This window comes from Roseomonas fluvialis (assembly GCF_022846615.1).
In the GTDB taxonomy this organism is placed as follows: domain Bacteria; phylum Pseudomonadota; class Alphaproteobacteria; order Acetobacterales; family Acetobacteraceae; genus Neoroseomonas; species Neoroseomonas fluvialis.
In genome coordinates this window covers 3,336,031-3,797,403 of sequence record NZ_AP025637.1, presented here as the reverse complement: position 1 = coordinate 3,797,403, position 461,373 = coordinate 3,336,031, and the positions used below count along the sequence as shown (strand labels likewise).

The window sequence follows — 461,373 nt, the reverse complement described above, 5'->3', positions numbered from 1 at the left end:
ATCAGCAGCAGGTGGCGCCCGCGCGCGTGGTGGCGTTCGGCCTCGCGGTGCACCTTGCTGACCAGCGGGCAGGTGGCGTCGAGGAAGTACATCTCGCGCTGCGCGGCTTCCGCCGGCACCGATTTCGGCACGCCATGCGCCGAGAAGATCACCGGCTGCCCGTCATCGGGCACTTCCGAGAGTTCCTCCACGAAGATCGCGCCCTGGCGTTCGAGGCCTTCCACCACGAAGCGGTTGTGCACGATCTCATGGCGCACGTAGACAGGCGCGCCGTGGCGCTTCAGCGCCTCCTCGACAATCTTGATGGCGCGGTCCACCCCGGCGCAGAAGCCGCGCGGACCGGCGAGCAGGACGTGAAGGCGGGGCTTCTGGACTGTCATGGATTGGCCTGCAGGGGCGGGCAGGTTGCTCCCTGCCCAGGGCGGGCGGCACACTATAGATGGGGCGCCCCGGGTCAAAGGGGGATGGAAAGGTGGTTTGCATGCGGCGCAAGGCGGCACTTGGCGTCATGGCAGCGGCGATGCTGGCGGGCTGCGGCGGAGGCGGGCCCAGCCTGTCCAATGCGCCGCCCGCGCCATGCCCGCGCATCACCATCCTCGCGGATGGCGCGGATCTCACGCGCCATCGCGACGGTGCGGTGCCCGACATCGCCTCCATGATCAGCGACGCCAGGCTGATCGGCTTCAACGCGAGCTGCGACTACACCCGCCGGCGCGACGGCGTGAATGTCAGCATCAGCGCGATCTTCGATGTCGAGCGCGGCCCCGTCGCGACCGTCCCACGCGTTACCCTGCCCTGGTTCATCGCCGTGACCGACGCGAATGACGGCCAGGTCATCGACAGGCGGGAGTTCCTGACGCCCGCCGAGTTCGGGCCGAACGCGAATCGCGTGCGGATCGCGAGCACGCCTGTCGTGCTGCCCTTCCCCGCGGAAGAACGCCTGGTGGAGAATCACAACGTCCGGTTGTCCTTCCAGCTTACGCCCGAGCAACTCGCGCTGAACCGCCGCCGCGGGGCGCGCTGAGAGTTGCTTTGACGACTCCGACACCGGCCCGCAGCCCCACCGGCCGCGCATACGACGATGTTGTCGTTGCTGGCGGCTAGGTTGGGGGTGCAGGCCGGCGCCAGACGTCGTGCATGCGCCAAAACGCGCATTCTTACGCAGGCACTGTGACCACCTGCGTCGTTGCGCCCGGGCGGGCGATCTGTCAGGAAGGCGCACCCCGCAGATCCCGCGCGGGAGAGAGGGGTGGCGACACCCCCGCCGAAGGCGCAACCGGCCCCCGGAAACGCTCAGGCAGAAGGGCCGCGCGGGGAAGGGGCCTCTGGAAAGCCCGTGGCACGTTCGCCGCGGCACCGACGGAGTAAGGCGAGGCCAACGCCCCCGCCGAATCTCTCAGGTCCATCCGACAGAGGGGGGCCACGGAACTGAACCCCAATCGCCGCGATGCGGCGGGAGGCACCGTGGCCGATTCGACCGAGTCCCTGCTGGAAACGCCCCTCGCGGGCCTGCACCGCGAACTGGGCGGGCGCATGGTGCCCTTCGCGGGCTACATGATGCCCGTGCAGTACCCCGCCGGCATCATGGCCGAACACCTGCACTGCCGGGCCGCGGCGTCGCTGTTCGATGTCTCGCACATGGGCCAGGCGGAATTGGTGGGCGAGGGCGCGGCCGCCGCGCTGGAACGTGCCACGCCGGCCGATGTGCAGGTGCTGAAGCCGGGCCGGCAGAAATACGGCCTTCTGACGCTCGACGACGGCGGCATCCTGGACGATTTCATGGTCGCGAACCTCGGCGACCGGCTGTTCCTGGTGGTCAATGCCAGCCGCAAGCACCTGGATCTGCCACGCATCGAGTCATTGCTGCCGGCCGGCGTGACGCTGAAGCCGATGCCGGACCGCGCGCTGATCGCGCTGCAGGGCCCGCAGGCCGTCGCCGCCATCGCGACCCTTGCGCCGGGCATCGCGGCGCTTTCCTTCATGAGCGTGGGCGCCTTCACCATAGCGGGCGTGCCGGCGCTGGTCTCGCGCTCCGGCTATACCGGCGAGGATGGCGTGGAAGTCTCGGTGCCCGCCGAGGATGCCGAGCGCTTCGCCCGTGCGCTGCTGGCGCTGCCGGGCGTGCAGCCGGCCGGGCTCGGCGCGCGCGATTCGCTGCGGCTGGAAGCGGGCCTCTGCCTCTACGGCAACGACATCGACGAGACGACCAGCGCGGTCGAGGCCGCGCTGACCTGGACGATCGGCAAGCGCCGCCGCACGGAATGGAATTTCCCGGGTGCCGAGCGCGTGCGCGACGAGCTGGCGAACGGCACCAGGCGCCTGCGCGTGGGCATCCGCCCGGAGGGCCGCCAGCCCGCGCGGGGCCACACGCCCGTTCACGCGCCATCGGGTGACGCCATCGGCGAGATCACATCCGGTGGCTTCGGCCCTTCGCTGGGCGGCCCCATGGCCATGGGCTACGTCGCGCGCGAACACGCCGGCGACGGCACGCCCCTCGAACTCATGGTGCGCGGCAAGCCCTTGCCGGCCCGCGTCGCGCCCATGCCCTTTGTTCCCCACCGCTACGCCCGCTGAGGAGCCGCACCGATGCCCGAGACCAAATTCACCAGTGACCATGAATGGGTGCGGCTGGATGGCGGCGTCGCCACCATCGGCATCACCGACCATGCGCAGAACGCGCTGGGCGACGTGGTGTTCGTCGACCTGCCCGAGATCGGCCGCGAGGTCACCGCCGGCGAGGCGATCGCGGTGGTGGAGAGCGTGAAGGCCGCATCGGACGTCTACGCGCCGATCGCGGGGAAGGTCGTCGCGGTGAATGGCGCGCTGGCCGACAATCCCGGCGCGATCAACGCCGCGCCGACCACCGATGGCTGGTTCTTCAAGATCGAGACCTCTGACTCCGGCGCGCTGGACGGGCTGATGGACGAAACCGCCTACGCCGCCTTCGTGGACACCCTCGCATGAACAGCCCCGCCACGCTCCTCGAGCTCGAGGAACACGACGAATTCGCCCGCCGCCACATCGGCCCGTCGCCGGACGAGATCGCGGCCATGCTGACGGTGGTCGGCGCGGAGAGCCTCGCTGACCTTGCCGCGCGCACCGTGCCGGGCGCGATCCGCGGCGCGGACCTGTCCGCGCTGCCGCCGCCGGTGACGGAAGCGGAAGTCATCGCCGAACTGCGCGAACTGGCGGGGCGCAACCGCGCCGACATCAAGTCGCTGATCGGGCTCGGCTACCACGGCACGCTGGTGCCGCCCGTCATCCTGCGCAACGTGTTGGAGAATCCCGGCTGGTATACGGCCTACACGCCCTATCAGGCCGAGATCGCGCAGGGGCGGCTCGAAGCGCTGGTGAATTTCCAGACCATGGTCTGCGACCTTGCGGGCCTGCCGGTGGCGAATGCCTCGCTGCTCGATGAAGGCACCGCGGTCGCTGAGGCAATGGCGATGGCGCATGGCGCGACGCGCGGCAAGTCCGACGCGATCGTGGTCGCCGCCGACCTCCATCCGCAGACGCTCGCGGTGGTGCGGACGCGCGCGGAGCCGCATGGTTGGCGCGTGCATGTCGCGGCCGTAGCCGACATCGCGACGGCTTGCGCTGCCGAAAAGCCCTTCGCGCTGGTGCTGCAATACCCCGGCACCACCGGCGAGGTGCGCGATCTGACCGCCGAGATCGCCGCGGCGAAGGCTGCTGGCGGCCTCGCGATCGTCGCGGCCGATCCACTGTCGCTCACACTGCTGAAGCCGCCGGGCGAGATGGGCGCCGACATCGTCGTGGGCAGCACGCAGCGCTTCGGCGTGCCCATGGGCTATGGCGGCCCGCACGCGGCCTTCATGGCGGTGACCGACCCGCTGAAGCGCCTCATGCCCGGGCGCCTGGTGGGTGTGTCGGTGGATGCCGCCGGCGCGCCAGCCATGCGCCTCGCGCTGCAGACACGCGAACAGCACATCCGCCGTGAGAAGGCGACGTCGAACATCTGCACCGCGCAAGTGCTGCTGGCGGTGATGGCCGGCATGTACGCGGTGTGGCACGGCCCTGAAGGGCTGCGGCGCATCGCGCGGCGCGTGCGCCTGCAGGCGCGGCTGCTCGGCGATGCCGCGCAGAAGGCGGGGCTGACGCTGCGCCACGAAGGCTTCTTCGATACCATCGCGATCGAAGCTGGTGCGCGCGCCGATACGCTGATGACCGCCGCACTTCGCCGCGGCTTCAACCTGCGCCGCGTGGATGCCGGCTGCGTCGCGGTGGCGATGGACGAGACGGTGACGCGCGCCGACCTCGACGTGCTGTGCGCGGTGGTGGCGGAAGTCACGGGCACGGCGCCGGCATCCCTGGGCATGCTGTCACCGGCCGGCGACCTGCCGGAGAGCGTGCGGCGGCTCAGCCCCTTCATGACCGCCGCGGTCTTCGACAGCCACCATTCCGAACACGGGATGCTGCGCTACCTGAAGTCGCTGGAAGACAAGGATGTCGCGCTCAACCGCAGCATGATCCCGCTCGGGTCCTGCACCATGAAGCTCAACGCGACGGCGGAGATGATCCCGGTCACCTTCCCGGGCTTCGGCAACATCCATCCCTTCGCGCCGGTGGACCAGGCGGCGGGCTATATCGCGATGATCCGCCAGCTGGAATCCTGGCTGGCCAAGATCACCGGCTTCGCCGCGGTGTCGCTGCAGCCCAATGCCGGCAGCCAGGGCGAGTATGCCGGGCTGCTCGCGATCCGCGCCTACCACCAGGCGCGCGGGGAGGGGCATCGCAACATCTGCCTCATCCCGTCCAGCGCGCATGGCACCAACCCGGCCTCGGCCGTGATGGCGGGCATGCAGGTCGTGGTGGTGGGCTGCGATCGCGACGGCAATGTCGATGTCGCGGACCTGCACACCAAGATCGCGCAGCATGGCGCGAACCTCTCGGCGCTGATGGTGACTTATCCGTCCACCCACGGCGTGTTCGAAGCCGAGATCAAGGAGATCTGCGCCGCGGTGCATGCCGCCGGTGGGCAGGTCTACATGGATGGCGCGAACATGAACGCGCAGGTGGGCCTGACCAGCCCGGGCGGCATCGGCGCAGATGTCTGCCACCTCAACCTGCACAAGACCTTCTGCATCCCGCACGGCGGCGGCGGGCCTGGCGTGGGGCCGATCGGCGTGGCGGCGCACCTCGCGCCGCATCTGCCGAATCACCCCATGCTGGCCGAAGCCGGCCCGGCCACGGGCTTCGGGCCGGTCAGTGCGGCACCCTTCGGCAGCGCGTCCATCCTGCCGATCAGCTACGCCTACATCCGCATGATGGGTGCCGAAGGCCTCACGCGCGCGACCGAGGTCGCGATCCTGTCCGCCAACTACATGGCGAAGCGGCTGGAAGCGCATTTCCCGGTGCTCTACCGCGGTGCGAACGGCATGGTCGCGCATGAGTGCATCCTCGACTGCCGCGGCTTCCAGCAGGGCGGCGGCGTCCTGGTCGAGGACATCGCTAAGCGCCTGCAGGATTACGGCTTCCACGCGCCGACCATGTCCTGGCCCGTGGCCGGCACGCTGATGGTCGAACCAACCGAGAGCGAGCCGAAGGCGGAACTGGACCGCTTCATCGACGCCATGGTGGCGATCCGCGCCGAGATCCGTGCCGTCGAACAAGGTCGCATGGACAAGGCCGACAACCCGCTGAAGAACGCGCCGCACACGGCCGCGGAAGTCATCGCTGATGCCTGGTCGCACCCCTACACCCGCGAACAGGCCGCCTTCCCGCTGCCCTTCGTCAAGGCGCGCAAGTACTGGCCGCCGGTGAAGCGCGTCGACAATGTCTATGGCGACCGCAACCTGGTGTGTTCCTGTGCGCCGCTCGAGGCCTACGCGAACCAGCACCAGATCGCGGCGGAATGACCGCGCTCAAGCCCTGGACGGTGACCGCCAGCCGTATCGTGCTGGCGGATCGCTGGATCCGGCTGCGGGCCGACAGCTGCGTCGCCACCAATGGCGACGTGGTGGACCCGTTCTACGTGCTGGAATACCGCGACTGGGTGCATGTGGTCGCGATCACCGACGACGATCGGCTGGTGATGAACCGCCAGTACCGCCATGGCGCCGGCGAGGTTCATCTCGAACTCCCCGGCGGCGTGATGGATGCCGAGGATGCCGACGCCATCGCGGCGGGCCGGCGCGAATTCCTCGAGGAAACCGGCCACGGCGCGCGCGAGTTCCGCCACGTGGTCAGCCTTCGCCCCAACCCCGCGACGCATACCAACCGCGTGCACACCGTCCTGGCGCTGGGCGCCGCGCCGGTCGGCGTGCAGTCCTTCGACAATGGCGAGGAGATCGCTGTCGAACTGATCCCGCTGGCCGAAGTGCTGCGCATCGTCCGTGAGGGCGCGGTGCAGCAATCCACGCATGTCGCGTCGCTGCTGCTGGCGCTGGCGTCGGCCGGGCGCATCACCTTCTGACCCTGTTGCGCGGCCGCGCCCCGGCGCGCAGCATCGCGCCATGACGCGCTACGTCTTCCCCGCCGCCGAGGCCGCCGCCACGCCGAATGAGCCCGGTCGGCTCTCTGCGCGCATCTTCGCGCACGGCACCTTCGAGGCCCGCTGGTACGCCCCGCGCGGCGTCGATGCGCAAACCCCGCACACGCGCGACGAGGCCTATGTGGTGGTGCGCGGCCAGGGCTGGTTCGTCTGCGAAGGCACGCGCGCGCCGGTCGCGCCAGGCGACCTGGTCTGGGCGCCCGCGGGCGCCGAGCATCGCTTCGAGGATTTCACCGACGACCTGGCGGTCTGGGTGATCTTCTACGGGCCGGAAGGCGGCGAGGCTTGATCGCCCGCACGCTGATCCTGCTTCTGCTGGCATTTCCGGCGGGCGCGCAGGTCGCGATCGAGGTGCCCGGCACGCCGCCGCTCGCCGGCGCGTTGTGGCTGCCCGCGGGCGATGCGCGCGCCCCGCTGGTTGTCCTGTTGCACGGCGCCGGCGGCGCCTTCATCGACCACGCGCCGCTCGGCCAGGCACTGGCGCAGGCTGGCATCGCCGCAGTCGCGGTCACCCAGACCGCGGATGGCAACGCGCCCAACGCCTTCGCGCGCATGCAGGCGCGCGCGCGCGACGCGACGCGCGTGCTGGACCATGTTCTGGCGGCCGAGCCCGATCGGCTCGATCCGGCGCGGATCGGGGTGTTCGGCTATTCGGCGGGCGGCACGGCGGCGCTGCTGCTGATCGGCGGGCGCGCCGATCCGTCACGCTGGATCGCGCTCTGCGCCGCGCATCCCGAGGAGCGGCTCTGCCAGTCGCCCTTCGGCCGGGCGGCGCTCGAGGCCGCCGCCGGATTGGCGCCCTTCGGCGCGCCGGATGCGCGGGTGCGGGCGGTCATGCTCGCTGCGCCCGCGCTGGGCTTCCTCTTTGCGCCGGAGGGCTTCCCGGAGGTGGCGCCCGGGACGATGGTGCGGCTGTGGCGCGCCGGCGGCGATACGGTGCTGCGTGAACCGCATCACACCGAGGCAATCGCGCCGCTGCTGCCGGGCCACCCCGTGGCCACCGTGGTGCCGGAGGCCGGCCACTGGGTCTTCATGCCGCCCTGCGATGCGGAACGGCGCGTCGCGCTTCCCTATCTTTGCGCCGATCCGCCGGGGCTCGATCGCGCCACCTTCCTGCGCGACTTCGCCGCCGATGCGGTGGCCTTCTTCCGCGCAGCACTCGCGGAGCGCCGGCCATGAGCGCCATTGCCTTCGCCTGGGATGGCGCGCCGCCCGGCAGCGCGGCGGCGGCCAAGGCGCGGCTGCTGCTCGCGGACAGCCTCGGCTGCATGATCGCAGGGCTCGGCCATGCGCGGGTGCGCGGCTTTGCGTCGGCGATCGCCGCCACGATGCCCGGCGCAATTCGCCTGCCCGGCGTGGCGCCTGGGCTGTCGCAGGCCGGAGCGGCCGCGGTGCTGGCGGCGGCGATGTGCTGGGATGAGGCGAATGAAGGCCTCGCGCGCGCGCATGGGCGACCCGCGCTGGCCGTGGCGCCGCTGTGCATCGCGGCGCTGGCGGAAGGCCGGGCGACGCTCGGCGAGGCCCTGGCGGCCTTCACCCTCGGCTACGAGGTCGGCGGGCGCGCCGGCGAGGCCTGGCGCATCCGGCCGGGCATGCATGTGGACGGGTCCTGGCACGCGTTCGGTGCGGCCGCGGCGGCAGTGCGTCTCGCCGGCGGCGATGCGGATGCGGCGGCGCGCGCGGTGCGCCTCGTGGGCTGCCAGGTGCCGTTCTCGATGTATGCGCCGATTGCAGCGGGGATGGACGGGCGCAACAGCTACCCGGCGCATGCGGTGTTGCTAGGAACGCTGTGCGCCGCTGGCGCGATGGCCGGAATGGATGCACCGGAGGACGGCTTCTCCGAGGCGCGGCGCGTGGCGCTCGGGCTCGAGGCGCCGGCGGTGGTCGCACCGCCCGGCGCCTGGCTGGTCGAGGACGCCTACATCAAGCCCTTCGCCGGCGTGCGCCACGCGCATTACGCCGCCGCGGCCGCGATCCACCTGCGCGCCGGCATCGCGGCCGAGGATGTCGCCGGGGTCACGCTGTCCACCTATGCCGAGGCGCTGCGCTACGCCGGCAACCGCGCGCCAGGCAGCGCCATCACGGCGCAGTTCAGCCTCTCCTGGGCGGTGGCGGCGGCGCTGGTGCAGGGGGATCTCGGGCCGGCCGCCTACACCGATGCCACGCTGGCGGATGCCGCTCTGCGGCGGATCGAGGCGCTGGTGGTGCTGGAGGAGGATGCCGCGCTCACGCAGGCCGGTCGCCGTGGTGCCGCGCTGCGCGTGACGTTGCGCGACGGGCGCGTGCTGGAGGCGCGCGCGGATCGTGTGCCTGGCGATCCCGACCTGCCGATGCGTGACGAGGCGGTGCGCGCGAAGGTGATGCGCTTCGCCGCACCGGTGGTGGGCGAGGCCGCGGCGCGCGCGGTGCTGCACGCCATGCTGGATGGCGCGGCGGCGACGCGTCCCGGCAGCGCGGTGCTTGGTGACAGCGCGGCCGGCGGCGCGTGACACCTTTCGCCGCCTAGCACTGCCGTCGCCAGGTCGGCGGGGCAGTTCACGGCCGGTGCCCGACAGGCGTAGACTCGGGCACCCGCCAGGAGACCACGCCATGCCGATGATCGACCGCCGCGCCGTGCTCGCGCTTGCCGGCGCCGCTTCGTTGTCCGCGCCTGCCCGCGCGCAGGCCTTTCCGTCGCGCCCCTTCCGGATCCTGGTGCCCTTCGCCGCCGGCGGCACCACCGACATCCTGGCGCGGGCGATCGGGGAGAGGCTGTCGGTCGCGCTCGGCCAACCGGTCGTGATCGACAACCGCGGTGGTGCGGGCGGCACCGTGGCGGGCGAGGCCTTCGCGCGGGCCGAACCGGATGGCCATACGCTGCTGGTGGCGACGGCGTCGCTCATCTGCATCAACAAGGCGCTGTATGCGCGGCTGCCCTTCGACCCGGATACGGATTTCGCGCCGGTTGCGATGCTGGCGCAGCAGCCCAACGTGCTGGTCGTGAACCCGCGCGCATTGCCGATGACGACGTTGCCGGAACTGATCGCGCATATCCGCGCCAATCCGGGGCGGGTGAACTACGCGTCCTCCGGCACCGGGTCGCAGCTGCACCTGACGGGGGAGATGTTCCGCGCCGCGGTCGGCGTGGAGATGACGCATGTGCCCTATCGCGGCAGCGCGCCGGCGATGACGGACCTGGTGGCCGGCAATGTGCCGATGATGTTCGACGGGCTCGGCACCGCCTTGCCGCAGGTGCGCGGCGGGGCGATCCGCGCGCTGGGCACGGCGTCGGAGGCGGAGAATGCCGCGCTGCCTGGCGTGCCGCCGATCGCCTCGGTGCTGCCCGGATTCCTGTCGGTGAACTGGACCGGGTTGTTCGTGCTGCGCGCGACGCCCGAGCCCGTGGTGGCGCGCATTGATGCCGAGACGCGCCGCGCCCTCGCTGGCCCCGAGCTGGCCACGCTGTTCCGGGAGCGCGCCTTCGACCCGATGCCGATTTCGCGCGCCGACCTGCCGGCGTTCGTGGCTGCCGAGAGCACGCGCTGGCGCGAAGCCGTGCGCGCCTCCGGCGCCCGCGCGGACTAGTTCCCCGGATCCAAGGGGCGGTTGCCCCTTGGCGGGGGGTGAGGGGGGCGGCGCCTCCCTCGTCCCTTACTGCCCGACCCGCACGAGCCTGAGCGGGAACCAGTTATCCGCCAGCTGCTGCAGCGTCACGTTCTGCCTGGCCGCCCAGATCACCACCTGCTGGTGCAGCGGGATGTGCCCGACCTCCTCGGCATGCAGGCGCATCGCCTCGTCCATCAGGGCCTGGCGGCGCGTGCGGTCGGTCTCGACCGCGATCTGGTTGGTCAGCGTGTCGAAGCGCGGGTTGGAATAGCCGCCGGAATTGAACACGCCGCGCGTCCCGTCGCGCGTGCCCATCAGGTTGTACAGCGCGTTGTGCGCGTCGTAGGTCGCGGGCGTCCAGCCGAGCATGAAGAACGACGTGGTGTAGCGCGGTGCCAGGATCTCGGCGAAGTAGCGCGCGCGGGTCTGGGCGTTGAGCTGCACGCGAATGCCCGCGCGCGCCAGCATGGCGACCACGGCGGTGCAGATCGCCTCGTCGTTCACATAGCGATCGTTCGGGCAGTCCATGCCGACCGAGAAGCCGTTGGGGTAGCCGGCCTCGGCCAGCAGGCGGCGTGCCTGTTCGACATTGGGCCGCACGCGCGCCGCGGCATCGAGCGCATCGGTGTGCCCGTTCACGCCCGGGCCGACCATGAGGCCGGTGGCGCGCGCCTGGCCTCGCATGACCGTGCGCACGATCGCCTCGTTGTCGATCGCGAGCTGGAAGGCGCGGCGCACGCGCACGTCGCGGAAGGGGTTGCGGCCGCGTACGTCGGACTTCAGCAATTCGTCGCGCGACTGATCCATGCCGAGGTAGATCGTGCGCAGTTCCGCCTGCTGGTGCACGCGGATGCCGGCGGTGCGCGACAAGCGGTCCGTGTCCTGCGGGGGCACGGTGTACACCATGTCGACTTCGTTGCTGATGAGGGCCGCAACGCGCGTCGCGTCATTGGCGATGACGTTGAATTCGACGCGCGTGAGGTTGTGCTCCGGCCGGTCCCACCAGGTCGGGTTGGGCGTGAGCACGGTGCGCCGGTCGGGTTCGCGGCTTGCCAGCACGAAGGGCCCGGTGCCCATCGCGTTGCGGGTCGCGAAGTTCTCCTGGCGCGTGGTCAGGTCGGCGCTGCGCGTCGCGTTGTTCCGCTCCGCCCAGGCGCGCGACATGATGCCCCAGGTGGTGATTTCCTCGATCAGGATCGGGTTCGGCTGGGTCGTCTCGAACTCGACGATGGTCGGCGATACGGCGCGCGCTTCCTTCACCGAGGCAAAGACGGAGGAGATGTTCGACCCCTGCGCGCGGGCGCGTTCATAGGAGAAGATCACGTCATCCGCGGTGAAGGGCGTGCCGTCGGAAAAGCGCACGCCCTCGCGCAGGTGAAAGCGCCAGACGGTCGGCGAGGGCTGTTCCCACCGCACGGCAAGTGCGGGTTCCACCTGCAGCTGGCGGTTCCGCCGCACCAGCGGTTCGTAGATGTTGGCGTTGAACGACAGCAGGAAGGTCTCGTTCCGCGCATAGGGGTCCATCGAGTTGACGTCGCCGTCATTGGCCCAGCGGAAGGTATTGGCCTGCGCCGCGAGCGTGCTGCAGGCGAGCAGCGCGGCGGCAAGGGTCATCCTGGTCTTCATGTCATGGTCCTCCTGCGTCTGCGCGGATGCTAGCGAGGGCGGCGAAAAGCGAAAGGCCCGCGAGGGCGCATGAAAAAGGCGCCGCCCCTGCGGGCAGCGCCTTGTTTCGCAACCGATGCGCGGCGGTTCAGGCGGCGCGCAGCGCCTTGGGCAGGTCTGCAACCGACTGGTCCACCAGGGCGCCATCGGCGGTCGCGTCGAGCGTCTCCGAGATCACCGTCCGTGCGGCGGCGCCGGCGATGTCGGCGGCGGCGTTGCGCACCTCGGCAACGGCCGAGGCCTCGGCGGCCGCGATGCGGTCCATTGCCATCCGTTCGCGGCGCTTGGCGGCAGCTTCCGCCTCGGCGGCGGCGGCGGCGGCCAAGCGCTCGGCCTCGGCGCGAGCACGGGCCAGCAGACCTTCGGCCTCACGTGCCGCGGCAGTGCGTTCGGCCTCGGCGGCGGCCAGCATCTGCTCGGCCTGGCTGCGCAGTTCCGCGGCTTCGGACAACTGCCGGCGGATACCCTCGGCCTTGTTGTCCAGTGCGCTGGTGAGCACGCCCCAGATCTTCTTGCCCAGCAGGACGAAGAACAGGAAGAAGGAGACGGCTACCCAGAATTTCGGATCGGACATCAGGCCCTCCCGCTGCTGGCGAGCACGCGGCCCACGGCGGCTTCGACGGTGGCGCGGTCGGCGCGGCCGACCAGGCGGGCGACCAGCGCCTCGGCCGTGTCGGTCGCCACGCCGCGGATCGCGCCCATGGCGGAGGCGCGGGCGGCGTCGATCTGCGCCTCGGCATCCGCGATCTGCTTGTTGAGGCGCGCGGCGAGTACGGCGGATTTCGCATCGGCATCGGCCTGCGCCGCCTGCACGGCGCCGGCGACGGCGGCGCGGGCCTCGGCGCGGGCTGCCTCGGTCGCGGCACGATGCGCGGCCATCGCGGCATCGGCTTCCGCCTTGGCCGCCTGCGCAGCTTCGAGGTCGGCGGCGATGCGGGCGTGGCGGCCTTCGATCACGGCGCCGACGCGCGGCAACGCGATGTTGGCCATCAGGAAGTACAGCGCCGCGAAGATCAGGAGCAGCCATACGATCTGGCCGACCAGCAGGCGGCCCTGCTCAGGATGGCCGAAGGCGAGCTGCGGCATGCCCTCGACCGGAACGGCCGAGGTGCTCGCGGCGATCGCGAAGCCGGGCACTGCGGCGGCCAGGGCCGCCAGGAACATCATTCGGCGCATCGCTGTCCTCTCCTGGCCTCTGGAGCACGATCCGACCAAGGGCGGATGTCCTGCTCCAGCGGCAAAAGCTCGCCGCTGACGCCCCGCACCGCCCGGATGGGCGGGCGGGGCGCAAGGGTCAGGCGAACAGGATGAGGAAGGCGATCAGCAGCGCGAACAGCGCCACGGCTTCCGTCAGGGCGAAGCCCAGGATGCCGATCGGGAACACGACGTCACGGGCGGCCGGGTTGCGCGCCACGCTGTTGATCAGCGAGGAAAAGATATTGCCGATCCCCAGACCCACGCCGAACAGCGCGATGACGGCGATACCGGCCCCAAGGGCCTTCGCGGCGGCGACTTCCATGATGTTCGTCCTTCTTCACATGGATGTTCTGAACGTACGCGTGTGCAACCGCACCCCGTTCACATGGCGGGTCAGTGCAGGTGCACCGCGTCGTGCAGGTAGATGCTGGTCAGGATCGCAAACACATAGGCCTGCAGGAACGCGACCAGGAATTCGAAGCCCACGAGGGCGACATTCACCGCCAGCGGCATGGCCGCGACGAAGGGACCGACTGCGCCCAGACCGCCCAGCAGCACGACGAAGGTGGCGAAGACCTTCAGCATGACGTGGCCGGCGACCATGTTGGCGAACAGGCGGACCGAGAGGGACACCATGCGGGAGAGGTAGGAGATGATCTCGACCGGGATGATGATCGGCGCCAGCCAGGTCGGCGCGCCCTCGGGGAAGAAGTAGGAGAAGAAATGCGTGCCGTGGCGCTGCAGCGCCACCACGGTGACCGACACCCACACCACCACCGCCAGCGTCAGCGTGACCGCGATGTGCGAGGTGTAGGTGAATGCGTAGGGCAGCATGCCAAGCAGGTTGCCGAACAGCACGAACATGAAGATCGAGAATACGAAGGGGAAGTACTTCTTGCCCTCGTCGCCGACCTGGTCGCGCACCATGCCCTGGATGAATTCATAGGCGCTTTCGCCGAGCGCCTGCAGGCGGCCCGGGACCAGCGCGCCGCGGTCGGCGGTCGCCTTCATCAGGAACCAGGTCAGCGCGACGGCCACCACCATGAACAGGTTCGACTGGCTGAAGGACACGGCATGGCCAAAGATGCCCAGGACGGGAGAGAGCTCGAACTGGCTCAGCGCGTCGATCGTCTTGCCTTCAACCGCCACCGTCTGGTCCCCCGTTCGCGTCGCGCCGGCGGCGCGCCAACGTCATTTCCCACCTGGGCGCGGCATGAACAGCCGATAGACGTTCCCCACCCCGGCCAAGCTGCCCAGGACGAAGAACACCAGGAAAAGCCAAGGCCAGGTGCCGAGCCAGCGGTCCAGCAGGAAGCCGATCCCGATGCCCACACCCAGGGCCGAGACCACCTCGACCCCCGCGCGCAACCCGATCCCCCAGGGGCCCTGCGGCAGGTTGCCACGCCCTTCCGGACGCTTGTCGAGCCCTTCGCGGGCCCGCGCCTGCCGCAACCTCTCGTCGAAACCGTTGCGTTCGTTCACCTTGGCTCCCTGGCGAGACCCCGCCGGAAGGCAGGCCGCGCTTTACGGTTGGTCCATGCCACTGTCAAGCGCGTGCGCCGCACAATCACGCGGAATGCCGCGCTTTTCCTAAGCCTCCACGAAGCCGCCGGACTGCCGTTCCCACAGTCCGGCATACACGCCACCCAGCGCCAGCAATTCGGCATGCGTGCCCTGTTCGACCACCCGCCCGTGGTCCAGCACCACGAGGCGGTCCATGCGCGCGATGGTGGACAGCCGGTGCGCGATGGCGATGACGGTCTTGCCGGCCATCAGCGCTGCCAGTTGTTCCTGGATCGCGGCCTCCACTTCCGAATCGAGCGCGCTGGTCGCCTCGTCCAGGACCAGGATGGGCGCATCCTTCAGCAGCACCCGCGCGATCGCGATGCGCTGGCGCTGCCCGCCGGAGAGCTTCACGCCCCGCTCGCCCACATGCGCGTCGTAGCCCGACCGGCCACGCCAGTCGGTCAGCGCCATGATGAAGTCATGGGCCTGGGCCTGGCGCGCGGCGGCCTCGACCATGGTGTCGGTGGCCTCCGGGCGGCCATAGCGGATATTGTCGCGGATCGACCGGTGCAGCAGCGCGGTATCCTGCGTGACCATGCCCACGGCGCCACGCAGGCTTTCCTGCGTCACGGTCGCGACATCCTGGCCATCGACCAGGATGCGGCCCTGCTCCGGCGCAAAGAAGCGGAGCAGCAGGTTCACCGCGGTGGTCTTGCCGGCACCGGAATGGCCTACCAGCCCCACGCGCTCGCCCGGCTTCACCACCAGGTCGAAGCCGCGCAGCACGCCGGCGGTGCGACCGTAGGCGAAATGCACGTCGTCGAAGCGGATCTCGCCCCGCGTCACGTCCAGCGGCTTCGCATCGGGCGGGTCGGCCGCGGTGGGCGGCACGGCGATCGAGCCCATGCTCTCCTGCACCACGCCAATATTCTCGAAGATGGCGGTGACGTTGAACGCCACCCAGCCGGAGATATTGGCGATCTGCCAGGCCATCGGCAGGGCGGTGGCGACCGTGCCGAGGCCGATCTCCCCACGCTGCCACAGCACCACCGACACGGTGGCGATCGCCACCATCAACGACGCGTTCAGCACCGAAAGCAGCAGCCCGTTGAGCGTCACCAGCCGCACCTGCCGCCCGAAGGCGGTGTTCAGCCCGAGCAGCCCCTCGCGCACGAAGGCGTCCTCGTCCCGCGCGCGGGCGAACAGCTTCACGGTCAGGATGTTGGTGTAGGAATCGACGACTCGCCCGGTCAGCGCGCTGCGCGCTTCCGACGCCGCGCGCGACCGGTCGCGCAGCCGCGGCACGAGAAACCGCAGCAGCACCGCATACAGCACGAACCACACCAGCACCGGCAGGGCGAGCCACAGGTCTGCACTCGCCAGCCAAAGCATCGCGCCGGTGCCGTACACCAGGATGTACCAGACGGCGTTGACCGACTGGACGATGCTCTCGCGCAGCGCCGGGCCGGACTGCATGACGCGCGTGGCGATCCGCCCCGCGAAATCCTCCTGGAAGAAGGCCCAGCCCTGGCGCACGACATGCCAATGCGCCTGCCAGCGGATCATGGAGGTGACGGCCGGCACGATGCCCTGCTGGGTGATCAGGTTCTGCGCGGTGATCGCCACCGGCCGCCCGACCAGCAGCACCACTGCCATGCCCACCAGCGTGTGCCAGGCATTGTCCCACAGCGCCTCCGGCCCATGCGCCGCCAGCAGCGACACCAGGGTCCCGATGAAGACCGGGATCAGCGCATCCAGCAGCGCGACGCAGAGCCCGGCCAGGAACAGCGCGCCGAACAACCCGCGCGCCTGCCGCGCGAAATGCCAGTAGAAGCCCAGCAGGCTGCGCGGCGGCGCATGGTCGGGCACCGGCACGCCGAGGAAGCGCGAGGCAGCCTCGCCCGGCGGCGTGACGGGGTCGACCAGGCGTTCGAACAGGCGGACAGGCATGGCTGCAGAACGCGCCGCGGGCGCGCCGACGTCAACCGTGCGCCGCTATTCCTGCGGCATGTCAGCGATGCGCCGCTGCGCCTCCTCGGTGCTGACCTCCTCGACATGGGTCGAGACGTTCCAGCGGTGCCCGAACGGATCGCGCAGGGACCCGCTGCGATCTCCATAGAACTTCGTCTCGACCGGCGAGAGCGCCGTCGCGCCCGCCGCCACCGCGCGGGCGAAGGTCGCGTCCGCGTCCTCGACATACAGGTGCAGCATGACCGACACGGCCGCGCCGTCCGGCGGCGCGAAGCCCATCTGCGGCCAGGCGCCGCCCAGCATCATCACGCTGTCGCCGATGTCGATCTCGGCGTGGCCGATGCTGCCGTCGGGCATCATCAGGCGCATCCGCTCGGTGGCGCCGAAGGCCTTCTGGTAGAAGGCGATGGCGCTGGCCGGGTCGGACACCGACAGATACGGGGTCAGCGCCGGGTAGCCTGGCGGGATGGGTGGCACGGTCATGGTGGCGATCTCCCTTCAGCCGGGGCGATGCTGCCACCCTGCGCCGCGATCTTCCAGAACAAAACTGGAACAGTTTCGTGACGCGGGTCAGGCCGCGACCGGCGCCTCCGCCATCTCGACCGCTTGGCCGAGATCCACGCTCAGCAGCCGCGAAACGCCGCGTTCCTGCATGGTCACGCCATACAGACGGTGCATCCGCGCCATGGTCAGCGGATGGTGCGTCACAACCAGGAACCGCGTGCCGCTCTCGGCCGCCATTGCGTCCAGCAGGTCGCACAGGCGTTCAACATTGGCGTCGTCCAGCGGCGCATCCACCTCGTCCAGCACACACACGGGCGCGGGCTGGCAGCGGAACACCGCGAAGATCAGCGACAGCGCCGTCAACGCCTGCTCGCCGCCCGACAGCAGCGACAGCGTCGCGAGCTTCTTGCCTGGCGGCTCGGCATAGATCTCGAGCCCCGCCTCGAGCGGATCATCCGACCCGACCAGCGCCAGATGCGCGCGCCCGCCACCGAACAGCTTCGTGAACAGCGACCGGAATTCGGCATCGACGCGGTCGAACACCTCGCGCAGGCGTTCGCGTCCCTCCCGGTTCAGATGCCCGATCGACCCGCGCAGCTTGGCGATCGCCGCCTGCACCTCGTCGCGGTCGCCGGTGATCTGGCCGACGCGCTCCTCGATCTCCGCGACCTCGATCTCGGCGCGCAGATTGACCGGGCCCATCTCCTCGCGTTCGCGCGCCAGGCGCTCGACCTTGCGGCGCGCCTTGTCCTCGGCCGCGTCGGTCAACTCATCCGGCGCCTCCGGCAATTCCGCATCCTCGCCGAGCCGCTCCGCGATCCGCGCCGCCACCGCCTCGCCCGCGGTCCCGGCGGCCTCGGCGGCAGCTTCGGCGCGCACCTGGCTCTCGCGCGCCGTGGCGAAGGCGGCGTCGATCCGGCGGCGGGCATCGGCGGTGTCGCGCAGCCGCGCCTCGGCCTGCGCCAGGGCGGCGGCGGCGGCGGCATGGGTGGCTTCGGATTCCGCCAGCATCGCGGCTGCACCGCGCAGCCGCGCCCCGGCATCCTCCGGCGCTTCGGCCAGCGCATCGCGTTCGGTCTGCGCCTCATTGCCGCGGCGGCGCAGGTCGATCACGCGGGCTTCCGCATCCTCGCCGCGCGTGGTCCACAGCGCGGCTTCCTCGCCCACCGCGACCCGGCGGGCGGCGACGCGCGTGCCCTCGGCCTCCAGCGCGGCGATGTCGCTGCGCGCCGTCACTTCCGCGGCGCGCGCGGCGGCGAGCGCATCGCGCGCGGCGGCCACGGCGGCGCGCAGCGCATCGAGGTCGGGCAGCGCGGATTCTTGCGCCACCGCCTCGGCCAATGCCGCATCGGCCTCCGCGCATTCGGCGGCGAGCCGCGCCAACTGTGGTTCCAGCGCCGCGAGTCGGCTGTCGGCCTCCGCGGCGCGGGTCGCCAGCGTCGATTCATGCTGGCGCGCGCCGCGCGCGGTGTGTTCGGCCGCGCGGCGGGCCTCGCGGGCGGCGTGTTCCGCAGCCTGGGCGCGGCTTTCGGCGGCGCTCGCTTCCTCCGCCGCGCGGCGCAAGGAAGGCAGGTCGGGCAGCGCAGCCTCGGCAGCCCAGGCGGCATCCTTGGCGGCCTCCGCCTCCGCGCGATCGGCCGCGAGCCGTTCGAGCTGCGGCGCGATCGCCGCCAGCCGGCTTTCGGCCCGGGCGTGCCGGGCGGCCAGCGCGCCATCGGCCTGCCGCGCCTCGTTCAGCCGGCCTTCGGCGGCGGCGCGTGAATCGCGGGCGGCAGCCTCGGCGCTGCGCGCCTCATCCTCGCGCCCTGCGGCGGCGGCGCGGTTCGCCTCGGCGGCGGCGGCCTCGGCCTCGGCGCGGTCCAGGCGCCCCTCGGCGGCGCGCAGGGCATTGCGCTGCGCAAGCCGCACCGCGCCCGGCGTCGGCGCGCCGGCGCGCGCGGTGTGGCCATCCCAGCGCCACAGCGCGCCATCTTCGGTGACCAGGGACTGGCCGGGGCGCAATGCCGCCTGCATCGCTGCGCCATCCGCACCCTTCGGCAGCAGGCCGATCTGCGACAGCGCGCGGGCGAGGGCGGCCGGTGCCTCCACCAGCCGCGACAGCGGCACTGCGCCATCCGGCAGCGCCGCCGAGCCATCGAGCGGCGGCAGCACGCGCCAGAAGCGCGGCCCGCCCTCGTCGGACGGGCTTTCCAGCGCCTCGCCCAGCGCGGCGCCGAGCGCGGCTTCCAACCCTGCGGGCACGCCGACCTGGTCCAGGATCGGCGCGGCCGCGCCGGGTTCGCGCGCGGTCAGCACCTCGGTCAGCGCGCTCACCTCGGCCTGCGCGCGGGCGCGTTCGCCGGCGGCGGCGGTGGCCGCGCGCGCTGCCTCGGCATGGGCGGCGGCAGCCCAGGCGCGCATCGCCTCGGCCTGGTCGAGCGCCGCGGCGGCCTGCGCCACGGCTTCGGTCGCGGCAGTGAGGGCGGCGGCGGCGGCCTCGCGCTCGGCGGGCGGAATGTGTTCGGCGAGGGCGGCGTCGCGGTCCGCCACCATGGCGGCGTGCTGGGCCGTGATGCGCGCCAGCCGGTCCTCGGCGGCCCGGCGCTCGACCTCGGCGCGGGTGGCGGCGGTGGTGGCCTCGGCGGCGGCGCGGCGGGATTGGGCGTGGCGTTCGCCGGCCTCGGCGCGCGCAGCCTCGGCGGCTTCCAGCGCGGTGCGGGCGGCCTCCAGCGCGGCATCGGCGGCGGTGACCTCGGCGGCGGCTTCGGCGCGCGCCTCGGTAGGGATGCGCGTGCGTGCGGCGGCCTCGTGCTCGGCCAGCAGGCGGGCATGCGCATCCTGTGCGCGGGCCAGCCGGGCCTGCGCGGCGGACCGCGCCTCGGCTGCGGATTGCACGCGCGCGGAGGCCTCGGCGGCCTCGATGGTGGCGGCCTCGGCAGCGGCCTCGGCCGCCTGGGCGGCTTCGGCGGCGGCGCGCAGGGCGACCTGTGCCGCCTCGCGGCGCGCCGGCAGCGACCCTTCCACCGCCGCCAGCGCCTCGGCCTCCGCTGCTAGGCGTTCGCGCGCGGTATCGGCGTCGCGCAGCACGCCCTCGGCATGGGACAGGTCGCGCCGGAGCTGCGCGAGGCGCGCTTCGGCTGCCTCCAGTGCCTCGCGCGCGCGGCGCTCCTCGGCTTCCAGGCCCTCCGCCTCGACGCGCCGGCGCTCGAGCGCGGTGCGCGCGGCGGCCTCGGCGGTGCGTGGGGCGGGGATGGCCTGCTCGGCCTCGAAGGCGGCGATGGCGGCGGCCTCGGCCTCGGCTTCCGCCGCGCGGACCGCGGTGCGCGCGCTCGCCAACTGTTCGTCGGCGGCGCGCCGCGCGGCATCGGCCCGCGCTGCCAGGATCGCCAGCCATTCCCCTTCCGCCTGGCGCACCAGCCCGGACAGGTTGCGATACCGGTTGGCCTGGCGCGCCTGGCGCTGCAGCCCCTGGCGCTGGGTGTCGAGCTGCCCGAGCAGATCCTCGGCGCGCGAAAGATTCGTCTCGGCCTGGCGCAGCTTCAGCTCCGCCTCGTGCTTGCGGGCGCGCAGCCCGGCGATGCCGGCGGCCTCCTCCAGCACCTGGCGGCGGTCCTCCGGCTTGGCCTGGATCAGCGTCGAGACCCGCCCCTGGCTGACCATCGCGGAAGCCCGCGCCCCGGAGCCGATATCGGCGAACATGGTCTGCACGTCGCGCGCGCGGACCTCCTTGCCGTTCACCCGAAAATTCGATCCCTCGCCGCGATTGATGCGGCGGATGATCTCGAGCTCCGGCTGGTCGTGGTTGGGTGGCGGCGCCAGCCCCTCGGCATCCTCCAGGCTGAGCATCACCTCGGCCAGGTTGCGCCCCGGGCGCGTCGCGGTGCCGGCGAAGATGACGTCGTCCATCTCCCCGCCGCGCATCGCCTTGGCCGAGGTCTCGCCCATCGCCCAGCGCAGGGCTTCCACCACGTTGGACTTGCCGCAGCCATTGGGCCCGACGATGCCGGTCAGGCCCGGGCGGACCTCGACCACGGTGGCCTCGGCGAAGGACTTGAAGCCGGCGATGCGGATGCGCGCGAGCGTCGCGCGCACCGAGGCGATGCGCTGCGCCTCGCTGCGCGGCGCGCCATCCTCCTCCTCGGGGCCGGGCGGGGCGGGCGGCGGGGCGCCGTCATCCGTCACGGGGTGGCCGCCTCGCGCGCGAAGCGGTCGAAGGGGATGTTACCGCCGACCACGCGCCGGTTGAACACGAAGGTGGGGGTCGCCTGGATGCGGTATTCCTGCTCGCCCTTCTGGCGCTCGACCAGGATGGCGCGGGCCAGGTCCACATCGGTCCAGGCGGCCTCGAAGGCGGCGCCCGACATGCCGGCGACGGCGGCGATCTTGCCGATCTCGGCCTTGTGATCCACGCCGCGGGCATAGGCCCAGCGGTCCTGGGTCGCGAACAGCGCGGTCAGGAAGGCCTCGTAGCGATCGGGCGGGAAGGACCGGGCCACCACCGCCGCGCCCAGCGCCACCTGGTCGAGCGGGAAGTCCCGCCAGACCAGCCGGATCTTGCCGGTGTCGATCAGTTCGGCCTTCACGCGGGGATAGGTTTCCCGGTGGAAGGCGCCGCAATGCGAGCAGGTGAGCGAGAAGAACTCCTGCACCACCATCGGCGCATCGGCGCTGCCGATCGATCGCTCGGTCAGCCGCTGGTCCACCGCCGGCGCCGGGATCGGCGCGTCGCTCGGCGCCGGAGCGGCGGTCTGCGCGACGGCACGGCCGGCCATGAGCGACCCCCCGGCGGCAAGAATTGTGCGACGGTCGAACATAGGGCGCGATCTCCTTCGGTTCCGGCCGCAGGTCAGGCGCGGCCGGCACGGATATGGGGGCTGCCGGGCGATATGGGACTCGGGCCGCGCTACCCCCTGTTCCGATAGACGCCGCGGGCCAATCTTGCCAGCGCCTCCCGCAGTTCCGGGGATTCGATGCCCGCCAGCGCCGATTCGACGCGCTCCGGCAGGGCCGCCGGGGCCGGGCGGGGCGCCATGCGGGGCGCGCCGGACCCCGGGGTGCGCTGGACGAATCGGAAGCGTTCCACCGCGACGCGCCCGAGCCCGGCATTGATCCGCTGCGCGAGTTGCGGCGCCAAGTGCTGCATTTCCATCGCCACGGGGCCGGAACAGGCAAGCGTCAGCGTGCCCGAGGTCAGCCGCACCGGCTGCGACACGGCGGCCAGCGCCGGCCCCACCAGCGCCGGCCAATCCGCCATGATCTGTGCCCCCGCAGGAGACTTGCGCTTGAAGGCCGGGCGTGTAAGCGCTGGCACAAGGGCGCCGAGTGGCCTCGGCCCGCCCAGGAACCGCCGATCCCCGTCATCCCGTGCCATCCGCCATGCCCTCCGCCGCCGACCTGCTTGCCTGGTACGACCGGCACCGTCGCATCCTGCCCTGGCGCGCCGCCCCCGGCGAGCCGCGCGACCCCTACCGCATCTGGCTGTCGGAGGTGATGCTTCAGCAGACCACCGTGGCCGCCGTCGGCCCCCGCTATGCTCGCTTCCTGGCCCGCTTCCCGACCGTGCAGGCGCTGGCGGCGGCGGACTGGGCCGAGGTTGCGGAGGAATGGGCGGGCCTCGGCTACTATGCGCGGGCGCGGAACCTGCACGCCTGCGCGCAGGCTGTCGCGGCTTCCGGCGGTTTCCCGTGCAACATTCCGGCCCTGGCGGCCTTGCCGGGCATCGGCCCCTACACGGCGGCGGCGGTGGGGGCGATCGCCTTCGACGCGCCCGTGGTGCCGGTCGATGGCAATGTCGAACGCGTGGTGGCGCGGCTGCACGCCGTGGCGGACCCGCTGCCGGGTGCGAAGCCCCGCCTGACCGCCCTCGCCGGCGCCTTCATGCAGGATGCCGATGCCCGCGCACGCCCGGGCGACTTCGCCCAGGCGCTGTTCGACCTGGGCGCGACCATCTGCACCCCGCGCAGCCCGGCCTGCGCGCTGTGCCCCTGGCAGGCCGGCTGCGCAGCGCGGCGCGCGGGCATCGCCGCCGAACTGCCGCGCAAGGCGCCCAAGCCCGCGCGCCCGCTGCGCCACGGCGCGCATTTCCTGCTGCACGATGGTGCCGGTCGCGTGCTGCTGCGCCGCCGCCCCGCGAAGGGGCTGCTGGGCGGCATGCTGGAAGTGCCCGGCACGCCCTGGCGCGACACTCGGTGGGAGAACGCCGAGGCGTTCGCCCATGCGCCCGCCGCCGCCCCATGGCACCCGCTGCCGGGCCTCGCCCGCCACGGCTTCACGCATTTCGAGCTCGAGATGGTGCTGTTCATGGCCATCCTCCCTGCCACGGCCGCCCGCCCCGAGGGCGAATGGCAGGACCCGCCCGCTGCCCGCGCCGCGGTGCCATCGGTGATGCGCCGGCTGCTCGACCTCGCGGGCGTGGCATGACCTGGCTGCGGGACGCGCCCTGGCTGACGGCCGAGCGCGCGCGGCTGTATCTGCTGGCCTATGCGGTCTGCGCCATCGCGCTGCTGGCCGAGATGGCGGCGATCCTGGCCGGCTGGCGCGACACCCCGCCGGCCGATGCGGATTTCCTGAGCTTCCAGGCGGCCGCCCGCCTCGCACTGGCCGGCGACCCCGCCCTGGCCTGGGACCGCGCCGCGCATGCCGCGGCGCAGACCGCCTTGCAGGGCACGCCGGGGCGCTACTTCGCCTTCTTCTACCCGCCGACCTTCCTGCTGATCTGCCTGCCCTTAGGGCTACTGCCGCTGCTGCCGGCCTTCGTTGCCTGGGTCACGGCGACCGGGGCGGCCTGCCTGGCAGCCCTTCGCGGGTGGTTCCCCGGGGCGGGGTGGCCGGCGCTGCTGGCCGCGGCGCTGTCGCCCGCGGCCGTGCTGAATGCGACCCATGGGCAGAATGCCTTCCTGTCGGCTGCGCTGCTGGCGGTGGCGGGGCTGTCCTTGGACCGGCGCGCCGGCCTCGCGGGCATCGCGCTGGCGAGCCTGGCCTTCAAGCCGCAGCTCGGCCTGCTGGTGATCCCGGCGCTGGTCGCCGCGCGGCGCTGGAAGGTGCTGGGGGCGGCGATGCTGGCGGGCCTGGCGTGGGTCGTCGCGGCATGGCTCGCCTTCGGGCTGGATGCCTGGCTTGCCTTCGTCGATCGGCTGCCAGCGGCGGGTCAGGCGCTGGCGGATGGCTCGCTCGCGGTGTGGAAGCTGCAGAGCGTGCAGGCGATGGTGCGCAGCCTCGGCGCGGCCTGGGCGGTGGCGCAGGGGCTGCAGGCCATCGCCGCGCTGGCCGCGGTGGCGGTGGTGGTGCTGGCGGCGCGGCGGCGGCCGGGCGGGATGCCCGAGGTTGCGCTGGTCGCGGCCGCGGCCCCGCTGGCGACCCCGTTCGTGCTGTCCTACGACCTCGTGCTGCTGCTGCTGCCGACGGCGTGGGTCCTGGCCGAGGCGCGCCGGGACGGCTTCCGCGCCTGGGAAAAGACGGGCCTGCTGGCCGCCTGGCTGCTGCCGGGCCTGTCGATCGGGATTGGCAGCGCGACCGGGGTGACGATCGGCGCGGTCGCGCCCGCGATCCTGGTTGCGCTGGTGTTGCGCCGGCTGCGCGCGGGATGGGGCGTTGCCCAGACAGCTCGCGCCCCCCCTACCGCAAGTGTCCTGGGCGGGGGGCGGCGGACCTCGGCCGCCCGACTGGGCTTCGACGCCGCGCGCGGTTCAGCGCCCCGTGCGGGCGGACACCAGCACGAAGGCGCCCGCGCAGACCAGCACGACCAGCGCCCCGCCGACGATCAGCATGACCGATTGCTGCAACACTGCCACCGCCGGCACCGACACGCCGAGCACCGCGCCCACCGCCATGATCCGCCAGGACCCGGCATGCACGCCGGCCACGAATGTGCCCAGCCCGAGCAGCAGCAGCAGGCCGATCTCGGTCGCGTTGTCGTTCACCACGCCGCGCACGGATGGCGCGAACAGCAGCAGCATCGCCATCAGGAAGGCCGCCCAGTGCAGGGCCTGGGTGCGCACCAGGCGTATCCGCCCGCCGGTGGTGGCCGAACCGGACCAGCCGGCCACGATGCAAAGAAGCCCGAAGATCGGCGTCAGGATCTTCCAGTAGAGCAGGTTCGGCTGCTCGGCTCCGCCCACCCACGCCACGCCGAAGAAGCCGGCGACCAGCATCGCCATGTAGGGCGCTTCCGACAGCAGGATGCGGCCCCAGGACCGGCCGGTGGGCGCCGGCACGGGCGCGGGCGGCGGTGCGGCGGGGGCGTCGTCGAATTCGCGCGCCAGGTCCAGTTCACGTGCCGAGGGCGCCCCGGCGCGGGGTTCGGGCGCGGTGCCTCCGGTGACCGTCTCGCTCATGCCCTGGTCTCCTGCGTGGGTGTCCGCTGGGGAGCGTAGCGGAGCCGGTGGGGGTGTGTCGCGGGGCGGCGCGCAGGGCATCGCGTGGCACGGTGCGCGCGACCCGTCGCGCCATGCCGGGCCGGCCGGCAGCGCACGCCGCGCCTCACATCTGCCGCAGCACGTCCTCGCGCAGCTCGTCGATCACGCGCAGCCGGCCGTCGCGCTGCTCGATGTGCCAGAACAGCCAGCCATTGCACGACGGTGCCTCCTGCACGGCGGCGCCGACCTTGTGGATCGACCCGGTGGCGTGCCCGCAGCGCAGCGTGCCGTCGGCGCCGACCACCGCCTGCCAGCGCTTCTGCCGGTCGAACAGCTGCGTGCCGGCCGGAACCAGGCCGCGCTCCACCAGCGTGCCGAAGGGGATGCGCGGCTGTTCCTTCTTGGAGGGCAGCGCGGCCGCGGCCTCCTCCGGCGCGGGTTCCACGCCGGCAACCCGCGCGCGCGCGGCCTCGGCATAGGTCGTGTCGCGCTCGATCCCGATGAAGCGGCGGCCCAGGCGCTTGGCCACCGCCGCCGTGGTGCCGGAGCCCAGGAACGGGTCCAGGATCACCTCGCCTGGCGCGGTGCAGGCCAGGATCACGCGGTGCAGCAGCGCCTCGGGCTTCTGGGTCGGGTGCAGCTTGGCTCCGGCATCGTCGCGCAGGCGTTCGCCGCCGGTGCATAGCGGGATCAGCCAGTCGCTGCGCATCTGCAAATCGTCGTTCAGCGCCTTCATGGCCGCGTAGTTGAAGCGGTAGCGCGATTCGGGGCCACGCGCGGCCCAGACCAGCGTCTCATGCGCGTTGGTGAAGCGTCGGCCGCGGAAATTCGGCATCGGGTTCGACTTGCGCCAGATGACGTCGTTCAGGATCCAGTAGCCCTGGTCCTGCAGTGCCGTGCCGAGGCGAAACACGTTGTGGTAGGCGCCCATCACCCAGATGGTGCCATCCTTGCGCAGCACGCGGCGGCATTCGGTCAGCCATTCGCGCGTGAAGGCGTCGTAGGCGCCGAGGTCCGCGAAGCGGTCCCAGTCGTCGTCCACGCCATCCACCAGCGAATCATCCGGCCGCCGCAGCGTGCCCTTGAGCTGCAGGTTGTAGGGCGGGTCGGCGAAGATGGCGTGCACGCTGGCCGGCGGCAGGTGCTTCAGCCACGCGATGCAGTCCCCGACCAGCACCTGGTCGAGCGGCAGATCGATCTGCGTGCCCAAGCGTTGAACCCCATCCCCGCGAATGCCGCAGAATCGCTTGTGCGACTCGGTAGGTCAAGAATTGGCTTGCCGCAGCGGCCGGCGCGCCCATCCGCGCGCCTGGCTTGCGCGCCATGCACACCCGCAACGCTGCGCGATCCGGTTGGCCTTGCCCTCGATTGGCGGGCCTTCGCGTCACGCGCGGGCACACCCCACGCCGCTGATGGTCCGGGCGCGATCGCGCCGTGCACTCCCGAACGGGCGCAGGGCCTCGATCCGCCGGGCGCGAGGCGCGCGTGCTCAGCGGAACAGATCGTCGACCGGGCCGAAGCCGCGCCGGTGATGCGGCGTCGGACCAAGCCGCGCCAGGGCATCCCGATGCGCCGCGGTGGGGTACCCGGCATGCCGCGCGAAGCCATAGCCGGGCCAGCGCGGATCGAGCCGCGCCATTGCCCGATCCCGCACCACCTTGGCCAGGATCGACGCCGCCGCGATCGACAGTGACAACCCATCCCCGCCCACGAGGCAGCGCACCTGGCACGACAGCGCCGGGCCCCGGTTGCCATCCACCAGCGCGAGGTCGGGCACCTGCCGCAGCCGCGCCACCGCGCGCACCATCGCGAGATGCGTCGCGCGCAGGATGTTCAATCGGCCGATCTCGTCGACCGAGGCGGCGCCCACGGCGCACTCCAACAAACCGTCCCGTGCCGCCTGGCGCAGGGCGGCGAAGGCGGCCTCGCGCCGGCCTGCCGTGAGCCGCTTGGAATCGTCAATCAACGCCGCCAGCGCGCTGGGCGGAGCGTGCAGGAACACCACCGCCGCGGCCACCACCGGGCCGGCGAGCGGCCCACGCCCGGCCTCGTCGATCCCGGCGACGCGGCCCTGCTGCTGCGATTCGATGGCGAAGTCGGGCATGGCGCGCATCCTATCCGTGCCCATGCGCGGCGCCAGTGCGGGCCGCACCTCGCGCTACGGCCACGCCGCGCGCATAGTCGACACCCGCCGCCGAGCCGAGGAAAGCCAGCCGCACCATGAGCGCCCCTGCCGCCCGCGCCCGCGCCGCCGCGTTCTGTGCGCGCTTCGGGCTGCGCCTGCCGATCCTGCTGGCACCCATGGCGGGTGTCGCCGCACCCGCCTTGTCCGCCGCTGTGGCGAATGCCGGCGGCATGGGCGCGCATGGCGCGCTGATGACGACGCCGGGCGGCATCCTGGACTGGGCGCGCAACTTCCGTGCGCAGTCGAACGGCGCGTTCCAGATGAACATCTGGATCCCCGACCCACCGCCGCGGCGCGATGCGGCGCGCGAAGCGGCGATGGCCGAATTCCTGGCCGGCTACGGGCCGAAGCCCGCGATCCCCGACGGCCCCTTGCTGCCCGACTTCGCAGCGCAATGCGTTGCTATCCTCGAGGCGGGACCCGCCGTGGTCTCGTCGATCATGGGTGTCTTTCCGCCCGATTTCGTCGCCGCGGCGAAGGCGCGTGGCATCGCTTGGTTTGCCTGTGCGACCACGCTGGCCGAGGCGCGCGCCGCGGTGGCCGCCGGCGCCGACGCCATCGTGGCGCAGGGCGCCGAGGCCGGTGGGCATCGTGGCGCCTTCGACGCCACGGCGGCGGAGGCGCAACTCACGGGAAGCCTCGCGCTCATTCCGCGCCTTGCGGATACGCTCGACGTGCCGGTTGTCGCGACCGGGGGCATTGCCGATGCGCGCGGCGTCGCGGCGGCGCTCACCCTCGGCGCCAGCGCGGTGCAGGTCGGCACCGGCTTCCTGCGATGCCCCGAGGCCGCGATCGCGCCGGCCTGGGCGGAGGCGATCGCGGCCGCAGAGCCCGAGGGCACGATGCTGACGCGCATCTTCTCCGGCCGGCTCGGGCGCGGCATCGCCAACGCCGTGGTGCGCGCGCCCGCGCCGCCTGCGGCACCCTATCCGGTGCAGCGCGCGCTGTTTGCGCCGGTGCGCGCCGCGGCCGAGGCAGCGGGCGATCCGGCAGCGATGCAGATGTGGGCGGGGCAGGGTGCTCCGCTGGCGCAGGCACAGCCCGCCGCCGAGCTCACGGCAAGGCTCTGGGCCGAAGCGCAGGCGCTGCTACCTTAGGCGGAGCGGAGCGTCGCGCGCCGGTGCGCGGGCGGCCGCCGCGCTACCGCGCCGCCCCGCGCGGCAGCGCCAGCCACCCCACAACACCCGCCAGCAGCGCCATGCCCAGCACGCCGAAGCCGGCCCGGTACGCCGCCTCCGGCCGCGCGGCCCCGACCTCCGGGAACAGCCCCACCACCGCGCCCACCAGCATCGGAAGCAGCGCCGAGCCCAGCACCTGCGCCAGGTTCACCGTGGTTGCCCCGCGCCCGACCAAATGGTCGGGGAACAGGCTGCGCGCCTCGGCCACCACCAGGACCGGATAGGCGGAGAAAAGCACCAGCAGCACCAGCAGCAGCACCGCCCCGCCCAGCGGCGCCCCCGGCCAAGCCGCCAGCCCGCCCAGCATCGCCGCCGACAGCAGCGCCCCCGCCGTGACGATCCGACGCCGTGGCGCGAAGCGGCGTTCGAGCGGCCCGACCGCCAGCAGCCCCGCCGGCATCGCCACGCCCATCGCCGCCAGCACCCAGCCGCGCCCCGCCGCATCCAGCCCATGCACATCGGCCAGATACGGCCCGGCCCAGAGCCCCAAAACCGTCGCTGCGGCCGCATAGGCCACCAGGTGCATCGACAGCACGCGCGGCAGCCCCGGCAGGCGCCAGATCGAGACCTGGCCGACCAGCGCCTCGCGCAGCGTCTCGGCCTTGCGGGGCGGGGGCGGGCGGTCGGGTGGGTCGTCGCGTACCAGGCGCCACCACACCATCCCGCAGGCCGCCGTCAGCAGCGCGGACGCGCCCAGCGCCCCACGCCACCCCACCAACCCCGCCAGCGCCGCCAGCGGCGCCCCCGCCAGCAGGATGCCGAGTTGCGACAGTGCAAACACCCGCGACAGCGCCAGCGTCATCGCCGCGCCCGAGTACCAGCGCGCACACAGCACCACCGCCGCCATGAACGACGCCGCGCTGCCCAACCCGACCAGGAAACGCGCCGCCAGCAGCGTGGTGCCGTCGGTCGCGAAGGCCTGGCAGGCCGCGCCGAGCACCGCGATCCCGGTCAGCGCGCCCACCGTGCGACGCGGCCCGGCACGGTCCAGCGCGATGCCGACCGGCACCTGCGCCACCAGCAGCGCGGCAAAGAACATCCCGTTCGCCGCCCCCAGCACGGCCGGGCTCAGCGCGAGGTCGGCCGAAAGGTCCGGCGCCACCACGCCGAGCGCGGCGCGGTGGAACTGCGAAAGCCCCGTCATCGCGGCGATCGCCGCCATCATCGCGACCGCGGCTGTCATCGGGCGGCTGTCGACGTGGCGCGCCGGCGTTGGCGACGGGAGGTGCGCCGAGGCGGCGGGATGGCCGTGCTCAGCCGCCGCGCAAGCGCACCCGCCAGGGCGCCGGCGCCATTTCGGAGCGCGCGCCGTCTCACCGCAGCGCGATCCCGAGGCCCTCATGCAGCCCGCGTGCGCCCTCCGGCGTCAGGGACAGGCGGCGGCGAGCCAGGATGTCGCCCTCGCCCGTGGCGGCGAGGCGGCGCAGCCAGCCGCGCTCCATCCAGGCGCTTGCCATCTCGCGCCCCAGCCCGCCGGCGAGGTGCGGGCGGCGTTCGCTCCAGTCCATGCAGTCGCAGGCGAAATGCCGCGCGGCGGCGGCGCGCTCGATGTCGACCCCGGTCGCGGCAAGGCGCTCGCGCCCTTCGGCCGAGGCATCCCATCCACCCGCAGCCGGCGTCAGCCAGCCCTGACCGGTCAGGCGCTGATGCACTGCCACGCCGAGCCGTCCGGCCAGGTGGTTCCAGCACAGCCTGGCCTCGCGCGCCGCCTCGCTATGCTTCCATTGCCGCGTGGGCGACGCGAGGCGGGCGGCCAACCCGCCCAGCGCCTCGATGGCCGCGGCGACTTCCTCGGAGGCCAAGCGGTAGTAGCGGTGGCGCCCCTGGGCATGGACCGCCAGCAGCCCGCCATCGGCCAGGCGCACCAGATGGCCGCTGGCCGTCGCGGCTGCCACGCCGCCGATGCGCCCCAATTCGCCCGCGGTCAGCGCCTGCCCACCCATCAGCGCGGCGAGCATGCGTGCGCGCGACGGGTCGGCCATCAACGCGGCGGTGGCGGCGAGCGGGCCGGGGGCGGTGGGGTCGGTCACGGCGCGAGGCTAGCGTGCTTCACGCCGCGACGCTTCGGCGCCGGGCGAAGCGCGCCCGGGCGCAGCATCCGGGCGATCCGGCGCGGGGTTACGCCGCCCGCTGTTCGTCGCCGGGGCATCGCGGCGCGTCCTGATGATGCCGTCCGGCCGCCGCCCTGCCTACGGTCGCAGCCAGGCAGCGAGCCGACCGGGTGCGACCGCCATGTCGCCCTCGGTCCCGCAGTAGGAGAAGCGCAGGAAGCGGCTGCCGCGATCGCGGTCGAAGTCGAGCCCGGTGGTGGCCGCGATCCCCGCCTGGTCAAGCATCCGGGCGCAGAATTCGGCGCTGTCGTTGGTCAGGTGACCCACGTCGCACCACAGGTAGAAGGCGCCGTCTGCGGCGGCGATGTTGGTGAAGCCGGCGCGTGGCAGGCCCTCCAGCAGCGCGGCCCGGCTGCGGGCATAGGCGGCCTTGTTGGCTTCCAGTTCGTCGGTGCAGTCCATCGCTGCCTCGGCCGCCACCTGGGCGATGTGCGGCGCGCTGATGAACATGTTCTGCGCCAGGCATTCGACCGGGCGGACCAGGTCCTCGGGCAACAGCAGCCAGCCGACGCGCCAGCCGGTCATGGACCAGTATTTCGAGAAGGAATTCACCACCACGGCGCTGTCGCTGAACCCCGCGGCGGTGCTCTCGGCCACCGTGCCCCAGGTCAGGCCGTGATAGATCTCGTCGCTCACCAGCCGCACGCCGTTCGCGTGGCACCAGCGCGCGATCGCGGCGAGGTCTTCGGGCGCCAGCATGGTGCCCGCCGGGTTGCACGGGCTGGCCACGATCAAACCCTGCGGGCGCGGGTCCATCCGTTCCAGCATGGCGATGGTCGGCTGGAATCGCGTGGTGGCATCGCAGGGCAGCAGCACCGGCGTCATGCCGAGCGCGGTCAGGATATTCGCATAGGGCGGGTAGAAGGGCGCGGCCATCGCCACGCGGTCGCCGGGGTCGAAGGCCGCCAGGAAGGCCAGCGGAAACGCGCCCGAGGCGCCCACCGTCACCGCGATGCGGGCCGGGTCCACGGTCGTGCCGTAGCGATCCTGGTAGTGCCGGGCGATGCGCGCGCGCAGCGAAGGCAGGCCGAAGGCTTCCGTATAGCCCATGGGCGCCCCTGCCTGCAGCGCGCGGATTGCGGCCTCGGCCGCGCCGCGCGGGGCGCCGGTGCCGGGCTGGCCGACCTCCATGCGGATGATGCCGGGCGCGCCGGGCGGCAGGGATGCCGCGCGGGCATTGGCCGCGGCGATCACGTCCATCACCAGAAAGGGCGGGGCGCTGCCGGCGCGGCCGACCTTCATCGCGGCCCCGCGCCGGCGCGTGTGGGGCGCTTGCGTCGGTTGCGTGTGGCGGCGCGCCATAAGCAGCGGCGTGTCCGCGCACCGGCAGCTTCCTCGCGCGTCACCGCGCGGCCGACACTCTCGCGCGTCACCGCGCGAAGCTGCCAATCGCAACACCGCCGCCGCGCGGGTCCGCCCCGCCGGTGCAGGTGGCCGTGCTGCCCGGCGCATAGCCGGGGCACGAGATCACCAGACCGCGCCCGGGCTGCGGGATGGCCGTGAAGGCATCCGCCATCGGCGTGCGCCGCAAGGCCGCCGCCATCGCCCCGGCCGCCGCGGCGCCGGCCTCCTGCTGGCCCGTCCCGGCGCTGGCCGCGCGGAAGCCGCGCAGATCCCCGCGCGTGGCAACGGCCACCGCCAGCGGCGCCGGCGAAACACTGCCCGACGGCGCCGCCGCCAGCAGGATGCCGATCTCCGGCAGCACGCGTCCGGTGCCGAACAGGTTGTTCATGGTGAAGGCGCAGGCCACCGCATTGCCTTGCGGGTCGACCGTGACGAGCCCGGCCTGCGCGCCAACCGGCGCGCCGCCCGCCGCCGGCAGCGAACCACCAAGTGCCGCCTGGAAGGCCCCCGCCGTGCCCGCCCCCGCATCGCCCGAGGCCGGCAGGAAATGCACCAGGTCGGCGCCCGCCACCACGCGCACCGCCTGTGTCGCGTCGGCGCGCCCGGCGCGCAGGTCCGCCTCGGTCAGGCCGCCGCCGGCCAGCAGCGAGGCCTCGGCCACGCGCTGCGACAGCGGACCCTGGTACAATTCGCCCACCCCGCCGTTGCGCAGCTGCGCCAGCGTCGCGCCGAGGTCGAGTTGCGTCATCCGTTCGCCGGCGCGCAGCGGCCCGCCGCCCGGGCTGCCAAAGACGCGCCGGGCATTCGGGTCGGTCAGCAGCGGCGCTGCCACCACCGCCAGGTCGTCGGCGAAGGCGCGGCTGATCTCGGTGCCCTGGCGCGCCAGGTCCTCGGCCGGGCGGACCAGCTGTTCGAAGCGCAGGCGCCCGCCGCGGGTGTGCAGCAGGAACAGCCCGCGCGCCATCATCGGCACCGCGGCCGGTCGGTCGGTGCCCGGCGGCAATTCGGTGCGCGCGCCGGCCGGGAAGACCACCGCCTCCACCTCGCGCCGGCCGGCGCTGTAAACCAGGCAGGCGCCGCCGCCGCCCAGGCCGGCGCGCGAGGGCAGCGTGACCGCCATCGTGAAGGCGCCCGCCACCGCCGCATCCACCGCCGACCCGCCGGAGGACAGGATCTCGCGCGCCACGATCGCCGCGCGGGGTTCGTCGGCCGCCACGCCGCCCAGGAAGCCGGTCACGTTGCCCGGCGTGCCGAGCGGCACCGAGGGCGCCCCGCCGAAGGAGGGCACCATGGAACCGAGGCTCGAACACCCGGGCAGCAAGGCGGCCAGCAGCAGCGCCAGGCGCCGCGATGCGCGCCCGTGCCTGGCGATGCCGTCCGTGCCGCGAATGGTGGTGGTCGTCATGGCCCGGCTCCCGGCCTCCCCTGATGCGCAGCCCGCCCCGCGGGCGGTTCGATGCGGTGCGGCCGATGGAAGCCGCGGCCCCGGCCAATGCCCCCTTGGTCAGGCCCGTCGCTTCCGATCCGCATGCCGCGGCTGTTCCGCCCCGGCCATAGACGCCTTCGCCCCGACCGGCAACCGGCAGCTGCCTGGGGTGTTGAGCACAGCCGCCGCAGCCCCCATTCTGGGTCACGGCGTCGGCCGGGCAGGCCTGTCGCCTGCGCGGATCCGCGCGACCATCGGGCGCCATCGCGCCGGGAGAAGCCCTTGCGACGTTCCTTCCTGCTGGCCGCCGCCGGCGCCGTGTTCGCCGGGCGCGCGATGGCGCAGTCCTTCAGCGATGCGCAGCGCGAGGAGATTGTGGGCATCCTGCGGGAGGCGCTGCGGCGCGACCCGTCCATCCTGCGCGATGCCTTCGCCGCCATCCAGGCCGCCGAGGAGCGTGAGCGGACCGAGGCCCAGCGGGTCGGCATCGCGCAGCACCGCGCCGCGCTGTTCGACACCGCCGCCGACCCGATCCGCGGCAACCCGCGCGGCGATGTCAGCATCGTCGAGTTCTTCGACGTCCGCTGCCCCTACTGCAAGCGCCTGCACGAGGACATGGAGCAACTGGTCAGCCGCGACCGGAACGTCCGTGTCGTGCTGAAGGACATCCCGATCCTGGGTCCGCAGAGCGTCTTCGCGGCTCGCGCGCTGCTGGCCGCGCAGCGCCAGGGCAAATACTCCGAGCTGCACGATGCGCTGATGCGCAACCGCGGCGAGGCGACCGAGGCGGCGATCCGCGCCGAGGCGCAACGCGCCGGCCTCGATGTGCCGCGCCTGCTGCGCGAGATGGACGACCCGGCCATCCAGCGCCGGCTCGAGGCCAACCTCGCACTCTCCCGCGCCCTGCAGATCGACGGCACGCCGGCGATCGTGGTGGGTGACACGCTGATCACCGGCGCGCTGCCCCTGGCGCAGCTCGAACGCCTGGTCGCCGAGCAGCGACAGCGGCCGCGATGAGCACCGCCTTCATCTGCGCCACCTGCGGCACGCAGCACGCGCCCGCCGCCGCCCCGCCATCCTCCTGCGCGATCTGCGAGGACCCGCGGCAATGGGTGCCGGCCGCGGGCCAGCAATGGACCACGATGGACGCGCTGGCCCGCCGCCACGCGATCGGTTGGCGGGAGGTGGCGCCCGACCTGCTCGGCTGCGGCATGTTCCCCGATTTCGGCATCGCCCAGCGCGCGCTGCTGGTGCGCACGCCCGCCGGCAACGTCCTGTGGGACTGCGTCGCGCTGCTCGACCCCGCGACTGTCGCGATCGTGAAGGCGCTGGGGGGCATCAGCGCCATCGCCATCAGCCATCCGCACTACTACGCGTCGATGGTGGAATGGGCGCGCGCCTTCGACTGCCCGGTCCTGCTGCACGCCGCCGACCGTCGCTGGGTGATGCGCCCCGATCCCGCGATCCGCTTCTGGGAGGGCGAGGCGCACGGCGTGCTGCCGGGCGTGACGCTGCACCGCCTGGGTGGGCACTATGCCGGCGGAACGATCCTGCACTGGGCGGCCGGGCAGGGGGCGATCCTCACCGGGGACATCGCCTCGGTCACGCCGGACCGGCGGCATGTATCCTTCATGTGGTCCTTCCCGAACTGGGTGCCGCTGCCTGCGGCCGAGGTTGCGCGCATGGGCGCGGTGCTGGAGGGCCTCGACTACGATGCGGTCTACGGCGCCTGGTGGGACCGGGTGATCCCGGCCGGCGGCAAGGCCGCGGTGCGGACGAGCGTCGAGCGCTATATCCAGGCCGTGGCCGGGCCGGGGCCGCTCACGGAATAATGCCCCGGCGGCGTTGGCGCTTTCGTGAGGAAGCCGTGCTAGGGATGCTGCCGCAGGGCCCTGTCGGTGCTGCGCGGACCATCGTCCGGGCGCTGGCCGCGGGTCCGGGCAAGGGAGTGGCATGAGCGGCTGGATTTCTGGCGGGCCCGGACCTGGCGACGACACCTATGTGGGTGGCGCGGGGGACGACACGCCCGCCACCGGCCAGGCCGGCGCGGATTCGATGCTCGGCCTCGAGGGCAACGACTACCTGCGCGGCGCGGACGACAACGACACGCTGGTCGGCGGTGCCGGCGCCGACACGCTGCGCGGCGACGGCGGCGACGACAGCCTCGAGGGCGGCGCGGACGGCGACTCGCTGTCCGGGGGCAACGGCGCGGACATGCTGCGCGGCGGCGACGGCGACGATACGCTGGCCGGCGGCACGGGGGCCGATACGCTCGATGGCGGGGGCGGGGTCAATACGCTCGACTACCGCGCCTCGCCCGGCGGGGTCACGATCGACCTGGGCACCGGCAGCGCGGCTGGGGGGCAGGCGACCGCGGATTCGCTGGTCGCGGGCAGTTTCCGCAACGTGCTGGGCAGCACCGACAGCGCCAACCGGCTGACCGGCGACGGGCAGGACAACCTGCTGGTGGGCGGCGATGTCGCCGACACGCTGTCGGGCGGGGAGGGCGCCGACACGCTGCGCGGCGGCGCGGGCAATGATTCCGTCCAGGGCGGCGGCGGCGCCGACCGGGTGGTCTGGCGCAGCGGCGACGGGCGCGACACCATCGACCTCGGCAGCGGCGTCGACACGCTCGACCTTGAGGGCTGGAACGCCGCCGACACCGCCAACGACGCCTGGAGCGTGTCGGTCGCGGGCACCACCGCGACCTTCACCGGCAGTGCCGGCCTGGGCAGCCCGGTCCTCACGATTCTGAACTACGACCCCGCCGACAGCGTGGTGTGCTTCGTCGAGGGCACGCTGATCCTGACCCCCGCCGGGGAGGTGCCGGTCGAACGCCTGCGCGCCGGCGACCTGGTGGTCACCCCGCGCGGGGCCGCGCCGGTCGCGCCGCTGGCCTGGGTCGGACGGCTCGAGGTGGACCTGGCGCGGCAGCGCTTCCGCGAGGCCGCCGCCCCGGTGCTGGTGAAGGCCGGCGCGCTGGCCGAGGGCGTGCCCTTCCGCGACCTGCATGTCAGCCCGAACCACGCGCTGTTCATCGACGGCCACCTGGTGCCCGCGCGCCTGCTGGTGAACGGCCTGACCATCATCCACCAGCGCTGGTGGCGCGAGGTGACCTACCATCACCTCGAACTCGACCGGCACAGCCTGCTGGTGAGCGACGGCGCGCTGACCGAGAGCTACCTCGACGACGGCAACCGCTACCTGTTCGAAGTGCCGGGCATCGTGCCGCTGGCGCCGGATTTCGCGACCAACCGCCCGGAGGCGCGTCCCGAAGTGCAGCCCTGCGCCCCGCTGCTGGCCGAGGGCGAGGCCGCGCTGCAGGCCATCCGCATGCGCCTCGGCACCCGGGCCGGTCACCTGCAGGCGCGCCGCCGGCCGTTCTGAAGGCCTGCCCCGAACCCTGCCGCCTGGCGCGTCCCGACATCCGGCGCCCGCCTGCCCTGGCCGAGCGCGCCGGGCAATTGTATGCCCCGCGGGCGCGCCTGCACGAAAACCCACGCCGCGAATCCCGCGCCTGGCAGCAGGCCCACGCCGCGACCCGCCCAGAAGGACCACGCCATGCTCAAGATCCACGGCATTCCCCGCTCCCGCGCCTTCCGCTGCATCTGGGCGGCCGAGGAAGCGGGACTGCCCTACGAGGTCATCCCGATCGGCTTCCAGCCGGGGTTCAAGCTGGAACGCGCCGTCACGATCAACCCGAACAACAAGATCCCGGCGCTGGAGGATGGCGACCTGGTGCTGTTCGAGAGCCTGGCGATCAACCTGCACATCGCCGCCCGTGCCGGCGCGCCGCTGATGCCCGCGGGCGACGACGCCTCGCGCGTCATGCAGTGGACGCTGTGGACCGCGACCGAGGTCGAGCCGCACGTCATGCGTTGGTCCTACAACGCCTACCTGAAGCCCGAGGCCGAGCGCGTGGCGTCCGAGGCTGCGGCCGGCAAGGAGGCGCTGGATGCGCGCCTCGCGGTGCTGGAGCGCGAGCTGGCGGCGCGGCCCTTCCTGCTGGGCGCGGGGTTCACCGTGGCCGACCTGAACCTGGCCTCGGTGCTCTATGGGTCCTGGCTGAACGGCTACGACTACGCGCCCTTCCCCAAGGTGAAGGCCTGGATGGACGCCTGCATGACGCGCCCGGCCGCGCTGCGCGCACGCAAGCAGCGCGAAGGCTGAGGGACGGGTCCACGCGGCCGCCCCGGCGCGCCCGCAGCCACCCATGCCCGTCGCCGGCTTGGGTGGCCCGGGAAGGGGGCGACGCCAGATCGCGGCGTGGGCATCCCGGCACGGTCGCGACGGGTCGCTGAGGTCTGCTGGGCGGCCTGCGCGCTACCGCCAGGCGTAGCTGCGGATCGAGCAGGTCTCGACGTTGCGATTCTCGAGCACCCGCCCGTCCATGTAGACCACCCGCATGTCCACCGTGCACACGCCCAGCCGCGGCAGGCCGATCGGCATGGATGCGCCGGGCGGCAGGATCTGGCGCGGGCCGAGCCGGTCGCGGCCCCAGTTGCGCTCGGTGGTGAGCGAGACATAGATCTCGCGGATCGGCTCCCCGCTGCGGTTGACGAAGACGAAGGACGGGTCCTCGCGCTCGACCTCCCGCTCGCGCGGGGGCGGCGGCACCGGGGCCTGGGGCACGTCGCGCCCGAAGGTGATGCGGCTGAGGGTGCAGGCATGCACGCCGAGATGCCCGTCCTCGGTGCCATCGGCGAAGCGCACGCGGATATCGAGGTAGCAGTCGCGGAAGGTCGGTTCGACATAGACCTGCATGCCCGGCCGCAGCGGCCCCTGCAGCAGGATGTTCGGCCCCCATTCCGGTACCCGGGATGGCGAGACATTGGCCGCCACGATGGTCTGCCCGGTGTTGTTCTGCAGCCAGAAGCGGTTCTGCGCCGCTGCGGGCGTCGCGGTGGCGAACAGCAGGACCAGGGCGGCGATCAGGCCAGGCAAGCGCATCGTCGTCTCCCGCTGAGCCATGCACCACTTCGGTGGCGAAGGCTGTAGCCTGTGTCGCGCGGCTGAGTCGCCGCCGGGGCCAGCGCACCCCGGCGGTTCACGCGTGCGCAACGCCACAATAGCCGCTTCCGCGCGGCAAGGTGATGGCGGCGTGGCGGGGCAGGGGGATGGACGCATGGACACGGCGCGGCCGGGAATCTTGGTGATGGGGGCGGGCGGGCATGGCAAGGCGGTGCTGGACCTGCTGATGGCCGGTGGCGCCTGGCGCATCGCCGGCGTGGTCGACGACGCCCCGCGCCTGGCCGAGGTGCTGGGCGTGCCGGTGCTCGGCAATGATGCCGCCTTCGCCGGCCTGCGCGCCGCGGGTGTCGCGGCGGCGCATCCGGCGATCGGCCACAACGCCCAGCGCATCGCCGCCGCGGCACGGCTGCTGGCGGCGGGCTTCGCCTTGCCGGCCCTGGTCCATCCCGCGGCGATCCTCGGCCGTGGTGCGACGCTGGGCGAAGGTGCGGCGGTGCTGGCACGCGCCGTGATCGGGCCGGAGGCGCGGATTGGGCGCCTGGCGCTGGTCAATACCGGCGCCATCGTCGAACACGACTGCGACCTGGGCGAGGGTGCGCACGTCGCGCCCGGCGCGGTGCTGGCGGGTGGCGTGCGGATCGGCGCCGGCGCCATGGTCGGCGCCGGCGCGGTGATCCGCCCTGGCGTGGTGGTGGGCGCGGGGGCCATCATCGGTGCCGGCGCGGCCGTGCTGGCCGACGTGCCCCCCGGCGCGACCTTCGCCGGCGTGCCTGCGCAGAACCTGCATCCGGAGACGTCGCCATGACCCTGCCGCGCCGCGCGATCCTCGCCGCCCCCGCTCTCGTCATCGGCAGCGCCGGCGCGCAGCCGGCCGGCTGGACGGTCGCCACCGAATACCCGGCCACCTCCATCCCGGGCGAGGGCGTGGCCCATTTCGCCGCCGCCGCCACCGCGCGCGGCATGCCGGTCACGGCAGCGGCGGGCGCGCCGGATGGCTACCGCTCCGCCGCCGCGCTCGATGTGCTGGCGGCCGGGCGCTTCGCGGCGGTCGATGCCTTCGCCGGCGCGCTCGATGCGGTGGACCCGGTCTTCCTGCTCTCCTCGCTGCCCTTCCTGACCGCCTCGCATGCCGATGCGGCGCGGCTGCGGGATCTGGCACGGCCGCGCTACGCCGCGGCGGCGCAGGCGCGCGGTGCAGTGCTGCTGTGGACCACGCCTTGGCCGCCCTCGGGGCTCTGGACCAACCGGCCCGTGACGAAGCCCGAGGACCTGCGCGGTCTGCGCGTGCGCACCTACGACGCGACCGGCACCGAGGTGCTGCGCGCCGCCGGCGCGGTGGCCGAGGTGCTGTCCTTCGCCGAGGTCGATGCACGCCTCGCGGCCGGCACGCTCGATGCCGTGCTGTCGTCTGGCGATGGCGGGGCGGGGCGCCGGCTGTGGCGCTGGCTGCCGCATTTCACCGAGGCGAACTACGCCTGGCCGCTGTCGCTGGCCTTCGCGTCGGCGCCGGCACTCGCCGCGCTGCCGGCCGCGCAGCAGCAGGCGGTGCGCGACGCCGCAGTGGACACCGAGGCACGGCAATGGCGAGCGATCGAAGGGCGCCTTGCTGCCAATCGCCAGGTCATGCGGGAGAACCAGGTGGGCATCCACGAGCCCGACGCAGCGCTGCGCGCGGCCCTGCGCGGCGCGGCGGCAGGCGCGGTCACAGCCTGGGAAGCGCGCGCCGGGGAGGCCGGGCGCGCGATCCTGACCGCCTATCGGGGATGAGAGTTCGCGTCCCGCATCCCTGCGGCGGCAACGCATGACGCATGGCCGAGCGGCGCGCCCGCCGGTCTGAATTTCAGTTGCCGCTCAGCCGTCGCGCCGACCGTGCGCGCGGGTGCACCGCGCGACGGCGCCTGCCGCCTCGCCTTTGCGCCATCCACCGGGGCACCGGGCGCGCGGGTGGCACGGACGCGCATGTGCGCGCGCGGCCCGATGCGGCGCATCGGGCCGGTCTGCGTCAGCGCCGTCAGTCGGCGATCGCGTTTGTCAGGGTGCCGATGCCCTCGATGGTCAGTTCCATCACGTCGCCCGTCTTCATCGTCTGCGGCGGGACCATGGCGTAGCCGACACCCTCGGGCGTGCCGGTCATGATCACGTCGCCCGGCAGCAGGGTGAAGCCGGCCGAGAGCTGGTGGATGATCTCCTTCACGTCGAAGATCATCTTGGAGGTGCGCGAGGCCTGCCGCTGCTCCCCGTTCAGCTTCAGCCCGATCGCGAGGTCCGAAGCATCGAGGTCCTCGCGTGGCACGATCACCGGCCCCATCGGGCAGGAACGGTCGAGCGACTTGCCCTTGAACCACTGCCCGTGCCGGCGCTGCAATTCGCGCCCGGTCACGTCGTTGCCGATGGTCCAGCCGTAGACGTGGTCGAGCGCCTTGTCCTTCGGGATGTCGCGCCCGGCGGTGCCGATCACCGCGACCAGCTCGACCTCGTAGTCGAGCCATTCCGTGACGCCCTTGTGCGAGGGCACCGGCGCGCCTGGCGCGATCACGGTGTCCGCCGCCTTGGTGAAGAACTGCGGGAACTTCGGCACTTCGGACTGCGTGATGCCGCGGGTGCGGTCGCCTTCCGCCACGTGGTCCATGTAGTTGCGCCCGACGCAGAACACGTTGCGGCGCGGACGCGGGATCGGCGCCTGCAGCGCGACGGACGCCAACGGCAGCACAGTGCCCGCCGGCGGGTTGGCCGCCAGCGTGCGTACCGCGGCCAGCACGCCCGGCCCGCCGTCGATCAGCGCTAGCATGTCGCGCGCCGGCGGCATGGCGGCACCGAGGTCGAGCACGCGCCCGCCATCCAGCAGCACGCCGGCGCGACTGCCCTCGGCATCGGCGAAGGTGATGAGCTTCAAGGCGGCCATGCGGCGTTTCCCCCAGGGGTGTTCGGTCGGCGCCACGCAAGCGCGCCGCGCGGCGCAGCGCAACCCCCCTGCGGATCGCCGGCGCGCCTGGCCACCCGACGCAGCGGATCGAGGCCAGGCCTCGATCCGGGAGCACACGGCGCGCCGGCGCCCAGCCGTCAACCGCGCGGGGCGCGCCAGTGCACGGCGCGAAGGCAAGCGGCCCAGGCGGGCCGCGCCCGCGCCTGAGGGCACGACAAAACTAGCTTACGAATCGTGCCATGCGCACCGCGGTATGCCCGCGCGGGACCATCGGCGTGGGCATCACCAGCAGGCAGTCGTCGTGCGGCGTGCGGATTTCCGCCTCGCCATCAAGGGCGATCAGCGTATTGGCGTGCGGGATCACCTCGCCGCCGCGGAAATCCCGCAAGAAGGCGAAGGACCGCGTCGCGGCGGTCACGGTGCGGCTCACGCGAGCGAGGCGCGGTGGCGGCGCGGGCGCGATCGGCGGCAGCGCCTGCGGGGGCATGATGCCGGCCAGGTGCAGCAGGCGCAGGCAGGCCTGCTCCATGCGCTGGACCGTCGGTTCCTCCCAATGGTCGCCGGCTTCGACCAGCACGGCGGCGGCATCGGTATCGGGCCTGGCGAAGCGCGCATAGTCGATCAGCCGCCGCCCGCCGGTGTGCCCGGCATCCGCCACCACGGTCTGCGGCAGCCCGATCGCGAGGCCGAGCCGCGCCGCCTTGTCCGTGCTGCCGGCCAGGATCAGCGGGTCCGATTGCCAGAGCATGGAATGCAGGTCGGCCAGCAAATCGATGCTGTCGACCAGCGGGCGCAGTTCCCGCGCGCGGCGCAGTTCGACCGACCGGCGCGGACCATCGAGCTCGGTCTCCGACCAGACGCGGTTCATGTCCTCGTCCAGGAAGCGTGTCGCGGTCGGGTCGCCGGCGTCGAAGCGGGCGAAGGCCTCGAGGTTGCAGAACACCAGGGTCAGTCGCCCGCGCGCCGGGCGCAGCGATGCGCGCGTGATCCATTTCAGCAGCCGGTCCAGCACCACCGCGCCGGCGATCTCGTTGCCATGCACGATGGCGGTGAGCGCGACATGCGGGCCGGGTGCGTCGGCGGTGAAGGACCAAGCGCCGGGAATGCCGCAATTGCCCGGCAGCCAGCGCCGCAGGTCGGGCCGCGCGATGTTGACGGCGACCGTGGGCGGCCGCGCGGGGGAACGCCCCGGGATGTCATGCATGGCGGGTGGCCGGTGCGCGGCCGCGGTGGCGAGGGCACGTCACGGCCGGGCAGACCTTGCGGTCCGCCGCGCATCGCGCGTCACGCACACTCGTCCCCGGTTTGCGCCTCATGCGTGCAGTCTATACAGGCCGCGGGGGTCGTCCATATGGGGGCCTGCGCCACCGCGACAGGAAAACCGACCATGGCAGATGATGCGCCCGCCACCGCCCGCGTGCTGGCGAATGGCCCGCTTGAACTGAAGGGCGAGATCCTGCTGAACGGCGCTCCGGTCGGCGCCGAGGCTTGGCTGTGCCGTTGCGGTGCGTCGGCCGACAAGCCGTGGTGTGATGGAAGTCACACTGCAGCACCCTGCACCTTGACGGGCGACCCGGCGCTGCGCGAGGGGCGCGAACTCCCGCCGGCCGGCGCGCCGCTGAACCTCGAGCCGCAGCCCAACGGGTCGGTGAAGGCGACCGGGCCGTTGCTGATCCTCAACGATGCCGGTGCGGTGACCGACCGCGTGACGCAGGCCTTCCTGTGCCGCTGCGGCCAGTCGGCGCGGCAGCCCTATTGCGATGGCAGCCACAAGCGGGCGGGGTTCGTCGCGCCCTGAGGCAGCGGCGTCGCGCGGCGCGTCAGTTCATCGGTCGGGGCGAGAAGCCATTGGCGCGAATGAGCTGTTCAGCCTTCGCCTGCATCGCAGGGTCCGCGACCGTATAGGCGGCCTGCAGCTGGAAGCTCACGATCTTGCCCGCGCTCAAGGAGGGCTCGCGCGACTTGAGGTCCGATGACGGGTAGGCCGCATTGGCCCAGGCATCCGAGATCCAGCTGCTGTCGCCTGGGTGCGATCCCCAGGGGTTGGTGACGTAGCTCGCGGCTTCGGCGCTGGTGGTGTGGCCATCCGGGCGCGTCGTCGTCACCCGGCCCGGCGCGCGGCCGAGCACCGCGATCTGATGGTTCGCCGAGCCGTGGTCGTAGCCCCAGACCTCGACCGGGTAGACATCGTTGGCGACACAGAAGCAGAACGCGACCGAGGCGTGTTCCGAGCAGTTGCCGGTGGTGAGCGACATCGCGACCCGCGCGATCTCGAGCCGCTCGGCCACCGGGGACATGACGTTGTCGCGGTGCATCATGAAGGTGCGGCCGATCATGTTCGCGCCCATGCGCTGCAGCAGCGGGATATAGAGCGCATCCGAGGACTGCACCTGGTTGGCCGGCCCCCACGACAGCATGCGCTTGGTGAAATCGCGCGCGGCCTCGGCCCAGTAGCCGTAGTCGATCGACGACATGGCACGCCTCCGATGAAGACCTCCATGCAAGCGGAAATAATGCGGTTGAGCAACAAGTTGTCCGCGCACGCGGTGCGTGCAGCGGTGCGATGCTTCAGTCCGGCGGGGGCATCCTGCGCGCCAGACTGCGCCCCAGCGCTTCGACCGCACCCTGGAACCGGCGCAGCAACAGCACCCAGACCACCAGCAGCAGCGCCGCCCAGAGCACGCCGAAGGCCTGCCAGGCCAGTGCCGCGCACGCCACCCAGCCGAGGCCGAGCAGCACGCCCGCGCGCAGCACGCCCAGCACGGGGTGCGCGCCGCGCGGCAGGGGGGCGTCGCGCGTCATACGACGCGCGCCATGCGACCGGGGTCGTTCACATGCCGCCGATGTAGTTGGGCCCGCCGCTGCCTTCGGGCGTGCACCAGTCGATGTTCTGCGTCGGGTCCTTGATATCGCAGGTTTTGCAGTGGACGCAGTTCTGCGCGTTGATCACCAGCCGTGCGGCGGGCGTGCCGGCCTCGACCTCGGCGCCCGCGCCGGTCGCGCCTTCGGTTGCCTGGGCGTCCGGTGTGCCGCGCAGCAGCGCATCGGCCGCGGGGCCTACGGCCTCATAGACCGCGGCGGGGCAATAGCGGCTTTCGGGGCTGGCGAAGCTGTCGAAGTTCACGCCCTTCCAGCGCGACGGGTCACGCAGCTTCAGGTGCGCGGGCTGGTCTTCCTCGTGGTTGGTGTTCGACAGGAACACCGAGGAGAGCCGGTCGAAGGACAGCACGCCATCGGGCTTGGGATACGCGATCTTGGGCGCGTCGGCCGCCTTGCGCAGCGTCGCGTGGTCGTCGTGATGCGCCATGGTCCAGGGCGCCCTGCCGCGCAGCACGTAGGTGTCCAGCGCGGCATAGGCCATGCCGCCCCAGAAGCCGAACTTGGCGAAGCCGGGGCGGATGTTGCGCACGCCTTCCAACTCGCTCCAGACCCACGACGCGCGCAGGTTCGCCGGATAGGCTTCCAGTACCGGCGGGCGGGCCTCGGCCTTCAGCGCTTCGGCGATCGCCTCGGCCGCGACCATGCCGGACTTCATCGCTGTATGCGTGCCCTTGATCTTGGGCACGTTCAGGAAGCCCGCGCTGTCGCCGATGATGGCACCGCCCGGGAAGACCAGCTTCGGGATGGACTGCAGCCCGCCCTCGTTCAGCGCGCGCGCGCCATAGGCGATGCGCTTGCCGCCTTCCAGCATGGCAGCCACCGCCGGGTGGTGCTTGAAGCGCTGGAATTCGTCGAAGGGCGACAGCCAGGGGTTGCTGTAGTCGAGGCCGACCACGAAGCCGATGCTGACCAGGTTGTCGCCCAGCATGTAGAGCCACGACCCGCCATAGGTGTCCGACGGCAGCGGCCAGCCCACGGAATGCCAGATCAGGCCGGGCGTGTGTTTCTCCTTCGGGATCTCCCAAAGTTCCTTGATGCCGAGGCCGAAGGTCTGCGGCTGCACGCCGTCGCGCAGGTTGAAGGTCTCGAACAATTTCTTGGTCAGCGAGCCGCGGCAGCCCTCGCCGAACAGCGTATAGGTGGCGCGCAGTTCCATCCCCGGCTGGTAGTTCGGCCCTTCCTCGCCCTCGCGCGTGATGCCCATGACGCCGGCGACGACGCCCTTCACCTCGCCGTTCTCGATGATCGTCTCGCTCGCCGCGAAGCCCGGGTAGATCTCGACACCCAGCGCCTCGGCCTTCGCTGCCAGCCAGCGGCACACATTGCCCAGCGAGACGATGTAGTTGCCGTGGTTGTTCATCGCCGGCGGCGTGGGCAGCTTCCACGCCTTGGTGGCGGTGAGGAACATGAAGCGGTCGTCGCCGGCCGGTGTTGCCAGCGCTGGCGGGTCGTCGCGCCAGTCGGGCAGCAGCTCATCGAGAGCGCGCGGTTCCAGCACGGCACCCGACAGGATATGGGCGCCGATCTCGCTGCCCTTCTCGACCAGGCAGACCGAGGCGTCGGGGGACAGCTGCTTCAGCCGGATCGCTGCCGCCAGGCCCGACGGCCCGCCGCCCACGATCAGCACGTCGAATTCCATCGCCTCGCGCTCAGCGGCCATGTCCGGGGGTTCCTCTCGATCTCGGCCCCCATGTAGCGGCAGGGCGGGTTGCGCGGAACCCCGCGCGGGGCCGATATGGCGGCCATGGAGCAGGACCGTGCGGCGCTGCTCGCCGCCCTCGCGCTGCAGCTGGACTGGGGAGCGGACGAGGCGCTGGAGGAAGCGCCGCCCGACCGCGCCCGCGCGCCCGCGGTGGCGGCGTCCGCCGCCACGCCCGCCGAGGCCGCGCGCGTGCCGCCCCCGCCCGTGCGCAGCGCGGGCACCCCGCCCGCCGCAACACCGATCGCCGCGCGCGCCGCCACCGCCGCCGCCGCCGCCGACAGCCTGGCCGCGCTGCGCGACGCGATCGCCGCCTTCGACGGTTCCCCCCTGCGCGACACGGCAACCAACCTGGTCTTCAGCGACGGCGCGCCCGACTCAGGCCTGATGATGATCGGCGAGGCACCGGGCGCGGAGGAGGATCGCCTGGGGCGCCCCTTCGTCGGCCAGTCGGGCCAGTTGCTCGACCGCATGCTCGGCTCGGTCGGGCTGCGGCGGGAGGAGGGCGGCTTCTACATCACCAACATCCTGCCCTGGCGCCCGCCGGGCAACCGCACGCCGACCGACGCCGAGATCGCGCTGTTCATGCCCTTCGTGCTGCGGCACATCGCGCTGGTGCGCCCGCGCCGCGTCGTGCTGCTGGGTGGGGTCGCGGCCAAGGCGCTGCTGCGCGCCAAGGACGGCATCACCCGCCTGCGCGGCCGCTGGCACCAGGTCGAGGTCGAGGGCGCGGGCAGCCTGCCCATGCTGGCCACGCTGCACCCGGCCTATCTGCTGCGCACCCCGGCGGCGAAGCGCGATGCCTGGGCGGACCTGCTGCTGTTGCGCCGCACCATCGATGCGGAATCGTCCTGAGGTTGCGCAGGCCGCGCGTGCACCACGCCCGCTAACTGTCTGGCCCCGCTGTTCCCGTCTCAATTCACGAGAAATCTCTCGTTCATCACCGTTGCATGGATGGCGAAAGCCTCGTTAGTCGCGACTCGCCATGCGCGCGATCTGCCCCATGGCCCGACGCACGCCCGCCGCTGCCCTCGTGGCCGCCATGGGCGCGCCGCTCTGGTTCGGAACCCCCCTTCCAGCCGCAGCGCAACGGGCCGACCAGACCGCCTCGGGCGTTCCAGCCGCCGCTGTGTCGGGTGCCGGAGCGGCTGCGATCCTACGCCCGCTCGCCGCGGCCGATGCCGCGCGGCTGGTGCGCATCTTCCAACTGCAGGCCGAGGGCAGTGCCGCCGCGGCGGCGCGCGAACATGATGCGCTGCGTGACCGGCGCCTCGATGGCCATGTGCTGGCTGACCGCTGGCTCGGCCCGCGCGCTGCCGCCCCGCGCGCCGAGGAGCTGCGCGCCTGGCTGCTGCGCCACGCCGACCAGCCCGACGCGCCGGCCATCCATGCGCTGCTGGTGCGCGTCGCGCCGGAGGGCAGCGCCATTCCGCCCGCCCCCGTGGAAGCCGCGCTGCCCGAGGATGGCGAGGCGGTGCCCGAGGAACGCGAGCCCGCCGCGCGCGGCTTCACTCGCAACCCCGCACTCGATCGCACGGTGCGCGAACGCGCCTTCGGGGGCGATACGCAGGGCGCGCTGGACCTGATCCGCCGCACGCGCGGCATGACCCCCGCCTATGCCGCCGCCCTGCGCGCCGATATCGCGCTGGCGCTGTTCCGCCGCGGCGAGGATGTCGCGGCCTTCCGCATGGCGTCCGAGGTGGCGCGGCGGGAGAAGACAGGCCGCGCGGCCTTCGCCGCGGGGCTGGCGGCCTGGGGCCTCGGCCGGCACGAAGTCGCGCTGCCCTATTTCGAGACCGCCGCGCGGGCCGAGGGCGGGTCTGCCGCCGCGCGCGCCGCCGCCGCCTTCTGGACGGCGCGTGCGGCGGTGCGTGCCCGCCGGCCGGCGCAATACGTCCCCTGGATGCTGCAGGCGGCCCAGGAACCGCGCACGTTCCACGGGCTGCTGGCGCGCCGTTCTCTCGGGCTGACGCCCGGCTTCGCATGGCATGGCGAGGCCGCCGAGGGTGCCGGCGCGGCCGCGCTGATGGAGACCGCGGGCGGGTGGCGCGCGCTGGCGCTGATGCAGGTGGGCCAGCAGGCGCGCGCCGAGGCGGAACTGCGCGCGCTGTGGCCTGCCGCGCGTGGCAATGCGGTGCTGCTGCGCGCCATGCTGAGCGTCGCCGGGCAGCAGGGCATGACGCATCTGGGGGCGCAGCTCGCGGGCCTGGCGCAGGGGGCGGATGGGCGGCCACGCGACCTCGCGCGCTTCCCGCTGCCGCGGCTTGAACCGGCGCAGGGGTTCCGCGTCGATCCGGCGCTGCTCTATGCCCTGGCGCGGCAGGAATCGAATTTCGATCCCGAGGCGATCTCGCGCGCCGGCGCGCGTGGTCTGCTGCAGGTGATGCCGGCGACCGCTGCCTATGTCGCGAACGACCCGTCCTTCCGCGGGGAGGGCGCGGCGCGGCTGCACGATCCCGGGCTGTCGCTCGAGATCGGCCAGCGCTACCTGCTGTACCTCGCGAACCACGAGGCAGTGCAGGGCGATCTGATCCGGCTGCTCGCGGCGTACAATGCGGGCCCGGGCAACCTGGCGCGCTGGCTGCCTGCTTCGCGCCACCGCGACGACCCGTTCCTGTTCATCGAGGCGATCCCGGTCGAGGAGACGCGCCTGCACGTGCAGCGCGTGCTGGCCTATTCCTGGATCTACGCCTCGCGCCTGGGGCTGCCCTCGCCGAGCCTGGAGGCGTTGGCGCGCGGGGCGTTCCCGCAATTCAACGCGGCAGGCGCGACCGGGCGGCGCGTAGCGTTGAACTGAGCCGCTTTGGAGGCTCAGGCGCCGGCTTGGCTTGCGCGCAGTGGGCTGGACCGCCCGGCGCGGTCGATGGTTTGGGCGCGGTCGCGCTGTGCGCTCCCGGATCGTCCGCGCGCCTGATCCGCCCGTGCGGTCAGGGCGGGGCGGCGGCCTTTTCGGACAGCGCCCGCAGCGCCTGCAGGTCCGGCTTGCCGCCCGGCAGGAGCGGCAGCGAAGGTAGCGCCAGGATGCGCGCCGGCACCGCGTAGCGCGGCAGGCGCGCCGATAGCAGCGGCCGCAGCGCCTCCGTCGCGCCGTCGGTGGCAGCGAAGGCGACGAGTTCCGTGCGCAGGCCATCCTGGCGCGCCAGCACCGCCGCATCGCGCACGCCAGGCAGCGCGCGCAGCGCCGCCTCCACCTCGGCGGGGTCGACGCGATTGCCGTTCACCTTCACCTGGCGGTCGGTCCGCCCCAGCACGCGCAGCTGCCCCGCATCGTCCAGCACGGCGAGGTCTCCGGTGCGGTAGATGCGCGCCTGCGGGTCTGTTGCGTCGGGCACCATGCGGCCCGGCACGCAGGCGCCGTCCTGCCATTCGCCCATGGCGTTGTAGCGGCTGCGGATCACCACCTCACCCGGGACGCCGGGCGGGCAGGGCATGCCGTCGGCATCCAGCAGCACGAAGGCGCCGCCTGCGCGGAGCCGGCCCGAGGGCATGGGCGCCGAACCCTCGCCCGTCGGCGGCAACGCGTGGTCGAAGGGGATTGTCTCGGTCGCGCTGTAGGAGGCAATCAGCCGCACACCATCGGGCAGCACGGCGCGCAGCGCGGCGACGTCGTCGGCGGGCAGTGCCTCGCCCACCAGGCGCACCGCGCGCACGGCGGCGAGCGCGTCCCGCGCGCGGGACAGTCGCGGCAGGCTGCGCGCCAGCGTCGGCACCGCGCGCAGCAGGGTCGCGCCGTGCTCCTGCATCAGCCGCGGCAGCGCCGCCGGCCCGGCCGCGATCGGGTCGATCGCGAGATACCCCGCACCGGCGAGCAGCGCGGTCAGCAGGTGCATCGCACAGGCCACGCTGGCGTGCCCGCCGAGGAAGGCCAGGCGGTCCTGCGGGCCCACGCCCATCAGCTGGATGTTGCCCCAGGCCTGGAAGGCGAGCGCGCGACGGTTGTGCACCACCAGCTTGGGCGCGCCGGAACTGCCCGAGGTTGCGCTGACCAGCGCCGGCGCGCCGGGCGGGGCCTCGGCCAGCGTGATCGTACCCTCGGCCGGGGGCAGTGCCAGGCAACCGGGCGGCAGCACCTCCGCCGAGCCGAAGGCCGCAGCCATGTGTGCCGCCCGCGCCAGCGCGGCCCGTCGGGCGGGCGGCAGCGCGGGGTCGATCGGCAGCGCGAGCCTCCCGGCCGCCAGGCAGCCGAGCAGGCAGGCCGCGTGCTCCACGCCCGCTGGCAGCAGGATCCCGACCGGCGTCGCGCAGGGTGCCGCGGCCGCCGCGCCCGCCCGCGCGATCACGGCGCGCCAGAACGTCGCCCGGTCGACGGCCAGGCCGGGCTGCGCCACCGCCAGGGCCGTGGGGTCGCGCAGCACGAGGTCGCGCAACACGGGCATGAGCGGCCGGTCGGCCTGTGCGGGGTCGTGCGCACCTGCGCCGGCCTGCCAGGCATGCTCGTCGACAGGTGGCATGGCGCAGCATCGGGCGTGGCACGGCCGCGGTGCAACGAAAACCCTGGCGATCCGCCGGTTGCCGGTGTGGGCTCCGACGGTGGCCCTCAGTGCGCCGCGGGCGCTGCGCCTGCCGGTGCGCCCTGCGCCGCCGGTGCGGCCTCCGCCTCGCCGAGGCCGAAGCGGAAGCGTTCCTTCGGGTCGGGGATGTAGAGCGAGCCGAACATCCAGTCCCACAAGGCAAACACGGTCGCGTAGTTGCGGTCGTGGTGGCGCGGATCGGCGCTGTGATGCACCTGGTGCATCTGCGGGCTGACCAGGATGTGCGACAGCCAGCGCGGGAAGGCCAGCGCGACATGGCTGTGCCGCAGGTGGGAAAACGCCAGGTTCCACACCAGCGAGAACACGTTCACGCCGAGCAGCGTGAGCGGCCCGACCGACGCCCCGAGCATGGTCGCGACCAGGCCCATCCCGAGGCCGCTCATGAACACCGCGCCGATGATGTGCACCACCTGCTCCTGCGGCCAGAAGCGGAAGGCGGTGATGGGGGTGAGGAATTCCGGCGCATGGTGCAGCCTGTGCGCCCGCCACAGCAGCGGGAAGCGATGGAACAGCCGATGCGACCAGTACAGCGCGAAATCTCCCGCCGCGAAGGCGATGAAGCCCGCCAGTGCCATCGCTGCCGCGGCCTCGATCCGCGTGCCGGTCTCGGGCGCGCCGAAGATCGGCAGCATCAGCAGGTAGCCAATGGTCGCCCCCATCGCGCTGACGATGAGCAGCACCGGCGCCGCCAGGAAGGGAATGGCGGAATTCACCACCATGAAGCTGAGGTCGACCGGCAGCTGGCGCCAGAAGCGCGCGCTGGCGCAGGGCAGCGCCTCGGCCCGCGCGGCGCGCCAGTTACCCCCGGCCAGCGCCGCCGCGATGGCGAAGCCCACCACCGCCGCGATCAGCGTCGGCCACCAGAAGGGCGAGCCAGGATCGGTCAGGATGCCGGCCAGCGACGCCAGCCAGTTCCATACGGCGGTCAGGGGGTCATAGTCGGGCCGGGTCATTCGCGCGACGGTTCTCGGGAAACGGGACGCGACACATCCCATACCACGGCACGATTTGGAAAGGATTTGTGCGCATGGCGTGGCTGATCCAAACGCCGGTTCGGCGCCGCACCGCGGCGCTGGGCCTGACCGCCGCCCTGGCGGCGCGGCCGGCCCGCGCGCTGCCCGACAGCCTGGACATCGCCGACATGACCTGGCCCGAGGTGCGCGACGCCATCGCGGCCGGCCGGCGTACCGTGATCGTGCCGTCCGGCGGGATCGAGCAGAACGGTCCGCACATGATCCTTGGCAAGCACGACCACATCGTGCGCGCGGGGGCATTGCGGGTGGCACGCGACCTGGGCGACGCGCTGGTCGTGCCGGTGCTGTCCTTTGCCCCCCAGGGGCGCATCGACCCGCCCGAGGGAAACCTGCGCTTCCCTGGCACGCTGGGCGTGAGCGAGGAGGCCTTCGGCGGCATGCTCGAGGGCATCGCCCGCTCCCTGCGCGCCACGGGCTTCCGCTGGATCTGCCTGATGGCCGACAACGGCGCCTCGCAGCGCCCGCAGGAACGGCTCGCCGCGCGGCTGAACGCGGAATGGCGGCGGGAGGCGACACGCGTCGTGGCCCTGGACCGCTGGTACGGCGCGATCGCCGCACAGGATGCCTGGCTGCGCAGCGAGGGCGAGACCGACGCGTCGATCGGCACCCATGCCGGCATCGGCGACACCTCGGAACTCATGGCGGTGCACCCGCCAGGCGTGGATCTGACCCGCCTGCCGCCGCGCACGGCCGACCTGCCCGCGCTGGGTGCAACCGGCGACCCTGCGCGGTCGTCCGCCGCGCGCGGCGAGGCATTGCTGGCGATGCGCGTGGCCGCCGCGGTCGCGCAGATCCGCCAGGCCCGCGGCGGATAGGACCGGCTCGCCACCGCGGGTGGCCGAAGGCAACGCCCACCCGAACGCGATCCGGCGCCGCGTGCGGGCACGCGGGTCAAGCGGGGCGCGGAGCACGGCGATGGCTCCACGGGACACCACAGCGCCAGGCGCGCTTGCGGGGCCGGGGCGCGATCCCCATGCTCCGATCCCCGCGAGGACCACCACCATGCCGATCGACGAAAAGCTCCCGTTCCTGGCCGTGAACATCGCCGTGCTGACCGTGAGCGACACGCGCGACCTCGCCACCGACCGCTCCGGCCAGACGTTGGTCGAGCGCATCGAAGCCGCCGGCCACCACTGCGCGGCACGCGAGATCCTGCGCGACGAGGCCGACCTGATCGAAGCCCAGCTGCGCCGCTGGATCGCCGACCCCACGGTGGACTGCGTCATCACCACCGGCGGCACCGGCATCACCGGTCGCGACGTTACCCCTGAAGCCTTCAAGCGCGTGCTCGAGAAGGAAATCGAAGGCTTCGGCGAATTGTTCCGCATGCTGAGCTACCAGAAGATCGGCACCTCCACGATGCAGTCCCGCGCCCTCGGCGGCGTGGCCAATGGCACCTACCTGTTCGCCCTGCCAGGCTCCACCGGCGCCTGCAAGGACGCGTGGGACGACATCCTGGTCTGGCAACTCGACAGCCGCCACCGGCCCTGCAACCTGGTGGAACTGATGCCACGCCTGAAGGAACACCTGCGGGCGGCGTGAGGGCGGCGACGCGCGCGCGGGGCGGGCTTTGCCCTCCCCGGACCCCACCCACCAAAGGCCTAAAGGCCCTTGGAACCCTCGACTTGATGGGGGATTTCGGGGACGGGCATGGCGCCACCGTCGCGCAGGGCATCGCCGACGATGCCCCCCCCCGAATCCCCGATTCAAAATCCGCGATCCAACGGGCCGTCGCCCCTTGGTGGGGGGAGGTCCGGAGGGGGGCAAAGCCCCTCTCCGTTGCACGCCCATGCCTCTCACAGCAGCGCCAGCTGTGTCCCTGCTGTCGTGGCCTCCGGCACCCGGAAGCGCGTGCAGTCCAGCGCCCCGACCCCGCCGCCGCGGCGTTCCAGGCCGAGGCGTCGGGAGGCGATGGCGAAGCGTTGGGCCAGCAGGTCGGCGTAGGCGCCGGTGCCGGTCTGGCGTTGGCCGAAGCGGCTGTTGTAGAGCGCACCCCCGCGGGTCTGGCGGATCAGCGAGAGCACGCGGGCGGCGCGGTCCGGCATGTGGCGGGTCAGCCAGTCCTCGAACAGCTGCTTGATCTCGTGCGGCAGGCGCAGCAGCACGTAGCCGGCGCTCGTCGCCCCCGCGGCGGCGGCGCGGTCCAGGATGGTCTCCAGTTCCGCGTCGTTCACCCCGGGGATCATGGGCGCGGCCAGCACGGCGGCGGGAATGCCGTTTTCGGACAAATGCCGCAGGGCGGCCAGGCGGCGTTCGGGGGTTGCGGCGCGCGGTTCCATGATGCGCGCCAGCCGCGCGTCGAGCGTGGTGATCGACAGGCAGACCCGCACCAGATTGCGCTGGGCCATGCGCGCAAGGATATCCATGTCGCGCAGCACGCCGGCGGATTTCGTCACGATGGTGACCGGGTGGTCGAAGCGCTCGAGCACCTCCAGGACAGCGCGGGTCAGCTTCAGCGTGCGTTCGACCGGCTGGTAGGGGTCGGTGTTGGACCCGAGTGCTATCGGCTTTGGCACGTAGCCGGGCTTGCGCAGTTCCTTCTCGAGCAGGGCCGCGACCTCGGGCTTGAACAACAGCCTGGTTTCGAAATCGAGACCGGGGGACAGGCCAAGATAGGCGTGGGAGGGCCGTGCATAGCAGTAGACGCAGCCGTGCTCGCAGCCGCGATAGGGGTTCACGGCCCGGTCGAAGCCGATATCGGGGCTGTCGTTCCAGGCAAGGGCGGATTTCGCGTGGTCCCTGGTGAGCGTGGTGGGCAGCGGCGGGAGGTCGGCGAAGGCGGCTTCCAGCGTGCCCCAGCCGTCGTCGAAGGCTTCGCGGGCGGTGCTTTCGAAGCGCACGGCGGGGTTCAGCCCGGCGCCACGGCCGCGCCGCGCGGGGGATGGCATGGCGAAGCCGGGGGCTGCGCGGGGGGCGAGGTGCGGGGTACCGTCGGGCATGGCGCTGCTCCTGAAGTTCCCAATTTGTTCCGAAACACCCTGCCAAGTCCGGATCGGCCGGTCAAGAACATACAGCGAACGCTTGGTTAATGCTTGCTGAACCGCGATAGGGGCAGAATGAGAACGCCGGCCGGGCTCACCGCCGTCATCCCCACCCTCAATGCCGCCGCCGGCCTCGGCGGGACGCTGTCCGCCCTGGACGGCGAGGTGGATGCCGTCATCGTCGCCGATGGCGGCAGCACCGATGCCACCGGTGCCATCGCGCAGGCGGCCGGCGCGCAGGTGCTGCAGGCCCCGCGCGGGCGCGGCAGCCAGATCGCCGCCGGCATCGCCGCCGCATCGACGCCCTGGCTGCTGCTGGTCCATGCCGACACGCGCCCCGGCCCCGGCTGGCGCGCCGCCGCCGCCGCCTTCATGGCGGACCCGGCCAATGCCGCCCGCGCGGCGCATTTCCGCTTCGCGCTGGATGACGCCGCCCCACAGGCGCGGCGGCTCGAACGCGCGGTGGCCTGGCGCTGCAGGGTGCTCGGCCTGCCGTATGGCGACCAGGGGCTGCTGGTGCATCGCGACCTGCTGGCCGCTGTAGGCGGAGTGCGCCCCATTCCGATCATGGAGGATGTCGACCTGGTCCGCCGGATCGGCCGGAAGCGATTGGTGGCGCTGGACGTGGCATTCGTGACCTCGCCCGTGCGCTGGCGGGCGGAGGGCTGGTGGCGCCGTTCCGCGCGCAACCTGTCGTGCCTGGCGCTATGGTTCGCCGGCGTGCCGCCCGGGCGAATCGCGCGCCTCTACGCCCGGCGGGGCTGAGGCGCCGCGGCCCTGCCCGCCGCCTGTCCGTCAGGCCCGCGCCGCCACGGGCGGGGGCCCTGGTCAGCGCGCGCATCCTGCGCTGTGCTGCGCCGCGATGACCCGCCCCACCGTGATCCTGTTCGCCCGCGCCCCGCGCCTCGGGCTCGTGAAGCGGCGCCTTGCCGCCGGGATCGGGGCGCGCGCGGCGCTCCGCTTCTACACCGCTACCCTGGCCGCGGTGGCACGGCCGATCGGGCGCGACCGGCGCTGGCGCACCGTGCTGGCCACGACCCCCGCCGGCGCGCGCGCACCCTGGGCGCGCTTCGTGCCGCGCGCCACGCCGCGGACCGAGCAGGCGCGTGGGGACCTCGGCACGCGGATGGAGCGCGCCATGCGCCCGCACCCGGTCACGGTGCTGGCGGGCAGCGACATCCCAGACCTGCGCCCCGCCGACATCGCCGCCGCGATCCGCGTGCTGGGGCGTGCCGATGCGGTGTTCGGCCCGGCCGAGGATGGCGGCTACTGGCTGGTGGGTCTGGGTCCGCGCCGGCCGGCGCGCCCCTTCGCGGGGGTGCGCTGGTCGACCCGCCACGCGCTGGCCGACACGCTGCGCAACTTCGCCGGGCGGCGTGTGGCGCTGCTCCGCCGGCTGCGGGACGTGGACACGGCCGAGGACCTCGCCGCGGTCGGGCGTTCCGCGTGAAGCCGCCGCCCCCACGGCGCATCCTGGTGCAGATCGCGGCCACCACCGCGGCGCTGCTGCTGGCCAATGCCGCGCTGTCCTTCACCGAACACCCCTGGCTGCTGCCATCGCTCGGCGGGTCCTGCGTGATCCTGTTTGGCATGCCGCGGGGCATCATGGCGCAGCCGCGGTCCTTCCTGGGCGGACACCTGGTCGCGACCGTGGTCGGGCTGGTGTTCCGGATGGGGTTCGACAGCCTGGGCGGGCCGATGGGGCTATGGCTGGCGCTGGCCGTCGGCGTGGCGCTGGCGGCGATGGCGGTCACGCGCACCATTCATTCGCCCGCCGGCGCCAATCCGGTCGTGGTCTTCGTGGAGGACGCGGGCTGGGGCTTCGTGGCGACGCCGCTGCTGCCCGGCCTCGCGACGCTGTTGTTCCTGGTGGCCTATGCGGCGAACAACCTGCCGCGGCCCTGGGGGGCGGGGCCCTGGCCCCGGTTCTTCGGACGCGGATGAGGGGGCAGCGCCGGAACGTGGTCGCTGCGCGCGCCGATGGCTGACGCCGCGGTGGGCGATCCAGCGGGGTCGTTCAGCCCACCGTTCCGGTCGCGAGCATGACGGCCCAGTCCGGCCGGCCGTTCGCCGCCGCCCGCGCCGCCGCCGCATCCCAGTCGTAGTCGATCGCCAGCAACTCCGCCCCCCAGCGCCCGTGACGGCGCGTGAGGATGGCGTAGCGCGCATGCGGCGATCGGTGTTCCAGCCCCGGCGCCGCGGGGCTGTCGGCAAAGGCCGGGCAGCCGACGCTGCCGGGATTCAGGATGACCGCCCCGCCCGGCCCCTGCACCAGCGCCTGGCGGTGGCTGTGCCCGCACAGCACGACGCCGGGCCGCGCGGCATCGCCCAGCCGTGCCGCCACGGTGGCGCGCGGGGCCGGCACCAGGCGGCCGTCCTGCTGGTCCTCGAGCAGGTACGTGCTGTCATCCGCCGGCGTGCCGTGCACCGCCAGGATTTCGGGCGCGACCTCCAGCGTGGCGGGCAGGGCGTGCAGCCAGGCGCGTTCGGGGGGCTGCAGCGCGTCGCGCGCGAAACGGCCGGCGGGGGTGAGGTCGGCCTCCGGCCGGTCCAGGATCCAGCGGTCGTGGTTGCCGCGCACGGTGGGTAGGTCGAGCGCCACCAGGCGGGCAAAGGTCTCACGCGGCCAGAGTGGGCCGGTCACGCAGTCACCGAGGTTCACCACGCCGTCCACGGCGCGCGTCTCGAGGTCCGCGAGCACGGCATCGAGCGCCGCCAGGTTGCCGTGAATGTCGGAGAGAACGGCGAGGCGCATCGGTCGGCTCCTGGCTGGGGTGGGCCGACCATACCAGGACGCGCGCGCCGGGCGCGCCCGCCATTGGCCGCGTGCCCGCCCCATGCCAGCCTGTCAGCCCCGAGGAGGACCCCGCCCCATGTCCACGCCGCTGCGCTTCGGCCTGTTGCTGTTCCCGCGCCTCACCCAGCTCGACATGACCGGGCCGTTCGAGGTGCTTTCGCGCATCCCAGGCGGCCGGGTCGACCTGGTATGGAAGACCCGCGATCCGGTCACCTCCGACACCGGCCTCGCGATGCTGCCCACCCTGACCTTCGCGGAATGCCCGCAGCTCGATGTGGTGTGCGTACCCGGCGGGCCGGGCGTGGCGGCGCTCATGGAGGACGAGGAGGTGCTGGCCTTCCTGCGCGCGCAGGCGGCGGGCGCGCGCTTCGTGACGTCGGTGTGCACCGGTGCGCTGGTGCTGGCGGCGGCCGGGCTGCTGCGCGGCAAGCGCGCCACCACGCATTGGGCGAGCCATGACTTCCTGGCGCCGCTCGGTGCCGTGCCGGAGCAGGGGCGGGTGGTGCGGGATGGCAAGTTCGTCACCGGCGGGGGTGTGACGGCTGGGATCGACTTCGCGCTGTCGCTGGCGGCGGAACTGGCCTCGCCCGAGGTCGCGCAGGCCATCCAGCTGCAGATCGAATACGCGCCCGCGCCGCCCTTCGATGCCGGGTCGCCGGTCACGGCGCCGGCCGGCGTCCTGGCCACGGCGAAGGCGCGCGGCGCGGGCATGCGCGCCGAGCGCGAGGCGCTGGTGGCCCGGGTGGCGGCACGGCTGGCGTGATCGTCGAGACGGCGCGGCTTCGGCTGCGCCCTTTCGTGCCGGCGGATATTCCCGCCTACGCCGCCATCCGCGCCGATCCCGAGGTCATGCGCCACATGCCCGGCGGCGCCGCGCGCGCGACCACCGCCGCGGCCGATGCCGCGCGGATCGTGCCGGACTTCGCCGCACAATGGAGTGCGGTCGGCTACGGGCCCTGGGCGGTGACGGACCGCGCGACCGGCGTGCTGCTGGGCCATGGCGGGCTGCGGCACCTGCCGGACCTGGGGGGCGAGACGGAGATCCTGTATCTGCTGGCCAGGTCTGCCTGGGGAGGCGGGCTTGCGACGGAAGTCGCGGTCGCGGCGCGCCTGGCCGGGTTCGGCCGCTTCGCCCTTGCGCGCCTGGTGGGCTATGCCGCGCCGGGCAACATTGCCAGCCGGCGCGTGCTGGAGAAGGCCGGGCTGGCCTTCGAGGCGGAGGTCGAGGTCTTCGGCGTGACGGCGCGGCGCTACGTGATCGACCGCGCCTGAGCCTCACCACATGGTCTTCGCGGCGCGTGCCGGCCAGTCGCGGTCGTAGGCATCGCCGCCGGCCGCACCGGCGCTCATGGCTGCCAGGATGGCGCCGGGTGTCGGCAGGCTTGCCGGGTCGGCATGCCGTGTCGCATCCCACAGACCGGCGCGCAGGATGGCGCGAGCGCATTGGAAATAGACCTCCTGCACCTCGATCACGACGACGCAGCGCGGCGGGGCGCCGTCGACCGCAAACGATTCCAGCAGGCCGGGCGCGACCGACAGGTGCGCGCGCCCGTTCACCCGCAGCGTGGTGCCCGCACCCGGGATCAGGAAAAGCAGGCCCACGCGCGGGTCGCGGATGATGTTGCGCAGGCTGTCCACCCGGTTGTTGCCGCGCCGGTCGGGCAGCAGCAGCGTGCGGTCACCGTCGATCCGCACCAGGCCGTGCGCGTCGCCGCGCGGCGAGGCGTCGAGCCCCTCCGGCCCGGCGGTCGCGAGCACGAGGAAGGGGGAGGCGTCGATCAGGCGCCGGTAGTCCGGCGTGATCCGGTCGGCGACCTTGGCCGTGGCGGCGAGGACGGGGGCGCCGTAGAGCGCTTCAAGCTCTGTGATGGTCTCGATCCGCATGGGGAGTGCTCCGCGCTGCGGGGCGATGGATACGCCGCGCCTGCCCGGGCGGGGAAGGGCGGCGCCGTTCACGCAGGCTTCACCGCTGCGCGCGCAGGCTGCAGGCCGGAGGCTGTCCATGGACCAGACCATCACCGAGGCCGAGCGCGCGACCCGCGAACGCATCGCCCGCCACCTGCAGGAGTTGCACCGGCTGCACCTGGCGCTGGCGGAGGAAAGCCGCGCCCTCAAGCGCTTCACCACCGAGGGGCGGGCCGAGGTCGAGATCGGCCTGGCGAGCGAGCTGATCGAGCAATACCTCGGCGCCAGCGGTGCCTTCCTCGAGAACATGCGCGGCCGGTTCGAAGCGCGGCTGGCGCTGCTGCGCCGGGGCGAACCGGCCTTCGGCGGCCGGTCCGAGCAGGCGCCCGACCACGGGGCGTTCTGGCTGGGGTTTTCGCGGCTCTGCGCGGTGCTCAGGCGGGCGGGGCGGCACGCGGAGGGGTAGGGCAGGCGGCTTGGGAGGTGGGGGGCGCGGGCTGTCGTGCGACGTGGGCGGTGCACGCCAGACGTGTGGCGCCTCAGGCATCACGCCGAGGGGGCACAGCAAGCGTCGCGCCAGGGGTGCGCGGGGCGCCTCGCGCTGCTGGCGCGCTGGGCGCCTCGCGCTGCGGCCGCGCTGCAAACGTCGCGTAAGGGCGCGCTGCACATGTCGTGCAGCGGCGCGCTGCAACACGTCGCGCCGAGTGCACGCGACACGCCTGTTCTACGGGCGCGCCACGCGGATCGTGCCGTGCCAGACGCAGACCAGGTGTGTCTCCTCCCCCCGGTCGAGCAGCACCGGGCGGTCGAAGCGGCAATGCCGGGCGGCGACGGCGGCGGCCAGGCTCTCGCCCACGAAGGTGAAGTGCAGCAGGTCGCCGGCCGCGCAGCCATCGCCGGTCAGCAGGCCCACGAAACGGCGTTCGAGCGGCAGCGGATCGTTGGCGACGAATCGCGCGGTGCACACGCGCGGCGACGCTTCGTCCGCCACCGCGAGGGGAACGGGGAACAGCAGGGCGGCGATCAGGGCGGGCAGGAGACGCATGGATGCGTCATGATGCGCGAAGGCGGTGAACGAGGCGTTGATCGTGCGGGCAATTGGAGGCCGGGAGTTGGCGCCTGAGCCGCGCCGCGGCGCCGGGGGCATCGCGGCGGGAGCGGGGCGTGCGCGTGCCGCGCTGCGCACCGCGAGCATCGCAGTCGCCGCGCTGATGGCCCCTGCGGCAGCGGCCCTGGCGCAACGGACGCCCGACCCCGCCCGCCCGCATCCCGCCGAGCGCGCCTGGGTCGATGCCTGCATCCTGGCCGCGCAGGCGCATCCGCCGCGCGCCGCCTTCGGCCGCTGCGCCTGGCGCATTGCCGCCACCTGCCAGGGCGACCCCGGGGAGGGGCTGCTGATCGCACGCCTGCCCACGCTGCCCGACCGGCCGCAGCCGCCGCGCACCTGCATGCTGGTCGAGACCGCGATCTGGCAGCAGCAGCTCGATCGCTGGCAGCGCGAATTGGGGCTTCTGTCGACCGGCGCGGCGGCGGAGGCGTTGCGCCGGGCGCAGCGCGCGTTCCCGCCCTATCGCGACGTGACCTGTGCGGCGGAGGAGGCACTGTCCGCCCCCGCCGAAGCCGAGGCCAACCGCCTGTCCTGCCGGCTCGAGCAGACGGCGTTGCGGGCGCTCGAGCTCAAGCGCCTGCGTGACGAGATCATGCTGGCGATCGCGGCGGCGTCGGCCGAGGGGCCGTAGGGACGGGCACGCGGTGCGCCTGCGGCACGATCCGCCGGCGCGCGTTCGGCACGACCCGACGGCGCGCTTCCGGCGTGACCCGCCGGCGCGCGTTCGGCACGACCCGGCAACGCGCCGTCGGTGCGATCCGCGGGCGAGCCGCCGGCGCCATCCGCTGGCGCCCCGCCGGCGCGACGTCACGGCGCGCCTTCGGCACGACTCGATGGCGCGACGTAGGAATAATCTCCCCGGCGCCCATTCGGCGCGATCCCGCCGCGCTTCCCGCGCGATGCCACCACGCGCCCCCGGCGCGACGCGACGCCGAAACCGGAAATCCCGAGGCCAGCGGCCGAGCTGTTCGGCCGCTGGCGTCAGATGCGCTGCCGGTTGCCCGGCCGGGTCAGCGCTTCCACCAGCCCTGGCGCTTGGGCAGCGCGGCCTCCGCCCCCGTGCCGAGCACCACGGGCTGTACCGGCGCGCCGATCACGGGTTCGGCCGGCGCGGGCTCGGGCGGTGCGGGCGGTGCCGCCGGTTCTGGGGCAGCCTTGGCCGCCGCCGGGGCGACGACCGGGGCTGCCGGCGGCGCTTGCGGTGCGGCTTCAGCGGCGGGCGCAGCCTCGACCCGCACTTGAGCTTCGACGACCGGCGCGGCCTCTGCCACCGGCGCGGCCTCGGCCTCCGGCGGCGCTTCGGCCGGTGCGGCGGTCGCGGTCGCTTCCGCCATGGTGACGGCGGTGACCTCGGCCTGCACCTCAACGGCCGCGGTGCCGGCGCGCGGCGGGCGGGCGGTGGCGGCGCGTTCGGCCGCGGCCTCGGCAGCCTCCATCGCTTCGAAGATGTCGTCGATCTGGCCGGCGAAGGGGTCGGCCGGGGTGGGGCCGGTGTAGCGGGCGGGGCGCGGCGCGACCACGGGCGCTTCCTCCGGCGCGTCGGCGGGGGCGGCCTCGGGGGTGGGGCCGTCCTCGCGCCGGCGGCGGCCACCACGGCGGCCGCGGCGGCGGCGGCGGCCATCGGCGTCCAGCCCGCCATCGGCGGCGCCGGGTTCGCCGCCTTCCTCGCCCTCGGGCGCGGCGGCGGCGGCGGGCTCGGCCTCGGCATCGGGCTCGGCCTCGCCATCGGCGATCGCCTCGGCGTCGGCTTCGGAGTCGGCCTCGGCGTCGGGCGCACCCTCGCGCCCATCCTCGCGGCGGCCACCACGGCGGCGGCGGCGGCGGCGGCGGCGGCGCTCGCCTTCCTCCGCGGTCTCGGCGCGTGCCTCGTCGCCGGGGCGGCGCGGCGTGTCGTCACCGGAGCGGCGCGGGGCGTCGGCCTCATCGGCGTCAGGCGCGTCGTCCTCCTCCGCATCTGCGTCGATCGCGGCGGGTTCGGGGGCGTAGTCCATGCGCAGCGCGGAGGGCGCAGAGGGAATCGCGCCCGGTTCGGCCGCGCGGGTGCGCTCGATCTTGACCGCCGGGCCCATCAGCGTGTCGTCGGGTTCGAACATCACGGCCATGCCGAAGCGCTGTTCGATCTCGGCCAGGCGTTCGCGCTTGCGGTTGAGCAGCCAGAGCGCGACCGGGGACGCGACATGCACCACGATCTCGGCGGCGCGGCGCTTGGCCCCTTCCTCCTCGATCGCGCGCAGCACCTGGAGGGCGCTGCTGTCGACGCTGCGGACCAGGCCGCGGCCGGCGCAATGCGGGCACTGCACGAAGGTCTGCTCGGCGATCGACGGGCGCAGCCGCTGGCGCGACATCTCAAGCAGGCCGAAATGGCTGATCCGGCCGACCTGGATGCGCGCGCGGTCGTGCTTCAGCGCATCCTTCAGGCGCCGTTCGACCATGCCGTCGTGCTTGGAAGACTCCATGTCGATGAAGTCGATGACGATCAGGCCCGCCAGGTCGCGCAGGCGCAGCTGCCGCGCGATCTCGTCCGCCGCTTCCAGGTTGGTGCGCAGCGCGGTGTCCTCGATGTGCCGGTCGCGCGTCGCGCGGCCCGAATTCACGTCGATGGCGACCAGCGCCTCGGTCTGGTTGATGACGATGTAGCCGCCCGACTTCAGCTGCACGACGGGCGAATGCATCGCGTCGAGCTGCTGGTCCACGTTGTGGCGGGCGAACAGCGGCACCGCCTCGCGATGCGCGCGGATCTTGCCCGCATTGGCCGGCATCAGCATGCGCATGAATTCGCGCGCGGCCGAATACGCGTCCTCGCCCTCGACAACCACTTCCTCGATGTCGCGACCGTAGACGTCGCGGATCGACCGCTTGATGAGGTCGGCTTCCTCGTAGATCAGCGCGGGCGCGCTGCTGGCGAGCGTGCGTTCGCGGATGCTGTCCCACAGGCGCAGCAGGTATTCGCAGTCGCGCTTGATCTCGGGCTTGGGGCGCTGCGCGCCGGCGGTGCGGACAATGAGCGACATGCCCTCGGGCATGTTCATCTCCTCGACCGCTTCGCGCAGGCGCTTGCGGTCGGCCGCCGAGGTGATCTTGCGCGACACGCCGCCGCCGCGCGGCGAATTCGGCATCAGCACGCTGAAACGCCCGGCCAGCGAGATGTAGGTGGTCAGTGCGGCACCCTTGCCGCCGCGTTCCTCCTTGACGACCTGCACCAGCATGATTTGGCGGCGCTTGATCACTTCCTGGATCTTGTAGTGGCGCAGGAAGCGGGGCGGGATGCGGCGCTCGCGGCGCTCATCCTCGGTCTCGGCGGGCATGTCCTCGCCGCCGATCGTCTCGGGGGGCGGGGGAGGCTCATCGCCGGCGAGGGATTCGATGTCGCCAGCTTCGGTGCCCTCGGGCGCATGGGCTGCGGGGGCATCAACCAGCTCGGCGGCGTCGGGTGCCGCGGTGATGCGCGCCTCCGCCATGTCGAGCGCCAGGGCGGCCTGCGGCGAGCCCTCGGCGGGCGGGGCGCTCGCCTCCGGCGCGGCCGGCGTGGTGGCGCCGTCGTGGGCGTGCGCAGCGGTGCCGTCATGCTCCGGCGCGGCGGCGGGCGCCTCGGCGGGTTCGGCCTCGCCGGCGGGGGCGTCGGCGGTTTCGCCATTCGCCTCGGCCTCGCCATTGGTCCAGGCGTCCGAGCCTTCGCCGTTCCAGGCGGCGCGGTCCATCGCGGATTCCGGGGGGAGGTCGGCTTCGTCCTCGGCGCGGGCGTCCTCGGCCTGCATCTCGATCAGGCGCTGCCGGTCGGCGACCGGGATCTGGTAGTAGTCGGGGTGGATTTCGCCGAAGGCGAGGAAGCCGTGGCGGTTGCCGCCGTATTCCACGAAGGCGGCCTGCAGGGAGGGTTCCACCCGGACCACCTTGGCCAGGTAGATGTTGCCTTTGAGCGCGCGGCGGGTGGCGGTCTCGAGGTCGAATTCCTCGATGCGGGTGCCGTCCAGCACCACCACCCGGGTTTCCTCGGGGTGGGATGCGTCGATCAGCATGCGCTTGGTCATGGGCGGCGGGTCTCCGCGCCGCGGCGGGGCCGGCGGCGCATGGGATTGGCGGGGCCCGGGCGGCGGAGGTGAGTCGGCGCTGCGTTCTTGGGCATGCGCCGTCCGTCCTCCTCGCTCGGCAGGCCCGTCCGCGCGCGGCGCGGTGCGGGCCCGGGGTGGGCGCGCCTGGTCTCGTGCCCCGATGCCCTCGGACGGCCGCAGGGTGCGGCGGTCACAGGCGCAGACGGGCCGGCTGGCGATGCGGCGCGCCCGGCGCCGGCATAAGGGGCGGGTCGGGCGATGCGCGCACCGGGTTCCGCGCCGGCGGAGACGGCAGGAGGGGCGCCCGGCAAGGCCACGGAACGCTGGGGGCCGATCATGGCCGCCCCGGTTCCAGGCCGGGCACCCGATGATCCGCGCCGGCCGCGCCCCGCCTCAGGCCCTGGGGTCGCTGGCCGGGCGAACCCGCCCGGGACTCCGCCCGCAGCGGCAGCCGCCGGGGCAGGGCACCATAGTCATGCGGGGGGGTTGTCACAACCCTGCCGCGAGGCTTGGCGTTCGTTGAAGCGTAATCTGAGGCTTTCCATGGCAAGTCCCTGCCGGACATGGCATATGGACGAGCAATCCGGTGGGGGCCGGATTTGTAAGGGGACTTCCGATGCTCGGTCCGGGACGACGCCCGCTGCTGGGGCTCGGCCTGCTCGCCCTGGCGGGCGGGGGGCCAGTGTGTGCGGGCACCGTCACCGGCGCAGCGGTGCAATCCGCCGGGCCCGGTGCGCGACTGACCCTGCCCGTACAGGGCGACCAGCGCTGGTCCGTCCGCGTGCTGGACGACCCGCGGCGCATCGCGGTGCACCTGCCTGACGCCACCTGGCGCGGTCCGGCCAGCCTGCGGGGTGCCGGGCCGGTGCGCGCGGCGCGCTTTGTCGCGGCCGACGACACCCTGCTGATCGAACTTTCCGCCCCGGCGCTCCCGCGCAACGGTCCGGCGCGGGCCGGGCATGTCGTGATCGACATCCGCCCCGCCGCCGCCGCCGATTTCGCCGCGGCCGTGCGCAGCGGGCGCGACGCGCTGGCCGGCGTGGCGCGCAGTGCCGCGTCGCTGCCGCTGGTGGTGCTGGACCCCGGCCACGGCGGGCGCGACCCCGGTGCGATCGGCGCATCGGGCACGCAGGAAAAGCGCATCGTTTTGGCTGCCGCACTCGACCTCAAGGCGCGGCTCGAGGCGGCGCGCACCTGCCGGGTGGCGCTGACCCGCACGCGGGATGTCTTCGTGCCGCTTGCCGACCGGGTGGAATTCGCCCGGCGGCGCGATGCGGCGCTGTTCGTCTCGTTGCATGCCGACAGCGCGCCGGGCGCGCGCGGCGCGTCGGTCTACACGCTGGCCGAGACGGCGTCGGATGCGATGAGCGAGGCGCTGGCGCGGCGCGAGAACCGCGCCGACATCGCTGGTGGCCTTCGCCTGCCCTCGGTCAGCCCCGAGGTGCAGCGCATCCTGATCAGCCTGATCCGGCAGGAGACCAGGGCCGGTTCGTCGCGCCTGGCACGCCTTGCGGTGCGCGAACTGGGCGAGGAAGTGCCCCTGCTGCCCAACACGCACCGGGAGGCCGCCTTCGTGGTGCTGAAGGCGCCCGAGATCCCGTCGGCGCTGGTCGAACTGGGCTTCCTGTCGGACCCGCGGGACGAGGCGGCGCTGAAGCGCCCGGAGCACCGCGCCCGGCTTTCGGTCGCGCTGGCGCGGGCGGTGCGGCAGTGGCTCGACGCAGGCGCGGCGGTGGCGGCGGCCGGCTGAACCGCGGTGGCGGCCGCGCGCAGGCCGCTCCGCGATCACGGCTGCTTGAGAAATGCTGCACCGCCCGCGCCGCGCTGCGCGGTGGTCGCAAATGTAAGGCAAATCGTGTAATCCGCGGAGGTGTCCATGAATCCCCTGCGCGCCGACGCGCCGCTCGACCCTTCCCGCATCAAGCGCAAGCGCGCCGATTCCGCCGCGCCTGCGCCCGCGCCGAAAGCGGATCCTGCGCCGGCGGACGACACCACCGAGGCGGCGCCAGGCAAGCGCCGGCGCCGTGCCGACCGGGCGGCCAAGCCGCGGCGTCGGCGGCGTGGGCTCGGCCTGTTCCGGCTGATGTTCATCCTGCTGATCGGCGGCGGGCTGGTCGGCACGGTGGCCGGCTATGGCGTGTATCGCCAGGTGTCCGAAGACCTGCCGGACTATCGCTGGCTGGCCGACTATGACCCGCCGCAAATGAGCCGCATCTACGCCGCCGACAGCCGGCTTTCTGCCGAACTGGCGACCGAACGGCGCGTGTTCGTGCCGATCGAGGCGATCCCGCGCCGCGTGCAGCAGGCCTTCGTCTCGGCCGAGGACCAGCGCTTCTGGGACCATGCCGGCGTCGATCCGCTGGGCATCGGGCGTGCGCTGCTGACGGCGATCGAGAATTACGGTTCGGGCCGGCGGATGGGCGGGGCGTCCACCATCACCCAGCAGGTCGCGAAGAACATGCTGGTGGGGGCCGACCGGACGCTGATGCGCAAGGTGCGCGAGGCGATCCTGGCGGTGCGCATCGAACAGGCGCTGTCCAAGGAACGCATCCTCGAACTGTATCTGAACGAGATCTTCCTCGGCCAGCAGGCCTATGGCGTGGCGGCAGCGGCGCAGGCCTATTTCAACAAGGGCCTCGATGAACTGACGCTAGCCGAGGCCGCCTTCCTGGCGGCGCTGCCGAAGGGCCCCAACAACTACAACCCGGTGCGCTTCCCCGAAGCCGCGCGCGCGCGGCGCGACTGGGTGCTCGACCGCATGGCCGAGGACGGCCACATCACCCGCGAGGAAGCCCGCTACGCCAAGGCCGAGCCCATCGTGCCGCGGCCGACCCGCCGGCCGGAGGTGATCGCGGTCGGTCAGCACTTCACCGAGGACGTGCGCCGCGAACTGATCCAGCGCTTCGGTGCCGAGCAGACCACCATGGGCGGGCTGGTGGTGCGCACCAGCCTCGACCCCGAATTGCAGGCGGCGACGGAACGCGCGCTGCGCGACGGGCTGATGGCCTATGACCGCCGGCGCGGCGGCTGGCGCGGCGCCTTCGGGCAGATCGCCGCGACGCCCACGGAATGGATGCCGGCACTGGAATCCTACCAGCGCCCGCCGGGGGGCTTGCCGGAATGGCGGCTCGCAGTCGTGCTGGAGGTGCGCCAGGGGGACGCGCGGCTCGGCTGGATCGAACGCGGGGATGCGCGCGGCGCGCCGCAGCCGCGCACCGGCCTGATGTATCTGCAGGACCTGGCCTGGGCGCGCCCCGCGCGCGATGGCCGCATCGGTGGCGCGCCCACGCGCATGCAGCAGGTGGTCAATGTCGGGGACGTCGTCTTCGTCGAACCGATGCCGACGCAGATGCCCGCGCAGGGCCGCGCCGCACGGCCCGAACGGCTGGAACTGCGCCAGATGCCGCAGGCTGAGGGCGCGGTGGTGGCGCTCGACCCGCAGACCGGGCGCGTGCTGGCCATGGCCGGCGGGTGGTCCTTCGAACGGTCGTGGTTCAACCGCGCGACGCAGGCGATGCGGCAGCCGGGGTCGTCCTTCAAGCCCTTCGTCTACATCACAGCGCTGGAGCAGGGCATTCCGCCCAACCAGGAACTGCTCGACGAACCGATCGAGGTGATGTCCGGCGGGCGCGTCTGGCGGCCGCAGAACTACACCGCGGGGACCGCGAATGGGTGGGTGAGCATGCGCACCGCCATGGAGCGCAGCCTCAATCTCGTCACCGTGAGGCTCGCGCAGCAGATGGGCATGGATGCGGTGGCGGATTCCGCCGCGCGCTTCGGCGTGATTCCGAACATGCCGCGCTACCTCGCGCTCTCGCTGGGGGCCGGCGAGACGACAGTGATGCGCATGGCCGCGGGCTATGGCGCCTTTGTCAACGGCGGGCGGGAGGTGACCCCGACGCTGATCGATTCCGTGCAGGATCGCCGCGGCCGCGTGATCTGGCGCGCCGATACCCGCGCCTGCGCCACCTGCACCACCGGCGGGCCCGAAGCCGCGCCGCCCGAACTGGTCGACGCCGCGCGCCGCCAGGTGACCGACCCGATCGCGGCCTACCAGATGGTCTCGCTGCTGCAGGGCGTGGTGCAGCGCGGCACCGGGGCGAACGCCATCGGCAACCGGCTCGGCCGCCCGGTCGCGGGCAAGACCGGCACGACCGACGACTACAAGGACAACTGGTTCGTCGGCTTCACGCCCGACATCGTGGTGGCGGTGTGGATCGGTTTCGACGAACCGCGCAGCCTCGGCACCGGCGAGACCGGCGGCGGCAATGCCGCGCCGATCTTCCGGGAGGTGGTCGCGGCGGCACTGCGCGACAGCCCGCCGGTGCCCTTCCGCGCGCCGCCCGGCGTGGCGCTCGTGCGCATGAATATCGGCAACGGGTCCATCCTCGAGGCCTTCCGGCCGGGCACCGAGAATTCGGCGCGACGCTGGCGCGCGGATGGCGACCCGGAGGGCGGCGGGTCGGCCGGGCGCGTCGACAGCAACCTGGGCGGGCTTTATTGAAATCGCCGGATGCGGCGCCGCCATTGGCGGTCGTGCAGCATCGCGGCGTGACGCTGATGCCGGCCATCGCGGAGCGCAGCGGCGGATTCCAGTTCAGCCTGGGTGCCTTCGACGCCGTCGGGGATCCCGTGACCGGCGTCGCGCATCGCCGCCACGGCGGCGTCACGGTGCCGCCCGCTCCGCCCGCGGCGCCACCGGCGCTGCGCTGGAGCGGGCCGCATCTTTATGCCGGCGTGGTATTCGGACAGTTCGGGCATTTCGTCGCCGAGAGCCTGTCGCGGCTCTGGGCGATGCGGGCCGCGCCTGAGGCGGCGCTTGTGTGGCACCGGCATCCGGCCTGGACGGCGCCTGGCCTGTCGCGCTGGCAGCAGGACGTGCTGGCGCTGGCAGGGCTTGGCGGTCGGACCCATCGCTTCATCGATGCGCCGGTCGTTGTCGACGACATCCTGGTGCCGGAACAAGGCCATGTGATGGGCCATGTCCTGCACCCGGCGCAGGTGCGCGCGCTCGGAGTCCATCCCTTCCGCGCGCCGCAGGCGGGGCGGCGGCTGTGGGTGTCGCGCTCCGCGCTGGCCAAGGCGAACGGGATGATCGAGCGGGAGGACGAACTCGAGGCCCTGCTGCGCGACCGGCGCTGGGAGGTGGTGCATCCCGAGCGCCGCGACGTCGCCGCGCAGCTGGCCCTGTACGAGGACGCCGAGATCCTCGCGGGGTTCGAGGGCTCTGCCTTCCACCTGCTGCTGATGGGCCGCGACATCCGTGCGCGGGTGCTGCTGCTAGACCGCCGGCTGGCGCCGGCCCAGCACCGCACCTACGACATCATTGCGCAGGCCTTGGGTTTTCCGCAGGAGAGGCTGTCGGTCGCGCTCGACCCGGTGCGCGGGCGGGGGAATACCGGGACCTGGCGGCTGCAGCACCCGGCGGCGGCGGCCGCTGCCCTCGACAGCGCCGCGGGCGCGCCCTAAACCCCGCCATCATGCGCGCCGAAGCCGAATCCCTGAACGAGCAGATCACCGCATCGGTGTCCCTGCTGAGGAGGCATCTTTGACTGGGATGCCGCCGTCCGCCGCCTCGAAGAACTGAACGCCCGCGCCGAGGACCCGGCGTTGTGGAACGATGCCGCCGAAGCCGGTCGCGTGATGCGCGAACGCGGGCGGTTGTCGGGCCAGGTCGATGGTGTGCGCAAACTTGAACGCGATGTCGCCGATGCGATGGACCTGATCGAACTGGCCGAGGCAGAGGGCGACACCGCCACCGTCGATGCGGCCATTGCCGATCTCGAAGGCTTCGCCACCGAGGCCAAGCGGCTCGAGATCGAGAGCCTGCTCTCGGGCGAAGCCGACGCCAACGACTGCTACGTCGAAGTGAACGCCGGCGCCGGCGGCACCGAGGCGCAGGACTGGGCGCAGATGCTGCTGCGCATGTACATGCGCTGGGCCGAGAAGCGCGGCTACAAGGTGACGCTGACCGAACAGTCGGAAGGCGAGCAGGCCGGCATCAAGTCCGCCACGCTGCAGGTGACCGGCGCCAACGCCTATGGCTGGATGAAGACCGAGACGGGCGTTCACCGCCTGGTGCGCATCAGCCCCTTCGACGCCGCGGCGCGCCGGCAGACGTCCTTCGCGTCCGTTTATGTCTATCCGGTGATCGACGACAAGATCGAGATCGAGATCAATCCGGCCGACATCAAGACCGACACGTTCCGCGCATCCGGCGCCGGCGGGCAGCACGTGAACAAGACGGAATCGGGCGTGCGCTTCACGCATATTCCGACCGGGATCGTCGCTGCCTCGACGCAGGACCGCAGCCAGCACCGCAACCGCGTCATCGCGATGGATATGCTCAAGGCGCGCCTGTACGAACTGGAACTGCGCAAGCGCGAAGCGGTCTCGGATGCGGTGGAAGCCGGCAAGACCGACATCGGCTGGGGCCACCAGATCCGGTCCTATGTGCTGCAGCCCTACCAGATGGTGAAGGACCTGCGCACCAGCGTGGAGAAGGGCAACCCGGCGGCGGTGCTGGATGGCGAGCTTGATGAGTTCATGGCCGCCGCGCTGGCGCAGCGCGTCGGCACCACGCGCTCGGACGCGAGTGCGGCGGCGCGCTGAGTGTCTGTTTGACAAGTCCGGCACCGGGCCGCACCCCCACCCGGCCACCGAACGACAGTATCCTGGATGGGTGGCCGGGTGGGGGTGCGGCCCGGTGCCGGACTTCGAGAATGCGCCAAAGGGCGCATTCTCAAACGGACACTGAGCTCAGCCGTCGTTGACGAAGCGCTGCAGGCTGTTGGCCAGGCGCTCCATGTCCTCAAAGTTCGTCACCAGGGCGCGCTTGTCCGGCGCGGTCTGGCGCAGCGGGGAGGGGCCGAACATGCGCGCACCTTCCCCCGCGCCGAAGCCGGCCAGGCGCGCGATGCGCTCGGCCTGCGCCGGCGCGACGGCCGGGCCGCCGATGATCTCGGGATAGGCCACTTCCAGGAAGCGGACATGGCCGACGAAGGCGCGCTGCACGTAGCGCCGGGTCCGCAGGATGGGCAGCATGTAGGACACCGCCTGCTCCGCCCCAAGCGTCAGCTTCATGTCGCGCGCCGCATCGGCATCGTTGCCGGTGTGATACACGCCGCGCGTCTCGGCGATGACGTGGCTGGCGAAGCATTCCGCAAGGTCGGGGCGGACCAGGTGGATCACGCCGGCACGGCGTGTCTTCAGCCAATTGACCAGGAAATTCGCCCCGGGCGCGGCGGCAGGCAGGCACCAGATCGGCGCGAAGCTGCCGAGGTTGTTGTACATCAGGTCGAAATGCAGCATCGCCGGCGCGACGCGCTCGCGCAGCTGCTCGACGAAGGCATCGAGGGCGGCGCCCATCTCCTCGGCCTCGAACCCGAAGCCGCCGCGGGTGGCGACGAAGCCGCCGAAGAAGCCGCGGAAGTCGGCGCCGCCATGCCCGGGCTGGAAGACCTCCCCGAGCGACTTGCACAGGCTGCCCGCCGAGAGCGAAGTGCCGAGGAACTTGGTGCCGCTGCGCTGCGTTGCGATGGTGACGAGGAAGGGTGGTCTGTCGTCCTGCAGGGCGGCCTCCGGTGTGGCATCCCGTCATGGCGGCCCTGATTCCGGGCGGTGCCTGCGGGCCTTTGCGCGATCCTACAGCAACGTCGCGTATCCGTGTGCGGAATTCCCGGGCCGCGCCTTGACCCTGCGCGGGGTGCGGTATACCGCCGACCTGCCGCGCTTTCGCCGCGCGGCGGGGGCTTTGGCGCAACGTGGCACTGACCGTCATGCATGTGTCGCACGGTGCCGCTGGCGGCGCCGGGCGGGCCGCGCGGCGCGCGCACCGCGCATCGCGCGCGGCCGGGGTGCTGTCGGCCTTCGCCTTCATCGATGGCGAGGCGACCGAGCCTGGGGACATTCTGCTGCGCCCGCGCCCGCCCGAGGATGCCGCCGAGGCCGCGCTTGCCACCGCCCTGCACGACCGCGTGCAATGGGGCCTCGTGCAGTCGGCGCGCAGTGCCGCGACCAACACGCTGTTCTCGATCGCGCATCCGGCACTCGCACTCGACCGCCAGGCGCTGTTCGCCGCGGCCGACGTGCTGCACCTGCATTGGTCCACCTGGGCGGTGGCACCCTCGGCGCTGCAGGCCTGGCTCGCGGCCGGGCGGGCCGTGGTCTGGACGCTGCACGACATGTGGCCGATGACCGGCGGCTGCCACTATCCGGCGGGCTGTGAGCAGTACCGCACCGCCTGCCTGCGCTGCCCACAACTGGCCGATGCCTGGTCCCTGGTGCCCAACGCCTTCGCGGAGAAGCGCGCCGCCTGGTCGGCGCCGGGTCCGGTGGTGGTGGCACCTTCCTCCTGGATGGCGGCGCGCGCGGCCGAGAGCGCGATCCTGCGCGGCTGCCGGATCGAGGTGATCCCGAACCCCATCGATACCGACCTGTTCGCCCCGCGCGCGGACCGCGACGGGCTGCGCGCCGCCTGGGGGCTCGGCCCGCGCGACCTACTGCTGGTCGCCGGCGCGCACGACAACCGGGAGGCGCGCAAGGGCGGCGCGCTGCTGGCCGCGGCGCTGCAGGCGCTGGCCGCGGATGGGCGGCTTGCGGCGGTGTTGCCGCCGGGTGCACAGGTGGCCTTGGCTGGCTTCGGCCGGTCCGCGCTGCCCGAGGTGCCGGGGATGCGCCGGCTGGATTTCGGCGAGGTCACCCAGGACGACGTGCTGGCCGACATCCTCGCGGCGGCGGACCTCGCCTGCATCCCGTCGATCGAGGACAACTACCCGAACGTCGCGGTCGAGGCGATGGCCTGCGGTACGCCCTGCGTCGCGACACCGGTCGGCGGCCTGCCGGAACTGGTGCGCGAGGGCTCCAGCGGCATCCTGGCCACGGCCGCGGGCGCCGATGCGCTGGCCGAGGCCTTGCGGCGCTTCGCAGCACACCATCATGGCGATGCCGCGATGCGCGCGCGCGCGCGCACTCAGGCCGAAGTAGAGAACGCGACCGGCGTGATCGGTGCGCGCCTCGCCACGCTGTATCGCGACCTGGCGGGGGAGGGGCGCGACATTACGCCCGCCGCGCATGACCGCGCGCTGGGCGCCTTCGCGCGCGCGCCGGTCGCGGTCGCGGCGGTGCCGGGCGCGGAGTTCCTGCGCTTCCCGACCAACCTGATGCTGCGCGAGGCCGGCGGTGCCGCGGTGGCGTCGGTGCGCGCGCCGGCGGCGCAGGCAAGCGCGGCGGGCGCACTGCGTGTCATGGCGCTGCGGGCGCAGCATGGACATCACGGCGCGCAGTCCGGCCCGTGGCAGTTCCTGCGGCACCTGCCGCCCGGGGTCGATGCCGCCCTGCGCGCCACCCCGCTCGGCGCTGGCCTGGCCGGCACGCAGGCGGATGCGTGGCGGAGCTGGGGCCGGCTGCTCGGCACCGCGCCCTTCGGCCAGCAGGGCAATGCCTGGCTGGCCGAGGCCGACCTTCTCGCCGAATGCGCGGCCGAGGGCTTCGACGTGCTGCACGCGATCGACGGGGAACTGGCCCTGTGGCTGCTGCCGCATGTCCCCGCCGCGCTGTTCCAAGGCGGGCAACGCCCAGCGATGGCGGCGACCTTCCACCAGCCGCCGGCGCTGCTGGCCGGGATGGTCAATGCCGCCATGCTGCGCGCGCTCGATGCGGTGGTGGTGCTGTGCGAGGCGCAGCGCGCGGCATTGTCGCGGCACCTGCCGGCCGAACGGCTGCACGTCATCCCGCATGGTATCGACAGCGGCTTCTTCACGCCGGGGCCGCGTGCGACGGGGGATGGCTTCCGCCTGCTCGCGGTCGGCCACTGGCTGCGCGACTTCGACACGCTGTTCGCGACCTTCGCGGCGCTGCGCGCGGCGGGGCTCGATGCACGGCTGCGCATCGTCTCGCCCAACCCGCCGCGCGGCGTGCCCCCCGGCGTGCAGGTCGAGGGCGGGCTGACCGACGAGGCGCTGCGCGCGGCCTATCGCGACGCGGACGCGCTGCTGCTGCCGCTGCACGACGCGACGGCGAACAACGCCATCCTGGAAGCGATGGCCTGCGGGCGCCCGGTGGTCGCGACCGATGTCGGCGGCGTGGCCGACATGACCGACAGTGCCGCGCGGCTGGCCCCGCCGGGCGATGCGCGCAGCATGGCCGATGCCGTGCTGGCGCTGGCGGCCGACCCGGCGGCGGCGGCGGCGCTGGGGGCCGAGGCCCGCGCGCGAGCCGAGGCGCTGGACTGGCGCCACATCGCCGCGCGCCACGCCGCGCTCTATGCCGCGCTGGCCGAGGCGCGCGCATGAGCCGCGCGATGCTGCTGCCGCCCGGCGCCTGGGGCGCCGATGGCGCGCGCTTCGCGGCCCCCGCTGCGGGGCGGCTCTCGGTCTGGGCGGAGGGTGCGGACGACGCTGCGCTGCTGCACCGCGCGGATGGCACGGCAGTCGGCTTCGCCATGCTGGGCGGCTGTGCCTTCGCCGCATGCGAGGTCGCGGCGCAGGAGGCGCTGCGCATCACCGCGCCGGCGCCGCCGCGCCTCTGCCTGGTGCTGCTGCGCGCGGTGCCGGTGGCCTCGCCGAGCCTGTCGGGCGCCTGGCCGCGGGCGCTGCTGCGCGGCGCGCGTCGCCCTGGCGGGGATGCGGCGGCGCGCGCGACCATGGATGCCGCGCTGGCGGCGCAGGACCTGGATGGCGCGCTGGCCGCGCTGGCCGACATGCTGGCGGTGGCGCGCGAGGATGACGCGACGCAGCAGGCCGCTGCGGCGCTGCTGCGCCATCTCGCGCGTCATCCGATGCTGCGCGGCGCCGCACTCGGGGCGCTTGCCGCCGCCCTCATCGAGGTGCCCGCATGACGCTGTTCATCCTGGACCCCAACCTGGAAGGGGAGGCGGGGCATCACCTCGCCTACGACCTCGCGATCGCGCAGGAGGCGATCGCGCGCGGGGAGCCGGCGACGATCATCGCGCATCGGCGCTTCGCGCCCGCCACCATCGGCGGCGTGCGGATCCTGCCGCATTTCACCGAGACCACCTACGCGGTGCGCCATGCCGACCCGGTGACCGGGCGGCTCGATGACTACCGCGTGCTGAACGACCTGCTGCTGGAGGAACTGGCCGCGCTGCCGCGCCACGAATTCCGCCCGTCGGACTGCGTGCTGGTGCCCACCACCACCGAGAACCACCTGGCCGGCTTCCTCGGCTGGATGAAGGGCTTCGATGCGCGCGAGGCACCGCTGTTCGTGGTGCACCTGATGTTCCCCTCCGGCATGGCGGTGGATGCGGCGGGGCGTGCGGTGGTCGAGGACCCGCTGCGCGCGCTGTTCTACCGGCTGGCCGACCGGGTGGCGCTGGAACCGGGCGCCGCGGTCCACCTGTTCGCGAGCGGCGGCCAGCATGCGGCGGAATTCTCGGCACTGCTGGGCCGCCCGGTGCCGCCGCACCCGCTGCCGATCCGCCACGACCCGGGCCTGGAGGCACCGCTGCGCGCGCTGCTGTTCGCCGGCGATGCGCGGGTGGACAAGGGTGTCGCGCTGCTGCCGGACCTGATGCCGCGCCTGGCGGCAGTGCATCCCGGCTGGCGCTTCGCGGCGCATGTCAATGCGGCGTCGTCCTGGGGCGCGGCGCGCGCGGCGGCCGAGGCGTTGCCGGCGGTCACGGCCGGTGCACCGAACCTGGAGCTGACGACCGGGCGACTGGCGCCGGACGCCTATGCCGACCTGCTGCGCGGCGCGCGCATCGCGCTGTTCCCGTATGATCCGGCGCTGTACCGGCGCAAATCCTCGGGCGTGTTGTGGGAGGCGATCAGCCTCGGCCTGCCGGTGGTGGTGCCCGAGGGCACCTGGCTGGAACACGAGGCGCGGCATTGGGGGGCGGGGCACGTGGCGTATCGGCCGCATGGCGTGGCCGCGATCGCCGAGGCCTTTGCCGATGCCCTGCCGCGGATCGACGCGCTGCAGGCGCGCTCCGCCGAGGCCGGGGAACGCTACCGCGCGGCGAACGGCGCCGGCGCGCTGATGGACCAGGTCGCGACGCTCTGGGTGCGCCACAAGGCGACCGCTGCGCTGGTGCGGCGCGCACAGGCCACGCCGCTGGATCTTCTGCGCATGGACGCGGGTTGGCACCGGCCCGAGACGGTGGACGGTCGCCAGGTGCGCTGGACGGCGCGCGAGCCCGTCATCGCCTTCGACTGGCCCTTCGACGAGCCCTGGGAGGTCGAATTCAGCCTGCTGTCCTTCTTCGGCGCCGAGCAGCTCGACCGCTGCGAGGCGATGGTGGGTGACGTGCCCTTGACGGTGTCGGCCACGCGAATCGGCGGCGGTGCGCGCCTGGCGGTGCAGGGCGCGGGCCCGGGGCGCGCGCAGCCGCGCGTCATGCTGAGGCTGCGCCTGCCCTTCACCCATCGCCCGGCGAACGAGGCGCGCGACCTGGGCGTGCTGGTCGGTGCCGTGCGCGTGGGTCCGGTGGCGCAGGATGCCGCGGCGCGGCCGGGGCGGCTGCCGCAGGGCGCCATGGCGCGCGTCACCTCCGCGGCCGAACCCGCTGGCGGCTGGCGCATCGCGCCGGCGCTGAGCGGCGAGGTCGCGGCGGTTGCGGCGCAGCCCTGCGTGCTGGCGTTCCGGTTCGATGCGGGGGACGTGGCAGCGCTGCGCGGGCTGGCGCTGCTGGTGAATGCCGTGCCGGTGCCGATGGAGGTCGGCGCGGTCGGCGCCGGGTGGCTCGCCACGGCGACCTTGCCCGCGGCGCTGCTGTGCCAGGGGATGCCCGCGGCCTGGGACCTGCTGGCCGGGGCGACGGATGCCGCGGTGCCGCTGCTGCGCGCCGTGTCGGTCGCGCCGATGGCTGGGACGGCGCTGGCCGTGTCTGGTGCCCTGGCGGCCGCGGGGGAGAGTTCTGGCGCGCTGCTGCGCGATGAAGCCGGCGTGCTGCCGCACGGTGACTTGGGCGCGCCTTCGCCGGTCATATCGGGCACGCCGTCGCGCGACGTGCCCGGCGCGCCGACGCGAGATGTGTCCAGCGCGCCTTCGCGCGACGTATCCAGCGCGCCGTCGCGCGACGTATCCAGCGCGCCGTCGCGCGACCCGCCGTGGGGTGAAGTCCCGCCGGACGGGCCGGCGCTGCGCTGGGACCTGTGTTCGGGCGTCGGCCCGCCGGAAGGCCCCTTCGCGGATCTCGACATTCCCGCCGGCGTGCGCTGGATCGTCTCGCGCCAGTCCAGGCTGGTTGTCGAGGCACCCGCGACACAGGTGGTGCAACTGCGCCTGCGCTACCGCAGCCTGCTGCCGCGCCAGGAGATGCGCGCCGCGGTGAATGGCGGCCCCGCGACGACGATCCTGGCGGTCGGCAGCGGCCTGCGGGAGCCACAGGAGGCGGTGCTCGATGTCGCGCTGGAGGCTGGGAGGAACGAGCTCGCGCTGCAGTTCAGCGGTTCGGTGCGCGAACCGGGCAGCGGCCGGGAACTGGTGCTGTTGATCGAGGCGATCGCGATCCTGCGCGGCGGGGCCGCCTGAACGGGCGACTTTCGGCGCATGCGGGTGCCGGGAGTCTCACGCGGTGCCTGACGCGGCGGGCGACATCGGCGGCCCGGTGCGCGCGCAAGGCAGGGAGTGGCGCCTCGGCGCCGCGGCAGAGGGATGCCGGCGCTTGCTGTGCGTGCGCACCGACCATGCGTGGCCGCGGCACGCGATGCGCACGCGATGCTCACGCGATGCGCAGGCGTGCAGCGCCGCCACGATGCCGCCGCAGCCGGCAGGATGGCGGCTGAAGGCGCGCCGGGCAGCCCTCAGCGCATCGCCGCCCGCAGCACGCCCGTCACCTCCTCCAGGATCAGCGGGTCGTCGATGGTGGGCGGCACCACGTAGTCGTCGCCATCGGCGATCTTGCGCAGCGTGGCGCGCAGGATTTTTCCGGAGCGCGTCTTGGGCAGGCGGGCAACGACGCGCGCTTCCTTGAAGGCGGCGACGGGGCCGATCCGGTTGCGCACCATGGTCACCAGGTCGGTCGCGATCTCCGCATCGGCGCGCGCCACGCCTGATTTCAGGACCACAAGCCCGAGCGGCACCTGGCCCTTCAGCGTGTCGCGCACGCCGACCACCGCGCATTCCGCGACATCCGGGTGCGATGCCAGCACCTCCTCCATCGCGCCGGTGGACAGGCGGTGGCCGGCCACGTTGATGATGTCGTCGGTGCGGCACATCACCGAGACGTAGCCCTCGGCGTCGATCATCCCGGCATCCGCCGTGCTGTAGTAGCCGGGATGCGCCGAGAGGTAGGCATCGCGGAAACGGTCATCGGCGTTGAACAGCGTGGGCAGGCAGGAGGGCGGTAGCGGCAGACGGATGGCCAGGCTGCCGATTTGCCCGCGCGGGACCTCCTGGTTCGCCTCGTCCAGTACCACCACGTCGTAGCCTGGCGCGGGTTTGCCGCCGGAGCCGGGCTTCGTCGGGAACAGGCCGAGGCCGCGGAAATTGCCGGTGATGGTCCAGCCGGTCTCGGTCTGCCACCAATGATCCACCACGGGCTTGCCGAGCAGCCGCTGCGACCAGGTGATGGTGTCGGGGTCGCAGCGCTCGCCCGCGAGGAACAGCGCCTCCAGCTTCGACAGGTCGTGGCGCTTCAGGTGCAGCCCCTCGGGGTCTTCCTTCTTGATGGCGCGGATCGCAGTAGGCGCGGTGAACAGCACCTTCACGCCGTGCTGCGCGCAGACGCGCCAGAAGGTGCCGGCATCGGGCGTGCCGACGGGCTTTCCTTCGAACAGCACCGTGGTGCAGCCGGCCAGCAGCGGCGCGTAGACGATGTAGGAATGCCCCACCACCCAGCCGACATCGGACGCGGCCCAGAACACGTCGCCGGGCCCTACGCCGTACACCATGGACATGGAGTTGTGCAGCGCGACCGCGTGCCCGCCGGTGTCGCGCAGGATGCCCTTGGGCGCGCCCGTCGTGCCCGAGGTGTAGAGGATGTACAGCGGGTCGGTCGCCTCGACGCTGACGCAAGGGTGGGGTGCGGCGGTGGCCTCGGCTGCCAGCAGGTCCTCGTCGCGGCCCGTGATGAGCTCGCAGGGCGATTGCGGGCGCTGCAGGACCAGCACCGATGACGGCTTGTGCGGGCTGAGCGCGATCGCGGCATCGATCAGCGGCTTGTACTTCACAATGCGCCCGGGCTCGAGCCCGCAGGACGCCGTGACAATGGCGCGCGGCTTCGCATCCGCGATGCGCGCGGCGAGCTCCGCCGCCGCGAAGCCGCCGAACACTACCGAATGCACGGCACCGAGGCGCGCGCAGGCGAGCATCGCGATCGCGGCTTCGGGCACCATCGGCATGTAGATGACGACGCGATCGCCCTTGGCGACACCGCGCGCGGCGAGCGCACCGGCCAGGCGCGCCACGCGGTCGAGCAGCTGCGCATAGGTGATGGTCTCGACCTGGCCGGTCATCGGGCTGTCCCAGATGATCGCCGCCTGTTTGCCGCGCCCGGCGGTCACATGCCGGTCCACTGCGTTGAAGCAGGTGTTCAGCCGCCCGCCGGGGAACCAGCGGCCATAGACGCCCATCGCGGGGTCGAAGGCGCGGGCCGGTGGCTGGTCCCACGCGATGGCCTGCGCCGCCGCCTGCCACCAGCCGACGGGGTCCTGCTTCCAGCGCGCATAGGTATCGTCGTAGCGCGTCATGGCGCGTGCCTCCCGTGTTTCGCCGCAAGCCTGGACTGGCGCTTCGCTGCAGGGCAAGGGTCGCAGACCAGGGTGCGCGCCGCCATTGCGCCAGATCAATCGACGTTGGGCGCTGCGCGTGGCACCGTCCTGGCATGAGCGGGATCCTCCGCCGTGCTGCCGCCGCCATTGCCCGCGGGCTCCAGCCCACGCCGCGCGACTTCGTGCGCGCGCGGGCGCATTTCCATGCCGCGCTGCCGCCCGGCCCACTGGCCTTCCAGCGCTACGTGGTGTTCGACCTGGAATCCACCGGTCTGAAGCCGACCGATGGCGACGGGCTTCTCGCGATCGGCGCGGTGCGGGTGCGCGATACCGAGGTGGTGGACCGCTTCGCCACGCTCGTCGATCCGGGCCGGCCGATCCCGCCCGCGGGCATGGCCTATCACGGCATCACGGACACGGCGGTGCGCGGCGCGCCCGGTCCGGCGGCGGCGATCGCCGCCTTCCTCGATTTTGCGGGACAGGATGTGCTGGTCGCGCACAACGCCTCCTTCGACCGCACGCTGCTGTTCATGGAGGAGCATCGCGGCGCGCCCGCGGTGCCGAACCCCATCCTGTGCTCGCTGGTGGTGTCGCGCTGGCTCGACCCGCAGGAGCCGGACCATTCGCTGGATGGGCTGTGCGGCCGCGCCGGCATCGTGATCGAGGGCCGCCACCAGGCGCTGGGCGATGCACAGGCGACGGCGGCGCTGTGGGTGCAGCTGATTGCGCGCGCCACCGCGCGCGGCGTCGACGACCTGCAGGACCTGGCGCGGCGCAGCCGGATGCAACTGCATGTCGGCGCGGGGGCGGAGGCCTTCTAAGAGACCGTCTGCGAATGCCGGCACCGGCCCGCTCCCCCACCCGGCCACCCACATCAGTATCCTGGATTGGGTGGCCGGGTGGGGGAGCGGGCCGGTGCCGGACTGCAGAATGCGCCGAACGGCGCATTCGCGAACTGTCTCTGACGCCGCCGCTACCAGAGCTGCCCGGTGAACGACCCGAAGACGCCGCGGCTGAAGCTGCGCACCGCGCGCAGCGCATCGCGCAGCGCCGTGCGCGCCGGCTTCGGCAGGGCGCCGGTGTCGACCAGGCTGCCGGGCTGCAAGCCCGCGGCATGGTCGGACAGTTGCTGCCGCAGCACGGTGTCGACCAGCCGGTCGAAGGCATCGGCGAGGGCGGCGGCCTCGCGCGCCGCGATGGCGCCGTGGCGGGCCAGGGCGTCGATCCGCGCGATGGTGCCGGTCTCGGCGATGCCGTCGCGCAGGGCCAGCAGCCGTGCGGCGGCGACCAGCGGCATCAGCCCGTGCAGCTTGAGGTCGGTGCGGGTGCCGGGGCCCGGTTCGTCGTCGGTGAAGCCGCCCCAGAGCGTCAGGCCGACAGTCAGCCCCTGGTTCTGCGCCGCCATCGCGGCGAGCAGCGCCGGGCTGGCCGAGAGCAGGCGCGACAGGTGCGCCCGCAGCGCGGCGGCCGGCGCCGCATCCCCCGCGACCGCCCGGAAGTCGAAGGCGATGTCGGAGAACAGCAGGGCCGCGCCGCTGCGCCGCCGGGCCCAGTGGTCGAATTGCCGGCACCATTGCGGCAGGGTTTTCCGCCACAGCGGGTTCAGCGCCATGATGCCGCCGGGGCACAGCGGGAAGCCCGCCGTGGCCAGGCCGTCGTTCAGCGCGGCGGTCATCGGGCGGAACCAGACGTCGATGCGGTCATGCTCGGCATCGGGGTAGTCGGCCAGGATCAGGCCATTGTCCTGGTCAGGGCGCAGCAGGCTCTCGCCGCGCCCGGCGCTGCCCATCACCACGAGCGTGAAGGGCACCGGCGGGGTGCCGTGCGTGGCCAGCACGCGGTCCAGCACGCGGCGGTGCAGGTCGATGTTGATGCCGCTGACCAGGCCCACCAGGTCGCGCGCGGGCACGCCTTCGGCCAGCAGGGCGGCGGCCATGCCGGCCTGCGCCTGCTTTACCGCGGCATCGTCGCCGGACAGCGCATCGAGGTGCAGCAGAAGCCGCCCGGACACCGCCGCCAGCGTCTCTGCCCGGTGCAGCATGCCGATGCAGCGCCCGCCGGCGCCAATGACGGGTAGGTGGCGCAGATGGCCGGCCCGCAGCACGGCCACGGCCTGCCACAGCCCGGCATCCTCGGCGCAGGTCGTGACGGGTGCCGTCATGGCGGCATGCAACGGGGCCTCGGGCGACAGGCGGAAGGCGACGCGGCGGGCGATGTCCTGTTCGGTCAGGATGCCGACCGGCCGGGCGTCGCCATCCACCGCGAGCACGGCCGAAGCACGCGCCGCGGCCATGTCCGCCAGCACCTGCGCAAGCGGCGTGTCGGCGGCAAAGCAGGGCGGGGCGGGTGACATCGCCGCGGTGATGCCGCCGGCTAGCGCGGCGGCTGGTGATCCTGCAGACCGGGTCTGGGGTGGCATGGCGGTGGGCCCCGCGCTGTCTCCTGCCGTGACGCCACTATGCCGGGCACCGCCGCCCCGGCCAATGCCGCATCATCCTGCCGCCAACGGTGTTGCGGTCGCCTGGCGTGCAGCCGTCAAACCGGCGACGTTGGCGGACAGGCCCGGCGATGCCGCCGGCCGTGTCAGAGCAGGATGTCGCGCGCCGATAGTCTGGCGGCGTCCACGCCCAGCAGCAGCACGAAGTCGTCCGGCCCGAACGTGATCAGCGATGCCTCCGCGCCATCGATGATGGTGAGCGACGCGAAACTGCCGAGCGCGAGGCCGCGCAGGTCGAGCCGGTGCGTGCCGGGGGTGCAGTCCAGCACCAGGTCGCCGCCGCTGCCGCGGCCGAAGATGAACAGGTCCGCGCCGGCGCCGCCCGTCGCCGACGATCGGCGCTGTCAGGATATGCCGAAACACGCCGGTCCTCGTGACGAGCGGGAGGGGAGGGCGTGGTACTAGCCAGCGAGCGGTTTCGTCGGGGTTAAGTGTCTGTTCGAGATTGCGCCTTTCGACGCAGTCTCAACCAAGTACGACGTCCGCGGTCGCTCGGCACGTGGGGAAGCGGCGCCCGGCTTGTCCCGGGCGCCGCCGGCCTCGGTCAGCGCGGCGCGCTGTCCGCGGCGTAGATGTCGCGATCCTTCGTCTCCGGCACGAAGAAGATGCCGATCACGACGGTCATCAGCGCGATCACGATGGGATACCAGAGGCCGAAATACACGTCGCCCGTCTGCGCGATCATGGCGAAGGAGGTCGCCGGCAGCAGCCCGCCGAACCAGCCATTGCCGATGTGATAGGGCAGCGACATCGATGTGTAGCGGATGCGAGTGGGGAACAACTCCACCAATGCGGCCGCGATCGGGCCGTAGACCATGGTCACGTAGATCACGAGCAGCGTCAGGATGCCGATCAGCACGAGCTGCTGTTCGCCGAGGATGTCGAAGGGGCTCGACATCTTGACGACCGACGGGTTCGACGCCGCCGGATAGCCCGCCTGGGTCAGCGCGGCCGACAGGTCGCGCGCGAAGGTCGGGCTGTCGGCGCGCAGGATGTCGCCACCCTGGATGCGCACGCCCGCGACCGAGCCGGCCGGGGCGTTCTCGACACGATAATTGACCGACGCCCGCGCGAGCGCCGCCTTGGCCACGTCGCAGGGTTCGGTGAAGCGTGCCGTGCCGGTCGGGTTGAACTGGAAGGAGCATGTCGCCGGGTCGGCCACCACCTGCACCGAGATGGTGGAATGCGCGCGCGCCAGGTCGGGATTGGCTTCCGCGCTGAGCAGCTTGAACAGCGGGAAGTAGGTGAGCGCCGCGATCAGGCAGCCGCCCAGGATGATCGGCTTGCGGCCGATCTTGTCGGACAGCCAGCCGAAGAACACGAAGCCGCCCGAACCGAGCACCAGCGACCAGGCGATCAGCATGTTCGTGGTGAAGGCATCGACCTTCAGCACCTGGCCCAGGAAGAACAGCGCGTAGAACTGGCCCGTGTACCAGACCACCGCCTGGCCGGCGACGAGGCCGAGCAGCGCGAACAGCGCGATCTTGGCGTTCTTCCACACGAAAAAGGCCTCCGAGATCGGCGCCTTGGAATGCGTGCCCTCCGCCTTCATCTTCTGGAAGGCCGGGCTTTCCTCCATCTGCAGGCGGATCCAGACCGAGATCGCGAGCAGCGCGATCGAGACCAGGAAGGGCACGCGCCAGCCCCAGGCGCGGAAATTGTCCGGGCCGACGATCTGCTGCGTGAACAGGATCACGAGCAGCGACATGAACAGCCCCGCCGTCGCCGTGACCTGGATGAAGGATGTGTAGAAGCCGCGGCGGCCATGCGGCGCGTGCTCGGCCACGTAGGTCGCGGCACCGCCGTATTCGCCGCCGAGGGCGAGGCCCTGCAGCAGGCGCAGCACGATCAGGATGATCGGTGCGGCGAGCCCGATCGCGTCCGAGGTGGGCAGGATGCCGACCACGAAGGTCGACGAGCCCATGATCAGGATCGTGATGAGGAAGGTGTATTTGCGCCCGACCATGTCGCCCAGGCGGCCGAACACCAGCGCGCCGAAGGGGCGCACCAGGAAGCCGGCGGCGAAGGCCAGCAGCGCGAAGATGTTGCGCGTCGTCTCGGGGAACTGGGAGAAGAAGTTGGCGCCGATCACCGCGGCCAGCGAGCCATACAGGTAGAAATCGTACCATTCGAAGACGGTGCCGAGCGAGGAGGCGAGGATGACCTTCCGCTCCTCCTTCGACATGGGCCGCGGCGCGGCGCCCACGTGGTAATCCGAGGCAACGGAACTCATGCGCTTGTCCTTCCCTGACCGGTCGTGCCGGCCTTGCCGCCCACACCGGCGGAGGTCACCGCGCGGGTGGCGCGGGCGTATCGGACTTAAGGGAAGCGACGTTGATGCGGCCTCTCGGTGAGGTTAACATTAGTAAATTGCGATGCAGCAAGACATGACCGTCATGTCACGAGATTCGCGCCCAGCCGCGCCGGATCGAAGCGCCGTTCCATCTCCTGCTGGGACGACACGACATGGAAGCGCAGCGCACCGCGGATCGCCGGCGTCTCGCCGATCCGCTGGTCGGGGTGGATGGGAATGGTCGCGAGCAGCGGCGCATCGGCCTGCAGCGGCATTTTCTGCGCCGGGATGGGCGGTTGCCGCTGCAGCGTGTCGAGCTGCCGGGCGAAGGCACCGGCCGCGTGTCGGGCCGATTCGGCTTCCTCGGGCGGTGGGGGTTCCGCGGCCAGTGCCGCGGCGTGCAGGCCAATGAGGGCGTCGGCGAGCGCGCCCTCGCGCCCCGGCACATGCGGGCGCAACCAGGCCTCGGCCAGCGCGCCCATGTCCGCGAGGCTGCCCAGGTAGACCTGCCACCGGCAATGGCGCAGCGCGGCCTGGAAATCGGGGTCGGAGAAGACCTGGCGCTCGTGCCGGCCGGACTTCACCCGGCAATAGTCGATCACGGTCTTCTGGGCGACGAAGGCCGCCTGACGCTGCAGGAAGGCGCCGAAGGCGGCAGGGTCGGCGTTGCTGCGGCGCAGCGTTGGAAGACGGAAAATGGTCGGGCTCCGGGCAAGAACAGAAAGGATGTTGCGCCGGCTTTGCCGGGCATGGTAGCGGCCCAAGGTCTTAACGCACGCTTTCGTGGTGACAATGCGTTCACCTGCCGGGGGTGGTCGTTGAAGTGGGATTGGGGCCGCACGGGCAAAGCCAGGCGGCGAACGGGGGGAGCATTCGGGGATGCCTTTGGTCGAGTCCGGCAATGAGCCGGTGAGTGCGCAACAGGCCGCGGTCGATCCCGCGACCGCGCGGGCCTATTGGTCCAAGACGTCGGGGTTGATGTGGACCGTGCTGGCGATGTGGTTCATCGCGGGCTTTGGCATCCACTTCTTCGCGGTGCAGTTGAATCCGATCCATGTCGGCGGCTTTCCGCTGGCGTACTACTTCGCGGCGCAGGGCAGCCTGATCATCTTCGTGGTCGGCCTGTTCTGGTTCGGCTGGAAGCAGAACAAGATCGACGAAGAATTCGGCGTGCAGGAGGATTGATCCCATGAGCGCATCCTCCGGGGAAAAGGATCCCTTCATCGCCCAACTCGGCAAGATCTACGCCGGGTATACGGGCGGCTTTGCGGTCTTCGTCGTGCTGCTCGCCATCCTCGAACAGATGGGCGTGCCGGACCGGATCATCGGCTACCTGTTCGTCTTCCTGACCATCGGCGTCTACGCCTATATCGGCATCATCAGCCGCACGGCGGTGGTCGCCGAATACTACGTGGCCGGGCGGCGCGTGCCGGCGCTGTACAACGGCATGGCGACGGGCTCCGACTGGATGTCGGCCGCATCCTTCATCGGCATGGCCGGTTCGCTCTATGCGCTCGGCTATGGCGGGCTGGCCTTCATCCTGGGCTGGACCGGCGGCTACATGCTGGTGGCGATCCTGCTGGCACCCTACCTGCGCAAGTTCGGGCAATACACGGTGCCGGACTTCCTGGGCGCGCGGTACGGCGGCAACCTGGCGCGCTCGCTGGGTGTCGTGGTGCTGATCACCGCGTCCTTCGTGTACGTCGTGGCGCAGATCGTGGGCGTGGGCATCATCACCCAGCGCTTCCTCGATGTGTCGTTCACCATGGCGGTGTTCCTCGGCCTCGCGGGCATCCTGGTCTGCTCGATGCTGGGGGGCATGCGCGCGGTCACCTGGACCCAGGTGGCGCAGTACATCATCCTGATCATCGCCTACCTGATCCCGGCCATCCTGATGTCGGTGAAGGTGACGGGCGTGCCGGTGCCGCAGCTGATGTACGGCATCGCGCTCGAACGCATCGAGGGCTTCGAGGCCGCCTTCCGCGCGGCGGGGCAGACGCCGCCGCCCGGGGTGACGGGCTTCTACACGGCGCCCTTCGTGGGCGCGAACGGGCAGTTCTCGCTGTCCGCCATGGTGAACTTCTTCGCCCTCGTGTTCTGCCTGATGGTCGGCACGGCCGCGCTGCCGCACATCCTGATGCGCTACTTCACGACGCCGTCGGTGCGTGAGGCGCGCCAGTCGGTGGCCTGGTCGCTGTTCTTCATCTTCCTGCTGTACTTCACGGCGCCGGCCTATGCGGCCTTCGGCAAGCTCGAGATCTACCAGACGCTGATCGGCCAGCCGATCGCGCAGCTGCCCGACTGGGTGAAGAACTGGCAGATCATCAGCCCCTACGGCACGCCCTGGGTGAACATCGTGGACGTCAACCGCGACGGCATCCTGCAATGGGGCGAATTCCGCATCCACCCGGACGTGGTGGTGCTCGCCACGCCCGAGATCGCGGGCCTGCCCTACGTGATCGCGGGGTTGGTGGCGGCGGGTGGCCTCGCGGCGGCGCTGTCGACCGCGGACGGGCTGCTGCTGGCGCTGGCCAATGCGCTGTCGCACGACGTCTACTACAAGATGATCGACCCGAAGGCGCCCACCGCCCGGCGGCTGATCATCTCGCGCATCCTGCTGTTCTTCGTGGCACTCATCGCGGCATGGACGGCGGGGAACATGGGTGCGGACATCCTGTTCCTGGTCGCCTGGGCCTTCTCCATCGCCGCGGCGGGGCTGTTCGCCGCGCTGGTGATGGGCGTGTGGTACAAGCGCACCACGAACATCGCGGCCTGCGCGGGCATGGCGGTCGGCTATATCGCCACCTTCGGCTACCTGCTGCACACCGAGTTCTACGGCTGGAACTTCATCCAGACCTTCGGGTCGAAGGATGCGATCCTGGCCGCGGCGCGGCAGGTCGCGAACCTTGCCGCGGTGAGCCCGGAGATCAAGGCGCAGGCGGCGGCCATGGTGGCCAATGCGGCGTCGGTCCAGGACGGCGCGCTGGCCTGGTTCGGCAATATGTTCGGGGGCCTGCCGACGGATACGGTGGCGCTGCGCGGGCGGCTTGTCGCGCGGCTGTGGTCGATCAACAACATCTCCGGCGGCATCATCGGCGTGCCGCTGTCCTTCCTGACCATCTGGCTGGTCTCGATGTTCACGCCTGCGCCGTCCAAGGCGATGCAGGACTTCATCGAGGACATCCGGGTGCCGCGCGGCGGCGTGCGGCTGGCCGACCAGAAGGCGGCGGTCGAATAATCCACCGCCCTTCGGGGCGGCGGTTCCCGGGGGCGGTTGCGGAGACGCGGCCGCCCCCTCATTTTTTGTGCGGACGCCATGCAATCCGATTTCGTCTTCGGCCACCTGTTCTTCTGGGCGGTGACCTACATCCTGGCGCTGACGGCCTGGGGCTGCATCGGCCGCTTCATGATGCAGGCCTTCATGGCGCCGGACAGCACCAACTACATCTGGCGCGGCTTCGTCATGCTGACCGGCTGGGCGGTGTGGGTCGCGCGGCGGATGGTGCCGACCTACGTGACCACGCCCTTCCTGCCGCTGGTCGCGGCCTTCTGGCTGTTCGCGGCGCGCACGGTGTTCGGCCTGGCGATGCTGGGCGCCGGCATGGCGCCGAGCATCACCCCTGCGGGGGCCGCGCCATGAGCCCGCAGAACAGCTTCGTCGTCACCATGGCGATCTGCCTGCTGAACGGCCTGGTCAGCCCGATGCTGCCGGTGGTGTGGCACCTGCACCCGGTCTGGATGCCCGAACTGCTGCCCGCCACGCGGGAGATCGTGTTCTACGGCGCCTCGCTGATCGTCTCGACCGCCACGCTGCTGACCGCCGCGGTGCCGGCCGCCATCGCCGAGCGGATGGGGCTTTCGTTGCAGGGCGCGATGATGGTCTGGGCGGGGGCGGCGGCGCTGCTGCTGCTGGCGGGGCTGCGCTGACGCAGCCGTCCGGCTGCGCCGCCGGCACGGCGGGAGGCGGAGCCGGGCCGGCCCTTTGCGGCTGGCCCATACGGGTCCTGCGCCGGGGCACGCGCGAAAGCGCTGGCACGAGACATCACGGGCAGGGAAGAATGCGCCCCGGCCCCATATCCTGGGTGTGATGCACGAAATCCCGCTCTGCATAGACCTGTCCATCCGGCGCGCCTGCGGCTTCGTCGCGCTGGCGATCGGCACGGTGATGCTGTCCCTGTCCTTCGACATGCCGCTGGCGCTGCGCAGCGGGGCCGCGATGATGGCGGCGATGTGCGGCGTGTTGCTGCTGATCGCCTGGCGGTCGTCACGGCGCGACGTGCGGCGGACCGAGTTCTGGTCGATCTTCGCCGCGCGCAATCCGGACGTGCTCGCGCAGGGTGATGTCGCGCGCATCCAGGCGATGGCGCGTCGGCTGTGGCGCGAACGGCTGTTGTGGCATGCCGAGCGGATCGGGATTGCCGCCCTGGTGCTCTGGGCGGGGGCTGGGGTGGCGGCCCTGCTGCGCGCCTGGGGCTGAACGAGGCTGCGCGCGCGGCCGCGCGGTGCGCCTGGGCGGCTCAGGCGGTCTCGGCCACCGCGACGAAGCCCACACGGGCCCGGCCGAGACCGGACAATCGGGCGGTCCAGTTGTCGCCCGGCGCGGGTTCGGCGGGTGGCGTCAGCCCCGCCACGACCAGCAGCGCGCCCTCAGGCAGCCCGCCGAGGCTGCGCGCGGCCGCGGCTGCGGCGGCGAAGGCGGCGGCCAGGTCCAGCGGAAGCCCGCGCGGGCGCTTCGGGTCGGCAGCACAGGACACCGCGACCGGGCCGCCCGATAGCGTCGCGCGGCGGCCCACCACGACATGACCGATGCCGCCCAGGTCCGCTGCCTCGGCGCCCGCACCGACGGCGCCGTCGCGGAATCGGGTGGTGGCGATGTCGATGGCCGCGTGCACGGCCGCCAACACCGGTGGGCCGGATGCGTCGGGGTCGAGGGCCGCGCCCAGGACGCCGAGGGCCGCAGCGCTGACGCGCGCGTGGCGCAGCGCGACCAGTGGCAGGGCCGCGCCGTCGCGCATCAGTCGCGGCTCCAGCAGGGGGCCGAAGCGCATCGACCGATCCGGCTGCAGCACGCAGCGCAACCCGCAGGGCACCAGCGCGAGGCCGTCCAGCACCGCTTCGGCCACCGCCTCGCCGGCCGCCGCATCGGCGGGGACCAGTTCGGGTTGCAGCGGGACGATCGGATTGCCGGTCTCGAAGGCCTCGATCAGGGCGTCGGCGAGCACGCGGCGGGCCTCGGGATCCATGCGGCGTTCAGTTCAACGATGGCAATTGCGGTGCGTCATCCACCTGGAAGCCACCGGTCGGCGGTGCCAGCACATCCGCCCCTGACCCGCCGGTCTGCGGCACGTCGTACAGATACGACGGCAGCCAGGTGACGATGCCCGGAAAGACATAGACGCAGACCATGGTGAAGATGACGATGTAGATGAAGGGCATGCAGCCGCGGAATATGTCCTCGAGTCGCACATGCTTGGGGGCCACGCCCTTGAGGTAGAAGGCGGCCATGGCGACGGGCGGCGACAGGAACGACGTCTGCAGGTTGAGCGCCACCAGCACGCCGAAGAACAGCGGGTCGACGCCGAAATCATCCAGCAGCGGCAAGAAGATCGGCACGAAGATCACGATGATCTCGGTCCATTCGAGCGGCCAGCCCAGCACGAAGATCAGCGCCTGTGCCAGCAGCATGAAGGTCAGCGTGTTGAGCGGCAGCGACTTGAAGAACTGCTCCACCAGCTCCTGCCCGCCCAGGTAGCCGAACACCGAGGAGAAGATCGCGCTGCCCACGAACAGCCAGCACACCATCGCCGAGGTGCGGGCGGTCAGGTAGACGCTCTCGCGCAGCTTCGCCCAGCTGAAGGACCGGTACACGAGCGCCAGCAGAATCGACCCGAGCGAGCCCATCGCCGCCGCTTCCGACGGTGTCGCGAGGCCCATCAGGATCGACCCGAGCACCACGCCGATCAGTGCCGCAAGCGGCAGGAACGACGTCAGCAGCGACAGCAGGATGGTGCCGAAGGGGACGTTCACTTCCTCGGGCGGCAGGCGCGGCGCGACGGACGGCTTCACGATGGCGATGCCGATCGCATACAGGATGTACAGCCCCGCCAGCATCACACCGGGAATGAAGGCCGCCGCATAGAGCTGCACGACCGAAACGCCGGCCGTGGCGCCGAACAGGATCAGCATGATCGACGGCGGGATCAGGATGCCGAGGCACCCGCCCGCGCAGATCACGCCGGCGGCGAGCTTCACGTCGTAACCCGCGCGCAGCATGGCCGGGAAGGCCAGCAGCCCCATCAGCGTGACGACGGCACCCACGATGCCCGTGGCGGTCGCGAACAGCGCGCAGGTCGCGAGCGTGGCCACCGCCAGCGACCCGGGAATATTGCCCGAGGCCATCTGCAGCGAGCGGAACAGCCGGTCGAGGATGTTCGCCCGTTCGATCACGTAGCCCATCAGCACGAAGAGCGGCACGCTGATCAGCACGTCGTTCGACATCACCGCATAGGTGCGCTGCACCAGCAGGTCGAAGATGCGTTCCTGCATCCCGAGGTAGCCGAAGAACAACCCCATCGCCATCAGCGTGAAGGCGATCGGGAAGCCCAGCATGATGAAGATCAGGAACAGGAAGAGCTGCGTGAGCCCCAACGCGCCGTCGGTCATGTCTGTCTGGTCCTAGAGCATCACCCGCCCAAACGGACTCGTTTGGCCGGATAGGGATGCTCGCGAAAACAAAAGGCTGGAGAGCATGACGTGTGCCCTTGCGAACGGCATACGCTCTAGCGCCCGGTGTGTTCGTCGCCGGCGCGTTCGCCTGGAATGTGACCGGTGCGCGCGATCTCGCGCGCCAGTTCCTCGGGGTCGCGCGCGGCGGCGGCGGCGAGGATCTGCTGTTCGAGTTCCTCGACATCCGACAGGCGTTCGGGCCAGGCGCCGGTGCGGATGCAGCGGATGCAACGCACCACCTCGACCACGCCTTGCAGCAGCAGCAGCACGCCCACGATCGGAATAAGAAACTTGAAGGGCCAGATCACCGGCCCCGTCGGGCTGAACATCGAGCGTTCGTTCTGCAGGAACGAGATGTGCGCGAAGCTCCAGCCCGAAATCATGAAGGCGAAGATCGCCGGGAAGAAGAACAGCACGTACAGCACCAGGTCGAGCCGCGCCTGGTTCACCGGCCGGAAGTTGCGGTACAGGAAGTCCCCGCGCACATGCCCGTTGCGCGACAGCGCGTAGGCACCGGCCATCATGAACAGCGCGCCGTACAGCATGTACGAGACGTCGTAGGCCCAGGACGTCGGTGCGCGGAACGCGTAGCGCATGACGATCTCGTACACGACCACGCCGGTGAGCGCGATGATGCACCAGGCGAAGGCCTTGCCCATGAAGGCGCTGAGCCTGTCGATGCCGAGCAGGACGGATTGCAGCCCCATTCGATCGCTCCCCGAGAGCATCATCCATCCGGGCGGGTTCGCCTGGACGGACAAGGATGCTCGCACAAACAACAGGCTAGAGCGTGTACCGTGAGCGTTGGCGAACGGAACATGCCCCAGTCGCACGAACGCCCGCCCCGGTCCTACCGGGGCGGGCGCCGCGATCCGCCGCGCGGTTCAGCCGCGTGCGAAGAAGTGGTTGTAGGCCAGCGCCGGGCTGGCCTGGTAGCGCAGGTAGAAGGCGCTGACGCGGCGGCACCATTCGCGCTGGCTGTCGGTCACCTTCTTGAAGAAGGGATCGGCTTCGAGGTTGCGGATCACGCCGTCCCAGGCGCGCAGCTGCGCATCGAGCACCGGGCGCGGCGTGACCTGCACGTTCACACCCTGGCGCTGCGCCATCTCGAGCAGGTCGTTGGGGTAGCGCAGCTGCTGCTTCCACGACATGTCGGCCGACGCCGCCTCCGCGGAGTGGCGGATCACTGCCTTCAGTTCGTTCGGCAGGGCGTCGAACTTGCCCTTGTTCAGCAGGACCTCGAAGGTCTCGGTGTTCTGGTGGTACGACTGGATCATGTAGTTCTTGGCCACGTCCGGGAAGCCGAGCACGCGGTCCGAGGACGGGTTGTTGAACTCGGCGCCGTCGATCACGCCGCGTTCCAGCGCGGGCACGATCTCGCCACCCGGCAGGGCCGTGACGGCCGCGCCCATGGAATTGAACAGGTCAGTCGCGAGGCCGACGGTGCGGTACTTCAGGCCGCGCATCTGCTCGGCGTTCGTGATGGGGTTCTTGAACCACCCGAGCGGCTGGGTGGGCATCGGCCCGGTCTGGAAGCCGACCACGTTGACGCGCAGCACCTGGCCGATGAGCTCGTTGTACAGCGCCTCGCCGCCGCCGTAGTAGAACCATGCCAGGTAGGAATTGGCGTCGTAGAACCAGGCCGGTGGCGTGCCGAACAGGCTGAACGCCTTGTTCTTGCCGAACCAATAGGCCGACACGCCATGCCCGCCATCGAGCGTGCCGGCGGAGACCGCGTCGATCAGCTGGAAGGCGCCGACCACGGCACCTGCGGCCAGCAGTTCCATGCGCAGCCGGCCACCGGCCATGGCGTTCACGCGCGTCACGAAGTCACCGGCGAATTCGTGGAAGATATCGCGCTGCGGCCAGGTGGACTGGAAACGCCACGTCACGGTCTGCGCGCGGCTGACGCCCGGCGTTGCCAGTACGGCTGTGGCGGCGGCACCCGCTGCCGCGGCCTTCAGCAATCCACGACGTGCCGGCACTGGCGACTTGGTCTCGGTCATGCAGTCCTCCCGGACGGCCGGTCGCACCTTCTGGAGCGATCCGGCGCTTGTTGTGACTGCAAGCCCCTTATGCGACCGACGCGGCACGTGCAACCAAAACAGTGGCGCGATTCGTCCTGCGACTGCGTTTTCTGTCCGCCTGCGCGCCGGCGCCGCTACTTCGTTACGAAGGCCTTCTCGACCACGTAGGTGCCCGGCGCATTGTTCGACCCTTCCTCGAACCCGCGCGCCTCCAGCATGGCCTTGCAGTCGCGGTTCATGTCCTCGGACCCGCAGAGCATCACGCGGTCATGCGCGGGGTCGAGCGGCGGCAGGTCGAGGTCCGTGAAGATCCGCCCCGTCTCGATCAGGTCGGTGATGCGGCCCTGGGTGGCGAAGGGTTCGCGCGTGACGGAGGGATAGTAGCGCAGCTTGCCGGCCACGATCTCGCCGAGGAATTCATGCGCGGGAAGGTCGCGTTCGAACAACGCGCGGTGCGCGAGTTCGTTCACTTGGCGCACGGTATGCGCGACCACCACCGTCTCGTAGCGCTCATACACATCCGGTTCGCGCGCCAGCGACAGGAAGGGGGCGAGCCCGGTGCCGGTCGCGAGCAGCCACAGCGTGCGGCCCGGCCTGAGGTTGTCGGTCACCAGCGTGCCGGTGGGCTTGCGCCCGATCAGCACCTGGTCGCCGACACGCACATGCTGCAGGCGGGACGTGAGCGGCCCGTCCTGCACCTTGATGGACAGGAATTCCAGTTCCTCGTCCCAAGTGGGGCTTGCCATGGAATAGGCGCGCACCAGCGGCTTGCCGTCCACCATCAGGCCGATCATGGCGAATTCGCCGGCGCGGAAGCGCAGGGCGGGGTCGCGCGTGCAGCGGAAGGAGAACAGGCGTTCGGTCCAGTGGTGCACCCAGGTCACATGCTCGCCGAAATAGGCGGCCGGGATGGCGGGGCGGGCTACGGGGAGGATCGCGTCGTTCATGGCGGGGGGTTGTGCTGCGCTGCGTCAGGCTGTGCAACAGGAAAGCGCGGGGCAACAGGAAACCGCGGGGTGCTTGCGCACGGCGGCGACGCGGTCTCTCCTGCGGCGCATGACCGACCTGCCCGAGGGCGTGCCCTTCGACCCCGACACCGATCCGCCCGTCGGCCCGCTGGTCGATGCCACGCCGCGCCCGCTGCCCGCCCGCGTGCCGCATCGCGGCGGGTCGGTGGACCTCGAACCGCTGCATGTGCGCCATGCGTCCGAATTGTTCCGCGCCGCACAGGGCCAGCCGGCCGAGGCGTCCTGGGCCTACCTCGGCGCCGGCCCCTTCGCGACCGAGGAGGCGATGCGCGCCCATGTCGCGGCCTTCGCCGCCACCCACGACCCGATGGCCTGGGCGGTGCGCCCGCATGCGACCGGGACGGCGGATGGCTGGCTGACGCTGATGGAGATCCACCCGGCGCATGCGCACATCGAGATCGGCAACATCTGGTTCTCGCCGCGCATGCAGCGCACGCGCGCGGCCACCGAGGCGATGTTCCTGCTGATGCGCCATGCCATGGACGACCTCGGCTACCGGCGGCTGACCTGGAAGTGCAATGCGCTGAACATGCCCTCCCGCAAGGCAGCCGCCCGGCTCGGCTTCACCTATGAAGGCACGCTGCGGGACCTGCTGGTGGTGAAGGGGCGGGTGCGCAGCACGGCCTGGTTCTCGATCCTGGCGGCGGAATGGCCGTCGCGCCGGGATGCCATGCTGGCCTGGCTTGCGGACGCGAATTTCAGCCCGGACGGGCGGCCGAAGCGGGGCCTGGCGGAACTGCGGGGCTGACGCGGGATTTCCTGGCGCGCCGGTCGGCGCAGGGCCATGATGCCCGCCGCGCAAGCCGCGGGAGGTCGCCATGCCTGACGTGAATTTCGGCGAGGTCGCGAGCTGGGGGCTGATCCTCGGCACCTTCGCCTTCGTCGCTGCACAGCGTTTCGGCCTGGGGCCGGCGGTGGCGGCGGGGATGCTGGCCGCGTTGACCACCAAGGCGGCGCTGCTCGGCCTGACCTGAGGCGCGGTTTCGCCGCGCCGCCACGCGAGCGTCACGCGGCTGCAACGCAGCGCCTGTAGAGCGCCCCCCGTTCTCAACCGACGGGGGTCCCGATGCGTCGCCTTCTGCTTGCCACCGCGCTTTTCGCCGCCGCGCCAGCATTTGCTGACCAGCGCTTCGAGGCGACGCTCGCCGGCCATGCCATCCTGCCGGCCGCGACCTTCGTGGCCCCGCCCCAGGGCGCGCCGCCGGGCTTCGCGGTCTCGGGCCGCTTCACCGGTGCGGGCAACCTGCGCAACGAACAGGTAGGCAGCGCGCCGGGCGATACGGGGGCCATGCATGGCCGCCGCCCGACCGGCCTGTCGCTGCCCTTCCAGGGCCAGCCGGTGCAGGGCTTTTCGGGCATCGCGCCGGTGCGCGGCGAGCCCGGCGCCTGGTGGGTGCTGACCGACAACGGCTTCGGCAACCGCCGCAACAGCCACGACGCGCTGCTGATGTTCCACAAGGTCCGTCCGGATTTCGCGACCGGCCAGGTGGCGATCCTGCAGACCATCTTCCTGTCCGACCCGAACCGCGTGGTGCCGTTCCACATCACCACCGACCCGTCGCCCACGCGCTTCCTGACGGGTGCGGATTTCGACCTGGAATCGATCCAGCCCATGCCCGATGGCAGCTTCTGGATCGGCGAGGAATTCGGCCCCTACCTGGTGCATGTCGATGCGCAGGGCCGCGTGCTGCGCGTGGTCGAGACCATGATGGACGGGCAGCCGCTGCGCTCGCCCGACCATCCGGCGCAGGCGGTGCCCGCCAGCCCGACGGCCGGCGTGCCGCATCGCGTGCGGCGGTCGGGCGGGTATGAGGGGATGGCGGCCTCGCCCGACGGGTCGCGGCTGTACGCGATGCTCGAACAGCCGATCTTCGCGCCGAATTCCGACCAGCCCGAGGGCCAGTTCCTGCGCATCCTGGAATTCGACACGTCGCGCGCCGCCTGGACCGGGCGCGTGCTGCGCTACCGGCTGGAAGCCGGTGCGACGGCGATCGGCGACTTCAACATGATCGACGACCGCCGCGCCCTGGTGATCGAGCGCGACAACGGCGAGGGCGACCCGGGCCTCGCCTGCGCGCAGGGCACCCAGAGCACCGCCGAGCGCCCCTGCTTCCCGCTGCCCGCACGCTTCAAGCGCATCTACCTGATCGACCTGGGCGCGACCGATGCCGAGGGCTTCGTGCGCAAGATCGGCCATATCGACCTGATGGCGATCCGCGACAGCGAAGGGCTCGCGCGGCACCGCGGCGACCTTCCGGCGAATGCGCCGCGGGATCGCTTCACCTTCCCCTTCTTCACCATCGAGGACGTGGCGATGGTCGATGCCGACCACATCATCGTCGCCAACGACAACAACCTGCCCTTCAGCGCGGGGCGGCATCTGACGCGCGCCGACGACAACGAGTTCATTCTGCTGCGCGTGCCGGAACTGCTGCGGGCGCGCTGAGACAAGGCGCGGCGGCGGGCGTCGCGGCCCGCGGCCGCGCGAAGCGGCTGACGCGGCCCGCGGCTGCGCAAGCCGGCGAGCGAGGCCCGCGGCCTCACACGCCTGCGGACCCGGCCCGCCGCTGCGCCATTCTGCTGGCCAGGCCCATCGTCGCAGCGCGCCCGCCGCGATGCGAACGCGCTGCAAACTGGGCGGACGGTGTGCTGCGGACGGAAGGCCGCAGGCGCGCTACGGTGCCGGTATCGGCCGCATCGTCGCGCGGCCGCTCCAGGAGGAAATCCGCATGTCCCAGCCGAACGCCCCGGCCAGCCTGCTCGACGCCGAAGCCGCCACCAATCGCCTGATGCGCTACCTCGCGATCGAGGGCGTGACCGGCCACGAGAAGGCGATCGGCGAGGCCATCGTGGAGGACCTCAAGGCGATCGGCGTGCCGGCCTCCGCCATCCGCTTCGACACCGCGCATGAACGCATCCCGCTGCCCACCGAGACCGGCAACCTGATCGTCGACCTGCCGGGCACGAAGCCCGGCAAGCGGATGCTCTTCTCGACGCACCTGGATACCGTGCCGCTCTGTGCCGGTGCCAAGCCGCGGCGCGAGGGCGACCGCATCGTCTCCGACGGCACCACCGCGCTGGGCGGGGACAACCGCACCGGCTGCGCGCTGCTGGTCAACCTGGCGGAGACGCTGCTGCGCCATAAGCTGCCGCACCCGCCCATCACGCTGCTGTTCACGGTGCGCGAGGAAAGCGGCCTGCATGGCGCGCGCGAGCTGGTCGCCGCCGACCTGCTCGGCGCCGAGATGGGCTTCAACGTCGATGGGCGCCTGGCGAACGAGCTCATCATCGGCGCGGTCGGCCAGGAGAACTGGCGCGCCGAGATCAGGGGCCGCGCGTCCCACGCGGGCGTGGCGCCGGAGAAAGGCATCTCCGCCACCCTGGTCGGCGCCATCGCGCTGGCCGAGGCCCACAAGGCCGGCTGGTTCGGCAAGGTGGTCAAGAACGACGGCCACGGCACCAGCAATGTCGGGATCTTCGGCGGCAAGCCCGGCCAGCCGGCCGGTGACGCGACCAACGTTGTGACCGACCTGGCCGTGCTGGTCGGCGAGGCGCGCAGCCCCGAGGCCGCCTTCGCCGCCGCCATTACCGAGGGCTTCCGCACTGCCTTCGAGACCGCGCAGCAGGCGGTGAAGGCATCCGACGGCGCGACGGCGGAGGTCACCTTCACCCACACGCCGTCCTACCCGCCCTTCAACCTCGCCAAGGACGGGCCGGTGGTGAGCCATGCAAAGCGCGCCGTGGAATCGCTGGGCATGGAACCGGTGCTGGTGTTCTCAAATGGCGGACTGGATGCGAACTGGATCGCCGGCAAGCATGGCGTGCCGTCCGTGACGATCGGTGCCGGCCAGTACGAGATCCACACGATCAAGGAATATGTCGACCTGCCGGAATACGAGCGCGGCTGCCGCCTGGCCGTGGCCCTGGCGACGCTGTGACGTTGCAGCGCCGGCGTGGCGGTTGTCAGGCCGGCGCCACTGCGCCACGATTCAAGGCGCAGCGGCGGAGGTGACGTGCATGACCGAGGATCGGGTGGGCGCCTTCGTGCCTGGGCCCCGCAGGTTGCGCGCTGGCGCCGCGGAAGGGCCGCTCGCCGGCCTGACCTTCGCGGTGAAGGATCTTTACGACACCGCCGGCGACGTGACCGGCTACGGCAATCCGGACTGGGCGCGCACCCATGCGCCCGCGACGCAGAATGCCGCGGTGGTGACCGCGCTGCTCGATGCCGGGGCGCGGCTCGTGGGCAAGACGAAAACGGTCGAACTGGCCTATGGCCTGACCGGGGAGAATGTCTGGCACGGCACGCCAACCAACCCCGCCGCGCCGGATCGCTTTCCGGGCGGATCCTCCTGCGGGTCGGCGGCGGCGGTCGCAGCCCGGCTGTGCGACATCGCGATGGGGTCGGACACCGGCGGGTCGGTGCGCATCCCGGCATCGTATTGCGGGATCTTCGGCATCCGGCCGTCCTGGGGGGCGGTCAGCCTGACCGGCGCGTGCCCGCTCGGGCCGGCCTATGACACCGCCGGCTGGTTCGCCGCGACGGCGGGGCTGCTGCGCCGGGCCGGCGATGTCCTGCTGGCGCCCGGCGGCGAAGGCGTACTCGGCCCGTTGCTGAAAGTGCAGGAGCCCTGGGTGAACGCCGAACCGGCCACGGCCGCGGCGCTGGCCGACGCCTTCGGCGCGGTAGAATCGGTGCTGGGTGCGGCGCTGCCAGTACAGGTGGCGCCCGAGGGGCTCGATACCTTCTACGAATCCTTCCGCTGCGCCCAGGCGGTCGAGGCCTGGACCAGCCTTGGCCCCTGGATCGAGGCGACGGACCCGACCTTCGGGCCCGGCGTGAAGGAACGCTTCGCCGCGGCCAAGGCGATGGACCCCGCCAAGGCCGCCGCAGGGCGGACCTTCCGCCGCGCCGCGCAGGCCCGGCTGTGGGGGCTGCTGGGCGGCGGCGCGGTGATGGTCTATCCGACCTCGCCCGGACCGGCGCCGCTGTTGAGCGCGACCCAGGCCGAGCAGAATGCGGTGCGGGAGCGGACCATGGGTGTGACGGCGATCGCCGGGCTGTGCGGCCTGCCGGAGGTGACCATTCCGGCCGGCACGGTGGCGGGTGCGCCGGTCGGCCTGTCGCTGGTGGCCGGGCCGGGGCGTGACCGCGCGCTGTTGGCGCTGGCCGAGCGCGTGGCGGTGGCGGCGGGGTTGCCGGCATGACGCTGCGCGTGCGCGAGGCGACCTCGGCCGACCTGCCGGCCATCACGGCCATCTATGCCCACCACGTTCTGCATGGCACCGGCACCTTCGAGGAAGACCCGCCGACCGAGGCCGAGATGGCGGCGCGCATGGCCAAGGTCGCTGACGCCGGCTTCGCGTGGCTGGTGGCGCAGGACGAGACGGGCCTGGTGCTCGGCTACGGATATTTCGCACCCTTCCGCGAACGCTCCGCCTACCGCTTCACCGCCGAGGATTCGGTCTACGTCCGCGACGATATCCGCGGCCAGGGTGTGGGCAAGGCGCTGGTGGCCGAACTGATCGCGCGGGCCGAGGCGAAGGGCCTGCGGCAGATGATCGCGGTGATCGGCGATTCCGAGAATGTCGGGTCGATCGGCCTGCACCTCTCGCTCGGCTTTCGCCAGGTGGGGCTGTTGAAGGCGGCGGGGATGAAGTTCGGCCGCTGGGTCGATGTGGTGACCATGCAGCGCGCGCTGGGCGAGGGCGAGAAGACGCTGCCCGGATGATCCCGAGCGCGCCGCCGCCATGAGCGGGCGTGTCGCAGCCTTCCTCGAATGGGTGGGCGACGTGTTCTGGCTGCGCCCGACGCTCATGGCGATCTTCGGCGTGGCGCTCGCGACCGGGGTGCGCTGGCTCGATTCGCCGGGCCTCAGCATTCTGCCCGCCTGGCTAGTCTTCGCGGGCGACGCGGCGGGCGCACGGGCACTGCTCGGCGTGGTGGCGGCCTCGGCGATCGGCGTGGCGGGGACGATCTTCTCCATCACCATCGCGGCGCTGTCGCTGACCTCGGGGCAGATGGGGCCGCGGCTGCTGCGCAACTTCCTGCGCGACCGCGGCAACCAGGTCGCGCTCGGATTGTTCCTGATGACCTTCTGCTACGCCATCGCGCTGCAGCGCGGCATGGGGGCCGAGGGCACGCCGCCGGTGCCGCATCTGGGCCTGGTGTTGGCGGTCGGCCTGGCGCTGGTTTGCGCGTCCTCGCTCGCCTGGGTGGTGCACCACATCGCCGGCGGCATCAACGTCGAGACGGTCATCGCGATCGTGCACGCAGAACTGGCCGACGCGGCGGCGCGCCTGACCACGGAGCAGGCGCCCGTGCGCCCCCTCGCGCTGGCGATGCCGCCGATGCGCGGCACGCCGCTGCGCTGCGCCGCCGCCGGCTACGTGCGCGCGCTGGACTATGGGCAGTTGGCGGACTGGGCGCAGGCGCGCGGCGTGGTGCTCTCGGTGCTGGCGCGGCCAGGGGACTACCTGCATCCCGGCCAGCGCCTCGCCGAGGTGAACGCGCCCGACCAGGCCCCGGACGCCGCGGCAGCGCTGCACGAGGCCATGAGCATCGGACCGCGCCCGGCCGCCGCGCAGGACCTGGAATTCGCCGTGCGCCAACTGGTCGAGGTGGCGGTGCGCGCGCTTTCGCCGGGCATCAACGACCCCTTCACCGCGATGGCCGTGCTGGACCGGCTGGGGGCGGTGCTGGCGGGGCTGGTCGGGCGGCACCTGCCGGCGCCGGTCCTGTGGCGGGACGATTCGGTGGTGCTCTACCGGCGCGTCAGCGACTACCCGGGCCTGTGCGATGCGATGTTCCACATGATCCGCCAGGCCGGCGCCGAGAACGCTGCGGTGCTGATCCGGATGGCCGAGGTTCTGGAGCAGGTGATCGACATGGAGCCCGACGCGGCCCGCCGCGAGGTGCTGCTGCGGCATGGCCGATGGGTGCTGCGCGCCGGGCGGGCTCGGATCACGGACGCGCCCGGCCGGGCGGGGCTGGAGCGCGCTTGTGCATCGCTGGCGGCGTACGGCTGACGGCGGCCGGGCGGCGTGCAACCGCGCCCTTGATCACACGGCGCGGAAGCGCGCCGTGGTCAGCGGGTCCTGAGCGAGGGCCTGCACGAGTTCGGCCCGGCCCGCCTCGGTCGAGGCCAGCACCAGCACGCGGTCGAACCAGGCCGCACGCCCGCGCACCCGCGCCTGGAACAGGCGGTCCAGCGCCTGTGCCGCGGCGCTGCGCCCGGCGCAGCAGGCACAGGCAACGGCGTGGCGCGGTTCGGGCGCGAAGGATTCGGTGACCGGCGCGCCCGCATGATCGGGCACGGCGCCTTCGGCCAGAAGCGCGGCCGGCCGGCCAGCCAGCATCCCGGGCAGGGCGGCGGCTTCGGGCAGGATGGTCACCGGAATGCGGGTGTCGATGGACCAGGCCATGATGTACTGGACATAAGGATATCTTTATGAGTATGTCCAGCCCGTTATGGACTCACTGCTCACCGAACTCCGCGCCGCGGCCGAGCCGACCCGCCTGCGGCTGCTGGCGCTGTGCGCGCGCGGCGCCTGGTGCGTGTCCGACCTGGTGGCGATCCTGGGCCAATCCCAGCCCCGCCTGTCGCGCCACCTGAAGCTGCTGGTCGAGGCCGGGCTGCTGGTGCGTACGCCCGAGGGGGCGAATGCCTGGTTCCAGCTCGCGCCGGATGCGGATTTGGCCCGCCAGGTGCTGGCGCGGCTGCCGGAGGAGGACCCGCTGCTGGCGGCTGACCGCCGGGCCGCTGCTCGGCTGGCTGCGGAACGCGCGCGCGCGGCCTCCGAATCCTTCCGTCGCCATGGTGCGGATTGGGACGAGTTGCGCGCGCTCGGCCTGCCCGCCGCGGCGATCGAGGCGGCGACGGATGCCGCGCTGCCGGCGCGCATCGGGCGTCTGCTCGATATCGGCTGCGGCACCGGCGGGCTGCTGGAACGCCTCGCGCCGCGCATCGACGAGGGGGTTGGCGTGGATGCCTCGCGCGACATGCTCGCGCTTGCGCGCACGCGGCTGGCGGAACGCGGCTTGTCGCACATCGCGGTGCGCCAGGCGGACATGTACCGGCTGCCGATCGCGGACAGCGCTTTTGATGCCGTCACGCTGCAGATGGTGCTGCACTACGCCGAGGACCCCGCGGCGGCGCTGGCGGAAGCCGCGCGCGTTCTCAAGCCCGGCGGCGTGCTGGTGGTGATCGACCTGGCGCCGCATGGGCGCGCCGAATTGCTGGGTGGTGCCTTCGCGCACCGCTGGCCGGGCTTCGACGATGCCGGGATTGCCGGCTGGCTGGGGGCGAGCGGCTGCGTGCCGGCGCACATCGGCACCGTCGCGGTGGGCCGCGCCGAAACAGGCGTCGCGGTGGGCCCCGCCGAAACCAACGAGGCCGAGCTTCCTGTTCGTGTCTGGGTCGCCGAACGCATGACCCGCCCCGTTTCCGTCCCGGCTTCCTGAAGGACCTTCTGCATGTCCCGACCGCATCTGCTTGATGTTCTCCGCGACCAGGTCCTGCTGTGCGATGGCGGCATGGGCGCGCGCGTGCAGGCGATGACGCTCGATGTCGCGAAGGACTACTGGGACAAGGAGAACTGCACCGAGGTGCTGAACCTCTCGCGCCCGGACATCGTGCGCGAGATCCATCGCAGCTACTACGAATCCGGCGCCGACATGGTGCTGACGAACACCTTCGGCGGTTCGCCCATCACGCTCGAGGAATTCGAGCTCGGCGCCCGTGCCTTCGAGATCAACAAGCTGGCGGTCGAACTGGCGCGGGAGGCGGGAGAGAGCTTCGCCGATGGCCGCCACCGCTGGGTGGTGGGCGACATCGGCCCGGGCACGAAGCTGCCGAGCCTGGGGCACATCACCTACGACGCGCTGGAGGCGGCGCTGGTCGAACAGTGCCGCGGGTTGATCGCCGGTGGTGCGGATGCGCTGCTGACCGAGACCAACCAGGACACGCTGTACATCAAGGCCGCGGTGAATGCGGCGAAGATCGCGCGCGCGCAGGCAAAGTCCGACATCCCGATCTTCGTGCAGGTGACGGTCGAGACGACCGGCACGCTTCTGGTCGGTCCCGACATCGCCGCAGCTGCAGCCGTGGTGCATGCGCTGGACGTGCCGCTGATCGGGCTGAACTGTGCGACGGGTCCTCAGGAGATGGCCGAGCATGTGCGCTGGCTGTCGCAGAACTGGCCCGGGCTGCTGAGCGTGCAGCCCAATGCTGGCCTGCCGGAACTGGTGGACGGCAAGACGCACTACCCGCTGGGTGCGGCGGAAATGGCGACCTGGATGGAGCGCTTCGTGGCCGAGGACGGCTTCAACCTGATCGGCGGGTGCTGCGGGACCTCGACGCCGCATATCAGCGCGCTGGATGCGATGCTGCGCCGGATCGGTGGCGCCGCCGCGCGGCCCGCGCCGGTGCGCCGGAAGTTCCATTGGGTGCCGTCGGTCGCGTCGCTGTATTCCGCGACCGCGCTGCGCCAGGAGAACGCGTATTTCTCGATCGGCGAGCGCTGCAACGCGAACGGGTCCAAGGCCTGGCGCCTGGCGCAGGAAGCCAATGACTGGGACAGCTGCCTCGCCATCGGGCGCGAGCAGGTGGGCGAAGGGTCGAACAGCCTGGATATCTGCACCGCCTTCGTCGGCCGCGACGAGATGCGCGAGATGAGCGAGGTCATCACCCGCTTCACCGCCAGCGTGAACAGCCCGCTGGTGATCGATTCCACCGAGACGCCGGTGATCGAGCAGGCGTTGAAGCTGCATGGCGGCAAGCCGATCATCAACTCGATCAACTTCGAGGAAGGCGAGGGCGCGGCGACCGACCGCATGATCCTGGCCAAGAAGTTCGGCGCCGCGGTGATCGCGCTGACCATCGACGAAGTCGGCATGGCCAAGACCGCCGAGGACAAGCTGCGCATCGCCCGCCGCCTGGTGGATTTCGCCTGCAACAAGCACGGCCTGCCGCAATCCGACCTGATGATCGACCCGCTGACCTTCACGATCGCGACCGGCAACGAGGATGACCGCAAGCTCGGGCTGTGGACGCTGGAGGGCATCCGCATGATCCGGGAGGAATTCCCGGACATCCAGATCATCCTTGGACTGTCCAACATTTCCTTCGGCCTGAACCCCGCGGCGCGGCATGTGTTGAACAGCGTGTTCCTTGACCACGCCGTGAAGGCGGGCATGACCGGGGCGATCGTGCATGTCTCGAAGATCAAGCCGCTGCACAAGATCCCGGCCGAGGAGGTGAAGGTCGTCGAGGACCTGATCTTCGACCGCCGCGCCGAGGGCTACGACCCGCTGCAGAAGCTGCTCGAGATCTTCGCTGGCCGGAAGGCGGCCGACAACGTCGCGAAGGTGAAGGCGGAGACGGTCGAGGGCCGCCTCAAGGACCGCATCGTCGATGGCGACCGCAAGGGGCTGGACAATGAACTCGCCGACGCCCTGGCCAAGGGCATCGCGCCGCTGAGCATCATCAACGACATCCTGCTGGATGGCATGAAGGTGGTCGGCGAACTGTTCGGCGCGGGCAAGATGCAGCTGCCCTTCGTCCTGCAATCGGCCGAGACGATGAAGGCCGCCGTCGCCTACCTCGAGCCGCACATGGAGCGTGTCGAGGGTCAGGAAAAGGGCATCATCGTGCTCGGCACGGTGAAGGGCGATGTCCACGACATCGGCAAGAACCTGGTCGACATCATCCTGACCAACAACGGCTACCGGGTCATCAACCTGGGCATCAAGGTGCCGCTGTCGCAGATCGTGGAAGCCGCGGTGGAGCACAAGGCGCATGCCATCGGCATGTCGGGCCTGCTGGTGAAGTCCACCGTGGTGATGCGCGAGAACCTCGAGGAGATGTCGCGCCAGGGCATCGACCTGCCGGTGCTGCTGGGCGGTGCCGCGCTCACGCGCAACTATGTCGAGGATGATTGCGTCAAGGCCTATGCCTGCGGGCGCGTGGTCTATGCGCGCGATGCCTTCGACGGCCTGCACCTGATGGACAAGGTGATGGGAAATGATTTCGACGGCTACCTGGGTGCCGTGCAGCAGAAGCGGTCGGGCAAGTCGAAGAACGAGAAGCGCGTGCTGGGCCAGGCCGACCCGCGCGGCTTCGCGCCGGTGGACCTGGGGTATGCGCAGGAACGCCGCCGGCGCGTCGCCGCGGAAAGCCAGGCGCCGAACCCGCCCTTCTGGGGTGCGAAGGTGATGGAGGCCGACCCGCGCGCGCTGGTGCCCTTCATCAACGAGCGCAGCCTGTACCAGTTCCAGTGGGGCTTCCGGAAAGCCGGGCGGTCTCTCGATGACTTCCTCGGCTGGGCGAAGCAGGAGCTGCGCCCGGTGCTCAAGCGCATGCTGACGCTGACGGATGAGCAGAAGATCCTGAAGCCGCAGGCCATCTACGGCTATTGGAAGTGCGCCGGCCAGGGCAACGACCTGATCCTGTTCGAACAGGACGGCACGACCGAGGCCGCGCGCTTCAACATGCCGCGCCAGCCCAAGGCCGATGGCGAATGCATCGCCGACTTCGTGCGCGACATCGACGATGCCGAGCGCGACGTGATCGGCCTGCAGGTGGTCACCGTCGGCCAGAAGGCGTCGGACCTGGCGCGCGAATGGTTCGAGGAGAACCGCTACCAGGACTACCTGTACCTTCACGGGCTGTCGGTCGAGATGGCGGAGGCGATGGCCGAATACACCCACAAGCGCATCCGCGCCGAATGGGGCTTCGCGGGCGAGGACGAACGCGACATCGAGAAGATGCTGTCCCAGGGCTATCGCGGCGGCCGCTATTCCTTCGGCTACCCCGCCTGCCCGAAGCTCGAGGACCAGGAGCCTCTGCTGCGCCTGCTGAAGGCGGAACGGATCGGCGTGACCATCAGCGACGAATGGCAGTTGCACCCCGAGCAATCGACCAGCGCCATCGTGCTGCATCACCCGCGGGCAAAGTACTTCTCGGTCTAGGCGCGGGCGGGTAAACCCGCGGCATGGTGGAAGGCAGGCTGGGCCAGGCCACGACGCTTGCCATCGGCAGCGTCGTGGTGGCCATCGTGGTGCTGGGACTGAAGGCCGGGGCCTGGTGGCTTACCGGCTCCGTGGCGCTGTTCGCCGATGCACTCGAGAGCGTGGTGAACGTCGCCGCCGCAACCGCGGCGCTGGCGGCGGTGCGCCTGTCCTCGCTGCCGGCGGATGCGAACCACCCCTACGGGCATGCCAAGGCGGAATACTTCTCGGCCGTGCTGGAAGGCGCGCTGATCATCGTCGCGGCGCTGCTGATCCTGCACCAGGCCTGGGGCGCGCTCGCGGCGCCGCGCGTGCCGGACCAGCCGGGGCTGGGCCTGGCGATCTCGGCGCTGGCCTCGGCGGGCAATGCGGCCTGGGCCATGGTGCTGATGAAGCGCGGCCGCGCCCTGCGATCCCCGGCGCTGGTCGCGGATGCGCGGCATCTGTGGTCGGATGTCGTGACATCGGCCGGCGTCATCATCGGCGTGGGTCTGGTGGTCGCGACCGGCATCCTGTGGCTCGACCCGCTGCTGGCCGCGCTGACCGCCGGCAACATCTTGTTCTCCGGCTTCCGGCTGCTGCGCGAATCGGTCGGCGGGCTGATGGACGAGGCGGTACCGGCACACACGCTGGAGCGCATCCGCCGCATCGTCGCCGAACAGGCCGAGGGTGCGATCGAGGCGCATGACCTGCGCTCCCGCCATGCCGGGCGCTTCACCTTCCTGGAATTCCACCTGGTCGTGCCGGGTGCCATGACGGTCGCGCAGTCGCATGAGATCTGCGACCGCATCGAGGCCGCGCTGAAGGCGGAACTCGACACCGCCATCATCACCATCCATGTCGAGCCCGAAGGCAAGGCGAAGCACAAGGGCGTGCCGGTGCTGTGACGATGCGCGCGCGCATTCCGCTGCGCGATGTGCGCGGTCAGGCGCGATGGCTGGCGGCCGGGGTGCTGGCCTCGATCGCGCTGCACGGGGCGCTGCTGGCGGCACTGCTGCTCTGGCCCAGCGCGGAGCAGCAGCCCGATCGCAGCGATGAGGGCGCGGTCGCCCTGGTCTTTGCCGACGTCGTCGACCCCGGCGGCGGCGCGGCCACCGAGGACCCCGCACCACCCGAGCCGCCCTTGGCGCCGCCACCGCCCATGGCTGCCGCCCCGCCGCCGCCGCCACCTGCGCCGCCGCCGCCGGCGGCGCCCATCGCAGCACCGGATGCAGGCCCGCCGGTCGACGCCGGGATTCTGCCGCCCCCGGCCCCCGAGCCGCCCGCGCCGGTTACCGAGCCCGCTCCGCCGGCGCCGGTGGCCGAGCCCGCGCCGCCGCGCGACACCGCGCCGGTGGCACAGCCGGCGCCGCCACGCGACCCCGCGCCGGCGCCGCCCGAACCAGCAGCGCGGATCGCCGAGGCACCCCTACCGCTGCCGCCCGAACCTGCCCCCCCCGCCGAACCCACGCCCCCCGTGCAGACCGCCGCGAATGCCGCGCAGCGCCAGCCACGGCCGGCGCGGCCACAAGGCGCACCGGGTCAGATGCGCCTCGATGCCGGCATCGGGGCGCTGCCCGATCCGTCCGCCGGTGCCCTGGCCATGGGCGCGGTGGTCCCGCCGGGTGCCGATGCCGGCCAGCGCAACGCGCCGCCCGAATACCCACAGGAAAGCCGCCGTCGGGGTGAGGAAGGCGTGGTCCGCCTTGCACTTCGCGTGACCGTGGACGGGCGCGTGGAATCGGCCGAGGTGTCGGCCAGTTCGGGTCATCCGCGGCTCGACCAGGCGGCGGTCGAGGCAGCGCGGCGCTGGCGCTTCCGACCGGCCATGCAGGCGGGCCAGCCGGTCGCCGCGACGCTGCCCACCGCGGTGCATTTCCGCCTGACCGATACGCGCGGGCGATAACGACCGGGCGTGACGGCGCGTTCCGCAGCGTGGACGCGGCCCGGCGCCAGGCCCGGCCACGCACCGGCGGTGCGCACGTCGCGCACGGCGTGCGCCGGCGCGACCCGCTGCGCGCCGGCGCGGCACTTGCGGCGCGGCACCAGCACGCCATAACCGGAGCGCGGGACCAGGAGACCGCCGCCATGGTGAAGCTCGATGTCATCACGACACGCGGCGGCGATGCGGGGGAGACCTCGCTCGGCGACGGCCAGCGCGTGCGCAAGGATGCGCTGCGCGTCGAGGCCTTCGGCACGGTGGACGAGGCGAATGCCGCGCTCGGCCTCGTGCGCCTGCATGCGGATGCGCAGGCGGATGCGATGCTCGCGCGCATCCAGAACGAGCTGTTCGATGTCGGGGCGGACCTGTGCGTGCCGGGTGAGGCGGGGGCGCGGCTGCGCGTGAGCAACACGCAGTCGGCGCGGCTCGAGGCCGAGATCGTCGAGATGAACGGCGCGCTGCCGGCGCTGAAGTCCTTCGTGCTGCCCGCCGGCTGCGCGGCCGCGGCGCACGCACATGTGGCGCGCACCGTGGTGCGGCGCGCGGAGCGCCTGGTGGTGACGTTGGCGGCGCAGGAGGAGGTGAACCCGGCGGTGGTCCGCTACCTCAACCGGTTGTCGGACCACCTGTTCGTGCTGTCCCGCCGGTTCAATGCCGCGGCGGGCGGCGACGTGATGTGGGTGCCGGGCGCGACCCGCTGAAGGCGCCGCGCCCGGCGGGCTTCAGAAGGCCCCGCGCATGCCGACGACCGCTGAACGCCCTGGCACGACAAAGGCGTTTGCCGGTTCGTAGCGGGTGTTTCCGATGTTGCGCACCTCGACGAAGGCGGTGAGCTGCGCGGTCACCGGCAGCGACGCGGTGAGGTTGAACAGCCAGCCATCCGGGTTCTTGCCGGCGGTCGGCAGCGCATTCCCGTTGTCTTCGTAGCGCGCGAAGGCTCCTTCGGGGGAGGGGCCGACATACAGGATTTCCGGCGCGATGACGAAGCGCGAGCGCGGCACGCCGAACCAGCCGACCTCGGGCGCGATGCGCGCGGTCAGGCTGGCCACGTTGCGTGGGCGGCGCGGCAACGGCGTGTCGGTCTCGACATCGCGCGCCTCCAGCACCGTCCAGGAGCCGGTGACCGACGCCCAGTCCGCCGGGCGCAGCGTCACGGCGAATTCGCCACCACGGATGCGCGCGCGGTCGATGTTCTCGAGCGTGGTGAAGGTCGAGTCGAAGTTGATCAGGTTGCTGATGCGGTTGTCGAAATACAGCGCCGACAGCGTGGCGTAGCGCCCGATGTCCGTCTCCCACCCCACCTCCCAGGATTCGGAGGTCTCGGCCTGCAGGTTCGGGTTGCCGCGGAAGAACGACCCGATCTGGCCAAAGCGCTGGTACAGCGAGGGCGCCTTGAAGGCCGTGCCGCCCGAGGCGCGGATACGCGATCCGATCTCGGGCAGTTCGAGCACGGCGCCGAGCCGCCAGCTGGTCTGCGAGCCGTAGTCCTCGGTGTCGTCCAGGCGGGCCGCCGCGGTCACGTCGAGCCGGCCGAAGAAGCGTGCTTGCGCCCCCACATAGCCGTAGCCGCTGCTGCTGCGCGCATCGACCGTGGTGCGGAAGAAGGGCGACCCGGCCCCGCTTTCCACCTGCTCGCGGTCCCAGCCACTGCCGAAGGTGAGCACCGCATCGGTGAATATGCCCTCGGCCGAGGGCAGGCGCAGCGTATTGTCCCAGGCGATGCCACGGCGTTCGCCGTTGTACAGGTCGTCGGCGGTCGATTGGCTGAGGCTGTCGGGCAGGTTGGTGTAGCGGCGGCGATCATGGCTGCCCGAGACGCGAAAGCCGGTGGTCCAGGCGCCACCGGCGAGGTCGGTCCGGCTGCGCAGGAAGCCGAACCAGTTGCGGTCCTGGCCGGTGTAGTTCGGGTCGTCGTTCGGTACGTTGTCGAGCCCGGCGGTGTTTTCCCGCCAGCGCAGCAGGCCGTCGATGCGGGTCTGGCCGATCGCCGCCTCGGGCGTGGTCTCGCCGATCGTGACCCCCATGCGCGCCGTCATGGCGGCCGCGCGCAGACCGTCGCGCTCGCCCTGATTGGTGGTGATGCGCGGGGCGATGACGTTGTAGCCCTCGGTCGAGAGCGCCTGGCCGGTGATGCCGTAGTCGAAGTTCCCCACCGTGCCGCCGGCGCCGACATACCCGCGCGCCGTGCGCTGGGTGCCGCCCGCCACCTCGCCATAGGGCGCGAAGGTGCGGTCGCGCGGGGCCTGGCGGGTGATGAGGTTGACCACGCCACCGATCGCCGCCGTGCCATAGACGGCCGAGACCGGGCCGCGCACCACCTCGATCCGCTCCACGTCGCCCAGCAATTCGTTGCCGAAGTTGAAGGCGCCGTTGGGTTCCGAGGAATCGTTGAGCGGCACGCCGTCGCGCAGCACCAGCACGTGGCGCGAATTGGTGCCGCGCACGAAGCCCGAGGCCTGCTGGCCCGGCCCGCCCGCCTGCACCAGGCGGAAGCCCGGCACGGCGGCCAGCGCATCGGCCAGGGTCACGTAGCCGTAATCCTCGATGTCCTGGCGCGTGATCAGCGTGGTTGCCGCCGGGATGCGGTCCTGCGGTGTCGGCACGCGCGTGGCGCTGACGATCGTGTCGGGAATCGTGGGTTGCGGGTCCTGCGCCCAGGCGGGGGCGAGGGGGGCGAGAATCAGTCCAAACAGGATCCGGTGCTTCATCCGGGAATCCCTCCGTGCACGTGCCGCGGTTCGCCGCCTGGCCTTGCGACCGGACGGCGGGCTGGCGTCGTGCTCGCATACGGAGGAACGCCGGCGCAGTGGCCGGCGGGCCTTGGTCCGTTGCGCCGGTGCACCCCGCCCGGCACGCGCGAGACAACTCTGCGCCGGCCGGTCTCCTGGCTCGCGACGGGAAGGGGGCTGTCGCCGCCTCCGCCGGTCCCGCCTTCTCGCGCCGAAGCGCAATGGCGTGTGGGACCGGGCTCGTCGCCTACAGTTGCGGGGGCAGCCGCGGATGGGCGGTGGGTTTCACCGCGTCGCGCGTTCCCGTTTCAGCCCTTTCGGGCCACCGGCGCATGGGCGGAGCCTAGGGCGGGTGCGTGGCGGCGTCCATGGGCGCCGGCGGCGATGCGCGCCCGGCGCCCGAGGGGCTAGAACACGTACCCCAGCGCTTCCATGCCGAACCACAGCAGCGCCAGCAGCACCGCGGTGGCGAAGATGTTGCCCAGCAGCGTCAGAACGATCCCCAGGCCCACGACCTTGCTGTCGTTCTCGACCACGCCGAGCGCCATCACGATGGTGCCGAAGGCCGGCGGCCCGTTGGTGCCGGGGCCCGGCAGGATCAGCATCAGGGCCGAATAGGCCGTGAGCCAGCCCACCACCTTGTCGGCAAGCGGCGAGGTGAAAGGCCCCGGGCGCGGGCGGACCCAACGCTCGATCTTCGCGATGGCACGCGAGACGCGCGTATCGGCCCCGGCCGTCAGGCGCATCACGTCGCTGCGCTTGAGCGACTGCCGCGCGATGAAGCCCGGCAGCTTCGGCTTGCGGAAACCCAGGCCCATCTGCACGCCGAGGATCAGCATGGGCGTGCCGAAGACGCTCGCCATGCCCGGCAGCAGGCCGGGCAGGCAAAGCAGCAGGATCAACAGGCCGAAGGCGCGGTCGCCGAAAGCTTCCGCCATCTCGCCCAGCGTGATGCGTTCGCCGGGGCACTGCGCCGCGACCTCCGCCACCAGGCGCGAGATGGGCGCCGAGGCGTGCGAGTCCGCAAGCATGGCGTCGTTCATGCGCGGCGCATCATCCGGTGCGCGCCTGCACCTGCGCCCCTGTCGTCAGCCATGCGATGCATCGCCCCCTGTTGCGCCCCGTTGGCCGGGTGTGCGGCCATGCGCCGCCGGGCGTCTTTAGCACGGTAGGGCGCCGGCCCGGAACGGCCGGCGCGTTTCATTTGCGCAACCCGGGGGCGCCTCAACGCCCCTGGAAGGCCGGCTTGCGCTTGTCGAGGAAGGCGCGGCGGCCTTCCTTGTAGTCCTCGCTGTCGAAGCAGGCCGCCATGGCGGCGTTCAGTGCCGCGATGTCGCGGTCCGCGCGGTCCTGCAGCACCGCCTGCACCGTGCGCTTGTTGGCATAGAGCGACAGCGGCGCGTTGCGCGCGAGCGTCGCCGTCAGCCCCGCCACCTCGTTCGCCAGCGCATCGGCGGGCACCACCTTGTTGATCAGGCCTACGCGCTGGGCTTCCTGCGCATCGAAGCGCTCGCCCGTCATGAGGATCATGTGTGCATGCGCGGGGCCGACCAGGTCCACCAGGTGGCGCACCATGTCGAAGCCATAGGCGATGCCGAGCTTCGCCGCCGGGATGCCGAACTGGCTGCCCTCCGCCGCGATGCGGATGTCGCAGGACATCGCGATGCCCAATCCGCCGCCCATGCAGAAGCCGCGGATCTCGGCGATCACGGGCTTGGGGAAGGTGGCCAGGCGCAGCCGCCCGCCGGCGGTCTGCTTGCTGTATTCGCGCTGCGCATCTGCATCCGACCGCAGCTTGTCGAACTGGCTGATGTCGGCCCCCGACACGAAGGCCTTGTCGCCGGCGCCGGTGAGCACGACGCAACGCACCGAGGCATCGTTCTCGAATACGTCGAGCGCATCGCCCATGCCCGCCCACATCGTCACCGACATGGCGTTGCGCTTCTCGGGCTGGTTGAAGGTGATGCGCCCGACCCCGTCGGTGATCTCCGCGAGGATCTTCCCGTCAGCGAATTCCATGGCGCTCACTCCGCGTTGATGACGCCGAGGCCGCGCAGGCGCGCGACGTCGTCATCCGTGTAGCCGACGCTCTTGAGGATCTCGGCGGAGTGTTCTCCGAGGCGCGGCGGGATGCGGCGGACCTCGCTCTCGATGCCCTCGATGTTGATGGCGGAGGAAACGAGGTGCGTGTCGCCGCGATCGGGGTGCTTCATCGGCATCGCCATGCGCAGGTGCTGCACCTGCGGGTCGGCGAAGACCTGGTCCACCTTGTTGATCGGCCCGCAGGGAATGCCGATGCGCTCCAGCAGGTCGATCCAGTGGTCGGACGGCTTCTGCTTGAACACCTCGGTGATCGCGGCGTTCAGGCGCTTGCGGTCGGCGCTGCGGCCCTTGGCGGTCTTCCATTCCTCGACCTCGAGCCATTCGGGGTGGCCGACCGCCTCGGCGAACTGCGCCCACATCTTCGGCGACGACGCCGCGATGTTGACCGGCTTGTCGGCGGTGTCGAAGGCGCCCATCGGGATGTTGACCGGGTGGTCGTTGCCGGCCTGCCCCGGTATTTCGCCGTCCATCAGGTAGCGCGCCGCCTGCAGGTCGAGCATGAAGACCATGGCTTCGAGCAGGGATGTGTGCACCCAGCGCCCCTTGCCGGTCTTCTGCCGTTCCCACAACGCCACCATCACCGCGAGGGCAAGCAGGTTGCCGGCGGTCAGGTCGACGAAAGGAATGCCCGCGCGCATCGGCCCGCGGCCGGGTTCGCCGGTGATGGTCATCATGCCGCCCATGCCCTGGGCGATCTGGTCGACGCCGGCGCGCTCGGAATACGGGCCGGTCTGGCCGAAGCCAGAGATCGACGCGTAGATCAGCCGCGGGTTCACGGCGTGCACCTGCTCGGGCGCGATGCCCAGGCGGTGCTTCACCCGCACGCGCATGTTCTCGACCAGCACATCGGCCTTGGCTGCGAGCTTGAAGAAGGCGGCCTTGCCGTCCTCGGTCTTGAGGTCGAGCGCGATGGACCGCTTGTTGCGATGCAGGTTCTGGAAGTCGTAGCCCTCCCGCGCGCCGCCCAGCCCGTCGTTGAAGGCGGGCGGTTCGATGCGGATGACCTCGGCCCCCCAGTCGGCCAGGTGGCGCACGCAGGTCGGGCCCGCCCGCGCCAGGGTCAGGTCGAGCACCACAATGCCAGCGAGCGGCAGCGTGGCGGTCGTCGCGTCGCGGGGGTCGATGTGGCTGTCCGGCATGGTGTCCTCCTTGGGGAGCGACACTAGGGCGGGCGGCGGCGCACGGCCAGGGAGGGGGCTGCGCCTATCGGCAAGGCGGCAGGCGGGCGGTTTCGCCCAACTTCCGGGCAGGCGCCGCGGTGCCTCACAAAAATGCGCGCATTACCCCCTTGTAATGGATTGTGACGCGCAGCAATTCCCCGCCGGCCGCGACGGGCAATTCCGCACGGCATGGGGAGATGAGGGTATCATGATGTGGAAAGGCATCGCCGCAGCCGCGGCGGCCATGTTCGCGTTCGCGCCGATCGCCGCCGAAGCGGGCCGCGACCTCGATCAGATCAAGCAGCGCGGCACGCTGCGCTGCGGCGTCCAGGGGCCGTCCAACCCAGGCTTCGGCGTGCCCGACAGCCAGGGCCGCTGGACCGGCTTCAACGTCGAGGTCTGCCGCGCCATCGCCATCACCATCTTCGGTGATCCGACGAAGGTGGAATTCGTGCCCGTCACGACGCAGAGCCGTTTCCCGGCGCTGTCCTCGGGCGAGGTGGACGTGTTGTCCAACAACACGACCTGGACGCTCACGCGCGACACGAACGTCAACCGCTTCAATCAGCCTGCCATCACCTTCTATGACGGCCAGGCGCTGATGGTACCGCGCCGTCTCAATGTGACCAGCGCACGGCAGCTCAACGGTGCGACCGTGTGCGTACAGCCCGGCACCACCACCGAGCTGAACATCGCGGACTTCTTCCGCGCCAACAACCTGCGCTTCACGCCGGTGGTGATCGCGGATCTCGATGAGATCCGCCGCGCCTACGACAGCGGCCGCTGCGACGTCTTCACCAACGACTTCGCCGCGCTCGCCGCGCAGCGCACGCTGCTGACGCGCCCGGCCGACCACGTCATCCTGCCCGAGCGCCTGTCGAAGGAACCGCTGGCCGTCACCATCCGCCAGGGCGACGAGGAACTGACCAACATCGTCGCCTGGACGACCTTCGCGCTGATCGACGCCGAGGAGCTCGGCATCACAAGCGCGAACGTGGAGCAGATGGCGGGCTCCTCGACCAACCCGGTGATCCGCCGCCTGCTGGGCGTCGAGGGCAACATGGGTGAGTCGCTCGGTGCCGCGCGCGCCGACTATGCGCGCCAGATCATCCGCACCTTCGGCAACTACGGCGAGATCTTCGAGCGTCACCTCGGCACCAATACGCCGCTCGGCCTCGAGCGCGGCCAGAACAACATCTGGACGCGCGGCGGCCTGCTCTACGCGCCGCCGGCGCGCTGAGCCCCGCGCCGTGGCCGGCGTGGAACCCACCGCGCCGGCCATCGGCGCCGGACGGGCGGGACGATCCGCCCTGAACATCCTGCCGCGCGGCGCCTCGCTGCGCGGCATCCTTTGGCAGGCCGTGCTGCTGGTCGTGGTCCTGGGCCTCGGCTGGTGGCTGGTCGGCAATGCGGAACGGAACATGGCCGCGCGCGGCCTGTCCTTCGGCTTCGGCTTCCTCGAACGCTCGGCCGGCATCCCGATCGGCGAGCACATGATCCCCTACACGCCGGCCGACACCTATGCGCGGGCGCTGACCGTCGGGCTGCTCAACACGCTGCGCGTTGCGATCGTCGGCATCCTGCTGTGCACGGTGCTGGGTGTGGCGCTGGGCCTTGCGCGGCTTTCGTCGAACCCGCTGCTGCGTGCGCTGACCGGCGGTTACATCGAGGTTATCCGCAACACGCCGCTGGTGCTGCAGCTGGTGTTCTGGCACGCGCTGCTGCTGCAGCTACCCTCCGTGCGGCAGGCGCTGAATCCGCTGCCGGGGGTGTTCCTGTCGCAGCGTGGCGTGAAGATTCCCGCGCTGGTGGCGGAACCGGCGCTTTACTGGATGCTCGGCGCGCTGGCCGCAGGGGCGATCGGCTGGTGGCTGCTGCTGCGGCGCGAACGCGCGCGCCAGGCCGCGACCGGCGAACGCCGCCCGACCATCCTGCCCGGCCTTGCCATGCTGCTCGGCCTGCCGGCGCTGTCGATGCTCGCGATGGGCGCGCCGCGGGTCGAATGGCCCGAACTCGCGGGCTTCAACTTCGAGGGCGGGCTGGCGCTCAGCCCGGAATTCTTCGCGCTGCTTGTGGGCCTGGTGGTCTACACCTCGGCCTTCGTGGCCGAGATCGTGCGCTCGGGCATCCAGTCGGTGCACAAGGGGCAGCCGGAAGCGGCGCAGGCGCTGGGGCTCACGCCCGGGCAGAAGATGCGCCTCGTGATCCTGCCGCAGGCGATGCGCGTGATCATCCCGCCAATGACCAGCCAGTTCCTGAACCTGACGAAGAATTCCTCTCTCGCTGTGGTTATCGGCTATCCGGACCTGGTCTCGATCTCGAACACCTCGATCAACCAGACCGGGCAGGCGATCGAGGTGATCGCGATCTTCATGGCGGTGTACCTCGCGCTCAGCCTGATCACCTCGCTGCTGATGAATTTCTACAACAGCGCGGTCGCGCTGAAGGAGCGCTGAGCCATGAGCGCTACCCTCGCGCCACCCGCGCCGGGCTTCTTCACGCGCGCCGCGATCTTCGCGCGCGCCTGCGTGACCGGGCCGCTCAACATCGCCATCACGCTGGCTTGCGTCGCGCTACTGGTGTGGCTGGTGCCGCCGCTGCTGCGTTGGGCCGTGCTGGACGCGACCTGGTCGGGCACCGCCGCCCAATGCCGCGAGGCCGGCGGCGCCTGCTGGGCCTTCGTGCGGGAAAAATTCTGGTTCTCGATCTTCGGCTTGTATCCCTACGAGGAACGCTGGCGGCCGGCGACGATGATCGTGATCCTGGTGGCGATGGTGCTGGCATCGTGCCAGCGGCGCTTCTGGAACCGCTGGCTGATGCTGGCCTGGGCGGTCGCCGCGCCGGCGATGCTGCTGCTGATGGCAGGCGGCGTGCTGGGCCTCACGCCGGTCGCGACGCGGCAATGGGGCGGGCTCACCATCACCGGCATCATCGCTGTGTATGGGCTGGCGCTGGGCTATCCGCTCGCGATCCTGCTCGCACTCGGGCGGCGGTCGGACCTCACGCTGGTGCGCTGGTTCTCCACCGCCATCATCGAATGCGTGCGCGGCGTGCCGCTGATCAGCCTGCTGTTCATGGCGGCGATCATGCTGCCGCTGTTCCTGCCCGAAGGTGTCACGCTCGACCGGCTCGCGCGCGTGCTGGTGGCCTATACGCTGTTCACCGCCGCCTACATGGCCGAGGTGGTGCGCGGCGGCCTGCAGGCCATGCCGCGCGGACAGTATGAGGCTGCGGATGCGCTCGGCCTGTCCTACGGCAAGAAGATGCGCCTCGTGATCCTGCCGCAGGCGCTCGCCATCACCATTCCCTCGCAGGTCAACACCTTCATCGGGCTGTTCAAGGACACCACGCTGGTGGTGGTGATCGGCGTCTTTGACTTCTTCACCACGCTCCGTGCCGCGCTTGGCGACCCGAACTGGCTCGGCTTCCCGACCGAGGCCTATGTCTTCGCCGCCGGCGTGTACTTCGTGCTGTGCTTCGCCATGAGCCGCTACAGCCAGCGCCTCGAGACCACCTTCCGGCCCGGGCAGCGATAGCGTCGGATCGTGCGGCCGCAAGCGCCGGAGCGGCGGCGCGGCCGCGCGACGACGGCGACGGCGCGATCCGCGAAGGTGGGACCTGCTGCTGCAACCGCGCGACGCGTCCGGGGTTTCGCCACTAGCGTGGCGCGTGGCAGTCTGCCGGCGACCAACGCGAAGGAGCATCACGATGCGAGCAACCTCCGTGACATGTGGCCGGCGCGCGCTGCTCGCTGCGGCCGGTACCGCGGCCATCGCGCCCGCGGTCGCGCAGGCACGGCCCATCGTGGTCGCGAGCAAGATCGACACCGAGGGCGGGCTGCTCGGCCAGATGATCGCGCTGCTGCTGGAAGGCGCGGGGCTGCGGGTCGAGAACCGCGTCCCGCTCGGCCCGACGCGCATCGTGCGCGCGGCACTCCTGGCCGGCGAGATCGACATCTATCCCGAATACACTGGCAATGGCGCCTTCTTCTTCCAGATCGAGGCTGATCCCGCGTGGCGCGATGCGCGCGCGGGCTACGAGAAGGTCCGCGAGCTCGATGCACAGCGCAACGACATCGCCTGGCTGCCGGCGGCCCCCGCCAACAACACCTGGGCCATCGCGGTGCGCGCGGATGTGGCGCGCCAACACACCCTGCGCCGGCTCGATGACCTCGCGCCGCACATCGCCGCGGGGCGGCCTTTCAAGCTGGCCGGTTCGGCCGAGTTCGTGGAGAGCCCCGCTGCGCTGCCCGCCTTCCAGCGCGCCTATGGCTTCACCCTGCCGCCCGACCGGCTGCTGGTGCTGCCGGGCGGCGATACCGCGGTGACCATGCGCGCGGCGGCGCAGCAGTTGAACGGCGTGAACGCCGCGATGGTCTATGGCACCGATGGCGGCATCGCGGCACTCGACCTGACCGTGCTCGAGGACAGCAAGGGCGTGCAGCCCGTCTATGCGCCCGCGCCGGTGGTGCGCGGCGCAGTGCTGCGGGCGGAACCGCGGATCGCCACAGTGCTGGCCCCGGCCTTCGCTGGCCTGGACCTGGTCACGCTGCAGCGGCTGAATGCGCGCATCGCAGTCGAGGGACAGCCGGCGCGCGCCGTCGCGCAGGCGCATCTGCGCCAGGCGGGGCTGCTCCGCTGAGGCTGACCGACGGCCGGGCGCCCGCCGCGATGCTGCGGCTGCGCGCCGGCCCGATCGAGGCCGCGCTGCTGCTGCTCGCCGTCCTGGCGCCCGTACTGCTTGGCTTCGCTGTGCTGTCGCCCAACCGCATCGTGCCGCCGCGGCTGGTGGGCATCGCTGAGGTTCCGGCCTGGGGCGTGCTCGCCCCCGCGGCTGCGTTGGCGCTGGCGGCGCTTTTGCTGCCCGGGCGTGCGGCGTGCCTGGCCTGCGGCCTCGCGCTGTGCGGGCTCCTCGCGGGGTTGGGCGATTTCGCGGAGCAGCTTGCAGGGTCGTCGCAGGCTGCTCGGCTCGGCCCGGCGGCGGGGTCGTGGGTGGCGATCGGCGCCCTGCTGCTGGCGGCGCGGCTGGCCCTTGGCCGCGCGCAGGCCGGCGCCGCGGTGCGTGCGGCGGCGGTGGTGGGCTTCGTCGCCGCGATCGGCGCGGTGCTGGCAGCCGGGCTGCTGGATGACCTTGCACTCGTGCGCGAGGCGCGGGCGCGCGGCGAGGAGATCGCCGCCGCGCTGGCCGCGCATCTGCGCCTGGTGGCCGCGGCGTTGGTGCCCGCGCTCGTGGTCGGCGCGGCGCTCGGTGCGCTGGCCTTCGCGCGGCCGCGCGCGGCACCCGCGGTACTCGGCGTGCTCGGTGCGCTGCAGGTGATCCCGGCCATGGCACTGTTCGCGCTGCTGATCGAACCGCTCGCGGCGCTGGGGCGCGCGGTGCCGCTGCTGCGCGAGGGCGGGCTCCGCGGCATCGGCGGCGCGCCGGCGGTGCTGGGGGTGTTCCTGTACCTGCTGCTGCCGATCGCGGCGGCGATGCGCGCGGGGCTGGCGGCGGCGCCAGCGGCGGCGGTGGATGCGGCGCGGGGCATCGGTTTCGCGCCCGCCGCGCTGGTCTTGCGCGTGCGCCTGCCGCTCGGCGCGCCGGTGCTGTTGGGGGGCGTGCGCACGGCGGCGGTGCAGGCGGTGGGGCTGGTCACGCTGGGCGCGCTGGTCGGTGCCGGTGGCTTCGGGGTGCTGATGTTCCAGGGCCTCGGGCAATTCGCACCGGACCTGATCCTGCTGGGTGCGCTGCCGGTGGCGGCGCTCGCTCTGCTGGTCGATGCCGCGCTGCGCGCCGCCGAGGAAGGCCTCGTGCCATGATCCGCTTCGAGGGCGTGCGGAAATCCTTCGGCGATGCGCGCGCGCTCGACGGGCTCGACCTGGTGGTGCCCGAGGGTGCCTTCGCGGTGCTGCTGGGCGGCTCCGGCGCGGGCAAGTCGACCGCGCTGCGCATGGTCAACCGCCTGGTGGAGCCGGATGCCGGGCGCGTGCTGCTGCGCGGGCAGGACGTGGCGGGGCAGGACGCGCCCGCGCTGCGGCGGCGCATCGGCTATGTCATCCAGGGCATCGGTCTGTTCCCGCACTGGAGCGTCGCACGCAACATCGCCGCGGTGCCACGGCTGCTGGGCTGGGACGAACGGCGCATCGCCGCGCGTGTCGATGAATTGCTGGCGCTGCTGCAACTCGATCCCGCGCGGTATCGGGGACGGATGCCGGCGGAGCTTTCGGGCGGCCAGGCGCAGCGCGTCGGTGTCGCGCGCGCACTCGCGGCGGATCCCGAAATCCTGCTGATGGACGAGCCCTTCGGTGCGCTGGATGCGCTCACGCGCGGCGCGCTGCAGGCCGAGATGGCGCGGCTGCACGCCGCCACCGGCAAGACCATCCTGCTGGTCACGCACGACGTGGAGGAAGCCCTGGCACTCGCCACGCGCCTCGCGGTGATGGCCGATGGCAGGCTGCTGCAGGAGGGTGCGCCGCGCGACCTGCTGGACACCCCGGCCGACCCGCGCGTGCGCGGGCTGCTCGATGGCGGGGCGATAGGACTGCGGCGGCTGGGGCTGATGCCGGCTGCCGCGCTGGCGGTGCCCGGCGGCGCCGCGCCGGCCGGCCTGCCCGTGCTGCCTGCCACGGCGACCTGTCGCGTGGCGCTCGAGGCCATGCTGGCGGCGCGCGCCGAGGCGGTCCTGCTGCACGACGCGGCGGGCGCGCCGGCCGGGGTGCTGGCGCTGCGCGACCTGCTGCGCGCATGACCTGGCGCGCGCTGTTGCCGACCGCGCTTCTGGTCGCCGCCGTCGCCGCGCTGCCGGCGCTGGGCCCGGCCTTCCACGCGCTGTTCCCCGAAGTTGCCGACCCTGTCTATCGCCGCGAGGGCTTCGCCACGCTCGCGCTGCTGCATGCCGGGCTGGTCGTCGGCTCGCTGCTGCCGGCGGCGGTGATCGGCATCGGCCTCGGCGTCGCCGCGACGCGCCCCGGTGCTCGGGAGGTGCGCGTGCTGGCCGATGCGCTGGCCGGCTTCGCACAGGCAGTGCCGCCGGTGGCCGTGATCGCGATCGCCGTGCCGGCCGTGGGCTTCGGCGCGACCCCGGCGCTGATCGCGCTGGTCTGCTACGCGACGCTGCCGGTGCTGCGCGCGGCGATGGGCGGGCTCGCGACCGTGCCGCCCGAGGCAATCGACGCGGCGCGCGGCATCGGCCTCACGCCGCGCCAAGTGCTCCTGCGGGTGGAATTGCCGCTGGCGGCGGGGCCGATCCTGGACGGGCTGCGCGCGGCCGCGGTGCTGGCGGTGGCCACCGCGGCGGTGGGGGCGGTGGCGGGCGCATCGTGCCTCGGCACGCCGATCATCGCAGGGTTGGTGAACGGCAACCCCGCCTGGGTCGTGCAGGGGGCGGTGCTGACCGGGCTGATGGCCTTTGCCGTCGATGCGCTGCTGAGCGCGGCGGCACCGCGGCGCGCCGGTGCCGGACGTGTCCGACAGGCCGTCAGCGCAGCGCCTCCATGAAGCCGGTCTCGTCGTCGATGCGGGCGTGTTCGCGCGCGCGGAAATCGTAGCGGGAGACGATGCCGGCGATGCGCCCCTCGGCCACGATGGGCAGGTGGCGGAAGCCGCCATCATGCAGCAGGCGCAGCGCATCCACCGCGCCGGCGCCGGGCGCCAGCGTGGTGGGGTCGCGCGTCATCACCGCATCGAGCGACGTGGCCTTGGCGTCGAGACCCTCTGCCAGCAGCCGCACCGCGTCACGCCCGGTGAAGATGCCGACCAGCCGGCGGTCGTCGCGCGCCACCAGCACGGCGCCGACGCGGCGCGCATGCATCGCGGCGCAGGCCTCGGCGACGGTCGCCTCGGGGCCGAGGACCAGTGGCTTCTGGTCGCGCACGATCTCGCCCAGGGTGCGGTGGGGCATGGCGCCGTTCCTCCGTCATTGAACCGACACATAGCGCGTACGGGCGGCGCGGTTCCTTGACGCAGCGCAATCACCCCGCGCCGGTCTGCATCGGCAGGGACGGGTCGCGACCCCATTCGTCGAGGCTGCCGTCATAGACCGCGAGGTCGGTCCAGCCTGCGCGCATCAGGTTGAACACCAGGTTCGAGGCCGCGATGCCGCCGCCGCAATAGGCCACCACGCGCTGGCCTGGCGCGATGCCGGCCTCGGCCGCCAGCGCGGCCACATCGGCGGTCGTCAGGGTCGCATCGCCGAGCCGCCCGGCGGGCAGATTGCAACTTCCCGCGATCCGGCCGGGCCGATGGTAGGTCAGGCCGCCCGTGCCGGCGTGCTGTTCCGGCGACAGGGCGTTCACGACCGCAACGGCGGGGTCGGCGATCGCGGCGAGCACCTCGGCGCGGTCGGCGATGGCGCGCGCGCGGGGCCTGGGCACGAAAGGGCGCGCGGCGGGCATGGGCGGTACAGCGGGACCGGTCTCGACCGGCAGGCCGGCGGCGCGCCAGGCCGCGAAACCGCCTTCAAGCAGCCGCGCATCGTCGAAGCCGATCCAGTGCAGCGTCCAGAAGGTGCGCGCGGCCCAGTTGCCGCCGACGCGGTCGTAGATCACCACGCGGCTGTCCGCGCCCACGCCATGCGCGGCGAAGGCGGCCGCCGTGGCCTCGGGCGAGGGCAGTGCGAAGCGGAAGGGCCGCGCGCGATCCCACAGCCAGTCCAGCGCATCGAGATGCACCGAGCCCGGAATGCGGTGCTTCTCGAAGGACGCCCGCGCGCTTTCCTGCAGCATGGTGGTGAGGTCGGGCGAGGGGCGCTGGAAGACACTGCCGTCCAGCACCACCAGGCCGGGCGTGCCCAGGTCCGCCGCTAGCGCGGCGGGGCTGACCGTAAGGCTCATTCCGGCTGGAAGTTCGCGATGCGCAGCAGTTCGACGTTGCGCGCGACATCGCCCTGGATGAAGCGCTCGACCTCGGCCACGCTCTCGGCCACCGGTTCGAAGCCAAGGCCGGTCAACCGTTCGACCACGGCGGGTTCGCGCAGGCCTTCGACCAGCGCGGCGTTGTAGCGCGCGACAATCTCGGCGGGCACGCCGCGCGGCGCCCAGACGCCGTACCAGGAATAGAATTCGAAGCCGGGCAGGCCGGCCTCGGCCATGGTCGGCAGGTCGGGTGCCAGCGGCGTGCGCGTGGCGGTCGCGATGCCCAGGCCGCGCAACTGCCCGCCGCGCACCATGGGCAGTGTGGCCAGCACCGGGTCGAACATCAGTTGCGCGTTGCCGGCCGCGACGTCGGTCAGCGCCGGCGCGGTGCCGCGATAGCCCACGATCTCGATGTTCGATCCCGTCACGCGGTTGAACTCGATGGTCCCGAGATGGCCGGCGGAGCCGAGCGAGGAGGTCGCGAAGGTCCAGCGGGCGGGTTCGGCCTTGGCGGCGGCGACCACCTCGGGAATGGCGCGCTGCGGGCGCTGCGGGCTCATCACCAGCACCAGCGGGCCGCGCGCGGTGCGGGCCAGCGGCACGAAATCCGCGACCGGGTCGTAGGGCACATTGCGCATCACGGAGCGCGCCATGACGTGGATCGAGGCCGAGCCGAGGATGGTGTAGCCATCCGCCCCCGCCTGCAGAACAGCCTGGGACCCCACCTGGCCGTTGGCACCGGAGCGGTTTTCGACCACCACCGTGACGCCGAGCTTCTCCTGGATCTTCTGCGCCGCCAGGCGCGACATCGCATCGGTGGCGCCGCCCGGCGGGTAGGGCACGACCATGCGGATATTGCGTGCGGGGAAGCCGCCCTGCGCCAGCGCGGGGGCGGCGAGCAGCGCGCCCGCGGTGCCGCCCAGTAGATGCCTGCGATGCATGCGAAGTCTCCCGTTCGTTCCGCGCCACTGTGCACGGCACGGCGGGTGCGCGGAAGCGCCGCGCATGCGAGAAGACGGCATGGAGAAGGTCGATCTCGCGCTGTGCCTGGCCGTGGATGCGTCTTCCTCGGTGGACCATGACGAGTTCGGGTTGATGCTGGGCGGGTATGCGGCCGCGCTGCGCGACGATTCGGTTCTGGCAGCGCTGACCGGCGGGCCGCGGCAGGCGAGCGCGATCGCGATGCTGCTGTGGTCGGGGATCGGCGCGCGGGACGTGGCCGTGGGCTGGACCCGGGTGGACGGCGCGGGTGCCGCGGCGGCGCTGGCGGATGCGATCGATGGCACGCCGCGCCTGGTGGCCGCCGGCGCGACCGCGCTGGGCGAGGGCATGGCCGCCGGCCTCGCGCTGCTGGCCGCCTGCCCGGCGGAGGCGACGCGCCTGGTGCTCGATGTCTCGGGAGACGGGCGGCACAACCAGGGACGTCCGCCCGGGCCGGTGCGCGACATCGGCGTGGGGGCCGGCGTGACGATCAACGCCCTGGCGGTGCTGAACGAGGAACCCGACCTGCTCGACCACTACCGTGCCGAGGTGATCGGCGGGCCTGGGGCCTTCGCGCTTCACACGCCCGACTATGCCGCCTTCGCGCAGGCGATCCGGGAGAAGCTGCTGCGCGAGGCGAGCGGCGCTGCCATCGCCTGAGCGCTTGCGTTTCCGCGCGCAGCGTGGCCTATGCGGCCCTGCATCAGGAGTTGGGCCGGCGCCCAACGCCAACCTGCCTTCCCGGGCAAGGTGGCGCCTCCGCGAGGGGGGATGCGGCCGTTCCGGCAATCAATCGGGAAGCGCCGCTGCGTCGTCTCCGCCCCGTATCGAGGAGGACACAGATGCGCGACGTGGCAGCCGCCCCCGACCTTGCCCTGCTTCTGGCCCCCACCGATCAGGCGCAGTTCGTGGCGATGTGCGACTGGCCGACCCGGACCGGGCGCGTCGAGGCATCATGGCTGTATGTCGTGCTGCACCGCGGCCATGGCGCCTGGACCCATGCGTATCGCGTGGTGCCGGACCGCCGGCCGGGCCACCTCGCGGTGTTCCTGGAACGCGCGGAACCCGGCGACGCGCGCGAGGCGCTGGCGGCCTGGCTGCGGGGGCGCGTCGCCGCGGCTGATACGCGGCGCTGAACCCGTGGGCCGCGGCTGATACGCGGCGCTGAACCCGTGGGCCGCGGCTGATCCGCGGCGCTGAACGCGTGGGTCGCGGCTGGCGTGTGGTGCCGAGCGGCTTGCGCCGGCGCGGCGATGCGGGGCAGAAGGCGCGATCCCTTGCTTGAACGGCCCGCCATGCTCCTTCTCATCCCCGGACCCGTGCAGACCAGGCCCGAGGTCCGCGCCGCCATGGCGCAGGACATCGCGCCCTGGGACCGCGACTTCCAGGCCGTCTATGCCCGCATCCGCGAACGCATCGTGGGGGTCGCCGGCGGGACGCCCGGCGTGCACGCCACACTGCCGCTGCAGGGCGCCGGCCATTTCGTGACCGAGGCCGCGCTGCGCACCTTCGTCGTGCCGGGCGGCAAGGTGCTGATCCCGATGAACGGCGCCTATGCCACGCGCATGGCGCGCCTGGCGCGTGAGGCCGGGCGCGAGGTTGTGCCGCTCGACCTGCCCGACACGCGCGGCGCGACTGCGGCAGACATCGTGCCGGTCCTCGAGGCCGATACGTCCATCGGCCATGTCGCCTTTGTCTTCAACGAGACCGGTTCCGGCATCGTCAACGACGCCGACGGCATCGGCCGCGCCGTCCGCGGCCTCGGGCGCCGGATGATCCTGGACGCGGTCTCGGCCTTCGGGGTGCTGCCCTTCCGGCTCGATGAACACCCGGAATGCGACGTGCTGGTCTTCACGTCCGGCAAGTGCCTGGAAGGCATGCCCGGCATGGGCTTCGCGGTGGCGCGGATGGACCGCGCGGAAGCCTGCGCCGGCCATGCGCAATCCTGGTCGCTCGACCTGTCCGATGTGCTGGCCAACGCGAAGCGATCGGGCTGGGGCTCCATCCGCTTCACCCCGCCGGTGCAGGCGATCGCGGCCTTCGACGTTGCGCTCGACCTGTATGAGGCCGAGGGCGGCCAGCCCGCGCGATACGCCCGCTACCGCGCCAATGCCGATGCGCTCTACGACGGCCTGGCAGCGATCGGACTGCGCCCGTACCTCGAGAAGCAGCACCAGGGCCCGGTCATCGTCACCGTCCACCAGCCCTCCGACCCGCGCTTCGACCTGATGACCTTCGTCGAGGCGCTGAAGCGCCGCGGCGTGCTGATCAGCAACTTCTACAACACAAGCGCGCCCACGCTGCGCATCGGCGCGATCGGCGCCATCACCACCGACGACATCCGCCGCGCGGTGGCGGCGATCGGCGCGACCTTGGACGACATGCTGGCAAAGGCGGCGTAGGGCGCGCTGCCCGAGAGGGGCTTCGCACCCTCAGCCCACGTCGCTTGAACGTTGAAGATGCTCGATCATGCGGGCCGGACGGCCCGCGCCGGTTGCGGCGCCGATTGGCCCGCCCACCATTGCAGCATGGCCGGGCGGCGACCCACCACTGCGATCTGGTTCGCCAGACACCCGTATTGAACGGTCAGGGCGACATCTCGACGAAACCAGGGTGCCTCACCACCGCGCCCGTTCGATCTCGTCCACCGGCACGATCAAGGTCAGTGACGGCATCATGCCACCGGCCGCGCCCGTGGCGGAGAGCCGTCGCGCCACGCTGAGATTGTCCGCGACCGCCGCCATCACCACGCCGACCAGCCGTCCCTGCGCATCGACCACCGGGCCGCCGGAGAAGCCCCGTGCAACCGGAAGCCTCGCCGCGATGAGGTCCGTACCGAAGGGTCGCGCAGCGGCCGCCGGAAGCACTTCGCCACTGACCGACCAGACGCCATCGCCGGTGCTGCCGACCGCGAACACGCGATCGGTGGCATCGGGCGGGGCGCGACGGGGTGTCGGTGGCGCAACCGTCAACCCGTCGATACCGAGCAGCGCGATGTCCGCCGAGTTCGCGATGCCCACCCTGCGGACGGCATGGATCTCCCCGCCGCTGCGGATGCGCATCGAGGCATGGCGCGCGGCGGCCACCACATGGGCATTCGTCACGACCTGTCCCGCGGCGATCACCGTGGCTGAACCCAGCAGGCGCCCGTCGGCGGTCTCGACCGTCCAGTGCAGCGCAGCCGCGGCCGACGCGGCACGGGCCGGATCCTCCGCCGGCATCCCGCCGGCACAGGCGCAGACCAGCAAGGCGGACAGGGCACTGCCGAAAGCGCGGATCATGCGGATGGGTCCCGGGCTGAGCGAGCCTCAGTCTCCGGGAAAATCGTAAATGTGTTCCTCACGCGCGCTTCGCCGGCGCCGGGGCGTCAGATCCAGAAGCGTCGCCGCACCCAGCGGATGGGGTCGCGCAATAGCGCCATCAGCCAGGTCGTCCGGCCGGTCTCGATGCGTGCCCAGCCTTCCATCCCCGGGCGCAGGTCGTCGTCCTGCGCATCCTCGATGCGGGCGATCACGCGGAAGACGTTTCGGCCCTCAACCACCTCGGCCATCGGGCGGATGCGCTCGACGACCGCGTCACGCGTGCGGCCCGGCTCGGCAGCGGTGGCGAAGCGCAGCCGCTGGCCCTCGCGCAGCCTGGTGCTGTCCTCGTCCAAGACCAGCGCCTCGGCGCGCAGCGGGCCGGCCAGCGCGATCTCGAACAACACCTGCCCGCGCGACAACGGCTGGCCGAGGCTGCGCCGCAGGTCGCCGGCGATGATCACACCATCGGCCGGCGCGCGGATATCGGCCAGCTGCAGGCGGTGCTCGAGCAGCGCCACCTGCGCCTCCGCCCGGCGCGCCGCGAGCAGGGAGATCTGTTCCTGGGCCGGTTGCCCGCCGGCGCGCGCCACCGAAGCATCGCGCAGGTCGTTCGCCGCGCGCGCGCGCGCAGCGGCCAGTTCCAACTCAACCTCCCGTGTCGCCAGCCGCGCGATCGGCGTCTGCCGCGCCACCACCGCATCGCCCGGCTGCACGGTCGAGGCTTCAAGCAAACCATCGAAGGGTGCCGTGACCACCTGCGCCCGTTCCGGCCGAAGCACCACGGGCGCCTCGACCACCGCGGCGCGCGGCAGCACCGCGAGCAGCGCGATGATCGCCGCCGCCGCGCCGGCAACCACCAGCCGGCGATTGGGTCCGCGCCGTCGCGGGGGGCCTTCCGCCACCGCGCCGAACAGCACCGCCACCGGCAGCAGCCGCGCACCGGCATCCTCGGCCACGGTCACGCCGGGCGGGAAGGTGACGACCACCACCGCCCGGCCCGACGGCACCGATAGCAGGGTGCGCGGGCCGAAGGCTTCGCCCAGCGCGCGCTCGGAGGGCGTCTGGGCCTCGCCGGGCAGGCTGAGATGCGGCGCGCCGCGATCCATCGCCTCCTCGGCCAGCGCGAACAGCAGCCGCGGCAGCTCGGCGCCCGTGTCGACCTGGCGCTGGTCGGACAGGCCCAGGATGCGCCGCCGCGGCAGCACGAGCGCGACACGCTCCGCCCCCGCGAGGCCGGCCGTGAGCAGCAGCGCCGCCGCGTCGTGCAGCCCGTCCGCGCGGTCGGGCGCGCGCAGCATGGCCTCGGCGGCCATGGCGGCCAGCGCTTGTGGCGCGCGCGCCTGCATCGCCGCCTCGACCGCGCCGGCCTCGGCCAGGGCGCCCAGGAACGCCATGCGCTCGCGCGTGAGAACCAGGTCCATGGGCAGGGCGGAGGAAACCTCCAGCACCAGCACGGCCGGCCGCGGTGGAGCGCCCGGGCCTTCGGCCGGCCCGGCGGAGGCGGCGAAGACCCAGCGCCCCTCACGCCCGACCGCCGAAGCAGCGATCCCGCGCCCGGATGCCGCGGTGTCGGCCAGTGCGGCCCAGGCCTCCGGCGCCGCCTGGTCGGATTCGGGCGCAATCGCGCTCCAGCCCTCGGTGCCGCGGGCCAGGACCGCGCCGGCCTCGGCCATCGTGAGTTCGCGGCCGAGTTCCAGCATGTCGGTCGCCCAGCCGGCGTCGCGCCGCCGCGCACGCAGCCGTGCGAGGCGCTCGCTCAGCGGATCGGCGGTGCGCAGCGCGGGCGCGTTCATGGCAGGATGGCGCCGAGGTCGAGCGCGGCCTCAAGCCCCGCCGGCACCGCGATGCCCTCATTGGCGATGGTGAAGACCGCCCGGAAGCGGCCCGATGCAGCATCCATCACCGGGTCCATGTGGCGCAGCCGCGCCTCCATGGCGCGTCCGACGGGTTCCGAGAGCAGCAGCGGATAGGCAGCGCCGACCCGCAGCGCCTTCCAGGCCTGCGCGGGCACGTACAGCACCGCCTCCAGCACCGACAGGTCGGCCACGGTGACCGGCCGGTCGGCGCGCGTCAGCGTCGCACCCGGCACGGTGTCGAGCCGCGTCACCACCCCGTCGAAGGGCGCACGGATGACAAGCTGGTCCTGCTGGGCGAGTTCGAGCTCGAGCCGCCGCTGCTCGACCCGCCGCCGCTCGCTGGCCGCATCGGACTGCGCAGCGGAGATGTCCACCCGGGCCCGCGCCTGGCGCAGTTCCCAGTCGGTCGCGGCACCGCGCCCGGCGGCCTGCTGGGTGCGGGCCAGGACGGCCTGCGCCTCCTGATGCTGCACCTGCGCCTGGCGGAGGTCGGCATCGGCCTCGGCGGCGGCGCGGGCCAGGCCGATGCGCGCGGTCTGCACCGCATCATCGAGGCGCAGCAGGACATCGCCCTCGCGCACGGCCGCGCCTTCGGCGACCAGGACTTCCCGTACCACGCCGTCGCTTTGCGGCCCGAGCGTCGCCAGCCGCTGCGGGCGGGTCGGGCCGCGCACGAGGTCCTCCTCCGCGGCGGCCAGCGGCGCGGCGGACAGCAGGGCTAGCGCGACGATGGCGCGGCGGCGGACGGTCATGGCCAGCCCACTATACAGCCAGACGCCGTTGCAGGACCTGCCGCGCGCGCCGCCAGACCTGGTCGGCCAGCGGTGCCGGCGGGAGGTCGAGCCAGGCCTCCACCCGCGCGCCATGGCGCAGCGCGGCGGCGCCGGCAGGGTCCGGGGCGATGCGCAGTTCGAAGACGCGTTCGGCGGGCACTTCGTTGCCCCGGGTGTCGCGCCGCGTCGCCACCTGACCACCGGCGCTGAGGGACAAGGCCGGGGAGGGCAGGCTGTCACGCGCCTCCATTGCGGGGCCGGCCGGGCGGCCCTGGAGTGTGGCCGCAGTGCCGCCGCGCAGCCGCAGCGGGATGGCCGGATCTGGCCGCGCGGCCAGCACGCCGAGCGCTGCGGGCCCGTCCCATTGGTCGAGCACGACATGGATCACCGCCGGCCCATCGGCCAACACGGCGCCGAGCGGGCGGGAGTCGTCGCGGCGCACCCAGGCCCCGCCGAAGCTTTCGGCGCGCAGCGGTTCCCAATGCGCACCGGCGGGGGCCATCACGTCCCAGGAGGCGCGCTCGGCTTCCAGCGCGGCGACCTGGCGGGCGACGGCGCGTTCGCGTTCGGCGGCGGCGTCCACGCGTTCCGCCCCGGCGGCGCGGGCGCGGCGCGCGGCGACAGCGAGCGCGCCGGCCTCGGCGCGCACCTGCGTCAGCAGGCGCTCCGTCTCCGGGTTCTCGAGGCGTAGCACAGGCGCGCCCGTGGTGTCGCCGGCCGGCGCGACCGCGGCGATCCGCCCATCCGCTGGCGCGAAGACCAGGGCGAGGCCCTGGCGCACCACCACGCCTTCGGCCACCACATGCTGTGGCAGCGGCACGACGAAGACCGCCGCGACGATGCCCGTGACAACCGCCGCGAAGATCGCCGCGCGCGCCGGCGCCCGGCCATAGGCGGCGGGGATCGCGCGCCCGAGGCGCAGCAGCGGCAGGCCGAGGAACAGCAGCGCGACAACCCCCGCGACACCGCCGGCGAGCAGCCAGTGCATCCCGCCCGCCAGCCAGAAGATCCCGAGATAGACCGTCCAGCGATACAGCCAGGACGCCAAGGCATAGAGGGCGAGCGGTGCCTCGCTGGCCTGCGGCCGGGGCGCGAGGCCGAACGGCCCGAAGACCAGCCGCGCCAGCGCCGCCTGGGCACGTGCCAGCAGGTTCGGGATCCCCGCCAGGTCCGACACCACGTAGTAGCCATCGAGCTTGACCAGCGGGTTCAGGTTGAACAGCAGCGAGGCCACGCTGCAGATCAGCACGAGGTCGAACAGCCGGTCGCGCAGCGCACCCGGGCCGAGCTGCGCCCAGGCCAGCGCCGCGAGCGCCGCGATCAGCAGGTCGGTGGCGACCCCCGCCAGCCCCACCACGGCCCGCCGCCAGGGGCTGCGCAGCATCCACGCCGCCGAGGCATCCACATACGGCGCCGGCAGCAGGAACATGAAGGACACGCCCCAGGCGATCGGCCCGGTCCGCAACCCTTCCGCCCGCGCCATGCGTTGCAGCGCCACGGCGTGGCCGCCCTCGTGCAGCAGCTTGGCGGCGGCGAAGATCAGATAGCCGACAAGGACATCGTGCAGCCGCAGGTCGCCGTAGCGCGCGAATTGCTCCGCGAGGTCGGGGCCGCGCCCGGCCCAGGACAGCGCCGCCGCGCCGACCAGCACGGCGAGGATCGCCGCACCGAGGCCGGTGAACAGCCAGCCGAGCAGAGGGGCGAGAAATGGCAAGGCACGGCCGATATCGCCGATCCGCACGCGCGTGAACGCGACCGCGGCGAGCATGCCGATCGCGCCGCGCCGCTTGGGCGGCGGCGGGCGCGCGCCCGGGAGCAACAGCAGCCCGGCCGTCACCATGCCGGCGATGCCTTCGGCCATCGCCTCGGGCGTTGTCTTGTCATCCGGCGGCATGGCGGCGAGCGCGGCGCGGACCGGCGTGCGGCCATCGAGCGCGGCGGCGAGCATGTACAGCCGCGGCGAGGCGCGGAAATAGCGCCCGGTCGCCGGATTGCGGAAGACCCAGAGCGCGTCCCGGCCGCTGTCGATGCGCCGCACGGCGACACCCGGGGCGAGCCGAGGCGTCGCCTCCAGGATCAGCGCGGCGGCGCTGCTCAGAACAGGAAGTCCACGCGGCGGCCGGCGCCTTCGCAGCGGCCGCTGCCGCCGCCATCGACGCCGCGCGCGGGGTTCAGCAGGCGGAAGCGGCAGGCCATCGTGGAGCCGTTGCCGCTGACCTCACCGGCCAGGTCGGTGCCGCCGCCGACCAGTGGTTCGCCGGTCGCGGCCAGCGGCACCACGATCGGCTGCGTCTGCAGGGTCAGCAGCCCGTTCATCACCGTGCCGTCGGCGGTGACCAGTTCCATGCGCGTGCCGTCGCGTTCGCGCACGAAGCCGGCCGGGACGATGCGCGGGCTGTCGGTGATCGACCGCGTCTCGGCGCCGGAGAGACGGGTCGTGTCGTTCTCGAAGGAGCAGCCCGCGAGGACGGGCAGCAGGGCGAGGACGGGCAGAAGCAGGGTGCGGATCATCGGGCGGGTCCGGGCGTTATGGTGGTGGTGGTGGGGCGGCTTACTGCCGAGGGGTCGCGCCGGAAGACGAAGCTCGGCCCGCGGGCCGCGTCGTCCACGCGCTGCATGGCCATCTGCTGCATGGCGGTGAAGGTGCCCTGCACGCGCTGCAGGGCGAGGAAGGAGAGGGTGAATGTGACCTGCGCGACGGTCAGCGCCTCCTCCGCATCGGTCAGGCGGTCCTGGGCGGAGAGCAGACGTTCCAGAGCGTTCGCCGCACCCTCGCCGCGGCCACCGGCAACGCCCTGGCGCCAGCGCTCGTCCTCGATGCCGTAGTCCCGCGCGGTGGCGCGCAGCACCGCGGCGCGGGCGGCGAGTTCGCGATAGGCCACGTTGTATTCGTTCAGCGTGATCTCGGCCTCGGCGATGATGGTCGCGAGGGTGGCGCGGCCCTGGCTTTCGACCTGGCGCGTTTCCAGCCGCCGGCGGTCGGCCTGGGCGCGCAGCGCATCCGAACCGAGCGGGATCTCGAGCCGCAGGCCGAACAGCCCGCCGGGGTTGTTGGTGTTGCGCCGGGTGTCGCGCCAGGCTTCGCCACCTTCCCAGGTGTTGGGCGCGGCCCCGCCGTAATTGCCTTCGAGGATCACATCGAGCCGGGGCAGCGCCTCGATCTGGCCCTGGCCTTCGCGCAGCACGGCGGCGCGGTGCTGCAGGAACAGCTGCTGCACCTCCGGCCGGAAGGCGACGGCGCGCTCCAGCACGGTCTGCAGCGGCAGCGGTTCATGCGCGATCAGCGGCAGGTCGACCGGGATGAGCTCGCCGGCACCGGCCTGTTCGAAGCGCGGGTCGTTGACCAGGCCACGCACGCGGGCCTCTGCATTGCGGATGGAGGCGCGCGCGCGCAGCAGTTCGGCCTCGCGGATCAGCAGGGCGGATTGCGCGCGGCTGATCAGCAGCGGATCGGCATCGAGCTGCGAGCGCCCTTCGAGCTGCCCGACCAGGCCGCGCACATTGGTCGCGGCGCGCTCCTTCTGCAGGTTCGCTGCGCGCGCCAGGTGCAGCGTCCAGTAGGCGCGCGCGACGTCGAGCAGGTGGCTTTCGGTCTGCCGCCGGAATTCCGCCTGCGCCACGGTGGCATCCAGGCGCGCGACCTCGTGCAGGGACCGCGTATAGGCGGCGCCGGAATCACGCAGCAGCGGCTGCACGACGGAGATGAAGGTGCGCGCACGGGTCTGCTGGCCTGGCTGGTAGTCGGTGGAATTCGAGGAGATGTTCCAGAAGCGCTGGCCGATCGTGTATTCGCCGCCGGTGATGGTACGCTGGCGGATGCCGAATTCGACCGCCTGTTCGCGCTGCACCAGACGCGCATTGCCGCGCGTATTGGCGGGGCTGCGCGTCGGGTCGTTGATTTCCTCGGCGCGGCCCTCGCCGTAGATGCGGGGCGTGTAGCGGCCCTCGACCTCGCGCGGCAGCGTCTCGCGGATCGCCGGCAGGTCGCCGAAGACGCGGATCTGCGCCGAGTTGATGAGCGCGCTGTCGTAGACGAAGGCGAGGCTCATGCGGATCGGCGTGCCCGGTTCGCCGATCGCCTGGGTGGATTGCGCGGCCCACCAGCGGTTGGTCTCGCGCACCGCGCGCAGTTCGGCGGCGGTCGGCAGCGGCTGCGGCGCCGGGCGGCGGCCGATGCGCCCGACCTCCTGCGTGATCTGCTCGCGGAAGCGCTGCGTGATCGAATCCACGTTGACGATGGCGTTGTTGAACCGGTCGTTGATCCAGCCCTGCGCGGAGGCGGGCGCGGCGGCCAGGACCAGGGCGGCCGTGCAGGCGATGCGTCGGAGCATGAAATCTTCCCGGAGTTTCGGCTGGCGGGGCATGGCTAGCGGGCGGCCACGCCAGAGGATGCGGTAGCGGCGGCGAAGTCGAGCGCGAAGCGGTTCCAGGCAAGGCTGGTAGGCGCGGAGAGGCCCGCGAGATCCCTGGTCACCTGGGCGGCAATCGGTGCGGTGGCCGCGAGCCCGGGGCTGCTGGGTGAGTCGATGAAGATGCCGCCGGGCTGGAGCGTGCCGGCATAGGTGGTCCGCACGCCATCCATGGCCGGGCGCGTGTCGAAGGCGGCCGGCGCCTCGGTGGCGGAGACGCTGTAGGGCGCGGTGTTCGGCGTCGGCGCCAGCACCGTGCGCGGCGCCGCGGGCAAGGCCGCGGATCCGGCGACGCTGCTGTCGCGTCCCGCCAGCCGTTCCATGTCCTCGCTGGCGGCAACACCCGCCGTGCCGGGCGCGCCGGTCGGGATCGGGCTTGCCACCCAATGCCCGCCGACATCGGCGGTGAGGCCGATGATGGTGATCGGCGCACCGGTGGCATCCTGCAGCGCGAGGGCCACGGCCGCGCCGGGCTGCGCGGTGCCGGCCAGGACGATGGGCGCGTTGATGGCATTGCGGCTGATGCGGCGGAAGGCGTCCTCGTAGTCGGCGAATAGCGCACCGCCTTCCGGCGGCACGCCCGAGGCGATCGCCACCGAGGAACTGTCCTGCCCGGACAGCGGCCGGGTGAAGCCGGGTGGCACGTCGCCGGGCGCGGAGGTGCTGCCGAATTCCGCGGTGTTGATCGCGACACCGTCGGGGATCGGCACGCCGACCGCGCGCACCTGGAAGGTCACGGTCAACACCTGGCCGGGCATCAGCACCGGCACGGTGACGCGCACGGTGGTGTCGCCGCCGCCATTGCCGATCACCACCGTGCCGAAGTTGGTGGTGACGCTGCCGGCGATCAGCGAGAGCGAGGCTTCCGACAGCGGGTCGAACAGCACCACCTCATAGGCCGGCGCCGTGGAATTGCCCGCATGCGAGAGGGTGAGCGTGTAGTTCACCGTCTCGCCCAGCGCGACATTGGCTGGGCCGGACTGCTTGTCGAAGACCAGCACGGCGGCGACGGCCTCGGCGCCGGTGGTATCGGTCGCGGTCAGCGTGCCGCCAGCGGCGTTGGGGTCGGTCGGCGCGGTGACGGTTGCCTCGGCGGCGTTGACCAGCACCGTCCCGGCGGCGGGCGTGGCGTTGGCGCGCGCGATGATCTCGACCACCACCTGGTCGCCCGCGACATTGTCGCCGGTGTTCACCACGATACCGAAGTCGAGCGTGACCACCCCGCCGTTGATGGTGATGGTCGGCGCGCCGGCGGCGATGCCCGCACCGAGCGAGACGACGCGCACCTGTTCCGGCACCAGGCCGTCGGGCAGCGTGTCGGTGATCACCAGGCGCTGCGTGCCCTCGGAGATCGTCGCGGTCAGGCGGTAGGTGACGGTCTCGCCGGCGGCGAGGTCGGGTAGCGTCGGGTCGAAATAGGAACTGCCGGTCTCGGGCAGGGAGGTCGCGACGATCTCCTTGGTCAGGTCCAGGTCGAAGACGCCGCGCACCGAGGCTTCCGCGGTGTCGGTCAGGTCGCGCCCGAAGTCGGGCGCGGTCGCGTAGTCGAGCGTCGCGAGGTTCGGCACGACCTGGCCGGGTTCGATCGCATCCGAGAATGCGGCGCGGTAGGTGATGATGACTGGCGCGGCATCGGGCAGCAGCACCGGGATCTCGATGCGGATGGTGTTGCCGACCAGCGTCGCGGTGCCGACGCTCGTGGTCACGCTGCCGGGCACGACGACCAGGAAGGGCGACAGCGGGTCCTCGATGAGAAGGTTGTAGGCCGGCGCATCCGTGCCGGCCGCGGGCGAGAGCGTCAGCGTATAGGTGAAGACGTCGCCGGCATCGCCCGCCACCTGGTCGACTGCCTTGTCGAGCAGATAGCGTGGCACGACGATGTCGGCCACGGCGCTGTCGTTCGCGACGACGGTGCCGCCCGGCGCGGTCGGGTCGGTCGGCGCGGCGATGGTCGCCTCGCCGGCATTCTCGACCTGGCGGCCATTGGTGTTGATCGGCAGGTCGAGCACGCGGGCGGTGATGCGTACCACCACCTGGTCGGCGCCGTCGGTGACGTTGTCGCCCGTGTTGACCAGCGTGCCAAAGTCGAAGGTGACGGCGCGGCCGTTGATGACGGCGGTCGGCGCCAGCGTGCCGCCGGCACCCGCGCTGATGCCCGCCCCGGTCGAGACGACCACCGCCTCGCCGTCGAGCGGGATCAGCCCCTCCGGGATCAGGTCGGAGATCACCAGCCGCTGCGTGCCTTCCGACAGCGTGACCACGAACTCATAGGTGACCGTCTCGCCGATCGCGAGGTCAGGGGCCAGTGGATCGAAGCGATCGCTGTCGGTCTCGGGCAGGGAGGTCGCGACGATGGTCTTGACCAGGTCGAGGTCGAAGACCGCGGTGACATCCTGTGCCGAGGCCTGGCCGCTATCGGGCCGCCCGCCCGTCCCGGGATTGCTGTCCCACCCGAGCGACGCGGTATTGCCGACCACCTGACCGGGTTCGATCGTATCCGCGAAGCGCACGCGATAGGTCAGCGTGACCGCCGCATCCGTAGTCAGCAGGCGCGGGATCTCGAGCCGGATGCCGTTGCCGACGATGCTGGCCGTGCCGACGCTGCTGGTGACGTCGATCGGCACGAATCGCGCATCGAGCAGGTCCGTCACCAGCAGGTCGTAGGCCGCCGCGGTGGACTCGGCCGCATGGGCGATGGTGACGGTATAGGTGAAGACATCGCCGGCATCGCCGGTCAGCACGTCCACCGCCTTTGTGATCGTGAGCTCGGGTTCGACCAGCTCGGCCGGGGCGGTGACGTCGAGCGTGCCGTCGCGCCCGTCGATGGTGAAATCCGCCTGTGCGGCATTGACCAGCGACGCGCCGGCGCTGATGCCGGCGAGGTCGATGACGCGCGCATCCACCTCGATGACGATGGTGTCCTCGGCACCGACCGCGGCGCCGGAGCCGTTGACGACCGTGCCGAAGGTCACGGTAATCTCCTGGCCGGCCACCAGCACCGTCGGCGTGCCGGCAGCAAGCCCGCTGCCGACCGACACGACGCGCGCGGCGAGCGGCAGCAGCGCATCCGGCAGTAGGTCGGACAGCACCAGGTTCTCGGTGGTGCCCTGCGGCAGGGTGATGGTCAGGCGATAGGTCAGCGTCTCGCCGATCGCGAGGTCGGGCACGGTCGCGTCGAACTGGTCGCTGCCGGTATCGGGGTTGGAGGTCGCGACGATCTCCTTGATCAGCGAGGGCACGCCCGGCGTGGTGGTGCCGTCTGTCACTTCGTCCGGCCGGCCGCCCGGGCCGCCGGCGCTGTCGAAATCCGCGACCACGGTATTGGCGAGCGTTACGCCGCCGGGTGCGGTGGCCGAGACGCGGGCGGTGAAGGTGACTGTCAGCACGTCGCCCAGCGCCAGCACCGGCACGTCGATGCGGATGGTCGTGTCGCCCGCGCCATTGCCGAGCGTCACCGTTCCCGCGCTGGTCACGACCGAACCGGCGACGAGGTCGAGGTAAGGATCGCTTAACAGGTCCGCCAGCACGATGTCGTAGGCCGCAGCGGTGGAGCCTTGCGCGTGGGAGAGGGTGACGGTGTAGCTGATCGTCTCGCCAGGTGCGGCGAAGCCCGGCGGCACGGTCTTGTCGATCAGCAACTCGGGCTCGACCACCTCGGCCGTGGTGGTGTCGGTGGCCTGTTCCGTGCCGCCTGGCGCCTGGGGATTGTCGGGCGAGGTGACGGTGACGCTGCCGGCATTGGTCAGCGTGGTGCCGGCGACATTGCCGGCGACATCGCGCACGCGGGCGATGATCTCCACTGCCAGGATGCCATCGCCGGCGATGTTGTTGCCGGTGTTCACCACCGTGCCGAAGTCGAAGGTGACAGACTGGCCGGCGATGACGGCGGTGGTGCCGGCGAGGCCCGGCGGCAGGCCCGCACCCACCGTGACGACGCGGGCCGAGAGCACCTCCAGCCCATCCGGCAGCGTGTCGGTGATGAGGAGCGTCTGCGTGCCTTCGGACAGCGTCGCGGTCAGGCGGTAGGTCACGGTCTCGCCGACCGCCAGGTCGGTCAGCGTCGGATCGAACTGGTCGGTACCGCTTTCGGCCAGCGATGTCGCGACGATCTGCTTGTCGAGCGCGACCGGCATGGCGACGGTCAGCGCCGCATCGTCGCTGCCCGTGAAGGGGCGGGCCTCGCCGCCGGCGCCGGCTTCGGGCGCGGACAGTGCGGTGTAGCTCGCGGTGTTGACGATGACCTGGCCGGGCTGCACGGCATCGGTCAGCCGTGCGCGGTAGGTGATCGTGATGCTGGCCTCGTCGACGCCCGGCGTGCCGGCATCGTCGGCGGCGGCCAGCGCGAGGCCGCCGACATCGATGCGCAGCGCGGTGTCGCCCGTCGTGTTGCCACTGGTGATGGTGCCGCGTGTGGTGGTCACGCTGCCGGCGACGATCGCCATGCCGGCCGGGATCGGGTCGGTCAGCACCAGGTCATAGAGCGGTCCGGTGGCGCCCTGCTGCTGGGTGACGATGACGGTGAAAGTCACCTCGTCGGCCGCGTCGCCGCTGGCGAGCGTCGAGGTCTTGGTGATGACGACGTCGGGCGCCACCACTTCGGCGGAGGTCGCGGCGCTGTCGGTCAGCGTGCCGCCGGGGGCGGTCGGATCGGTGGGCGCAGTGACGGTCGCGGTCGCGGCATTGGTCAGCACCGTGCCGGCGGTATTGCCCGCGACGTCGAGAACACGCGCGACGACCTCGATCGTCACCGTGCCGTCGCCGGCGATGTTGTTGCCGGTGTTCACCACCGTGCCGAAGTCGAAGACGATGCCCTGGCCTACGCCGGTGTTCACGACCGACAGCAGTGCGGGCGGGAGCCCCGCGCCGACCGCGGTGACCGCGGCCGATACCAGGCCAAGCCCGGCCGGCAGTGTATCGGCGATCACCAGGGTCTGGGTGCCCTCCGACAGCGTCGCGGTGAGGCGGTAGGTAACGGTCTCGCCCACCGCCAGGTCGGTCAGGGACGGATCGAAGGCGCCGGTGCCGGTCTCGGGCAGGGAGGTCGCGACGATCTGCTTCGTCAGGTCCAGTGCGAAGACGCCGGTGACGTCGGGGGCGGAGGTCTGGCCTTCGCCAGGCCGCCCGCCCGGGCCCGGATTGCTGTCGTAGTCGAGCGTCGCGGTATTGCCGACCACCTGCCCGGGTTCGATGGTGTCGCGGAAGGCGACCACGTAGGTCACGACGATCGGCGCGTCGGTGGTCAGGAAGCTCGGCAGAGTGAGGCGGATCGTGTTGCCGATGATGACCGCCGTGCCGGCCGTGGACGTCACGGATTGCGGGGCGAAGACGGCGTCGAGCACGTCCTCGATCACCACGTCGTAGGCGCCGGCGCTGGACGCGGCGGTGTGGTCGACGGTGACGGTGTAGGTGAAGATGTCGCCGGCATCGCCGGTCAATTGGTCGACCGACTTCACGATGGTCAGCTCGGGGGCCACGACCTCGACGGTCTGTGGCGGCGCGGTGGTGGTGCCGGTGCCGGTGTCGGACGCCGCGGTGGCGTTGTTGGTCAGCGTCGTGCCGGCGATGTTGCCGGCGACGTCGCGCACGCGCGCGACCACCTCCATCACGATGGTGTCGCCGGCATTGGCGGCATTGTCGCCGCGATTGGTCACCGCGGTGCCGAAGTCGAAGGTGACGGTGCCGCCGATGATGGTGCCCGCGGCACCCACGCCCAGCAGGTTGCCGCTGATCGAACTGCCGACCGACACCACCGTGGCGCTCAGCGCCTCCAGCCCTGCGGGCATCTGGTCGGAGACCGAGAGGCGCTGCGTGCCTTCGCCCAGCGTCACCACCAGGCGGTAGGTGATGGTTTCGCCGATCGCCACGTCCTGCAGCGTCGGGTCGAATTCGCCCGTGCCGGTATCGGGGTTCGACGTCGCGACGATCTGCTTGTCGAGCGCGACCTCGAAATCCGCCGTCACGGAGGCGGTGTCGGTCTGCTCGGCATAGACGCGCTGGCCGGGGGTTGCGCCCGGCGCGCTGTCGTAGGTGAAGCCGACGGTGTTGGTCACCACCTCCCCGTCGCGCAGCGTGTCGGCGAGGCGCGCCTGGTAGGTCAGCGTCAGGCTGGCGGGGTCGGTCAGCAGGTATTCGGCGATGCTGATGCGCAGCACGGTGTCGCCCGGCGTCGCGCCGCTTTCGATGACATAGCGGTCGGCGGCCAGGTTCAGCGTCGCGCTGCCCGGCACCAGGATGACACCCGGCGGCAGGGTGTCCTCGATCAGCACGTCGAAGGCGGGTGCACTGGCGCTGCCCAGGCGCGGGATGCTGACGCTGTAGGTCACCAGGTCGCCGGCATTGCCGCTGGCGATGTCGGCGGTCTTGACCGGCGGGCCGAGGGCGGGTTCGACCGTCTCGGTATCTGCGGTCGCGGTCAGCACGGGCGCGGTGCCGGCGCCGTCGTAGTCGAGCGTCGCGGTATTGGTCAGCCGGTCGCCGGCGGCGTTCTCCGGCCGGTCGATGACGCGGCCGACTACCTGAAAGACGATTGTGTCGCCGCCGCCATTGTCCCCGGCATTCACGATGGTGCCGAGGTCCCACAGCACCTGGTCGAGCACGCCATTGCCGTCGCTGTCGCTGACCACGCCCTGCGCGCCGACCACAAGGCCGGGCCCGCCGGTCATGCCCGCACCGATCGACAGGATCTGGCTGCTCACCCAGGCGATGGTGCCGGGACCGGAGACGCCCGACGGCAGCGAATCGACCAGCCGCACCGGCATGGTGCCTTCGGGCAGGGTGACGGTGATGGTGTAGGTCACCGTCTCGCCGATCGCGAGGTCGGGGATGCCGACGGTGAACTGGTCGTCGCCGGTCTGTGGCAGGCTGGTGGCGGTGACCACCTTCGTGATGGTCGGCCGGGCGATCGTGATGTCGCTGCTGTCGGTGACCTGGCCGGGCAGGCCGCCGGGGCCGCCGGCGGTGTCGTAGTCGGCTTCGGCGGTGTTGGTCACGGTGGCGTCGGGCGCGACGGTGACGGCGACGCGTGCCTGGAAGGTGATGACGGCGGTCTCGCCCGCCAGCAGCACCGGCACCGAGACCGAGAAGCCGGTATCGCCGGCGCCATTGCCCAGCGTGACGCTGCCGCGCGAGGTCGTCACCGTTCCCGCGACAAACACCAGGCCGGCGGGCAGCGGGTCTGACACCACCATGTCGTAGGCCGGCGAGGTCGCGCTGGCCGCGTTGGTGACGGTCAGCGTGTAGGTGATGAGGTCGCCGGCATCGACCGCCGTGCCGGTCGGGACGTCGTTGACCTTCACGATCGAGACCGAGGGAGCCACGATCTCGACAGGCACGGTGTCGGTATCCGTCTGCGTGCCGCCCGGCGCGGTCGGGTTGGTCGGCGAGGTCACGGTGACCTGCGCGGAATTGGTCAGCACCGTGCCGGCGGCGATCGGCGTGCTGTCCTGCACGCGTGCCAGTACCTCGATCGTCACCGTGCCGTCGGCCGCGATGTTGTTGCCAGTGTTCACCACCGTGCCGAAGTCGAACAGTATGCCCTGGCCGGTGCCACTGTTGCCGACCGACAGCAGCGACGGCGGCAGCCCGGCGCCGACCGCCGTGACCGAGGCCGAGACCAGCACCAACCCGGTCGGCAGCGTATCGCGGATGACCAGCGTCTGCGTGCCTTCCGACAGCGTGGCGACCAGCCGGTAGGTGACCGTCTCGCCCTGCGCCAGATCGGCGCCCTGCGTCTCGGGCAGCGATGTCGCGATGATGGATTTGTCGATGGTCACCGGCATGGTGACCGTCACGCTGGCATCGTCCTGGCCGGTATAGGTCTCGGTGGTCGGCCCGCCGCCAGGTGCCGAACTGCCGCTGAAGGCGACGGTGTTGGTCACCACCTGGCCCGGCTGCACGGCGTCCACGAGGCGCGCGCTGTAGGTCAGCACGATCCGCGTCTCGTCGACGCCCGGCGTCTGTGCATTGTCGGTCGGCAGCAGGGCGGCGCCGGCCAATGAGACACGCACGGTGGTGCCGCCCACTTCGCTCACCGTGCCGCGCGTCGCAGTCGCGCTGCCGGCGACCAGGACATAGCCGGCCGGCAGGATGTCTTCGGCCGCGAGGTCATAGAGCGGGCCGCTAGCGCCGCCGGCCTGCGCGATCACCACGGTGAAGGTCACCAGGTCACCGGCATCGCCGCTGGGGACCGAGGCGGTCTTGGTGATGGTGACGTTGGGTTCAACCACGTCGATGGGCGCGGTGTCGGTGACCGTGCCGCTCTCGGTCGTGAAGGTCGCGGCATTGGTCAGTACGTCGCCGGCGCTCGCACCCGGCAGCACGCGTGCCACCACGCGCATGACGATGACATCGCCGTCATCGGCCGTGTTGTTGCCGGCATCGACCACGCTGTCGCCGAAGTCGAAGGTGATGGCGCCGCCCACGACGACCGGCACCGCACCGACGCCGATCGCGGTGCCGGTGATGTTGGCACCGATGGACACCACGCTGCCGGAGATGAACTGCAGCCCGCTCGGCAGCGCATCCTGCACCAAGACGCTCTGCGTGCCTTCGCCGAGGCGTATGCGGATCTCGTAGGTGACTTCCTCGCCGATCGCGAGGTCCGGATTCGCCGGGTTGAAGAAGCTGGAATCGGTCTCGGGCAGGGAGGTGGCGACGACGACCTTGTCGATGGTGGCGGGCAGCACGACGCGCACCGATGCTGTGTCGGTCGCGCTGTCGGTGCGCGCTTCGACGAAGCCGGCGGGCGCGCTTTGCCAGTCGAGATCGGCAGTGTTGGTCAGCACGTCGCCGTGCCGCACCGAATCCGCCAGCCGGGCCTGATAGGTGACGGTCAGCACGTCGTCGGGCAGCAACAGCCTCTCGCGCAGCTGGCTGACGGCGACGATCACGCTGCTGTCGCCCGCCGTGTTGCCGGACAGGATCGACACCGTGCCCGGCCCGCCGCCGGCAATGTTCACCGTGACGCTGCCGACCACCAGGTTGAGCCCGGGTGCCAGCAGGTCGGTCAGCAGCAGCGCGAAGGCATCGGAGGAGGAGCGTGGATCGTCATGCGTGACCGTGACCGTGTAGGTCACCACGTCGCCGGCATCGCCGGTGGCGACCGAGGCCGCCTTGTCCACCAGCAATTCGGGGCCGACGATCTCGACCGTCTCGTTCTGCGTCACCAGCGCCGTGCTGCCGTCGGCGCGGGTGTATTGCGCCTGTGCGACATTGATCAGCCGGTCACCGACCTGGTTCGACGGAAGGTCGGCGACGCGCAGTACCACCTCGACGACGATCAGGTCGCGGTCGCTCTCGACATTGTCGGCGATATTCGTGATCAGCCCGAAATCCCAGGTGATGGTGTTCACGATGCCATCGCCGTCTGGGTCGAAGACCACGCCGGCATCGCCAACGCTGGGCGCGCCGGCACCAAGCTGGAGATTGCCGCCGATCGAGATGACCCGGCTGCTCACGTAGCGCATGTCGCCGGCGATCGCCGGCGAACCATCCTGGCGCGGCGGCAGGTCGGTCAGCACGATGTTGGTCGTGACCTCGGGCATGCGCAGCGTGACGAGGTACGTCACGGTCTCGCCGATCGCGACATCCTGGATCGTCGGCTGCTGCTGGTCGAACTGGGTCGTCGGGATGTCGGTGTCGATCACACGCTTCGACATGACGGGGCGATCGACGGTGAAGGTCGTGCTGTCCCGCACGGGCAAGTATTCGCGCTGGAACTCGGTGGGCACATCGCCAGGATGGCTGTCGTATACCACCTCGGCGACATTCGTCAGGACCTCGTCGGGGCGCACGGTGTTCGCGACGACGGTGTTGTAGCCGAAGATGACGGGAGCGTCCTCGAACAGCAGCACCGGCACGGTGACGGTGATGACGCGTGTCGTCGCGTCATAGGCAATGGTGCTGCCGATCGGTGGAACGCCCACGAAGGCCAGGGTCGCGGCGTCGATATTGATGCCGACCGGCACGTTGTCGGTGATCACCACGTCATAGGCCGGCCCCGCATTCGGGTCCTGGATGGCGATGCCGACCACGTAGGAGACGACATCGCCGCCATCACCGGACGAATCGCTCGATAGCTTGTCGATGACGATGGTGGGTTCGACGATGTCGACCCGGGCCGAGGCCGATTGGGTTACGGTGATCCCGTCGGCCTCGTAGGTGACCGTCGCCTGGTTGATCGGCGCATTGCCGGCAAAATTCGCGGCGGCGTCGCGGACGCGGGCCGTGACGAAGAACTCGATCTGGTCGTCGGCATCCGAATCGTCATCAGGCGTGTTTGTGAGGGTGCCGAGCGAGAAGGTGACGGTGTCGAGGACACCGTCGTTGTCGCGGTCGGATACCACCGGCGTGACGACCAGCGGCAGGCCGGTGATGTTCGCCCCCACGCGCGTGATGCCGGCGTTCAGGTACTGGAACACCCCGTTCGCCCCGGCCGGGCCGCCCAGGACGGGCAGCAGGTCGGTGAAGGTGACGGTGTTGGTGACGGCCTCGGGCAGCGTGAGGGTGATGCGGTAGGTGACGATCTCGCCGATCGCGAGGTCGACGCGCGACGTGTCGTAGCGGTTGCTGCCGGTCTCGGGCAGGCTGGTATCCGCGGCGATCACCGTCTTGACCAGGCCTGGCCCCGGGACGCGCACCGACTCCGTGGCACTCAGCTCGTACTGCCGCTCGACCCCCTCCGGGTTCACGCCGGGATAGCTGTCGGCATTGTAGACCACGACGTTGGGCAGCGAGGTGCCCGCTTCGACGGTGGGTTCGACCCGGGCCCGATAGGTGAAGGTGATGCTCTCGTTCGGCAGGATCACCGAGGCGTTCACGCGCACCGTGCCGCCGACTTCCGTGACGGTGGCACCGCCGGCCGGCCCGGTGACGAGCGTCGCGCTGCCCGCCACGAGGGTCAGCGAGCCGAACAGCAGCGGGTCGACGAAAACCAGGTCGAAGGCCGGTCCCGCCGCGGTCGATGCGGTCGGGGCAAGCGTCACGGTATAGGTGACGATGTCGCCGCCCTCCACCGTCTCGCGGTCGGCGTTCTTGGTCAGGGTGAAGGCCGGCTCGACGATCTCGGCCGTCGCCGTGTCGGTCAGCTCGACCACGCCGCTGCTGATGATGAACTGCAGGGCGCCGGTATTCACCAGGTCGGTGCCCGCGGAGTTCTGCGGCACGTCGGCCGCGATCGCGGTCACGCGGATGACGATGCGGTCACCGTCGTTCACGACGTTGTCCGGCATGTTGACGATGTCGTCGGCGAACACCAGCCGGATGGTGTTGCCGTTCACGTCGATGGCCGGTGCCGTAAGCGCGACGCCGGGCGTGCCGTCGGGATTGCGCACGAACAGGCTGGACCCGATCGAGACGACCGAGGCGCTGACGAAGTCCAGCCGGCCGGGCGAGGTCGGTAGCCGGTCCTCGAAGGCCAGGCCCACGATCCGACCTTCCCGCAGCGTGCCGACCAGTTCGAAGGTCACGGTCTCGCCGATGTTGAGGTCGGGGAAGGCCGGGTTGCCAGCATTCTGCCCGGTCTCGGGCAGGGAGGTCGTGACGATCGTCTTCTCGAAGGTCGGATCGCCCACCTGTACGGTGGCGATGTCGAAGGTCTGTTCCTGCGTGGTCGGCACGCGGTCGATGCCGCCCTCGATGGCCGCGTAGTTCTCGATCTCCGCGAGGTTCGTCAGCTGGCTGCGCGGCTGCGGCGTCTCGGTGAGCTCGAGGTCGTAGGTGATGACGACGATGTTGGTGCCGCTGGTCGGCGAGAAGGGCGATAGCGCGCCCGTCGCACCGCCGGCGGGGTCGATCAGCTGAATGCCGCCGGTAAAGACGTCGCCGATGATGGCGTAGGCCAGCGCATTGCCGGCGCCATCCGTGACCTGGAGATTCAAGCCCGAGGTCGGGATGCGATAGCCCTGCGGCAGGTTGTCCGAGATGACGATGTCGTAGGCGCCGTTGCGGCCGCTGCCGATGTTCTCGACGACGATGGCGAAGGACACCCGGTCGCCGGCATCGACGTTGCCGAGGTTGCTGTCCACCGGCGTGAGAGCCAGGTCCGTGCTGTCGATCACGCCGCTGAAGCGTACGCCCGGGCTGCCCGGCGCGGTGAAGGGGACCGGCCCGACCGTGCCGGGCGTGAGGATGCCCTGCGGGCTGTCGGTGGCGATCACGCCCTTGGTGATGCGCAGTTCCGGCTCGGTCAGCGTGACCTGGATGATCGCCTCGCTGCTGCTGGTGGTGCCGGTCGTGCTGGTTTCGACCGCCAGCACCTGGTTGGTCAGCAGAAGGCCGTCGCCGAAGGGCTGGTCGGCGACGCGGATGGTGAACAGGATGTCGGCCGTCGTGCTGGTCGGCACCACGGGTTCGAGGTTGCGGAAGACGAAGGTCAGGCTGTTCGCCGCGGAATTGACCAGGACCTCGGGGATCTCGGTCAGTTCCTGGCTGAACCCGACGGCGAGCGGACCCCATTTCGCGACATCCTCGCCCGGCGCCGCAGGGGAGACTTCATCCAGCAGCGACAGCGTGAATGTGTCGACGTCGAAGACCGGCAGCGGCAGGTAGTCGGTCAGCCGCAATTCCTGCGTCAGGGTCTGCGGCATGGAATAGGTGAGGCGGAAGGTGATGAGGTCGCCGGCGGCGATCTGCACCGGGCCGGGACCGACCAGCTGCCCGTTCAGCGCGTAGATCGTCTTGCTGGTGCTGCCGGTGGCGATCTGCGCCGAACTGCTCGTGCCGTCGTTGGGCGCGCCGCCGGTGGGGACGCCGAGGTCGTTGACGATCTCCCCGGTGACCGAGGCCTGGTTCGACAGCGAGTCGCCCTGGCCGACCGCGATCGGGTCGCCATTGGCTTTCGGCACCAGGAAGTAGCGCTCGACCTCGGCCCGGTAGGTGATCTGCAGCGTCGTGGGGCCAAGGCCGCCGTCGCCGCCCTGCAGCACGCCGTCCAGCGCGCCATTTGCCACCAACTGGTCCGAGACGTCGAAGGTGAAGGCCGTGCGGCCGGTGCCGCTGTCGCGCACCGCGGTGAAGTTCGGCACGGCGAACAGGCCGGAGCCGAGCGTGGACCCGGCCTCGAGCACCGCGATCCGCGCCGTGTTGGCGACATAGACCTGGCCGTCGGACATCACGTCGGACAGGACCAGGTTGCGGAAGTTGAAGTAGTCGGAAATCTGGACGTTGATCGTGTATTCGATCGTGTCGCCGGGGCCGAGGCCCGCGGCGTTGGCATCGATGACCACCGTCTGCGATTTCTGCGTGGCGATGCTCTTGGCGGTGAACACCTCCTCCGGCCCGTCGGGGTCCACGATGATCGTGCGCGGATCGTCGCGCGGGTCGATCGGGTCCCAGTCCACCTCGGCGCTGACGTTGTTCTCCAGCGTGCGCGGCGCGCCGGTGATCGGGTCGAGCACCGGGGTGTTGGCGGCGCCGGGCACCAGCGTCTCGGCCACGTAGAAGTTGATGGTCAGCGTGGCTTCCGGCCCCGCGACGCCGGTCACCGAACCGTTGAGCGATGCCGAGACGGTGTGGGTGATGGGGTCGTAGGCCGCCGAGCCAGGCGCGCCGGTGATCGTCGGTGTGCCGATGACCACGATGCCGTCGGGCAGCGTGTCCAGCAGGCTCGCGCCGGTGACCACCTGGCCTGTCGCGATGTCGAGGTCGATCGTGTAGCTGCGCGGGTAACTGGGACCGGTCGCGGTCTCGCCTTCCGGACCGTTGAAGGTCTTGTCGATCGTCAGCAGCGTGGGCGTGAGTTGCACCGTGACCGGCTGGCCCAGCACCGGGGGATCGGCGGTCGGGTTGTTGAGCGCGTCGCGACCATAGGCAAAGCCGCCGACCGCCGAGATGGGTAGCGGCGTATCGAGGTCCGCCAGGTTCGAGACATTGAGCGTGACCTGGATGGCGGCGGCGGGCTGGTCCGGCACGAAGGACCCGTAGGGCAGCGCGAAGACCACGAGCTGGTCGCCGGCGGCCGCACCGTAGTCCGCGGCATTGACGACGCGCAGGTTGCCGGAGCCGTCGCGGGCGAAGGGATGGACCGCCTGGCCGGCGGCATCGAATTCGAGGACCGTGGCGCTCAGCGAGACGCCGAGATAGCTGGCCGATGCGAAGCTGACGCCGTCATTGACCGGGTTGTTGCCGACGCCGGCGCCATCCGCGCCGTTCTGCGGCAGGATCAGGTCGACATACGGCGCATAGCCGACATCGCCACCCGCACTGCCATCGGGTTGGTTGTCGAAGGTGACGGTGATTTGCGCCTGTTCACCGATCAATGGCTGAAGGTCGCCGTCAATCGCAACCACAGGCTGTGCCGCGAGGAGGAGGCGGTCTTCAAGTTGTACGAAAAGGCTCTCCAGGCGCGTCAATTTAGGCGTCCCACTCGATTCAGGAAAATGGACCGGACAGGGGATGGGCTGTCAAGAACAGGAGATTGGCTGGAGGCTCCTGTGATCCGTTTCAGATCAACTGGAAAGGCCGGGTGGCCACGGTGAATGGCTGATCGGACAGATGGAATTTCCCATCGAGGGGACCCGATTGCGTCGGTCAATGAGTACGACGCGGTGGTGTGTCCAAAGCGGCAATTCCAGTAATCAAACCCGTGCATGACGATGCGGTCGTGATGGCGTAAAAATCAGATTGAGAGTCGGTTTCGTGGATGAAGAGACGGATATCATCCAATACGTCCATCCGCCGGCAATTCGCTCCGCAGCGTAGCGGCTGCAGAACGATGGTGCCCGGCAAGGCGGCGTGATGGCCGACGTGCCATCCGACCCGATCGAATGGTGGCAGCGCATGCGCGCGCGAGTTGATCATGCGGCCGGCATCAGGCCGGAGGAGAACGTGTACTGCGGCGCTCTGCGCTCGAGCGAGGCAGTACTGCAATATAGCGCTGCACCTGATCACACGAGGCCGACTTTGGTTCGGCACGACTGGGCGGCTGCCCCTCCGAACCGCCCCGCCATGCCGCGCGCAGATCCGCCCGATCACGTCGACGTGTCCAGAGGCCCTTGGGCCTTTGGTGGGTGGAGGTGCGGGGGAGGGTCAAGCCCTCCCCGCAAGCCGCCCCCCGTGCCTATTCCGCCCGGATGTTCGCTGCCTGCACCACGCGCCGCCAGCGGTCGATTTCGGCGCGTTGGAAGGCGCTGTAGGAGTCGGCGCTGCCGGCGACCACGGTGAAGCCAATCTGTTCGAGGCGCTGGACGCTCTCGGGGTGCTTCAGCGCGGCGGTCGCTTCGGCGTTGAGCCGCGAGAGGATGGGGGCCGGGACGTTGGTGGGTGCCATCAGCGCCTGCCACGAGGTCACCTCGAAGTCCGCCAGGCCGGCTTCGATGGCGGTCGGGACGTCCGGAAGGATGGCGTGGCGCTGGCGCGAGGTGACGGCGATCGCCTTCAGCCGTCCGCCCTGGATGTGTCCCGCGACGGTGCCGAGGTTCTGGAACGACAACTGCACGTTGCCCGCAATCAGGTCGGTCGCCGCGGCGGCACCGCCGCCATAGGGCACATGGGTGGGGTCGGTGCCTGTCAGCTGCTTGAACAGTTCCATCGTCAAGTGGTCGGAGGAGCCGACGCCCGAGGTGGAATAGGATGTGCGCCCGGCATTCGCCTTCAGCCAGGCGACCAGTTCGGGTAGCGTGTTGGCCGGCACGCGCTGCGCATTGACCACGAGCACGTTCGGCGTGGTCACCGCCAGCGTGATCGGTGCGAAGTCGCGCACCGGGTCATAGCCGAGGTTCGGCCGCAGGGCGGCGTTGATGGCGAAGACACCGATCGATCCGACCAGCAGCGTGTGCCCGTCCGGCGCGGCGCGGGCGACGGCGCGGCCCGCCACCTCGCCATTCGCGCCGGGGCGGTTTTCCGCCACCACCGGCTGGCCGATCGCGGAGGCCATGCGCTGTGCGATGATGCGCCCGACGATGTCGGACGGACCGCCGGCGACGAAGGGGACCAGGATGGTGACCGGCCGCGTGGGCCAGGCCTCCTGTGCGCGGAGCGGTGTTGCGAACAGGGCTGCCGGCACGGCGGCAAGCAGGCTGCGGCGTTCGATCATTGACGTTCTCCCGGACGGTTTCCGGGTAGGTTACGCCGCGGCGCCGGACCTGCGAAGCCCGGAGTGTCAGGGCAGGAAGCGGTAGGCCATGGTGAGGCCGAACACGCCCTGCGTCGCGCTGCCGCGGTCGATCAGCGGGCTGTCCGCGGATTGGCCCATGATGCGCCCGACCTCGCCGAACATGATCAATGCCCAGCGCTGGTCGATCGCCCAGGTCGCGCCGCCGGCGACCGCCGCATACCAGTAGTCGTTCGGCCGGAAGGGCGCGTAGCCGCTGCGCTGCGACTGGTCCTCGTCGACGCCGAAGAACGTCTCGGCGAAGCCGGACCCGCCCCAGGACAGGCGCGGCCCGGCCGACAGGATCACCTGCGGGTGCACGCGCCACACGCGGTCCACGCGCGCATCGGCGACCACGCCTGAATAGCCGCCGAAGCCGTAGCGGACTTCGCCGCGCGCCAGCCAGGTGCCGTCGGAGTATGAGACGAAGCCGCCGCCTTCGCCGGACAGGCGGATATCGCCCATGCCGCGCAGCGCGCTGTTGTCGTCCTGGTCGCGGCCGAAACGCGGGCGCAGCACCAGCCCGGCGGAGAAGGGGCCCTCCCGCAGCACGGTGGCGCCGAGCCCGTCGCGAAAGGACAGGAAGACCGTGTCGTAGGGCGCGCGGATCTCGGGTGCGGCCAGCGGGCGCACCGTCACGTCATTCGACCCGAGGTAGTCGGGCGTCACCAGCAGCCCGAACCCGATGCCGATGCGCCACTGGTCGAAGCCCGGTGCGCCGAGCGCGGGCGCGGCCTGCGGCGCGAGCCCTGTCTGCGCCGCGGCACGTTCGGCGACCAGGCAGCCGGCCAGGACCGCCAGGATGGGCAGGAAGCGATGCATCGGTGATGTCTCCGGCGGACGCCTTGCCGGGTTCATCCCCGGACTCCAGGCCTTTACCATTTTCTCCCACCCAGATAAGCGCCCGGCACAAGACGCCAAGCAGGGAGACGCCAGGTCATGTCGACCGACCTCGAGATCGCGCGCGCCGCGACGCTGAAGCCGATCCGCGAGATCGCCGCGCGCGCCGGCATCCCCGACGACGCGCTGGAGCCCTACGGCAAGTTCAAGGCGAAGATCGGGCTCGACTTCATAGCAGCCCAGCAGGACCGCCCGGATGGTGCGCTGGTGCTGGTCACCGGCATCAATCCCACGCCGGCAGGCGAGGGCAAGACCACCACCACCGTGGGCCTGGGCGATGCGCTGAACGCGCTCGGCGTGAAGACGATGATTGCGCTACGCGAGCCGTCGCTCGGTCCCTGCTTCGGCGTGAAGGGCGGGGCGACGGGCGGCGGCTATGCGCAGGTACTGCCGATGGAGGACATCAACCTCCATTTCACCGGCGACTTCCACGCGATCACCTCCGCCAACAACCTGCTGGCGGCGATGGTCGACAACCATTTGTACTGGGGCAACGGCACGGGGCTCGATGCGCGGCGGATCTCCTGGCGCCGCGCGCTCGACATGAACGACCGTGCGCTGCGCTCGGTGGTGTCGTCGCTCGGCGGTGTCGCGAACGGCTTCCCGCGCGAGGACGGCTTCGACATCACAGTGGCGTCGGAAGTCATGGCGGTGTTCTGCCTGGCGAAGGACCTGGCCGACCTGCAGGCGCGGCTTGGGCGCATGATCGTGGGCCAGACGCGCGAGGGGAAGTCCGTCACCGCGGCAGACATCAAGGCCGATGGTGCCATGGCGGTGCTGCTGCGCGACGCCTTCGCGCCCAACCTGGTACAGACCATCGAGGGCTCACCCGCGCTCGTGCATGGCGGGCCCTTCGCCAACATCGCGCATGGCTGCAATTCGGTGATGGCGACGCGGCTGGGCCTTAAGCTGGCCGACGTGGTGGTGACGGAAGCGGGCTTCGGTGCCGACCTCGGCGCCGAGAAGTTCATGGACATCAAGTGCCGCCAGGCGGGCCTCGCGCCGGCCGCCTGCGTGGTGGTCGCGACGGTGCGCGCGCTCAAGATGCATGGCGGCGTGGCAAAGGCGGAGCTGGGGCGCGAGGACGTGGCGGCCGTGAAGCGCGGCGTGGTGAACCTCGCGCGCCATGTCGAGAATGTCGGCAAGTTCGGCGTGCCGGTGGTGGTGGGGCTGAACCGCTTCACCGGCGATACGGATGCCGAGATCGCCGCCGTGCAGGAGGCGATGCGCGCGCTCGGCACCGATGCGATCCTGTGCACGCATTGGGGGGATGGCGCGAAGGGCGCGCTCGACCTCGCGCGCGCGGTGCAGGGCATGATCGCGGGCAAGCGCGCCGCCTTCGCACCGCTGTACACCGACCATGTCTCGCTGGCCGGCAAGATCGAGACGATCGCGCGGGAGGTGTATCGCGCCGCCTCGGTCTCCATCCCCGCGCCCGTCGCGCAGAAGCTCGAGCGCTTCGAGAAGGACGGCTACCGCGACCTGCCGGTCTGCATCGCAAAGACGCAGTATTCGTTCAGCGCCGACCCCACGAAGCTCGGCGCGCCGGAAGGCCACGTGCTGCCGGTGCGCGAGGTGCGGCTGTCCGCCGGCGCGGGCTTCGTTGTGGCGGTGTGCGGCGACATCATGACGATGCCAGGCCTGCCGCGTGTGCCGGCAGCGGAGAGCATCATGCTGGATGCGGACGGGCGGATCGAAGGGTTGTTCTGACATCCCCCGGCGCAGGGCGCGGCCTCCGGGCGCTTGGCTTGCGCGCCCCGAGCGGCGGGCGGGCCCCGGTGGCGCCCATCGCCAGTAGCAGTTGCGTGATCCGTCGGTGGCGCGTGCCTGAGGTACTGGCTGGCAACGCCGTCAGCGCCGCGCTTCCGCCACCCCGTCCCGGATGAAGGCGCCGAGCGCGCGCGCCAGGCAGTCGTTCAGCTTGTCGACCTCGGCGGCGCGGCGGTCGCGCTGGGCGCGTTCCATGTCGACCGTACCGGCCTCGGCCCACGCTCGCATGATGTCGTAGCGCGAGAAGAAGCCGGCATGCCCGGCCGCCGCCAGCACGCGCAGCGCATCGCGATACGGGTCCACCTCGGCATTGGCGCGCAGGAAGCGGCTGTACTGGATGCCCATGATGATGGCGTCCACGCCGCGGGCATGCAGGCGGTCCAGCCCCTGCGAGATCACCGCCGCCATGTCGTCGATCGGCAGGCCGCGCACCGCCTCGGTCATGCCGGCCTGCCAGATGACCAGGTCGATCGGCCCAGCGCGCAGAGCTTCCTCGATCTGGCGCCATTGGTCCGTCGCGGTCGAACCGCGCGCGCCGCGCACCTCGAAGGTCAGGGCCAGGTCCGGGCGGCGTTCGCGCAGCAGCGCCTCAAGCCGGGCGGGCCAGGCGGCCGCCGGTGCCGTCACGCCCGGACCAGAGACCGAGGCGGACCCCACCGCCAGGATGCGCAGCCGGCCGGTGGCGATGCCCGTGGCGGTGGCGCGCAACGGCGGTGATTCCAGCCATTCCGCCGGGGCGCCACAGCCCGGCCCCTGCACGGCCGCGACCGGCCAGGCAAGGCTCAACCCGACCAGCAGGGCCAGGACGAAGCGCATGACTAACGACTATCGCCCGTCGCCGGCGCCTGCAAGGGTGGCGGCGGACGCCGGACCGCCCGCTTTTCGGCCCCGTACCAAGCGGTCAGGACCGCGAGGCCGACCAGCAGCGCTGCGCCCACAAGGTTCACCACCGCCTGGACCGCCCAGCCGTCGGAGAATTCCAGCGCCAGGCGCGCGGCGAAGGACAGGCCGATCCCGGCGCAGAACACCGGCAGCGCCTGCTGGCCGAGCAGCGCCAGCAGCAGCGCCGGGCGCGTCCGCATCCAGGCGGCGTCGCGCGGGATGCCGTGCGCGATCAGGTAGGTCAGCGCCAGCATGGTCAGCAGCCGCATGGGGTGCAGCGATGCCTTGTCGATCGCCGCCAGGAAGGGCGCGAAGGCGGGCAGGCTCGCCTCCGCGAAATCCCACTGGAAATAGATCAGCACCGTCATTGCCGCTCCCGCGGCCAACAGCAGCCAGCACAAGGCCCCCGCCCAGGGACGCCAGGGCACCGACAGCGCCGCCCCGCCCGGCGGCCGGTAGCCGATCGCGCAGCCGATGAAGAACAGCAACTGCCAGGCCAGCGGGTTGAAGAACCAGTCCTCGCCCCGCCAGGAGGGCAGCGTGAGGTCGAAGGCGCGTGCGCAGACCCACAGGCCAACGGACAGCGCCAGCATCAGCCAGGGCCGGCGCATCAGCGGCATGGCCAGCGCGAACATCGCCAGCACCACGATGTAGAGCGGCAGGATGTTGAGGAAGGAGGGCTGGTAGCGCAGCAGCAGCGCCTCGAGCAGCGCGCGGTAGGGTTCGGTGGCGAAGGGGTCGAGGTGCAGTTCGTCGAGATACGCCGCCGCATCCAGCCGTTCGGCGGAAAAGCCGACCTGCGCGGTGAACAGCACCAGCAGGAAGATATGCGCGACATACAGTGTGAAGACACGCCCCATGACGCGGGATGCGGCGAAGAACCAGCCCTGCCGGTCCATCACGATGCCGTAGGCGAGACCGGCCGCGTAGCCGGCCAGCATCACGAAGGCCTCGGTTGCGTCTGCCAGGGTGTAGTTGCGCGGCGTGATGTAGCCCAGCCAGTTGCCCGGCGTGTGGTTCACGAAGATGGCCCACAGCGCGAAGCCGCGGACGATGTCCACCCTGAGGTCGCGGTCCTGCCTGATCAACGCGAGCATGCCCCACCGTACAACACCGTGGGGGCAAGCGGCGCAAGCCTGGGCGCGCGACGGCGCCCTCGGTGTCGCACGTCGGGAACGCGCCAGAAGGTGCGTTCTCAGGCCAGTCCGCGAGCGATCGCCTCCACGTCGCGCGCCGCGATGCAGCCTGGATGGCGCGTGAGCAGCGGGGCCTGGTGGCGGATCGCGTCGCGCACCTTCGCATCGCGCCGTACCACGCCGGCCAGCGGAATGTCGCGCCTGAGGAAGGTGGCCGCCGCGCGCGCCAGCGCCGCATGCGTGCGCAGGCCCCCCGCGGCATCGGCCGCCAGGTTCACCACGATGCGGGCATCGCCGCCCGGCCGGTCCGCCGCATGCAGCTTCAGCACGGCATAGGCGTCGGTCAGGCTGGTCGGCTCCTCGGTGGCGAGTACCAGCAGCGTATCCGCTGCAGCCGCGATGCGCCGTTGCGGCGCCTCAAGCCCCGCGCCCAGGTCCACCACCACACGGTCCCAGCGCACGGCCGCGCCCGCGATGGCGGCGAGCACGACATCGAGCGCGACCCCTTCGAGCGACGCCAGCGCGCCCGATCCCGACCGCCCGGCCAGGATGTCGATGCCCGCCGCGGCATGGCGCGTGGCTGCGGCTTCGGTCGTCAGCCGGCCGGAGATCACGGCCGAGAGGTCGCGCTCGGGCTGGAAGCCCAGTTGCACATCCACGTTGGCGAGGCCGAGGTCGGCATCGACCAGCAGCACGCGCGCGCCCCGGCGCGCCATGGCCTGCGCGAGGGTGATGGCGAACCAGGTCTTCCCCACGCCCCCCTTGCCGGAGGCGATGGCGATGACGCGCCCGGCCGCGGGCTGCGGGACTGCTGCGGCGTGGCTCATGTCATGCGGCCTCCTGCGGGGCGCGGCGGGGGGCAAGCAGCCGCGCGGCCAGGCCCCCCGGCGAGAGCGGTTCGAGCCCGTCCGCCACATCGGGCCCGACGCCACCCTCCGCCAGGTGGAGCGGCCCGGCCTCGGCGGCGGCGAGCACGGCACCGAGGCGTCGCGCGGAATCGAGCCGAGTCGCGACCAGGTGTCGCGCACCCAGCGCCGCGAAGGCCCGTGCGAGGTCGGCCGCCTCCGCCGCGTCGAGGCCCGCCGGGAGCACCAGCACCAGTTCGGCTTCCGCGATGGTCGCGAGCGCGCGCAATGCCACCGCCTGCGGCGGGTCGAAGGGATCGCAGCCGGCGGTGTCGATCAGCACCGTCTCGCCGCGCGCGCGCCGCGCCAGCGCCTTGCCCAGCGTGGCCGGCGTCGGTGCCACCGCGAGCGTCAGGCCCAGCACGCCGGTGAAGGCCGCGAGTTGCGCCGAGGCGCCGGCACGCTGTCCATCGGCGGTGATCACGGCTGGCTGGCCGCCGCGCAGCACCTGGCGCGCGGCGAGCTTCGCGCAGGTGAGCGTCTTGCCTGCGCCGGGCGGACCCACCAGCATCAGCGGCCGATCGCGGCCGCCTGGCAGCGGCGCGAAGGCGAGCCGCGCGGCGAGGGTCGCTTCGAGCGGCCCGGCCCCGAGCGCAGCGCCAAGCGCAGCGGGCAGGTTGTGGAAGGCGAGCGGACCGGTCGCAGGCGCTGCCGCGGCCGCCGCCATGGGCGGGATCAGCAGCGGCTCCTCGGGTTCGAGTGCGGCGGTCACCTCCACGCCCTGAGCGACGCGGCGCGTGCCGAGGATGATGGCCTCGGCGCCGAGTTCGTCTCGCAGCATCGCCATCGCGTCCGCCATGCGCGGGGCGCGGAAGGTCTTCAGGCGCATCGGGCTGCTCCCCGAGGCGGCGCGACCGCGCCGGCACGGCACGACACGCTGGTCGGAAACTGCGCTAGCCTGCGGCGTGGCGCGGCAGGGAGGCGGGCGTGGTCCTGGGCAGGCGAAGCCTGATGGCAGCGATGGCGTTGACCGGCACGGCCAGTGCGCAAGGCACCTGCCCCGGGCTCGAGGACCTGATGCCTGCCTTCTGGACGGCGCATGACACGCTGCCGGCGGGTGACGATGTCGCGCGCGGCCGCGCGCTGGTGGCCAGCTGGTTCACGCCGCAGATCGAGGCCTATCGCGCAGCCCGCGTCGGGCGCGTGGATGTCGCGCGATGGCTGGCGCTGTTCGATCCGGTGGCGCCGGTCGTGCGCCGGCTGTCGGCCGCGCTGCCTGCGCTGTGGTGCGACCGCCTGCTGCGGTTCCGCGTGGCCGTGCCGGATGCATCGCCGAGCGTGCCCGCGCTGGCCTTCGTGTCCTTCCTGAATTTCGATGCCGCCACGCGGCTGTGGCACGACCGCGTCGTTCTGTTCCTCGGCCTGGACATGATGGCGCTGCTGCATGGGGAAGCGGTGGGACCGCTGCTCGATCACGAACGCTTCCACATGTACCACCACGAGGTGAACCCATCCCTGATCCTGCCGGGCGGCGACCCGCTCTGGCTCGGCATCTGGAAGGAGGGGCTGGCGGTGCATGCGACCGCGGTGCTGAACCCGGGCCTGCCGCGCATCGCGGTGTTCCTGGGTGACGCGGGGCTGGCCGATGCGGGGCCTGAGCTGTTCCGGCGCCTGGCCGCGGAACTGCCCGACCGGCTGCATGCGACGGCAGGCGAGGTCCGTGCGCGCTACCTCGGCTACGGCTATCGCGGGGACATCCCGGCACGCAGCGGCTACGCGCTTGGGGCTGCGATCGTCGCGCGCGTGGCGGCCGGGCGCGACCTTGCCGCGCTGGCGCGCATCCCGGCACCGGAGGCCGAGGCGCTGCTGCGCACCGAACTGGCGGCGATGGCCCGCTGAGTCAGATCGTGCCAACGGTGCGGATCCTGGCGCGCGGGTGAATCTCGGTGTGAGCCAGCACGGCGGTCGACGGGCGGAAGCGCTCGACGATCGCGCGCACATGCGGGCGGATCGGGCCGGAGCAGACCAGCACCGGGTGTTCGCCCGCGGCCGAGGCGCTGTCGAATACCTCCTTCACGCGCTGCATGAATTCGCCCAGGCGGGATGGCGCCATGGCGAGCTGGCGTTCCTCCGGCGGGCCGACCAGCGCCTCGGTGAAGGCCACTTCCCAATCAGCCGAGAGCGTCACCATCGGCACATGCGTGCCCGACCCGCGTGCCGTATCGGACAATTGCCGCGCCAGCCGCGCCCGCACGATCGCGACGATGCCCGGCACCGACCGCGCGCCCGCCGCCGAGGCTTCCTGGATGCCCTCGAGGATGGTCGGCAGGTCGCGGATCGAGACACGTTCGCCCAGCAGCGCCTGCAGCACGCGCTGGATCCCGCCCACGCCGATCATCGCCGGCACGAGGTCCGCCACCAGCTTGCGGTGTTCGGCCGGCAGGTCGTCGAGCAGCTTCTGAGTCTCGGCGAAGGAGAGCAGTTCCGCCATGTTCTCGCGCACCATCTCGGTCAGGTGCGTGGCGACCACGCCGGCGGCATCGACCACGGTGCAGCCGCGCGCCAGCGCGTCCTCGCGCTGGGCCTCCTCAATCCAGAGCGCGGGCAGTCCGAAGGTCGGTTCGTTGCAGCGTTCGCCGGGCAGGTCGGGCACGCCGCCGGCCGGGTCGATCGCGAGGACCAGCGGCGGGCGCAGCCGGCCGCGCCCGGCCTCGATCTCCTTCACCCGAATCGCGTAGGTGTCGGGCGAGAGCGAGAGGTTGTCCTGGATGCGCACGGAGGGCAGCACGAAGCCCATCTCCTGCGCGATGGACCGGCGCAGGCCCTTGATCTGTTCGGTCAGCCGCGGCGCGTCCCCGGCAGCCAGCGAGAGCAGTCCGTAGCCCAGTTCCAGCCGCAGCAGGTCGATGCGCAGCGTCTCGGCGATTGGCGGGTCGGCCGCCGCCGCCGGCGCTGCGGCCGCTTCCGCCGGCGCGTCGATCGCCTTCTGCTTGGCCCAGGCCGCCGCGCCGGCCGCACCGGCGAGTGCCAGGAAGGGCAGCATCGGCATACCGGGCAGTAGCGCCATTACGCCCGCCGTGCCCGCCGCGATCGCGAGCGGCTTCGGCCCCGCGCCGAGCTGGCCGACCAGCATCTGGTCCGCGGTGCCTTCGGTATTACCCTTGGTGACGACGATGCCCGCCGCGATCGAAACCAGCAGCGCGGGGATCTGGCTGACCAGCCCGTCGCCGACCGTGAGCAGCGAGAAGGTCTGCGCCGCGTCGCCGAAGCCCATGCCATGGCGCGCCACACCGATGGCCATGCCGCCCAGCAGGTTGATCGCGGTGATGATCAGCCCCGCGATGGCATCCCCGCGCACGAACTTCGCCGCGCCGTCCATGGCACCGTAGAACCCGGTTTCTTCCTCCAGTTCACGGCGGCGCCGGCGCGCCTCGCCTTCGTCGATCAGGCCCGAGGACAGGTCGGCGTCGATCGCCATCTGCTTGCCCGGCAGCGCATCGAGGCTGAAGCGCGCAGCCACCTCCGCGATACGCCCCGACCCCTTGGTGATGACCATGAAGTTCACCACCAGCAGGATCGCGAAGACGATCAGCCCCACCACCACGTCGCCGCCCATCAGGAAGCCGCCGAAGGCCGAGACGACATGCCCCGCCGCCTGTGGCCCCTCGGCCCCATGCGTGAGGATGATGCGCGTGGTGGCGACGTTCAGCGCGAGGCGCAGCAGCGTGGTCAGCAGCAACAGCGTGGGGAACGACGTGAAATCGAGCGGCCGGCGCAGGAACAGCGCCGTCATCAGCACCAGCACCGACAGGGTGATGGAAATCGCAAGGCCGAGGTCGAGCAGCACCGTGGGCAGCGGCACCACCAGCACGACCAGCAGCGCGACCACGCCGAGTGCGAGCGTCACGTCGTTGCCGGGCTGCGCGCGCCGCAGCCAGCCGGGAAAGGCCAGTGCGTTCACGCGCCAGAGGCCGGCAGCGCATAGGGTGGCTGCCCGGGCACGGGTGGCACGGTCACGCCGGCCGCGCGGTATTCATGCAGCTTGTTGCGCAGCGTGCGGATCGAGATGCCGAGCATCTCCGCCGCGCGGGTGCGGTTGCCCAGGCAGTGCGAGAGCGTCTCGAGGATCAGGTCCCGCTCGACTTCCTCGACACGGCGGCCCACCAGGGCCGTGACCGGCGGCACGGCGGCGGACGAGGTGGGCGAGGCAGACGGCGCGGCGGCTTCGGCCTGCAGCGTGGGTGCCGCCTCCAGCAGGTCGATGGCATCCGGCCCGATGCCGGGGCCTTCGGCCAGCAGGACGGCACGGTGCAGCGTGTTCTCGAGCTCGCGCACATTGCCCGGCCAGGGGTGGGCCAGCAGCAGCGCCTCGGCGGCCGGCGACAGCGCACGTACGGGCAGGCCATTGGCGCGCGCGTAGCGTTCGGCGAAGTGGTGCGCCAGCGGCAGGATGTCCCCGCGCCGTTCGCGCAGCGCGGGGATGCGCAGGCGCACCACGGCCAGGCGGAAGTACAGGTCTTCGCGGAACCGCCCGCGCGCCACTTCGGTGGCGAGGTCGCGATGCGTCGCGGCCAGGATGCGCACATCGACCTTGACGGGCGCGGTGCCGCCGAGCCGGTCGATCTCGCGTTCCTGGATGGCACGCAGGATCTTGGCCTGCAGGCGTGGGTCCATCTCACCGATTTCGTCCAGCAGCAGCGTACCGCCCTCGGCCTGTTCGAACTTGCCCTTGCGCGATGCGACGGCGCCGCTGAAGGCGCCCTTCTCGTGGCCGAACAATTCGGATTCCAGCAGGGCTTCCGGCAGGGCCGCGCAGTTCAGCGCCACGAAGGGCCCGCGCGCGCGGCGCGACGCGGCGTGGATGTGGCGCGCCAGCACCTCCTTGCCGGTGCCGCTCTCGCCCATGATCAGGACCGACGCCTCGGCGCGCGCGACCTGTTCGGCGCGCGCCATGAGCGCGGTCATGCCCGGGTCCTGCACCACCGGACGGTCGGGTTCGCCCGCCACCGCCTGCAACATGGCGGCGATCAGGTCGGCATCCGGCGGCAGCGGCAGGAAGTCCTTCGCACCGGCGCGGATGGCGCGCACGGCGGCATCGGCGTCGTTGGGCCGCCCGCAGGCGATCACCGGGCAGGCGATGCGTTCGGCCGTGAGCTGCGCGACCAGCCAGCCGACGTCGTGCTGCACGTCGCACAGCACCAGGTCGGCACCCTCGGCGCGCAGGCGCGACAGGCCGGCGGCCGCGCCCTCGGCGGTGGCGATGCGCGCGCCGCGCGCGGCGGCGATCCGCGCGGCAATGCCGAGTTCCGCCTCCAGCGACCCGATGACGAGCACGCGCGCCATGGTCAGACGCCCCTGTCGGACTTGACGATCTCGGTCATGGTCACGCCCAGCCGGTTGTCGTCGACCATCACCACCTCGCCTCGCGCGACCAGGCGGTTGTTCACATAGATGTCCACCGCCTCGCCGAGTTTGCGGTCGAGTTCCACCACCGCGCCGCGGCCGAGCTTGAGCAGCTGCGATACCTGCATGGTGGCGCGCCCGAGCACGGCGCTGATCTGCACCGGTATGTCGTAGACCGCCTCCAGCTCCCGCACCGGGCCGGACGCCGCCTGGCGCGCCTCCTCGCTGGCGGCGGAAAGCGGTTCGAAGTTCGTATTGCCCGACATGTGCTACTCCTGCGGCCCGAGGCCGGCTGCTTCGAGAACGCCGCGGATCTCGCGCCGCCGCGCCGCCAGGTCGAGGTCCGCGCCGCCCGATCGCCACTGCGCCCGCGCATCGCCGGCGGACAGCGCGGGGTCTTCCTCGACCGTGATGCCCACGTTGCCGAGCAGCGCGCGCGTCGGTTCGCCCAGCCCCGGCGCCACCAGCAGCAGCGCGTCCGGCGCGCTCCGCAGCATGGGCGCGAGGCGTTGCGCGAAGGCCGCGGCCAGGTCAGCCCCGCCTTGCGCCGCCAGGCCCGGCAGCGCGGCGTCGAGCATCGCGAGTGCGAGGCGCGCGACATCCTGCGCCGCGTCGCGGGCTGCCTCGGCGGCGGCCTCGCGGCCTTCGCGCAGCGCCTCGAGCGCGAGGCGGGCGGCGCTTGCGGCAACCGTTTCGGTCGCCGCCGCCGCCTCGCGCAGCCCCTGCGCATGCCCATCGGCGAACGCAGTGCGCCGCGCCTCGGCGATCACAGCCGCGACCGGGTCGGGTTCGACGATGCGTTCGGCCTGCGCCGCCTCGCGCCGCGCGGCATCGAGTGCGGCGATCAGGAAGGTGGGCGCGAAGCCGGCGGGCGGTGCGTCCGGCGCGATGGGGGTGAAACTGTCGGGCATGTCAGTAGACCATCTCCTCCTCGCGCCCGTCCTGCATCTGGATCTGGCCCTGCGCCGCGAGGTCTTTGGCCAGCAGCACGATCGCCGCCTGCGCCTCGTCGACTTCGCGCAGCTTGACCGGGCCGAGGCCGGCGAGGTCTTCCTTCAGCATCTTCGCTGCGCGCTCGCTCATGTTCTTGATGAACAGGTCGCGCAGATTTTCCGATGCGCCCTTCAGCGCCAGCGTGAGCTGTTCCTTCGGCACCGCGCGCATCAGCACCTGCACGCCTGCGCCATCCATGCGCGCGAGATCGTCGAAGGTGAACATCAGCCCGCGGATGCGCGAGGCCGCGTCGCGGTTGCGTTCCTCGAGCGCGGCAAGGATGCGGGTTTCCGACTGGCGATCGAGGTTGTTGAAGATCTCGGCCATCATTTCGTGCGCGTCGCGGCGCTGCGCGCGCGCCAGGTTCGACATGAACTCGGCCTTCAGCGTCTTCTCGACGCCGTCCAGCGCCTCCTTCTGGACGGTCTCCATGCGCAGCATGCGCATGACCACCTCCATCGCGAAGCTTTCGGGCAGCAGGGAGAGCACGCGTGCGGCGTGGTCGGACTTCACCTTGGTGAGGACGACGGCGACGGTCTGCGGGTATTCGTTCTTGAGGTAGTTCGCGAGCACCGCCTCGTTCACGTTGCCGAGCTTGTCCCACATGGTCCGCCCGGCCGGGCCGCGGATCTCCTCCATGATCTGCGCCACGCGGTCGCGCGGCAGCGTCTTGAGCAGCATCCGTTCGGTGGTCTCCCAGGATCCCACCAGGTTGCCCGTCTGCCCGAGCCCCTCGGCGAATTCGTGGCAGAGCTGTTCGACCGAATCGGCGCGCACTGTGCCCAGATTGGCCATGGCCTGCGAGATGTCGCGGATCTCGTCCTCGTGCATCTTGGCAAAGAGCCGCGCGGCGTGTTCCTCGCCGATCGCCAGCATGAAGGTGGCGGCCTTCTGCGCGCCTGTCAGGGTGCCTGCCATGGCTCAGGCCCCTTCCGGCGTCATCCAGCGCCGCACGACGCTGAGCGCCTCGTCCGGGTGGCGATCGACCAGGTCCTGCATGCGTGTGATCGAGGAAGCGCGCATCTGTCCTTCCACCATTGCGATCGAGATCATCGCGTCGGCCTCCGGCGATCCCGGCAGCGCCGCCAGTTCCCCGGCCTGGCCAGGCAGTGCCGCCGCACCCGCGCCCGCCACCCCGGCTGCGCCGGGCAGTGCCGCGGCGGCGCCACCGGCGATCGCGGCCTGCGACGGGCCGTTCACCAGGGTAACCAGGCGGCCGACCGCGGGCCGCCCCACCAGCAGGATCGCGATCAGCGCGACCAGCGCGAACAGGCCGCTTTCGAGCAACCTCGCGATCGTCGTGCTGCTGAACGCCAGGTCGAACATGCCAGGTTCGGCCGGCGCGCCCGGCGGCGGTTCGGCGAAGCGGAGCGAGACCACTTCGACCGTGTCGCCGCGCCGTTCGTCGAAGCCGATGGCCCCGCGCACCAGGGCGGCGATGCGCGCGACCTCCTCCGCCGTGCGCTCGCGGAAGGTCGCGGCGGCGCCGTTCGCCCCTGCCTCCCATACCCCGTCCACCAGCACCGCCACCGACTGCCGGCGCACCACAGGATGTTCGCGCAGCGTGTTGCGCGTGGTGCGGCCGATCTCGAAGTTGGTGGTCTCCTCCTGTCGGCTTTCCTGCGATCCGCCGCCGCCCCCCGCAGGGTCCTGGCCGGGGACGTTGTTCTGCACCGTGGCAGGCCCGCCCTCCGCGTTGCGGCTGCTCTCCTGGACGGATTGCTGGCTGCGCGGCACCTGATTGTCGGGGTCGAAGCGTTCCTCGGTTGTCTGCACGCGGTCGAAATCCATCTCGACCGTGGCTTCGGCGCGCACGCGCCCGGGGCCGAGCGTGCGTTCCAGCATTTCCTCGACCGCGCGGGCGATGCGCAACTGCTGGCCGAGCCGGATCTCCTCCTGCGATTGCGCGGCACCCGGGCCGGCCAGCGCCTGCCCGCCGCGTGCCAGCAGCGCGCCGCGATTGTCGACGATCGAGATGTTCTGCGGCCGCAGCCCCGGCACCGCGGTGGCCACCAGGTGCAGCACCGCCTGCACGCCCTCGCGGTCGAGCCGCTGCGCGCCCTGCATGGTCAGCACGACCGAGGCCTGCGCGTCTCCGCGTTCGCGCGAGAAGGCTTCGCGCCGCGGCAGCACCAGGTGGACCCGCGCGCCGCGCACGCCGGCCAACTGGCGGATCGAACGCGAGATCTCGCCTTCCAGCGCGCGCAGCCGGTTTACATCCTGCTGGAATGGCGTGGTGGTCAGGGATTCGCCGCGGTCGAAGATCTCGTAGCCGACCGAACCGCCTTGCGGCAGCCCTTCGCGCGCCAGCGTCAGGCGCAGGCGCGGGACCTGGTCCTCGGGGGCCAGGATGCGGCTGCCGCCGGCCTCGATGCGATGCGGCACGCGGGCGCGTTCCAGCGCGGCCACCACCTGCGATGCGTCGCGCGGGTCGAGGTCGGCATAGAGCAATGCCATCGGCGGCACCGTGGCGCGCAGCACCAGCCACGCCAGCAGCCCCATCACGCCAAGCGCCGCGCCGCCCAAGAGCGCCAGGCGCACCGGGCCGAGTGCCCGCAGCTGCGAGACCAGCGCGTTCACGCCGGCGCCACCGCACGCCGCGACCGATCGCCCGCCCGCCGCATCTCCCGCATCCGCCGCATCCGAAGGCCGCCTCCTGCCGCCACGGCAGACTTTGCCGGGTCGCGGTTGCGCGGCGGTTAACGCGGCGGCCGATCGTCAGGAAACGGCGTCGGTGGGGCGGGGCCGGACGTCAGAATGTGCCGAACCGCGCATTCCCACATGGTCTCTCAGGCATCGGGCAACAGTCGGCGGACCTTGTCGAAGCCGACCGCGAGGCTGCCGACCGACAGGCTCAGCCCGTTGCTGCGCTGCTCGGCGCCGGTCACGGTGCCGGCCACGGTGAAGGGCAGGCTCACCGCCTCGCCATTCGTGCCGCGCCCGGTCACGCTCACGCGATAGGCGCCGTCGGTCAGCGTGCGCCCTGTCGCGTCGCGCCCGTCCCAGGTCCAGCCGGAGGCCGCGGTGCCGAGCGCCACCACCTGCTGGCGCAGCGCGCGGCCATTGCCGTCGCTGATCGTCACCTCGGCGAAGCGTGCGCTGCCGGCGGCGGGCAGGCGGACCTCACCGCGCCCATTCTGCAGCGGCACCTGGTCAGCCTCGACCTCGACCCGCTGGCCGACCAGCGGCGCCGAGGCAGTGAGTTGCGCCGCCTGCTGCAGCGAGATCAGCCGTTCGAGATTCTGGTTCATCGAGATCTGCTGCTCGACCGAGGCGAACTGCACCAGCTGGTTCGTCATCTGGTTGGCGTCGAGCGGGTCGGTCGGACTCTGGTTCTGCAACTGCGTCGTGAGCAGCGTGAGGAAGGTGTTGAAGTCGCCCGCCAGGCGCGTGTTCGAGGCGGCGGCGCCGCTGGCCGTGGCGGTGGTGGCGGAGATCGATCCGGACATGCTGGTGCGCTCCCTGGGGGTCAGATGGCGAGGTCGAGCAGCGAAAGCGTCGCGCGACGTGGCGGCGCCGCGGCCGCGGACAGTGGATCGCGACTGTGCACGCCGCGTGCCGTGGGATTGCCACCGCTACCCTCCTCGCGGCGGCGCTGCGGTTGGCCCTGGCCGCCATCGCCGCTGCTCAGCCCGAAGGACAGGGCGCGCCCTTCCGCGGGTAGTCCGGCCTGGTTCAATGCACGATCGAGTTCGCGCTGGTCGCGCTGCAGCAGTGCGAGCGTTTCGGGCCGTTCGGCCAGGATCACCACCTGCGGGATGTCGTTGCTACGCTCGATGCTGATCTCGACGCGGCCGAGTTCGACCGGTTCGAGCGTCACGGCGATGCGTCCGCCGCCGCCGATCGTCACGGCGATCACGGCGGGAAGCACCTGGCGCGCCGGTGCAGCCTGCGGCGGCGCGCGCGGCACTTCCACCGCCAGCGTGTCGGTGCGCGGCGCCTCGGCCGGCGCGGTGGCCTGGCCCTGTTCGACACCTGGCGCGGGCTGGGTCGCCGCCGCCGGCTCGGCGGTGCGGCGGGGGTCGGTCACGGGTGACGGCGCCGCGGCGGGCGGGCTCGCGACGATCTGATCGGTCGGCGCGGCGGGGGCGACCGGTGGCAGGCTCGGGGGCGCGGCCTGCGGAGCCTCCTCGGTCGTGACCGTGGCCGGGGCGGCCTTCGCGGGCGCGGGCCGCGCGGGTGTCGCCGCCGGCGGTGGCGCGGCCGTGGCGGGGCGGTCCTGCGCTGGATCTGCGGCCGCCGTCGGCGCGGGCGCTTCGAGCGCGCCTTGCTTCGGCACATCCCGCGCGGATGCGACGGCCGGGACTGCCGCGGCACCGGAAGCAACGTCCTTCGACATTGCGCCGGCGGTGTCAGGCCTTGGCTGGGGGGGCGCCACCGGCATCGCTGCGATCGCCTGCGGCATCGCGTCAGTGGTGGCGGTCGCCGTGGGTATTGCGTTGGTATCCTCCGCTGCGGGGGCGAGGTCCTGTGGCGCAAGGCCGGGCTCCGGCGCGGGCGGCGCGGTCGCCGTCGGCGGTGTCTCCAGCGGCGTTGCCGGTGGGTCGTCCGCCAGGGTGGCCTCGGGCGCGGGCGGTGTCTGCGGGGCCGGTGGTAGCGGGGGGACCGCGCCGCCTGTCACGACGGGTGGCGTCGCCTGAGACGGCGGCGTGACGTCGGGTGCGGTCGCCGTCTCGAGGGGCGGGCCAATCAGGTTGCCGGCCGGCGGCGACGCGCCGGACGGGATCGCATTGGTCAGCGGCACTACGGCCTGCACCGGCGCCGCGGGATGCGCCACTGCCGGCGGCGTCGGCGCGACGGCCAGCGCAAGCGCCGCGGCGAAGCCTCCCTCGACGAGAGCCGCAGGGGCGGCGCCCGTGGCCGGGCCCGGCTGGGCTGCGACTGCGCCTGGCGCGATTTCCATCGGGACACTCTCCTCGGTCGAGTTCTGCTGTCGGCACCGGTGCCGGAACGCTACGCGTCGTCGAGGCCCTGTCGGGGCCCTGTCGGGGTCAGCGCAAGCGGCGGGCCAGTCGTGCCGCCCGCCACGCGTCAGCCCTGCGGCAGCTTCTGCCGCCCGGGGCGGAGGCTTCTGCCGCTCGCCGGCAGCCGCCGCCGGGGCGCAGCGGGCCCGGCGCTGGCACGTCGCTTGCGGCGCCGTGGCACGAGCGGTGCCCGGGCCCGACCCGGCATTCCGCCCAATCCAATCGCGGCCCCATCCGCATGTGTACGGAGAGCCTGATGTCCCTGTTCGGTTCCATGACCACCGCGATCAGCGGCCTCACGGCCCAGGCGCGTGCCTTGGGTCACGTGTCGGACAATGTCGCCAACAGCCAGACGGTCGGCTTCAAGCGCACCGACACCAACTTCGTCTCGTTCCTGACCGACAGCACGCAGGTGGTGCATCGGCCGGGGTCGGTGGTGGCGCGCCCGGACTACACCAACACGGTGCAAGGCACGATCGAGCAGTCGGAAAACCCGATCGCGCTTGCCATCGCCGGGCAGGGCTTCTTCTCGGTGGCGCTGCCGACCGGCACGACGAACGGCCAGACCACCTTCGATGAACGGCAGTTCTTCACCCGCGGCGGCGACTTCCAGATGGACCGCAACGGCTACATGGTGAACGGCGCGGGCTATTTCCTGCAGGGCTGGAGCGTCGATGCCACGGGCGAGCCCGACCGCACCCAGATCCAGCCGATCCGCGTGAGCGACCTGGTGTTCAACCCCATCGCGACCAGTTCGATCGAGCTGTCCGCCAACCTGCCCGCGGGCAGCGTCACGCCGAGTGCAACGCCGCTGAACATCTACGACAGCCTGGGCACGATCCAGCCGCTGATCCTGACCTGGACGCCCGGCGCCGCGAATGTCTGGACGCTCGATGTCTCGGCCGCGGGGGCGGGCGGGTCACTCGGCACCATCGACCTGAATTTCGGCGCGGCGGCGACGCCGGCGGCGACCGACGGCACGATCGGCGAATTCGCCAACGCGACCGGCACCATGAGCGGCGCGGCGACGGTGACGGGCGACCCCGCGCTGATCTCCTTCACCGCGGATTTCGGGCAGGGGCCGCAGAACATCACGCTCAATATCGGGGCCTTCGGTGCCGCACGCGGCGTCACGCAGTATGCCGGCGAGGAATTCGAACTGCGCAACCTCGCCCAGGACGGCGTGCCGCTCGGCGCCTATTCCTCGACCACGGTGCGGGAGAACGGCGATGTCGCGATCAACTACGACAACGGCCAGGCGCGCGTGATCGCGCGCGTGCCGGTCACCACCTTCAACGCGCCCGACATGCTGCAGCGGCTCGATGGCCAGGCCTTCATGCGCACGCTGGAATCGGGCGAGGCGCGCACCACCGACCCGGCCTCGAACGGGGCGGGGCGGCTGTCGGTGGGTTCGATCGAACGGTCGAACGTGGACATCGCGGCCGAGTTCTCGAAGCTGATCGTCGCGCAGCGCGCCTATACCGCGAATACGCGCATCGTCACGGCATCCGACGAGATGCTACAGGACACGATCAACATGCGCCGCTGACGCGGCGGGCACCAGGCGCCGCTGACGTGGCGCGGCGCCGCTCCACCGGGCGGGCGAGACGTGCCGCCACGTCGCGGCGACGCCGGCCTTTCCGGCCGGCAGCGTACCGGCACAGTGACAGGGACCGACGACCATGGGCCTCGACGCCGCCCTCGCCATCGCCCGATCGGGGCTGCTGCACACGCAGCGCGCGCTGGCCGCCTCGGCCAACGACGTCGCCAATGCCGAGACGCCCGGCCACACCAAGAAGACCATCGCGACCCGCGCGGTGGTGGTGGGCCAGGACGGCATCGGGGTGCGCTCCCTCGCGCCTTCGCGCGACGTGGACGAGGCGCTGGTCACCGAGCTTGACAGCCGGCGCGCTGCGGCTGCCGGCGCCGAGGTGCGCCTGCGCCTGCTGCAGGGGATCGAGACCGCGCACGGCAATCCCGAGAACGGCGACGGCCTCGGCGACCTCACCGCCGCGCTGCGCACCGGCTTCGAAGACCTGCGCGCGGACCCTTCGGAGGCCGGCCGCCAGACTTCCGTGGTGATGGACGCAACCGCGCTCGCGACCCGGCTGAACGAGATCTCGCGCGCCGTCGGCGATGCCCGCCAGCAGGCCCAGGACGGCGTCGTGGCCGAGGTCGCGCGCATCAACGACGTGCTGCGACAGGTCGCTGACCTCACGCTGCGCATCCGCGACGAGATCGCGCTGACCGGGTCCGCCGCCGCGCTCGAGGACCGCCGCGACACTGCCATCGCCACGCTGTCGGAATCGATCGAGGTACGCGCGCTCAAGCGTGAGGATGGCGGCCTGGTCCTCGTGGCCCGCAACGGCCTGGTGCTGCCGCTCGACCCGCGCTCCGACGCCTTCTCGACCGCCGATGCCATGCTGGGGCCGACCGCCTTCCACGGCGCGGGCGGGTCGATCCCGGGCATCATGCTGGGCGGGCGCGACGTGACGGGCGTGCTGGCCGGCGGGCGGCTGGCGGAATACGTGGCGCTGCGCGACCAGACCCTGCCGCGCTACCAGTCCGAACTCGACCTCGCCGCCGCCAATACCGCGGCGCGCTTCGAAGCGCAGGGCCTGCGCCTGTTCACAGATGCGACCGGAGCGGTGCCCGATGCCGCACTGCCCTACGCCGCCAGCACGATGGTCGGCTTCGCCGGCACCATCCGCGTCAATGCCGCGGTCGAGGGCAATCCCGCGCTGCTGCGCGACGGTACCCATGCGGTGGTCGATGATCCGGCGGGGCCCTCGGCCTTCACGCCGAACCCGGCGGGCGGGCCGGCCTCCTTCGTGACGCTGCTCGACCGCGTGCTTGATTTCACCTTCGGCGCGCAGGCGCAGGCGAATGTGGCCTGGGCGCCGATCGCGACCGGCGGGCTGGGGCCGGATGGCACGCTCTCCTCGCCCTTCGGCGCGCCGCCGACGCTCGAGGGCTATACCGCGCTGCTGACCGCCACGCAGACCGCGGACCGTAACGCCGCCAGCGCGGCGCTGGCCGGTGCGGAAGCGATGAAGCAGGGCCTCGAGACCCGCTTCAACCAGAGATCCGGCGTCGATGTCGATTCCGAGATGGCAGCGATGGTCACGCTGCAGAACGCCTACGCGGCGAATGCGCGGGTCATGAGCACGGTGCAGGCGATGTGGGACGCGCTGCTCGGCGCGGTGAGGTGAGGCAATGAGCGGGATCGGACCGATCGGGCGGCTGGACACCGGCGCAGCCGCGCTGCGCGCGAAGCTCGATGTGCTGACGCGCCAGGTCTCGGACGGGCGGAAGGGGCCAGGCTATGGCGACATCGCGCCCGAGGCGCGCCGCGCGGTCGACCTGCGCGCCGACATCTCGCGACGCGAGACCTGGCAGGGCACCATCGACCGCACGCTCGCGCGCACCGAGGTGACGCAGAAGGCGATGGGCCGGATCTCGGACATCGCGACGCAATTCTACACCGAGGCGATCCGCATGGACGGCACCTCGACCGTGCGGATCTCGGCGGTGGCCGAGCAGGCGCGCGCCGCCATGGAGGAGGTCGCGAACCTGCTCAACGAACGCTACGCCGGCGAATACATATTCGGCGGCACCGACAGCGCCAACCCGCCGGTGCCCGACCCGCGCAACATCGCCACCAGCGGCATGGCGAACGACATCGCCGCCGCCGTCGCGGGCCTGGGCGGCGGCAATGCGGCCGGGGTGATCGCGGCCACGCTGGTCGCCGCACAGTCGGACGCGGCGGGCACCACACCGTTCTCCGCCTTCCTGTCCGACCCCGCGCAGGGCCTGGCGGAACCCCGCCGCGCGGTGCCCGCGGCCGAGGGCGAGCGCGTTGCCTATGGCGTTTTCGCCAACCGCAACGCGGCCGCCACCAGCGAGGGCGAGACCACCGGGTCCTGGGCGCGCGACATCCTGCGCGGGCTCGCCACCTTCGCCGCACTCGACCCCGTGCAGGCGCAGCTCGGCGCCGACTTCACCGACCTGGTCGCGAGCGTGCGCGATGGCATGCGCAGCGCGATCGAGGCGCTGGGCGAGGAACGCGGCGCGCTGGGCGCGGTCGAACAGCGGCTCGAGGCGACGTCGCGGCGGCATTCGGAGGTGAGCGTGGCGCTGACCGGCCAGCTCGCGGTGATCGAGGAGGTCGACATGGCCGAGACGATCAGCCGCCTACAGGCGACGCAGACGCAGCTCGAAGCGTCCTACCGCGCGATTTCTGTGACCTCGGGGCTGACGCTCACGCGCTTCCTGGCGTGATCGCGGCGTGCGGATTCAGCCTCCCTTAACCGGGGTGGCGTCATGCTGCTCCCGACACCGCAAGATGCGGCGCGCAACCCGGCCCGTGCATCGGTCAAGACCCATCGGTCAGGACCGCGGGGCCATTGGATCCAGGGGAAGACCCCGCATGTCGCTCAATTCCGTCAACACCAACATGGGCGCCATGGTGGCGCTGCAGAGCCTCAATCGCACCAACGAGGCGCTGAACGTCACGCAGAAGCGCATTTCGACAGGCCTGCGCGTGAACGATGCGAAGGACGACGGCGCCGCCTTCGCCGTGGCGCAGGCGGTGCGTGCCGACGTCGCGGGCATCAATGCCGCCAATGAACAGCTGGGCGGCGTCAAGGGCATCCTGGACACGGCGCTGTCGGGCCTGAACAAGGTCTCCGAGACCATGGTCAAGGTGCGCGAGACGCTGGTGCGCCTCGCCGACGACACGCTGAACGCCGACCAGCGCGCCCAGTACGAAGCGCAGTACACCGCGCTGCAGACGCAGATCACCAACTTCATCGACGACGCCACCTACAACGGCCGCACGCTGCTCGCGACCGCGGCGCCCGGCGGCGACATCACCACCACCCGCAACGAGAGCGGCACGACCTACACCATCACCGCGGTGGACGGTGCCGGCACGCTGATCGTGGCCGCGGCGCCGACCGATGCGGCGGGTGCGCAGGCCGCGCTGGCCGATGGCGGCGACTTCGACACGGTGCAGTCGGCGATCAGCGATGCGCTGAACACCTTCGGGTCCGATGCGCGCTACATCGACGCGCAGATTTCCTACAACAAGGACAAGGCGGATGCGATGGAAGCGGGCCTCGGCGCGCTGATCGATGCCGACCTCGCGAAGGAATCGGCGCGGCTGCAGTCACTGCAGATCCGCCAGCAGCTCGGCACCCAGGCGCTGTCCATCGCCAACCAGGCGCCGCAGACCCTGCTGAGCCTGTTCCGCTGATCTCCCGGACGGCGCCGGCCCCCCGGCCGGCGCCGTACCATCGCAACCCCCCGGGAGGACAGGATGTCCACGCTGGTGCTCGAACTCCGACAGGGCGACCTGATGGTCGTCAACGGTGCGCCGATCCGCTTCCGCAATCGCGCGCGCATCGAACTCACCGCCAAGGCGCGGTTCCTTTTCGGCAAGCAGCTGATGACGCCGGAGGCGGCGAATACGCCCGCGCGGCGCATCTACTTCGCCCTGCAGACCGCCTATATCGGCGACGAGGACGAGAGGGAGGCCGGGCTCACGGTAGCCCGGCGCCTGATCGCCGAATTCCAGTCCGCCACCACATCGACGCTGGCACGCGACCTGCTCGACCGGGCGCTCTCGGCGGCCGAGGCGGATGAATGCTACCAGGCGCTCAAGCTGACGCGGCGCGTCATGCGGCACGAGGAGGTGGTGCTCGGCGTCGCACCGCCCTCCACCCTGGCCGAGGAGGACGCGTCGTGAGCGTTGCCGACATCGTGCGTGCCTATGGCGCGGCGCGTGCCGCGCGCGACCCGCGCGAGCAGGAGGCGGACATCTTCCGCCGCGTCACCGGCGGCCTGCGGGCCGTGCAGCAGCAGGATGGCCCGGCGCGGGTGCGCGCCGTGGCCGACAACCGGCGGCTTTGGCTCGCGGTGGAATCCGCGCTGCGCGACCCTTCGAACCAGCTGCCGCAGCAGATGCGCGCGGGGCTGGTGTCGCTCGGCCGCGCTGTGCAGCGCGAGATGGACCAGGGCGAGCCCGACATCGCCTTCCTCATCGAGATCAACGAACAGGTGGCACAGGGCCTGGCCGGCCTGCGCTGAATCAGCGCGCGCCGCGAACGCCTGCCCTTTGCGTCCGGTCTGGCGCGCTGCGGCGATGCCGCTGCTGCGCACCGACGCGCCCCCCTACAACATGCAGGCGCGTCACTCCGCCGCGGCAGGTTCCAGCTGAGCCGCCACAGGCGGGGGCGGCGGGAGTTCCGGCGCCGCCGGCGCGCTCACGCCCGGCGCGGGGCGTTCCGCGATGCCGACCGGCACCGGCGCATCCGACTTCGCCGCGGCGCGGTAGGCGGCGATCTGCCGTGGGGTTGGGATGGTGTTCGCAACATCGCCGACCGCATCGCGGAATTCGATCACGACCATGCCAAGGCTGCCATCCAGCCGCAGGCGCGGGTTGGGCGTGGCCGGTGCGGCGGCGGGCGGCGGGGCCGCGCCGGGGTCGCGTTCGGGACCGGCGGCGCGCGCGGGCGCGCGGGGCGGGTCGGCGGCTGGCAGGGGTCGAAGGGCGAGATCGGGGGTCATGGCTTTGCTCCCATCCCATCCTGCAAGACGGAGGTTAAGGAAGTGTCACTCCCGCCCGACTTTGACGCCGCGCGCGCGCAGCGCGACCCTGCGCGCCGCCCGTGTCCGATCCCCCGACCCCCGTCCCGCCGCCCGATGCCTATCTGCGCACGCTGTTGCTGGCGGTGATGGCGGGCACGGCCCTCGACGCGATCGGCCTGCCGCTCGGCTGGATGGTCGGGGCGATGCTGGCCACCGCCTATCTCGGTTGGCGCGAGGCGGCTGCGGTGCCGCGCGCGGTACATCCGGTCGGGCTGGCGGTGCTCGGGCTCGGGCTCGGGCAGACCTTCACCCCACCGGTGCTGGGCGCGGTGGCGGGCGCTTTGCCGGCCATCCTGGCGGGCGGGACGCTGTCGATCCTGGCGGGGTTGGCGGTCGCACCGCTGTATCGCCGCATCGCCGGCAGCGATGCGCGGACCGCCTATTATGCCGCGGTGCCGGGGGGGATCGTCACCATGGCGGTCCTGGCGCAGCGCGCGGGCGCGCAGGTGGGTGCGGTCACCATGGCGCAGACCATCCGCATGGCCTGCGTGGTGTTGTTCTTTCCGCCCGTGGTCGCGGTGTTTGCGCAGGGCGGGCGCGATGCCGCCTTCAGTGCGGCGCTGCCGCCCTTCGCCTGGGGGGGGCTGGCGATCCTGCTGGCGGGTGGGGCGGCCGCGGCCGTCGCGGGGTCGCGCCTCGGCCTGGCCAATGCCGCCATGCTGGCGCCCTGCCTGCTGGCCATGGCCCTGTCGGGGACCGGGGTTCTGCCCTCCGCGGTGCCGCTGTGGCTGGTCGATGCGGCGCAGGTGGCCATGGGTGCAAGCCTGGGGCTGCGGTTGACCCCGCGCGCGTTGGGGGGCGGTCCGCGGCGCCAGGCGGTGGCCGGGCTCGCCTGCGCCTTCGCGATCGCCATCCTGCTCGCGCTGCTCGGACTGGCGCTCGGCTGGATGGCGGGGCTGCCGCCGGTCGCGGTCATGCTGGGCATGGCGCCGGGCGGCATGCCGGAAATGGCGGTGACGGCGAAGGCGCTCGAACTTGCCGTGCCGCTGGTGCTCGGCTTCCATTTGGTGCGGACGGTGCTGTGCAACCTGCTGGTGGGGCCGATCTGGCGGCTGGCGCTCGCGGTGGGGCTGGGCCGCTGACGTGGCGACCGAAATTCGTATCAAATTCGTGAAGTCAGATAATTAATCTATACATCGCCCGCGAGCTGCGGCATTCCGGTGCGGCAGCCGGGGATACGACACCACCATGAGCCAGACCGTCAGCTACCAAGTCGTCGACCAATGGTCGGCGGGCTTCAATGCGTCGGTCGGGCTGACGGCGGGCGTGGGCGGGCTGCAGGGTTGGACCATCACCTTCGAGGCCGACTTCCTGATCACCCAGATCTGGAACGCCCGCATCATCAGCCACGTCGGCGATACCTATGTGATCGGCAACTTCGAATGGAACGGCGCCCTGGCCGCCGGGCAATCCGCCGCCTTCGGCTTCCTGGGGTCCGCCACGACCGACCCGAACCCCGATGCCTTCGTGGTGCGCAACGGCACCCCGGCGCCGCTGCCGAGCCTCGCCATTGCCGATGCCGCGATCACCGAGGGGCAGTCGGGCACCAAGCTGATGACCTTCGCGGTCACGCTCTCGGCCGCCTCCGACGTGCCGGTCACGGTCGCCTATGCCACCGCCAACGGCACCGCCCTGGCGGGGTCGGACTATGTCGCGCAATCTGGCCTGCTGAGCTTCGCCGCCGGGGAGACCCGCAAGGTCATTCGCGTTGCCGTGAACGGGGACACCGCCGCCGAGGCGAACGAGACCTTCAACCTCCTGCTGAGCAACGCGACCGGCGCCACCATCGCCGATGCCACGGCGCTCGGCCGCATCAACGACGACGACACGCCACCCGCGCTGCGCATCAGCGACGTGACCGTCACCGAGGGCAATGCCGGCACCTCCGAGGCGGTCTTCACCATCCGCCTGTCCAAGGCCTGGACCCAGGCGGTGACGGTCGGCTACGCGACGCAGGACGGCACCGCGCGCGCCGGCAGCGACTACATCGCCGAGACCGGCCAGGTCACCTTCGCCGCCGGCGAGACGGTCAAGACCATTGCCATCGACGTGGTGGGCGACCGGCTTGCCGAGGCGAGCGAGCGCTTCTCGGTGCTGCTGCGCGACCCCGCGGGCGCGACCATCTCCGACGCCACGGGCATCGCGACCATCACCGACACCGATGCGCGCCCGACCATCGGCGTGTCGGACGTGGCGGTGGCCGAGGGTGATGCCGGCACCTCGAACGCGGTCTTCACGGTCACGCTGAACAAGGCCTGGGACCAGGCGGTCACGGTGCGCTTCGCCACCGCCAACGGCACCGCCCTGGCGGGCGAGGATTTTGACGGGCGGTCCGGGACGCTCACCTTCGCAGCCGGGGAAACCACCAAGACCGTCGCGGTCGCGATCCGCGGCGACGACGCGATCGAGGCGGACGAGACCTTCTCCCTGCTGCTCTCGGCGCCCACCAACGCCACCATCCGGGACAACACGGGCATCGCCACCATCCGCAACGACGATGTCGCCACCGGTCCGGTCGGGTTCCTGTCGACCGACGGCAACCAGATCGTCGATGCCAATGGCGATACCGTGCGCATCACCGGCGTGAACTGGTTCGGCATGGAATCCGACACCTACACCCCGCACGGGCTGTGGGCGCGCAACTGGTCGGACATGATGGAGCAGATGGCCGAGACCGGCTTCAACACCATCCGGCTGCCCTTCTCGCTGGATGCGCTGCAGCCGGGGCGCATGCCCAACGGCATCAATTACGGGCTGAACCCGGACCTGGCCGGGCTGTCCGCGCTGCAGATCCTGGACAAGATCGTCGACAAGGCGGGCGAGCTCGGGATGCGCATCATCCTCGACAGCCACCGCAGCGCGGCCGGTCCGGGGCCCAACCCGAACGGGCTGTGGGTCGATGGGGGCTACACCGAACAGCAGTGGATCGATGGCTGGAAAATGCTGGCCACGCGTTATGCCGGCGACCCCACCGTCATCGGCGCCGACCTGGCGAACGAACCGCACAACGCGGTGTGGGGCGGCGGTGGCGCCAATGACTGGGCCGCGGCGGCCGAGCGTGCCGGCAACGCCATCCATTCGGTCAACGACGACTGGCTGATCTTCGTGGAGGGGGTCGAGACCTACAACGGCGCCAACACCTGGTGGGGCGGCAACCTGATGGGCGTGGCGTTCGACCAGGTGGTGCTGAACACGCCCAACAAGGTGGTCTATTCGCCGCATGAATACGGCAATTCCATCTTCGAGCAGCCGTGGTTCCAGGGCGCCGACTTCCCGAACAACCTCACCGCGCGCTTCGAGCAGTTCTGGGGCTACATCTACGAACAGGACATCGCGCCCATCTTCCTGGGCGAATTCGGCAGCAAGCTGCAGGACCCCAAGGACCTGCTGTTCCTCGACAAGCTATTGGCCTACCTCGATGGCGACCTTGATGCCAATGGCACGATCGACATCGCCGCCGGGGACCAGGGCATGAGCTGGACCTGGTGGTCCTGGAACCCGAATTCCGGCGATACCGGCGGCATCCTGTCGGATGACTGGAGCACCGTGATCGACGCGAAGGTCGACCTGCTGCAGGGGCAGCTGGCGGATCTCTGGCCGGTGGTGTGACGCCCGGGTGGGTCAGCCCCCGCCCGACAGCCGCACCGGATAGGCCGCGAGCGAACGTTCGACCAGCCCCGGCAATGTGTCGCGCAGCGCCAGCGCGGTGCGGGATTCGCCGGCCACGCAGGCGGCTTCCAGCGCCGCGGCCGTCTCGCGCAGCGCGGCCGCACCGAAGGTGCCGGCGGCCGATTTCAGCCCATGCGCCTCCTCCTCGATCGCCATGAGGTCGGTGGTGGCGGCGAGCCGCGCCAGCCGCGCGCGGGTCTCCTCGGCGAAGACGCCGATCAGCCGCGGCAGCCGCCCGGGGCCGACCGCGCTGCGCAATTCCTCGAGCGTCGTGTGGTCGAGCAGGCTGGGGACGGCGTGCGGTTCCTCGACTGGCGGCAGGGCGCGCGGGCGGCGCGGGCGCGCGTCCAGCACATCGGCTACCGCGCGCAGCAGGACGGCGCGGTCCATCGGCTTGGGCAGGTGCCCGTCCATGCCGGCGGCCAGGCACTTCTCCCGGTCTCCCGCCATGGCCGAGGCGGTCATGGCCAGGATCGGCACGCGCCCCGCCGCGCCCGTCATGGCGCGGATCGCCGCGGTCGCGGCATAGCCATCCATGCGCGGCATGCGCACATCCATCAGCACCACGTCATAGGCGGCGGTGCGTGCCGCCCCCACCGCTTCTTCGCCATCGCGGGCGAGGTCCACGGCATAGCCGGCCTTGCGCAGGATCGCGGCCGCGACCAGCTGGTTCGCCTCGCCATCCTCGGCCAGCAGGATTCGTCCACGCGCCCCCGGCGGGACGCGCGCGGCGACCGCTTCGGGTGTGGGCAGCAGCGTGGCCGGCGGGCGGCCCGATTCCGCGACCGGCGCCAGCGGGATGTCGAACGCGAAGACCGATCCCTTTCCGGGTGTCGAGACCAGCCCGACCTTGCCGCCCATCAGCCCCACCAGGCGCCGGCAGATCATCAGCCCCAGGCCCGATCCGCCGAAGCGCCGCGCGGTGTCCGACGCGCCCTGCGCGAAGCGTTGGAACAGCCGGCGCTGCACCTCGGGCGGGATGCCGATGCCGGTATCCGCCACGGCGAAGCGGATGCGCGGTTCCTCGCCCTCGGCGCGCTCCACCCGCAGGCCGACGCCGCCGGACGACGTGAACTTCACCGCATTGTCCGCGAGGTTCAACAGCACCTGGCGCAGCCGCTGCGGGTCGCCCACCACGCGGGCGGGCAGGGTGGGGTCGATGCTGGCGGACAGGCGGATGCCCTTCTCGGCCGCGGCGGGGCCGAGCAGGTCCAGCACCTCGGTCACCGGCTTGGCCAGGTCGAAGGGGATCGTCTCGAGGCTGAGCCGCCCGGCCTCGATGCGCGACAGGTCGAGCATCTCGTTCACCGTGGACAGCAGCGTCTCCCCGCAGCGGCGCGCGGTTTCGGCATAGGCGCGTTGCTCGGCATCGAGCGCGGTGTCGAGCAGGAGCGAGACGGTGCCCATCACGCCGTTCATCGGCGTGCGGATCTCGTGCGACATGAAAGCGAGGAAGTCCGATTTTTCGGCCGACGACTTCTCCGCCTGGCGGCGCGCGCGCTGGTTGGCGCGCGCCAGCTTCTCGCGTGCGGTAACGTCGTGCTGGATGCCGAAGAAGTGCAGCAGCGCGCCGTCCGGCCCGAAGACCGGGGAGATGTGCAGTTCGTTCACGAAGCGCGTGCCGTCGCGCTTGTAGTTCACCAGTTCGATGTCGAGCGGATGGCGTTCGGCGATGGCGCGGCGGATCGCATGCACATGCGCCGGGTCGGTCCCCGGGCCCTAGCGACGAGGGATTCGAACGGGACATCGAGCCTGCTCCTTCCGCCTAGGAAGGTCAGCTCGATCAGCGCGGCCGCGCACGGCACCTCGGCCCCTGCCTGGCGGAGCAGGGAAATCCCCGCCGCCATGGTCCCGCCCGTCGCGAGCAGGTCGTCCAGGAGCACGACCCTCTGGCCCTTTGCGATGGCATCCGCCTGCATCTCGATCCGGTCGGTGCCGTATTCCAGCGCGTAGTTCAGCCCGATGGTGAGCCCCGGCAGCTTGCGCGGCTTGCGCAGCATGACGAAGCCGAGGCCGAGCTCGAGAGCGAGCGGGGCCGCCACCAGGAAGCCGCGGCTTTCGATGCCGGCCAGCACGTCGGGCTTGTGCGGGCCGATCGCAGCGGCAAGGCGCGACACCGCGGCGCGCCAGGCGGCGCCGTGCCGCAGCAGAGTCGAGATGTCGTAGAACAGGATGCCGGGCTTCGGGAAATCCGGGATCCCGCGGATATGGGCCTTGAGGTCGATGGTGTCGGTTGCGGTCACGTCTGGTCGCTGCCGGTCCTGTTGGGGGACACCGCCGCGAGAGCCGCGGGGGCGGGCCGGCGATTGGCTAGCCTTCCTGAAGCGAGACTAGAAGATTGACACCCAAACTGTCCATGTTTGTTGACAGGTCTTGGCGAAACGCGACCGAAGCGGCAGATGCGCCTGTATGTCGCGCTCCACCATCGCTGCCCTGCTCGGGATTGCCGGTTTCCTCGCCTATGTCGTCGTGGTGCTGCTGCTGGCGGACCATGTCCGGGCGCTGCACTGGACGGTCGAATTGTTGTTCTTCGCGATCGCGGGCATCGCCTGGGTCTGGCCGGCGAAGCGGCTCATCGTCTGGGCGGTGCGCTAGCCCCGTTGCCGCGCGCCGTGGCTTGCTGAAGCTCCGATCGCCTGTGGGTTTCACCAGCATCGTCACCCGGTCGGATGAGCCCATCCGATCGGAAACGGGATCTATCGGCGCGTGCGCAGGGCCGCGACGGTGGTCTCCTCGCCGCGCGTGATCACCTCGATCGCAACGCCGCCCCGCTGCCAGGCGAAGATGCAGGGAGCTTCCCCGGTGCCGGCGCAGGCCACCATCTCGGGCCGTCCGGTGCAGCGCCGTTCGGTGGCGCCGCAGGCATCGGCCTCGGGGTCGCGCAGCGGCTGCCAGCCATCGCGCAGCAGCGCCTCTCGCGCGGCGGCGTAGGGCGTGCCCGGGGCGATCGGCGGCGGGGAGGCTTCCGCCCGGACGCCCAGCGGCGCCAGGCACAGCAGCGACAGGACGGCGGTCAGAAAGGCGCGGTTCATGCGGCGAGTCTGCCGCGGGCCCGGCGCGCACCCAAGGAAACGCTTCGGTGCCAAAGAAAAAGGCCCCCTGATCGCTCAGGGGGCCTTCGCCGCGGCGGGCGGGATTGGTCGGAGTGAGAGGATTCGAACCTCCGGCCCCTGCGTCCCGAACACAGTGCTCTACCAGGCTGAGCTACACTCCGGCGCCGGCCCACTGCGGAGGCGGCGGTATAGCGACCCGCCCCCGCGCCCGCAAGCCGGGGTGCGCGCGACTTTGTCACGGGTCATTGCCGATCCGCGCTGGCACCTTATCCTCGGATCGTGCGAAGGACGCGCGGCCGAAGGCCTCAACGAAAGGGATGCTTCATGAAGTCCTGGATACTCGCGGGCGCGGCGATCGCCGCCATGTGCACGGCCAGCGCGGCGTTCGCGCAGGATGTCATCGCGCAGCGCCGTGACGGCCTGCGTGGCATGGGCCGCCAGATGGAAGCGATCAAGGCCGTGACCGATGCGCGCGGTGACACCCGCCCGCTGGTCGAGCGTGTGGACGCCATGATCGCCTTCTACCGCGGCCTGCCCGCCCTGTTCCCGGCCGGCAGCGGCACCGGGGATACCCGCGCGCTGCCCACCATCTGGTCCGACCGCGCCGGATTCGAGCAGGTGAACGCCAACATGATCACCCAGCTGCAGGCGCTGCGCGCCGCGGCGGCCTCGGGCGACGTGGCCGCGACCACCGCGGCCTTCAACCAGACCGGCGCGACCTGCGGCACCTGCCACCGCCCCTATCGCGGCCCGGCGCGCTGAACGGCGCGTCAGGCGCCCATGCCCAGGCGCCTGACGTACCAGACGCCGAACGCCGCGGCCGCCAGCAGCACCGCGCCCAGCGCGGGGTTCGCAAGCCGCGGCGCCTTCGCATGGGAGGCCGGGATCCGCTTGGTCCCGGTCACCATCGGCACCACCAGGTCCTGCCCCTTGAACAGGCGGTAGGACACCACCGCCAGGACATGCGCCAGCACCGCGAGCAGCAGCAGGTTGATCAGCGTGGCATGCAGGTTGGTCATGCGCTCCGACGTGGATTCGCTGACCCAGTTCGCGAGAGGGCCGTGCTGCGAATAGGTGAAGCCGACATCGTGGTTGGCCATCAGCCCCGAGACACCTTGCGCCAGCAGCAGGGCGAGCAGCACCACCACCATCCAGGCACCGGCGGGGTTGTGGGTGGTCTCGGTGTCGGGTTCGACGCGACGGAACTTGCCCAATTGGCGCAGCGCGGCCAGCGGGGAGCGCAGGAAGGTCCAGAAGCGCGCATTCTCGGACCCCACGAGGCCCCACAGGATGCGGAACGTAACCAGCGTCAGCAGCAGGTAGCCCGATCCGTAGTGCAGGTTCCACGCGCCGGACTTGGCGCTGAAGTACGACACCAGCACGCAGCCCGCCGTGCCCCAGTGGAACAGCCGCACCCAGCCGTCCCAGACCTTCACGGGCACCAGTTTCTCGCTCATGCACTTGCTCCTTGCCGCAGTGCACCCTGGCATGGCGGGGCAGGTGCCGCGAAGCCTCGGGCAGGGGTGCTGGATGGGATTTGATGCGGTTCCGGCGGTTGTCAGGGGGGCGGCGGTCGCGCTGCTGGGGACACTCGTGCTGCTGGCGGCGGGGCGGGTCCTGCGCCTGCCGGCGGTCTCCGCCCTGGCTGGCGCGGTCGGGCTTGCGGCGGGGTGCCTCGCTGTGACGGGCGTGGTCGGGGCATCGCCGCGCCAATTGGCCGAACGCCTGCCCATGCTGGCGCTGGTCGCGCTCGGCGGCGCAGTGGTGGTGGCCGTGCTGCGCGGGCGCGCCGCGCGGGCGGTGGCCGGTGCGATCGGCGTGCTGGCCGGCGCCTGGTGGATGAGCGGTGCGCCGCTGCACCCGGATACGATGCTGCGGGCCGCCCCCGTCGCGGCGGCCCTGGCCTTGGCCATGGGCGCGGGTGCGCTGCGTGGTGGCCCGGCCATGGCGGTGGCCTGGGCGATGCTTGCGGCCGGGCTCGCGCTCGCGGCGGCGCGCGGGCCTCATCTGGCCTATGCGCTGGCGGGATTGGGCGCGGTGCTGGGCGCGGCGCTGGGCCGGCAGGCCGGGGCGGCGCCGGTGCGTGTTGCGCTCGGCGTCATGCTGGCGGGCATCGCGGCGGTGCCGGTGCTCGGGCGCGGGGCGCCGGCGGATTGGGCCGCCGCCGCCGCACCGGCGCTGGCCTTGCTGGCCGGGCCATGGGTGGCCGGGCGCCTGCCGCGGAGGATCGGCCCCTGGGCCGGCCCCGTGCTGGCGGCCGCCCCGGCCCTGGCGGCCACTGCCTTGCTGCGCTGACCGGCCCGGTCAGGCCGCCTGCGCCAGCCCGTCGGCCTCGAGCCGATCGAGCCATGGGTCGATCTCGAGCGCGAAGCGCACCAGGGCGGCGACCAGCGCGATCGCATTTGCCGGCGGGATGACCGCGGCGGTGGCCTCGACGCGGATCCGGTGGTCGGGCAGCAGTCGCGCCTGCAGGCCCGGCGGCAGGGAGGCCGGCAGGTCGGCCAGGGCGGCGAAGGCCCGCCTGCGATCCGCGCCAGGGTCGGCCGTGGACGGGATGCGCCCGACATCCACCGCCATCCGCACGCCTTCGGCAGCGATCCGTGCCTCGCAGGCGCGGCCACGCCAGGCGAAGCGCAGGCAAGGCAACGGGTGGGGCGCGCGCGGGGCGAACGCCCCGTCCGGCGTGACGGCAAACGGGCCGAGGGGGATGGTCTGCATGGATGCAGGGTTGTCCAGGACTGGTGAACACACCATAACCGCGGCCACATGGCCCTTGGACAAAGTCTTCGTCTCGTGCTTGCGCCGCCGCATCCGGCGGCGCGGCCCTTCCTGATCGGCGGGGGGGTGGCGGCGCTGCTCGGCCTGCTGTTGCTGGGCGACTGGCTGTTCTGGCTGGCGGCGGCGTTCCTCGCCTTCTGCCTGTATTTCTTCCGCGATCCGGAACGTTACCCGCCCGGGCGGCCCGGCCTGGTCATCGCGCCGGCGGACGGCAAGGTGGTCAGCATCGTGCCCGCGGTGCCGCCGGAGGAACTCGGCCTCGGCCCCGCGCCGCGTTGGCGCGTGGCGATCTTCCTGTCGGTGCTGGACGTCCACGTGAACCGCATGCCGGTGGATGGCACCGTCACGCGCGTGGCCTACCGGCACGGCAAGTTCCTCAGCGCCAACCTCGACAAGGCGAGCGAAGAGAACGAGCGCAACGCCATCGCGCTGGCGCTGCCCGACGGGCGGGACCTCGCGGTGGTGCAGATCGCCGGCCTGGTGGCGCGGCGCATCCTGTCGGACGCGAAGGTGGGGGATGCGGTGCAGGCGGGCGACCGCTTCGGCATCATCCGCTTCGGCAGCCGCACCGATGTCTACCTGCCCGAGGGCCTGCGCCCGATCGTGAGCGTCGGCCAGACCATGATCGGCGGCGAGACGGTGCTGGCGGAGCTGGGTGGGCCGTGACCGGCACCGATGACCGCAGGGCGCAGCCGGCATGGCCGGCGAGCACCGAAGGTCTGAATCGGCGCCGCCGCGCCGCAGGCGCCACGAAGCGCACCGATGACCGCAGGGCGCAGCCGGCATGGCCGGCGAGCACCGAAGGTCTGAATCGGCGCCGCCGCGCCGCAGGCGCCCCATGAGCGACCCCGCCCGCGTCCGCCTGCTGCGCCGCCGCTTCCGCCCGCGCACCCGCCCGCGCTTCGACGGCACGTCGTTCAACCGGCTGATCCCGAACATCCTCACGATGCTCGGCCTATGCTGCGGGCTGGTGGCGATCCGCTTCGCCTTCGAAGGGCGCTTCGACCAGGCCGCGGTGTTGATCGTGGTGGCGGCAGTGATCGACGGACTCGACGGACGGCTCGCGCGGCTGCTGAAAGCCACGTCGCGCTTCGGCGCGGAATTCGACAGCCTGTCGGACTTCCTGTGCTTCGGCGTCGCGCCGGGGCTGATCCTGTATTTCTGGACCATGCAGGACTACCGCGCGCTGGGCTTCGCGCCCTGCCTGCTGTTCGCGGTGTGCATGGCGCTGCGGCTTGCGCGGTTCAACGCCTCGCTGGATGTCGGGCAGGGCGTGAAGCCGGCCTATGCCTACAACTTCTTCACCGGCGTGCCGGCGCCGGCCGGTGCCGGCTGCGCACTGTTCCCGCTGTTCCTGGGGCTGTGGCTGCAGCAGATGGGGTGGGAGTCGATGGCCGCGGCGGTGCGCCACCCGGCCTTCGTGGGCGTGGTGATGGTGACGGTCGCCGGGCTGCTGGTCAGCACCGTGCCGACCTGGTCGTTCAAGAACTTCAAGATCCCGCGCGCCTACGTGCTGCCTCTGCTGCTGGGCACCGGGCTGTTCGTCGCACTCCTGCTGGCCGAACCCTGGGCAGCGCTGGCGATCGCGGGGCTGATCTACCTCGGCATGATCCCGTTCTCGGTGCGGTCGTACCTGCGCCTGAAGCGCGAGGCCGAGAGCATGATCGAACCCGTGGTGGTCAACACGGCGGGGCATGGCACCAGCGGCTGACGTTCCGGCCGCCAGGGACCCGGATGCCGTGCTGCGCACCACGGAGCCGGGGCGGCTCGCGTGGCGCGCCTCGGCGCTCGCGCTGGTGCTGGCCACCGTCCTGGTCGGCTTCGGCGTGCCGAAGGTGATCGGCGCGGCAACCGAGGCCGAGCGCTTGCGGGCCGCGGCGGCGAATGCCGACAAGCTGCTCGCCGCGCTGCTCGATGCCGAGACCGGCCAGCGCGGCTACCTGCTGACCGGCCAGGAGGCGTATCTCCTGCCCTATCACCGGGCCGAGGAACGTCTGACCCCCGCGGTGCAGGCGGTCGAGCACTCCCTCGCGCTGCGCCCGGTCGATGGCCCGTTGCGCCCCGTCCTGCAGGAGATGCTGGACGCCACGGCGCAGAAGCGATCTGAACTCGCCATCACCATCGACGCCTTCCGCGAAAGTGGCGCGACCGCCGCCGTCGCGCGTGTCCTGGCGGGCGACGGCAAGGCCGCGATGGACCGCGTGCGCGAAGCCGCCGCGGAAACCCATCGGATCGCGGACGAACGTGCCGAACAGCAGGCGGATGTCGCGCGGCGGCTGCTGATCGGCGGCGGGGCCGGGGTGGCGGCGTTGTTGTGCATCGCCTTCGCCGCCGGGATCGGCGCGCGGCGCGCGGCCCGCGCCGTGGAAGCCGAGGCGGATGCCCGCATCCGTGCCATCTACGACACCGCGCCGCTCGGCATCGCGATGCTGGACCCGCAACTGCGCTTCGTGATGGCGAACGGCGCGATGACGGCGATCGCCGGCGATCCCGCCGCCGATCCCACGGGCCGGCCGATCGCCCGATTCATGCCGCCGGCGCTGGTGCCGGGCCTGGCGGCGCTGCTTCGCGGGGCGCTGAAGCAGCCGAACACGCTGATCGATACCGTCGTCGACGAGGGGGGCGATGGGGCGCCGGGACGATCCTGGCTCGCGATGGCGCGCGCCGACCGCGAACCCGACGCGCCGCCGACGCTGATCCTGCTGATGCAGGACATCACCCATCGCCGCCGTGCCGAGGCCGAGCGCGCCATCCTCGTCCATGAACTGCAGCATCGCGTGAAGAACGTGATCGCGACGGTGCAGGGGATCGCGGTGCAGACATCCGCCGGCGCGCAGGGCGAGGATTTCCTCGATACCTTCGGCGCCAGGCTGCGCAGCCTGGCGCGCGCGCATGGCCTGCTGACCGAGGCGGCCTGGACCAGCGCGCCGCTCGATGCAGTGGTCGCGGTGGCGCTGGCGCCCTGGCAGGGCGGTGGTGCCAGCGGGATCGTGGTCGCGCCGCAGGCGGGCGAACCGCCGCTGCTCGCGCCCACCCAGGTGCTGAGCCTGAACTATGCGCTGCACGAACTCGCGACCAATGCGGCGAAGTACGGCGCGCTGTCGGTGCCGGGCGGCCGTGTCACGATCGACTGGCACCGGCAGGCCGGCGGGCGCGTGGTACTGCGCTGGGTCGAACGCGGCGGCCCACTGATCCATGTGCCGCCGCAGACCGAAGGCTTCGGCACCTACCTGGTCGACACGGCCTTCTCGACGGATAGCGTGCCCGGCGAGGTGATCCGCACCTTCGCGCGCGACGGGCTGGAAGCGACGCTCCGCTTCACGCCGGAGGGCACATGACGGCGGGCGCGCCGCGCGGCGCCGTCACGCTGATGGTCGATGGCCAGCCCGTGCGCGTCACCGGCGGGCCATTCGATTCCCTGCCGCCCGGCGCGCGCGGTCTGTGCCTTGAGCCGCGCGCCGCCCGCGTGGCCGAGGCCGAATGGCGCCTCGACGTGCCCGATTTCGGTGTGCCCGAGGACGCGGCGCTGCGTGACGTGCTGGGCGCGATGCTGGCGGCGATGCGCGCCGATCCCGGCGGCACCTATCATGTCGGGTGCCGCGCGGGGCTGGGGCGCACCGGCATGGCGCTCGCGTGCCTCGGCGCCATGACGGGGGTGGCCGATCCGCTCGGCTGGGTCAGGGCCACCTATCACGCCGGCGCGGTCGAGACACCCGGGCAGGAGGCGTTGGTCGCGCGGTTCGCGGCGCGCGGTGCGTAACCGTTTCGCTGGCGGGGGCGAAGCGCGGTATGGCAAACCACGCGCGTCGCGACACCTGCGTCCCGGGTGATCCGCCCATCCCCACGGAGAGACCGACCATGACCCGTCCGATCCGTCCATCTGTCCTGCGCGCCGGGGCCGTTGCCCTGGCTGCGGTTTTCGCCACTGCCACGCCCGCGCCGGCCCAGCCGGACCCCGAGACCATCGTCAATGCCTTCGAGGCGGCCCTCGGCCCGATCCGCACGCATCGGCCGAGCCACCCCAAGGGGGTCTGCGCCGCCGGGCATTTCACCGCCACACCCGACGGCACGCGCCTGTCGGTTGCCCCGGTGTTCAGCGGGCAGCGCAACAACGCGATCATCCGCTTCGGCGTGGCTGGCGCGAATCCAAATGCGTCCGACAGCGCCCGCGGCACGCGAGGCCTGTCGATCCGCTTCGAAAGCCCGACGGGCGACCTGTTCGAGATGGCGAACATCTCCGCCCCGGTGTTCGGCGCGGACAAGCCCGAGACGCTGGTGAACGGGCTTCTGTCGCGCGCCAACGACCCCGCGACGGGGCGCCCGAACCCCGAGCGCGCGGCGGCCTATGCGGCCTATGTCGCGGCGAACCCCACCGTGGGGAACCAGGGCCGCTACCTGGCCGCCAACAACCCGCCGGCGAGCTTCGCCACCACGCCATACTGGGGCGTGAACACCTTCCTGTTCCGCGGCCAGGACGGGCAGCAGCGGCCTGCGCGCTGGGTCTTCGAACCGCGCGCAGGGACCGAGCGCCTGACCGAGGCGCAGATGCAGTCGTTGGGCGCGAACTTCCTGGCCGACGAACTGCGCCGCCGCGTCGGCGCCGGACCGGTCGAATTCGACATGGTGCTGCAGTTCCCCGGCCAGGGGGACGACCTGCTGAACCCGACCGTGGCCTGGCCGGCGGACCGGCCGCGCACCGTGGTTGGGCGGCTGACCGTGACGTCGGTCGAGGCCGGCGCGGGCGGGCCCTGCGATCCGATCAGCTTCATGATCCTCGACCAGGCGCCGGGGATCGAAATGAGCGACGACCCGGTGCTGCAGGCGCGCGCGGCGGCCTATGCGGTGAGCCTGTCGCGGCGTACGCCGTGAACGGCGCCGTCAACTGATCGCGTAGAAGTCGACGATCTCCGCCGCGACCAGCCAGGCCAGGGCGCGCGCGCGGCGGGGTAGTCCGGCGGGCCGAGCCCGTTTGCCGCCAGCACGACCTCCATGCCGGTGAGCGTCCCGGGCAGGCAGCGCAGCAGGCAGTCGAGCCGCGGCGCGCGGCTGCCGGCGGCGGTGGCGTCCAGGCGCGGCCAGCGGATGCCAAGGCGGTCGGTGCCACGCTCGCGGAGTATGTCTGCGATGCGCGACCGGGCGGCCGCCCTGGTCGCGTTGGTCTCCATCGCGCCGCGCTACTTCCTGCGCGTCCCCACGATCACGCCGTCATTCTCCAGCGCGGCGATCTCGTCCGCGCTGAACCCCCGTGCGGCCAGCACGTCGCGCCCATGCTGGTTGAAGCGTGGCGGTGCCGTGCGGGCGCCGCCGGGCGTGCGCGACAGCTTGATCGGCGTGTTCAGGGCACGGAAATCGCCGATCTGCGCCACCATGTTGCGGTAGGCCGTGTGTTCGGCGGCCATCGCTTCATCGACATGCAGGACCGGGCCGGCCGGCAGGCCGGCGGCGAGCATGCGGCGCGTGAGGTCGTGCCCGTCCTCGTTCGCGAACCGCGCGTTCAACACCTCGGTCAGCGCGGCCTTGTTCACCACGCGCTCGCCGTTGGTGGCGAAGCGCGGGTCCTTCGCGACCTCGGGGATGCCGAGGAAGTCGCAGAACTTGCGGAAGGCCGGGTCGTTGCCGGCGGCGACGAAGATCTCGCAGGTCTTTGTCGTGAACTTCGAATAGGGCGCCAGGTTCGGATGCGGGTTGCCGGTCGCCTTGGGCCGCTTGCCGGACAGGAAGAAATTGGCGGCATGCGGATGCAGCAGCGCCATGCCGCAATCATGCAGCGTCATGTCGCAATACTGGCCCCGGCCCGATCGTTCGCGTTCGTGCAGCGCCATCAGGATGGCGATGGTGCTGAACAGGCCGGTGGCGATGTCCACGATCGGGTTGCCCAGGCGCGTGGGCCCGGAATCCTCGGTGCCGTTGATGGACATGAGGCCGACCATGGCCTGCAGCACCGCGTCGTAGCCGGGGAAGCCGCCGAGCGGGCCCTCGCCGCCGAAGCCCGAGACGCGGCAATGGATCAGGCGGGGGAACTTCTTCGACAGCACCGCCTCGTAGCCCAGGCCCCATTTCTCCATGGACCCGGGCTTGAAGTTCTCGACCAACACATCGGCCCCTTCGAGAAGGCGCAGCAGCACCTCGCGCCCCGCTGGCTTCGACAGGTCCAGGCCCACGCTCCGCTTGTTGCGGTTCACGCCGACGAAATAGGACGCATCGCCATCGCTGTTGAAGGGCGGGCCCCAGTCGCGGACCTCGTCGCCCTGCGGGGGTTCGAGCTTGATCACCTCGGCCCCGTGGTCGGACAACACCATGGTGCAGTACGGCCCGCCGAGCACGCGGGTGAGGTCCACCACGCGCAGCCCCGCCAGCGCGCCGGGCGAAAGCGCCGTGCCGGCGCCGAGTGCAGCGGTGTCGTCCATGTCCCGGTTTCCTCCGATCGCGGCCCGGAAGATGCGCGACCAGGGCCGGTTTGTCGAACCTTCCGCGCGCCCGACGCGACGGAGCCCGGTGTGCGTCGCCACGGCCGGATGCCGCTGCCGCGAGCCACGCCGACAGCGCGCGTCGTTCAGGCTCCGAGCAGGATGGAGGCGCCGAGCATCGCCATCAGCGCCCCGGCCACGGCGCCGAACAGCAACGGCATCGGCGTACCGGGCTGCATCGCCTCCGGATGGCCAGGCGGGTGGCTGAGCCGGACGACCTGGCCGGCCTTCACGCGCCCGCGCGCGGCGGGGACATGCAGGCGCAGCAGCCGCTCGGTGCCGTCGGTGGCCGTGACCGCGATCTCGGTCAGCCCGCCATGGTCGCGCGGGTCGGGCGCGGTGCGCACCACGCCGTCCACCACCACCCAGTCACGCCGTGCGCGCCACAGCGCCAGGCACACTGCCATCACCGCCAGGCTGGCCGGCAGCACCAGCCAGGTGACGAGCGCATCGAGCCCCGGGTCGTTCATGCCGCTGCGGCGCGGCGCCCCCAGACGCGGGCGCAGAATTCGGGATAGGTCTCGACCATCTCGTCACAGACGCGCCCGCGCAGCAGCGCGAGTTCGGCCTCGGTCGGGTCGGGCGTGGCGGGGATCTCGGCTTCGGCGTCGAAGGCGAAACCGGTGGCCTCGCGCACGCTGTCCACCGTCTCGCCCGGATGCAGGGAGGCGAGCGAGAAGCGTGCGCGATCGGGGTGGAAGCGGAACACGCAGCGCCCGGTGACCAGTGCCTGCGCGGTGCCGCGGCGGAACACGCCCGGCGCGCTCACGCCAGGCGCGGAGATGTTGTCCACCCGGTCCACCAGCACGCGCGGGGAATGTTCCTCGCGGAACAGGATGGTGCGCGGGGTCATGAAGTACATGAAGGCGGAGCCGAAGGACCCGGGGAAGCGCACGCCTGTCCCCGGCCAGTCCCCGGTGCCGACCAAGTTCAGGTTCGCCTGCCCATCGATCTGCCCGCCGCCCAGGAAGAACAGGTCGATCCGCCCCTGGCCGGTCAGGTCGAACAATTCGCGCGTGCCCTCGGTGAAGGGATTGCCGGATCGCTTGTGCAGCAGGGATAGCCGCACGTCGTGGCCCATCAGCTTGACCAGCCAGCAGGCGGCCGCCGGCATGGGCGATGCGGCACCCACCGCGATGTGACGCGCGGGCGGTGCGGCGGGGTCGAGGATGAGGCGCGCGAGAGCGGCGACGATGCGTTCCTCCGGCGCGATCATGCGGCGACGGCCTTGGGGGCGAACACCTCGCGGTCGAGCCAGGCGCGGAAGCCGTCATCGGTTTTCGCGGCGCGGGCATAGTCCGCCACGTAGGCCGCATCGAAGCCGTATTCGTCGAGCAGCGCGACCGGATGCGCGCCGCGCTGCGCCACCGCCACGGCATCGATGTAGGTGGCGTTGATGGCACCGGCGGCGAGGCGCTCGTCTTCCAGGAAATTGCCCTCCACCACGCGCTCGACCGTGACCAGCGCCGCCTTCGACGCATGGGCGATGGTGGCGCATTCGCGCCGGCGGCCGAGCCACACATTGCCCGCGCTGTCCGCCATGGCTGCGTGGAAGATCGCGAAGTCTGGCTGCTTCGCCGGCAGCAGCACGATGGGGTCCGCGCCATCTTCCGCGAAGGGGTTGGGCATCACCTTCCAGTCCGGCCGGTTGGCCAGGATGTCGCTGCCGATCAGCCCGCGCAGGGGCATGAAGGGCACGCCCTTCTCGGCCGCCTGCAGCATGGTGTGGATGGCCGGGCAGGTGGCGTCGCGCACCACGATGCGCCCGGCCTTCAGCGCGGCGGAAAACCGCGGCGCGAAGCCGGCCTCGCCGAGGCTGACGGCGGAAGTCTCGACCTCCGCCACGCAGCCCGCGCCGATCAGGATGTCGGTCGCGAAGCCTGATACCGGCACGCCGAGCAGCCGCAGCCCGCGCGCCCGGCGGCGGATCAGCGCCTTGGCGATGGCGACCGACGGCAGCGAATTGTCCGGCGGGATCGCCACCAGTGCGCCATCGGGTATGCGCGCGGCAAGGGCATCGGCGGATGGCAGCAGCATGGGACGGGTCCTCCGGGGGCCGACCCTACGCCGGGCGGGCCGGGCGGGCCAGTGCGCAGCGCCCCGCCAGTGCGTCAGAACAGGTCCTGCTCCAGCAGCCTGAAGCCCTTGCCGGAGTTGAAGGTCGGCACGTCGCCTTCCCCGATCGCCAGCAGCCGCAGCGTGTCGGCGACATCGATCGTGGCGTTGTTATCCACGTCCTCGAACAGATAGACGCCGACCTGAGCCTCGTTGGCGCCGCCGATCACCAGGATGATCCGCTCGCCGATCGTGCCAGCGCCCATCCGCGCGCCCACCGCGTTGCGCACGGCAGTGAGCGAGCCGACGGCATTGCCGGCGATCTCGCTGCTGGTGGACAGGACGCTGGCGCCCCAGCCGAACGTGACGTCCGCCCCGGCGTACAGGAGCAGGTGATGCCGCCACTCAGCCCGAGCGCCTGCCACTCCGCTGCAATAGTCGTTGCCGTCGACGTCGGTGTTGAGGACCGTGCCGGCGGTCGAGTTGGTGACCACGCCGTTGATGTCGCCGGTCCCGTCGAATTCGCTGACGATGACCGCATAGGAGTCCGCGCTGCCGCCTCCGCCAAGGGTGATCCGGTCGCCACCATCGCCGCCGACCACCGTGTCGCCGGCGGTCAGGCCCTCAATGGTGTCGGCGCCTCTGCCCGCGATGATCAGGTCGGCGCCGGTGCGGCCTTGGTACTGGATCGTGCCGGTGCCCCGGCCATCCACCACGATGTCGTCGGATCCGTTCGCGTCCACGACAACCGAGCTGCGTCCGCTTTGGCTGACCAGGTCGGAGGCCAGGCGTACCGCCGCGCCGCCGGCGCCGTTGAGGACGAAGCGGTCGATCACTGCAATACCGTCGACGGCCGCGGCCCCCGGCATGGCCGCCTGCACCGAGATGATGTCGATGCCCGTGCCGATGCCGCCCCGGATGGTGTCGGTGCCGACCAGCTGGCCTGCCTAGGTAACCTCGAAGACATCGCCGACGCCGTTGTCGCCGCCGGACAGGCTGTCGGCTGCAGCTGCTGCGAGCAGAAACCCGGCCGTGATCCTGGACTCCCACCCTGCGCGGCAGGCGTGCCGCTTTGCATGCAATCCCGCAACGACCGTTCCATGTCCCGCCCTGGGGCCGGGTCGTGGGGTGTGACCCGTCTCACTCTGCGCCCCGGCGTGCCCGCGCTAGGCTGCCCGGCCCATGACACCGCGGACGCTGTTCAGCCCCCGACTGGCCCTGCGCCCTTGGCGCCCGGAGGACCTCGAGCCCCTGTTCGCCATCAACGGCGATCCCGACAGCATGCGCCACTTCCCCGCGCCCATGACCCGTGCGGAAAGCGATGCCTGGGCCGAACGCATGCAGACCCACATGGAGGCCCATGGCTGGGGCTTCTGGGTCGTCGAGGAACGCGGCGGCGCGCCCTTCGTGGGTGTGGTCGGGCTGATGACCGTTCCCTGGGAGGCGCGCTTCACCCCCGCGGTCGAGATCGGCTGGCGTATCACCCCGGGCTTCCGCTTCCGCGGCTACGCCGAGGAAGCGGCGCGCGCCGCACTCGACTTCGCGTTCGGCGAATTGCACCTGCCCGAGGTCGTGTCCTTCACGGTGCCGGGCAATGAGGGTTCGTGGCGGCTCATGGAACGGCTCGGCATGCGGGCGGATGGCACCTTCGAGCACCCGCGCCTGCCGCCGGGGCATCCGCTGCGCCAGCACCTGCTCTATCGGCTGGCCGCCCCGCCCGGCGGGTGAAGCGCTGCAGCGCCGCGATGATGCTCGACCTGCATTCTGCATGCGCTAGTCTGGGGTCCACCCGACCGCCCATGAGCAGGAGGTTTCCATGATCCGCACCCCGATCCGCCTGGCCGCCGCAGCGCTGGCGCTCGGGTTGGCCGCAGCACCCGCGATGGCCTCCTCGGTCTCCACCGCCTGGGCGCAGCTGCCATCCAACAACCAGGAGGAATGCCTGGCGATCGGCAGCCGCGCGGTCGAAGGGGCCGGTTTTCGCGCCAGCATCTCGCAGGACCGGCAGACCATTTTCGGCTGGCGCGGGGAGGAGGCACTGACGGTGCGCTGCATCTCCGGCCACCGCATCGCGGTGGTCTTCGCCTGGGTCACCGACCAGGCGAATGACAGCGGCCCTCTGGTGGAGGCCGTGACCGCCGCCTTCCGCAACCGCGGCGTGGCGGGCGGAGGCAATTTCGGCGGCGGCGGCAACCTGGGCGGGGGCAATCTGGGGCCGGGCGGCAACCTCGGCCCCGGCGGCAATCTCGGTGGTGGCGGCGGCGGGGTCGTGAAGCGCTGAGTGTCTGTCTAAGACTGCGCCTGTCGGCGCAATCTTGAAGTCCGGCACCGGCCCGCACCCCCACCCGACCACCCATCCCAGCATACTGATGTGGGTGGCCGGGTGGGGTGCGGGCCGGTGCCGGACTCGTCAAGCAGGCGTTGAGCGCGCCGGTCGCGACGCCGCTGCGTCGCGCCGACTGACGCCCGGCACCCGCGCGTGCCGCCGGCGGGCATCCGGCGCCGGGACTGCCTCGGCCGCCGGCAACCCGCAGGGCCTGCCCGCGCGTGCGGCAGACTGTTCGGCCATGCTGCGCAGCGCTTGGGCGTCCCTGCGTGGCGGCACGATCGCGCCACGCCTTTCCCCTTGTTCGCGCCGGTCGACGTGGCACATGTGCCGGATGCGCCGCATCGCCGCCGCCATCGCCACCGTTACGCTCTGCGCGGCTGCGCCGGCACCGCCGCCTGGCGCGGGAACCGGCTGGCACGAAGGCGGGTGGTCGGGCGTCCCGCGCGCACGCCTGACACCGGTGGGCGAGGATGGCGCTACCATATCCTCTCGTGGACAGGGCGGCTTCCTATGGCGCTTCGAACGGCGGCCTGCAGAATGCCTGTCCTGGCGCTGGCGCGTGGATCACGGGCCGCCACCTACGCGGCTCGACCGCCGCGGCGGAGATGACCGGGCCATCTCGGTCACCATCGGTTTCGCCGGCTGGCCCGAACGCGCCAGCGCCTGGCAGCGCACCCAGCACGCCGTGGCGCAGGCCAATGCCGGCGGGCGCCCGCTGCCGCGCGCCGCGCTGGTGTTCGTTTGGGGCGGCACCGGGCAGGAACCGCGCGGCTTCGAAAGCCCCTACATGGCGGGGCTCGGCCGTGTGTTCGTGCTGCGCACGGCGCAGGCCGCGCAGGGCGTATGGAAGGAAGAACGCGTGAACCTGCCCGCGCTGTGGCGCGAGACCTTCGGCGGCCAAGTGCCGCCGGTCGAGAAGATCGCGATCGCGGTCGATTCCGACGATACCGGCACCCGCGTCGAGGCCCGCATCGACGCGATCCGCTTCGTGCCTTGCCCGCGCCCGTCGTGACCGCCATGACCTTTGCCAGCCGCGCCGCCGCCACCACGATGGCGGCCGCATCAGGAACCTCCGCATGACCGTGACCAAACAGGAATTCCGCGACGCCATGGCCCGGCTGGGGGCAGCGGTGAACATCGTGACCACCGACGGCCCCGCCGGGCTGGGTGGCCTGACTGTGAGCGCGGTGTGTTCGGTCAGCGACGATCCGCCGACGCTGCTGGTCTGCCTCAATCGCGGCAGCCCGCAGAACCGCCTGTTCAAGGACAATGGCGTGCTCTGCGTGAACACCCTGGCACCGGGGCAGGAGGCGCTGTCGGGCCGCTTCGCCGGGCGCAGCGCCGAGGCCGACATGGCCGAGCGCTTCTCGCACGCCACCTGGGGCATCATGGAGACCGGCGCGCCGAGCCTCGATGGCGCGACCGTCGCCTTCGACTGCCGCATCGCCGAAGTGGTCGAGCGCGGCACTCATTCCGTCCTGCTCTGCGAGGTGCAGGCGGTGCGCGAGGGGGCGGCGCTGCGCGGGCTGATCTGGTTCAGCCGCGACTACCACGCGATCGGCGCCGCGTGATGTCAACGCGCGAGCGACCCGGATGGCGCACACGCTGCGCACGCAGCACCCATGCCGAGGTCGCAAAGGCGCCGTAAACGGATTGCAGACTATGCTTCGCCGAATCGCGCCGCAGGAGCAGCCCGGATGACCGAAGTGAGAGTGGAACTGCCCGACGAGCTGGCCGAGGAGATCGCTCGCCGCGCCGCGGCCCTCGGCACCACCGCCGAGGAATGGGTGGCCGCCGTGGTGCAGGACCTCGCCGCCGACCTGCCCGAGGATACCAGCGACGGGCCGGACGGCTTCATCGCCCGCTGAGGTGGCCCGCGCGCCGGCGGTGCCGCGGGCGCGCTACCATTCCCCGTAGAACACCCCGGCCGCCTTGTGGCGGTCGGTCCGCAGTTCGGCCTCCGCCCAGGTCAGCGTCGTGCGACGCTTGAGGCCGGCAAACCAGGCCAGCAACCGCGCGCGCATCGCCTCGCGCACGCCCTCGAGCGACGGGTCGGCGCCCAGGTCGTGGAATTCCTGCGGGTCAGCCGCCAGGTCGAACAGCATCGGCCGGAACCCATCGGTCCAGTGCACGTATTTCCAGCGGTCCGTGCGCACCATCCACGCGTGATGCTGGCCCGTGCGCAGCCCGAGGCGCCGCCGCGCCCCGCGGAAGGTCCAGTCCAACTCGCTGAACACCGCGTCACGCCAGGCCGGCGCGCCGCCGCGCGTGAGCGGCAGCAGGGACCGGCCCTCCATCAGGTGCTCCGCCGGATCAAGGCCGAGCGCGTCCAGGATGGTCGGCACCACGTCGATCGCCTCCACCAGGCGATCATCGACGGTGCCGCGCGTGGCATCGGCATCGCGCGACGGATCCGCCACGATCATCGGCACACGTTGGATGCAGTCGTGGAACAGTTCCTTCTCGCCGAGCCAATGGTCGCCAAGGTAGTCTCCATGGTCGGAGGTGAACACGACCAGCGTGTCGTCCCACCGCCCGAGCCGTTCCAGCGCCGCCCAGACGCGGCCCAGATGATGGTCCAGCTGCGCGATCAGCCCCTGGTAGGCCGGGCGCACCGTCGCGATGCAATCATCGTCCTGGAAGGAACGTGCGACTTCCTCGGCCTGGAATTCGCGCAGCACCGGATGCGCGGCATTGCCCCGTTCGGCCGGGTCGCGCGCCACCGGCAGGCACTGATCCGGTGCATACATGGCGTGGTAGGGCGCCGGCGCGATATAGGGCCAGTGCGGCTTCACGTAGGACAGGTGCAGCACCCATGGCGTGTCGCCCTGCGCCTCCATGAAGGCGATGGCGCGGTCGGTCGTGTAGGCGGTCTCGCTGTGCTCCTCGCGGACGCGGGCGGGCAGGCGGGCGTGGCGCATCTTCCAGCCATTGCGCGTGGCGCCCGTCTCGTCCGTCACGGCGATGACGTAGTCGGTCCAGGGGTCGGCACTGTCGTAGCCGTTGGCGCGCAGGTAGTCGGCGTAGGCGCTGTCGGTTTCGGCGTGATGCCCGTCATGGCGGTCGACCAGGATGAACCAGCCCTCACGCAGCAGCACCGCCAGTTCGTCCTGGCCATCGAGCAGCAGCCGCTTCATGCCGCGCGCATCGGGCAGCATGTGAGTCTTGCCGGCGACGGTGAGCGTCCGCCCGCTTTCGCGCAGGTGCCAGCCCAGCGTGACCTCGCCGACCGACAGCGGCACGCGGTTGTGGGTCGCGCCATGCGAGGAGACGTAGCGCCCGGTATAGGCGCTCATGCGCGACGGGCCGCAGATGCCGGACTGCACATAGGCCTGGCCGAACCGCACCCCGCGCGCCGCCAGCGCGTCGATGTTGGGCGTGCGCAGGAAGGGGTGCCCGGCGCAGCCCAGGTGGTCCCAGCGGAGCTGGTCGCACATGATGTAGAGCACGTTGCGGATGGTCATGTGGGGTCCTGCTGCGCGGTCGCGCGGGCACCCTAGACCAACATCGGTCCGGCGGCGGAGCCGGCTTCATGCGCCGGGATGCCCGCAACCCGTCGGCCGCGGGCGCCACGTTGCGCGGCGGCACTGCGGCCGCCGCGCAGCCGGCCCCGTCGAGCTTCGCGAACTGCGCCAGCACCAGCGTGGCGCGCAGCTGCGGCGACGAGGCTGCCTGGCGGGGAGCCGGCCTTCGACGCGTTGAGAATGAGCGGACTGCCCGCCGCCAAGGCCTCCGGCCGCGTTGCCATCGGCAGAGTATGGACGCGCCCGCCGCCGAAGCCGCCATCGCCCGAGAAGCCCGACATCGCCGTCTCCTTCGTCCGTCCTCGGGGTCCACGCGGTCGGCGCTCAGGCCGGGAAGCCCGCCAGCACCAGGTGTTCGCCGAAACGCTGCCGGATGGCTGCGTCCCGGTACGGCAGGCGCGGGAGAATATGCGAGACGCGGTAGCCGGGCTTCATCTCTCGCACGCGTCGCGCCAGGTGGTGGGCCTCGGCCAGGCGCCCGATCGCAGCGAGCGAGGCCGCCGTCACGTTGAGGTTCGAGGTGTAGTTCGGGTTGGCCCGCTCGGCGCTGATGCCCCACTTCGCCGCGGCATCGAACTCACCCGCCGCGTAGTGCGCGATCGACAGAAAATGCTGGTAGCGGAAGAGAAATGGGTCCTCGGGCGACAGTGACATGGCTCGCTCGGCGCGGCGGATCGCCTCCCGGCTGTCGCCGAGGTAGGCGAAGGTCGGCGCCGTCCACATCAGCGCCTCGGCATCGTTGGGCGCGGCCGCCAGCGCGCGGTTGAACAGCACCAGCGCATCGTCGTGCCGCCGCCGCAGGATCGTGTGATTGTGCCCGAGCATGGCGAGCGCGCGCGGCTGCGCCCCATCGCGATCGAGCGCATCGGCCAGCGCCTGCTCCAGGGCCAGGGTCTCGGCCTCGCGGTCCTCGGCCCAGCCCTGGCCGATGCGCAGCCCGTGCCAGGCCGCGCGTTCGGCCCGCACGGCGGCCGAAGCGGGGTCGCGCGCCTGCGCCAGCGCCAGCAGCAGCCCCGCCTCATGGAAGGCGGTGTGGGTCATGCGGAACATCACCTGTCGCGCCTCGAGCAGCAGGTGATAGGCGCTCTGTTCGGCAGGGCGGGCGCGGCGGGCGAGGGTCAGCTCGACCGTGTGCACGCGCGGCGCCAGCGTATTGGCGATGACCGCGGCGATGCGGTCCTGCGCGTCGAAGCCGTCGGTGTCGTCGATATCGAAGGGCCGCTGCCACAGCACCGCGGCGCTGCGCGCATCTGCCAGCTCCACCGTCAGGCGCAGCCTGCTGCCCGCGCGCCGCAGCGAGCCGCTCGCGACATAGCCCGCCCCCAGCCGCGCCCCGATGGTGCGCGGGTCGGTCTCGGACTGCGCGAGCTGTGCGGTGGTATTGGCCGAGATCACCACCGGTTCGCGCAAGGCGGCGAGCGCACCGACCACCCCTTCGAGCACGCCCTGGCCGAAGGTCGCGAGACCGCTGTCCGGCGCCTCCTGGCGGAACGGCATGACCGCGACGACGGGCACGCCAACAGCGGCGGCCATGGCGGGGATGGCGGGCGCGGGCTCGGTCGCGGACGCCATCTCCGCGCATTCCAGCACGTAGCCGCGCTTGGGGATGGTGCGCAGCATGCCGGCATCGGACCCGAGCGCGCGGCGCAGTTCGACCACGCATTGGGTGATGCTGTCGTCGGTCACGTGCAGGTCGCGCCAGACCTCGTCCAGGATCTCGGTGCGCAGCACCAGCCGGCCGGCGCGGCGCACCAGAAGCTGCAGCAGTTCGAGCGTCTTCGGCCGCAGCGTCGTGGCCGTGCCGTCGGCCGCGCGCAGCACGCCGCGCTCGGCGTCCAACAGCGCGCCGCCGAGCAAAGTGCCGGTTGCGGAGAGGGCCATGGGGCGTTCCAAGGTCAGCGTCCGACGTGCCGCCATACAGTAACTGGTGCGCTGCAACATCCGCCAGCGCGGTGACGCAGGTCACTCCCGCAGGCGCTCCCGGCCAGGTTTCGGACAGGCTTCGGATGCGTTTCGGGACGCTGCTGTATCGACACTGAAAGGTTCCGCCAGCCCGACCAGTCGGGCGCGTGATGCGGAGCCAGTGCCATGCGGTTCGTCCTTCCCGCCCTTTTCCTGGCCGCGCTCGGCGCGCCGGCGCCCAATGCCACGGCGCAGCCGCAGGTCTTCGCGGCCGGCCTGCCGGGCGGGCTGCTCGCCAGCGTGACCCTGCCGGGCCCGGCGGCGCCCCTGGTCGTGCTGCTGCCCGATGCGACCGGCGAACTCGGCCGCAGCGAGCCCTATGTCGACGCATTGTCGCGCCGTGGCCTTGCGAGCCTGGTGCTGGGTATCGAGGACCAGGGCGAGGGCAGCCGCCCATCCACCCGCCCGCCACCCGGCACCGACGCGCTGGAAGCAGCGCGCGAATGGGCCGAGAGCCAGATCCAGCTGTCCGGCAGCCGGATCGCCGTGATCGGATTCGGTGCCGGCGCTCGGGTGGCGATGACGGTGATCGACGCGCCCGTGGTGGCCCTCGACCCGGGCTGCGGCGGCCTCGCGCTGCCGGACCTGCGGCGGCGCACGCTGCTGGTGCATGGACTCGCTGCGCCTGATGCGGCCGCGTGCGCGGCGCTCGACGGTGCGCGGGGCGTCGAACGCCTGCCGCTGCCCGGCATCGGGCATGGCTGGGACGTGCCGGTGGTGGCGGCCCCTGGCGGCGCGCTGCTGCCCGACCCGTCCGGCAACGGGCGGCGGCGCGCCACCCCTGACCCGATCGCCACCGCCGCGGTGGCCGAGGTGGTGGCCGACTGGATCGTGGCCGCCCTGCTCGGCACCGCGCCGTGAGCCGGCGCAAGGCGGGCGCGGCGCGGCGGCGCGGGCATGTCCTGGCTGGCTGGCGCGTGGTGACCGGTGCGTTCCTCGTGGTGCTGGCCGGCTTCGGCGCGATATACTCCTACGCCGCGTTCAACGACGAGATTGCCGCGGCCTTCGAGGCAGACATGGTGTCCGTCTCCGTCGTCTATGCCCTGAGCGGAGGAACCTGTTTCCTGGTCAGCGCGGTCAGTGGGCCGCTTGCCGACCGGATCGGGCCGCGGGTTCCTGCGCTTGCGGGCATGGTGCTGGTCAGCATCGGGCTGCTGGTGGCGGCCTCCGCGCGGTCCTTGGTCGAGATCCATGCCGGCTACGGGCTGCTGATCGGGCTTGGCACCGGCTTCGCCTATGTGCCCGCCATGGCGGCCGTGCAGCGCTGCTTCGATGCGTATCGCGGCCTGGCCTCCGGCATCGCCGCCAGCGGCATCGGCGTGGGCACCGCGCTGGTGCCGCCGGCCGCCGAGGCGCTGCTCGCCGCCTTCGACTGGCGCACCAGCTTCGTCGTGTTTGCCGGCTTTGTGGCCTGCACCGGCATCCTGGGCGCGCTGCTGTTGCAATCCGGTGGACCGCGGCCTGCCCCGCGCGAGCCGGTCGTGCTGCTACCCGATGTGGTGCGCAGCCGTGCGTTCGCTCGTGCCTGGGCCGGCACGCTGCTGGTGTCGATTCCGGCGACGCTGCCGCATGCGCTGCTGGTGGGCACTGCGCGCGACCTTGGCATCGGGCGGGGCGAAGCGCTGGCGCTGCTGGGGCTGATCGGCCTCGGCACGATTGCCGGTCGCTTCCTGATCGCGGTGGTGGCGGACGGGATTGGGCGGCGCGCCACTTTCCTTGCCTGCTGCATCGGCATGGCCGCCAGCATGCTGGGCTGGGCGCTGGCGGAGACGGAACCCGCGCTGCAGGCTTTCGCGCTGACCTTTGGCGCGCTGCAGGGCGGCTTCGTGGCGCTGCTGCCGGCCTATGGCGCCGACAGCTTCGGCGCGCGGTCGGTCGGCGCGGTGCTCGGGGTGCTGTACACGAGCCGTGGCGCGTCGCTGCTGCTGGCACCGCCGCTGCTGGTCGCCGGCATCGCATGGCTCGGGCCGACGCTGCCGCTGGTCGTCGTCGCGCTGCTGGGCCTGGCCGGGACGGTGCTGCTGGCGCGCGTGTCGCGTACCACGGACGACCCGCCCTTCGGGCAGGTGAAGCCACCGCCCGGCATCGCGTCGTTGCCGGCCCGGCGCCCCGTCGCCGTGCCCGCGCTGATGGCGCTGCTGTTGCTGGCCGTGCCGGCTCGGGGCGAGGTCACGACGATGGATCTTCTCTGGGCAACACCTGCCCTTGAGCCCGGCGAGGCGGTGCCCTGTTCGCGGCTGCTGGTGCTGAACCTGCCGCGTGACTGGCAGGCGGGCGATGCGGCCGTCATCCTGGCCGGGCCGCAGGGTGCCGGCGGCGATGTGCTGGCCGTGCTGATCGCACAACAGACCGCGGTGCTCGAACTGCCGGATGGGCGCGGCGGCGGGATCGGCCCATGTGCGGCCGCGCCGGTCGTGCCGGGTGCGCAGGTACTGGGCGCACTGGCGGCGCTGCGGCACGAGGCCGGGGCCGGCGTGGTGGTCGCGATCGGCCTCGGGCCGGAGGCGGCGCGCGTCCTCGACGCCTTGGACGAGGCACGGGCGGCGCGGCTGCTGGGCGCGACCGGGCCGCGCCTCGCGGCCGCTGCGGTGATCTACCCCGGCGGGCCGGCCGCCTTCCGGGCGGGCGCGCCACCGCCACCCGCGGAAGCCTGGCCGTCCCGCGCGCCGCATCTGTGCGAGACCCTCGCGCGCTTTGCCGCGCCTGGGGGCCTGCCGGCGTGCCTTGCGGCTTTGCTCGGCGCGTCGCGGGAAACACGGCCGGCGCCAGGCGTTCTGAACGCAGAAGGCCCCGGGGTTTCCCCCGGGGCCTTCCCATCGCATGGCCGGCAGCCGGCCCGCGAAGCCCTTGGTGACCTGCAGGCATCGCCCGCGCCACCGCCCCATTAGGGCTGGTGGTCAGGCGCCCGCAGTGATCCGGGCCACGGGCGCGACGGCCCGATTGAAGCGATGAGACACCGGATCACCTCCTTTCGGTTGTTGACGCCGCGATGCTGCACGGCAGCACCGCGCCGGTGCAACAGGAATCACGAGATCTCGGCGTAGGACCCGTTGCGCCATACGTAGAACACGTAGTCCGGCGTGGTGACGTCGCCCTTCGCGTCGAAGGAGATCGGCCCCAGCACCGACTGCCACGGCCCGTCCGCCTTCAGCACCGCGGCGAGGCGCCGCGCATCCGTCGTGTTCGCCTTGGCCGCCGCGGCCGCGAAGATCTGGATCGCGGCGTAGGTGTAGAGCACGTAGCCCTCGGGATCGACGTTGCGCGCGCGGAAGCGGGCGACAACCTCGGCTGCGGTCGGGCGCCGGCGCGGGTCGGAGCTGAAGGTCATCAATGTGCCTTCGCCGGCCGCGCCGCTGATCTGCCAGAACTCGTTCGTCACCAGCGCGTCGCCGCCGATGAGCGTTACGTTCATCCCCTGCTCCTTGGCCTGGCGGATGATCAGCCCGCCTTCCGTGTGGTAGCCGCCGAGGTATATGACATCGATGTTGGCCGCCTTCATGCGCGACACCAGCGCGTTGTAGTCGCGCTCGCCCGGGGTGTAGGCCGCGTACATCGCCTCGGTCATGCCGCCCGCGTTCAACGCCTTCTTGGTCTCGTCCGCCAGGCCCTTTCCGTAGGCGGAGTTGTCATGGAGGATCGCGACGCGCCGCTGGCGCATGTTCTGCAGGATGTAGCGTCCGGCCACCTGGCCCTGCTGGTCGTCGCGCCCGCAGACCCGGAAGGTGTTCCACTTGCCTTCGTCGGTGAAGCGCGGATTGGTCGAGGCTGGCGACATCTGCAGCACGCCTTCCTCGGCATAGACATCGCGCGCCGGGATCGACGAGCCGGAGCAGAAATGCCCGGCGATGAAGCTGACGCGCCGCCCGGCCAGCTGGTTGGCGACCGAGACCGCCTGGCGCGGGTCGCAGGCATCGTCGCCCACTTCCAGCGCGAGCTGCCGGCCGAGCACGCCGCCCGCGCCGTTGATGTCGGTCACGGCCTGGGTGGCACCTTCGCGCATCTGGGTGCCAAAGGCGGCGTATTGCCCGGTCATGGGCCCGGCGGTGGCGATGCGGATGGGCCCCGCGGCCCCCTGTGCCAAGGCGTCGCGTCCGATGGCCAGCGTGCCGAGGCCCGCACCCAGCACCAGCCTGCGTGTCGTGAGCATGTCCCTGTCCTTCTTGCCAGATCCGGCCGCCCGATGCGCCACGATGGCGCGGGCGTGGCCATGGGCGGCAGCCTACGGGAGCGCAGGCCGGCTTGCCCAGCGTGACCTTGCGCACGTTTCGGGCGGGGGTTGCTCTGGCAGGATGCACGCGGCGCTGTTACGCTGTCCCGATACAGTCCCCCTGGGAGTATTTTTGATGCGCTCCACCCTGCATCGTTCCGTGGCCAGCATCACAGCGGCCGTCATGCTGGCCGGCTGCGTGTCCACGCAGGCCGGACGGATCGGTGTGGATGACGGGCGCGACGCCTGCCGCGCCTTCGTGGTGCAGCTCGATAGCACCGGGGATTTCTACGGCGAGGATATCCTGCGCGGGGCAGCGGTCGGTGGCGTGACCGGGGCGATCGCGGGCGGGGGCATCGCGGCTGCGACAGGGCGGCGCGGCTCCGACATCCTGGTCGGGGCGGCGATCGGCGCGCTGGCGGGTGCGGCGATCGGCGGCACCGCGGGCTACCTGCAGGCGCGCCAGCGCCAGGTGCAGGACCAGGGCGCGCTGGTGCAAGCGGTGGGCGGCGACCTGCGCAACGAGAACCGGCAGCTGGAAGCCACTCAGCTCGCCTTCAACCAGCTGGTCGATTGCCGCGTGAACACCGCCAACCGCATCCGCGCCGACGTGCGCTCGGGCCGCATGTCGCGAGACCAGGGCATGGCGCTGATGACCTACCAGCGCGACCTGATGCGCCGGGACGTGGCGCTGGCGCGCAGCATCAACGAAAAGATCGGCACCCGCGGCGGCGAATTCGACACCGCGATCGAGACCATCGCGCCGGGCACCAAGGGCACGGTGCAGGCGCGCCGGACCGCCACGCCGCAGCCGACCTCGGCGCGCGTCTCGGCGCCCATCCGCATCCGCCCGGACGGCGGCGCCGCGCAGATCGGCCAGTTGGCTCCCAATGAGCGCGTCACGGTGCGCCCGGCCGAAGGCAATTTCGCGCAGGTTGAGACGTCGTCGGGCGTGGTCGGCTTCGTGCCGGCCAGCGCGGTGGGCGTGCGCGGCCTGGGCAGCCCGACGGCGGGCGTCGGCGGCCGTGGCCAGGAGGGCGAATTCCGCCAGCTGGCGGCCACCAACATCGCCCGGCGCGACAATTTCAGCGAGAGCGTGCAGAACGCCGACCGCCTGGCGCAGGGCCAGGGCTTCGAACTCTCGCCGGCCTGAGGCAGGGCCGCGTTTGCCCCGTCTGACCGAGCAGCGACGCCCGGGGCGCCGGCCAGGATCCTGGCTCGGCGCCCTTTGCCTTGCGCTCGGTCTGGCGGTGCTGCCGGCCACACCGGCGCATGTTCAGGCGGTGGCCGAACCGCCGCAGCAGCCCTTCCTGTTGATCGATGCCGGGGCGCATATCGCCTCGGTCGGGCGGCTTGCGATCGACGCGGCGGGATCGGTGCTCGCCACCGTGTCCGACGACAAGACCCTGCGGCTGTGGAACCTGCCGGACGGCACGCCGGGGCTGACCATCCGCCCGCCCATGGGGCCGGGGCCGGAGGGCGAACTCTATGCCGTCGCGATGGCGCCCGATGGCGCGCGCGTGGCCGCCGGCGGCTTCACCGCGCCATCCTGGGACGGGCGCTTCGCCGTCTATATCTTCGATGCCCGCACCGGCCGCCTGTTCGCGCGGCTGCCCGGCCTCGCCGCGCCGGTGCAGCACCTGGCCTATTCGCCGGATGGCACGCGCCTGGCGGCGGCGCTGGGCGGGCGCGCCGGCATCAAGGTCTGGGACGCGCGCAACGGCCGGCTGCTGTTCGAGGACACGTCCTTCACCGCGCCGGTGCGCATGGTGGCCTTCGACGCGCAGGGGCGGCTGGCGTCCAGCTCCGCCGACGGGTCGGTGCGCATCCATGCGCCGGACGGGCGGCGGATCGCGCAGCGCACGCCGGTGCAGGGCGCGCGCGCCTATGGCATCGCCTTCTCGCCCGATGGTGCGTTGGTCGCGGTGGGCTTCGAGGACCGGCTGCGGGTCGAAGTACTGGCCACCGCCGACCTGCGCACGGTCTTCGTGCCCGATGTCGCGGGCCTGGCGGGCGAGGGCCTGCCCGCCGTCGCCTGGGCGCATGACGGGCGCGGCGGCGTGCAGCTGCACGCGGCTGGCTATGCCCGGCACAACCGCGCCCCCGCGCCCGGCGTGGCACAGCCGACGCGCAACGCGCCGCCGGCCGTGGGGTCCTCGGGCTCGAGCCAGGGCGGCCGCGGCCTGACGGTGCGCGAACAGCAGCCCGCACCGACGCCTGCCCCGGCCCCCGCCGCCGTCGCACCGCCCGAGACGCGGCGCGAATTCGTGATCCGCCGCTGGGGGGATTTCGGGCATGGCAGCTTCACCGACATCCCGGCCTCGCGCGATGCGATTTCCCACCTGCTGCCGCTGCCCCAGGGCGGGCTGGTCTATGCGGCGGCCGATCCGGGATGGGGGCGGTTGGCACCCGACGGCACGGTGGCGACCGCGCCGCGCCCGCCCGGCGGGGATTTCCGCAATACCGGCGTGACGCTCGCGCTGTCGGCGGATGGCACGCAGGTGCGCTTCACGCTGCGTGCCGGCGGCGCGCCGCTGGTCTTCGACCCGCTGACCGGCAACCTGTCCGCCTGGGGTGGCGAGGCCGGCTTCTACGCCGCGCGCACCGAGACGCCACGCATCCGCGTGCTGGACTGGCAGAATTCGAACCGCCCGCGGCTGGGCAACGTGCCGTTGCGCCTCGGGGAAGGGGAATTCGCGCGTAGCCTCGCGATCCTGGTGCGCGAGGACGGCTTCCTGCTCGGCACCGACAACCACCTGCGGCTGTTCGATGCGCAGGGACGGCTGGTCGATTCCGTACCGACTCCGGGCGCGGTGTGGGGCGTGAGCGTGGCGGGCGACATGGGTGTCGCCGCACTCGGCGACGGCACCATCCGCTGGTACCGGTTCGAGGCCGGGGCGCTGCGCGAACAGGCGGCGCTGTTCGTCCATGCCGAGACGCTGCGCTGGGTGCTCTGGACGCCCGAGGGCCTGTTCGACCACGCGCCCAATGGCGGGCAGGAACTGGTCGGCGTTCACCTGAACGGGCGCCGCAACGAGACGCCGGAATGGGCATCCTTCCAGCAGGCCTATCGCGCCCTGTATGCGCCGCGCGCGGTGCGCGGGAAGATCGCGGGCGACTTCGCACCGGCCGCGGAACGCCTGGCCCAGCTGGGCGAAGTACGCCAGCGGATCGGGCGGCTGCCTTCGCTGGCCGGCGGTTCACTCTGTGCCGTGGTGGGCAGCGAATGCCGCAGCATCGCCTGGGATGCGCGCGCCCTGCCCGAGGGTGCCACCGCGCTGCGCATGGCCTTTACCGCGACCGATCGCGGGCTCGGCTTCGGGCCGCTCGATGTCCTGGTGAACGACCGCATCGCCGCGCGCGCCGAACCCGCGGTGGGCGAGGCGAGTGTCGAGGTGCCGCTCGATGCCGGGACCAACCGCGTCGCCACGCGGCTATACGCGAGCGACGGCGCGCTGTTCGCCGAGGGGCCGGCGATGGTGCTGCGCCGGCCAGGCGAGCCGGAGGCGCCGCCGGGCGCTGGCCGCCTTGTGGTGCTGGCGATCGGCGTGAATGAATACGCGCAGGCCGACCTGAACCTGCGCTTCGCGGCGCCCGATGCGCGCGCCGTGGGCGATGCGATGCGCAGCGCGGGGGCGGGCCTGTTCCGCGACACCGACATCCGAATCCTGCCCAATGACCGCGCGACGCGGCGCGGCGTGCTGGATGCGCTGGCCGCCGCGGCACGCGACACCGCGCCGGCGGATACCTTCATCCTGTACATCGCCGGCCACGGCATCGTCGCGCAACCGGGCAACCGCTTCCTGTTCCTGCCGGCCGACGTGCGGGACACGTCGTCCATGACCGTGCTGCGCCAGCAGGGGCTCGATGACGCGACGCTGGTCGCGGCGCTGGCGCGTATCCGCGCGCGCGACGCCTTCATCATGATCGACACCTGCTACGCCGGGCAGATCGACATCGACCAGCTGGCGGCGATCGGCAATGACACCGGTCGGTTCCTGCTCGCGGCGTCGTCCTCCGTGCAGGAAGCGCTGGATTCCTATGACGACCGCAACGGCGTGTTTGCCTATGCGCTCATGGAAGGGCTGCGCGGGCGCGCGGCGGTGGATGCCGAAGGGCGCGTGACGGCGCTCGCACTCGGCGAATGGGTGATGCGCCGCGTGCCGCAGTTGGCGCGCGAGAAGGGGCATCAGCAGAACGCGGTGTTCCGCGCGGCGCAGCGGGATTTGCGATCCTTCCCGCTGGCGGTCGTGCAGCGGTAGCGCTCAGCGCAGGATCATCGGCGCCAGCACGGGCGCCATCAGCATCTCGAACTCCAGGTTCGTCGCGCTGACGATGTTCTCGACGATACGACCGTCGCGCAGCCGGGCCACATGCGTCTCGTCAAATAGGATGACGCGGTTGGTCGCCGCCACGCCGAAGAAGTCCGCGGCGTGACGCTGGCGGGAGTGGAAGCGCGTCACCACCCGCGTACCATCCGCCGAGGCGAACTGGTCGATGATGCGCACCGGTTCCTCCGCCGGGAAGGCGGCGACAAAGGCCTGGATGATCCCCTTGTACTCCGCGAGCCCGTCGATCGGCCCCATCGGCTTGAGCCCGGTGATGCCTTGGATGCGCGGGTCGGCGGTGACATCGGCGGCGGCGAGGTCGGCGCGGCCGAGGAAGTCCTCGACGAAGCGGCGTACGGTGCCCAGCGGGTCGGTCATCGGGGGTCTCCTCGGTTCGTCAGCCGCGAAAGATGATCTCGGCGCGGAAGGCGCCCGGCGGATCGCGGTGCAGGTCGAAAAACGCCTCGGCGATGCGGTCCGGATCGAAGCTGGTGCCGGGTGCGACGGTGCCTGCCACCGTGACCATGCCGGCATGGATGCCCTGCGGCGCGAGTTCGGCGTGCAGCACCTGCGCGAGACTGCGCAGCCCTGCCTTTCCGATGGCGAGCGACGCCGCCGGCAACCACCCGGTGGGGTCCAACGCGAGCCCACCGCCCGTGAAGATCAGGCTGCCGGCGCCGCGCTCACGCATCCCCGGCAGGACCGCCTGCACGGCGGCCAGCGCGCCCGCGACGTTCACCCCGAAATCCGTGGCGAGTTCGGCTGGGTCCAACGCTGACGGTGCCGCGACCATGGTCGCGCGATAGGCGTTGTAGACCAGCACATCCGCGCCGCCCCCGAGTGCGCCGGCGAGCCCCGTGGGATCGCCCGCATCCGCCGCGGCCAGCGTGACACCGGGCGAGGCAAGGGCGGCATGCCGCGCCGGATCGCGCGCCAGGCCGAGCACGGCGAAGCCGTCCCGCGCGAAGCGGCGCGCGATCGCCGCGCCGAGGCCCGGGCCGAAGCCCACGATCATGCAGCGAGGCTGCCGGTCGGTTGCGTTCATGCCGTCCGATAAGGGCGGTGCGGCGCATTTGTTCAAATCGATAGGCTTGGCATCGGCTATCATTCGCAGTGATGCGGCTGGCCGATTTCGACCTCAATCTCCTGCTGGCCTTCGAGGCGCTGCTCGCGGAACGCAGCGTCACGCTGGCGTCGCGGCGGCTGGGCATCGGGCAGCCGGCGGCGAGTGCTGCCCTGGCGCGGCTGCGCGGGCTGCTCCACGACCCGCTGTTCCTGCGCGGACCCGAGGGCATGCGCCCGACGCCCCGCGCGCTCGAACTCGCGCCTGGCATCGCCGCGGCGCTGGCCGAACTGCGCCGCACGCTCGAACCCGTGGCGCGCTTCGACCCGGCCGTTGCCACGCGCCGCTTCGCGCTGGCCAGCACGGACTACACCTCGCTGGTGCTGCTTCCGACCGTGGCGGCGGCGATCGGCCGGGCGGCGCCGGGCGTGGATTTGCAGGTGGTCGGCTATGCCAAGGACGACGTACCCGCCCTGCTCGCGCGCGGGGCGCTCGATGCCGCGCTCGGCGTGTTCCCCGAACCGCCCGGTGCGGCCGTCATGACGCCGCTGTTTGCCGAGGCCTTCGTCGGCGTCGCCCGGGTGGGCCACCCGGCGCTGGTGGATGGCGCAGTGGCGCTGCCGGCGTTCTGCGCGGCCTCCCATGTGCTGGTGACGACGCGGCGCGACCGCACCGGGGAGGTCGATGCGGCCCTGTCGGCGCGGGGCCTGGTGCGTCGCGTGGCACTGACCGTGCCGCATATGCTCGCGCTGCTCGGCGTGGTCGCGGAGTCCGACCTGGTCGGCGCGGTGCCGATGCGCGTGGCGGCGCGGCTGGCGCGCCCGATGGGCCTCGCGGTCTTCACCTTGCCGGTTGCGGTCGCAACCTGGCGCGTGACCATGCTCTGGCCCGCGGCCGCGCGGGAGGACCAGGGTGCAGCCTGGCTGCGCGGTGTGGTTCGCGAGGCGGCATCGCGGATCGATGCCGCGATGCCGGGTCAATCCGGCGGCGTCGCCACGCAGCCAGGTCCACGCCGGGTGAAGGACGCCACGCGCGCGGCGCGGATCTCGAAGGTCACCGAACACGGCGGCGGCAGCGCGACGACCGGATAGGCGGCACCGATCCCCACGCCCGAGCCGAAGCCGCCGCGCCAGCCGAAGCCGCCGACGCCCAGGCCAAGCACCGGCGCCGGCGTGGGTGCCGCGGTCCCGAGCCGTTCGTATTGCAGGAAGCGACGCCCGTCGGGCGTTGTGAAGTCGCCATCGGGCACGCCGAGCGCCTGCACCAGGTCGCCTTCGGTGACGCCGACGAAGCCCTGCATACGGGCGTCGAAGCCGGCCGGGGTGGCGCACGCCGCGAGGGTGAGGGCGACGAGCAGGGAGAGGGCGCGCATGCAAAGGATGTGGCGTCGTCCGGCGGGAAAATCCAGCGCAGGCGGCAGCCGCGCTACGCCGCCTCGCCCGCCACCCAGCCGCTCGACCAGGCCCATTGGAAATTGTAGCCGCCGAGCCAGCCGGTAACGTCCACCGCCTCGCCGATGCAGAACAGGCCAGGGACCGATTTCGCCATCATGGTCTGCTGCGACAGTGCTTCGGTGTCGATGCCGCCCAGTGTGACCTCGGCCTTGGCATATCCCTCGGTGTCGGCGGGCGTGAGCGTCCAGCGGTTGAGCAGCGCGCCGAGCGACTTCAGCGGCGCATCGGCAAGCTCGCCCATCACGCGCGGTGGCAGGTGCAGCCCTGCCAGGGCTTGCGCGAGGCGCTGCGGCAGCAGGTCGGCCAGGATGGTGCGCGCTTCCGCCTTCGGCCGCGCCCGCTTGGCGGCCAGCAACGAAGCCGCGGCATCCAGGCCGGGCGCGAGGTCGATCGTCACGGCGGTGCCCGGCTGCCAATAGGACGAGGCCTGCAGCACGGCCGGCCCCGACAGGCCGCGATGGGTGAACAGCATGGCCTCGGGAAACGCCGCGCGTCCGGCACGCGCCAGCACCGGCAGTGCCACGCCCGCGAGTGGGCGCATCAGGTCGAGCACCGCCCCATCGAAGGTCAGCGGCACCAGTCCTGGGCGTGGCGCGACCAGCGGCAGGCCGAAACGCCGCGCCACATCATGGGCGAAGCCCGTCGCGCCCATCTTCGGGATCGACAACCCACCGGTGGCGAGCACCAGGCTCTCCGCGCTGAACGCACCACGGTCGGTGGCGATGGCGAAGCGCTCCGCGCGGGTGATGTCGGTGACGCGGTGGCGCAGCCGCAGGTCGACGCCGACGGCCGCGCATTCCGCCAGCAGCATCGCCACGATCTGCCGCGCCGATCCGTCGCAGAACAACTGCCCGAGCGTCTTTTCGTGAAACGCGATGCCGTGCCGGCGCACCAGGTCCACGAAGTCCTGCTGCGTGTAGCGCGCCAGGGCGGATCGCGCGAAATGTCGGTTGGCCGACAGGAAGCGGTCGGGCACGCAGCCCGTGTTGGTGAAGTTGCAGCGACCGCCACCGGAGATGAGGATCTTCTTGCCCGGTTCGTCGGCGTGATCGACCAGCAGCACGCGCCGCCCGCGCTGCCCCGCGCGCAGGGCGGCGAACATGCCGGCGGCACCGGCGCCGATCACCACGACATCGAAGGACGTCACGCCGCGGCCGCCAGCCCTGCCATGGCGCGCCCGACCGCCTCCGCCACGCGGATGCCGTCCACCGCGGCGGAGTAGATGCCGCCCGCATAGCCGGCGCCTTCGCCGGCCGGATACAGCCCCTGGGTGTTGACGCTGACGCAGGCGACGTCGCGCTTGATGCGGATGGGCGAGGAGGTGCGCGTCTCGACCCCCGTCATTACGGCTTCCGCCATGTCGAAGCCGCGGATCTGGCGGCCGAAGGCGGGCAGCGCCTCGCGGATCGCGGCCACCGCGAAGTCGGGCAGGCAGAGCGACAGGTCGGTCGGCGTCACACCCGGCTTGTAGGACGGCACCACGCCGCCGAGCGATGTCGATGGACGCCCCGCGAGGAAATCGCCGACCAGTTGCGCCGGCGCGCTGTAGTCGCCGCCGCCGGCGACGAAGGCGCGTTCCTCCCAGTGCCGCTGGAAATCCACACCGGCCAGCGGATGGCCGGGGTAGTCCTGCTCGGGCGTGATGCCCACGACGATGCCGGCATTGGCGTTGCGCTCGGCGCGCGAATACTGGGACATGCCGTTGGTCACCACGCGGCCGGGTTCGGAGGTCGCCGCCACCACCGTGCCGCCGGGGCACATGCAGAATGAATAGACGCTGCGCCCGCTGCCGTGATGCACCAGCTTGTAGTCCGCCGCGCCGAGAATCTTGTTCCCCGCGGAATCCCCGAAGCGCGCGCGGTCGATGATGGATTGCGGGTGTTCGATGCGCACGCCGATGGAGAACGGCTTCGCTTCGACGAACACGCCGCGGTCGTGCAGCGTGGCGAAGGTGTCGCGTGCCGAATGTCCGATCGCGAGCACGACATGGTCGGTCGCGATGGTCTCGCCGGTGTGCGTCTCCACGCCGCGGATGCGGCGCACCCCGTCACGCCCGGTCTCGATGACGAAGTCGGTCACGCGCGTGCCGAAGCGGTATTCGCCGCCCAGCGCCTCGATTTTGGCGCGCAGCGATTCCACCATCGTCACCAGCCGGAAGGTGCCGATATGCGGCTTCGCGACGTACAGGATTTCCTCCGGCGCGCCGGCTTCGACGAACTCCGTCAGCACCTTCCGCGAGACCGACTCAGGCGCCTTGATGCCGGAATAGAGCTTGCCGTCGGAAAAGGTGCCCGCGCCGCCCTCGCCGAACTGCACGTTGGATTCCGGCGTGAGATCCCGGCGGCGCCACAGTGCCCAGGTGTCCTTGGTGCGTTCGCGCACCACCTTGCCGCGATCGAGGACGATCGGGCGGAAGCCCATCTCGGCGAGGACCAGGGCGGCGAAGATGCCGCAGGGGCCGGTGCCGATCACCACCGGGCGCTGCCAGCCGCCGGCCGGCGCGCGCGCAACATGGCGATAGCGCGTGTCCGGCGTGGGGCCCAGCACGCGCGCCAGCGCAGGGTCTCGCGCGGCACGGGCCAGTAGTGCGGCCTCGTCCGCCACCTCGATGTCGACCGAATAGACCAGGTGGATGTCGGAACGCCGGCGGGCATCCCAGGCGCGGCGGGCGATGTGGACGGCGCGCAAGGCATCGCCGTCGAGCGCCAGGCGTGCACGCACGGCCGCCTCCAGCGCCTCGGGCGGGTGGTCGAGCGGGAGTTTCAGGTCGGTCAGGCGCAGCATTGGGGCGGCTATAGCACAGGGGCGGAGAGGGGTGCCGCCCCTCTCCGCAATTCATCCCGGATCAGTGGGATCCGCCGAGGTAGGCGTCGCGGACTTCCGGCATGGCCAGGAGGTCGCGGCCGGTGCCGGTCAGGGTGATTCGGCCATTCACCAGCACATAGCCACGATGCGCGAGGCGCAGCGCCTGGTTGGCGTTCTGTTCGACCAGCAGGACGGTCAGGCCCTCGCGTTCGTTCAGGTCGCGGATGGCGGCGAAGATCTGCCGCACGATCAGCGGCGCCAGGCCCAGCGATGGTTCGTCCAGCAGCAGAAGCCGCGGCTTGGACATGAGCGCGCGGCCGATCGCGAGCATCTGCTGTTCCCCACCCGACAGCGTGCCGCCGCGCTGCGCCTGGCGTTCCTGCAGCCGCGGGAACAGGGCGAAGACCTGCGCGAGCAGCGGCGCGGGATCATGCCCGGCCACCTGCGCGCCCATCAGCAGGTTCTCCATCACCGACATGCGCGGGAAGACGCGCCGGCCTTCCGGCACCTGCGCGAGGCCCAGGCGCATGATCTGGTGCGTCGGCAGTTCCGTGATGTCGCGGCCTTCGAAGACGATGCGCCCGGCGCGCGCACGCGGGTCGCCGCAGATCGTCATCAGCAGCGTGGACTTGCCCGCGCCGTTCGCGCCGACCAGGGTCACGATCTCGCCGGGCGCCACGCTGATGGTCACGTCGCGCAGCGCCTGTACGGCGCCATAGGCGGCGGAGACGCCCTCGATCGACAGCATGGGGGCGGTCATTCGTCGTCCCCTTCGCCGAGGTAGGCGGCGATGACCCGCGGGTCGGCGCGCACCTCGGCCGGCGTGCCATCGGCGATCTTGCGGCCATGGTCGAGCACCACGACGCGGTCGGAGATACCCATCACCACGCCCATGTCGTGTTCGATCAGCAGCAGCGAACAGCCGCCGTCGCGGATCCGGCGCAGCAGGGCGGAAAGCTCGTCGGATTCGCGCGGGTTCAGCCCCGCGGCGGGTTCATCCAGGCAGAGCAGCAGCGGGTCGGTGCACATGGCGCGCGCGATCTCGAGCCGCCGCTGCTGGCCATAGGGCAGGGCGGCGGCCGGGTCGTCGGCGCGCTCGATCAGCGCGGTCGCTTCCAGCCAATGCCGCGCCTTCTCGATCGCAAGCTTCTCCGCCCGGCGATAGCCCGGCGCGCCCAGCAGCGCGCCGATGCCGAAGCCGGTCGAGGCCATCAGCGTGTTGTGCTGCGCGACCAGCAGGTTCTCGAGCGCCGTCATGCCGGGAAACAGGCGGATGTTCTGGAAGGTGCGCGCGATACCTGCCTGCGCGATGCGATGCCCGGGCAGGGCCTGCAATTCCACCGGCGTGCCGTCGCGGAACAGGCGCAGCCGCCCCTCGGTCGGGCGGTAGAAGCCGGTGATGCAGTTGAACATTGTGGTCTTGCCCGCGCCGTTCGGGCCGATGATGGCGGTGATGTCGCCGCGCGCGGCGGTGAAGGTCACGGCATCGACGGCGGTGAGGCCGCCGAAGCGCATCGTGAGCGCCTCGGCGTGGAGGATCGGATCCGCCACCTCAGCCGCGTCCTTCGGCGACGTGTTCGGCACCGATGGCGCGCCGTGTGCCCAAGGCGACCGTCGGCGTGCGGCTGCCCACCAGGCCGCGCGGGCGGACCACCATGATCATCACCATCGCGCCACCAAACACCAGCATTCGCCATTCATCGAGGTCGCGGAACACCTCGAAGCCACCGATCATCACAAGTGCGGCGATGGCAATGCCGATCTGGCTGCCCATACCGCCCAGCACGACGATGGCGAGGATGATGGCGCTCTCGATGAAGGTGAAGCTCTCCGGGCTGATGAAGCCCTGGCGCGTGGCGAAGAAGGACCCCGCGAAGCCGGCGAACATTGCGCCCAGCGCGAAGGCGGTCAGCTTCGTGGTGGTCACGTTGATACCCAGGGCGCGGCAGGCGATCTCGTCCTCGCGCAGCGCCTCCCAGGCGCGGCCCAGCGGCTGGCGGCGCAGCCGGATGCTGACCCAGTTGGTGAGCAACGCGAGTGCGAGGATCAGGTAGTACAGGAAGATCACGCGATGCACTGGCGAGGGCTCGATCCCGAAGAAGCCGGCGAAGCTGTCGGGGTCGCCCGACATGTTGAAGGGCAGGCCGAAGAAGGTCGGGCGCGGGATCCCGGTGATGCCGTTCGGCCCGCCCGTGAGCGACGCCCAGTTGATCAGCACGACGCGGATGATCTCGCCGAAGGCCAGTGTCACGATCGCCAGATAGTCCCCGCGCAGCCGCAGCACCGGGAAGCCCAGCAGCACGCCCCAGAAGGCGGCGAGGATTCCCGCCAGCGGTAGGCAGATCCAGAACGACAATCCGAAGGTGGTGGCCAGGAGCGCATAGGAATAGGCGCCGACCGCGTAGAAGGCGACGTAGCCGAGGTCGAGCAGCCCCGCGAGCCCGACCACGATGTTCAGCCCCCAGCCGAGCATGACGTAGGTCAGCACCAGGATGCCGAGGTCGAGCTCGTAGCGCCCGGTGCCCGGGATGAAGGGCAGCGCCACGGCCAGCAGGATGAAGACCGGCGCGACCAGGCGGCCGACCTTGCGCAACGACTCCGTGCGCGCGGCGGTGCGCGGCTTCGCCTCGCCGCGCAGGCCCTGCCAGGTCAGCAGGCCGAGGCGCAGCGCGAAGGCCAGCACGACCAGGATCGCGACCTCGCCCCAGCGCTGCCGCAGCACCAGACCGCCCGACGGTCCGACATCGGTGCGCAGCCCCACCAGCATGAAGAACAGGCCGAAGGCGACCAGTGCGGTGATGGCGGCGTCCTTCACCGCGGCGGCGGCGACCTTCGGGCGGGCCGCCATGGTGATGGCGGCGATCTCGCCGCTCATACCTTCTCGACCTCGGCGCGGCCGAGCAGGCCGGTCGGCATGAAGATCAGCACCAGCACCAGGATCGAGAAGGCCGCGACATCCTTATACTGCACTGAGAAATACGCCGACCAGAAGGTCTCGATCAGACCGATCAGCAGGCCCCCCAGCACCGCGCCGGGTAGCGAGCCGATGCCGCCCAGAACGGCTGCGGTGAAGGCTTTCACCCCGGCCAGGAAGCCGATGTAGAAGTCGATCACGCCGTAGCGCAGCAGGTACATGGTGCCTGCCACGGCGGCGAGGGCGGCGCCGATCACGAAGGTGAGGCTGATGGTGCGGTCGGTGTCGATGCCCAGCAGCGATGCCATCTTGCGGTCCTGCTCGCAGGCGCGCATGGCCCGGCCCAGCGGCGTGCGCGTGACCAACCAGGTGAAGACCGCGAGCACGCCAAGCGTGACCGCGATGATCAGCATCTGCATGTAGGAAAACTGGACAATGAAGCTGTCGGCGCGCAGCACCTCGACCCCGCCGGGCAGCAGCGGTTCGATCGGCTTCACGCGGGCGCCCTGCGCCACCTGCACGTAGTTCTGCAGCACGATGGACATGCCGATGGCGGAAATCAGGGGCGCCAACCGGAAGGACCCGCGCAGCGGGCGATAAGCCACGCGTTCAACCGTCCAACCGTACAGCGCGGTGACGCACATCGATACCAGCAGCACGATCAGGATCGCCGCGGGCCCATCCATGATGCCGCCCGAGACCAGCATGACGATCGAGATGAGCGCGATGAAGGCGCCGACCATGAAGATGTCGCCATGGGCGAAGTTGATCATGCCGATGATGCCGTAGACCATGGTGTAGCCCACGGCGATCAGGCCGTAGATCATGCCCAGGCTGATGCCGTTGATGAGTTGCTGCAACGCGTAGGCCAAGCACGCCCCCTGTCCGCGGCCGTGGATGGCCCGCCCGTTGGCGCAAGGCTAAGGCAGGGCCTGCGGGGTCGGAAGGGGAATCACCGGCGACCGGGGGGGATCGAACCATCGCGCGCAGCGGTAGGGCATCAGCGCGGAGGCGCGGTCGCGCCGCGAAAGGCGGCGCTGGCGCCGTACCCAGATCCCAATCGAGCGTATCGGGCCGCGCTGCGCAACGGCGTTCGGACCCGACGCCCGCGACCCTTTACGCAAGCGCGGGGAAGGCGCGTCGGTGCATCCGCCGTCATCGGTGGTGTTCGACCAGGCACCGCGCCATCAGGACCGCCAGGCCCGCACAGCAACCCGCCGGCCTGCCGCTGCTTCAGACGTTGAACGCCACGCGTCCGGTTTCGCGAAGGTCATAGCCACCAAGCTGGGCCGCGCGTTCCGCAAAGCGATCGGATTGCGCGAACCTGATCAAAGACTGCATCGGCGGTTCAAAGTAGCTTCGTCGCTCCATCACCAGGTCGAAGCGCTCGCGGAACAGGGGCAGGAAATCGAGCCCCCGCGCGGCGGCCTCGGCGCCGATTCCGAATCCCACATCGGCGCGGCCATCCAGGACCGCGGCCGCGACTTCGTCCTCGGCCAAGGCGGGCTGCGACAAGAAGCCCACCTGTTCGAGGCGAATGCCGGCCTCGGCCATCAAGTGCATCAGCAGCACGTGGCTGCCCGAACGCGGCTGGCGGCCCGCGACGCGGATGCCCGGCCGCGCGAGATCCGCGACGTCGCGGATCGCCAGGGGGTTGCCGCGGGCCAGGATGAGGCCCTGCGACCTCCAGGCCCAGACGATGCCCACGATGGGTCGGTGCGGCAGTGCATCGCGTGCGGCGGCCTCGTTGAAGGTGCCCGCATCGGGGTCCAGCACGTGGCTTGCAGCGGCCATCGCGGCGCCTTCGGCGAGGGCGAAAAGCCCGTCCAGGCTGCCGCCGCCGCGCAACGCTAGCCCGCAGCCCGACTGGCGGACCGCCCAGTCGAGCAGCGCATCGTGGCTGCCTGCCAGGATCGCCGGTGGATCGAGGCGCAGCGCCGAGCCGGGCGCATCGGCCTGCGCGGCGAGCCAGCGGTCCAGCTGCAGGCGGGGGAACAGCCACTTGCCGCCAATTTGCACCGCCGGAATGCGACGCGTCCGGGCAAGCTCGTACAGCGAGCGTTCGGAGAGACGGAGGAACTCCGCGGTCTCCCTGAGGGTCAGGACATCCGGCATAATGTGGCAAAATTCGGCAGATGCCAGTGCCGTGTCAAGCGGTTGCCCCGGTTGACGTCGGAAGTTGCTATCCGCAGTTTCCCTGGCGTTCAGGGAGCCTTCGTGACCGATCTTGGCAGCGCTGCGCGGACCGCCGTCGATCTCGTGCTCACCGCCGACCCGGCGGTGGCGCAGATCGTGCTGCTGTCGCTGCGGGTCAGCTTCACCGCCCTGCTGATCGCCGCGCTGGTCGGGCTGCCGCTCGGCGCGCTGCTGGCGGTCGCACGGTTTCCCGGCCGCGGCGCCATCCTCACGGTGCTGAACGCGCTGATGGGCCTGCCGCCGGTGGTGGCGGGGCTGCTGATCTACCTGCTGCTTTCGCGCTCGGGTCCGCTCGGCCATCTCGGGCTGTTGTTCACGCCTGGTGCGATGATCATCGCCCAGGCGGTGCTGATCACGCCGATCCTCGCCGCCCTGTCGCGCCAGGTGCTCGAAGGGCTGTGGGAGGAATACGCGGAGCAGCTGCGCTCTTTCGGGGCCGGCCCGACGCGCGCCGTGCCGACGCTGCTCTGGGATGGCCGTTTCGCGCTGCTGACCGTGCTGCTCGCGGGGTTCGGCCGGGCGAGTGCCGAAGTCGGCGCGGTGATGATCGTGGGTGGCAATATCGAGGGCTTCACCCGCGTGATGACCACGGCGATCGCGCTCGAGACCAGCGCGGGCAACCTGCCGCTCGCGCTCGCACTCGGCATGGTGCTCATGGCGATCGTGCTGGTGGTGAACGCGCTCGCGCAGGCCTCGCGCGACTTCGCGGCCCGGACGGGCGCGTGATGCGCGCGCCGGACAGCATCCTGCCGCTGCGCGCGGAGCGGCTTGGCTTCTCGGCCGGCGGGGTCGCCATCCTGTCGGACGTCTCGCTGACCCTGGCGGCAGGAGCGCCCAGCATCATCATCGGGCCGAACGGCGCGGGGAAATCCGTGCTGCTGCGGCTGCTGCACGGGCTGCTCGCGCCCAGCGCGGGGCGCATCCTGTGGGCGGGCGACGCCGGACGCCGCCAGGCAATGGTGTTCCAGCGACCGGTGCTGCTGCGCCGGAGCGTGCTGGCCAATGCCGTCTATCCGCTGCGGCTGGCCGGGGTGGCGGCCGCGGAGCGTGAGCCCCGGGCCCGCGCGGCGCTGGAGATGGTGGGCCTCGCCGCGCTCGCCGAACGCCCGGCCCGCCGACTGTCAGGCGGAGAACAGCAGCGCCTGGCACTCGCGCGCGCCGCCGCCCTGTCGCCGGAGGTGCTGTTCCTCGATGAACCCTGCGCGAGCCTGGACCCGACGGCAACGCGCGCCGTCGAGGACATCGTCGGCACGCTCGCCGCGCGCGGCACCAAGATCGTGATGACCACGCATGACCTCGGCCAGGCCCGTCGCCTGGCCGGCGAGGTGCTGTTCCTCGACCGCGGCCGCCTGCAGGAGCAGACGCCCGCCGCCACCTTCTTCAACACGCCTGCCACATCAGGAGCCGCGGCCTTCCTGCGCGGCGAACTGGTGTGGTGAAGGGCCCAACCGGGAGACCCGCCATGTTCCGCCGCCTGTTCCTCGCCGCCGCTGCCGCGGCCGTCATCCTGCCGGGCGCCGCCTTCGCGCAGGAACGATTCATCACCGTCGCCAGCACGACCAGCACCGAGCAATCCGGCCTGTTCCGCCACATCCTGCCGATCTTCACGGCCGAGACGGGCATCGCGGTGCGCGTGGTGGCGCTCGGCACCGGCCAGGCGCTCGATGTCGGCCGTCGGGGCGACGCCGACGTGGTGTTCGTGCATGACCGGGCCGCCGAGGAGCGCTTCGTGGCCGAGGGCTTCGGTGGGCCGCGCCGCCACGTGATGTTCAACGACTTCGTCCTCGTCGGCCCCGCCGCCGATCCCGCGCGCATCAACGGGCTGCGCGACACCAACGACGCGCTGCGCCGCATCGCCGAGGCGCGCGCGCCCTTCGTCAGCCGCGGCGACCGTTCAGGGACGCATGCGGCGGAACTCCGCCTGTGGCAGCTCGCCGGCGTCGATCCGGCGGCGGGCCGTGGCCAGTGGTACCGCGAAGTCGGCCAGGGCATGGGCCCGGCGCTGAACACCGCCGCGGCGCAGAACGCCTATATCCTGGCCGACCGCGGCACCTGGCTGTCCTTCCGCAACCGCCAGGATCTGCGCGTGCTCGTCGAGGGCGATGCGCGGCTGTTCAACCAGTATGGCGTCATGCTGGTGAACCCGCAGCGCCACGCGCATGTGAAGGCCGCCGACGGGCAGCGCTTCATCGACTGGATCCTGTCGCCCGCCGGCCAGCGCGCCATCGCGTCCTACCAGATCAATGGCGAGCAGCTGTTCTTCCCGAACGCCGATCGGCCCGAGCCGACCTCGTGAGGATCGCGGCACTTCTCGCGGCGCTGCTGTTGACCATGCCGGCCGCGGCCGAACCGGTACGCCTCGCGGCCGCCGGTTCGCTCAGGGCAGCGCTGGCCGAGGTGTCACAGGCCTTCGAGCGCGCGCCGGGCGGTGGGCCGGTTGCGCAGACCTACGCCCCCTCGGGCCTGCTGCGACAGCGTATCGCCGGCGGCGAGACCTTTGAGGTCTTCGCCTCCGCCAACATGGAGCATCCTGAAGCGGTGGGGCGCGAGCGCAACCGCCCGACCGTGCTCTTTGCGCGCAACGCGCTCTGCGCCATCGCGCGGCCGGGGCTCGAGGTGACGCCGGCGACACTGTTGGAGCGCATGCTCGACCCGGCAGTGCGGCTCGGTACCTCCACGCCGCGCGCCGATCCCGCCGGCGACTACGCCTTCGCGCTGTTCAGGCGGGCCGAGGCCGTGCGTCCGGGCGCGCGCGCCGCGCTGGAATCGAAAGCGCTGCTGCTGACCGGCGGGCCTGACAGCGCGCGCCCGCCGCAGGGGCGCGACCTCTATGCCTGGCAGTTCGAGCGCAACGCGGCCGACCTGTTCCTGACCTACTGCACCAATGCCGTGCTGGCGCGCGCCGCCGATGCGTCCCTGCGCCAGATCGCCGTGCCGGAGGCGTTGTCCGTCGGCGCCGATTACGGGCTTATCCTGCTCTCGGACCGCCCCGAGGCCGTCCGCTTCACCCTGTTCCTGCTGTCCCCAGCCGGGCAGGCCATCCTGGATCGCCACGGCTTCGTGGCCCCCGGCCTGCCAGCCCGCTGATCGATGAAAGGCACCGCCATGCTGAAGCTCTCGGCCCGCAACCAGTTCCCCGGCACCATCACCGGCATCCGCCAGGGCGTCACCACGACGCACGTGACCATCGAGGTCGCGCCCGGCGTCGTCGTCACCGCTGCCATCACCAATGAATCCGCCGAGGAGCTGGGCCTCGCGGTTGGCGGCGAGGCGGTGGCGGTGATCAAGGCCTCTGATGTGATGGTCGGCACGAAGGGATGATCCCGCGCCGCGTCTTGCTGGCCGCGCCCGCGCTGGTCGCTGCGCCCGCGCGGGCGGAGCGCGTGGTGCCGGACGCGACCGGCCGGCGCATCGCGGTGCCCGATCGCGTCACGCGGGTGTTTCCCGCCGGTCCGCCGGCCGCGATCCTGCTGTATACCCTGGCGCCGGACATGCTGGCCGGCTGGCCGGCGCGGCCGCCGCGCCCGGCGGAGGCCGTCTTCATGCTGCCCGAGGCCGTCGCGCTGCCCGAGATCGGCCGCCTCACCGGCCGCGACAACACGGCGAATGTCGAGGCCGTGCTGCGGCAGCGGCCCGACCTGGTGCTCGACTACGGGTCGGTCCGACCGGTCTTCGTCTCGCTCGCCGAGCGCGTACAGGCGCAGACCGGGCTGCCCACCCTGCTGCTCGACGGCGCCCTGCCGAAGATCCCCGAGACCTATCGCCTGCTCGGCGAGATCCTCGACCGCCGCGACGCCGCCGAGGCGCGGGCCGCCGCCGCCGAGCGCATCCTGGCCGAGGCCGTCGCGGCCGCGGAGGCGCTGCGCGCGCGCGGCAGGCCCCGCGTGCTCTATGTGCGCGGCCCGCGCGGGCTCGAGACCGGCGTCGCCGGGTCGATCAACACCGAGATCATCGAGTTTGCCGGGGCCGAGAACGTCGCCGCCTCGGCGCTCGGCGCGGGCAGCCTGGTGCAATTCTCGATGGAGCAGGTCTTCGCCTGGAATCCCGACTGGATCATCGCGATCCACCCTGACTTCATGGCGACCGTGAAGGCCGATCGCCTGTGGTCATCGGTGCCCGCCGTGCGGGCCGGGCGGGTCGCGCTGGCGCCGGGCCTGCCCTTCGGCTGGGTGGATTTCCCGCCCGCGGTGAACCGCCTGCTTGGGCTGATGTGGCTGCCGGTGCTGTTCGGGCTGCGCCCGCGCGCCGGGCTGGTGGAAGCCGTCGCCGAGTTCCACGCCCTGTTCTATCACCGTCGCCCCGAACCCGCGCAGGTCGAGGCGCTGCTCCGCCCCGCCTTGCCGGCGTGAAGCGCGGCGCGCTGGCCTGGGGTGTGGGCGCCGCGGCCCTCGTTGTCGCGGTGCTGGGGGCGCTGGCGGTCGGGCGCTTCCCGATCGCGCCGGGGCAGCTCTGGGCGATCCTGAGCGGCGCCGAGACAGGCACGCCCGCGATCGTCTTCTGGAACATCCGCGCGCCGCGGGTGGGCGCGGCCATCCTGGTCGGCGCGTCGCTTGCGGCGGCGGGCGCGGCCTTCCAGGGCATGTTCCGCAATCCGCTCGCCTCGCCCGACCTGCTCGGCGTTTCGGCCGGCGCATCGCTCGGCGCGGTGCTCGGCATCTTTCTCGGCCTGCCGGTGGCGGCGGTGCAGGGGCTCGCTTTCGCCGGCGGCATCGCAGCGGTGGCGGCGGTGGCGGCGCTGAGCGCGGCGGTGCGCGGGCAGGGGGACCCGGTGCTGGTGCTGATCCTGGCGGGCATCGCGCTGGGCGCGCTGATGGGGGCGGCGATCAGCCTTCTGAAGATCCTCGCCGACCCGTACAACCAATTGCCGGCGATCACCTTCTGGCTGCTCGGCACGCTCTCGGCGGCGACGCGGGACGATATCCTCGCGGCCGCGCCCGCGGCGCTACTTGGCCTGGTCGTGCTGCTGCTGCTGCGCTGGCGGCTGAATCTGCTGACGCTGGGCGAGGACGAGGCGCGGGCGCTCGGCGTGAACACGACGGCGTTGCGGGCCTGCGCGGTCGCGGGCGCCACGCTCGCCACTGCCGCGGTCACCGCGCTGGCGGGGGCGGTCGGCTGGATCGGGCTGGTCGTGCCGCACATGGCGCGGATGCTCGGCGGGCCGGATCTGCGTCGTCTGATCCCGCTCTCGGCGTTGCTGGGCGCAGCCTTCCTGCTTGCCGTGGATACGCTCGCGCGCGTCGCGGGGCGCACCGAATTGCCGCTCGGCATCCTGACGGCGGTGCTGGGCACGCCGCTGTTCCTGTGGCTGTTGGTGCGCGCCAGACGGGGTGGCGTGGCATGACGGCGCTGCTGGCCGCGCAGGGCCTGTCGGTCGGTCATGGCAAGCGCGTCGTTGCGGCCGGCCTCTCCTTCGCGCTGGAGGCCGGCCAGGTGCTGTGCCTGCTGGGGCCGAATGGCGGCGGCAAGACGACGCTGCTGCGGACGCTGCTCGGCCTGATCCCCCCGCTGGCCGGCGAGGTGCGGCTCGAGGCGGCGCCGCTCGCCTCCCTGTCGCGCCGTGAGGTCGCGCATCGCTTGGCCTATGTGCCGCAGGCTGCGCCGGGTGGCTTCGCCTATGCTGCGCGCGAGGTGGTGGCGATGGGTCGCGCGGCGCGCCTGCCTCTGCTCGCGGCCCCGGGCGCGCGCGATCACGCCCTGGCCGAGGCGGCGCTCGATCGGCTGGGCATCGCTCACCTCGCGCATCGCCCGGTGACGGAGCTTTCGGGCGGTGAGCGCCAGCTGGTGCTGATCGCCCGCGCGCTGGTGCAGGACGCGCGCTGCCTGGTGCTCGACGAGCCGACTGCCAGCCTCGATTTCGGCAACCAGGCGCTGGTGCTGCGCGAGGTGCGCGCGCTCGCCGTGCGTGACGGCCTCGCCGTGCTGATGACGACGCATCACCCGGACCATGCCCTGCTGGTTGCCGATGCGGCCATGCTGCTGCATGGGGGCGCGATGACCGGGCCCATGCCGCCTGCCGACCTCATCACCCCGCCACGCCTGCGTGCTGCCTATGGCGTGGATGCCGTGGTGGGCGCGCTGGCGACGCCGCAGGGCGAGAGGCTGGTCTGCGCGCCCCTGGTCGCCCCGCCATGACCGGGCTGCGCAGCCTGACCGTGCTAGACGAGGCCACCGCGCTGCTACTGGCCGGCATCGCGGCCGTCGCACCGCGCAGCCTGCCGCTGGCCGAGGCCGTGGGTTGCGTGCTCGCTGTACCGCTCGAGGCGACCGCACCCGCGCCGCCCTGCGCGGTGGCGCGGTGGGATGGCTGGGCCATCGCGGCGGCCGATACGCTCGGCGCCGGGCCCTACGCGCCGGCGGTGCTGTCCGTGCCGCCGCGTCTGCTGCAGCCCGGCGATGCGCTGCCGCCTGGCACCGATGCCGTGCTGCCACTGCCCGAGCTGGTGCGGGAGGGTCCCTTCGCGCAGGTGCTGGACGCGGTGGCCCCTGGCAGCGGCGTGCGATGGCCGGGCGAGGACGCCGCGGCCGGCACGCTGCTGCGCGCGGCCGGGGAACGGCTTTCGCCGCTCGACCTGCCGGTGCTGGCCGCACTGGGTGTGACCGAGGTCGCGGTGCGTCGGCCCCGCCTCGGTTGGCTCGCGATTGGCGACGAGATCATGGCCGATGGCGGGCGCGATACGCTGTTCGCAACCTGTGCGGCGCTGGCGCAGGCGGCCGGGGCGGCGCTGCTTCGCCTGCCGCCCGCGCCCGACGATGCCGCAGCTATCGCCGGTGCGCTCCGCGCCGGCGCCGAGGTATGCGACCTCCTGCTGGCCGTGGGCGGCACCGGGGACGGCGCGGGCGACGTCACGGCGGCGGGGCTGCGCGAAGCGGGCAGGCTCGCGCTGCATGGCATCGGCGCGCGCCCCGGCACGACGGCGGGTTTTGGCGAAGTGGCCCTCCGGCCCGTGGTCCTGCTGCCCGGCTCGCCGGGCGATGCGCCGGCCGCCTGGCTGCTGCTGGTGCGGCCGGCGCTGGATGCGCTCACGGGTGCCGTGCCGACGCCGCCGCTGCGGGCACGGCTTGCGCGCAAGGTCACCTCGACGGTCGGCCTGGTCGAACTCGCGCCGCTGCGCCGTCTCGCAGATGGCCGCGCCGAGCCGCTGGCCACCGGCGCGCTGCCGCTGCACGCGCTCGCAAGCGGCGCGGTGCTGATCCTGCCTGCGGCCTCCGAGGGCGCGGAGGCGGGTACCGAGATCACCATCACGCTGTTCTGGCCCGACCCATGACCGACGAGAGCACCGACGCGCTGCTCGCGCGCCTGCGCCATGCCGCCCGGCAGGAGCAGTTCCTCGACATCGTCTCCGCCGAAGAAGCCATGCGGCGCTTCCGGGCCGCAGTGCCGCCCGGCCCGCTCGGGACGGAGCTTGTCCCATTGGCCACGAGCCTCGGGCGCATCGTCGCGAAGACGCTGCCCGCGCGCGCCGACGCGCCGCCCTTCGACCGTGCCTCGGTGGACGGCTTCGCGCTGCGCGCCGCGGACACGACAGGCGCTTCGGAGGCCGTGCCCGTGCGGCTACGGCTGAATGCCGAGGTGCTGGCCTGCGGCGTCGCACCGGCGATCGAGGTGCCCCCCGGCACGGCGACCGCCATCGCCACGGGCGGCATGATTCCGCGGGGCGCCGACGCGGTGGCGATGATCGAGTGGACCGAACTGGAGGACGCCGCCGAAGGGCCGGGGATCCTGCTGTCGCGGGCGCTGGCGCCCGGGCAGTTCATTGGCTTCGCCGGCAGCGACATCGCGCGGGGCGAGGCGCTGCTGCGGGCCGGCGCGCAGATCACCAGCCGCGAAATCGGCATGCTGGCGGCCGCAGGATGGAGCGAGGTGCCGGTGGTGCGCCGCCCGGTCGTGGCGGTGATCTCGACCGGCGACGAGTTGCACCCGCCCGGCACGCCCCTGCCGCCCGGCGGGATCACCGACAGCAATGCTGCCATCCTGTGTGCCGCGGTCAGCGAGAATGGCGGCGAGCCGCTGGCGCTGGGCATCTTTCGCGACGATCCGGACGCGCTGGCCGCGGCCTTGAGCGATGCGCTGGCGCGCGCCGACATGGTCGTGATGTCGGGCGGCACCAGCAAGGGCGCGGGCGATGTCTCGCACCGCATCCTCTCGGCGTTGCCCGCGCCGGGCGTGCTCGTGCACGGCGTGGCGCTCAAGCCGGGCAAGCCGCTCTGCCTGGCGGTTGCGGGCACCAAGCCTGTCGTGGTGCTGCCAGGCTTTCCCACCAGCGCCGTCTTTACCTTCCACGAATTCGCCGTGCCGGTACTGCGCGCGATGGCGGGGCTTCCGCCACGGGCGGAGACCGAGGTCGAGGCGCAACTGGCGGTGCGCACGCCGAGCGAACTCGGGCGCACCGAATACGTCATGGTCTCCTTGGCCGAGGGCGAAGGGACCCCGCGCGCGTTTCCGCTCGGCAAGGGTTCGGGCAGCGTGACGGCCTTCGCGCAGGCGGACGGGTTCTTTGCGATCGCCGCCCTCGACCAGGTGGCGGAGGTCGGGAGCACGGTGCGGGTGCGGCTGATCGGCGGCGCGATGCGCGCGCCCGATCTCGTCATCATCGGCTCGCACTGCGTCGGTCTCGATGCCGTGCTGGACGTTCTGGCGGAACAGGGCATCCGCGCACGGACATTGGCCGTCGGCAGCCTCGGTGGCCTGGCGGCAGCGAAGCGCGGCGAGTGCGACCTCGCGCCAGCGCATCTGCTCGATCCGACGACGGTCGACTACAACACGCCCTTCCTGGCGCCGGGGCTGATGCTGGAGCCAGGCTGGCGGCGCAGCCAGGGCGTGGTGTTCCGCCCCGGCGATGCGCGTTTCGAGGGGCGTGCTGGGCGCGAGGCCGTCCGACAGGCCGCGTCCGATCCGGGCTGCCTGCTGGTGAACCGCAACGCAGGGTCTGGCACGCGCATCCTGCTCGATGGGTTGCTCGAGGGCGCGCGTCCGGCCGGCTACGCGAACCAGCCGAAATCGCACAACGCGGTGGCGGCGGCCGTGTCGCAATCGCGTGCCGATTGGGGTGTTGCGATCGAGACGGTGGCGCGCGACTACGGCCTCGGCTTCCTGCCGCTGGCCGATGAGCACTACGACTTCTTCGTGCCGGAGGGGCGCCGCACACGACCCGCCGTCGTGTCTTTCCTCGCCTGCTTGCGCGCACCCAAGGTCATCGCGCGTCTAAACGATCTCGGCTTCAGGGCCTGAATCCCGCCTGGTCGATCCAGTCGCCCTGCAGCGCGTCGCGACCCTACTGGTGCGCCGTTGTCACTCCTGTGGCTGCAGCGGTACGCGACCCGCGCCAATCTTCAGCCCCAAGGAAACTGCCGCGTAGCCGACGCCCACGCTGGCGAGGACATAGATGAGTGCCACGACGAAACCCGCCGTCGGGGCGCTCATGAGAACGAAGGCGCCGAAGACGAAGCTGGAAAAGGTCGAAAGGCCGCCCATGATGCCAGTGCCAATCATGGCGCTGATGTTGTCGCTCAGCGCGCGCCGCTGATGCAGTCCTGTCGTCAGGCCCAACAGGAACGACGCCGTGATGTTGGCCAGGAATATCGGGAGGGGGAAGTGATGCCACACCTCCGGTACCGAGAGCATCAGGGCCTCACGCGCGATCGCGCCGACCGCGCCGCCAACGAACACGAGGACAACGATGTTGAGCATGCTGGATCCTCAACCCTGAAGGCGTGCGAGCCCGGCGCCCGCGGCTGCGGCTGCAAATCCGATCGCGACGGAGCCGACCAGATAGGCCAGCGCGAGCCCGGTGCGCCCAGCCTCGCGCACCTTGTATGCATCGAGTTGCATGCTGCTGAACGTCGTGAAGCCGCCGAGCACTCCGGTGAGCACGCCGGCATTCAGGGCGGTTCCGTAGCGATCGCGCCAGTCGACCGAGAACAGGATGGTCAGGTAGCCGATGACGAACGCCCCACCGACGTTGATCATGAACGTCGCGAGGGGGAAGCCTCCGTGATAGCGCTCACCCACTGCTTTCCCGATTGCCCACCGCAATACGGACCCCGCGCCGCCTCCAAGTCCGACCCACAGAAGGTCAATCGGCCGCATCGCGTCCTCGATCGAATGAGCACGATAAAGCTACTGCACCATACGAAGAGTTCAAGTCACGCGGTGCTGCGTTCGTGCGCAAGCGGACAAAATCCGCGCCGGCGAGGCAATCTGTGCGGTACATCTGCGGCAGACGCGTAGAGCGCTTCGCGTCATTCACATTTCGTGCTCGCCAACGCTGCCTTTAAGTCCGAAACGATCCATCACGAGGCCGTCTGCATGCGGTATGTCAGGGTTGAACGGCATCCTGGCGGCTGATACGTCTGAACGCAGATGCATCAACATTCGGGCTTCGGGTGACGCGTTCGATGCCAGCAACGACCGGTACACGATCGGCGCGCCAGAACTGGCGTCTCGTCCGGTGTTGTACGAATCCGTTGCACGCTATGTCGCCCGCTGCACGATGAGCCCATCCCTGCCGCTGTTCGGGGCGTACTTCCCATTCTGGCTCGTATGCGTGGGCGTCGGCGTCGTCGGCGCCGTCGCATTGCGGGTGGCGTTCATTCGGTTCGGCATCGACGAGGTTCTGCCATTGCGCCTGCTCGTCTATGTCTGCTGCGCTGCGACCATTGGCCTGGTCATCGCGCTTACGGTCTATGGCCGCTGACCGATGGCGGCATCGGCCTATGCGCGTCGCCGCACATTCCTTGGTTCGGCCATCGCCGGCGTCATGATCCTGAGCGCCATCGTCGCGGGCTGGTTCTATGCAACCCGTGCGCAGGACAATCCCCTGTCCGACGACACGGTGCTCACCGCGACCATCGTCAACATCGCATCGAGCGTGCCGGGCCGGATCGTTGCCCTCGACGTGACCGAGAACCAGCGGGTCGCAAAGGGTGATCTGCTGTTCACCATCGACCCCGAACCCTATCGCCTGGCCGTGGACCAGGCGCGTGCCGACCTTCGCATCGCCGAGGCGGCACGCGATACGCAGCGACGCACGATCAGCGCCGAGCAATCCAACGCAGTCGTTGCGACCGAACAGGTCGGTCGCGCACGCACCAACCTCGCTCTGGCCGAACAAACGCTCGCGCGCCTCACGCCGCTGCTGCGGCCCGGCTACGTGACGGCCCAGCAGGTGGACGATGCCCGCACCGCCCGCGACGATGCGCGCACCAGCCTCACGCAGGCGGTCCGGCAGGCGGAGGCCGCCGCCAGCCTGGTGAGCACCATCGATGCCGCGCAGGCCCTGGTGGCGGCGCGGCAGGCGGCCCTCGCCATGGCCGAGCGCAGCCTCGCCAACACGGCGATCCGGGCGCCGCATGACGGGCGCGTCGTGGGCCTGGTGATCGCGACAGGCGAGATCGTGGCGGCGGGACAATCCGTCTTCACCCTGATCAACACCCAGACCTGGTACGCGAGCGCTTCCTTCCCCGAAACCGACCTGCCGTCGATCGCGGTGGGGGATTGCGCGCGGGTCTATGCGCTTGCTGACCGGTCCGTGCGCATTGCCGGTGTGGTCACGGGCATCGGCTGGGGTGTCGCGTCGACGGACTTGGTCAACGTTCCTCGCGGCCTGCCCTACGTGGCGAAGTCTCTCAACTGGGTGCGCATCGCGCAGCGCTTCCCGGTGCGGATCCGCCTCATCGATCCGCCGGAATCCCTGATGCGGGTCGGCGCGTCGGCGGTGGCCATCGTGCACCGTGGCGAGCGGTGCTCACCATGAGTGCCTCGGCCGCGGCACAGGATACTTTCACCGCCCGCTTGCGGGCCGACCTCGCGCCGTTTCCCGGACGCGCCGCGCTGACCTGGCGGATCGCGCTGCTCTGCGCGATCGTCTGCGCCACGGCGATGATGTACGAGATCCCGGAAGCGGCGATCAGTTGCTACCTCATCATCTTTCTGATGAAGCCGGATGCGGTGCAGAACATCGGTACCGCGCTCGGCCTCATCCTGCTGGTCACCATCGTGGTGCTGTGCGTGGTGCCGCTGATCAATGCGACGATTGCGTCGCCTCTGCTGCGCCTTCTGGCCATTGCGGTGGTGTCCTTCGTGTTCCTGTTCATCGGCGCTGCCAGCCAGTTGGGCGAGATCGGTGGGATCATCGCACTGGTCATCGCCTTCGTCCTGACGTTGTTGAGCCTGGCGCCGGTCGGTGACGCCGTGAGTTTCGGGCTCCGCTACGCCTGGTACATGGCGGTAATGCCGATGGCGCTGATGGCCGTGTTCAACATGGTGCTCGGCATGTCGTCGGTGCGGCTGCTACGGGATACGCTGCGGCGGCGCCTGGCCACGACGATGGACGCGATCGCCTCGGGCGCGCCCGACGGGCATGACGCGCTCGCTGAGCTCCTGCGCGCCGACAATGCTGCGCTGGAGCAGCAGGCCAGGCTCGTCGGCATCCTCGCGCTCGTTGGCCGGCCCGCCGCAGGCCAGGTGACGCGTGACGTGCGTGCATCGTACCGCCTGATGCTGGCGGCCAGTGCCTTGCCAGGGGACCTTGATGCGGTGCGACGCGATGCACTGATCGACGCCATTCGCCAGGCACTTGATGCGCTGGACGGCGGCCGCATGCCCGCGCCGCCCGCCACGCCGGCAGGCCCGATGGGCGACGCGGAACGCGACTTGCTGGCGGCACTGCGCATCATCGCCGGGGCTCCCGAGGATCCGGTCGTCGCGCCGCCCAAGCCGCCGTTCTTCGCGCCCGACGCGCTCGCGAACCCGAGCTACCAGCGCTACGCGCTCAAGACCACGGCGGCCGCCATCCTGTGCTACGTCATCTATGTCGGTATAGACTGGCAGGGCATCCATACGGCAATGGTCACCTGCTACGTCGCGGCACTCGGCACCACCGGCGAGACGGTCCACAAGCTCGGCCTGCGTATCCTTGGCTGCCTGATCGGCGCGGCGATGGGCATGGCGGCGATCCTGTTCGTCGTTCCGCACATCGACGACATCGGTGGGCTGATGGTGCTGGTCTTCGCCGGCGTGCTGATCGGGGCATGGGTGTCGACGGGTCCCGAGCGCATCTCCTACGGCGGGGTGCAGATCTGCCTGGCATTCCTGCTGACCGTCCTGCAGGGGTTCGGCCCGAGCCTCGACCTCGGGACGGGACGCGACAGGGTCATCGGAATCCTGCTCGGCAACCTGGTCGTCTTCGTCATCTTCACGCAGATCTGGCCGACCCCGATTGCGCATGCGGTCAGGGCGCATCTGCAGGCGGCCTTCGCCGGCCTCGCCAGGCTCGCCGCGCTGCCGCCTGAACGCCGTGTCGGCGCCATCCCCGAGGCCGCGCTGGCGATCACCGAGGCCGCCAAGGCAGCCGAGGCGCTTGACCTCGTTGCCTTCGAACCCGCCAACATCCGACCGACCGCCGCGGCCGAAGCCGACCTGCGAGACGCCGCGTCGGAGATCGCGGCCCTCACGCGCGACATCTATCTCAGCAGGGAAGCTCTGCCCGACGTCGCTGCACGCCTCGAGGATCTCGCTGCGCGGACGGCACAGGGCGAGAGCCTGGTCATGGCGCAGGCCGGCGGCTCGGCAGACCCCTTGCGCCGCCGGCTGGACCGCCTGCGTATCGCGATGGCGGGCTGATGCGCGGATCCGGCTTGCTTGCCGTCGTACTCGCCGTCGGGCTCGCCGCCTGCGCATCCGATGCCGTCCTCATGGCACCGCCCGGTCCCGATACGCCGTGGCGACCGAACGGAAGCGAGAACAGCCTGTGGAGCCTCCGCGGCGGGGCGCGGGAACCGGCGCCGACGCCGGGCGCGACGCGGGATTTCGGCGTGCCCGCAGACCCGGCGCTCGCGGTCATGACGCAGACCGCCGACATCGACCCCAACCGCAGCTATCGCCTGCCGGAACTGATCGACATCGCGCAACGCAACAACCCTGCCACCCGCGTTGCGTGGCAACGCGCGCGGGCGGCCGCGCTGGCCGTCGGCCTCGTGGAAGCGACCTACCTGCCGCTGATCACCGCCAATGTCATCGCTGGTCGCCAGACCGTCACAACGCCCCTGCCGGTACCGATCGGCACGCAGCGGTACTTCGAGACAACGGCCGAGGGTGTGTCCCCATCGGTCGCGCTGCAGTGGTTGATTTTCGATTTCGGCCGACGCGCGGCGCTGGCCGATGCCGCCAGGCAGGGCGCCGTTGCGGCGAGCGTCCTGTTCAATGGCGAGCACCAGCGCGTGATCTTCGACGTCACGCGCGCCTACTACCTGTATCGTGCGTCCGTCGCGCGCGCGCGGATCGCGCGCGAGGCCTTGCGCAACAGCAGCGCCATCAGCCGCGCGGTCGAGGACAGGCAGGCGCGTGGCCTTGCCACTTCGGTGGAGGCGGCGCAGGCGCGCCAGCAGGTCGCGCAATCCGAACTGCGCCGGGTCCAGGCCGAGGGGCAGGAGCGCGACGCCTACCAGGCGCTGGTTGCCGCAATGGGCGTGAACGCCACCCAGCGCATTCGCATCGAGGATGACGGCCAGCGCCGGCTTCCGGATGCACCCGACCTGCCGCTCGACGAGATGGTGCGGCTTGCCCTGTCGCGGCGCCCGGACGTGATGGCGAGCTACCTGGCGATGCGGTCGAGCGCGGCCGGGATCGCGGCCGCACGGGCCGAGTTCCTGCCCAACGTGTTCGTCGCCGGTGCGCTAGCCTCCGGGCAGGGCAGTTTCAACGCCGGCGGCCTGCCCACCATAGGCCAGCAAGCCACGGGATCCGGCGTGCTCATCGGCGCGACGGTGCCGCTCTATGATGGCGGCCTGCGCATCGCCCGGTTGCGCCAGGCGCAGGCGCAGGCTGCCGCCGCCGAGGGCACCTTCGAGCGCACGCAGATGATGGCGGTGACCGAGATCGTCGCCGCGACCAATGCGTTGCGCACCGCGCTCGAAGCGCACCGGGCGGCAAGCGCCCTCGTCGCCGCGGCTTCCACCACGTATGAGGCGGCGCTCGCAGCGTACAGGAACGGCGTCGGCACGGTGACTGCGGCCACCGCCGCCGACAGCGGGCTACTTGATGGCCGACAGGCGCAGACCGATGCCCAGGCCGCGGCGCTGGTGGGTGCGGCGAACCTTGCCTTCGTGGTCGGCGCGATGACGTCGCGCGATTCGGTTCCCTGACATGGCCTGCCTGCCCCGCCCGAATGCGAGCGCGCGGTCGCGGCGCGTCGGCACGCAAGCCGAGCCTTTCATTCAAACCTGAGGGAGAAACGCGATGTGCACGTCACTCGGCTACAGGGATGCCGGCGGCAAGGCCTATTTCGGCCGGACGCTCGAACTCACCACGGACCTGCCATACCAGGTCCTGCATGTTCCGATCGGCTTCGAGACGACATCGAAGATTCCTGGCCATCCGCCGCTGTCTTTCGCCGCCCGTCACACGATCCTCGCGGTGGCGATGCCCGCGCGGGTGCCGACCGCGCAGGCACCGATGACGATCGCTGACCTCAAGGTGCTGGAAGGGCTCAATGACCAGGGCTTGACCTTCAGCCTGCTGTCCTATCCGGCCGCGGCCGGAAAGCAGGCCTCCGTCGCTGTCACGCAGTCCGTGCTTTCGGCGTCCGATCTCGGCGTCTGGGCGCTCGGCCAGTTCGCGTCGGTGGCAGAGGTGAAGGCGGCGCTCGCTGCACAGCCGGTGATGCTGCAGCCGTTGCAGTTGCTGGGTGGTGTCGAATCGCCGTTCCACTACGTGGTCCATGACGCCGCCGGCACGTCGCTGGTGATCGAGTTCGATCGCGGCGCCATGACGGTGTACGACAACCCCGTCGGCGTCATGACGAATGGCCCGAAGTTCGACTGGCACCTGACCAACCTCGGCAACTACACGCATTTGTCGAACGTCGATAAGCCGAGCGCCACCTTTGGCGCCTACAAGGCAGTTCAGCCGGATTCCGGCATCGCGACGGCGGGCCTGCCGGCCTCCAACACCTCGGTCGGGCGCTTCGTTAGGGCGGCGTTCTATGCGCACTACACCGAGAAGGCGGCCACGCCGGATCTCGCCGTTCAGACGCTCGGGCATATCCTGAACAACTTCGATCGCCCGCGCGGCGTGTCGATCGACTACCCGGCGCAGGGTGGCGGGCATCTGGAGGTCGCTGGCCTGCAGGCGGACAGCGCTACCCCCTACGCGACCGAATTCACCAGTTGGACGAGTCTCTCCGACCTCGATCGCAAGTTGTTCTTCATCCGCGACTATCGCAGCCTGAACTTCACGCGTTTCGACCTGACAGCCCTCGCGGGCGCATCGGCGCCGTCCGTGATGCCTCTCAAGACCCTCGGGGAGGGAGCCTTCGACGCGACCGAAGCGTTGAAAGCCCACGGCGCGGGCTGAACCACGGGGTCACGGGCCTGCTGCTGCGGGCGTCTCATCGCAGCAGCAGCACGATCACCATGCCGCCGATGGTGAGCAGCGTGTTGGAGATCGCATAAGGCACCGTGTAGCCCAGCATCGGCACGTCGCTGCGGGCCCGCTCCGCGATCAGTCCCAGCGCCGGCGTGGAAAGGCTGGCGCCGGCGCAGCATCCCAGCACGATCGCGTCGTCGAAGCGGAAGACGTACTTCCCGATCAGCAATGCCAGCGTGATCGGGACCGTCGTTGCGACGATGCCCCACAGGAAGAGGCTGACGCCGACCTCCCGCACGCCGGCGACGAAACTCGGCCCCGACGATATGCCTGTCACAGCGATGAAGACGTTGAGTCCGACCACGCTCATGAACCACAGAGCCGCGGGCGGGACGTGGCCGAAGGTGGGATGCACCGACCGCTGCCATCCCGCGGCGATGCCGGCGATCAGCACTCCACCTGCCATCGACAGGGTCAGCGGCACCTCGCCGATCGTGAGCATCGGGATGCCGATCAGCGCGCCGATCGCGATCGCGAGGAACACGCTGGGGATGTCGGTTTCCTTCGTCGAGAAATCGGCCTGGCCGACCTTGCCGAGTGCCGCGCGGATGCGTTGCGGGCGCCCCACCACCGTCAGCACGTCACCCAGGCGGAGGACGGTCTGCGGCAGGATCGGGATCGTGACACCGGTCGAGCCGCGCCGGATCTCGGTGAGGAAGACCCCGTGCGCGATCTGGGATTCGGCCAGTTCGGCCAGCGTCTTGCCGTCAAGCGCACGCTGCGTCACCACCACCTCGACGCCATCGGCTGGCACGTCGAGCAGTTCCACGTCCTCTACCTCCTCCACGCCCGTCGCGAAGATGGCGCGAAGGCTCGCGCGCGCGCCGGCGGCGCCCACGACGTCGTTCGGCTCGAGCACGGTGGTCGGCGTCGCGTCGATCAGTTCGCCGCCGCGGCGGATGCCGTCGATGAAGATCCGTGCATGAGGTCGCGAGGCCTCGACCTCGGCGACCGTCCGCCCGACCTGCGGCGACGTGCCGGACAAGCGATAGGTACGAACGATGTAGTGGTGCCAGGATGCGCCGGAGTCGTGCCGGTCGCCGCCGAGCCGCTTCTCGTAGGCACGACATGCAGCCGGGAGGTCGATGCGCAGGAGCCGCGGGCCGAGCTGGGAAATGATGACGATGGAACCGACGGTGCCGTAGATGTAGGTCATGGCGAAGGCGGTCGAGAGAGCGCCGATCATCGCCCGCGTGTCTTGCGGCGACATCCCGATATCCCTGATCGCATTGGTGGAGAGGCCGAGCGCGGCCGATGCGGTTGCGGCGCCCGAGTACAGTCCGGCCCCATAGCCGACTCCATATCCGGCCAGGCGGGCCACGCCGTAGGCGGTGGTGACAACGAGCACGCAGACCACGACGGCGAACAGCGCCTGAAGCGCGCCGTCATGGGCGATGCCGCGCACGAATTGCGGGCCGACGCCGTACCCTACGGCGAAAAGGAACAGCAGGAAAAACATCGAAGCGACGGTGTGGGAGATCTCGATGTCGAGCTGGCCGACCAGGATGCCGCACACCAGGGTGGTCGCGACGGTGCCCAGGCTGAAGCCGCGAAAACTGACCTTCCCGAGGGGGTATCCCACGGCCACGGTCAGGAAGAGAGCGATCTCCGGATTGCTCCGCAGCGTCGTCGCAACCCAGTCCCACATGCGTCGTCTGCTCCGCGGCTGTTTTGATGGGCAGCCTGCGGCATATCGTCAGCGCGAGGCAACAGCACTGTCCGTTGGCCACCGGACCATGGTCGGTGTGCGCCTAGCGGCTGATCACGAGGATCCATCCGGCCGCGCCGACCAGGCTGAGCGCCGCGAGGGGCGCACCGACCTTCGCAAAATCCTTGAAGGTGATGGCTACGCCGCGCTTCTGGGCAGCCTCAGCCATGATGATGCCGGCGAGGCTTCCCGACAGAATGGCGTTCGACGAAAAGCCCGTACCGAGCGCGATGGCGGCCCCCAGCGCTTCGGCCTGGTCGGCGCCGGCGACGAAAGGCGCCACTAGCATGACCGCCGGGTTGTTGCCGACAATGTTGCTGAGCACGGCCATGACCAGGAGCAACGACAGGGGATCGTGCAGGTCCAGGCCATAGCCCCGCAGGCTTTCGAGCAACTGCTGTGGAACGCCCGCAGCCGCGAATGTCGCGTTCACGATGAACAGGCCGAACAGCAACAGCAGCAGGTTCCCGTCCAGGCGGTGCAGGATGCTGTTTGACGACACCCGCGGGCTGATCAGCAGCAGGCTGGCCCCTGCCAGGGCGACCAACATGTGCGGCCAGTCCGTGGTCACGAAGGCGACGATCACCGCACTGAGCACCACGGCGGCCTTGGCCGTCTCGATGCGGTCGAGCGCCACGGCCTGCGGTGGCTGCGGCGCGGGCGGCGGCGCCGGTTGCGGCCCGTCCGCCAGATGCCACCGGCCCCGATAGAACAGCACCAGTACCAGCCAGATGAGCGGCAATCCGAGAAGTGCCGGCACGGCTGCCGCCCGCATGAAGCCGGTAAACGACAGGTGCAGGAGTTCGGCGGCGATCATGTTCTGCGGGCTGCCGGTCAGCATGCCCGCCGACCCGATGTTGGTCGCGAAGCAAAAGCCGAGCAGGAACGGCACGGGATTGAGCCGCCGCGCCAGGCAGATCGAGCAGAACACCGGCGTCATGGCCACCGCGACGATATCCTTGGTGAGCAGCGACGACATCACCGTGGCCACGACGATGAGCAGCGCCAGCAAGGCGTGGGGACCGACCTCAAGCGCGCCAATCCTGCGCGCGACCCATTCGTAGAATCCGGCCACGGCGAAGGTTGCGGAGATCACCATGAGGCCGAACAGCAGGCCGATCGTGTTGAAGTCGATGGCGTTCCAGGCGTCGGGCGGGGAAATCCGGCCCGCGGCAATCAGGATCATGGCGCCGACCATCGCGGCCCCGGTCCTGTCGAGACGCAGGCCCGGCAGGTATCCGAGTCCCATGACCAGGTAGACCAGGAAGAAGATCGCGAGGGTCAGGTCCATCGTCGTCCCATGCGGCGCCGGCGTGTCTGTGTCTGCTGGTGGTGGCGCCGGCCGAAGAATAGTCCGATGCGGCAGCCTGGCGTTCGCGGCCGCATCATGGTCAGGAACCGCGGGCCGCAGGGCCCACGGGATGGTTCAACGCCCGCTCCAGAAGCCCTGCCGGGTCACGATCCGCCGGAGGCCGGCGCGCCGCCGACCGAATGCCCGACCACGGGCTTGTGTGGATGCGGCACCATGAGCTTTTTGGGTGCGATGAACAGGTACATCGTCAGCACATAGGGCGCGGTAAAGGACGGGACGCCCGACGGTGCCACGATGATGTCGAGCGCGCCCTGGATGAACACCGTCACGACCGTCGCGAGCGCGGCATACAGCGCCACGCGCAGCGACGGTTGAAGGAAGATCACGCCGACCGCCAAGGCGGTGAGCACCGGGCTGAACCCGTAAAGGCCCTGACGGACCAGGGCAGGGTCGGCCGCCATCGCCACCGAGACAATGATGGCGATGACCGACCCGGCCACCACAGCGATGCCGGCCGCGACCGAGGCGATGAAGATGCCGGCCAGGATGATCGCGCCACTGACCGCGCTGCCGAGCAGATAGACCTGCCCGATGTTGCGGAAGAAGATTTCGACCAGTTCGATCCCCTGCGGGATGACCATGGCGTGCTGCGTCGTGGCCGTCGGCAGGCGTGGCGAATCGCCGATGACGTCGAGCCCGCCGAACGAATACGCCCCCGCGACCATCAGCCATCCGGTCAGGACGAAGGGGCCGGTCGAACCTGGCACGCCGAACACCTTGGTTAGCGTGGCGCTGAAGGCGGCGGTGAAAACGGTGCTCGCCGCGGCGCCCACCACGACATAGACCCAAAGTTGCGGCGACACGGCGATGAAGGTTGGCAAGGCCGCGCCGATCAGGATGCCGTTGAAGCCGTACAGGCCCTGTTCGATCGATTCCTCGTCGAGATCCAGCACCTGCGCCGTCAGTGTCGCGACCACGATGCCCACCGCGGCTCCGATGGTCGTCGCCCAGACCCCGGAGACATAGGACGCATAGGCCATGGCGACGAAGAACAGCACCCCGGTCAGGGCGTTTTCCATGAAGAAGACCTGGCTGGTCCCGCGCAGGCAGACCATCAGGAAATTGCTTTTCGTCTGCGTCACAGCGTCCGTGCCTCCACTGATCAACGCCAGAGGAAATCCTCGGGCAGGGTCCGGCCGCGCGCTTCTTCCCGGACGATGCGCCAGAAGCGACGGACCTCCCGGCGCACGTCGTAGGATTCGACGCCGACGGCACGCAGCATCAGGCCCGCCGCGTTGGGCAGGCGGGACACGCCGGAGATCGCGCGCGGGGACTCAGGGCTGAAATTCGTCTCGAAGCGTTCCTTGATGCGCGCTGCGATATCCGGCGGTGTCACGCAAATCACGTTGGCGAAGGCATCGAATCCCCGCATCACCACGGCGAAGTCGATCATCCCGTCGTCCCTGCCGACCAGAAGCTTTTCCGAAAACAGCTTCCGCCCGTCGGGGCGACGGACCGCCACGACCATCGACAGCAGGTCGAAGCCGAACCGTTCCTCGACATGGTGATGCTTGCGTCCTGCCAGGACCATCTCGCCATACAGAAGCGTCGCATCCGGGGCGACCACGACATCCGTCTGGGTGATGAAGCGCGACCCGCGATAGGGGATGGTGAAGTCGGGCAGGTATTCGAGGTAGGCGCCCGACGCGACATCGATGGCCTGGTGCTGCGATGCGTAGTTCGCGTCCATCTGGTGGATGCGGTTGGCGCTCTGGGTGTGCACCAGGGCGCAGGCACCTTCGCCGACCGAGATCTCGATCCGGTAGCGATCGCCCTGCAGCACGCCGCCGCCCACCGAGATGATGGAGCAGATCGGCAGCTCCGGCATCGCCTCATCCCAGTAGAGCGCCCGCTGCACCAGCAGCGGTGCGACGCGATACAGGTCGTGCAGCACCGACCGGCCATGGCGTATCGAGAAGCCCAGCCGCAATTCGCCGACCTTGCCCGGGGCGGCCGCGCGCATCTGCGCCGGCTCGGTCTGGTAGCCGCGCAGCTCGCGGGCAGCGTCAAGGCGACCGAGCTGCTCGTGTACCGCCACGATGTCAGGCGTCCACGGTCGCCGGGGTCTTCACCTTCACGTCGAACAACGCCATGTCGAGGATGAGCCGGATCAGGTCGTCGACGCCTTCGCCGGTCTTGCAGTTGGTGAAGACGAACGGCTTCTTCCCGCGCATGAGCTTCGAATCGCGGTCCATCACCTCGAGGCTCGCGCCGACATAGGGGGCGAGGTCCTTCTTGTTGATCACGAGGATGTCCGACTGGCAGACGCCAGCGCCGTTTTTTCGCGGGATCTTGTCGCCGGCCGCGACGTCGATGACGTAGATGTAGAAATCCGCGAGCGCCGGGCTGAATGTCAGCGTCAGGTTGTCGCCGCCGGATTCGATCAGGATGACGTCGCTGTCGGGGTAGCGTTCCTCCAGTTCCTCGACCGCGGCGATGTTCATCGATGGATCCTCCCGCACCGCCGTATGGGGGCAGGCGCCGGTCTCGACGCCGACGATCTTCTCCTCGACCAGGATACCCTTCAGCGTGCGGCGCACCTGCTTGGCGTCTTCCGTCGTCACGACGTCGTTGGTGATGATCAGCGGCTTGATGCCGAGGTCGATCAGCCGGGGCGTGATGACCTCGATGACCGCGGTCTTGCCCGAACCCACCGGGCCGCCGATGCCGATGCGCGTGATCTTCTTCATCGCCACTTCCTTTGCCGCTGCCGGTTCAATTCATGAAGAGCCGGACATGGGTTGTCGTGTGGTGCGCGACCAGCACATCGAAGACGGGCGCGAAGGATGCCATTTCGTCCAGCGCCAGGTCGCGCACCGCGAGGTAGTCGTCCTGCGCGCGGCCCTGCACCGCGAACAGGATGCGCTGCGTATCCATGTGGTCGATCCGCATCAGCCGCAGCGCGGCACTCAGGATCATCGAGGCAACGCCGTACTGGTGCATGACGAAGGCCTCGACCTCGTCCGCCCCCAGATGCGCCAGCGCGATCGCCTGGCCGACCGGAAAGCAGCCCGGCGTCGCATTCGCCTTGATGGCGCGGAGCCACTGCTCCAGCGGCGGGCAGGGACGGATCTTGAGAACGAGTTCGGCATACTTCCGGCCCATCCGCGCCAGCATCATCTGCTGTTCTTCGCCGACGCGGCGGCACATCAATTCCTGGTCGATGCACAGCAGCGCGTCGTGGTCGCCGGTCGTCGCCGCGCGATGGGCATGCAGCAGGGCCACGCCGTCCATCCGCGCGGCCTGGCGCAGCATCACCTCGACATACCGGTGCAGGTCCGCCGGATTGGTGACGACCTGCGTCTGCAGCGCGGATTCCAGCCCGTTGGAAAAGGCGAAGGAACCGACCGGCAGTGTCGAGTCCGAGAACTGCAACAGACGGCCGAGGTGCACCATGTCGTGCAGTGCAACGCGCGGCCGTGTCTCGTCCCTCGGCATCAGGGCTTCGCGGTATGCGCGTGGCCGTGCGCGTGACCGTGGTCGTGGTCATGGTCGTGGTCGTGATGATGATCATGATCGTGGCCATGGTCGTGCGAATGGCCATGCGCATGGACCGGCTGCCGTGCCCGCGCCGGCCCTTCATGGTGATGGTGCGGGGTCGCGTCGGCCCCGGCGAACAGCAGGCGGACCTCCTTCGCGTCGAGTTTCGCGGCGATCTCCTCGCCCGGCGCGAACCGTGTCTTGACGTGTTCGAAGGCGTGGGTCCGCATCACCGATGCCATCACCTTCTGGTCCACCGACAGTGGAACATAGACCGTCGAGCCCTTGATCACCGCCGGCCAATGCTGGTTGCCCAGCCCGTGTCCAAGTTCGAAGCAGGTGCGCAGAATCTCGAGGGGCGACAGGCTCTCGAGCCCTTCGAGTTCGATGACCAGCACGTCCTTCAGCGCGATACGCGCGACGACGATGATGTTGTTGGCCTCGTCGTAATGCAGCACGTCGTCATTGTGCAGGTGTTCGGAGCGCGGCAGCGACACGGCGATCTCGATGCCGCCCGCCGTCACCTTACGCAGCCGGCTCTTGGGCGCTTCCCATTGTTCGAGCATCAGCGGGTCGACCCGCGCGTGATGGGCGCGGTCGTGCCACACCGGATCTGCCAGGTTTCCGAGCTTGCCCTCGACGAGAATCATCACTCCTCCGGATTTGTCACGGTATTCGATCAGACGGCCACGATTGCATGGCCGCCAGGCACGTCATGAGACGCACCGGTAGTCACCCTATCCCACGGAGGATCGGATGCGGCGGCCAATGCCCCGCATCCTGGCCCCAGGGTCAGCTGAAGAAATACAGCTGCCCGAGGGAGACCCGCTTCGTGGGCTCGATCGTCGCATGCTTGCCGTTCACCGTGACGGCGAAGGTCTGCGGGTTCACCTCGATCGTCGGCGTCAGCGCGTTGCGGATCATCGAGCTCTTGGTGATCGTCCGCGTCCCATAGACCGGCATGACCTGCGACCGGAGCTGATACCGGTCGATGATTCCGGCATCGTACCCCGCGCGCGAGGTGAAGGTGACGCGCGTCTTCTGCAGTGCCGACCCCATTGTGCCGAACATCGGGCGGTACATCACCGGCTGCGGCGTCGGCAGGGACGCATTCGGGTCACCCATCAGCGCCCAGGAGATCATGCCCCCCTTGATGACGATCTTGGGCTTGGCTCCGAAGAAGGCGGGTTCCCACAGCACCAGGTCAGCCATCTTGCCGACTTCGACCGAGCCGATGACATGAGCCACGCCTTGCGCGATGGCCGGGTTGATGGTGACCTTGGCGACGAACCGCAGCACGCGTTCGTTGTCGTTGCCGGAGGTGTCGCCGTCATAGGCGCCCATCCGTTCCTTCATCAGGTCAGCGGTCTGAATGGTCCGCATCCAGTTCTCGCCGACCCGGCCCATGGCCTGGCTGTCGCTGGACATGATCGAGATCGCGCCGAGGTCGTGCAGCACGTTCTCGGCCGCGATCGTCTCGACGCGCACGCGGCTTTCGGCGAAAGCCACGTCGGTCGGGATCTTCGGGCTGAGGTTGTGGCAGATCATCGTCATGTCGAACAACTCGGCCTGCGAGTTGATGCCGAAGGGCAGCGTCGGGTTGGTCGAGCTCGGCAGGACATTCGACAGGCCGGCGACGCGGATGATGTCCGGCGCGTGGCCGCCGCCGGCCCCTTCCGTGTGGTAGGTATGGATCGTCCGCCCTTCGAAGGCGGCGATGGTGTTCTCGACGAAGCCGGCTTCGTTCAGCGTGTCCGTATGGATGCAGACCTGCACGTCCATCGCATCCGCCACGGTCAGCGACGTGCGGATCGCGGCGGGGGTGCTGCCCCAGTCCTCATGGATCTTGAGGCCCATCGCGCCGGCGCGGATCTGTTCCTCGATCGGCACGGCGCCGGTGGAGTTGCCCTTGCCGAGCACACCCGCATTGACCGGCCAGCTGTCGAAGGACCGGAGCATCATCTCGATGTTCCAGTCGCCGGACGTGATGGTGGTGCCGTTGGTGCCATCGGTCGGCCCGACACCGCCGCCGAACAGCGTGGTCACGCCATTGCTGAGCGCGGCCTCCGCCTGCTGCGGCGCGATGAAATGCACATGTGCGTCGATGCCGCCGGCCGTCAGGATCAGGTGCTCGCCCGTGATCGCGTCGGTTCCCGGCCCGAGCGCCAGGCCCGGCGTGACCCCCGACATGATCGAAGGGTTGCCCGCTTTCCCGATACCGCAGATCAGGCCGTTCTTGATGCCGACATCGGCCTTGATGATGCCCTGCACCGCGTCGACGATCGTGACGTTGGTGATGACGAGGTCCGGCGCGCCCGCCGCGCTGGTCAGTTCGTTGTCATACCCCATGCCGTCGCGCAGCGTCTTGCCGCCGCCATAGACCGCTTCCTCGCCATAGACTCGGAGATCCTTCTCGATCTCGATGTAGAGGTCGGTGTCGGCCAGCCGGATCTTGTCACCCGTCGTCGGCCCATAGAGGTCCGAGTACTGTTGCCGCGAAATCTTGGCCATCTCAGGATTCCGTTCTTTGTCGAGGAGACAACAGGTCAGGACTTGGTCTTGAAGCCGTAGCGCGTGGCGCGCTCGAGCGCGTCCGCCAGCCGCGGACGATACTGATCGTAGGATTCATCCCCCACCCAGCCGTTCACGAGGCCATTGAACCCGTGGACGCGCTGCTTGCCCTGATAGGGCACCAGCGAGACTTCCTTCTCGTCCCCCGGCTCGAAGCGCAGCGCGGTCGTCGCGGGAATGTCGAGCCGCTTGCCGAAGGCCTGCTCACGATCGAATTCCAGGAACGCGTTGACCTCGAAGAAGTGGAAATGCGACCCGACCTGGATGGGCCGGTCACCGGTGTTGCGCACCTTCAGCGCGGTGGTGGGATACCCGGCATTGATCTCGATGTCGCCGGAACCGAGGACCAGCCCCCCGACGGGCGTCTTCTTCGCGTCAGCAGCCATGGCGTCGATCCTCGACTACTGGATGGGGTTGTGAACGGTGACGAGGCGGCTGCCGTCGGTGAAGACGGCCTCGACCTGCACATAGGGGATCATCTCGACCACGCCTTCCATGACGTCGTCGCGCGTGATGACCTTGCTGGCTTCGGTCATCACTTCCTCGACCGTCTTGCCGGCGCGCGCACCATCAAGGGCGGCCACCGTGATCAACGACACCGTCTCGGGGTGGTTCAGCTTCAGGCCCTGGTCCTTCCGCTTCTGCGCTACCTGCGCGAGCGTGTAGATCAGGAGCTTGTCGATTTCCCGGGGGGTGAAATGCACGCGCGGTCTCCTCAAGCAAGCTAACGCCTATTCATGGGTCGCATGAATCGCACGGATGTCGCAATCAGATTTGTGGGCGACTGCAGCGCTGCCAAGTCTCTCGTTCTGGAGGCACAGAAACGCGCATTGAACAGCGTATCGCGGGGCGTCGAAACCCCGCGGATCCCTTATGAACGACGATCCCGCACCCGGACGCGCCGCCGCCGCGGGGGGCGGCGGAGCATCGGTGTCGAACGGCACCTGGAATGCCGGTTTGCGCCTTCAGTCCACGGGACGATGGCGACCTCGTGGGGCGCCATGGGCGTCGCCGGCGCTGCCATGATGGTGCGCGGGCTCTCGCGGTGCGGGCAGCAGGTTCGTCCCGCCGAAGCGCACGCCGCGTTCCCGCGTGAGTGCCTGGGCGAAGGCCTGCACGTCGCTGACGGCGCCACGCAGTACCGCGACCTCCAGACAGAGATCGTGGTCGAGATGCGTGTGCAGCGTCGCCACGCCTAGCGCGTGGTGCTCATGCTGTGCATTCACCAGCCGGCTGCTCAGAGCCCGCGCGCGGTGGTCGTAGATGTAGGACACCACGGCCATGCAGGGCATCGTCGGCTCGCGCGCCACTTCGGCATCGCGCAACGGACCGCGCAGCAGGTCGCGGATCGCCTCCGACCGATTGGAATAGCCATGCGCGGCCATGTGCTCCTCGAGGCCCTGGGCGGTCTCGTCGTCGAGCGTGATCGTCAAGCGCTGCATCACGGGTCTCCTCGCGCGCAGGCTAGCGCAGTCCGCCCGGCCCGGCAGCCTGCGAAGTTGCTGCTGGCATCCGGCGCCGTTCGGTGAGACGAGTTCATCGGTTCATCATATCCTAGGGGGCGCGCGGCAGCGTTGACGTGTCGCAACCCGTTCGGCGCAGGCTCCCGGGATCGCGCAAGCGGATCAGCGCAGCAGCGGTAGCTTGCCGGCCGGCCGCTGTCGGGCCGCTCAATCCGTGCCTGTGCAAGCTGCCCCGGATGTTCGCGCCGGCCATGGTCGTCGAACCGTTCGTCGACCATGCGGACGGCGGCGCGATCGAAGCGGCCCTCGCGACTGCGTGGGACGTTCGCGCGCGACGAGCGCAGCATTGTCTTGCGGACCCGCCGGGGCGTGCGGTTCGACGGCACGCCATTCAGCGCCGCGGCCGTCGTCGCTAGCGTGGCGGCGGTCCTGTGCGCGGCGGCCGCGCCCCGGCGCTCGCGGCGCAGGCGGCATGACCGCCACGCTCGCCCTCAGCGGGCTGCATCTGGCGGCGGGACTGCGCACCCACACCCGTGCGCACTGACCGTGCTTGGCCCGGAAACCACGCAGCGGCGTTGTCGGGACCGGCCAGGCGAGGTGATCGACCCGGCCTGGCCATCAGCCTCAAGCCGGCTTAGCCTCGTGGAGAAGTGGCGCGCCCTGACCGCGCACCATCTCCTCCGGCACGAGAGCGACTCGCGCGATCCGCAGGAGGTGCGGCATGTAGGACTGGCGCAGTTCGCAATAGGCCTTCCGCGCAGCCTCGCGATCCTCGACGACGGGAATGCCGGCCGCGGCAAGCCTGTCATATAGCGCCGCATGTGCCGCCAAATCTGTGCGCTCGAGGCCGGGTGGGCCCGCACCGTGACTGTCTTGCCGGACCGCAGCGAGCGGTGAGAGCGCCGCATCGATCTCGGCCAGCGCGCCGGCACCCAGCGCCACGCAGAGGCTTGCGGTCTCGGGCGATGGCACCCTGACGGTCGAGGCGGCGAGCGCGGCGGCATCGAGAATGCGTACCGATGCGACCACCCAGGATTGCCCCGCATGAACCGTCGGCACCAGCGACAGCATTGGGTTGATGGTGTGCGATTCCACCAATCCCCGGAAGAAGCCCTCCCAGTTTTCCCAGGCATCGTCCAGGGCGTCGGACCGATGCGCACGCCAGAACCATTCAAGCAGCGACGCGCCGTCACCGGTGGGCCCAGTGCGTGCGTAGAGCCAGGCCACCTCCTGTTCCCTGTCCCGGATCGCGGCCTGGTAGCCCGGGAGGAAGGTGAAGATGAAGACGATGATCCCGAGGCCGAAGGCCCCTTCCAGGATCGCCAGCAGGCGGCCGAGCACGTTCGTTGGCGTCAGGAAGCCGAGCGTGCTCAGCGCGGAGCCGCTCGAGAGAAACGCATTGAGCCATGTCGGCTCGGCACCGCTGGCCCACAGTATCAGCGTGAAGCCGGCCTGCATGAACGCGAACCAGGTGCCCACGAGGCAGACGATGAACACGGGGAACAGCCAGCCCATGCCGCGCTGGATGTGTTCGAAGGGCTGCCCGCGGTGGCGCGCGGCGAAGGCGGCCAGGATGACGCGTCGCACAAGGTCGGCCACCCCGTCCCGTCGTCGCCGGTTCAGCAGCCCCGTGCTGAACATGGAGATGAGGGTGACGATGATGAAGGTCAGCCCCAGGCCAATGCAGGCCCAGGAAATCACGTGGCCCAGCAGCGTGGACGCGGCCAGCCATCCGGCGTCGCTCGGGTTGGTCACGCGGTCGGGCTCCATTCATGTCGCGCGAATTGGCGGGCCGCCTCGCGTTGGGTTTCGAACACGGCGTGGCACCATTTGGTGCAAGTTGCGGGTGATGATGAGAGTTCTTGCGGCACGGGGCTCATCAGTTTCCGGTTTCGTCAGTTACGCGAGGCAAGCACCCAGTAAAGGCTGCCGAGCCTCGCAAATCTAGTGCCCAGGATCGGGTTCGACGACCGCTGCGTGCATCAGCCCATCAGACTAGGGCGTTGTTCGACGCCGAACGGGGGGCCGTTTCTGCGCCGACTGGCACATATCGGGTGCTTCCGCGATGAGCACCGGAACGAGCCTTCGCCCCGGCCTGGCCCATGCGCGATTGGTCCGACACCCGGCGCAACACTGGCAACCGCGGTCGACCGAATGGTGGCCTCTGCGGTCAAGTACACGCCGCGGCCGCGCGCATCGCCGTGGCTGCCGTGAAGATGAGGTCCTCAGCAGCCTGGTCTCCGGCCGTCAGCCAAGGAGCACGGGGGGCGAGGTCAGCGCCGTCCGCCGCTGACGGGCGGCGTCCGGCCGTGTTCCCTCACCGACATTCGTCCGCACAGGGTCCGCAATACGCGAGGCCGGCCGAGCCGGTACGAACGTACTGGTGCGGTCGACGGCATCGAAAAGGGTAGAGCTGGCCGTCGGCGGTCTGCACCTCGGCGATGTCGATGTGGAAGTATCCGATCGGGTAGGGTTTGAAGGCCTGCCTGGTTGGCTTGTCGCCGTTGTCCGCGGGCAGGCGAGAGATGCCCTGGCGCTGCAGGCAGCGATGCAGCGCTGAGCGCGCGAGCTGCGGCAGGGTGGCCTTGAGAGCGTAGCGGCAGGCGTCGGGCGGCAGCAGGGTGTGCCGCCGGAACGCGACGATGATGATGGTCTCCTTCGCTGCCGAGAGCGTCGAGGAGCGCGTCTCCCGAGGGCCGGTCGGCAGGTCGGCGGTCGCATACGACTGCGGCGTCAGCTCCTGAGCATGCGCCAGACGACGCTCGCCGATGCGCTCGGCATCAGCGTGAGACGCTGAACCTTGTGCGTGCGTACGACCTGCTCGAGGATCGCGTCCTGCGGCAGCGAATTCGAGAACTGGTCGAGAGTCTCGCGACGGCGGAGTAGCGAGAGGCGGTGGGTCATGCGATGGCAACGCCCGCGGCCAGCAGGCGGTCACCTCAAGCGCCGGTCGAGGCCCTGACGGCCCGCTCTATGGCCTGCGCCAGCTCTGCTTCGACGAACGGCTTGCGCAATACGACGCGTCTCTGCCCATCGGCTTGTACCGGTGCACCGCTCATCAGGATGTGGGGGATATGGCGCGTCTGAAGAATAGTCGCGACCGCACTCGCGCCGCTGCCATGCCCGAGCGTCATGTCGACGATGAGCAGGTCCGGGCTGCACCGCAACGCCGTGGCCACCGCTCCATCCTCGGTGGTTTCGACTGCGCAGACCTCGTGTCCCATGGCCTTCAGTGTCAAGGACAGGAGCATGCCGATGACAGCATTGTCCTCGACGACAAGGATTCGCAGCGGCTTCATCCTTTGGCTCCGCGCTGAACAGAACGGCCGTTGACGTCACGTGTGACGCTGCAGCTCACCTGACCTCCAGGGGTGCACAAACCGATCGGATGCGGCTGTCGGCGGGCAAAGGCCTGCGCCTCAACTACCATGCGCGACACTGAAGGATCGCGGCATGTGTGCGCCGGATGCGTGTGCTAGAACCGAATATGCGTCATCCCTAATCATATGCGCATTGCCGTGCACATCCGGCAAGAACAGAATGGTCGGATGCGCGGAGTACCCGCCCGACTGCGCCCTGGCATCGCTATGGCGGCCATGCGCTCGGTTATTCCCCTGCGGCCTAAAGGCTGCAGTACGCACCGTCGTCGGCGCGGAGAGTGTCGGAATCGCTGCGCGTAGCGGTGCGTCGTGCCCCTTGAAATGCGAGGATGACCTGAAGACGAAACCGAAGGCCAGACTGGCCACGCAAAGCCCTCGGGCGCCGAGGGCGCCTCGGCGGATCGCGGCTCAGGACGTCTCCTTGACCGCCAATATGGCCAGCCTCGTGGTGGGCATCGGCGCCTCAGCCGGCGGTCTCGATGCATGCCGCCGTCTTATCGAGGCGGTTCAGGACGGCAGCAGCATGGCGCTGATCCTCGTGCAGCACCTCGATCCGAACCATGACAGCATGCTGGTGGACCTGCTCGCGACGCACACCCGCATGACCGTGCGCCAGGCCGAGGACGGCATGCCGGTCGAGCCCGATCACCTCTATGTGATTCCCCCGGGCTCATACCTGTCGGTCGGCAACGGCGCGCTGCACCTCACGGAGCCTGTTGCCCGGCATGGCGCGCGGCTGCCCTGCGACTTTCTGCTCAACTCGCTCGCCCAGGAGTACGGGTCCAGGGCTGCATGCGTGATCCTCTCGGGCACGGGTTCCGACGGCAGCCTCGGCCTGAAGGCGATCAAGGAGCAGGGTGGCCTGGTGATCGCGCAGGACCCGGACGAAGCGACATTCGACGGCATGCCGCGCAGCGCGATCGCGACAGACGCAGTGGATCTCGTGCTTCCTGCATCCCGTATCCCGGACGCGCTCATGAAGCACATCCGTGGTGGGGCGCTCGCAGCCGGCAGGAACGGCAGGCCGCACGCTGCGGGCGACGCGCTGGCCGCGATCGTCGAATTCCTTCGGGAGAAAACGAGCCAGGACTTCCGGCTCTATAAGCCCGGTACGCTCCGCCGGCGGATCGAACGGCGCATCTCGGCCTTGGCGATCCCCGCCGCCAACATGCATGCCTACCTTGAGAAGCTGCGCGACGATCCCGTCGAGGCCGAAGCGCTGGCGAAGGATCTGCTGATCCATGTCACCAGCTTCTTTCGGGACCCGGCGGTCTTCGATCTCCTCGCGGAGGCGGTCGTTCCCGAACTGGTCGACGCCGCCGAGGCCGGGCGGCCCATCCGAATCTGGGTTCCCGGATGCAGCACCGGCGAGGAAGCCTATTCCCTCGCGATGCTGTTCCACGAGCGGATCGCCGGAACGCAGCGCGACATCAAGCTTCAGATCTTCGGATCCGATGTCGATCCGGACGCCGTCGTCGCCGCGCGGGAGGGTCTCTACCCCTCGACCATCTCGGCTGACGTGACGCCGGAGCGTCTCGCGCGTTTCTTCACGAGGGAGAGCCAGGGCTACCGGGTCTCGCCCGAATTGCGCGCGAGCGTCGTCTTCACCGTGCAGGACGTGCTGAACGACGCACCCTTCTCCCGGCTCGACATGGTGTCGTGCCGAAACCTGCTCATCTACCTGGGCCCTGAGGCGCAAGCGAAGGTCATTGCGCTGTTCCACTTCGCGCTTCGCCCCGGTGGCATCCTGCTGCTCGGCGGCGCGGAGACGATCGGCAACACGCCCGGCCGCTTCGAGGTGATCTCGAAGCCAAGCCGCATCTATCGCCATGTAGGCCGCAGCCGGCCTGGCGAGGTTGGTCTCATCTTCGGCGCCGGCGCCCCGGAGCGTCTCGGCCGGCAGCCAGGCAAGCTCACGAGTTCCACGCGTGGAACCTTCTATGCCGAGCTGTGCCGGCGCCTCGTGATGGCAAGCTTCGCCCCCGCGGCGGTGCTGATCGACCAGAAGCAGGAATGCCTCTACTCGCTCGGACCGACCGACAGGTTCCTCCGCGTGCCGCCCGGGGCACCGACGCAGGACCTGCTCGTCATGGCGCCGCGCAGCGTGCGGAACAAGCTGCGCGCGGCGATCCAGCGTGCGCTGCAGGCCAATGAGAGGGTTTCGCAGCCGGGCGGCCTGATCCGCCAGGATGGCCGCACCCTGTCCTTTTCCATCGATGTGCAGCCGGTTCTGAGCGAGGGCGAAAGGCTGTTTCTCGTCTGCTTCGTCGAGGACAGTACCCCAGGCCAGCAGGTCGGCCGCGTCACCACGCCGCGCGATCTCCCGCGCATCGCGGAAATCGAGCAGGAGCTGGAGGCGACACGTACGGAACTGCAGGGCGCGATCCACAATCTCGAGATCGCGAACGAGGAACAGAAGGCGGTCAGCGAGGAGGCGCTCTCCGCAAGCGAGGAGTACCAATCGACGAACGAGGAGCTGCTGACTTCGAAAGAGGAACTGCAGTCGCTGAACGAGGAGCTGACGGCGCTGAACACCCAGCTGCAGGAGACGCTCGAGCGCCAGCGCACGACGTCGAACGACCTGCAGAATGTCCTCTACAGCACCGACGTCGCCACCCTTTTCCTCGATACGGAGCTCAGGATCCGCTTCTTCACGCCGGCGACGAAGAATCTCGTGAGCGTCATTCCGGGCGATATCGGCCGACCTCTTTCGGACCTCAATCTGCGCGCCCCGGATGGTGACCTGTTGGCCGATGCGCTCAAGGTCCTGCGTTCGCGCAAGCCGATCGAGCGGGAGATCAAGACACGCGGTACCACCTGGTATTCACGCCGGATCCTGCCTTACCGGACCCACGATGACGGTGTGGAAGGCGTCGTCATCACCTTCGTCGACATCACCGAGCGCCGCCTCGCGGCACAGAGGCTCGAGGAAGCGAAGCGCCAGGCGGAATTCGCCAATGGCGTGAAGTCGCGCTTCCTGGCAGCGGCCAGCCACGATCTGCGCCAGCCGCTACAGACGCTGACGCTGCTGCAGGGGCTCCTGGCCAAGTCCGCGCAGGGTGAGAAGGCGCATGGGCTCGTGACGCGCCTCGGCGAGACGCTCAGCGCCATGTCCGGCATGCTCAACACCCTGCTCGACATCAACCAGATCGAGGCTGGCACCATCCGCCCCGAGATCCTCCACTTTCCGGTCAACGGTCTGCTGGAACGTCTGCGGAGTGAATTCGCCTACCATGCCGATGCGCAGAAGCTCGGCTTCCACGTCGTTCCCAGCAGTCTCGTCATCGCGAGCGACCCGCAGCTGCTCGAGCAGATCCTGCGCAACTTGCTATCGAATGCGCTGAAGTACACGCGGCAGGGCAAGGTTCTGCTCGGGTGCCGCAGGCGCGAGGGACAGCTGCGCATCGAAGTCTGGGACACGGGCATCGGCATTCCCGACAGCGAGCGCCAGGCGGTCTTCGAGGAGTATCATCAGCTCGATAATGCGGCGCGCGAGCGCGGGCGGGGTCTTGGCCTCGGCCTATCGATCGTGCGCCGCATGGCGGAGCTCCTGGGCCATCGCATCACGGTGCGGTCTTGGCCGGGCAAGGGCTCGGTCTTCGCGATCGAGGTGGACCTGCCACCCGCCGCGCCGATCGCGCCCCCCGAGCGCATGGCTGACACAAGGCCAGGCCAGGTGACCGCGCCCGATGGCCGGTGCGGCTCCATCCTGCTCGTGGAGGACGACCCGGACCTGCGTGACGCGCTCAGGATCTTTCTCGAGGATGAGGGCCATCGCACCCTGTCAGCCCCCGATGGCTCCGTCGCGCTCGACCTCGTGGCGCAGGGCGCGATCCGTCCGGACCTCATCCTCGCCGACTACAATCTGCCAGGCGGAATGACCGGTGTGGAGGTCACCAAGACACTGCGCAACCGGCTGCGCCACGAGGTACCCGCCATCATCCTCACGGGCGATATTTCGACCACCACGCTGCGCGACATCCAGCTGCCGCGGTCGGTGCAGTTGCACAAGCCTGTGCGGCTCGAGGATCTGGCGCGGAGCATCCTCGACCTCCTGGCGACACAGCATGAACGCCCGCCCGGCGGCCAATGAAACACCACCGCGGTCAGCGTCCGTAGGCTTCGCGTCGCAGCTCGATGACGGGCCGCGGTCGTCTCGCGGCGGATGCGCCGTTCCGCGATGGCCGCGCCGTGGCCAATCCGATCCCGGCGCGCAACCGCGCATCAATGCGGCCGAAGGCCGAAGCCGGGAGAGATGGCGGAGCCCGCGACGGTCCTTAGGGTCGTCAGACTGCCCGCAAGCGCGGCGCCTCCCCGTTTTGCGTCAGGGCCGAGGCGTGATCCGCGAAGGGCATTTCGGCTTGGACGACGATGCGCACCGCGGCCGCGAATGAGTCTACGCCAAGCCGTGCCATCATCCGCGCGCGATGAATCTCGACCGTCCGCGGAGACAGGCCGAGCATACGGGCAACTTCCTTGTTCGGATGTCCGGCGGCGAGAAGGTCGAGAACCTGATGCTCGCGCGCGGTCAGCTTCGCAATGTACGCGCGGGCGGCATCGCGCACCTTGTGATCCGCCTCCGAGGGTTTTGCCTTCTGCGGGCCGAACGCCATCGCAATCGCGTGAAGAAGGCGCTCCGATGTGCAGGGCTTCTCGATGAAGTCGGCCGCGCCGTCCTTCATGGCACGCACCGCCGTCTGTGCGTCGCCCCGCCCGGTGACCACGATCACCGGTTGGTCAAAGCCCGTGGCGCGCATACGCCGAAGCAGGCCGGTCCCATCCAGGCCGCCCATGCGCAGGTCCGTCACCACGCAGGCGATCGGTTCCGTGACGCGCGCGAGTGCATCGAGAAAATCCTCTGCCGATCCGTGCGAGACGACGTTCATTCCCGCCTCGCGCAGCACCAGTTCGAAGGCGACGCGCACGCCCGGATCATCTTCGACGACATGGACGGTGGCGCCCCGGGCAAGGTGCGCCGCGCGCTGCGTGAGGAGTTCGGCCGGTGTGTCGTTGGGCATGCCTCGGCTCCTGAATGTCGTTTCGTTCGACTAAACGTCGGTAGGCGGCAGTCGTTTCCCAGCGGCACAAGGCGGCCCCGCCACAGGCATCTGGCTCGACGCGGCAATTGCCGCGATGCGCCGCCATCCTTGGCGGGGCAGGGCCGTTGTCCGTTACCTCGGCCTGGACGAACCTGTCCCGCGTTGCCGCGTTCACCGTGACGGCTGGTGCCGATCGCTGCGCCGCCAGTCGCTGCGCCGGGTGGTGCACGAGACCGATCTTCCGCCTGCCCATCTCCGCCGTCCGTGCCGCATGCGTGCCGGCGTCGCTGTGCTTGGTGGGTGCTTCCCGCTGCGTGAGTGTCGGCTTCGCCACGCACACTCCCCCCTGCATATCCGGGCATCATTGGGTCGCGCGGGCCGCCGGATGGTTCCGGCAGTGAGTGGATACGTAACATGCATCTGATTGCAGTGTGTTGCGATACATCAAAGGAAGCGCACGGATCTGAAGGCGCTTTCGCGCGCTACGTAGAAAGACTTACGCGTTCAACCCGATGGCGGCGTGCCGGCCGTTCCAGCTATTCGTTCAGCGCTGCGGCGGCGCGCTTTCGGCGAGCTTCACGGCGGAGCAGGGGTTAGCACATGCCCGATTGGCACAGGCAAGGCATGGTGTTGGACAGGCCTGGACCGCCGGGTCGCCCCGCGCTGTCGAACACGCCGCGGAGTTCGACCGAATCTACGCCGGCCGCGCGGCCGTGGCAGGCACAGCTGCGTCATGACTTCGCCGTTCGGTTGCTGACCAACTGGTCCGAATTCGGCGTCATGCCGCCCCTGGCCGCACCGCCGCACCTGACGGGTGCAGCGACTGCCGAGCCAACCGATGCAGCGGCGTGTGCCCGTCACGCGCCGCCACGCGATGCCGCTGGATGACGTGGGACGCGGATGGGCGCCGCGATGGAATTCAAGACCCTCGCCGGCGTCGTGGCATTTGGGGCCGCGCTCGGCGCGGGGCCGATCGTTCCGACGCCCACTGCTCGCAGCAGGGGCGTGTTCGATCGCCGGCGTTGCGGTGCCCGATCGGGCCAGCGCTGTCGTGCATCGGCAAAGCGGCGACCCCGCAGATTGACGCTGGACGCCGCACCCCGTCACGAAACGGAACCTGCCGTTGGGCGTTCGACACCAAGGGATGGCGCGAGGATCGCCGACGATGACAGACGAACGCGGGACCGCTGGTGACAACAACATCGAGGCCCACGGCGCTGACTGGGGTCTCGTGGGCCTTCCCAGACTCGGGGACCCCGCTGCTGCGTGGCCCGCGCCGCTTCTGGAGCAGGTCGAGCACAAGCCTGCCGGGACGACCACCGTCCAGCTGCCTGCCGACACCGATGCCAAGGCCGGACATGTTTCGCACCCTGTCGACATTCATGTCGGTGCGCGGGTCCGGCTGCGGCGCCAGCTGCTTGGCCTGAACCAGAAGGAGCTGGCGGCAATGCTCGGGCTGAGCTTCCAGCAGGTGCAGAAGTTCGAGCGCGGCAAGGACCGCATCGCGGCAAGCCGGCTGTACGAAATCGCCAATGCTCTCAACGTGCCGATCTCGTTCTTCTTCGACGCGATTCCCGCCGAGGACGCCGGCCAGGCGACCAGCGCAGACGACCTGCCGGCCGCTCCGGCGGGAGACGAACGGCTGAAGGAAGCGCTCAATCTCATGCGCGCGTACCGCAACGTCAGCGATCCCGCCCTGCGCAAGCGGCTGCTCGATCTGGTTCGCAGCATGGGGTGATCCGAGGAAGCCGCACGGTTCGGCGGCGCGACTGGCGCGTCTGGGTGACGCTTTCGGGGCCGCCGTACTGCTGGTGCGCTCAGCGTCTCTGCCCGCCGACGCCTGCTGCGCGGGCTGGCGATTGCGGTTTCGGTTGTGACGGAATGCGGCTGAGGGGCAGCCCCCGCGATTGATGGCCGCGAGCGCTTTGCGTGGCTCGTGGCCGTGGGCTGGCGTCGTGCGCGATATCCGAAACCAGGGCGGGGCAGGGGGCGGCGGTGCACCGAGCAGAGGCGGGCGAAGCCGACTCCGGCCTCCTGTCCGGCGGCGCGGCGTAGCGCAGGACCGAGTGGCGCCGGCTCGGGGTGCGGATGCCCCGGGTGAATGGCAACCCGCCAGGCCTCTCCACCGAATCAGCGCCGTTGTCTGACCACGAAGCGGGACGAACCGTGGCGCGCGAGATCGCGCTGCGGCGGGCGGAGCGCGCCTGCCGACCGCACATCCACCTGGTGATGGCGGTGCCACGACACGCCCGAGGCACAACCTCCGCCAGCGCGGCACGGCGCCTCGCGCCCGATCGCCGCGCCAAGATCAAAATCTCACGGTCAACCGATAGTTGTCGGCCCACGCAGCGGTGGAATTGTATAATCGGGACACAACTCCTCGGAAGTTAGCCGCGAAGCTGAATTATGAAAAGTAGAATGGAAATACGAGATTGATTAGGTATAATCCTCTATTACCAAAAAATCTTATGTTAATTGTGAAAGCGGGAACTGAATCGGGATGCAGTCTGTCATGGATTGAAGTATGACTCGGTCTATGGCCAATCAGGGTGACACTTATTGGCTTCGCAAGCATGCTGCCGATGAGGTGGTGCGCGAACGGATGCGCAGCGAACCCGACAGCAAGGGTGCCGTGGCCGGCAGGACCAAGCCGCCCCGGCCTCGGTCGACGGGCGGCATTCCTCGGCTATTGGGCCAAGAATATGGTCCTGAGCTGATTGCTATCGGCTTCGTAATGTATGACATAATGTCAATTATATTGGCATTAATATTGACTGAAGATAAATTCCTGCTAGAGGCAAATCAAGAAATAATAATAATCAACACAGAAATGTTGGTTTTTGCGGCGGTAGTGATGGGATTTGTTTTATTGATTTCCGCAACATACAGGATCCGAGAAGATAAATTGCGGCTGGTCAGCTTGTTGCGACCGGCGGCCAGTGTGCTCATCGCGCTGCTCGCATCGGCTGGCATGGCAGTGACGATCGGTATTGAGCATCCGCCCCTGGAGGCATCGCTCGTATTGTTCGGTATCTTGGCGGCGGTATTCCTGATGCTGCCGCGCACCGTGTTCAAACAGCAGCTCATCCATCTGATAAACATCGCAACGAGCCGTCGGGCGGTGCTCCATGGCGATGCCGAATGCATCGCGCGGTTCCTGACAAACCGAGTCCTGAACAGTCACAATATTGAAGTGGTCGGAATACTTGACGCCCAGGGTATTTCTCGCTTCGGCCCTGGCGATCATCCAACACTTCCAAGACTTGGCTCCTGGGCAGAGCTGCGGGTCCGGGTGTGGCGGAACGACGTCGATATGCTGATCCTCGCGCCGCCGGCGGATCATCGAGAAGGCCTCGCCGACCTGATCGACAGGTTCGCCTGCCTGAACATCGAGATCCATATCGCCAATGATCTCCCGGAGCTCGACGGGTATGTCGAGCGCCGCGCGATGCCGCCGACGCGCCGCATCCTGGGCGCGCCCATTTCCGGGTTGGGTGCGCTGGGCAAACGGCTGTTCGACGTGATCGGCGCGTCGGTCCTGCTCATCCTGACCCTGCCCGTGCTGATCCTGGCGGCGCTCGCCATCGTGATCGAAACGCCGGGCGGCGTCTTCTTTCGCCAGGACCGCGTCGGCTACCGCGACGCCAGGTTCCGCATCTGGAAGTTCCGCAGCATGCATGTTGCCCCGTCGTCCATCGACGCGGAAGGCTGCGTGCGCCAGGCGACGCGCGGCGATGCTCGCGTCACCCGCGTCGGAGCCCTTTTGCGGCGCAGCTCGATCGATGAGCTGCCGCAGCTCATCAACGTCCTGTGCGGCGACATGTCACTGGTCGGCCCGCGGCCGCATGCGCCGCGGACCCTCGCCGCCGGCGTCCCGTTCGAGGACGTGGTCGACTGCTATTCGGCGCGGCATCGCGTACGGCCCGGTCTGACCGGGCTGGCCCAGGTGCGCGGTCTCCGCGGGCAGACCGATACCGAGGCGCAGGTCCGCGCACGCGTGGCGTCGGATTTCGAATACATCCGTGCCTGGTCGTTGTGGCTCGACATCTGCATCCTGTTCCGCACGGTCGGCGTCGTGATGAAGATGCACAACGCGCATTGACTTGCGCGGTGCGCGGATGGCGCTGGCCAACGCGAAGCTTCGTCCGAATCTGGAATGGGCAGCGCGACTGCGCACGACCTGGCGGGCGCATTGAGGCGCGGTTGGACCGGCCGGCACGTCGTCCCCGGTGTGGGCGCTGACAGGCGCTTCGCGCGCGAGGCGCAGGTCGCGCATCCGCGCCCCGCATTATCCTGTCCCCCGCCGTGGTTCAGGCCCTGGCGATGATCCGGCCCACCGTAGGGGGTGATCGGGTTGGCGACCGACGCGACAGCGTATGCGATGCCAAGCCGATGATGATGCGCATGAAGCTACGTCTCGGCCGCCAGCCTGTTCATGCCGACCGCGGCCATCGGATCGGTCCGAGCGAATTGAGGGATGGGAGTGTCCAGGGGTACGCCGCCAATCGTGCCGCAGCATGGGCGCCGTCGCCCAAGCCCCATCACTTGGGTGTCGCGGACATGCATCGCTCGGCACAGGTTCCTTCGGATGAAACCTCTACCTCGAAGAACCAGGCCGCACGGCCCCGTCCGACGCGACAGCGTCGACCACCCTCCCGCAGCGAGCCAACGATACCGGCGCGGGTCGGCGGCAGCAGGCACGCAGCGGTGCCTCGCCTCGCGCGAGGGAGGCCGCGTCAGACAGCACGCCTGAGATCATCCATAACCGCCATGACGGAAGGTGCAGTTGCCGGCGGAGGAGTGATCGCGGCGCTGTCGCGCGGCTGCCATCCCGCTGGCGCCAGCACGCGCGCCAGCGCCGCGACGACCCGCGTCTGCTCCTGCGGGGTGATACTCGCGTGCAGCGGCAGGCGGATCAGCCGGGACGAAAGGTCATCGGTGATCGGCAAAGGGCCGGCGGTTCGTCCGAACCGTCGCCCGGCGGGTGCGGAATGCAGCGGAACGTAGTGCATCACCGCCATCACGTTCTCCTCGCGCAGCCGGACAAGCGCGGCATCACGAACCGCCGCGTCGCGCGCGAGGACGTAGTAGATATGCCCGTTGTGCGAACACTCCTGGGGAACGCGCGGGCGGCTCAGCACCCCGGCCGCCTCCAGCGGAACGAGCGCCGCATCGTACCGGCGCCATGCCGCCAGGCGCCGCTCGGTCAGGTCATCGCCGCCTTCGAGCTGGGCCAGCAGGAATGCCGCGGTCAGTTCGCTCGGCAGGAAGGATGAACCGACATCGACCCAGGTGTAGCGGGCGACCTCACCGCGCGCGAATGCCGCGCGGTTGGTGCCCTTCTCCCAGATGATCTCGGCACGCGCAGCCCAACTGGGGTCGTTCACAACGAGCGCGCCGCCTTCGCCCGATATCAGGTTCTTGGTCTCGTGGAAGGAGATGGCCCCGGCGGCGCCGAAGGTTCCGAGCGGCCTGCCCCTGAACGTCGCGTGATACGCCTGCGCCGCGTCCTCGATGACAATGAGGCCATGGCGTTCGGCGATCTCCATGATGGCATCCATCTGGGCGCCCACGCCGGCGTAGTGCACGACGCAGATCGCGCGCGTACGCGGCGTGATCGCCGCCTCGATCGCGTTCTCGTCGATGTTCAGGGTGTCCGGCCGGATATCGACGAAGACCGGCACCGCACCCCGCAGGACAACAGCATTGGCCGTGCTGCAGAAAGTGAACGAGGGCATGATCACCTCGTCCCCAGGGCTGAGATTGGCGAGGATCGTTGCCATCTCCAGCGCCGCGGTGGCCGAGGTCGTCAACAGCGCGCGGCGAGCGACCAGTTGGCGTTCAAGTAATTCTTGACAGAGCGCCGTGAATTTCCCATTTCCGGAAAGACTACGGTTCTCCATCGCCTCCTTCATATATTGAAATTCTTGTCCCGTGAAGTTAGGTTTATTGAACGCGATCCGGTCAAGCATCAGCTTTGATCCCTGTTTGAGGGCGCGGGGCGGTGCACCAGACTGCGTGCACCCGCCATGCGAAGCGCGCTGCCTGCCGGAGCGGGTCGCTCATGCGGCCCGCCAAGGCGGACAGACGCCGGCCGCCGGCGCTTGGCGACGTCCGCCCATCGCGGCGCAGCGGACGTTCGAGGGGCTGCGTTCTCAATGCGGGTAGGCGCGCCCATGCCGAGTGACGCATGGCGCGCGCCAGAAGCGGCGCGGCTTCGCGCCCATCGCGCTGGCACAACAGTGTGACGTCATCCGATCCCGCCATATACTCAAGAATACACGGAGCCGGCCTGAATCCATGTAGAAAACGCCGAAAATCAAAAACGTATTACTACGTATCTATCTCCAAAATCGTCACATGATCTCGCTGATAGACCTCGATCTACTGTGTGTAATCCACCTTCTCGGCATGCGGTTTCTGCGTTGTCGGTATGCGAGGTAATTCTACCGACACGTTCGATCTGCCTTGGATGCGGTCACGCGCGTTGAAGATGTTCGTGAAGCTCCGCGCCGATCAGGCGACGCGGCGCGTTCATTGCGCGCTGTCGCGGGCACGCACGGCGCCGGTCGGGGCCGTTGCAAACAGGCGCGTCATGCGGCCAAGGCGCTCTGGGGTGCCTCCGCCTTGGCATTGCCGCGATGGCATCGATCGGGCGCGGGTCGAGCACGTCCCGCGCGCGCGGTGGTCCGACCACGAACTCGCGCGCGCGCTGTTGCCACCAACGTCGAACCGGCGTGCCGGACCGCCGTCGTTCCGCGCGCCTCGCGCATCCCGTCCGAAAACGCGGCTTCAGCAGCACGCGGTACATCTGCGCCCGCGCTGTCTTCACCCCCTCCGGGCGCCGCCGCGATGGCGGCCCGAAGTCTCGGGCGTGACGCACCGGCTTGCCACGCCCGCGCCCCTTGTGCGCCCTAGCTGAGCAGCCGTGCCGGCAACCATCGCAGCAAAAGCTCCTCATAGGCTGTCAGGACCAGGTCCCATCCGAATGCGGATGCATGACGCGACCGTGCGGCCGCCTGCATCGCCAGGCGTCGAGCAGGGTTCGAGAGCAACTCGTCGAGCGCCGCGGCGCACCCGTCGGCATCGTGGAAGTAGGCCGCCGCGTCGCCGGCGACCCACCGATTGAAGCGGTTGTCGTGCGCGAGAACAGCGTTGCCCGCGCCCAGCGCTTCCACCAGCGAGGGATTGGTGCCACCCACGCGATGCCCGTGAACATGCAGTGTCGCGTGCGCCCGCAGCGCCGTGACGACGTCCTGCTCGTAGATGGCGCCGGCGAAGATCACCTCCGCCGAGGCGGCTGCCCGGATCGCGGCGTGATAGGCATTGCCGGCGCTGTCCACGCGGCCAAGCACGACCAGCGGCATGCCGCGCGGGCGGCGTGAAAAGGCCGAGACCAGTTCCAGGACGGAGTTCTCCGGCTCCACGCGCGCGATCGACGTGACGTAGTGGCCTGGCTCCAGGCCCAGTCGTGCCCTGATCGGCTGCGGATCGGCCCCGGTGACCGGATCCGCGCCATACGGAATGACGGTGATGCGGCCGGCCGGCGCATGCCGCTCCAGATGGTCGGCGATGCAGGGATGGTCAGCGATCAGGTGGTCGGCCGCGAACCTCGCAGCGCGTTCGTTCAGCCAGAGCCAGCCGCGCACCGGGCGCGACCACTTCGCGCGCTGCCACTCGATCCCGTCCATGTTCATCAGGTGCGGGATCCGCGCCGCGCGCAGCAGGCCGCCCAGCACCGCGGTGTTGTAGCCCAGGGTCAGGGCGATGTCGGCGCCTTCGCGCAGTGCTGCCGTCGTGGCGCGGACATCCATCTCCATCGCGCCGAGCGGCCCGGGGCTCCAGGGCCTGTGCTGATTGAGGCGGATGCCGCGCCAGGCGGTGGGACCGCCGCTCCGCTCCGCCTGGCAGGCCACGGTGACGCGCCAGCCGCGCCCGGCGAGGTAGAGCGCCAGGCGCTCCGCAAACGTCTCGAAGCCGCCATGCCGTGCGGGAATGCCGCGTGTGCCGAGGATGACGATGCGCGGGCCGGTCGGCTGTTGAGGATCCGTCGGCCACCGCGCGCCAGCGGAGACCGGGCGTGGCCACGCCCACGCGTCCGCGGCGGGCGCCAGCATGGACGGCACGCTCCCGGCGGGTTCGGGCGCCGCGTCCCGCTGCCGCCAGGCGGATGGGCCATCGCGAGGCTCGTCCCCCGCCCGGGAGGTCCGACGCGCGGTGTCGTGGATGGTCGCATCAGTCTGGGACCCGGTGGTCGTCATGATGAACTCCCTGGCTCCTGGACCCCGCGCAGGCGGGGTGCGGGCCACCACGCCCGCAGGTCGCGGATGTCGTCCGGCAGCCGTGTCTCGATCGGTGCGTGTGTCATCGCGGCGCGCTGTCGACGCGCAGGAAGGGCAGGGGGTTGCCCGGCAAGGCGCGGAGTGCCGCCATCAGCGCGACGAAGGTGACCGTCGGCAGGATACCCTGCACGAAAGCCGGCAGTCCGCCGGCCGGTAGCGCGGCGATCACGAGCGCCGCCGCGAGTGAGGCGGCGAAGCGTGACCACCATCCGCGTTCGAAGGCGCCCGGCACCGCGCGTGCCGCCATGACCAGATTGACCGTCATCTGCATCAGTTCGGCCGCCAGCGTCGCGATCGCGGCTCCGGTCGCGGAGAGCGAAGGCACGAGCAGCCAGTTCAACAGGAGGATCACAACGAGCGCCGCGGCCGAGCTCCAGATCACGAAGCGGATCGACGCGGTCGCCATGATCATCACGAAGGCCAGCAGGCTGACGAAGGCTGCCGCGAGCTTCCACGCCAGCAGGGCCAGGGCGGTCGCGGCCGGTTCGAACGCCGCGCCGTAGACCATTCGCAGCACCGGCGCCGCCAGCGGGATCGCCAGCAGGGCGACCACCGTGTTTGCCGTCGCGATCAAGCGCATGCAGGCGCGGAAGGCGACGACAAGTCGCTCGCGCGATACCGAGGCCAGTGCCGAGAACAGCGTGAGCAACGGCATCAGTACGGTCACGATCATCGCGGCGCCGATATCGACGAAGCGATAGGCGGCGTTGTACTGGCCGGCGGCGGTGTCGCCGGCGATCTCCGCCACGATCAACACATCAACCCGCTGCGCCAGTGCCGTGATCAGCGCCGAGACCATGATCGGCGCTATCGCGCGGCCGATCTCCGACATTCCCTCCCGACCGACTTCCGTGAAGTCGGGTCTCAGCAGCCGCCATCCCATCATGGCGCCCACCAGCCCATACCCGGTGCCCGCAGCGCCGTAGGCGAGGACCGCCCAGCCCACCGGCTCCGCCGCCAGCATCGCGGCGGCGATCCCGAGCGGTGCCAGGGCGACGAAGGCGATCGTCGGATAGAGCGACAGGAAGGGCCGGTTGGCGACCTGGAACACCGGATCGTAGAACCGCGCGGCGAGCACGGGCAGTACCGCGCAACACAGGATCACGGGCAGCCGCACCTGTTGCGGCGCGATCAGCATCGCGACGACGATGCCGCCTAGCGCCACCACGGTTCCGAGCGCCAGGCGGAACGCCAGGAAGTTGGCGAACCAGGCGTGGCGGCGCTCCCCCGTCTGCACCAGGTCGCGCGCCAGGACCGGACTCATGCCGCCATCGGCCAGCGCGATTGCGATCGCGAGGAAGCTCGCGGCCCAGGCATATTGCCCGAGCTGCTCGGGCCCCAGCAGGCGGGCGAGCACGACGAAGATCACGGCCGCGGCGATCAGGTAGATGAAGCGGGAGGACGCCTGCGCCGAAAGGGCGCGGCCGTAGCGCATGCCGGCGGCGCCTTCAGCCTGTCCGCCGGAACCAGAAGGACGTGGGCGGCAGCATGCGCGGATCGGCCTGCGCCGGGCAGCGCGCGATCAGGCGATCACGCTGGCTGAGATACATGTGGTACATCGGCAGCAGCACCTCGAAGTGCTGGTTGAAGGCGAGGAACGCCTCGACCAGGTACTGTTCGTTCCAAAAGAAGCGGTGGTCGCGCAGCAGCACGATGGGGTAGTCGCGCGGCGTGAAGACGTCGTGGATGTGCACCACCACGCCCGGCTTCAGCCGGCCGAGCCAGGCGAGCACCTCGGTCAGCACGTCGCCCTGCGGGCGGATCATGTGCGAGCTGTCGATGAACAATATGTCGTCGGCTTCGAGCGATTCGATCATCGCGACATCGGCGGTCTCGGCCGTCGCGCGCACCAGGCGCACTGGCAGTTCCGCAAGCCACGGCGCTTCGTAGGGTTCGATGCAGACGTGCTCGCAACTGCCGGCACCGTTCATCGCTTCGGCGCGGAGCGCGAGAAGGGTGGACATGCCGCACCCGACCTCGACGATGCGGCGCGGGCGATGACGGCGGATCATGGCGTGCAGCGCCGCCGCGTCGAGCGGGCCGAAGAAGCTGTTGAGGTAGTGGTAGGCGCGCTGCCCCGGCCGCGGCTCGGTCGGGATGTCCTGCATCTCGGCGAAGGGATCGAGCGATTCGAGCAGGCGGATCCCCTGCTCGGCATCCACGTCGAGGCCCGGGATCACGCGGGGCTCGTCGAGCGACTTCTCCAGGCGCGACAGCTTGATCAGCGGTTCGTAGTAGTGATCCATCAGCGGATAGATGCCGACGCGATCGAGCACACCGAAGCTGCGCGGTGCGTTGCGCGGCGTCATCTGCCGCAGCAACAGCATCATCCGGGCCGACGCCCAGACCAGCGGCCCCATCACCCGGTCGAGCACCGGGGCGCTTCGCACCATGGCCTCATGTTTCCAAGACATACGCGTCGTCGCTCCCATCAATCGGCATGTCGTCGCGCCGCGGCGACCGTTCGTCCCGGTCGCGCGCCCTGCGTGGCGAGGTGAATGTCGTGCGGCGAGCGCGCGCAGTGGCGCGGTCGCCGCGCAAGAGGACCGGTGCGCGTCATGACGCGCCTCGATCCCGCGGCGATGCGATGCCGACGCGCATGACGGGTGGCGCCTGATTCCGGTCGTGCAGCCACAGCGCTGCGATGAGCCCGAAAATCCCGGCGATCAGCTGAGAGACTGTCAAGGAGAGCTTGAAGCCAGGGTCGACGAAGCCGTGGATCAGATGCGCGAGTAAGCCGGTGCACGCGCCGATCGCCAGCGCGCGGGCCAGCGGGCTGCTGCGGATGCGTCGCGCCAGGATGACAGCCGCGACGAACTGGAACAGGAACGCCGCATAGCCGATCACGCCGGTTTCGCTGAGCACCAGCAGGTGCAGGCTGTGCACCACGTGGTCGCCCTGGTTGAAGATGCGCGAATACGCCGTCCGGTCGTACAGGTTGAAGCTGACGGCGAAGTTGTTCAGGCCGACGCCCAGCAGCGGGAACTGCTCCCACATCGACAGCGCCGCGCGCGCCAGTGGCAGGCGATGGCCGAAGCTGCCCGCATCATCGCCGAACAGGCGCGTGGAGATGAACGGCCATGCCGACACCACCGCCCCGGCCGCGACAAGACTGCCCAGGATGGCGATGACCGCGGTGCGCAGCGACAGGACCCGTCGGCCCAGCACCAGAAGCACGACGATGCCGGTGCTGATGGGGATCGTGGACCAGGCCCCGCGGGAGTAGCTCAGGATCACGCCGCCGAGGCTCGCCAGCGCCGAAACGCTGCCGCCAAGCCGCGCCGCCGCGCTGGCACCCGCGAGCGCCATGGCCAGCGCGATCGGGTAGGTGATCTCGAAGAAATACGACAGGATGTTGGGGTCGCCGAAGGTGCCCCCGGGGCGCGCCACCGCGCCGGCGTCGATGGTCGTTTGCACCAGGGCCGTCTCGCCGAGCACCGCCAGACCCAGGTTGCGTCCCGTGCCGAACTGGACGCACACCAGCAGGAACTGCGGCAGGATGCCCATCACCAGCGTCCAGACGAAGATCCGCAACTCGCGCGGCGAAAGGTTCATCACCGCGATGCTGATCATCAGGAGCCCCGTGAGGCGCAGCAGCTCCAGCGCCGACAGCACCGGCTGCAGCGCGTTGACGACGCTCAGCATGCCGACCGCCATGAAGGCGACCTGCGGCCCGACCACCAGCGGCACCAGCTGGATCCGCCAGGGGCGGCGCATCAGCCGGGATTCGAGCAGGCGCAGCCCCAGCCAGCCCAGCGCACCGAGCTGGCCGAGCGAGACGGTGACGGCCTGCGCCCCGCCCACGAAGCGCAGGTAGCGGCCCGGAAGATCCGTCTGGTGCAGGAAGGAGATGCTCAGCCCGACGGACAGCCCAATGCCCATGGCGACGACCAGCATGAGCCGTGCGCGCGCGAAGCTGCCGGCCAGCATCAGTCCCACCAGGCCGGCGGCGCCCGCGACCAGCGCCGCCACGTACCGGGTCTCGAGGTCGCTGACGACGACAGCGGCCGGCACACAGATCGCGCCGAGCACCAGCGCGGCCAGGAAGCCTGCGGCGCCTGCCCCGCGCAAACGGCCCCCGGCAATGTCGTGCGCACCGCTCATGACGGGCTCGCGGCGCCGCCGCCGGGCCGCAGGCCCCAGGCATGCCGGGCGAAGGCCCACATGGTTGCGGCCTGCGTCGCGCGGCCGCGGTCCCCTCGCAAAAAGGCCAACGCGCCATAGGCCAGCGCGCGCAGCGCGAAGCCAGCCGCCAGAATGGGGCGCAGCAGCGGCAGAGCGCCCGGCCCGTTCAGGCTGCAATGCAGCCGCACGAGATTGTCGAGCCAGCGTGTCGGCGCGGCGCGACCGACCTGGGTGCCGCCCTGCAGGTGGCGGACCCGCACCTGCGGCAGGTAGCCCAGGCGCAGGCCGGCGCGCCGCATGCGGCAGCCCCATTCCACATCCTCGGCGTACATGAAGAAATTCGCGTCGAGGCCGCCGACCTGCCGCACCGCATCGGCGCGCACCATCATGCAGGCGCCGCAGATCCAGTCGACCGGCACCGGCCCGGCGCCGAGCCGGTCCGGCCGCACCAGGAACACGCCATGCAGGTGGCGCGGCAGGAGCTGGCTCAGGCCCAGCGCATGCAGCGCCAGGCTGATGAAGCCCGGCCGCCAGCCGGCATCGCCGACCTGGTGGCGTCCATCCTCGTGCAGCAGTCGCGGCCCCGCCGCGGCGTAGCCGGCATTCGCCTCGAGGAAGCGCCACAGTGCCATCAGGCTGTCGGGTGCAGCCGGAAAGGCATCGGGGTTGAGCAGGAGGATCGTCTGCCCGCGCGCCACGGCGAAGCCGAGGTTGTTGCCGGCGGCGAAACCCGCGTTCTCGTGGTTGGCGATCAGCAGTACCTCGGGAAACGCGACCGCGACGGCAGCCGCGGTGCCGTCGGCCGAGGCATTGTCGACGACGATGACCTCGGTCTGCGCCGGTAGCTCAGACGCGAATAGGGCGGCCAGGCAGTCCAGCACAAGCGCGCGGCAGTTCCAGGTGACGATGACGACGCTGAGCACCACCGCCCGGGCGTCCCTGCCGTGTTCACCGATGTCTGGCGGCGGCATGCCCGTCACGCGTCCTTGCGCACCAGCGCCATGACCCACGGATTGAAGCCGGTCGCGAGCAGCCGCTTCGGCAGGTGGCGGACATAGCCCCGCGCGAGGGCGCCAAACGGCCAAGGGATGCGGGAGTAGTTGGCAAGACCGTCGACCGTCAGCCCCTCGAGCGTGAACGGAAGGTCCGCGAGGTAGCGGCGCACATCACCGTAGCTCCAGAGGAAGTAGTCCCCCCAGACACGATGGATGGAGACGCCGACCTTCGCGCTGAGCCATCTCTCGACCGGACCCGCCGCGGCATCGAGCGCATGCGCGGTATCGACCGGAAAGCGCCGGTTCGGTCCCCCCAGCAGCAGATGCCCGCCAGGGCGCGTGACGCGGAACAGCTCGCGCGCCCATTGCGTGCGGATCTCGTGATAGTCCGCCCGGCGGGTGGCATGGCCGTCCTGTGTCCCGACGTGTTCGAGGACGCCGAAGCTGAACACGCAGTCGAAGCTTGCATCGGCGAAGGGCAGTTCGAGCTTCAGGGGGTCGGTGACGACGAAGCGGTCGCGCGGGCGCCCCGCGGCCGCCCAGATCGGCGTCTGCTCCATCAGGTCGAAGCCGTGGGCATCGAAGCCGTGGTCGACCAGGCGCTGCACGGTCGCACCCACGCCGCAGCCCGCATCCAGGAGGCGGGTTGCACCGATCCGCCTCAGGATCGGTACCAGATAGTTATCTGTCCGACCAATATTCTCCCGTTCCTGATCCTCGGCATAGCCGGGAATCAACGCTTGGTAGATCACATCCCCGCCGTCTGCCGGAACGGTGGCAGGATATCCGTCTATATACGTGATAATACGTACTGGTTCGATTGTTGTTGTCATTGGAGTTCTGTCGCTTTCTGGGATGTGGACTGAACCTTTGCTTGCCAATGATGCCTGATTAGTGAGATGAAATCGATACTTCGCTGTAGAAAAATTCCAGCCTGTCGGTTCGGGGATGTCGGGTGATCCAACTGCTGCGCAGACTTTTCGGCCTGAACGCGCGGGATCCCGCTGCCGCCAGGCGCGCGGCGGGTCGCGGCGCCGCGGTGCCGCGCGACTTCCGCCCGCTCGAGGACGCGCAGCCCGCGCGCGATGCCGCAGACCCGGTCGAGCCCGCCTTCATGACGGACCGCAATGCCGCCGAGGCGCCCCTCGCGGCGGCCTTCACGCCCACCCAGCCGCGGACCCTCGGCCCGCTGTTCATCGGGCGGGAGACGCATCTGCGGCGGATGATCGCTGCGGTCGAACAGGAGCGCGCGCATATCGTGCTGTTCGGTGATCGCGGCCGCGGCAAGACATCTCTGGCGAATGGCTTCGCGGCTCTGGCGGAGAAGGCCGGCGTCGAGACAGTCCGGCGCGCCTGCGGCATCCACACGACCTATGAGCGGTTGTTCCGGGGGCTTCTCGCGGAGATTCCGGGTCGCATGCTGCGCGACGGGAACCACCTTGCGAGTGCGGCGGACCTGCTGCCCGGGGGCGATTTCGGCGCCGATGAGGTGTGCGACATCCTGGCCAGGTTGCGCGGACGCGTCGTGCTGGTGGTGGACGAGTTCGACCGCGCTGCGTGCGACCGGCTGCGCTCGGAGATCGCGGAGACGATCAAGACCCTGTCCGACCAGGCGGCAAACGCGACGCTGCTGCTGATCGGTGTCGCCGGAAGCCTCGAGGATCTCCTCGGGTGGCAGCCATCCGTCCAGCGTGCCATCCTGGCCATCGCGCTGCCGCCCATGGATGATGCCGAGGTCGGGCGTCTGGTCGCTGCGGGAGCCACCGCCGCGGGCCTCGACTTCGAGCCTGCGGCCATCGCGCTCATCGTGCGGCTGTCGCGCGGCATGCCGTACTACGCGCACCTGCTGAGCCTCTATACCGCGCGCGCGGCGGCCGCGCGTGGCGCGGCGACAGCGGTGACGCGCGACGACGCCGTGGCCGGCGCCGACCAGGTCATGCAGAAGCAGGCCGCCGAACTCGGCGCCTTCTGGAGCCGCGCGATGGCCGTTCCGGATGCCGAGGCGGCGTTGGTGGCGGCCGCCCTTGCCCCCTTCGACGATGACGGCCGCATCTCGCCCGCTTCGCTGCGCGACGATGTTCACGCGGCGATCGACGTGCTGTGCACCGAGGCTGGCGGGTCGGTGCTTTTCCGCACGGATGAAGCGGGCGGACCGCGGATCGGCTTCCGGCTACCCGCCGTCGCTCAGCAGGTCCTGCTCAAGGCCCTGCGCGCCGGGCGCCTTCCCGAGGCCGATGCCGCGCCAGCCCTGAACGACGCACCCCCAAACAGCCACAACAGACAGGCGAGCATCGCCGCATGAACCGACGATTGATGTCCCTGACGCGCGCCATCGGCACCCTGTGTGTCCTGCAGCTGGTCGGCTGCAGCAACCAGCGCAGCTACGACCTGAGCCAGGGGTCGGAGCCGGCGTATATCGACGCAGCCGACCCTGTCATGCGCGCGGCTGCCACGTCCGAGCTCTCCCAGGCCGTACTGCGGGGCACGCGCGCGTGGCGCCTGCAGCCCGGCGACACGCTGGAGGTGAACTACTTCGTCAGCGGTCGCGCTACCATGCGCGACTACCGCCTGGGCATCGGCGACCAGATCGACGTCGTCATGCTCGAGCTGCCGCAGTACAGCCGCAGCCATACCGTACGCCCGGACGGGCGCATCACGCTGGTGGGCCGCGGAGAGATCCGCGCCGATGGCCTGCAGCCGACCGAATTGGCCCGCGTCATCGCCGATCGGTATCGCGACGAGGTGGTCGATCCCCGGGTGACGGTGCATGTCATGCGCGTCACGGAAGAAGCCGAGCGCTTCACCACCATGCTGTCGGGGCAGGGCGGACAGCGCCAGCAGTCGGTGACCGTTGGACCCGACGGCACCATCGGCCTGCCGCTGCTGCGATCGGTCACGGTCAGCGGGCTGACGGTCGACGAAGTCTCGGACCGCATTGCCTCCGCGTATCAGCGGCGCATCCCGAACCTGCAGCCGACGGTCCGCCTGAGCGGCACCGCGGGCCAGCTTGTCTTCCTGTTTGGCGAGGTCCAGCGGCCCGGGCCGCAGCCCGGTGCGCCGGCGCGCACCATCCTGCAACACGTCGCCGCGGGCGGCGGGCCGAACGAATTCGCGGCGATGGACCAGGTGCGCCTGCTGTACTGGGACCAGGCCGGCCAGCCGCGCGTCCGCGTGGCCAACCTGCTGAATGTCCTGGAGCGCCTTTCGATCGACGAGGACATGGTGGTGCCGCCCGGCGCGGTTCTCTACGTGCCGCCGACCCAGCTCGCCGTGGCCGGGCGCATCATGGACCAGGTCTTCCGGCGCCTGTTTCTCTTCAGCGGTACATCGGCGGGCATCTACTACAACGCGAACGCACCGGCGGTGCTCGGTGGTGTGCGATGAGCGGACGCGATCTCTCGATGGCAGGGCCGGACAGGGCGCTCGCCGAACCGCGGCGGGTGATCGAGCATGCGGAGGCGTCGCGCGACGTGGCCGCCGCGTCCCTGCGCGACATCCTTCGCACGCTGGCCCGGCGGCGCTGGCCCATGATTGGAATCATGCTCGGTGCGGTGCTGTGTTCGCTCGCGTACCTGCTGCTCGAGTTCTCCACCTACACCGCGAGCACCCGTGTCCTGGTGCGTGTCGGGAGGGACAAGCTCACCGCCGTCGCGACCGCCGACAATGCGCCGGGCAGCTTCGTCTTCTCCGAACGGCCGGAGAACGTGAACGACGGGATCGAGATCTTCGCAAGCCCAGCTGTGCTCGAACGTAGCTTCCCGGTGCTCCGCGCAAGGCTCGAGGAGATGGCTGCCAATGCGCCGCCCCCGCCGCCGTGGCGCCGGCGGCTCGACGAGGCGCGTGCGTCCGCGTCCGACCTCATGCGCACCGTCCTGCGACCGGTCCGCCAGGTGTTCGGCGTGCGCGAACTCACTGCAGACGAAGCGCTGGCGGAGGAAATCCGTCGTGCCCTGAGTGCTGCGCCGATCAAGGAAACCAGCGTCTTCGTCGCCGCCTTCCGCTGGAGCGATCCAACCTTCGCGGCCTTCGCCATGAACAGCATCCTCGACTCCTTCCTGGTGGAGCATGTCCGGGTGATGTCGGCGAGCCGCGATGCGGCGGACTTCTATCGCGGCGAGGCCACGCGGATCGAAAGCGAACTTCAGGCCGTCGCGGCGACGCTCACGACCTACGGGCGGGACAACCGCCTCACCGACCCGACCGCTGAGAAGCAGGTGGTACTCGGTCTCATCGCATCGCTCGAACGCGAGATCGCGACGGCGCAGGTGTCCCAGGAACAGACCCGTCGGCGCATCGACGATGTGCGCCAGCAATATGCCGACGGCACAGGTTGGCCGTCCACGCCCGGCATTCCCCAGATCACGCTGTCGCAGATGGCGGACCTCGACACGCGCTATGCCGAATTGCTGAACCAGCGCAGCCTTCTGCTGCGCCAGCTGCTGCCCACGTCGCGCGACGTGAGGCTGCTCGACGAACAGATCGCCGCCTTGCGGCTGCAGAAGCGCGACGCGCTTCTGGGCTACCTCGACGACCGGCTGCGTGCCGATCAGGAAGTCCAGAACGCCACCGAGGTCCGGCTGGCCGAGGCGCGGCAGCGGCTCGATCGCGTGCAGGAGATCGAATCCGGCTATCTGGAACTGCAGGGCCGGCGCGACATGCTGCTGACCCGCCACCGTGACCTCCATCGCGAGGTCGAACGCCTGACCCTGAACCTCGCTCTCGATACCGAGCAGCCGGCCAGCGTGCGGGTGCTGGCGCGCGCCACGCCTCCGGTCCTGCCGACCTGGCCGCGTCGAAGCCTGGTGGTCGGCCTCGCCGCTGCCTTCGGCCTGCTCCTTGCCGTCGCCTACGCGGTCTTCGCGCAGTTCTTCGACCGCTCGGTTTCGACCGAAGGGGACCTGCGGCGCGTACTCGGCGTTCCGGTCCTGGGACGCCTGCCTGAATTGCCGAGGCTGCGATGAACGCGATGCACGACCAGACTGCCCTGGCGGCGCGCGCCGCCGCCACGACCGGCGGGCCGCTCGATGCGGCGCAGATCGCGATGATGCCGGTTGCCGTGTCCATGGCCACCGGGACGCTGGCGCCGCAACGGGTCATCGCCCTGGTGTCGAGCCTTCGGCGGGAGGGCACGACAACGGTTGCGATGACCCTAGCGCGCACGCTCCAGATGGGCTTGGGGCGTAGCGTTGCGCTGGTCGACGCCAACCTGGTCGCGCCAGCGCTCGGCGCGCTCCATGGCATCCCGCCTGGACCTGGCCTCGCTGAGGTACTGGGCGGCCGCGTGCCGCTGCGACGGGCGCTGCATGTCGCCGCATCCGGCCAGTTCGCGATCCTGCCGTCCGGCAATGCCGCGGCATCCGAGCAGGGATCGATCTTCGCCGCCAGCAGCATCGGTGCCCTGTGCCAGCAGATCCGCCGGGAGGGCTTCGATTTCTGCGTGATCGACTGTCCCGCCGTGCTGGCGAGCCCCGAGGCCGCGATGGTCGGCGCGCAGGCGGGATCCGCCATGATGGTCGTGCGCGCGGAGTCCACCGCGGCGGAGGTCATCCGCGAAGCGGCCGCCGTCCTCGAGGCCGGCGGCGCGCCGCTGGCCGGGACCTTGCTCAATCGGTACCGGCGGCACCTGCCGGCCGTGCTCGACCGTCTGCTCTGAGGACTCCTCGCGTGGCGTCCACTGCATCACCCGCAAGGCCTGCGCTTGGCAACGGCGGGAAGCTCAGGGTGGGGATGATCTCCACGATCAGTGTCCCCACCCCGCCCCAGGGCTATGGCGGCATCGAGCGCGTCGTCCACGCCCTTGCCGAAGAATTGGTCCGCCAGGGTCACGAGGTGACCCTGTTCGCCCGCGCCGGAAGCGCGTGTTCCGGTCAGACGATCGAAGTGGACCCCGCGGCGGATCAACCCGCATTCACCGGTGGCAAGGCGCCTCTGAACGAACAGCCGCTGTGCGACGCCGTCGAGGCCTATACGGCGCGCCATCGCCTCGATGTGCTGCACGACTGGTCGCTGCAGAACATCTTCGTCAATCGCCACCCCGATCGCGTGCCCTTCGTCGTCTCGACCTGCGTGCCGCAGCCCGAAGGCTATGCGCAGGCGAATGTCGTGGCCGCCTGCGCGGCGCATGCGCGAACGCTGAAGGGCGGCACCGTGCCCCATGTGGGCTACGGCGTGGATGTGCAGAGCCTCGATTGGTCCGAGCAAGGCGGGGAACGCCAGGTCCATCTCGCCAAGATCGCGCGCTACAAGGGGCAGCACGTCTCGATCCTCGCCGCCGCGCTGTCGCGCCAGCCGCTCGATATCGTCGGCAACATCGAGGGACGTCGCTATGCGAAGTTCATCATCGAGCCGATGGCGGCCTTGCTGCCGAATGTGCGCCTGTTGGGCGAAACGCGCGAGGTCGAGCGCATGCTCGCCGCGTCGCGCGCGCTCGTGCTGGCACCGCTGTGGTTCGAGGTCTATCCGATGGTCGTGATCCAGGCGCTGTGCGCCGGCACGCCGGTGGTCACGCTGCGCAGCGGCGGGCTGCCGGAGCAGGTCGAGGATGGCGTGAACGGCTACCTTGCCGACAACGTCATGGGCCTGGCGCGCGCCATGCGCGAGGTGCGCGGCATTTCGCGCAAGCGTTGCCGGGAAGTCGCGCTCGAACGGTTCGCCGTGCGGGACATGGCGACCCGCTATGCCATGCTGTACCGGCGCTCGATCGACGGAGAGCGCTGGTAGCGCTCCCGGTCCGCGTCATCGGACTGCGGCGACCACCGCCTCGGCGGCACGGCGCGGATGGAACGCCGCCAGGTGTGCGGCACAGGCCGCCGGGTCGGGCCGCAGCCCGCCAGCAAGCGCCTGCGCCACCAGTGCGGCCATCTGCGCGGCCGCATCGGGTGCCGCGGGGTCGATATACCTGGCCAGGCGGCCGCCGGCTTCCGGGATGGCGCCGCGGTTGGAGGCGATGACCGCCGTGCCCACCGACAGCGCCTCGATCACCGGAATGCCGAAGCCTTCGCCGAGGCTCGGGAACACCAGGGCTGCGGCGGTGGCATAGAGCGCGGCCAGGCGCGGGGGCGCGACGTCGCGCAGATGCACCACCCCGGGGGTCTGCGCGAGCTGCGCCGCCATCGCCGCGCCGGCCGGGCCGTGGTCCTCGCGCCCCACGACCACGAGCCGCGCGCCGGCACCACGCGCGGCCTGCGTCGCCGCAAGCGCGAGCGGCAGGTTCTTGCGCGGTTCGAGCCGGCCGACCCAGAGCAGGAAGGGCGCGAGGCCACCCGCGGCGGCGAAGTCGTCCGCCGAAGGCGCCGGCAATGCACCCGGGGCGTTTGGCGCGAGGAGGATGCGATCCTCCGGCACGCCGTAGCGGTGCGCGATCTCCCCGGCGGCATGCCGCGAGACCGTCAGCACCACCGCCGCGCGCGCCGCGCTGAGGCGGCAGAGCAGCCGCAGGCGCCAGCGCATCGCCTTGGGAAAGAACTGCGGGTCGCTTTCGAACAGCACGTCGTGGATGACGACCACCTGGCGAAACCGCGGCCCGACGAGCGGCGGCGAGACATACTGCGTGACCAGCGCATCGAGCCGGTCCCGCCGTCGCGCCGTCGGCCAGAAGACCATCAGGCGCGCGATCGAATCTTGCGTCGTGATGAGGGCATGGCGGTAGCGCGGCCAGGGGAACCGCCGCGCCGTCGCCGTCGGGTCGGCGGAATAGATGACCCATTCATGCGCCGCCGCGCCCGCGGTGGCGGGGATGTGGTCCAGCACATTCTCCAGCCAGGAACGCGAGCCCTGGTACTTCCCGTCCAGCACATGCGCGTCGATGCCGATGCGTCCCACCGCCGCGGCCTGCGCCGGTCAGCCGTCGGCCGACAGCAATGCGCCGACGGGCGGCGTTGTCCAGGCGGCGCCCAGGTAGTCGCGCCGCGCGATGCCCTCCGGCAATGGCAGCCCGGTCAGCGCCACGCGTGGTCGTACCCCTTCCGGGTCGGGCGGCTGCCGCGCCAGCAGCGCGGTGTCGCGCAGCAGCGGATCGCCCTGGGCATCCGCTCCGCCGGGCTTCGCGGCATTCCAGGCACGCAGGTCGGCCACGCGGCTGCGGTTCCACACCAGCGGTACCTCGCCGCCGATGTGATGCACGTGGTTGCCGGCGATCTCGCGCGATCGGCGCGCGAAGGGATCGACATAGATGCTCGCGATGCCGCGGCGGCGCGTGACCACCAGGTTGTTGCGGATCACGTTGTTCGCCACGTGGTCGACATTGCGCGTGTAGTCGCTGGCCAGCACCAGGTCGCCCTTGTAGGCGTGCCGCCCGCCAGAATCGCGCATGTTGTCGTACAGCGTATTGTTCGCCACGAAGTTGTCCGAGGCGTCGAACAGCGCGATGCCCGCCCCGTCATTGCCGAAGCAGATGTTGAAGTAGACCTGGTTGCGATCGCACCACTGATCGAGCTGGATGCCGTTGCCGTCCTGGCCCGTCGTCTCGCGCTGACCCCAGACCATATTGTAGCGGATGATGTTATCGCGTCCGGCATCCTGGCCCGGGTCCTTGCAGTAGGTATGGATGCCCGAGGTGCCCGAGAGCTTCAGTCCGTTGTCCCAGACGATGTTGCCCTCGACGATGTAGCGGTTGCCGTTGATCTCGAGGCCGTGCATACCGTTGCGGGCGACACGGTTGCCCGCGATGAGCGTTTCCTGCCCGATGGGCGCATTGATCACGTCGATCGCGACGCCGTGCGTCTTGTTGTCGATCAGCGTGTTGCCCACCAGGCGATGCGCCCCGCCGGCACCCTCGCCGATCCAGATGCCGAGACCGCAATCCCGGACCGTGCAATCCTGGATGGCCACGCCCACCGAGCCATGGCGGATGATGACGCCGGACAGGCGCGAGCGTTGGATCGTCAGGCCTTCGAGGCGCACATGCTGCGCTCCTTCGAACACCACCGTGCCGGTGAGCACGGCGCCAGGTTGCGCGCGCAGGATGATGGGGCGCGCCGCCGTGCCGCGTGCGGTGATCACGACCATCTCGGCGTAGGTGCCGCTGCGCAGCACCACTTCGTCGCCCGGTGCCAAGGTGTTCCATGGGACGGAGGCGGGCGACGCGATGGTCGCACCGCGCCCGACCTCGATGCTGGCGGCCCTGGCCGTCTGCGTGCCGAGCAGGATGGGTGCGGCGAGCGACAGGGAACCCAGGATCTGCCGGCGTGATGGGATGTTCATGGTTGAGCGGCCGCTCCCGCGTGTCGGTTGGTGTTCAGCACCGGGTGCCACGACGGCATGCGCGCTGCTGCGAAGCCGATATGTCGTCGCGCCGGACGGTGCGGCGCTGTGGAGTGCCGGTCGCGCGCGTGACCCTAAACCGGTGGTGCATGAGCCTGTGGAACACATCATCTCTACCGATATGCGGGTCGGAGGATTCCGCCGGGGCTATCACCGCAGGAACTACGTCGCGCACGTCGATGCGTTGCCACTTGAGGAATGGTGATCGCGATTTTCGGCGCGGGCCGCCGCATAAGGATCAAGCACGCCGCGCCGCGCCGCCCCAGTCCGGTGATGTGCGTAAGTATTGCGCCGGACTTGTCAGCGCGCGTGAGGATCGGACCTTCGGCGAGAATACATGGGTGGATTCAGGCATCGTGATCCGACCGCACGAGAAGGTTCGGCCGACGGAGCGTTCCGTCGGTTCCGTCATAGGCTTCCGCGGCGTCGGGCATCGCGACGATGCGGAATTCCGCGCTGTCGGGAACGATCACACCCAGCCTTCACGCGGGTCGACCCCCGGCGGGACGGCGGAGGGTCCTGGTGCGATCGGATTGGGGGCGCGCATCATGTGCAAGCGCAGCGCATCCGCCGCAGGGCCGTCGCCGGCGCCACTGGCGCGATGACCGCCGTGACGGACCCCTCGGCCTGCACCCGTGCCGCGGACATTGCCGTGATCATTCCAACCCACAATCGCAAGGCGGTGCTGTTGCGCTGCATCGCCGCGCTGGCCGCGCAGGCGGGCGACGTGATGGACCGGATGGAGGTCGTCGTCGTCGACGACGGATCCGTTGATGGCAGCATAGAGGCTCTGCAGGCCGAGGCTGCGCGCCTTCCCTTCGTGTTTCGCGCGGCGCGCCAGCCCAATGCCGGTGCGAATGCCGCGCGCAACCGCGCAATGACAATGACTGACGCGCCGATCCTGTTGTTCCTCAACGATGACAGCATAGCGCAGCCGGGACTGGTCGCCGAACATCTCCGCCAGCATGCCGCCCACCCGGGTGAGGCGGAGGCGGTGGTCGGCGCGCTCGCGCCGATGCCCGATCCGCCGCCCGGCCTGTTCGAGGTGATGCATCACGATCACCGCTTCGACACGCTCGTTGAAGGCACGGATGTCGGATGGAGCGCGTTCTTCACCTACAACGTCTCGGCCAAGGCGGCGCTGCTGCGGCGGCATGGTGGCTTCGACGAAGCGCTGCGGTGGCACGAGGATATCGAGCTCAGCGCCCGCCTGCGTGCCGAAGGGCTGAAGGTGTTCTTCGCGCCGGCCGCAGTGGCGTATCACCTGCACCCGATGGTCGAGTCCGACTGGCTGCGGATCGCCGAGCGCGAAGGCAAGGCGTTGGCTGCCTGGGCGCGGCGCCAGCCCGCGATGCGTGACGAGCTGGTCGGGCTTGGGCTGCAGAGCCGCCGGCTGGGGACCCGTTCCCTGCGCCATGCAGTCGCCGACCTCGTGATCAATCGCCTGACCGAGCCGGCCTGGTTGGCCATGGCGCGCGCCTCCCGCGCGGTCAGCCCCCGCATCGCTGCGCCGCTGTACCGCAAGCTGTTCCAGGCCCGGAAGCGACGCGCGATCGACGCTGCCTTGGCGAGCGAGTCGCCGTCGTAAAAAATATCCAGCTCACACAATGCGAGAGTAACATCGATAGCGAAATATAATCTGGAATTCGCCCAAAAGAACCAAGGTCGCCAGATATAATACAACCGGAGGTCTATTTGCTTGTTAAATTACATCTTATAGTTGCGGCTTGCCTGGTTCTGGTCTAATCCCGGCCTGTGATCAGCGGGGGGAAAGCGCTCAACAAAGGCGCGACTTCGACTGAGCGACGTCGGTTCCCGACTATCCGGCGCGATGCCCTCGGGGGTCCGGTAGCCGATTCTTCTGACGGTGAAGCGGGGGCCAGTGGGCTCGATGGCGGCGCTGGTGCCGGCATCGAAGGCCGGCGGCTACGGCCACGACATCCATGCGGTCGATGACCCTCGTGACGTGACCGCACAAACAACCAAGGGGGCCTTGGGCTCATGATTACCTACGTGAATACGATTCTGCCCGCAGGGGTGGAAAGCCTGGCGCTTGCCGGTACGTCCGACCTGGTGGGCGTGGGCAACAGCCAATCCAACATCATCACCGGGAATGCCGGTTCCAATGTGATTCTCGGCGGCGCTGGGAACGATACGATCCTCGGTGGGGACGGCGTCGACATCCTGCGGGGTGACGCGGGCACCGATCACCTTCTGGGCAATGGCGGCACCGACATCTTCGTCGTCAGCGCGGTCGAGGACAGCCGTCCCGGCGCGCAGCGCGACGTCATCTACGAATTCAACATCACCGAAGATGTGCTCCACCTGGTCGACCTCGCGCCCGGGGTGCCGATCAGCCATCTGGGCGGCGCCGCCTTCCAGGGCGGCGGCAGCACCGTCCAGACCCGGCTTGATGTGCAGGGCGGCGATGCGGTGCTCCAGATCGATATCCCGAATGGCTGGCAGGGCACGGATGGCGTGGCGGACGCCGAGGTCCTGTTGCGCGGCGTGCAGTCCCTCCAGGCCTGGAATATCCTCGGGTCGGTTGCCGCTTCTGGTGGCACTGAGCCGGCAGAGGTTGGCGCATCGCCGCCGCCGACCCCAGCGCCTGTCGCCGCGCCGCCGGGCGTCGTCGCACCGACGACGAGCCGTTCCGTCTACATCGACCCGAGCGCGAGCCGGTCGGGCGACGGCTCGCTGGACTCGCCTTTCAGCTCATGGGGCGGAAGGACGCTCGAAGCCGACACCAGCTACCTGATCAAGGCCGGCACCGTGATGAACGGGGTCGTGGTGGTGAAGGGGCAGGGCAGCGAGGACGCGCCGATCACCATCGGCAGCTATGGCGCTGGTGCCGCCCCGGTGATCCAGGGCTCGATCTCGGTCGAGAACGCGGCGCACGTGACCATCTCCGACCTGGCCATCGTCAACAGCGCCTATGCCGGCGTGACGGTGCAGGGCGGATCGCATGACATCACGGTTCTGAACAACACCATCCAGAACACCTCGATCGGCGTCTGGTTCAGCGCGACCGCGGGCGGGGGAAACCTGGTCCAGGGCAACGAGATCTCCGGCAGCCAACTCCACGGCGTCGCCTTCAACAAAGTCGACCAGCGCGCCGATCCGACGCGCGTGGTCGACAACGTGATCCGCGACAGCGGATCCCATGGCATCGCAGTCAACGCCAGCGGCATCGTCGTCGACGGCAATGATGTCAGCCGCAGCGGCCTGACGGTGAGCGGGAGCTCGGGCATCCACATCTATGGTGGCTATGGCAGCCCCGACGGCTTCGGCTTCGGGAACGTGATCGCCAACAATCGCGTGTCCGACTCGCGTGAGGCCGGGAACGGCTACGACGGCAACGGAATCCAGGCCGACCAGTACACCGGCGGCAACCGCATCGAGAACAACACCGTCTCCGGCAGCGATGGCGCGGGGATCATTCTCTATGACTCCGCGTCCAACCTGGTCATCGGGAACACGGTCGGCGGGAACCTGCTCGATCGCTCGGGCCAGCATCCCTATCGCGGCGAGATCCTGCTGGCCGGCGACATCGATGTCCGAAGCGAGCTGACCCGCGGCAACGTCATCCAGAACAATGTCGTGACGACGGATGACGCGACCACCAGTGCGTTCTTCATCGATCCAACGACGGCCGACAACGGCAACGTCTTCGGCGGCAACACGGTGGTGCGCGAAGCCGGTGGCCCCGCCTATTCGTCGGGCGGGATCTACGGCGCGGTCGGTTCGAACCTGGCGCTGTGGAACTCGACCCTGGCGCCGGGCGGCGGGGACGACGTCTGGAGCTGACGCTGGCTGGCCCCGAAGCCCATCAGGGGGGCTTCGGGGCCAAGTCTGTGACGCTGGCTTTGATCGATCCCGCCCGGTGCAATGTCGGCGGTGGCCCGCGCCCGTGTCGGGCCGGATCTGCCCAAAATTTCTCACCCCATCTTGCAGCGTCCCAGCCGCCACGCGGGCGAGGCTTACCGCGATCGCGGATCCGTGCGCGCTAAGTGTCGCACGGGCGCTCAAGATATCAGACCAAGATCTGTATTTAACCGGAATGGCTCAAGGCCGCGGCAATAAAGTGAAAAAGAGCATTTTTTAAGACATATTATTCGTATATTCGGCGTATCTTGTGTTAATGGACAACTCCTGGTTGTCTTGCGGTGGGATCGATCCATGAAGGGTCGCACACTCATGGCAGGACACACATGGCACTCAAGCGTGGCACTTCAGTCCAGGACAGCCTGATCGGCACCGATGCCGCCGACAGCCTCTATGGCGGCGACGGTGCGGATACGCTCTCCGGCATGGCGGGGGCGGACCGGCTGGATGGCGGCGCGGGCGCCGACCGGATGCTGGGCGGCTTCGGGGCCGACACCTACCTCGTCAACGATCCAGGCGACCTGGTCGTGGAAAGCGACGATGGCAGCGTCGATCTCGTCTCCGCCTCCGTCAGCTACGTGCTGCCGGCCTTCGTCGACAATCTGACGCTGACGGGCACGGCGAACCTGACGGGCACGGGCAACTCCCTGAACAACGTCATCACCGGCAATGCGGGCGCCAACCTGCTGACCGGCGGGGCGGGCAATGACAGGCTGAACGGTGGCGCCGGCGCCGACACGATGCGGGGCGGCGCGGGCAATGACACGTATGTCGTCGCCGATGCCACCGACGTGGTGACCGAACTGCAGGGGGAAGGGGTGGACCTGATCCTGTCCTCCGTCAGCCTGACGCTCGCGGCCAATGTCGAGAAACTGACGCTGAGCGGCACGTCGGACCTGGTGGGCGGCGGAAACACGCTCAACAACGCCCTCACGGGCAATGCCGGCGGCAACGTGCTCGTAGGCGGCGCCGGCAACGACATCATCCGCGGCGAGGGCGGCAACGACATACTGCGGGGCGATGCCGGGGCCGACCAGCTCTACGGCGGCGCCGGGACCGATGTGTTCGTCCTCAGCGCCCTCCAGGACAGCCGTCCCGGTACGCAGCGCGACATTATCCAGGACTTCAATGCCGGCGAGGACCTGCTGCACCTCATCGATATCGCGCCGGGGTTGCAGATCACGTACCTCGGCACCTCCAGCTTCGTCTCCGGCAGCGGCGCGGTCCAGACCCGCATGAAGCTCGAGGGCGCCGATGGCGTCCTGCAGATCGACGCACCCGGCACGACGGGTGTGACCGACGGCGTGGTCGATGCCGAGATCCTGCTGAAGGGCGTACAGTCGCTGCAGCTGTGGAACATCATGGACGCGATCGACGCGCCTGCCGTGGTGGCGCCGCCGCCCAGTCCCGTCACGCCGCCGACCATCGATGTCCCGACGACGGCCCGGACCGTCTACATCGACACGAGCGCGAGCAGGTCCGGTGACGGCTCGCTTGGATCGCCGTTCAACACCTGGGGCGGGTGGACGCTTCAGGCGGACACCAGCTACCTGTTCAAGGCCGGCACGGTGTTCAACGGCGTCGTCGTGGTGCAGGGCCAGGGCACTGAGGCCGCGCCGATCGTCGTCGGCAGCTATGGCAGCGGCGCGCCCCCGGTGATCCAGGGCTCGATCTCGGTCGAGAACGCGGCATATGTCACCATCGCCGACCTCACGATCCGGAACAGCGAATATGCCGGCGTCGCCGTGCAAGGCGGATCGCGGGACATCACCATCCTGAACAACACGATCCAGAACACCGGCACCGGGGTCTGGTTCGGAAGCGATACCGGCGGCGGCAACCTGCTGCAGGGGAACCTGATCGAGGGCAACCGCGTGAACGGCGTCGCGTTCAACCGGCTCGATCACAGCGCCGATCCGACGCGCGTGGTCGACAACGTGATCCGAGACAACGGATCCCACGGCATCGAGATCCACGCCAACGGCATCAGCGTCGAGAACAACACCGTCAGTGGCAATGGCCGCACGATCCCAGGCAGCACGGGCATCCACATCTATGGCGGCGTTGCCGAGATCTACGGCGGCGAAGGCGCTGACGGCTTCGGCTTCGGAAACGTCGTTCGCGGCAACCGCGTCTTCGACAACCGCGAGGCGTCAAGTGCCGCCTTCGATGGCAACGGGATCCAGGCTGACACCTACACCGGCAACAATCGCATCGAACAGAACATCGTCTACGGCAACGATGGCGCCGGCATCATCGCCTACGATTCCAGTTCGAACGTCATCACGGGGAACACCATCAGCGGCAATGGGCTCAACCGCGCGGGCAACCCCAACAGGCCGCTCGGGGAAATCATCCTCAACACCGATATCGGCAAGCAGCCGCTGAACGACCTGACCCGCGGCAACGTGGTGCAGAACAACAGCGTGACTACCAACGACCCCGACGTCGCTGCGTTCTACATGGACGGGCCAACCGCCGACAACGGCAACGTCTTCGGGGGGAATACCGTGGAACGCCTGGCCGGCGGCAACGTCTACGTCGTGGGCAGCCAATACGGCACCGTCGGCTCGAACCTTTCGCTGTGGAACACCTCGCTCGCGCCTGGTGGCGGGGATGATGTCTGGGTAGCCTGACGGCCGGCGGCGATGAATCCCGGCTACGCTTGAACGGGGCACGCCCCGCGAGCATCCCGAAGCCGGGCGGTGTCGCGGACGTCCTAAGGACCAGCGCGATGCGCGCTGGCCATCGTCGGCTCGGCGTGGCGGTCAACCTCGGGTGCCGTCCCGCTGTCGCCGGTCGGCTGAAGCGGCGCGAAGCGCCAATTGCGGCGCGGGACAGCGCTCAGTCCCGCTTCGAGATTCCGTCGCACGACGGCCTTCACGCCGACGGTGGCGCCATCACCGATCTGGACGGGTCCGACCACGCTGCTGCCCGCGCCGATGCGGACCCCGTCGCCGAGCTGTGGCAGGTCGGCGGGGTTCAGGCACCCGGACAATGGCGGCCAGGTCTCCGGCCCGACGGACGTGTGCGGGTAAAGCGCCAGATTGCTCCCGGCCTGGCCGCAGAAGCGCACCGTTACGGGATGCGGAACGAACAGCCCGGACCCAATGATGCTGCCAGGATGTATGGTCATGCCCGACCAAGCGTGCACGACGCGGGCGACCGCGCTGGCCAGGCGCGTCCTGCCGCGCGTGTGCAACGCGTGCGCCACGCGGAACAGGGCGACACCGGCCACGCCAGGGAACATCAGGTGGCCCCAGAACCGCAGCGGCCCGGTCTTGGTGCTGCCGCCATTCTCGAGCACGGCACGGGCCACATCGGCACGGATGCACCGCAACAGGCCGCGATGAACCGGTTCAGGCATCTCGCGCTTGGGGGGCCTGACACGGACAGCCCGCCATTCCGGTGCCCGGGAGACGAGCACCGCGCCATCGGGAATGTCTTCCATGACCGCGCAGTCGTCGCCGACATGGACGCCATGTCCAACGTGGTACGTGCCCAGCACGAAGACATTGTTGCCCAGCACCACATCGTCGCCCAGGCTCGCCATGCTCGCGAGCGCATCGCCGGCGACGAGCTCCGCCCGCAACAAGGTTCCGATCCCCGCGCGCCCGCCAATGGTCAGGTTCGTACCGATGCTGCCATAGATGATCACGCCGCGCGGATCGTGGATGACAGCCCCCCCGCCGATCGGGCTCGCCGGGTCCAGGTCAGCGCCGGTCAGCACCAGATCGAGGGCCCAGACGAACCGGGACGGCAGGTTCAGCCGACAGCCGAGACGCAGCCAGTGCGCAACCCGATAGAGCCTCAGGGCCCACAACCCGCGATGCAGCAGCTTGGGTCGTCGGCCGCGCGGGTCTGTCAGCCTGCGATAATCGGCCGCCATGGCAGCGCGTGTGTCGGCCCAGGTTACCACGTCTGGTTCATCGCACTGGATCCGCCGTGTTGAAATCCGTCACGCATGCGGTCCTGGACAAAGGGGTATTGGACACATTCCGTTCTCCCACCAGGAAAGGTCTCGGCACGCGCGAACGGCCCCGTATCTCGATGCATGGGCGGCCAGTTCGTACAGCATCATGGCGGGCGCCGGCGCAGCGCTTGCGGTCAGCTGCGCGGCCGGCACGCCGCAGCGGAGATGCGCGCTGGCGGCCGCTGCCTCCGCCTTCAGGATGTCGGCGAGGTCCGCGCCTGGCCAATGCACCGCGGTGAGAAGCGCATGCGCCCATGCCTCCGCGGCGATCCGATCCTCGAGCACACCAACCAGGGCGTCGACATCGGATCGCGCCTCGGCGGCGGTCAGGCGGATGGTGCTGAGCACGACCTCGAGCAGGTTGCGCGAGCGGCGGTCGACCTCGTGCGTCAGATGCTGCTGGGCTTGTGCGATGCGCTTGCGTTCCGCGATGTCCACCAGCGCGCAGGTCACGCCATGGACTCGGCCATCGCTCTCCACGACGGGGTGGCAGCGGCAGAGCCACCAGCGGCTGTCGTGGGCGCCCGCCACGGGAGCTTCGATCTCGAAGGCAGGCATGGGTTCGGCGCTGACCAGGGCCTCGCGGCATTTCGGCTCGATCAGCGGTGCCAAGTCCGGCGTCGTCGCCCACATGGCTTGGCCGGCATGTTCAGCGGCCGGCACCTCGCCGAGTGACGCGAACGCATCGTTGACCGCAACGAGACGCAGGTCGGCATCAAGCAGGCAGAGGCCTACTGGCGCAGCCAATTTGGTCACCGCCAGGCGAGCCGCCTCCGCCGCCGCAGTCATCCGTTCCAACCGGTGTTGCGTCACCACCGCGGCCCGCCCGTGCAGAAGCATCGGCTGGCACGCGAAACGGGCAGGGTACCGCCCCTCATCGGCTCGCCCGCCCGGATCACCGCGCCATCCCGCGGGCTGCGTACGTGCGCGCTTGTGACGCGCACGTACGCAGCCCGTCCCAGGGCATGCCTTGCCTGTGCACATGGGCATCGGTCTGGTTTCACCTCCGCCGTGGAAATCGCATCGAACACTCATCGCGGTATGCACGGAGTAGCGACGGAGGATAGCACTCGCCATTGGGTCGAGCGCTTAAGCACAACTGCGTAAGGCGTGCCGCCGATCTGGCGCCCATAGACAGAAGCTCGCCTGGCGAAATGCGTCAGAGGGACTTCGGCGCGTTCGATGGCCTGCCGCGAAAGTGGAAGCCGATATGCTCGTCGCATCTTCATGCGCGACGCGGGCATTCTCCACACTCGGCGCGGGATATCGAACTCGCTCCAGGTTGCGAGCCTAAGTTCGCCGGGACGCGGAATAAGCAACGCGAGCAATTGGAGTTCGATCCGTGGTCCCGGCTCTCCTTCGAACGCGTCGATCGCGCCAAGAAGAGCATCGAATCGAACGCGGCCCGTGATGGCGGCGCGGGGCGAAGGCCGGGCCTGCGTCAGGGCGCCCTTGAGCTCACTAGGCAGGATCCACATCGGCCCGGGCGGTCGTGATCGCCTATTCGAAAACGGTGCCGATGGTCGAGCCGAACCGGCGTGCGGACTCGTACCGTTCGCGCGTCTCGAGGCGTTGGATCGCGCGAAGGCTTGCGGGCGCGCCGATTGCGTGGATGGGTTTCTTGCAGAACTCCGCCTTCGCGAAGGGCAGTGGTCACTCGGTCTTTGAGAGGGTCGCCTCGGCCCGCATTCGCACTTCAGCTTGGCGAGGTACTCGTCGGCGACGGCGCGGAACGTCGGCGGTTCGGCCTCGGCGCGTGCGGCGCGCCTCCGCTTTGCGGCGGGATCAACGCCTCCCGCGAGCAGACGCTTCGCCTCGTCCCGAGAATAGCGGGCCCGGGCGAGCGACACCGTTGGACGGACGCCGCGGGAAAGGAGCTTCTGTTTACCTTTGAAGCGATAGGCGAGACGCCAGACCCGAGCCCCGTTCGGGTGCACCCAAAGTTGCACTTGCGCGCCGTAGGAAAGCTTGGGTCAGCTTCGCGGCAGCGGCCTGGGCGCGGCATCTGGCATCGGTCACTGGTATCGGAACTAGCCGCTTCGATGCATACGGTACCAACAGGGCGTCAGATACCAACAAGACTTCCAACACGAGCCACCCGATGCCCGACGTGCTTTCCGGGACTACGCCAAGCCTCGGCAAACGGCCCAAAATCCTGAGCTTCTAGCCCGATGCAAGCGTGCGCCCGCGTGGCATCGGCGGCAGAAACAAGTGTTGGCGGAAGGGAGGATGGTGCCCAGGGCCGGAATCGAACCAGCGACACTGCGATTTTCAGTCGCATGCTCTACCAACTGAGCTACCTGGGCCCATGGCGCCCGTGGGGCACCGGAGAGGCGGCGGGGAATAGCGGAGCCCGCGCGGCCTGTCCAGCGGTTCAGTCCTCGGTCTGCTCCGGCGGGGCCGCCGGGATGGCGTAGCTCTCGGTCAGCCAGCGGCCCAGATCCACCTGCGCACAGCGTTCCGAACAGAAGGGCCGCGTCGCTTCCGCGGCGACGCGGCGACAGATCGGGCAGCGCAGCACGGGGCGCGGGCGCGGGGCGTCAGGCATCGGGCGCGTCCTCGATGGCGGGCAGCGCCGCGGTCGCGTCGGGCAGTATGTGCAGCGCGAAGCCGGCGCCTGCGGCGAAGGCCGCCAGCGCGCCGGGCTCCGCCTCCAGCGCTGCCACCACCGCCGGGCTGGCGCGCAGCGCGAGGCGCCGGCCCGGCCGCGCCGCGGCCTCCCGCGCCGCCTGGCGCAACGCCGCCAGGCCGCGCGTGAGCGGCGATTCCGGCCAGCCCAGGACCTCGTGTAGCGGCGGATGCACACGGTCGCGCACCAGCTCCGCCATGCCGAGGCGCGTGAAGCCGAGCAGCCGCACCAGCGAGTCGGTCGCCAGCGCCGCCTTCAGCGGTTCGTCGAGGGCGGCGCGACGGCGCGGTGACAGCCCCGCGAAATCGACCAGGATCGGCCCGGCCAGGTTGCGCGCGCGGATCTGCCGCGCGAGAACCGGCAGCGCCGACAGGTTCAGCGCAGCGACCGCGCCCGACCCGCGCGCCCCGGCCGCGCTGCCGGCATCCATGTCGATTGCGACCAGCGCCGGCGTGGGGTGTACCAGCAGCCGGCCGCCACCGGGCAGCGGCACCTCGGGACCGCCCAGCTCTTCGAAGGCGGCTTCGAGCGAATCGTCGAAGGCCGGTGCGTGCGTGAGGCGGACACGATCGCCGAGCCCCGCGCGCAGCCGTGCCACCACCGCTGCATCGTCCACCACCACCATCGCGCGCGGGTGGCGCGCCGCCAGGCGTGTCGCGGCATCCGGCCCGCGCCCGACCAGGCGCGGCGCGCCCGGCGGCGCGGCGGCGATGCGCGCGGCTTCCTCGGGCGACAGGCGCGTTGTGACGCGCGGGCCCTTGCCGCCCTGTGCTGCGCGGGTGATGCGCAGCGGCAGCACCATGCCCTCGTTGACCGCCTGGGCGATCGGGGCGCGGGTCTCGCTCGCCTCGCTCTCGGGCAGGAAGCCGGTTTGCCCGTCGGCCAGTGCGACGAAGGCGCCGGACATGGCCGGGGCCACGGCGGCGACGCGGCCGCGCTGCAGATCCCCCACGCCATCCGGGTGGGCGGGGCGTTCGACCCAGGCCTCGACGAGCACGCCGTCGCGCAGCAACGCCGTGCGGATTTCGCCCGGCGAGGCGCTGACGTGGATCGCCACGCCGCCCGGCGCCGCTACGGCCGCAGCCATCCGACGCCGCGCAGCAGCTGCGCCGTCTCGAATAGGGGCAGGCCGACCACGTTGGAATGGCTGCCCGACAGGAAGCGGATGAAGGCCTCGGCGCGGCCCTGGATGGCGTAGCCGCCGGCCTTGCCGCGCCATTCGCCGCCGGCCAGGTAGTCCGCCACCTGCTGTTCGGTCAGGCGCTGGAAGGTGACGGCGCTCTCCACCACGCGCTTCAGCCGGCGGCCATCCGGCAGGGCCAGGACCACGGCGGTGGTCACGCGGTGACGGCGGCCCGAGATCAGCGCCAGGCAGTCGCGCGCCTGGTCCTCGGTCTCGGCCTTGGGCAGGATCCGGCGGCCCACGCCCACCACGGTGTCGGCGGCCAGCACCAGGGCCTGCGGCGCCTGCGATGCCGCGGACTCGGCCTTGGCCAGCGCCAGGCGCGCGGCAAGCGGGCGCGGTGTCTCGCGCGCGAGCGGCGTCTCGTCGGTGTCGGTGGCGATGACCTGGTCGGGCACGATTCCGAGCCGGGCAAGCAGGTCGACGCGCCGTGGGCTGGCGCTCGCCAGCACCAGTGGCGGGCGCGGGTCGGTCACGTGGGGGGGTACTTGAACCTGCCCAGGCTCATGCCGGTCACTTGAACCTGCCCCGGCGCATGCCGGTCACTTGAACCTGAACGTGATGCGGCCCTTGGTCAGGTCGTAGGGCGTCATTTCCACGTTCACGCGGTCGCCGGCGAGCACGCGAATGCGGTTCTTGCGCATCTTGCCGCTGGTATGCGCGAGCACGAGGTGGTCGTTGTCCAGCTTGACGCGGAACATGGCGTTCGGGAGGAGTTCAACGACCTGGCCGCTGAACTCGATCATGTCTTCCTTCGACATCGGGCCTCATGTGTGTGGCGCGCGGGGCGCGCATGGGGTGGGGCAGCGCGAGCACGCGCCGCCTGAAAATCGGCCGGAACATGATCCCCAAGCCCCGCGGGGTCAAGCGCGGGAAGGGATTCAGCCGCCCAGGCGCAAGGCCACGCTGCGGGCATGGGCGGTCAGGCCCTCGGCCTCGCCCAGCGCGACCGCGGCCGGCCCAACCGCCGCCAGCGCCGCCGCATCCGCCTCGACCCAGGTGGTCCGCTTGAGGAAATCGAATACCGACAGGCCCGAGGCGAAGCGCGCCGTACGCCCGGTCGGCAGGACGTGGTTCGGCCCGGCCACGTAGTCGCCGACCGCCTCCGGGCAATACCGGCCGAGGAAGGCGGCCCCGGCGTGGCGCACCTGCGCCAGCAGCGCGCGGGGGTTCGCGACCATCAGCTGCAGGTGTTCGGGGGCCAGGCGGTTGGTGAGCGCCGCGGCTTCGTCGAGGTCCCGCACCAGGATGATCGCGCCGTGGCGTTGCCAGGATTCGCCGGCGATCGCCGCCCGCGGCAGGTGCCTCAGTTCGGCCAGCACGGCGGCCGCGACGGCATCGGCCAGCGCGGCGTCGGGCGTGATGAGGATGGACTGCGCGCTCTCGTCGTGCTCGGCCTGGGCCAGCAGGTCGACCGCGACATGGCGCGGGTCGTTCGCGGCATCGGCGATCACCACGACCTCCGACGGGCCGGCGATGGAATCGATCCCCACCCGCCCGAAGACCTGGCGCTTGGCTTCCGCGACATAGGCATTGCCGGGGCCGGTGATGCGATCGACCGGCGCGATGGACGCCGTGCCCCAGGCGAGCGCCGCCACCGCTTGCGCGCCGCCGATGCGCCAGACCTCGGTCACGCCGGCGCGCCTAGCGGCCGCGAGCACCAGCGGGTTCAGCACGCCATCGGGCGTGGGCACCGCCATCGCGATGCGGCCCACGCCCGCCGCCCGCGCCGGAATGGCGTTCATCAGCACGGATGATGGGTAGGCCGCCTTGCCGCCCGGCACGTAGATGCCGACCGCATCCAGCGCGCCCCAGCGCATGCCGAGCGTGAGGCCCGCCGCATCGGTATACTCAATGTCGCGCGGCAGTTGCGCGCGGTGGAAGGCCTCGATCCGATCGGCGGCCAGGTTCAGCGCGGCGCGCAGTTCCGGGTTGATCGCGGCATCGGCGGCATCGATCTCGGTGGAGGTGACGCGCAGCGCGGCGGCGCTGCCCGGCACCCAGCGATCGTAGCGGGCGGTGAGGTCGAGCAGCGCGGCATCACCGTGCGCGCGCACATCGGCGATGATGGCGGCGACCGCGGCATCGACACGCGCGGTGGTCTCGCGCGCTTCGTCCAGCAGGGCGGCGAAGGCGGATTCGAAATCGCGGGCGGTGGTCGAGAGGCGCTTCATGCGGGAAGGTCGGGGGAGCGAACTCCCCCGATCCCCCTCCTTTTTCTGGAACCGGGCATCGGACGAACAGGGGTGGTCATCGGGCGTCGCGTTCGGCGAGGGCGGCGCGGAAGCGCGCGATCCAGGCGCCGATCGCCTCGGGCCGTGTCTTGAGCGCGGTGCGGTTCACCACGAGGCGGGAGGTGACATGCGCGATCACCTCGCCCTCCCGCAGGCCGTTCGCCTTCAGCGTCGAACCGGTCTGCACCAGGTCCACGATCAGCTTCGCGAGGCCCATCGACGGCGCCAGTTCCATCGCGCCGTTCAGGTGCACGATTTCGGCCTGCACGCCGCGTGCGGCGAAGTGGCGCTGCGCGATATTGGGGTACTTCGTCGCGACCGTGATGCGCGACCAGCGCGACGGATCGTCGGCCGGCGCATCGACGGGTTCGGCGACCGACACGCGGCAGCGCCCGATACCGAGGTCGAGCGGCGCGTAGATCTCCGGATAGTCGAATTCCATCAGCACGTCGGCCCCGCAGATGCCGATCTGCGCCGCGCCATGCGCGACGAAGGTGGCGACATCGAAGGAGCGCACGCGGATCACGTCCAGCGCCGGATCATCCGTCGGGAAGCGCAGGCGGCGGCTGCTTTCATCAGCGTAGTCGGACGCGGGCGCGATGCCCGCGCGCGCCAGCACGGGGCCCAATTCATCCAGGATGCGGCCCTTGGGCAGCGCGAGCACGATCGGCCCGGCATCCTCGGGTGTCGCGGGCGACAGCGGCGTGGGGATCGGCTGGTCCATGGCGGAGCCTACAGCAGCCGGGGCAGGAGCGATGTCATCACGATTCGGCGTCAGCCCGGCAAACGTTCGATGTCGGCGCCGACCGCGGCGAGTTTCGCCTCGACATGCTCGTAGCCACGGTCGAGGTGATAGACGCGATTGACGATGGTCTCGCCCTCGGCCGCCAGGCCCGCCAGCACGAGCGACACAGAGGCGCGCAGGTCGGTCGCCATGACCGGCGCGCCGGCCAGCCTGGGCACGCCGCGCACGATCGCGGACGCCCCATGGAAATTGATGCGCGCGCCCATGCGCGCGAGTTCGGGCACGTGCATGAAGCGGTTTTCGAAGATCGTCTCGGTGATCATCGCCGCACCCTCGGCCACGCACATGAGCGCCATGAACTGCGCCTGCATGTCGGTGGCGAAGCCGGGGAAGGGCTCGGTCACCACGTCGGTGCCGCGCAAGCCGTTCAGGCGTGAGACCTTCAGCCCGCCATCGGCTTCCGCCACGTCCACGCCGGCATCACGCAGGATGCGCACCACGGCGCCGAGGTGATCCAGCCGCGCGCCGCCGAGCAGCACCTGGCCGCCGGTGATGGCGGCCGCACAGGCATAGGTGCCGGCCTCGATCCGGTCGGGGATGATGGGGTGCACGGCGGACCCGAGCACTGGCACGCCCTCGACCACCAGGCGGTCGGTGCCGAGGCCATCGATCCGCGCGCCCATGCGCATCAGGCAGGCGCAGAGGTCGGTGATCTCAGGCTCGCGCGCGGCGTTGACGATCTCGCTGGTGCCCTGCGCGAGCGTCGCGGCCATCAGGATATTCTCGGTGGCGCCGACCGAGACCTGCGGGAAGATGATGCGCGCCGCCTTCAGCCCACCGGGTGCGCGCGCCTCGATATAGCCGGCGGTGATGTCGATGGTCGCACCCATCTGCTCGAGCGCCTTGAGGTGCAGGTCCACCGGCCGCGTGCCGATGGCGCAGCCACCGGGCAGCGAGACCCGCGCCTGGCCGAAGCGCGCGACCAGCGGCCCCAGCACAAGCACCGAGGCGCGCATCTTGCGCACCAGGTCATAGGGCGCTTCCAGGTTCGTCGCCCCGCCCGACAGCGTGATGGTCCGCGCGGCCATGTCGCGGGTGACCGACAGCCCGTGCTGGGCCAGCAGACCGGCCATGGTGGTGACGTCCGCGAGGTCGGGCGCATTGGTCAGTGTGAGCGGCCCGTCGGTCAGCAGCGCTGTCGCCATCAAGGGCAGCGCGGCGTTCTTGGCGCCGGAGATCGGAATGGTGCCGGACAACGCGCGGCCGCCGCGGATGCGGATGCGGTCCATGGCTACAGCCTCGGCAGCGCGACGCCGCGCTGGCCCATGTATTTGCCGCGCCGGTCGGCGTAGCTGACCTCGGGCGGGGCGGCACCCTGCAGGAACAGGAACTGGCACACGCCCTCGTTCGCATAGACCTTGGCGGGAAGGGGCGTGGTGTTGCTGATCTCGATGGTGACCTGGCCTTCCCATTCGGGTTCGAGCGGCGTCACGTTCACGATCAGCCCGCAGCGCGCATAGGTGGACTTGCCGAGACAGATCACCAGCACGTCGCGCGGGATTCGGAAGTATTCGACCGTGTGCGTCAGCACGAAGGAATTGGGCGGGATGATGCAGACCGGCCCGCTGCGCGTGACGAAGCCGGAGTCGCTGAACTGCTTGGGGTCCACCACCGCGTTGTCGACGTTGGTGAAGATCTTGAATTCCTCGGCGGCGCGGGCGTCGTAGCCGTAGGAGGACAGGCCGTAGGAGATCACGCCCTCGCGCCGCTGCGCCTCGACGAAGGGGTCGATCATGCCGTGTTCCGTCGCCATGCGGCGGATCCAGCTGTCGGGCATGATGGGCATGGGTGGGTCGGGCCTGCCTGCGGCGGTTGGGGCGGGCGGGGCCGGGGGACAACGCGACGGCCCCGGGGGCGCCCCGGGGTGGCGGGATTAACCCATGGCCTTTTCAGGGGCAACCTCGGCGGGGGCGGGCTCGGCCGGGACGGCTTCCCGCGCGCGCGCCTGCGCCTTGCGGCGCTTGAGGTTCTCCCGCAGGGCGGCGGCCAGGCGGGCGGCGCGGTCGGGTTCGGCCGGGGGCTTCGGCGGCGGCGGCGTGTGGACCATGCCGCATGATCCCGCGGCGTGGTGGTTTTCGCAACGCGCCTCGCGCAGTACGTTCACTTGTTATTGAGCGTTCAACCTGTCGGATGCAATCGGCGATGCGCGGCGCTAATGTCCTATTAGAAAAAACGCCGGGGTTTCGGACAATGAACAATACAGGACGCCCCGCTGCGCCGCCAGGACGCGACTCACCGGCGCGCGATGGCAGCGATGCCTTGGGTTCTGGCGGGCTGTTTCCATCCGGCTTGGTCGTTACAATCGACGGGGAGAGCGCGATCGACGCTGTCTTTCCCGGTGACATCGTCCTTGTGGTCGGCAGGGTCGGGTACAGTCCGATCCAGCGGATGAACGAAGTGACCGTGGACCTGTCGGTCCGGCCGGACGCCGCGCCCATCCTGATCCGCCGCGGCGCGCTGGATATCGGGTCGCCGCTGCGTGACACCATCCTGGCCCCGCATACACTCATCGGGCTCGATGAACGCCTGGTCCCGGTCGTGGCGCTGGTGAACGGGCGCAGTATCGTGCGGGCGCCCCATACCGGCCGCATCCGATACCTTCAGGTCGAGATGTGTGTGCACGAGATGATCATCGTCGACGGCATCCGGGTAGCGACCGAGGCCCAAGCCGACGTGCCCTGCCGGCCGGTAATCGGGCCGGGTGCGGACCTCGATCGAATTCGGGCGCGCATCGCGGCGCGGATCGGCCAGCCTGACGGCGGCGCCGGCACTGCCCTGCCCGGCCCCCGGCGCAGGGGCCTCGGCGGGCCGTTCTGACCCCAGCCAGGGCTTGCGCTGCTGCGCCCATCCGCCTAGACAGCGCGTCGCCTGCGGGCCCGGCGCTGTTGTAGCTCAGTGGTAGAGCACTCCCTTGGTAAGGGAGAGGTCGAGAGTTCAATCCTCTCCAACAGCACCACCCTCAATGCCCGCCGGTCATCTCAACCAGCTCGATCACGATCCCCGCCGTGCTCGCCGGATCGATGAACGCGATCCGGTGCCCGCCATGGCCGGCCCGTGGCACCTCGTCGCGCAGCTTCACGCCCTTCGCCTTGAGCTCCGCCAGCGACGCCTCGATGTCGTCGACCTCCAGGCAGATGTGGAACAGGCCTTCGCCGCGTTCGCGGATCCATTCCGCCGTGCGGCCGTCCTCGCGCTGGGGTTCCAGCAGCTCCAACGCGGATTCGCCGATCGGCAGCATCGCCAGGCGCACGCCGGGGCCGGGCAGCGTCTCCTCGTGCTCGCAGGTGAGGCCGATGCGCGCGAGCGTGTCGCGCACCGTATCCAGGTCCCGCACCGCGATCGCCACGTGTTCGATGCGCTTGAACTTCATCCGCCTGCCCTCCGGTGACTGGCCCGATCCTTCCCCGCCGCCGGCGGCCTGTCCATGGCGGGCGATCCGCGACGCGGCGGCGCGGCATCTCTGCGCCTGTGGCCGCGTGAGCGTCGCCGTCCGCCCGGCACCGGTCAGGACGGCCGCAGACCCGCGAGCTCCGCCGCACGGCGCGCATTGGCCAGCTCACTCGCCAGGAAGGCCGCGAAGCCGTCGGGCGTGCGCTGCGCCTCGGCGGCGGGGATCGCCCCCACCTCGGCGATGCGCGACACCACGGTGGGTTCGGCGAGCGTCGCCGCCAGGGCGCCGTGCAGCGTCGCGACCACGTCGGTCGGCGTCGCCGCGGGCGCCAGCAGCCCGCCATAGGACCCGGCGGTGAAGCCGGGCAGCCCGGCCTCGATGAAGGTCTGCACGTTCGGCAGCACGGGGGATCGCTGCGCGGTGGCGATGGCGATGATCGGCGCCTTGCCATCGAGGTGCAGCGGCAGCGCGGAGGGCAGTTCCACCATCCCGGCATCGACGGTGCCGCTGACCAGGTCGGCGATCATGGCGCTGCCGCCGCGATAGGGCACGTGCACCGCGCGCACATTCGCCCCCGCCATCAGCAGTTCGAGCGCCAGGTGCGCGGCACTTCCGGCACCCGGCGTCGCGATCGTCACCTGGCCCGGGCGGGCGCGCAGGATGGCGATGAAGTCGGTCAGCGTGCGCGCCTCGATGCGCGGGCCGACCTGGCAGATCATGGGCAGGACGCCGACCAGGCCGATCGGGCGGAAATCCCGCGGCACGTCATAGGGCAGGTTCGTCACCAGCACCGGATTGGCGGTGAGCGGCCCGCCGGCGCCGAACAGCAGCGTGTAGCCATCGGGGGTGGCCTTCGCGACCGCCTCGGCACCGACCGACCCGCCCGCGCCGGTGCGGTTGTCGATCACCATGGGGCGACCCAGGCGCTCGGCCATGCGCGTGGCCAGGATGCGCGCGAGGATGTCGGTGTTGCCGCCGGCGGCAAAGGGCACGACCACGCGGATCGGCCGGTCCGGATAGGCGGCGAGCGCGGGGCGAGCCAGCGGCGCAGCAGCTGCGGCGAGCAGGATCGCGCGGCGTGTGGTCATGGTGGTTCCTCCCGACGGCATCGTTGGCCGCGGAGCGAGCGTGGCACCGCGCGCCGGGCCCGGCAACAGCGCGGCTTGCCGCTGCGCAGCGCCTGCCGCAGCATCCGCCGCGACGCACGGGAGGCACAGGATGGAACAACGACGGCTGGGGAAGACCGGGATCGCGGTCTCCGTGCTCGGCTATGGCTGCGGCGCCATCGGCGGGCTGATGGTGAAGGGCACGGCGGCCGAGCAGGACCGCGCAATCGGGCGCGCCATCGACCATGGCATCACCTATTTCGACACCGCCTCCGCCTATGGGGATGGCGTGTCGGAGACGAATCTCGGCCGCGCCCTGAAGGTACTGCGCGCGGAGGTGACCGTCGCGACCAAGGTGCGCATCCGCGGCGCGCAGCGCGACGACATCGCGGGCACCATCGTGGCCTCGGTGCATGACAGCCTGAAGCGCCTTCAGCGCGACAGCGTGGACATCCTGCACCTGCACGAACCGATCACGCGCGAGGGCCGCGACCCCGACTTCACCGCTGACGCCATCCTGCAGCAGGCGGTGCCCGCGCTGCAGCGGCTGCGCGACCAGGGCAAGTTCCGCCACTACGGTATAACCGGCCTGGGTGATGCGCCCGAGATCCTGCGCGTGCTGGCCGAAGGCGGTTTCGCCACCGCGCAAATGCCCTACAACGCGCTGAACCCGAGCGGCATCACGCCACTGCCGGCCGGCTCTGCCATGCCCGACCTCGGGGGCGTGATCGCGCAGGCGGCAGCGCAGGATGTGGGGGTGATGGCCATCCGCATCCTCGCCGGCGGTGCGCTGAGCGGCAGCGAGGCGCGTTCACCGCTCGGCGTGCCCAAGGTGGCGCCGATCGGATCGGGCGCGAGCTACGCGGCGGATGTGGCCGCCGCACGGCGCCTGCTGCCCGTGGTGCAGGCCGGCCATGCATCGGACCTGGTGGAGCTCGCGCTGCGCTACGCCGTGATGCCCGCGCAGATCGGGACGGCCATCATCGGCACGTCGAGCATCGCGGAGCTGGACCACGCCGTCGCCGCGATCGCGCGCGGGCCGCTGCCGGACCAGGCGATGGCGATGATCGCGGAGATCCAGGCGGACTGATCACCACCCGCACAGCCGCCGCCCGGCACGGTTATGCGCCAGGATGGCGCGGGCCGTCGGCGTGCTCAGCGCGTCGTCCTGCTGCACCAGGATGGGGCGCCAGGCGGCGCAGTCAGTCGCGCCGCCAGTCCCGGCGCAGCTCGTCAGCAGGATCGACACTGCGATCCACGTCGCGGTCCACCGCATCGCGCAACTCCCGTGCGCGCGCCGCGCGCTGTTGTGTCCGTGCCTCGGCCAGGGCGCGCCCGTCGCGGCGCCCGGCCCCGTAGAGCGCCGCCAGCACCGCGAGGGCGGCGCCGATCGCCGCGATCCATCCCGCCGCGCGCGACCAGGCGGCTGCCAGCAGCGCGGTCATGCCGGCCGACGCAGCCGCTGCCAGATGAAGTAGCCTGCCACACCCAGCACGATCAGCGCCGCGACCCAGGGTGCGAGGTTCTGCAGGGCGGAGAGCGCCGGCGCGGCCTGCGCGGCGGCCTCGGCGATCGGCTGCACCACGGCGGTGGCGGCAACGCCTGCCGCGGCGGTGCCGGCGGCCGCGCGGACCGTGCCGCTGCGCACCGCGGCCACGCGGCCCTGCGGCGCAACACCCATCAGGCGCAGCCCGGCGTCAATCGTCGCACCGCCATAGGGGTTGCCGCCGATCTCGTGATGGATGATCGCCTCGACCAGCGGTCGCAGGTCGGCATGGCTGTGCAGGTCGAGCACGGCGCGCGGATGCCGGTCCATCCGCCGCGCGACGGCGGCGATATAGGCTTCCGTGTCGTTCTCGTTGCCCGGCGCCCAGCGCGAGACGATGCCGCGGATGGTGCGCAGCCCGTGCCGGTCCTGGTAGGTGGTGAGCAGCGCGGCCAGCGCGCGGATGCCGTATTCGTGGCTGACGAAGCGCGCGAAGCGCGCCCGTCCGCCGCCGGCCGGCGCGGGCTCCAGCGGCGGATCGGCCAGGCCCTGCCAACGATTGGCCGGCACGTGGTCGATGTTGCCGGGGTTGCGGTTGCGAAAGCCGCGGGTCTGGCGCGGGTCCATGGCGGTGGCTCCTTCGAAGGGGATGCATGCGCGCGCGCTTCCGGGCATCCTGCGCGCCGGTTCGGCGACAGGAGGGCCAGGGTGCGGGCGGCGGTTGCGATGCTGGTGGGGATGGCCTGGTGCGGCGGCGCGGCCGCGTCGTGTATCCATGTCGTCCGCCACAACGAGGCGCGCGACGACGCGCTGGCCTTTACGGCCGGGCTGCAGCGGGAGGTCCGCATGCCGATCGACCGCGGCGGGTCCTGCACGCCCGAACTGCATGTTAGCTTCATGGTGGTGGAGCTCGCCATCATCGCCGGGCGGGCGGGGCAGGGGTTCCTGGTGACCTACGCCGTGGTGGACGAACGCAATGCGGACCTGCGGCCCAACATGGGCGCGACCTGGGCGCGCGACCGCACCCAGGCGCTGATCGATGCGGGGCGATCGGCGGGCGGGGGCATCCGCAACCGCATCGCTGCGGAGTAGCCATGTACAAACGGCACGAGCGCGAGACTCGTGCCGGGCGCCCGAATGGGCGTCACGCCGGAACTGTGCGTCCGCACGATGCCGGCAGGCCGGCGTCGGAGCGGCACGAAATGGTCATGCCAGCGGTCGATCAAATCGGCCGCTGGCGTCAGTCCGCCAGCACCGTCAGGCTCTCGGCCGGCACCGTGATGGTGCCCGCGGCACTGAGCGTGGCAGGCGTGCCGAGCGTGCCCCAGGCGAGTGCATTGCCGCCCGCCACAGCATCGTACAGCCCCACATGTGTGAGGGTGCCGACGCCGGTGGTGAAGGCGAAGCGCAGCGGCGCGGTGTTGCGCTGCGCGCCGCTGCCCGTGAACGTCACGGGCTGGCGCGCATAACCCGATGCGGCCGCCGGCTCGCCGGACAGACCGGCGGCGTCGGTACCGCCGGTGCCCAGGCCCGCCCAGGCCGCGACGGGCAGGGAAGGCTGACGGCCCACCAGCGCGCGGGCGAGCAGGTTCTTCGCGTAGTCGGTCAGGGATGCCATGGCTGTGGTGTCCTTCGCTGTCCTGGATGCTTCAGCTCACCACCGCGCCGTCCGGCCAGCGCCAGGCGGTGCCGTCGCTGATCGCGAGCCGCTTGTTCGCCGTGCCGTCCGACACGTAGATCACGCAGCGCACGTAGGTCGCGGCCGCGGGCAGCGTCGCGACCGTGTAGCCGGGCAGCTGCAGCGGGTTCGATGCGGTGACCGCGGCCGCCCCCTTGGCCGAGAGCTGCAGCGCGACGTTGGTGTCGCTGCCCTGCGAAATGATCTGCGGTGTGCCGCCCGAGGCGGTCGCGTTGACCCGCACGAAATTGCCCGGCGTGCCCGTCGCGTTCACCTCGAAGGCGGTGGCGGAGCGCGTCTGCAGGCGGACCGTGCCGGTGCCCTTGGCGGCGAGGGCGATGCCGATGTTTGCATCGGTGCCCGCGACCGCCAGGCTCGGCGTGCCGGCGGCCACGGTGCCGGTCGCGATGACGCGGTTCACCGTATTTGCCGGCGTGGTCACGCCGAAGCCGTGCGCGCCCGACGTGGCGCCGAGCGTCACGGTCCCGGCCGAGGTGGCGCGGAACACCTCGACGCCCGCCGCCACCGCGGCGATGTCGGTGGCCGAAGGTGCGAAAAGCCCGGTCGCCTCGCTGCCGACCATCACGCCGGGGCGGTCGGCGCGCCCGGCCGGGCCGGCCAGGGCGACGAAGGAATTGGTGCCGCTGTTGACGAGCGGCCCGCCATTGCCGCCGCCCAGCAGGGCAGGGCTGCCGAGAAACACCGCGTTCGGCGTGCCGACCGGCACGTTGGCGACGTGGATCGCGGCGGAGCCGTCGTTCAGCCGGTTGTAGAACTCGGCGCGGAAGGAGAAGATGTCGAGGCGATTGCCGGTGCCGTTGACGCGGATCGAATTGCTTTCGGCGTCGTCGATGCGCAGGTTGCCGATCTGCACGCGGGCGTTGTTGCCGTCGATACGGATCCCGCCGCCCCCGACGTAGGCCGCGCCACCAGAATTGAACAGCTCGGACTGGGTGGTCATGTTGGCGATCTGGCCGGCCACGCCGTTGCCGTCGATCCAGACGCCGTATTGCGTGAAGTCCGAATAGTACTTGCCGATATAGAACTTGCGCGCGGTGCCCGAGGCCGAGGTGCTGAATCGCAGGCCCGACCGCGCGCCGAACAGGAACAGGTCGTCCATGAAGATGCCGTCGACCCGGCGCAGCACGATCGAATCCTGGTTCTGCTGCTGCCAGCGCACCACGTCATCGGCGGCCGATACGAAGGGCCAGAAGTGGACGTGCTGCAGGCGCCCCGCATCGAAGCCGCGGTCGATCTCGATGCCGGTGGTGTAGACCTGCCCGCGCAGCCGCTGGATATTGAAGCGGCCGGAATTGTCGATCCAGATGCCGCGGTTGATCGCGCACAGAAACACATTGTCGAAGTCGATCGCGCCGAGGCAGTCCTGCACGCGGAACACGAAGTCGTAGTCGGTCGGCGCCCAGCCCGGGCCGACCGGCGCGGTATGCGTCTGGCGCACCGCCAGGTCGCGCACCACCGACCCGCGCGATGCGATGCCGGTGAAGGTGAAGGGTGTGAAGCCGGTCTGGTTGATCGTGAGCCAGGTGCCGCTGGCGACGTTCGGGCCTTCGGTGAAGCCCGCGCCCTGGAAGATGATGGCGGCGTTGTTCACCACGATGGGCGTGCTGATGCGGTAGGCGCGCGCGCCGAATTCCAGCACGCCGCCGCCAGTGGCGGCGAGCGCGTCGACCGCGGCCTGGATGGCCGGCGCGTCATTGGTGGTCCCGTCGCCCACCGCGCCGAAATCGCGCACATGCGCCGGGCGGTCGGCCAGCAGCCCGCTGCGCAGCTGCGCGAGGGTCGTGCGGCGCGTCACCGCGCCAGCGCCACTGCCCTGCACGACCGGCAGGATGTCGGCATCGGCGGTGGCGGTGACGGCGGGCAGGGCGCTGATCTTGGTGTCGGACATGGGGTCTCTCTCGTTGCGATCGGGTGACGGGGAGGCGGGCGGGGCGGTGCCGCGGGCTGCTACAGCAGCAGCAGCGCGTCGTTCTCGAGCCGCAGCCGGCCGCCGGTCTCGAGCAGCAGCTTCGGCGGGAAGGTCACCGCGAAGGGCGGCGAGAGCGCGAGCAGCGTCGGGTCGGCGGTCTCGGCCACGCGCAGCCGGTACCCGCCGCCCGGCGGCGGCACCGCGAAGGTCGCGCCGGCGCGCCCGCCGGCCACCGGCACGGTCTGCGGCGCCGCGGCAGTGGCGCCGCCGCTGGTCAGCAGTGTGAAGGTCACCTGCGTGAGCGGGCCGATGATGGTGGCGCCGGCGGCGAGCGTCTCGCCCTCGAACAGCAGCTCGCCGATGGTATCGAGCACGATGGCGCGTGGGGCGGCGATGGCGGCGAGGTCGATATCCGCGACCAGGCTTGCCGATCGCAGCAGCGTCGGCGCGCCGCCCGACCCATCCACCGTGACGCCGCCGCCCACCAGCGAGCCGCCGCGGATCGGCACCAGCGCCGTGGCATCCGCGGCCTGCACGATGACGATGTCGCCGGGCTGCAGCTGCGCGCCGGCGGGCGCGAAGTAGCCGGGTGCCAGCACCGTCGCGCGCAGGTCCTCCGTGCGGTAGTGCCACAGGGTGAAGCCGTTCGCGGAGGTGAGGGCCGAGAGGCCGAGGGCGGAGAATGGCATGCATGGCTCCTCGTCCCGGCAGGCGGGCGCGCGAAGGCGCCCGCCTGCCGGGTGTTTTGGATCGGGCTGTCGGGACAGGGGGGGGGCGGCGTCGGGGAAGCGGACGCAATTCGCCCCTTGGTGGGGATCGATTACAGGAAGTTCAGCCCATATGTCAAGGGAAATAATCCTATGACACGCCAGCCCCGGAGAAGGGGTGGCAGGGCGACGGTGCGTGGCTAGACTTGCTGCTCCGCCGCCCACCCGCCCGAGGACCCGCGCCGATGTTCCGACGCCTGCTGCCGCTGCTCGCCCTGCTCGCCTGCGCAGTCCCGGCGGCAGCGCAGGAGCGCGTGCTGAACGTCTACAACTGGTCGGACTACATCGACCCCTATGCGGTGGCGCGCTTCACCCGCGAGACCGGCATCCGCGTGCGCTACGACGTGTATGACAGCCTCGAGACGCTGGAGGGCAAGCTCAGTGCGGGGCGGTCGGGCTACGACATCGTGGTGCCGACCAGCGAGCCGACCTTCGCGCGCCTGGTGCGCGCCGGCGCGCTGCGCCCGATCGACCGCGCGGCGGTGCCGAATTGGCGCAACCTGGACCCCACCTTGATGGAACGCGTGGCCGGCATCGACCCGGACAACCGTCATGGCGCGGTGTATCTGTGGGGCACGGTGGGGCTGGGCATCCGCACCGATCGCGTGCGCGCGGCGCTCGGCCCCGACGTAGCGCTCGACAGCCTCGACATCCTGCTGCGGCCCGAGAACGCGCAGCGCCTGGCGCGCTGCGGCATCATGGTGATGGATAGCCCCACCGACGTGCTGCCCTCGGTGCTGCGCTGGCTGGGCCGCGACCCCAACAGCAACGCCGCCGAGGACCTGCGCGCGGCCGAGCAGGCGCTGATGGGCATCCGCCGGCATGTTCGCGCGATCAACGCGTCCTCCTCCATCCTTGATGCGCTGGCAACCGGGGAGGCCTGCGTCGCGATGACCTATTCCGGCGATGTGATCCAGGCGCAGGCGCGCGCACGCGAAGCGAACCGCGGCGTGCAGGTCGGCTACGTCATGCCGCGCGAAGGCGCCCAGCTGTGGTTCGACATGCTGGCGATCCCGGCTGATGCGCCGAACCCCGAGGCCGCGCAGGCCTTCATCAACTTCCTGCTGCAGCCCGACGTGATGGCCGGCATTACCAACCACGTGCGCTACCCGAATGCGGTCCCCGCGAGCCGCCCGTTGGTGGACGAGGCGGTGCGCAACGACCCCAACGTATTTCCCCCGGCCGAGGCGCTGGCGCGCACCTTCGTCGCCGGCACGCCCCCGCGCGAGGCGGAGCGCGCGCGTACGCGGCTCTGGGCACGCTTCAAGGCCGGGCGCTAGCTTGGGCGAACCGATTCAGGGCTCCGCGTCCTCCGGCCCTCCAGTCATCGGGCCGCCGGGTCGTCTGGGCGGGCCGATTCAGACCTCCGGGCCCTCCGGCCCTGCGGCCATCGGACCGCCGGCGTTGCTGCGCGCCGAGGCGCTGACCAAGCGCTTCGGTGCAGCGCTCGCCCTCGATGCGCTCGACCTCGAGATCGCGCCGGGCGAGTTCTTCGCGCTGCTCGGCGGGTCGGGCTCGGGAAAGTCGACGCTGCTACGCATCATCGCCGGCTTCGAGGCACCGGATTCGGGGCGCCTGCTGCTGGACGGACGGGACCTGCTGGGCACGCCGCCCTGGGCGCGGCCGGTCAACATGATGTTCCAGTCCTATGCGCTGTTCCCGCACATGAGTGTGGCGGACAACGTGGCCTACGGCCTGCGCCGCGCACGCACCGCGAAGGACGAGATCGCCCGGCGCGTCGCCGCGGCGCTGGCCATGGTGGGGCTGGACGGGCTCGGCGCACGGCGGCCGCACCAGCTCTCGGGCGGGCAGAAGCAGCGCGTCGCACTCGCGCGATCGCTGGTGATGCGCCCGCGCCTGCTGCTGCTCGATGAACCGCTCGGCGCGCTCGACGCCGGACTGCGCGAGCGCACCGGCTTCGAACTGCGCGCCCTCCAGCGCGAGACCGGTGCCGCCTTCGTCATGGTCACGCATGACCAGGAGGAGGCGCTCGCACTCGCCGACCGCGTCGCCGTGCTGCAGGCCGGGCGTGTCGCGCAGGTCGGCCCGCCGCGCGCCATCTACGAACGCCCCGCCTCGCGCTTCGTCGCGCGCTTCCTCGGCGCAGCGAATGTGCTGGAAGGCCGCGCGACGGAGGGCCGCTTCGACAGCGCCGAGGCCGGCGCGACCTTCGCTGGTGAGATACCGCCCTGCACGGTCGCGGTCGCGCTGCGGCCCGAGCGCATCGTGATCGCCCCGGGCGCGCAGGGCCCCAACACCGCCACCGGCGTGGTCGAGGACGTCGCCTTTCGCGGCGATGAGTCCCTGCTGGTGGTGCGCCTGTCCGGCGGCGCCGCCCTGCGTGTCGCGCATGCCGAGGAGGACGGCACGCCGCCGGACCGGGGGGCCTCCGTGACGCTGGCCTGGGACGCTGCATCCGTCGTGGCGCTGCCGGCGTGAGGCGCGCGCTACTGCTCGCCCCGGCCTGGGCCTGGCTGCTGCTGTTCGTGGCGGCACCCGCCGGCATCCTGGTCGCGATTGCGTTGGCCGAGGCCGATCCCGGCCTGCCGCCATTCCGCCTCGCGCTTTCGGGCGCCGGTTTCGCGACGCTGGTCGAGGATGCCTACTACCTCGATGCGCTGCTCGCGGCGCTGCGCGTCGCTGCCGTCACGGCGCTGCTGTGCCTGGCCATCGCGTATCCCATGGCGATCGGCATCGCGCGCGCCGCGCCGCGGCGGCGCCTGCTGCTGCTGGCCGCGCTGATGCTGCCCTTCTGGACCGGATTCCTGCTGCGCATCGGTGCCTGGATCGGGCTGCTGCGCGACGAGGGCTGGATCAACGGCGTGCTGCGCGGCGCGGGCCTGATCGAGGCGCCGCTGCCGCTGCTGTATACCGAGGGGGCGATGCTGGCGGGCATGGTTCACGCCTATCTGCCATTCGCAGTGCTGCCGCTGTTCGCGGCACTGCTGCGGCTCGACCCGACCCTTGAGGAAGCGGCGGCGGACCTCGGCGCGCGACCGGCCACCGTGTTCCTGACCGTGACGCTGCCAGCCACCGCACCCGCCGCCGTCGCGGCCTTCCTGCTGGTGTTTATCCCGGCCGCGGGCGAATACGTGATCCCGGAATTGCTCGGCCCGCCGGAGGCGCAACTCGTGGGCCGGGTGCTGTGGCAGGAATTCTTCCAGAACCGCGACTGGCCGGTGGCGGCGGCGCTGGCGGTGGCGCTGCTGGTGCTGCTGCTGGCCCCCATCCGGCTGTTCCAGCGCATCGAGGCGCGGCCATGAAGCCCGGCCTGTTCCTGCGCGCGGCGATGGCGGCGGGCTTCGCCTTCCTGTGGCTGCCGATCGTGCTGCTGGTCGTCTACGCCTTCAGCGCCGACCGAATCCCGTTCCAATGGGGCGGCTTCTCGCTGCGCTGGTTCGAAGCCCTGGCGCGCAATGAACGCCTGGTGGAGGCGGCGCTGCTCTCGCTGCGCGTCGCGGCGGGGGCGGCCACGCTCGCGGTGCTGCTGGGCGGGGCGGCGGGCTGGGCGCTGGCGCGCTTCGGCCCTTTTCGCGGTCGCGCGGCCTTCGGCGCGCTGATCGGCGCGCCGCTGGTGCTGCCCGAGGTCGTGACCGGCCTGTCGCTGCTGCTGCTGTTCGTGGCACTGGAAGGGCTGACCGGCTGGCCGGCGGGGCGCGGGGCCACCACCGTGCTGCTGGCGCATGCCACGCTGGGCGCGGCCTTCGTGGCCGTGGTGGTGCAGGCGCGCCTGGCGGAGGCCGACCGCAGCCTCGATGAGGCCGCGATGGACCTGGGGGCGACGCCGCTCGTGGCCTTCCGCACCGTCACCCTGCCGCTGGTCGCGCCCGCGCTGGCGGCGGGGTGGCTGCTGGCCTTCACCCTCTCGCTCGATGATGTGGTCATCGCATCCTTCGTCTCGGGGCCGGCGGGAACAACGCTGCCGATGGCGCTGTTCTCGATGCTGCGGCTGGGGTTGACGCCGGAGGTGAATGCGCTCGGCGCCGTGGTGGTGCTGGGGGTGGGGGCGGTGCTGGGCCTGGCCGCGTTGCTGCTGCGTCCGCGCGGTGGCGCACCACACTGAGCTGCCCGTGCACGGCGATGCTGGCATTCGCCCGCGGGCATGGCCATGCTGCGGCACGGCGGCGCCGGCATGGCCATCCGCCGCGACCATCCTCGGGGGACATCGTGCGCCATCTTCTCCATCACGGCCGGACGGCCGTCCTGTCCGCCCTTGCGCTGGTGGTCGCCGGCTGTGCGGCCGACCTGCCGCAGGGGCCACCGCCGGCCGATGCGGTGCCGCCGCCGTCCCTTTTCGCCCTCTCGCCCGGCACGCCGGTGGACGGGACGGCGCGTATCACGCTGACGCGCGGGCGCGGCACGGCCACAGGCGTGCTCGACACCAACGGGCAGCGCTTCCGCTTCACCGTGACCGGCCTTGCGACACAGGGCGCGATGCCCGCGCGCATGACCGTCACCGCGCAGGTCTATGGCCTGCAGCGCACCAACGATTTCGCAGGCACCTATCGCGACGTGGGCAATGCCGCCTCCGACCTCGATGCCGCGCTGCGGCTGGGCAACGACAACCTGGTGCTGATGGTCGTGCGCGGGTCGGGGCAGGGGATCGGGCTTGGCGTCGCGCAGGGCGGTGCCGTGGTGGCGCTGCAACCATGAGGGCCCCGCGCGTCCTGGCCGCCATCGTCGGCCTGGCGCTGGGCGCCTGTAGCCTCGATGTCCGGATGAACGAACCGCTGCCCATGACGGCGGCCGGGCAGCCTGACTTCGCCGCGAACTACGGCGTGGGCGACTATGCACAGGCCATGGCGGACGGCAGCGCGGACTGGCCGGCAGCGCGCAGCGACCTGCTGATTTTCGTGGCCTTCTCGGGCGGTGGCAAGCGATCGGCGGCCTTCGCGCATGGCGCGCTGCGCGGGCTGCGCGCCATCCCGGTGCGCCCTCCCGGTGCCGCCGGCTGGACGATGCTGGACGACGTCGACTACATCTCGGGCGTGTCGGGCGGCAGCTTTCCCGCGGCGCATTACGGCCTGTACCGGGAGCGCCACTTCGAGACCTTCGACCAGGACTTCCTGAAGCGCGACATCAACGCCTTCATCTACGGCATCTACCTGTTCCCCTGGAACTGGGACTGGCTGGCGAACCCGCTGGTCGGCACCAACGACTACATGGCGCAGGTCTACGACCGGCTGATGTTCCGCGGCGCCACCTTCGCCGACCTTCGCCGGCGCGGGCCGCCCATCGTCTCGGTCAATGCGACCGACATCACCAACGAGGTCTCGTTTCCCTTCCTGGGCGGCAGCTTCGGTGCGCTGTGCTCGCACCTCGACAGCTTCCCGATCGCGCGCGCGGTGGCGGCGAGCAACGGCTTCCCCGTACTGTTCAGCCCCATCACGATCGAGAGCTACGCCGAGCGCTGCCGCGGCGCGCGACCGCCCAATGCGCCGCCGGCATCGGCCGCCGCGCCGGCCAGCCTGACCTCGCGCCGGGCCGAACTCGCGCGCGTCATCAACGTCTACGAGGACCCGCGCCAGACCCGCTTCGTACACCTGATGGATGGCGGCATCGCCGACAATTTGGCGCTGCGCGGGCTGCTGAACGTCTTCATCGGCCTCGATTCCGGCTCCAACCTGTATCGCGAGGCGGCGCGGCGCACACGGCGCATCCTGGTGCTGAGTGTCGATGGCGAATCGGCACCCGACCGCAGCCTCGGCCGGCAGCGGGTGGTCAGCGGTCTCGGCCAGATCTTCGGCGCCGTCAGCGGCACGCAGATCGACGCCTACAACTTCGAGACCCTGGCTGTGACCACCGACCAGGTGGCGCATCTGGTGCAGGAATTCCGCCGCATCCGCTGCGCCGAGGGCCGCGTGGTGAACGGGCGCCCCTGCGCCGACGTGCAGGGGCAGGTGGTGCATGTGGCGCTGTCGGCCATCGACGACCCGACCTGGCGCGCGCGGCTCGGGGCCATCCCGACCGGGCTTACCATTCCCGATGCCGACGTGGATGCGCTGGTGCAGTACGGCGAGCAACTGGTGCGCGAGCACCCGGTGGTGCGCGCCACGGCCGCCGCGGCGGGCGACAACCCCGTGCCGGGCTCCGCGCGCGCGCGACGGTAGGCGCCGCCGCTTCGGCACCGGGCGCGGGCGCGCGATGCGGCACGGACCGCCCCGCCCGCGGGCCGCAAGGGCAGTCTGCGCCCGCCGAAGGCCGCGCTGGTGTCCGGCCAGCCCGTTGGCATCGGCCGTCGTGACATGGTGGGAAACCCTGCGGGGCGGGTGGGGCAACGCTGCCTGATTCCGACGAGCCTTCGCCCGCTGGGGCATGGCATGATGGGCTATGCCCGCACGATGCCTTGCCCTGCTGCTGCTGCTCCTTGCCGGTTGCGCCGAACGCTGGGAACGCCCCGGCGCCACCGAGGCCGAGTCCGACGCCGCGCAGGCGCAATGCACCGCGCTGGCCACGCGCCAGGTGCCGCCGGCCATGGTCTGGACCCAGGTCGCCGCCGGCTATTGGGTGCCCCCCGAACGCCGCTGCCGGACCGGCCGCGACGGCACGCGGGAATGCGACTACCGCCCGGGACGCTATGTCCCGGCCCGCTTCGACTGGGTCGACGTGAACGCCCAGCCGCGCCGCGAGGCCCGCAACGCCTGCCTGGTCGAGAACGGCTGGACCTATGAAGGGCTGCGCCCGCTGCGGTTGAACTGACGCGGCGGGTTGATGGCCGGGGGGCGCGGGATTAGGGTCCGGCGCCTTCCCTGTAACGTCCCGGGCCCGCCATGAACCTGATCGCTGACCGCCTGAACCGCATCTCGCCGTCGCTCACCATCGCCATGACGGCGAAGGCACGCGCGCTCAAGGCCGCGGGGAAGGACGTGATCGGCCTGTCCTCCGGCGAGCCCGATTTCGACACCCCGCGCAACGTCAAGGATGCCGCCATCGCGGCGATCGAGCGTGGCGAGACGAAGTATACCGACGTGTCCGGCACGGTCGCGCTGCGCCAGGCCATCTGCGACAAGTTCAAGCGCGACAGCGGCCTCGACTACAAGCCCGAGGAGATCCTGGTCGCCACCGGCGGCAAGCAGGTGATCTTCGATGCGCTGGTCGCCACCATCAACCCGGGCGACGAAGCGATCATCCCCGCCCCCTGCTGGGTGTCCTATCCCGACATCGTGCAGCTGGCCGAGGGCACGCCGGTGATCGTGCAATGCGGCCAGAACGCGGGCTTCAAGATGACCGGCGAGCAGCTGGAAGCCGCCATCACGCCCAAGACCAAGTGGCTGATCCTGAACAACCCCTGCAACCCGACGGGCGCGGCCTACAACGCCGCCGAGCTGAAGCAGCTGACCGACGTGCTGATGCGACACCCCGACGTGTGGGTGTTCACCGACGACATCTACGAGAAGCTCGCCTATGACGGCTTCAAGCCTGCCACGGTGCTCGAAGTGGAACCGCGCCTGCGCGATCGCACGGTGACGATGAACGGCTGTTCCAAGGCGTACGCGATGACCGGCTGGCGCATCGGCTTCGCGGGCGCGCCGGTGCATCTGATCAAGGCGATGGACAAGCTGCAGGGGCAGTCCACGTCGAACACCAGCAGCATCTCCCAGGCCGCCGCCATCGAGGCGCTGACCGGCCCGCAGGAGAGCATCGAGGCGATGCGCGTCGTGTATGAGCGCCGCCGCAACATGGTGGTCGAGATGCTGAACCAGGCGCCTGGCATCCGCTGCCACAAGCCCGAAGGCGCGTTCTACGTGTTCCCCGACATGAATGGGTGCATCGGCAAGACCACCGCCGGCGGCAAGACCATCAACAGCGATGAGGACTTCACCATCGCGCTGCTGGAGGAAGCCGGCGTCGCCACGGTGCATGGCGCAGCGTTCCTGAGCCCCGGGCATTTCCGTATCTCCTACGCGACGTCCGACGAGGCGCTGCGCGAGGCCTGCACGCGCATCCAGAAGTTCTGCGCGTCGATGACGTGATGCTGTCCCTGCGCCCGGCGGTCGAGGCGGATTTCGAGCCGCTGCTCGACCTCTCGGTGCGGGTGCTGCGGGCGGACCTCGAACGCCTCGACCGCTTCCTGCTGAGCCGGCGCCGGGCGCGCATGCGTGCTGTGTTCGACGCGGGCGCGCTGCGCGTGATCGAACAGGGCGGCGCGCGGGTGGGGTGCATCGGCATCGAGCACGCGGCCGACCACATCGCGCTGCATTCCGTCTACGTCGAACCTGCCGCGCAGGGGCGGGGCCTCGGCGCCGCCGCGGTCGCCGCCGCGCTGGCCGGCGCGCCCGACCTGCCGATCCGCATCGAGGTGCTGCGCGACAGCCCCGCCCACCGCTTCTGGGAACGCCTCGGCTTCGCCAGGGTGGGGGAGGAGGGCGTGGACTGGCTCTATGAACGCCCCGCGCGCCTTGGCGGCGCGCCGCCCGCGGCCTAGGTTGCCGCCAACGCCAAACGCACCAACCGACACGGAACAGACAATGCCCGCCCTTGCCGAACGCCTGAAGGATGTCTCCCTCTCCGCCTCGGTCGTGATGACCATGAAGGCGCGCGAGCTCGCGGCGAAAGGCATCAAGGTCATCAGCCTCGGCACCGGCGAGCCCGATTTCGCCTCGCCGCCGCATGCGATCGAGGCGGCGCACAAGGCGGCACTGGCCGGCGACACCAAGTACCCGCCGCAGGACGGCACCAAGGAGCTGAAGGAAGCCGTCCAGCGGAAGTTCAAGCGCGACAACAACATCGACTACGCGCTCGATGAGATCATGATCGCCAATGGCGGCAAGCAGTGCATCTACAACGCCCTCATGGCGACGGTGGATCCGGGCGACGAGGTGGTGATCCCCGCCCCCTACTGGATCTCCTATGCCGACATGACGAAGGTCGCCGGTGGCGTGCCGGTCACCGTCTCCTGCCCGCAGAACAACGGCTTCAAGCTGCGCCCCGAGGACCTGGAAGCGGCCATCACGCCCAAGACCAAGTGGGTGATGCTGAATTTCCCGAACAATCCGACCGGCGCCGCCTGTTCGCGTGAGGAGATGAAGGCGATCGCCGAGGTGCTGAAGCGCCACCCGCATGTCTGGGTCATGACCGACGACATGTACGAGCACCTTGTCTATGACGGCTTCGAATTCTGCACGATCGCCGAGGTCGCGCCCGAGCTGAAGGACCGCACCCTCACGGTCAACGGCGCGTCCAAGACCTACGCCATGACCGGCTGGCGCGTGGGCTTCTGCGGCGGGCCGAAGGCGCTGATCAAGGCGATGGTGAACATGCAGGGGCAGGCGACCTCGGGCATTTCGACCATCGGCCAGGCCGCCGCGGCCGCGGCACTCGATGGCCCGCAGGACCTCGTTGCCGAGCGTGCCGCCATCTACAAGCAGCGCCGCGACCTGGTGGTGGACATGCTGAACGCCGCCCCGGGCATCGCCTGCCACAAGCCCGAGGGCGCCTTCTACGTCTTCCCGAACATCGCCGGCTGCCTCGGCAAGACCACCAAGGGCGGCAAGCGCATCCAGACCGACACCGACTTCGCCCTGGCGCTGCTCGAGGAAAAGTACGTCGCCGCGGTGCAGGGCGCGGCCTATGGCATGTCGCCCTACCTGCGCATTTCCTACGCGACCGACACCGAGAGCCTTCGCGAGGCCTGCGCCCGCATCCAGGACTTCTGCCGGGAGCTGACTTGATCCCAGCCGATCACCCGCAAGGCGCAGGCGCCCTGGCGCCGAGCATCGGAGGTCTGAACCGGATGGGTGCGCCTGAGCTGCGCCCCGCGCGCGACGACGACGCCGAGGGCTTCATCGCCCTGATCGGCGACTGCTGGGCGGAATACCCCGGCTGCGTGCTCGACGTGGATGGCGAGGTGCCGGAACTCCGCGCGCTCGCGACCTATTTCCGGGAGCAGGGCGGGGCTCTCTGGACCGCGGAGCAGGGCGGGCGCGTCATCGGCATGGTCGGCACCCGCCCGCTCAACGACGATGACGCGGCCTGGGAGATCTGCCGCATGTATGTCGATGCCGCCGCGCGCGGCGTCGGGCTCGCGGCCGACCTGCTGCGCACCGCCGAGGACCACGCGCGCGCCGCCGGTGCGCAGCGCCTGGTGCTGTGGACCGACACGCGCTTCACCCGCGCGCATGGCTTCTACGAGAAGCTCGGCTATGTCCGGCAGGGGTCGATCCGCATCCTGGACGACATCTCGAACTCGCTCGAATTCCGCTACGCAAAGCCTGCCACGGGGCTGGTGGTCGAAGCACTGGACGCCGCCGCGGCCGCCAGCGCCGAGCGGCGTCTCGCCGACCTGCTGGTGGCCTGCGTGGCGGAGGATGCCTCGCTGGAATTCCTGCCGCCGCTGCCGCGCGACCGTGCCATCGCCTTCTGGAAGCAGACCTCGGCGGCGGTGGCGGCAGGCTCGCGCGTGCTGCTGGTGGCCTGGCGGGATGGCGTGATGGCCGGCACGGTCACGCTCGACCTCGCCACCGCGCCGAACCAGCCGCATGTCGCGGCCATCCAGAAGCTGCTGGTGGATCCCGCCGCGCGGCGCGCGGGACTCGGTCGTGCGCTGATGCGCCGGGCCGAACAGGCCGCGCGCGGGCATGGGCGGTCCATCCTGAGCCTCGACACGCGCGTGGGCAGCGCGGCCGAGGCGCTGTATCGCGCGGATGCCTGGCAGGGGCTCGGCCGCATCCCTGGCTTCGAACTGGATGCGCAGCGCCGCCCCTGCGACACGGTGTTTTTCTGGAAGCCGCTCTGACGACGAAGGGCACGCCCATGATCAGCCCCGCCTGGTGCCGCATGATGGCGGCCTACAATGCCGAGATGAACCGGCGCCTCTATGTCGCCGCCGACACGTTGGGCGATGCCGCGCGGCGCGCGGATGGCGGTGCTTTCTGGGGGTCGATCCATGGTACGCTGTCGCACCTGGTCTGGGGCGACACGATCTGGATGAGCCGCTTCGACGGCTGGGACCCGCCCTCGGTCGGTATCAAGGACAGCGCGCGCCTGATCGAGGACTGGGCCGCGTTGAAGGCCGCGCGCGTGGCGGCCGACGCGCGCATCATCGACTGGGCGGGGCGACTCGACGATGCGCGGCTGGCGGGCACGCTCACCTGGTTCTCGGCGGCGGCCGGGCAGGAGCTCACGCGGCCGCTCTGGGTGCTCATAGGGCATGTCTTCAACCACCAGACGCATCATCGCGGCCAGGTGCATGCGCTGCTGACGCGCGCGGGCGGCGCCACCGGCGACACGGACCTGCCCTGGGTTGTGGACCTGCAGGCGCCCGGGATTCTTGCGTGAGACGGAACGCGACGCAGCGCCGCGCCGGCGGCTGAGCGCGACCTACCGGCGCAGGAAGCCGTCGAGGCGCGCAAGCACGTCGTCGGGCGCTTCCTCCGCCAGGTAGTGGCCCGAAGCGACCGCTCCCGTCTCAAGACGCCCCGCCGCATAGCTGCGCCAGATTGCCGCGGGGTCGTACCATTTCGGCAGGCTGCCCTTGGCACCCCACAGTGCCATCAGCGGGCAAGTGACCTTCACGCCGGCATCGCGCGAGGCGCGGTCGTGCTCGAGGTCGATGGTCGTGGCCGCGCGGTAGTCCTCGCAGATCGCCTCGATCGTGCCCGGTTCGTGCAGCGCGGCCAGGTAGTCGGCGCGTGCCTCGGGTTGGAAGAAATCCTTCGGCTTCGGCTCGCGCGAGGTGTGGAAGTCGAACCAGGTCTCGATGTCGTTGCGGATCATCGCCTCCGGCCCGGGGTGGCGCTGCGCCAGGAAGAACCAGTGCCAATAGCCCATGCCGAATTCCATGTCGGCGCGTTCGAAATGCTCGAGCGTCGGGATGATGTCCATGGTGCAGAGCCGTTCCACCGCCCCCGGGTGGTCCAGTACCAGGCGATGCGCCACGCGTGCGCCACGGTCATGCGCCACCACCTGGAAATGCTCGTGCCCCAGCGTGCCCATCAGCGCGGCCAGGTCGGCCGCCATGGCGCGCTTGGCGTACGGCGCATGGTCCTCACTGACCGCCGGCTTGTGCGAGAAGCCGTAGCCCGTGAGGTCCGGACACACCACGCTGAAGTGCTGCGCCAGCACGGGTGCGACTTTGTGCCACATGGCGTGTGTCTGCGGGTTGCCGTGCAGCAGGAGCAGGGGCGGGCCATCGCCGCCGCGGCGCAGGCGGAAGCGCTTGCCCGCGGCCTCGTGGAATTCCAGCGTGAAGCCTTCGAAGAACATCGGCGCCTCCGGTTGACCGCCCCGCGGGACCGCGCAAGCCTGCGCGCCATATCCATTCCCGAGGGGAGCGAAACACATGTCCGACGACCAGGCGCTGTTCGACAAGGGCCTTCCGATCCGCCGCGCGGTGCTCGGCCCGGAGTATGTCGATTCTTCGATGGCGAAGGCCGACGAGTTCATGATGTCGTTCCAGCGCGCCACCACCGCCTGGGCCTGGGGCTGGGCCTGGGGCGACCCGACGCTGGACCGCAAGACGCGCTCGCTGCTGAACCTCGCGATGCTGACCGCGCTGGGCAAGATCCCGGAGGTCAAGCTGCATGTGAAGGGCGCGCTCAACAACGGCATCACGGTCGACGAGATCAAGGCGACGCTGCTGCACGCCACCGCCTATTGCGGCATCCCGGCCGGCCTCGATGCCTTCAAGGCGGCGCATGAGGTGCTGATCGCCGAGGGCGCGATCCCGGGGAAGAAGTGATGTCAGCGCCGATCAAGCGCGTCGGCTTCGTCGGCATCGGCAACATGGGTTGGCCGATGGCGGCCAACCTGGTGAAGGCCGGCTTCGAGGTGACGGTCTGCGACGTGGTGCCCGGCCGCGCGGATGCCTTCGCGGCCGAGACCGGGGCCAAGGCCGCCGCGACTCCCGCGGACGCTGCGGCCGGCGCCGACAGCGTCGTCACCATCGTCCCCACCAGCAAGCAGGTGGGCGAGGCGGTGGAGGCCATGCTGCCCGCGCTGACCAAAGGCACGCTGGTGATCGACATGACCTCCGGCCAGCCTGGCCGCACGCGCGAGATCGCGTCGATGCTGGCCGGCCACGGGGTCGCGATGGTCGACTGCCCCGTCTCGGGCGGCGTGCCGCGTGCCAAGACCGGGCAGCTCGCGATCATGGCGGGCGGCGCGGAAGCGGATCTCGACCGCGCTGATGCCGTGCTGAAGGCCATGGGCACCTCCATCCATCGCTGTGGGCCGATCGGTGCCGGGCAGGCGATGAAGGCGCTCAACAACCTCGTCAGCGCCGGCGGCTACCTGATCGGGATTGAGGCGCTGCTGATCGGCCAGCGTTTCGGCCTCGACCCGGCCAAGATGGTCGATGTGCTGAACGCCAGCACGGGCATGAACAATTCGACGCAAAAGAAGTTCAAGGAGTACGTCCTGTCGCGCCGCTTCGACGCGGGCTTCGGGCTCGACCTGATGGTGAAGGACCTGTCGATCGCGCTCGAGGTCGGGCGCGAGACCACGACACCCACGCCGTTCGCCGCGCTGTGCCGGGAGATGTGGGCCTCGGCCGCGGCGCTGCTGGGGCCGGGCGCGGATCACACCGCGGTGGCGAAGCTGTCGGAGCAGCTCGCGCACACCGAACTCGGGGGGAACAAGGCGCCATGACCTGGGAAGCCTACGCCATCCGCTACGGGCGGCACGACCGCACGGCGCAGACCAACCATCTGCTGCCGCTGTCCGACCCGCACGAGGCCATGCCGCTCGACTATTACGTCTGGCTCCTGCGCGGGCCGGAGGGGCGGGAGATCGTGGTCGATACCGGCTTCGATGCGGAACTGGCCACGAAGCGCGGGCGGAAACTGTCGCGCGCGGTGGGGGACTGCCTCACCGCCATGGGCACCGACCCGACGCGCGTCCAGGACGTGATCATCACCCACCTGCATTACGACCACGCCGGCAGCCTGAACATCTTTCCCGCGGCGCGCTTCCACCTGCAGGAACGCGAGATGCACTTCGCCGTTGGCCGCCACATGTGCGTCCACGCGATCCGCATGCCCTTCGAAGCGGAGCACGTGGTCGCGATGGTCCGCGCGCTCTATGCCGACCGCGTGGAATTCCATGATGGCGATGCCGAGATCGCGCCGGGTGTGTCCGTGCACCGCGTCGGCGGCCACTCCGACGGGCTGCAGGTGGTGCGCGTGCAGACCGCGCGCGGGCCCGTGGTGATCGCCTCGGACGCCATGCACTTCTATGCCAATGCCCTGTCGGGCAACCCCTTCCCGATCATCTTCGACCTGGGTGCCATGGCGGCGGGCTGGCGCACGGCAAAGAAGCTGGCGGGTGGCGACGACAGCCGCGTCATCCCCGGCCACGACCCGGCGGTGCGCGACCGTTTCCCCCCGGTGCCGGGCCAGGATGGCGAGGTGGTGGCGCTGCACCTGCCGCCGCGCGGCTGACCCGCGGGGGTCAGCCGATCAGCACGGTGATCCCGGCCATCAGGCCGACCGCGCAGAACAGGATCGACAGGCCGGGCCAGGTGCGCTGCGGCCCGCGCATGGCGATCAGCGCATTGACCGCCAGCGAGGCCATGATGGCCGCGACCGGCTGCGACCAGTGGAACTTGTAGAAGCCGAACACGATCAGGCCGATCCACATCCAGAACGCGGCCTTGGCCAGTATGCCCCAGACCATGTCCGAGGCAGCCGAGGCCGGGCGCATCTCGGGCGCACCGGACTTGTCGCGGATGAACCGGCCGCCCGAGAGCAGCATCATGGCCATGAAATAGGACGACATCGCCGCAACACTTGCGTCGAGCCTTTCGCCGGCGCAAGAGCGCAAGGCCTGCAATCGGGCAGTCATTCGTTCGCGATGTGAGTCCTTGCCGACCGTCCAACCCCCCGCCGTGCTGCAGGTCCTGCCGGCCCTCGGGTCCGGCGGCGTGGAGCGCGGCACGCTCGAGATTGCGGATGCGCTCGTGCAGGCCGGGCTGCGCGCGGTTGTGGCCTCGGCCGGCGGGCCGCTCGTGCCGCGGCTCGAGGCGCTGGGCGCGCGGCATGTGATCTTGCCGCTCGCGACCAAGTCCCCGGCCGGGATCTGGCGCAATGCCGGCGCGCTGGCCGCGCTGGTGCGCGAGGAGGGCATCGGCATCCTGCATGCCCGCTCCCGCGCGCCGGCCTGGTCGGCCTGGCTGGCGGCACGGCGGACGGGCGCGCATTTCGTGACCACCTATCACGGTACGTACAACGAGGGATTGCCGGGCAAGCGGCTGTACAACTCCGTCATGGCGCGGGGCGAACGGGTCATCGCGATCAGCCATTTCATCGCTGACCACCTGCGGGCGCGCCATGGCACCGACCCCGCGCGCATCCGTATCATTCCGCGCGGCGTGGAGGAGGCGGCCTTCGACCCGGCGCGCGTGGACCCGGGCCGCGTCGCCGCGCTGCGCGGCGCCTGGACGGTGCCGGAGGCACGCCCGGTGGTCATGCTGCCCGGCCGCGTCACGCGCTGGAAAGGGCAGGGCGTGCTGCTCGAGGCGATGGCCCGCCTGCCGGGTGATGCGCTGGCGCTGCTGGTGGGTGATGCGCAGGGCCGCGCCGGCTTTGTCGATGAATTGCGTGCGCGAATCGCGGCACTCGGCCTGCAGGATCGCGTCCGCCTGGTCGGCCATGCCGACGACATGCCCGCGGCCCTGCTGCTGGCCGATGTGGTGGTGCATGCCTCGACCGATGCCGAGGCCTTCGGCCGCACCGTGATCGAGGCGCAGGCGATGCGCCGCTGCGTGATTGCAAGCGACCTCGGCGCCCCGCGCGAGACGGTGGAGGAAGGCATCACCGGATGGCGCGTGCCACCTGGCGACGCCGCCGCACTGGCGGGCGCTATCGCGCGCGTGCTTGCCATGCCTGTGCAGGCCCGCGAGGCGATGGGCGACCGCGCCCGCGCCGCGGTGCTCGCCGGCTACACCACCGCGCGCATGCAGGCGGCCACGCTCACCGTCTATCGCGAGCTGTTGTGATGCGCGTGCTGGTCATCAAGCTGGCGGCGCTGGGGGATTTCGCGCAGGCCTTCGGCCCCTTCGCGGCGATCCGCGCGCATCATCCGGATGCGCACATCACCCTGCTGACGACGAAGCCCTATGCGCCGCTCGCGCGCCTGTCGCCCTGGTTCGACGAGGTGATGGAGGATGGCCGGCCGGACTGGACCGACGTCCCTTCCGTGCTGCGCCTGGCGCGGCGGCTGCACGCGGCGCGGTTCGACCGGGTGTATGACCTGCAGACCTCGTCGCGGTCATCGCGATACCGCTGGTTCGTGGGGCGGCGCGCGGAATGGTCCGGGATCGCGGCCGGCGCGTCGCACCCGCATGCCAACCCGGCGCGGGACGCGATGCACACGGTGGACCGCCAGCGCGAGCAATTGGAGATGGCCGGTATCCGAGACTTTCCCGCGCCCGAGCTCGGCTGGCTCGATGCCGATGTGGCGCACTTAGGGCTGCCGGAGCGGTTCTGCCTGCTGGTGCCCGGCGCCTCGCCAGGCCGTCCGGCCAAGCGCTGGCCGGCGGAACGCTTCGGGGCGCTCGCGGCCGGGCTCGACCTTCCGGCGGTGGTGCTGGGCGGGCCGGCGGAGGCTCCGCTGGCCGCCAGCATCCGCGCCGCGGCGCCGACGGCGATCGACCTGACCGGCCGCACGTCCTTTGCCGAGATCGGCGCGCTGGCGCGGCGCGCGGACTTCGCGGTGGGCAACGATACCGGGCCCACGCACCTGCTGGCCGCCTGCGGCTGCCCGACCCTGGCGCTGTTCGGGGACGACAGCGACCCGGCGCTGTGTGCCCCGCGCGGGCCGCGGGCGGCATGGCTGCGGCACCTGCCCCTGGCGGGGCTGGAGCCCACGGCCGTGCGCGTCGAAGTCGCCCGCCTGACTTGACCCGGCGCGGCGCCGTCCCCATGGTCCGCGGCCCATTTCCGACCCTGGAGACGCCTGTCCGATGCCCGCGATCACCCTGCCCGATGGTTCCGTCCGGTCCTTCGATGGGCCGGTGACGGGCACCGCCATCGCGCAAGCGATCGGGCCGGGCCTGGCGAAGGCGGCGCTGGCCATGCAGGTGGATGGCGCGCTGATGGATTTGTCGCGCCCGATCGAAGCCGATGCCTCCGTGCGCTTCATCACGCGCCGCGACCCCGAAGCACTGGACCTGATCCGTCACGACACGGCGCATGTGCTCGCCGAGGCGGTCCAGGCGCTGTATCCCGGCACGCAGGTGACGATCGGCCCGTCGATCGAGAACGGCTTCTACTACGACTTCGCCCGCAACGAGCCCTTCACGCCGGAGGACTTCGGCGCGATCGAGGCGAAGATGCGCGAGATCATCCAGCGCAACGCATCGTTCGAACGCATCGTGACGTCGCGTCACGAAGCCATCGCGCTGTTCGCCGAGAAGGGCGAGAAATACAAGGTCGAGCTGATCCAGGACCTCCCGCAGGGCGAGACCATCACCCTCTACAAGCAGGGCGACTGGGTGGACCTGTGCCGCGGCCCGCATATGCGCGGCACGGGCGATGTCGGCACCGCGTTCAAGCTGATGAAGGTGGCCGGTGCCTATTGGCGTGGCGACCACCGCAACGCGATGCTCAGCCGCATCTACGGCACGGCCTGGCGCGACCAGAAGGAACTCGACGCGTATCTGCTCCAGATTGAGGAAGCGGAGAAGCGCGACCACCGCAAGATCGGCAAGGAGATGGGGCTGTTCCATCTCGAGGAAGCTGCGGTCGGTTCGGTCTTCTGGCACCCCAAAGGCTGGAAGCTGTACCGCACGGTCGAGGACTACATGCGCCGCCGCCTGGATGAAGGCGCGTACCAGGAGGTGAAGACGCCCCAGGTGCTGGACCGCCGCCTGTGGGAGGCGTCCGGTCACTGGGAGAACTACCGCAAGAACATGTTCATGGCGACGGTGGAGGACCAGGACGAGGCGCATCGCGCCCTCGCGCTGAAGCCGATGAACTGCCCTTGCCATGTGCTGATCTTCAACCAGGGCCTCCGCTCGTACCGCGAATTGCCGCTGCGGATGGCGGAGTTCGGCGCCTGTCATCGCTACGAACCCTCGGGCGCGCTGCACGGCATCATGCGCGTGCGCGCCTTCACGCAGGACGACGCGCATATCTTCTGCGAGGAGCACCAGATCGCCGCCGAGGCGGTGCGCTTCACGGAACTTCTTTCGTCCGTCTATCGCGACCTGGGCTTCGAGAGCTTCCGCGTGAAGTTCTCCGACCGCCCGGAACAGCGCGCAGGCGATGACGGCATCTGGGACCGCGCCGAGGGCGCGCTGCACGAGGCCTGCAAGATCGCCGGCGTGGAATACGAGATGAACCCGGGTGAGGGCGCCTTCTACGGCCCGAAGCTGGAATTCGTGCTGCGGGATGCGATCGGCCGCGATTGGCAATGCGGCACCTTCCAGGTGGATTTCGTGCTGCCGGAACGGCTCGACGCGCAATACGTGGCCGAGGATGGCGGGCGGAAGCGACCGGTCATGCTGCACCGCGCGATACTGGGGTCGTTCGAGCGCTTCCTCGGCATCCTGATCGAGCAGTACGCCGGGCGATTCCCGTTGTGGCTGGCGCCGGTGCAGGTGGTGGTCGCGACCATCGTCGACGAGGCTGCGCCCTTTGCCGAGGAAGCCGCCGCCGCCCTGCGCGCCGCCGGGCTGCGGGTCGAGACCGACCTGCGTAATGAGAAGATCAACCGCAAGGTGGTCGACCACATCGAGCAGCGCGTGCCGGTCCTGGTCGTGATCGGCCGGCGGGAGGCGGAGGAACGGTCGTTGGTGCTGCGCCGCCTGCCCGGGCGCGAACAGGTCACGCTGCCGCTGGCCGAGGCGGCGGCGAGCCTGGCGGCCGAGGCCACCCCGCCCGACCTGGCGCGCTGAGCCTGCTTGTAATCAAGGCACGCGGGCAACAAATGCGGCATGGCGATGGCAATGCCGGTTGCGGCGCCGTGATCGCCGTTCCATAAAGCCCGCTTCTACCGGTTCAACGACGACAGGAGACGACCATAGCTCGTGGCCCAATGCCCGCGACGCCGCCTTCCAAGGACGGCCCGCGCATCAACGACGACATCCGCGTGCCGCAGGTGCGCCTGATCGACCAGGACGGCGAGATGCAGGGCGTGATGACCGCCCGCGAGGCGCTGATCCGCGCCTACGACGTCGGCCTCGACCTGGTCGAGATCTCGCCCAACGCCGTGCCGCCTGTCTGCAAGATCCTCGACTATGGCAAGTACAAGTACGAGCAGCAGAAGAAGGCCAACGAGGCGCGCAAGAAGCAGAAGGTCGTCGAGATCAAGGAAATCAAGGTCCGTCCGAATATCGACGACCACGACTACGACGTGAAGATGCGCCAGATGAAGGGCTTCATCTCGGAAGGCGACAAGGTGAAGGTGACGCTGCGGTTCCGCGGGCGCGAGATGGCGCACCAGGACCTGGGCGTGAAGGTGCTGGACCGGATCCGGGGGGAACTGGCGGAGACCACGAAGGTCGAGCAGTTTCCGCGGTTGGAGAACCGGCAGATGATCATGGTGTTGGCGCCGAAGTAGCGATCTTGCGGCCGGCCCGGTGCATGCGCCGGCGGCTACGCAGGGGCCGGCGTGTCAATCGGCCCATTCCGCATCCGCCGTGAAGACGATGGTCAGCCAACGGTTGGGGCTCTCATCCCCGATCGCCTCGCCGATTTCGTCGCGCAAGGAATCCCAGTCCTCGATTGACCTGGGAGGCGCACCGGGCGGGACGATGAAATAGATCTCGATCTGGGTCGATCGTCCCACCTTGGCGACATAAGCCCGGTAGGACAGGAACCCCTGTCGGGCCACAACGCCAGCCGCGACGGCGTCGACATGCGCCTTTAGCGTCTCGGGTGTCATCAGCAGGATATCGGACAGGGCGCGCCTCACGGTCGGAATCGGCATGGGGATCAGCACCAGACAGACCACCGCCAGAACCGCCGGGTCTATGTAGGGCGTCAGCCAATCCAGCCGCGTTCCCTCGATCATCTGGCCGGCGACGAAGGCGACCAACAATGCGGCCGTAATCCCGGCGGACATGAGCCACGCGGTGACATCGAGGGCGATGAACTCCGAGCGTATCGTCCGGTTCGCCCAGCGCCCCATGCTGGCCATTGCAAGGCACGCCAGCAGCGTCACGACCGCGTAGATGATCGCGTAGTCGAAGACCAGCGTATTCCCTCCGGCAAGGACCTTGCCGATCGCGGTGATCAAGGCATAGGCCGACACACCCATCAGCAGCACGCCGTTCGTACCCAGAACGATTGGCTCGAGATGCCAGAAGCCGACCGAAAAGCGGTCGCGCAGCCGGCTCGGCCGGATGGTATCCGTCGCGTATCCGGTGATGAGTCTGGCAACCACGAGGGCCAGGACGCTCATGCCGGCATCCATCAGCGAATAGGCGCCGTCGAAGGCGATCGCCGACGACCCCGAGACGATACCGAACGTGATGCCGAAGGCGGCGACGCAGATGGTGACGCTGATCGACGCCTTGAGGATGGTCTGCTCATTGCGCATGGGGCGATGCTTCACCAGGAATGGGAATGGGGAAGGCGATACACCACCGTGCCGTCTCGGGCGACGAAACACGCATTGCGCGGGAGGGCGGCCCCGAGACAGGACCGGTCCGACGCGGGCTTTTCTTGACCCGGCGGGGCGGCGGCGCTAGGAGCCTCGCGTCGAGGTTCATCCCGAACCACCGGCCCGCCCTATCACGGGGTGGGCTCCGCCGCTCCGCGAAGACTCGCGCAGCGGCGCAAATGCGTTTGGGGTGGGCCATAGCGCGCGATGAAGGACTGAACGGACCGCCCGATGTTCGAGGCACTCTCTGGCAAGCTGAACGGGGTCTTCGACCGGTTGCGCCGCCGCGGCGCGCTGTCGGAAGCCGACGTGACGGAAGCGCTGCGCGAAGTCCGCGTCGCGCTGCTGGAGGCCGACGTCGCGCTCCCAGTCGTGCGCGACCTAGTCAACAAGGTTCGCGAGCGCGCCGTGGGGCAGGAGGTCATCCGCTCCGTCTCCCCCGCCCAGCAGGTCATCAAGATCGTCAACGACGCGCTGGTCGAAGCGCTCGGCGGTGGCGAGGGCGATGACGGCAAGCGCGGCATCGACCTGAACGCTGCCGCGCCGGTGCCGATCCTGATGGTCGGCCTGCAGGGCTCGGGCAAGACCACGACGTCGGGCAAGATCGCGCTGCGCCTGCGCACGAAGGACCGCAAGAAGGTCCTGCTCGCCTCGCTCGACGTGCACCGCCCGGCGGCGCAGCTGCAGCTGGCCACGCTGGCCACGCAGGCCGAGGTTACGTCGCTTCCCATCATCGCTGGCCAGTCGCCCATGCAGATCGCGATGCGCGCGATGGATGTGGCGCGGCGCGAACTTTACGACGTGGTGGTGCTCGACACCGCCGGCCGCCTCGCGATCGACGAGGCGCTGATGGAGGAGGTGGCGCAGGTCAAGCTCGCCACCAACCCGCACGAGACGCTGCTGGTGGTCGATGCCATGACCGGCCAGGACGCGGTCAATACCGCCAAGGCGTTCCAGGACAAGGTGGGCGTGACCGGCATCGTCATGACGCGCATCGACGGCGATGCGCGCGGCGGTGCGGCCTTGTCCATGCGCGCGGTCACCGGCGCGCCGATCAAGCTGCTCGGCGCGGGCGAGAAGCTCGATGCGCTGGAAGACTTCCACCCGGATCGCATCGCCTCGCGCATCCTCGGCATGGGCGACATCGTCTCGCTCGTCGAGAAGGCCGCGGCGAACATCGACCAGGCGGAGGCCGAGAAGCTCGCGGCCCGTATGCAGAAGGGCCAGTTCACGCTGGAGGACTACGCGAACCAGCTGAAGCAGATCGGCAAGATGGGCAGCCTGCAGGGTATCCTCGGGATGCTGCCGGGCGTGGGCAAGATCAAGCAGCAGCTCAACGACGCGAACCTGGACACGAGCATCCTGGGGCGCCAGGCCGCGATCATCAGCTCCATGACGCCCCGCGAACGGCGCACGCCCGAAATCCTGAAGGCGTCCCGCAAGAAGCGCATCGCCGCGGGCTCGGGCACCTCCGTTCAGGAGGTGAACAAGCTGCTCAAGCAGTTCGACGACATGTCCGCGATGATGAAGCGGATGAACAAGATCGGCCAGAAGGGGCTGATGCGTGGCGGGCTTGCCGCGCTTCTCCCGGGTGCCGGAAACAAACGACCCTTCTAGAGATAGACGACGAAAGGAAGCCTCATGGGCCTCAAGATCCGCCTTGCCCGCGCCGGTGCGAAGAAGCGCCCCTACTACCACATCGTGGTGGCCGACAGCCGTTCGCCGCGCGATGGCCGCTTCATCGAGGCCGTGGGCTCCTACAACCCCATGCTGCCGGCCGAGCACGCCGAGCGCATCCGCCTCAAGGACGAACGCATCACGCATTGGCTGAGCCAGGGCGCGGTCGCTACCGATCGCGTGGCGAAGTTCCTCGGCAAGGCCGGCCTGGCGCCGATGCCGGTGTTCCGCGAGCAGCCGAAGCAGTCCGCGCCGAAGAAGAAGGCGCAGGAACGCGCCGCGGCCGCCGCGGCGGGCTGATTCTTCCGTGGCGGGCAGGCGCGTGATGGTGGGCGAGATCGGCAGGCCGCATGGCGTGCGCGGCCTCGTGCGCCTGCGCGCCTTCACCGAGGACCCTGCCGCCATCGCCGCCTATTCGCCGCTGACCGATGCGGACGGCGCGAAGCGCTACGCCATCACGCTGAAGGGCGGCGACATCGCCGCGGTGGACGGCGTGACGGACCGTGACGCCGCGCAGCGCCTGACCGGCACGAAGCTGTATGTAGATCGCGACCGCCTGCCGCCGCCGGAAGACGACGAGTTCTACCTGGTGGACCTGATCGGCCTGTCGGCCGTGACGCAGGACGGCGAGGCCCTGGGCCGCATCCGTGCGGTCGAGGACCACGGCGCCGGCGCGTTTCTCATCATCGAGGGTGCGTCGCGCGAGCACCTGCTGCCCTTCACCCGCGCGGTAGTGCCGGTGGTGGATATCGCCGCCGGCCGCGTCACGGTGGTGCCGCCCGAGGAGATACTCGTTCGGCCGGGCCAGGAGGACGCGGCATGATCCCGTCGGATCGCAACTGGGCGCCGGCGCCGAGCACCGAAGGCGACACTCTGCCGGGCAACCGTTGGCACGCCTCGGTCCTCACGCTCTACCCGGACATGTTTCCCGGACCGCTGGGCCTGTCCCTCGCGGGCCGCGCGCTGCACGACGGGCGCTGGTCGCTGGAAGCGACCGATATCCGCGCCTTCGCAACCGACCGCCATCGCAGCGTGGACGACACGCCCGCCGGCGGTGGCGCCGGGATGGTGCTGCGTCCGGATGTCCTGGATGCGGCCATCGGGGGCGTCATGGGACCTGGCGATGCGCGTCCGCTGATCTGCCTGACACCGAGGGGCCGCCTGCTCGACCAGGCCAAGGTGCGGGCGCTGTCGGCGGGCCCCGGCTGCGTGCTGCTGTGTGGCCGGTTCGAGGGCATCGACCAGCGCGTGATCGAGGCGCGCGGCATGGTCGAGCTGTCGATCGGCGACTACGTGCTCAGCGGGGGCGAGACGGCGGCGCTGGTGTTGCTCGATGCCTGCGTGCGGCTGCTGCCTGGCGTGATGGGCGCGGCCGACAGCGCGGCCGAGGAAAGCCACGGCGCCGACGGCCTGCTGGAATACCCGCACTATACGCGCCCGGCCGACTGGCAGGGCCGCGCCATTCCGCCGGTGCTGCTCTCGGGCCACCACGCCGAGATCGCGCGCTGGCGCCGCGCCGAGAGCGAACGGATCACCCAGGAACGCCGGCCCGACCTCTGGGCCCGGCATGAAGCGAAACAGCGCGGCGCGGGGGGCATGGACGGCCACCCCGCCGCCGCCTAAACGAAGCCCACGAAAGGATACCGTCATGAACCTGCTGCAGCAGTTCGAGGCCGAGCAGCTCTCCCGCCTCACCGCCGCCCGCGCGACGCCCGACTTCGCGCCCGGCGACACCGTCCGCGTCATGGTGCGCGTGCAGGAAGGCGAGCGCATCCGCACCCAGGCCTATGAGGGCGTGGTGATCGCGCGCTCCAACAAGGGCCTGCAGAGCAACTTCACGGTCCGCAAGCTGTCCTATGGCGAGGGCGTGGAGCGCGTGTTCCCGCTGCACTCCCCGAACGTGGCGGAGATCGTGGTGGTCCGCCGCGGCAAGGTGCGTCGCGCGAAGCTCTATTACCTGCGTGGCCGCACCGGCAAGTCGGCGCGCATCGCCGAGAAGCTTGGCATGAAGCCGACCGCCGCGACCGCCGCCGCCGCACCGGCTGCCGCGACCGAAGCCTGACGCCACTGCCGGGGTGCTGCCGCGCGCAGCACCCCATGATCGAATACCGGGGGAAACCGATGTCGGCGCAGAAGCCACGCACGCTGTTCGACAAGATCTGGGACGCGCATGTCGTCGAGACGCTGCCCGACGGCACGGCGCTGCTCTACATCGACCTTCACCTGACGCATGAGGTCACCACGCCGCAGGCCTTCGACGGGCTGCGCGCGGCCGGGCGCGGTATCCGCCGCCCGGAAGCGACGCTGGGCGTCATCGACCACAACATCGCGACCGACAGCTCCCGCTACACCGGCATCGTCGATCCCGAGAGCGCGCTGCAGGTCGCGACGCTTGAGAAGAATGCCGCCGAATTCGGCATGCCGCTGATCCCGCTACTCGATGAACGCCAGGGCATCGTGCACGTGATCGGGCCGGAGCTTGGCCGTTCGCTGCCGGGCATGACCATCGTGTGTGGCGACAGCCACACCAGCACGCATGGCGCGATGGGCGCGCTGGCCTTCGGCATCGGCACCAGCGAGGTCGAGCACGTGCTCGCGACGCAAACGCTGCTGCAGAAGCCGGCCAAGAACATGCGCATCAGCGTCGATGGCAACCTGGCCTTCGGGTGTTCGGGCAAGGACATCGTGCTGGCCATCATCGGGCGCATCGGCACGGCGGGTGGTACCGGGCATGTCATCGAATATGCCGGCGATGCAATCCGCGCGCTGGACATGGCCGGGCGCATGACCGTGTGCAACATGACCATCGAGGGCGGTGCCCGCGCCGGCATGGTGGCCCCCGACCAGACGACCTACGACTACATCGCGCGCACACCGAACGGGCCGAAGGGTGCGGCGCTGGCGCGCGCCATGGAATGGTGGAAGACGCTGCCGACCGACGCCGGCGCGCATTTCGACACCGAGATCCGCCTGGATGCGCATGAGATCGCGCCGCAGGTCACCTGGGGCACGAACCCCGAAGCGGTGCTGCCCATCACCGGCGTCGTGCCGAACCCCGCCGACACGGCGGATGAAGCGAAGCGCGCGCAGATGGAACGCATGGTCCAGTACATGGGCCTGACACCCGGCCAGAAGCTGACCGACCTAAAGGTCGATGTCGTCTTCATCGGCTCCTGCACCAACAGCCGCATCGAGGACATCCGCGCCGCCGCCGCCATCGCCAAGGGCCGCCGCGTGGCCGACGGCGTGCGCGCCATGGTCGTGCCGGGCTCGGGCCTGGTGAAGAAGGCCGCGGAGGCTGAGGGCCTCGACCGGATCCTCAAGGAAGCCGGCTTCGAATGGCGCGAGGCGGGGTGTTCCATGTGCCTCGGCATGAATCCGGACAAGCTCACGCCCGGCCAGCGTTCGGCCAGCACGTCGAACCGCAACTTCGAAGGCCGCCAGGGCCCCGGCGGGCGCACGCACCTGCTGAGCCCCGCCATGGCCGCGGCCGCAGCGGTCGCCGGCCACCTGGCCGATGTGCGCGACTACCAGCCGAAGGAAGCGCTGTGATGCGGGCTTTCACCACCCTGACCGGCGTGGCGGCGCCGCTGCCCAAGGCGAATGTCGACACCGACCAGATCATCCCGGCGCGCTTTCTGAAGTCGATCAGCCGCTCGGGCTTCGGGAAGAACCTGTTCGCCAACTTCCGCTACAAGGAAGACGGCAGCGAAAACCCCGACTTCGTGCTCAACCAGGAGCCCTACCGCAAGGCCGAGGTCCTGATCGCCTTCGAGAATTTCGGCTGTGGATCCTCGCGCGAACACGCGCCCTGGGCGCTGCTCGATTTTGGCATTCGCTGCGTCATCGCGCCCGACTTCGCCGACATCTTCCACAACAACTGCTTCAAGAACGGCGTCCTGCCGGTGCGGCTTCCGAAGGAAGTCTGCGCGCAGCTTATGGAGGACGCGAAGCTGGGTGCGAATGCCCGCATCACCGTCGACCTGGAACGCGAAGTGGTGGTGCGCCCGAACGGCGAGGAAATCCCGTTCAAGATCGACCCGCTGCGCCGCCACCTGATGCTCAATGGCCTGGACGATATCGGCCAGACCATGCAGCACGCGCCCGCCATCGACAGCTTCGAGGCACGGCAGAAGGCCGCGCAACCCTGGCTCTACGCCTGACCTGAATCCCCCGGGAGGCAGGCCCGCCCGGGGCGTCTCCCGACACTGCAGGAGACGTCCCCGACCATGCCGTCGAACAAGAAGCTTCTCATTCTGCCCGGTGACGGGATCGGTCCCGAGGTGATGCGCGAAGTCCGCCGCGTCATCGACTGGATGGATCGCCGCCGCGCCGTCTCCTTCGAGATCGAGGAACGCCTGGTCGGTGGCTCGGCGATCGACGCCGAGGGCATGCCCTGCTCGGACGAGACGGTGGCCAGTGCAAAGGCTGCCGACGCCGTGCTGTTCGGTTCTGTCGGCGGCCCCAAGTGGGACGGCCTGCCCTTCGAAAAGCGCCCCGAACTCGGCGTGCTGCGCCTGCGCAAGGATCTCGGCCTGTTCGCCAACCTGCGTCCGGCGGTGGTGCTTGATCCGCTGGTGGAAGCCTCCTCGCTCAAGCCCGACATCGTGCGCGGCGTCGACATCATGGTGGTACGCGAATCGACCGGCGGCGTCTATTTCGGTGAGCCCCGCGGAATCGAGATCCTGCCCGACGGCAAGCGCCGTGGCTTCGACACCGACGTGTACCACGAGGACGAAATCGCCCGCGTCGCGCGCGTCGCCTTCGACTTGGCGCGTGGCCGCCGCAAGAAGGTGACCAGCGTCGAGAAGGCCAACGTCATGCAGTCCGGCCGCCTGTGGCGCGCCGTGGTGGGCGAGATCCACAAGGCCGAATACGCCGACATCGAGCTCGAGAACATGTACGCCGACAACTGCGCCATGCAGCTGTGCGCGCGCCCCAAGCAGTTCGACGTGATCCTCGGCAGCAACCTGTTCGGCGACGTGCTGTCGGACCTGGCGGCGGCGCTGACCGGCTCGCTCGGCATGCTGCCTTCGGCCACGCTCGGCGCCGTCGACCCGGTCACCGGCAAGCGCCACGCGCTGTACGAACCGATCCATGGCTCCGCGCCCGACATCGCGGGCAAGGGCATCGCCAATCCGCTCGCGCAGATCCTGTCCTTCGCGATGCTGCTGCGATGGTCCTTCGGCATGGAGGACGACGCGGTGCTGGTTGAGAACGCGGTGGGCAAGGTGCTCGCCGGTGGCCTTCGTACGGCCGACATCATGCAGCCGGGCATGGCGCGCGTGGGCACGTCGGTGATGGGCGAAGCGGTGGTGCGCGAGCTCGACAAGCTCGCCGCCTGACAAGCCCTGCGCGCATCGCGCAGCTGCATGGCGATACGGGGGTTGCGCGCCTGCGCGGCCTCCGCTATCTCCCCGGCCTCGCCACCGAGGTGGCAGGGCGCCCGTAGCTCAGCTGGATAGAGCACCAGACTACGAATCTGGGGGTCAGAGGTTCGAATCCTTTCGGGCGCGCCAACTTTCCCTTCGCCGCGCCTCGCGCCGCGCCCGTAGCTCAACTGGACAGAGCATCAGACTTCGGATCTGAGGGTTGGGAGTTCAAATCTTCCCGGGCGCGCCAGCGCGCTGCGCCAGTCTGACGGGAATTACAAGCCTGTAATTAACCGCGGGTCGCCCCAGATCCGGAGGCATGACCTGGATGGCCATCCCCGCAATCGAGGACCATTGGGCGGTCTTCCTCGATCTCGACGGCACGCTGCTCGACCTGGCACCCAGGCCCGATGCGGTCGTCGTTCCCACCGGCCTGATCGCGACGCTTGAAGGCCTGGTCCAGCGCCTGGGCGGCGCGGTCGCCATCGTCACCGGCCGCGCGCGTGACGTCGCCGATACGCTGCTCGCGCCATTGATGCTGCCGGGCGGCTTCGGCCATGGCGCGGAACTGCGCGACGGCGCGGGGCGCATCCGCACGATCGACACCATCCCCGCCATGCCCGCGGACTGGGCGCCGCGCTTGGCCGCGGAGATCGCCACCTGGCCCGGCGTAATCCTCGAGACGAAGCCGCATGGGCTGGTCCTGCATCATCGCGCTGCGCCGCAATGGAAGGACGCAACCCGCGACGTGCTGCTCGCGTTGCTGCGAGGTCATGACGACGACTTCACATTGATGCCTGCCCACATGGCCTTCGAGATCCGCCCGCGCGTGGCGACCAAGGGGCGCGCCGTGCGTGCGCTGATGCAGGCCGCGCCGTTCCATGCGCGCCGCCCGGTCTTCGTGGGCGACGACGTGACGGATGAGGACGGGATGGAGGCCGCGCGCGCGCTGGGCGGCCTCGGCCTGCATGTCGGGCGCGACTTCCACGGCGGTCCGGCGCAGGTGCGCGCCTGGCTGGCGCAGCCGGAGGCCCGCCATGCAGCCCCTTGATCTCGCCGTCATCGGCAACTGCGCGGTCGCCGCACTCATCACGCCGAATGCGCGCCACGAATGGTTCTGCTTCCCGCGCCTGGACGCTGAACCGGTGTTCAACGCGCTGCTGGGCGGCAAGGACCCTGCGCGCGGCTTCATGGACATCGTGCTGCGCGACCAAGTGGATGCGCGGCAGCGCTACCTGCGCAACACCGCGGTGGTCGAGACCCTGCTGACCGACGCCGCCGGCGGCGTGGTGCGCGTGATCGACCTGGCACCGCGCTTCCGCCGATTCGGGCGCATGTACCGACCGCCCATGCTGGTCCGGCGCATCGAACCGGTGGCCGGGCGGCCGCGTATCGCCATCCGTGTCCGCCCATCCTTCGACCACGGTGCCGACCCCGGCCGGCACAGCATCGGCAGCAACCACATCCGCTATTTCAGCGCGGACACCGTGCTGCGCCTGACCACCGATGCGCCGTTGACCTACGTCGCGCAGGAAGCGGAATTCGCACTCGACCGCCCGGTCTCCCTCGTGCTGGGCGCCGATGAAAGCCTGCCCGAGAGCCCCGACACCGTCGCCCGCAACACCATCGCCGAGACCGAGTCTTATTGGCTCGAATGGGTGCGCGGGCTGAACCTGCCCTTCGACTGGCAGGACGCGGTGATCCGCGCCGCCATCACGCTGAAGCTGTGTTCCTTCGAAGATACCGGCGGCATCGTCGCGGCACTGACCACGTCGATCCCCGAGGCACCCGGCAGCGGGCGCACCTGGGACTACCGGTTCTGCTGGCTGCGCGATGCCTTCTTCACCGTGGGCGCGCTGAACCGGCTGAACGCGACGCGGACCATGGAAGGCTTCCTCCGCTTCATCATGGATTCCGTGCCTGACGGTTCGAACGGCCCGATCCCGCCGTTGTTCCCGATCGCGCCCGGCACCGAGGTGGCAGAGCGCATCGCCACCGCGCTGCCTGGCTTCCGCGGGGACGGCCCGGTGCGCATCGGCAATGCCGCGGTGACGCAGGTGCAGAACGACAGCTACGGCGCGATCGTCATGACCGCGACGCAGATGTTCTGGGACCAGCGCCTGTCGCGCCCGGGCGACCTCGCGCTGTATCGGCAACTCGCGGATATCGGCCGGCACGCCGAACGCGCGGCCTTCGAGCCCGATGCCGGGCTCTGGGAGTATCGCGGGCGCGCCGCGGCCCATACCCATTCGGCGGCGATGTGCTGGGCGGCGCTCGATCGGCTCGGCGCCATCGCCGCGCGCCTCGGGCTCGGGGCCGAAGCGCAGGAATGGGAACATCGCGCGGACGGCCTGCGCCAGCGCATCCTGGTGGCCGCGACGGATCATGGCGGCGGCTGGATCTCCGGTGTTCTCAGCGGCGACCCTGTCGCCGATGCCTCGACCTTCCTGCTGCCTGAAGTCGGCCTGATCCGCGCGACCGATCCGATGTTCCTGCGCACGGTCGAGGTGCTGGAACAACGCCTGGTGCGCGACGGCATCGTGCTGCGCTACGACCACGCGGATGACTTCGGCACGCCCGAAGTGGGCTTCCTGGTCTGCACCTTCTGGTACATCGACACGTTGGCGCGCATCGGCCGGCGCGACGAAGCCCGCGCGCTGTTCGAACGCGCGCTGGCCTGGCGCAACCATGTCGGGCTGCTGGCCGAGGACGTCCACCCCGCGACCGGCGCATTGTGGGGCAACTTCCCGCAGACCTATTCGCAGGTCGGGCTGATCCTGTCGGCCATGCGCCTGTCGCGATCGTGGGAGGAGGGGCTGTGGCGCGCCTCGTAATCGTCTCCAACCGCGTCCCTGATCCGCGTGCCAAGGGAGCCGCGAGCGCAGGCGGGCTGGCAGTCGCGCTGCAATCCTTCCTCGCCCCGGGCACCCTGTGGTTCGGTTGGTCCGGCAAGGTCAGCCCCGAGACTTCGACCAACCCGGAGATCGTCGAGGGCGACGGCGTCACCTATGCGACGATCGACCTCGGCGCTGAGGATTACGACCGCTTCTATGTCGGCTTCGCCAATTCGTCCCTGTGGCCGTTGCTGCATTTCCGCCTTGGGCTGATGCGCTACACGCGCGAGGATTTCGCCGGGTACCGCGCGGTGAACGATGCCTTCGCCGCCGCGCTGCTGCCGCTGCTGAAGCCCGATGACACGGTCTGGGTGCATGACTACCACCTGATCCCGCTCGGCGCCGCGCTGCGCGCCGCGGGGTTCAAGGGACGCATCGGCTTCTTCCTGCACATCCCCTTCGTGCCGCCCTCGGTGCTCGAGGCGCTGCCGCCAGCGCGGGACCTGCTGCACGCCATGTGCGCCTATGACGTGGTCGGCTTCCAGACGCGTACGCACCTGGCAGACTTCCTGGACTGCGCGCGCCGCTTCAGTGGCTTCGCGGTGGAGGAGGAGGAAGTCGTCACCGAGGACGGCCGCCGCGTGCGCGCCATCGCCGACCCGATCGGCATCGACGCCTCGGGCTTCGCGCGCGTCGCGACCCGCGCCGCCGGCACCGTGTACATCCAGCGCGTGCGCGACAGCCTGGTCGGCCGCGCACTCGCCATCAGCGCCGAGCGGCTCGATTATTCCAAGGGCCTGCCCAATCGCTTCGAAGGCTTCGCCCGGCTGCTGGCGCGCTACCCGCAGCACCAGCGGCGCGTCTCGATGCTGCAGATCGCCGCCCGATCGCGCGAGGATGTGGCGGAATACCAGGCGCTGCGGCGCGAACTGGATCGCCTCGCCGGCGACATCAATGGGCGGTTCTCCGGCTTCGACTGGGTGCCGCTGCGCTACATGACGCAGACGGTTCCGCGCACGAAGCTGGCGGGGCTGTTCCGCATCGCGCGGATCGGCCTCGTCACGCCGCTGCGCGACGGGATGAACCTGGTCGCGAAGGAATTCATCGCCGCCCAGGACCCCGCCGATCCGGGCGTGCTGATCCTGTCGCGCTTCGCCGGCGCGGCGGAGGAACTCTCGGATGCGATCCTGGTGAACCCCTACGACCCGGACGACATCGCGGACGCCATGAACGCCGCGCTGGACATGCCGCTGGAGGAACGCCAGGAACGCCACGCGGCGCTGCGCCGCGCGGTGTTCGAGGTGACCTCGGCGCGCTACTGCGACGTCTTCACCCAGGCCTTGGCGGCCTGAACCGTCACCCTGCGCGCAGCGTCTGCGGGCTGACCTTCCCCAGTTCCGTCAGCAGCAGCGGCCAGGACCGCAGGCCTTCCTCCAGCGAGGCCAGCCGGAAGAACTCGTTGGGCGCATGCACGTCCTCGTCCGGCATCGCGAAGCCGAAGGTGATGGTGTCGAGCGCCAGGCGTTCCTTGAAAATGGCCGTGATCGGGATGGTGCCGCCGGCGCGCGCGCGCACCGGGGCGCGGTTGCGGGTGCGGCGGATCACCGTCTCGGCCGCTTCCAGCAACGGATGGCCCTCGCGCAGCGTGAAGGCGGGCGTGCCGGCGCCGGCATCCTCGAAGGTCAGCGTCGTGCCCGGCGCGGCGGTGGCCAGAAGGTGGTCGCGCACCACCGCCTGCGCCCGCAGCGGGTCGATGCCCGGGCCCAGCCGGATGGTCAGCTTGGCATGTGCCTCGCAGGGCAGCACGGTCTTGGACCCGGCGCCGATATAGCCACCCCACATGCCGTTCACCTCGATGGTGGGCAGCAGCGTGATGCGCTCGCGGACGGAAAAGCCCGCATCGCCATAGGGTGCGGCGCCGATCTCGCCATAGAAGGCGGCCTCGTCCACCGGCAGCGCCGCCGCGTCCGCGGCATCGCGCGCGCTGACCGGGGGCATCAATTCCATGAAGCCGGGAACCGCGATGCGTCCGTCCGCATCGTGCAGCGAGGCCACCAGCCGCGCGAGTTCATGGTTCGCATTGCGCACCGCGCCGCCATAGCGCCCCGAATGCATGTCCTTCGCGGCGGTGCGCAGCGTGAAGCGCAGCGCCGTGAGCCCGCGCGACCCCACGCTGATGGTGGGCAGCGTCGTGCTGGCCCGGCCGCCATCGGCCGAGATCATCGCATCGCCCACCAGCGCATCGGGGAAGCGGTCGATGATGGCGCCCAGCGACGGGCTGCCGATCTCCTCCTCGCCCTCCAGGAAGAAACGGATGTTCACCGGGCAGCCGCCGGCCTTGATGAATTCGATAACGGTCTCGATGGCGATCAGCGTGGATCCCTTCACGTCCGAGGCCCCGCGCGCATAGATCCGCCCGTCGCGGATGGTCGGTTCGAAGGGCGGGCTGTGCCACAGGTCGAGCGGGTCGGGCGGCTGCACGTCGTAATGGCCGTAGATCAGCAGGGTCGGCTTGCCCGGCGCGCCGTTCCAAACGCCGGTGATGGCCGGGTGGCCGCCGCCATCCAGCAGGCGGACATCCTGCACACCGCCCTCGGTCAGCCGCGCCATCAGGAAGTCCCGCGTCGCCTTCATCCCGGCCGCATAGGCCGGATCGGTGCTGACGCTGGGCAGGCGCAGCAGCGCCATCAGCCGCTCCAGGATCTCGTCCTTGCGCGCCACCAGGCGCTCGGCCACCACGTCGCTCATCCGTGCATCCCTCGCATGTCCGGGGCCAGCCTAGACCGTTGTCGCGCCCGGTTGCAGACTGCGCGCCACAAGACCGAGGAACCCCGGGATGGATCGTCCAGCCAGCACGGCAGCCCGCCGCGCGTCCTTTCGCGCCATCCTGTCAGGCACGGCCTGCATCCATCCCGCTTCGGTCCATGACCCGATCGCCGGGCGCATCGCCGCCGACCTCGGCTTCGAGGCGGCGATGTTTGCCGGGTCCGTCGCCTCGCTGACGGTGCTGGGCGCACCCGACATCATCGTGCTGACGCTCAGCGAATTCGCCGACCAGGCGCGGCGCATCTGCCGCGGCGGCGCACCGCCGCTGCTGGTCGATGCCGACCATGGCTACGGCAATGCGCTGAACGTGATGCGCACCGTGCAGGAACTCGAGACCGCCGGCATCGCTGCGCTGACCATCGAGGACACCGACCTGCCACGCGGCCACGGCACCGGCGAACCGGGGCTGCTCAGCCTCGAAGCCGGGCTGGGCAAGGTGCGCGCGGCGGTGGCGGCGCGCGAGGATGCGGGGCTGACGGTCATCGCCCGCACCAGCGCGCTGAACCTGGTCAACCTGGACGAGGCCGTGCGCCGCTGCCGCGCCTATGCCACCTGCGGCACCGACGCGCTGTTCTTCACCGGCGTGAATGATTGGGACCAACTGGCCGCGCTGCAGGCCGCGGCGCAGGGCATGCCGATCATCCTGGGCGGCACGCCCCCCGCGATGTCCGACCGCGGCCGCCTCGCCGCCCATGGCGTGCGCGTGGCCCTGCAGGGCCACCAGCCCTTCGCCGCCGCAGTCGCCGCCATCCACGCCACGCTGGCCGCGCTGCGCGAGGGAACCCCGCCCGCCGAGCTCAAGAACATCGCCCCGCCCGCCCTGATGAAGCAGGTCACGCGCGAGGCCGACTACGCCGCCTGGACCCGCGACTTCCTCTGACGAACGAGACCCGCCATGCCCGTGAATCCCGACCACCTCGCCCAGCTCCAGGAGAAGTACCTGGCGCTGCATGAATTCGTGAAGGCGGCGAAGAACCGGCTCGACGCGAACATCTGGGACTACCTGGTCGGCGCCACCGAGACCGAGGCCACCATGCGCCGCAACCGCATGGGGATCGATGCGCTGGCGCTGCGCCCGCGCGTGCTGCGCGACGTCTCCAGCATCGACACCTCCTCCACCCTGTTCGGCAAGAAGGTGCGCTTGCCGGTGCTGCTCGCCCCGGTCGGCGGGCTGGAATACATGGCGGTCGGTGCCAATGGCGCGGTCACGGCGGGCGAAGGTGCGACCGGCTTCGGCGTGCCCATCATGCTGTCCTCCGTCTCGAAGCCAGGGCTGGAGGAGGTCGCGGCCGCGGCCACGGGCATGAAGATCTACCAGCTCTATGTCCGCGGTGACGCGGCGTCGGTCGAGGACAGCATCCAGCGCGCCATCGGCAGCGGCTACGACGCCTTCTGCCTGACCGTGGACACCGCGATCTATTCGCGGCGCGAACGCGACATCGTGCGCCGCTTCGCCAAGCCCTGGCGCGCGAGTGCCACCGGCGACGCGCAGCGCTACCAGGCGATGCTCAACTGGGACGACGTGAAGCGCATCAAGGACAAGCACCCCACGCTGCCGCTGATCCTGAAGGGCATCGGCACCGGCGAAGACGCGCTGATCGCCTGCCAGCACGGGGTCGAGGTGGTGTACGTCTCGAACCATGGCGGCCGCCAGCTCGATGCCGGGCGCGGGTCGATCGAGGTGCTGCCCGAAGTCGTGCAGGCCGTGGGCGGCCGGGCCAAGGTCTGGGTCGATGGCGGCTTCTCGCGCGGGACCGACATCGTGAAGGCGCTGTGCCTCGGCGCCGAATGCGTCGGCCTCGGGCGGCTGTACTGCTATGCGCTGGCAGCCGATGGCGCGGCCGGCGTGGTGCGCCTGCTGGAAATCCTGGAGAACGAGTTCCGCTCGGCACTCGGCCTGCTCGGCGTGACGTCCGTGGCGGAACTCGGCCCGGGCTTCGTGGCGCCGTCCATGCCCACCAACATGCCGCATGTCCACAGCGCCTTCCCGCTGCTGCGGCTCGACGACTCAGGGTATTGAGCGCGCCGGCTCACGACCGCAGCCCGATCCGCGACCTGCTCGCGGACGGGGCATTCCTCCGGCTGTGGTCCGCCGGTGGGCTGACCAATTCCATGCGCTGGGTCGAGATGCTGGTGAGCGGGCTGTTCGCCTACCAGCTCACGCAATCGGCCTTCGCCGTCTCGCTCGTGCTGATGTCGCGCGCGCTGCCCATGCTGACCGCCGGTGCGCTGGCCGGCGCGGTGGCCGAAAGCCTGAACCGCAAGACGCTGCTCATGGCCGGCCAGGCGGCGACCGCGGCGGGCGCCATCGTCATCGCGCTGCTGGCCGCGACCGGGCATCTCGCGCTGTGGCACCTGTTCCTCAACGGGCTGCTGGGTGGCCTCGCCTGGACCAACGAACTTGCCACGCGCCGGCGCATGGTCGCCGAGACCGCGGGGCCCGCGCGCATCGTACAGGCTGTCGCACTCGACACCGTCACCAACAGCACCACGCGTATGGTCGGGCCGCTTGCCGGCGGCTTCTTCTTCCAGACGGTGGGTGTGACCGCCGCCTATGTCATCGCAGCCACGCTCTACCTGGTGGCGTTGTTCCTGGTCTCGGGCGTGCAGCACGTGCAGGAACGCCGGCAGTTGCAGGCGCGGCATTTGGTGCGGGACGTCATCGCGGCGGCGCGCATCGCGCTCGCGCACCCGCTGTTGCGCCTGGTGCTGGGCGTGACCATCGCGATGAACGTCTTCGGCTTTTCCTACACCGCGATCCTGCCGGCCTTCGGTGCCATCGCCTTCAGCGCGACCCCGGTGCAGATCGGCCTTCTCGCGGCCGCCGAGCCCTTCGGCGCGCTGCTGGCCGGGCTCGGCCTGGCGTTCCGGCGCGGCGCGCCGCCGGGGCGGCTCACACTGCTGCTCGGATCGGCCGGCTTCCTCGTGGTGCTGACCTGCGCGGCCCTCGCGCCCAGCCTGCCGCTCGCGGTGGCGCTGCTCCTGCTCGGCGGCATGGGCACCGCCGCCTTCGCCAGCCTGCAGACCGGCCTGGTGATGATGCATGCGCCGATCGAGGCACGGTCGCGCATCCTGGGCCTCACCACCACCTGCATCGGCATGGGGCCAGCCGGTGTGCTGCTGGTGGGCGCGCTGGCGGATGGCTTCGGCCCGCGCATGGCGATCGCGCTGATGGCGATGGCTGGCCTGGCCGCGCTGGCCGCGGTCGCGGCGGCCACGAGAGCGTGATCGCCGAGGCGTAACGAAATACCGCTTTGTCTGCCATCGTGCCGCGCGCGTGCTAGAAGCGAAACGTGGCGCGCAGGCCGGGCGCGTCGCGACGGGGCGCGTCCGCGGCCCGACACCTGGCGCGACCCGAGGGAACCAGCACAGCATGAGCAGCCCCGCGACGGAACGCCGCATCCTCGTGGTGGAGGACGAAGCCCTGGTCGCCATGCTGGTCGAGGACGCCCTGATGGATGCCGGCTTCACCGTGGTCGGCCCGGCGCGCACCGTCTCGCAGGCGCTGGAACTGCTGAAGGCCGACCCGCCGGATGCGGCGGTGCTCGACCTCAACCTTGGCGGCGAGAATTCGCTGTCGGTCGCCGATGCGCTCTCGGCGCGCGGCATCCCGTTCCTGGTCGCGACCGGCTATGGCGCGGCGGGGCTGCCGGCGCATCTGCGGCACATCCCGGTGCTGCCCAAGCCCTATGATCCGGCCGACCTGACGGTTGCGATCGACCGGCTCTGCGCCGGCGCGCGATAGGCGCGGCTACACCGCCGCGCTGTGCCGCGCGGGCGAGGGCGCCAAGTAGGCATCAAAGCAGGCCGCCAGGTGGCGCAGGAAGGGCCGCCCGGCAGCGGTCATGGTGAGGCGCGCGCCGCGGCGATCCACCAGCCCGTCGGCCACCAGCGCATCGATGCGCGGCGCCGCCGCGGCCATCACGGCCGGCGGAACCGAGTCGACGCCCACGAACCCATCGCACATCACGCGTTCGATCAGCCCGGCGCGGATGCGGTCGTCGGCGCTCAGCGCGCGGCCGCGCGCGACGGGCAGCCGCCCGGCCTCGACCGCGGCAAGCCAGCGCTTTTCCTCCGCCTCGTTCTGCACGAAGCCGCCGGGGCTTGCACCGATCGCCGAGGCGCCGAAGCCCAGCAGGTAGGGCGCGGTGTCGGTGGTATAGCCCTGGAAGTTGCGTCGCAGCGTGCCGGCGGCGGCGGCCCGCGCCATCGCATCCCCGGGCCGCGCGAAGTGGTCGAGCCCGACCGCGACATAGCCGGCATCGGTCAGCACGCGCGCGGCGGCCTCCGCCTGGCGCATGCGCAGCGCCGCGCCGGGCAGGTCCGCGACCTTGATGCCCTTCTGGTGCGCCTTCATCCAGGGCACGTGCGCGTAGCCGAAGACCGCGACGCGGTCGGCGCCGCAATCCGCGGCGAATCGGGCCGAGGCCTCGATCTCGGCCACGCCCTGCGCCGGCAGGCCGTAGATCAGGTCCATGTTGATGCCCGCCACGCCCAGCGCGCGCAGCCCGCGCACCGCGGCCTCGACCTGCGCGGTCGGCTGGATTCGCCCGATCAGGGCCTGCACCGCCGGCGTGATGTCCTGCACGCCCAGGCTCGCGCGCGTCAGGCCGAGCTCCCCCAACGCATCAAGCAGATCGGCGCCCAGCGTGCGCGGGTCGAGTTCGGCCGCGACCTCGGCGCCCGGTTGGAAGGCGAACAGCCCGCGCAGCGTCGCGGCCAGTCGGAGCAGCCCCGCCGCGCCGAGCGCCGTGGGCGTGCCCCCGCCCAGGTGCAGCGCCGCCACGCCCGCATGGGCGGGTAGCAGCGCCGCGACCATCGCCGCCTCGCGCGCCAGCGCGTCTTTGTAGCGGGCGATGCGCGCAGCCGACCGCGTGACCGAGGTATGACAGCCGCAATACCAGCACAGCGCATGGCAGAACGGCACATGGGCATAGAGCGACAGCGCATCCCCGGACCCGGCCTGGCGCAGCCAGCCGGCGTAGGTTTCCGCCTCCAGCGGGCCGAAATGCGGCGCGGTCGGATAGCTGGTGTAGCGCGGCAGCGGCGTGGCGGCGTGGCGCAACAGGGTGTCGGCGGGCAGGTCGAGGGCATCGGTCATGCACCGATCGTGGCGGCCCGGGCAGGGCGCTGCCTTGCGATGGCGCAAGCCGGGACACCGCCGCGTGATCTGGCAGCATTGTGGAACCCTGCATGCTGTTCCAGGGTGGCACCGGACACGTCTATGCTGCCCCCGGGGCGGAGGAAGGGTTGGATGTCGGATGGCATCGGCCAGCGATGGCGGCAGGGGCGCGTGCATGCACGGCGCGGCGCGGCGCTTGGTCCCGCGCCGCGTGGCGCCATGCCTGTTCGCGCGCGGCCCGGCGCCGCCGCCGGTCACGACCCGCAACCGCCATCCCGCGAAGGGTCCGCAGCGGCTATGCTGCACCCGATGACCGCCCGCTTTGCCTGCCGTCGCCGCGCAACCCCCGCCCCCGGTGGGCGGCCCTCCTGCGCAGGAGCCTTCCGATGGAACTGACCCTGAGCGTCCTGCGCTGCCCCGACAGCGTGGTGCCCGAACAGCGCCGCGTGCCCGGCGGCGATTACATCATCGGCCGCGGCGCGGATGCCGGCTGGGTGCTGCCCGACCCGGACCGGCTGCTGTCCAAGCACCATTGCGTTCTGGAATTCCGCGGTGGCGGCTGGCAGGTGCGCGACCTGTCGACCAACGGCACCTTCGTGAACCACGCGGATACGCCGGTCGGGCGCGACCAGGTCAAGATGCTCGAGGACGGCGACCGGCTGCGCCTGGGCGCCTACGAGATCGAGATCCGTGTCGAACAGGCGTCGGCTCAGTCGGGCGCCTGGGGTGGTGGCTTGCCCGCCGCGGCGCCGCCGCCCGCGACCGGCGGCTGGGATGCGGCACCAGCACCCGGCGGCTGGGGCGCTGCGCCGGCCGCACCCGCCGGCAATGCCTGGGAGCCCGCGCGCAGCGCGCCGCCCGGCGGTGGCTGGGATGCCGCGCCGCCGGCCTCGGGCGGCTGGCCGGCGGCTGCGACGGACCAGCCCTGGGGCGCGCCGCCGCCGCGCGACGAACCGCTGCAGCCACGCGTCGCCGGCGACCCCTTCCTGGGCGCGCGCCCGCCGGCCGCGGGCATGCCGGGCCTGCCGAGCGCCAGCGGCATGCCCGCGGACTTCGACCCCTTCAACGAGGGGCCGGCCATGCCGGACCACCGGCCCTCGACCTCCGACGCCTTCCTGCCGCCCAAGCCGATGCAGCAGGTCTCGGCCATCCCGGACAGTTGGGACCTGAGCCCCACGCCGGCCGCGCCGATGGCGCCGCCGCCGCCCGCCGCACCCGCGGGCGGGCCGGGCAAGATCCCCGACGACTGGAACTTCGACCTCGGCGGCGGCGCGCCTGCCGCGCCGCCCACCCCGGCCGCGCCGCCGCCGCCGGCCTATGCCCCGCCTCCGGCCGCCTATGCGCCGGCACCGCAACCGGCGGCACCCCCGCCCGCCGCCTACGCGCCGCCGCCCGCTGGGCCGCGCCCGGCCGACCCTTTCGCGCCAGACCCTTTCGCCGCGCCACCTGCCGCCCCGCCGCCGGCGGGCTTCACCGCGCAGCCCGCGCCGGACCCCTTCGCGCCGGGCGGGCCCGACCCCTTCGCCATGCCGGCTGCCGCGCCGGTGCCATCGCCTGCGGCCTTCGCGGCCCCGCCGCCGCCACCGCCCATGGCCCCGCCGGCGGCGCCAGCCATGGCTCCGCCGGCGGCGCCGTTCGCGCCCCCGCCTGCGGCGCCCTTTGCCGCGCCACCCGCGGCACCCTTCGCGGCGCCGGATAGCGACCCCTTCGCCGAACCGCCGCCGCGCGCCGCAGCGCCCGCCGCGGCCGATCCCTTCGCCGAACCGCCGGCGCCGCCCCCGCCGCCGCCGCGCGCGGCACCCCCGCCCGCACCCGCATCGGCCGCCTACGCTGGCGGTGGCGGCAACGAGGCCGGGCTCGCCGCCTTTCTGGCCGGCGCCGGGCTGCCGGCCAACCTCGCCGCCAATGCCGACCCCGACGCGGCGCTGCGCGCCCTGGGCGCGGCCTTCCACGCGGCCATCTCCGGCCTGCGGCAGTTGCTGATCGCGCGCGCCGACGTGAAGCGCGAATTCCGCATCGAACAGACCATGCTGCGATCGGCCGGCAACAACCCGGTGAAGTTCGCCGCATCGGACGAACAGGCGCTGGCCTCGCTGCTCACCGCCGGGCCGCAGGTGGGCCCCCGCGCGGTGCGCGAGACGGTCGAGGACCTGACCGCCCACCAGGTCGCCACGCTGGCGGCGACCCAGGCCGCCGCACGCGCGCTGCTGGCGCGACTGGCGCCCGAGGGCCTCGAGACGCAGGAAGGCGGCGGCGGTGGCCTGTTCGCCAGCAAGGACAAGAAGCTGTGGGAGGCCTACAAGCGGCTCCACCAGCAGGTCACCGAACAATTCGACGACGATTTCGACAGCGCCTTCGGCAAGGAATTCGCGCGCGCCTATGAACAGGCGTCGCGCAAGGACCGCTAGGGCCGGGGCAGGGGAGCACTTCGCGGATGCTGTGGTACGACAAGGTTGTCTGGCAGGAGGGCATGTTCCTCCGCGCCCAGCACTTCCAGCAGCAGGACCGGCATTTCGAATGGATGCTGCAGGCGCGGGCGGCACCGCTGCGCCCGCATCCCTGGGGCATCATGGAATTGTCGCTCGACCGCGACCTGCTGGCGGCGGGCAAGTTCGCCATCGCCTCGGCCACCGGCATCATGGAGGACGGCACCCCGTTCTCGGTGCCAGGCCATGCCGACCAGCCGACACCGCTCGACCTGCCGGAGGGCACGCGCAACTGCGTGGTGTACCTGGCGCTGCCGGTGCGCCAGCCGGGCAGCCCCGAGATCGCCTTCTCCGAAGGCCCCGAGATGGCGGCGGCACGCTTCGGCATGCGCGGCTTCGAAGCCTTCGACACGCATTCCGACGCGACCGTGCCGGCCGAACTCCAGGTCGGCCGCCCCCGCCTGCGCTTCATGCTGGAAACGGAGGAACGCGCCGGCTTCAACACCATCGGCCTGACCCGCGTGGTGGAAGTACAGGCCGATCGCCGCGTCGTGGTGGATGACCGCTTCATCCCGCCCTGCCTGCGCGTGTCGGCCACGCCGCCGCTGGCGAACCTGGTGGGCGAGCTGGTCGGCATGCTGGGCCAGCGCGCCGAGGCGCTCGGTGCGCGCCTGTCGCAGCCCGGCGCGCGAGGTGTCGCGGAAGTGGCGGACTTCCTGCTGCTGCAGGCGGTGAATCGCTGGCAGCCGCTGCTCGCGCACTGGGCCGATGCCGGCAACGTCCACCCGGAGGCGCTCTATGCCGCGCTGGTGCAGCTGGCCGGTGAGCTGGCCACCTTCACCGACCCCAAGCGCATGGCCGCGACCTATCCGGCGTATCGCCATGAAGACCTTCAGAGGTCCTTCGCGCCGGTCGTGGCAGACTTGCGGCGCAGCCTGTCGATGGTGCTGGAAACCAATGCCGTCTCGATCCCGCTCCAGGACCGCCAGTTCGGCGTGCGCGTCGGCCCCATCACCGACCGCAACATCCTGCGCGCGAGCCAGTTCGTGCTGACCGTGCAGGCCGACCTGCCGAGCGAGCAGCTGCGCCGCGTCTTCCCCAACCAGGTCAAGATCGGCGCGGTCGAACACATCCGCGAACTCGTCAACGTGGCACTTCCCGGCATCCAGGTGCGTCCGCTGCCGGTCGCCCCGCGGCAGATCCCGTTCCACGCGGCGGCGGTCTATTTCGAACTGGACCGCGGCAGCCCGCACTGGGCGCAGATGCAGAATTCCGGCGCCTTCGCCATCCATGTCTCGGGCGACTTCCCGAGCCTCAAGCTCGAACTCTGGGCGATCCGCGGATGACCACGCCCCGCCCTGACACGAAGGACCGCGCGCCATGAGCGACAATCCCTTCGCCGAACCCGACGACAGCGACCGCACGGTGGTGCGCGGCCCGGGGGGTGCGGCGCCGCGCCCGGTGCCGGCCGCCCCCGCGGGCCAGCGCCCGCCGCCGCCGGTCGGCGGCTATGGCGCGCTGCCCACCGGCGCCGGCGTCGCCCCCGCCGGGCGCGCGGAATCCGCCCCGCGCTTGGCCGGCGAGGCCGAAGCCCTGCCCAAGATCGGCATCGGCCCGCTCGCCGCCGCCGCGCAGCCGCTGCTCGACCTGCTCGGCCGCTTGTCCAACGCGGGCATGACCGCACCGCCGCAGGGCGAGGAACTGCGCGAGCGCGCGCTGCGCGCCTTCCGGCAGTTCGAGACCGATGCCCGTGACCTCGGCATCAGCGCCGAGCAGGTGCGCGCGGCACACTACATCCTGTGCGCCAGCCTCGATGACGTGGTGCTGTCCTACAACTGGGGCCAGGCGAGCGTCTGGTCGGTGCAGTCCTTGGTCGCGACCTTCCACCAGGAAGTGAAGTCGGGCGACCGCTTCTTCGACGTGCTGGCCGGCATGCAGAAGGACCCCGGGCGCTGGAAGGACGCGCTCGAGGTCGCCTACCTCTGTCTCGCGCTGGGCTTCCAGGGGCGCTACCGGCTTTCGCCGCGCGGGGCCTCGGAGCTCGAGCGCATCCGCGAGGGGCTGTATCAGCTGCTGGTGCAGGTGCGCGCGCCGTGGGAACGCGAATTGTCGCCCCACTGGAAGGGCGTGGATGCGCCGCATCGCGGCCCGCGCCGCGGCATCCCGGCCTGGGTCGCGGCCTGCGTGGCGGTCTTCGCGCTGGGCATGGGCTATGCGTGGCTGGCGAATGCCATGAACGAGAACTCCGACGGGCTCTATGCGCGCATGGCCGCGCTGCCGCCCGGCGCCTTCCCCGAGATCGTGCGCCCCGCGCCGCCGCGCCCACCCGCGCCGCCGCCGCCGCCGCCCGCCAATGTCCCGCCGCCGCCACCCGACTTCCTGGCCACGCTGCAGCAATTCCTGAAGCCCGAGATCGACCAGGGACTGCTGACAGTCTTCGGCGACGGGCGGTCCATTACCGTGCGCCTGAAGGGCACGGGCATGTTCGCCTCCGGCTCCGCCACGCTCGAACCCCGCTTCGTCCCGATCCTGCAGCGGGTGGGGCAGGGGCTGCGCACTGAACCGGGGCGCGTGCAGGTGATCGGCCATTCCGACAACCAGCCGATCCGCACCGTGCGCTTCCCGTCGAATTTCCAGCTCTCGGCCGCGCGGGCCGAGGCCGCCGCCGCGGTCATCTCGGCCGCGACGGGCGATGCGTCGCGCTTCACCACCGAAGGCCGCGCGGATGCCGAGCCGATCGCCGACAACCGCACCGCCGAAGGGCGCGAGGCGAACCGGCGCATCGAGGTCATCCTGCTGCGAGGGACACGCTGACGATGGAACTTCTCACCGTCATCCGTCCGTTCGTCACCGGACGCGCGCTGGCCGCGCTGTTCGCCGTCTCGCTGCTGACGCCGATCGTCTGGCTGTTCGGGCCGATGTTGCATCTCGGGGGCTTCCGCCCGCTCGAATCCGAGATCAACCGCATGATCGTCTGCGCGGCACTGTTCGTGCTGTGCCTCGCCTTCGTGTTCTTCACGGACCGCCGGCGGCGCCGGCGCGACGCGCTGCTGGTGCAGGGCATCGCCGAACCGGACCCCGCCGCGGACCGCGCAGCGGAGGAAGAAGGCGAGTTGCGCGACCGCCTGACCGCCGCGATGGAACGCCTCAAGGCCAGCAGCGGCAAGAAGGGCGGCTTCCTGTATGAACAGCCCTGGTATGTCATCATCGGCCCGCCGGGCTCCGGCAAGACCACCGCGCTGGCGAATTCGGGCCTCGATTTCCCGCTGAGCGACGGCGGCAAGCTGCAGGGCGTGGGCGGCACCCGGCTGTGCGAATGGTGGCTGTCCGACAATGCCGTGCTGATCGACACGGCGGGGCGCTACACCAGCCAGGATTCCGATGCCGCGGCCGACAAGGCCGGGTGGGAACGCTTCCTCACGCTGCTCAAGAAGTCGCGCCCGCGCCTGCCGCTGAACGGCGTGCTGGTGACCTTCGGCGTGGACATGATCTCGCGCCTGGGCCCGGCCGAACGCGAACAGCACGCGCGCAGCGTGCGGCGGCGCATCAAGGAGCTCGAGGACAAGCTCGGGCAGCGCCTGCCGGTCTATTTCATGATCAGCAAGTCGGACCTGCTGGCCGGCTTCATGGAGTTCTTCGACGACCTCGACAAGACCGCGCGTGAGCAGGTCTGGGGCTTCACCTTCCCAGCCGAGGTGGCCGGCGAGGCCGGTGCGGCGTCGAAGTTCACCGAGGAATTCCAGCTGCTGCTCGGCCGCCTGCAGGACCGCGTGATCGAGCGCCTGCAGCAGGAACGCGGGCCGCAGCAGCGCGCCGCGCTGGCCGGCTTCCCGGCGCAGTTCGCCTCGCTCGAGGCGCCGCTCGCGGCCTTCGTCACGGCCGCCTTCGCGGGCACGCGCCTCGATCCTGCGCCGATGCTGCGCGGCGTGTACTTCACCTCCGGCACGCAGGAGGGCAGCCCGCTCGACCGCCTGGCGGGCGCGCTGTCGCGGTCCTTCGGGCTGGATCCGAAGCGCCCCGCTTCCGTCATGCAGCAAAAGGGCCGCGCCTACTTCATCAGCAAGCTGCTGAAGGACGTGGTGTTCAACGAGGCGCGGCTCGCCTCGGGCGACCGCAAGGCCGACAAGCGCCGCCGCCAGGTGGCGATCGCCGCCTGGTCGATCGCCGGTCTGCTGGTCGCCGGCGGCGGCCTTTATGGCTGGTCGGCCTGGAGCGAGGAGCAGTCGCGCGCCGCGCGGCTCGCAGAGCAGGTCGGCAAGGCCGAGCAGGCGGCGCAGGGCGTACCCTTCGAACGCATCACCGACGCCGAGTTCCGCCGCATCCTGCCCTACATGGACGCCGCGCGCGGCCTGCCGCCGGCGGCGCAGGGCGACGGGCCGCTGTTCGGGCTCAGCCAGGGCGAGAAGCTCGAGGCCGGTGCCTCCGCCGCCTATCGCCGCGCGCTGGATCGCTCCTTCCTGCCGCGGCTGCTGGCGCGTCTCGAGGACGCCATGCGCACCAGCTTCCAGCGGCCTGACGAGCTGTACGACGCGACGCGCGCCTACCTGATGCTTGGCCAGGAAGGGCCGCTCGACCTCGAACTGGTGAAGAACTGGTTCATCCGAGACTGGTTCCGCGCCTTCCCCGGCGCGGTCAACCAGCCGATCCGCGATGCGCTGGCCGCGCACCTCGACGCCACCGTCGCGGGCCGGTACCACCGTTATCCGGTCGATGGCGCGCTGGTCGATGCCTCGCGGCGCATCTTCTCGCGCCTGCCGCTGGCGGACCGCGTCTTCTCGCGACTGCAGACCGCGGCGACGGCGGCGAACATCCAGCCGTGGCGGCCGGCCGATGCGCTGGGCCAGGCGGGGCAGCGATATTTCGTGCGGGCGTCCGGTGCGCCGCTGACTGAAGGCGTGCCCGCGCTCTACACCATCGACGGGTTGTATCGCGGGCTGCTGCCGGTGCTCGGCCAGTCGGTGCGTCAGGGTGTCGCCGAATATTGGGTGCTTGGGCCCGAAGGGGCGAACCTCGGCACCGACGACCCGGCGGCGCTCGAGCAATCCGTGCTGCAACTCTACGCGCAGGAATATGCGCGGCAGTGGCAGGCGATGATGGACGACCTGAACCTCGCACCCCTGCCGCCGGCCCTGGCCCAGCAGGCCGAGGCCCTGAACCTGCTGGGCGCGCCGAATTCGCCCATGAAGGACCTGCTGCGCGCGATCGCGCGGCAGGTGACAGTCGGCACGCCGCCGCAGGGCTGGGCACCGCCCGGCCGGCAGCCGCGCCCGGCACCCGCCGCCGGCCAGCCGCCGCAGCCGGCCGAACCCACAGGTGCCGAGCCGGTGGCCGCGATCGTCGAACCGCGCTTCGAGGCGCTCCGCGCCTCCGCCGGGGACCCGATCGACGGTGTGCTGCGCATTGTCAACGACCTGTTCGTGCAGGTGCAGCGCCTGGCCACCGCGCCGCCCGGCACGGTGCCGGCGCAGGCCGCGGGGCTCGACCCCGGGCAGCGGCTGCAGGCGGAGGCGGCACGCCAGCCGCAGCCGCTCAGCCGTTGGCTGAACGCCATGGTGGGGGCGACCAACGTTGCGCGCGGCGGTGGGGCCAAGGCCGCGCTGGCGGCAGCGGCGGCGCAGCAACTGGCGCCGTTCTGCCGCGGGCTCGACCAGCGCTTCCCCTTCAACATCAACGGCGACGACCTGCCGGTCGACGACTTCATGCGGCTGTTCGGCCCGGGCGGCGTGTTCGACCAGTTCTTCACGCAGAACGTGCGGCAATACGTCGACACGACCCAGACGCCCTGGCGGCCGATGGCGACCGATGGCCTGCCGCCGCCGATCAGCGCGGCCGACCTGATGCAGTTCCAGCGCGCGGTCGCGATCCGCATGGCGTTCTTCCCGGCCGCGTCGTCGCTGGGCCTGCGGTTCGAACTGGTGCCGCGCGGGATGGACCCCGGTGCGCTGTCCGCCACGCTCGAATTCGAAGGCACCCGCACCGAGATCACGCAGGGCGGTGCGGCCCGGCCGATCGCGCTGTCCTGGCCGGCGCGGGGCAACCTGACGCTGTCCTTCGATCCGCCGGCCTCGATCGGGCCGCTCGCCTATGACGGTGCCTGGTCGGCGATGCGCCTCGTGATGCGGCGCAACTCGACGCTGGCCGCCATCGGGAACACACGGGAGCGGATGCGGCTACGGGTGGTCCAGGGCGAACGCAGCATGGACTTCGAACTCCGTGCCGGCAGCGCCCAGCATCCCTTCGGCCTGCCCGAACTGGCGCAGTTCCGATGCCCGACGCTCGCCCCCTGACGGGCCTGTATGGCAAGGTGCCGGCGCACGGTGACTTCGTGCGCCGCGGCCTGCCGTCGAGCTTCGTCGGCCCGTGGGACGCCTGGCTCGCGGCCGGCATCGCCGCGGCGCGCGACAGGCTCGGCCCACACTGGGAAGCTGCGTGGGACAGTGCGCCGGCTTGGCGCTTCGCCCTGCCGGCGGGCGCCAGCGGCCCCGACCCCGTGGCCGGCGTGATGCTGCCGAGCCAGGATCAGGTCGGCCGTCGCTTCCCCATCACGCTCGCGGCGCTGCTGCCGCCAGGTGCGCCGCCGCCTGACGCCGCCTGGTTCGATGCGCTCGAAGCAGCGGCCCTGGCTGGTCGCGCCGGGCTGGCCGATGCCGATGTGCTGTCGGCGGCGCTGCCCCTGCCGGGCGCGCCCATCCTGGCGCCGACCTTCGCACTGCCGGCCATCGCGCTGCGCGCAGACGACGTCGAAGCGCCGGACGATGCCTGGGCACCGGCCGCCAGCCCGGCGGGCACCGAGGACGTGCTGGTCCTGCTGGGCGGGGAAGGCGGCCCGGGACCGGCCGCGCCCGCCTCCGGTGATGCCGATGCGCTAGCCTTCCTGATGGCCGCCGCGCCGCCGCCGGCCGCGGCCGAGGCCGGCGTGCTGTCCGGCCTGATCGGCGCCGCGCCCGGCACCGCGGACTGGCCACCCACCACGCCGGACGCCACGGCACCGCAGGGTGTGGCGGAGGGCCTCGCGCCCTGGATGCCGCCGCAACCCGGCGAAGGTCCGGCCGAGGCCGACGGCACACTGGCCGGGCTGCTGGGCGATTTGAAATCCGGGCATGACGAGGCTTCGACGGCGTGGGCGGATGACGACTCGTCGCCTGTCGCCCTCCCGCACGGCGATACGGACGGCACGCTCGCCGGGCTGATCGGCAGCGCGGTGGTGCCGCCGGCCGGCACCGCAGCTGACCCGGACGGGACGCTGATGGGCCTGATCGGCGTCGCGGCGGAACCGCCCGCCAACGCAGCGCCGCCGGACCACCCGGACACACCTCTGCCGCCCGATGACGGCACCCTGTCGGGCCTGATCGGCGCTGCCGGACCGGGCGATGAGCCGGCGCCAACGGCCTGGGCCGCGCCTGGCCTGCCCGACGACGCTCCCGCCAGCCTCGCGGGCCTGCCCGGCGCCGATGCCGGCCCGCCCCCCGCCGACGGTCCAGACCTGCTGCCCGGCATGGCCGGCACCGCCTGGGCCGATCCGCCCGCGCCCGCCGATGCCGCATCCGTCGTCGTCCCGGCCCCGCCGGCGCCCGAGGGTGGCGGCTGGTGGACCCGCGGCGGTGCGCATGTCCCGCCCATGGTCTGGCCCGTGCCGGGCCTGCCCGACCCCGCCGACTTCGCATACCTGCTGGAAGCCGCCGCATGACCTGGCGCCTGATCTCCCACGCTGCCACCCATCCCGGCGCGGTCAGGCCGCGCAACGAGGATGCGCTGCTCGACCGGCCCGATATCGGGCTGTGGGCCGTGGCCGACGGCGCCGGCGGGCATGGTGCGGGGGACGTTGCCTCGGCGGCGATCGTCGCCGCGCTCGGGACCATCGCGCCGGGGCTGCCGGCGGCGGAACTGCTGGCGCAGGTCCGCCTGAAGCTGACGGCCGTGCACCAGGACCTCCAGGAGGAAGCGGCGCGGCGCGGCCCTGGGCGCATCCTGGCCTCGACCGTCGTGGTCATGCTGGCGCGCGGGGAGCACTTCGCGATGCTCTGGGCAGGCGATTCGCGCGGCTACATGATGCGGGGCGGCACGCTGGCGCGCGTCACGCGCGACCACTCGCTGGTGCAGGAACTCGTCGACCAGGGCACCCTGAGCGAGGAAGAGGCCGAGAGCCACCCGCAGGCGAATGTCATCACCCGCGCCGTCGGTGCACAGGGCGAGTTGGAACTCGACAAGGTGTCCGGCCGCATCATCGAGGGCGACCGCTACCTGCTGTGCACGGATGGCCTGTTCAAGACCATGTCGGAGGCCGAGATCGGCGCCATGGTCGGCGCCGGCGGGGACGCGCAGGCGATCGTGACCGAAGCAGTGGGCCGCGGCGCGCGCGACAATGTCAGTGCGATCGCGGTGACCTGCACGCCCTGAGGGGCGCGCCGCGGCCGCCGCGTCGGAGCGTCAGATGCGCGACCCTTGCGACAGGACGTAGCTGACCACGTCCTGCGGGCCCGTCAGCCTGTTGCCCACGTTGACCACGCGGGCCTCGACCTCGTCGTAGGCGAAGGTGATCGTCTCGGACGGCTCGCCTAGGGTCGCGCTCTCGCCCATCGCGGTGATGAGGGCCTTGGTGAGCGTAATCTCGAGGAACGGCGTGAGCCCGTCCGAGCCCGTGCGCAGCCAGGCGAACTTCACGGTCTTCTTGGTGTTGGTCAGCATCAGCTGCCAGATCAGCGGCGTCACGATGTCGGCGGAGCGCGCGACGCTCACGGCCTTCAACTGCGGCGCGACCACGAACACACCCATGACTCCATGGCGGTCCATGCGCTTGCCGGTCCCGCGCGAACCGCTCCAGCTGAAGCTGCTCAGCAGAAGCCAGCCCTCGTAGGAGGGGATCACGCCAGGCCCCTGGATTCCGTCGACCGACATCAGGACCGGCATGGCGTCAGCTCCCGTTCGTCAGGACGGCCATGGCCTGCGCACCCTTCGCGCCGTCCGTCCCGGCGTAGGCCTTGATGGTGAGTCGCTTGTAGAGAATCTCGAAGGTCTCATGAGACCGGTTGTCGCCGAAGCTGGCGAACTCGAAGCCGACGATGCTGCAGCCTGTCATCTCGTAGCGCAGGTACTCGGCCGGGCCGTCGGTGTCGGTGCGCACGAAGGTGACGACGGCGCTGCGCAGCCCCGGAGTGCCGAGCATCTCGCGCATCAGCCCCACGGTCGCGGCGTCGGTGCGCTTCACGATCTTCAGTGGCGGTGCTTCGCCGCCGAAGTCGACGTTCCTGATATTGCCGCCGCTCATGACGCGGCCCTGCACGTTCAGATCGGCGCGCAGGATGCATTGGGTGAGCTGGACCCAGTTGGTTCCCGGGCCGGCCTCCACGCCACCGTCGTTGAACGAGACTTCTCCGGTGACGCTGTCGTAGGAGAGGAAGATCGTGCTGTCGGACGCGTCGCTCATCGCACACCCTTCTCAGGATTGTGCCGCCCGGACGGGCCGGGCGGCACAGGATGGCTTTGCCGCAAGGCGCCGGGTCGATCCCGGCGCCAACCGGATCAGAGCTTCTTCGCCTTCGCGAGATCCCAGCCGTAGCTCGCCGGGTTGCCGCTGAAGTCGTCGCCGATCGGGTTGTACTTGATGGTGATCTTGTCGAAGTTCAGGTGCAGCACTTCCTCGGGGCGGGCGTCCTGGCCGCCGGCCGACTTGAAGGACAGGCCGGACACGCCGCAGCCTTCCATCTTGAAGTTCAGGTACTCCTCCGACTGGCCATTGCCGGTGCGCAGGAAGGCGATCTCGACTTCCTTGTTCAGCTTGCCGGTGCAGGCTTCCTCGAAGTACTTCACCGTCGTGCCGTCGGTCTTCTTGCGCACGATGGTCTCGCTGTGGTTCGAGTCACCACCTTCACGGGTCGAGGTGCCGCGTGCCGAGGAGATGCGGCGGCCCACGCCGTACTCGAAGGACGACAGCAGCGTGTACTTTTCGAAGCCTTCGACGGTGCTCTCGCCGTCGATCCCCTGGAACTTCATCACGATAGGCATCTGCGTTTTCCCTTTCCCAATCCTGCCCCCGGAGAAGCGACCCGCTGCCGCTTCCTGGTGAGCAATTCTATAGCTCAGGCGACGTCGTAGCGGAACGACCCGTCATCGTTCAGGCCCACCTTCACCTGAAGGATTTCATGCCCGTCCGCCAGGCGCGCGAGGATGCGCGCCGAGAGTTCCGGCAGCACCGTGCGGCTGAGGATGTTGTCGATGTTGCGCGCGCCGGAGGACACCTCCTTGCAGCGCTCCACGATCGCATCCACGACCGCGTCGTCCACTTCGAGCGGCACGTTGTAGGCTTCCTTCAGCCGCTTGCCGATGCTGCGCAGCTTGAGGCCGGTGATCTTCTTGAGGATCTCCGGCGGCAGCGGATAGTAGATCACCACGTTGGTGCGCCCGAGGAAGGCCGGCTTGAAGGACTTCAGCAGGTCCGGCATCAGCGCTTCGCGCAGCTCGTTGGGCTCGGGCGCCATCTCGGGGTCGGCGCAGAGCTTGTCGATGGTGTCGGTGCCGGCGTTCGATGTCATGATGATGACGGTGTTGCGGAAGTCGATGTCGCGACCCTCGCCATCCTTCATCGCGCCCTTGTCGAAGACCTGGAAGAACACGTCCTGCACGCCGGGATGGGCCTTCTCCATCTCATCGAGCAGCACGACCGAATACGGGCGCCGGCGTACCGCTTCCGTCAGCACGCCGCCTTCGCCGTAGCCGACATAGCCGGGCGGCGACCCCATGAGCAGGGAGACCTTATGCTCCTCCTTGAACTCGCTCATGTTGATCGTGGTCATGTTCTGCTCGCCGCCATAGAGCAGGTCGGCCACCGCGAGCGCCGTCTCGGTCTTGCCGACGCCGGAGGTGCCAGCCATCAGGAAGACGCCGATCGGCTTGCGCGGATCCGTCAGGCCAGCGCGGGAGGTGCGGATCGCCTGCGCGATCGCATCCAGTGCATGGTCCTGGCCGACCACGCGCTCCATCAGGTGGTCCTTCAGCTTCAGGACCGTGTGGATCTCGTCCGAGACCATGCGTCCCACCGGGATGCCGGTCCAGGTGCCGACCACGTCCGCCACCGCCTGGCCATCGACCACCGGGAAGACCAGCGGTTCCTCGCCCTGCAGCTTCTTGAGAGCGGCCGCGGCTTCGGTCAGCTCGGCCTTCAGCGCCTCGGTATTCACCGGCTCGGCTGGCTTGCCATCGGGGCCGGGCATCGGCACCGCCGCGACCTCGATCTGGTGGCGGATGTCGCGCATCTTCGCGACGAGCGCCTTCTCCTCCTCCCAGCGGTTCATCACCTCGGCCAGTTCGGCGGAGACCTTGGCGTGTTCCTGTTCGAGTGCGACGCGCCGCGTCTCGTGGTTCGACCCGGTCGCCTCCTCGCGCGCGATCGCACCGAGTTCGGTGTCGATCAGCGACAGGCGCCGCTGGCGGTCCTCGACCGGGGCGGGGATCGAGGCCTGGCTCATGCCCACGCGGGCGCAGGCGGTGTCGATCAGCGACACGCCCTTGTCGGGCAGCTGGCGGGCCGGGATGTAGCGCGCCGAGAGCTTGACCGCCTGGGTGATCGCTTCATCGAGGATGCGCACGCCGTGGTGCTTCTCGAGCGTGGCGACCAGGCCGCGCAGCATGGCGCAGGCCAGCGGTTCGGACGGTTCCTCCACCTTCACCACCTGGAAGCGGCGGGTCAGTGCGGCGTCCTTCTCGAAGTACTTCTTGTATTCCGCCCAGGTGGTGGCGGCGATGCAGCGCATCTCGCCGCGCGCGAGCGCGGGCTTCAGCAGGTTCGCCGCATCGTTCTGCCCGGCCGCGCCGCCGGCGCCGATCAGCGTATGCGCCTCGTCGATGAACATCACGATCGGCGTCGGCGAGGACTTCACCGCGTCGATGACACCTTTGAGACGATTTTCGAACTCGCCCTTCACGCCGGCACCCGCCTGCAGCAGGCCCATGTCCAGCGAGTAGAGCTTCACGCCCTTCAGCGCGTCCGGCACGTCGCCTTCGGCGATGCGCAGCGCTAAGCCCTCGACAACCGCGGTCTTGCCCACGCCGGCCTCGCCGGTGAGGATCGGGTTGTTCTGGCGCCGCCGGGTCAGGATATCCACCATCTGGCGGATCTCCCCGTCGCGACCGAGGATCGGGTCGATCTTGCCGGCCTTGGCCTGTGCAACCAACTCCGTGCAGAACTGGTCCAGCGGCCCGCCTGAACGCGGCGCCTCGCCGGACGCCGCTGCGCCCGGGGCGCCGCCGCCGGCGGGTTCGTTCGCCGCCTCGGCGGCTTCCTCGCTGCCCTCGGCCATCTCGCCGAGGTTCCGCCGCACCGCGTCGGCCGGCAGGTTCAGCAGCGACGGCGCGCTTTCCTTGACCGTGCGGCCCAGCGTCTCGTCGTTCAGCAGCGCAGCCAGCAGGTGGCCCGAGCGGATCTTCGGCGCGCCCGATTCCAGGCTGGTCAGCAGCCAGGCCTCGCGCAGCCAGGTGACGATATCGGGCGAAAGCGACGGCGCGCGCGAATTACCGGTCTTGAACTTGTCGAGCGCGCGGGTGATCTCGTTCGCGACGCGCCCGGCATCGACGCCGCCCTTGCGCAGCACGGCGGCGACGTCCGACCCGCTGGTCTCGACCAGCTTCATCAGCACGTGCTCGATCTCGACGTTATAGTGCGTGCGCGACAGCGTCAGCCCGGCCGCTGCCTCGAGTTGCCGGCGTGTGAGCGCGTTCATGCGCCCGACGAGGGATTTCAGGTCGATCGCCACCATGCCGGACGCACCCCATCTTGCTTGATACGCGGCACGGCGGTCCGTCCGCGAGCGGGACGGTAAGGGGGCGTGCGAAACGAGTCCAGCGTGCTAGCGTGCCTGCCGCGGCCGCCGACGGGGCGGTGTAAGGGGCGTCACACGGGGGTTCAGGATGGGTCAAGGCGTACTCGACATCGACAGCCTGCTGGCGCCGCTGCCGACCGGCGAGGGTGCGGGCGAGGACCTGCGCCCGGACTATTCGCCGCAGTCGCTCTATCAGCGCATCCGAACGCAGCGCAACGACGCGCGCGCCGGCGAGCGCGCGATCGACGGCGGTGACCCCGACGCCAACCCCGCCGCCGTCCAGGCCAATTGGCGCGAGGTCAAGAAGCTCGGCATCGAGTGCCTCGGGGCCAAGGTGAAGGACTTCGAGATCGCGGCCTGGATGACCGAGGCGCTGGTGCGCCTCGATGGCCTGCGCGGCCTCGCGGATGGTGCGAGCGTCATCGCCGGGCTGTGCGAACAATACTGGGACAACGGCTTCCCGCGCCTCGACGACGAGGACGGCATCGATGGCCGCGGCGCGCCCATCGGGGGGCTGTCGGGCGAAGGTGCCGACGGCACGCTGATGGCCGCGATCCGCAACTACCCGCTGTTCCGCCGCGGCGATGGCGGGGAATGCGACCTGTTCACCTGGCAGCGCTCGGAGGAAACCGCCGCACTGTCCGACGAGACACGGCGGGAGGCGCGCTACAAGGCGGGAGTGCCGACCTTCGATTCTCTGCAGGGCGAGGCGCGCGGCGATACCGCGACGCTGCGCGCGGCAGGCGACGAGGCGCGCGCCGCCGCCGCCGCCTGGTCGGCGATGGATGTCGCCGTGACCGCGCGCTTCGGCGCCGATGCGCCGTCCACGCGCCGCGTGGCGGAAGCGCTTGCCGCCATCATCGACATCAGCACCCGGATCGCCGGCGCCCCCGCGGCGCCGGAGGCTCCCGGGGAGGAGGGCGAGGCCATGGCAGAAGCGACCGGGGACGCGCCTGTGGCGGGCGGCGGTGGCGGCGGTGCGGGCGCGTCGGGCGGCCCGCGCGTACTGCGCACCCGCGACGACGCGATCCGCGCGCTCGAGGAGATCGCGACCTTCTTCCGCAAGACCGAACCGCATTCGCCGCTTGCCTTCACGCTGGACGACGCGGTGCGCCGGGCGCGCATGCCGCTGCCCGACCTGCTGGCCGAGGTGCTGCCCGATGCCGGCGTGCGCCGGCTGATGCTGACCTCGCTCGGAATCCGCGTGCCGGAAGAATAAGCCGCGCGATCTTCGCTTCCGTCGTGGCGCGGCCGTGCTAGCCTCCGCCGCGTCGGACGGTCGCGGGGAGACAGCCCTGCGTCTGGCCATGGAAGTGTGATCCGGATGCGTTGACCCGGATCGCACTGACTGCGTAATCTTCGCGGGAACCGAAACCCTTGGGCATCGGACCTCGCCCTCAGGAGGAAGCTGATGAGCAGCGTGCATGACAAGCTCGCGCGGGTCCGCAAGCCGCGCGTCCACATCACCTACGAAGTCGAGACCGAAGGCGCGCAGATTGAGCGCGAACTGCCCTTCGTGGTCGGCATCATGGGCGACTTCGCCGGCGATCCGACCGAACCGCTGAAGCCGCTGGCCGAGCGCAAGTTCGTGCAGATCGACCGCGACAACTTCAATGATGTCATGGCCCGCATCCAGCCCGGCCTGAACATCAAGGTCGACAACACCCTGGCCGGCGACGGCAGCCAGATGGCGGTCAACCTGAAGTTCCGCAGCCTCGAGGATTTCGAACCGGCGAAGGTGGCCGAGCAGGTGCCGGCGCTGAAGGCCATGCTGGAGACCCGTGCGAAGCTGCGCGACCTGATGTCGAAGGTCGACCGCTCGGACGAGCTGGAAGGCCTGCTCGAGCAGGTGCTCCAGGACAAGGACAAGCTCGACAAGCTTTCGGCCGAACTCGGCCTCGACAAGAAGGAGGGCTGATCGCATGAGCGGCACCCAGACTTCCGCGGCCGGCGCCACCACCACGACCGAAACCGAAGGCGGCCTTGGCCTCCTCGACCAGGTCATCGGCGCCACCAAGCAGACCGAGCGCGACCGCGCCCAGGACCTGATCAAGGCGCTGACCGAGGAAGCGCTGAAGGGCACCGTGACCTTCAGCCGCAACCTGTCGCAGACCTTCGACCGCGCGATCGCCGCGATCGACGCCAAGGTCAGCGAGCAGCTCAACCAGATCATGCACAACGAGCGCTTCAGCAAGCTCGAGGGCTCCTGGCGCGGCCTGCACTACCTGGTCATGAACTCCGAGACCGGCACGTCGCTCAAGCTGCGCCTGCTGCAGATGAGCAAGCGCGAGATGTCGCGCGACCTGCAGCGCGCGGTGGAATTCGACCAGTCCACGCTGTTCAAGAAGATCTACGAGAACGAGTTCGGCACCCCGGGCGGCGAGCCCTATGGCGCGCTGATCGGCGACTACGAGTGGTCGTCCCACCCGGACGACGTCGAGACGCTGCGCCTGGTATCGTCGGTGGCCGCGGCGTCCTTCGCGCCCTTCATCTCGGCGGCCTCCGCCCAGATGTTCGGCATGAACGACTACCGCGAACTGTCGAAGCCGCGTGACCTCGCCAAGATCTTCGAGACGGCGGAATACACCAAGTGGCGCGGCCTGCGCGACACCGAGGATGCGCGCTTCCTCAACCTGGTCATGCCGCGCACCATCGCGCGCCTGCCCTACGGCGCGGGCACCGTGCCGGTCGAGGAATTCAACTACGAGGAAGCGCCCTATGACGCCGCGGGCAAGCCCAAGGCGATGGAGCACGAGCACTACTGCTGGATGAACGCCGCCTACGTGATGGGCGCGCGCCTCACCGACGCCTTCGCGCAGTACGGCTTCTGCGTGGCCATCCGCGGTGCCGAAGGCGGCGGCAAGGTGTCGAACCTGCCGACGCACGTCTTCACCTCGGATGACGGCGACAGCGACACCAAGTGCCCCACTGAGATCGGCATCACCGACCGTCGCGAGGCGGAACTCTCGGGCCTCGGCTTCCTGCCGCTGTGCCACTACAAGAACACCGACTACTCGGTCTTCTTCGGGGCCCAGTCGGTGCAGAAGCCCAAGAAGTACGACCGGCCGGAAGCCACGGCGAACGCGGCCATCTCGGCGCGGTTGCCGTACCTCATGGCGACCTCGCGCTTCGCGCACTTCCTCAAGGTGATGGCGCGCGACAAGATCGGCTCCTTCATGGAGGCGACGGATTGCGAAGTCTGGCTGAACCGCTGGATCCGCAACTACGTCAATTCCAGCGAGAGCGCCGGCCAGGAGATGAAGGCCCGCTACCCGCTGCGTGAAGCGAAGGTCGAGGTGAAGGAAGTCCCCGGCAAGCCGGGCGTCTACAACGCCGTCGCCTACCTGCGTCCGTGGCTGCAGATGGAGGAACTCTCCACCTCCATGCGCATGGTCGCGCGCATTCCGCAGAAGGCGTGACCGCGGCCGGGTGGGCCATGCATCGGCTGGAAGGGGTGCGGCAGCATGCCGCCGACAACCGACGCTGACCCGCCCGTCGCACTGCGTGCCCTGGTCCTGTCCGGTGGATTCCTCGGGCAGGGCGCGGGTGCGGGCGGTGCGGAGCGCATCGCCGGCTTCATCACGGGCGCGTCCGCCGCCGCCGCCCTGCGCGACTGGTATGGCGAGGGCCTGGGTCGCATCCTCCAGCATGACGGCACGCCGCGCAGTCGCCGCACGGCGCTTCGCCGGCTCGAGGAAGCGGTCGACCGCGACATCGCCGCACTCGACCGCCTGATCGGCGCGCAGCTCGACGCGCTGCTCCACAGCGATCGCCTGCGCCGTCTGGAAGGGTCCTGGCGCGCGCTCGCCTGGCTCGGCGAACGCATCCCCTTTGGCGCGCGCATCAAGCTGCGCATCCTGCCGGCGCGCTGGGCGGAACTGTGCCGCGACTTCGAACGCGCGCTGGAATTCGACCAATCCGCCCTGTTCAAGATGGTCTACGAGGGCGAATTCGGCACGCCCGGCGGCGAGCCCTTCGGCATGCTGGTGGCAGATTACGAGGTGCGCCACGCGCCCGGCCCCGGCAACCCGACCGATGACCTCGCCGGCCTGGATGGCCTCGCTGGCGTGGCGGCCGCGGCCTTTGCGCCGGCGGTCGTCGCCGCGCATCCCGCGCTGCTGGGCTTCGATGCCTGGTCCGGCCTCGGCGCCGCGGCCGACCTCACGGACGTGCTGCGCGCGGCCGACCGGGGGCGCTGGCGATCGCTGCAGGGGCGCGAGGACAGCCGCTTCCTGTCGGTCGTGCTACCGCGCGTGCTGGCGCGTGCGCCCTGGCCCGACAACGGCACCCGCGCCGACCGCTTTCGCTACCGCGAATACGCGCCTGGGTCGGAATCGCGCGTCTGGATGAACGCCGGCTACGGGCTGGCCGCCGCCGCGGTGCGCGCCTTCGCCCGCACCGCCTGGCCGGCCGATGTGCGCGGCGCGGCGGTGAACCGCGATCCGTCGGGCGGCGTGATCGAGGGCCTGCCCGCCGAGCGCCTGTCCGGCGACCCGCGCGACGCGCCGCTGCGCCCCCCGGTCGAAGTCGCGCTGACCGACGACCAGGAACGCCAGGCGGTCGAGGCCGGCTTCGTGCCCTTCATCGGGCTCGAACTGTTGGCCGAGGCGTCCTTCGCCGCGACGCCGTCCATCCATCGCCCGCCGCGCATGACCGGCGAGACCGCGGCAGCGGCCAACGCCAACCAGCGCCTGTCGGCGCAGTTCAACGCTATGCTCTGCGTCAGCCGCTTCGCCCATTGCGTGAAGCTGATGGGCCGCGACATGGTGGGGTCCTTCAAGACCGCCGACGACATCGAACGGCGGCTGGGGCGATGGCTGCAGGGCTTCACGAACATCTCGGCGGCGGGCGGCGAGACCGGCGCGCGCTACCCGCTGCGCGATGCGCGCGTCGAGGTTGCGGAAAAGCCCGGGCAACCGGGCGTCTATGGCTGCACCATCCTTCTGCAGCCGCATTACCAGTTGGACGAGGTGGGGGCGGCCTTCCGCCTCGTGACGGATCTCCAGGCGGCGAGGCAAGCGGCATGACAACGGCAGGCGAAGCGTTCAAGGCAGGTGACATCGAGGGCGCGGTGGCGGCGGCCACCGCTGCGGTCAAGGCGGCGCCGCGGGACGCCAGCGCGCGCTGGCTGCTGGCGGAAATGCTGGTCTTCGCCGGCGAGTTCGAACGCGCGGACCGTTCGCTTGATGCCGTGCTCGAGGAAACGCCCTCGCCGACGGTGATGGAGTTCCGCCAGCTCATCCGCGGCGAGGTGGTGCGCCGCCAGGTCCTGATGGAAGGCCGCGTGCCAAAGTTTCAGGGCGAGGACCCGACCGAGGCGCAGAAGGCGACCGCACGCGCCATCACCCTGCTGCGCGCCGGCGACCATGCGGGTGCCGCCGCCGCGGCGGTCGAGATCGAGGCGCTGCGCCCGCGCGTGGCGGGCCGCGCCGCCGATACCGCCTTCGACGATTTCCGCGACGCTGACGACGTGTTCGCCGCGATGATCGAGGTGCACACCGCCGGCGGCGAATACATGTGGGTGCCGACCGAACGGCTGCGCGCTCTGTCCTTCGATGCGCCCAAGCGCCCGCGCGACCTGTACTGGCGCCGCTGCACCATCGAGATGAAGGACGGCCAGGAGGGGGTGGTCTACATCCCGGTCGTCTATCCCTGGACGGCGAAGGACATGCCGAACCCGCTGCGGCTCGGCCGCGGGACGGAATGGCAGGAGGACGGCACGCTGGTGCGCGGCCTGGGCGGACGCGAATTCCTGGTCGGCGAGGAAGCGAAGACGCTGGCCGAACTCGACGAGATAAGCTTTGAGTGAAGCCCTCAAGCGCCGGGCGGCCGCATGCGCGGCCTTGGCTTGCGCGCCGCGTACTGGTGCGCCGGGCGCCACGCGCAGGTTGGGCGCGATCGCGCTTTGCGCTCCCGGACCGTGCGGAACACGATCCGCCATGTCGCACCGATCCGCAGTCCGGCGCCGAACGGCACGACGTGCGTCGGCGCGCCCGCACCGCCCCGCCCTTTTCGGATCGCGCAGCGATCCGGGAGCGCGCAGCGCGACTGCGCCAGACCGGCAACTGCTCCAGGCGCACCAGTGCGCGGCGCGCAAGCCAAGGCCGCGCATGCGGCCGCCCGGCGCCTGAGGGCAAGAAAATGTCCGACACGCGATCGAGCCCGCGCATCCGACTGCCGCTGCTGGACCGGCTGCTCGATGCCGATCCCGACAGCCCGCGCGACCCGCCGCTGTCGCAGTCGCTGGCGGTCGAACAACTGCGCACCGCGGTGCGTCGCGACCTTGAGGCGCTGCTGAACGCGCGCCGCCGCCGCCTGCCGCCGCTGCCCGGCCTGGCTGAACTGCCGCTCTCGCCGGTCGGCTACGGCGTGCCCGACCCGACCGCCGGATCGTTCACCGAGGAAGACCGCCGCGTGGCACTCTCGCGCGAGATCCAGGCCACAATCACGCGCTTCGAACCGCGGCTGACCAACGTGAAGGTGCAGCTTCGCCAGGAGGAACGCGAATCGATCGACCGCGTGCTGCGCCTGCGCATCGAGGCCATCCTGCGCACCGACCCGGTGCCCGAACACATCTCCTTCGAGACCGTCGTGCGCCCCACCACGCTTGACGTCGCGGTGCGGGAGGACTGACCCGTGTCCGAGAGCCTGCTGCCCTACTACAACCGGGAACTGGGCGCGATCCGCAAGCTCGCGGGCGAATTCGCCGAAGCCTATCCCAAGGTCGCCGCGCGCCTGCGCGTCACGCCGGAGGCGGTCGACGATCCCTATGTCGAGCGCCTGCTCGAAGGCGTCGCCTTCCTCGCCGCACGCGTGCAGCAGCGGCTCGACGACGAGCTGCCCGAATTCAGCGAGACACTGCTCGAGATGCTCTCGCCGCACCTGCTCGCGCCGGTGCCGTCCATGACCACGCTGCGCCTGGGTCCGGCGCCCGATGCGCAGGGGCCGCTGCGCGTGCCGCGCGGCCTCATGCTCGAAACCGAACCGGTGCGCGGCGAGCCCATCCGTTTCCAGACCAGCCACGACGTGACCATCTGGCCGCTTGCGGTCGAGACCTTCCGGCTCGGCGGCCAGCCCATCGCGGCACCGGCCAACAACCGCGTGCAGGCCGCGCTTGCCTGCCTGCGCATCGGCCTGCGCGTCACCACGCCGGATGCGACCTTCGCCAAGATCGGGCTCGACAAGCTGCGCCTCCACCTGCGCGGCGTGGGCGCGGTGCCGGCCCTGCTGCAGGAATTGCTGTGCACGTCGTGTGTCGGCATCGCGCTGGCCGACAGCCCGGCCGACCCGCGGCCCACGCTGCTCGACCCTGACCGGCTGCAGCCCGGCGGCTTCAGCCACGAGGAAGCGGCGCTGCCCTGGCCGAACCGGGCCTTCGCCGGCTACCGGATGCTGACCGAGTGGTTCGCCTTCCCGGAGAAGTTCCTCTACCTCGACCTCTCGGGCCTCGAGGCGCGCACGCTCCTGCAGGAGAGCGACCGCCTCGACATCTACATCTACCTCAACCGCGCCATGCCGGAACTCGAGCGCGTGCTCGGCCCCGACAATGTCGCACTTGGCTGCACGCCGGCGATCAACCTGTTCAGCCACCGCTGCGAACCCATCGCGCTCGATGGCACGCAGTCCGAATGGATGGTGGTGCCGGATGCGCGGCGCCCCGGCGCGCTCGAAGTCTATTCCATCGATACCGTTCGCGAGAGCCGGCCCGACGGCGTGCGTCGACCCGTGCTGCCCTTCTACCGGCTGGGCCGCAACGAGGCCGATGCCGACAGCGCCGACGTGGCGGAGGCCAACTACGTCACCTTCCGCCGCGGCGCGACGCCGCCGGTCACCGGCACGCAGACCTGGATCGAACTGCGCGACCTCGATTTCGACCCGGCGCGCCCGGCCGAGGGCGTGCTGACCATCGAGGCCTCCTGCTGCAACCGCGACCTGCCGGCGCTGCTGCCCTTCGGTGCGGGGCAGCCGCGGCTGCGCGTCAGCCAGGGCGGGGCCGCGATCGCCGCGGTGGATTGCCTGTCGCCGCCAACCCCCACGCTGCGGCCCGGGCTGAACGACCGCGGCGCCTGGCGGCTGATCTCGCATCTCGCGCTCAACCACCTGTCGGTGACGGGCGGGGAGGCGGGGGCGGCGGCGCTGCGCGAGATCCTGCGCTTGCACGATCTGCGCGACACCGCTGAGACGCGGTCGGCGCTCGCCTCGCTTGTCGCGGTGGAAACGCGCCCGGGGGTGGCGCGGCTGCCCGGCGGGCGGGCTGGCGCCTTCGCGCGCGGACTGGAAGTCACGCTGACCTTCGATTCGCAGACCTGGTCTTCGGCCGGGCTCTATCCGCTGGCGCAGGTGCTGGAACGCTTCCTGGCGCTGCAGGTCTCGGTCAATGCCTTCGCGCGCACGCAGGTGGCGCTGCGCGGGCGGCCGGGCATCGTCGCGCGCTTCCCCGCGCGCAGCGGCACGCGGACCCTGCTGTGAGCGGCGCGCCGCAGGACGAGGCACCGCAGCCCCCGCCCACCGAGGCGCTGCCGGCCTTCGAGGACCTCGCTGTCGCGACCGAGCAGGCTGCTGCGGCATCGCGCCCGCCACCGGAACCGCCGCCGGCGCCCGTGCTTGCCCCGGTCTCACCGCTGGATCGGCTGAAGCGCGAGCCGGCACGCTTCGACCTCGACCAGGCAGTGGCGGTGACGCTGCAGGCGTCCGGCGGCAAGCCGACCGAGCCGGAGGCGCTGAACCTGCGCAGCCAGGCGCGCCTCGCGATGCCCGCCGGCGCGGTGTTGCAGGCCAAGCCCGAGGAAGGCGAGCTCACGCTCGGCACCTTCGGCCTGGTCGGCGCGGGCGGCGTGCTGCCGCGGCACCACACCGCGATGGTGGCGACCGAGCAGCGCAAGCGATCGCTCGCGCTGCATGCCTTCCTCGACATGGTCGCGCGGCGCACCGTCGGGCTGTTCCCGAAGGCGGGCGCCAAGTACCGGCCCACGCGCAACCCGCAGCCCACCACCGATGCGCTGTCGGCGACGATCGGCATGGCCACCGGGCACCTCGACGGGCGCATGCGGGTGCAGCGGGACGATCTGCTGTATCACGCCGGCAACCTCGCCTCCCGTACGCGCAGCGCGGAACGACTGCGCGCAATGCTGCAGGCCGAGACCGGCCGGCGCGTCGAGATCGAGGAATTCGCCGGCGGCTACATCCGCCTGCCGGAATCCGAGCAGACGCGCATGCCCCGGGGCCGCGCGGCGCCGCAGCATTGCGCGCTCGGTGTCTCGGCCACCGCCGGGGCACAGGTGTGGGACGCGCAGGCGCGTTTCATCATCCGGTTCGGGCCACTGACCCGCCCGGAATTCGATGCGCTGTTGCCGGGCACGCCGGCCTGGCAGCGGATCACACAGCTGGCGCGGCTGTTCGTCGGCCAGGACACGTCCTTCGCGGTGAACCTGGTGCTGCGGCCCGAGGAGGTGCCGGTCGCGCAGGTCGGCGGCGGTGCGCAGCTCGGCTGGTCGACCTGGAGCGGCACCTCGCGCCCGCGCCGCACCGCCGCGCGCGATGCGCTGTTCGAACCGCGCGACGTGGTCTGACCGTGCCGTCCTGCTGTTGCCACCGACGCTCCCGCGAGACGGATCGCGCGCGATCCGGGAGCGCACGACGCGCCAGCCAAGCCCGTGGCTGCGGGCGCGTCACGCCGAAGGCGTTCCGTCGGCACGACGCGCCTGAAGGCCCAGAAAAGCGGATCGCGCAGCGATACGGGAGCGCACAGCGCGACCGCGCCCAGACCAACAGCCGCGCCCGGCGCACCAGCGCACGGCGCGCAAGCCAAGCCCGCGGATGCGGGCGCCCGGCGCCTGAGGGACCAACACAATGACTTCCGACGCGAAATCGCTCTATGGCGCGGCCGATGTCCGCTACGTCGCCGCCTACCAGCCCGATGCCGGGCCGTCGCGCATGCAGCTCGCGCTCGCCATCGCCGACACCGCCTGGCGGCCGCTCGACCGCGAAAGGCTGACCGTCCTCGACCTCGGCTGCGGCCGCGGCGTCACGGTCAACCTGCTGGCCGCCGCCAATCCGGGCTGGGACGTCATCGGGCTGGACCTGCAGCCGGTGCATATCGCCGAGGCGCGCGAGGTCGCTGCCGATGCCGGGCTCGACAACGCGCGATTCATCGAGGCCGACATCACCGAGCTCGACGAGGACCGCGCCAAGCGCCTGCTGCCCGAGATCGACGTGGTGATCTGCCACGGCGTCTGGACCTGGGTGCCCGATACCGTGCGCGAGGGCATCGTGCGCCTGCTGCGCCATCGCCTCGCCCCCGGCGGCATCGCGTATTTCGGTTACAATGCCATGCCGGCCTGGGGCGACACGCTGGCGATGCAGCGCGTGCTCGAGGAATCGGCGCGCCATGTCGGCGGCAGCGAGGCGGCGCGCGCCAATGCGGCGCTCGACACGCTCGAGAGACTGCGCGCCGCGGGTGCGCACTACCTGCCGCCGGCCTCCGTGGTCGACCAGATCGTCAGCCGGGGGCGCAAGGCGCCGGCCTACATGGTGCATGAATGGCTGACGTCGTTCTGGCGGCCGGCCTTCCATGCCGACCTGGCGCGCGCACTGGTCGGCGCGCGCATGGAATACGGCGGCTGCGCGCGGCCCTCCGGCAGCCTCCCCGCGCTGCAGATGACCGACGCGCAGCGCGCCATCCTGGCCGACCCGCCCCCCGGCTTCGACCGCGAGACGCTGGCCGATGTCTTCCTCGCGCGGCGCTTTCGCACCGACATCTTCGTGCGTGGCCGCCAGGCCGGCGGGCGGCGCATGCTGCCGGAATTCCGCCTGGCCCTCGCCTCCGCGCCCGATGCCGTGAAGCTCGAATTCAACACCGCGCTGGGCGAGGTGACGCTGCCGGATGCGCAGATCGCCGCCCTGGTCGGCGCCCTGGCGGACGGGCCCAAGCGCATCGGCGACCTCATGCGCCTGCCCGCTTGCGAGGACCTCACGGCCACCGATCTCGCGGTGATGCTGGTCGAGAGCGGCGTGGCCAACCCGGTCTGGCGCGACCGCCCCGACGACGAGGCGACCAGGGCGCGCCTGCTGCAGGCCAACAAGGTGCTACTGCGCCACTTCGGCAGCGAGGCGACCGCGATCAGCGCGCCGCTCGGCGCCGCCGTGCCTATGCTCGGCACGGCACTGCCGATGTCGGCCTCCGACCTCTCGCTGGTCACGGCGCTGCAGGATGGGGTGCCCACGGACCCGCCGCGCCTCGCCGCGCACCTGATGAACGACACCGCGACGCCCGAGGAGGTGACGCGCGCCGAGGAAGGCATCGCGCGCGCTCTGTCGCGCAACCTGTCCGCCTGGCGCGCCATGGGGCTCGTGTGAAGGGCTTCGGATGCGCCGGGCGCACCGCTGTGATACGACTGCCGTCATCGAAGGAGGTCCGCCCATGACCCGCTCGCTACTGCTCGCCGGCGCCGCTGCGCTGGTCCTTGCAACCGGAATGCCGGCTGCCTTCGCGCAGTCCGACCCGGCCGCGCTGCAGCTGATCGAAAGGCTGCGCCCACAGGCCGGCGGCCAGACCCGCGGCATCCGCGTGCCCGGCAATGTCGAGGGCGCGCCGCCGCCCTCCGCGCCGGTGCAGCCGGCGCCCGTGTTCGGCCAGCCACCCGCCGCCGCCCCCGCGCCGCAGCCCGGCCTCGCCGGTCCCGGCGCGCCGAGCGTGAGCCCGGCCACGACCTCCTCCCGGCCGACCCCGGCCGTGGCGCGCCCGCCGGTGCGCGAGACCACGGCGGATGCGCCCTCGGCGTCGATCACCGTGACCTTCGGCAGCGGGTCCTGGGTCATCACGCCCGATGGCGAGCGCGCCCTGGCGCCGCTCGGTCGTGCGCTGACCTCGCAGGAACTCGCGGGCTTCCGCTTCCGAATCGAGGGCCACACGGACACGGTCGGCGACCCGGCCTCGAACCAGGCGCTGTCGGAACGCCGCGCGGCCGCGGTGCGCGACTACCTGGTCGCGAAGTTCGGCGTGGCGGCGGATCGCCTGGTGGCTGTCGGCCTCGGCGAGACGCAGCCGCTGGTGGCGACGCCGGACGAAACACCGAACGCGCGCAATCGCCGCGTGCAGGTCGTCAACATCGGCAGCTGACGCAGCTCCGGTGTCGGACAGCGACCCGACCGTCCGCGTCGCGCCGCCACGCGCGGCGCCGCGGCCCGGGCGAGGGCCGGTGGCGGGCGGCCCCAGCGGCCTGCCGCTCGCGCTCGGTGCCGTCGTGGTGGCAGGCGCCGTGGCGGCGGGCGGCGTCTGGTGGTGGCGCGGCAGCGTCCCGCTCGAGCCGCCGCCCAAGCCGGACCTGCCCTCCGCGTCATTGGCGCCGGCCGCGCGCCCGGGCACTCCGGCTCCCGTCGCCCCGGCCGCATCCCTGGCCGAGATCGGGCCGGCCATCGCCACGCAGGCCGATATCCTGGCGCATCGCGCCAACACGCCCACCATGTTCCGGCTGGATGTGAATCCGCGCATCTTCGTGGCGGATTTCCCGAACCTCGACCAGCAGGGCGCGGCCTTCAACCGCACCGCCGCGCTGATCGAAAAGGCCGGGCTGCCGCGCGACCGCGTCCTCGACGACGCCGCGCTGTCAGCCGCGATCACCCGCAGCGGCGACACGCCGGGGACCTACTACTACGGGCACAACTACCGCGGCCGCGACCTCGAACGGTTCTTCGCGCTGGCCGAGCGCGACGGCATCCGCCTGACACCGGAGGAAACCTGGCTGCGCCAGGAGATCGCGCGCATCCGTCGCCTCGTGCCCGCGCCGGGCGAATTCGCCGTGATCTCGGTCCCGGGGCTCGAGGAACGAGTCGACGACGCTATGCGCCGCGCCATCCTGCAGCACGAGATCGGCCACGGCCATTTCTTCACCGACGCCCGCTTCGCCGCGCATGTCGAGCGCATCTGGCGCGAGGACTTCACCGAAATGGAGCGCGCGGCCTTCCGCGCCTTCCTCGCGCGCGAGGGCTACGATCCGGCGATCGAGGAGGTGATGATCAACGAGGCGATGGCCTACCTGATCTTCACCCCGGACCCGCGCTTCTTCACGCCGAGCCATGCCGGGCTCACCGATGCCCGCGCCGATGCGCTGCGCGCCGTGCTGCGCCAGGTCGCGCCGCGCTGAGGCCAGCGCGCGTGCCGACCTGCCGGTAGCGTCGCCGCCTCCGTCCCTCATCCAGGAAAGTGGGGTTGGCTAGTCCGTGAGGAGGGGCGGCCGTTGCCGTCCGATGGGCAGACGCGCCAGCGGCGCCCGGTACGCGCAGCGCGCCTCAGCGCCGCGCCACCGTCTCCACCACCAGCGGCCGCACCACGACGCGCGTGCCGCTGGCCCGCGCGGTGCGCAGCGCCGCGGCCAGCGCTGCCATGTAGGCGTCCTGGCTTTCCACCACCGGCCGCGAATTGCCGAACAGCGGCCGGTCCGAGGCGATCACCACCGCCAGGTCCGTGCCGTAGGGCTCGTCGACCTCCCAGCCGGTGAAGTTGCCCTGAGGTTCGCCCAGGCGCACCCGCGCGCCGGCCGCCTGCAGGGCGGAGGGCACCAGGTTCGCGACCTGCCCCGACTGCATGAAGTACGCGACATACAGGTGCGCCGGCCAGTCGGGCATCTGCACATCGAGGCGCATGAGCTCGCCCTTCTGCAGCGGCAGCCGGCCCACCACCTCGACCGACGGCGCCACCCCCGCCGGCCCGAGCACCGGGCGCAGCAGGTCGAGCGCCGGGCAATACGGCCCGTCGAAGGAGGCAAGGGTCAGCCGCGCGGCATCCTCGGGCACGCCGCGTGCCGCCAGGTCGCGCCGGATCGCCGCATCGTCGCCGCGCCGTACCACGCCCGACAGCGTCATCGACCGGTCGGTCGCCGACCAGGCAATGAGCGAGCAGGGGGTGCCGGTGGCCAGCGCCTGCGCTGCCGCACGCATGTCCAGCCGCGACAGTGCGGCCACCTGCTGCTGTTGCTGGCGCGCGGCTTCGTCGCGCGCGGCCTGCTCGCGCGCTGCCGCGTCGCGGGCAGCCTGTTCGCGTGCGGCCTGGTCGCGCGCGGCCTGTTCGCGCAGCGCCTGTTCGCGAGCGGCGGCCTCGCGCGCGGCCTGCTCCCGCGCGGCGGCGTCACGCGCCTGCTGTTCGGCGGCGGCACGCTCGCGCTGCGCCTGTTCTCGAGCGGCGGCGTTGCGCGCGGCCTGTTCGCGGGCGGCGGCGTCGCGCGCCTGCTGCTCGGCCGCGGCCTGGTCGCGCGCCGCGGCCGCCTGGGCATCGGCGGCGGCTTGCTCGCGTGCGGCGGCGGCGCGCTGCGCCTGTTGGCGTGCGGCGGCTTCCTGCGCCGCCTGTTCGCGCGCGGCCTGTTCGGCGGCGGCCTGCTGGCGGGCCGTGACCTCGCGCGCGGCGGCTTCGCGCGCGGCAGCGTCCTGCGCAGCCTGCTGGCGAGCGGCGGCGTCGCGTGCGGCATCGGCGGCGGCCTGTTCCTGGCGCTGGCGTTCCAGCACGGCCGGGTCGGTGCCCGCGCCGGGCCCGGCCAGGAAGTACCAGCCCGCGCCGCCGGCGACGACGACGGCGCCGAGCCCTGCCGCGATCAGCCCCATCGGCGCGCCGCGTCCGGACGGCGCCGGCGGGGCAGGGGGCACGGCGGGGGCTGGCCCCGCCCGCTGCTGGGTGCCGCCGGCCACCGGGCGCGCACTGACCATGGTCGCGTCGTCGTGCAGCCCCGGTAGGCCCGGCAATCCGGCGGGTTCGGCCGCCGGCGCCGGCGCATTCACCGCCGCGCGGATCGCCTCGGCGAATTCGCTGGCGGAGCGGAAACGGTCGTCCGGCCGCTTGGCCAGGGCGCGCGCGATCACCGCGTCGAAGCCGCGCGGCGTGGTGACCGAAAGCTGCGAGGGCGGCGGCGGTTCCGTGTGCAGCGCCTTGTGCATCACGGCGGAGAAGCCGCCCTCGAACGGCTTCTCCCCGGTCAGCAGCTGATACAGCATCACGCCCGAGGACCAGATGTCGGCGCGCAGGTCCACGGGTTCGCCGCGGAACTGCTCGGGCGCCATGTAGGACGGCGTGCCGATCAGCGTGCCGACCTGCGTCATCGAGGAATTCTCGAGCCGGGCGATGCCGAAATCGGCGATCTTCACCTGCCCGTCGGTGGTCATCATGATGTTGCCGGGCTTGATGTCCCGGTGCACCACGCCGCGCTGGTGGGAATAGGCAAGCCCCGCGCAGACCTCGCCCATGATCCGCACGATGTCGGGGATCGTGAAGCGTTCCTGCTTGTCGAGCCGGTCCTTGAGGCTTTTTCCCTCGACCAGCTCCATCACGATCCAGGCGTCGGTGGCGTTCTCGCCATAGTCGTAGACGCCGACGATGTTGGGGTGGGACAGCCGGCCGGCGGCCTGCGCCTCCCGGCGGAAGCGGGCATGGGCCTCGACCGCCTCGGGGTCGTGCTCGGCGGGGCGCTTGACCACCTTGATGGCGACGCGGCGCTCGATGATGCGGTCCACCGCATCATACACCGTGCCCATGGCACCGGCGCCGAGGGTGCCGCGCACCTCGTATTTCTGGTTCAGCTCGGGTGGCAGCATGGGCCCTGGCGGTCTCCGGCGTCCGGCAGTCGTCTGGTTGCCATGCTACAGGTTCGGCGCGCCGATGTCGTCCCCGTGCATCACAGCCGCGCGGGCGCGCCGGCCGCGGCGCTGGTGGCGCCGGGGCGCCGCCCGTCGCCGATCAGCACGAAGGGCGCCCAGTAGTAAGGGTGGGCGAAGGCGGCGGGCAGGTTGCGCCCGGCCTCGTCCAGGATCAGCAGCTGTGCGCCGCGTAGCGCGGCGGCCGAACTCACACCCCCCTGCTGGCGCCGCAGCGTGTCGGCCACGGTCAGCGCGGCTGCCGCGTCGTCGACCGCCCAGTGGGTGACCATCAGCCCGCGCGCCCCGGCGTAGAAGAAGGCGCGCGCCAGACCCGACAGCGCCTCGCCCCCGCCTTCCCCGCCCGGCCCGCCGGTGTTGCAGGCCGACAGGATCACCAGGTCGGCGTCCATCTTGATGTCGAGCACCTCGCTCGCCTTCAGGAAGGCGGGGTCGGCCGAGGGCGATCCGCCCGGCGGCGAGGCGACGATCGAAGGTTCCGTCAGGCAGGAGAGTTCCCCCGGCAGCAGCGCATGGGTCGCGAGATGCACCACGCGATACTGGTCGAGCCGCTGGCGGCGCAGGTTCGCCACCGTGAACTCGGCGCCCAGGATGGCGCGGTCCGGCGCGGCGCCGAGCAGCGCGCGCGAGGCCAGCACCTCCGAGCGCGTGCCAGGCAGCCGCCCCAGCCCGGTCGCGAGCCGCGCATCCGTCCCGCAGCGATTGGCCGGAAAGGACCGCGCGAATTGCGGAGCGGAGGGCGGTACGAAATCCCCGAAGCCGATATAGGGCAGCGGCGCGGTCGAACCGGTGCCCGCCGCGCGCAGCGTGACCAGCGTCTGCGGGGAGGGCACGTGCACCACGGCGTGTCGGCGGATCAGCCAGTCGGCCGCCCCGGTCGGGTCGCCCTGCACCGGCGTGCCGAGCAGCATGCCGAAGGGCAGCGCCAGCAGCGGGCCATCCGGGGCCACCACCAGCGTGCTGGCGCCGCGCAGCGTGCCATCCAGCGGGGTCACCAGCAGGCGGTGCAGCTCATGCGCCGCGGCGGCATCGAAGCGCGGCACGCCGCCGGCGCCGATCTCGCTCGACCGGCGGACGCGGTTGACGAGGGCGGCGATCGCCTCCTCGCCCACCGGCACGCGGCGCGCATCGACGCGGCCGTTGCGCACCACCATCACAAAGCCCTCGCGCGGGCCGAGCAGCATGGTCAGCAGCGCCTCGTCCGGCCCCAGGGCGCGGATGACGCTGTCGGCATCGACCGCCGCCAGCAGCAGCTGCCGGTAGCCCGGCGCGGCCGCTGCGACCTGGCTCTCGGAGTCCGCGCGGCGGGCCTGGGCCGCGGCGATGCGTTCGTCGAGCGCCGTATTGTTCGGCCCGGCGGCATCGCGCTCGGCGAACAGCTCGCGCAATTCGCGGTCGGCATCCTGCAGGCCGCGCACCGCGCCCTGCACCGCCTGGTTGCCTTCCGACACGCCCAGGCGGGCCGAGGCCTGCTGCACGAAGCGTGCGGTGGACGAGCGCTGGGCCAGCTGGGCAGCGCCGAACATCTCGGCGCGCAGCGGCCCGGCCAGGCCCGGATTGGCATTGGCCTCCTGGTCCAGCGCATCGAGGTAGGGCACCACCAGCCCCACCTGCAGGCCGATCTGTCGGGCGCGCAGGATGGCCGCGCCGGCGCGGAAGGCGGTCAGCGCGGCGGTCCGGTTGCCGGCGCGCAGCCGCTGCTGGCCCGCCAGGAACAGGGTCACCGCTTCCGGTCGCTCGCCGGGTGCCGCGACGGCGAAGCGGCTGGCGGCGCGTTCCATCAGCTGCGCCGCGCCTTCGGTGCGGCCCATGCGGATGTCGGTGCCGGCCTCGGTGCGCAGGGCGCGGCCCACCATCATGTTGGGTTCGAGCCCGGCGCGGCGCAGCACGGCACGTGATTCGGCGATCAGCGCGCCCGATTCCGCGCCCCGCCCGGCGCGCGACAGCGCCACCGCCCGGTTGCGCTTGGCCTCCGCCAGGCCGAGCACGGCCGACTGCACGAGCGGGTCGGCCAGCAGGTCCGACCCATCGCCCTCGCGCGCCGTGAGGTTGGGCGTCAGCGCCATGTAGGCGGCCTCGGCCTGCTGGAGCAGCCCGATCGCGGCAGCGGGGTCGCCGGAATTGAGCGCGTGCAGTCCGCGGTAATGCAGCACGCGCGCGCCCGTGGCGGGGTCTGCAGCGCGCGGCGCGAGCGCGGCGGCGCGGTCGATCAGCACCCCTGCCTCGGCCAGGCGGCGCTGGTTCGACAGGTTGATCGCGAGGTGCAGCATCGCCGTCGCGGCATTGGGGTTTTCGCGCCCCATGACGCGTTCCTGCACCGCGAGCGCGGCGCGATAGGCGTCCTCGGCGGCGGCGAAGTTCTCGGTCTGGTTCAGGTCGCGCCCGAGCGCCATGAGCTGTTCATAGCGCCCGACATCCGAGGCACCGAAGGCATCGGCCGACAGCCGCGCCACCGCCAGCTCGAGCGCGGCCGACCGCCCGCCGCTGCCCGCCGCCGTCCCGCCGCCGCCCACGCGCCCGGTCGCAAGGCGTTCGATCACCGGCAGCGAGGTGGCGACGCCATCGGCGACCACCGGCCCGGACGGCCCCGCGGTGACGATGGCCACATGCGGCCAGCCGCCGGTGCGCCGCGTGCAGGCCAGCAGCCGGGCCGACCCGCCGCCGGCAATGGTGGTGCGCGTGGGCGCGGCGCAGGTCACCCGCTGGTCGAGCCACGACCGCCAGAGGCCGGATGCCGCGATGGCATCGAGGTCCGCCTCGGTCGCGCTGCCCGAAAGCTCCACCACGCGCGCGGCGGGTTGGGTCCAGCCGCCGCAATAGGCCTCGCGCGCACGCAGCACCGGCCGGTCGGCGGGAATGCTGCGGCCGGGCTGCACCTGGCAGGCCTCGTTGCGAGCGTCCGTGCCGGCGGGTTCGCCCGCCACGGCGCCGCCGGTGCGCGTCACATAGGCGTCCGGCTGCGGTTCGGTGCAGGCGGCGAGCAGGACGGCGATGCCGGCCAGGATCCGGGCGTGCACGGGTTCAGTAATCCTCGTCGCCGACGTTGGGGACCTGCACCTCGGGGTCGGTGATGCGGTTGTTGCCGAGCCGCAGGTCGACCTGCTGCGGCGGCGCCTGCGGGATGGTGATGATCTGGCTCGGCACGATGCAGTTCACCGAGGACACCACGCAGCCGTTCAGCCGGTAGCGCGTCAGCGCGCCCGAGGCCGCCGGGCGCGTGCTGTCGGCGAAGCGTGCCGCCGCCGCGCCATCCACCGGCGAGCCCGAGACATCGGTCAGCCGGCCCGTGAGCTCCGCCGACCCGCCGGTGCCATGGATGGCGAGCCGCCCGGCCGAGGCGATCTGCCCGGTCGCCGTGCCGCCGTCGAGCAGCAGGAAGATCGCGCTGCGCCCGGCATCGATGTTGAGCACCATGGTGCCGGCCGGCGCGCCGCTGGCCGGGCCAAAATCGCCAGGTGCCTCGGTGCCCGGCACGCGCACCTGCGTGGGCTGCTGGCGCGCCGGAAGGCCCGGCTGGTCGGGCTCAACGATGGTCAGCGGGTTGGGCGCGGGGGTGGTGCGCGTATCGAAAACCACCGCGGGCAACAGCCCGCCGCCGGGCACCACCGTGATGCGCCCCAGCGTCTGGATGCCGCCTGGTGCGCTGAAGCCCACGGCGCGGCCGATGGTGAACAGCCCGCCGTCCAGCACCATGCTGCCGGTCGCGTCCACGTCCAGCGTGCCGGTCGTGAAGTTGGTGCGGCGCAGCGTGATGCTGCCCGCGCCGAGGCGGATGCTCTCGCCCGACACCAGCGAACTGTCGGTCAGGGACATGGCCCCGCCGGTCTGCAGCAGGATCGTGGCGGGGTCGATCTGGAAGGACTGTGCCAGCACGCTGGCCCCGGCGGTCAGCCGCACCGCATTGCCGGCGGTGATCTTGCCGGCCGTCAGTGTCGCGGTGCCGGGGGTCGTCACATCGAGGTCTGTTCCGGCCGTGGTCTGGCCCGAAAGCAGGACGGCGCCACCGGCGGTGATGGCCAGGCTGGTGCCGGCCCCCGCGCCGCCGGTCTGGCTGAGCGCGCCGCCGGAGGCCAGTACGAGCGTGCCGCCGGCCGAGATCGACCCGGTATTGGCAAGGTTGCCGCCCGCCGAGAGGCTGGCATTGCCGCCGGCCGAAACCGTGCCGCCCTGCGTGAGGTCGCCCCCCAGCGCCGCGAGCGTCGCACCTTGGCCGGCCAGCACCAGGCCCGTCGCGGCAATCGCGCCGCCGGCCGTGATGCCGAGCGAGGTGCCCGCCACATGCGTGCCGCCGAGCGTGACCGTGCCACCGCCGGTCATCGCCAGCGTCGTGCCGGCCTGCACGGTGCCGTTGCTGGTGAGCGCGCCCGCGGCCTCGACCGTGGCGGCAGCACCGGCGAACAAGCTGCCGGTCAGGCTGGCGGCCCCGCCGGTCGCGCGCAGTGTGGCGTTGCGGTTCGCGACCAGCGTCGCGGTCGTGGTGAGGCCCGCGGCGCCGGTCAACGCCACGTCGCCGCCGGTGCTCTGGATCCGCCCGCTGGCGGTCAGCGTGCCGCCCGCGGCGAAGGTCGCGGTGTCGCCGGCGGTGACCTGCGCGGTGGTGCCGAGCGCGCCGCCGGCCGTCACGTCGACGGTGCCACCGGCGGTCAGCGTGCCATCCAGGGTGAGCGCGCCGGTCGTGGCGGCGAGCCGCGCCGCGCCGTCGGCGATGAAGGTACCGTTCGCCGCGAGACCGGTGGCCCCGGTCAGTGCTACGTCGCCGCCGGTGCTCTGGATCCGCCCGCTGACGGTCAGCGTGCCGCCGGCGGTGAAGTCGATGTCGCCGGTCGCCGCAACGGACGCGGTGGTGCCGATCGCGCCGCCGGCGACCACCGTTGCCGTGCCGCCCGCCTGCACGATGCCCGACAGGCTGACCGCGCCGGTGGCGGCGTCCATCCGAAGGTCGCTGCCGGCGATGACGCTGCCGGTGGCGGTCAGGCTGGTGGCGGCGTCGATGGTCACGCTACCGACCGCCGTGAGGCTGCCCGCTAGGTCGATGGCGCCCGTCGCGGTGCCGGTGAAGGCGCCGCCGCTGGCAATGGTGCCGGCCAGGGTAAGGCCGGCGCCAGCGCCGAAACTCAGGGCGCCGCCGGTCGTGGCGGTGCCGGTGAAGCTCAGGGCGCCACCGGCGGTGAGCGTGGCGGCGCCGGTGGCCGCCAGCTCACCGGCGTAGTTGATCGTCCCGCCGGCCTCGAACGTCGCGTTGCCCGGCCCGCCCGTCACGCTGATGCTGCCGCCCGGCGCGACCGTCAGCCCCTGGTCGGTGGTCAGCGACAGGCTACCCACCGCCGAGACCGTGCCGCTGACCAGCACCGGCAGCACCGTGTTCAGCGCCAGCACCGGCCCAGTCGCGACCAGGCCGTTGAGTTCGAGGATCTGGTTGTCCTCGGGCAGCGAGATGCTGCCGCCATTCACTGTGAACAGCCCGGTGACGATCAACGCGCCGGCTGCCTGCGACACGCCCCCCACACTTTCGATCGCGACCGAGTTGCTGCCTTGCACCAGGCCGACCAGCGACACGGTGGCACCCTCGAGGGTCACCTGCGGCGCCGTGATGCCGCCTACCGTCAGCGCCCCGCCGGCCGCCAGCCGGACCGAGACCGGCCCGGTGATGTCATTGGCGGCCAGCGCGTCGCCCGTGCCCAGCACGATCTCGCCGGGCGCGCCCGCCGCGGGCAGGGTGCCCGCGGTGATGCCGGCCGCGGTATCGAAGGCATTGGCCGGGCGGCCAAGTTGGAAGTCGCCCTGCGCCGTGCCGGTCAGCGCCGCGACATCCACAGACCCGGCGGACTGTCGCACGCTGCCGCCGGGGGCCCCGGGCGTGCCCGCCACAAGTTCAAGCGTGCCCACGCGGTCGGTGCCGCCGGCACGCAGGCGCACGTCGCCCGCCACCAGGATATCGCCCGCTGCGCGGACAGTGCCGGGCGCACCCGGGGCGCCATCGGCGCCGATCACCAGGCGCAGCGCCGGCGTGACGCCATTGCCGCCGATCCGCGCGATCTCGCTGGTGCCGAGCGCGAGCGTGCCCGCCGCCGCATCCGGCCCGCCCAGCGTGATGCTGCGCCCGAGCGTCTCGGGCAGGATGAAGACCGTGCCGCCAGCCGCGCGCAGCGCCGCCTGCAGGTCGAGGTCGTCGGCGCGCAGCGTGATCGAGGTGCCGGAAGCTGCCGTGATCCCCGACCCGCGCACCTCCATCAGCCCGGCACCGCCACGGACGTCGACTGCGCCGCCCGCGGTCACGCCGGCCAGCGCCTGGATGCGGTTGCCCGCCACGCCCGGGTCCAGCAGCACCGCCCCATTCGGGAAATTCGCCGACAGCGCCGCCACGTCCAGCAGCGTGCCCGCGCCCTGCGTCAGCGCGCCATCGCCCGCCAGTGCCAGCAGCCCGACCCGGGGCGCGGCGCCGTCAACCAGGTCCACCGTGCCGGCGATGTCGACCGACCCGGTCTGGCCCAGCGCGCCCAGGCGCAGTTCCGCCGCCGCGCCAGCCGAGGGCAGGAAGCCCAGTTCGGTGCTGTCGAGCGTGATCCGCCCCGCATTCGTGCTGCCCGCGGCGCCGCCCAGCACGTAGCCGATGCTGCCATCCGCCGTGACCGGCAGCAGGGCGATGACCCCGCCCGGCGCGCGCAGTTGGGCACCGATCGCCAGGTCGTCGGCGCGCAGCGTCAGCGTGCGGCCGGGGCCCACCTGCAGCGCCCCGGTCACGCCCAGCGTGGCCGACCCGCCGAAACCGTTGCTGCGCAGCGTGGCATCGCCGCCGGCGCTCAGGCCGAGGCCGAATGCCACGTCATTCGCGCTCCGCCCGCCGCCGAGCGTGCCGATCGCGTTGCCGCCGCGGTCGATGTCGATGCTGCCGCCGGCGAGTGCGGCGAGGTACGCCGCGCTAATCGTGCCGCCGGTCTGGGAGATGTCCCCGCCGCTCGCGACACCGCCGTTGAAGCTGCCGGTGCGCAGGATGATCTGGCCGGTCGGCCCCGCCGCCGCCAGGTTCTGCACCAGGGTCAGCCCGGCCGCTTCCAGCGTCAGCACCCTGTCCACGCCCACGCTGATCGGCAGGTCGAGCGTCAGCGCCAGCGCGTTGCGCAGCGTGATGTCGCCACCCGCGCTGAGTGCCGTCAGGTCCTGGATGGTGTTGCGCGCGGTACCGTCGCCATTCGCGCCGGCCAGGCGCAGCGTGCCCGCGGCCTCGGCCGAGAGCGTCGCGGCGGACAGCCGCGCGCCCGCGTTCTGCAACAGGTCCCCGGTGGTGGCGTCGAGCAGCACGGTGCCGCTGCCCAGCACGTCGTTCAGCGTCAGCGCCGTGGCGGCGATGTCGATGGTGCCCGCGACTTCGGTGCCGGCGCCCGCCCCGCCCACGGCGCTGACCGTGGTCGCGCCGGTTGCGCGCAGCAGGATGCCGTCGGCGGCGCTGAGCGCCGCGGTGGTGATGGTGTTCCCGCCGCTCAGGCGGATCTCGCCGGCGGCGGCCGCGGCGGTGAGGGTGCCCGCACGCACCGCGGCCTGCGCGGCGGTGCCGGTGATGTCGCCCGCCGTGGCGGTGAGGCTCACCCCGCGCCCGGCATTGTCGATCGTGACCTCGGTGCCCGCCAGCCCGGCATCCGACAGCGTGATGTCCGTGCCGCGGTAGGTGACGGTGCCGCCGCTGGTCGTGGTGCGGCGGATCTCGAGCGCGCCGTCGGTCGCAATGTTGATGTTGCCCAGCGCCTGTACCGACACGACCGGCAGCGCATTGCCCGCCTCGTTGACCACCACGGTGCCCGCGCCCTGCAGCGCGGTCACGAACAACTCGCCGACGGAGAGCCCGCCCGCGATCTGCCGGATGGTGCCCGTGCCGCCGGCGGTCAGCCCGAGTTCCAGCCGCGACGCGGCGGTGGGGTCGATCGTCCAGGCGCCGCGCAGGCGGATATCGGGCGCGAAAGCGGCCAGCGTCCCGCCATTTGCATCGAGCCGGGCAAGTTCGGTCCCGGTCAGCCGTGCGGTGCCGTCATCCACCTGCCCGCCGCCCAGGCTGAGTGTGCGCGGCGATCGCACTTCGATCCGCCCGGCCGCGCCGGTGTCCACTGTCGCGCCGGCCAGGATGGCGAAGTCCGGCGCCTGCAGCGTGATGGTGCCGCCGGCCCCCGCACCCACCAGGGAAATGGGCGCGGCCAGCGTGAACAGCCCGGTCGCCGCATCGGCCCCCGCGCTTGCCACCGATACAACCGGCCCGCCCGCGCGGATGCCCGACACGCCGTCCCAGGCGCTGGCCACAACCTGGCCGATGAAGCTGTCGGCGGTGCCCAGGCGGACATTGCCGGTGGCGACGGCGCTGATGTTGGGCACCGACAACGCGAAGCCGTCGGCCAGGATGTCCCCCGCCGCGCGCAGTTCGAGCACCTGTGGCGCCGCCGCGCCCGTGAGGTCGAGCGCCCCGCGCAGCGTGATGGTGCCGGAGGAGACCTGGTCCTCGGGCGCCAGCGCGCCGATGATCAGCCGCCCGGTCGAGACACGCTGGATCGCCGCGGCGCTGATGGTGGTCTCGTTCACGCCGCCCGCGCCGCCCAGGCTGATGCCGCGCCCCGGCGTGAAGGGCGCGAACTGCACCACGCCGCCGGGGGCCAGGAAGACCGTGCCGGTCAGCCCCGGCGCCACGCTCAGCCCATCCGCCAGGATGCTGATGGTGCCGAGCGCGCCGACATTGACCGGCGCGCTGACCTCGAGATTCGCGGTGTTGTTCGCCAGCAGGACCACGCCGCCGGGCGCGGTGACCACGGCATGGGTCACGGTGCCGCCCGCGGCATTGGTGCCCTCGATCAGCCGGGCGATCTCGTTGGCGCCGCCCAGCACCACCGCCGTGCCGGCCGAGGCCGAGAGCCCCTCGGCGCGGATCACGCCGGACTCCTGCTGAATCGTCCCGGCGACCGGCGCGTCGAAGCTGGCGCCGGTGCGCAGCACCACGTGCCCGCCCGGCTGGTTCGCCGTGATGTCGCCCGCCAGCGTGATCCCCGGCGCTTCCAGCGTCACGCTGCCATCGAGCCCCGCCGTGGCCGTGGCACCCTCCACCCGGAGCGCGACCGCGTTGCGCAGCGTGAGGCTGCCCGCCGAGGAGGGTGCCAGCGTGCCGACGCTGTTGAGGTCCGCCGTATCGGCCGACCCGCCGCCATCGAGCGCCACCTCGCCCGGCGCGCCCACGCGCAGCCGCGCGGCGGTGATGCGCGCCCCGGTGGTCTGCGCGATGCCGCCATTCACCGAGGAGAGGTCGACATCGCCGCCCGCGACGGTGATGCCCGGCGCGGCGACGATGAAGTCGCCATTGCCGCGGAAGGTGAAGTCCGCGTTCGTCCCGGCGCTGCCCGAGACCTGGCCAACCGCGTTCACCGCGCCACCGGGCGAACCGAGCAGCACCGACCCCGCATCCGCCACCGCCGACAGGCGGCTGGCATTGAGCGACCCCGCGGTGCCCTGCACGATGTCCCCGGCCGTGGCGTGCAGGCTCAGCAGCCCGCCCGACGTGGGCAGGGTGAAGGTGGAATTGATCGCGATCGACCCGCCCTGCAGCGTCGCGCGGTCGATGAACAGCGTGCTCACCGGCCCCGTCACGCCGAGCGCCCCGGCGCCGGGGTCGTCATGCCCGATCACTAGGGTCCGGGCATACATGTTCAGCAGCGCGCCGCCGGACAGGAACAGCGACCCCGTCGGGTCGGTGTCGATGCCGAGATTGACCGGCCGTGCCAGCGTGCGCGGCGCGATGTCGATGGTCCCGTCGAAGTCGGGGCTCGCCGGGAACGGAAGCCCGGCCGCGATCGGCGCCGTGACGGACAGACGGTCGGCGCGCAGGCGCACCACGCCGTCCACCGCCGTCGCGTAGATGCCCGCGCCGAGCGGCAGTAAGGTGGTCGGCGCGACTGTCAGCTCGCCCGCCGTCAGCGTCACGGAACTGCCGCGCACGCCGCCGGTGCCCGGCGCCGCGCCCCAGCCCGGCACGTCCGGCAGCGTCGTCGTCGCGAGCGCCCCTGTCGTGGTCAGCGCAAAGGTTCCGGTCATGGTCGCGGCGATCGCGCGCACATCGTTGGTGGCCGATGTCAGCGTCGCATCGCCGCTGCCGATCACACCGAGCGCCGCCGCGACGATCCGTCCGTCGGGCTGCGTGATGTCGGCGCCGGCCGACAGCCGCACCGTGCTGGACGGCGCCCCCGCGGTCAGCCCCACCGTGCCGCCCAGCGCCATCGCCTGGCTGGCGACCAGCGTGATGGTCTCGAAGCCCAGCGCCGCCCCGGCATTGACCGTCAGCGCCCCGTCCGCGGCCACCTGCAGCGTGCCCCCTGCGAGCGACTGCGCGATGGTGCCATCGAGTGCCAGGTCGCCCACCGCGTTGAACGCCAGCGTGCCACCCACGCTGCTGGTGCCGAGCTCGGCAACCGCATTGCCGCCGCCGAGGCTGGTGAGCAGCGTCGCGTCGCCGCCCGCCGTCACTTCGAGCCGCCCCGCGGTGATGCGTGACGCGAAGGCCGACTGCAGGATGTCGCCGCCCTCCGCGGCCAGCACCACCGTACCGCCGCCCGCCGCGATCGCGGCGCTCAGCGCCAGGTCCCCGGCGTCGAGCCGGATGGTGATGTTCGCATCCGCCCCGACCGTGGTCGGTCCGACCGCCGCGTTGATCTCGAGCGCGCCCGATGTGCGCAGCGCGAAGGCGTCCTCGAAGGCGATGGTGCCGAGCGTCGCCACCACGTTCGGCGCGGCGCCCAGTTGCACCGCGCCATCGGCCGTGGCGCTGAGCACACTCGCCGTGATGGTCCCGGCCGCGGTCTGGGAGATCGTCCCGCCGGCGCCGGTCGCGGTCAGGTCGACCGTGCCGGTGCCGCTCGGCGTGATGAGCGGCGCCTGGATCGCAATGGAGCTGCCCTGCAGCGTCAGCGTCGCATTCGGCGCATTGGCCTCGGCCGTCGCGGCGACGGTTAGCGTGCCGGTGGTGCGGAAGGCGATGTCGCCGGTGGCATAGAGCGACCGCACGCCGCCCGCGCCTGCCGGTGTGCCGCCATTGGCCAGCCGGAAATTGCCCGTGCCGGCCAGGTCGATGCCGCCCGACCCGGCATGCGCCACCAGGTTGCGAATGCCGCCCTGCGCGACCAGCGCGCCTGTGGCGTCCTGCGTGATGGCGCCGCCCGCGCGCAGTTCGATCCCGCCGGTGCGTGCCGTCACGTCCGCCGCGCCGAGCGCGATGTCGGTGCCGGCGGTCAGCCGCACGGTGCCTGCGGCGAGCCCGGCATCCACCGCGATGCCACCGCTCGCGACCGCCTCGAACGTCGTGCCGGTGCCGAGCGTCAGCGCCTCCGAGACGACGACGCCCGCGCCCGTGACGGTGCCGGTCAGGGTGGTGCTGCCCAGCCGGATGGTGGTGGCGCCCGAGGCGTCGAGCGCGGCGGCCGCGACCTGCAGGCGCCCCGTGTCGGCCACGCCGCCGACCTCGACGATGCGCGCGGTGCTGCTCGGCCCCAGTTCCAGCATGCCGCCGCTGACCGACAGGCTGCCGGTGCCGCTGAGCGCCAGCGTATCCGTGCGCAGCACCAGCGTGCTGCCGGTGCCGGCCTCGACCGCCGCATCGATCGCCAGCGTACCGGCGGCCAGGCGCACGTCGCCCGTCGCGGTCACGCCTGCTTCCCCGGCGGCGACCGTGATGCCCGACGCGGTGATCGCCACCGCCGCGCCATCCGCCTGCACCACCGAGACACTGCCCTGCAGCGTCACGTCGATCGCGCCGGTCAGCAGCCCTGCTGCCGTGTCCAGCGTGCGCAGGTCGACCTCGCCGACTTGGTTGGTGCCGGCCAGCGCCAGGCTGCCGGCGCGCGTCTCGTCCGCACCCTCGCCGCGCAACGTCAGCCGCCCGGCCCCGAGCGAAATGCTGCCGAGCGTATCCTGCGTGACGTCGCGCGCGGCATTGATGACGAGCAGCGCGGCCGTGATCGCCGAGGACGCGCCCAGCGTGATGTCGCCCGTGCCAGTGCCGTCGTCAAAAGTGATCAGGGTCAGGCCGCCGGTCCCGCCGGTGGCAATCGTGCCGGCGATATCGAGGTCACGCGCGCGGATGCCGATGCCGCCATCCTCGGTGGTCGCGCTGACCACGCTCAGCCGCCCGTTGTCGCCGTCCAGGATGAGCTCGTGCGTGGCGCCGGTCACCGCGACGGTGACGGGCAGGGCGGTGTCGGGTGCGGCGCTGCCGTCGGCGGCGCGGGACACCAGCACGCCGGTGCCGGCCTGGCTGATGGTCCCGGCCGAGGCAAGCGCCACCGACAGCGCGCGCAGCTCGCCCGCCAGCGTGATGCCGGTGCCGCCATCCTGCAGCGTGAGCGTCGCCAGCCCCGCGACCGACAGCGTGCCGCCCGCGCCAATCGCGAGACCCTCGACGCTGGTCAGGGTGAAGTCGCCCGCCACCGTGCCGCCCGAGATCTGGATGGCGCCATTGCCCAACCCGAGCTCGATGTTGCCGGCATCGACCAAGGTCGCGGCGACATCCAGCGTGGTGGACGCGCCGGCGCGGTGCGCGATGGTGCCGCCGATCTGGCGGATCCCGCTGAACGCCTCGAGCGTGAGGCCGGTCGCGCGAATGTCGCCGTCGATCGTGATGGCGTCGGTGCGCGCCGTGAGCGCCACGTCCGTGCCGCTGATCGGACCGGTGATGCGCAGGCCTTCGGCCGCGATGGTCAGCCCGGCGTCGGCGCTGCTCTCACCCAGCGCGAAGACGCCATTGCCCTCCTGCGCGAGCAGGATGGCCCCGGCCGACGCATTGGCAGTGATCGGCAGCTCGTCGCCATCCACGGCATGCGCGATGGTGCCGACGGATTGCGTGATGCCCTCCCGCCCGGTCAGCTCCACCGAGGTCGCGCGGATGTTGCCCCCGATGCTGAGCGCGCCGGTATCGGCTGTGAGCGTGAGCGCGCCGGCGGTGATCGGGCCCGTCGTGGCGATGGTGTCCGCCACCACGGTGAACGCACCCTGCGCGCCGCCTGCGCGGAGCGAGAGGTTGCCGTTGCCCGCGGCATCGAGCACCACGTCGCCTGCCGCGGAGGTCGCGCCCACCGCCAGCACGGTGCCGGCATCGGCGCGGTGCTGGATATTGCCGCCCGTCTGCGCGATTCCGTCCTGGCCCGCCAGCGTGAGGTCGGTGGCGCGCACCTCCCCCACCAGCGTGAGCGCACCGGTGCGCGCCGTGAGCGACACCGTCGCGCCCGACACGTTGCCCGCGATGGCGAGCGTGTCGGCCGCGATCGTGAAGTTGTCCGAGGCGGAGCTCGCCGCCAGGTCGAAATTGCCGTTGCCGGCCCGCGCGAGTGCCACAGCGCCGTTGGTCACGGTGACCGTCAGCGGCAGCGCCGTCGTCGCATCCGTGACGTGCTGGATATTCCCGCCCGATTGCGTGACGCCGTTGCGCGCGGTCAGCGTGACCGCGGTCGCGCGCAGGTCGGCGTCGATCGAGATCGCACCGCGTGGGGTGGTGAGCGTGAGCGCGCCGTTCACCGATATGTCGGCACCCGTGCGCACCGTGATGTCGCCCACGGTGGTATTGGTTGCGAGCGAGCCGCCCAACTGCCCCGCGCGCAGCGTCAGGTCGCCGGCAGTGGTGCGGTTCACCGCGCTGTCGACGATGATCTGGCGGTCGGCGTCGAGGATGATGTTGCCCGCCGCGAAGCTCTCGATCGCGCCGGGGGTGATGCGCACCCAGGTGTTGGCGCCGTCGGCGTCGGCGCTCACCGTGCCGGCGGGGTCGACGCTGCCAGCCACCACCGACAGGTCCGACACGACTTCGGGAATGGTCGGCGTGGTGCCCGGAAGGCTGGGCGTCGCACTCGCCGAGATGACGATGTTGCGCGGGTCCAGCAGAAAATCGCCCAGCGCCCCGGCCGGCGCGCGCAGGTCGATCAGGCCGTTGAGCACGAAGACGCCCTGGCCCGAGACCTCGATGAAGCCGCCATCGCCGCCCGCAGCACCGCCGCGCGCCGAAAGCAGCCCGCGCATCTCGGTGCGGTCGGTGCTGTTGACGACGATCTCGCCGCCGCGCCCGCGCCCGGTGGCGTCGGCGCGGATCTCGGCGCCGCGTTCCACGGTGGCACCCGACGCCAGGCGCTGGTCGCGTCCACGCCCGGTGGTGCCGACCAGCACGCGCCCGCCACCCGCCCCGCCCGAGGCATCGACACGCGCCCCGGCCGCCACGGTGACCGTGCCGGTCGCCTGCGCGGCAATCTGCCCGCCGCGTTCGCCCCTGCCGCCGGTCGCCTCCACGCGGCCATCCACGCGCACGCCACCGCCCTCGGCGCGGATCGCGACCTCGCCGGCGCGGGTGCCGACCGTCGGCGCGCTGATGCGGCCGGTCTGGCTCACCAGGTCCTCGACCAGGCCCGAGGCCGCGTGGGCGGTGATCAGAACCGACCCACCGGCGGCCTCGATGACGCCGGAATTGGTCACCAGCGCTTCGCCACCAGAGGGCGCGGTGCGCACCGCCTGCGTCACGTCGATGCCGATCAGCCCATCACCGGCCAGGTCGAGCACGAAGGTCTCGGCGGCGCCGAGGGCCACGCGCCCGAGCCTTGCGCGGATCACGCCCGAATTCGACACGCCGGGCCCGACCAGCGCGGCCAGGCCGCGGTCGGCCACGGTGATGGTGCCGCGGTTCTCGACCCGCGCACCGGGGCGGGCGGCCTGGTCGAAGGCCATGCGCCCGGCCATGAAGTTCTCGTTCGTGATGCCCGGCGCCGAGGCGATCAGCGACCCCACATTCACCTGCGCGCCGCGCGCGAAGACCATGCCCGACTGGTTCACAATGGCCACGCCGCCATTGGCCTGCACGCGCCCCGCGATGACCGACGGATCTGGCCCGACCACGCGGTTGAGCGTCCAGGATCCCTGGCTGGGCTGGACGAACTGCACGGTGTGCTGGCTGCCGACGTTGAACTGCTGCCAGTCGATCGCGGCCCGGTCGGTGCCCTGCGTGATGGTCGTGCGCCCGGGCGCACGGCTGATGCCGGCCTGCCCGGCCACCACCTGCCCGCCGGTCGGGCCCGTGTTGGGCGCGGGCTGCGCCATCACCGGGCCGGCGGCGATCGGCAGCAGCGCGGTGGTGGCGAGCAGCCAGTCGCGGCGCACGGCGAGCCTGCGCGGCGCCTGCGCCGGGGCGGGGCGCAGCGCTACCGGAACTGTCTTTCGGGCGGCCCGCCGGGGACCGCGCTGCGCCGCGCCTGCCATGGTTCAGAACCTTATCAGCGTGCGGAGATAGAGCTGCGTCGCACGCAGCGGATCGGAGAACTCGCCATCGGGTCGCGTGGTGATGCGCCGCGCCACCTCGAGGTCGAGCTGCACAGTATCGGCAAGCACGGTCCGGACGCCACCACCCCATGACGAGAGCCGCCGGTCGGCATCCGTATCGAGGTTCTGGTACGCCCAGCCCATGTCACGGAAAACGTAGAACTGCGACGATCCGCGGTTGTTGCCCAGCGCCGGCTGCGCCGCCAGGTCGTAAGCGATGTCGAACTGCAACTCGAGCGCGTAGCCGTAGCCCCAGTCACCCGTCACCTGGCCCGAATAGAAGCCGCGCCCGAGCCGCGAGCCGCCGAGGTAGTATTTCTCGGCATTGGGCAGGATGTTCCCGGACCATTGCCCGGTGACGTAGGCCTGGATGTTGAACATGCCGCCTTCGAAGGGCGACCAGATCGGCTGCACCCGTTGGTAGTCGCCAGTGTATTTTGTGAAGTCGAACTGGCTGCCGATGCGCGTCGATTCAGGGTCGCCCTCGCGCGAGGCGTCCCAAATGGCGAGCCCCTGGTGGATGCGCACGCCGCCCTGGTTCGTCGCCGGCGGCAGGAACGGGATCAGCGTATCGAGCGCCTGCCCGTCGAAGCCGCCGCGCGCGGTGCGGATGCGGTCGCGCCCCGCGACGTTGCGCCCGGACGAGGTGCCAACGCCCGTGTAGATGTCGCTGTCGAACATGTCGAACTGCGCCACCGCATACAGGTTGGCCGGGCGCGAGCGGATGATCGGATAGGTCGCGACCAGCCCCGCGACGCGGTTCTCCGCCTCGTAGCCGATCTCCGCCAGCTGACCGGTGGGCAGCGTGTTGCCCATGCCGGCATACAGCCGCAGCCGCAGGCCCGACCCGCCGATGAAGCCCTCCACGCTTGCCTGGGTGAACCATTGCGAGGCCTGCTCGGCGCCGAACAGCGAGATCTCGGTCCGCTCGCCGTACTCCGTGACGGAATTCAGCCCCGCCACCAGCAGCGCCTGCCACGGCCCGGTCAGCTGGTAGGCGCGGTTGTCGACGTTGAAGTATCCGCTCACGGCCGAACGCGAGAGCTGCGCGACCAGGCGCAGCGCGCCCGGTTCACCCTGGATCGGCTGCAGCACGCCGCGCACGGTGACACCCGGCACGTCGGAGGCCAGCAGCAGCGCGCGTTCCACCGCCGCGGTCGAGACCGGGCGCATGTCCTTTACGCGTTCCAGGAAGCGCAGCACCTGGGTGCCAGCCGGGCCGATGTCGCCATCCAGGCGGACCTCTGCGACATAGCCTTCGGTGATCGCGAAGCGGACCTCGGATCGGCCATCGCCCTGCGGCGCCAGCGCCGCGGCGACCGACACGAAGGGGTAGCCCGCCCGGCGATAGAGGCCGAGCACGGCCAGCCGCGTCTCCTCGATCCGCGCCAGGGTGACGGTGCGGTTCTCGATCGGCGCCAGCACGGCGCGGAAGGTCATGATGTCGAGCGCGGTATTGCCCTGCACCACCGCGGTCGAGACCGCCACCTCGCGACCTTCGCCCGGGCCGCGCTGCGCTTCGGGCGGCGGTGGCTGGGTGCGTGGCGACAGGTTCGGCACCGTGCTGGGGCCGACGCGGTCGATCAGGTCGGCCGGCGGCGGGGGCGGGCGCGGGATGTTCACAGGCACCTGGGCGCGCGCGAGGTCTGGCGCCACCAGCACCAGGAAGGCGACAAGCGCCGGCACAACAGTCCGTATCACAGGATTCGCCACGCTCACCTCACGGGATTTGCAAACAATACCGTGACTTAACCGGGGTGAAACGATTGTTGTGTAACGCCGCGCGGAATAGGGGCCGGCCGTAGCGCTGAAGCAACGGTCTCCCCAGCCTCGGCGCCTGCCGTGGGTCGCCTCCGTGGGCGTGCGGACCTGTGTCGGGCGTGTCGAACAAACCTTCAGGCCGCGGCGCTCACTCGCCCAGGTTGACCACCTGGACGCGCCGGTTGCTCGGTTCGTCCCGGCCGTCGCCGGTCGGCACCAGCAGGGTGCTCTCGCCGAATCCGACCGGTTCGAGCCGCGTGGCGGCAATGCCGTAGCGCTGCACCAGCAGGTCGCGCACCGCAGCGGCGCGGCGTTCGGACAGCGCCTGGTTCATCCCAGGGTCGCCCACCGTGTCGGTATGCCCTTCGATCCGGAACCGCGCATTCGCCAGTTCGGGCGCCGCGAGGGCGCGCGCCAGCGAGGCCAGCACCACCTCGGCCTGCGGCGTGAGTTGGGCTGATCCGGACGTGAAGGTGATCATCAGCGACACCGCGGGCCGGCCGGGCGGGGCCGTGGTGGCGGCCTGCACCGGGCTGCGCGGGTCGATCGGCGTGACCGGCGCCGTCACCGCATCCCCCTGGTTCGGAATGCGCAGGCCGCGGGTGAGGTTGCGCACGATGCTGTCCGCCACAGGGTCCGGCGCCTGGGCGGGCGCGGGCGTGGCGGCCAGCAGGGTCAGTAGGGCCAGGAGCACGGGGGTGGTGCGCATGGTGCGGTCCTCCATCCCGGTCGGGCCGGCGCGGCGCCGGCGTCCGGACGGGCGGCGAGAGCCTAGGGCAACTGGCCGGCGGAGGGAATCGCCCTCGCCGCAGCGTGCCGGATCACATCGCTGCAGTTGACGGATCGCGCCATGCCGCCCGCGCGCCTGTCAGGGCCCGGGGGTGCGTCGCCCGGGGCGGTCTGCCGGGGGGCGACGTCCGGCGCCGCGGTCGCGCGCCGCCCCGGCTCAGCCGAAACGCGCGATCGCGAAATCGGCGCCCACCGCCGCCCGCCCCAGCACCGCATCCGCCGTCATGCGCCCCGCGACGGGGCCGAGCGTGTAGCCGGAGGATGTCACGGCGGCGAAGAACCCCGGGCAGGACGGCGCCTCGCCCAGGATCGGCGCGCGGTCGATATGCACGTTCATCCCGGTCCAAGCACGCAACACCGACATGCCGGCCACCGCAGGCACCACATGGCCGGCGACCCAGAGGTTGCCCTCGATGCTCTCGCGCCGGTTGCGGGTGGCGCCGGTGGCAGGGTCATGCACGCCAGGCCAGGCGCCGCCGATCAGCAGATGCCCGTTCGGCCCCTGCTTCAGCGACAGGTGCCGCCCGGCATGGGCGACCAGATGCGGGATGAAGGCGCCGGTCGCTTCTGTCGCGATCACCTGCTGCACGAGGCCGCCCACGGGTAGTTTCACCCCGGCCAGGGCAGCGATCTGCCCCGACCACGGCCCGGCCGCGACCACGACGCGCCCGGCGCGGATGGTGCCGGCTTCGGTGGTTACGGCGAAGGCCGCGCCGTCGCGCGCGATGGCGGTGACGTCCACACCGCCCACGACGCGCGCGCCCGCACGCTTCGCCAGCGCCAACAACGCCGCGGTGCCGCGCAGCGGGTCGATCTGGCCCTCATCCGGGCAGAAGGCAGCGCCGAGGAAGCGCGGCGCGAGATAGGGTGCGATGTCGCGCAACTCGTTGGCGCCGATCACGTGGCTCTCGATGCCCGCACCGCGCTCGACCGCGGTCTTGCCGTGCAGCCAGGCCAGTTCCTCCGGCGTCTCGGCCAGCATGATCCCGCCCTCGGTGCGGATGCCGCAGGATTCGCCTGCGTCGCGCGCGATCTCCTTCCACAGGGCGATCGAGCGCGGGCCAAGCGGCAGCGTCGCCGCAGCCGGGCCGGCGGTGCCGAGTGCTTCCGCCTTGTCGCCGAAATCATAGGGCAGCAGCTGCACATGCAGGCTGCCGGCGTTCGCCGTGCTGGCCGCAAGGCCGGGTTCCGAGCGGTCGGCCACCAGCACGTCCACGCCCTCGCGCGCCAGGTACAATGCGGTCGACAGGCCGAGCACGCCGCCGCCGATCACCAGCACGTCGCAAGCGCGGTCCAGGGCCGCGAGCGGGACCGCCGGGCTGCGCCAGCTGGTCGGCGTGGGGGCGTGGATGACCGGGGCATCGAAGCCTTCGGGCACCTCGCGCATCAGCGCCGCAGCCGGGATCGGCTTGATCGGCGCGCGCGGCGCGGCGAAGGCGGCTTCGGCGGCCGGGGCGCCAACGAGGCGCGCGACCGTCGCGCCGCACATCCGCCCCTGGCAGCGGCCCATGCCGGCGCGGGTCTCCTTCTTGATCGATGCCAGCGTGCGCGCGCCGGATGCCATGGCGTCGCGCAGCGCCCCGGCCGTGACCTCCTCGCAGCGGCACACCGTGGTGGCGTCGGCGATGGCGGCGGGGTCGAAGGCGGGGGCGGCGAAGATGCGCCACAGTGCGCTCTGGAAGGCCAGCGCGCGGTCGAGATCCCGCCGCGCCGCCGTTTCGTCGGGCGCGGCGAAGCCCAAGTCGCGCGCCGCGGCCAGCCCCGCGAGGCGCCCGCGCGCGAAGGCCACGCGCGACCCGCCGATCGACGCGCCATCGCCGATCGCGAAGACGCCATCGATGTCGGTGCGGCCTTCGCGATCGGCGATGGTTTCGAGCCGGCCGATCTCAGCGCCGGGGCCCTCCGTCGCGAAGCGCTGCGCGCAGCCGAGCGCGCGCGCCAGGCCCGTCTCCGGCTGGAAGCCGAGGTTCAGCGCCGCGACGCCGGCCTCGATGCGCCGTTCGCCATCCGGTGTGGCGATGCGCAGCGCGGCGAAGCGGTCGGTGCCTTCGCAGGCGAGGATGGAACTGCCCCAGAGCACCGGCACGCCGGCGCGGCGCAACTGCGCGAGGTAACGCAAGCCATCCCACGCGAGGTCGGGCGAGGTCCGCGCCAGGGTCATCATGTCGCGCCAGGCCCGCAGCCCCGGCTTCGGCGCGGCTTCCACCACGGCCGCCACCTGAACGCCTCCGGCGATGAGTTCGCAGGCTAGTTGCAGGTTGAGCGGACCGCTGCCCGCGACCACCACGCGATCCGCAGGGCTGACGCGCTGCGCGCGGGCCAGCGTCTGCAGCGCGCCGGTGGTCATCACGCCGGGCAGCGTCCAGCCCGGGACCGGTACCGGGCGTTCATGCGCGCCGGGGGCGAGCACCAGGCGGCGGGGCCGGAAGGTGAGGGCGGTGCCGTCCACCACCGCTGCGATCTCGTCCGGCGCGAAGCCGCCCCAGACGGTGGCGCCGTGATGGATGGTGACGCCGGCGGCGCGTGCTTCGACCAGCAGCGCGGCGCCGCGTTTGAACTGCGCGTCCGGCGTGGCATTCGCGTGCGATCTTGCCAGCGGCTTCAGATACTGCCCGCCCGCCTCCGCACGTTCGTCGAGCACGATGGTCGCCGACCCCGCGCGCGCGGCAGCGATGGCGGCGGACAGACCCGCCGGGCCGGCGCCGACCACCAGCACGTCGCAGGCCTGCTCCGCGATCACGCCGGGCTTTTCCGCCAGCGGCGCCGGTTCCGCCGGGAGCGCGCCCTGCACGCGCATGCCGGCCTCCGCCTTCACCAGGCAGGCGCGCTGGCCGGCGCGGCCATCGACGGTGACGATGCAATCCCAGCACGCCCCCATGCCGCACCACAGCCCGCGCGGCGCGCCCTTTGCCGTGGTGCGAAAGGCGACGACGCCCGCCGCCGACAGCGCGGCGGCGATGGATTCGCCGGGCAGGGCCTCGATGTCGCGGCCATCGAAGGTGAAGCGGATCGGCGCCGCGGAGGGCGTGATGGTGCTGGAGGTGAGGCGCATGCCCTTGCCGTGCCGGAGAAAACAGTCTCCGATCATCGCACGCGGCCCGCCCGCGTCCATCCCCGGAGCCATCGATGTCCCGCGAGCCCTTCCGCGGCACCTATACGGTGCTGGTCACGCCCTTCACCGCCGATGGGTCCGCCGTCGATCACGCCGCCCTTGCGCGGCTGGTGGAATACCAGGTGCGCGAAGGCGTGCGCGGGCTGATCCCGCTGGGCTCCACCGGGGAATTCCTGAGCGTGTCGCGCGAGGAACGCGCGGCGATCGTGGACACGGTGGTCAAGTCCGCCGCCGGTCGAGTGCCCGTGCTGGTCGGCACCGGCGCAGAGGACACGCGCGAGGTCGTCGCGATCTCGAAGGAAGCCGAGGCCCAGGGCGCGGACGGCGTGATGATCATCCCGCCCTTCTATTCCGTGCCGACCCTGGCCGAGCTGGTGCACCACTACGACACGGTGGCCAAGGCCATCGGCATCCCGATCATGGTCTACAACAACCCGGCGACGTCGAATGTCGACATGACGCCCGCGATGCTGGCCGAGATCAGCCGCATCCCGAATTGCCGCTACGTGAAGGAAAGCACGCTCGAGGTCACGCGCGTGCGCGACATCGTGGATTTGTGCGGCGACCGGATGGAGGTATTTGCCGGCGTGCTTGGCTACGAAAGCGCTTGGTTGGGCGCAATCGGCTGGGTCGCGGTGTGCAGCAACGTCGCGCCGCGGCTGTCGAGCGAGATGTTCGACGCCGCCGCCTTCGAGGCGAACCGCGACAAGTCCCGCGCGCTGTATCGGAAACTGACCCCGCTGCTGCCCTGGGTGGGCGGCCCGCGCTACGTCAGCGGCACCAAGGCGGCGTTCCGGCTGATGGGCATGGACATGGGCCCGCCGCGCCCGCCGCGCCTGCCGCTGCCCGCCGCCGACATGCCGGCGCTGGCGCAGGTCTTGCAGGGCATCGGGCTGATGAGCGTGGCCGCGCAGGCGGCGGAATGACAGGGAATACAACCATGGATCGTCGTCTGTTTCTCGCCGCCGGCGGGTCGCTGCTGGCCACCCCCGCGCTGGCGCAGGCGCCTGCCTGCACCCAGGCCGTGCCGAACAGCGAGCTGGTCAAGGCCGGCACGCTGACGCTGTCCACCAACCCCACCCTGCCGCCCATGCAGTTCGTCGACGGGCAGGGCGTATTGCGCGGCATGCGCGTGGAACTGGGGGCCGAGATCGCGCGGCGCCTGTGCCTTCAGGTCGAGCATGTGCGCGTCGAATTCGCCGCCATGATCCCCGGCCTCGCGGCGCGCCGCTGGGACATGATCAACACGGGCATGTTCTACACCGAGGAACGCCAGCGCCTGATGTGGCTGGTGCGCTACGAACAGCAGGCGATCAGCGTCTCGGTGCCGCGCGGCAACCCGCGCAACATCCGCCGCATCGAGGACCTGGCCGGCCTGCGCGTGGGCGTCGAGCAGGGCGGCTTCGAATTCCGCCGCACCACCGACATGTCGAACGACCTGGTCGCGCGCAACCTGCGGCCGCTGACCATCCGCGCCTTCGACAATTTCGCGGTGTCCTTCCAGGCGCTGCGCGCGGGGCAGCTCGACGCGGCTATTTCGATCGACAGCACCGGCAAGGAATACGACGACCGCGGGGAATTCACCCGCGCGATCTCCGGCCTGTACGGCACGCCGATCAATTTCGGCTTCCGTTCGCGCCCGCTGGCGCAGGCCGTAGCCACCGCTCTGACGGCGATGAAGGCGGATGGGTCGTTCCAGACGCTGCTCGATCGCTTCGGCGTCACCGCCTATGACGGGCCCTTCGAGGTGGTCGGGCCTTCGTGACGTCGCCCTCGGGCGCCGGGGGGCCGGCGCGACGCCCTGGTTCAGGGCCGCGCTGACCCATGCAGATCTGGCGCTGGGACGGCTTCTTCGACTCCCTGTTCAACGCCTACCTGCTGGAAGGGGCGATCATCTCGGTCGGCCTGACAGCGGGGTCGCTGGTGTTCGGGCTGATCATCGGGATCGGGTTGGCGCTGATGCGCCTGTCCGGCAACCGGATCATGTCCGGCTTCGCGGCCTTCTATTGCTGGTTCTTCCGCGGCACGCCGCTGCTGGTGCAGCTGCTGCTGATCTACACCGGCCTGCCGCTGCTCGGCATCCGCTTCGACGTGTGGGAAGCCGCGCTGATCGGCATTTCGCTGAATGAGGGCGCGTATCTGAGCGAGATCGTGCGCGCCGGCATCATGTCGGTGGCCAAGGGCCAGCGGGAAGCGGCCGCCGCACTTGGCCTGCACCGCGCGCAGGTGTTCCGCCTGGTCACCTGGCCGCAGGCACTGCGCGTCATCATCCCGCCGCTCGGCAACAGCGTGAACGGGCTGCTCAAGACCACGTCCATCGCGTCGGTCATCAGCGTCGACGAACTGCTGCGGCGCACGCAACTGCTGATCCAGGAACGCTTCCTGGTGCTGGAATTGTTCATCGTCGCCGCGATGTACTACCTGCTGATGACCACGCTGTGGGACTTCGTGCAGCGTCGACTCGAACGCCGCTACGGTCGCGGCTACGCGGCCGACTCAGCCGACCGGCGGTGACACCGCGGGGCCGGCGCGGTATCGCTGGCCCCGCCCCATGAACGACGTCGCCGACTTCGTCCCGCCCATGCCGACACCCGCCTGGCGGCCGCCCACGGCGATTGGCGGGTTGCTGCGCGCGCGACGCGACGTGTTGTCGATCTTCCCGGCCGATGCCTATCGCCGCCAGGTGATGTCCACGCGCCTGCCCGGGCGGATGATCCTGGTGGCGAACACGCCCGAGGTGGTGCGCGACGTCTTCGTGACCAAGCACGCCATCTACCAGCGCAAGTCCCGCTTCCTCGAGGACGCGCTGCGCCCGGTCATCGGCGGTTCGTCCTTCATCGCGTGGGGGGATGACTGGGCGGCCAAGCGCGCGGCGATCAGCCCGCCTATCCACCCTTCGGGCATCGCGCAATTCCACCCCTGCTACGTTCAGGCCGCCGAGGAAACTGCCGGGGATTTCGCGCGCGCCGATGGTTCGGTCGATGTCGCTGCCGCCTTCGCCACCGGCATCACGCGCGTGCTGCTGCTGTCGGTGTTCGGGCCATCGGTGCCGCGGGAGGACGCCGCGATCATCGCCGAGACCTTCACCGCCTACCAGGACGCTGCGGAGGTGGTGGACCTGTTCGGCCTGATGGGCCTGCCGGACATGCTGGGCTGGATCACGCGCCGGCGCGCGGGGCGGCTCGCGGCCGCACTGCGCGGGCGCGTTGCACGCCTGCTGGACGAACCTGGGCCCGGCACGCCGCTCCTCGCCGCGCTGCGCGCCTCGTTGTCGGGGGATGCGCTTCTGGACGAGGTGGTGATGTTCCTGCTGGCGGGGGCCGAGGGCGCCGCCATCACGCTGACCTGGACCGCCATGCTGGCGGCGATGCATCCCGCCACGGCCGACCGCATGGCTGCAGAACTCCCCGACGCGCCGCCGGATTACGCCGACCTTCCGGGCTTCGCCTTCACCCGCGCCGTGATCCAGGAATCGATGCGGCTGTACCCGCCGGTCGCGGTGTTCGCCCGCCAGGCGCTGAAGCCCGACCGCATCCGCCGCTGGGACGTGCGGGAAGGGGATATCGTGCTGGCCGTGCCCTGGCTCCTGCACCGGCACGAGCAGTTGTGGGAGGCGCCGCACGCCTTCCGCCCCGAACGCTTCCTGGGCGACGCCCCGCGACAGCGCCCGCGCTTTGCCTACCTGCCCTTCGGCATCGGCCCGCGCATCTGCGCGGGTGCGGCGTTCGGCATGGCCGAGGTCTCGGTCTTCGCCGCCATCCTGTTCCGCCGCTTCCGCTTCGCCCTGGCGCCCGGCTTTACGCCGCGGCCGAATTGCCGCCTGGCGCTGCGGCCCAAGGGCGGCATGTGGCTGGTGGTGACGCGGCGTTGACGGGGCGCTCAGACCTTGTCCGGATCATTCTTGGGCGCGGTGAAGTTCAGCGGGCGCAGTGCGTCCTGGGCGCGCTGGCGGGATTGCGCGTCAGTCATGGCGCGAAAGGCCGCATGCAGATCGGCGCTCTGGTCATCCGTGCCAAGGTTGCGGAACACCGGGTTGTAGGTGCCCGGAACTGCCACATGGGGATTGACGAAGCCGCCGAGGAAGTTGGCGACGGCGCCGGCCGCTGCGACGCCATCGCGATCGCGCCACGCCACACCGGCGAAATGGACCGATTCCTGCCAATGCGCCGTCGTATACGACCGCGTCCCTTCGCTCGTGCGCGCCGCATTGGCGATCACGAAATCGGCTGTCTGTCGTGACGCCGGCTGGTTGAACTCCATCAGCCATCCATTGACCACGTTCACCGCCCTGTTGAAGTAGTCGGGAACGTCGCGCGTCGCCTCGTCGATCCGTCGGCGCTCGGCGAGGTGATCGGGCGGACCGCTGCCTGACATGGCCGTCTCCTCGTGGGTTTCTGGCGACCATGCTACCGGATGGCGCCTCGCCTCCCGCGTGAATCCTTCGTGACCGGCAACGCCATGACAGTGCTTGCCAGACCGCAGGCCCGCGGCAAATCTCTCTTCGAAGGCAGGAGATCGAAGAATGCCAGACTACGACCTCGCGGTACGCGGCGGCCAGGTGGCCACGGGCTTCGGCACCGCGCGCTGCGACATCGGCGTCAAGGACGGCCGCATCGTCGCCATCGCCGAGCGCATCACCGACGCTGCCCGCACCATCGAGGCCGACGGCCTGCTGGTCCTGCCAGGCGGCGTCGACAGCCATTGCCACATCGAGGAACCCTCGCGCGGCGGCTACGCCAGTACGGGTGCCGCCGAACCGCCGGTCACGGTCAACGAGGAATCCTTCGCGACCGCCTCCGCCTCGGCCTTCGCCGGCGGCACCACCTCCGTCGTGTGCTTCATCCCGCAATGGAAGGGTTTCGGCGTCTGGGACCGCTACGTAGATTACCGCGCCCGCGCGGCGAAAGGGATGCTCGACCATTCCTTCCATCAGATCATCTCCGACCCGACCGACGCGGTGATGGATGAGGAGGTGCCACGCGTGGTCGCCGAGGGCGTGCGCAGCCTGAAGGTCTTCCTCACCTACGAACCGCTGCACCTGAACGACGCGCAGTACCTGCGCGTGCTGACCAAGGCGCGCGAACTGGGCTGCCTGGTCACCGTGCATTGCGAGAACTACGAGGCGATCAACTGGCGCACGCAGGAACTGCTCAAGCACGGCATGACCGCGCCGAAGTACCACGCCTGGGCGCGCCCGCCGATCGTCGAGCGCGAAGCCACACACCGCGCCATCGCCCTGGCCGAACTGGTGGACCAACCGATCCAGGTCTTCCACGTGAGCTGCGCCGAGGCCGCCGAGGAAATCGCCCGCGCCCAGGCTCGCGGCGTGAAGGTCTGGGGCGAGACCTGCCCGCAATACGTGGCCCTGACCGCCGCCGACATGGACCGCCCCGGCTTCGAGGGGGCGAAGTTCATGTGCAGCCCCGCCCCGCGCACGAAGGAGGAACACGCCCGCATCTGGGAGATGATCCGCCGCGGCACGCTCGACGTCATCTCGTCGGACCATTGCGCCTTCTCGTTCGAGGGCGACAAGGGCAAGCGGTCCAACGGCGCCAACGCCGTGTTCCGGGACATCCCGAACGGCATCCCCGGCTTCGCCGCGCGGCTGCCGATCATCTTCAGCGAGGGTGTGTCCAAGGGTCGCATCAGCCTGGACGATTTCGTGCGCCTGACCGCTACGCAACCCGCGCGGCTGATGGGCCTCGCCCCGCGCAAGGGCATGATCGCGGTGGGCGCGGATGCCGACCTCGCGCTGTGGGATCCGACGAAGAAGGTGACACTCACCAATGCGCTGATGCAGCACGCGATCGACTACACGCCCTACGAAGGGATGGAGGTCACCGGCTGGCCGGTCGCGACCATTCGCCGCGGCGAGGTCGTGATGCGCGACGGAAAGGTGCAGGCCGAACCCGGCACCGGCCGCTTCCTGCCGCGCGGCCCCTACGACATGATCCGACCGCGCGGCATCACGCCGGACGGCTTCGACCCGGCGCCGTTCAGGTGAGCGCCACGGCGTAGCCCACCGCCCAGATCCCGGTCTCGTCGTAGTCGATACGAGTCGCGTCGGTGACCGGCTCGGCGGCGAGGACCGCGGCGATCTTCGCGCGCGCCGCATCGACACGGCGGCGGATCTCCCCTGCGCCAGGCGGCGTGGGTTCCGCCGCCAGCACGCCGCTGCCGGTCCAGGCCAGCCGCGTGGTCCAGCGCTCGGTGCTTTCGGGGCGTGGCCGGACGCGCCCGGTAGTGGACTGACGCAGCAGCAGCGCGTCGCGCTCCGGGCGAGGCTCGATCACGCCCTCCAGGCGCCGCGAGGCGGTGCTCACCTGCTCGTCGTGGAAGGACAGCGTCTCGATCCCCAGGATGCGGAGCGCGCCGGCATCGTCCACGCCGATCACCGCCGCCAGCTTCTGCGCCACGCCCGTGCCGCGGTTGCCCTGGAAGCTGGCCAGCAGCACCTCGCGCCCCGCCACCGGCAGGCTGCGCAGCACGCGCCCGTCGCCGTACCAGGTGGGCAGGCGGATTTCGCCCTGCGGGGCAGCGGCGCCTGTGAAGGCGATGACGAAGGCCTCGCCCCTGTCGCCGCGCGCCGTGCGCGCCACGACGGTGCTGGGCGGCTGGCCTGGGCGCAGCGTGAAGGTGGTGGTCGCGGCCTGTGCGGAAGGTGCGGCGCACAGGCCCGCGGCGGAGAACAGGATCGAGCGGCGGCTGGTCATGAGGCGTCCCGGCGCGACGGTGCAGGCGCCGATCCTGCCCCGCGGAAGGCCACCTGGAAAGGAAGCGCTTCAGCTCGCCGCACGCCCGCGCATCGCGGCCGCGACCCCCTCCAGTCGCGCGCGCAGCCGCGCCAGCGCTGCCCCGCCGCGCAGCACCGGCCGGCAGGCGGCGGCCTCATAGCGCGGGCTTGGCGCGCAGGGACGGAAGTCCTTGAACAGCGAAGTGACCGCGTGGTTGTCGAACAGGTCGCGGTTGCCGTCGTCGAAATAGGTTTCGCTGGCGGCGCCCTCTGCCAGCACCAGGCCATGCGCGGGCAGCTCGATGTGCCAATAGGCTGCCTCGGCCCGCCACGCCTCCTGCACGATGCTGCGGCCGTTCACCAGCAGCAGCGCCGGCACCAGATGGCCGTCCAGCAGCATGCCGTGCTCGGGTGAGACGCGCAGGTCGCGCCGCGGCAAACCGCCGCCCAGCGCGCCGGCGCGGATCAGCACCGGCGCCACGCCGATCGGGTCGGCGCGCCCGGCGACCGCCACGCGTGTGCGGCCCATCCAGACCACGCCCTGCGGGATGCCGCCATCCGATCCCGTCAGCACCATGTCGCCGGCACGCAACGTCTCGATCGGCACCTCGCCGGTGGGTGTCGCGATCATGGTGCCGGCGAGGAAGCAGGTGACGGTCTCGAGCCCATAGGCACGCACCGATCCACCGGCGCCGAAGCTGAACAGCCTTGCGCCGTCGGTCTCGGTGGTCTCGGTCCAGTCGTCGGTCTCGTCGCCGGTCCAGCCCGCAAGATGCAGCGTGTCGCTGCCCGCGCCGAACTGGATCGTGTCGTCGCCATCGCCGGCGCGCCAGAAGGCGAGGTCGCCATCGCTGCCGGCATCGATCCTGTCGTTGCCCGCGCCGCCGGTGATGGTGTCGTCGCCGCCGCGGCCGAGCAGCGTATTCGCCCCGCCATCGCCCAGGATGGAATCATCGCCCGTCCCGCCGGCGGCATCCTCGAAGCGGGCGATGCTGTCGCCCTCCAGCAGCCCCCCGGCGACAGTCTGCGCGGCAAGGTCGATGACGACGCCGGCGGTGTCCGCCCCGGCATCGAGCAGGTCGTGCCCGGGCACCGTCGCGAAGCCGCTGCCGAAGCCGAAGGTGACGCGGCTGCCGCCATCGAGCACGTCCGCCCCGCCGGTCGCGACGATCGTGTCGTCCCCGCCACCGCCCAGCAGCGTGTCGGGCGCGTCGTCCAGCCCTGACAGCCAGTCATTGTGGTCGCTGCCGGCCAGTCCCTCGATGTCGGTCAACGTATCGCCCGCCGCATCGCCGCCGGACTGTGCCGCGCCAGGCGTCAGCGAGACCGTGACGCCCGCGCTGGAGTACCGGTAGTCGGCGATGTCGCCATCTGCGCCGCCGTGGAGCCAGTCGCCACCCTGGCCGCCGTCCAGCGTATCGGCGCCGTCACCGCCCTCAAGCGTGTCGATCGCCGCATCGCCAGCCAGGCTGTCGGCGCCGCCCTGGCCCTGCAGGCTGTCGTCACCGCCGCCGCCGGCGAAGGTGTCGGCATCGTCCAGCCCCGCCAGCGTATCGCGCGCCGCGCCGGCGATGATGAAGAACCGCTCGAAGCCGGCGAGCGTCGTGCCGTCGCCCAGTTCGGTCTGCGAGTCTGCGTCCACCGGGCGGAAATCGAGCGTGTCCGAGCCCTGGAAGCGGTACAGCACCGCGAGGTCGATGCCGGTGTCGTCGTCCCCGTCCGGCCCGGCCAGGCTGTCGCCGCCGATCAGGCTGTCATGGCCGCCCCAGCTTTCGATGGTGTCGCTGCCGACGCCGCCCAGCATCGTGTCGTCGCCGGGCGCCCGGAAGTCGCCGTCGCGCAAGCTGTCATCGCCGACCTGGCCGAGCAGGCTGTCATTGCCGCCCTCGCCCTCGATGGTGTCGCCGCCGCCGCCCTCGACCAGGCCGGAGATGGTGTCGCCGAGCGTCGTACCGCGGATCTGGAACCGCTCGACGCCGAGCACCACGCCGCCGTCGCCGAGTGCCGCCTCCTGCGTGTCCTGCGGCGTGAAGTTCAGCACCTTGTCCGCCGCCGTGACCTGGTTGCGGAAGATGATCGCGAGGTCGTCGCCCTCGCCGCCATCGAGGCGGTCGGCGCCGCCGGTTCCATCGGGGATATTGTCCTGGCTGACCAGCAGGTCGTCGCCCGAACCGCCCTCGAGCGTATCGTTGCCGCGCAAGTTGGTGGGCGACCCGCCATGGCCGCTGAGGGTGTCGTTGCCGCCCTGGCCGCGCAGCAGGTCGTCGCCGCGTTCGCCGCTCAGGGAATCGTCGTTCTCGAGCCCGCCGATCGTGTCGTTCCGCTCGCTGCCGGCGATCACGAAGCGCTCGACGTTGATGACCGTGACGCCGTCACCGGTCGAGGCCTCGATCGTGCTGCTGACCGGGTTGAAGTCCATCGGCGCGATCGACAGCGTGGCGGGCCGCGTCATTTGCAGCGTGTCGAAATCCTCGCCGCCGTCGATATAGGCGGCGCCGCGCCCCTCGAACCCGCTTCCCTGCAGCAGCAGGTCGTCGCCATCGCCCCCCAGCATCGTGTCGGGCGCGCCGTCGATGCTAGGATTGCCGCCTTCCAGCGTGTCATTGCCGCCGCGCCCGGCGATCAGGTCGGCGCCGGTGCCGCCGTCCAGGCTGTCGTTGCCGTCCAGGCCGAAGAAGGTGTCGTCGCCGGCGCCACCCGTGAAATTGAACACCTCGACGCCGACGACCGAGCCGCCGATAACCCCCAATGAGGCCGGCGTCTCACTGTCGACCGGCCGGAAATCCGTGGGAATGTTTGCATCGGATACGCCGGTCACGCCGCCGAGCGTAAGCGTGTCCTCGCCGGACCCGCCATCGATGCTGTCCGCGCCGCCAGTCGTGATGATCCGGTCGTTGCCGCCGCCGGCGATCATGGTGTCGGCGTCGTTGTTGAAGCGGTAGTTGGCGTCGACCAGCAGGTTGTCGCCCGCACCGGCCAACAGCAGGTCGGCGCCGCCATTGCCGTTGAGCGAATCCTCCCCGTCGAGGCCCTGGATCGTGTCGTTCAGGTTCGACCCGATGATGTCGAAGACCTCGACGCCCACCACCGTGCTGCCTTCGCCAAGCGGCGTGGGCGTGGCGCTGTCGACCGGGCGGAAGTCGAGCGGCGGCCCGCTGACCGGGTCGTTGAAGAACTGCTGTGTGTGGCGGAAGATCAGCCTGTCGTACCCATCGCCACCCACCACGGAATCGCCGCCCGAACGGCTGACCAGCCAGTCGTTGCCGTCGCCGCCGACCACGGTGTCGGCACCGGAGAGCGAGTTGTCGCCATCTTCGATCGAATCGTCGCCCGCGCCGCCGTCGAGGCTGTCATTGCCGGTGCCGCCGCGCAGCGAATCGCTGCCGCCCTCACCCAGGATGGTGTCGGCGCCATCGCCACCGAACGCGGTGTCGCGGCCCTCGCCACCCAGGATCAGGTCGTCGCCAGCCTCGCTGTTCAGGCTGTCATTGCCCGCCCCACCCAGCAGCGTGTCGTTGTCGGCGCCACCCAGCAGGCTGTCATTGCCATCCCCACCATCGAGCGCGTCGTTGCCCGCAAGGTCCACCAGCAGGTCGTTGTCCGCCCCGCCCAGCAGGCTGTCCGTGCCGGCACCGCCGCGCAGCACGTCGTTGCCCGCATCGCCCGAGAGCGTGTCAGCCTCCGAGCCGCCATCCAGCGTGTCGCGGCCCTCGCCGCCTTCCAGCAGGTCGCGGTCCGCCTCTCCCACCAGGCTGTCGGCGCCGGCCCAGCCGCGCAGCGTGTCGTCGCCCCCCGTGCCGTTGATCGTGTCGTTGCCGACATCGAGCCGACCCTCGATCCGGTTCGCTTCGCTGCTGCCGATGAAGAAAATCTGCTCCACCTCGCTCACCACGAAGGGCGAGAGGTCCGCGGCGGCCCCCGTGAGCGTGAAGACGCCGGCCGCATCCGGCACGAAGCTGAGGGTCAGTCCGATCAGGGGTGCGGCCTGGCCCAGCACGATGAACGCGGTGTCGTTCCCCTCGCCGCCGACCAGGCTGTCACCCCGGGTGACGAGCGAGTTCGAGTGGTCGGTGCTGTAGAGCGAATCATCCCCCGCACCGCCGAGAAGCGTGTCGGCAACAGGTCCGGCTGACGTCACGAGGCCGATGCCGGAGGCGCCAAGAACGTCGTTGCCCTCGCCGCCGGTCAGCAGATCGGCGCCGGTCCCTCCCAGCAGCCGGTCGTTGCCGCCCTCGCCCTGCAGCGTGTCGTCGCCGCCGAACCCCTCCGCGGTATCGGCGCCGGCGGTGCCGGTGAAGCTGTCATTGCCCTCGGTTGCCCCAGGGTTCGGAAACCAACCCGACATGCAGCGCGCCTTCCCACCCGCAGGACCGCGCAAGTGTCCGTGATGGGGCGGTCCGCGGCAACGCGAAAACTGCGGTTGCGAAACGGTTGAATGACTCGCGCTACAGCCGCGCCGGCACCTGCGCGATCACACTCTCCTCCGCATTGGCGAAGGCGAGGCGCAGGTGGCGGTCCTGCCCGGGCCCGAAGAACGGCCCCGGCAGGCCGAGCAGCCCGCGTTCCACCGCCAGGCGCTCCGCCAGCGCGACCGCATCGGGCGCGTCGTCGGGCAGGCGCATGTAAGCGAAATAGGCGCCGAGGCTGTCCAGCCGCCAGCCCGGCAATTGTGCGGCGGCGCGGCGGAAGGCCTCGGCCCGCCCGGCCATCAGGTCGCGGTTCGCCGCCCGCCAGTCACGCAGCGCCTTCACCCCCCAGGCCAGCGCCGCCTGCGCCGCCTTCGGCGCATTGATCTGCAGCGTGTCGAGCGCCTTCATCAGTTCGACGCGAAAGCCCGCCCCCGCGGCAATGGCGCCGACGCGATGCCCCGGCACGCAATACGCCTTCGAGAAGGAATACAGGTGCACGAAGCCCTCGCCCCAGGCGGGGTCGGCGAACAGCGCATGCGGTGGCGACTGCGCGGGGCTGAGGAAGTCGCGATAGGTCTCGTCCAGCACCAGCCAGGCGCCGTGCGCGCGCGCCAGTTCCGCGAAGCGCGCGATCACGGCCGGCGGATAGACCGCCCCGGTCGGGTTGTTCGGCGTGACAAGAACGATGGCGCGCACGCCCGCCATCAGCGCGGCGGCGCGGTCCGGATCGGGGATGAAGCCGTCCTCCGCTCGGCATTCCAGCGGCACGCAGGGAATGCCGAGCGCCGACAGCGCCATGCGGTGGTTGAAGTACCAGGGCGTGGGCAGCATCACTGCCTCGCCCTGTCCGGCCAGCACGCTCATGGCCATGGTGAAGGCGAGGTTGCCGCCCGAGGTGATCGCGACATCCGCGGTCGTGAGTCGCGCGCCGTAGAAGCGCGCCATGTCGTCCGCCAGCGCGGCGCGCAAATCGGGGTCGCCGTCGATCGGTCCGTAGCCGGCGGCCGCACGGCTGCCCGCCGCCTCGGCCAGCTTCGCCAGCAGGTCGGGATGCGGCGGATAACCCGGCACCGCCTGCGTCAGGTCCAACACCGGCCCCGCGCGCCCGTCATAGCGCGCCGCCCATTCGCGTACCGCCGGGATCGGCGGTGTCTGGGTGGCCTGGATTCGGGGCGAGAGTGGCAGGGTCATGGCACCGGAGGGAACCATCGGCGCGCCGCCGCGTCCATGCGGCGCCTGGTCACGGCGGGTGTGCGACCCGCGCGCGCGCCGTCACGGCGCCTCGCCCGCCGGGCGTCCCGTCGCGTGCCGCCAGTGGTGCCACAGCAGCCGTGCCGCCAGCGATCGATAGGGGGACCAGGCGCGGGCGATCTCCGCCAGCGCGCGCGGCGTCGGGCGCGCCTGCAGCGCCTTCAGATGCGCGACACTCGCCGCCAGCGCCACGTCCCCGGTGGGGAACACGTCCGGCCGGTCGAAGCCGAACACCAGGTGCACCTGCGCGGTCCAGGGGCCGAGGCCCGGAATGGCCGAGATCGCCGCGATCGCCACCTCATCCGGCGCGTCGCGCAGCACCGCGACATCGAGCCGCCCGTCCAGCACCGCGGCGGCCAGCGCGCGCACATGCGCCACCTTTGGCCGCGACAGCCCCGCGCCGCGCAGCGCGTCATCCCCGAGCGCCAGCATCCCGGCCGGGTCCAGCGCGCCCGGCAGCGCCGACAGCCGCCCCCAGATCGCCGCGGCGGCCTGGTTGCTGATCATCTGCCCGCAGATGGTGCGCAGCAGCCCGGCGAAGCCAGGATCGCGCGAGCGCCAGGGCAGCGGGCCGGCGCGGTCCTCGATGCCGGCGAAGTCCGGGTCCTGGCGGCCGAGCGCCATGATGGCGTCGCGCGCCCAGCCGGGCGGTGTGGGGAAGGGGGGTGAGGCGGCGGGAGCATTGCGTGGGGTGGAGGGCGCCCCCGCCGCCTCGGAGGAGGACCGCCCGCGGGGGATGCTGCGGGACGGGCTCCGTGATCGGGTAGGTGGTGCGGCCATGGCCGGGACGAAGCCTCGGATGCACCCGGATTGCAACGCCCGGCAACCGGCGCACGGCCTGCAACAAGAAGAAACACGGCACGGCGCTGCAACGGCGCCACTTCGCCCTATTGTAACAGTCATGGACTCCGCACCGCATATCCTCGTGGTCGATGACGACCGCGAGATCCGCGACCTGCTCTCACGCTTCCTCGAGAAGCAGGGCATGCGCGTCACGGCTGCCAGGGACGCGCGCGAGGCTCGCCGCGTCTGGCCGCTCGGGCGCTACCACCTGGTGGTGCTCGACCTGATGATGCCGGGGGAACCGGGACTCGATTTCGCGCGCTGGCTGCGCACGCAATCGGACGTGCCCATCGTGATCCTGACCGCGATGGGGGAGGAGACCGACCGCATCGTGGGCCTCGAGCTCGGCGCCGACGACTACGTCGCCAAGCCCTTCAACCCGCGCGAACTGCTGGCGCGCATCCGCGCCGTGCTGCGCCGCGCGAATGGCGAAGGCCCGGCGAAGGAGCCGCCCGCCAAGACCATCCGCTTCGCCGGCTGGACGCTGGAGCCCGTGCTGCGCCGCCTGCTGAACCCCGAAGGTGCCGAGGTGCCGCTCACCGGCGGCGAATACGAACTGCTGCTGGTGCTGGTGGAACGGCCCAACCGCGTGCTGACGCGCGACATGCTGATGGACCTGCTGCGCGGTCGCCAGGCGGGGCCCTTCGACCGCGCGATCGATGTCGCCGTGTCGCGGCTTCGGCGGAAGCTGGAAGACGACGGGCGCAATCCCACGCTGATCAAGACCGTGCGCGGCGGTGGCTACGTGCTGGCTGCGACGGTCGAGCGTGGCTGAACGCCGCCGCCGCTTCCGGCTGCCCTCGAGCCTCGGCGGCCGCACCGCCTTCTGGCTGATCGTCGCGCTGATGGTGGTGCAGGCGGCGGGGCTGACCATCCATGCGCTGGATCGCGTCGACCTGCAGCGCTTCATCCATGCGCGGGAGATCGCCGGGCGCGCCTTCGGCGCGTGGCGTACCGCGGTGCTCGCCCCGACCGACCGGCGCGAGCAGATGCTGGCTGACCTCGACCTGCCGGAAGGGCTCAGCGTCGACCTTGCGCACCAGCCCGCCGTGCGCGCCGGCGCGCCGCAGCCGCCCCCGCATGTGATGCGCCTGTTCCGGCTCGACCTGGTGAATTCCGGCCCGCCGCGGCTGCGCCCGCGGGAGGCGCGCGTCGCCGCCCTGCCGCCCGGTGGCTTCCAGGCTTCCCTGCGCCTGCCCGATGGCGAATGGCTGAACGTGCGGGTCGAGATGCCGCCGCCGCGGCCTTGGCATTCCGCCACCTTCCTCGCGGCCTTCGTGGTGATGACGGTGGCGGCGGTGCTGCTGATCCTGTGGGCGGTGGCGCGCCTCACGCGGCCGGTGCGGCTGCTCGCGGAAGCTGCCGACCGGCTCGGGCGCGACGTGAACGCGCCGCCCCTGCCCGAGGGCGGGCCGTCCGAGGTGGCAACCGCCGCACGCGCCTTCAACGTGATGGCCGGGAGGATCCAGCGCTTCGTGGCCGACCGCACGCAGATGCTGGCGGCGATCGGGCATGATCTGCGCACGCCCATCACGCGGCTGCGCCTGCGCGCCGAATTCATGGACGACGACGAGCAGCGACGGAAGATGCTGTCCGACCTCGATGAGATGGAACAGATGATCGCCGCGACTCTGGCCTTCGCGCGGGACGATGCGGCAGCCGAACCCGCGACGCCGATCGACCTGGCCGCGCTGTGCCGCACCGTGGCCGACGAAGCCGCGGATGCCCGCCCCGAACTGGCCGAGGCCATCGCCTTCGATGGCCCCGAGCGCCTGACGGTGCGCGCGCGTCCCATCGCGATGAAGCGCGCCCTGGCGAACCTGGTCAGTAATGCGCTGGCCTATGGCGGCGCGGCGCGGCTGCACCTGTCCGCGCCGGAGGGCGGCGTGGTGCGCCTGGCGGTCGAGGATGACGGCCCCGGCATTCCGGAGGCCGAACTCGAGGCGGTCTTCGCCCCCTTCCGCAGGCTCGAGGCAAGCCGCAATCGCGAGACCGGCGGCACCGGGCTGGGGCTGACCATCGCACGCAACATCCTGCGCGCGCATGGCGGCGACGTGGTGCTGGCCAACCGGCCCGGCGGCGGGCTGCGCGCGGTGGCGAGCCTGCCGGCGTGATGTTCTCCGCCTGCTATTCCAGCAGGCGGAGGTTGGCGAGCTGGCCGGCGATGGTGGCGAAGGCCGCGGCAAGCTGCGCCTGGTTTTCCGCCAGGAAGTAGTTCTCCGGCCGGCTGGCGCAGTTGCGGTAGAGGTTGACGACCGTTGCCGAGGGGTTGTTCACGAACAGGATGGTGTAGACGTTGATGTTCCGCGGGCGGCCTGTCGCCGGGTCGTCGGCGCGCACGGCCTGGCACAGGCGCGTCATGCGGGCATTGATGCCGTTGGTTGGATCGGTCACGGCGGTGCCGCCCGGGCCGGCGGTCGGGTTCGCGATGCCGATGCGGTTGCCGGTCGCCCCACCGCTCGCGAGGCGCCCATAGGCGTTCTGGTCGGCATCGGTGCCGGCGGTGTAGACAGGGACGACGGGCGGCGGGGCCGGGTTTGTCAGGGTCGCGCAGCCTTGCACACCCGTGCCGCACGCGCCCGGCGCGCCACCCCCCCAGTCGAACCACTGGTTCTCACCATCAGTCATGAGCACGATGCTCTTGTCCATGGCTCGTGTGTTGTAGTCGAGCGGCAGCTGCCGGGTTTCCCAGGTCTCGGCGAGATTCCAGTCGGCGCGCCAGCGCGGCGAGATGGTGCCCCAGCCGAGCTGCAGTCCCAGGTTCGCCATGGTGCCGCCGCGGCGGACGGCGCGCAGCGCGGCAATCTGGTCGAGCACGGCCTGTCGGTTGCTCGTGAGCGGCAGCACCGCCCGACCACAGCCGACATTGGGGCCGCGGCGCTCATTGTCCGCGCCGCCGGCCGGCTGGTCGGCGTCCGGCGCTTCCGGATTGTGTTCCCAGACCGCCGTGCTCCAGGCGGGTGTCGGGTTCCAGTTCGACACCACGGTGCCGCCCGCGCCGGGAATCCAGGCATTGTCCCCGCGGATCACCGGAATGTCGGTGGCCCGCAGGTCCTCAGGCGACGTGCCGCCGGCATAGACGCGCAAGCGCGGCGGCGGATTGCCGTTGCCGCGATAGACCCAGACATAGGGGTTGCCGTTGGGCGCGTACTGGATCTGGCCCAGCAGATTGCGGTCATAGCTGAGCGGGTAGCGGTTCGACGGCCAGAAGAACGGCCGGAAGCCGACGACGCTGGGCGGCGTGTCGTCCTGGTCTGCGCTGACCGGGTAGTTGTTCGGGGTGAGTGTGCCGCCGGTGCGCGCCTCGACGCAGCCGCGCCAGACGGTCGGCAGGAAATCATTCGGGTTCAGGCTGCCCGGCTGCAGCCAGTTCGTGCGCTGGCTGCCGATGTTCACCATCGCGGTGTAGGGCACCACCGAGACGAACACGTTGGGCTCGGCCGCGTTCTGCGTGTCGAACACGCGGTTCACCAGGTTGGTCGCCGCATCGCGCAGCGCCACGATGTTGTTGTTGCTCGCCATCGATCCCGTGACGTCGAGGACCAGCGCCAGTTCCAGCCCTGTCACCTGGCGGCGCGCCACCGCGCTGTCGCTCACCGTCGTGTTGCGCCGTTCGATGATGCTGAACAGCGTTGTCGGCACCACCGTGGTGCCGCTCACCTGGATTCGGTTGTTGTCGAGTTGCGTGATGACCGGCTGGGTCGCGGTGGCCAGCAGGTAGTTCGCGCTGGTGCCGTTCTGGCGGTAGTTCGCCCAGTAGATGTTCTCGACCAGCGCATTGCGCTGCGCCTCGGGTTCGGCGATGCGCCGCGCCGCGACCAGGGATGCCGCGTCGATCGCGGTCTTGAGTCGCGCATTGGCCAGCCAGATGCGCGTGAGGTCGATGGCAAGGCCGGCGAACCCGATGACTCCGATCATTACGATCGCGCTCATGGCCGCGACGGCACCGCGGCGGTTCCGGATGGCCTTCATGCGGTGCAGTCCGTGGCGTTGGAGTTGACGGGCGGCGTCTGAGCCCGCGCCGGATCGGCGATGCGGGTGAGGAACATGGTGACGCCCCTGATCCGCCGGTCGAGAGCGGTACCGATCAGCCCGGCGCTGAGCACCCAGGGTATCACCACCGCGTTGGCCTCGAAGACAATCAGCGTCTGGCCCGCAGGGAGCAGGAAGGCCGCGTCGTTGGTCCCCCGCAGGATCGGCTCCCCGCCCTCCGCGGCAGGGCCGAGCACGCTGCCGATGTCCGCGTTGCCGGTGCGGCGCCGCCAGTTGATTCGATTCCGGTTGGTTGCGGTGTTGAGGCTGACCGCCGAGATGATCATCGCCCCGCCGGTGGCGGAATTCACGTCCACCAATCCACCGCCGATCCGCGCAGCGAGAGCCCAGAATGCGTCGATGTCGCCGGGATCGGTGATGGGGTTGCACTGCGACACCACCTGGCCGACCTGCACCGCGATCATTTCCATGCGGAGCTGTGCACGGAACAGGCGCATGACGTCGGCCGTGCAAAGCACGATGATGAAGAAGATCGGCACCATCAGCGCGAATTCCGAGGCGGCAACGCCTCGGCGCCCGCGCCGAAACAGGCCGTGCTCAGCACGACGCGTTTTCGAATGGCTCATTCTTGATCACGATCGTGGTCTGGTGGGTGAAGGAATCGCCGCCCCAGATCAGGCCGGCGATGCCGCCAGTGATGAAGGGCTGGCGGTAGCGGATGGTGTAGGAGGTGATCTGGCTGCCCGTGCCGGCGCTGGGGGTGCCGGCGCTGGCCAGTCCGCCAAGGTTACTCCACGCATTGGTCGTCACTGTCAGGTTGGCGCCCTGCTTGATCAGACTTCCCGTCGACTGCGAAACCATCCAGCCGATGCCCGCGCTGCGGCAGGTCGGCATGTTTTCGACCGGCGTGCTGCCGCGCTGCCAGGCCGGGATGGAATTCGCCCCCGTGCCGCCGAAGCGGCTCGCCTTCAGCGCGGCATGGTCGAGCGCGGCACCGGTAGCGAGCTGCCAGGCGGCTTCGCATATCGCCAGGATCATGATGAAGAACGGCCCGGCGATGATGGCGAACTCCGACGCCGACGCGCCGCGCCGCTGCAGGAAGGTGCGCCGGACCAGCGCCAGCGGGCCGATGCGACCAGCCGGCGCTGCGGAAAGCGGCGGGTGCGGGGGGGGGAGCCGCATGACCAGGGAGCGCCTTGTCCAAAAAAGTGGATGTTGACCAAGAAACTAGAGTTAACGGACCGTGAAAGTCCAACAATTGAGCCGTCAGGACTATACACAAACGCGTGACGGCACCGCAAGCACGGTGGTGTGATCAGGGTGGCTGGCGCGATCCTGCGGCGCCGTTACAGTCTTGGCTCGCCCCCCCGGAAGACAAGGATCGCGCGGCATGGAATGGGTCCTCCTCGGCATCGTCGTCGTGTTGGTCGGCTGGCTGGTGGTCATCTACAACCGCCTCGTCACGCTCCGGCAGGTCACCGGCCAGTCCTGGTCTGACGTGGATGTGCAGCTGAAGCAGCGCCACGATCTCATCCCCAACCTGGTCGAGACCGTGAAGGGCTATGCCGCGCACGAGAAGACCACGCTCGATGCCGTGATCCAGGCGCGCAACAATGCGGTCAGCGCGCAGGCCCAGGGCCCGGCCGCGGCAGGGCCGGCGGAAGGCCAGCTCGGCGCCGCGCTCGGTCGGCTTTTCGCCTTGAGCGAGGCCTATCCCGACCTCAAGGCCAACCAGAACTTCCTGTCGCTGCAGGGCGAATTGTCGGATATCGAGAACAAGATCGCCGCCGCCCGGCGCTTCTACAATTCGTCCGTGGCCGAATACAACGCGATGACGGAAAGCGTGCCGGCCGTGTTCTTTGCGAAGTCGATGGGCTTCCAGCAGCGCGGCTTCTTTGAACTGCCCGAGGCCGAGCGCGCCGCGGTGCAGGCCAGCCCCCAGGTGAAGTTCTAGAGCGCAGTCCGTGCGCAAGGGCTTACGTCATGCTCTCTAGCCTTCCGATCTTGCGAGCATCTTTACCCGCTCAAACGGCTCCGTTTGAGCGGGCGATGCTCTAGGCCGCCGCCATGCAGGCATTCGGCCTGCGTACCCATGCGTGGAACACCGCCTGGCGGTCGATGCTGCTGCTGGCCGGCTTTCCGCTGCTGCTGGCGCTGATGGCCTTCGGTGTCGGCCTGGTCTTCGCCGCCGACCAGCAGAACATCGACCGCGCCTTCCGCGACACCCTGCGCAACCTGCCCTGGCTGTATGTCGTGGCCTGGGGCGTGGCGATCATCTGGTTCGCCATCGCCTGGGTCGCGCACAACAGGATCCTGGACTGGGCGACCGGCGCGCACCCGGTCACCCGCGCCGAGGAACCTCGGCTGTGGAACCTGCTCGAGAATTTGTGCATCTCGCGCGGCATGCGCATGCCGCGGCTTGCGGTCATCGAGACACCGGCGATGAACGCCTATGCCGCCGGCCTCACGCGCGACAAGGGCGCCGTCACTGTCACGCGCGGCCTCGTTGATGCGCTCGATGACCGCGAACTCGCCGCGGTGCTGGCACACGAACTCGCGCATATCCGCAACGGCGATGCGCGGCTCGGGCTGATCGCTGCGGTCTTCGTGGGCGTGATCTCGCTCGGCTTCGATTCCATGACGCGTGGGCGGCGCATCGCGCGCGCGGGGCGCGCCACGCAGGAGGACAGCGGCGGCTGGCGGGTCAACACCAATTCCCGCAACGGCGGCTGGGTCGCGCTGATCGGCGTGCTGATGATCAGCCTGGCCTGGCTGCTGGCCACCGCGCTGCGCATGGCGCTGTCGCGCAACCGGGAATTCCTCGCCGATGCCGGCGCCGTCGAACTGACATCGGACCCCGACGCGATGATCTCGGCGCTGCGCAAGGTCGAGGGCAATGCCGACATGCCGGAGGTCTCGCCCCAGGTGCGCGCGCTGTTCCTCGAGGATGCGTCCGACAGCGCGCTGTCGTCGCTGATGGCGACGCATCCGCCGATCGGCTCGCGGGTCGAGGCGCTGGTGAAATTCGCCGGCGGGCGGGACCCCGGTCGCATCGAACGCCCGGCGATCGAGGAAACGCCGGCCTGGGCGCAGCAGGCGGCAGCGGAGGACGCGACTGTGCAGATTCCGCCGGGCGCGGCTGCGGGCGCGCTTCCCGGCGTACCTCTGCCGGTCCCTGCGCCGTGGTGGCAAGGCCCGGCGCAGGGCGGCGCGCCGCCCGGCCAGCCCGCGCCCCCGGCCGCATCCCCGTGGGGAAAGCGCGGCTGATCAGCCCCCCAGCAGGCGCTTGAGCTTCAGCACCGCGCTGTCCGGCGTGGTCAGCACCGGCTTTCCGGTCGCGCGTTCCACATGCTGCTTCGCCCGCGCCAGCGAGAACTGGCCGAGCGCGATGGCATCGCAATCCGCGAGCGCCCGCGCGGCTTCCTCGGCCAGGCGGTCATGCGTGACCAGGTCCCCGGCATCGAGTGCGGCCAGCCCGCCCTCGGCCACCTTCGGCACGACCGTGATTCCGGCAGGGAATTCCGGGATCATGGACGGGATGGTGCCCGGGAAGGTCACCAGCAGTCCGATGCGCGTCCCCTTGGTGATGGCTTCCTCGATCATCGCCTCGTTCGGCTTCAGCACGGGCATGGGCGCGAGGTCGGCCGCGCAGGCCTCGATGCAGGGACCGAATGCCGAACAGGTGAACAGGATGGCATCCGCCCCGGTGCCCGCGGCATAGCGCGCCAGCGTCAGGAAGCGTTCGGTCATGCGCGGCGTGAGCGAACCGTCCCGCGCCAGGTCGGCGGACAGGCTGTCATCCATCAGGTTCATCAGCACCTGGCCGGGCCACAGCCGCGCGAAGGCGGCCTCGATCGGCGGTGGCGAATGGCGCAGCGCGTGGATCAGCGCGATGCGCCTGGGGTGTGCCGCGCTCATCGCTCCGGGCTGCCGCATCGGCGCAGCGGGGAAGGCATGTCGCGGCAATCGGGGAAGACGATCTCGTCGGGGCCGATGCGGCGCACCTCCAGCACATCGGGTCCGGCGGGGCAGCCGAAGGCGATGTCGGGCGGCAGGCGCGCGGCACTCGCGCCGGGCGGCACCACCGGGGAGAAGCGGAACGTCGCGCCATCGGCGCGCGTCACCACCGTCTCGATGATGCGCTGCCGATAGGCGGGGTCCAGCAGGCCGGACCGCAGCACCACGTCGCGGGTGAAGATCACGGTCGGCTGCGCGGTGCAGCGAGGGCCGATGGTGTCCGCGGCGGGGAACATCCCGCCCGTCCAGGATCCGAATAGCCATTCATGCGGCGCCACCGGCCCCTGCGCGATGGCCGGCGCGGCCAGGAACGGCGTGGCGAGGATGAGGCTGCAGGCAAGACGGCGCTTCATGGGACGGCCTCCGGAACGCGGGGGGGCCGGTATGGCCCCACATGGGGCGCCGGGGCAAGCGGGCGTCAGGCCGGCACGCTTGTGCGTTCGGCACCGGCCCGCTTCCCTTTCCCGGCCACCCACCAAGGATGCGCGCGTCGCGCGAAGAGCGCGCCTTCGTCACGTCGGTGGCCGCGAGGAGGAGCGGGCCGGTGCGGCATTCAGATCACGCGGGCGCAGGCACCGCGCGCGGAGGGTCGTCGCGCACCGGCATGTGGATCAGCGCGGCGAAGACCGCGGCCAGGATGCCCAGCACCCACATCAGGTCGTAGCTGCCGGTACGGTCGAACACCACGCCGCCCAGGAAGGCGCCGGTGAAGCCGCCGATCTGGTGGCCGAGGAACACCAGCCCGAAGATGGTCGCGAGCCAGCGCGTGCCCCAGTTGCGCGCGCACAGCGCCACGGTGGGCGGCACGGTGGACAGCCACAGCACGCCCATCACCGCCGAGAACACCATGACCGATACGGTGGTCTTCTCGGCCAGCAGGAAGCCGGTCATCACCACGGCGCGCCCGGCATAGATGCACACCAGCAATTCGCGCCGCTTCCACCGCTGCGTCAGTTCGCCCGACAGCAGCGACCCGCCGATGTTGAACAACCCGATCAACGAGATGGCCCCGGCGCCGACATACAGCGGCAGCCCGCAGGAATGCACGAAGCCCGGCAGGTGCACGGTCAGGAACGAGACATGCAGGCCGCAGACGAAGAAGCCGAAGAACAGGCACCAGAAGGACCGGTCGCCGAGCGCGCGCTTCAGGGCCGCCCCGGCCGTCTCGGTATCCGCTGCCGGCGCATTGGCGGCCACCGGCGCCGGCTTGTCCGACAGCGGCAGCGCCAGCGGGATCATCAGCAGCGCGGCCACCGCCATAGCGATCAGCGCCCATTGCCAGCCGAAGCCCGAGATCCCGAGCCCCGCGAGCGGCACCACCAGGAACTGGCCAGCCGACGAACCCGCCGTCCCCAGCCCCACGGCGCGCCCGCGCATAGTCTCCGGCAGCATGCGCGTCATGCTGGCGATGATGGTCGGCATGCCCGCCGCCGAGACCGCGATCCCCATCACCACGCCGGCGAAGAACGTGAACAGGGGGAGGCCGGTTGAAAACGCCATGCCCAGGATGCCGGCGGCATAGAGCAGCGCGCCCCCGATGATGACGTTGCGTCCGCCGAAGCGGTCGGCCAATTGCCCGGTGATCGGCTGGCTCACGCCGTTCAGCAGCACCTGCAGCGCGATGGCGAACGCGAACCCCGAGGCCGTCCAGGCATGCGCCTGCGTCATCGGCGCGAGGAACAGGCCGAAGGATTGCCTCAGCCCCATGGCCAGCATCGCACCCATGACCGCGCAGGCGATCAGCAGCCCGGCCGGCAGGGCGGCGCGTCTGGCGGCGGAGGGCAGGGTCATGGGCAGTCTCCGTGTCGACCCCATGATGTTGCGCTGCATCAACGCGCGGCAATGGTGATGGCGCAGGGCAGCCATGCACGCACGGGCGCGGTTGACGGAACAGGCCCTGCGGCCCTATTCCCCGCCCCCTCGGTGGCGGCCATAGCTCAGTTGGTAGAGCGCCAGGTTGTGGTCTTGGATGTCACGGGTTCGAGTCCCGTTGGTCGCCCCACCCTTTCCCCCTTGCTTGCGCGCGCCGGCGTTCCGGTCAGGATGCGCCGTGCATCCACGGGGGAAACATCCATGCAGCTTTCACTGAACGGGCGAAGCGCGCTCATCACCGGCGGGTCGAAGGGCCTCGGCCTCGCGATGGGCAAAGCCTTCGCCCAGGCCGGCGGCAACGTGGCCCTGGTCGCCCGTGGTGCCGAGGCGCTGGCGCGTGGCGAGGCCGAAATCCGCGAAGCCGCGCCGACCGCCAAGGTCGTCGCCATAGCCTGCGACATCCGCACGGTGGAAGGCTGCGAGCAGGCCTATAACGGCGCCGTGCGCGCGCTCGGCCAGGTCGACATCCTGGTGAACAATGCCGGCACCTCCCAGCGGGGCCCGTTCCTCGACGTGTCGGACGCGCTCTGGCAGGACGACCTGGACCTCAAGCTGTTCGCGGCCGTTCGGCTGTGCCGCCACGTGCTGCCCGGCATGCGCGACCGGAAATGGGGCCGCATCATCAATGTGCTGAACATCGGCGCGAAGGCGCCCAAGGCGACCAGCACGCCGACCTCCGTCTCGCGCGCCGCCGGCATGGCGCTGACCAAGGCGCTGGCGAACGAGTTCGCCCCCCACAACGTGCTGGTGAACGCCATGCTGGTCGGCATCATCGAGAGCGACCAGTGGGTGCGCCGCCACGCGCAGGAGAAGCGCAACATCTCCTGGGAAGAATGGAAGGCCGAACAGGGCAAGCCGGTGCCGCTCGGGCGCATCGGCAAGGCCGAGGAATTCGCGGCCATGGCGCTGCTGCTGGCCTCCGACATGGGCGGCTACGTGACGGGCACGGCCATCAACGTGGATGGCGGGTCCTCGCCGGTCGTCTAGCGTACCGCAATGCCGGCGCGGCGCGCGTCCTGCGCGCTGCCGCGGTCCGGTTCGTCAGGGCCGACGTTTCGGCGCCGGGCGCGGGCCGGCATCGCTGCGGCCCGCGCCCGCCCGCGCCGCCTCGGGCCGGCGCGACAGGCGCGGCGGGCCCTTCACCGGCTGCATGGGTTCGACCTTGATGTGCGCGTCCTCGCCCTCGGCGCGGCGCGCCGCGGCGGCGAAGCGGGCGGCGGCATAGGGGGCGACCTCGAACTGCGTCTCGCGGCCCAGGATGCGGATGCGCCCGATCTCCTGGCGCGTGACGTGGCCGCGCCGGCACAGGAAGGGCAGCAACCAGCGCGGGTCGGCATTGCCGTTGCGACCCACATCCATGCGGAACCAGATGCCTTCCTGGCCGCCGGGCTCGCGGTTCGGCGGGGCTTCGCGCGCGCCGTCATGCGCCGTGCGCGGCGTCGCGTCACGGCGGTCGCGCACCGCGGGGCGGTCGTTGAACTCGGTCAGTTCCTCGGGCGCGGGCAGGGGTGCGCGCAGCACGCGCACCAGCGCGGCGGCCAACGCCTGCGCGCCGCCCTCGGCCAGGGCGGGGTCGGCCAGCAGCGCCTGCGCGACGGCCAGGTCTTCCTCGGCCGGTTCCTCGGCGGCCAGCGCGACCACCTGGGCCGACAACCGCTCCGCATCGCGCGCGCGGATTGCCTCGGCCGAGGGCGCCGGCGCCCAGGTCGCGGTCACCCGCGCCGCGCCCAGCAGCCGCTGCGCCAGCCCGCGCCGCGTATGAGGCACCAGCAGCACCGACACGCCCTTCCGCCCGGCCCGCCCGGTGCGCCCCGACCGGTGCAGCAGCGTCTCCGGGTCACGCGGCAATTCGGCATGGATCACCAGGCCGAGGTCCGGCAGGTCGATGCCGCGCGCCGCGACGTCGGTCGCGACACACACGCGCGCACGGCCGTCGCGCAGGCTCTGCAGGGCGCGATTGCGTTCGGCCTGCGAGAGTTCGCCCGACAGCGCCACGGTCGAGAAGCCGCGTTCCGACAGGTTGCCCTGCAGCCGCGTCACCGTCGCGCGGGTCGCGCAGAACACCATGGCAATGCGCGCATCCTCGAGGCGAAGGATATTCACCACGGCACGCTCGATCTCGTGCGGTGCGACGACGGCGGCGCGGTAGTCGATGTCGCCATGCTGGCCACCTTCGGACGCCACCTCGATGCGCAGCGCGTCGCGCTGGTAGCCCTTGGCAAGTGCGGCGATGCCGCGCGGCACGGTGGCCGAGAACATCAGCGTGCGGCGTTCGGCCGGCGTCTCCTCGAGGATCGCCTCCAACTCCTCCTTGAAGCCGAGGTCGAGCATCTCGTCCGCCTCGTCCAGCACCACGGCGCGCAGCGCGGCCGGGGCCAGGTTGCCGCGCTCCAGGTGGTCGCGCAGGCGCCCGGGCGTGCCGACCACGATGTGCGTGCCCTGGGAGAGCAGCCGGCGTTCCGCCACGGGGTCCATGCCGCCGACGCAGGAGACGACCCGCCCGCCGGCCGGGGCGAAGAGCCAGGTCAGTTCCGCCTTCACCTGCAAGGCCAGTTCGCGCGTGGGTGCGACCACCAGCGCCAGCGGGGCGCCGGCCGGCGGCAGGCGCGGGGCCTCGCCGATCAGCTCGGGTGCCAGGGCCAGGCCATAGGCGACGGTCTTGCCGGACCCGGTCTGGGCCGAGACCAGCAGGTCGCGCCCGGCGGCCTCCGGCTGCAGCACGGCAGCCTGGACGGGGGTGGGCTGGGCATAGCCGCGGGCGGAGAGCGCAGCCAGCAGCGGCGCGGGCAGGGTATCGAAAGACATGGGGCAGGGGGTCCGGAAGCGGGGCGTGTGGTGTGCCTGCTGCCGCGCGGCGTCAAGCCGGGTGGCTGCCGCACCACCTAAATGCGCAAAAATTAAGCAAAACGCACAACGACAAAGCCACGAGCCGGTCACGCCCGGGCGCGGCTGGCGATTCGGTAGGCGGCACGGCCCTTGCTCCCGCCGGGGCAACGGCCAGATCGGCCGCGTCACCGGGAGGCCACCATGGCGCGTATCTTCAGCAATCCCTTCTCGGCCGAGTCACGGCTCGACGCATGCGGCTGCGGCGCCGTGCATGCACCTGGCCTCGCCTGCGACGCCGCCAACGCGCCCGCCGACGGCACCGGCGCGCTGGGCGAAGCCGCCGAACTCGCGGTGATGAAGGCCGTCTTCCCCGAAGATGCGACGCGCCGCGCCATGCTGCGCCTGTTCGGCGCCGGCACGCTGGTGGCGGCGATCGAGAGCGTTTTCCCGCTGGCGACCGCGCGCGAGGCGATGGCGCAGGCGACCGGCGCGCCGGAGAAGCGCGACCTCAAGATCGGCTTCATCCCGATCACCTGCGCCACGCCAATCATCATGGCGCATCCGATGAACTTCTATTCGCGCCACGGGCTGAACGTGGAGGTCATCCGCACGGCCGGCTGGGCGGTGATCCGCGACCGCGCCATCGCGCGCGAATACGATGCGGCGCACATGCTGGCCCCGATGCCCGTGGCGATGTCGCTCGGCGTCGGTGTCGGCCAGCCGCAGCCCTTCGCGGTGGCGGCGATCGAGAACATCAACGGCCAGGCCATCACGCTGGCGACCAAGCATCGCGAGAAGCGCAACCCGCGCGACTGGAAGGGCTTCCGCTTTGCCGTGCCCTTCGACTTCTCGATGCACAACTACCTGCTGCGCCACTACCTGGCGGAGAACGGGATCGACCCCGACCGCGACGTGCAGATCCGGTCCGTGCCGCCGCCCGAGATGGTCGCCAATCTGCGCGCCGACAACATCGACGGCTTCCTCGGCCCCGATCCGTTCAACCAGCGCGCGGTGTTCGACGGCGTCGGCTTCATCCACATCCTGACCAAGGAATTGTGGGACGGGCATCCGTGCTGCGCCTTCGCCGTGCCGCGCGCCATGATCACCGATACGCCCAACACCTTCGCGGCGCTGATGCGGTCAATCGTCGAGGCAACCGCCTATTCCAACAAGCCCGAGAACCGGCGCGAGGTGGCGCAGGCGATCGCCGGGCAGAACTACCTCAACCAGCCGCCCACGGTTGTCGAGCAGGTGCTGACCGGCACCTTCGCCGATGGCCTGGGCCGCGTGCAGCGCGTGCCCGACCGCATCGGCTTCGACCCCTTCCCGTGGCATTCCATGGCGATCTGGATCATGACGCAGATGCGCCGCTGGGGTCAGTTGCAGCGCGATGTCGACTACGCCCAGGTGGCCGAGCAGGTGTTTCTCGCCCTCGATGCCGGGCGCGCGATGCGCGACCAGGGCCTGCCCGTTCCCGCCAGCCCGATGCGCATCGAGACTATCATGGGCAAGCCCTTCGACCCGGCGAACCCGGCGGCCTGGACCGAACGCGCGATCCGCACCTGATCCATGGCAGCCAAGGTTCCCTTCTGGCGGGCGGCGAGCGTCTCGCTGCTGATCCTGGCCGTGCTGCTGATGGCCTGGGAATACGCCGTGCTGCCGGTCGCCGGCAGCGGGGCGGCGGTGGACCCTGAATACGCCGCGCTGCTCGGCCAGGCGGCGGCGCAGGGCGGCACCACGCCGATGCCCGGGCCGTCGGCGATCGGCAAGCGCCTGGTCGAATTGCTGGCCGACCCCTTCTACGTACGCGGCACCAACGACCAGGGGATTGGCGTGCAGATCGCCTATTCGCTGCTGCGCGTCGGCGCCGGCTTCGCGCTGGCCGCGATCGTGGCGATCCCCCTGGGCTTCCTGATCGGCATGTCACCACTGCTCAACGCCGCGCTGAACCCCTTCATCCAGGTGCTGCGGCCGGTCTCGCCTTTGGCGTGGATGCCGTTGGCGCTCTACACCATCAAGGACAGCGCGATCTCGTCGATCTTCGTGATCTTCATCTGCTCGATCTGGCCGATGCTGCTGAACACCGCCTTCGGCGTGGCGTCGGTGCGCCGCGAATGGCTGAACGTGGCGCGCACGCTGGAAGCGGGCACCTCGAAGACCGCGATCCGCGTCATCCTGCCCGCGGCCGCGCCCACGATCGTGACCGGGATGCGCATCTCCATCGGCATCGCCTGGCTGGTGATCGTGGCGGCGGAGATGTTGGTCGGCGGCACGGGCATCGGCTACTGGGTCTGGAACCAGTGGAACAACCTGTCGATCGCCGACATCGTCATCGCCATCCTGATGATCGGCGTGGTGGGGCTGCTGCTGGACCGGCTGCTCGGGCTGGTCGCGCATGCCGTGGCGTGGCGGGAGTAGCGCCATGACCACCTACGTCAGCGTGGAGGGCATCGCCCGGCGCTACGGCCCCACCACCATCTTCGAGGATGTCTGGTTCGGCGTGGCGCGCGGTGAATTCGTCTGTCTGGTCGGCCATTCAGGCTGCGGCAAGACCACCATCCTGAACATTCTCGCGGGGCTGGAAACCCCCGACGAGGGCGCGGTGATCGTCGACGGGACCGAGATCTCCGGCCCCTCGCTCGACCGCGCCGTGATTTTCCAGGGCCATGCGCTGATGCCCTGGATGACGGCCGCCGGGAACGTCGCCTTCGCGCTGTCCTGCCGCCATCGCGACTGGTCGCGCGGCAAGTGCGACGCGGCGGCGCGCGAGGCGCTGAGGCGCGTCGGCCTGACCCATGCCGCCGACCGCAAGCCGGCGGAACTCTCAGGGGGCATGAAGCAACGCGTGGGCATCGCCCGCGCGCTGGCGTTGAACCCGAAGATGCTGCTGATGGACGAGCCCTTCAGCGCGCTCGATGCGCTCACGCGCGGGTCGCTGCAGGACGAGGTCGCGCGGCTGGTGACCGAAACCCAGCAGACCGCCTTCATGATCACGCATGACGTGGACGAGGCGATCCTGCTGGCCGACCGCATCCTGCTGATGTCCAACGGCCCCGGCGCGCGCATCGCCGAGGTGGTGGTGAACACCCTGCCCAAGCCGCGCACGCGCGCGACCCTGCACCACATGCCCGGCTACCACGCGCTGCGCGACCACGTGCTCGACTTCCTGATCACGCGATCGAAGGCGTTCGACGCCAAGGCGCCCCCGCCAGGCTGGTCGCCGCGCGGCGTGCCGGAAGTCACCCCCGCGGTGGCCGAACCGCCGCCGCTCGCCGCCGAATAGACGACCCTTCACACAAGGAGAGAACGCCATGACCCGTGCGCAACTCACGGAGAAGATCCTCGACATCAAGCGCGAGAAGAACTGGACCTGGAAGCACATCTGCGACGAGATCGGCGGCATGTCGCCGACCATGATCGTGGGCGCGCTGCTCGGCCAGATGAAGCTGGTCAAGCCGCTGGCGAAGAAGGCCGCGACGCTGTTCGGCCTGACCGAGGTCGAGGAGCGCATGCTCAACGAAGTGCCCCATCGCGGCACGCAGATGCCGCCGACCGACCCGCTGATCTACCGCTTCTACGAAATGGTGATGGTCAACGGCCCGGCCTGGAAGGCGCTGATCGAGGAGGAATTCGGCGACGGCATCATGTCCGCCATCGACTTCGACTTCCACTTCGAACGCATGGCGCACGAGAAGGGCGACCGCGTGAAGATCGAGATGACCGGCAAGTTCCTGCCCTACAAGTACTACGGCGCCGAGCAGGGCATCCCGGCCTACGGCTTCAAGGAAGAATAACGCCCTGCCCTGGAGGCCCGCCGCGCGCCATGCTGTGATGCGCGGCGGAGGCCACCATGCTGGAACTGATCGCCCTGATCTGCGGCGTCGTGCTGACCATCTGGCAGCCCATCGAGGCGCGGAAGGTCGCCGGCGGCTGGACCCGGCCGCGCTTCCGCGGCACCCGCGACGAATTCCGGGTGGCCTACCGCCGTCAGCTCACGCTGTTCCTGTGGCTCGGCGTGTTCATCGCGACGGCGAATATCGGCATGGGCGCGCTGCTCGAGGACGACCCCGCCCGGCGCATCGCACGCTTCGTCACCGCGGCGGTGTGGCTCGGCGTCGCCGCCTCGTCCTTCGTGTCGCGCCGCATCGTGGATGGCGCCCCGCGCTGACAGCGCCGCGCCGCCGTGCTACCGCCGCGCCGCAATTCACGGAGGCGCATATGGCACAGGACCTGACAGTCGGCATCGCGGGGCTCGGCGCGATCGGCCTGCACCTTGCGCGCGCGCTGGATGCCGGCGTGCAGGGGCTGCGCCTCGCGGCCGTTTCCGCGCGCGACCTCAAGAAGGCGCAGGCCAATGTCGGCGGCTTCAAGGTGCCGCCCATGGTGGTCTCGAACGCCGAGCTCGCCGCCTGCGACGTCGTGGTGGAAGCCGCCCCGGCCATTGCCTTCGAGGACATCGCTACCGCCGCCATCGAGGCCGGGCGTATCTTCGTACCGTCCTCGGTCGGCGCGCTGCTGCCGCGCATGCACCTGGTGGACCGCGCCAAGGCGACCGGCGCGCGCATCATCGTCCCGACAGGCGCGCTGCTCGGCCTCGATGCCGTGCGCGCCGCCGCCGAGGGCGAGGTCGAGAGCGTCACGATCGAAACGCGCAAGCCGCCGCGCGGCCTGGAGGGCGCGCCCTACCTCAAGCAGAACGCCATCGACGTGCTGGCCATCACCACGCCCACGCGCATCTTCAAGGGCAATGCCTTCGACGCCGCGCAGGGCTTCCCCGCCAACGTCAACGTCGCCGCCGCGCTGGCGCTGGCCGGCATCGGCCCCGAGCGCACCATGGTCGAGATCTGGGCCGACCCGGCGCAGACCCGCAACCAGCACACCATCCGCGTCGAAGCCGCGGCGGCGCGCCTGACCATGACCATCGAGAACGTCCCCAGCGAAGAAAACCCCCGCACCGGCAAGATCACGCCGCTGTCCATCCTGGCCTGCCTGCGCGGGCTGACCAGCACGCTGAAGGTCGGGTCGTAGCGGCAGCCGCCGGCATGGCGCGGCGCTACACGCGCTGCACCCCGGCGCGCCCGGCCTCCACCACCAGCCGCGCTGCCGTCTCGCGCGGCGCGCCCTCGCGCGTGACGAAAGGCAGGGCCACGAACTCCGTCGTCATGCGCGTGGCCGTCGCCTCGCTCACGCAATAGCCGCGCCGTGCGTCGAACAGCGTTATGTCCGGGTTGCGGCGCAGTAGCTCCTCGCCACCGGGCGTCATCGCCACGCCGTCCCCCGCGCTGGTCGCCGATGTCGCGGTGAATTCCGTCGCGACCGGCGCGCTGGCCGCATCCTCGGGCCGCGCGCGGAGGGTCGCCGCCAGCGCCACATGCACGTCGCCCGACAGCACCACCGGGTTTGCCGTGCGCCGCGCCGCCATGCCGTCCAGCAGCCGCTGGCGCGCCGCCGCATAGCCGTCCCACTTGTCCATCGAGACCCCGCCGGACAGCACGCGCCGCATCATGGGCACCTGCTGGGCCAGGATGTTCCACCGCGCCGGGCTGTCCGCCAGGCCTTCGAGAAGCCAGGTTTCCTGCGCGGGCCCGAGCATCTGCGCCTCCGGCCGCGCCGCATCGGCACAGGCGGGCCGCACGCCGTCATGGCAGGGCTGGTCGTCGCGGAACTGGCGCGTGTCCAGCACGTTCACCCGCGCCATGCTGCCGAAGTCCAGCCGTCGATAGGCGGTGATGTCTGGCCCGCGCGGCAGTGCAGCGCGGCGCAGCGGCATGTGTTCGTACCAGGCCTGGAAGGCGGCCGCCTTGCGCAGCGCGAAGACCTCCGGCGGCACCGCGATGGGGAAGCGGCCGCGGCCATCCTCCTCGCTGTGCAGGCCGGCCCAGTTGTTGTCGACCTCGTGGTCGTCATAGCTGACCAGGAAGGGGTGTGCCGCATGGGCAGCGCGCAGGTCGGGGTCCAGCCGGTATTGCGCGTAGCGCAGGCGGTAGTCGGCGAGCGCCACGGTCTCCTCGCCCAGATGCGGGCGCACCAGCGGCCCCCAGCCGGGCTGGCCCGGCACCCGGCCGCGGTATTCGTAGATGTAGTCGCCGTAGTGGAAGACGAAGTCGAGATCGGGTTCGGCCGCGATGTGCCGCCAGGCGGTGAAGTGGCCGTGCTCGTAGTGTTGGCAGCCGGCGACGGCGAAACGCAGTCGGTCCATCGCCGCCCCGGCGGCCGGCGCGGTGCGGCTGCGCCCGGTGGCGCTCGCCTCGGTGCCGGCGCGGAAGCGGTAGAACCACAGCCGGCCCGGCGCCAGCCCCGTGACCTCCACATGCACCGCATGCGCCAGTTCCGGCCGCGCGATCGCGGTGCCGGAGGCCACCACGCGCGCGAAGCGCTGGTCCTCCGCCACCTCCCAGCGCACCTCCATCGCCTGGCGCACCATGCCGCCGTCGGGCGCGAGGGGCTCTGGCGCCAGCCGCGTCCAGATCACGAAGCCGTCCGGCGCAGGGTCTCCGCTCGCCACCCCCAGCGTGAAGGGGAAGGACCGGAACATCGGCTGGGCGGCGCCCGCGCGCGGCATGGCCACCGTCGCGGCCAGCGCCGCGAGCCCGCCCGCCCCGCGCAGCAGGCCGCGGCGCGACAGGTCGAGGATGTGGCGGGCGGTGCTGTCCATGCGCGGCGGTCCTGTGCTGTGCCGCGCAGACTGCCCGGGGGCATCCGCGCCGCGGGGTGAAGCCTGCGTGACCGTGCGGCTGCGCGCCAGGGGCCGGCGCGCTGACAGCGCCCGAACGGCCTGCCATGCTGTCCCGCAGCGGGTCGCCAGCGCCCGCGCAGACGGAAGGACGGCCATGATTCCTGCCCCACAGCGCGACAGGCGCGTCGCACCCCCGGCCGCAGCAGCCCCTGCCGGCGTATCCGCAACGACTGCGCGGACCGCCACGCCATGACCGGCCGCCGCCTGCTGCTTGCCGCTCCCGCTCTGCTGGTCGCCCCGCGCGCCGCCCGCGCGGCCTTCCCCGACCGCCCGGTGCGCATCGTCGTGCCCTTCGCCGCCGGCACGTCCTCCGACCTCCAGGCGCGCATGATCGGCGAACGCATGGCCCCCGTGCTGGGCCAGCCGGTGGTGATCGACAACCGCGCCGGTGCCGGCGGGACCGTCGGCGCCGATGCGGTCGCGAAATCCGCGCCCGACGGCCATACGCTGCTGCTGGGGTCGAACGGGCCGCTGACCAATGCGCCGGTGCTGCAAGCGCGGCTGGCCTACGACCCGGCGAAGGATTTCGCCGCCGTCGCCATGATCAGCCGCAGCCCTGTCACGCTCAGCGTGCGCGCCGACAGCCCCTGGCGCAGCGTGGCCGACATGCTGGCCGCGGCGCGGGCCCGGCCGGGGGCGATCTCGATCGGCTCCTCCGGCCAGGGCAGTGCCACGCATTTCCTGATCGAGCAGATGATGGTCGCGGCCGGCATCCGCCTGACCCACGTGCCCTATCGCGGGTCCTCGATGTCGGTGCCGGACGTGGTGGCGGGCAACATCCCGCTGGTGATGGCCGAGATCAGCACCGTGCTGCCGCTGGTCCGCGGCGGACAGGTCCGTCTGCTCGCGGTCTCCTCGGCCGGTCGCATGCCGATCACACCCGACGCCCCCACGCTGATCGAGAGCGGGCTCGACCTGACCGGCGGATCCTGGGCCGGGCTGGTGGCGGCGGCCGGCACGCCGGCGCCGGTGGTGGCCACGCTGTCGGCGGCGGTGCGGCGCGGCCTGGCCGACCCGGCCTATCGCGCCCGCCAGGCGGAACTGGGGGCGGAGATCGTGGCCGAATCCGACCAGACCCCCGAGGGCTTCGCCGCCTGGTTGGACCGCGAGCGCGCCGCCATCCGCGCCACGGCCGAACGCGCCGGGATCCGCCCCGAATAGCCGCTGCGGGTCGCCCGCGCCCCGGCCCGCCGCGGCGCCATGGGGTGCCCGCGGCGCGCCGACACACCGGCCGGGGCTTGCCCCGCGCCCGTCTTTCCGCCATATCGCCCGCGCCGGACGGGGTCCGCCCCGGCCGGTAAATCCGCACGCGGCGCACCCTTCCCACACAGGCAGGGTCCGGTCCCCGGCAACGGGGGATGCACCGCGGAGGCTCAACCGGACTTTTGGAAGGAGGCTCGCCCCATGGCGATGCGTGAAGTCACCCTGCGTGCCCTGCTCGAGGCAGGCGTCCATTTCGGCCACCATACGCGCCGCTGGAACCCGCGCATGGCGCCCTACATCTTCGGCATCCGCAACCAGGTCCACATCCTGGACCTGCAGCAGACCGTGCCGATGATGGAGCGTGCGCTCAAGGCCGTGCGCGACACCGTCGCCGGCGGCGGGCGCGTTCTGTTCGTGGGCACCAAGAAGGCGGCGGCCGACTATGTCGCGGAAGCCGCCACGCGCTGCGGCCAGTACTACGTCAACCACCGCTGGCTCGGCGGCATGCTGACCAACTGGAAGACGATCACGGGCTCGATCAAGCGCCTGAAGCAGATGGACGAGCGTCTGGGCGGTGACACCACCGGCCTGACCAAGAAGGAAGTCCTGATGCTCACGCGCGACAAGGAAAAGCTCGAGCGCGCGCTGGGCGGCATCAAGGAAATGGGCGGCCTGCCCGACATCATCTTCGTGATCGACACCGTGAAGGAGAAGCTCGCGATCGAGGAAGCCAACAAGCTTGGCATCCCCGTCATTGCCGTGGTCGACTCCAACGCGGACCCCGAGGGTGTGACCTACCCGATCCCGGGCAATGACGACGCGATCCGCGCCATCACGCTGTATTGCGACAGCATCGCCTCCGCCGTGCTGGACGGCATCTCGGCCGAGATGCAGGCCTCGGGCGTCGATGTCGGCGCCGCCGAGGACCTGGCACCCGAGCTGCTGCCCGAGGCCCTGCCCGAAGCGCCCGTCGAGGCACCGGCCCAGGCCTGAGACCGGCCGGGGCCCGCGCGGCCCCGGTTCCCCCTTTTCACCTGGCAACCACGGAGCACTCCGATGGCCGAGATCACTGCGGCAATGGTCCGCGACCTGCGCGAGAAGACCGGCGCGGGCATGATGGACTGCAAGAAGGCGCTGGTCGAAGCGGGCGGCGACATGGAGGCCGCGATCGACTGGCTGCGCAAGAAGGGCCTGTCGGCCGCAGCCAAGAAGTCCGGCCGCGTCGCGGCTGAAGGCCTGGTGGCGGTTGCATCCGCGCCGCGCACGGCCGCGATGGTCGAGATCAACGCCGAGACCGACTTCGTGGCGCGCAACGAGCACTTCCAGGCCTTCTGCGCGGCCGTGGCGGAGCTCGTGCTCACGGTGGGTGACGACATCGAGGCGATCAAGGCCGCGCGCTACCCCGGGTCGGTCGACCTGGTCGAGGGCGGGCAGTCCTTCCGTACGGTGGGCGAGCAGCTGACGCACCTGATCGCCACGATCGGCGAGAACATGTCGATCCGCCGCGCCAAGCGCCTGCATGTCTCCTCTGGCGCGGTCGCGACCTATGTCCATTCCGCGGTGAAGCCGGGCATGGGCAAGATCGGCGTCCTGGTGGCGCTGGAAGGCGCGACGGAGATCGACGCGCTCGAGACGCTCGGCCGGCAGATCGGCATGCATGTCGCCGCCGCCCGGCCGGAGGCGCTCGATGCCTCCGCCGTCGATCCCTCGGCGCTGGCGCGCGAGCGCGACGTGCTGAGCGAGCAGGCGCGCGCCTCCGGCAAGCCCGAGGCGATCATCGAGAAGATGGTCGAGGGCCGCATCCGCAAGTACTACGAGGAAGTGGTCCTGCTCGAGCAGGTCTGGGTCCATGACGGCGAGAGCCGCGTGAAGGAAGTGGTGAAGAAGGCGGGTGGCAACCTGACCGGCTTCGCCCGCTACCAGCTCGGCGAAGGCATCGAGAAGGCGGCCTCCGACTTCGCCGCCGAGGTGGCCGCGGCCGCCGGCCAGGCCTGAGATCCCGGCGCCGGCGCGGACAGCCTCTCCGCGCCGGCTTCGACCGCGGCCCCGGGGCCTGCCCCGGTCCCGCCGCTTTTGCGCGCCACATGTCGCGCCGCATGCTTCCCCGCCGCCCGATCCCCGCCGCCTTGCCCGGCGCCTTGCCCGTTCCCCTGGGCGGCGCCTATATGGGCGCGCCCCAGTCACAGCGAGACGCCAAGCGCCACCCATGAGCGAGCCAGCCTACAAGCGCGTCATGCTGAAAGTCTCCGGCGAGGCCCTGATGGGCGATCGCGACTACGGGCTCGACACCGCGGTCTGCCGCCGCATCGCCGAGGATGTGCGCGGCGTGGTCGGCCTCGGGGTCGAGGTCTGCATGGTGATCGGCGGCGGCAACATCTTTCGGGGCGTCTCCGGTGCGGCGGCCGGCATGGATCGTGCGCAGGCCGATTCGATCGGCATGCTCGCCACCGTGATGAACGCGCTGGCGATGCAATCCGCGCTCGAGAAGGTGGGCGTGCCGACGCGCGTGCAATCCGCCATCCCCATGTCGTCCGTCTGCGAACCCTTCATCCGCCGCCGCGCGACGCGACACATGGAAAAGGGCCGCGTGGTGATCTTCGCCGCCGGCACGGGCAACCCCTTCTTCACGACCGACACCGCCGCCGCCCTGCGCGCGGCCGAGATGGGCTGCAACGCGCTGCTCAAGGGCACGCAGGTGGACGGCGTCTATTCCGCCGACCCGCGCAAGAACCCGAATGCCGAGCGCTACGTCACGCTCACCTACCTCGATATGCTCGCGCGCGACCTCGCGGTGATGGATGCGGCCGCGATCAGCCTGGCGCGCGAGAACCACCTGCCGATCATCGTCTTCAACATCCACGAGCCCGGCGCCTTCACCGCAGTGATGAAGGGCGAGGGCCGCTTCACCACCGTCCACGAACACCAGCACTGAGAGACCGCGACAGCATGCCCGTCCGCGCCTGCCGGCCCGCAGACAGACCGACCGGTCCGGCGGGCAGGGCCTCGCCGCTCCGCCTTCGTCGTACACTCTGAGGGAGACCGCCCCATGGCCGCCGACATCAAGGCCCTGAAGCAGGACCTGACGCGCCGTATGGATGGCGCGATGGAGACGCTGAAAAAGGAATTCCAGGGCCTGCGCACCGGCCGTGCCAGCCCCGCGCTGCTCGAACCGATCCGGGTCGAGGCCTATGGGTCCGTGACGCCGCTCAACCAGGTCGCGAACATCTCCGTCGCCGGGCCCGGGCTGCTGTCGGTGCAGGTGTGGGACAAGGCGCTGACCAAGGCCGTCGAATCCGCGATCCGCGAGGCGAACCTCGGCCTCAACCCGCAGGCCGAGGGCCAGGTGATCCGCGTGCCGCTGCCGCCGCTCACCACCGAGCGCCGCAACGACCTGGCGAAGGCCGCCGCACGCTATGCGGAACAGACCCGTGTCTCGATCCGCGGCGTGCGCCGCGACGGCATGGAGCAGGCCAAGGGCTGGATCAAGAAGCACGAGGCCAGCGAGGACGAGGTCAAGCAGGCCGAGACCGAGATCCAGAAGCTGACCGACCAGTACGTGAAGCAGGTGGATGCCGCGCTGGTCGAAAAGGAAAAGGACATCCGCACGGTCTGACCGCGCGGCACAGGCACGGAGAAGGGCGTTGGGCTCAGCACGGGCCAGGGCAGGGACCGGGGGACAGCGCGCATGAGCGCGCTGAGCGAGCCCGCGCGCCTGCCTGCGGCCCCGCCGGCCGCCCCCGCGCATGTCGCCATCATCATGGACGGCAACCGGCGCTGGGCGCAGGGGCGCGGCCTGCCGGTCGCACTCGGCCACAAGGCCGGCGCGGAGGCCGCGCGACGCACGGTGGAGGCCGCCGCCGACCTCGGCGTGACCTGGCTGACTCTGTTCGCCTTCTCCTCCGAGAACTGGCGCCGCCCGCTTGAGGAAGTCTCGGCGCTGAAGGGCCTGCTGCGGCTGTACCTGCGCGCCGAGGTCGCCACCCTGGTCAAGGAAGGCGTGCGCCTGCGCATCATCGGCGACTACGCGCGCTTTGGCCCCGAGATGGTGCGTGCCATCCGCGCCGCCGAGGAAGCGACCGCCGGCGGCACGCGGCTCAACCTGAACGTCGCGCTGTCCTATGGCGCGCGGGACGAGATCCTGTCGGCCGTCCGCGCCGCGCTGCGCGAGGCCGCGGCGGGGCGCCTCGCCCCCGAGGCGCTGGACGAGGCCCGCTTCGCCACCCTGCTGCAGACCGCGGGCATCCCGGACCCGGACCTGATCATCCGCACCTCGGGCGAGCAGCGGCTGTCGAACTTCCTGCTCTGGCAGGCAGCCTATGCCGAATTCGTCTTCCAGGACGTGCTGTGGCCGGACTACGCCGCGCGGGACCTGGCGCAGGCGATCGAGGATTTCCGCCGCCGCGAACGCCGCTACGGAGCACGGTCCTGAGCCAGGCGGCCATCCCCGCGGATGCCGGGAAGCGCTGGCGGGACCTGCGCCGGCGATTCCTGTCGGCGCTCGTGCTGGGGCCGGCGGCGCTGGCCTGCATCTGGCTCGGCGCGGAACCCTGGACGCTGCTGATCGCCATCGCGGTGGCGCTGCTGACCTGGGAATGGGTGCATCTGTGCGGCCTGCGCACGCGGGTGCTGCCGGGCCTGGCGGTGCCGGTCGCGGTGCTCGCCGCGGGCGTGCTGGCGGTGGCGGAGCATCCGCGCGCAGCGCTTGTCGCGCTGGCCATCGGGTGGGCGCTCACCTGGTGGACGGCGGCGCGCATGCGCGGGCCGGACCGCCCGCAGCAGCCGGCGGGCTGGCTGGCGGCGGGTGTGCTGTATATCGGCATCGCCGGCATCGCGCTGATCGAATTGCGCCACGACAACTATGCCGGGCGCGCCAACGTCCTGTTCCTGTTCCTGGTGGTCTGGGCGTCGGACATCGGTGCCTACATGGCGGGGCGCGCCTTCGGCGGGCCGAAGCTCGCTCCCGCGATTTCGCCCAACAAGACCTGGTCGGGGGCAGCGGGGGGGCTGGCCTCGGCGGTGCTGGTGGGCGTCGCCACGGCGGCGGTGCTCGCCCCCGGGGGGGCTTCCCGCGCGGCAGCGGTCGCGGCCATGCTGGGCGTCATGGCGCAGGCGGGCGATCTGATCGAGAGCTGGATCAAGCGTCGCTTCGACGTGAAGGACACCTCGTCCCTCATCCCCGGTCATGGCGGGCTGCTCGACCGGCTCGACGGTGTGATCGCGGCAGCCCCCGTTGCCGCGCTGCTCGCCTTCGCGCTGGGGCAGGGGCAGCCGCTGTGGCGATGACGCGCAGCATCACCATCCTCGGATGCACCGGGTCGGTCGGGCGCAGCACGGTGGCGCTGATCGACGCGGCGGCGCCCGGGACCTTCCGCGTCGAGGCGCTGGTCGCGAACCGCGACGTGGCGGGGCTTGCGGCCCAGGCGCGGCGGCTGGGCGCGCGCCTCGCGGTGGTGGCCGACGCGTCCTGCCTGGCGGCGTTGCGCGATGCGCTCGCCGGCAGCGGCATCGAGACCGCGGCCGGCCCCGAGGCCGTGGTGGACGCCGCCGCCCGCCCCGCCGACTGGACCATGGCGGCCATCGTGGGCTCGGCCGGGCTGCCCGCTACGCTGGCGGCGCTGCGCCGCGGCGGCGTGGTCGCCATTGCCAACAAGGAAGCGCTGGTATGCGCCGGCGAAATCGTCCTGGCGGTGGCCCGCGCCGCCGGCGCGACCCTGCTGCCCGTCGATTCCGAACACAACGCCATCTTCCAGGCGCTGGAGGCCCGCGGCGGCGGCACCGACCCCTACGCCACCGTCGAGAAGATCGTGCTGACAGCCTCCGGCGGCCCCTTCCGCACCATGCCGCTCGAGCAGATGGCCGCCGTCACGCCCGAGGCCGCGGTGAAGCACCCGGTCTGGTCCATGGGGGCCAAGATCAGCGTCGATTCCGCCACCATGATGAACAAGGGCCTGGAACTGATCGAGGCCGTCCGCCTGTTCCCGGTGCCAGAGGACCGGGTCGAGGTGCTGGTCCACCCGCAATCCACCGTGCATGGCCTGGTGCATTATTCGGACGGGTCGGTGATGGCGCAGCTCGGGTCGCCCGACATGCGCACGCCCATCGCGCATGCTCTGGCCTGGCCGGCGCGCATGGCGGCGGCGGTGCCGAAGCTCGACCTGGTCGGGCTCGGCCGGCTTGACTTCTTCGCCCCGGACCCCGTGCGCTTTCCCGCGTTACGCCTGGCGCGGGAGGCCTTGCGGGCGGGCTGCGGGGCGACCACCATATTGAACGCAGCGAACGAGGTGGCCGTGGGCCTGTTCCTCGACCGTCGCCTGGGCTTCCTCGACATCGCCGTGGTGGTCGAGGAGGCGCTGGCGCGGCTCGGGGCGCCGGCGGCCAGTGAATTGGGGGCCATCCTGGCGCTCGATGCCGCTGCACGAGACGAAGCGGCCAGGATCGCCGCGGAACGGGTCGCGGCCTGACGGGCCCGACGCCCAAGGAACTGGACGCGATGGATTTCCTGCCCGACCCCTTCCGCACCATCCTCGCCTTCGTGGTGGTGCTGGGCGTCCTGATCTTCGTGCACGAGCTTGGGCACTACCTGGCGGCCCGCTGGCGCGGCGTGCATGTGGAGCGCTTCTCGATCGGCTTCGGGCGCGCCATCGCGTCGTGGAACGACAAGCGCGGCTGCGAATGGCGGATCGGCTGGATCCCGCTGGGCGGCTACGTGAAGATGCACGGCATGGAGCATGCCGGGGATACGCCGCCAGAACCTGGCAGCTTCCGCGCCGGCGAGAGCTTCCACGAAAAGTCGGTCGGTGACCGCGCCATCGTGGTTGCCGCGGGTCCGGCCTTCAACTTCCTGCTCGCCGCCATCCTGTTCGCGGTGGTCTTCGCCACGCATGGCAAGCCGGTCGGTTCGACCGCGGTGCAGACCGTGGTGGCGGGGTCCGCCGCCGAGCGCGCCGGCTTGGTGCCCGGCGACCGCATCGTCGCATTGGATGGCGAGCGCATCGCGCGCTTCGACCAGCTGCAGCGCCACATCCAGGGCCGCGCCGGCCAGCCGGTCGAGATCCTGCTGCGCCGCGGCGATGCCGAGATGAAGGTGGTCGCCACCCCTGTCGCGCGCCCCGATGACGGTCGCGGCATGCTGGGCGTGACGGGCGGGGCGATCGAACGCGAGAAGCTCGACCCCTTCAACGCGGTGCTCGAGGGCACCTGGCACATGGTCTCGGTGTCCGGCCAGACGCTGGTGGGCGTGTGGCAGATGATCACCGGCCAGCGCGGCACCGAGGAGATCGGCGGGCCGCTGCGCATCGCGCAGCTGTCGGGCGAGGTCGCCGACATGGGCGTGCTGACCCTGGTTTCCTTCATCGCGATCCTGTCGGTGAACCTGGCGCTGATCAACCTGTTCCCCATCCCGATCCTGGATGGCGGCCACCTGGTGTTCTATGCGGCGGAGGCGATCCGCGGCCGGCCACTGACGGCGCGCACGCAGGAATACGCCTTCCGCGGCGGCTTCGCGTTGCTGATCACGCTCATGATCTTCGCGACCTGGAACGACCTGACGCAGCTCGGCGTGGTGCGCTGGGTGAGCGGTCTGCTCGGGTAGCACCACCCGCCCCTTCGCCCGGATCCCTGCCGCGATCCGGGCGCGGAGGGCGCGACCACGTCCGGATCGCCAGCCATGCCGGAGCGACGGTGTTCGGCGTAAGCCAAGCGCGCATCTGAGGGACCAGGAACGGCGGATCGCGCAGCGATCCGAGAGCGCAAGGCGCGACCGCGCCCAACTTGCCCGCTCCCCCCTGGGCGCCAGTCCACGGCGCGCAAGCCAAGCTGGCGCATGCCGGCGCCCGGCGCGTGAGGGCATGCAAAAACCCCGATCGCGCAGCGATCGGGGAGCGCAAGGCGCGAGCGCGCCCAACTTGCCCGCGGCCCCCTGGGTGCCAGTCCACGGCGCGCAAGCCAAGCTGGCGCATGCCGGCGCCCGGCGCATGATGGCGCACGAAACCTCCGGGGTTTCCCTGGGGGGGACCCTCGGCTAGTGTCCGGCCCCCGCTGCCCGCCACAACATCAGGTGCCGATTCGTTGACCAGGCTCCGCACCCTCCTTTTCGTCCTCGCCGCCCTCGTGATGGCGCTCCCGTCCTCGGCGCAGGCGCCAGGGCGCGTTGCCACCATCGAGGTTCAGGGCAATCAGCGAATCGAAGCCGATACGATTCGCTCCTACATGCTGGTGCAGCCGGGCGAACCGGCCGATGCCGACCGGCTCGACCGCTCGCTGCGCGCGCTGTTCGCCACCGGCCTGTTCCGCGATGTCGAGATCCGGCCCGAGGGCAACCGCGTCATCGTGCGCGTGGTCGAGAACCCACTGGTCAACCGCGTGGGCTTCGAAGGCAATCGCCGCGTCACCAGCGAAGTGCTGCGCGGCGAGGTCCAGCTGCGACCGCGCGGCGTCTTCACCCCAGCCGCCGCGCAGGCCGACCGCCAGCGCATCCTCGAGATCTATGCCCGCCGTGGCCGCTTCGGCGCGACGGTCGAACCCAAGGTCATCGAGCTCGACCAGAACCGCGTCGACGTGGTCTTCGAGATCACCGAGGGCAATATCGCGCTCGTCTCGCGCATCGGCTTCGTCGGCAACGAAAGCTATTCGGACAGCCGCCTGAAGGAGATCATCGCGACGCGCGAACAGGCCTGGTACCGGCTGCTGTCCACCTCGGACAACTACGACCCGGATCGCCTCGCCTTTGACCGCGAATTGCTGCGCCGCTTCTACCTGCGCCAGGGCTATGCGGATGTGGAGATCACCGGCGCGACCGCCGAACTGGCGCCCGACCGCAGTGGCTTCTTCCTGACCTATACGATCAACGAAGGCCCACGCTACCGGATCGGCAAGATCGAGATCACCAGTTCGCTGCGCGGCCTCGACCCCGCGGGGCTGCAGCGCGAGGTGCCGCTGTCGGTCGGCGACTGGTACGACGGCGACGCGGTGGAGCGCGCCGACACGCAGCTGACCGAACTGCTCGCCACCCGCGGCTTCCCCTTCGCCAACGTGGAACCGCGCGTGGTGCGCAACCGCGAGGCGCGCACCGTCGACCTGACCTTCGACATCACCGAGGGCCCGCGCGCTTTCGTCGAGCGCATCGACATCACCGGCAATACCCGCACCCAGGACCGCGTGATCCGCCGCGAATTCCGCCTGGCAGAGGGCGACCCGCTGGTCGTGCAGCAGGTGCGCCGGTCGCGCGAACGCATCCGCTCACTGGGTTATTTCTCGGATGTGCAGATCAATTCCGCACCGGGCTCGGCCCCCGACCGCGTCATCCTGAACACGCAGGTGACGGAGCGCGCGACGGGCGAATTCACCATCGGCGGCGGCTATTCGACCGATGCCGGCCTGCTGGCCGACGTGGGCCTGCGCGAACGCAACCTGCTCGGCACCGGCGTCGATGCGCGCCTGAACGTGACGCTGGCGCAGCGGCGCAGCCAGGTGGACGTCTCGGTCACCGACCCGCAATTCCTCGACCGCAACCTCGCGGCCGGCGCCGACATTTTCCTGGTGTCGCGCAACCTGCAGGACACGTCGGGCTACGACGAACGCCGCGCCGGCTTCGCGCTGCGCATGGGCTACGAGATCAACGAACGCCTGCGCCAGTCCTGGTCCTACTCGCTGGTTGACCGCGAGTTGACCGACGTGGACCCGAACACGTCGCGCTTCATCCAGGAACAGGCGGGGCGCACGCTGCTCAGCCAGGTCTCGACCACAATCACCTACGACCGGCGCGACAGTCGCGTCGAACCGCGCGACGGCTACGTCATCCGCGGCGGCATGGACTGGGCGGGCCTGGGCGGCGACGTCTCCTACGTGCGCTTCCGCGGCGATGCGCAGTACTACATCCCGTTCGAACGGCTGCTCGGCGACAACGACTACGTGCTCGTGCTCGCAGCCGGCGCAGGCTACCTCGTGCCCTATGGCGACAACGACACGCGCATCGTCGACCGCTTCTTCCTGGGCGGCGAGAATCTGCGCGGCTTCGCCCTGGGTGGTGCTGGCCCGCGTGACGTCTCGACCAACGACGCGCTCGGCGGCCAGACGCTCTGGACCACCTCGGCCGAGTTCCGCTTCCCGCTGCCGCTGCCCGCCGAACTCGGCTTCATCGGCCGGGCCTTCATCGACGCGGGCGGCAACTACGGCCTGCCCAACAGCGTTAACGACACCGGCTGCCCGACCACCTTCCCGAACTGCGTGCGCGACGATTCGTCCCCGCGCGTTGGTGCGGGCGTGGGCATCTCCTGGCGCAGCCCGATCGGCCTGATCAACATCGACCTGGCGCAGGCCCTGGTGAAGAAGTCCTACGACGAGACGCAGGTCTTCCGCCTGGGCTTCGGCACCCGTTTCTGAAGCAAGGTTTCGACCGACATGTTCCGATTCCTCCCTGTGGCGCTGCTCGGCGCCGCGGTCGCTCTTCCCGCCGCCGCGCAGAACCAGCAGCAGTGGTTCGTACCCGGCCAGCCCCAGCAGGGGCAGCCTGCGCAGGGCCAGCGCCCGCCACAGCAGGCGCAGCAGCCCCAGCGCCCGGCCCAGCCGCCCCAGCGCCCGGCGCCGACGCCTCCGCCGCTGGCCCCCGGGCAGCCGCCGCCCGCGCCGGTCATCGGCATCGTGGACGTGCCCGAGATCCAGCGTGTCTCCTCCGCCTTCACCCAGGTGCGCGAGGCGATCGAGACGCGCCGCGCCCGGCTGAACGAGGACCTGCAGCGCGAACAGCAGCGCTGGCGCGATGAACAGCAGCGCCTGGCCGCCGAGCGCGGCAGCCTCTCGCCCGAGCAGCTGCGCAACCGCGAACGCGACCTGCAGGACCGCATCACCGACAGCCAGCGCACGCTGCGCGACCGCGCCGCCGCGATCGAACAGCTGGCCCAGACCGCACTGCGCGAAATCGAGCAGGCGCTGGGCGTGGTGATCCGCCAGGTTGCCAGCAGCCGCAACGTCAACATCGTGCTGCCGCGCCCGCTGGTCATCTTCAACGACCCGCCCTTCGACCTGACCGAGGAAGTCGCGGCCCAGCTCAACCGCATGATCCCGAGCGTGACGCTGCCGCCCGAGCCCGGCGAGGCGCCCCGCCCGGCGGCCGCCCCGGCGCGTCCCGGCGGCACGCCGCCGGCCCAGCCGCCGCGGCGGAACTGAGCATGGGGGCCGACCCGCGCTTCTTCCCCGCGCGCGGCCCCCATGGCCTTGGCGCCATCGCCGAGGCCGCGGGCGCGCAGGTCGGCGCGGATGACGGCCGCGTGCTGACCGGCGTCGCGCCGCTGCACCTGGCCGGGCCGCAGGACCTGGCCTTCTGCGAAGGGCGGCGTCACCTGGCCGCGCTGCGCGACTCCCGCGCCGGCGCCGTGCTGGTGGGTGCCGACGCACGGGACGCCGTGCCCGAGGGTTGCGCCGCGCTGGTGGCCGATGCGCCGCAACTCGCCTTCGCCCGCGCCGCCGCGCTGTTCCATCCGCGCCCCGCTGCGGTGGCCGGCATCCATCCCACCGCCGCCATCGCGCCCGACGCCACGATCGGCGAGGGCTGCGAGATCGGCCCCTTCGTCGTGGTCGGTGCCGGGGCCGAGATCGGCCCGGGCTGCATTCTGCACGCCCATGCCGTGGTCGGGCCTGGCTGCGTGCTGGGCGCCGGGTCCATCCTGCGCGCCCATGCCTCCCTGCTGCATTGCCTCGCCGGCGCCAGGGTGGTGCTGCACGAAGGCGCGCGCGTCGGCAACGAGGGCTTCGGCTTCGTCACCACGAAGCAGGGCGACCACGTCACCGTTCCACAGGTCGGGCGCGTCATCCTGGGCGATGGCGTCGAGATCGGCGCCAATGCCTGCGTCGATCGCGGCGCCGGCGGGGACACCGTGCTGGGGCCGGGCACGCGCCTCGACAACCTGGTGCAGGTCGGCCACAACGTGAAGACCGGGCGCGGCTGCGTGATCGTGGCGCAGGTGGGCATCGCGGGATCGTCGGAACTGGGCAACTACGTGGTGGTCGCCGCTCAGGCGGGCATCACCGGCCACATTACGCTGGGCGACGGTGCGCGCGTCGGCGCGCAGGCCGGGGTGATGAACCACGTGCCCGCGGGCATCGACGTGGTGGGCAGCCCCGCCTGGCCAGCGCGCGAGACACTCAAGGCCTTCGCATGGCTGCGGCGCCAGGTGGCGCCCAAAGGAAGCGACAAGACGGGCGGGACGGCATGACGACCGACGACACCACCAGCGCGGCCACCGAGGTCGGCACCTACGACATCGCGCAGATCATGCACGCGATCCCGCACCGCTACCCATTCCTGCTGGTGGATCGGGTGGTCGAGCTGGTGAAGAACGTCTCCTGCATCGGCATCAAGAACGTCACGATCAACGAGAACTTCTTCCAGGGCCACTTCCCCACCATGCCGGTGATGCCCGGCGTGCTGATCATCGAATGCATGGCGCAGACCGCGGCCGTGCTGGTGGTCGAAACCCTGGGCCCGGACTGGGCCGGCAAGCTCGTGTACTTCATGACCGTGGACAGCGCGAAGTTCCGCAAGCCTGTGGTGCCGGGCGACCAGATGCGCGTGCATGTCGTCAAGCAGCGCCAGCGCGGCAACATCTGGAAGTTCACAGCCGAGGCCAAGGTGGACGGCAAGGTCGTGGCGGAAGCCACCTACGCCGCCATGATCCTGGACCGCTGAGACATGGCGCAGATCCATCCGACCGCGGCGGTGGCCCCGGGCGCCGTCATCGGCCAGGGCTGCGTGATCGGGCCCGGCTGCGTGGTCGGCCCCGACGTGGTCCTGGACGACGATGTCGAACTGATCGCCCATGCCGTGATCGACGGCCACACGCGCCTTGCGCACGGCGTGCGCGTCTTCCCCTTCGCCTCGATCGGCATGGCGCCGCAGGACCTCAAGTACCGGAACGAACCGACGCGCTGCGAGATCGGCGCCGGCACGCTGGTGCGCGAAGGCGTCACGGTGCACCGCGCCAGCGTGGGCGGGGCGGGCGTCACCACGGTCGGCGCCAACTGCATGCTGATGGCGGCCTCCCATGTCGCGCATGACTGCGTGCTGGGCGATGGCGTGATCCTCGCCAACAACGTCATGCTCGGCGGCCATGTCGAGGTCGGCCCCGGCGCTTTCATCGGCGGCGGCGCGGCGGTGCATCAGACCGTGCGCGTCGGGCGCCTCGCGATGGTCAGCGGCATGGCCGGCGTGACCAACGACATCCCGCCCTTCGGCTACGTGTTCGGCCTGCCCGCGCGCCTGGTCGGCTTCAACCGGATCGGGCTGCTGCGCCGGGGCGCGACGCGCGACCAGCTGCGCACGCTGCGCGCCGTGCACACGGTGCTGTTCAAGGATGCCGGCGAATTCGCCGGCAAGCTGCCCGAGGTCGAGGCGCGCTTCGGCACCGAACCGCTGGTGCAGGAACTGCTGGCCTTCGTGCGCGACCCGTCGCGCCGGCGCCAGCTCGTGCGCCCGGGCCGCATGGCTGCGCCGGAACTCGGCGGCACCGACGAGGAGCCCGGGGAGGGGTCGTGAGCCCCGACCCCGGACCGCTCGGTATCATCGCCGGCGGCGGCCTGCTGCCGGTGCGCGTGGCCGAGGCCGTCGCCGCCTCCGGCCGTCCCGTGATCGTCGCCGTGCTCGAAGGCCATGGCGATACGCGCGCCTATCCGCGTTTCACGGCGCAGGCCTTCCGCTGGGGGCTGGCGGCGACCATGCTGGCCTGGCTGAAGGGTCACGGCGTGCGCCAGGTGGTGCTGGCGGGCACCGTGTCGCGCCCTTCGGTGCTGTCGCTGCGCCCGGATGCGGCGGGGGTGAAGCTGCTGGCGCGGATCGGGCGCGCCGCCTTCACCGGCGATGATTCCATCCTGCGCGCCGTGATGAAGGTGCTGGCCGAGGACGGGTTCGAGGTGCTGGGCGCGCAGCAGGTGCTGGGCGGGCTGCTGCCCCCGGCCGCGCTTCTGGCCGGCGCGGCGCCGGATGACCTCGCCCGCGCCGACATCCAGCGCGGAATCGCCGTCTGCCGCGCGCTCGGTGCCGTCGACGTGGGCCAAGGCTGCGTGGTGCAGCAGGGGCTGGTCCTGGCGGTGGAGGCCATCGAGGGCACCGACGCCATGCTGGCCCGCGCGGCCATGCTGCAACGCGAAGGCCCCGGCGGCGTTCTGGTCAAGGCATTGAAGCCAGGCCAGTCGCGCCTGGCGGATTTGCCCACCATCGGCCCGCGCACGGTCGAGAATGCCGCCACCGCCGGCCTGCGCGGCTTGGCCTTCGAGGCTGGCGGCACCATCCTTCTGGAGCGCGACGCAACCATCGCGCGGGCGACGGCGGCGGGCATCTTCGTGCTCGCCTTCGACCCCGCGGAGTATTCGGAAGGAACCACCCCATGACCACCGGCCGCTTCCTGCACACCATGATCCGGGTGGGCGACCTCGACCGCTCCATCGCCTTCTACACGAACCTGCTCGGCATGAAGGAGCTGCGCCGCCGCGACGTGCCGGACGGCAAGTACACGCTGGCCTTCCTGGGCTACGGCACCGGCAACGCGGAAGGCCAGGGCGAAATCGAGCTCACCTACAACTACGGCGTGGACAAGTACGAACAGGGCACCGCCTTCGGCCACCTGGCGGTCGGCGTGCCGGACGTGGCCGCGGCCTGCGAGGCCGTGCGCAACGGCGGCGGCAAGGTCACGCGCGAAGCCGGGCCGGTGAAGTTCGGCACCACCATCATCGCCTTCGTGGAAGACCCCGACGGCTACAAGATCGAGCTGATCCAGCGGTAGCGGCAGGCGGGGATGGACCCGCTCTCGCTGATCCGTGGCATCCTCGACACCACCGAGGATGCCGCCCGCGCGCTGGTCGGGCGCGAGCGCATCCGCCTCGCCGTCACCGGCCTGTCGCGCGCGGGCAAGACGGTCTTCCTCACCTCGCTGATCGCGAACCTGCTCGCGGCCGGGCGTGGCGCGCGCACCTTGCCTGCGTTGTCCGATGCCGCGGGCGGGCGCATCCGCCGCGTCTTCATCGTGCCCGCGGGCACCGAGACCATTCCGCGCTTCGACCCCGAGGGCCATCTCGGCGCGCTCGCCGCCGACCCGCCGCGCTGGCCCGAGCGGACCGAGGATTTCTCGACCCTGCAGATCGCCATCGACGTGGAGCGCCGCACCTCGCTCGGCGGCATCCTGCCGGAACGGCGCGTGACGCTCGACCTGATCGACTATCCCGGCGAATGGCTGCTCGACCTGCCGATGCTGCGCCAGGACTATGCGGCGTGGTCCGAGGAGACGCTCGCGCGCCTCAAGCGTGGCGTACGCGCTGAGCCGGCGGCCGAGTTCCTCGCCTTCCTTGATGGCCTGCCCGACGACGCGGCGGCCGAGGACGCGCTCGCGAAGCGCGGCTACACGCTGTATCGCGACATGCTGCGCACCTGCCGGGACGTGCACGGGCTGCGCCTGCTGCAGCCCGGCCGCTTCCTGAACCCCGGCCCGCGCGGGGAGGCACCGCTGCTGTGGTTCTTCCCGCTGCCCGCCACCGCGCGCGGTGGCCTCGCGCAACTCTGTGCCCGCCGCTTCGACGCCTATCTCGCGGACCAGCGCGCATATTTCCTCGACCCCTATTTCTCGCGCTTCCACCGCCAAGTGGTGCTGGTGGATGTGCTCGGCGCGCTGCATGCCGGCGAGGAAGCCTTCCACGACACGGGCGATGCGCTCTCCGCCGTCGCCTCCATCGTGTCCGGCGCCAATTGGCTGGAACGGCTGCTGGGCGCCGCACCGACCCGCGTCGCCTTCGCCGCCACCAAGGCCGACCACGTGCCCACGCGCGCGCGGGACGCACTCGCCGCGCTGGTGGAACACATCACGCTCGGCGCGCGCGGCCGCACGGAGCAATCCGGCGCGGATGTCTCCTTCCACGCCCTTGCCGCCATCCGCTGCACCGAGGATGCGGTGGCGCGGCTCGAGGGCCATTCCGTTGCCGCGGTGCGCGGGGTCCTTTTGCAGGACGGGGTCGGCGCCACCATCTATCCGGGCGAGGTGCCGATGAAACCGCCCGAACCCGCTTTCTGGGATGCCGGCCTGTTCACCATGCCGGAATTCCGCCCGCCGCGGCTGGATCCCGCGGGCCTGTCCGGCGTGCCGCATCTGGGGCTCGACGGGCTGCTCGCCTGGCTGGTGGGGGATGCGCTGTGAGCGGCCGCGACAAACCGGGGCCGCGCGATGCAGGCGCCGGCGCAGGCCTGCAGCATGGCCCGTCCGGTCCGGACACGCCGCCCGGCACCGCCGCGGCACCGGCGGTGGAACCCCCGCGCGCCGACCGCCCCCGTCCGCGCGTGATCACGGAAGCGGCGGCCGGTGCCGCGGCCGCCGAGGCCCCGCGCGTCACCCCCGCCGATACGCGCCCCGATCCGCTGGCAAGGCCGCGAATCATTCCCGACGACAGCGCGCAGCCCGCCGCGCGGCTCGACTTCGGCTGGGACCGCGCGGTCGCGCCCGCGGCCCTGGCTGGTGCGCGCGGCTGGTCCTCCGCCGCGCTGGTCGGCGCCGGCGTGGCGCTGCTGGTGCTGGGCTTCTCGCTGCTCCAGGCCGGCAATTTCGTCGCCGCGCAATTCGACCGTGCCGCCTGGCTCGGCTGGGTCACGCTGGTGGTCGCGGCGGGCGGCTTCGGGTTGGTCTTCACCGCCATCGGGCGCGAATTGCGCGGCTATCTCGGGCTGCGCACGGTGGACCGCGCCCGCGCCGCCGCGGCGCGGCGCGACGCGACGGTGCTGCACGCGGAACTGGTGGCCTGGCAGGCGCGCCTGCCGCCCGGGCGCGCGCGCGCCGGTGACCTCGCGGGGCTACCGCCCGAGGCCATGGCCGCGCTGGTCGAGGCGAAGATCCTCGCCCCCATCGCGCAGGATGCCGCGGCGCTTGGTCGTGCGGCGGCGATGCAGGCCTTCGCGGTGACCGCGGTCAGCCCCTCGCCGGCGGCGGATGCGCTGATCTTCGCCTGGCGCGGCCTGCGCCTGGTGCGGCAGGTGGCGGCGCTGCATGGGCTGCGGCCGGGCGTCGCCGGCACCGTCGCGCTGCTGCGGCGCGTCGCACTCGATGCCGCGACGGTTGCCGCGACCGATGTCGCGGTGGATGCCGCGGTGCGAGGGCTGCTCAGTTCGCGGCTCGCCGAGCACGTCGCGGGCGAGGCCGCGGCCGGCGCCGTCGCGGCGCGCCGCATGATCCTGCTGGCGCGCGTGGCGGACGAGGCCTGCCGCGTCCTGCCGCGGCGCTGACCCCTCAGCCCTCCAGCCGGACGTTCGCCGCCCGCGCGACTTCCCGGAAGGTCGCGATCTCGCTGCGGATGAAGGCGGCGAAGTCTTCCGGCGACATCGGGTCCGGCACCGCGCCCATGGACAGGATGCGTTCGGTGATGGCGGGTTCGCGCAGTACCGCCACCACGTCGGCATTGATGCGGCGGATGATCTCGGGCGGCGTGCCGGTCGGCGCCACCAGCCCCGACCAGCCGGCGGCCTGGTAGCCCGGTACCAGCGTCTCGGCGATGGTCGGCACGTCGGGCAACTGCGGCACGCGCCGCGCCGAACACAGCGCTATGGCGCGCACCCGCCCGTCGCGGATATGCGGCAGGGCGGAGGCCACGGAATCCGTCATCAGCTTCACATTGCCGGCGATCACGTCGGCGATGGCCGGGCCCGACCCGCGATAATGCACGATGTTGAAGCGGATGTTGGCGCGCAGCATCAGCAGTTCCGCCGCCATGTGCTGCGACGTGGCCGGCCCGGCCGATGCCATGTCGAGCGCACCGGGCCGCGCGCGTGCCTCCGCCGCCAGCGCCTGCATGGTGTGCTGCGGCACGGACGGGTGCGCGATGACCAGCAGCGGCACCATCGCGACATTGCTGATGGCCGCGAAGTCGCGTTCGGCATCATAGGGCACGCGCGGCAGCACCGACGGGTTCACCCCGAGCGTGCCCGAGGTCCCGGCCGTGAGCGTGTAGCCATCCGCCGGCGCGCGCGCGCCGGCCTCCAGCGCGGGGGCACCGGCGCCGCCGGCCCGGTTCTCCACCACCACGCGCTGCGGCCAGCGCTTCGACAATTCATCCGCCACCAGCCGCGTGATGATGTCGGAGGCCTGTCCTGGCGGGAACGGGACGATGATGCGCACCGGCCGGTTCGGCCAGTCGCCCTGGGCCAGGGCGGGCAGCGGCAGCAGCGTGGCTGCGCCGAGCAGCGCGCGGCGATGGATGCGGGTCATGCGGTGTCTCCTCCCGGTATTTGCGCCAGCCTACGCCGGTGGCGCCGCGGGCGGAACCAGGGGTGTCAGCGGCCGGTCAGCGCATCCTCGAGCCGCGCCTGGCTGCGGCGCAGCCCATCGCGATGGGCGGCGGCGGCGCGACGCTCGCGCAACTGCTCCAGCACCTGCTCGGCGCGCCGTGCCTCGGCCAGCGCGTCGCGCTCGGCCTCCAACGCGTCCTCGGCGCGCTGCACCGCGGCGGCATGGGCATGCCGCGCGGCCAGCCCGCGCGCCAGGAAGGCGCCATACGTGGCACCCGACCAGTCCGGCGTCTCGTCGCGCAGTGCGGCCTCGGCGGCGGCGGCGGCGTGCTGCTGCGCGGCCAGCGCGCTGCGGGCCTCGGCCAGGCGCCGACGCGCGGCCTCGACCTCGATCGCGCGCAGCTTGGCCAGGGTGGAAAGGGGGTCGCGTGCCATGGTCGCAGCATTTTCGCGCACAGGCATTTCCGGGAAATGAACGGCTTCAGCGCCCGCCTTGCAGCCAGACGGCGTCCGCGCCGAGCTCCGGCCAGCCGATCGCGCGCATCGTGCCGGGGGCCGACGGGTCGCCGGTCCAGCGCGCGGCGATGATGCGCTGGCCGGTCACGCCCGCCGCCGCATCCGACAGCAGCCAGGCGAGCGGTGGTCCCATGATGGCAGGACGGAGCATCGCTTCCCGCGCCCAGCCGCTCTCGGCGCCGATGAAGGGCGTGTCGGTCGGCCCGCCCGGGATCAGCACGTTCACCGTGATGCCGCTGCCGGCCAGTTCCTGCGCCCAGACCGCCGAGGCGGCCTCGAGCGCGGCCTTCGTCGCGCCATAGGGCAGCACGCGCAGCATGGTGCGGAAGGACGTTGTGTTGTTGACCACGCGCCCCCAGCCCGCCGCGCGCATCATCGGCAGCGCCTCGCGCACCAGCAGCATCGGTGCACGGACATTGATGGCGAAGAAGCGATCCCAGGTCGCGGCGTCGAGTTCCTCGATGGCCGGCAGGCGGGTCTCGGCATCGGGGCGCAGGGAGGACACGCCGATGCCGGCATTGTTCACCACCGCATCGATGCGCCCGAAGCGCGCCACGGCGGCCGCCACGCCATCGCGGCAGCCGGCCTCGGTCGCCAGGTCCGCCAGGATCGGGTGCAGCCTGTCATGCGCGGGCAGGCCCGCGATGTCGCGGTCGAGCGCCGCTACGGCATGGCCGGCGGCGAGCACGGCATCGACCATCGCGAGGCCGATGCCGCCGGCGGCGCCGGTGATGAGGACAACACGAGGCATGGGCGACTCCGTCTGCGAGAGGGCTTTGCCCCCTCGCGCTCCCCCACCAGGGGGCAACGGCCCCCTGGACCGCGGGGACCACTCGCCGGGGCGGCGATCGCACCTTATCCTGGAAACCACGCTACGGGAGGAATACGCGATGCGCGTCATCATCGCAGGCGGGGGGATCGGCGGGCTGGTCGCGGCACTGTCGCTGCACGCGGCTGGCATCGAGGTCGAGGTGTTCGAACAGAGCGCCGAGATCCGCCCGCTCGGCGTCGGCATCAACGTGCTGCCGCACGCGATGCGCGAATTGACGGAACTCGGGCTGCAGGACCGCGTCTGCGCGGCCGGCGTGGTCACGCGCGAACTCGCCTACGCCAACCGCTTCGGCCAGATGATCTGGTCTGAACCGCGCGGGCGGCACGCCGGCTACACCTGGCCGCAGGTGTCGATCCATCGCGGGCGGCTGCACATGCTGTTGCTCGAGGTCGCGCGCGAAAGGCTGGGAGATGCGCGCATCCACCTTGGCGCGCGGCTCGCGGAATTCGCGGATGAGGCGAACGGCGTGGTCGCGCGCTTCGAGGACGGCCGCAGCGCGCAGGGCGACGTGCTGATCGCCGCCGACGGCATCCACTCGGCCGCCCGCACGCGCTTCTACCCCGATGAAGGCCCGCCGCTGTGGCAGGGCGCGATCCTGTGGCGCGCGACATCCATCGCCGCGCCCTTCCTGACCGGCGCGACCATGGCCGTGATCGGCAACCGCGACGAGAAATTCGTCGTCTACCCCATCGCCGACCTGCCCGATGGCCGCAAGCTGACCAACTGGATCGCCGAACGCCGCGTCGACCCGAACCAGGACTGGAAGCGCGAGGACTGGAACCGCCCCGGCCGCATCGAGGATTTTCTGCAATGGTTCAAGGATTGGACCTACGACTGGCTCGACGTGCCTGCGCTGATCCATTCCGCGCAATCCATCTACGAATTCCCCATGGTGGACCGCGACCCGCTGACGCGCTGGACGCATGGGCGCGTCACGCTGCTCGGCGATGCGGCGCATCCGCTCTATCCGATCGGGTCGAACGGGTCCTCGCAGGCCATCCTGGATGCGCGCACGCTCGCCCTGCAACTCGCGACGCATCGCGATCCGGTCGAGGCCCTGCACGCCTACGAGGCGATCCGCCGCCCCGCCACCGCCGCGCTGCTGGAAGCAACGCGCGGCGATGGGCCTGACCTGGTGCTGGACATCGCCGAATCCCGCGCGCCCGATGGCTTTGCCGACATCGAGACGGTGATGCCGCTGACCGAGCGCACCGAGATCGCGACGCACTACAAGCGCCTGGCCGGCTTCGAGCCCGCCACGTTGAACGCGCGCCCCAGCCTCTCGCCGCCGAGGAAAGCCGCATGAGCCAGCACTACCTGCCGGTTCGCGAGGAGTGGCTCGCGCGCCGCGTCGAGGACATCCTCGACCCCGGCCAGCGCATCATCGACCCGCATCACCACCTGTGGGATCGGCCAGGCTGGCGCTATCTGCTCGATGACATCCTGGCCGATATCCGCACCGGCCACGACGTGCGCGCGACCGTGCTGGTGCAGGCGCGCGCCTTCCACCGCGCCGATGGGCCCGAGGAACTGCGCCCGGTCGGCGAGACGCAATTCGCCGCCGGCATCGCCGCGATGTGCGAGAGCGGCACCTATGGCGATGTGCGCGTCTGCGCCGGCATCGTCGGCCATGCCGACCTCACGCGCGGTGCGGCCGCGGGTGCGGTGCTCGATGCGCATATCGCTGCCGGCAACGGGCGCTTCCGCGGCATCCGCCACAGCGCGACCTGGGACCCCGATCCCGAGATGCTGAACCCGGCCTATACGCCCGCCGAGGACATGCTGGATTCACCCGGCTTCCGCGCCGGCTACGCGGAACTCGGCAAGCGCGGCCTGTCCTTCGAGGCCTGGCTGTATTTCCACCAGATCCCGCGCCTGGTGCGCCTGGCGCAGGCGCATCCCGAGGTGCCGGTCGTGCTGAACCATTGCGGCGGGGTGCTCGGCATCCGCGGCTATGCCGGCAAGCGTGACGAGGTGTTTGCGGCGTGGTCGGCCAACATGCGCGCGCTCGCCGCCTGCCCGAATGTGGTGGTGAAATGCGGCGGGCTGGGCATGCGCCTGCCGGGCTTTGGGCTGGAGCAGGGCGAGATCGCGCCGTCGTCGCAGATGCTCGCGGATGCCTGGCGCCCCTGGATGGGACCGATCATCGAGATGTTCGGCACCAGCCGCTGCATGTTCGAGAGCAACTTCCCCGTGGACAAGGGTGGCTTCGGCTATGCCGCCGGGTGGAATGCGTTCAAGCGGCTGGCGGCGGGTGCCTCGGCCGCGGAGAAGGACGATCTGTTCCGCGGCACCGCCGCCCGCTTCTACAGGATCGACGCATGACCCAGCACCGCTTCTGCACCGTGGCCGATGAGGGCCGCCTGCGCATCGTCACACTCAACCGCCCGGAGGTGATGAACGCGCTGCACAGCGAGGCGCATGCCGAACTCTCGCAGGTCTGGGACGAATTCGCCGCGCGCGACGACCTGTGGGTCGGCATCGTCACCGGCGCCGGCGATCGTGCGTTTTCCGCCGGCAACGACCTGAAGGTGCAGGCGGCTGGCAAGCGCGGCCCGACGCCGCCCTCGGGCTTCGCGGGCCTGACCACGCGCTTTGATCTCGACAAGCCGCTGATCGCCGCGGTGAATGGCATCGCGATGGGCGGCGGGTTCGAGATCGCGCTGGCCTGCGACCTCATCGTCGCTGCCGAGAACGCCGTCTTCGCGCTGCCCGAACCGCGCGTGGGGCTGGTGGCCGGGGCAGGGGGCGTTCACCGCCTGCCGCGCATGATCGGGCAGAAGCAGGCGCTCGGCATGATCCTGACCGGGCGGCGCGTGCCCGCCGCTGAGGGCAAGACGCTCGGCTTCGTCAACGAGGTGGTGCCGGCTGGCGAGGCGCTGGCGGCGGCGAAGCGCTGGGCGGCGCTGATCCTGGAATGCTCGCCGCTGGCGGTGCGCGCCTCCAAGCAATGCGTCTATGCGGGGATGGATGCGCCGACGCTGCGCGAGGCGGTGACCACCATGTACCCGTCCCAGCAGCGCAACCGCGACAGCGAGGATTACGTCGAAGGTCCGCGCGCCTTCGCCGAGAAGCGCAAGCCGGACTGGAAGAACCGCTAGAGTTCCGGCTCGAACCCCAGCCCGGGCGTGGAGGGCACCGCGATCGCGCCCCCCCGCGGCACCAGCGCCGGATAGGGCGGGCGTGCCAGGTCGGCGAAGTAGATCTCGATCGGCTCGGCCTCCTCGACCGCGGCCAGCACATGCAGCGTCGCCAGCAGGCCGGGGCCGAAATACGGGCAATGGGGCACCAGGCGCACGCCGGCCTCGCGCGCCAGTTCCACGATCTCCATCATGGCCGATACGCCACCGACCTTGGTGATGGACGGCTGCGCCACATCGACCGCGCGCAGTTCCAGCATGCGGCAGAAATCCTCCACCGTGCCGTTGCATTCACCGGCCGCAATCGGCACCGGCGATGCGGCGCGGATGCGCGCGATGGCGGGGATGTCCTCGGGCGGCCAGATCGGTTCCTCGACCCAGGCGGCGTTCATGCCGGCCACGTCCTCGCAGAACTGCACGGCCTCGTCCTCGGTGTTCCAGACGCAGTTGATGTCGAGCATCAGCGGCGTATCCGGTGCGGCCTGGTGGGCGGCGCGTATGCAGGCCAGGTCGAATTCGTGCAGCTTGATGTGGCGATAGCCGCGCGACAGTGCCTCAGTCACGTTGCGCGCGACGTCGTCGGGCTTTCCGTACCGCAGCAGCGAGGCATAGGCCGGCACCGAGGCCCGCGCCGCATCGCCCAGCAGCGTGTGCAGCGGCACTCCGGCGGCCTTGGCACGGATATCCCACAGCGCAATGTCGATGGCCGAAAGGCCGAAGCTCACCGCGCCGTTGCGGCCGAAATTATGGAAGCGGCGTGCCAGCATCCGCATCAGCGTGGCAATGTCGCGCGCATCCTGCCCGATGCAGGCTGGGCCGATCAGCCGGTCGACTGCATCCTTCGTGGTCTCGACCAGTGTGAAGCCGAAGCCCTCGCCCCAGCCATGCAGGCCGTCCTCGGTCTCGACGCGCACTAGCAGCGTGTCCATCGCGCGCAGATGCAGGTTGCCACCGGCACCGGCCGCGCTGGCGCCGAAGGTGAAGTCCGTGCGGTGATGATGCGTGGTGACGCGGCTGATCCGCATGGCGCTGCCTTCCCTGGCCGGCGTGTCTTGCTGGTCGGCATCTGGCGATGTATCGCGCGCGCATGCAAGCCGCTGGCCCCCGGATGATCCGCCGCGTTTTCCAGGCCGGGGAGCGCCAGGTCACCCTCGACGTGCGCGATGATTCGAGCACGCATCTGGTGATCCGCGAAGTCTTCCAGGATGGCGTCTATGCGCCGGTCGCGGGCATCGCGCCGCCGCGCGTGGTGCTCGACATCGGCGGGCATATCGGCCTGACCTCGGCGTTCTTCCGCCTGGTCTATCCGCATGCGGCGATCATCGCGGTCGAGCCCGACCCGTCATCCTTCGCGATCCTGTCGGGCAATGCGGAGCGCATCGGCAATTGCCGCGCCTTCAAGCTCGGCCTGTACGAACGCGATGCGATCGCGCATTTCAACGCGGCGCAGATCTCCGTGCTCAGTTCCCTGTTCCCGTTGCAACATGAGGGCGTCCCCAGCACGGCGACGCAGGTGCGCCTGCGCCATGCCGGCGCCTTCGCCGACGAACTCAGCGCGCAATTCGCGCTGCCCGGCTTCGACCTGATCAAGATCGACACCGAGGGTGCGGAACTCGCGATCCTCGGTGCGCTCGGCGACCGCGTGGCGCAGGCGAATGTCATCCACCTGGAATTCCACAGCGCCGCCGACCGCCGCGCCATCGACGACCTGTTGTGCCGTACGCATGTGCTTGCGCGCGGGCGGATCGACAAGCCGGATCTCGGCACGCTCACCTATGTCGCGAAGCGCCTGACCAGCGCGACCTGACCGCGCTTCCGCAGCGGCGCGATTTCGCCGATGATCCCGCCTGGCGCGGCACGGCTGGCCGCCCAGGGAGGAACCATCATGAACCGCCGCACGCTGATGCTGCTGGCCGCCGCACTGCCCGCGCCCGCGATCGCGCAGCCCGCCTGGCCCGACCGTCCGATCCGCGTGGTGGTGCCCTTCGCTGCCGGTGGCCCGTCGGACATCGTGGTGCGGCTGCTGGCGCCGCGGATGTCCGCGACGCTCGGCCAGCCCATCGTGGTGGACAACCGTGCGGGCGCGGGCGGCGTGACGGGGGTCGATGCGGTGGCGAAGGCCGCACCGGATGGATACACGATCGGCATCGGCAGCGCCGGCGGGCTCGCGATTTCGCCGCGGCTGGATCGCGGCACGCCGTATGACCCGCTGCGGGACCTGGCGCCGCTGACGCTTGGCGTGCTGGTGCCCGAACCGCTGGTGGTGCCGGCCGCGGCCCCCTTCCGGACTGTGGCGGAGCTGGTGGCCGCGGCGAAGGCGCAGCCGGGGCGGCTGAACTACGGCTCCGCCGGGTCGGGCAGCATGCCGCATTTGGCGGGCGAGCTGTTCCGCATGGCGGCGGGGATCGAGGTCACGCATGTGTCCTACCGCGGTGGCGCGCCGCTGGCGCTGGCCATCCTGCAGAACGAGGTGCAGCTGGGCTTCGCGGACCTGCCCATCCTGCTGCCGCATATCCGCGGCGGCGCGCTGCGCGCGCTGGCGGTCGGCACGCAGCAGCGGCTCGAATGGATCCCCGACGTGCCGACCATGGCCGAGGTCGGCCTGCCCACGGTCGATGCCAACAACTGGCACGGCTTCGTCGCCCCCGCGCGCACGCCGCAGCCGGTGCTGGACCGCCTGCACGGCGCGCTGGCCGGCGCGCTGAACGACCCCGACATCCGCCGCGCGCTGCATGATCAGGGGGCCATTCCTGGCGGCAACAGCCAGGCGGAATTCGCCGCCTTCCTGCGCGCCGAACTCGACAAGTGGGGCGGCGTGATCCAGCGCGCCGGCGTGCGCGCGGATTAGCCGCCGATGGTCTGCAGCACGTCGAAGCCCTCGAATTGCGGCGGGCCGAGCGTGGTACCCTTCATCCCGCCCGCGCCGGCATGGGCACGGCGGAACTGCTCCGATCGCGTCCAGCCTTCGAAGGCATCCTTCGACGCCCAGACCGTCAGCGACGAATACAGGATGTGGTCATCCGCTGCTGGGCCCTTCAGCAAATGGAAGGTCATGAAGCCCGGCACCTCGTGCAGGTGGCTTTCGCGCGTCAGCCAGGCCTGTTCGAAGGCGGGTGCGTGCTCGGGAATGACGCGGAAGCGATTGGCGGCGACGAACATGGCGTTTCTCCTGCTGGAGCCATTGCGCGGCAGGGCCGGGCTTCGCGCAAGGGGGCGCGCGTGAACATGCGTGCAAGGGCACGCGCGTGAGCGACCGTGCGGCCTGGGAGGCGGTTGCCGATTGGTACCACGCCTGGTTCACCGGGATCGTGCTCGCGGCCGTCGCGCGGCGTGGGCCGGCGGATGCGGCGGCACTGGTCTTCGCCGTGTTCCGTCGCCAGCAGGCCGAGACCTTCCTGCCCGGCCTGCGGAAGCTTGGATTGGACGGCCTCCCGCCGGCGGTGGCGGCGGCGCGCTACCACTACCTGTCGAATGTCATCGGCGGCGTCGGCGTCGAGTATGTCGAGGAGAACCCCCGCAAGGCCTGGATCCGCTACCCGCCGCCGCGTTGGATCTGGCCCGGTGCCACGATCTGCGGCATCCCATCCGAGGTGAATGCCGCGATGCTGCGCGGATGGCACGCGAACAACGGTGTGATGCTGGGCTGCCCTGGCCTCGGCTTCGTCTGCACCGGGCAGACCGTGGATGGCGATCCGGGGCTCGAGGGCTACTACATCGAGCACGACCGCGCCCTCGCCGAACCCGATCGCCTGCGCTTCGCGAAGCACGAGGCCATGCCGCGCTTCGACGCCACGCGCGCGCCGCGCCTGCCCACCGCCGCCTGGCCGCAGGAGCGCGTTGCCAAGGCAAGGCGCGGCTATGCCATGACCTATTGCCGCACGGCGCTGCAGGCGGCGGTCGATGTCTTCGGCGTCGAGCAGGGCGGTGCCTTGCTCGCGCATGCCGCGCGCCTCGTCGGCCTGCAGCATGTCCATGCGACGGCGGCGGCGCTGGGTGCGCGGGACTTCATTGCCTTCATGGTCGCGCTGGCGCAGGCGGAAGGCGACGCCGCGCGCACCGACCTGCAGCCCGATGGCAGCCTGGTGGTGCGTCGCGACGGCTGCGCCCCGCTGCGCGGCATCGCCGACCCGCACCCGGCGATGCAGGATGCCTGGGAGGCGCTGCTGCATGGCGCGCTGGCGGGCTGGGACCGCTTCGCGCGGCTCGACAGGGTGGGCGCGCTGGCCTGGCGGATCAGACCCGGCTGACCGCCCGCGCCACCGCGCCGCTCAATACCGTCGCGTCGTCATTCGGCATCGCCGGCCGCCGTCATGATCCGCAGCAGGCTCTCATCGCGCCCCAGCGCCCAGAGCACCGAATTGATCGGCGGGCTCATCAGGCTGCCGCACAGCGCGGCGCGCAGCGGCTGCGCGATGTCCTTCAGCTTCACGCCCTTTACGTCGGCGTAGTCGCGCAGCCAGTACTCGAGGTCGGCCTTCTCCCACGGCGCATCGGCCAGGAACTCCCCGACGTCGCGCAGCCGTGCGCGCGCCTCCGGCGTCAAGGCGGCCAGCGCCTTGTCGTCGATCGCCGGCAGGCTCTCATGTGCGGCGAAGGCGGCCGCCCCGGCCAACTCCTCCAGTGTGCGCGCGCGTTCCTTGAGGTCGGGCATCAGCATCGCCACGCGCTCGGCGCCATTGGTGCCGAACAGCGCGCCGCGCTTGGCCAGGATTTCCAGCACCGCGCGCGTCAGCCGCGCATCGTCGGCCTGGCGCAGATACACGCCGTTCAGGTGCGTCAGCTTGGCGTAGTCCATGCGCGACGCCGACCGCCCGACATCCTTGATGTCGAACAGCTCGACCGCGCGGTCGTGGGGCACGATCTCCTCGTCGCCATGCCCCCAGCCCAGGCGCAGCAGGTAGTTGTTCACCGCTTCGGGCAGGTAGCCCTGCTCGCGAAAATCCAGCACCGACACCGCGCCGTGGCGCTTGGACAGCTTCGCCCCGTCCGCCCCGTGGATCAGTGGGATATGGGCGAAGTGCGGCCGTCGCCAGCCCATCGCGTCGTACACCATGCATTGGCGGAAGGTGTTGGTCAGGTGGTCGTCGCCGCGGATGACGTGGGTGATCTCCATGTCGTGGTCGTCCACGACAACCGCATGCAGGTAGGTGGGCGACCCGTCCGACCGCAGGATGATCATGTCGTCCAGCTCGGCATTGCCCACGCGCACCTCGCCCTGCACCAGGTCCTCCACCACCGTCTCGCCATCGATCGGCGCCTTGATGCGGATGACGAAGGGCTTGCCCTGCTGTTCCGGGCCGGGCTCGCGGTCGCGCCAGCGGCGGTCGTAGCGCGGCGGGCGGCCCTCGGCGGCGGCCTGTTCGCGCATCTGCGTCAGTTCCTCGGGCGTCGCCCAGCAGCGATAGGCGCGGCCCGCGGCGAGCAGCGCGTGCGCCACCTCGGCATGGCGCGCCTCGCGCGCCGCCTGGAACACCGGCGGTTCGTCCGGCGAAAGACCCAGCCAGGTCAGGCTCTCGAGGATCTGGTCCACCGCCGCCTGGGTCGATCGTTCCTTGTCGGTGTCCTCGATGCGCAGCAGGTAGGCGCCCTTGTGGTGGCGCGCGAACAGGTAGTTGAACAGCGCGGTGCGCGCGCCGCCGATATGCAGGTAGCCGGTGGGGGAGGGCGCGAAACGGGTGCGGACGGTCATGTCACCTGGGCTCGGTCAGCGGAGCGCCCGTTAGACCAGATCGACCGGGCGGGGTGAACCCGCAAGCGGCGCGTCCGCGTCCCGGCCTCCATCGATTCCGCCCGCGATCCGGATGCGCCGCGGCACTCAGGAGGCCCGGCGCGCGCGGGGCCGGATCACCGCCGCGCTGCAGACCTGGGCGCGGGCGATACGCCACCTCGGGCGAACCGCCGCCAGCGCCTTGTTTTCGCGCGCATCTTCGCCCCGATCGCGGGATTCCCCGCGACCGGCGTCTGCTCTAGAATGAACGCGGAAGTTGCGGAACTCTCCCCTGTCCAGCACCGTCGCGCGAAATACCGCCGGCCGCCTCGGCGCCGCCCTGGTCCAGCGCCTGGACCTGGCGCTGGCGGTCGAACGCGGCCGCTTGGCGCCGTGGCTCGCGGTGGCGATGGGCGCGGGGATCCTCGGCTATTTCGCGCTGCGCGAGGAACCATCCTGGTGGTTCGCCACATTCGGCCCCTTGCTGGTGGTGCTGGCCTGGATCGTCGCGACACGCGCGCCGCATCTGGGCTGGCTGCTGGGTCTCGTTGGCGCGGCGGGTCTCGGCTTCGGCGCTGCGCTGCTGCATGCCGCCGCCGCCCCGCCCGCCGCCGCCCCGCCGCTGCGCGCCCTGGCGCTCAGCGGCATCGTCCAGGATATCGACCTGCTGCCCGAGGGCCTGCGCGTCACGCTGCACCAGGTCCGCTTCGCCCCCGACGAAGGGGTGCAGCCCCGCAGCATCCGCGTCCGGCTGCGCGCCAACGACCCCGCCCGCCCCGCGCCCGGGGACAGCATCGCGGTGCGCGCCCTGGTGCGCGCGCCCTCCGCGCCCGCCTATCCCGGTGCCTGGGATTTCCAGCGCGCCGCTTTCTTCGCCGGGCAGGGGGGGGCGGGCTTCGCCATCGGCCCTGCCACGGTCACGCCCGGCGCGGGCGGCGCGCCGCCGTTGGCAGGGCTGCGGGCCACGATCGAGGCGCGTGTCACCGGCGCCGTCCCCGGGGCCGCGGGGGCCGTTGCCGCCGCCATGCTGACCGGCGGGCAATCCGCCATCCCGCGCGCCGACATGGCCGCGATGCGGGATTCCGGGCTGGCGCATCTTCTGTCGGTCTCGGGCCTGCACATCGCGATCGTGATGGGCGTGACCTTCTGGGTCGTGCGCTTCCTGATCGCCTGCTGGCGCTGGCTGGCGCTGCGGGTGGACGGCAAGGTCTGGGCGGGGCTGGCGGCACTCGGCGCAGGTGGCTTCTACATGCTGCTGACGGGATCGCAGGTGCCCATGCAGCGGTCCTTCGCCATGGCCGCGCTGGTCACGCTGGCGCTGCTGTCGGGGCGCCATGCCATCACGATGCGGGGTCTCGCGCTCGCCGCGGCGGCGGTCATGCTGCTGGCGCCGGATGCGCTGCTCGGCCCGTCCTTCCAGATGTCGTTCGCCGCCGTGCTGGCGCTGGTGGCGGGGTGGGAGGCGATGCGCGGCCCGCTGCGGCGCCTGCAGGGCGATGGCGCCTGGTGGCGGCGCGGCGCGGTCTTCGTGGTGGGGCTGGTCGGCACCTCGGTTCTGGCGGGGCTCGCCACCGCGCCCTTCGGCCTTGCGCATTTCGGCCGGCTGCAATGGTTCGGCGTGGCGGCGAATGCGGTGGCGGTGCCGCTCACCTCGGTGCTGGTGATGCCCGCGGCCATGCTGGCCGCGCTGCTGATGCCGGTGGGCCTCGATGGCCCGGCGCTGGCCGTGCTGGGCTGGGGGTGCGGGGCTGTGCTGGCGGTGGCACGCGAAGTCGCCTCCTGGCCCGGTGCCGCGAGCACGGCGCGGCCGATCCCGCCCTGGGGACTGTTGTGCTTCGCCTTCGGGCTGCTGTGGCTGTGCCTGTGGCGAGCGCGCTGGCGCTGGGCGGGCGTGCCGCTGATGTGCCTCGGCCTCGCCAGCCCTGCGCTGCATCGCCCGCCGGACCTGCTGGTGTCGGGCGATGCGCGCCTCGTCGGCTTCGCCGCCGACGGCGCGTTCTGGCTGCAGCGACAATCGGGTGCGTCGAACCTGGTGCGCGAAAGTTGGCTGCGCGCGCACGGCCTGGCGCAGGCGCAGCCCTTCCCGCGCGAGGGCGAGGCCGCCGGCGGTGCCATCGCCTGCCGCCCCGGCGCCTGCACGCTGCGCGCAACCCCGGATGGCCCGGCCGCGGCGCTGCTGCGTGGGGACCCGCCCGAGGCCGCCTGCGGACGCGCCGCGGTGGTGGTCTCGGCGGAACCGGTGCGCGGGCGCTGCGCCGGCAGCCAGGTGGTGGACCGCTTCGCGGTGTGGCGGAACGGCCCGCACGCGGTGTGGCTCGCGCCCGGTGGCGCGCAGGTGGTCTCCGACCGCGCCTTCCGTGGCGCACGCCCTTGGGTGCCGCCCCCGCCCAGCCCCCGCGCGCGGGACGAACTGCCCCCCGCGCCGGTCGAATGACGCGGCCGACCGCTGCGACCGCGGGGCGCGCCGCTACAGGAACACCCAGCCCTGCACCGGCGTGAAGCTGCTGATGACGTTGATCGAGATATCCCGGATGCCGTCGCCGTTCGCGTCACCCTGGATGGCGTAGTATTCGCCCGGTGTCGTGACCTCGACGCGCAACTGCCCCGCGCTGGCGGCGCCTGCCGCCCCGAAGGCGGCCGTGCCGATCCAGGTGAAGGCCTGGTTGCCCGCCAGAAGGCTGTTCGCGTCGACCAGCCTGAGGTCGATCCGGTCTACCCCGAGCGCGGCCGAGAAGGTGAAGTCGAGGATGACGTCGGCAGCCGACGCCGGGCTGTCGTTCAGCGAGCCGAAGCGGAACTGGTCGGAGCCGGCCCCGCCGGTCATGGAATCGCTGTTCAGCCCGCCGATCAGGATATCGTTGCCGATCCCGCCCTCGAGCACGTCGTTCCCACCCAGCCCCGACAGCAGGTTCGCATTGTCATTGCCGATGATGGTGTTCGCGAGCCCATTGCCCGTGCCGTTCAGCAACGTCGTGCCCGCCAGCACCAGGTTCTCGACATTGACGGCGAGCGTGGCCGCGGTGCCCGTCGTGACGAAGACCGTGTCGGTGCCCTGGTTCGCTGCCTCGACCACCACGTCGCCTTCGGTGACGATGTAGGTGTCGTCGTTCGCCCCGCCGAGCAGGCGGTCGATCCCCGCCCCGCCATCCAGCGTGTCGTTGCCCGCCGCGCCCGAGAGCGTGTCCGCGGCGGTATTGCCGGTCAGCGCATTGGCCAGCCCGTTGCCGGCGAAGTTGTGCGCGATCGTGTTGGTGCCGACGATGTTGTCGACATTCAGGCCGAGCACGAGCGTGGCGCGCGTGGTCAGGATCGTGTCGATGCCCTGGTTCGCGAGTTCGACGACCACGTCGGCCGTCGTGTCCAGGATGTAGGTATCGTCGTTCGTGCCGCCGATCAGGCGGTCGATGCCCGCGCCGCCCTCGAGCGTGTCGTTGCCGCCGCGGCCCTCGAGCGTGTCGTTGCCCTCGGCGCCGCCGAGATAATTGGCGATCCCGCTGCCGCGCACAATGTCGTTGGCGGTACTGCCGATCGCGTTCTCGAAGCCGAGCACGGTGTCGATGCTGCCGCCGTAATCGGTGGCGCGCCCGGTCAGCAGGTCGATGGTCACGCCCTGCACCGGCAGCCGGTCGCCGGCCTCGTTGCTGGTGAATTCCGTTCCGTCGGGGGAGAAGCCCAGCACGTAGCTCAGCGTATCGTCCCCGCCGAACGCATTGACCAGGTCGGCCCCGCCGGCCGGCCCGATCAGGTTGGCGCCGTTCGATCCGTTGATGGTGTCGTCGCCGAAGGAGGTCGACACGCCCTCGAAGCCGATGATGGTGTCGATGGTCCCGCCGGTGTCGCGTGCGCGGGCGGTGGCGAGGTTGACCGACACGCCGCCCACGTCGATCCCGCCATAGCCGATGATGTCGAAACCGAGGCCGGCATTCACGCTGTCGGCGCCCTCGGACGGTGCAAACCATTCGCCCGCGGCGGTGCCGGTCACCACGTCGTTGAATCCACCGAACAGGACCACCCCGCGGATATTCACCAGCGTGTCCACGCCGCCGCGTCCGTCATTCACGGTGCCGGCGCCCAGGTTGATGTTCAGCCCCACCGTCTGGTCCGCATAGTCGGCGCGCACGAATTCGCCGAGGATCCCCACCAGCGTGTCATTGCCCCCGCCGCCGCGCAGGTCCGAGGTCGAGCGCGCCCCCTGGGCCACGCCGGTCAGGCGGTCGGCGAAGTTGCCGCCGATCGCGTTCTCCATCGAGATCAGCAGGTCGGTGCCGCCTTCGCCATCGGTCGCGATGCCGGTCGTCAGGTTCACGGTCGCGCCGGCGGTGGCGTTGATGTACTCGGCGTAGTCGCCGCCCAGGCCGCCATCGAGCGTGTCGTTGCCCGCACGGCCGCGAAAGCGGTTCTGCTCGGCGCCGCCCAGCATGGAATCCGCAAATGCAGTGCCGGTGATGCGCTCGATGCCCGACAGCGTATCGGTGCCGCCCCAGGCGTCCGTCACGATGCCGGTGACCAGGTTCACCACCACCCCGCGTGTGGCGTCGGGCACCAGGCCCGAGGAGAATTGGAAACCGACGCGGTCCTGCCCGCCGCCGCCATCGATACTGTCGTTGCCGTTGAAGCCGTAGAAGAACTCATCGGCACCGGTGCCGATGATGGTGTCGTTGCCGACCGTGCCCCAGACCTCCTCGACGCTGGAGAGGGTGTCGATGCCGCCTTCGCCGTCCTGCGCGCGGCCGGTGACCAGGTCCACGCTCACCGCACTGGCGGCCTGGCCATAGTCCGCGATGTCGATTCCGCCGCGCCCGTCGATGACATCGCTGCCGGCGCGGCCGCGGAAGCGGTCCACCTCCGCGCTGCCCTGCAGCGTGTCGTTGAGGTCGGTGCCGCGCAGCCCGGCGAAGCCGGAGATGGTGTCCGTACCGCCAACACCGTCGCTCGCGCGCCCGGCCGTGAGGTCGACCGACACGCCCGAGGTCACGGCGCCGCTGCGATAGTCCAGGAAGATGCTGGTATTGCGCGTGGGGTTGTTGTTGGCCAGCAGGTCATTGCCGGCGTTGCCGCGCACGATGAAGGTGAAGACCGACGTGTCGGCGTTGTTGATGGTGATCGTGTCGTTCGCGTTCGACCCGTTCACTTGCTCGATATTGACGAAGGTGTCGTTGCCCTGGTTCAGCACGAGCGGCCCGGCGGCCGAGGTGCCGCCATTGACGCCGCCCGTCGCGCTGATCGCGACCGAGACGGCGCCGTCCGAATTGGTGGCGAAGAAGCTCAGGACATCGAACCCGTCCCCGCCGTCGATCAGGTCGTTGCCCGCCTGGCCGAACAGCAGGTCGTCGCCGGAATCGCCCGCCAGGATGTCGTTGTCGTTGCCGCCCAGCAGCGTGTCGGCGGCACCCCCCCCGCGCAGCGTGTCCAACCCGCTGCCGCCCTGGATGCTGTCGTTGCCACCCTCGCCAAGGACGCTGTCATCGCCACTGGTGGTCAGCTGGCCGAAGGACGACACCGTATTGGTGATGGTGTCGTTGCCTGCCGTGCCGGTGATGATGGCCATGGCGCCGCCTTTCCGAATGCGCAACCACCATCACTTGCCGGGGGCGGCCGGCACCACGCTATCCGAAGTGCATTTCCAAAACGTAATGCCGCCCTGGGTGGCGGGGCCTGGCCTGATGGCGCGTCAATACCGCCGCAGCAACCCCACCAGCCGCCCCTGCACCTTCACCCGGTCCGGCCCAAAAATCCGCGTCTCATGCCGCGGGTTGGCCGGCTCCAGCGCCACCGAATTGCCGCGCCGGCGAATGCGCTTCAGCGTCACCTCGTTCTCGTCGACCAGTGCGACCACGATGGTGCCGTTCTCGGCCGTCTCGGCGCGCTGGATCAGCACCGTGTCGCCATCGAGGATGCCGGCATCGATCATCGAATCCCCCGCCACTTCCAGCGCGTAGTGCTCCCCCGCGCCGATCAGCGCGGCCGGCACATCCACGCTGGCGCCGTGGTCGCGGAGCGCCTCGATCGGCACGCCGGCCGCGATGCGCCCGAATAGCGGCAGGCTCACCGCGGCGCCGTCGTTCGCAGCCTCGGGCGCGGGGCGCGGCGGGGCAGGGGCGAAAGGCCCGCGGATCACGTTGGGGCCAAGCGGTGCATCGGGCTTGGGCGTGCGCGTGCGTGGCGCCAAATTCTCGGGCAGGCGGATCACCTCGAGCGCGCGGGCGCGATGCGCCCGCCGGCGCAGGAAACCGCGTTCCTCGAGTGCAGTAATCAGGCGATGAATGCCCGACTTGGACTTCAGGCTCAGCGCGCCCTTCATTTCCTCGAACGATGGCGAGAAGCCGGTGTCGCGCAGATGCCGATCGATGAACATCAGCAATTCGTGCTGCTTGCGCGTGAGCATCCGGCAACTCTCCCCATGCCGCGCCCCGCGGCTCGGCGGAACAAAGCGGCAACCTGACCGGTGTTCTAGAAAG

387 protein-coding genes, 6 tRNA genes, 4 pseudogenes and 4 riboswitches (1 of these 401 only partly in view) are annotated in these 461,373 nt (G+C 71.2%); of the genes and pseudogenes, 218 read left to right on the top strand and 179 right to left on the bottom strand.

The window, feature by feature from the left end; all coding sequences use genetic code 11:
- Positions 1–380, bottom strand: partial view of a 4-hydroxy-3-methylbut-2-enyl diphosphate reductase gene (gene ispH, locus MWM08_RS18240; protein WP_244407926.1) — the 5' end (the start) only. It extends 577 nt beyond the left edge of the window; the window shows 380 of its 957 coding nt (coding positions 1–380); it begins with the start codon at positions 378–380; the stop codon falls past the left edge of the window.
- Between the two features lie 101 nt (positions 381–481).
- On the opposite strand from ispH, the gene MWM08_RS18235 reads away from it, so the two are divergent.
- The 9 genes from MWM08_RS18235 (at position 482) to MWM08_RS18195 (ending at position 10,075) form a co-directional block, all read left to right on the top strand.
- Complete coding sequence (locus MWM08_RS18235) at positions 482–1,024, top strand: hypothetical protein (protein ID WP_244407925.1); 543 nt, start codon at positions 482–484, stop codon at positions 1,022–1,024.
- Between the two features lie 203 nt (positions 1,025–1,227).
- Positions 1,228–1,319, top strand: a riboswitch (glycine riboswitch).
- Positions 1,320–1,322: 3 nt separating this feature from the next.
- Positions 1,323–1,416, top strand: a riboswitch (glycine riboswitch).
- Positions 1,417–1,464: 48 nt separating this feature from the next.
- The gene (gene gcvT, locus MWM08_RS18230; RefSeq protein ID WP_244407924.1) at positions 1,465–2,574 is read left to right on the top strand and encodes a glycine cleavage system aminomethyltransferase GcvT; all 1,110 of its coding nucleotides are present in this window, start codon (positions 1,465–1,467) and stop codon (positions 2,572–2,574) included.
- Positions 2,575–2,586: 12 nt separating this feature from the next.
- A complete protein-coding gene (gene gcvH / locus MWM08_RS18225) occupies positions 2,587–2,964 on the top strand; it encodes a glycine cleavage system protein GcvH (protein WP_244407923.1) in 378 nt (125 codons plus the stop codon).
- Positions 2,961–5,876 carry an aminomethyl-transferring glycine dehydrogenase gene (gene gcvP / locus MWM08_RS18220; protein ID WP_244407922.1) on the top strand — a complete coding sequence of 972 codons (2,916 nt, stop codon included), beginning with the start codon at positions 2,961–2,963 and terminating at the stop codon, positions 5,874–5,876. The genes gcvH and gcvP overlap by 4 nt, the downstream gene beginning before the upstream one ends.
- The gene (locus tag MWM08_RS18215) at positions 5,873–6,433 is read left to right on the top strand and encodes an NUDIX hydrolase (RefSeq protein ID WP_244407921.1); all 561 of its coding nucleotides are present in this window, start codon (positions 5,873–5,875) and stop codon (positions 6,431–6,433) included. The genes gcvP and MWM08_RS18215 overlap by 4 nt, the downstream gene beginning before the upstream one ends.
- A 40-nt stretch (positions 6,434–6,473) precedes the next feature.
- A complete protein-coding gene (locus MWM08_RS18210) occupies positions 6,474–6,800 on the top strand; it encodes a cupin domain-containing protein (RefSeq protein ID WP_244407920.1) in 327 nt (108 codons plus the stop codon).
- Positions 6,797–7,690, top strand: a complete 894-nt coding sequence (locus MWM08_RS18205) for an alpha/beta hydrolase family protein (RefSeq protein WP_244407919.1) — start codon at positions 6,797–6,799, stop codon at positions 7,688–7,690. Before MWM08_RS18210 ends, MWM08_RS18205 begins: the two co-directional genes overlap by 4 nt.
- Positions 7,687–9,000 (top strand): MmgE/PrpD family protein, encoded by a 1,314-nt coding sequence (locus MWM08_RS18200; RefSeq protein ID WP_244407918.1) that lies wholly within the window; start codon positions 7,687–7,689, stop codon positions 8,998–9,000. Before MWM08_RS18205 ends, MWM08_RS18200 begins: the two co-directional genes overlap by 4 nt.
- A 100-nt stretch (positions 9,001–9,100) precedes the next feature.
- Positions 9,101–10,075 carry a Bug family tripartite tricarboxylate transporter substrate binding protein gene (locus MWM08_RS18195; RefSeq protein ID WP_244407917.1) on the top strand — a complete coding sequence of 325 codons (975 nt, stop codon included), beginning with the start codon at positions 9,101–9,103 and terminating at the stop codon, positions 10,073–10,075.
- Between the two features lie 66 nt (positions 10,076–10,141).
- On the opposite strand, the gene MWM08_RS18190 is transcribed toward MWM08_RS18195, so the two are convergent.
- From MWM08_RS18190 to MWM08_RS18140, 11 genes are all read right to left on the bottom strand, one after another.
- Entirely contained in the window at positions 10,142–11,722 is a 1,581-nt protein-coding gene (locus MWM08_RS18190) for an ABC transporter substrate-binding protein (protein WP_244407916.1), read from the bottom strand.
- A 127-nt stretch (positions 11,723–11,849) separates the two neighbouring features.
- Positions 11,850–12,335: a F0F1 ATP synthase subunit B family protein gene (locus tag MWM08_RS18185; RefSeq protein ID WP_423815986.1), complete on the bottom strand. Its 486-nt coding sequence runs from the start codon at positions 12,333–12,335 to the stop codon at positions 11,850–11,852.
- Positions 12,335–12,937 (bottom strand): F0F1 ATP synthase subunit B family protein, encoded by a 603-nt coding sequence (locus MWM08_RS18180; protein ID WP_244407915.1) that lies wholly within the window; start codon positions 12,935–12,937, stop codon positions 12,335–12,337. The genes MWM08_RS18185 and MWM08_RS18180 overlap by 1 nt, the downstream gene beginning before the upstream one ends.
- A 118-nt stretch (positions 12,938–13,055) precedes the next feature.
- Positions 13,056–13,280, bottom strand: a complete 225-nt coding sequence (locus MWM08_RS18175; protein WP_198372814.1) for an ATP synthase subunit C family protein — start codon at positions 13,278–13,280, stop codon at positions 13,056–13,058.
- A 71-nt stretch (positions 13,281–13,351) separates the two neighbouring features.
- Positions 13,352–14,107 (bottom strand): F0F1 ATP synthase subunit A, encoded by a 756-nt coding sequence (locus MWM08_RS18170; RefSeq protein ID WP_244407914.1) that lies wholly within the window; start codon positions 14,105–14,107, stop codon positions 13,352–13,354.
- 42 nt (positions 14,108–14,149) lie between these two features.
- Entirely contained in the window at positions 14,150–14,440 is a 291-nt protein-coding gene (locus MWM08_RS18165) for an AtpZ/AtpI family protein (RefSeq protein WP_244407913.1), read from the bottom strand.
- Between the two features lie 108 nt (positions 14,441–14,548).
- Positions 14,549–16,414, bottom strand: coding sequence for an ABC transporter ATP-binding protein (locus tag MWM08_RS18160; RefSeq protein ID WP_244407912.1), 1,866 nt, complete (start codon positions 16,412–16,414; stop codon positions 14,549–14,551).
- 45 nt (positions 16,415–16,459) lie between these two features.
- Positions 16,460–16,918 carry a VOC family protein gene (locus MWM08_RS18155; protein WP_244407911.1) on the bottom strand — a complete coding sequence of 153 codons (459 nt, stop codon included), beginning with the start codon at positions 16,916–16,918 and terminating at the stop codon, positions 16,460–16,462.
- Between the two features lie 87 nt (positions 16,919–17,005).
- Positions 17,006–21,010, bottom strand: coding sequence for a chromosome segregation SMC family protein (locus MWM08_RS18150; RefSeq protein WP_480461669.1), 4,005 nt, complete (start codon positions 21,008–21,010; stop codon positions 17,006–17,008).
- Positions 21,011–21,096: 86 nt separating this feature from the next.
- Positions 21,097–21,732 carry a thioredoxin domain-containing protein gene (locus MWM08_RS18145; protein ID WP_244407909.1) on the bottom strand — a complete coding sequence of 212 codons (636 nt, stop codon included), beginning with the start codon at positions 21,730–21,732 and terminating at the stop codon, positions 21,097–21,099.
- Between the two features lie 89 nt (positions 21,733–21,821).
- Entirely contained in the window at positions 21,822–22,289 is a 468-nt protein-coding gene (locus tag MWM08_RS18140; RefSeq protein WP_244407908.1) for a DUF721 domain-containing protein, read from the bottom strand.
- A 5-nt stretch (positions 22,290–22,294) separates the two neighbouring features.
- Here MWM08_RS18140 and MWM08_RS18135 point away from each other — a divergent pair, with 5 nt between their 5' ends.
- Positions 22,295–23,338, top strand: a complete 1,044-nt coding sequence (locus MWM08_RS18135; RefSeq protein ID WP_244407907.1) for an A/G-specific adenine glycosylase — start codon at positions 22,295–22,297, stop codon at positions 23,336–23,338.
- Positions 23,335–25,290, top strand: coding sequence for a glycosyltransferase family 87 protein (locus MWM08_RS18130; RefSeq protein ID WP_244407906.1), 1,956 nt, complete (start codon positions 23,335–23,337; stop codon positions 25,288–25,290). Before MWM08_RS18135 ends, MWM08_RS18130 begins: the two co-directional genes overlap by 4 nt.
- Before the next feature lie 106 nt (positions 25,291–25,396).
- On the opposite strand, the gene MWM08_RS18125 is transcribed toward MWM08_RS18130, so the two are convergent.
- Both MWM08_RS18125 and MWM08_RS18120 read right to left on the bottom strand, forming a co-directional pair.
- Entirely contained in the window at positions 25,397–26,482 is a 1,086-nt protein-coding gene (locus tag MWM08_RS18125; RefSeq protein ID WP_244407905.1) for a site-specific DNA-methyltransferase, read from the bottom strand.
- 279 nt (positions 26,483–26,761) lie between these two features.
- Entirely contained in the window at positions 26,762–27,376 is a 615-nt protein-coding gene (locus MWM08_RS18120; RefSeq protein WP_244407904.1) for a ribonuclease HII, read from the bottom strand.
- 116 nt (positions 27,377–27,492) lie between these two features.
- Between MWM08_RS18120 and MWM08_RS18115 the strand changes: the two genes are divergently transcribed.
- Complete coding sequence (locus tag MWM08_RS18115) at positions 27,493–28,554, top strand: NAD(P)H-dependent flavin oxidoreductase (RefSeq protein ID WP_244407903.1); 1,062 nt, start codon at positions 27,493–27,495, stop codon at positions 28,552–28,554.
- A gap of 43 nt (positions 28,555–28,597) precedes the next feature.
- Here the strand turns inward: MWM08_RS18115 and MWM08_RS18110 are convergent, their stop codons facing one another.
- The 4 genes from MWM08_RS18110 to MWM08_RS18095 all read right to left on the bottom strand — a co-directional run bounded on the left by MWM08_RS18110 (position 28,598) and on the right by MWM08_RS18095 (position 33,495).
- The gene (locus MWM08_RS18110) at positions 28,598–29,818 is read right to left on the bottom strand and encodes an MFS transporter (RefSeq protein WP_244407902.1); all 1,221 of its coding nucleotides are present in this window, start codon (positions 29,816–29,818) and stop codon (positions 28,598–28,600) included.
- 130 nt (positions 29,819–29,948) lie between these two features.
- On the bottom strand, positions 29,949–30,665 hold the full coding sequence (locus MWM08_RS18105) for an ArsR/SmtB family transcription factor (protein ID WP_244407901.1): 717 nt from the start codon (positions 30,663–30,665) through the stop codon (positions 29,949–29,951).
- 159 nt (positions 30,666–30,824) lie between these two features.
- Positions 30,825–31,988 carry a pyridoxal phosphate-dependent aminotransferase gene (locus tag MWM08_RS18100; RefSeq protein WP_244407900.1) on the bottom strand — a complete coding sequence of 388 codons (1,164 nt, stop codon included), beginning with the start codon at positions 31,986–31,988 and terminating at the stop codon, positions 30,825–30,827.
- Between the two features lie 127 nt (positions 31,989–32,115).
- A complete protein-coding gene (locus MWM08_RS18095) occupies positions 32,116–33,495 on the bottom strand; it encodes a gamma-glutamyltransferase (protein WP_244407899.1) in 1,380 nt (459 codons plus the stop codon).
- Between the two features lie 303 nt (positions 33,496–33,798).
- Between MWM08_RS18095 and MWM08_RS18090 the strand changes: the two genes are divergently transcribed.
- The 4 genes from MWM08_RS18090 (at position 33,799) to MWM08_RS18075 (ending at position 37,686) form a co-directional block, all read left to right on the top strand.
- Positions 33,799–34,533: a DsbA family protein gene (locus tag MWM08_RS18090; RefSeq protein WP_244407898.1), complete on the top strand. Its 735-nt coding sequence runs from the start codon at positions 33,799–33,801 to the stop codon at positions 34,531–34,533.
- Positions 34,530–35,348, top strand: coding sequence for an MBL fold metallo-hydrolase (locus MWM08_RS18085; RefSeq protein ID WP_244407897.1), 819 nt, complete (start codon positions 34,530–34,532; stop codon positions 35,346–35,348). The genes MWM08_RS18090 and MWM08_RS18085 overlap by 4 nt, the downstream gene beginning before the upstream one ends.
- A 121-nt stretch (positions 35,349–35,469) precedes the next feature.
- The gene (locus MWM08_RS18080) at positions 35,470–36,903 is read left to right on the top strand and encodes a Hint domain-containing protein (RefSeq protein WP_244407896.1); all 1,434 of its coding nucleotides are present in this window, start codon (positions 35,470–35,472) and stop codon (positions 36,901–36,903) included.
- A 174-nt stretch (positions 36,904–37,077) separates the two neighbouring features.
- A complete protein-coding gene (locus tag MWM08_RS18075) occupies positions 37,078–37,686 on the top strand; it encodes a glutathione S-transferase family protein (RefSeq protein ID WP_244407895.1) in 609 nt (202 codons plus the stop codon).
- 153 nt (positions 37,687–37,839) lie between these two features.
- On the opposite strand, the gene MWM08_RS18070 is transcribed toward MWM08_RS18075, so the two are convergent.
- Positions 37,840–38,466, bottom strand: a complete 627-nt coding sequence (locus tag MWM08_RS18070) for a Tat pathway signal protein (protein ID WP_244407894.1) — start codon at positions 38,464–38,466, stop codon at positions 37,840–37,842.
- Between the two features lie 175 nt (positions 38,467–38,641).
- On the opposite strand from MWM08_RS18070, the gene MWM08_RS18065 reads away from it, so the two are divergent.
- Together MWM08_RS18065 and dctP are read left to right on the top strand one after the other, a co-directional pair.
- On the top strand, positions 38,642–39,292 hold the full coding sequence (locus MWM08_RS18065; RefSeq protein ID WP_244407893.1) for a NeuD/PglB/VioB family sugar acetyltransferase: 651 nt from the start codon (positions 38,642–38,644) through the stop codon (positions 39,290–39,292).
- A complete protein-coding gene (dctP, locus tag MWM08_RS18060; protein ID WP_244407892.1) occupies positions 39,289–40,254 on the top strand; it encodes a TRAP transporter substrate-binding protein DctP in 966 nt (321 codons plus the stop codon). Before MWM08_RS18065 ends, dctP begins: the two co-directional genes overlap by 4 nt.
- Before the next feature lie 244 nt (positions 40,255–40,498).
- On the opposite strand, the gene MWM08_RS18055 is transcribed toward dctP, so the two are convergent.
- Both MWM08_RS18055 and MWM08_RS18050 read right to left on the bottom strand, forming a co-directional pair.
- A complete protein-coding gene (locus MWM08_RS18055; RefSeq protein ID WP_244407891.1) occupies positions 40,499–41,389 on the bottom strand; it encodes a fumarylacetoacetate hydrolase family protein in 891 nt (296 codons plus the stop codon).
- Positions 41,390–41,630: 241 nt separating this feature from the next.
- Complete coding sequence (locus tag MWM08_RS18050) at positions 41,631–42,614, bottom strand: M14 family metallopeptidase (RefSeq protein WP_244407890.1); 984 nt, start codon at positions 42,612–42,614, stop codon at positions 41,631–41,633.
- Between the two features lie 183 nt (positions 42,615–42,797).
- Between MWM08_RS18050 and MWM08_RS18045 the strand changes: the two genes are divergently transcribed.
- Positions 42,798–43,208: a CDGSH iron-sulfur domain-containing protein gene (locus MWM08_RS18045; protein WP_244407889.1), complete on the top strand. Its 411-nt coding sequence runs from the start codon at positions 42,798–42,800 to the stop codon at positions 43,206–43,208.
- 22 nt (positions 43,209–43,230) lie between these two features.
- On the opposite strand, the gene MWM08_RS18040 is transcribed toward MWM08_RS18045, so the two are convergent.
- The 3 genes from MWM08_RS18040 to MWM08_RS18030 all read right to left on the bottom strand — a co-directional run bounded on the left by MWM08_RS18040 (position 43,231) and on the right by MWM08_RS18030 (position 45,950).
- Positions 43,231–43,884, bottom strand: coding sequence for a hypothetical protein (locus MWM08_RS18040; RefSeq protein WP_244407888.1), 654 nt, complete (start codon positions 43,882–43,884; stop codon positions 43,231–43,233).
- A 94-nt stretch (positions 43,885–43,978) separates the two neighbouring features.
- On the bottom strand, positions 43,979–44,212 hold the full coding sequence (locus tag MWM08_RS18035; protein WP_244407887.1) for a hypothetical protein: 234 nt from the start codon (positions 44,210–44,212) through the stop codon (positions 43,979–43,981).
- Positions 44,213–44,240: 28 nt separating this feature from the next.
- A complete protein-coding gene (locus MWM08_RS18030; RefSeq protein ID WP_244407886.1) occupies positions 44,241–45,950 on the bottom strand; it encodes an electron transfer flavoprotein-ubiquinone oxidoreductase in 1,710 nt (569 codons plus the stop codon).
- 84 nt (positions 45,951–46,034) lie between these two features.
- Here MWM08_RS18030 and MWM08_RS18025 point away from each other — a divergent pair, with 84 nt between their 5' ends.
- Positions 46,035–46,844, top strand: a complete 810-nt coding sequence (locus tag MWM08_RS18025; RefSeq protein WP_244407885.1) for a uracil-DNA glycosylase — start codon at positions 46,035–46,037, stop codon at positions 46,842–46,844.
- 148 nt (positions 46,845–46,992) lie between these two features.
- Positions 46,993–48,786, top strand: a complete 1,794-nt coding sequence (locus MWM08_RS18020; RefSeq protein WP_244407884.1) for a lytic transglycosylase domain-containing protein — start codon at positions 46,993–46,995, stop codon at positions 48,784–48,786.
- 130 nt (positions 48,787–48,916) lie between these two features.
- On the opposite strand, the gene MWM08_RS18015 is transcribed toward MWM08_RS18020, so the two are convergent.
- Complete coding sequence (locus tag MWM08_RS18015; protein ID WP_244407883.1) at positions 48,917–50,440, bottom strand: AMP-binding protein; 1,524 nt, start codon at positions 50,438–50,440, stop codon at positions 48,917–48,919.
- Positions 50,441–50,526: 86 nt separating this feature from the next.
- The gene (locus MWM08_RS18010; RefSeq protein ID WP_244407882.1) at positions 50,527–51,474 is read right to left on the bottom strand and encodes a sterol desaturase family protein; all 948 of its coding nucleotides are present in this window, start codon (positions 51,472–51,474) and stop codon (positions 50,527–50,529) included.
- A 74-nt stretch (positions 51,475–51,548) separates the two neighbouring features.
- Here MWM08_RS18010 and MWM08_RS18005 point away from each other — a divergent pair, with 74 nt between their 5' ends.
- Together MWM08_RS18005 and moaB are read left to right on the top strand one after the other, a co-directional pair.
- The gene (locus MWM08_RS18005; RefSeq protein ID WP_244407881.1) at positions 51,549–52,370 is read left to right on the top strand and encodes a creatininase family protein; all 822 of its coding nucleotides are present in this window, start codon (positions 51,549–51,551) and stop codon (positions 52,368–52,370) included.
- Positions 52,371–52,557: 187 nt separating this feature from the next.
- Positions 52,558–53,097 (top strand): molybdenum cofactor biosynthesis protein B, encoded by a 540-nt coding sequence (gene moaB / locus MWM08_RS18000; RefSeq protein WP_244407880.1) that lies wholly within the window; start codon positions 52,558–52,560, stop codon positions 53,095–53,097.
- A 254-nt stretch (positions 53,098–53,351) separates the two neighbouring features.
- Here the strand turns inward: moaB and MWM08_RS17995 are convergent, their stop codons facing one another.
- Positions 53,352–54,494 (bottom strand): PA0069 family radical SAM protein, encoded by a 1,143-nt coding sequence (locus tag MWM08_RS17995; RefSeq protein ID WP_423815985.1) that lies wholly within the window; start codon positions 54,492–54,494, stop codon positions 53,352–53,354.
- A gap of 117 nt (positions 54,495–54,611) precedes the next feature.
- On the opposite strand from MWM08_RS17995, the gene MWM08_RS17990 reads away from it, so the two are divergent.
- The 3 genes from MWM08_RS17990 to MWM08_RS17980 all read left to right on the top strand — a co-directional run bounded on the left by MWM08_RS17990 (position 54,612) and on the right by MWM08_RS17980 (position 56,480).
- Complete coding sequence (locus tag MWM08_RS17990; RefSeq protein ID WP_244407879.1) at positions 54,612–55,301, top strand: TIGR04283 family arsenosugar biosynthesis glycosyltransferase; 690 nt, start codon at positions 54,612–54,614, stop codon at positions 55,299–55,301.
- A gap of 97 nt (positions 55,302–55,398) precedes the next feature.
- Complete coding sequence (locus tag MWM08_RS17985; RefSeq protein ID WP_244407878.1) at positions 55,399–55,986, top strand: TIGR04282 family arsenosugar biosynthesis glycosyltransferase; 588 nt, start codon at positions 55,399–55,401, stop codon at positions 55,984–55,986.
- A complete protein-coding gene (locus tag MWM08_RS17980; RefSeq protein ID WP_244407877.1) occupies positions 55,983–56,480 on the top strand; it encodes an HPP family protein in 498 nt (165 codons plus the stop codon). Before MWM08_RS17985 ends, MWM08_RS17980 begins: the two co-directional genes overlap by 4 nt.
- A gap of 73 nt (positions 56,481–56,553) precedes the next feature.
- On the opposite strand, the gene MWM08_RS17975 is transcribed toward MWM08_RS17980, so the two are convergent.
- Positions 56,554–57,291, bottom strand: coding sequence for a metallophosphoesterase family protein (locus MWM08_RS17975; RefSeq protein WP_244407876.1), 738 nt, complete (start codon positions 57,289–57,291; stop codon positions 56,554–56,556).
- 118 nt (positions 57,292–57,409) lie between these two features.
- Here MWM08_RS17975 and MWM08_RS17970 point away from each other — a divergent pair, with 118 nt between their 5' ends.
- Positions 57,410–58,096 (top strand): DJ-1/PfpI family protein, encoded by a 687-nt coding sequence (locus MWM08_RS17970; protein WP_244407875.1) that lies wholly within the window; start codon positions 57,410–57,412, stop codon positions 58,094–58,096.
- The gene (locus MWM08_RS17965; RefSeq protein ID WP_244407874.1) at positions 58,093–58,605 is read left to right on the top strand and encodes a GNAT family N-acetyltransferase; all 513 of its coding nucleotides are present in this window, start codon (positions 58,093–58,095) and stop codon (positions 58,603–58,605) included. Before MWM08_RS17970 ends, MWM08_RS17965 begins: the two co-directional genes overlap by 4 nt.
- 3 nt (positions 58,606–58,608) lie before the next feature.
- Here MWM08_RS17965 and MWM08_RS17960 read toward each other — a convergent pair whose 3' ends face one another.
- The gene (locus tag MWM08_RS17960; RefSeq protein ID WP_244407873.1) at positions 58,609–59,217 is read right to left on the bottom strand and encodes a pyridoxamine 5'-phosphate oxidase family protein; all 609 of its coding nucleotides are present in this window, start codon (positions 59,215–59,217) and stop codon (positions 58,609–58,611) included.
- A gap of 118 nt (positions 59,218–59,335) precedes the next feature.
- On the opposite strand from MWM08_RS17960, the gene MWM08_RS17955 reads away from it, so the two are divergent.
- Positions 59,336–59,704 carry a hypothetical protein gene (locus MWM08_RS17955; protein ID WP_244407872.1) on the top strand — a complete coding sequence of 123 codons (369 nt, stop codon included), beginning with the start codon at positions 59,336–59,338 and terminating at the stop codon, positions 59,702–59,704.
- Between the two features lie 258 nt (positions 59,705–59,962).
- Here MWM08_RS17955 and MWM08_RS17950 read toward each other — a convergent pair whose 3' ends face one another.
- Entirely contained in the window at positions 59,963–60,283 is a 321-nt protein-coding gene (locus MWM08_RS17950) for a hypothetical protein (protein ID WP_244407871.1), read from the bottom strand.
- A 67-nt stretch (positions 60,284–60,350) separates the two neighbouring features.
- Here MWM08_RS17950 and MWM08_RS17945 point away from each other — a divergent pair, with 67 nt between their 5' ends.
- Positions 60,351–60,977, top strand: a complete 627-nt coding sequence (locus tag MWM08_RS17945) for a lysozyme inhibitor LprI family protein (RefSeq protein ID WP_244407870.1) — start codon at positions 60,351–60,353, stop codon at positions 60,975–60,977.
- A 379-nt stretch (positions 60,978–61,356) separates the two neighbouring features.
- Here the strand turns inward: MWM08_RS17945 and MWM08_RS17940 are convergent, their stop codons facing one another.
- Positions 61,357–64,374 carry an Rne/Rng family ribonuclease gene (locus MWM08_RS17940; protein WP_244407869.1) on the bottom strand — a complete coding sequence of 1,006 codons (3,018 nt, stop codon included), beginning with the start codon at positions 64,372–64,374 and terminating at the stop codon, positions 61,357–61,359.
- Between the two features lie 637 nt (positions 64,375–65,011).
- On the opposite strand from MWM08_RS17940, the gene MWM08_RS17935 reads away from it, so the two are divergent.
- The 4 genes from MWM08_RS17935 to prfB all read left to right on the top strand — a co-directional run bounded on the left by MWM08_RS17935 (position 65,012) and on the right by prfB (position 71,007).
- Positions 65,012–66,145, top strand: coding sequence for an N-acetylmuramoyl-L-alanine amidase family protein (locus MWM08_RS17935; protein ID WP_244407868.1), 1,134 nt, complete (start codon positions 65,012–65,014; stop codon positions 66,143–66,145).
- A 126-nt stretch (positions 66,146–66,271) separates the two neighbouring features.
- Positions 66,272–68,899, top strand: a complete 2,628-nt coding sequence (locus MWM08_RS17930; protein ID WP_244407867.1) for a penicillin-binding protein 1A — start codon at positions 66,272–66,274, stop codon at positions 68,897–68,899.
- A gap of 56 nt (positions 68,900–68,955) precedes the next feature.
- Positions 68,956–69,864 (top strand): glycosyltransferase 61 family protein, encoded by a 909-nt coding sequence (locus MWM08_RS17925; RefSeq protein WP_244459986.1) that lies wholly within the window; start codon positions 68,956–68,958, stop codon positions 69,862–69,864.
- 11 nt (positions 69,865–69,875) lie between these two features.
- Positions 69,876–71,007, top strand: a protein-coding gene (gene prfB / locus MWM08_RS17920; protein WP_244407866.1) for a peptide chain release factor 2 whose coding sequence is annotated in 2 segments (ribosomal slippage) — positions 69,876–69,944 and positions 69,946–71,007 — 1,131 coding nt in all. Because the reading frame shifts where the segments join, the coding sequence is not laid out codon by codon here.
- Positions 71,008–71,154: 147 nt separating this feature from the next.
- On the opposite strand, the gene MWM08_RS17915 is transcribed toward prfB, so the two are convergent.
- Positions 71,155–71,763 (bottom strand): hypothetical protein, encoded by a 609-nt coding sequence (locus tag MWM08_RS17915; RefSeq protein ID WP_244407865.1) that lies wholly within the window; start codon positions 71,761–71,763, stop codon positions 71,155–71,157.
- Positions 71,764–72,158: 395 nt separating this feature from the next.
- Between MWM08_RS17915 and MWM08_RS17910 the strand changes: the two genes are divergently transcribed.
- The 3 genes from MWM08_RS17910 to MWM08_RS17900 are packed head-to-tail and all read left to right on the top strand — an operon-like array spanning position 72,159 to position 77,886.
- A complete protein-coding gene (locus MWM08_RS17910) occupies positions 72,159–74,687 on the top strand; it encodes a glycosyltransferase (RefSeq protein WP_244407864.1) in 2,529 nt (842 codons plus the stop codon).
- Positions 74,684–75,232, top strand: coding sequence for a hypothetical protein (locus tag MWM08_RS17905; protein WP_244407863.1), 549 nt, complete (start codon positions 74,684–74,686; stop codon positions 75,230–75,232). Before MWM08_RS17910 ends, MWM08_RS17905 begins: the two co-directional genes overlap by 4 nt.
- Positions 75,229–77,886 carry a hypothetical protein gene (locus tag MWM08_RS17900; RefSeq protein WP_244407862.1) on the top strand — a complete coding sequence of 886 codons (2,658 nt, stop codon included), beginning with the start codon at positions 75,229–75,231 and terminating at the stop codon, positions 77,884–77,886. Before MWM08_RS17905 ends, MWM08_RS17900 begins: the two co-directional genes overlap by 4 nt.
- A 272-nt stretch (positions 77,887–78,158) precedes the next feature.
- Here the strand turns inward: MWM08_RS17900 and MWM08_RS17895 are convergent, their stop codons facing one another.
- Positions 78,159–80,045, bottom strand: a complete 1,887-nt coding sequence (locus tag MWM08_RS17895) for an AMP-binding protein (RefSeq protein WP_244407861.1) — start codon at positions 80,043–80,045, stop codon at positions 78,159–78,161.
- Positions 80,046–80,179: 134 nt separating this feature from the next.
- Here MWM08_RS17895 and MWM08_RS17890 point away from each other — a divergent pair, with 134 nt between their 5' ends.
- Complete coding sequence (locus MWM08_RS17890; protein WP_244407860.1) at positions 80,180–80,887, top strand: 3'-5' exonuclease; 708 nt, start codon at positions 80,180–80,182, stop codon at positions 80,885–80,887.
- A 152-nt stretch (positions 80,888–81,039) separates the two neighbouring features.
- On the opposite strand, the gene MWM08_RS17885 is transcribed toward MWM08_RS17890, so the two are convergent.
- The 4 genes from MWM08_RS17885 to MWM08_RS17870 all read right to left on the bottom strand — a co-directional run bounded on the left by MWM08_RS17885 (position 81,040) and on the right by MWM08_RS17870 (position 85,758).
- Entirely contained in the window at positions 81,040–82,419 is a 1,380-nt protein-coding gene (locus tag MWM08_RS17885; RefSeq protein WP_244407859.1) for a DUF294 nucleotidyltransferase-like domain-containing protein, read from the bottom strand.
- 230 nt (positions 82,420–82,649) lie between these two features.
- Positions 82,650–82,832: a hypothetical protein gene (locus MWM08_RS17880; protein ID WP_244407858.1), complete on the bottom strand. Its 183-nt coding sequence runs from the start codon at positions 82,830–82,832 to the stop codon at positions 82,650–82,652.
- Between the two features lie 275 nt (positions 82,833–83,107).
- Positions 83,108–84,796, bottom strand: a complete 1,689-nt coding sequence (locus tag MWM08_RS17875) for an MFS transporter (protein ID WP_244407857.1) — start codon at positions 84,794–84,796, stop codon at positions 83,108–83,110.
- Between the two features lie 161 nt (positions 84,797–84,957).
- On the bottom strand, positions 84,958–85,758 hold the full coding sequence (locus MWM08_RS17870; protein ID WP_244407856.1) for a hypothetical protein: 801 nt from the start codon (positions 85,756–85,758) through the stop codon (positions 84,958–84,960).
- A 7-nt stretch (positions 85,759–85,765) separates the two neighbouring features.
- Here MWM08_RS17870 and MWM08_RS17865 point away from each other — a divergent pair, with 7 nt between their 5' ends.
- The 5 genes from MWM08_RS17865 (at position 85,766) to MWM08_RS17845 (ending at position 89,333) form a co-directional block, all read left to right on the top strand.
- Complete coding sequence (locus MWM08_RS17865; protein ID WP_244407855.1) at positions 85,766–86,041, top strand: DUF4212 domain-containing protein; 276 nt, start codon at positions 85,766–85,768, stop codon at positions 86,039–86,041.
- A gap of 4 nt (positions 86,042–86,045) precedes the next feature.
- The gene (locus MWM08_RS17860; protein ID WP_244407854.1) at positions 86,046–88,094 is read left to right on the top strand and encodes a sodium:solute symporter family protein; all 2,049 of its coding nucleotides are present in this window, start codon (positions 86,046–86,048) and stop codon (positions 88,092–88,094) included.
- A gap of 78 nt (positions 88,095–88,172) precedes the next feature.
- The gene (locus tag MWM08_RS17855; RefSeq protein WP_244407853.1) at positions 88,173–88,496 is read left to right on the top strand and encodes a hypothetical protein; all 324 of its coding nucleotides are present in this window, start codon (positions 88,173–88,175) and stop codon (positions 88,494–88,496) included.
- Positions 88,493–88,783 (top strand): hypothetical protein, encoded by a 291-nt coding sequence (locus MWM08_RS17850; protein ID WP_244407852.1) that lies wholly within the window; start codon positions 88,493–88,495, stop codon positions 88,781–88,783. The genes MWM08_RS17855 and MWM08_RS17850 overlap by 4 nt, the downstream gene beginning before the upstream one ends.
- A gap of 160 nt (positions 88,784–88,943) precedes the next feature.
- A complete protein-coding gene (locus MWM08_RS17845) occupies positions 88,944–89,333 on the top strand; it encodes a hypothetical protein (protein ID WP_244407851.1) in 390 nt (129 codons plus the stop codon).
- 40 nt (positions 89,334–89,373) lie between these two features.
- Here the strand turns inward: MWM08_RS17845 and MWM08_RS17840 are convergent, their stop codons facing one another.
- From MWM08_RS17840 to MWM08_RS17820, 5 genes are all read right to left on the bottom strand, one after another.
- Entirely contained in the window at positions 89,374–90,099 is a 726-nt protein-coding gene (locus MWM08_RS17840) for a hypothetical protein (RefSeq protein WP_244407850.1), read from the bottom strand.
- A 7-nt stretch (positions 90,100–90,106) separates the two neighbouring features.
- Positions 90,107–91,519, bottom strand: a complete 1,413-nt coding sequence (locus MWM08_RS17835; protein ID WP_244407849.1) for a TRAP transporter large permease — start codon at positions 91,517–91,519, stop codon at positions 90,107–90,109.
- A 116-nt stretch (positions 91,520–91,635) separates the two neighbouring features.
- A complete protein-coding gene (locus MWM08_RS17830; RefSeq protein WP_244407848.1) occupies positions 91,636–92,289 on the bottom strand; it encodes a TRAP transporter small permease subunit in 654 nt (217 codons plus the stop codon).
- A gap of 177 nt (positions 92,290–92,466) precedes the next feature.
- Entirely contained in the window at positions 92,467–93,588 is a 1,122-nt protein-coding gene (locus MWM08_RS17825; RefSeq protein ID WP_244407847.1) for a TRAP transporter substrate-binding protein, read from the bottom strand.
- Between the two features lie 155 nt (positions 93,589–93,743).
- Positions 93,744–94,556 carry a ferredoxin--NADP reductase gene (locus tag MWM08_RS17820; protein ID WP_244407846.1) on the bottom strand — a complete coding sequence of 271 codons (813 nt, stop codon included), beginning with the start codon at positions 94,554–94,556 and terminating at the stop codon, positions 93,744–93,746.
- A gap of 109 nt (positions 94,557–94,665) precedes the next feature.
- Between MWM08_RS17820 and MWM08_RS17815 the strand changes: the two genes are divergently transcribed.
- The 7 genes from MWM08_RS17815 to MWM08_RS17785 all read left to right on the top strand — a co-directional run bounded on the left by MWM08_RS17815 (position 94,666) and on the right by MWM08_RS17785 (position 101,663).
- Positions 94,666–95,385, top strand: coding sequence for a GNAT family N-acetyltransferase (locus MWM08_RS17815; RefSeq protein WP_244407845.1), 720 nt, complete (start codon positions 94,666–94,668; stop codon positions 95,383–95,385).
- Positions 95,386–95,455: 70 nt separating this feature from the next.
- Positions 95,456–95,611, top strand: a complete 156-nt coding sequence (locus MWM08_RS17810) for a hypothetical protein (RefSeq protein WP_244407844.1) — start codon at positions 95,456–95,458, stop codon at positions 95,609–95,611.
- A gap of 92 nt (positions 95,612–95,703) precedes the next feature.
- Entirely contained in the window at positions 95,704–97,083 is a 1,380-nt protein-coding gene (locus MWM08_RS17805) for an esterase-like activity of phytase family protein (protein WP_244407843.1), read from the top strand.
- A 283-nt stretch (positions 97,084–97,366) separates the two neighbouring features.
- The gene (locus MWM08_RS17800) at positions 97,367–98,575 is read left to right on the top strand and encodes a M20/M25/M40 family metallo-hydrolase (RefSeq protein ID WP_244407842.1); all 1,209 of its coding nucleotides are present in this window, start codon (positions 97,367–97,369) and stop codon (positions 98,573–98,575) included.
- 79 nt (positions 98,576–98,654) lie between these two features.
- Positions 98,655–99,842: an amidase gene (locus MWM08_RS17795; RefSeq protein WP_244407841.1), complete on the top strand. Its 1,188-nt coding sequence runs from the start codon at positions 98,655–98,657 to the stop codon at positions 99,840–99,842.
- A complete protein-coding gene (locus MWM08_RS17790) occupies positions 99,839–100,366 on the top strand; it encodes a GNAT family N-acetyltransferase (protein WP_244407840.1) in 528 nt (175 codons plus the stop codon). The genes MWM08_RS17795 and MWM08_RS17790 overlap by 4 nt, the downstream gene beginning before the upstream one ends.
- Before the next feature lie 19 nt (positions 100,367–100,385).
- Positions 100,386–101,663 (top strand): DUF2254 domain-containing protein, encoded by a 1,278-nt coding sequence (locus MWM08_RS17785; protein ID WP_244407839.1) that lies wholly within the window; start codon positions 100,386–100,388, stop codon positions 101,661–101,663.
- 33 nt (positions 101,664–101,696) lie between these two features.
- On the opposite strand, the gene MWM08_RS17780 is transcribed toward MWM08_RS17785, so the two are convergent.
- Positions 101,697–102,059 carry a hypothetical protein gene (locus MWM08_RS17780; RefSeq protein ID WP_244407838.1) on the bottom strand — a complete coding sequence of 121 codons (363 nt, stop codon included), beginning with the start codon at positions 102,057–102,059 and terminating at the stop codon, positions 101,697–101,699.
- 46 nt (positions 102,060–102,105) lie between these two features.
- Between MWM08_RS17780 and MWM08_RS17775 the strand changes: the two genes are divergently transcribed.
- The 5 genes from MWM08_RS17775 (at position 102,106) to MWM08_RS17755 (ending at position 109,266) form a co-directional block, all read left to right on the top strand.
- Entirely contained in the window at positions 102,106–103,098 is a 993-nt protein-coding gene (locus MWM08_RS17775; RefSeq protein ID WP_244407837.1) for an ArsR/SmtB family transcription factor, read from the top strand.
- Positions 103,099–103,110: 12 nt separating this feature from the next.
- On the top strand, positions 103,111–106,605 hold the full coding sequence (gene metH / locus MWM08_RS17770) for a methionine synthase (RefSeq protein WP_244407836.1): 3,495 nt from the start codon (positions 103,111–103,113) through the stop codon (positions 106,603–106,605).
- A gap of 23 nt (positions 106,606–106,628) precedes the next feature.
- On the top strand, positions 106,629–107,531 hold the full coding sequence (locus MWM08_RS17765; protein WP_244407835.1) for a cation diffusion facilitator family transporter: 903 nt from the start codon (positions 106,629–106,631) through the stop codon (positions 107,529–107,531).
- 2 nt (positions 107,532–107,533) lie between these two features.
- Positions 107,534–108,529 carry an energy transducer TonB gene (locus MWM08_RS17760; RefSeq protein ID WP_244407834.1) on the top strand — a complete coding sequence of 332 codons (996 nt, stop codon included), beginning with the start codon at positions 107,534–107,536 and terminating at the stop codon, positions 108,527–108,529.
- A 182-nt stretch (positions 108,530–108,711) separates the two neighbouring features.
- Positions 108,712–109,266 (top strand): cob(I)yrinic acid a,c-diamide adenosyltransferase, encoded by a 555-nt coding sequence (locus MWM08_RS17755; protein WP_244407833.1) that lies wholly within the window; start codon positions 108,712–108,714, stop codon positions 109,264–109,266.
- A 21-nt stretch (positions 109,267–109,287) separates the two neighbouring features.
- Here MWM08_RS17755 and MWM08_RS17750 read toward each other — a convergent pair whose 3' ends face one another.
- The 4 genes from MWM08_RS17750 to MWM08_RS17735 all read right to left on the bottom strand — a co-directional run bounded on the left by MWM08_RS17750 (position 109,288) and on the right by MWM08_RS17735 (position 114,536).
- Positions 109,288–111,273 carry a TonB-dependent receptor domain-containing protein gene (locus tag MWM08_RS17750; protein ID WP_244407832.1) on the bottom strand — a complete coding sequence of 662 codons (1,986 nt, stop codon included), beginning with the start codon at positions 111,271–111,273 and terminating at the stop codon, positions 109,288–109,290.
- 149 nt (positions 111,274–111,422) lie between these two features.
- A riboswitch (cobalamin riboswitch) is annotated at positions 111,423–111,639 on the bottom strand.
- A 62-nt stretch (positions 111,640–111,701) separates the two neighbouring features.
- Positions 111,702–112,337, bottom strand: coding sequence for an exopolysaccharide biosynthesis protein (locus MWM08_RS17745; protein WP_244407831.1), 636 nt, complete (start codon positions 112,335–112,337; stop codon positions 111,702–111,704).
- A 181-nt stretch (positions 112,338–112,518) separates the two neighbouring features.
- Positions 112,519–113,313 carry an enoyl-CoA hydratase gene (locus MWM08_RS17740; protein ID WP_244407830.1) on the bottom strand — a complete coding sequence of 265 codons (795 nt, stop codon included), beginning with the start codon at positions 113,311–113,313 and terminating at the stop codon, positions 112,519–112,521.
- Between the two features lie 5 nt (positions 113,314–113,318).
- Positions 113,319–114,536, bottom strand: a complete 1,218-nt coding sequence (locus MWM08_RS17735; RefSeq protein WP_244407829.1) for a CaiB/BaiF CoA transferase family protein — start codon at positions 114,534–114,536, stop codon at positions 113,319–113,321.
- Positions 114,537–114,765: 229 nt separating this feature from the next.
- Here MWM08_RS17735 and MWM08_RS17730 point away from each other — a divergent pair, with 229 nt between their 5' ends.
- From MWM08_RS17730 to MWM08_RS17700, 7 genes are all read left to right on the top strand, one after another.
- Positions 114,766–115,797, top strand: a complete 1,032-nt coding sequence (locus tag MWM08_RS17730) for an amino acid ABC transporter substrate-binding protein (protein ID WP_341482823.1) — start codon at positions 114,766–114,768, stop codon at positions 115,795–115,797.
- 10 nt (positions 115,798–115,807) lie between these two features.
- Positions 115,808–117,013 carry an amino acid ABC transporter permease gene (locus MWM08_RS17725; RefSeq protein WP_244407828.1) on the top strand — a complete coding sequence of 402 codons (1,206 nt, stop codon included), beginning with the start codon at positions 115,808–115,810 and terminating at the stop codon, positions 117,011–117,013.
- 3 nt (positions 117,014–117,016) lie between these two features.
- Positions 117,017–118,093, top strand: coding sequence for an amino acid ABC transporter permease (locus MWM08_RS17720; protein ID WP_244407827.1), 1,077 nt, complete (start codon positions 117,017–117,019; stop codon positions 118,091–118,093).
- Between the two features lie 172 nt (positions 118,094–118,265).
- Positions 118,266–119,198, top strand: coding sequence for a glycine betaine ABC transporter substrate-binding protein OsmF (gene osmF / locus MWM08_RS17715; RefSeq protein ID WP_244407826.1), 933 nt, complete (start codon positions 118,266–118,268; stop codon positions 119,196–119,198).
- Positions 119,199–119,227: 29 nt separating this feature from the next.
- The gene (locus MWM08_RS17710; protein ID WP_244407825.1) at positions 119,228–120,355 is read left to right on the top strand and encodes an ABC transporter permease subunit; all 1,128 of its coding nucleotides are present in this window, start codon (positions 119,228–119,230) and stop codon (positions 120,353–120,355) included.
- Complete coding sequence (locus MWM08_RS17705; RefSeq protein ID WP_244407824.1) at positions 120,352–121,284, top strand: ABC transporter ATP-binding protein; 933 nt, start codon at positions 120,352–120,354, stop codon at positions 121,282–121,284. Before MWM08_RS17710 ends, MWM08_RS17705 begins: the two co-directional genes overlap by 4 nt.
- Positions 121,281–122,033, top strand: a complete 753-nt coding sequence (locus tag MWM08_RS17700) for an ABC transporter permease (RefSeq protein WP_244407823.1) — start codon at positions 121,281–121,283, stop codon at positions 122,031–122,033. The genes MWM08_RS17705 and MWM08_RS17700 overlap by 4 nt, the downstream gene beginning before the upstream one ends.
- Here MWM08_RS17700 and MWM08_RS17695 read toward each other — a convergent pair.
- The 3 genes from MWM08_RS17695 to MWM08_RS17685 form a co-directional block, all read right to left on the bottom strand.
- Positions 122,014–122,436 carry a CBS domain-containing protein gene (locus MWM08_RS17695; RefSeq protein ID WP_244407822.1) on the bottom strand — a complete coding sequence of 141 codons (423 nt, stop codon included), beginning with the start codon at positions 122,434–122,436 and terminating at the stop codon, positions 122,014–122,016. The genes MWM08_RS17700 and MWM08_RS17695 overlap by 20 nt on opposite strands.
- A gap of 70 nt (positions 122,437–122,506) precedes the next feature.
- On the bottom strand, positions 122,507–123,367 hold the full coding sequence (locus tag MWM08_RS17690) for a sulfurtransferase (protein WP_244407821.1): 861 nt from the start codon (positions 123,365–123,367) through the stop codon (positions 122,507–122,509).
- Positions 123,364–124,329 (bottom strand): Bug family tripartite tricarboxylate transporter substrate binding protein, encoded by a 966-nt coding sequence (locus MWM08_RS17685; protein WP_244407820.1) that lies wholly within the window; start codon positions 124,327–124,329, stop codon positions 123,364–123,366. Before MWM08_RS17685 ends, MWM08_RS17690 begins: the two co-directional genes overlap by 4 nt.
- 79 nt (positions 124,330–124,408) lie before the next feature.
- Here MWM08_RS17685 and MWM08_RS17680 point away from each other — a divergent pair, with 79 nt between their 5' ends.
- From MWM08_RS17680 to MWM08_RS17670, 3 genes are all read left to right on the top strand, one after another.
- Positions 124,409–125,029 (top strand): DUF1194 domain-containing protein, encoded by a 621-nt coding sequence (locus tag MWM08_RS17680; protein WP_244407819.1) that lies wholly within the window; start codon positions 124,409–124,411, stop codon positions 125,027–125,029.
- Positions 125,030–125,064: 35 nt separating this feature from the next.
- Positions 125,065–125,172: riboswitch (SAM-I-IV-variant riboswitch) on the top strand.
- 39 nt (positions 125,173–125,211) lie between these two features.
- Complete coding sequence (locus MWM08_RS17675; RefSeq protein WP_244407818.1) at positions 125,212–125,505, top strand: hypothetical protein; 294 nt, start codon at positions 125,212–125,214, stop codon at positions 125,503–125,505.
- A gap of 159 nt (positions 125,506–125,664) precedes the next feature.
- Positions 125,665–126,771: a 2-aminoethylphosphonate--pyruvate transaminase gene (locus MWM08_RS17670; RefSeq protein WP_244407817.1), complete on the top strand. Its 1,107-nt coding sequence runs from the start codon at positions 125,665–125,667 to the stop codon at positions 126,769–126,771.
- Positions 126,772–126,987: 216 nt separating this feature from the next.
- Here MWM08_RS17670 and MWM08_RS17665 read toward each other — a convergent pair whose 3' ends face one another.
- The 10 genes from MWM08_RS17665 to MWM08_RS17620 form a co-directional block, all read right to left on the bottom strand.
- On the bottom strand, positions 126,988–127,650 hold the full coding sequence (locus MWM08_RS17665) for a trypsin-like peptidase domain-containing protein (RefSeq protein WP_244407816.1): 663 nt from the start codon (positions 127,648–127,650) through the stop codon (positions 126,988–126,990).
- Between the two features lie 86 nt (positions 127,651–127,736).
- Positions 127,737–129,464: an efflux RND transporter periplasmic adaptor subunit gene (locus tag MWM08_RS17660; protein WP_244407815.1), complete on the bottom strand. Its 1,728-nt coding sequence runs from the start codon at positions 129,462–129,464 to the stop codon at positions 127,737–127,739.
- Positions 129,461–130,279 (bottom strand): efflux RND transporter periplasmic adaptor subunit, encoded by an 819-nt coding sequence (locus MWM08_RS17655; RefSeq protein WP_244407814.1) that lies wholly within the window; start codon positions 130,277–130,279, stop codon positions 129,461–129,463. The genes MWM08_RS17660 and MWM08_RS17655 overlap by 4 nt, the downstream gene beginning before the upstream one ends.
- Positions 130,280–130,289: 10 nt before the next feature.
- Positions 130,290–132,338 (bottom strand): hypothetical protein, encoded by a 2,049-nt coding sequence (locus MWM08_RS17650; RefSeq protein ID WP_244407813.1) that lies wholly within the window; start codon positions 132,336–132,338, stop codon positions 130,290–130,292.
- 56 nt (positions 132,339–132,394) lie between these two features.
- Positions 132,395–132,811 (bottom strand): hypothetical protein, encoded by a 417-nt coding sequence (locus MWM08_RS17645; RefSeq protein ID WP_244407812.1) that lies wholly within the window; start codon positions 132,809–132,811, stop codon positions 132,395–132,397.
- The gene (locus MWM08_RS17640; protein ID WP_244407811.1) at positions 132,808–134,631 is read right to left on the bottom strand and encodes a TolC family protein; all 1,824 of its coding nucleotides are present in this window, start codon (positions 134,629–134,631) and stop codon (positions 132,808–132,810) included. The genes MWM08_RS17645 and MWM08_RS17640 overlap by 4 nt, the downstream gene beginning before the upstream one ends.
- Positions 134,632–134,666: 35 nt before the next feature.
- Positions 134,667–148,964: a beta strand repeat-containing protein gene (locus MWM08_RS17635; protein ID WP_244407810.1), complete on the bottom strand. Its 14,298-nt coding sequence runs from the start codon at positions 148,962–148,964 to the stop codon at positions 134,667–134,669.
- Between the two features lie 271 nt (positions 148,965–149,235).
- A complete protein-coding gene (locus MWM08_RS17630) occupies positions 149,236–149,505 on the bottom strand; it encodes a hypothetical protein (RefSeq protein WP_244407809.1) in 270 nt (89 codons plus the stop codon).
- A gap of 259 nt (positions 149,506–149,764) precedes the next feature.
- Positions 149,765–150,739, bottom strand: coding sequence for a Bug family tripartite tricarboxylate transporter substrate binding protein (locus MWM08_RS17625; RefSeq protein ID WP_244407808.1), 975 nt, complete (start codon positions 150,737–150,739; stop codon positions 149,765–149,767).
- Positions 150,740–150,805: 66 nt separating this feature from the next.
- Positions 150,806–151,618, bottom strand: coding sequence for a MipA/OmpV family protein (locus MWM08_RS17620; RefSeq protein WP_244407807.1), 813 nt, complete (start codon positions 151,616–151,618; stop codon positions 150,806–150,808).
- Between the two features lie 117 nt (positions 151,619–151,735).
- Here MWM08_RS17620 and MWM08_RS17615 point away from each other — a divergent pair, with 117 nt between their 5' ends.
- Complete coding sequence (locus MWM08_RS17615; RefSeq protein WP_244407806.1) at positions 151,736–153,406, top strand: formate--tetrahydrofolate ligase; 1,671 nt, start codon at positions 151,736–151,738, stop codon at positions 153,404–153,406.
- A 141-nt stretch (positions 153,407–153,547) separates the two neighbouring features.
- Here the strand turns inward: MWM08_RS17615 and MWM08_RS17610 are convergent, their stop codons facing one another.
- The 4 genes from MWM08_RS17610 to MWM08_RS17595 form a co-directional block, all read right to left on the bottom strand.
- The gene (locus tag MWM08_RS17610) at positions 153,548–154,282 is read right to left on the bottom strand and encodes an SGNH/GDSL hydrolase family protein (RefSeq protein WP_244407805.1); all 735 of its coding nucleotides are present in this window, start codon (positions 154,280–154,282) and stop codon (positions 153,548–153,550) included.
- Between the two features lie 2 nt (positions 154,283–154,284).
- The gene (locus tag MWM08_RS17605; RefSeq protein WP_244407804.1) at positions 154,285–155,436 is read right to left on the bottom strand and encodes an OpgC family protein; all 1,152 of its coding nucleotides are present in this window, start codon (positions 155,434–155,436) and stop codon (positions 154,285–154,287) included.
- A 107-nt stretch (positions 155,437–155,543) separates the two neighbouring features.
- Entirely contained in the window at positions 155,544–156,311 is a 768-nt protein-coding gene (locus MWM08_RS17600; RefSeq protein ID WP_244407803.1) for a nucleotide-binding protein, read from the bottom strand.
- A gap of 1 nt (position 156,312) precedes the next feature.
- Entirely contained in the window at positions 156,313–157,218 is a 906-nt protein-coding gene (locus tag MWM08_RS17595; protein WP_244407802.1) for a flagellar biosynthesis protein FlhF, read from the bottom strand.
- A gap of 122 nt (positions 157,219–157,340) precedes the next feature.
- Here MWM08_RS17595 and MWM08_RS17590 point away from each other — a divergent pair, with 122 nt between their 5' ends.
- Positions 157,341–158,228 (top strand): DUF2268 domain-containing putative Zn-dependent protease, encoded by an 888-nt coding sequence (locus MWM08_RS17590; RefSeq protein WP_244407801.1) that lies wholly within the window; start codon positions 157,341–157,343, stop codon positions 158,226–158,228.
- Position 158,229: 1 nt separating this feature from the next.
- Here the strand turns inward: MWM08_RS17590 and flhA are convergent, their stop codons facing one another.
- The 8 genes from flhA to MWM08_RS17550 form a co-directional block, all read right to left on the bottom strand.
- Positions 158,230–160,290: a flagellar biosynthesis protein FlhA gene (gene flhA, locus MWM08_RS17585; protein ID WP_244407800.1), complete on the bottom strand. Its 2,061-nt coding sequence runs from the start codon at positions 160,288–160,290 to the stop codon at positions 158,230–158,232.
- Positions 160,287–161,672 (bottom strand): sigma-54 dependent transcriptional regulator, encoded by a 1,386-nt coding sequence (locus tag MWM08_RS17580; protein WP_244407799.1) that lies wholly within the window; start codon positions 161,670–161,672, stop codon positions 160,287–160,289. The genes flhA and MWM08_RS17580 overlap by 4 nt, the downstream gene beginning before the upstream one ends.
- 2 nt (positions 161,673–161,674) lie before the next feature.
- Complete coding sequence (fliN, locus tag MWM08_RS17575) at positions 161,675–161,998, bottom strand: flagellar motor switch protein FliN (protein WP_244407798.1); 324 nt, start codon at positions 161,996–161,998, stop codon at positions 161,675–161,677.
- Between the two features lie 3 nt (positions 161,999–162,001).
- Positions 162,002–162,643: a FliH/SctL family protein gene (locus MWM08_RS17570; RefSeq protein ID WP_244407797.1), complete on the bottom strand. Its 642-nt coding sequence runs from the start codon at positions 162,641–162,643 to the stop codon at positions 162,002–162,004.
- Between the two features lies 1 nt (position 162,644).
- Entirely contained in the window at positions 162,645–163,643 is a 999-nt protein-coding gene (fliG, locus tag MWM08_RS17565) for a flagellar motor switch protein FliG (protein ID WP_244407796.1), read from the bottom strand.
- Positions 163,644–163,646: 3 nt separating this feature from the next.
- Positions 163,647–165,305 (bottom strand): flagellar basal-body MS-ring/collar protein FliF, encoded by a 1,659-nt coding sequence (fliF, locus tag MWM08_RS17560; protein WP_244407795.1) that lies wholly within the window; start codon positions 165,303–165,305, stop codon positions 163,647–163,649.
- 209 nt (positions 165,306–165,514) lie between these two features.
- Positions 165,515–166,174, bottom strand: a complete 660-nt coding sequence (locus tag MWM08_RS17555; RefSeq protein WP_244407794.1) for a flagellar hook assembly protein FlgD — start codon at positions 166,172–166,174, stop codon at positions 165,515–165,517.
- A gap of 20 nt (positions 166,175–166,194) precedes the next feature.
- The gene (locus MWM08_RS17550; protein WP_244407793.1) at positions 166,195–167,628 is read right to left on the bottom strand and encodes a flagellar hook-length control protein FliK; all 1,434 of its coding nucleotides are present in this window, start codon (positions 167,626–167,628) and stop codon (positions 166,195–166,197) included.
- A 317-nt stretch (positions 167,629–167,945) separates the two neighbouring features.
- On the opposite strand from MWM08_RS17550, the gene flgE reads away from it, so the two are divergent.
- The 6 genes from flgE to MWM08_RS17520 all read left to right on the top strand — a co-directional run bounded on the left by flgE (position 167,946) and on the right by MWM08_RS17520 (position 173,779).
- Positions 167,946–169,238: a flagellar hook protein FlgE gene (gene flgE, locus MWM08_RS17545; protein WP_244407792.1), complete on the top strand. Its 1,293-nt coding sequence runs from the start codon at positions 167,946–167,948 to the stop codon at positions 169,236–169,238.
- A gap of 133 nt (positions 169,239–169,371) precedes the next feature.
- Positions 169,372–170,901: a flagellar hook-associated protein FlgK gene (locus MWM08_RS17540; RefSeq protein ID WP_244407791.1), complete on the top strand. Its 1,530-nt coding sequence runs from the start codon at positions 169,372–169,374 to the stop codon at positions 170,899–170,901.
- A gap of 4 nt (positions 170,902–170,905) precedes the next feature.
- Entirely contained in the window at positions 170,906–171,970 is a 1,065-nt protein-coding gene (locus MWM08_RS17535) for a flagellin (protein WP_244407790.1), read from the top strand.
- Positions 171,971–172,118: 148 nt separating this feature from the next.
- Complete coding sequence (locus tag MWM08_RS17530) at positions 172,119–172,946, top strand: flagellin (RefSeq protein WP_244407789.1); 828 nt, start codon at positions 172,119–172,121, stop codon at positions 172,944–172,946.
- Between the two features lie 63 nt (positions 172,947–173,009).
- Entirely contained in the window at positions 173,010–173,438 is a 429-nt protein-coding gene (locus MWM08_RS17525) for a flagellar biosynthesis repressor FlbT (RefSeq protein WP_244407788.1), read from the top strand.
- The gene (locus MWM08_RS17520) at positions 173,435–173,779 is read left to right on the top strand and encodes a flagellar biosynthesis regulator FlaF (RefSeq protein ID WP_244407787.1); all 345 of its coding nucleotides are present in this window, start codon (positions 173,435–173,437) and stop codon (positions 173,777–173,779) included. Before MWM08_RS17525 ends, MWM08_RS17520 begins: the two co-directional genes overlap by 4 nt.
- 102 nt (positions 173,780–173,881) lie before the next feature.
- On the opposite strand, the gene MWM08_RS17515 is transcribed toward MWM08_RS17520, so the two are convergent.
- Positions 173,882–174,259: a hypothetical protein gene (locus MWM08_RS17515; protein WP_244407786.1), complete on the bottom strand. Its 378-nt coding sequence runs from the start codon at positions 174,257–174,259 to the stop codon at positions 173,882–173,884.
- A 101-nt stretch (positions 174,260–174,360) separates the two neighbouring features.
- Here MWM08_RS17515 and MWM08_RS17510 point away from each other — a divergent pair, with 101 nt between their 5' ends.
- Positions 174,361–175,422, top strand: a complete 1,062-nt coding sequence (locus tag MWM08_RS17510; RefSeq protein WP_244407785.1) for an AbrB family transcriptional regulator — start codon at positions 174,361–174,363, stop codon at positions 175,420–175,422.
- A gap of 106 nt (positions 175,423–175,528) precedes the next feature.
- Positions 175,529–177,949: a Calx-beta domain-containing protein gene (locus tag MWM08_RS17505; protein ID WP_244407784.1), complete on the top strand. Its 2,421-nt coding sequence runs from the start codon at positions 175,529–175,531 to the stop codon at positions 177,947–177,949.
- A 12-nt stretch (positions 177,950–177,961) separates the two neighbouring features.
- Here the strand turns inward: MWM08_RS17505 and MWM08_RS17500 are convergent, their stop codons facing one another.
- Together MWM08_RS17500 and MWM08_RS17495 are read right to left on the bottom strand one after the other, a co-directional pair.
- Complete coding sequence (locus MWM08_RS17500) at positions 177,962–179,704, bottom strand: ATP-binding protein (RefSeq protein WP_244407783.1); 1,743 nt, start codon at positions 179,702–179,704, stop codon at positions 177,962–177,964.
- Between the two features lie 26 nt (positions 179,705–179,730).
- Positions 179,731–180,234 (bottom strand): annotated as a pseudogene (locus MWM08_RS17495) (adenine phosphoribosyltransferase); the annotation flags it as partial.
- 184 nt (positions 180,235–180,418) lie between these two features.
- Between MWM08_RS17495 and MWM08_RS17490 the strand changes: the two are divergent.
- Entirely contained in the window at positions 180,419–180,604 is a 186-nt protein-coding gene (locus MWM08_RS17490) for a DUF2842 domain-containing protein (RefSeq protein WP_244407782.1), read from the top strand.
- Positions 180,605–180,705: 101 nt separating this feature from the next.
- Here MWM08_RS17490 and MWM08_RS17485 read toward each other — a convergent pair whose 3' ends face one another.
- Entirely contained in the window at positions 180,706–181,041 is a 336-nt protein-coding gene (locus tag MWM08_RS17485) for a hypothetical protein (RefSeq protein ID WP_244407781.1), read from the bottom strand.
- Positions 181,042–181,146: 105 nt separating this feature from the next.
- Positions 181,147–181,223, bottom strand: a tRNA-Pro gene (locus tag MWM08_RS17480).
- A gap of 163 nt (positions 181,224–181,386) precedes the next feature.
- Between MWM08_RS17480 and MWM08_RS17475 the strand changes: the two genes are divergently transcribed.
- Positions 181,387–181,824 carry a c-type cytochrome gene (locus MWM08_RS17475; RefSeq protein ID WP_244407780.1) on the top strand — a complete coding sequence of 146 codons (438 nt, stop codon included), beginning with the start codon at positions 181,387–181,389 and terminating at the stop codon, positions 181,822–181,824.
- Positions 181,825–181,832: 8 nt separating this feature from the next.
- Here the strand turns inward: MWM08_RS17475 and MWM08_RS17470 are convergent, their stop codons facing one another.
- Positions 181,833–182,519, bottom strand: coding sequence for a cytochrome b/b6 domain-containing protein (locus tag MWM08_RS17470; RefSeq protein WP_244407779.1), 687 nt, complete (start codon positions 182,517–182,519; stop codon positions 181,833–181,835).
- A 73-nt stretch (positions 182,520–182,592) separates the two neighbouring features.
- On the opposite strand from MWM08_RS17470, the gene MWM08_RS17465 reads away from it, so the two are divergent.
- Positions 182,593–183,357, top strand: a complete 765-nt coding sequence (locus MWM08_RS17465; RefSeq protein WP_244407778.1) for a hypothetical protein — start codon at positions 182,593–182,595, stop codon at positions 183,355–183,357.
- Between the two features lie 9 nt (positions 183,358–183,366).
- On the opposite strand, the gene MWM08_RS17460 is transcribed toward MWM08_RS17465, so the two are convergent.
- A complete protein-coding gene (locus MWM08_RS17460) occupies positions 183,367–183,780 on the bottom strand; it encodes a hypothetical protein (RefSeq protein WP_244407777.1) in 414 nt (137 codons plus the stop codon).
- A 48-nt stretch (positions 183,781–183,828) separates the two neighbouring features.
- Between MWM08_RS17460 and MWM08_RS17455 the strand changes: the two genes are divergently transcribed.
- The 5 genes from MWM08_RS17455 to MWM08_RS17435 all read left to right on the top strand — a co-directional run bounded on the left by MWM08_RS17455 (position 183,829) and on the right by MWM08_RS17435 (position 188,709).
- On the top strand, positions 183,829–184,506 hold the full coding sequence (locus MWM08_RS17455; RefSeq protein ID WP_244407776.1) for a phosphatidylserine decarboxylase: 678 nt from the start codon (positions 183,829–183,831) through the stop codon (positions 184,504–184,506).
- 172 nt (positions 184,507–184,678) lie between these two features.
- The gene (locus MWM08_RS17450; RefSeq protein ID WP_244407775.1) at positions 184,679–185,551 is read left to right on the top strand and encodes a CDP-alcohol phosphatidyltransferase family protein; all 873 of its coding nucleotides are present in this window, start codon (positions 184,679–184,681) and stop codon (positions 185,549–185,551) included.
- A gap of 28 nt (positions 185,552–185,579) precedes the next feature.
- Positions 185,580–187,178 carry a sensor histidine kinase gene (locus MWM08_RS17445; RefSeq protein ID WP_244407774.1) on the top strand — a complete coding sequence of 533 codons (1,599 nt, stop codon included), beginning with the start codon at positions 185,580–185,582 and terminating at the stop codon, positions 187,176–187,178.
- Positions 187,175–187,600 (top strand): protein-tyrosine phosphatase family protein, encoded by a 426-nt coding sequence (locus tag MWM08_RS17440; RefSeq protein WP_244407773.1) that lies wholly within the window; start codon positions 187,175–187,177, stop codon positions 187,598–187,600. The genes MWM08_RS17445 and MWM08_RS17440 overlap by 4 nt, the downstream gene beginning before the upstream one ends.
- 98 nt (positions 187,601–187,698) lie before the next feature.
- Complete coding sequence (locus MWM08_RS17435; RefSeq protein WP_244407772.1) at positions 187,699–188,709, top strand: catalase family peroxidase; 1,011 nt, start codon at positions 187,699–187,701, stop codon at positions 188,707–188,709.
- A gap of 305 nt (positions 188,710–189,014) precedes the next feature.
- Here the strand turns inward: MWM08_RS17435 and MWM08_RS17430 are convergent, their stop codons facing one another.
- The 5 genes from MWM08_RS17430 to MWM08_RS17410 form a co-directional block, all read right to left on the bottom strand.
- Entirely contained in the window at positions 189,015–190,247 is a 1,233-nt protein-coding gene (locus tag MWM08_RS17430; protein WP_244407771.1) for a CaiB/BaiF CoA transferase family protein, read from the bottom strand.
- A gap of 146 nt (positions 190,248–190,393) precedes the next feature.
- Complete coding sequence (locus MWM08_RS17425; RefSeq protein WP_244407770.1) at positions 190,394–190,777, bottom strand: DUF3592 domain-containing protein; 384 nt, start codon at positions 190,775–190,777, stop codon at positions 190,394–190,396.
- Positions 190,774–191,523, bottom strand: a complete 750-nt coding sequence (locus MWM08_RS17420; RefSeq protein ID WP_244407769.1) for a CoA-transferase — start codon at positions 191,521–191,523, stop codon at positions 190,774–190,776. Before MWM08_RS17420 ends, MWM08_RS17425 begins: the two co-directional genes overlap by 4 nt.
- Positions 191,520–192,344, bottom strand: a complete 825-nt coding sequence (locus MWM08_RS17415) for a CoA transferase subunit A (protein ID WP_244407768.1) — start codon at positions 192,342–192,344, stop codon at positions 191,520–191,522. The genes MWM08_RS17420 and MWM08_RS17415 overlap by 4 nt, the downstream gene beginning before the upstream one ends.
- Positions 192,345–192,418: 74 nt before the next feature.
- Complete coding sequence (locus MWM08_RS17410) at positions 192,419–193,243, bottom strand: hypothetical protein (RefSeq protein WP_244407767.1); 825 nt, start codon at positions 193,241–193,243, stop codon at positions 192,419–192,421.
- 301 nt (positions 193,244–193,544) lie between these two features.
- On the opposite strand from MWM08_RS17410, the gene MWM08_RS17405 reads away from it, so the two are divergent.
- From MWM08_RS17405 to MWM08_RS17385, 5 genes are all read left to right on the top strand, one after another.
- Positions 193,545–194,090: a GNAT family N-acetyltransferase gene (locus tag MWM08_RS17405; protein ID WP_244407766.1), complete on the top strand. Its 546-nt coding sequence runs from the start codon at positions 193,545–193,547 to the stop codon at positions 194,088–194,090.
- Between the two features lie 88 nt (positions 194,091–194,178).
- A complete protein-coding gene (locus MWM08_RS17400; RefSeq protein WP_244407765.1) occupies positions 194,179–194,643 on the top strand; it encodes a hypothetical protein in 465 nt (154 codons plus the stop codon).
- A gap of 379 nt (positions 194,644–195,022) precedes the next feature.
- Positions 195,023–195,703: a DUF3047 domain-containing protein gene (locus tag MWM08_RS17395; RefSeq protein WP_244407764.1), complete on the top strand. Its 681-nt coding sequence runs from the start codon at positions 195,023–195,025 to the stop codon at positions 195,701–195,703.
- Positions 195,704–195,767: 64 nt separating this feature from the next.
- On the top strand, positions 195,768–196,262 hold the full coding sequence (locus MWM08_RS17390) for a flavin reductase (RefSeq protein WP_244407763.1): 495 nt from the start codon (positions 195,768–195,770) through the stop codon (positions 196,260–196,262).
- 126 nt (positions 196,263–196,388) lie between these two features.
- Entirely contained in the window at positions 196,389–196,559 is a 171-nt protein-coding gene (locus tag MWM08_RS17385; RefSeq protein ID WP_244407762.1) for a hypothetical protein, read from the top strand.
- 33 nt (positions 196,560–196,592) lie between these two features.
- Here MWM08_RS17385 and MWM08_RS17380 read toward each other — a convergent pair whose 3' ends face one another.
- Together MWM08_RS17380 and MWM08_RS17375 are read right to left on the bottom strand one after the other, a co-directional pair.
- Positions 196,593–198,155 carry a sulfatase-like hydrolase/transferase gene (locus MWM08_RS17380; RefSeq protein WP_244407761.1) on the bottom strand — a complete coding sequence of 521 codons (1,563 nt, stop codon included), beginning with the start codon at positions 198,153–198,155 and terminating at the stop codon, positions 196,593–196,595.
- Positions 198,156–198,539: 384 nt separating this feature from the next.
- Positions 198,540–200,096 (bottom strand): winged helix-turn-helix domain-containing protein, encoded by a 1,557-nt coding sequence (locus MWM08_RS17375; protein ID WP_244407760.1) that lies wholly within the window; start codon positions 200,094–200,096, stop codon positions 198,540–198,542.
- 207 nt (positions 200,097–200,303) lie between these two features.
- Here MWM08_RS17375 and MWM08_RS17370 point away from each other — a divergent pair, with 207 nt between their 5' ends.
- A complete protein-coding gene (locus tag MWM08_RS17370; protein ID WP_244407759.1) occupies positions 200,304–201,038 on the top strand; it encodes a dienelactone hydrolase family protein in 735 nt (244 codons plus the stop codon).
- Positions 201,035–203,065 carry an MFS transporter gene (locus MWM08_RS17365; RefSeq protein WP_244407758.1) on the top strand — a complete coding sequence of 677 codons (2,031 nt, stop codon included), beginning with the start codon at positions 201,035–201,037 and terminating at the stop codon, positions 203,063–203,065. Before MWM08_RS17370 ends, MWM08_RS17365 begins: the two co-directional genes overlap by 4 nt.
- A 137-nt stretch (positions 203,066–203,202) precedes the next feature.
- Here MWM08_RS17365 and MWM08_RS17360 read toward each other — a convergent pair whose 3' ends face one another.
- Positions 203,203–204,324, bottom strand: coding sequence for a branched-chain amino acid ABC transporter substrate-binding protein (locus tag MWM08_RS17360; RefSeq protein WP_244407757.1), 1,122 nt, complete (start codon positions 204,322–204,324; stop codon positions 203,203–203,205).
- Positions 204,325–204,544: 220 nt separating this feature from the next.
- Between MWM08_RS17360 and MWM08_RS17355 the strand changes: the two genes are divergently transcribed.
- Entirely contained in the window at positions 204,545–205,537 is a 993-nt protein-coding gene (locus MWM08_RS17355; RefSeq protein WP_244460065.1) for an SH3 domain-containing protein, read from the top strand.
- A gap of 130 nt (positions 205,538–205,667) precedes the next feature.
- Positions 205,668–208,646: a caspase family protein gene (locus MWM08_RS17350; protein ID WP_244407756.1), complete on the top strand. Its 2,979-nt coding sequence runs from the start codon at positions 205,668–205,670 to the stop codon at positions 208,644–208,646.
- A 3-nt stretch (positions 208,647–208,649) separates the two neighbouring features.
- On the opposite strand, the gene MWM08_RS17345 is transcribed toward MWM08_RS17350, so the two are convergent.
- Together MWM08_RS17345 and MWM08_RS17340 are read right to left on the bottom strand one after the other, a co-directional pair.
- Positions 208,650–209,090 carry an ester cyclase gene (locus tag MWM08_RS17345; protein ID WP_244407755.1) on the bottom strand — a complete coding sequence of 147 codons (441 nt, stop codon included), beginning with the start codon at positions 209,088–209,090 and terminating at the stop codon, positions 208,650–208,652.
- Between the two features lie 19 nt (positions 209,091–209,109).
- On the bottom strand, positions 209,110–209,757 hold the full coding sequence (locus MWM08_RS17340; protein ID WP_244407754.1) for an SDR family oxidoreductase: 648 nt from the start codon (positions 209,755–209,757) through the stop codon (positions 209,110–209,112).
- A 71-nt stretch (positions 209,758–209,828) separates the two neighbouring features.
- On the opposite strand from MWM08_RS17340, the gene MWM08_RS17335 reads away from it, so the two are divergent.
- Entirely contained in the window at positions 209,829–210,866 is a 1,038-nt protein-coding gene (locus MWM08_RS17335) for a LysR substrate-binding domain-containing protein (protein ID WP_244407753.1), read from the top strand.
- Here the strand turns inward: MWM08_RS17335 and MWM08_RS17330 are convergent.
- The 8 genes from MWM08_RS17330 to MWM08_RS17295 all read right to left on the bottom strand — a co-directional run bounded on the left by MWM08_RS17330 (position 210,752) and on the right by MWM08_RS17295 (position 219,063).
- A complete protein-coding gene (locus MWM08_RS17330) occupies positions 210,752–211,147 on the bottom strand; it encodes a hypothetical protein (RefSeq protein ID WP_244407752.1) in 396 nt (131 codons plus the stop codon). The genes MWM08_RS17335 and MWM08_RS17330 overlap by 115 nt on opposite strands.
- Positions 211,148–211,200: 53 nt before the next feature.
- On the bottom strand, positions 211,201–212,376 hold the full coding sequence (locus MWM08_RS17325) for a BaiN/RdsA family NAD(P)/FAD-dependent oxidoreductase (protein WP_244407751.1): 1,176 nt from the start codon (positions 212,374–212,376) through the stop codon (positions 211,201–211,203).
- Positions 212,373–214,013: an NAD(P)/FAD-dependent oxidoreductase gene (locus tag MWM08_RS17320; RefSeq protein ID WP_244407750.1), complete on the bottom strand. Its 1,641-nt coding sequence runs from the start codon at positions 214,011–214,013 to the stop codon at positions 212,373–212,375. Before MWM08_RS17320 ends, MWM08_RS17325 begins: the two co-directional genes overlap by 4 nt.
- Positions 214,014–214,074: 61 nt before the next feature.
- A complete protein-coding gene (locus MWM08_RS17315; RefSeq protein WP_480460454.1) occupies positions 214,075–214,794 on the bottom strand; it encodes an ABC transporter ATP-binding protein in 720 nt (239 codons plus the stop codon).
- The gene (locus MWM08_RS17310) at positions 214,791–215,585 is read right to left on the bottom strand and encodes an ABC transporter ATP-binding protein (protein WP_244407749.1); all 795 of its coding nucleotides are present in this window, start codon (positions 215,583–215,585) and stop codon (positions 214,791–214,793) included. Before MWM08_RS17310 ends, MWM08_RS17315 begins: the two co-directional genes overlap by 4 nt.
- A gap of 1 nt (position 215,586) precedes the next feature.
- Positions 215,587–216,909: a high-affinity branched-chain amino acid ABC transporter permease LivM gene (gene livM, locus MWM08_RS17305; RefSeq protein ID WP_244407748.1), complete on the bottom strand. Its 1,323-nt coding sequence runs from the start codon at positions 216,907–216,909 to the stop codon at positions 215,587–215,589.
- The gene (locus tag MWM08_RS17300) at positions 216,906–217,820 is read right to left on the bottom strand and encodes an ABC transporter permease subunit (RefSeq protein WP_244407747.1); all 915 of its coding nucleotides are present in this window, start codon (positions 217,818–217,820) and stop codon (positions 216,906–216,908) included. The genes livM and MWM08_RS17300 overlap by 4 nt, the downstream gene beginning before the upstream one ends.
- A 361-nt stretch (positions 217,821–218,181) precedes the next feature.
- Entirely contained in the window at positions 218,182–219,063 is an 882-nt protein-coding gene (locus tag MWM08_RS17295; RefSeq protein ID WP_244407746.1) for a helix-turn-helix transcriptional regulator, read from the bottom strand.
- Between the two features lie 102 nt (positions 219,064–219,165).
- On the opposite strand from MWM08_RS17295, the gene MWM08_RS17290 reads away from it, so the two are divergent.
- The 10 genes from MWM08_RS17290 to MWM08_RS17245 are packed head-to-tail and all read left to right on the top strand — an operon-like array spanning position 219,166 to position 228,373.
- A complete protein-coding gene (locus MWM08_RS17290) occupies positions 219,166–219,870 on the top strand; it encodes an ABC transporter permease (RefSeq protein WP_244407745.1) in 705 nt (234 codons plus the stop codon).
- A complete protein-coding gene (locus MWM08_RS17285) occupies positions 219,870–220,583 on the top strand; it encodes an ATP-binding cassette domain-containing protein (protein WP_244407744.1) in 714 nt (237 codons plus the stop codon). The genes MWM08_RS17290 and MWM08_RS17285 overlap by 1 nt, the downstream gene beginning before the upstream one ends.
- A gap of 23 nt (positions 220,584–220,606) precedes the next feature.
- Positions 220,607–221,440, top strand: a complete 834-nt coding sequence (locus MWM08_RS17280; protein WP_244407743.1) for an ABC transporter substrate-binding protein — start codon at positions 220,607–220,609, stop codon at positions 221,438–221,440.
- Positions 221,437–222,231, top strand: a complete 795-nt coding sequence (locus MWM08_RS17275; RefSeq protein WP_244407742.1) for a molybdate ABC transporter substrate-binding protein — start codon at positions 221,437–221,439, stop codon at positions 222,229–222,231. The genes MWM08_RS17280 and MWM08_RS17275 overlap by 4 nt, the downstream gene beginning before the upstream one ends.
- A 21-nt stretch (positions 222,232–222,252) precedes the next feature.
- Complete coding sequence (locus MWM08_RS17270; RefSeq protein ID WP_244459983.1) at positions 222,253–222,465, top strand: TOBE domain-containing protein; 213 nt, start codon at positions 222,253–222,255, stop codon at positions 222,463–222,465.
- The gene (locus MWM08_RS17265) at positions 222,462–223,493 is read left to right on the top strand and encodes an ABC transporter substrate-binding protein (RefSeq protein WP_244407741.1); all 1,032 of its coding nucleotides are present in this window, start codon (positions 222,462–222,464) and stop codon (positions 223,491–223,493) included. The genes MWM08_RS17270 and MWM08_RS17265 overlap by 4 nt, the downstream gene beginning before the upstream one ends.
- Positions 223,490–224,485 carry a FecCD family ABC transporter permease gene (locus MWM08_RS17260; protein WP_244407740.1) on the top strand — a complete coding sequence of 332 codons (996 nt, stop codon included), beginning with the start codon at positions 223,490–223,492 and terminating at the stop codon, positions 224,483–224,485. The genes MWM08_RS17265 and MWM08_RS17260 overlap by 4 nt, the downstream gene beginning before the upstream one ends.
- The gene (locus MWM08_RS17255; protein ID WP_244407739.1) at positions 224,482–225,276 is read left to right on the top strand and encodes an ABC transporter ATP-binding protein; all 795 of its coding nucleotides are present in this window, start codon (positions 224,482–224,484) and stop codon (positions 225,274–225,276) included. Before MWM08_RS17260 ends, MWM08_RS17255 begins: the two co-directional genes overlap by 4 nt.
- Positions 225,273–226,409, top strand: a complete 1,137-nt coding sequence (locus MWM08_RS17250) for a molybdopterin-binding protein (protein WP_244407738.1) — start codon at positions 225,273–225,275, stop codon at positions 226,407–226,409. Before MWM08_RS17255 ends, MWM08_RS17250 begins: the two co-directional genes overlap by 4 nt.
- A complete protein-coding gene (locus MWM08_RS17245) occupies positions 226,406–228,373 on the top strand; it encodes a molybdopterin biosynthesis protein (protein WP_244407737.1) in 1,968 nt (655 codons plus the stop codon). Before MWM08_RS17250 ends, MWM08_RS17245 begins: the two co-directional genes overlap by 4 nt.
- Positions 228,374–228,433: 60 nt before the next feature.
- Here MWM08_RS17245 and MWM08_RS17240 read toward each other — a convergent pair whose 3' ends face one another.
- Positions 228,434–228,832, bottom strand: coding sequence for a CrcB family protein (locus MWM08_RS17240; protein ID WP_244407736.1), 399 nt, complete (start codon positions 228,830–228,832; stop codon positions 228,434–228,436).
- Between the two features lie 9 nt (positions 228,833–228,841).
- Positions 228,842–229,231, bottom strand: a complete 390-nt coding sequence (locus MWM08_RS17235) for a fluoride efflux transporter FluC (RefSeq protein WP_244407735.1) — start codon at positions 229,229–229,231, stop codon at positions 228,842–228,844.
- A 235-nt stretch (positions 229,232–229,466) separates the two neighbouring features.
- Between MWM08_RS17235 and MWM08_RS17230 the strand changes: the two genes are divergently transcribed.
- The 5 genes from MWM08_RS17230 (at position 229,467) to MWM08_RS17210 (ending at position 235,495) form a co-directional block, all read left to right on the top strand.
- A complete protein-coding gene (locus tag MWM08_RS17230; protein ID WP_244407734.1) occupies positions 229,467–229,838 on the top strand; it encodes a YtcA family lipoprotein in 372 nt (123 codons plus the stop codon).
- A gap of 3 nt (positions 229,839–229,841) precedes the next feature.
- Complete coding sequence (mdtN, locus tag MWM08_RS17225) at positions 229,842–230,897, top strand: multidrug transporter subunit MdtN (protein ID WP_255751353.1); 1,056 nt, start codon at positions 229,842–229,844, stop codon at positions 230,895–230,897.
- The gene (locus MWM08_RS17220) at positions 230,894–232,765 is read left to right on the top strand and encodes an FUSC family protein (protein ID WP_244407732.1); all 1,872 of its coding nucleotides are present in this window, start codon (positions 230,894–230,896) and stop codon (positions 232,763–232,765) included. Before mdtN ends, MWM08_RS17220 begins: the two co-directional genes overlap by 4 nt.
- Complete coding sequence (locus MWM08_RS17215) at positions 232,765–234,285, top strand: TolC family protein (RefSeq protein WP_244407731.1); 1,521 nt, start codon at positions 232,765–232,767, stop codon at positions 234,283–234,285. Before MWM08_RS17220 ends, MWM08_RS17215 begins: the two co-directional genes overlap by 1 nt.
- Before the next feature lie 94 nt (positions 234,286–234,379).
- Positions 234,380–235,495, top strand: a complete 1,116-nt coding sequence (locus MWM08_RS17210) for a linear amide C-N hydrolase (RefSeq protein ID WP_244407730.1) — start codon at positions 234,380–234,382, stop codon at positions 235,493–235,495.
- A 34-nt stretch (positions 235,496–235,529) separates the two neighbouring features.
- Here MWM08_RS17210 and aspT read toward each other — a convergent pair whose 3' ends face one another.
- From aspT to MWM08_RS17140, 14 genes and pseudogenes are all read right to left on the bottom strand, one after another.
- Entirely contained in the window at positions 235,530–237,215 is a 1,686-nt protein-coding gene (gene aspT / locus MWM08_RS17205; RefSeq protein ID WP_255751352.1) for an aspartate-alanine antiporter, read from the bottom strand.
- Between the two features lie 103 nt (positions 237,216–237,318).
- Positions 237,319–238,566, bottom strand: a complete 1,248-nt coding sequence (locus tag MWM08_RS17200) for an ArsB/NhaD family transporter (protein WP_244407728.1) — start codon at positions 238,564–238,566, stop codon at positions 237,319–237,321.
- 164 nt (positions 238,567–238,730) lie between these two features.
- Entirely contained in the window at positions 238,731–239,729 is a 999-nt protein-coding gene (gene yut / locus MWM08_RS17195) for an urea transporter (RefSeq protein WP_244407727.1), read from the bottom strand.
- Positions 239,730–239,749: 20 nt separating this feature from the next.
- Positions 239,750–240,685: an urease accessory protein UreD gene (locus tag MWM08_RS17190; protein ID WP_244407726.1), complete on the bottom strand. Its 936-nt coding sequence runs from the start codon at positions 240,683–240,685 to the stop codon at positions 239,750–239,752.
- Between the two features lie 4 nt (positions 240,686–240,689).
- Positions 240,690–241,337 carry an urease accessory protein UreG gene (gene ureG / locus MWM08_RS17185; protein WP_244407725.1) on the bottom strand — a complete coding sequence of 216 codons (648 nt, stop codon included), beginning with the start codon at positions 241,335–241,337 and terminating at the stop codon, positions 240,690–240,692.
- Between the two features lie 25 nt (positions 241,338–241,362).
- Complete coding sequence (locus MWM08_RS17180; RefSeq protein WP_244407724.1) at positions 241,363–242,085, bottom strand: urease accessory protein UreF; 723 nt, start codon at positions 242,083–242,085, stop codon at positions 241,363–241,365.
- Positions 242,085–242,777, bottom strand: a complete 693-nt coding sequence (locus MWM08_RS17175; RefSeq protein ID WP_244407723.1) for an urease accessory protein UreE — start codon at positions 242,775–242,777, stop codon at positions 242,085–242,087. Before MWM08_RS17175 ends, MWM08_RS17180 begins: the two co-directional genes overlap by 1 nt.
- A gap of 142 nt (positions 242,778–242,919) precedes the next feature.
- Complete coding sequence (locus MWM08_RS17170; RefSeq protein WP_244407722.1) at positions 242,920–244,638, bottom strand: urease subunit alpha; 1,719 nt, start codon at positions 244,636–244,638, stop codon at positions 242,920–242,922.
- Positions 244,639–244,766: 128 nt separating this feature from the next.
- A pseudogene (locus tag MWM08_RS17165) lies at positions 244,767–245,084 on the bottom strand (urease subunit beta); the annotation flags it as partial.
- Between the two features lie 15 nt (positions 245,085–245,099).
- Entirely contained in the window at positions 245,100–245,402 is a 303-nt protein-coding gene (locus tag MWM08_RS17160) for an urease subunit gamma (protein WP_244407721.1), read from the bottom strand.
- A 261-nt stretch (positions 245,403–245,663) separates the two neighbouring features.
- Positions 245,664–246,140: a nickel-responsive transcriptional regulator NikR gene (gene nikR / locus MWM08_RS17155; RefSeq protein WP_244407720.1), complete on the bottom strand. Its 477-nt coding sequence runs from the start codon at positions 246,138–246,140 to the stop codon at positions 245,664–245,666.
- A gap of 645 nt (positions 246,141–246,785) precedes the next feature.
- Positions 246,786–247,931, bottom strand: a complete 1,146-nt coding sequence (locus MWM08_RS17150; protein ID WP_244407719.1) for a hypothetical protein — start codon at positions 247,929–247,931, stop codon at positions 246,786–246,788.
- Between the two features lie 603 nt (positions 247,932–248,534).
- Positions 248,535–248,931, bottom strand: a pseudogene (locus tag MWM08_RS17145) (transposase family protein); the annotation flags it as partial.
- A gap of 169 nt (positions 248,932–249,100) precedes the next feature.
- On the bottom strand, positions 249,101–249,460 hold the full coding sequence (locus MWM08_RS17140; RefSeq protein ID WP_244407718.1) for a response regulator: 360 nt from the start codon (positions 249,458–249,460) through the stop codon (positions 249,101–249,103).
- Positions 249,461–249,962: 502 nt separating this feature from the next.
- On the opposite strand from MWM08_RS17140, the gene MWM08_RS17135 reads away from it, so the two are divergent.
- Positions 249,963–253,634: a chemotaxis protein CheB gene (locus MWM08_RS17135; protein WP_244407717.1), complete on the top strand. Its 3,672-nt coding sequence runs from the start codon at positions 249,963–249,965 to the stop codon at positions 253,632–253,634.
- Positions 253,635–253,827: 193 nt separating this feature from the next.
- On the opposite strand, the gene MWM08_RS17130 is transcribed toward MWM08_RS17135, so the two are convergent.
- Positions 253,828–254,559, bottom strand: coding sequence for a response regulator transcription factor (locus MWM08_RS17130; RefSeq protein ID WP_244407716.1), 732 nt, complete (start codon positions 254,557–254,559; stop codon positions 253,828–253,830).
- A gap of 1,186 nt (positions 254,560–255,745) precedes the next feature.
- Between MWM08_RS17130 and MWM08_RS17125 the strand changes: the two genes are divergently transcribed.
- Both MWM08_RS17125 and MWM08_RS17120 read left to right on the top strand, forming a co-directional pair.
- Positions 255,746–256,318 (top strand): helix-turn-helix domain-containing protein, encoded by a 573-nt coding sequence (locus tag MWM08_RS17125; protein WP_244407715.1) that lies wholly within the window; start codon positions 255,746–255,748, stop codon positions 256,316–256,318.
- Between the two features lie 798 nt (positions 256,319–257,116).
- Positions 257,117–258,682 carry a sugar transferase gene (locus MWM08_RS17120; RefSeq protein ID WP_244407714.1) on the top strand — a complete coding sequence of 522 codons (1,566 nt, stop codon included), beginning with the start codon at positions 257,117–257,119 and terminating at the stop codon, positions 258,680–258,682.
- Positions 258,683–259,316: 634 nt separating this feature from the next.
- Here the strand turns inward: MWM08_RS17120 and rffA are convergent.
- The 7 genes from rffA to MWM08_RS17085 all read right to left on the bottom strand — a co-directional run bounded on the left by rffA (position 259,317) and on the right by MWM08_RS17085 (position 268,875).
- Positions 259,317–260,552: a dTDP-4-amino-4,6-dideoxygalactose transaminase gene (gene rffA / locus MWM08_RS17115; RefSeq protein WP_244407713.1), complete on the bottom strand. Its 1,236-nt coding sequence runs from the start codon at positions 260,550–260,552 to the stop codon at positions 259,317–259,319.
- Between the two features lie 942 nt (positions 260,553–261,494).
- Complete coding sequence (locus MWM08_RS17110) at positions 261,495–262,697, bottom strand: DUF1972 domain-containing protein (protein ID WP_244407712.1); 1,203 nt, start codon at positions 262,695–262,697, stop codon at positions 261,495–261,497.
- 247 nt (positions 262,698–262,944) lie between these two features.
- Complete coding sequence (locus MWM08_RS17105; protein ID WP_244407711.1) at positions 262,945–264,357, bottom strand: oligosaccharide flippase family protein; 1,413 nt, start codon at positions 264,355–264,357, stop codon at positions 262,945–262,947.
- A gap of 13 nt (positions 264,358–264,370) precedes the next feature.
- The gene (locus MWM08_RS17100) at positions 264,371–265,315 is read right to left on the bottom strand and encodes a class I SAM-dependent methyltransferase (protein ID WP_244407710.1); all 945 of its coding nucleotides are present in this window, start codon (positions 265,313–265,315) and stop codon (positions 264,371–264,373) included.
- Positions 265,316–265,478: 163 nt separating this feature from the next.
- Positions 265,479–267,026, bottom strand: coding sequence for an O-antigen ligase family protein (locus MWM08_RS17095; RefSeq protein ID WP_244407709.1), 1,548 nt, complete (start codon positions 267,024–267,026; stop codon positions 265,479–265,481).
- Positions 267,023–268,018, bottom strand: a complete 996-nt coding sequence (locus tag MWM08_RS17090) for a glycosyltransferase family 2 protein (RefSeq protein WP_244407708.1) — start codon at positions 268,016–268,018, stop codon at positions 267,023–267,025. The genes MWM08_RS17095 and MWM08_RS17090 overlap by 4 nt, the downstream gene beginning before the upstream one ends.
- 5 nt (positions 268,019–268,023) lie before the next feature.
- Positions 268,024–268,875 carry a class I SAM-dependent methyltransferase gene (locus MWM08_RS17085; protein ID WP_244407707.1) on the bottom strand — a complete coding sequence of 284 codons (852 nt, stop codon included), beginning with the start codon at positions 268,873–268,875 and terminating at the stop codon, positions 268,024–268,026.
- Between the two features lie 122 nt (positions 268,876–268,997).
- Here MWM08_RS17085 and MWM08_RS17080 point away from each other — a divergent pair, with 122 nt between their 5' ends.
- The 5 genes from MWM08_RS17080 (at position 268,998) to MWM08_RS17060 (ending at position 274,762) form a co-directional block, all read left to right on the top strand.
- Positions 268,998–270,344, top strand: a complete 1,347-nt coding sequence (locus MWM08_RS17080) for an ATP-binding protein (protein WP_244407706.1) — start codon at positions 268,998–269,000, stop codon at positions 270,342–270,344.
- Positions 270,341–271,426 (top strand): polysaccharide biosynthesis/export family protein, encoded by a 1,086-nt coding sequence (locus MWM08_RS17075; RefSeq protein WP_244407705.1) that lies wholly within the window; start codon positions 270,341–270,343, stop codon positions 271,424–271,426. Before MWM08_RS17080 ends, MWM08_RS17075 begins: the two co-directional genes overlap by 4 nt.
- Positions 271,423–273,003 (top strand): GumC family protein, encoded by a 1,581-nt coding sequence (locus MWM08_RS17070; RefSeq protein ID WP_244407704.1) that lies wholly within the window; start codon positions 271,423–271,425, stop codon positions 273,001–273,003. The genes MWM08_RS17075 and MWM08_RS17070 overlap by 4 nt, the downstream gene beginning before the upstream one ends.
- Positions 273,000–273,695 (top strand): CpsD/CapB family tyrosine-protein kinase, encoded by a 696-nt coding sequence (locus MWM08_RS17065; RefSeq protein WP_244407703.1) that lies wholly within the window; start codon positions 273,000–273,002, stop codon positions 273,693–273,695. The genes MWM08_RS17070 and MWM08_RS17065 overlap by 4 nt, the downstream gene beginning before the upstream one ends.
- Positions 273,696–273,769: 74 nt before the next feature.
- Complete coding sequence (locus MWM08_RS17060) at positions 273,770–274,762, top strand: glycosyltransferase (protein WP_244407702.1); 993 nt, start codon at positions 273,770–273,772, stop codon at positions 274,760–274,762.
- Between the two features lie 15 nt (positions 274,763–274,777).
- Here the strand turns inward: MWM08_RS17060 and MWM08_RS17055 are convergent, their stop codons facing one another.
- Both MWM08_RS17055 and MWM08_RS17050 read right to left on the bottom strand, forming a co-directional pair.
- Entirely contained in the window at positions 274,778–275,863 is a 1,086-nt protein-coding gene (locus tag MWM08_RS17055; protein WP_244407701.1) for a glycosyltransferase, read from the bottom strand.
- An 18-nt stretch (positions 275,864–275,881) separates the two neighbouring features.
- Positions 275,882–277,243, bottom strand: a complete 1,362-nt coding sequence (locus tag MWM08_RS17050; RefSeq protein ID WP_244407700.1) for a right-handed parallel beta-helix repeat-containing protein — start codon at positions 277,241–277,243, stop codon at positions 275,882–275,884.
- Positions 277,244–277,640: 397 nt separating this feature from the next.
- On the opposite strand from MWM08_RS17050, the gene MWM08_RS17045 reads away from it, so the two are divergent.
- From MWM08_RS17045 to MWM08_RS17035, 3 genes are all read left to right on the top strand, one after another.
- Positions 277,641–278,891 (top strand): glycosyltransferase family 2 protein, encoded by a 1,251-nt coding sequence (locus MWM08_RS17045; RefSeq protein WP_341482821.1) that lies wholly within the window; start codon positions 277,641–277,643, stop codon positions 278,889–278,891.
- 425 nt (positions 278,892–279,316) lie between these two features.
- Positions 279,317–281,110: a right-handed parallel beta-helix repeat-containing protein gene (locus MWM08_RS17040; protein WP_244407698.1), complete on the top strand. Its 1,794-nt coding sequence runs from the start codon at positions 279,317–279,319 to the stop codon at positions 281,108–281,110.
- Positions 281,111–281,514: 404 nt separating this feature from the next.
- Positions 281,515–283,824: a right-handed parallel beta-helix repeat-containing protein gene (locus MWM08_RS17035; protein ID WP_255751351.1), complete on the top strand. Its 2,310-nt coding sequence runs from the start codon at positions 281,515–281,517 to the stop codon at positions 283,822–283,824.
- An 83-nt stretch (positions 283,825–283,907) separates the two neighbouring features.
- Here MWM08_RS17035 and MWM08_RS17030 read toward each other — a convergent pair whose 3' ends face one another.
- From MWM08_RS17030 to MWM08_RS16975, 13 genes and pseudogenes are all read right to left on the bottom strand, one after another.
- Positions 283,908–285,077, bottom strand: coding sequence for a DapH/DapD/GlmU-related protein (locus tag MWM08_RS17030; protein ID WP_244407696.1), 1,170 nt, complete (start codon positions 285,075–285,077; stop codon positions 283,908–283,910).
- A gap of 69 nt (positions 285,078–285,146) precedes the next feature.
- Complete coding sequence (locus MWM08_RS17025; RefSeq protein ID WP_244407695.1) at positions 285,147–286,001, bottom strand: PAS domain-containing protein; 855 nt, start codon at positions 285,999–286,001, stop codon at positions 285,147–285,149.
- 191 nt (positions 286,002–286,192) lie between these two features.
- Positions 286,193–287,116, bottom strand: a pseudogene (locus MWM08_RS26540) (tyrosine-type recombinase/integrase); the annotation flags it as partial.
- Positions 287,117–287,391: 275 nt separating this feature from the next.
- Positions 287,392–287,467: transfer RNA gene (locus tag MWM08_RS17020), tRNA-Phe, on the bottom strand.
- A gap of 68 nt (positions 287,468–287,535) precedes the next feature.
- Complete coding sequence (locus tag MWM08_RS17015) at positions 287,536–287,709, bottom strand: DNA gyrase inhibitor YacG (RefSeq protein ID WP_244407694.1); 174 nt, start codon at positions 287,707–287,709, stop codon at positions 287,536–287,538.
- Positions 287,702–288,877, bottom strand: coding sequence for a ribonuclease E/G (locus MWM08_RS17010; RefSeq protein ID WP_244407693.1), 1,176 nt, complete (start codon positions 288,875–288,877; stop codon positions 287,702–287,704). The genes MWM08_RS17015 and MWM08_RS17010 overlap by 8 nt, the downstream gene beginning before the upstream one ends.
- Positions 288,862–289,449, bottom strand: coding sequence for a Maf family protein (locus MWM08_RS17005; protein ID WP_244407692.1), 588 nt, complete (start codon positions 289,447–289,449; stop codon positions 288,862–288,864). Before MWM08_RS17005 ends, MWM08_RS17010 begins: the two co-directional genes overlap by 16 nt.
- Positions 289,450–289,515: 66 nt before the next feature.
- A complete protein-coding gene (gene infA / locus MWM08_RS17000) occupies positions 289,516–289,734 on the bottom strand; it encodes a translation initiation factor IF-1 (RefSeq protein WP_198373672.1) in 219 nt (72 codons plus the stop codon).
- A 120-nt stretch (positions 289,735–289,854) separates the two neighbouring features.
- Positions 289,855–291,147 carry a histidinol dehydrogenase gene (hisD, locus tag MWM08_RS16995; RefSeq protein ID WP_244407691.1) on the bottom strand — a complete coding sequence of 431 codons (1,293 nt, stop codon included), beginning with the start codon at positions 291,145–291,147 and terminating at the stop codon, positions 289,855–289,857.
- 76 nt (positions 291,148–291,223) lie between these two features.
- Positions 291,224–291,931, bottom strand: coding sequence for an ATP phosphoribosyltransferase (gene hisG / locus MWM08_RS16990; RefSeq protein ID WP_244407690.1), 708 nt, complete (start codon positions 291,929–291,931; stop codon positions 291,224–291,226).
- Between the two features lie 50 nt (positions 291,932–291,981).
- A complete protein-coding gene (gene murA / locus MWM08_RS16985; protein ID WP_244407689.1) occupies positions 291,982–293,241 on the bottom strand; it encodes a UDP-N-acetylglucosamine 1-carboxyvinyltransferase in 1,260 nt (419 codons plus the stop codon).
- A gap of 2 nt (positions 293,242–293,243) precedes the next feature.
- A complete protein-coding gene (dcd, locus tag MWM08_RS16980) occupies positions 293,244–293,798 on the bottom strand; it encodes a dCTP deaminase (RefSeq protein ID WP_244407688.1) in 555 nt (184 codons plus the stop codon).
- Positions 293,799–293,885: 87 nt separating this feature from the next.
- Entirely contained in the window at positions 293,886–294,059 is a 174-nt protein-coding gene (locus MWM08_RS16975) for a hypothetical protein (protein ID WP_244407687.1), read from the bottom strand.
- Positions 294,060–294,064: 5 nt separating this feature from the next.
- On the opposite strand from MWM08_RS16975, the gene MWM08_RS16970 reads away from it, so the two are divergent.
- Both MWM08_RS16970 and MWM08_RS16965 read left to right on the top strand, forming a co-directional pair.
- On the top strand, positions 294,065–294,829 hold the full coding sequence (locus tag MWM08_RS16970) for a Hint domain-containing protein (protein ID WP_341482820.1): 765 nt from the start codon (positions 294,065–294,067) through the stop codon (positions 294,827–294,829).
- Between the two features lie 64 nt (positions 294,830–294,893).
- Positions 294,894–294,968: transfer RNA gene (locus MWM08_RS16965), tRNA-Thr, on the top strand.
- Between the two features lie 3 nt (positions 294,969–294,971).
- Here MWM08_RS16965 and mce read toward each other — a convergent pair.
- Positions 294,972–295,382, bottom strand: a complete 411-nt coding sequence (gene mce, locus MWM08_RS16960; protein WP_244407686.1) for a methylmalonyl-CoA epimerase — start codon at positions 295,380–295,382, stop codon at positions 294,972–294,974.
- A gap of 134 nt (positions 295,383–295,516) precedes the next feature.
- On the bottom strand, positions 295,517–296,491 hold the full coding sequence (locus tag MWM08_RS16955) for a Bug family tripartite tricarboxylate transporter substrate binding protein (protein WP_244407685.1): 975 nt from the start codon (positions 296,489–296,491) through the stop codon (positions 295,517–295,519).
- 130 nt (positions 296,492–296,621) lie between these two features.
- Here MWM08_RS16955 and MWM08_RS16950 point away from each other — a divergent pair, with 130 nt between their 5' ends.
- Positions 296,622–297,599: an aldo/keto reductase gene (locus MWM08_RS16950; RefSeq protein WP_244407684.1), complete on the top strand. Its 978-nt coding sequence runs from the start codon at positions 296,622–296,624 to the stop codon at positions 297,597–297,599.
- Positions 297,600–297,711: 112 nt separating this feature from the next.
- Here MWM08_RS16950 and MWM08_RS16945 read toward each other — a convergent pair whose 3' ends face one another.
- Both MWM08_RS16945 and MWM08_RS16940 read right to left on the bottom strand, forming a co-directional pair.
- A complete protein-coding gene (locus tag MWM08_RS16945) occupies positions 297,712–297,954 on the bottom strand; it encodes a hypothetical protein (RefSeq protein ID WP_244407683.1) in 243 nt (80 codons plus the stop codon).
- A complete protein-coding gene (locus MWM08_RS16940) occupies positions 297,951–298,622 on the bottom strand; it encodes a structural protein (RefSeq protein ID WP_244407682.1) in 672 nt (223 codons plus the stop codon). The genes MWM08_RS16945 and MWM08_RS16940 overlap by 4 nt, the downstream gene beginning before the upstream one ends.
- An 81-nt stretch (positions 298,623–298,703) precedes the next feature.
- Between MWM08_RS16940 and MWM08_RS16935 the strand changes: the two genes are divergently transcribed.
- On the top strand, positions 298,704–299,087 hold the full coding sequence (locus MWM08_RS16935) for a hypothetical protein (protein ID WP_244407681.1): 384 nt from the start codon (positions 298,704–298,706) through the stop codon (positions 299,085–299,087).
- 148 nt (positions 299,088–299,235) lie between these two features.
- Here MWM08_RS16935 and MWM08_RS16930 read toward each other — a convergent pair whose 3' ends face one another.
- The 3 genes from MWM08_RS16930 to MWM08_RS16920 are packed head-to-tail and all read right to left on the bottom strand — an operon-like array spanning position 299,236 to position 302,292.
- Positions 299,236–299,613 carry a phage tail fiber protein gene (locus MWM08_RS16930; RefSeq protein ID WP_244407680.1) on the bottom strand — a complete coding sequence of 126 codons (378 nt, stop codon included), beginning with the start codon at positions 299,611–299,613 and terminating at the stop codon, positions 299,236–299,238.
- Between the two features lie 31 nt (positions 299,614–299,644).
- Positions 299,645–301,582 (bottom strand): glycoside hydrolase family 55 protein, encoded by a 1,938-nt coding sequence (locus MWM08_RS16925; RefSeq protein ID WP_244407679.1) that lies wholly within the window; start codon positions 301,580–301,582, stop codon positions 299,645–299,647.
- Positions 301,583–301,641: 59 nt separating this feature from the next.
- On the bottom strand, positions 301,642–302,292 hold the full coding sequence (locus tag MWM08_RS16920) for a hypothetical protein (protein ID WP_244407678.1): 651 nt from the start codon (positions 302,290–302,292) through the stop codon (positions 301,642–301,644).
- A 263-nt stretch (positions 302,293–302,555) separates the two neighbouring features.
- Here MWM08_RS16920 and MWM08_RS16915 point away from each other — a divergent pair, with 263 nt between their 5' ends.
- From MWM08_RS16915 to MWM08_RS16860, 12 genes are all read left to right on the top strand, one after another.
- On the top strand, positions 302,556–303,650 hold the full coding sequence (locus MWM08_RS16915) for a polyamine ABC transporter substrate-binding protein (RefSeq protein ID WP_244407677.1): 1,095 nt from the start codon (positions 302,556–302,558) through the stop codon (positions 303,648–303,650).
- A gap of 124 nt (positions 303,651–303,774) precedes the next feature.
- Complete coding sequence (locus MWM08_RS16910) at positions 303,775–304,809, top strand: ABC transporter ATP-binding protein (protein ID WP_244407676.1); 1,035 nt, start codon at positions 303,775–303,777, stop codon at positions 304,807–304,809.
- A complete protein-coding gene (locus MWM08_RS16905; protein WP_244407675.1) occupies positions 304,806–305,633 on the top strand; it encodes an ABC transporter permease in 828 nt (275 codons plus the stop codon). The genes MWM08_RS16910 and MWM08_RS16905 overlap by 4 nt, the downstream gene beginning before the upstream one ends.
- The gene (locus MWM08_RS16900; protein WP_244407674.1) at positions 305,630–306,433 is read left to right on the top strand and encodes an ABC transporter permease subunit; all 804 of its coding nucleotides are present in this window, start codon (positions 305,630–305,632) and stop codon (positions 306,431–306,433) included. The genes MWM08_RS16905 and MWM08_RS16900 overlap by 4 nt, the downstream gene beginning before the upstream one ends.
- Positions 306,434–306,537: 104 nt before the next feature.
- Complete coding sequence (locus MWM08_RS16895) at positions 306,538–307,023, top strand: hypothetical protein (protein WP_244407673.1); 486 nt, start codon at positions 306,538–306,540, stop codon at positions 307,021–307,023.
- Positions 307,020–308,480 carry a patatin-like phospholipase family protein gene (locus MWM08_RS16890; protein WP_244407672.1) on the top strand — a complete coding sequence of 487 codons (1,461 nt, stop codon included), beginning with the start codon at positions 307,020–307,022 and terminating at the stop codon, positions 308,478–308,480. Before MWM08_RS16895 ends, MWM08_RS16890 begins: the two co-directional genes overlap by 4 nt.
- A gap of 220 nt (positions 308,481–308,700) precedes the next feature.
- Positions 308,701–309,069: a hypothetical protein gene (locus tag MWM08_RS16885; protein WP_244407671.1), complete on the top strand. Its 369-nt coding sequence runs from the start codon at positions 308,701–308,703 to the stop codon at positions 309,067–309,069.
- 71 nt (positions 309,070–309,140) lie between these two features.
- The gene (locus MWM08_RS16880; RefSeq protein ID WP_244407670.1) at positions 309,141–310,343 is read left to right on the top strand and encodes a pyridoxal phosphate-dependent aminotransferase; all 1,203 of its coding nucleotides are present in this window, start codon (positions 309,141–309,143) and stop codon (positions 310,341–310,343) included.
- The gene (locus tag MWM08_RS16875; RefSeq protein WP_244407669.1) at positions 310,343–310,795 is read left to right on the top strand and encodes a GNAT family N-acetyltransferase; all 453 of its coding nucleotides are present in this window, start codon (positions 310,343–310,345) and stop codon (positions 310,793–310,795) included. The genes MWM08_RS16880 and MWM08_RS16875 overlap by 1 nt, the downstream gene beginning before the upstream one ends.
- Positions 310,796–310,838: 43 nt before the next feature.
- A complete protein-coding gene (locus MWM08_RS16870) occupies positions 310,839–312,041 on the top strand; it encodes a pyridoxal phosphate-dependent aminotransferase (RefSeq protein ID WP_244407668.1) in 1,203 nt (400 codons plus the stop codon).
- A 62-nt stretch (positions 312,042–312,103) separates the two neighbouring features.
- A complete protein-coding gene (locus MWM08_RS16865) occupies positions 312,104–313,105 on the top strand; it encodes a GNAT family N-acetyltransferase (RefSeq protein WP_244407667.1) in 1,002 nt (333 codons plus the stop codon).
- Between the two features lie 17 nt (positions 313,106–313,122).
- Positions 313,123–313,647, top strand: coding sequence for a DinB family protein (locus MWM08_RS16860; RefSeq protein ID WP_244407666.1), 525 nt, complete (start codon positions 313,123–313,125; stop codon positions 313,645–313,647).
- A 42-nt stretch (positions 313,648–313,689) separates the two neighbouring features.
- On the opposite strand, the gene MWM08_RS16855 is transcribed toward MWM08_RS16860, so the two are convergent.
- Positions 313,690–314,574 carry an alpha/beta fold hydrolase gene (locus tag MWM08_RS16855; RefSeq protein WP_244407665.1) on the bottom strand — a complete coding sequence of 295 codons (885 nt, stop codon included), beginning with the start codon at positions 314,572–314,574 and terminating at the stop codon, positions 313,690–313,692.
- A gap of 76 nt (positions 314,575–314,650) precedes the next feature.
- Here MWM08_RS16855 and MWM08_RS16850 point away from each other — a divergent pair, with 76 nt between their 5' ends.
- Genes MWM08_RS16850 through MWM08_RS16840 form a run of 3 tightly spaced genes read left to right on the top strand, consistent with a single transcriptional unit; the run spans position 314,651 to position 316,748 of the window.
- Positions 314,651–315,049 (top strand): carboxymuconolactone decarboxylase family protein, encoded by a 399-nt coding sequence (locus MWM08_RS16850; RefSeq protein ID WP_211869430.1) that lies wholly within the window; start codon positions 314,651–314,653, stop codon positions 315,047–315,049.
- Positions 315,049–315,957: an NAD(P)-dependent oxidoreductase gene (locus MWM08_RS16845; protein WP_244407664.1), complete on the top strand. Its 909-nt coding sequence runs from the start codon at positions 315,049–315,051 to the stop codon at positions 315,955–315,957. The genes MWM08_RS16850 and MWM08_RS16845 overlap by 1 nt, the downstream gene beginning before the upstream one ends.
- Positions 315,954–316,748: an N-acyl homoserine lactonase family protein gene (locus MWM08_RS16840; protein WP_244407663.1), complete on the top strand. Its 795-nt coding sequence runs from the start codon at positions 315,954–315,956 to the stop codon at positions 316,746–316,748. The genes MWM08_RS16845 and MWM08_RS16840 overlap by 4 nt, the downstream gene beginning before the upstream one ends.
- Before the next feature lie 10 nt (positions 316,749–316,758).
- Here the strand turns inward: MWM08_RS16840 and MWM08_RS16835 are convergent, their stop codons facing one another.
- Complete coding sequence (locus MWM08_RS16835) at positions 316,759–317,151, bottom strand: multidrug DMT transporter permease (RefSeq protein ID WP_244407662.1); 393 nt, start codon at positions 317,149–317,151, stop codon at positions 316,759–316,761.
- 43 nt (positions 317,152–317,194) lie between these two features.
- Between MWM08_RS16835 and MWM08_RS16830 the strand changes: the two genes are divergently transcribed.
- The 4 genes from MWM08_RS16830 to infC all read left to right on the top strand — a co-directional run bounded on the left by MWM08_RS16830 (position 317,195) and on the right by infC (position 321,870).
- On the top strand, positions 317,195–318,304 hold the full coding sequence (locus MWM08_RS16830; RefSeq protein ID WP_244407661.1) for a glycosyltransferase family 4 protein: 1,110 nt from the start codon (positions 317,195–317,197) through the stop codon (positions 318,302–318,304).
- Positions 318,304–319,209, top strand: a complete 906-nt coding sequence (locus MWM08_RS16825; RefSeq protein WP_244407660.1) for a glycosyltransferase family 9 protein — start codon at positions 318,304–318,306, stop codon at positions 319,207–319,209. Before MWM08_RS16830 ends, MWM08_RS16825 begins: the two co-directional genes overlap by 1 nt.
- 61 nt (positions 319,210–319,270) lie before the next feature.
- A complete protein-coding gene (gene thrS / locus MWM08_RS16820; protein WP_244407659.1) occupies positions 319,271–321,205 on the top strand; it encodes a threonine--tRNA ligase in 1,935 nt (644 codons plus the stop codon).
- A 140-nt stretch (positions 321,206–321,345) separates the two neighbouring features.
- Complete coding sequence (infC, locus tag MWM08_RS16815; RefSeq protein ID WP_244407658.1) at positions 321,346–321,870, top strand: translation initiation factor IF-3; 525 nt, start codon at positions 321,346–321,348, stop codon at positions 321,868–321,870.
- A 54-nt stretch (positions 321,871–321,924) separates the two neighbouring features.
- On the opposite strand, the gene MWM08_RS16810 is transcribed toward infC, so the two are convergent.
- The gene (locus MWM08_RS16810) at positions 321,925–322,851 is read right to left on the bottom strand and encodes a cation diffusion facilitator family transporter (protein WP_244407657.1); all 927 of its coding nucleotides are present in this window, start codon (positions 322,849–322,851) and stop codon (positions 321,925–321,927) included.
- A gap of 294 nt (positions 322,852–323,145) precedes the next feature.
- Here MWM08_RS16810 and ffh point away from each other — a divergent pair, with 294 nt between their 5' ends.
- From ffh to MWM08_RS16745, 13 genes are all read left to right on the top strand, one after another.
- On the top strand, positions 323,146–324,531 hold the full coding sequence (ffh, locus tag MWM08_RS16805; RefSeq protein WP_244407656.1) for a signal recognition particle protein: 1,386 nt from the start codon (positions 323,146–323,148) through the stop codon (positions 324,529–324,531).
- Positions 324,532–324,555: 24 nt separating this feature from the next.
- Complete coding sequence (rpsP, locus tag MWM08_RS16800) at positions 324,556–324,891, top strand: 30S ribosomal protein S16 (RefSeq protein WP_230166649.1); 336 nt, start codon at positions 324,556–324,558, stop codon at positions 324,889–324,891.
- Between the two features lie 25 nt (positions 324,892–324,916).
- Positions 324,917–325,414 carry a ribosome maturation factor RimM gene (rimM, locus tag MWM08_RS16795; RefSeq protein WP_423816051.1) on the top strand — a complete coding sequence of 166 codons (498 nt, stop codon included), beginning with the start codon at positions 324,917–324,919 and terminating at the stop codon, positions 325,412–325,414.
- Positions 325,411–326,214, top strand: coding sequence for a tRNA (guanosine(37)-N1)-methyltransferase TrmD (gene trmD, locus MWM08_RS16790; protein ID WP_255751350.1), 804 nt, complete (start codon positions 325,411–325,413; stop codon positions 326,212–326,214). Before rimM ends, trmD begins: the two co-directional genes overlap by 4 nt.
- Before the next feature lie 25 nt (positions 326,215–326,239).
- A complete protein-coding gene (rplS, locus tag MWM08_RS16785; RefSeq protein WP_244407652.1) occupies positions 326,240–326,653 on the top strand; it encodes a 50S ribosomal protein L19 in 414 nt (137 codons plus the stop codon).
- A 59-nt stretch (positions 326,654–326,712) separates the two neighbouring features.
- Positions 326,713–328,143: a 3-isopropylmalate dehydratase large subunit gene (leuC, locus tag MWM08_RS16780; RefSeq protein WP_244407650.1), complete on the top strand. Its 1,431-nt coding sequence runs from the start codon at positions 326,713–326,715 to the stop codon at positions 328,141–328,143.
- Positions 328,143–328,754, top strand: a complete 612-nt coding sequence (gene leuD, locus MWM08_RS16775; protein ID WP_244407649.1) for a 3-isopropylmalate dehydratase small subunit — start codon at positions 328,143–328,145, stop codon at positions 328,752–328,754. The genes leuC and leuD overlap by 1 nt, the downstream gene beginning before the upstream one ends.
- A gap of 66 nt (positions 328,755–328,820) precedes the next feature.
- A complete protein-coding gene (gene leuB / locus MWM08_RS16770; RefSeq protein WP_244407647.1) occupies positions 328,821–329,936 on the top strand; it encodes a 3-isopropylmalate dehydrogenase in 1,116 nt (371 codons plus the stop codon).
- Positions 329,937–330,033: 97 nt separating this feature from the next.
- A tRNA-Arg gene (locus tag MWM08_RS16765) sits at positions 330,034–330,110 on the top strand.
- Between the two features lie 26 nt (positions 330,111–330,136).
- A tRNA-Arg gene (locus MWM08_RS16760) sits at positions 330,137–330,213 on the top strand.
- Positions 330,214–330,291: 78 nt separating this feature from the next.
- The gene (otsB, locus tag MWM08_RS16755; RefSeq protein WP_244407646.1) at positions 330,292–331,014 is read left to right on the top strand and encodes a trehalose-phosphatase; all 723 of its coding nucleotides are present in this window, start codon (positions 330,292–330,294) and stop codon (positions 331,012–331,014) included.
- Entirely contained in the window at positions 331,001–332,797 is a 1,797-nt protein-coding gene (locus MWM08_RS16750) for a glycoside hydrolase family 15 protein (protein WP_244407645.1), read from the top strand. The genes otsB and MWM08_RS16750 overlap by 14 nt, the downstream gene beginning before the upstream one ends.
- A complete protein-coding gene (locus MWM08_RS16745) occupies positions 332,782–334,149 on the top strand; it encodes an alpha,alpha-trehalose-phosphate synthase (UDP-forming) (protein ID WP_244407644.1) in 1,368 nt (455 codons plus the stop codon). The genes MWM08_RS16750 and MWM08_RS16745 overlap by 16 nt, the downstream gene beginning before the upstream one ends.
- Positions 334,150–334,153: 4 nt before the next feature.
- Here MWM08_RS16745 and MWM08_RS16740 read toward each other — a convergent pair whose 3' ends face one another.
- A complete protein-coding gene (locus tag MWM08_RS16740) occupies positions 334,154–335,545 on the bottom strand; it encodes a M20/M25/M40 family metallo-hydrolase (protein WP_244407642.1) in 1,392 nt (463 codons plus the stop codon).
- An 88-nt stretch (positions 335,546–335,633) separates the two neighbouring features.
- Between MWM08_RS16740 and MWM08_RS16735 the strand changes: the two genes are divergently transcribed.
- The 4 genes from MWM08_RS16735 to MWM08_RS16720 all read left to right on the top strand — a co-directional run bounded on the left by MWM08_RS16735 (position 335,634) and on the right by MWM08_RS16720 (position 339,368).
- On the top strand, positions 335,634–336,503 hold the full coding sequence (locus MWM08_RS16735; RefSeq protein ID WP_244407640.1) for an isocitrate lyase/PEP mutase family protein: 870 nt from the start codon (positions 335,634–335,636) through the stop codon (positions 336,501–336,503).
- Between the two features lie 15 nt (positions 336,504–336,518).
- Positions 336,519–337,643 (top strand): alpha-hydroxy acid oxidase, encoded by a 1,125-nt coding sequence (locus MWM08_RS16730; RefSeq protein ID WP_244407639.1) that lies wholly within the window; start codon positions 336,519–336,521, stop codon positions 337,641–337,643.
- The gene (locus MWM08_RS16725) at positions 337,640–338,851 is read left to right on the top strand and encodes an MFS transporter (protein WP_244407638.1); all 1,212 of its coding nucleotides are present in this window, start codon (positions 337,640–337,642) and stop codon (positions 338,849–338,851) included. The genes MWM08_RS16730 and MWM08_RS16725 overlap by 4 nt, the downstream gene beginning before the upstream one ends.
- A gap of 145 nt (positions 338,852–338,996) precedes the next feature.
- Positions 338,997–339,368, top strand: a complete 372-nt coding sequence (locus tag MWM08_RS16720) for a response regulator (protein ID WP_244407637.1) — start codon at positions 338,997–338,999, stop codon at positions 339,366–339,368.
- Positions 339,369–339,374: 6 nt separating this feature from the next.
- On the opposite strand, the gene hemN is transcribed toward MWM08_RS16720, so the two are convergent.
- Complete coding sequence (gene hemN / locus MWM08_RS16715) at positions 339,375–340,724, bottom strand: oxygen-independent coproporphyrinogen III oxidase (protein WP_244407636.1); 1,350 nt, start codon at positions 340,722–340,724, stop codon at positions 339,375–339,377.
- Positions 340,725–341,131: 407 nt separating this feature from the next.
- On the opposite strand from hemN, the gene tagH reads away from it, so the two are divergent.
- From tagH to MWM08_RS16680, 6 genes are read left to right on the top strand one after another with little or no spacing between them, the layout of a single operon-like run.
- Positions 341,132–343,153, top strand: a complete 2,022-nt coding sequence (gene tagH, locus MWM08_RS26440; protein WP_279323209.1) for a type VI secretion system-associated FHA domain protein TagH — start codon at positions 341,132–341,134, stop codon at positions 343,151–343,153.
- A gap of 26 nt (positions 343,154–343,179) precedes the next feature.
- Complete coding sequence (tssK, locus tag MWM08_RS16700; protein WP_244407634.1) at positions 343,180–344,517, top strand: type VI secretion system baseplate subunit TssK; 1,338 nt, start codon at positions 343,180–343,182, stop codon at positions 344,515–344,517.
- 34 nt (positions 344,518–344,551) lie between these two features.
- Complete coding sequence (tssL, locus tag MWM08_RS16695; RefSeq protein ID WP_244407632.1) at positions 344,552–345,985, top strand: type VI secretion system protein TssL, long form; 1,434 nt, start codon at positions 344,552–344,554, stop codon at positions 345,983–345,985.
- A 2-nt stretch (positions 345,986–345,987) separates the two neighbouring features.
- Complete coding sequence (gene tssM / locus MWM08_RS16690) at positions 345,988–349,458, top strand: type VI secretion system membrane subunit TssM (protein ID WP_244407631.1); 3,471 nt, start codon at positions 345,988–345,990, stop codon at positions 349,456–349,458.
- The gene (gene tagF / locus MWM08_RS16685; RefSeq protein ID WP_244407630.1) at positions 349,437–350,858 is read left to right on the top strand and encodes a type VI secretion system-associated protein TagF; all 1,422 of its coding nucleotides are present in this window, start codon (positions 349,437–349,439) and stop codon (positions 350,856–350,858) included. The genes tssM and tagF overlap by 22 nt, the downstream gene beginning before the upstream one ends.
- Positions 350,855–351,568 (top strand): PP2C family protein-serine/threonine phosphatase, encoded by a 714-nt coding sequence (locus tag MWM08_RS16680; RefSeq protein ID WP_244407629.1) that lies wholly within the window; start codon positions 350,855–350,857, stop codon positions 351,566–351,568. The genes tagF and MWM08_RS16680 overlap by 4 nt, the downstream gene beginning before the upstream one ends.
- A 30-nt stretch (positions 351,569–351,598) precedes the next feature.
- Here MWM08_RS16680 and MWM08_RS16675 read toward each other — a convergent pair whose 3' ends face one another.
- The 4 genes from MWM08_RS16675 to tssH form a co-directional block, all read right to left on the bottom strand.
- Entirely contained in the window at positions 351,599–352,066 is a 468-nt protein-coding gene (locus MWM08_RS16675; RefSeq protein ID WP_244407628.1) for an Hcp family type VI secretion system effector, read from the bottom strand.
- Between the two features lie 16 nt (positions 352,067–352,082).
- Positions 352,083–352,595 carry a type VI secretion system tube protein Hcp gene (locus tag MWM08_RS16670; protein ID WP_244407627.1) on the bottom strand — a complete coding sequence of 171 codons (513 nt, stop codon included), beginning with the start codon at positions 352,593–352,595 and terminating at the stop codon, positions 352,083–352,085.
- A 95-nt stretch (positions 352,596–352,690) separates the two neighbouring features.
- A complete protein-coding gene (locus tag MWM08_RS16665) occupies positions 352,691–353,173 on the bottom strand; it encodes an Hcp family type VI secretion system effector (protein WP_244407626.1) in 483 nt (160 codons plus the stop codon).
- A gap of 74 nt (positions 353,174–353,247) precedes the next feature.
- Positions 353,248–355,920, bottom strand: coding sequence for a type VI secretion system ATPase TssH (tssH, locus tag MWM08_RS16660; protein ID WP_244407625.1), 2,673 nt, complete (start codon positions 355,918–355,920; stop codon positions 353,248–353,250).
- A gap of 151 nt (positions 355,921–356,071) precedes the next feature.
- Here tssH and tssA point away from each other — a divergent pair, with 151 nt between their 5' ends.
- The 11 genes from tssA (at position 356,072) to MWM08_RS16605 (ending at position 369,125) form a co-directional block, all read left to right on the top strand.
- Positions 356,072–357,202, top strand: coding sequence for a type VI secretion system protein TssA (gene tssA, locus MWM08_RS16655; RefSeq protein ID WP_244407624.1), 1,131 nt, complete (start codon positions 356,072–356,074; stop codon positions 357,200–357,202).
- A gap of 192 nt (positions 357,203–357,394) precedes the next feature.
- Positions 357,395–357,901: a type VI secretion system contractile sheath small subunit gene (tssB, locus tag MWM08_RS16650; protein WP_244407623.1), complete on the top strand. Its 507-nt coding sequence runs from the start codon at positions 357,395–357,397 to the stop codon at positions 357,899–357,901.
- 4 nt (positions 357,902–357,905) lie between these two features.
- Positions 357,906–359,402 carry a type VI secretion system contractile sheath large subunit gene (gene tssC, locus MWM08_RS16645; protein WP_244407622.1) on the top strand — a complete coding sequence of 499 codons (1,497 nt, stop codon included), beginning with the start codon at positions 357,906–357,908 and terminating at the stop codon, positions 359,400–359,402.
- 45 nt (positions 359,403–359,447) lie between these two features.
- A complete protein-coding gene (gene tssC, locus MWM08_RS16640) occupies positions 359,448–361,010 on the top strand; it encodes a type VI secretion system contractile sheath large subunit (RefSeq protein WP_244407620.1) in 1,563 nt (520 codons plus the stop codon).
- On the top strand, positions 361,007–361,792 hold the full coding sequence (locus tag MWM08_RS16635) for a type VI secretion system accessory protein TagJ (RefSeq protein WP_244407619.1): 786 nt from the start codon (positions 361,007–361,009) through the stop codon (positions 361,790–361,792). The genes tssC (MWM08_RS16640) and MWM08_RS16635 overlap by 4 nt, the downstream gene beginning before the upstream one ends.
- Before the next feature lie 332 nt (positions 361,793–362,124).
- Positions 362,125–362,616 carry a type VI secretion system baseplate subunit TssE gene (tssE, locus tag MWM08_RS16630; protein ID WP_244407618.1) on the top strand — a complete coding sequence of 164 codons (492 nt, stop codon included), beginning with the start codon at positions 362,125–362,127 and terminating at the stop codon, positions 362,614–362,616.
- Positions 362,617–362,619: 3 nt separating this feature from the next.
- Complete coding sequence (gene tssF / locus MWM08_RS16625) at positions 362,620–364,452, top strand: type VI secretion system baseplate subunit TssF (protein ID WP_244407617.1); 1,833 nt, start codon at positions 362,620–362,622, stop codon at positions 364,450–364,452.
- Positions 364,449–365,552 carry a type VI secretion system baseplate subunit TssG gene (gene tssG, locus MWM08_RS16620; RefSeq protein ID WP_244407616.1) on the top strand — a complete coding sequence of 368 codons (1,104 nt, stop codon included), beginning with the start codon at positions 364,449–364,451 and terminating at the stop codon, positions 365,550–365,552. The genes tssF and tssG overlap by 4 nt, the downstream gene beginning before the upstream one ends.
- 280 nt (positions 365,553–365,832) lie before the next feature.
- Positions 365,833–367,338: a class I SAM-dependent methyltransferase gene (locus MWM08_RS16615; RefSeq protein ID WP_244407615.1), complete on the top strand. Its 1,506-nt coding sequence runs from the start codon at positions 365,833–365,835 to the stop codon at positions 367,336–367,338.
- A gap of 64 nt (positions 367,339–367,402) precedes the next feature.
- Entirely contained in the window at positions 367,403–368,101 is a 699-nt protein-coding gene (locus MWM08_RS16610; RefSeq protein WP_279323208.1) for an OmpA family protein, read from the top strand.
- A gap of 10 nt (positions 368,102–368,111) precedes the next feature.
- Positions 368,112–369,125, top strand: coding sequence for a hypothetical protein (locus tag MWM08_RS16605; RefSeq protein ID WP_244407614.1), 1,014 nt, complete (start codon positions 368,112–368,114; stop codon positions 369,123–369,125).
- A 145-nt stretch (positions 369,126–369,270) separates the two neighbouring features.
- Here the strand turns inward: MWM08_RS16605 and MWM08_RS16600 are convergent, their stop codons facing one another.
- The 6 genes from MWM08_RS16600 to MWM08_RS16575 form a co-directional block, all read right to left on the bottom strand.
- Positions 369,271–371,559, bottom strand: coding sequence for a serine/threonine-protein kinase (locus MWM08_RS16600; RefSeq protein WP_244407613.1), 2,289 nt, complete (start codon positions 371,557–371,559; stop codon positions 369,271–369,273).
- A gap of 80 nt (positions 371,560–371,639) precedes the next feature.
- Complete coding sequence (locus tag MWM08_RS16595; protein WP_244407612.1) at positions 371,640–374,636, bottom strand: CHAT domain-containing protein; 2,997 nt, start codon at positions 374,634–374,636, stop codon at positions 371,640–371,642.
- Positions 374,637–374,640: 4 nt separating this feature from the next.
- Positions 374,641–386,769, bottom strand: a complete 12,129-nt coding sequence (locus MWM08_RS16590; RefSeq protein WP_244407611.1) for a two-partner secretion domain-containing protein — start codon at positions 386,767–386,769, stop codon at positions 374,641–374,643.
- A 102-nt stretch (positions 386,770–386,871) separates the two neighbouring features.
- Positions 386,872–388,614: a ShlB/FhaC/HecB family hemolysin secretion/activation protein gene (locus MWM08_RS16585; RefSeq protein WP_244407610.1), complete on the bottom strand. Its 1,743-nt coding sequence runs from the start codon at positions 388,612–388,614 to the stop codon at positions 386,872–386,874.
- 223 nt (positions 388,615–388,837) lie between these two features.
- Positions 388,838–389,398, bottom strand: coding sequence for an OmpA family protein (locus MWM08_RS16580; protein ID WP_244407609.1), 561 nt, complete (start codon positions 389,396–389,398; stop codon positions 388,838–388,840).
- Positions 389,399–389,635: 237 nt separating this feature from the next.
- Entirely contained in the window at positions 389,636–392,530 is a 2,895-nt protein-coding gene (locus MWM08_RS16575) for an FAD-dependent oxidoreductase (protein ID WP_244407608.1), read from the bottom strand.
- Between the two features lie 74 nt (positions 392,531–392,604).
- Here MWM08_RS16575 and MWM08_RS16570 point away from each other — a divergent pair, with 74 nt between their 5' ends.
- From MWM08_RS16570 to MWM08_RS16555, 4 genes are read left to right on the top strand one after another with little or no spacing between them, the layout of a single operon-like run.
- Positions 392,605–393,516 (top strand): dihydrodipicolinate synthase family protein, encoded by a 912-nt coding sequence (locus MWM08_RS16570; RefSeq protein ID WP_244407607.1) that lies wholly within the window; start codon positions 392,605–392,607, stop codon positions 393,514–393,516.
- Between the two features lie 14 nt (positions 393,517–393,530).
- Complete coding sequence (locus MWM08_RS16565) at positions 393,531–394,355, top strand: ABC transporter substrate-binding protein (protein WP_244407606.1); 825 nt, start codon at positions 393,531–393,533, stop codon at positions 394,353–394,355.
- A gap of 59 nt (positions 394,356–394,414) precedes the next feature.
- Entirely contained in the window at positions 394,415–395,104 is a 690-nt protein-coding gene (locus MWM08_RS16560) for an amino acid ABC transporter permease (RefSeq protein ID WP_244407605.1), read from the top strand.
- A 37-nt stretch (positions 395,105–395,141) separates the two neighbouring features.
- Positions 395,142–396,461, top strand: coding sequence for a cytochrome P450 (locus MWM08_RS16555; protein ID WP_244407604.1), 1,320 nt, complete (start codon positions 395,142–395,144; stop codon positions 396,459–396,461).
- An 8-nt stretch (positions 396,462–396,469) separates the two neighbouring features.
- Here the strand turns inward: MWM08_RS16555 and MWM08_RS16550 are convergent, their stop codons facing one another.
- Positions 396,470–396,964: a hypothetical protein gene (locus MWM08_RS16550; protein WP_244407603.1), complete on the bottom strand. Its 495-nt coding sequence runs from the start codon at positions 396,962–396,964 to the stop codon at positions 396,470–396,472.
- Positions 396,965–397,112: 148 nt separating this feature from the next.
- On the opposite strand from MWM08_RS16550, the gene hydA reads away from it, so the two are divergent.
- Positions 397,113–398,594 carry a dihydropyrimidinase gene (gene hydA, locus MWM08_RS16545; protein ID WP_244407602.1) on the top strand — a complete coding sequence of 494 codons (1,482 nt, stop codon included), beginning with the start codon at positions 397,113–397,115 and terminating at the stop codon, positions 398,592–398,594.
- Here the strand turns inward: hydA and MWM08_RS16540 are convergent.
- The 4 genes from MWM08_RS16540 to MWM08_RS16525 all read right to left on the bottom strand — a co-directional run bounded on the left by MWM08_RS16540 (position 398,587) and on the right by MWM08_RS16525 (position 405,607).
- Positions 398,587–399,303, bottom strand: a complete 717-nt coding sequence (locus tag MWM08_RS16540) for a hypothetical protein (RefSeq protein ID WP_244407601.1) — start codon at positions 399,301–399,303, stop codon at positions 398,587–398,589. The genes hydA and MWM08_RS16540 overlap by 8 nt on opposite strands.
- A gap of 69 nt (positions 399,304–399,372) precedes the next feature.
- Complete coding sequence (locus MWM08_RS16535; RefSeq protein ID WP_244407600.1) at positions 399,373–403,668, bottom strand: Hint domain-containing protein; 4,296 nt, start codon at positions 403,666–403,668, stop codon at positions 399,373–399,375.
- Between the two features lie 100 nt (positions 403,669–403,768).
- On the bottom strand, positions 403,769–404,923 hold the full coding sequence (locus tag MWM08_RS16530; protein WP_244407599.1) for an aminotransferase: 1,155 nt from the start codon (positions 404,921–404,923) through the stop codon (positions 403,769–403,771).
- A gap of 81 nt (positions 404,924–405,004) precedes the next feature.
- On the bottom strand, positions 405,005–405,607 hold the full coding sequence (locus tag MWM08_RS16525) for a DNA-3-methyladenine glycosylase family protein (protein ID WP_244407598.1): 603 nt from the start codon (positions 405,605–405,607) through the stop codon (positions 405,005–405,007).
- 277 nt (positions 405,608–405,884) lie between these two features.
- Between MWM08_RS16525 and MWM08_RS16520 the strand changes: the two genes are divergently transcribed.
- Together MWM08_RS16520 and MWM08_RS16515 are read left to right on the top strand one after the other, a co-directional pair.
- Entirely contained in the window at positions 405,885–406,601 is a 717-nt protein-coding gene (locus MWM08_RS16520; protein ID WP_244407597.1) for a response regulator, read from the top strand.
- Positions 406,594–407,940, top strand: a complete 1,347-nt coding sequence (locus MWM08_RS16515; protein WP_244407596.1) for an ATP-binding protein — start codon at positions 406,594–406,596, stop codon at positions 407,938–407,940. Before MWM08_RS16520 ends, MWM08_RS16515 begins: the two co-directional genes overlap by 8 nt.
- A gap of 13 nt (positions 407,941–407,953) precedes the next feature.
- On the opposite strand, the gene MWM08_RS16510 is transcribed toward MWM08_RS16515, so the two are convergent.
- The 3 genes from MWM08_RS16510 to MWM08_RS16500 are packed head-to-tail and all read right to left on the bottom strand — an operon-like array spanning position 407,954 to position 411,001.
- Positions 407,954–409,798, bottom strand: coding sequence for a TadE/TadG family type IV pilus assembly protein (locus MWM08_RS16510; protein ID WP_244407595.1), 1,845 nt, complete (start codon positions 409,796–409,798; stop codon positions 407,954–407,956).
- A complete protein-coding gene (locus tag MWM08_RS16505; protein ID WP_244407594.1) occupies positions 409,795–410,445 on the bottom strand; it encodes a TadE/TadG family type IV pilus assembly protein in 651 nt (216 codons plus the stop codon). The genes MWM08_RS16510 and MWM08_RS16505 overlap by 4 nt, the downstream gene beginning before the upstream one ends.
- Positions 410,417–411,001 carry a TadE family protein gene (locus MWM08_RS16500; protein ID WP_255751349.1) on the bottom strand — a complete coding sequence of 195 codons (585 nt, stop codon included), beginning with the start codon at positions 410,999–411,001 and terminating at the stop codon, positions 410,417–410,419. Before MWM08_RS16500 ends, MWM08_RS16505 begins: the two co-directional genes overlap by 29 nt.
- A gap of 208 nt (positions 411,002–411,209) precedes the next feature.
- On the opposite strand from MWM08_RS16500, the gene MWM08_RS16495 reads away from it, so the two are divergent.
- Together MWM08_RS16495 and MWM08_RS16490 are read left to right on the top strand one after the other, a co-directional pair.
- Positions 411,210–411,773 (top strand): LemA family protein, encoded by a 564-nt coding sequence (locus tag MWM08_RS16495; RefSeq protein ID WP_244407592.1) that lies wholly within the window; start codon positions 411,210–411,212, stop codon positions 411,771–411,773.
- Between the two features lie 113 nt (positions 411,774–411,886).
- On the top strand, positions 411,887–413,086 hold the full coding sequence (locus MWM08_RS16490) for a M48 family metallopeptidase (RefSeq protein WP_244407591.1): 1,200 nt from the start codon (positions 411,887–411,889) through the stop codon (positions 413,084–413,086).
- On the opposite strand, the gene MWM08_RS16485 is transcribed toward MWM08_RS16490, so the two are convergent.
- From MWM08_RS16485 to MWM08_RS16475, 3 genes are all read right to left on the bottom strand, one after another.
- Positions 413,087–413,737: an aspartate/glutamate racemase family protein gene (locus MWM08_RS16485; protein WP_244407590.1), complete on the bottom strand. Its 651-nt coding sequence runs from the start codon at positions 413,735–413,737 to the stop codon at positions 413,087–413,089.
- Complete coding sequence (locus tag MWM08_RS16480; protein ID WP_244407589.1) at positions 413,734–414,189, bottom strand: hypothetical protein; 456 nt, start codon at positions 414,187–414,189, stop codon at positions 413,734–413,736. The genes MWM08_RS16485 and MWM08_RS16480 overlap by 4 nt, the downstream gene beginning before the upstream one ends.
- A 205-nt stretch (positions 414,190–414,394) precedes the next feature.
- Positions 414,395–415,627 (bottom strand): MFS transporter, encoded by a 1,233-nt coding sequence (locus MWM08_RS16475; protein ID WP_244407588.1) that lies wholly within the window; start codon positions 415,625–415,627, stop codon positions 414,395–414,397.
- A 135-nt stretch (positions 415,628–415,762) separates the two neighbouring features.
- Between MWM08_RS16475 and MWM08_RS16470 the strand changes: the two genes are divergently transcribed.
- Positions 415,763–415,838 (top strand) — tRNA-His (locus MWM08_RS16470).
- Between the two features lie 71 nt (positions 415,839–415,909).
- Complete coding sequence (locus MWM08_RS16465; RefSeq protein ID WP_244407587.1) at positions 415,910–416,695, top strand: SDR family NAD(P)-dependent oxidoreductase; 786 nt, start codon at positions 415,910–415,912, stop codon at positions 416,693–416,695.
- A 54-nt stretch (positions 416,696–416,749) separates the two neighbouring features.
- Here the strand turns inward: MWM08_RS16465 and MWM08_RS16460 are convergent, their stop codons facing one another.
- Complete coding sequence (locus MWM08_RS16460; protein WP_244407586.1) at positions 416,750–418,513, bottom strand: DEAD/DEAH box helicase; 1,764 nt, start codon at positions 418,511–418,513, stop codon at positions 416,750–416,752.
- Between the two features lie 222 nt (positions 418,514–418,735).
- On the opposite strand from MWM08_RS16460, the gene MWM08_RS16455 reads away from it, so the two are divergent.
- The 6 genes from MWM08_RS16455 to MWM08_RS16430 are packed head-to-tail and all read left to right on the top strand — an operon-like array spanning position 418,736 to position 423,562.
- Positions 418,736–420,100 (top strand): CmpA/NrtA family ABC transporter substrate-binding protein, encoded by a 1,365-nt coding sequence (locus MWM08_RS16455; protein ID WP_244407585.1) that lies wholly within the window; start codon positions 418,736–418,738, stop codon positions 420,098–420,100.
- Positions 420,101–420,103: 3 nt separating this feature from the next.
- Positions 420,104–420,952, top strand: a complete 849-nt coding sequence (gene ntrB / locus MWM08_RS16450) for a nitrate ABC transporter permease (RefSeq protein WP_244407584.1) — start codon at positions 420,104–420,106, stop codon at positions 420,950–420,952.
- 4 nt (positions 420,953–420,956) lie between these two features.
- On the top strand, positions 420,957–421,817 hold the full coding sequence (locus MWM08_RS16445; RefSeq protein ID WP_244407583.1) for an ABC transporter ATP-binding protein: 861 nt from the start codon (positions 420,957–420,959) through the stop codon (positions 421,815–421,817).
- A gap of 28 nt (positions 421,818–421,845) precedes the next feature.
- Positions 421,846–422,328: a cyanase gene (gene cynS, locus MWM08_RS16440; RefSeq protein WP_244407582.1), complete on the top strand. Its 483-nt coding sequence runs from the start codon at positions 421,846–421,848 to the stop codon at positions 422,326–422,328.
- 56 nt (positions 422,329–422,384) lie between these two features.
- Positions 422,385–422,702 (top strand): hypothetical protein, encoded by a 318-nt coding sequence (locus tag MWM08_RS16435; protein WP_244407581.1) that lies wholly within the window; start codon positions 422,385–422,387, stop codon positions 422,700–422,702.
- 50 nt (positions 422,703–422,752) lie between these two features.
- Entirely contained in the window at positions 422,753–423,562 is an 810-nt protein-coding gene (locus MWM08_RS16430) for an aspartate dehydrogenase (protein WP_244407580.1), read from the top strand.
- Positions 423,563–423,587: 25 nt separating this feature from the next.
- Here the strand turns inward: MWM08_RS16430 and MWM08_RS16425 are convergent, their stop codons facing one another.
- Complete coding sequence (locus tag MWM08_RS16425) at positions 423,588–425,189, bottom strand: alkaline phosphatase D family protein (RefSeq protein ID WP_244407579.1); 1,602 nt, start codon at positions 425,187–425,189, stop codon at positions 423,588–423,590.
- A gap of 270 nt (positions 425,190–425,459) precedes the next feature.
- On the opposite strand from MWM08_RS16425, the gene MWM08_RS16420 reads away from it, so the two are divergent.
- The 18 genes from MWM08_RS16420 (at position 425,460) to MWM08_RS16335 (ending at position 443,721) form a co-directional block, all read left to right on the top strand.
- Positions 425,460–426,431 (top strand): Bug family tripartite tricarboxylate transporter substrate binding protein, encoded by a 972-nt coding sequence (locus tag MWM08_RS16420; RefSeq protein WP_244407578.1) that lies wholly within the window; start codon positions 425,460–425,462, stop codon positions 426,429–426,431.
- Positions 426,432–426,674: 243 nt separating this feature from the next.
- Positions 426,675–427,466 (top strand): 30S ribosomal protein S2, encoded by a 792-nt coding sequence (gene rpsB, locus MWM08_RS16415; RefSeq protein ID WP_244407577.1) that lies wholly within the window; start codon positions 426,675–426,677, stop codon positions 427,464–427,466.
- Between the two features lie 63 nt (positions 427,467–427,529).
- Positions 427,530–428,468, top strand: a complete 939-nt coding sequence (gene tsf, locus MWM08_RS16410; protein WP_244407576.1) for a translation elongation factor Ts — start codon at positions 427,530–427,532, stop codon at positions 428,466–428,468.
- Positions 428,469–428,679: 211 nt separating this feature from the next.
- Positions 428,680–429,405, top strand: a complete 726-nt coding sequence (pyrH, locus tag MWM08_RS16405) for a UMP kinase (protein WP_244407575.1) — start codon at positions 428,680–428,682, stop codon at positions 429,403–429,405.
- A gap of 114 nt (positions 429,406–429,519) precedes the next feature.
- Positions 429,520–430,086, top strand: a complete 567-nt coding sequence (gene frr / locus MWM08_RS16400; RefSeq protein WP_244407574.1) for a ribosome recycling factor — start codon at positions 429,520–429,522, stop codon at positions 430,084–430,086.
- 72 nt (positions 430,087–430,158) lie between these two features.
- Positions 430,159–430,902: a polyprenyl diphosphate synthase gene (uppS, locus tag MWM08_RS16395; protein ID WP_244407573.1), complete on the top strand. Its 744-nt coding sequence runs from the start codon at positions 430,159–430,161 to the stop codon at positions 430,900–430,902.
- Positions 430,899–431,756: a phosphatidate cytidylyltransferase gene (locus MWM08_RS16390; RefSeq protein ID WP_341482869.1), complete on the top strand. Its 858-nt coding sequence runs from the start codon at positions 430,899–430,901 to the stop codon at positions 431,754–431,756. Before uppS ends, MWM08_RS16390 begins: the two co-directional genes overlap by 4 nt.
- Entirely contained in the window at positions 431,753–432,934 is a 1,182-nt protein-coding gene (dxr, locus tag MWM08_RS16385) for a 1-deoxy-D-xylulose-5-phosphate reductoisomerase (protein WP_244407571.1), read from the top strand. Before MWM08_RS16390 ends, dxr begins: the two co-directional genes overlap by 4 nt.
- Positions 432,935–432,963: 29 nt before the next feature.
- Positions 432,964–434,064, top strand: a complete 1,101-nt coding sequence (gene rseP / locus MWM08_RS16380) for an RIP metalloprotease RseP (RefSeq protein WP_244407570.1) — start codon at positions 432,964–432,966, stop codon at positions 434,062–434,064.
- Positions 434,065–434,540: 476 nt separating this feature from the next.
- Entirely contained in the window at positions 434,541–436,853 is a 2,313-nt protein-coding gene (gene bamA, locus MWM08_RS16375) for an outer membrane protein assembly factor BamA (RefSeq protein WP_244407568.1), read from the top strand.
- Between the two features lie 18 nt (positions 436,854–436,871).
- Entirely contained in the window at positions 436,872–437,636 is a 765-nt protein-coding gene (locus tag MWM08_RS16370) for an OmpH/Skp family outer membrane protein (RefSeq protein WP_244407567.1), read from the top strand.
- Between the two features lie 2 nt (positions 437,637–437,638).
- Positions 437,639–438,682, top strand: coding sequence for a UDP-3-O-(3-hydroxymyristoyl)glucosamine N-acyltransferase (lpxD, locus tag MWM08_RS16365; protein ID WP_244407566.1), 1,044 nt, complete (start codon positions 437,639–437,641; stop codon positions 438,680–438,682).
- Entirely contained in the window at positions 438,679–439,155 is a 477-nt protein-coding gene (gene fabZ, locus MWM08_RS16360; protein ID WP_244407565.1) for a 3-hydroxyacyl-ACP dehydratase FabZ, read from the top strand. The genes lpxD and fabZ overlap by 4 nt, the downstream gene beginning before the upstream one ends.
- Positions 439,156–439,158: 3 nt before the next feature.
- Positions 439,159–440,001, top strand: a complete 843-nt coding sequence (lpxA, locus tag MWM08_RS16355) for an acyl-ACP--UDP-N-acetylglucosamine O-acyltransferase (RefSeq protein ID WP_244407564.1) — start codon at positions 439,159–439,161, stop codon at positions 439,999–440,001.
- On the top strand, positions 439,998–440,852 hold the full coding sequence (locus MWM08_RS16350; RefSeq protein WP_244407563.1) for an LpxI family protein: 855 nt from the start codon (positions 439,998–440,000) through the stop codon (positions 440,850–440,852). Before lpxA ends, MWM08_RS16350 begins: the two co-directional genes overlap by 4 nt.
- Entirely contained in the window at positions 440,849–441,244 is a 396-nt protein-coding gene (gene gloA, locus MWM08_RS16345) for a lactoylglutathione lyase (RefSeq protein WP_244407562.1), read from the top strand. Before MWM08_RS16350 ends, gloA begins: the two co-directional genes overlap by 4 nt.
- A gap of 12 nt (positions 441,245–441,256) precedes the next feature.
- The gene (locus MWM08_RS16340; RefSeq protein ID WP_244407561.1) at positions 441,257–442,645 is read left to right on the top strand and encodes a YcjX family protein; all 1,389 of its coding nucleotides are present in this window, start codon (positions 441,257–441,259) and stop codon (positions 442,643–442,645) included.
- Complete coding sequence (locus MWM08_RS16335) at positions 442,642–443,721, top strand: DUF697 domain-containing protein (RefSeq protein WP_244407560.1); 1,080 nt, start codon at positions 442,642–442,644, stop codon at positions 443,719–443,721. The genes MWM08_RS16340 and MWM08_RS16335 overlap by 4 nt, the downstream gene beginning before the upstream one ends.
- A 4-nt stretch (positions 443,722–443,725) precedes the next feature.
- Here MWM08_RS16335 and MWM08_RS16330 read toward each other — a convergent pair whose 3' ends face one another.
- The 3 genes from MWM08_RS16330 to MWM08_RS16320 form a co-directional block, all read right to left on the bottom strand.
- Complete coding sequence (locus tag MWM08_RS16330; RefSeq protein ID WP_244407559.1) at positions 443,726–444,700, bottom strand: Bug family tripartite tricarboxylate transporter substrate binding protein; 975 nt, start codon at positions 444,698–444,700, stop codon at positions 443,726–443,728.
- Positions 444,701–444,765: 65 nt separating this feature from the next.
- Positions 444,766–445,155 carry a hypothetical protein gene (locus MWM08_RS16325; RefSeq protein WP_244407558.1) on the bottom strand — a complete coding sequence of 130 codons (390 nt, stop codon included), beginning with the start codon at positions 445,153–445,155 and terminating at the stop codon, positions 444,766–444,768.
- A 46-nt stretch (positions 445,156–445,201) separates the two neighbouring features.
- Positions 445,202–445,987: an SDR family NAD(P)-dependent oxidoreductase gene (locus tag MWM08_RS16320; protein ID WP_244407557.1), complete on the bottom strand. Its 786-nt coding sequence runs from the start codon at positions 445,985–445,987 to the stop codon at positions 445,202–445,204.
- Positions 445,988–446,126: 139 nt separating this feature from the next.
- On the opposite strand from MWM08_RS16320, the gene MWM08_RS16315 reads away from it, so the two are divergent.
- From MWM08_RS16315 to MWM08_RS16305, 3 genes are read left to right on the top strand one after another with little or no spacing between them, the layout of a single operon-like run.
- On the top strand, positions 446,127–447,374 hold the full coding sequence (locus tag MWM08_RS16315; RefSeq protein WP_244407556.1) for a flavin-dependent oxidoreductase: 1,248 nt from the start codon (positions 446,127–446,129) through the stop codon (positions 447,372–447,374).
- A complete protein-coding gene (locus tag MWM08_RS16310) occupies positions 447,371–448,393 on the top strand; it encodes an amidohydrolase family protein (protein WP_244407555.1) in 1,023 nt (340 codons plus the stop codon). Before MWM08_RS16315 ends, MWM08_RS16310 begins: the two co-directional genes overlap by 4 nt.
- Positions 448,390–449,169: an enoyl-CoA hydratase-related protein gene (locus MWM08_RS16305; protein WP_244407554.1), complete on the top strand. Its 780-nt coding sequence runs from the start codon at positions 448,390–448,392 to the stop codon at positions 449,167–449,169. The genes MWM08_RS16310 and MWM08_RS16305 overlap by 4 nt, the downstream gene beginning before the upstream one ends.
- Here MWM08_RS16305 and MWM08_RS16300 read toward each other — a convergent pair.
- Positions 449,166–450,233 (bottom strand): mandelate racemase/muconate lactonizing enzyme family protein, encoded by a 1,068-nt coding sequence (locus tag MWM08_RS16300; RefSeq protein ID WP_244407553.1) that lies wholly within the window; start codon positions 450,231–450,233, stop codon positions 449,166–449,168. The two genes, MWM08_RS16305 and MWM08_RS16300, sit on opposite strands and share 4 nt — an antisense overlap.
- Positions 450,234–450,316: 83 nt before the next feature.
- Here MWM08_RS16300 and MWM08_RS16295 point away from each other — a divergent pair, with 83 nt between their 5' ends.
- Together MWM08_RS16295 and MWM08_RS16290 are read left to right on the top strand one after the other, a co-directional pair.
- A complete protein-coding gene (locus MWM08_RS16295; protein WP_244407552.1) occupies positions 450,317–451,015 on the top strand; it encodes an FkbM family methyltransferase in 699 nt (232 codons plus the stop codon).
- A gap of 78 nt (positions 451,016–451,093) precedes the next feature.
- Positions 451,094–452,056, top strand: coding sequence for a Bug family tripartite tricarboxylate transporter substrate binding protein (locus tag MWM08_RS16290; protein ID WP_244407551.1), 963 nt, complete (start codon positions 451,094–451,096; stop codon positions 452,054–452,056).
- Here MWM08_RS16290 and hmuQ read toward each other — a convergent pair.
- Positions 452,053–452,367: a heme-degrading protein HmuQ gene (gene hmuQ / locus MWM08_RS16285; protein ID WP_244407550.1), complete on the bottom strand. Its 315-nt coding sequence runs from the start codon at positions 452,365–452,367 to the stop codon at positions 452,053–452,055. The two genes, MWM08_RS16290 and hmuQ, sit on opposite strands and share 4 nt — an antisense overlap.
- A gap of 86 nt (positions 452,368–452,453) precedes the next feature.
- Between hmuQ and MWM08_RS16280 the strand changes: the two genes are divergently transcribed.
- Positions 452,454–453,455 (top strand): hypothetical protein, encoded by a 1,002-nt coding sequence (locus tag MWM08_RS16280; RefSeq protein ID WP_244407549.1) that lies wholly within the window; start codon positions 452,454–452,456, stop codon positions 453,453–453,455.
- 38 nt (positions 453,456–453,493) lie between these two features.
- On the opposite strand, the gene gltX is transcribed toward MWM08_RS16280, so the two are convergent.
- Entirely contained in the window at positions 453,494–454,897 is a 1,404-nt protein-coding gene (gltX, locus tag MWM08_RS16275; RefSeq protein ID WP_244407548.1) for a glutamate--tRNA ligase, read from the bottom strand.
- A 295-nt stretch (positions 454,898–455,192) separates the two neighbouring features.
- On the opposite strand from gltX, the gene MWM08_RS16270 reads away from it, so the two are divergent.
- Positions 455,193–457,349, top strand: a complete 2,157-nt coding sequence (locus tag MWM08_RS16270) for a ComEC/Rec2 family competence protein (protein ID WP_244407547.1) — start codon at positions 455,193–455,195, stop codon at positions 457,347–457,349.
- Between the two features lie 33 nt (positions 457,350–457,382).
- Here MWM08_RS16270 and MWM08_RS16260 read toward each other — a convergent pair whose 3' ends face one another.
- Both MWM08_RS16260 and lexA read right to left on the bottom strand, forming a co-directional pair.
- The gene (locus MWM08_RS16260) at positions 457,383–460,463 is read right to left on the bottom strand and encodes a beta strand repeat-containing protein (protein WP_279323207.1); all 3,081 of its coding nucleotides are present in this window, start codon (positions 460,461–460,463) and stop codon (positions 457,383–457,385) included.
- Positions 460,464–460,586: 123 nt separating this feature from the next.
- Positions 460,587–461,300: a transcriptional repressor LexA gene (gene lexA, locus MWM08_RS16255; protein ID WP_244407546.1), complete on the bottom strand. Its 714-nt coding sequence runs from the start codon at positions 461,298–461,300 to the stop codon at positions 460,587–460,589.
- Between the last annotated feature and the right edge of the window lie 73 nt (positions 461,301–461,373).

Coding starts and splice junctions, on each gene's coding strand:
- MWM08_RS17695 (WP_244407822.1), bottom strand. CDS start 122,436: ATGCCCCACCGCACCCTGGGCGAGATCGTGCGCGACCAGAAGCCACTG.
- trmD (WP_255751350.1), top strand. CDS start 325,411: ATGATCCCGTCGGATCGCAACTGGGCGCCGGCGCCGAGCACCGAAGGC.
- MWM08_RS16730 (WP_244407639.1), top strand. CDS start 336,519: ATGCCCGTGAATCCCGACCACCTCGCCCAGCTCCAGGAGAAGTACCTG.
- MWM08_RS16325 (WP_244407558.1), bottom strand. CDS start 445,155: ATGGCACGCGACCCCCTTTCCACCCTGGCCAAGCTGCGCGCGATCGAG.
- MWM08_RS17975 (WP_244407876.1), bottom strand. CDS start 57,291: ATGCGCCTCGCCGTTCTCTCCGACATTCACGGCAACCTGGCGGCGCTC.
- otsB (WP_244407646.1), top strand. CDS start 330,292: ATGGCCATCCCCGCAATCGAGGACCATTGGGCGGTCTTCCTCGATCTC.
- MWM08_RS16880 (WP_244407670.1), top strand. CDS start 309,141: ATGAACCTGATCGCTGACCGCCTGAACCGCATCTCGCCGTCGCTCACC.
- MWM08_RS17765 (WP_244407835.1), top strand. CDS start 106,629: ATGGTGGAAGGCAGGCTGGGCCAGGCCACGACGCTTGCCATCGGCAGC.
- MWM08_RS17550 (WP_244407793.1), bottom strand. CDS start 167,628: ATGGAAATCGCGCCAGGCGCAGTCGCAGCCCAGCCGGGCCCGGCCACG.
- rpsP (WP_230166649.1), top strand. CDS start 324,556: ATGGGCCTCAAGATCCGCCTTGCCCGCGCCGGTGCGAAGAAGCGCCCC.
- MWM08_RS17340 (WP_244407754.1), bottom strand. CDS start 209,757: ATGAACGCAACCGACCGGCAGCCTCGCTGCATGATCGTGGGCTTCGGC.
- MWM08_RS18025 (WP_244407885.1), top strand. CDS start 46,035: ATGGAGCAGGACCGTGCGGCGCTGCTCGCCGCCCTCGCGCTGCAGCTG.
- MWM08_RS17915 (WP_244407865.1), bottom strand. CDS start 71,763: ATGGGCGCCGCCCTCGATGCCTTCGTCGAGCAGCTGCGCGAGCGCGTC.
- MWM08_RS17180 (WP_244407724.1), bottom strand. CDS start 242,085: ATGCCGAGGGACGAGACACGGCCGCGCGTTGCACTGCACGACATGGTG.
- leuB (WP_244407647.1), top strand. CDS start 328,821: ATGCCGTCGAACAAGAAGCTTCTCATTCTGCCCGGTGACGGGATCGGT.
- gcvP (WP_244407922.1), top strand. CDS start 2,961: ATGAACAGCCCCGCCACGCTCCTCGAGCTCGAGGAACACGACGAATTC.
- MWM08_RS17950 (WP_244407871.1), bottom strand. CDS start 60,283: ATGCGTCTCCTGCCCGCCCTGATCGCCGCCCTGCTGTTCCCCGTTCCC.
- MWM08_RS16460 (WP_244407586.1), bottom strand. CDS start 418,513: ATGTCTTTCGATACCCTGCCCGCGCCGCTGCTGGCTGCGCTCTCCGCC.
- dcd (WP_244407688.1), bottom strand. CDS start 293,798: ATGCCCATCATGCCCGACAGCTGGATCCGCCGCATGGCGACGGAACAC.
- MWM08_RS16500 (WP_255751349.1), bottom strand. CDS start 411,001: ATGCGGCTCCCCCCCCCGCACCCGCCGCTTTCCGCAGCGCCGGCTGGT.
- MWM08_RS17345 (WP_244407755.1), bottom strand. CDS start 209,090: ATGACCGACCCGCTGGGCACCGTACGCCGCTTCGTCGAGGACTTCCTC.
- MWM08_RS16900 (WP_244407674.1), top strand. CDS start 305,630: ATGAAGCCCGGCCTGTTCCTGCGCGCGGCGATGGCGGCGGGCTTCGCC.
- MWM08_RS17845 (WP_244407851.1), top strand. CDS start 88,944: ATGCACGAAATCCCGCTCTGCATAGACCTGTCCATCCGGCGCGCCTGC.
- MWM08_RS16945 (WP_244407683.1), bottom strand. CDS start 297,954: ATGACCGCGCTGCTGGCAGCCGCCTGGTCGCGCGCGGCGGGATGGATC.
- MWM08_RS16305 (WP_244407554.1), top strand. CDS start 448,390: ATGACCCAGCACCGCTTCTGCACCGTGGCCGATGAGGGCCGCCTGCGC.
- MWM08_RS16720 (WP_244407637.1), top strand. CDS start 338,997: ATGAGCAGCCCCGCGACGGAACGCCGCATCCTCGTGGTGGAGGACGAA.
- MWM08_RS18185 (WP_423815986.1), bottom strand. CDS start 12,335: ATGTCCGATCCGAAATTCTGGGTAGCCGTCTCCTTCTTCCTGTTCTTC.
- osmF (WP_244407826.1), top strand. CDS start 118,266: ATGCGAGCAACCTCCGTGACATGTGGCCGGCGCGCGCTGCTCGCTGCG.
- flgE (WP_244407792.1), top strand. CDS start 167,946: ATGTCCCTGTTCGGTTCCATGACCACCGCGATCAGCGGCCTCACGGCC.
- MWM08_RS17825 (WP_244407847.1), bottom strand. CDS start 93,588: ATGACCGAGACCAAGTCGCCAGTGCCGGCACGTCGTGGATTGCTGAAG.
- MWM08_RS17685 (WP_244407820.1), bottom strand. CDS start 124,329: ATGCATCGCAGGCATCTACTGGGCGGCACCGCGGGCGCGCTGCTCGCC.
- MWM08_RS17785 (WP_244407839.1), top strand. CDS start 100,386: ATGAGCGGGCGTGTCGCAGCCTTCCTCGAATGGGTGGGCGACGTGTTC.
- MWM08_RS17085 (WP_244407707.1), bottom strand. CDS start 268,875: ATGACAACAACAATCGAACCAGTACGTATTATCACGTATATAGACGGA.
- MWM08_RS17265 (WP_244407741.1), top strand. CDS start 222,462: ATGATCCCGCGCCGCGTCTTGCTGGCCGCGCCCGCGCTGGTCGCTGCG.
- MWM08_RS17105 (WP_244407711.1), bottom strand. CDS start 264,357: ATGCGCTACGGCCGCGCCCTTTCGGCGCAGGCGTCCTCCCGCTTCATC.
- MWM08_RS16340 (WP_244407561.1), top strand. CDS start 441,257: ATGGACCCGCTCTCGCTGATCCGTGGCATCCTCGACACCACCGAGGAT.
- MWM08_RS17795 (WP_244407841.1), top strand. CDS start 98,655: ATGACCGAGGATCGGGTGGGCGCCTTCGTGCCTGGGCCCCGCAGGTTG.
- infC (WP_244407658.1), top strand. CDS start 321,346: ATGCCCGCGACGCCGCCTTCCAAGGACGGCCCGCGCATCAACGACGAC.
- MWM08_RS17940 (WP_244407869.1), bottom strand. CDS start 64,374: ATGACCAAGCGCATGCTGATCGACGCATCCCACCCCGAGGAAACCCGG.
- MWM08_RS17420 (WP_244407769.1), bottom strand. CDS start 191,523: ATGATCGCGCCGGAGGAACGCATCGTCGCCGCTCTCGCGCGCCTCATC.
- MWM08_RS17395 (WP_244407764.1), top strand. CDS start 195,023: ATGCGCCGCATCGCCGCCGCCATCGCCACCGTTACGCTCTGCGCGGCT.
- MWM08_RS16930 (WP_244407680.1), bottom strand. CDS start 299,613: ATGGCATCCCTGACCGACTACGCGAAGAACCTGCTCGCCCGCGCGCTG.
- MWM08_RS16520 (WP_244407597.1), top strand. CDS start 405,885: ATGGACTCCGCACCGCATATCCTCGTGGTCGATGACGACCGCGAGATC.
- MWM08_RS17875 (WP_244407857.1), bottom strand. CDS start 84,796: ATGAGTTCCGTTGCCTCGGATTACCACGTGGGCGCCGCGCCGCGGCCC.
- MWM08_RS17380 (WP_244407761.1), bottom strand. CDS start 198,155: ATGACCATCCGCAACGTGCTCTACATCATGTGCGACCAGCTCCGCTGG.
- MWM08_RS17100 (WP_244407710.1), bottom strand. CDS start 265,315: ATGGTGCGAAGCGCCCCGGTGCTCGACCGGGTGATGGGGCCGCTGGTC.
- MWM08_RS17240 (WP_244407736.1), bottom strand. CDS start 228,832: ATGCTCAACATCGTTGTCCTCGTGTTCGTTGGCGGCGCGGTCGGCGCG.
- MWM08_RS17690 (WP_244407821.1), bottom strand. CDS start 123,367: ATGAGCCTTACGGTCAGCCCCGCCGCGCTAGCGGCGGACCTGGGCACG.
- MWM08_RS17400 (WP_244407765.1), top strand. CDS start 194,179: ATGATCCGCACCCCGATCCGCCTGGCCGCCGCAGCGCTGGCGCTCGGG.
- MWM08_RS17255 (WP_244407739.1), top strand. CDS start 224,482: ATGACGGCGCTGCTGGCCGCGCAGGGCCTGTCGGTCGGTCATGGCAAG.
- MWM08_RS18040 (WP_244407888.1), bottom strand. CDS start 43,884: ATGTCGTCGATCGACTACGGCTACTGGGCCGAGGCCGCGCGCGATTTC.
- MWM08_RS17025 (WP_244407695.1), bottom strand. CDS start 286,001: ATGCTTCTGCACGGGCGGGCCGCGGTGGTGACGCAACACCGGTTGGAA.
- MWM08_RS18155 (WP_244407911.1), bottom strand. CDS start 16,918: ATGACCGTGCCACCCATCCCGCCAGGCTACCCGGCGCTGACCCCGTAT.
- MWM08_RS17540 (WP_244407791.1), top strand. CDS start 169,372: ATGGGCCTCGACGCCGCCCTCGCCATCGCCCGATCGGGGCTGCTGCAC.
- MWM08_RS17705 (WP_244407824.1), top strand. CDS start 120,352: ATGATCCGCTTCGAGGGCGTGCGGAAATCCTTCGGCGATGCGCGCGCG.
- MWM08_RS16890 (WP_244407672.1), top strand. CDS start 307,020: ATGAGGGCCCCGCGCGTCCTGGCCGCCATCGTCGGCCTGGCGCTGGGC.
- MWM08_RS17720 (WP_244407827.1), top strand. CDS start 117,017: ATGAGCGCTACCCTCGCGCCACCCGCGCCGGGCTTCTTCACGCGCGCC.
- rseP (WP_244407570.1), top strand. CDS start 432,964: ATGGATTTCCTGCCCGACCCCTTCCGCACCATCCTCGCCTTCGTGGTG.
- MWM08_RS17625 (WP_244407808.1), bottom strand. CDS start 150,739: ATGATCGAACGCCGCAGCCTGCTTGCCGCCGTGCCGGCAGCCCTGTTC.
- MWM08_RS17315 (WP_480460454.1), bottom strand. CDS start 214,794: ATGACCGCCCCCATGCTGTCGATCGAGGGCGTCTCCGCCGCCTATGGC.
- MWM08_RS17455 (WP_244407776.1), top strand. CDS start 183,829: ATGGCCCTTGGACAAAGTCTTCGTCTCGTGCTTGCGCCGCCGCATCCG.
- MWM08_RS17820 (WP_244407846.1), bottom strand. CDS start 94,556: ATGAACGACGCGATCCTCCCCGTAGCCCGCCCCGCCATCCCGGCCGCC.
- MWM08_RS17250 (WP_244407738.1), top strand. CDS start 225,273: ATGACCGGGCTGCGCAGCCTGACCGTGCTAGACGAGGCCACCGCGCTG.
- MWM08_RS18180 (WP_244407915.1), bottom strand. CDS start 12,937: ATGCGCCGAATGATGTTCCTGGCGGCCCTGGCCGCCGCAGTGCCCGGC.
- MWM08_RS17570 (WP_244407797.1), bottom strand. CDS start 162,643: ATGCCCGACAGTTTCACCCCCATCGCGCCGGACGCACCGCCCGCCGGC.
- tssA (WP_244407624.1), top strand. CDS start 356,072: ATGGGTCAAGGCGTACTCGACATCGACAGCCTGCTGGCGCCGCTGCCG.
- MWM08_RS17810 (WP_244407844.1), top strand. CDS start 95,456: ATGCCTGACGTGAATTTCGGCGAGGTCGCGAGCTGGGGGCTGATCCTC.
- pyrH (WP_244407575.1), top strand. CDS start 428,680: ATGAGCGAGCCAGCCTACAAGCGCGTCATGCTGAAAGTCTCCGGCGAG.
- MWM08_RS17615 (WP_244407806.1), top strand. CDS start 151,736: ATGTCGACCGACCTCGAGATCGCGCGCGCCGCGACGCTGAAGCCGATC.
- MWM08_RS17375 (WP_244407760.1), bottom strand. CDS start 200,096: ATGGCCCTCTCCGCAACCGGCACTTTGCTCGGCGGCGCGCTGTTGGAC.
- MWM08_RS17050 (WP_244407700.1), bottom strand. CDS start 277,243: ATGAACATCCCATCACGCCGGCAGATCCTGGGTTCCCTGTCGCTCGCC.
- MWM08_RS16635 (WP_244407619.1), top strand. CDS start 361,007: ATGACAACGGCAGGCGAAGCGTTCAAGGCAGGTGACATCGAGGGCGCG.
- rpsB (WP_244407577.1), top strand. CDS start 426,675: ATGGCGATGCGTGAAGTCACCCTGCGTGCCCTGCTCGAGGCAGGCGTC.
- MWM08_RS17640 (WP_244407811.1), bottom strand. CDS start 134,631: ATGCTCCGACGCATCGCCTGCACGGCCGCCCTGGTCCTGGCCGCCGCG.
- MWM08_RS17955 (WP_244407872.1), top strand. CDS start 59,336: ATGGACCAGACCATCACCGAGGCCGAGCGCGCGACCCGCGAACGCATC.
- tssH (WP_244407625.1), bottom strand. CDS start 355,920: ATGGTGGCGATCGACCTGAAATCCCTCGTCGGGCGCATGAACGCGCTC.
- MWM08_RS16425 (WP_244407579.1), bottom strand. CDS start 425,189: ATGGACAGCACCGCCCGCCACATCCTCGACCTGTCGCGCCGCGGCCTG.
- MWM08_RS17835 (WP_244407849.1), bottom strand. CDS start 91,519: ATGACCGACGGCGCGTTGGGGCTCACGCAGCTCTTCCTGTTCCTGATC.
- MWM08_RS17935 (WP_244407868.1), top strand. CDS start 65,012: ATGCTCGGTCCGGGACGACGCCCGCTGCTGGGGCTCGGCCTGCTCGCC.
- dxr (WP_244407571.1), top strand. CDS start 431,753: ATGACGCGCAGCATCACCATCCTCGGATGCACCGGGTCGGTCGGGCGC.
- ureG (WP_244407725.1), bottom strand. CDS start 241,337: ATGAAGAAGATCACGCGCATCGGCATCGGCGGCCCGGTGGGTTCGGGC.
- MWM08_RS17060 (WP_244407702.1), top strand. CDS start 273,770: ATGATCTCCACGATCAGTGTCCCCACCCCGCCCCAGGGCTATGGCGGC.
- MWM08_RS17985 (WP_244407878.1), top strand. CDS start 55,399: ATGACCCGCCCCACCGTGATCCTGTTCGCCCGCGCCCCGCGCCTCGGG.
- MWM08_RS18195 (WP_244407917.1), top strand. CDS start 9,101: ATGCCGATGATCGACCGCCGCGCCGTGCTCGCGCTTGCCGGCGCCGCT.
- MWM08_RS16525 (WP_244407598.1), bottom strand. CDS start 405,607: ATGGCGCTCGGCCGCCAGGACCCGGACTTCGCCGGCATCGAGGACCGC.
- MWM08_RS17285 (WP_244407744.1), top strand. CDS start 219,870: ATGCGCGCGCCGGACAGCATCCTGCCGCTGCGCGCGGAGCGGCTTGGC.
- MWM08_RS18145 (WP_244407909.1), bottom strand. CDS start 21,732: ATGTTCGACCGTCGCACAATTCTTGCCGCCGGGGGGTCGCTCATGGCC.
- tssM (WP_244407631.1), top strand. CDS start 345,988: ATGGAACTTCTCACCGTCATCCGTCCGTTCGTCACCGGACGCGCGCTG.
- metH (WP_244407836.1), top strand. CDS start 103,111: ATGTCCCGACCGCATCTGCTTGATGTTCTCCGCGACCAGGTCCTGCTG.
- MWM08_RS16310 (WP_244407555.1), top strand. CDS start 447,371: ATGAGCCAGCACTACCTGCCGGTTCGCGAGGAGTGGCTCGCGCGCCGC.
- tssE (WP_244407618.1), top strand. CDS start 362,125: ATGTCCGACACGCGATCGAGCCCGCGCATCCGACTGCCGCTGCTGGAC.
- MWM08_RS17460 (WP_244407777.1), bottom strand. CDS start 183,780: ATGCAGACCATCCCCCTCGGCCCGTTTGCCGTCACGCCGGACGGGGCG.
- MWM08_RS17895 (WP_244407861.1), bottom strand. CDS start 80,045: ATGACGCGCTACGACGATACCTATGCGCGCTGGAAGCAGGACCCCGTC.
- MWM08_RS17670 (WP_244407817.1), top strand. CDS start 125,665: ATGCTCCTTCTCATCCCCGGACCCGTGCAGACCAGGCCCGAGGTCCGC.
- murA (WP_244407689.1), bottom strand. CDS start 293,241: ATGGACCGCATCCGCATCCGCGGCGGCCGCGCGTTGTCCGGCACCATT.
- MWM08_RS16885 (WP_244407671.1), top strand. CDS start 308,701: ATGCCCGCACGATGCCTTGCCCTGCTGCTGCTGCTCCTTGCCGGTTGC.
- MWM08_RS17780 (WP_244407838.1), bottom strand. CDS start 102,059: ATGGCCTGGTCCATCGACACCCGCATTCCGGTGACCATCCTGCCCGAA.
- MWM08_RS18005 (WP_244407881.1), top strand. CDS start 51,549: ATGGCGTGGCTGATCCAAACGCCGGTTCGGCGCCGCACCGCGGCGCTG.
- MWM08_RS17600 (WP_244407803.1), bottom strand. CDS start 156,311: ATGAGCCACGCCGCAGCAGTCCCGCAGCCCGCGGCCGGGCGCGTCATC.
- MWM08_RS17800 (WP_244407842.1), top strand. CDS start 97,367: ATGTCCCAGCCGAACGCCCCGGCCAGCCTGCTCGACGCCGAAGCCGCC.
- MWM08_RS16530 (WP_244407599.1), bottom strand. CDS start 404,923: ATGACCCTGCCACTCTCGCCCCGAATCCAGGCCACCCAGACACCGCCG.
- MWM08_RS17885 (WP_244407859.1), bottom strand. CDS start 82,419: ATGTCACCCGCCCCGCCCTGCTTTGCCGCCGACACGCCGCTTGCGCAG.
- MWM08_RS16445 (WP_244407583.1), top strand. CDS start 420,957: ATGACCACCTACGTCAGCGTGGAGGGCATCGCCCGGCGCTACGGCCCC.
- fliN (WP_244407798.1), bottom strand. CDS start 161,998: ATGTCGGGCAATACGAACTTCGAACCGCTTTCCGCCGCCAGCGAGGAG.
- MWM08_RS16950 (WP_244407684.1), top strand. CDS start 296,622: ATGGAACAACGACGGCTGGGGAAGACCGGGATCGCGGTCTCCGTGCTC.
- MWM08_RS16455 (WP_244407585.1), top strand. CDS start 418,736: ATGGCGCGTATCTTCAGCAATCCCTTCTCGGCCGAGTCACGGCTCGAC.
- MWM08_RS18130 (WP_244407906.1), top strand. CDS start 23,335: ATGACCTGGCTGCGGGACGCGCCCTGGCTGACGGCCGAGCGCGCGCGG.
- MWM08_RS17210 (WP_244407730.1), top strand. CDS start 234,380: ATGTGCACGTCACTCGGCTACAGGGATGCCGGCGGCAAGGCCTATTTC.
- MWM08_RS17580 (WP_244407799.1), bottom strand. CDS start 161,672: ATGGCGCGCGTGCTCGTCATCGGGTCGCTGGAGGCGGAACTCGGCATT.
- MWM08_RS16435 (WP_244407581.1), top strand. CDS start 422,385: ATGCTGGAACTGATCGCCCTGATCTGCGGCGTCGTGCTGACCATCTGG.
- tssK (WP_244407634.1), top strand. CDS start 343,180: ATGCTGTGGTACGACAAGGTTGTCTGGCAGGAGGGCATGTTCCTCCGC.
- lpxA (WP_244407564.1), top strand. CDS start 439,159: ATGGCGCAGATCCATCCGACCGCGGCGGTGGCCCCGGGCGCCGTCATC.
- MWM08_RS17450 (WP_244407775.1), top strand. CDS start 184,679: ATGAGCGACCCCGCCCGCGTCCGCCTGCTGCGCCGCCGCTTCCGCCCG.
- MWM08_RS16555 (WP_244407604.1), top strand. CDS start 395,142: ATGAACGACGTCGCCGACTTCGTCCCGCCCATGCCGACACCCGCCTGG.
- livM (WP_244407748.1), bottom strand. CDS start 216,909: ATGAGCGGCGAGATCGCCGCCATCACCATGGCGGCCCGCCCGAAGGTC.
- MWM08_RS16975 (WP_244407687.1), bottom strand. CDS start 294,059: ATGGTCCACACGCCGCCGCCGCCGAAGCCCCCGGCCGAACCCGACCGC.
- MWM08_RS16475 (WP_244407588.1), bottom strand. CDS start 415,627: ATGACCCTGCCCTCCGCCGCCAGACGCGCCGCCCTGCCGGCCGGGCTG.
- MWM08_RS17960 (WP_244407873.1), bottom strand. CDS start 59,217: ATGCGGATCGAGACCATCACAGAGCTTGAAGCGCTCTACGGCGCCCCC.
- lpxD (WP_244407566.1), top strand. CDS start 437,639: ATGGGGGCCGACCCGCGCTTCTTCCCCGCGCGCGGCCCCCATGGCCTT.
- MWM08_RS16535 (WP_244407600.1), bottom strand. CDS start 403,668: ATGTCGGGTTGGTTTCCGAACCCTGGGGCAACCGAGGGCAATGACAGC.
- MWM08_RS18010 (WP_244407882.1), bottom strand. CDS start 51,474: ATGACCCGGCCCGACTATGACCCCCTGACCGCCGTATGGAACTGGCTG.
- MWM08_RS17990 (WP_244407879.1), top strand. CDS start 54,612: ATGAGAACGCCGGCCGGGCTCACCGCCGTCATCCCCACCCTCAATGCC.
- MWM08_RS16845 (WP_244407664.1), top strand. CDS start 315,049: ATGTCAGCGCCGATCAAGCGCGTCGGCTTCGTCGGCATCGGCAACATG.
- MWM08_RS17900 (WP_244407862.1), top strand. CDS start 75,229: ATGACGCTGTTCATCCTGGACCCCAACCTGGAAGGGGAGGCGGGGCAT.
- MWM08_RS17890 (WP_244407860.1), top strand. CDS start 80,180: ATGAGCGGGATCCTCCGCCGTGCTGCCGCCGCCATTGCCCGCGGGCTC.
- ntrB (WP_244407584.1), top strand. CDS start 420,104: ATGGCAGCCAAGGTTCCCTTCTGGCGGGCGGCGAGCGTCTCGCTGCTG.
- rimM (WP_423816051.1), top strand. CDS start 324,917: ATGGTGGGCGAGATCGGCAGGCCGCATGGCGTGCGCGGCCTCGTGCGC.
- gcvH (WP_244407923.1), top strand. CDS start 2,587: ATGCCCGAGACCAAATTCACCAGTGACCATGAATGGGTGCGGCTGGAT.
- MWM08_RS16610 (WP_279323208.1), top strand. CDS start 367,403: ATGACCCGCTCGCTACTGCTCGCCGGCGCCGCTGCGCTGGTCCTTGCA.
- fliG (WP_244407796.1), bottom strand. CDS start 163,643: ATGGCAGGCACCCTGACAGGCGCGCAGAAGGCCGCCACCTTCATGCTG.
- MWM08_RS18095 (WP_244407899.1), bottom strand. CDS start 33,495: ATGACGACCACCACCATTCGCGGCACGGACGGCATCGCCAGGCACGGG.
- MWM08_RS17760 (WP_244407834.1), top strand. CDS start 107,534: ATGCGCGCGCGCATTCCGCTGCGCGATGTGCGCGGTCAGGCGCGATGG.
- frr (WP_244407574.1), top strand. CDS start 429,520: ATGGCCGCCGACATCAAGGCCCTGAAGCAGGACCTGACGCGCCGTATG.
- MWM08_RS17660 (WP_244407815.1), bottom strand. CDS start 129,464: ATGAACGCGCCCGCGCTGCGCACCGCCGATCCGCTGAGCGAGCGCCTC.
- MWM08_RS16260 (WP_279323207.1), bottom strand. CDS start 460,463: ATGGCCATCATCACCGGCACGGCAGGCAACGACACCATCACCAATACG.
- MWM08_RS17475 (WP_244407780.1), top strand. CDS start 181,387: ATGAAGTCCTGGATACTCGCGGGCGCGGCGATCGCCGCCATGTGCACG.
- MWM08_RS16480 (WP_244407589.1), bottom strand. CDS start 414,189: ATGAAGCGCCGTCTTGCCTGCAGCCTCATCCTCGCCACGCCGTTCCTG.
- MWM08_RS17430 (WP_244407771.1), bottom strand. CDS start 190,247: ATGGACGACACCGCTGCACTCGGCGCCGGCACGGCGCTTTCGCCCGGC.
- MWM08_RS18160 (WP_244407912.1), bottom strand. CDS start 16,414: ATGCCTGTCCGCCTGTTCGAACGCCTGGTCGACCCCGTCACGCCGCCG.
- MWM08_RS18210 (WP_244407920.1), top strand. CDS start 6,474: ATGACGCGCTACGTCTTCCCCGCCGCCGAGGCCGCCGCCACGCCGAAT.
- MWM08_RS17775 (WP_244407837.1), top strand. CDS start 102,106: ATGGACTCACTGCTCACCGAACTCCGCGCCGCGGCCGAGCCGACCCGC.
- MWM08_RS18045 (WP_244407889.1), top strand. CDS start 42,798: ATGGCAGATGATGCGCCCGCCACCGCCCGCGTGCTGGCGAATGGCCCG.
- MWM08_RS17620 (WP_244407807.1), bottom strand. CDS start 151,618: ATGCATCGCTTCCTGCCCATCCTGGCGGTCCTGGCCGGCTGCCTGGTC.
- thrS (WP_244407659.1), top strand. CDS start 319,271: ATGCCCGCGATCACCCTGCCCGATGGTTCCGTCCGGTCCTTCGATGGG.
- MWM08_RS18085 (WP_244407897.1), top strand. CDS start 34,530: ATGAGCACCGCCTTCATCTGCGCCACCTGCGGCACGCAGCACGCGCCC.
- MWM08_RS16505 (WP_244407594.1), bottom strand. CDS start 410,445: ATGAGCCATTCGAAAACGCGTCGTGCTGAGCACGGCCTGTTTCGGCGC.
- MWM08_RS17130 (WP_244407716.1), bottom strand. CDS start 254,559: ATGCCCAACGACACACCGGCCGAACTCCTCACGCAGCGCGCGGCGCAC.
- MWM08_RS16575 (WP_244407608.1), bottom strand. CDS start 392,530: ATGCGCCTCACCTCCAGCACCATCACGCCCTCCGCGGCGCCGATCCGC.
- mce (WP_244407686.1), bottom strand. CDS start 295,382: ATGAAGTTCAAGCGCATCGAACACGTGGCGATCGCGGTGCGGGACCTG.
- MWM08_RS17110 (WP_244407712.1), bottom strand. CDS start 262,697: ATGCTGGCGCCCGCCGCGGACGCGTGGGCGTGGCCACGCCCGGTCTCC.
- MWM08_RS16315 (WP_244407556.1), top strand. CDS start 446,127: ATGCGCGTCATCATCGCAGGCGGGGGGATCGGCGGGCTGGTCGCGGCA.
- MWM08_RS17465 (WP_244407778.1), top strand. CDS start 182,593: ATGGGATTTGATGCGGTTCCGGCGGTTGTCAGGGGGGCGGCGGTCGCG.
- MWM08_RS17855 (WP_244407853.1), top strand. CDS start 88,173: ATGCAATCCGATTTCGTCTTCGGCCACCTGTTCTTCTGGGCGGTGACC.
- MWM08_RS18175 (WP_198372814.1), bottom strand. CDS start 13,280: ATGGAAGTCGCCGCCGCGAAGGCCCTTGGGGCCGGTATCGCCGTCATC.
- MWM08_RS16855 (WP_244407665.1), bottom strand. CDS start 314,574: ATGTTCTTCGAAGGCTTCACGCTGGAATTCCACGAGGCCGCGGGCAAG.
- MWM08_RS16740 (WP_244407642.1), bottom strand. CDS start 335,545: ATGAGCGACGTGGTGGCCGAGCGCCTGGTGGCGCGCAAGGACGAGATC.
- MWM08_RS17035 (WP_255751351.1), top strand. CDS start 281,515: ATGGCACTCAAGCGTGGCACTTCAGTCCAGGACAGCCTGATCGGCACC.
- MWM08_RS17815 (WP_244407845.1), top strand. CDS start 94,666: ATGACCGACCTGCCCGAGGGCGTGCCCTTCGACCCCGACACCGATCCG.
- MWM08_RS17425 (WP_244407770.1), bottom strand. CDS start 190,777: ATGAACGACCCGGGGCTCGATGCGCTCGTCACCTGGCTGGTGCTGCCG.
- lexA (WP_244407546.1), bottom strand. CDS start 461,300: ATGCTCACGCGCAAGCAGCACGAATTGCTGATGTTCATCGATCGGCAT.
- MWM08_RS16870 (WP_244407668.1), top strand. CDS start 310,839: ATGCCCGCCCTTGCCGAACGCCTGAAGGATGTCTCCCTCTCCGCCTCG.
- MWM08_RS17905 (WP_244407863.1), top strand. CDS start 74,684: ATGAGCCGCGCGATGCTGCTGCCGCCCGGCGCCTGGGGCGCCGATGGC.
- MWM08_RS16495 (WP_244407592.1), top strand. CDS start 411,210: ATGGAATGGGTCCTCCTCGGCATCGTCGTCGTGTTGGTCGGCTGGCTG.
- MWM08_RS18100 (WP_244407900.1), bottom strand. CDS start 31,988: ATGAAGGTCGGCCGCGCCGGCAGCGCCCCGCCCTTTCTGGTGATGGAC.
- MWM08_RS17405 (WP_244407766.1), top strand. CDS start 193,545: ATGACACCGCGGACGCTGTTCAGCCCCCGACTGGCCCTGCGCCCTTGG.
- MWM08_RS17320 (WP_244407750.1), bottom strand. CDS start 214,013: ATGCTGCGCCTGACCGACCTGAAACTCCCGCTCGACCACCCGCCCGAG.
- MWM08_RS17665 (WP_244407816.1), bottom strand. CDS start 127,650: ATGATCCGCGCTTTCGGCAGTGCCCTGTCCGCCTTGCTGGTCTGCGCC.
- MWM08_RS17065 (WP_244407703.1), top strand. CDS start 273,000: ATGAACGCGATGCACGACCAGACTGCCCTGGCGGCGCGCGCCGCCGCC.
- uppS (WP_244407573.1), top strand. CDS start 430,159: ATGAGCGCGCTGAGCGAGCCCGCGCGCCTGCCTGCGGCCCCGCCGGCC.
- MWM08_RS17730 (WP_341482823.1), top strand. CDS start 114,766: ATGATGTGGAAAGGCATCGCCGCAGCCGCGGCGGCCATGTTCGCGTTC.
- MWM08_RS18065 (WP_244407893.1), top strand. CDS start 38,642: ATGGACACGGCGCGGCCGGGAATCTTGGTGATGGGGGCGGGCGGGCAT.
- MWM08_RS16570 (WP_244407607.1), top strand. CDS start 392,605: ATGTCCCGCGAGCCCTTCCGCGGCACCTATACGGTGCTGGTCACGCCC.
- MWM08_RS16865 (WP_244407667.1), top strand. CDS start 312,104: ATGGGTGCGCCTGAGCTGCGCCCCGCGCGCGACGACGACGCCGAGGGC.
- MWM08_RS17680 (WP_244407819.1), top strand. CDS start 124,409: ATGGAGAAGGTCGATCTCGCGCTGTGCCTGGCCGTGGATGCGTCTTCC.
- tagF (WP_244407630.1), top strand. CDS start 349,437: ATGCCCGACGCTCGCCCCCTGACGGGCCTGTATGGCAAGGTGCCGGCG.
- leuC (WP_244407650.1), top strand. CDS start 326,713: ATGTCGGCGCAGAAGCCACGCACGCTGTTCGACAAGATCTGGGACGCG.
- MWM08_RS16835 (WP_244407662.1), bottom strand. CDS start 317,151: ATGACTGCCCGATTGCAGGCCTTGCGCTCTTGCGCCGGCGAAAGGCTC.
- MWM08_RS18015 (WP_244407883.1), bottom strand. CDS start 50,440: ATGCCACCTGTCGACGAGCATGCCTGGCAGGCCGGCGCAGGTGCGCAC.
- MWM08_RS16840 (WP_244407663.1), top strand. CDS start 315,954: ATGACCTGGGAAGCCTACGCCATCCGCTACGGGCGGCACGACCGCACG.
- tssC (WP_244407620.1), top strand. CDS start 359,448: ATGCCGCCGACAACCGACGCTGACCCGCCCGTCGCACTGCGTGCCCTG.
- MWM08_RS17070 (WP_244407704.1), top strand. CDS start 271,423: ATGAGCGGACGCGATCTCTCGATGGCAGGGCCGGACAGGGCGCTCGCC.
- MWM08_RS17630 (WP_244407809.1), bottom strand. CDS start 149,505: ATGATCAACTCGCGCGCGCATGCGCTGCCACCATTCGATCGGGTCGGA.
- MWM08_RS17555 (WP_244407794.1), bottom strand. CDS start 166,174: ATGTCCGGATCGATCTCCGCCACCACCGCCACGGCCAGCGGCGCCGCC.
- MWM08_RS18115 (WP_244407903.1), top strand. CDS start 27,493: ATGAGCGCCCCTGCCGCCCGCGCCCGCGCCGCCGCGTTCTGTGCGCGC.
- MWM08_RS17175 (WP_244407723.1), bottom strand. CDS start 242,777: ATGATTCTCGTCGAGGGCAAGCTCGGAAACCTGGCAGATCCGGTGTGG.
- MWM08_RS18135 (WP_244407907.1), top strand. CDS start 22,295: ATGCCCTCCGCCGCCGACCTGCTTGCCTGGTACGACCGGCACCGTCGC.
- MWM08_RS17505 (WP_244407784.1), top strand. CDS start 175,529: ATGAGCCAGACCGTCAGCTACCAAGTCGTCGACCAATGGTCGGCGGGC.
- MWM08_RS17530 (WP_244407789.1), top strand. CDS start 172,119: ATGTCGCTCAATTCCGTCAACACCAACATGGGCGCCATGGTGGCGCTG.
- MWM08_RS16665 (WP_244407626.1), bottom strand. CDS start 353,173: ATGCCTATCGTGATGAAGTTCCAGGGGATCGACGGCGAGAGCACCGTC.
- MWM08_RS17120 (WP_244407714.1), top strand. CDS start 257,117: ATGGCCAATCAGGGTGACACTTATTGGCTTCGCAAGCATGCTGCCGAT.
- fabZ (WP_244407565.1), top strand. CDS start 438,679: ATGACGACCGACGACACCACCAGCGCGGCCACCGAGGTCGGCACCTAC.
- MWM08_RS16465 (WP_244407587.1), top strand. CDS start 415,910: ATGCAGCTTTCACTGAACGGGCGAAGCGCGCTCATCACCGGCGGGTCG.
- hmuQ (WP_244407550.1), bottom strand. CDS start 452,367: ATGTTCGTCGCCGCCAATCGCTTCCGCGTCATTCCCGAGCACGCACCC.
- MWM08_RS16955 (WP_244407685.1), bottom strand. CDS start 296,491: ATGACCACACGCCGCGCGATCCTGCTCGCCGCAGCTGCTGCGCCGCTG.
- MWM08_RS16735 (WP_244407640.1), top strand. CDS start 335,634: ATGGATCGTCCAGCCAGCACGGCAGCCCGCCGCGCGTCCTTTCGCGCC.
- MWM08_RS16300 (WP_244407553.1), bottom strand. CDS start 450,233: ATGCGGATCAGCCGCGTCACCACGCATCATCACCGCACGGACTTCACC.
- MWM08_RS18055 (WP_244407891.1), bottom strand. CDS start 41,389: ATGGCCGCCTTGAAGCTCATCACCTTCGCCGATGCCGAGGGCAGTCGC.
- MWM08_RS18140 (WP_244407908.1), bottom strand. CDS start 22,289: ATGGCACGGGATGACGGGGATCGGCGGTTCCTGGGCGGGCCGAGGCCA.
- MWM08_RS17295 (WP_244407746.1), bottom strand. CDS start 219,063: ATGCCGGATGTCCTGACCCTCAGGGAGACCGCGGAGTTCCTCCGTCTC.
- MWM08_RS17390 (WP_244407763.1), top strand. CDS start 195,768: ATGACCGTGACCAAACAGGAATTCCGCGACGCCATGGCCCGGCTGGGG.
- rplS (WP_244407652.1), top strand. CDS start 326,240: ATGAACCTGCTGCAGCAGTTCGAGGCCGAGCAGCTCTCCCGCCTCACC.
- gltX (WP_244407548.1), bottom strand. CDS start 454,897: ATGACCGTCCGCACCCGTTTCGCGCCCTCCCCCACCGGCTACCTGCAT.
- MWM08_RS18035 (WP_244407887.1), bottom strand. CDS start 44,212: ATGACGCGCGACGCCCCCCTGCCGCGCGGCGCGCACCCCGTGCTGGGC.
- MWM08_RS17385 (WP_244407762.1), top strand. CDS start 196,389: ATGACCGAAGTGAGAGTGGAACTGCCCGACGAGCTGGCCGAGGAGATC.
- MWM08_RS17090 (WP_244407708.1), bottom strand. CDS start 268,018: ATGCCGCCGCCAGACATCGGTGAACACGGCAGGGACGCCCGGGCGGTG.
- MWM08_RS17925 (WP_244459986.1), top strand. CDS start 68,956: ATGCCGGCCATCGCGGAGCGCAGCGGCGGATTCCAGTTCAGCCTGGGT.
- MWM08_RS17370 (WP_244407759.1), top strand. CDS start 200,304: ATGCGGTTCGTCCTTCCCGCCCTTTTCCTGGCCGCGCTCGGCGCGCCG.
- MWM08_RS17170 (WP_244407722.1), bottom strand. CDS start 244,638: ATGGCCAAGATTTCGCGGCAACAGTACTCGGACCTCTATGGGCCGACG.
- MWM08_RS16550 (WP_244407603.1), bottom strand. CDS start 396,964: ATGTCAGGCAGCGGTCCGCCCGATCACCTCGCCGAGCGCCGACGGATC.
- MWM08_RS17535 (WP_244407790.1), top strand. CDS start 170,906: ATGAGCGGGATCGGACCGATCGGGCGGCTGGACACCGGCGCAGCCGCG.
- MWM08_RS17125 (WP_244407715.1), top strand. CDS start 255,746: ATGACAGACGAACGCGGGACCGCTGGTGACAACAACATCGAGGCCCAC.
- MWM08_RS16860 (WP_244407666.1), top strand. CDS start 313,123: ATGATCAGCCCCGCCTGGTGCCGCATGATGGCGGCCTACAATGCCGAG.
- MWM08_RS17675 (WP_244407818.1), top strand. CDS start 125,212: ATGCGCGACGTGGCAGCCGCCCCCGACCTTGCCCTGCTTCTGGCCCCC.
- MWM08_RS16420 (WP_244407578.1), top strand. CDS start 425,460: ATGACCGGCCGCCGCCTGCTGCTTGCCGCTCCCGCTCTGCTGGTCGCC.
- mdtN (WP_255751353.1), top strand. CDS start 229,842: ATGGCGGCATCGGCCTATGCGCGTCGCCGCACATTCCTTGGTTCGGCC.
- MWM08_RS17745 (WP_244407831.1), bottom strand. CDS start 112,337: ATGAACGACGCCATGCTTGCGGACTCGCACGCCTCGGCGCCCATCTCG.
- MWM08_RS17440 (WP_244407773.1), top strand. CDS start 187,175: ATGACGGCGGGCGCGCCGCGCGGCGCCGTCACGCTGATGGTCGATGGC.
- MWM08_RS17245 (WP_244407737.1), top strand. CDS start 226,406: ATGACCGACGAGAGCACCGACGCGCTGCTCGCGCGCCTGCGCCATGCC.
- MWM08_RS16940 (WP_244407682.1), bottom strand. CDS start 298,622: ATGGACCCGCGCCAGACCCGCGGCTTTCGCAACCGCAACCCCGGCAAC.
- MWM08_RS17335 (WP_244407753.1), top strand. CDS start 209,829: ATGCGGCTGGCCGATTTCGACCTCAATCTCCTGCTGGCCTTCGAGGCG.
- hydA (WP_244407602.1), top strand. CDS start 397,113: ATGCCAGACTACGACCTCGCGGTACGCGGCGGCCAGGTGGCCACGGGC.
- MWM08_RS16680 (WP_244407629.1), top strand. CDS start 350,855: ATGACCTGGCGCCTGATCTCCCACGCTGCCACCCATCCCGGCGCGGTC.
- MWM08_RS17280 (WP_244407743.1), top strand. CDS start 220,607: ATGTTCCGCCGCCTGTTCCTCGCCGCCGCTGCCGCGGCCGTCATCCTG.
- MWM08_RS17030 (WP_244407696.1), bottom strand. CDS start 285,077: ATGGCGGCCGATTATCGCAGGCTGACAGACCCGCGCGGCCGACGACCC.
- hemN (WP_244407636.1), bottom strand. CDS start 340,724: ATGACCGATGCCCTCGACCTGCCCGCCGACACCCTGTTGCGCCACGCC.
- MWM08_RS17655 (WP_244407814.1), bottom strand. CDS start 130,279: ATGACCGTCCGCCGCCGCGCCATCGTCGCGCTAGCCCTGCTGTCCGCC.
- MWM08_RS17970 (WP_244407875.1), top strand. CDS start 57,410: ATGTCCACGCCGCTGCGCTTCGGCCTGTTGCTGTTCCCGCGCCTCACC.
- MWM08_RS16810 (WP_244407657.1), bottom strand. CDS start 322,851: ATGCGCAATGAGCAGACCATCCTCAAGGCGTCGATCAGCGTCACCATC.
- rffA (WP_244407713.1), bottom strand. CDS start 260,552: ATGCTTGACCGGATCGCGTTCAATAAACCTAACTTCACGGGACAAGAA.
- MWM08_RS17740 (WP_244407830.1), bottom strand. CDS start 113,313: ATGGAATTCGCTGACGGGAAGATCCTCGCGGAGATCACCGACGGGGTC.
- MWM08_RS16485 (WP_244407590.1), bottom strand. CDS start 413,737: ATGAGCGCGGCACACCCCAGGCGCATCGCGCTGATCCACGCGCTGCGC.
- MWM08_RS17470 (WP_244407779.1), bottom strand. CDS start 182,519: ATGAGCGAGAAACTGGTGCCCGTGAAGGTCTGGGACGGCTGGGTGCGG.
- MWM08_RS16565 (WP_244407606.1), top strand. CDS start 393,531: ATGGATCGTCGTCTGTTTCTCGCCGCCGGCGGGTCGCTGCTGGCCACC.
- MWM08_RS17850 (WP_244407852.1), top strand. CDS start 88,493: ATGAGCCCGCAGAACAGCTTCGTCGTCACCATGGCGATCTGCCTGCTG.
- MWM08_RS18215 (WP_244407921.1), top strand. CDS start 5,873: ATGACCGCGCTCAAGCCCTGGACGGTGACCGCCAGCCGTATCGTGCTG.
- MWM08_RS18050 (WP_244407890.1), bottom strand. CDS start 42,614: ATGCATGACATCCCGGGGCGTTCCCCCGCGCGGCCGCCCACGGTCGCC.
- MWM08_RS17610 (WP_244407805.1), bottom strand. CDS start 154,282: ATGCGCTTCGTCCTGGCCCTGCTGGTCGGGTTGAGCCTTGCCTGGCCG.
- cynS (WP_244407582.1), top strand. CDS start 421,846: ATGACCCGTGCGCAACTCACGGAGAAGATCCTCGACATCAAGCGCGAG.
- MWM08_RS16970 (WP_341482820.1), top strand. CDS start 294,065: ATGATCCCGCGGCGTGGTGGTTTTCGCAACGCGCCTCGCGCAGTACGT.
- hisG (WP_244407690.1), bottom strand. CDS start 291,931: ATGGACCAGCCGATCCCCACGCCGCTGTCGCCCGCGACACCCGAGGAT.
- MWM08_RS17515 (WP_244407786.1), bottom strand. CDS start 174,259: ATGACCCCCGATCTCGCCCTTCGACCCCTGCCAGCCGCCGACCCGCCC.
- MWM08_RS16320 (WP_244407557.1), bottom strand. CDS start 445,987: ATGCCTCGTGTTGTCCTCATCACCGGCGCCGCCGGCGGCATCGGCCTC.
- gloA (WP_244407562.1), top strand. CDS start 440,849: ATGACCACCGGCCGCTTCCTGCACACCATGATCCGGGTGGGCGACCTC.
- MWM08_RS17700 (WP_244407823.1), top strand. CDS start 121,281: ATGACCTGGCGCGCGCTGTTGCCGACCGCGCTTCTGGTCGCCGCCGTC.
- MWM08_RS17360 (WP_244407757.1), bottom strand. CDS start 204,324: ATGCTCACGACACGCAGGCTGGTGCTGGGTGCGGGCCTCGGCACGCTG.
- MWM08_RS17215 (WP_244407731.1), top strand. CDS start 232,765: ATGCGCGGATCCGGCTTGCTTGCCGTCGTACTCGCCGTCGGGCTCGCC.
- MWM08_RS17220 (WP_244407732.1), top strand. CDS start 230,894: ATGAGTGCCTCGGCCGCGGCACAGGATACTTTCACCGCCCGCTTGCGG.
- MWM08_RS16925 (WP_244407679.1), bottom strand. CDS start 301,582: ATGTCCGACACCAAGATCAGCGCCCTGCCCGCCGTCACCGCCACCGCC.
- leuD (WP_244407649.1), top strand. CDS start 328,143: ATGCGGGCTTTCACCACCCTGACCGGCGTGGCGGCGCCGCTGCCCAAG.
- tagH (WP_279323209.1), top strand. CDS start 341,132: ATGGAACTGACCCTGAGCGTCCTGCGCTGCCCCGACAGCGTGGTGCCC.
- MWM08_RS18120 (WP_244407904.1), bottom strand. CDS start 27,376: ATGCCCGACTTCGCCATCGAATCGCAGCAGCAGGGCCGCGTCGCCGGG.
- MWM08_RS17525 (WP_244407788.1), top strand. CDS start 173,010: ATGTCCACGCTGGTGCTCGAACTCCGACAGGGCGACCTGATGGTCGTC.
- MWM08_RS17995 (WP_423815985.1), bottom strand. CDS start 54,494: ATGCCCGACGGTACCCCGCACCTCGCCCCCCGCGCAGCCCCCGGCTTC.
- MWM08_RS18075 (WP_244407895.1), top strand. CDS start 37,078: ATGCTCAAGATCCACGGCATTCCCCGCTCCCGCGCCTTCCGCTGCATC.
- MWM08_RS16850 (WP_211869430.1), top strand. CDS start 314,651: ATGTCCGACGACCAGGCGCTGTTCGACAAGGGCCTTCCGATCCGCCGC.
- MWM08_RS16295 (WP_244407552.1), top strand. CDS start 450,317: ATGATCCGCCGCGTTTTCCAGGCCGGGGAGCGCCAGGTCACCCTCGAC.
- MWM08_RS16370 (WP_244407567.1), top strand. CDS start 436,872: ATGTTCCGATTCCTCCCTGTGGCGCTGCTCGGCGCCGCGGTCGCTCTT.
- MWM08_RS17015 (WP_244407694.1), bottom strand. CDS start 287,709: ATGCCTGACGCCCCGCGCCCGCGCCCCGTGCTGCGCTGCCCGATCTGT.
- MWM08_RS16430 (WP_244407580.1), top strand. CDS start 422,753: ATGGCACAGGACCTGACAGTCGGCATCGCGGGGCTCGGCGCGATCGGC.
- MWM08_RS18030 (WP_244407886.1), bottom strand. CDS start 45,950: ATGGCCGCTGAGCGCGAGGCGATGGAATTCGACGTGCTGATCGTGGGC.
- nikR (WP_244407720.1), bottom strand. CDS start 246,140: ATGCAGCGCTTGACGATCACGCTCGACGACGAGACCGCCCAGGGCCTC.
- MWM08_RS18020 (WP_244407884.1), top strand. CDS start 46,993: ATGGCCCGACGCACGCCCGCCGCTGCCCTCGTGGCCGCCATGGGCGCG.
- tssC (WP_244407622.1), top strand. CDS start 357,906: ATGAGCGGCACCCAGACTTCCGCGGCCGGCGCCACCACCACGACCGAA.
- MWM08_RS18070 (WP_244407894.1), bottom strand. CDS start 38,466: ATGCGCTTGCCTGGCCTGATCGCCGCCCTGGTCCTGCTGTTCGCCACC.
- MWM08_RS17415 (WP_244407768.1), bottom strand. CDS start 192,344: ATGCTGCTGCCATCCGCCGATGCCCTTGCCGCGCGCATACCCGATGGC.
- moaB (WP_244407880.1), top strand. CDS start 52,558: ATGCCGATCGACGAAAAGCTCCCGTTCCTGGCCGTGAACATCGCCGTG.
- tsf (WP_244407576.1), top strand. CDS start 427,530: ATGGCCGAGATCACTGCGGCAATGGTCCGCGACCTGCGCGAGAAGACC.
- ffh (WP_244407656.1), top strand. CDS start 323,146: ATGTTCGAGGCACTCTCTGGCAAGCTGAACGGGGTCTTCGACCGGTTG.
- tssL (WP_244407632.1), top strand. CDS start 344,552: ATGAGCGACAATCCCTTCGCCGAACCCGACGACAGCGACCGCACGGTG.
- infA (WP_198373672.1), bottom strand. CDS start 289,734: ATGTCGAAGGAAGACATGATCGAGTTCAGCGGCCAGGTCGTTGAACTC.
- MWM08_RS17805 (WP_244407843.1), top strand. CDS start 95,704: ATGCGTCGCCTTCTGCTTGCCACCGCGCTTTTCGCCGCCGCGCCAGCA.
- MWM08_RS17830 (WP_244407848.1), bottom strand. CDS start 92,289: ATGGGGCTGCAATCCGTCCTGCTCGGCATCGACAGGCTCAGCGCCTTC.
- MWM08_RS16560 (WP_244407605.1), top strand. CDS start 394,415: ATGCAGATCTGGCGCTGGGACGGCTTCTTCGACTCCCTGTTCAACGCC.
- MWM08_RS17075 (WP_244407705.1), top strand. CDS start 270,341: ATGAACCGACGATTGATGTCCCTGACGCGCGCCATCGGCACCCTGTGT.
- MWM08_RS16670 (WP_244407627.1), bottom strand. CDS start 352,595: ATGAGCGACGCGTCCGACAGCACGATCTTCCTCTCCTACGACAGCGTC.
- MWM08_RS18190 (WP_244407916.1), bottom strand. CDS start 11,722: ATGAAGACCAGGATGACCCTTGCCGCCGCGCTGCTCGCCTGCAGCACG.
- MWM08_RS16490 (WP_244407591.1), top strand. CDS start 411,887: ATGCAGGCATTCGGCCTGCGTACCCATGCGTGGAACACCGCCTGGCGG.
- MWM08_RS17860 (WP_244407854.1), top strand. CDS start 86,046: ATGAGCGCATCCTCCGGGGAAAAGGATCCCTTCATCGCCCAACTCGGC.
- MWM08_RS18200 (WP_244407918.1), top strand. CDS start 7,687: ATGAGCGCCATTGCCTTCGCCTGGGATGGCGCGCCGCCCGGCAGCGCG.
- MWM08_RS16290 (WP_244407551.1), top strand. CDS start 451,094: ATGAACCGCCGCACGCTGATGCTGCTGGCCGCCGCACTGCCCGCGCCC.
- MWM08_RS16580 (WP_244407609.1), bottom strand. CDS start 389,398: ATGCGCACCACCCCCGTGCTCCTGGCCCTACTGACCCTGCTGGCCGCC.
- MWM08_RS17595 (WP_244407802.1), bottom strand. CDS start 157,218: ATGCGCCTGAAGACCTTCCGCGCCCCGCGCATGGCGGACGCGATGGCG.
- MWM08_RS16750 (WP_244407645.1), top strand. CDS start 331,001: ATGCAGCCCCTTGATCTCGCCGTCATCGGCAACTGCGCGGTCGCCGCA.
- MWM08_RS17840 (WP_244407850.1), bottom strand. CDS start 90,099: ATGGATCCCGAGGCCCGCCGCGTGCTCGCCGACGCCCTGATCGAGGCC.
- MWM08_RS17095 (WP_244407709.1), bottom strand. CDS start 267,026: ATGAGCGGTGCGCACGACATTGCCGGGGGCCGTTTGCGCGGGGCAGGC.
- MWM08_RS17735 (WP_244407829.1), bottom strand. CDS start 114,536: ATGCCGGACAGCCACATCGACCCCCGCGACGCGACGACCGCCACGCTG.
- MWM08_RS17330 (WP_244407752.1), bottom strand. CDS start 211,147: ATGCGCGCCCTCTCCCTGCTCGTCGCCCTCACCCTCGCGGCGTGCGCC.
- MWM08_RS17645 (WP_244407812.1), bottom strand. CDS start 132,811: ATGATCCGCACCCTGCTTCTGCCCGTCCTCGCCCTGCTGCCCGTCCTC.
- MWM08_RS16600 (WP_244407613.1), bottom strand. CDS start 371,559: ATGCTGCCACCCGAGCTGAACCAGAAATACGAGGTGCGCGGCACCCTC.
- MWM08_RS17750 (WP_244407832.1), bottom strand. CDS start 111,273: ATGAAGCACCGGATCCTGTTTGGACTGATTCTCGCCCCCCTCGCCCCC.
- MWM08_RS16915 (WP_244407677.1), top strand. CDS start 302,556: ATGTTCCGACGCCTGCTGCCGCTGCTCGCCCTGCTCGCCTGCGCAGTC.
- MWM08_RS17490 (WP_244407782.1), top strand. CDS start 180,419: ATGTCGCGCTCCACCATCGCTGCCCTGCTCGGGATTGCCGGTTTCCTC.
- aspT (WP_255751352.1), bottom strand. CDS start 237,215: ATGTGGGACTGGGTTGCGACGACGCTGCGGAGCAATCCGGAGATCGCT.
- MWM08_RS17150 (WP_244407719.1), bottom strand. CDS start 247,931: ATGGAGCCCGACCGCGTGACCAACCCGAGCGACGCCGGATGGCTGGCC.
- MWM08_RS16540 (WP_244407601.1), bottom strand. CDS start 399,303: ATGACCAGCCGCCGCTCGATCCTGTTCTCCGCCGCGGGCCTGTGCGCC.
- hisD (WP_244407691.1), bottom strand. CDS start 291,147: ATGAAGCGCCTCTCGACCACCGCCCGCGATTTCGAATCCGCCTTCGCC.
- MWM08_RS16510 (WP_244407595.1), bottom strand. CDS start 409,798: ATGAAGGCCATCCGGAACCGCCGCGGTGCCGTCGCGGCCATGAGCGCG.
- MWM08_RS16615 (WP_244407615.1), top strand. CDS start 365,833: ATGACTTCCGACGCGAAATCGCTCTATGGCGCGGCCGATGTCCGCTAC.
- MWM08_RS17590 (WP_244407801.1), top strand. CDS start 157,341: ATGGCAGCGATGGCGTTGACCGGCACGGCCAGTGCGCAAGGCACCTGC.
- MWM08_RS16875 (WP_244407669.1), top strand. CDS start 310,343: ATGCTGTCCCTGCGCCCGGCGGTCGAGGCGGATTTCGAGCCGCTGCTC.
- MWM08_RS17485 (WP_244407781.1), bottom strand. CDS start 181,041: ATGAACCGCGCCTTTCTGACCGCCGTCCTGTCGCTGCTGTGCCTGGCG.
- MWM08_RS17045 (WP_341482821.1), top strand. CDS start 277,641: ATGGGTGGATTCAGGCATCGTGATCCGACCGCACGAGAAGGTTCGGCC.
- MWM08_RS17010 (WP_244407693.1), bottom strand. CDS start 288,877: ATGGCTGCGGCCGTAGCGGCGCCGGGCGGCGTGGCGATCCACGTCAGC.
- MWM08_RS16825 (WP_244407660.1), top strand. CDS start 318,304: ATGCGCGTGCTGGTCATCAAGCTGGCGGCGCTGGGGGATTTCGCGCAG.
- MWM08_RS16330 (WP_244407559.1), bottom strand. CDS start 444,700: ATGACCCGCATCCATCGCCGCGCGCTGCTCGGCGCAGCCACGCTGCTG.
- MWM08_RS18235 (WP_244407925.1), top strand. CDS start 482: ATGCGGCGCAAGGCGGCACTTGGCGTCATGGCAGCGGCGATGCTGGCG.
- MWM08_RS17790 (WP_244407840.1), top strand. CDS start 99,839: ATGACGCTGCGCGTGCGCGAGGCGACCTCGGCCGACCTGCCGGCCATC.
- MWM08_RS16920 (WP_244407678.1), bottom strand. CDS start 302,292: ATGCCATTCTCCGCCCTCGGCCTCTCGGCCCTCACCTCCGCGAACGGC.
- MWM08_RS17710 (WP_244407825.1), top strand. CDS start 119,228: ATGCTGCGGCTGCGCGCCGGCCCGATCGAGGCCGCGCTGCTGCTGCTC.
- MWM08_RS17200 (WP_244407728.1), bottom strand. CDS start 238,566: ATGGACCTGACCCTCGCGATCTTCTTCCTGGTCTACCTGGTCATGGGA.
- MWM08_RS18110 (WP_244407902.1), bottom strand. CDS start 29,818: ATGACAGCCGCGGTCGCGATGATGGCGGCGATCGCCGCGATGACGGGG.
- MWM08_RS16675 (WP_244407628.1), bottom strand. CDS start 352,066: ATGTCGGTCGACGGAATCCAGGGGCCTGGCGTGATCCCCTCCTACGAG.
- MWM08_RS18080 (WP_244407896.1), top strand. CDS start 35,470: ATGAGCGGCTGGATTTCTGGCGGGCCCGGACCTGGCGACGACACCTAT.
- dctP (WP_244407892.1), top strand. CDS start 39,289: ATGACCCTGCCGCGCCGCGCGATCCTCGCCGCCCCCGCTCTCGTCATC.
- MWM08_RS17755 (WP_244407833.1), top strand. CDS start 108,712: ATGGTGAAGCTCGATGTCATCACGACACGCGGCGGCGATGCGGGGGAG.
- MWM08_RS17235 (WP_244407735.1), bottom strand. CDS start 229,231: ATGCGGCCGATTGACCTTCTGTGGGTCGGACTTGGAGGCGGCGCGGGG.
- MWM08_RS17140 (WP_244407718.1), bottom strand. CDS start 249,460: ATGAAGCCGCTGCGAATCCTTGTCGTCGAGGACAATGCTGTCATCGGC.
- tssB (WP_244407623.1), top strand. CDS start 357,395: ATGAGCAGCGTGCATGACAAGCTCGCGCGGGTCCGCAAGCCGCGCGTC.
- MWM08_RS17435 (WP_244407772.1), top strand. CDS start 187,699: ATGACCCGTCCGATCCGTCCATCTGTCCTGCGCGCCGGGGCCGTTGCC.
- MWM08_RS17930 (WP_244407867.1), top strand. CDS start 66,272: ATGAATCCCCTGCGCGCCGACGCGCCGCTCGACCCTTCCCGCATCAAG.